The organism is Arthrobacter sp. KUASC02, assembly GCF_059739395.1.
In genome coordinates this window covers 735,095-1,187,649 of record NZ_AP046053.1, presented here as the reverse complement: position 1 = coordinate 1,187,649, position 452,555 = coordinate 735,095, and the positions used below count along the sequence as shown (strand labels likewise).

The following is a 452,555-nucleotide window of genomic DNA, read 5'->3' as shown; positions in this document are numbered from 1 at the left end:
AAACTCCGCCGGATCTACGACATGCGTCCGAAGGCATAGCGCGAACGTACACTTGCGGCCCGGCCCGGTTGGGCGCCGCCCAACCGGGCCGGGCAAACGCCTACCGGGCCAGTTCCTGGAGGTAGTCCCACTGCATCTGGCCTAATTCGGTGAGGTTCGTGGGCTGGGTGAGTGAATCCACCCAATCCAACGGGCCTCCTCGGACGAGGTTGTGGTTGTCGCCGCCTTGGGCATGCCATGAGAAGAGCCCCACCCTGCGCTCGGTCGCAGCCTGGAACGCCGCAATGGCACCGGCGCGGATTCCTGCACCCCGATCCACGGCTTCCCATTGCTCCGGGAACCCAGTCTCACCGATGATGATCGGCAATCCTTGCCCCTGCACATCAGCGAGGAACTGGCCGAGCTGTTCAGCTGTGTCCCAGCGGTCATAAACATGTACGGAAAAGACGGTGTTGCCGAACTCGGCCTTCAATTGCGTGCCCCACCTGAGGAATGCTGACTGGTCATTACCGCCGCCCGCGCGCTCCTGGCCGAAGTGGGCGCCGTCGTAGACAATCACATTCTGGGCGCCGGTGGCCCTGATCGCTTGCGACATGGCCACATGGTTGGCGTACCAGGTGTCATCAGGCGGCAGCATCCAGCCGTTCTCGCCGGGTTCGTTCTGGAGGTTGAACCAGACATATGGATTGTCCTTGTATTTCGCCGCTTTGTCCGCCCACCACCCCTTCAATTCGTTCAGCTCAGCTGCTGTGGGATATGAGCCCGCCCTGAGAGTGAACTGTGCCAGCATCACCACAATCTTCTTGGCCGTGTACTCGTTGATGATGGCATCGAAGTCCGAGCTCGATCCGAAGTTGTAGTGCGGGTAGTCATTCGTTCCGCGGTCCAAGGCGACGTCGAGCCTGATGGTGTTCATCTTCCACACGTCCTGGACCGTCGACGACTTACCGATGGGGTTGGGCTCCCAGACGAAGTGGGGACCGTTAAAATTGGACCCCCGCGGGATGAAGGCATTGCCGTCGGGGTCGGTGATTTGGCTCCCGTTGGTGGTGAAGTTGAGACTTGCTGCTGCTGAGGATGACGGTCCTTGTTCGATGCCGATCAGACCGCAGACAGTGATGAGGATGGCAAAAAGGATGGTGGCGGCGCGCCCGCGCTTGAGTGTCATGGGGTTTCCTTGGGTGTTCTCGACATTCCCGGATCCGATTGCATGCCGCCCGCACAGGCAGCCACATTAGCCCGGCCCACCCAGCCCCGTGCTCCGCGTTCTTGGCCCCCTTATGAGACGAGGTTTTAGAGAGTTTTAGCACCAGCCCCCGGGGAGCGCAATAGGCTGAGTACTACGTCAGGAGCGGAAGAGTCCGCAATTGCCCATGTCGGCACGTCTGGCCGCAACGTTGGCATTCCGGTGCCACATGCGGACAGTCACCCACATGGGGAAGGTCCCCGGCTGCTGCAGCCGGGGACCGTCCTTTTACGGGAGGCATTCAGTGCACTACTGCCAATGCGCGACAGCGCTGTGACGTGCCGATGGCTAACCGCCAGCCGGGCAGCCCAACGTACCTGATCCCGTCCCGATCCTTGAAACATTTGAGTCAGAACCGGTCCCCGCGCCGATAGTTCCTCTACAAGCTTTCTAGCACCGGGGCACCGCGCAGGCAAGGCATTTCTGGTCCGTGACACTGATTGCGCCTAATAACCGAACGTTCATGAGAAAATAGCCGGTATGTCCACAACTGATGCACCCACCAAGCGCGGCCGCCCGGGATACGACCAGCAGTCGGTGCTGCAGATCGCCGTCGAGGTCTTCAACCGCCACGGCTACGACGCCACGTCAATGGGCATCCTTGCCGAAAACCTTGGCATTTCCAAGTCGGCCATCTACCACCACGTACCGTCCAAGGGCGACCTCCTCAAGCTCGCCCTGGAGCAGGCACTGGGCGGCCTCGAGGCCATCCTGGAGCAGCCGCAGGCCCAGTCCGGGACGGCCGAGGCCCGGCTCGAGTTCGTACTCCGCGAAACCATTTCCGTGCTGGTGGAACGCCTTCCGTTCGTCACCCTGCTGCTGCGCCTGCGCGGCAACACGGACATCGAGCGCGACGCCATGGAACGCCGCCGCACCTTCGACCACAAGGTGGCGGCCCTGATCTCCGCCGCCCGCGATGAGGGTTCCCTCCGCGAGGACATCGATCCCCGCACGGTCACGCGACTCCTGTTCGGCACCATCAACTCGATCGTCGAATGGTACAAGCCGGGCGGCTCGCTGTCCCCGGAAAAGCTGGCCGACGACGTCATCACAATGGCTTTCAAAGGGCTCAACGCGGCACGCTAAGTCCGTTCTCCCCCATCTACGCCGATGGGCCCTCCGGGGCACTCATTGACGGCGGCATGTGTGGCGCCCACCCTGTAGTCATGGCCACGAAATTATCCGAAGTCCTCTTCGGCACGTTCCCGCATTTGCGGTACCAACCCACGCCCAAACGCGTCCGTGCCATGGTGGGCGGGAACACCGTCGTCGACACCTTGTATGCGCTCCTGGTGTGGGAACCCAAGCGCGTGACCCCCATCTACGCCGTCCCCGAAGTGGACCTTCAAGCCGAACTCGCGCCCCCGTCGCAGCAGCCGGGCCAGATCGCGGAGCACGGTTTCAGGCTCAGCGCGGACGGACCGCACGCCTTGGATCCGCGCACGGGCTTCGGGCGGCACACAGCGGACGGTGAGGAGTTCGACGTCGTGACTTCCGGGACGAGGCTGCCCCGCGCGGCCTTCCGGCCGGCCGACCCCGACCTCGCCGGACATGTGGTGCTGGATTTCAACGCCTTCGATTGGCTGGAAGACGACGAAGAGATCATCGGGCACCCCCGTGACCCGTTCCACCGCGTGGACATCCGGGCGTCGTCCCTCACCGTTGAGGTGAGGCTCGACGACGTCACGCTGGCCACCACGAACGCCGCCCAGCTGCTGTACGAGACCATGCTGCCGGTGCGCTACTACATCCCGCCCGCGGACGTCAGGCTGGACATCATGGAGCCCAGCCCCAAGAAGACGGTCTGTCCATACAAGGGCACGGCGAGCTACTGGACGTACCCGAACTCGGAAACCGGGCGGAACATCGCGTGGATGTACGACCAGCGGTTCCGCGACGCCGCCCAGATCCACGGGCTGGTGAGCTTCTTTAACGAACGGGTGGACGTCACGGTGGACGGCGTCAGGCAGGAGCGGCCGGTCACGCCGTGGTCCGCGACGCCGCCGGATTCGCCGTGAACACAGAGCACCCTTAACCGGGCGCCGACACAGAACAGCGCCCCGGCAAGCCGGAGCGCTGTTCCTCGGCACGTAAACCCTGGGCCGGGGGTTAGAGCTGGTAATCCGCCACCGTGTTGATGTTCTCGTGCACGCAGAGGATGTTGTGCTCTGAATCCATGAACCATGCGCACTTTTCGGAATCCGTTGTACAAATGTGGTTCTCGGTCTTGAGATCCGGCAGGTCGTAATCCTGGAACGCGACGCCCCTGGCTTCCATTTCCCTGACCGTGCGTTCAATCTCGCTGACTTCGAAACTCAGGGTGGTGTGCTCTGAATGCTTGCCATCCCTGACAGGCATCAGCTGCAGCATCGGGCCGCCCTCCGAGCCAAACAATTCGCTTCCGTCATCTGCCACGCCCCGGTGCGGGAGCCCCAAAGTGTCCGCATAGAAATGCCGGGCACGCTCTACATCATCGACGGGCAGGACTGTTGTGGCTTTGTTGAGTACTAGGGTCATTTCGCCACCTCCTACGCAGAAAATTCTACGCCGGAGCAGGTCAGAAAGAACCGGCCCAACCCTCTCTCACTTCCCGCCGAAAAACCCCCAACGCCCTCTCACTTCCCGCCGGAAAACCCCCAACCCTCTCTCACTTCCGGTCGTATTAACACCCCGAAATCAATTCCATTTGTAATTGAGAATGATTCTCATATACCCTCAAAGCATGAATGTGACAGTGGTAAGTTCCTTGGACGCTTTCAGCCGGCAACAGGCGTGCGCCGCCCTGGCTGCGGAGACGCCGGGTGCCGTGCTCGTCTTCCATGACCTGCTCGAAGACGGGCTCGTGGTCCGGAGAATCTTCAGAGACGGCAAGCGACTCGAGCGTTCGGAATCCAGGCTCGAACACGCCTGCCTCAGCTGCACCGTCCGGCTGGATGTGGTGCCGACGGTACGCCGGCTGTCGACACCGGCTACGCCCGTTATTCTGGGCCTGCCTCCCGCAGTGACGTCCATGACGGCGGTGCACGCACTCCTGAGGGGCCTCGGCGCGTCAGTCACAATCGATGCAGTGGTCCTGGCATGCGCTCCCGATGCGGTGGAGGACCAGCTCTGGGACCGTCACACAGTGTTCGAGTCCGGCTTTACCCCCGTTCCGGATGATGACCGCACTCCGGGAGAATTCCTCATTGGAGAACTCGCCTTCAGCGACACAGTCCTACTGGCCGATCCAGCCCTGGTGCCGGTCGATCAGGCGATGCGTGGCCGCGGAGTCCAGCTCATCAAAGAGGTGGCTCCCCACATTGCAGTGGCTGACCACGCGGGCGACGTACGGCCCGGGCGGCACAACCTTGCTGAGGCAACAGCCCGGACGGCAGCAGGCTCGGTGCGGATCCCGGCCGAATCCTCCTCGCCGTTCATCACTGTGGTGCAGCGGATTGCTCGGCCCCTTCACCCGGAGCGTTTCCGGCTGGCCCTGACAGCCCTGGCTGAGGGATCCTGCTGGCTGCGCGGACGGCTCTGGGTGGCCTCGGCGCCGGAGTGCAGGATTGCCATCCAGGGAATAGGCCCCCGCGTATGGCTGGAAAACACCGGTCCCTGGCAGACCGACCGGGACTCCCTGCCCTTCGCTATTGCGACGAGCCCCGACGCCGCGCTGGATTGGCATCCCGAGTTCGGCGACCGCGGGACAGTCCTGGCCGTCACTGGCGACGACATCGACCCCGCTGAAATCGCTGCCCTGCTGACGGCCTGCGAGCTGTCCGAGGCGGAAATGAACGACGACGCGGGGCTTTTCCCCGATCCATTTGGCCTTAACCACCGCACCGAATCAACACCAAGGAGCACATCATGAAGGTACGAAACTCCCTGCGGGCACTAAAGAAGATCCCTGGAGCCCAGATCGTCCGCCGCCGGGGCCGCACTTTCGTCATCAACAAGAAGAACCCCCGTATGAAGGCCCGCCAAGGCTGACCTTTTACCCGACACCACAACGCTCCCCCACCGGCATTGAACTGGTCCACATGGTGAGGGAGCATTGCGGTAAAGCCCGCCAAAAGTGAGAGAGCGTCCGGGGGTTGCTTTGTGTCCGGGCTACTTCTCGACGAGGGTGAGGACGTCGTAGGTGGCCACGATTTCGTCGTTCTGGTTGGTGAGGACGGCGTCCCAGGCCACCTCGCCGTACTCGTCGGTCTCGCGCGGGGTGATCTTCTTGGCGGTCAGGGTGACGCGGATGGAATCCCCTGCAGCCACCGGGGTGATGAAGCGCAGGTTCTCCAGGCCGTAGTTTGCCAGCACGGGGCCCGGGGCAGGCTCAACGAACAGCCCGGCGCCCCAGGCCAGCAGCAGGTACCCGTGCGCCACGATGCCCGGGAAGAACGGGTTGGCCTCCGCGGCTTCCTGGTTGGTGTGGGCGTAGAAGGTGTCGCCGGTGGAGTTGGCGAACTTGGTGATCTCCTCGAGGGTGACTTCACGGAGATCGGAGCGGACAGCGTCGCCGATGCGCAGGGTGCTCAGGTTCTTCCGGAACGGGTGCTGGCCTTCGGTTTCCAGCGTGAAGTTGCGGTCCGCGCCGGTGTGCCAGAGGCCCGTGACGGCGGTGAGCATGTTGGGCGAGCCCTGGATGGCGGTGCGCTGCATGTGGTGCATCACCGAGCGGATGCCGCCGAGCTCTTCGCCGCCACCGGCCCGGCCGGGACCGCCGTGGACCAGGTGCGGCACCGGTGACCCATGGCCCGTTGACGAACGGGCGTCCTCGCGGTTGAGCATCAAAACGCGGCCGTGGTGGGCGGCGATCCCGGTAACCAGTTCACGGGCAACCTCGGGATCGTTGGTGCACACCGAAGCCACCAGCGAGCCGCCGCCGCGGGCGGCGAGGCGCACTGCGTCGGCCAGGTCGGTGTAGCCGATCACCGAAGAAACAGGACCGAAGGCCTCCAGCGAGTGGACTTCCTCGGCTTCGGCGTCCGCCCAGCTGAGCAGCACCGGGGACATAAAGGCACCGCCTTCGACGACGGCCACTCCCCCGTCCGCTTTGGTCACCTTGGGCGAATCGAGCGTGCCGTACGCAAGCTCGCCGCCGGCGTCGAGCATTGCCTGGACAGCTGCCCGGACGTCGGCCAGCTGCTCAAGGGACGCAAGGGCACCCATGGTGACGCCCTCGGCGCGGGGATCACCCAGCACCACGCGTTCCTCGATGCGGGCACCCACGGCGGCAACGACGTCGGACACCAGCTCCCGGGGCACGATGGTGCGGCGGATGGACGTGCACTTCTGTCCCGCCTTGACGGTCATTTCGGTGACCACGGACTTGATGAAGGCGTCGAACTCCGGCGTGCCCTTGACCGCGTCCGGGCCCAGGATGGCTGCGTTGAGCGAGTCGGTCTCCGAGGTGAAGCGGACGCCGCCCTTCACCACGTTCGGGTGCGACTTCAGCGAATTGGCGGTGGAGGCGGACCCGGTGAAGGCAACGAGGTCGCGGTAGTCGAGGTGGTCCAGGAGCGTGCGGGCCGATCCGGAGATGAGCTGCAGCGAGCCCTTGGGCAGGATGTTGGACTCCACAATGGCCTTGACCACGGCCGCAGCAACGTAGCCCGTGGGAGTTGCCGGCTTGACGATGGTGGGAACGCCGGCGATGAACGCGGGCGCAAACTTCTCCAGCATGCCCCACACCGGGAAGTTGAAGGCGTTGATCTGGACGGCGACGCCCGGGATGCGGGTGAAGATGTGCTCACCGGCGAAGGATCCGTCCCTGGACAGCACCTCCATGGGGCCGTCCACCACCACCTGCGAGTTGGGCAGCTCGCGGCGGCCCTTGGAGCTGAAGGTGAACAGCACGCCGATGCCGCCGTCGATGTCCACCATGGAGTCGATCTTGGTGGCGCCGGTCTGGGCGGACAGCTCGTAGAAGTGCTCGCGGCGGGCGTTCAGGTACTGGGCCAGTTCCTTGAGCTTCAGGGCGCGCTGGTGGAACGTCAGCGTGCCGAGTTCCGTCTGGCCGGTGGTGCGTCCGTAATCCACGACGTCGGCAAGGTCCAGTCCCTCGGTGCTCACCTTGGCGAGGAGCTCGCCGGTGCTGGCGTCCAGGACGGGAACGGCGGAAGCCGCGGCGGCGGCGTCGGGCGTCCACCAGGAGTCCCGGACGAAACTGGGGACGGTCTCCACAGTGTCCAGTGAGGATTTCGGAGCAGTTGCAGTGGTGGTCATCGTTGACGGGTCCTTCCAGCGGGGGCAAGATCATCACGGCCAGTGCATTACTGACCGTCCGTTCGGTAATATGTCTACAGTACATGAATGTGCCGTGCTGCACACTAGCCTGTTGCACACTGGGAAGACCCTACGAAAGAGAAGTGGCCCATGCAGCCCGAAACCGGCAGCGCCGAACTGTGGAAAATCACGCTCGGCGAACTCGACGAGAAGATGGGCGTGAAAATCGTCGAGGAATCCGTGGAGCGCGTCGTTGCCACAATGCCCGTCGAGGGCAACCGGCAGTCGTTCGGGCTGCTGCACGGCGGCGCCTCACTGGCCGTGGGCGAGGCCGTGGGGTCCTGGGCCGCCGTGATTCACGCCAGCACCCTGGGCAAGACCGCCGTAGGGGTGGACGTGTCCGCCACGCACCACAAATCAGCGCGCGAAGGCCAGATCACCATCACGGCCACGCCCATCCACCTGGGCGGAACGCTCACCACGCACGAGGTCCTGCTCACCAACGAGGCCGGCCAGCGCCTGTGCACCCTCCGGATCACCAACCTGCTGATGGACCGGAAAGGCCGCGCGGAAAAAACTTCATGACTTTGCATCCAAAGAGGGGCTCCCGCCGGTAGTAAGGGCGTAAGCACAAACACAGCCCGTACCGGGCGTCCCTCTGAGGAGTTTGAAATGCGCAAAACAACCTACGCCGCCGGAGCACTGTCGCTCCTGGCAGCACTGACCTTCGCGACCCCCGCCCAGGCCGGCGGCTGGAACCACGACGATGCCCCCGCGAAGCTCTCGGTCCTGCACGGCGTGCCCGGCCTGACCGTGGACGTGTGGGTGGACGGGAACCTCACCCTGGACGACTTCACTCCGGGAACCCTCGCGGGCCCGCTGGAGCTCGCGGCCGGCGATTACGAAATCGCCGTCACCGCCTCGGACGCCACCAGCGCCGACAACCCGGTGATCGGGCCGGTGGACGTTGAACTGGACAGCGGCGGCAACTACACCGCGGTGGCCCACCTCGATGCTGACGGCGCCCCCACGGCCACGCTGTTCACCAACGACACGAAGGCTCCCCGCAACGACAACAAAGGCAAACTGACGGTGAGGCACGTAGCCGCGGCTCCCGCCGTCGACGTCCTGGCCGGCGGAACGGCAGTGATCGAGGAACTCAGCAATCCCGACGAGGCAACCCTGAAGCTCGAGGCCGGGACCGTTTCCGCGTCGGTTGCCGCGGCCGGGACCACCGATCCGGTGATCGGGCCGGCTGACGTGACCGTCGAGGCCGGCAAGAACACGATCGTCTACGCCTGGGGCAGCCTGGCCGACGGCACCCTGGACGTGGCCGTCCAGGTGATCGACTCCGAGGACCGTGGCTGCGGCCGCGACTGACGCGGCCCCCGGGAACGACGTGCACGGGGACGACGTGCGCAGGAACGACGTGCACCATCACTAATATCCATCACCGGTGGGGCCGCCTGGACGGGCGGCCCCACCGGCGTGCTTTAGAGCGCTCCGCCCGCCGCTTCCGGCGTGCCGGAGTCGTGGCCTCCACCGCCGTGCCCGCCGCCGTGCCCGTGCTGGCCGCCGCCCCCGCCATGCCCGCCGCCGTGTCCGCCGCCGGCGTCGCCCACCCGCTCACGGGCCAGGAACATCTCGACGTCGAACAGGTTGTCCGCCCGGCGGGCCACGTTCAGGAGCGTGGACATGGATGCGACCTCTTCCACCTGTTCCTTGAGGAACCAGAGCATGAACTGTTCGCCCAGGGGGTCGTTTTCGGCCCGGGCCGCAGCGAAGAGTTCCTTGATGCGGTCCGTGACTTCAATTTCCTGGGCCAGGGCAAGGACCAGGGGTTCCTCGGCCGAGGTGAAATCGTTCCGGACCGGTTCGACCCCCGGAATCGAAATTTTGATGCCGCGGTCCAGGATGTACCGGACCATCATCATCGCGTGGTTCCGTTCCTCGAGCGACTGCCGGTAGAAGTGCTTGGCAAGCCTGGGCAGGTCCTGCCCGTCAAACCAGGCCGCGATGGCGATGTACTGCTGGGATGCCGCGAACTCGTTGCCCACCTGTTTGGCGAGCAGGTCGTTGAATGTTGTGGTGCTCATGGGGCTCTCCTGGAATCGGGGTTCAGGGCTGAGGACCTGCGGCACGGAGGCTCTGCTGGGCCCGGGATTGCCGGAGGGCCTTCTTTGAGCTTGCTCCGCTGCCGCTGCGATGGTCAAGACCCTGCGCGTTGGCGGGACCTCAGGCGGGACCTCAGGCGGAGCTCCTGGCGCAGCTCCGGGCCGGGCCGCTGCCCGGCTCTCTGGCGGACCGTCAGCGGGCACGGCATAATGTGGTTCCACAGGTCTCACTGCCGCTCGAAGGAGCCATCCATGACGCCTGCCGGCCCGCATGATTGGGACGCTGCTCTCGATCATGCGTTCGCGTCCGGCCAGGAAGCGGCCCTCGCCGAGGCCTACCGGCGGCTGAGTCCGCTGGTGTTCACCCTGGCGCTGAGGTCGCTGGGGGAACGCTCAGCGGCCGACGACGTCACGCAGGAAGTCTTTATTCGCGCCTGGAAATCGCGCACCAGTTACCGGCCGGAAGCCGCCCGCCTGCCCGCCTGGCTGGTGGGGATCACGCGCAACGCGATTTCCGATGCACTGTCCGCGCGGATGCGCCGGCAGGAACTGGAACACGCTGCCGGACAGTTCGTCGGTGATGACCGGGTGGCCGGCCCGCCCGCAGCTGACGTGGAAGCCGTGGCCGACCGCATAACCTTGGAGGAAGAGCTGGACCGGTTGGGCGATCCACAGAAGGCGATCATGAAGCTGGCGTTCTACGAGGACCTCACGCACGATCAGATTTCGTCGCGCCTGCAACTGCCCCTCGGCACGGTCAAGAGCCACATCCGGCGCAGCCTCACCCGGATGCGGACCCGGCTGGAGGTGGGCCATGAAGCATCTTGACGATGAGCAGCTGAGCCTGATGGCCCTGGGCGAACCTGCCCTGACACCCGCCGAGGCCGACCACCTGGCGTTCTGCGGTGTATGTTCCGGCACCCTCGCGGCCCTGGAACGCACGGTCCGTGCCGCCACGGTGGATCCCGCGGCAGTGGAACTCGCCACGCCCGGTCCGCGCAACTGGGCAGCCATCCATCAGGCACTGGGGCTCTCCCCCGATCAGGCGGAGGACCCGCTGAGCCGCCAGACCACCGCGGACAGCACCGCCGCGGACAGCACGACGACGGCGGCCGGCTCGGCGACGCCGGTCACCCCTCCGACGCCGCTCCGTCCGCGAGTAGAGGGCACGGCGGCAGGTTCGGGAGCGGCAGGTTCGGGAGCGGCAGGTTCCGCAGGAGCTGTAGGTTCCACAGGATCCCGGTCCCCCAGGACCCCCAGGACCGGCGCGGGTGCCCGGCGCTGGGTGGCGATGGCAGCCGCCGCAGGGATCGTGGTGGGCGCGGCCGCGGTGTGGGCGGGCTACAACGTGCTCGGCCAGGGCCCGCAGGCGGGTCCCTCACCCTCGCCCACGGCGCCCCAGCCCGTGGTTATCGCCCAGGCTCCGCTGCAGCCGCTGGCGTCCTACACCTCGACCGGCAAGGCCCTGGTGGAAAAGCTTCCGGACGGCTCGCGCCAGCTGGTGGTCCAGCTGTCCGACGGACAAATCAGCGGGTTCCGGGAGGTCTGGGTGATTTCGCCGGACCTGTCCAAGCTCGTCAGTCTCGGCGTACTGGACGGCGAGCCCGGCGTTTTCGCCCTCCCCGCGGGACTCGACCTGGCGGACTACCCCATCGTGGATGTATCCAACGAGCCGTTCGACGGCAACCCGGCGCATTCTTCGGACAGCATCGCCCGGGGTGAGCTGACCGCGGAAAACTGAGCCGCCCGCCGTCGTGCGTTACACCCGTTTTCCCGTGCAATGAAGGGCCGATCGGCCCGGAAGTGGAACGGCCCCGACTGCTACGTTTGCTGTGCCGAGCGACGAAACACCGCCTGCAACCGGCATGACCGGAAGGGATCAACCATGCTCTCAGACACTGCATCTCCCGTCATCAAGGCAACGCTGCCTGTAGTTGGCGAGCACATCGAGGAGATTGCCAAGCGGTTCTACAAGCACATGTTCGAGGCACGTCCGGACCTCCAGGACGGCCTCTTCAACCGGGGGAACCAGGCGGACGGCCGGCAGCAGCAGGCGTTGGCGGGGTCCATTGCCGCGTTCGCCGGGTTCCTGGTGGACAAACCCGATCAGCTGCCGGATCACCTGCTGTCCCGGATCGCGCACAAACACGTCTCGCTTGGCCTGAGCCCGGACCAGTACCAGGTGGTCCACGACCATCTGATGTGGTCCATTGTGGACGTGCTTGGCGATGCCGTGACACCCGACGTTGCAGCAGCCTGGGACGAGGTCTACTGGCTCATGGCCAACATGCTCATCAACAAGGAACGCGGCCTCTACAACGCCGTGCACCTCTCACCCGAAACGATCTGGCGGACCTGGCGGGTAGTCCGGCGGATCCAGGAAACCGACGACGTGGTCACCTTCATCGTGGAACGAACCGACGAGCGGGACGTCAAGCCCTCCCTGCCGGGGCAGTACGTCACCATCAAGATGCTGATGCACGACGGCGTGCACCAGCCCAGGCAATACAGCCTCACCAAGGCCGACGACGGCCATCACCGGCAGTTCGCAGTGAAGCGGGTCCATGGACTCCCCACGCCCGACGGCGAGATGTCCAACCTGCTCCACAACGAAATCCACGAGGGTGACGAGGTGGTCCTCTCGGCTCCATTCGGTGACGTGGTCCTCGAATACACGGACCGGCCGGTGGTCCTGGCCAGCGCCGGCATCGGCATTACTCCGATGGCCGGCATGCTGTCCCATCTGGTGAAGTCCGGCTCCCAGCGTCAGGTCATGCTCCTCCACGCGGATGACATGCCGGCGTCGTTCCCGCTGCGGGCCCAGGTCACCGAGGACCTCGCCAAGCTGGCCGACGGATCGTTGAACACCTGGTTCCTCGAACCGGGCGATGTACCGGCCGCACCGGGGTCCGAAAGTGCGCCGGCCTTCAAGGGGTTCATGGACGTCAATGCGGTGGAACTGCCGGACGACGCCGAATACTACCTGTGCGGCCCCCTCCCCTTCCTGAAGTCCGTCCGGAGTGCGCTGGTTGCCCGGGGCGTCCCGGCCAAGGACATCCAGTACGAAGTGTTCGGCCCAGATCTCTGGCTGGCCGACTTCCAATAGCCTGGAAGAGCACCTCAGCGGCGGGAGCGCCGCCTGGCAAAAACCAGCGCGGCACCGCCCAGCAGCAGGACGCCCGCGCCGACGCCGGCCGCAGTGAGCAGGCCGTCGGCTCCGGTGGCCGGCAGCTGACCCGACGCGCCCGCCGGGGTGATCGACGCCGGAACAATGACCGGTGCCGGGTCAACCACGAAGGTGAGGTTCACCGGCGCCGAGGCCACGCCGTCGACCGCCTGGCTGACCGTGAGCGTGTGGGTGCCGGCGGTAAGCCCGGCCGGAACCGGCGAGCTCCACGTGCCGTTCGCAGCGGTCTGCACGGCTGCTGCGCCGTCCACGGTGACGGTCACCGTCGCGCCGTCCAGCGCTGAACCGGTGATCCGCCGGGGAACCGCGTCGTGGGCGAAATGCTGGCCGTTCTGGATGTTGGCAACCGACGGCGACGGCGGCACTACCGTGAAAGTCCGGGTTGCCGCCGGGCTGTCGGCGACGCCCCCTGCGGTCTGCACGGCCGTGACGGTGAACGCGCCGAACTTTGCGGGGCCGGTGACCGGCACGGTCCAGGTGCCGTCGGGCCCCACCACCGCCTGCCCGGTGGCGTCGCCGGAGAGCACCACGCGGGCACCGGGGGTTCCGGTCCCTGCAATGTGCTCGAGTCCTGTGAGTGCGGCGGCTTCCCCGGGCGTCGAAATGACGGGTGCCGGCAGCTCGGCCGGCAGTACTGTGACGTCGAACGAGCTGGCGCCGGAGTGGCTGAAGCCGTTGACGGTTTCGGCGGTGAATTGCAGCCGGCCTGCCGAGGAGGGCGCGGTGAACTGCCACTGCCCCGAGCCGTCCACAGGGACGTCCATCGGCGCCTGCCCGGGCATGGTGATGCGCACCTTCGATCCGGCCGCAACGGCAGAGGCGGGCGCCGCCGCGACCTGTCCGGTGATGGGCTGGTCGAGAGCCACACCGGCGCCGTCGGCCGGGCTCGTGAGTGAGGGTTTGTTGAGGAACAGCTGGAGCTGGACGCCGGGAAGCCGGGTCATGGCGTCCTCCAGCGTGGTGGCCACGGCGAAGTTGTTGATCGGCTGGCCGGGGACCACCTGGTCTCCAGCGGAGTGTGTGCCGACGGCGAAGTTGCCGCTGATCCAGGGGCCGCCGGAGTCGCCGCCGCTGGACTGCACGGACGTGGAAAGGAACCCGCGGAAGGCCCGGAGGTCGGCCGGGTCCGGGGTGAACCCGCCCACGACGTAGATGCCCACCTCGTCCACCGTGCCGCAGGACCAGCCGGCGGTCCGGCCGGAGCGGCAGACCGCCTGCCCCGGGGACGGCGAGGCGGTTCCGATGATCTTCACGGCCGTGGATCCGGGATCCGTGGGTGCGTCCCAGCGGCTGGCTGCGGGCTGGACGTCGATGCCCGGCCGGATGCCTTCGATGACAGCGATATCGGTGCCCACGTTTCCGGGGTTGGCTTCGTCGCCGGTGATCCAGGAGTTGCCCGGGCCGCCGAACTGGCTGAAGCCAAGGGTGCCCAGCAGATTGTTTGCGGGTGATGCCGGACGCTCCACGTTTGCGGTGGAAACGGTGCCGTCTTCGGTGCAGTGGCCTGCGGTGAGGACCAGCGACTCACCGTCCGGGCTGTAGGCCCCGTAGCCGGCGGAGCAGATCACGCCGGTGTTGAGGACGTAGCCCTGCCCGCCGAAGAAGTCCTCCTCGGGCGCAAGCGGAGCGCCCTGCTCAAGCCGGACGTTGGTGTAGCGCGCCACGAATTCCGACGGCGAGGGCGAAGCCGCTGAGGTTCCGGACGCCACGGTGTTCGCCGGGGTGCCGCCGGCCTCAGGCTGGTTGGTGCCGCCGGTGCGGATCACAAAGCTGCCGTTGGCGTAGGCCACCGCCTGAAGGCCTTCGGCACCCACCTCGCGGACGTAGTCCTTGAACAGCTGGTCGGTGCTGGCTGCGACTCGTTCCGGGGCAGGCGGCGCAGACGGCGAGGGCGCGACGGGCTGCGCCGGCGGAGCAGACGGCGCGGATCCCGCAGTCGTCGTGGCAGCAACCATCACAAAATCGCCGGGTCCGGCCGCATTCAGTTCAGCCACCCGGGACTCAAGCTCCGGGCCGCTGCCTTCCACCAGGATCCGGCCGTCTTTCAAGCTGATTCCCACATAGCCGGGCAACGCACGTAAGGAGGCAACGGCGTCGGCCGCGCGTTTGCCCTGGTCACCGGCCGCGTTGAACTGTTCCAGCGTCATTCCCAGGTCGCGGAGAACAGCCTCCGTCAGGCCGGCGTCGCTGATGGCCGGGGTGGAACCGCCCGGGGCGGGCGCTGCCGTGGCAGGCGCCGACGTCGAAACGGGCGCAGACGTAGCTGCTGGCGCCGACACCGACGGATCGGGAACCGGCGCACCGGACTCCGCGACGGCAGGAACCGCCAGGAAGGTGGCGCCGAACGCCAAAGAGGCCGTTGCAGCCAGTCCCAGGGCGCGGTTGAACGGATGCCGGCCGGAATGATGCGTCAAGGTGTCCCCCATAGTGTGTTTACGTCGTCACCCTGCTTGCCAGCCGAGACTGGATGGCAGCCAACTCGGCCGGGGTGATCCCGTGCCGCAACAGGTAGTTTCTGGTGTTCAGCGCCCGGACGAATTCCAGCGCTCCGCCGCCGCGCTTCTCCAGCAGGGGCACCAAAGTGTCCTCGTCCAGGTAGCGCTCATGTTTGTGGGGCGGGCCGACCGTACGGTGGCGCTCATTGATGCCCCGCATGGCTGCCTGGTAGCCGGCCACGATCTCGTGGTCGCCGGCACCGGTGAGGTCCTGGAGCATGGCGGCGATCATTCCGCTGCGGTCCCGCCCGGCCGAGCAGTGGATCACCACACCGGCGGGGGCTGCTGCTACCGCTTTGAAGACGGCCACGAGTTTGTCCGGGAACAGCCGGGCGTTGGCCGCGTAGCAGGCCGGATCGTTCAGGTAGGGGAAGCATAATTCTTTGAACTCCGGGTGCTGCGGGTCCTCGGTGGGGGCGTGCACGACGTCGAACGCCGCCAGCACCTCGGCGCTCACCTCGGGGTCCGTGTCCCTCAGCCCTTGTTCCGAGGGGTTCCGGAGGTCAATCACGGTGCGGACGCCGTCGTCGTACGCCTGTTTCCAGCCTGACTCGGTGACCCATTCCCGGCGCCCCATCCGGAAAACGCTGCCGGAAATGCGCCAGGCATTCACGGCTCCGTCCCAGTTCACGGGCTGTCCAGGCTGTTCCATCCAGACAGCTAATCACAGACCCCCGACATCCGGCACGGGTAACGGCCGAAGATTGGAGTAGCCCCCGGCAATAAACAGGTACTCCGGCCCGTATCCGGTGGCCGGGCGGCGGCGTACCCTTGGGCGTACTTGCGGCCTGGCCGCGGCCCGTGGCTCCGCAGCCCCGGTGCACAGTTCAGAACAAAGGGGAAACTGATGAGTGACCGGATTTTACGACGGCGGCGCGCGGCATTCGCGGCCGGTTTGGCAACACTGGCACTGGCCACGGGGCTGGCGGTGCCGGCCGGGGCGGCACCTGCCGGAGGACTTGATTACATCGCCGTCGGTGACTCCTACACTGCGGGGACCGGCGCCGGAGAAGCGGACAAACCGGATGATGCGACGTGCTGGCAGAGCACCCCCGGGTACGTTACCGACGTCGACAAAACAGGCCGGGTGTCCCTGGTGGTCAATGCCGCCTGCCACGGGGCACTCCTTTTTTCGGGCGATGACCCGCTCCAACAACAAATTAGCGTCCAGGCCCAGCTCACGGGCCTCATCGGCGCAGGGAAACTGAATCCGTCCACCGGAATCGTCACCATCACCGCCGGTGCCAACGACGCCGGAGTAAGCCAGGTGCTGGGCGCCTGCGCCGCCTACGGCGTTGAAGTGTGCGCCAACGCCGTCTCGGCCTCCGAAGGCGGGATGAGTCAGGTGGGTGCGGTGCTCGCGAATGTCTACGGCCAGATCCACACGGTGGCTCCGTCCGCGAAGATCGCTGTCTTGGGCTACCCCAGGCTGTTCGAGCCGGCGGACGGGAATCCGTACTTCTCCGCGGACGAACAGCGTCTGATCAACCGGGCCACGGACAAACTCAATGCCGCAATCGCCACGGCAGTCTCCAGTGCCAATGCCTACGGGGCGAACGCGCAGTTTGTCGACGTCACAGCGAGGTTCGCCGGGCACGCCGTGAACTCGACCGCCCCGTGGATCGCGTACAACAGCGGGAATCCTCTGGCTGACTCCAACTTCCACCCGACGCCCACCGGGCACCGGGCCTATGCCACGGCCGTGATGAACGAGGTTAAGCCGGGCACCTTGGCGAGGTAGGGTCCGGACCGCGTGGGCCAAGGCTCCCCGATCCGGGCGCCCTGGCCCTAGCGCTGCTTGGCCAGCCTGAACTCCAGGCTGGCCCGGACCATGGGCCACTCGTGCTCCAGGATCGAGAACACCACGGTGTCCCGGAGCTGCCCGTCCGCGGTCCGGGTGTGGCTGCGGAGCACGCCGTCCTGCTTGGCTCCAAGCCGGGCAATCGCTTCGCGGGACTGGTGGTTCAGCCAGTGCGTCCGGAACTCGACGGCGGGGCAGCCCAGCGTTTCGAAGGCGTGCCGCAGGAGCAGGAGCTTGGAGTCCGGGTTGGTCCCGGTGCCGTGCGACGAAGCCGCATTCCAGGTGGACCCGATCTCCACGCGGGGAGTGGCGGCGTCGATATTCATGTACGTGGTCATCCCGATCACCCGGCCGGGACGGCCGGTGGCCGGGTCGATCAGGCGCGTGGTGAACGGCAGCATGGACCCCTGCTCCTGGAGGCCCAGCCGGCGGTCGATCTCTGCAGCCATGCCCTGCGGGGTGGGCACGCTGGTGTACCAGAGCTTCCAGAGCTCACCGTCGCGGGCAGCGTCCACCAGGCCGTCCTGGTGCGCGTGGCTCAGCGGCTCGAGGACGACGTGCCGACCGGTCAGTGTGATGGGTTCGATGGAAGTCACCGCACCATCCTAGGGGGCAACGGCTAGGCTGTCGGCATGATCACAGTAGCCGGATCCGTCAGCTCTCCCCTCGGGGCAGAGGAAGCCTTCACCTACCTGTCAGCGTTCGAGAACACCGCCGAATGGGATCCCGGGACCCCTGTGGTGAAGAAGCTCTCCGAGGGCCCTGTTGCCGTGGGCCACCGGTACCACGCCGAAGCCGAATTCCGGGGAAAGCGGCAGACGCTCATCTATGAGGTGGTGGAGCTGAGCCGGAACCACATCAAGCTGCGGGGCGAAAACAAAACGGTGATTTCCGAGGACTCCATCGACGTCTCGCCGGACGGGACCGGCTCCACCGTGAAGTACACGGCGGAGTTCCAGCTCAAGGGCGCCCTCAGGATCACCGAACCGTTCATGAAGCCGGCGTTCATGTCACTCCGGGACCCGGCCCTGAACGGCCTGAAGTCCGCGCTCGACGCGCGGGCCGGGCGCTAGCCGGCCCACCGCCGTCGGGCGCTAGCCGGCCCACCGCCGTCGGACTCTAGGCCGGCCAGTCGAAGAAGCCCTTGCCGGTCTTCCGTCCGAGTTCGCCGCGGGCCACTTTGTCGCGCAGGATCTGCGGCGGCGCGAAGCGCTCCCCCAGGGTCGACTGCAGGTATTCCGCGATGCCCAGCCGGACGTCCAGGCCCACGATGTCCGTGGTCCGCAGCGGCCCGGTGGGGTGCTTGTAGCCCAGCACCATGGCGTTGTCGATGTCCTCTGCGGACGCGACACCTTCCTCCACCATGCGCATCGCTTCCAGGGCGATGGCCACGCCCAGGCGTGAGGAGGCAAAACCGGGCGCATCATTGACGACGACGGCGGTCTTGCCGAGCGCCTCGACCCACCTTTTCGCTGCGGTAGCCAGCTCGGGTGACGTCCGTTCGCCGAGCACCACTTCGATCAGCGTGGACGCCGGCACCGGGTTGAAGAAGTGCAGGCCCAGGAAGTTGCCCGGACGCTTCAGTTCCTTGGCCAGTCCGTTGACGGACAGCGAGGACGTATTGGAGGCCAGGTAGGCGTCTGCGGCGAGGCGCTCCTCGATGCCGCGCAGGGATGCCACTTTCAGGTCCCAGTCCTCCGGAACGGCTTCCACCACCAGCTGGCGGTCCTTGAAGTCGTCGTAGTCAACGGTCACGGAGAGCCGGGAAACCATCTCGTCCAGGTTGCCGTCTGTGGCGCCGCGCTCGATGCTCTTGGCGGCCGCGGACTCCACGCGTTCCCGGGCAGCTTCGGCCGAGGCTTCGTCCCGCTCCACCACCAGGACGTCGGCTCCGTTGATCAGGAAGGCGTGGGCGATGCCCGCCCCCATCCGGCCGCCGCCGAGGACGCCGACAGTAGCGGGAAGCCCCGCCGGAAGTACGGAATTGCCCATGGTTACTTCGTCCCGTCTGATTGGTCTGAATTCTTGGCTGTCTTCTTGTCAGTCTTCTTGTCCAAGAAGGCCTGCATGCGATCGAACTTCGCCTGGGACTCGAAGAGGATCCCCTGCGCCAGCTGGTCGATCAGCGGGTGCGCCTCGGCCGGAGCGTGGAACACGGACTTGGTGATCCGCACGGCCAGCGGATCCTGCCGCGCAATACGGTCGGCGAGGCTGTGGGCGCCGTCCATCAGGACCGGTGCCTCGTGGATCTCAGTGATGAGGTTGACGGCAAGGGCCTGCTCGGCGCGCAGCACCAGGCCGGCCAGCAGGATCTGCTTGGCGACGGGTTCGCCCACCAGCTCCTTGAGCCGCCAGCTGGCGCCCGCCGCGGCGAGGATGCCCAGGCCGGTCTCGGGATTGCCGATGCGGACGCTGGGTGTGCCGATCCGGAAGTCCGCGGCGTAGGCGAGTTCCGCGCCACCACCCAGGCAGTAGCCGTCCAGGGCCGCAATGACGGGCATGGGCAGCTTGGCGATCCGGACGAAGATCGTGGAATTGATGCCCTGGAGGGCGTCGTCCCGGCGCCGTTCCCGCAGCTGGGCGATGTCCGCACCCGAGGCGAAGACACCGTCCACGCCCGCAATGATGAGTACCTTGGGGTTCTGCTCCAGCGCGGCGCACACGGCATGGAGTTCGTCCACCATCTGCTGGTCGATCGCGTTCCGGACTTCGGGGCGGTTGAGGAGCACCACCACGCGGTCCTCACGCTCCTCGACCAGGAGGGTTTTGAAGTCCAGGGTGCCCAGGCCGCGGGTGCTCAAGTGCCCGTTCGCGCTTTCCGGGGCCGCCATTACACGCGCTCCAGCAGCATCGCGGTGCCCTGGCCGACGCCGATGCACATGGTGGCCAGGCCCATCCTGGCGTCCTCGCGTTCCATCCGGCCCAGCAGGGTGATGGCGATCCGTGAGCCGCTGGAACCGAGCGGGTGCCCCAGGCTGATGGCGCCGCCGTCGCGGTTAACAATCTCCGGGTCCAGGCCGAGCCGCCGCATGCTGGCGAGCGACTGGGTGGCAAAGGCTTCGTTGAGTTCGACCGCGCCGAGGTCGCCCACACTGTACCCGCTGCGCTTGAGGACTTTCTGCGTGGCCGGGACAGGCCCGATACCCATGATCTCGGGTTCGCAGCCGGCGGAGGCGCCGTCCACGATGCGGGCCCGGGGCGTGAGGCCGAGCCTTTCGATGGCCGCTTCGGAGGCCACGATGATCGCTGAGGCGCCGTCGTTCAGCGTGGAGGAGTTGCCGGCGGTGACGATCGAGCCGCCCTTGACCACGGGGCGGAGCCCGGCGAGCACGTCCATGGTGGTGCCGGCGCGGGGGCCTTCGTCGGTGTCCACTACCGTTTCGCCCTTGCGGGTCTTGACCGTCACCGGGACGATTTCGTCCTTGAACCGGCCGGCCGCGATGGCCGCGAGGGAGCGTTCGTGCGAGCGGACGGCGAAGGCGTCGGCGTCTTCGCGGGAGATGCCGTCCACGCGGCCCACTTCCTCTGCCGTTTCCGGCATGGAGTAGGTCATCTTGCCGTCGCGGGACAGCTCGCCCTTCTGGAACAGCGGATTGGCGAAGCGCCAGCCGATGGAGGTGTCGAAGATGGCGCCGGGCTTCGCGAAGGCGGTCTGCGGCTTTTCCTGCACCCAGGGGGCACGGCTCATCGACTCGACGCCGCCGGCGATCACGATGTCAGCTGCACCGGACTTGATCATCTGGCTGGCCATGATGATGGCGCTCAGGCCGGAGGCGCACAGCCGGTTGACGGTGATGCCGGGGATGTGGAGGGGCAGGCCTGCCAGCAGGGTGGCCATGCGGGCCACGTTGCGGTTTTCCTCGCCGGCGCCGTTGGCGTTGCCGAGGATCACCTCGTCGATGGAATCGGGGTCAAGGCCTGCGCGGGTGACGGCCTCGCGGACCACGAGGGCGGCGAGGTCATCCGGGCGGACCGCGGAGAGCGCTCCTCCGTAACGGCCCACCGGTGTCCGGGCACCGCCCACCAGAAATGCCTGCGGTCCTGCTACTGCTGAGGCCATGGAAACACCCTTCACGCGATTAACGGCAATGTCATCTGCGGCGGCAAGAGCTCGGGGCCTAATTTACCGACCGTTCGTTCTATAAAGATTACACTGCGGCCGCAAGGGGTCAACCGGGTTACGCAGGAACCCGCCAGCCGCCAGTCTGGAGGCTAGAGGACAGTGATGCCGAGATGGGCTGCCAGGAGCGGTGCCAGCAGGCTCAGCTGGTAGTCGTCGATCACCACGCCGGCCAGGCTCTCGAGTCCACTGATGGTGCGGAAGTCAGTGCCGCGCAGGTCGAAGTCCTTGAACTTCGCACCGGCCAGGTCCAGGGTGCCGATGGTGCAGTTCTTCAGGGCCACGCGTGTACCCGTCACGGAGCCAAGGTCCAGCTCGTTGATGATGCAGTCGCTGATCTGCACGTCCGTCAGCCTTGAGCCGCGGAGGTTGACGTAGTCCAGCTTGCCGCCGTCGATCCGCACCGACGTCCAGCCGCTCTCGTACAGTTCCGCCGAACCCCACCGTGGATTGCTGATCTCGACGTCGCGGAGCGTGGCCCGCGCGGCGGTAAACACGGGGGCGTAGACGTCGACCAGGACGCAGTCCCGGAAGGTGGCGCCGCGGAGCTGTGTTTCGTTGAAGGAGGCGCCCTCGAATTCACACTCGGCGAAGTCCGTGCCGCTCAGCTCGAGTCCGTCGGCGTCAGCGCGGCTGAACCTGACGCCGTCGTACCTTTCGCCGCGCTGGAAATCCGGGGACGGCTCATCGCGGAGCTCCTCAAGCCGGACCGGCGAGAGCCTCGGCGCCGTCACCTTGGGCGCTCTTCCTGCGGTACCACTTCCTGCGGCGGGCCTGCCCGCCATCAGAGGGACTCGGCCTTCGCAGCAATCTCGGACAGGTCCCTGGCCAGCATTTTCCTGGTCATGCTCATGCCGATCCTGCCGAAGAGGGCCATCATGACTTTGCTCAGGAGCGTGGGCTTGACCACCTCGGCGCCGAAGGTCAAAGTCAGGTCCGTCCCGCCGTCGCGCTCGGCAAGAATGAACCGCGTGGTGTAGTCCGCGCCGCCCTGGAGCGCCTTGACGGTTGTGGTGCCGGCCCTGGCGGCCGACGGCGGTTCGGCCTGGGACACCCACATTTCCACGGTTTCGGCCCGGCCCATCATGGTGCGGGTTTCCTTCCATCGGGTGCCTTCGCCATATCCGCCCTCGCTGAGCATCTGGACGGAGTCGACTCCGGAGAGGGTGGCGGCGGAGCCCGGGATGTCCGAGATCACGGCCCACACCTTGTCCGGGCTGGCGTTGACGTGACGGGCGAGGGTGGTCTTGTGGTCCATGCCCCGAGCCTATCCGGCAGCGCCGACAACCGTCACGGCACGACGCCGGATGGACCTTGCCTAACTCATGGACTTATTCCTTGAATTAGTAAGCATGCTTTGTGTTATGGTGAAATCGCTTAGTTTTTTTACCGGCAACGAGAGGTGGAATACACCATGGGTATCGGCGACAAAATTCAGAACGAAGCAGAGCACCTCGGCGGCAAGGCCAAGGAAGCGGCCGGCAACGCCACGGACAATGACCGTCTGCGCGCAGAGGGTCAGAAGGACCAGGTTGTTGCTGACGCCAAGAAAGTTGGCGAAAACGTGAAGGACGAGTTCAAAAGAGACTAGAGCATCCCAGGCGGCGGCTTCGGCAGCTGCCACGGGCAACGCGGCGGGCATTCCTTTGGGGGATGCCCGCCGTTTTTGTGAGATTCTCGGGTGGACAGCAACCGCCAACGGAAGGTCCGCCCCATGACGATCATTGACCTCAGCGGCGCGGGCACCCTCGCTGGCGCCCCACACGGCGGGACTTCCGCCGTCGGCTCGCCGCACCTGCGCGGCTACCTTGCGGAGCCATCCGGGACCGGGCCGTTTCCCGCCGTCCTGATGATCCATGAGGCGTTCGGCCTCAACGACATCGCGCGGCGCCAGGCGGACCGGCTGGCAGCCGCCGGGTACCTGACCCTGGCGGTGGACCTCTTCAGCGACGGCGGACCGCGGCGCTGCCTGGTCTCCACCATGCGCTCGCTCCTGTCCGGCTCGGGTAAGGCCTTCGCGGACCTCGCCGCAGCGCGGGACTGGCTGGAGGAATCGGGGCGCACCAACGGCAAGATCGGCGTCATCGGCTTCTGCATGGGCGGCGGCTTCGCACTGCTGATCGCCAAGGACGGTTTCGACGCCGCGGCCGTCAATTACGGCAGGCTGCCCAGGAACCCGGAGGAAGCGCTACTCGGCGCCTGTCCCGTGGTGGGCAATTTCGGCAAGGCGGACCGCTCCCTGCCTGGCGCCGCTGCGAAACTGGAAACCGCGCTGGACAAGCTGGGCATCGAGCACGACATCAAGGAATTCGACGGCGCCGGACACGCGTTCATGAACGACGCCGAGGAAGGACCCCGCGTGCTGCGCCCGCTCTTCCGCGTCATGGGCGTCAAGCCGGACCCGGAAGCGGCGGCGGAGGCCTGGCAGCGGATCGAAGACCACTTCGCCCGGCACCTTAAGGCCTGACCACTCAGCGCGAACGGACAGTTATGGCCCTGCACCAGGGGCTCAAGTGTCCGCTCGCGCTCCTCCGGGGGCCTCAAGTGTCCGCTCGCGCTTCCCCCGGGCGCTCAAAAGACGGGGACGACGACGGCGGCCGCCTTGGAAGGTGACCGCCGCCGTCGTCGTACTGCTTGGGTGAAAAGCGTTAGCTGAAGAGCTCGCTCTTCGGTTCGTTGTTCCGGACCTTCTGCCAGCCGAGCCACAGCACCAGGGCGAAGAACGGGATGGTGGCCAGGGTCCAGAGGCCCAGGTGGAAGACCTCGCCGGACTTGCTGGTCATGGTGTCGAAGCCGATCAGCACCGTGATGGCCAGCAGGGCAACCAGGCCGGCCCAGCTGCTCCAGGTTCCGCCGGGCGCGGGCAGGGAGGAGACCTTGCCCTTTTTCTTGCGCAGCGCGATCTGGCTGGCGAAGATGGCGCCCCACGTGAAGATCACGCCGATCGAGGCGGAGTTGAGGGCAAGGTCGAACGCGTGCGAGCCGCCCAGCCAGATGTTCAGCAGGATCCCGACGAGGTACACGGCGCCGATGGCCAGGATGGCGGCGTACGGCACGTGGCTCTTGGACATCCGGGTCAGCCATTCCGGGGCGTGGCCGTTGTTGGCCATGGTGCGGAAGATCCGGCCGATCGAGTACAGGCCCGAGTTGCAGGAGGACAGTGCGGCGGTGATGACGATCATGTTCATGACGTCGCCCATCCAGCCCAGGCCCATCTGGCCGAACACGGTGACGAACGGCGAGGTGCCGGCCACGTACTGGTCAGACGGCAGCAGCATGGCCAGCAGCGTCACGGAGCCGACGTAGAACACCACGATGCGGAACACGACGGCGCGGATCGCCTTGGGCACTTCCTTGGCGGGGTCCTGCATTTCGCCGGCCGTAATGCCGACGAGCTCGATGCCGTTGTAGGCGAAGATCACGGCGTTCAGGACCAGGATCATGACGAGTGCACCCTTGGGGAACATTCCGCCTTCGGCCGCGAAGAGGTTGTTGACCGATGCGTGGCCGTCGCCCACCTGGGCGTTGGTAACCACCATGAAGGTGCCCACGGCCAGGAAGATCACGATGGCGCCGACCTTGAGGCAGGAGGCCCAGAATTCGAATTCGCCGAACGCCTTGACGCTCAGGAGGTTGACGCCCACCAGCAGCAGCAGTGCTGCGATGGCCGACAGTTCAACGGGCACGTTGGGGAAGAAGAACTGGAAGTACAGTCCGATCGCGATGAGCTCGGCGATGCCGGTCATGGCCCAGTTGATGAAGTACATCCAGCCGGACAGGTACGCGCCCTTCTTGCCGAACATTTCGCCGGCGTAGCTGACGAAGGAACCCGACGTCTGGCGGTACATGATGAGTTCGCCGAGCGCGCGCATCAGCAGGTACGCGATGACGCCGGCAATGGCGTAGGAGAAGATCAGCGCGGGGCCGGTGGAGGCCAGGCGTCCGCCGGCACCCATGAAGAGGCCGACGCCGATGGCGCCGCCCATGGCGATCATGGTGACCTGGCGGCCACTCAGGGACTTCTTGTAGCCCTCGGCGCTGAGGGTGGAGTCGACGACGGCGGATTGCGCCGGCGGGCTCACGAGTTCTGTGGGGGTACTTTGTGGCACAACTGTTCCTTGTGGGTCGGGGGATGGCCGGCTCAGGAACGCGGAGCTTAGGTTCGGATAATTCGGGTTTATCCCCCGTTTGGGGCAATTATCCGGACCAAAACTCGCAGGGCGTCGAAGTTCGCGCGGCCTCCCCAGTTTACAAGCCCGGCGGAACCGTCAGTGACGCAGACAACAGTTGAAAGGGGATATGCCGAATAAATTCACCTATCGTGCGGCGGTACGCAGAATAATATTCTGATGGTTATCCATTTGGACGTCGTAGCTGGTCAGAGGTTCGGCGCCGGTGGTGGAACAGCCGGTGTCCAGGCTGAAGGCGTTTTGGTGCAACGGGCACAGGACCAGGTCCTGATCGATGGTGCCGTCCGCGATCGGGCCACCCTTGTGCGGGCACACGGCGGACAGCGCCCGAAGGCTCCCGTCGCGGAGCCGGAACACCGCCACCTGCTCCCCGTCGACGCCGAAGGCCCGCCCCTCACCGAACGGGATCTGGTCCACCGGGCCCAGGTTGAAGCCCGCGTTCATCGGACCGGCACCTGGGGAAGAACCGTCAGCGGCAGCGAGGTGCGGAACTGCCCCGGTGTCAGCGGATCGTCGCGTTCAGTCCACGGATCCACATAGCTGTCCACGGAGGCCTGCATCGCGGCGTCCAGCTGGGCCGCAAGGCCCTCGGCATCGTCCACCACGACAGCCCGGATGTGGTCGATGCCCACCCGCGGCACGAACGAATACGTCCGCTCCAGCCAGTTGGCGTTCTCCCGGTAGTACTGCATGAACCGGCCCGTCAGCACCTTGACCTCCTCCGGGTCATCGACGGTGGCCAGCAGGTCCCCCTTGCGGATGTGGGCGCCGGCCGCTCCCCCGACATAGACTTCCCAGCGGCCGCCTTCCACGGCCACCACGCCCACGTCCTTGACCAGCGACTCGGCGCAGTTCCGCGGGCAGCCGGACACCGCCAGCTTCAGTTTGGCCGGCGCCTCGATGCCCTGGAACCGCGACTCGATGTCGATGCCCAGCCTGGTGGAATCGCCGGTCCCGTAGCGGCAGAAGTCCTTGCCCACGCACGTCTTGACCGTGCGGAAGCTCTTCCCGTAGGCGTAGCCGGACGGCATGTCCAAGTCCGCCCAGACCTGCGGCAGGTCTTCCTTGGGAACACCCAGCAGGTCGATGCGCTGCCCGCCGGTGAGCTTGATCAGCGGGATGTTGTGCTTCTCTGCGACGTCGGCAATCCGGCGCAGCTGCTGCACGGAGGTCACGCCGCCCTTCATCTGCGGGACCACGGAGAACGTGCCGTCCCGCTGGATGTTGGCGTGGACGCGGTCGTTGATGAACCGGGCGTCGCGCTCGTCGATGTACTGGTCCGCCAGCATCATCTTCATCAGCGACGCCAGGCCCATCTTCGATTTCGCATCCTCCGCGCTGCTTGGCGCCAGGGCGGCGAACACGGAGGACACCGAGCGGAGCCCCTGCTTGCGGATGGCCGCCATCAGCGAGGCCTTGTCCAGCGGGATGCCCGGGACGTAATAGCTGGCGGCCGGGTCCTCCGCCACGTCGCCGTCGGCCGCCCATTCCACAACCTGCTTCACCAGCAGCTTGCAGGAACCGCAGCCTTTGCCGGCCCGCGTGGCGTCCATGGCGCCGGCCACGGTGTTGCACCCGCCTTTGACCGCATCAACCAGGGATTTCTTGCTGACGCCGTTGCAGTTGCACACCTGGGCGTCGTCGTTGAGCTCGGCCACGCCCTGTTCCTCCCCGGGACCGCCCAGGTCGAACATCAGCGCGATCCGTTCCTCCGGCAGGGGCAGCCCCTTGTCGAAGGCCTGGGTCAGGTAGGCCACCTTGCGGCTGTCACCGAGGAGCGTGGCGCCCACCATCTTGTTGTCCCGGATGACGATGGACTTGAACACCCCGCGGCTGGGCTCGGAGAACACGATGTGTTCGTCCGTCTCCCGTTCCGGGCCCTGCAGGCCCATGGAAGCGACCTCGACGCCGGCAACCTTGAGTTTCGTGGCGATCCGGGAGCCAAGGTAGGCCGCGGCAGAGTCCGCGCCCGTGACGTGGTTGGCGAGCACCACGGCCTGCTCCCAGAGAGGGGCCACCAGGCCGTAGACCTCGCCGCGGTGCTGGACGCATTCGCCCACGGCATAGATGTCGTCCTCGTCCACCACGCGCAGCTGGTCGTCCACCACGATGGCGCGTTCCACATGCAGTCCGCTGAGGACGGCGACATCCACGTTCGGGCGGATTCCGGCGGCCACCACCACCATGTCGCAGTCGATGTCCGGCCGGTCCCGCAGCCGGACGCCGGTGACCTTGTCCGCGCCCAGGACCGCGGTGGTGCGGCTGCCGGTATGCACCCGGATCCCGAGCGCTTCGACGCTCCGGCGCAGGATCGCGCCGCCGTCGGGCCCCATCTGGGCGTTCATGAGGTGCCCGCCGGAGTGCACCACGTCCACGTCGATGCCGTGGCTTTGGAGCCCGCGCGCGGCTTCGAGCCCCAGCAGGCCGCCGCCGACCACCACGGCACTGCGTCGCCTGTCCGAGGGATGGCCTTCGTCCTGCGCGTGCTTCACCATGTTGCGGGTGTCGTCGATGGTGCGGAACGTGAAGACCCCGGGCTTGATGGAGCCGCTGGGGGTGTACAGGCCGTCCATGGGCGGCATGAACGACTGGCTGCCGGTAGCGATGATCAGCACGTCATACGGGACTACGTGGCCGTTGTTGGCGAAGACGTATTTGGTGAACCGGTCGATCCGTTCCACCCGCACCCCGGCGTGCAGCGTGATGTTGTTGTCCTGGTACCAGTGCAGGGAGTTCAGGAAGATGTCCGCGTCGCTTTCCTCGCCGGAGAGGACGTGGCTGAGCATGATCCGGTTGTAGTTGCCGTAGGGCTCGTCGCCGAACATGGTGATGGTGAACTGCTCGGCGCCGCCGCGGGCAAGGATTTCCTCCACGGCCCGGGCACCGGCCATGCCGTTGCCGATCACCACCAGCCGACGGCGGGCGTCCCGTGTTCCGGGCGGCCGCTTGCCCTTCGACGCGGGAACAGGGCCGGGCAACCTGTGCTGGGCGTTGTGCTGTCCTTTGTGCTGGGACGTGGGCTGCGTCTTGTCTGTGACGGCGGTCATCAGTGTTCCACCATGCCCAGGTCAATCACCACGAAGCCCGCCACGCCCTCGGCCGCCAGCAGGAACACCTCAATCACCGAGCCGCCCTCGATGTCCTCCACAACGCGGAGCGGCACGTGGACGTCGCTCTTGGCGCCGATGGGGAAATACCGCATGGGCACGCCGTCGCGCATCAGGACCACGGTGATCAGCTCGGAACTGGAGTTCCCGCCCCGGAAGTAGAGGGTCTGGTTGATGATTCCGTCCGGAACGAAGTGGGCAAGCTCCCGGTGGATGGGGGCGGGCTTGTCGAGGCCCGCTCCTTCGAAGGGGAAAACGCCCTGCAGGAAAAGGTTCTTGGTGATCACGGGAGGGATCCTTTCGGCCGGCTGGGTAGGCCCGGCGGCTGAGCGCGCGGGTGCTACTTGAGCGTGGGAATCACTGACTCCCTTCCATCCTGCTCCGCAGTTGTTTCGGCCCGGCGCGTGCGGCGTAACGATCCCTTAACGCAAACCTCACCGTTTTCCGGGCTGCTTCCGCGCCCCGCCAACGACGCGAAGCTAGACGAGCGCGCCGTCCCGCATGGCGTACCGGAGCCAGCTCCCGCCGGTGCCTTCCCGTGCGGCGCATTTGCTGAACCACTCCCCCAGCGCGCGGTCGTGGCTCACCATGATCAGCGTTCCGCCGAATTCCGAAAGGGCCGTTTCCAGCTGCTCCACCAGGACGGGCGCCAGGTGGTTGGTGGGTTCGTCCACGAGCATCGTGCCGAAGCCGCCCAGCAGCAGCCGGGCCAGGGCGAGCCTGCGCTGCTGCCCGGCGGACAGGCTGCCCACGGGCACGTGGAATTCGGTGGTCCGGAAGAGGCCCAGCCGCAGCAGAGCCTCCGCATGTTCGTCGATGTTCCCGCCCAGGCCGGAGACGAAGGCCGGGAGCAGCCGCTGCCCCGGGCGTTGCGGCGGCTCCAGTTCCTGCTGCAGGTAGCCGATCCGGCCGTGCCGCACCACCGTGCCTGCATCGGGTTCCAGTGTTCCCGCAAGGACGGACAGCAGCGTGGATTTACCGGCGCCGTTGGGACCCGTGATCAGGATCTTCTGGCCGGCCTCCACCCGGAAATCGGTCCGTTCGAGCCGGCCGTGAACTTCCACGCCGCGGGCCTCCAGGGCGGGGGCATCCAGGGCAGCGCCGTCGGACCCGCCCTGCAGGTCCACCGCCAGCTTCAGGGGAACCGGCGGACGGTCCACCGGGTTGGCCTCGAGCCGGCGGAGCCGCTCCTGGGCGTTGCGGACCTTGCTGCTGGCTGCCTGCTGCCAGGTGCCGGCCTTGAAGTCGAAGCCCATCTTGTCGCCGTCGCGCCGGCGGGCGTAGCCCATCTTCCCGGCCACGGTGTCCGCCTGCAGGCGTTCTGCGGCCATGGCATCGAGCCAGCCGCGGTACTGCTGCACCCAGCGTTCACGCTCGGCCGCCTTCTCCCGCAGGTACCCTTCGTAACCGTTCCCGTAGCGGTTGACGGCGCCCCGTTCGGCGTCCACTTCGATGACGGAAACGGCCACCTTGCGCAGCAGCGCCCGGTCATGGGAAACCACGACGACGGTCCCCCGGTGGGCGGCCAGCCGCGCCTCGAGCCAGGCAGTGCCGCTCGTGTCCAAATGGTTGGTGGGCTCGTCCAGCAGAAGGATGTCCGCGGGGTCAGCCAGCACGCAGGCCAGCGCCACCCGGTGCTGCTCCCCGCCGGAGAGCGAACCCAGCGTCCGCTGCCGGTCCAGTCCGCCCAGGCCCAGCCGGTCCAGTGCCGCTTCCACGCGCGACTCCGCCGCGTAGCCTTCGCGGAGCTGGTATTCGGTCTGCAGGTTGCCGTAGCGCTCCAGTTGCTCCTCGTCCGCATCGGCCAGGCCGGATTCCAGGCGGTCCAGCTCGGCCTCGACGGCGCGGAGTGAGGCCAGCGCCTCATCGATGGCGTTGCCCACCGTGAAGGACGCCGGCAGGCCGGTGGTCTGGGCGAGGTACCCGATGCGTCCGTGGCTGGCGGCCGTGCCTTCGTTCGGCGGCTCTAGACCGGCCAGGATGCGCAGCAGGGTTGATTTGCCGGCTCCGTTTTCGCCGACGACGGCCACGTGCTCGCCGGCGCCAATCGTGAGGTCGACGGCAGCAAAAAGCTGGCGGTCACCGTAGCCATGGGTGACGCCGGTCAGGGAAAGGTGTTCAGTCAAGGGAAGTCCTAACGGGGTCCGGGAAATGGGCGCTGCTGGTTAGGACTTCATCGCTCCAGCCTGCCCGGCCGGACCCCCGGCGTCAAGCGCCGCCGTCGTACGCTTCACGCGGCGAGCGCCACTGCCTTCCTGCGGCGGGCCTTCGCCAGCCGGGTGCCGATCAGCCCCTGGCGGGGGCTGAACAGGTAGACGGCGGCGAACACCACACCCTGGGTGAGCACCACCATGGCGCCGGAGGCGGTGTCCAGGTAGTAGCTCAGGTAGATGCCGGCGATGGAGCACACTGCGGAGACCACCGGGGCGATCACCAGCATGCGGGAGAACCGGTCGGTGAGCAGGTACGCCGTGGCCCCGGGGATGATCAGCATGGCCACCACCAGCACCACCCCGACCGTCTGCAGGGCCACCACGGAGGTCAGCGCGAGCAGGCCCAGCAGCAGTGCCCCCAGCCGCTTGGGCGACAGCCCGATGGCGTGGGCGTGCACGGGGTCGAAGGCGTACAGCGTGAGGTCGCGCCGCTTGAGGATCAGGATGGCGAACGCCACCACACCCAGCACCAGCACCTGGATGAGGTCCGGGATGCTGACGCCCAGCAGGTTGCCGAAGATGATGTGGTTGAGGTCGGTCTGGCTGGGCGTGACGGAGATGAGCACCAGGCCCAGGGCGAACAGCGAGGTGAACACGATGCCGATCGCCGCGTCCTCCTTCACCCGGCTGGTGTTCCGGACCACCCCGATCAGGGTGACGGCGATCAGTGCGAACACCAGCGCCCCCAGGGCGAACGGCGCGCCGACGATGTAGGCAAGCACGACGCCGGGCAGCACGGCGTGGGAAACGGCGTCGCCCATGAGCGACCAGCCGATCAGCACGAGCCAGCAGCTCAGGACGGCGCAGACCACGGCGGCGAGCGCCGTGGTGATGATGGCGCGCACCATGAAGTCGTAGCTCAATGGCTCCAGCACGATGTCGAAGAGGTCCATGGCTTAGCTCCAGTCCTGTTGCTTGGAAAGGCGGCGCTGGTTGGCAGTTTCCTGCTCCGGAAGGTCCCGGTTGAGGACGTCCAGGCCGAAGGCCATGGCCAGGTGTTCGGGCTGCAGGACCACCTCGGGCGGGCCGTGCATCAGGACCTTGCGCATCAGCAGCACGGCTTCGTCGCACAGCTGCGGCAGGGCGTGGAGGTCGTGCGTGGAGATGAGGATGGTGCAGCCGTCCGAGGCGAGTTCCCGCAGCAGGCGGGTGATGGTGGCTTCGGAGCGCTTGTCCACGCCGGCGAACGGCTCGTCCAGGAGCATCATCGTGGCACCTTGGGCGATGCCCCGGGCCACGAACGCGCGCTTCTTCTGGCCGCCGGACAGCTGGCCGATCTGCCGGTTCGCGAACTCGGACAGTTCCACCCGGTCCAGGGCGAGGTCGACGGCGGCGCGGTCAGCCTTGGAGGGGCGGCGGGTGAAGCCCTGGTGCCCGTAGCGGCCCATCATCACCACGTCGCGGACGGACAGCGGGAACTGCCAGTCCACGTCCTCGCTCTGCGGGACGTAGCCGATTCCCCCCTCCTTGCGCGCCTTGGCCGGTGACTGGCCATGGATCAGCACGCGGCCGGCGTCGGGCTTGATCATTCCCATGATCACCTTGAACAGCGTGGACTTGCCGGAGCCGTTCATGCCGATCAGGCCGCAGATCCGGGCGGTGTCCAGGCTGAGCGATGCCGCGTCCAGCGCCAGGACTTCGCCGTAGTGGACGGTGACGTTTTCAACGAGGATGGCCGGAGTGCTCATGATCCTGCACCCGCCGGGGCACTAACCAGTGCTTCGGTGATGAGTTTGGAGTCGTGCCGGATGAGGTCCAGGTACGTGGGCACGGGGCCGTCCGCCTCGGACAGCGAGTCAACGTAGAGCACGCCGCCGAATTTTGCACCCGTGGCTCCCACCACCTGGCGCATGGGGGCGTCGGACACCGTGGATTCGCAGAAGACGGCCGGGACTTTGTTGGCCTTGACGAATTCGATGGCCCGGGCGATCTGCTGCGGCGTGGCCTGCTGTTCGGCGTTGACTGCCCAGATGTAGACCTCCTTGAGGCCGGCGTCGCGGGTCAGGTAGGAGAAGGCGCCTTCGCAGGTCACCAGGGCACGCTGTGCCGCGGGGACGGTGGCGAGCTTCTGCACCATCTCGTCCTTCACGGCCTGCAGTTTGGCCTTGTAGGCCGCACCGTTCGCCTCGAACGTGGCGGCATTGTCCGGATCGAGCTTAGAGAACGCCTTCACCATGTTGTCCACGTAGATCTGCACGTTCACGGGCGACATCCACGCGTGCGGGTTCGGCTTGCCCTGGTAAGAGTCCTCGCTGATGGACATCACCTTCACGCCCTCGCTCACCACGGCATGCGGGACGTCCAGGCCCTCGACGAACTGGGCAAACCACGCTTCCAGGTTCAGGCCGTTGTCCAGGATCAGGTCCGCCTTCGAGGCCTTGCGGATGTCGCCGGGCGTGGGCTCGTAGCCGTGGATTTCGGCGCCGGCCTTGGTGATGGATTCGACCTGCAGCTTGTCCCCTGCCACGTTCTGGGCGACGTCGGCCAGCACGGTGAAGGTGGTGAGCACCACGGGCTTCTCATCGCCGGGGCCCTGGCCGGGAGCGGCACCCCCGCAGGCGGCCAGGGACAGGAAGAGGAAAGCGGCGACGACGGCGGCTCCGGCAGAGCGGAGGAAACCGGTTCGGCGGACTACTTTGGCGCACCGAAACAGAAATTTAGGCATACCGAACATTCTACCGGGCGCCCTAACTCCGCTGCAACGCCGGCAGTCATTGGCCAGCTAGGCTGGACACATGGGAACAGCTGTCCGCAATTCCCCGGCGCCACGACCGGAGCTCTACCGTTTTTCCGCGCTCGACTACACCACCGTGGGGCTCTACGTGGCCGTCGCCGCGCTCTTTGCGGTTGCCGGACCGCTGCTGCAGCCGTTGCTGCTGCAACTGTCCCCGGACCCCACCGTGGCCGTGTACTCGGTGAACCTGCTGTTCTACGGCGGCGTGGGAATCCTGGCCGTCGCCGCCGCCCGCCGCGTCGCCTCCCGCGACCTCCGCGTGCTGGCCACTCGTCCGTGGTTCACGCTCATCATGATCCCGGTGGCAGTGGTGGCCATGCTGATCCTGACCGCCATCCTGGTGGCCCTGACCGGACCCGTGCAGGGCTCCGCCAACCAGGCCAACGTGCAGGCACTCGTGCAGCAGGTATCGCCGTGGCTGATCGTGCCCCTGCTGGTGATTGTGGGCCCGTTCGTGGAGGAGTACATCTTCCGCCACCTGCTGATCGGCAAGCTGAGCCGGCGCGTCAACATCTGGGTGTGCTGCGTCCTGTCCACCTTCCTCTTCGCCGCCCTGCACATCGTGGGCCAGGAAACGCTGACCCTGCCCGTGCTGATGCCGTACCTCGCCATGGGCGCCACGCTGGTGTTCGTGTACGTGTGGACCGGGAAAAACCTGATGTTCAGCTACTTCGTGCACGCCGCCAAGAACCTGCTGGCAGTGGTGTTCATCTACGCCATCCCGCCCGAACTGATGGAGCAGCTGCAGCAGGTCCAGCCCTAGGACCCGTCCGCCCCCCTACCGCCGCGCGCGCCGCCGTCGTACTTTTGGGTAATGGGACTCAACATTCAGATCGTCATCGACTGCAAAAACCCGCACGAGCTTGCCGACTGGTGGGCGGACACCCTGGACTGGGCCGTGGAGCCGCAGGACGAGGGCTTCATCCGGTCCATGATCGAGCAGGGGTACGCCACCGAAGCCGAGACCAAAACCCACAAGGGCAAGCTGGTCTGGGAGGCCGGGGCCGCCATCCGGCCGGCGGAAGAGATCGATGCCAAGGCTCCGGAACGGCGGCTGCTGTTCCAGACCGCGCCCGAGGGAAAGACCGTCAAGAACCGGGTGCACTGGGATGTCCGCTTGGACGGCAGGGACAAGGATGAGGTGCGCAAAGAGCTGGAGGCACGCGGCGCAACGTTCCTCTGGACGGCCAGCCAGGGGCCGCACGAATGGCACACCATGGCGGACCCCGAAGGCAACGAGTTCTGCATCAGCTGAGGCGATTACTAGACTCGGTCTGTGAGCAACGTATTTCCAGCCAAGGTATCCGACGTCTTTGACCCCTCCCGGTGGCGCACCGTGGCCGGCTTCGACGACTTCCAGGACATGACCTACCACCGGCAGGTGGAGCGGGATTCGGACGGCGCGGTGCTGCGGGACCTGCCCACGGTCCGCATCGCCTTCAACCGCCCGGAGGTCCGCAACGCCTTCCGCCCGGGCACCGTGGACGAGCTCTACCGGGCCATGGACCACGCCCGCATGACCCCCAACGTGGCCACCGTGCTGCTGACCGGCAACGGGCCCTCGCCCAAGGACGGTGGGCACTCGTTCTGCTCCGGCGGAGACCAGCGCATCCGGGGCAGGGACGGGTATCGGTACGTAGTACAGAACGCAGCAGACGGCGAAACCAAGGAGACCATCGATCCCGCCCGCGCCGGCAGGCTGCACATCCTGGAAGTCCAGCGGCTCATGCGCACCATGCCCAAGGTGGTCATCGCCGTCGTCAACGGCTGGGCCGCCGGCGGCGGGCACTCGCTGCACGTCGTCTCGGACCTCACCATCGCCTCCCGCCAGTACGGCAAGTTCAAGCAGACGGACGCCACCGTGGGAAGCTTCGACGCCGGGTACGGCTCCGCGCTGCTGGCCCGCCAGATCGGCCAAAAGGCCGCCCGCGAGATCTTCTTCCTGGCCCGCGAATACTCTGCCGAGGACATGGTCCGGATGGGCGCAGTCAACGAGGCCGTGGACCACGAACGCCTCGAGGAAGTCGCTCTGGAATACGCGGCGGACATCGCGCGGCAGTCGCCGCAGGCCATCCGCATGCTCAAGTTCGCCTTCAACCTGGCCGACGACGGCCTGGCCGGGCAGCAGGTCTTCGCCGGCGAAGCCACCCGGCTGGCCTACATGACGGACGAGGCCGTGGAAGGCAAGGAAGCCTTCCTCGAGAAGCGGGACCCCGACTGGTCCCAGTTCCCGTACTACTTCTAAAGCCCGCCCCACTGACGAAGGCAGCCCCTGTGACCTCCCAGCTTCCGAACATCGAGCCTGCACTCAAGGCGCTGGCTGACGCCCTCCACGGCGAGGGCCCCGCCGTCGAGCTTTCCGCCGACGCCGACGGCAACCTGGTGGTCTCCGCCGTGGAAACGCCGGGTTTCGAGGACGCCGCCGTGGTGGTGCGGACCTCGGGTTCCACCGGTACACCCAAGGCAACGGTCCTCACGGTGGAGGCCCTAGCGGCGTCCTCCGTGGCCACCGCCTTCGCACTCAAGGGGGAGGGCCAGTGGCTGCTGGCCCTCCCCGTGCAGTACGTGGCCGGGCTACAGGTCCTGGTGCGCTCCCTCTTCGCCGGCACGCGGCCGTGGGCCATGGACCTCTCCGGCGGCTTCACGCCGGAGGCCTTCACCGCGGCCGCCCAGGAGCTCACGGACAAGATCCGCTTCACCTCCCTGGTGCCCACGCAGCTGCAGCGGCTGCTGGACGCCCCGTCCGCTGAAACGCTGGCCGCCCTCCGGCGCTTCAACGGAATCCTGCTCGGCGGCGGCCCCGCGTCGCCCGAACTGCTTGCCGCGGCCCGCGACGCCGGCGCGCGGGTGATCACCACCTACGGTTCCGCGGAAACCTGCGGCGGCTGCGTCTACGACGGCTTCCCGCTCGAGGACGTACTCGCCCGCGTGGACGGGGACGGCCGGATCCTGCTGGGCGGCGCCACCCTCGCCGCCGGCTACATCGGCGACCCCGCCCTCACCGCCGACGCCTTCTTCGAGGAGGACGGCGTCCGCTGGTACCGCACCAGCGACCTCGGCTCCATCGACGCCACCGGCAAGCTCACGGTGCTGGGCCGCGCCGACGACGTCATCATCACCGGAGGCGTCAAGGTGTCCGCCACGCACGTGCAGGCCGAGCTGGAAAAGCTCGACGGCGTGCTGGCGGCCTTTGTGGCCGGCGTCCCGTCGGCGGAATGGGGCCAGGCGGTGGCGGCCTACGTCGCCGTGGACGACGCCACGCCCGCCGGCATCGAAGGCTTCACCGCGCGGCGCCACGATGCACTGGGCGTCCTGGCGCCCAAAACCGTCCTGGCTGCCGGGGAACTCATGATGCTGCCCAACGGCAAACCGGACCGCCTCGGCATGACCGTTCTGCTGGACGCCCTGCATCAGGGAAAATAGAAAAGCTCTTCCCAAGCTGAACCGAACAACGAACCAATCGGAGTACTGACCGTGGCTACAGCCGCACAATGGATCCAAGGCGCCCGACCGCGCACCCTGCCGGCTGCCATCGCACCGGTCCTGATCGGCACTGCCGCGGCCTTCGAGATGGACGCGTTCAAGCCCGTCAACGCCATCCTGGCCGCGCTGGTGGCCCTGCTGCTGCAGGTGGGCGTGAACTACGCCAACGACTACTCGGACGGCATCCGGGGCACGGACGAGGACCGCGTGGGCCCGCTCCGCCTGGTGGGCTCCGGCGCTGCGAAGCCGGAGATGGTGAAGCGCGCCGCGTTCGCCGCGTTCGGGCTGGCGATGCTGTTCGGCCTGGTGCTGGTGCTCATCACGCAGGCGTGGTGGCTGATCCTGGTGGGTCTCGGCTGCGTCCTGGCGGCCTGGGGGTACACCGGCGGCAAGAACCCGTACGGCTACATGGGCCTGGGCGACGTGTTCGTGTTTGTGTTCTTCGGCCTGGTGGCCACCCTTGGCACCACCTACACGCAGGCGGGGGAGATCAGCCTGCCGGCCATCATCGGCGCAATCGGCACCGGGCTGATCGCGTGCGCGCTCCTGATGGCGAACAATGTCCGGGACATCCCCACGGACATGCAGGCGGGCAAGAAGACACTGGCCGTGCGGCTGGGTGACAAGCACGCCCGCGAAAGCTACGTGCTGATGCTCGCCGTGGCCATCCTGCTGGTGATCGTCCTGGCACCGTCGCGCCCGTGGATGCTCATCGTGCTGCTGCTGATCCCGGCCAGCCTGATGCCCTCTTGGCTGATGATCAACGGCCGGAAGCGCAAGAGCCTGATCCCGGTCCTGAAGCAGACGGGCATGATCAACCTGGGTTACAGCGTGCTGTTCTCGCTGGGCCTCGTGCTAAGCCACGGGCTCTAAGCGCCGGCGCCGCCGGGCGTCGGTGCTTCTAAGCATCGGTGCCGCTAAGCGGACCTAAGCGTCCTTGCGGGGAACTTCGGTGCGGGGAATTTCTGAGCGGACGGTGATGTCCGGGTTGGCATCCACCAGGGTGTCCTCGGCGTCGGCGTCTTCCACCTCACCGGCGGTCCGGATGGGCTTGGCCCGGCCGGAGAACCGCTCATGCAGGGTGGCCGTGGCGGCGTCGCGCTGCTTCTGGAAGAAAAGGTAGCTGATCGCGAAAGCGATGAGGCCGGCGCACACCGCGGCGAGCAGGATTCCGATTTGAAGGAAGCTGAACAGCACGAACAGCGGCACAAACAGTGCCAGACGGATCAGGGAGTATTTCATAAAGGCCACAGTCCAAGTTTAGCCGTCCGCCGCCCGGCGCCCGGACGCTAGACTGGTGGTATGCCCCGTGTATTGGTCGCCGTTGCCGTTCTTGCCATATTCGTCTATGGCCTCGTGGACGTGATCCGGACTGACAAGCACCTCACCAGGGGTATTTCCAAGACGGCCTGGATCGTGGTGATGGTTGTCCTCCCCGTGGTGGGAGCGGCACTTTGGTTCATCATCGGCCGGCCGCGTGGAAGCCGCCCCGCCCCGCAGTCCTACGCCCGCACCACAGCGCCGGATGACGACCCCGACTTCCTGCGCAACCTGGAAATCCGCCGTCGGAACCAGGCCGAAGCGGACCGCCTGAAAAAGCTCAAGGATGAACTCCAGGCCAAGGAACGCAAGGTCAATGGCAGCCCTGCCGGCGGCGCCGAGGGCAAGGGGAAGCCGAACGGCACCCATCGGGGCGACAAGCACACCGAGGAATCACACCACCCCGAGACCGACGCGCACGGCACCGACGAGGTCAAGTAACGCCTTTCGAGGTCACGTAGGGCTAGACGACCGAGTACGGCTAGACGACCGAGTACGGCTAGACGACGGCCGAGCGCCGCTCGATCAGCACGGTGTCGCGCCATTGCCCGGCACAGGGGCCATGGGTCATAAGGGCGATGCGCCGCCGTCGTCCCACAACGGTGTAACCGTTGGCGAGATGGAGCCTGAGGCTGGCGTCGTTTTCGGGAAAGACACTGGCCTGGATCGTCCAGATCCCGCCGCCCTCGGTGGAGTCCGCCAGCGCCTGGAGCAGCAGCGCTCCCACGCCACGTCCGCGGGCGTCCGCAGCCACATAGACGGAGTGCTCCACCACCCCGGCGTAGGCCGGGCGCGATGACACCGCGGAGACTGCCGCCCAGCCAAGGATTCGACCCTCCGGCGTCTCGCACACCAGCCGGTGCGGAAGCAGCCGTGAGGTATTGAACCGTTTCCAGTCCGGCGGCTCCGATTCAAAGGTGGCGTGACCGGTCTCAATGCCCTCGCGGTAGATCCGCCGGACCTCCGGCCAGTCAGCGTCCGTCATGGCACGGATCGTGAGGCCTGGAGCAGGCTGCGGGTTCACAGGCTCTCGAGGAGTCCGGCCGTCTGTTCCAGTGCGCCCGGAACCAGGGAGTAATAAGCCCAGGTGCCGCGCTTTTCGCGGTGCAGCAGCCCGGCCTCCACCAGCACTTTCAAGTGGTGGGACACGGTGGGCTGGCCCAGGTCCAGCGGTTCCGTGAGGTCGCAGACGCAGGACTCACCCGAGTCGCCGGCCTTGACGATGGACAGCAGCCGCAACCTGTTCGGGTCGGCTAGCGCCTTGAAGACCAGGGCCCGCTGCTGGGCCTCGTCAGCACTCAGCGCCGGCTTTACCGACGGGACGCAGCATGAGGCGTCCACGGGGGCTTCGACGATCTGCAGGGAGTTCATAGACCCATTATGCACATAGATTGACATTCATCGATATAGGTGGGGATACTCTCTATATCGATCTTCATCAATTTATCTCTTACCGGTTGCATCAGGGCGCCGCGGCGCCGTCGGGCCCTTGATTGAAGGCCCCGTCCTTGTTGCACTTGTTTACGCGGCGCTGGGGCACAGCGCCTTCGAACCACTACCCAGGAGACCACATGACCGCCGAAGCGAGCACCGAACAGCTGATCATCATCGGGTCCGGCCCCGCCGGCTACACCGCAGCGATCTACGCCGCCCGCGCGGGCCTGAAGCCCCTGGTCCTGGCCGGATCGGTAACGGCCGGCGGCGCCCTGATGAACACCACCGAGGTGGAGAACTTCCCGGGTTTCCCGTCCGGCATCCAGGGCCCGGAGCTCATGGACGGCCTGCAGGAGCAGGCGCAGCGGTTCGGCGCCCAGGTGATGTTCGACGACGTCACTGAGGTGACGCTGGCCGGGCACCTCAAGCGTGTGGTCACGGGCGCGGGAGACATCTATGAGGCGCCCGCCGTCATCCTCGCCACCGGCTCCGCCTACAAGGAACTCGGCCTTCCCGAGGAGAAGAAACTCAGCGGCCACGGCGTCTCCTGGTGCGCCACCTGCGACGGCTTCTTCTTCCGCGACCAGGACATCGTCGTCGTCGGCGGCGGGGACTCAGCCATGGAGGAAGCCACGTTCCTGACCCGCTTCGCCCGGACCGTTACCGTGGTGGTCCGCAAGGGTGAACTCCGCGCCTCCCGCATCATGGCCCAGCGCGCCAAGGACAACCCCAAGATCAGCTTCGCCTGGCACTCCGCCGTGACCGCCATCCATGGCGACCCCAAAGTCACCGGTGTCACCCTCACGGACACCCGGACCGGGGAAACCCGCGAGCAGGCCGCCACGGGCATCTTCGTGGCGATCGGACACGTGCCGCGGACGGAACTCGTCGATGGCCAGGTTGAGCTCGACGCCGAGGGTTACATCAAGGTGGACTCCCCCACCACGGTCACCAACCTGACGGGTGTCTTCGCCTGCGGCGACGCCGTGGACCACCGCTACCGCCAGGCCATCACCGCCGCCGGGACCGGCTGCGCCGCCGCCCTGGATGCGGAGCGGTACCTGGCCGCCCTGGATGATGCGGACAGCATTGCAACGGCCTTGGTCGAGGAACCCACCCACGCCTAGGAATTCACTGAACAGAGCTTCTCAACGGGAAGGAGGTGAGCTGAATGGACACCGGATGCTGCACCGACAACGGCTGCTGCGAGGACGAATCCTGCACGGATCAGGACTGCTGCTAGCCGCCCTCCCCGCCCGACACCTTCCACCTTCCGCCTTGCTTGCCCAACTAGGTAGCAGCAGATGTCGTTATGAGCCCTCAAAACGACATCTACTGCTACCTAGTTGGGCCGCGAACCGCCACACGAACTGATGAAAGAGGACACCTTGGATTCGACGACGAACCTTCCCGTTGCCGTGATCGGCGCCGGCCCCGTGGGCCTGGCCGCCGCCGCCCATCTCCTGGAACGCGGCCTGGAGCCGCTGATCTTCGAGGCTGGCCCGACGGCGGGAGCCGCCATTGAGCAATGGCGCCACATCCGGCTGTTCTCCCCATGGCGGTTCAACCTCGACGCCGCCGCCGTCCGCCTGCTCGAAGCCTCCGGCTGGGAATCGCCCCGGCCCACGGCCCTCCCCTACGGCGGCGAGCTGATCGATGATTACCTCGCACCGCTCGCCGCGCTCCCGGCCATCGCTTCCCGGCTGGAGAACGGTGCCCGGGTGGTTGCGGTAACCCGGTCCGGGATGGACAAGACCCACACCCGGAACCGGGACACCACACCGTTCGTGGTGCGGGTGGAAGGTGCGGGCGGGGAAGTCCGCGACCACGCCGTGGCCGCCGTCATTGACGCTTCCGGCACGTGGTCCATCCGCAATCCGCTCGGCACCTCAGGCCTGCCCGCCATCGGCGAAGAGACCGCCGCGGACAGGATCTCCTCGCCGCTTCCCGACGTCACCGGACGGGACCGCGCATCCTTCGCCGGGCGCCGAGTCCTGGTGGTCGGAGCAGGGCACTCCGCCGCCAACACGCTCATCAGCCTCGCGGACCTGGCCAAGAACGAACCCGACACCCGGATCCTGTGGGCCGTCCGCGGCGCCTCCGCGGAGAAGGTCTACGGTGGCGGCGACGCCGACGGGCTGCCCGCCCGAGGCCAGCTTGGGAGCAGGCTCCGCCGACTGGTCGAGGCCGGCACCATCGAACTGCACACCGGCTTCGGCATTTCCTCCTTCAAGTCCCTGGACTCGCACGTCACCGTGGCAGCCGTTGACGGGCGCACGCTGGACGCCGACATCGTGGTGCCCTGCACCGGGTTCCGGCCGGACCTGGATATCCTGCGCGAACTCCGGCTCGAACTGGACCCCGCCGTGGAGGCTCCGCGCCAGCTTGGCCCCCTGATCGACCCCGAATTCCACTCCTGCGGTACTGTTCCCCCGCACGGCGCCAGGCTCCTGGCGCACCCGGACAAGGACTTCTACATCGTCGGCATGAAGTCCTACGGCCGGGCCCCCACCTTCCTGCTGGCCACCGGCTACGAACAGGTCCGCTCAGTGGTGGCAGCCCTCGCCGGGGACCGCGAAGCCTCCGACACCGTCCAGCTCGAACTCCCGGAGACCGGCGTCTGCTCCTCCGACGCCGGCACCAGCTGCGACGTCCCCGCCGCAGCAGCCGCCGCGGACTCGGCGGAGTCCGGCTGCTGCGCGGCTCCGGAACCAGTCCTGGTGGGCTTCCCCACCGGCCTGACCCACGGCCGCTCCGGCATCAACTAAGCCCCGCCCCGACCCCGCAAGCATCACCGCCCACGAAGGAAACCTCACCCCTATGACCCAGGAACCCAGCAGCACACCAAAGACCCCGGCGGTCCTCTTCGTCTGCAGCAAGAACGGGGGCAAGTCCCAGCTCGCCGCCGGACTGATGAAACAGCTGGCCGGCGGGAGCGTCGCCGTCTACTCCGCCGGCACCAAACCGGGGAAGTCACTGAACCCGCAGTCCGTGGAGTCGCTGGCCGAACTCGGGATCGACATCACCGGCGAACACCCCAAACCGGTCACCGATGAAGTCCTGGCTGCCGTGGACGCCGTCATCGTCCTTGGCACCGAAGCAAAACTCGAACCCCGCGAAGGCACCCGGTTCGAGGTCTGGCAAACGGACGAACCTTCCGAGCGCGGCATCGAAGGCATGGAACGCATGCGCCTGGTCCGGGACGACATCAATGCCCGCGTCCGGAAGCTGTATGCGGAGCTGACCGGGGACTAGCATGCCCGCCCCGGCCGACGCCCCGGCCCTGGTGGCGGAAGGTGCACCCCGCGGCGGCCTTGCCGCCCTGTGCATCACCCAGACCACCGGCTGGGGCATCCTCTACTACGCCCTGCCAGCCGCCGTCCTGCCGCTCACGGAGGACACCGGCTGGGAGCCGGCGCTGGTCATCGGAGCGTTTTCGGCCGGGCTCCTCGTATCCGCCGGCGCCGGCATCCTCGTCGGCCGCGCCCTGGACAGCACCGGCCCCCGCACCCTGATGATCGGCGGCTCGCTAGTCGGGGTCGCCGCCCTGGCCCTGGTGGCCCTGGCACCCGTCCTGCCGCTGTTCGCCGCTGCCTGGCTGCTGGCCGGCACGGCGCAGGCAGCGGTCCTGTACCAGCCGGCCTTCACCGTGATCACCCGCTGGTACGGCGCCGGGCGGGTCCGGCCACTGACCATCCTGACCCTCGCAGCCGGGTTCGCCTCCACCATCTTCGCTCCGCTCACGGCCGCTCTGTGCAGCAACATCGGCTGGCGGGCGGCCTTCCTGGTCCTGGCCGGGCTGCTGGGACTGATCACTGTGCCGCTGCACGCCCGCTATCTCAACAAAACCTGGAATGCTGACCCTCGACGGGGCACGGGAGCCCTGGACCGGAATGGCGTGCGCGCCCTCCGCCGCAGCCCTGAATTCCTCCGGCTGCAGGGCCTGATGGCGTTGCTGTGCCTCGGCCTCTACGCCGTGACCCTGAATATCATTCCCCTGCTGATGGAAAAGGGCGCCAGCTACGCCGTAGCCGCGCTAGGACTCGGGCTCGTGGGCGCAGGCCAGGTCGGAGGCCGGCTGCTCTTCGGCTTCATTCCGGTCCGGACGCGGCTGCCTGCCATCACCGGCACTGCCGCCGGCGCGGTCCTGCTGCTTGCCGTCCTGCCGGGACCCCTGCCTGCCCTGATCGCAGCGGGCAGCCTGGCCGGCGCTGTCCGCGGCTGCCACACCCTGCTGCAGGCCACTGTCGTCGCCGACCGGTGGGGAGCGCGGAACCTCGGCACCTTGCAGGGGACCTTCGCCGCACCGCTCACAGCAGTCACCGCCGTCGCCCCCGCTGCCGGCCCGGCGGCGGCGGTTTGGCTCGGTTCCTACACGGGCATGACCTACGCCATGGCCGGCGTCGCAGCGGCTGCTGCCCTCATGGCCGTCCTGGCATCCCGGCGCGGATAGTCCGGCACAGATACTCCGGCGCGAATAGTCCGGCGCAGTAGTCGAGTCCGGGGCCGGTCGTCCGGGCCGGCGGCCTGGCTACAGACCCGAGTAGGAGTGCAGGCCGTTGAAGAACTGGTTCACGATGGTGAAGTTGAAGACCACGCAGAGGTAGCCCACAATCGACAGCCACGCGGCCCGGGTGCCGGTCCAGCCGCGCGTGGCGCGGGCGTGCAGGTAGCCGGCGTAAACCACCCAGATCACGAACGTCCAGACTTCCTTGGTGTCCCAGCCCCAGAAGCGGCCCCAGGCTTTCTCGGCCCAGATGGCGCCGAACATGAGGGTGAAGGTCCAGCCGACGAAGGCGATGGCGTTGATGCGGTAGGACAGGTTTTCCAGGCTCAGCGCCGAAGGCACCAGGCGCATGAAGCCCAGCTTGTCCGCGCCGCCGGACGCGATGGTCTTTTGCCGGTGCGCCTGCACCAGCTGCAACGCGGACATGGCGAACGTCAGCGTGAACAGTGCCGAGGACAGCACCGCGATGGACACGTGGATCACCAGCCAGTAGCTCTGCAGCGCCGGCACCAGGTGCCCCACGGGGGTCCAGTAGGCCACGGAGGCGGCCACGAGCATGATGATCGCCAGGCCGACCACGAAGGTGCCCAGGAACCGCAGGTCGCGCCGGATCAGGACCAGCAGGAAGACAGCGACGGCCACGAAGGCGCCGGTGGTGAGGAACTCGTACATGTTGCCCCACGGCACCCGGCCCGCACCGAAGGCGCGGGTGACCACGCCGGCTCCGTGGATCACGGCGCCCAGCACGGTCAGGGCAACAGCAACGCGGGCGGGAACGCGGCGTTCGGCGGCGTAGCGCATGCCGGCGTCGGCCGTCTGCCCGGCGCCTGCCACGGCACCATTGGAGGCGCGTCCGGTGGCCGACGACGGCCGCTCGGCGCGGCCTGCCGGCCCGCTGACGTCCGAATCGGCGCGGTCAACGGCGGCGCCGGCGCCGACGCCGGCACCCACCGGAACTTTGGACGTCGCTGCCGCGGACGCCTCGGCTGCGGCCGCAGCTTTGAGGTCCACGGCGAGGAGGGCCTTGCTGCTCTTGGCCAGGTCCCAGGCGAAGGCGATAAAGGCAACCGTGTACGTTCCGGCGGCCAGCAGCATAAAGAGCTCGCTGTACTGGCCCATGGTTTCGTTGATGGCGAGCATTACTGGTCCTTCTTCGACTCGGATGAGCCGGCTGTTGACTGGATAAAGTCTTCCGGGCGGGATTCCGTGGCGGCATCCCCGGAGGCACCGCTGGGGACACTCTCCGCGGGGCCATTATCCTCCGGCCCGCTGGGAGCTGTCTGTGAAGCCGTCCGTGAGTCCAGGCCCCATTCCTCCGTCAGCAGTCCGCGGATAATCTCCGCCTCCGCCGCCAGGCGGTGGTCTTCGCCGCGGGCCAGGAGACCGTACTCCACCATGGTGCGGCCGTCCGGGTGCGTACCCGTGCGGACCCAGACGCGCCGGCGGTTCACGTACAGGGAGGTCACCAGTCCGGCCACCGCCAGAAGGGCGAAGATCAGGGCGTAGAGCTGGCCCGGGTTGTGGTGGATGTCCACGCCGATGTAGCGCTTCACGCCGTCGAAGCTGATGGTTCCCTTGCCGTCCGGGAGCGTATACGTGGTCCCGGGCGCCAGGGTGATGCCGCCGGCGTCGAGGTTCCGGGCGTTGAGCGGCGTCAGCTTCTTCACGTCGAGCTCGAAGACGTTCTGCGGGGAGCCCGCGTTTAGTCCGAGGTCGCCGAAGTACGAGTTCAGCGTGAGCTGCGGGTTGATCAGCTCCGGGTCCCCGCTGAAGGACACGCCTTCCTCGGTGACGAAGGCGGTGGGCAGGAAGAACCCGGCGAACCCGAGCTGGTCCGGCTTGGCGTCCGGGACCTTGATGACCACGGAGGAGTAGTAGTTGTCCCCCTGCAGCTTGGCCACCACCGGCCCCTGCATGGCGACGTTGCCGGCGCCGTCGCGGATGGTCACTACGGGGGCGTAGCCGTTGCCGGTGAGGTAGATGCTGGTGCCGCCCAGGCTGACGGGGTCGTTAACCTTCAGCACCTGCTTCTCGGCCGGCGCATCCGGTGTTTCCCGGGTGGTCACGTCCGCCTTGAAGTCGATGGGCTGGCCGAACTTGCCTTTCGATTCACGGTCGAAGGTGATCTGGAACTTATCCAGCTGGATGGAGTAGGGCTGGAGCTGGCTGCTCTGGAAGTTGGTGCCCGGGGTGAACTGGTCGTAGCCCACCAGGGTGTTTACGAACGTGTCGCCCTCCACCAGGATCCGCTGCCCGCTGTACCCGAACAGGCCGCCGGCCGCCACGGAGACCAGCACGCCGATCAGCGACGTGTGGAACACCAGGTTTCCCACTTCCTTCAGGAAGCCGCGCTCGGCCCCCAAAGAGGGCCGCGCGCCGTCGTCGTCCCTGACATCAACGCGGTAACCGCGTTTCTTCAGCTTCGCGGCAGCGTCCGCAATAGCGGCCGACGCCGGGATCCCGGCGTCCGCGGGGATCACCAGCGTGCCGTACTCGGGCAGGCGGGAGAGCCTGGCCGGGGTGCGCGGGGGCTGGGAGCGCATCGCCTTGTAGTGGGCGATCGCGCGGGGAACCACGCAGCCGATCAGGGAGATGAACAGCAGGATGTAGATGGCGGAGAACCACGCGGAGGAGTACACGTCGTAGAGCTGGAGCGAGTCCAGGATCTTGCCGTAGTCCGGGTGGTCCGCAATGTACTGGGTGACGATTGAGGGGTTCGCGGGGCGCTGCGGGAACAGCGATCCGGGCACGGCCGCAACGGCCAGCAGCAGGAGCAGGAACAACGCGGTGCGCATGCTGGTCAGCTGGGTCCAGGCCCAGCGCAGCATGCCGGTGAACCCCAGGGCCGGCATGGCGGCTTCCGCCTTGGCCTTGGCCACGGGGTTCGCTGCAGCATTGTCTGCGGGTGCAGGCTTCTTCTTTTCGTTCACTCGCTCGCTCATCAGATCGGCAATTTCACATCGGTTTGGAACCAGTACTGCAGCCCGGACACCCAAGCCCCCCACACACCGCTGGCCATCAGCAGGCCGAGGACCACCAGGATTCCCCCGCCGATCCGCTGGATGGCGAGCCGGTGCTTGCGGAAGAAGGACATCACGCCGACGCCCCGGCGCACGGCCAGGGCAATCAGCAGGAACGGGATGCCCAGCCCGAGGCTATAGACGAAGGCCAGGAACGCGCCCTTGGCGGCCGAGGACCCGCCGGACATGCTCAGCAGCTGGACGGCGGAGTAGGTGGGCCCGATGCACGGAGCCCATCCGAGGCCGAAGGTGATCCCCAGCAACGGCGCGCCCCACAGTCCGGCCGGCGGCTTGGCATGGATTTTGGCATCCCGCTGCAGCCAGCTGAAACCGCCCATGAACACGACGCCCATGATGATCACCAGAACACCCAGCACCTGGGTGATCCAGGCATTCTGGCCGCCGCTGATCATCGAACCCAGCTGGCCGAACGCCCCGCCGAGCAGGACGAAAATCACCGAGAAGCCGAGCACGAACAGGCCGATTCCGGCCAGCATGCGGCCGCGCTTCTGCTTCTCCAGGTCCACGCCGGTCAGCCCGGTCACATAGCCCAGGTATCCCGGCACCAGGGGCAGGACGCACGGTGAGAGGAAGGACACGAATCCGGCGAGCAGAGCCACCGGGATGGCAAGCAGCAGGGAACCGTTCAGGATGGCTTCGGCGAAGGAGCTGTTCACGTGGGGGCGCCGCCGTTACTCTGCCACGGCGGCGGCGATGAGGGCCTTGAGCGTGCCCTTTTGGATTTCCCCGAGGACACGGGAGGCCACCCGGCCCTGCTTGTCGAGCACCAGCGTGGTGGGCACGGCACCCGGAGGAACCAGCCCGGACACGGCCAGGAGCACGCCGCCGTCCTTGTCGTGGAAGCTCGGGTAGGTCAGGTTGAACGTCTTGTCGAACGCCTCGGCTGCGGCCTTTTCATCGCGGAGGTTGACGCCGTAGAACTGCACTCCCTGCGGCTTGAACTCCTGGTGAAGGGCCTCGAGCGACGGCGCTTCGACGCGGCACGGCGCACAGGCAGCGAACCAGAAGTTGAGCACGGTGACTTTTCCGACGAAGTCCGCCGGCTCCACGGTGGTGCCGTCAAAGAGGGTTCCCTTGATGCTGACGGCGGATTTGCGGTCGGCAGCAGCGAACTCGGTCACAGACCCGTCACCGGCAACGTAGTTCTTGTTGTCCCCGGCCTTGGCCTGCTTGGCCAGGGCGTCTTCCTGGGCACACGCGGAAAGCCCCAGCGTGAGCGCGGCCAGCCCCAGGCCGCCGGCGGCCAGCACACTGCGGCGGGAGGCTGCGGTGGTCACGTCGCGGGCGCCGGCCGCCGCGGTGAACTTGAATCGGGACACGCTCAGGCTCCCGGGGTGTTCGAGGCGCCGGGCAGGAGTGCGGCAGCGGGCTCGCTGTATTCCACGCGCAGGAGGGTGCCGTCGTCGTCGAAAACCAGCGACGTGATGGACGTGAGGGTGCATTCGCGCTTGCGCGGATCGTGCCAGAGGGGCTTGCCCTCGGCGCTCAGCCGGGTGGACCAGATGGGGAGCTGGTGGCTGACCAGGATGGCTTCCGCGTGGTCTCCGCCCAGCTCGATGGCACGGAGGCGCGCGTCCTGGACTGCGGCGATGACGCGTGCGGCCTGGGCTTTGTAGGGCTCACCCCAGGACGGGATGAACGGGTTGCGCAGGTGCGGCCAGTGCTTGGGCTTGAGGAGCTCGGCCTTGTTGACCCGGAGCCCTTCGAAGTGGTTGCCGGCCTCGATGATGCGCGCCTCGGTGTGGATTTCAAGGTTCAGCGCTTCGGAGATGGGCAGGGCCGTTTCCTGGGCGCGGGTCAGCGGCGAGGCCACGAGATGCACAATGTTCGCCCCGTCGGCCACGCGGTCGCTGAAGTGCACGGCGAGCGTCTTGGCCATCTGCTGCCCGAGTTCGGAGAGGTGGAATTCCGGCAGCCGTCCGTAGAGGATTCCGTCCGGATTGTGGACCTCGCCATGGCGAAGGAGATGAACAGTGGCTTGGGGCATGTTTACCAGTTTCTCAAAGATGTCGGGTGATCTGAAATCTTCTACAGGAAGTAGAACTGAGAAGTTTGGAGAAATGTTCCCCGGAGTTGGAATAAAAGATGCATATGCATGTTTATACTGGGTGAAGCAGTTAGTTGAGACTTCAAGCAAAGAAGTTTCGGCTGGCGATCAGATGTCCTTCCGCAAGAGAACTTCCATCACAGATCACAAGGAGCAACACCATGGCACTGCCCGCCAACATCACCACCGGCACCTGGACCCTCGACAACTCGCACAGCGAAATCGGCTTCACGGTGCGCCACGCAGGCATCAGCAAGGTCCGCGGCCAGTTCACCGACGCCGCAGCCACGCTGGACCTCGCCCAGGACGTTGCCGACTCCAAGGTCAACGCCACCATCCAGACCGCCAGCTTTGACTCGGGCGACGTCAACCGCGACGGCCACGTCCGCGGCGAAGATTTCTTCGACGTCGAGAAGTTCCCGGAAATCTCCTTCGTCTCCAACGCGATCGTTCCCAAGGGCGACGCCTACGAGCTCCAGGGCGATCTCACCATCAAGGGCGTCACCCGCCCGGTGGCGCTCGAAACCGAGCTCCACGGGGTGGCTGTGGATCCGTTCGGCAACACCCGCGCCGGCCTCACCGCCGAAACCACCATCAGCCGCAAGGACTTCGGCCTGACCTGGAACGCCGTCCTCGAAGCCGGCGGCGTGCTGGTCAGCGACAAGGTTGCCATCAACCTTGAGCTCGCGTTCATCGCTCCGGCAGCCTAGTTCTTCGCTTCGTAGTTCTGCACCAACAGCACCCCGCTCCGTCCCCGAGACGGAGCGGGGTGCTGTGCTTAATCCGGCTGCTGAACCGGGCCGGCCAGAATACCTCTGCGGAATGATCCATCGGGCCACCGCAGCGGGGTACGGTGGAACCAAACCATGCTGGGGGCAGGGGAACCGTCACTGATCCCGGTACCCGTTTTGTCAGTAGTCGACCCGCGAAGGACCAACTATGAGCACGCCTCCAGCCACCCCGAACGAACCCGAGAACGGCAAGCCTGGCCCCGACGCTCCCCAGTACGGGCAGAACGCGCCGCAGTCACCTGCCGCACCCCAGTACGGACAGCAGCCCCCGGCCGCTCCGCAGTACGGCCAAAACACGCCGCCGGGCGCTCCCCAGTACGGCCAGAACGCACCCCAGTACGGACAGCAGCCACCGGCCGCTCCGCAGTACGGACAGCCCCAGTACGGACAGCAGCCCCCGGCCGCTCCCCAGTACGGCCAGCAGCCGTTCGGCCAGGCGCCGCAGCAGTACGGCCAGTCCCCCTATGCCCAGTACCCGTCCGAACAGCCGCAGGGTCCCGGAGCCGCCGGGGTTCCGAAGATGGTCAACAACGCGTTCTGGATGATCATTGCTGCGGGCGCCCTCTGGCTCATCTCCCTGCTGGTCGCCATTCCCGCGCTGGATGATCCCGCCATGCGGAGCACCTTCGAGGAGCAGATGCGGGCAGGCGGCGCAGACATCGATTTTGAATCAATCAAGGGCGTGGTCATCGGAACCATGGTTGTGATGGGCCTGATCGGTGCCGGGCTCTACGCCCTGGTCGCCTTCAACGTGCGCAAGGGCAAGAACTGGGCGCGCATCCTGGGCACCGTATTTGCCGCACTCTCGATCTTCAGCCTGCTTCCGCTCAGCGTCGGCTCCATCGCGGTACTGCTCGGGATCGCAGCCATTGTGATGCTCTACCTGCCGGCATCAGCGCCGTACTTCCAGAAGCAGCAGCCGTTCGGCGGCCCGTACGCCCAGCCGGGCAACCCCTACGGACGCTAACTCACCCCGCAGCACCACGTTCAACAGCATCACAGTTCCACAGCACCACAGTTCCACAGCCGGAGGGCGTGGACTTTGGAAGGCACCGGCGAAATCAGTCGCGGGCCTCCGGAGTCCGCGCCCTCTGCGTTTGGCCGGCAAGCTCTTGAGCGGAAATTGAGCCGCAAACTATGCCCAGAATGCCCTTCCGCACGGTACCGTGTTACCAAAATCACGCTGGGGGCAGGTGAGGTGGCTGATCCCGGTGTCTATTACTGAGTAACCGACTCACAAAGGATCACTAATGAGCACTCCGCCCGTCCCGCCGTCGTATCCCAGCGATCCAAGCGGCGGTTCCTACGGCCAGCCGGCACCGCAGTACGGGCAGGGTCCGTCCGCCTTTGCGCATCCGCCGCAGTACGCGCAGGCCCCGCAGTACGGCCAGGCGCCCCAGTACGGCCAGCCCCAGCAGCAGTTCGGCCAGGCGCAGTATGCGCAGCCGCAGCAGTCCGGGAAGCCGCAGTACTTCGCCTACCCCTCCGAACTGCCGCAGCAGGGAAGCTCGGGCACCGCCGCTCCCCCGCTGGTCAACCTCTCGTTCTGGCTGCTGATCGTCGCCTGCGCGCTTTGGGTGGGCTCAGTGTTCCTCTCGATAGGTTCCATTGACGACCCCGCCATGCGCAGCCAGTTCGATGCCAGGCTGGCAACCAGCGGAGCGGACGTGGATTTCGAGGCCGTGAAGGGCGTCATTGTGGGAATGGTGGTGCTGATTGCCGCCGTCGGCGTGCTGCTGTACGCGCTGGTGGCATTCAACGTCCGGAAGGGCCGCAACTGGGCCCGTGTCCTGGGTACCATTTTCGCGGCCTTCTCCCTGCTGGGCGTTCTGCAGATGGGACTCGGGACGCCGTCCATCCTGGCCGGGGCCGCGGCGATCGTGCTCCTGTACCTGCCCGGGTCGGCGCCGTACTTCCGGAAGTACCAGCCGTACGCCGGCCCGTACGGGCAGCCGGGCTACCCCTACGGGCGCTAGCGGCGGCACTTCTCGACGGCGGGATTACTCGCCGTCGTCGGGGTTCTGGATCCGCTGGGCGTGGTAGGCCAGGATCTGCAGCTCGGTGGCCATGTCCACCTTGCGCAGGTTCACGCCCGGCGGCACCTGGAGCATCACGGGCGCAAAACTGAGGATGCTTCGCACGCCGGCGGCGATGACGCGGTCACACACACCCTGGGCCACGGCGGCCGGCAGGGCGAGCACCACCATGTTGGCACCGGTCCGCTGGAGGACAGGCTCCAGGTCCGCGACGTCGCTGACGCGCAGCCAGCCCACCTCGTTGCCCACCACCATCTGGTCGGCGTCAAAAATGGCCACGACGTCGAAGCCCCGTGATTCGAAGCCGCCGTACCGCGCCAGGGCCTTGCCGAGGTTACCGGCGCCCACGATTGCCACTTTCCAGTCCCGGGTGAGCCCGAGTGCGGCCGAGATGTTGCGGCTGAGGTACTGCACTTCGTAGCCGACACCGCGGGTGCCGTAGGACCCGACGTGCGAGAGGTCCTTGCGGAGGGTGGACGAGCTGACGCCGGAGGCTTCGGCCAGGGACTCGGACGAGACGCGTTCGATCCCTTCGGCCAGCATGGTGGTGAGGGCGCGCAAATAGATGGTCAGCCGGGCCACGGCCGCGGGCGGAATCTGCTTGGCCGCAGTTCCGCTATCCCCGTGGACAGCCTCGGGGGATGAATCCAGCGAAGTCACTATCTGCTCCATTGCGTCGCGTTGTGAGTCCACTCTAGAGCCCCCTCCGCGCTGCCAACAAAGCAGAAGTCGTCGCGGCTATTTGGCCACAGCCTGGCGTAGTATCCGCTCGAGGCGGGTTTCGTCGATCTTCCAGAAGTCCCGCTGGATACCGTCCACCAGGACAACGGGGATCTCTTCGGCGTAACGCTCGCGCAGCTCCGGCTGGTTGTCCACCAGTTGTTCCGTCCACTCAAGTCCCAGTGCCGCTGTGACCCGTCCGACGGCGTCGCGCGCCGCCTCGCAGAGGTGGCAGTCAGCTTTGGTGATCAGGACGACGTCGGGTTTTGCCATGCCTTAACCGTAGCCCGGGCTGCCGCCCCGCTGCGACGGGGGCGCGCATCTGTGTGCACCCATCAGCATGGACTCGTCTGCGAGGCCGCGACAGCGCGGACTCGACCATTGACTAGACTCAAGTCATGCCCGAGGAGAAGTATGTCGCCGTAGTCCGGCAGCCGGCCGGTGCGCTGCAGCACGGCGAGGCCGCCTTCTTCGACGTCGACAACACGCTCATGAAGGGCGCCAGCCTCTTCCACGTGGCCCGAAAAATGCACCAGCGCGGCGCCTTCACCCTGCCGCAGGCAGCAGGCATGGCGTGGAAGCAGTTCAAGTTCATTCTCCGCGGCGAGAACATGGATGACGTCCACGCGGTCCGGGACTCGGCCCTGACCCTTGCAGCCGGCATCACCGTGGAGGACATCAAAGCCCTCGGCGAAGAAGTCTTCGACGAAATGATTGAGTCCAGGATCTGGCCCGGCACCAAAGCCCTGGCCCAGCAGCACCTCCGGGTGGGGCGCATGGTGTGGCTGGTGACGGCGACCCCCATCGAGGTGGCCACCGTGATTTCCACCCGGCTGGGCCTGACCGGCGCCCTGGGAACCGTCGGTGAAGTCATGGACGGGGCCTACACCGGCCGGCTGGTGGGCGACATCCTGCACGGCCAGGCCAAGGCCGTGGCCGTCCAGGGCATCGCGGACGCCGAGGACCTGGACCTCAAGCGCTGCTGGGCCTACAGCGACTCACACAATGACATTCCGCTGCTGAGCATGGTGGGCCATCCCGTGGCCATCAATCCCGACGCCCGGCTCCGCCGCCACGCCCGGGACAACAACTGGCCGGTGTACGACTTCCGCTCCGGGCGCCGCGCCGCAACGCTCGGGCTGAAAGCCGCGACTGTCGGCGGCGCCGCCTACGGCCTCTGGCGGGGTTTCACCCGCTTCCGCGGACCCACGGTTTAACTCTCACCACACGAGTGGCCTGCCCGCTGAGCTTCCGGAGCCTCAATCGGCCACAGTGCTTCGCGTAGGAGCGCATCGCGACCGAACGCGCGACACAGGTCGCCCAGCGACCGTCGGAGCGCCTTTCGGGCGTGTCTAAGCGACGGCGAAGCGCTGTTGCCGGGGAACCAAGCAAAGAAAAATGCCCGCTGCCAAAGGCAACGGGCATCTCACGCTGTAGGAAGTATCTCTACTTCTTGTTACGGCGCTGGTGGCGGGTCTTACGAAGCAACTTGCGGTGCTTCTTCTTGGCCATACGCTTGCGACGCTTCTTAATAACTGAACCCACGAAAGTTCCTTACAAACTAGATGGAGTACCTGTCTGATGGAAGAGGTCCGTGGACTAGGCAACAGACTAAACAACAAACAGATTCTTACAATAACGAAAAACGTTCCCTAACAGGGTACCGCTTATCCGGCGCTCCCACTGACCGCCCGCCAGACCGCACCCCTTGGTTGCGGCCGCTGCGGAGGTTAGGCGGTGTCCGTTTGGCCTTCCACGACAGCACCTTTGACGTACTGTTCGACGGCGGTCTCGGGCACCCGGAAGGAGCGGCCGAACCGGACGGCCGGCATCTCTCCGGAATGAACAAGGCGGTACACGGTCATTTTGGAAACGCGCATGAGCTCGGCCACTTCGGCCACAGTCAGGAACTGAGCGTTCGAGAAGTTCGACTCTGCGGACATTTCCCTTATTCCTTTGTTAACAGCTGATAAAGGCAACCCCATTGAAACCCCATTGCGGTGTGCCGATGCTGAGCCATCAACCTACCCTGTGCTAGTTACTCTAGTGGCTGATGGTGCCATTGTGAAAGTCATTTTCAGTAACCAGTTTCGCTGAACCGCCAGGGACTTTCAGCCCTGGCCGGCGCCGCGGCGCTTGCGGGCCGACGATGCCAGCTGGCCCAGTACCGACGCCGTGACATCCCACTCCATGCAGGCATCCGTCACGCTCTGGCCGTAGACCAGTTCGTCGGTGCCTGCGGCGTGCTCGGCCACGTCGAGGTTCTGCGCGCCGCCCACCAGGAAGCTCTCCAGCATGACGCCGGCAATCGCCGCGGCTGCCGCTCCGCCGTCTTCCAGCTGGGCGCCGATTTCCAGGGCCACCTCGGCCTGGCGGTGGTGGCTCTTGCCGCTGTTGGCGTGGCTGGCGTCCACAATGAGCCTGGGGTTGAGCTGCTTGGCCGCCAGCTTGGCGGACGCGGCTTCGACGTCGGCCGCGGAGTAGTTGGGGCCCTTGCGGCCGCCGCGGAGGATCACGTGGGTGTCCGGGTTGCCGGCCGTGGCCACCAGCGCCGCCCGGCCGTCGCCGTCGATCCCCAGGAACGCCTGGGAGGCCGCTGAGGCGCTGCAGGCATCCACCGCAACCTGGAGGTCGCCGTCGGTCCCGTTCTTGAACCCGATGGGCATCGACAGCCCTGACGCCAGCTGGCGGTGGATCTGGCTTTCCGTGGTGCGCGCACCGATGGCGCCCCAGGACACGAGGTCGGCCATGTACTGCGGGCTGATGGGTTCCAGGAATTCCGTGGCCGTGGGGAGGCCCAGCGAGGTGACCTGCTTCAGGAACCGGCGGGCTGCCCGCAGGCCGGTGGCGATGTCGTGGCTGCCGTCCAGGTGCGGATCGTTGATGAGGCCCTTCCAGCCCACCGTGGTGCGGGGCTTCTCGAAGTAGGTCCGCATCACGATCAGCAGGTCTTCCTTGTGCTTCTCGGCCTGGCTCACCAGCCTGCGGGCGTATTCCAGGCCGGCTTTGGGGTCATGGATGGAGCAGGGGCCCACGATCACCAGCAGGCGGTCGTCCACGCCGTCCATGATGGCCCGGACTTCATCCCGGCCGCGTTCGACGACGTCAGCAACCCGGGCGTCCAGCGGAAGTTCCGCGATCATGTCCTGGGGTGACGGAAGCGCCTGGAATTCGCTGACGCGCAGGTTTGAGGTGGACTTGGAAGGCTGTGTTTCGGTGGCTGCTGTGGTGCTCATGGGTGCGGGGTCCTGTTCCGGAAGGTGCGGAGCGGGCCCAGATCAGAACCCGCCGGAGAAATGGCGAAGGGCAGAGAATGATCTCTGCCCTGTTGGCTCTGAAGGAAAGTTGGATGCGTGTCAGTTAGACGCGGGCCCCTCCAGAGCCAACGAAAAATACGCATACCAACGGTTAGTCATAGCCAAGACCATAACCCCGGAAGCAACCGGCCGCAAACCGGGGCGTCACAAAACTCCGCGCAACACACCGCACCCCTCTCGCCCGGCCCAACTAGCCCGGCCCAACTAGGTAGCAGCAGGTGTCGTTTTGAGCCGCCAAAACGACATCTGCTGCTACCTAGTTGGGAGGGAAGCGCTACCCCAGCAGCTTGCGCAGGTACTCCAGCTGGCGGTTCCACTGGTGCTCCTGGCCGCCCTCATGGTTGTTGAACCGGTACACCTCGATGTCCTTGGCCGGCGCCCCGCTGCCAGCGCCCGTTCCGTAGGCGTTGAAGCTGGCAAAAACGGTCGACGGCGGGCAGATGTCGTCCGCCTGCGCGGCCGAGAACAGCGCCGGCACCGTGGCCGCCCGGCCCAGGTTGACGCCGTCGAAGTAGTTCAGCACGGCGAGGACCGACTCGTACCGGTCACGGTGGCGGGCCAGGAAGGCTGCGATTTCCGGATAGGGTCCGCGGGGCGTGATGTCGATGGCGCGGGGGAAGTCCTGCAGGAACGGCACGTCCGGCAGCGCGGCGACGACGCCGTCGAGCCTTCCGGCCGCAAGCCCGGCCACGGCAATGGTGATGCCGCCGCCCTGGCTGACACCCGCAACCACAACCCGGGAGGCGTCGACGGCGGGATGCGCCTGCGCCGCTTCCACCGCGCGGAAGGCATCCACATAGACCCGGCGGTAGTAGTAATCCTCACGGCTTCCGGCGCCGCGGGTCATCAGCCCTGCATGCGCCACGTCCCCGGCGGATGGGTGCGGGTCTGCGGTGTGCCCCAGGAGTCCGCCGTAGCCCTGCCCGCGCGTGTCCATGATGAAGTGCGCGTAGCCCGCCTGCGCCCACTTGGTGTCCTGGTTGGACAGCCCGCGTCCGCCGGAATAGCCCGCATACTGCACCACGACGGGAAGCGGCTCGTCCGCCGGGCGGTTCGCCGGCAGGTGCAGCCAGCCCTTCACCGGGGAACCGCCGAATCCCGCGAACGTGACATCGAACGTGTCTACTACCGTGAGGTAGTTGTCCACGGGCTCGAACACAGCGCCCAGCGGGTATGCCCGGGCTTCGCTGACGGTGCGGTCCCAGAAGGCATCGAGATCCACCGGCGCGGTGACGCCGGAGGTGTAGTTTCGGAGCTGCTCAAGCGGTAGGTCGAAAAGTGGCATGGAATTCCGGTTCTATGAAGCGGCCAATACGTAGGATGTTGCATCTTCTCAGGCGGACACGGCGGATTCAACCGTCACGACGCCACGTTGCGCAGCCGGGAAGCTTTCCAACGGCTGGGAGCCACGCACCAGGGCCCGCAGCTCGCCGAGGCCGCCCGACACCACGCCTGCCGCCCGGGCCTGGACCAGCACGTTGCCCAGTGCGGTGGCCTCGACCGGTCCGGCGATGACGCGTTTTCCGGTGGCGTCGGCAGTGAGCTGGCACAGGAGCCGGTTCTGCGAGCCGCCGCCGACAATGTGCACCACGTCGACGCGCACGTCGGCGAGGCGTTCGGCGTCGGCGATGGTCCGGGCGTACCCGGCAGCGAGGCTGTCCAGGATGCAGCGGGTGATCGCGGCGGGGCTGTCCGTAAGGACCGAGCCGGTGTTGCGGACGGCCGCGCGGATCCGTTCGGGCATGTTGTCCGGGGCGATGAAGTAGGGATCGTCCGCGTTGATCTGGGGTCCGCCCAACGGCAGCGCCGCGGCGCCGGCCAGCAGGTCCGCCAGCGTGGCCGTGTAACCCTGCTGCGCCCACGCGCGCTGGCATTCGCTGAGCAGCCAGAGCCCGCCGACGTTGCGGAGATACCGGATGGTGCCGTCCACGCCGCGTTCGTTGGTGAAGTTCGCCTGCCGGCTCGCCTCGGTGAGCACGGGCTTCTTCAGCTCGACCCCGACAAGCGACCAGGTTCCCGAGGAGATGTAGGCGAAGTTCCCGTGTTCGGCCGGGACGGCGGCGACGGCGGATGCGGTGTCATGCGAGCCGACGGCCACTACTTTCGTGACCTCGGCCAGGCCGGTCCGGGCGGCGATGCCGGGCAGCAGGGTGCCGACTGATTCGCCGGGCTGGATCAGCGGCGGGAACAGCTTCTTCGGCAGGCCCAGGGCGGCCAGGAACTCGGTGGCCCACTCCCCCGCAACAGCGTCGAAGAGGCCGGTGGTGGAGGCGTTGGTGGCTTCGGTGCGGCGCTCTCCGGTGAGCAGGAAGGCGATCAGGTCCGGGATGAGCAGGGCCTGCAGCCCGTCCAGGTCCTTTTCGGTTGCCAGCTGGTAGAGGGTGTTGAACTGCAGGAACTGCAGGCCTGTGGTGGCGTAGAGCCGGGCCGGGTCCAGTTTTTGGTGGACGCGGGCGACGGCGGCGCGGCTGCGGTCATCGCGATAGCTGAACGGCTGCGCGATGAGGTTCCCGGCAGCGTCCACCAGCCCGTAGTCCACCGCCCACGTGTCGATCCCGATGCTGCTGATCGTTTCGCCGCGCTCGGCGGCAACGCGGGCCGCGGCAGCGAGCCCCGTGAGCACCTCGGCGAACAGTGCGTCGAAATCCCAGCGCAGGCCGCCGTCGGACTCCACCACACCGTTCGGAAAGCGGTGGACCGTTTCCAGCGACGCTTTGCCTTCACCACCGGCAACGCCGGGTGCCACCCGGCCGAGGATGACCCGGCCCGAGGAGGCGCCGATATCGACAGCGGCGAATACACTGCCGGCGACCACGCCGCCGTCGACACCGGGTGTTGGGGTGCTGCTCATCGCAGGAAGGCTGCGGCCACGCCGGCGTCCACGGGGATGTGGAGGCCGGTGGTGTGGGACAGTTCGGCGCTGGTGAGCACGGCGGCGGCGTTGGCCACGTGCTCGGGCAGGACCTCGCGCTTGAGCAGGGTGCGCTGGGCGTAGTACTTGCCCAGTTCCTGCTCGTCCACCCCGTACACCGCGGCGCGTTTGGCGCCCCAGCCGCCGGCGAAGATCCCGGAGCCGCGGACCACGCCGTCGGGGTTGATGCCGTTGACGCGGATGCCGTATTCGCCCAGTTCAGCCGCGAGGAGCCGGACCTGGTGGGCCTGGTCTGCCTTGGTCGCGGAGTAGGCGATGTTGTTCGGGCCGGCGAACACGGAGTTCTTCGAGGAGATGTAGATGATGTCCCCGCCCATGTCCTGATCGATCATGACCTTCGCTGCGGCCTTGGCCACCAGGAAGGAGCCCTTGGCCATGACGTTGTGCTGCAGGTCCCAGTCCTTCTCGGTGGTTTCCAGCAGCGGCTTGGAGATGGACAGCCCGGCGTTGTTGACCACCAGGTCCACGCCGCCGAATGCCAGCACCGCATCCTGGATGGCCGCGGCGATCTGGGCTTCGTTGGTGACGTCGGCCTGCACGCCGATGGCCACGTCCGGTCCGCCGAGTTCGGCGGCGACGGCCTGCGCGTTCTCCAGGTTCAGGTCGGCAATCACGACGCAGGCGCCTTCCGCGGCGAGGCGGGTGGCGATGGCCTTGCCGATGCCCGACGCCGCGCCGGTCACCAGGGCGATGCGGGTGGCGTGGGACTTGGGCTTGGGCAGCCGCGCGAGCTTGGCTTCTTCCAGTGCCCAGTATTCGATCCGGAACTTCTCGGATTCCTCGATCGGGGCGTAGGTGGAGATCGCCTCGGCGCCGCGCATCACGTTGATCGCGTTGAGGTAGAACTCCCCGGCGACGCGGGCGGTCTGCTTGTTCGCGCCGAAGGAGAACATGCCCACGCCCGGGACCAGCACGATGGCCGGGTCCGCACCGCGCAGGGCGGGGCTCTCCGGGGTTGCGTGCCGGCTGTAGTAGGCCTGGTAGTCCTCGCGGTAGTCCGCGTGGAGCTCCTGCAGCCGGGCAATCGAGTCCTCGATCGAGGCGTCGGCGGGCAGGTCCAGGATCAGCGGCTTGACCTTGGTGCGCAGGAAGTGGTCCGGGCAGGACGTGCCCAGGGCACCGAGCCGGGGGTGTTCGGCGGCTTCCAGGAAATCAAGGACGACGGCGTCATCACTGAAGTGCCCCAGCTGCGGTTTGTCCGTGGACGCCAGCCCGCGGATCACCGGCGCCAGCGCGGCGGCCTTGGCACGGCGCTCCGCCTCCGGGAGGGCACCGTAGCCGGGGAGCTTGGGGCCGAACGGCTGCGTGCGGCCGTTTTCTTTGATGTAAGACTCGGCCTGGTCGATGATCCAGAGCGAGTTGGCCTCGGCCTCTTCGGACGTGGCGCCCCAGGCGGTGATGCCGTGGCCGCCCAGGATGGTGCCGACGGCCTGCGGGTTGGCGTCCTTGATCGCGGCGATGTCGAGGCCCAGCTGGAAACCGGGGCGGCGCCAGGGAACCCAGACCACCTTGTCACCGAAGATCTTGGTGGTCAGTGCCTCCCCGTCCACGGCCGTGGCGATCGCGATGCCGGAATCCGGGTGCAGGTGGTCCACGTGCGCGGCGTCCACCAGCCCGTGCATCGCGGTGTCGATCGACGGCGCAGCGCCGCCCTTGCCGTGCAGGCAGTAATCAAAAGCGGCCACCATTTCGTCTTCGCGGTCCACCCCGGGGTAGACATTCTTCAGGGCGTTCAGCCGGTCCAGGCGGAGCACGGCCAGGTTTTCGGCTTTGAGGGTTCCGAGGTCCCCGCCGGAGCCTTTCACCCAGAGCAGCTGGACGTCCTCGCCCGTGACCGGGTCCTTCTCCGTGCCCTTCGCGGAGGTGTTGCCGCCGGCGAAGTTGGTGTTCCGCTTGTCCGCACCCACGCGGTTGGAACGGGCAATCAGGTCTTCAACAGTCTTGTTCGTGCTGCTCATGCTCTTATGCGCCCCATCCGGCCTGGTGACCGCCCACGCGGTCTTCGTTGATCTGTTTCTGGTAGCCGCTGGCTTTGAAGGCTGCCAGCGGGTCCGCGGGCAGGCCGCGGGATTCACGCCAGTCGGCCAGGACGGGCCGGACGTCGGTGTAGAAGGCGTCGTTGAACACCGCGTTGGCGGCCAGGACATCGCCGGCACGCTGGGCTTCGCCCAACGCGGCGGTGTCGATCAGCAGGGCACGCGCGGTCATTTCCTGGACGTTGAGCACGGAGCGGATCTGGCCCGGGATCTTCTCTTCCAGGTTGTGGCACTGGTCCAGCATGAGCGCCACGCCGGACTCTTTCCCGAACCCGCCGCCGCGGATCACCTCGTGCATGATCCGGAACAGCTGGAACGGGTCCGCCGCACCGACGATCAGGTCGTCATCCGCGTAGAAGCGCGAGTTGAAGTCAAAGGAACCCAGCTTGCCCAGGCGGAGCAGCTGCATGACGATGAACTCGATGTTGGTGCCCGGCGCGTGGTGGCCGGTGTCCAGGCAGACAAACGCCTTCTCCCCCAGCGCCAGGGTCTGCGCGTAGGACGTGCCCCAGTCCGGAACATCGGTGTGGTAAAAAGCCGGTTCGAAGAACTTGTACTCCAGCACCAGGCGCTGGTCCTCGCCCAGGGCGGCGTAGATCTCCTGCAGCGACTCGGCGAGCCGGTCCTGTCTGCCCCGCATGTCGTCCTGGCCCGGGTAGTTGGTGCCGTCCGCCAGCCAGATCTTCAGATCGCTCGAGCCCGTGGCATGCATGATCTCCAGGCACTCGAGGTGGTGGTCGATGGCGCGCCGGCGCACTGCATCGTTCGAGGACGTCAGGGAACCGAACTTGTACTCGTCATCCTGGAACGTGTTCGAGTTGATGGTGCCAAGGCCCACGCCCAGGCCCGCCGCGTACTCACGCAGGGCGGCGTAGTCATCCACCTTGTCCCACGGAATGTGCAGTGCAACGGTGGGAGCCAGGCCCGTCAGCTCGTGCACCTTCGCGGCGTCCGCGATCTTCTCCTGCACGGTCCGCGGGGTGCCCGGTGTGCCGAACACCTTGAAGCGGGTGCCCGAGTTGCCATAGGCCCAGGAGGGGACTTCGATGGCAAGCTCTTCCAGCCTGCCCAGCGCCGTTGCTACGTCATTCATGTTGGTTATTTCCGGTCTCTTGTGTTGCTGCGGTATGGGGTGGTGGTGCTGCGGCCCCGCTGCTGGAGCCTTGGGTGACTCAGCGTGCCGCGGACTCCGCCGCCGCAAGCTGATCGTCTAGATTGAAGACTTCTTCGAGGACCAGGAACCCTTCGTCGGGGGCCTGGTCCGTGTTGTCCGGGTTGTCAAAAAGAGTGGCCATCTCCGCCTGCCAGCGGGCATTGACGTCGGTGAGCGCCATCCGCGCCCTCACGGCGTCGAAGTCGTCGCATTCCACGTAGCCCACCAGCAGCCCGTCAGTGCCCAGGAACAGCGAATAGTTGTGCCAGCCCGCATCCTGGAGTGCCTTCAGCATCTCCGGCCAGACGGCGGCGTGCCTGCGCTTGTACTCATCGATCAGTCCGGGTTGGACCGAGGAGCGGAAACACACCCTCATCTGCGGCTCTCCTGAAATTCGGATTCTTTGAATCGTTTCATTGTTACGATTCAAAGTACTCTTGAAGTCGAGTAGGTGTCAAGCAATTGTCATTGGACGAAAACCCTTTCTCCGGGAAGGCCGTTTCGCTCGCAAGGGAACGCGCCCCGGGCAAGGACAATTGGCGCGGGGGTGTGATCCGGGCGTTTACACACGCCGCCCCGCACGAGAGAGCTTGGAGAAACATGTCACGGTCAGCCAGCATCAAGGATGTTGCGAACCATGCCCGCGTAGCGGTGGGCACGGTGTCCAATGTCCTGAACTACCCCGACCGGGTGTCGCAGCGGACCAAGGACCGGGTTCTGCAGGCCATCGACGAGCTCGGGTTCGTCCGCAACGACGCGGCCCGCCAGCTCCGGGCCGGGCACAGCCGCACCATCGGCCTGATTGTGCTCGACGTCGGCAACCCGTTCTTCACGTCCGTGGTCCGCGCCGCCGAGGACGCCGCCGCCCTGCAGGGCAGCGCAGTCCTGCTCGGAGACAGCGGGCACGATGCGAGCCGCGAGTCGAACTACATCGACCTCTTCCAGGAGCAGCGGGTCCAGGGCCTGCTCATCTCGCCGGTGGGCGATGTCACCGAACGCCTCGACCAGCTGCGCGAACGCGGCGTGCCCACCGTCCTGGTGGACCGGCTGGCCGACGAGTCCAGGTACAGTTCCGTTTCCGTTGACGACGACGCCGGCGGTTACCTTGCGGCGCGGCACCTGCTGGACACCGGCCGCCGTCGGCTGGCCTTTGTGGGAGGCCCGACGTCGATACGCCAGGTGGCGGACCGCCTCCAGGGGGCGCAACGCGCCGTTGCCGAGGTCCCGGACGCCTCCCTGGAAGTGCTGGATTCCGCCGGGCAAACGGTCCTGGCGGGCCGCGGCGTGGGCGACCGGCTGGTCCGCCGCAGCGCCGGCGAACTTCCGGACGGAGTGTTCTGCGCCAATGACCTGCTCGCACTGGGCGTGATGCAGTCCCTCACCATGCTGCACACGCTGCGGATTCCGGAAGACATCGCCCTGATCGGCTACGACGACATCGACTTCGCCGTGTCCGCCGTGGTGCCGCTCTCCTCGATCCGCCAGCCCACGGAAGCACTGGGCCGGACCGCCATCGAGCTGCTGGCCGAGGAAGTGGACGCCATGGGGTCCGCCTCGTCACGGCCGCACCACCGCGCCGTGATCTTCACCCCCCAACTGGTGGTGCGGCAAAGCACGGCGGGTGCCGCCACCCCGGACTAGACGCCGCCGGGAGCCGCTGAGGCCCTTGCCTCCGATACCCCTCGGGGGTATCTTGAAGTATGCCGTTGCGCTTCTTCTCCCGCCGCACCCGTTCAGCACCGGGCCGGCCGCTGCCTCGCGGAAAACGACGACGGCGGGCACTCAGGATCGCCGTCGTAGCGCTGTTGACGATCATCGGTTTGCTGGTGGCCTCTACGGCGGCGAATCTCGTCCTGGAAGGGATCGAACGCTCGAACGCCGCTGCGTACGGGGAGAAAGTCCGGATCGACCAGGGCACCATCAATGTTTCCCGTTCCGGGGACACCGGCCCCACCATCGTGCTGCTCAGCGGGCTGGGGACGCCTGCCCCGGTGCTGGACTTCGCGCCGCTGGTGCGGGAACTGACCGGCTTCCGGGTGGTGGCGGTGGAGGGTTTCGGATACGGCCACAGCGACATGACCGCCCGGCCGCGGACCATCGAGAACATGAGCGAGGAACTTCACACAGTGCTGTCCCAGCTCGCCGTCGACCGTCCTTACATCCTTGCCGGCCATTCAATAGCAGGCTTTACCACCCTGTACTACGCCAACAAGTACCCTGCGGAAGTGTCTGCCGTTATCGGCATCGACCCCACGGTCCCCGCAGGCATGGCCTCCGATGTAGGTCCTGCCCACACCGAGGCGCCGGCCGCAGGCAATTTCTGGGAACGACTTCCGTCGACCACCGGCCTGGTCCGCTGGGCCGCCGCGTTGGGCCTGGCGGACCCGGCAGGCGACAACTACACGCAGGAAGAGCGCGGGCAGATGCGCATGCTGGCCAGCTGGAACTACGGCAACGAGGCGCTGACCGACGAGACGAACAGGATGGCGGAAAACGCCGCGAAGATCCGAACACTGAGCTACCCTGACCACGTTCCCGTCCTTCAATTCCTGTCCCGGGAAACGATCAGCCAGCAGCCGGAGTGGCTGGGCTCCCACGAGCGCCAACTGGAAAATGTGAAGCGCCGCGAGCTGGTGCTCCTCGACGGGAACCACTACCTGCACTGGACGCAGTCCCAGGCCATGGCGACGAAAATTGCGGAGTTCCTGAGCCCGGCCGGCACCGTTCCCTGACGATCCGCGGTTCATCATGCGCCGGGGGAATCAGCCCGGGAGGGGCTACCAGTACCCGTATCAAGAGGCCCTCCCGCCGGGGATCCACTTCCTGTTGGATGGGCATAACCAACGAAAGGAACACCCATGGCTACCTGGCTCATCACAGGATGCTCCACCGGTCTCGGCCGCGCCCTCGCCCAGTCCGTGCTCGCCCGCGGCCACAACGCGGTGGTCACCGCGCGTAACGCCTCCACGCTGCAGGACATCGCGGCCGCGTACCCGGACACGGCCCTGGCCCTCCCCCTTGACGTCACCGACACGGCACAGATCAGCTCAGTGGTGCAGCAGGCGCGGACGCGGTTCGGCGGCGTCGACGTGCTGGTCAACAATGCCGGCTACGGCTACCGCGCCGCCGTTGAGGAAGCGGACGACGCCGACATCCGGCAATTGTTCGACACCAATGTTTTCGGCGCCGTCGACATGATCAAGGCAGTCCTCCCGGACATGCGGGCAAAAAGGGCAGGGTCCATCCTGAACATCTCCTCCATTGGAGCGCGGATCAAGCCGGCCGGCTCCGGATACTACTCCGCCACCAAGGCGGCCCTGGAGGGCCTCTCCGGTTCACTCCACAAGGAACTCCAGCCGCTTGGCATCAACGTCACCGTCATCGAGCCCGGCGCGTTCCGCACGGACTTCGCCGGCCGCTCCCTCACCCAGTCGGCGACGGCGATCGCGGACTATGCCGAAACGGCCGGGAAACGACGCAAAGAGCATGACACCGTCCACGGCACGCAGCCGGGCGACCCGGCGAAGGCCGCCGAGGCCATCATGGCGATCGCCGAAAGCGCGGCCCCGCCGTCCCTCCTGGTTCTTGGCCAGGACGCGTACAACGCGTTTGACGCCGTCGCCCAGGCAGAGCGCGCGGAACTGGACGAATGGCGGGATCTCAGCCTCAGCACGGGCCTTGAGGGCTAGAGTTTCTCCACCGTGAGGTTCCGGTAGGCGGCACGCAGCGGCGCCATCTGCCGGAACCCGAGGTAGCCCCCGCCCAGCACCTGGTCCGAGGAGTCGGTCCAGTCAAAGAGGGGCAGCCCGTTGATGGAGAACGCCACGCGCGGGCCGTCCTTCACGAGTTCCATGCGGTAGAAATCCCGGGCGTCCTCCGCCGGCGGCAGCGGGTCCGCGCCCTGGGCAACCAATTCAAAGCCGGCACTTTTCCGCAGGTTGCAGGTCCGGAAGGCCCGCTCGGACTCGTACTTGTGCCGGAAGTAGGAAACATGGAGGGCATCGATGTCACCCGAGTGGTATTGCGGGTAGAAGCCCGTGCGCCGGGCGACGCTGTCCGAAAACAGGTCCTGCCCGCCGTGCCCCGAGGCCGAAAAGAACAGCATGGCCAGCCCCGGCTCGGCGAGCGGCAGGAACTCCCAGCTGATCCGGATGCCGTCCGGAAACTCCACCGGGCACCAGAAAGTCCAGTGCGCGTGGTCCCCGAACTCCTGATCGTTCAGTGCGCCGGAAAGCTCCAGGGCGCCCTCCCCGCATTCCTGCCGGAGCGGGCCCTCGGCCACCCAGCCGGACACGTCCGCCGGACCGGCAAGCGGATTGCTGTAAAGCAGTTCCGGAGTGGGCGGCAACGCTCCCACCTAGCGCCGCCCCGCCGTCGTGAGTCCCGCCGTCGTGCATTGCAGCAGCGCAAGCCGGGCGGCAACCTCCCCGGCAACCAGGGACGCGCCGTGACGGGAGAAGTGCGTGTTGTCGGCCAGTCCGTCAGCCCAGTGGGCGTGCTCGCCGGGTCCGAAATGGCAGAACAGCGGCTTCGATTCCTCGACGCCCAGCCCCAGGTAGAGCGTGCGGGTCCAGGCGTTGAGGTCGACGACGGCGAGATGCAGTTCGAGCGCGATCTCACGGACCACGTCGGGGTAGTCCTCCAGGCTGTCTTCCAGGGCACCGTCCGCCAGGAAGTGCCGGCGCTCCACGGAAGTGCAGAGCACCGGCACCGCCCCGAGCGCCTGCGCCTCCGCCACCATCCGGCGCAGGTTCGCCGCGTACCCCGTCCTGGCTGCCAGCTGGGGGCGTTTCTGGTCGTTGTGGCCGAACTGGATGAGCACCAGGCTGCCCTCCTCCGCGGCTTCCAGGAGCTGACCCCAGAGCCCCTCCTCAATGAAGGACTCCGTGCTGGCACCGCCCTTGGCGAAGTTGTGCACGGCGGCCCAGGGGTAGACGTACCGGGGCAGCTGCGCGCCCCAGCCGCTCATGGGGTACTCGTGGGTGGGACAGTTGGCCACCGTGGAATCACCGGCGAGCAGTATCTTCATGCTGTTCTTTCTGTTGCGTGTTGAGCCGTCACCTGCGCAAGCCGAAGCCGGCTCAGCCCTTGACGGAGCCGATGAGCATGCCTTTGGCGAAGTGCTTTTGCAGGAAGGGGTAGAAGATCAGGATGGGCAGGGTGGCCACCACGATCACTGCGAATTTGATGCCCTGTTCCGGCGGGATGTAGTTCGGGTCCACGTTGCCGGAGCCCAGGAGGTCGGACGAGGCGGTGACCTGGCGCAGGTACATCTGCAGGGTCCACTTGGAGTTGTCGCTCAGGTAGAGCAGGGGCGACATGAAATCGTTCCAGATGCCCACGGCGTAGAAGAGCGCGAACGTTGCCAGTACGGGCTTGGACAGCGGCAGCAGGATCCTCCACAGGATCCCGATTTCCGTGGCGCCGTCCATCTTGGCAGATTCCTCCAGCTCGGCCGGGAGTTCCTGGAAGAAGTTCTTGATGATGATCAGGCTGAACGGGTTGATGGCGGCCGGCAGGATCAGCGCCCAGTAGCTGTTGAGCAGGCCGAGGTCCTTGATCAGCAGGAAGGTGGGGATCATGCCGCCGGAGAACACCATCGCGAAGACCACCAGGGACAGGATCAGCTGCCGGCCGCGAAGGTTCCGCTTGGCCAGCGGGTAGGCCATGGTGACGGTCAGGATGAGCTGCACCACCGTGCCCACGGCCGTGACCAGGACGGTGGTGACCAGCGCCCGGATGAAGGCCGGGGTGGAGAAGATGTATTCGTAGGCTCCCAGGCTGAACTGTTCCGGCCAGACGAAGAAGGCCCGGCGGGTGATTTCCGCTTCGGTGGCAAACGAGCCGGCGAACACGTAGACGAACGGCAGCAGTGTCAGGACGCCGATCACGGCCAGGAAGACGTAGTTGGCGGCATCGAAGATCCGGCCGCCGGTGGTGTTGTGGATCTTCATTAGAACAGTCCGCTCTGGTTGAACCGCTTGGCCAGGGCGTTGGTGCCGAAGATCAGCACAATGCCCACCAGGGACTTGAACAGTCCGACGGCGGTGGAGTAGCTGTAGGCGCCCTGGGTGATGCCCACGAAGTACACGTAGGTGTCGAAGACGTCCGCCACCTCGCGGTTCAGGGCGTTGGTCATGAGGTAGATCTGTTCGAAGCCGGTGTTCAGCATCTGCCCGATCGCCAGGATGAGCATCACGATGATGGTGGAGCGGATCCCGGGCAGGGTGATGTGCCAGACCCTGCGGAACCTGCCGGCACCGTCGATGATCGCGGCCTCGTACTGGTCCTGGTCCACGGTGGCCAGGGCGGCGAGGAAGATGATGGTGCCCCAGCCGGTGTTCTTCCAGATCTCCTGGAGCACAATGAGCGGCCGGAACCAGGCGGGGTCGGAGAGGAAGTCGATGTCCGTGCCAAGCACTGAGTTGATGAACAGGAACAGCGGCCCGAAGTCCAGGGCGAAGAGCAGGAAGCTCAGCGACGCCACGATGGTCCAGGACAGGAAGTGCGGGATGTACACCAGCGTCTGGACGGTGCGCTTGAGGATCGAGAGGCGGACCTCATTCAGCAGCAGCGCCAGCACGATGGTCAGCGGGAACGCGATGCCCAGGTTCAGGAACGCGAGGATCAGGGTGTTGCCCAGCAGCCGGCCGAAGTCCGGGTTGGCGAAGAAATCCTGGAAGTGCTGGAAGCCTACCCACGGGCTGGCGTTGACGCCCAGGAACGGGACGTAGTCCTTGAACGCGATGGACACCCCGTACATCGGGGCGTACCGGAACACCGCAAAGTAGAGGACCCCCGGCAGCAGGAGCAGGTACAGCCACTTGTAGTGCGCGAAGTGGACGGCGAAGCGGCGCCGCCGCCCCGGGGCAGGCGCTGGTGGCGGCGCCTGCTCCGGGGCTTTGACGTCAACGGTGGACGTTGTCACTTGCTGTCCTGCCAGAGCTTGTTGATCTCGTCCTGGACCTTGTCGCCTCCGCTGGTCTTCCACAGCTTGATGGCATCCTTCAGGCCCTGCTCATCGGTCTGGCCGGCGAGGTACTTGATCCGGGCGTCGGCCACGATGTTGTCCAGCTGTGCGCCCTTGGCGACGTAGGTGGGCGAAACGAACGCTGCGGCGGGGTTGTAGACGGCGCTCTTCAGGTCCTCAGCCATGACCTCGACCCGCTTGTCGAAGACTTCCTGCTCGTAGTCCGAGGCCTGCTTGACGGGGTAGAAGTTATTGCCCGTGACGTTGGTGCCCAGCTGCGCATAGCTCTTGATGTCCGTGGCCACGGCCTTGCCTTCAGGGGTTTCGGGTTTGATGGCGGCTGCCTTGCCGTCCTGGACAGTGAAGTTGACGCCTTCGATGCCGTTGTTGAGGAGCGCGGCCACGTCCTTGGAGTTCATCTTGTCGAGGAACTGCAGAACGTTCTTCAGCTCAGCCTCGGTGCGGACGCTGGTCTTGGGCACGGCCAGGAAGCCGGAGTAGCCGTCCGTGGGATGGGTGTGCAGTTCGCCGTCCGGGCCTTTGAGCCCGCCGACGAAGCCCACCTTGTTCTGGAAGTCGTTCGGGTTGGCCTGCTTGAACAGGTTGATGAGGACGCTGACGCGGGAGTCGACGTCAACGATGATGCCGCCCTTGCCGTTGAAGAACGGTTCGTTCCACTTGGTGCCGTCAAAGGTGGCGAAGTCCGGGTTGATGAGTTTCTCGTCCACCATCTTCTTGACGAAGCGGTTGGCTTCCAGGAATTCCTCGGTCTCGAAGCTGGGAATAAGCTTTCCGTCCCTTTCGGTCCACCGGTTGCCTGCGCCGTACCAGGTTTCAATCATGTCGTACGGGCTGTTGGTGCCCAGGGCGCCGAACTTGGGAACGGTGATGCCCCAGGTGTCGTTCTGGCCGTTGCCGTCCGGGTCCTGTTCGGTGAATGCTTTGGCCACCTTGTAGAGGTCCTCGGTGGTTTCGGGAGCTTTCAGTCCGAGCTTGTCCAGCCAGTCCTGGCGGAACATGACGGCCGAGCGGATGGGGTTGCGGGCACGGAAGACGCCGTAGACCTTGCCGTTGACGCTGGCGTTCTTCTCGACCTCGGGGAAGGTGGTCTTCAGGTTGGGGTACTCGTCCAGCTTGTCGGTGAGGTCCCAGAAGGCCCCCGCCTCGGCATTCTTGACGAAGCCCGGCGACTTGCCCTGCACCACCATGACCTGGGGGATCTCGGAGGAGGCGAGCGTGATGTTCATCTTGTCCTCGTAGGACGCGTTCGGCGTCCAGGTGATGCTCACGTCCTTGCCGGTGAGTTCCTCCAGCTTCTGCTGCACCGCGCCGTCGGCGGACGGCGGCTGTGCCTCCAGGAACGGCGCCATGATGGTGATCTTGGAGGAATCGGCAGCCGGCGCTTCACCCCCGCTGCACGCCGTGAGGGTCAAGGCGGTGGCGGCGGCGACGGCGGCCGCCAGGCTGAGTTTTCTACGGATCATGGTGATTTCCTTTTCCACTTCTTCGGGGTCGGTTCAGGTGGTTCGGTCGGTCAGTTTTTGGGGCTGGCTCTGGAGTCAGGTGTGTGTCCGGGAAGTGCCGGCATCATTTTGATACGTTTCATTACTTGCCCGGGAAAGCTGGCCCGCCCCAACGCGGAGGACTCCAGGCTCAGGCGGGCGTCGGACGGCTCAGGCAAGGGGGGCTCCGATCATGGCGGCCGGGAGCGTGGCGCCCGCGGCAGGCTCGCGAGCACTACCGGTCACCGATTCGTCGTTGGCAGTGAAGAAGCGGTCGCACAGCCACCCGGTCACGTAGAGCCACGCTCCGACGCTGAAGAAGGGGATAAGTCCCGGCAGCGCCTGGCTGGCGAACAGCGCGACGGCGGTCACGAACAGCAGGATCGCCGTCCCCGCCAGGTGCCGGAGGGCAAACCGCGAGGACATCAGGAGGTACTGCGGAAGCGGAAGCTCGTAGCGGGCAAACATCGGAAAGAGATGGCAGGCAACAGCCACCAGGAAGATCGCGGCAACAAAGGTCCCGGCCGCCAGCAGCTGCGAAAGAAGGTCGCCGGAGCGGGAGAAGTAGTTCCAGTTCAAGGCCAGGGCGGCTCCGGCCAGCAGGATCGGCAGCGCCAGGGCATTGCCGCGGCCAAAGTTGCGTCCATACTCCCGGGCGAAGGAGCGGAACAGCGGAGCAGCCTCGCCCCGGACCCTGCGGCGCACCATGACCTGCGCGGCGGCCGTGGCGGGGCCCGCCCCGAGGACGCCCAGCCCGGCGAGCGAGAACACCATCCACAGCAGGTTCAGGCAGGCAATCCAGAGCAGGGTGTCGAAAAATGAATACGCCTTGGCGCTAAAACTTCCAGCCAGCACAGCCAGCCCCCTTCGGATCTCCATCGTTGCAGAAACGGGGGCCACAGTGGTCCACGTCACCTCAGTAAGCGGTTTCTCGAAAATCTAGACGGTTTTACTGCGGCGGTCAAGGCGAAATTTGAATCGTTACATATTGGCCCGAGCCGGGTTAGACTGATGGCAACAGCAAATTGGAAAGCGCTTACCATCCGTTGGGGCGGGCCCCCCGGCCTACTCTGAAAGCGACGGTCGCGGGCCCCGCCCCCCAGCGATTTCCGCATCGACACCGACGTCAGACCCGGCCCCGGAAAGGGAAGCCCCGGGCACAGAAGAGGAGAGCCATGGGCACCCTGTCCGCGCCCGTCCCGGAAGAACCCGACATGCCTGCCACGGAAGGCAGGATCGCCTCCACCCCGGCCAGGGTGGCCCTCGTCGGCGTTCACGGCTTCGGCAGCCACCACCTCCACAACCTTGAAAGGCTCCAGCACGATGGAGCCGTCACCCTGGTGGCCGTTGCCGACCCGAATCCTCCGGCCGCCGGCGCGCTCCCGCCCGGAACCGGGGTGTTCGGCACCCTGGACGAGCTCCTGGCGGCAACCCCGGCGCTGGACCTCATTATTGTGGCCACGCCCATCCAGACGCACGCACCGCTCGCGCTCACGGCCCTCCCCCACGCCGACCTCTACTTGGAGAAGCCCCCGGTGGCTTCCCTGGCCGATTTCACCCGGCTGCAGGACGCCGCCGCAGCGGCCGGACGGAGCGTCCAGATCGGTTTCCAGAGCCTGGGCTCGCAAGCCCTGCAGGCCATCGAAGAGCTGCTGGCCGCCGGCGAAATCGGCACCCTCCTGGGAATCTCCGCGACCGGCCGCTGGGTACGCGACCGCGCCTACTACAAGAGGTCGCGCTGGGCGGGCAAACGCAGCCTGGACGGCGTCGACGTGGTGGACGGCGTGGCGACCAACCCCCTGGCCCACGCCATCGCCACTGCTTTGCGGATCGCCGGCGCGCGGACCGGGGACGATCTCGCCTCGGTGGAAACTGACCTCTACCGCGCCAATGACATCGAGTCGGACGACACCTCCGTCATCCGCGTCCGCACCGCATCAGGCCTTCCCATCACCTGCGCACTGACCCTCTGCGCCACGGAATCCGTGGAACCGTACGTCACCCTGCAGGGCAGCGAAGGCACTGCGGTGTTCCACTACACCGAAGACCGCCTGACCGTCAGCACTGCCGCCGGCGAACGCCATCAGGTGTTTGGCCGGCTCGACCTTACCGAGAACCTGCTGGAGCACTTGCGGAACCGCCGCCCGCAGGACCTGCCGAGCGGTGCGCCGCTGATCAGTTCCCTCGCGGACAGCGGCGCGTTCATGCGCGTGCTGGAGGCGATCCGCACCGACGCTGCCCCTGAGTTGGTCCCTGCCCGCTATATCGACTGGGTAGGCGAGGGCGACTCCGCCCACCCGGTGATCGCCGGCATCGAAGATGCCCTGGAACGCGCGACGGCGGCGCACGCCACCTTCAGCGAACTCGGCCTGCCCTGGGCGCGGTCTTCTGCCGACCGCGCGGACACGCTGTCCCTTTCCACAGCGCCTCTTTCCGCAGCGCCTCTTTCCACAGTGCCTCTTTCCGCAGTGCCGATCGTTACGGTCCGAAGCGGTTCCGCCCTCGCGGCCCGCCTCTCGCCCCGCCCGTACCTGCATCCGGTGCGGTCATTCGGCGGCGTCACCGTCACCGACCACCTGCCCGCGGACCATCCGTGGCACCTGGGCGCCGGCATCGCCCTGCAGGACGTGAACGGCACGAACTTCTGGGGCGGCAAGACGTATACCCGCGCCGCCGGACGGTACGAGGAACGCCCGGACCACGGCCGGATTGTGCAGATCGCGGCAAGGCCGGAGACGGCATCACCGGACGGCGTATCCCTCCACCAGGACCTGAGCTGGCAGGCGCCGGACGGCAGCGAACTCCTCCGCGAGCGCCGCACCACCCGCGCAGGGAGGGTGGACCACCGGACCTGGCGGCTGGACCTGGCAACCGAACTGACCGCCGTCGTCGACGCTTCGCTGGGCGGTCCCGGGTCCAACGGTGCCGCGGGCAGCGGCTACGGCGGGTTCTTCTGGCGGCTGCCTGCTTGCTCCGCGGCGGATGTCTTCACGGCGGACCGGGAGGGTGAGGCAGCCGTCCACGGCTCCGTCTCGCCCTGGCTGGCCTGGACCGCGGAGTTCCCGGAGGGCGCGGCGAGCCTGGTGTTTGCCGCGCCGGCCGAGGCACCCGATCCCTGGTTCGTCCGGCTGCACGGCTACCCGGGGGTGGGTTCGGCGCTGGCCTGGGACCGTCCGGTGATCCTCGCCGCGGGAGAATCGGTCCGTCGCTCCTTCACGGTGTGGATCGCCGACGGCACGCTGGCCCCGTCCGAGGCTGGCGCATTGGCTGCTGACAGGTGACGGGGCACCTTGCCCCCGCCGGTCTTCTCACCGACGGGCTTGAAGCCTGCCTGACCGCCTCAAAGCGCCCGCACTTCGGCTGGGTTCTGGCGGCCGGAGAGGGAAGTGATCCGGCCTCCCGCCATCAGAGCGCCTATCAGCTCCGGGTCAGCGACGTGGCCGGCACGCAGCTATGGGACTCGGGCATCGTGGCCTCCGGTGAGCAGCACTATGTCCCCTACGGCGGCCTTGAGCTCGCACCGGACGCCGACTACCGGTGGGCCGTCCGCGTCCACGACGCCAGCGGCGTCCCCGGGCCCTGGTCCGCGCCGCAGGGTTTCAGCACGGGCCTCGACACTCCGGACTGGGACGCCGAATGGATCCGCCGGGAGCCCGGCGGCCGCGCCCCGCTGGAATTGTTCGACGGCGCCTTGCGGGTTGCCGGTTCGCCGTACCTCCCGCTCCCCTCCCCGCCCGTCCGCCAGGTCCGGCTGGAGGCGCGCCTGAGGCCTGCGATGGGATGGGCGGGCCTGCTCCTGCGCACCACCGGCCCCGGTACCGGCCTGCTGCTGGAACTGAATTCCGCCGGGGCCGTGGTCCTCCGGCGCGCGGCCCGGTGGGAGATCCCCTCCGCTTCCGTGCCCGCAACCGAGGTCCTCGCCAGCGCCCAGCGGCAATGCGACGTGACCATCGGCCAGGAACGGCTGCCCGGCAAGGACCTGGTCCCCGGCACCTGGCAGGACCTGACAGTCACCGACGACGGACGCACCATCACGGTGATGCTCGACGGCGCGGAGCTACTCACCGTGGACGAGCCCGCCCCTGCCGGGTTCCGGGGAAGCCTTGCCCTGCATCAGGGCCCGCGGAGCCAGGCCGAATACGGCTCGCTCCTGGTCACTGAAACCACGGGCGGAATGGCGCTTGTTGACCACCGCTACGACGCCGGGGCTGACCGCGCAACTGCCTGCCTTGCCGAATGGACCCGCACCACCACCCACCGCCAGCCCGACGAGTGGACGCTGGCCCGCACGGACGTACCGCTTTCCGGCACCGTGGTGCGCGCCAGGCTGTTCGCCGCCGCCAGCCACCAGGCCGTGTTCCGCATCGACACAGCATCCTCAGGCAGGGCAGTCCTGGAGACGTCGTCCTTCGGCTACCCGGGTGAGGGCTATTACGACGCCGCCGACGTCACCGCCCTGCTGCAGGCCGGGGTCCGCGACGTGGTCCTCTCCGCCCGGGTGCATTGGTACGGGCCGGGCCAGGGCAGGGCCGGCGGCGTTCCCGGGCTCCTGGCCCAGCTCCATGTCGACTACGATGACGGCCGCCGCGAAGTGTTCGGCACCGGCCCCGGCTGGCAGGTGGCGGAAGGTCCGTACCGGCAGTCCGGTTACCGGAACGACGAAGGCGACCCGGTGGAGCATCTGGACGCCACCGCCCCGGGCGCCTCGGAATCCGCCACCTGGGAACCCGCCACGTCGCTTGGCAGGCATCCGATCACCGATTTTCCCGCCGTTCTCCCCCGGCGCACGTTCCTGGCCCGGATACCCGTGCCTGCGGCCAGGCTGCTGACGGCGCAGGACGGTACGGTGGTGGCCGACTTCGGCCGCGTGCTTCCCGCCCGGCCGGTGGTGGAGTTCGCCGACGGCCGGGCCGGCCGCACGGTGATGATCCGGGCCGGCTACACCCTGGATAAGGAGGGCCGGGTTGACCGCGGCAAGTCGGCCAGCCAGAACACGGACATGTCCTACCCCTACACCCAGGCTTCCGGGCCGCAACGTTACGAAGCCGCCGTCCATCTGGGGTTCCGGTACGTCGAAGTACCCGGAATCCCGGCGGCGGAAATCGCCGCGGTGGGCGGCGTCGTCGTCCATTCCGAACATCCCGGAAGCGGACAACGGGAGGGCGGCTTCAGCAGTTCCGATCCGGCGCTTGATGCCGTGTTCACGCTGCTGCGCGACTCCGCGCTGTACGGCGCGCAGGAACAGTTCGTGGATACCCCCACCCGCGAAAAGGGCCAGTTCCTGGGCGACGCCGTCAATATCTCTTACGCCACCATGGCACTTTTCGGCGAGCGGCAGCTCACGGCCCAGGCCTTGCGCGAGTTTGCGGCGTCGGCCGGTCGGTATTGGTCCGGCGGCGGCGACCACGGCCGCTACAACGCGGTGTATCCCAACGGCGACGGCAAGCGCGACATCCCGGATTTCTCCCTGATGATGCCGGAATGGGTGGAGGATTACCACCGGAACAGCGGCGATACCGCCCTGGTGGAAGAGCTGCTGCCAGCCCTGCGCGCCACCGCCGGTTACGTGCTGCGGCACATCCCGGCGGACGGCCCGACGGCGGGACTCGTCACCCGCCTCGGCGGCGGCTCCGGTCCCTACCTCCACGGGATTGTGGACTGGCCGGCGCCCGGGCGCTTCGGCTATGACATGGCGTGCGCGGCCAAAACCACCGTCAGCGCGCAGGCCTTTTCGGTCCTGGACGCGGTGGCCGGGTTGTGCGGGCTGACCGGTCGACGCCGGGAGGCCGAGGAGTACCGTGCACGCTCGGTTGAGCTGTCCGCCGCGATCAACGCCCGCCTGCGCGTGGACGGAGTGATGGTGGACGGGCTGCACGGGGACGGCACGCCCAGCAGCCACGCCTCCCAGCACGCCACGTCCTTCCCGTTGTCGCTCGGCATCACCCCGCCGGAGTGGGTCCTGCGCGACGGGCGGCGCCTGGCCGGGATGGGAATGCGGCAGGGTCCCATGACCGTGCACCGCCTGGTGCGCGCACTGCTGGCGGCGGGGCTGGTGGACGAGGTGCTGGACCTGCTGACCAACCCCGGGCAGCCCGGCTGGGCACGGCTGCTGGAATCACGGGCCAGTTTCACCTGGGAAGCCTGGGAACTGGACGAGGCCACGGACTACAGCCAGTCGCACGCGTGGTCCGCTTCCGTGATCCGGGAAATCCTGAGCCACCTGCTCGGCATCCGGGTGACTGACGGGGGCGCGGAGGCCCGCATCGAACCGCCGGCCGGCCGGCTGGGGCACGCCCGCGGGAGTGTCCCGCTCCAGCGCGGAACGGTTTCGGCCAGCTGGCATCGCGGCCCCGCCGGGATGGAACTGGGCTGCACGGTGCCCGCCGGCGTCCGCGCCGTGGTGGTGCTGCCGGCCGGACGCTACACGGCGGAGGGCCCGACGACGCCGGTTTCCGCCGTCGTCGGGCCCTCCACGGGAGCCGGCCCCGTCACGTTCCGGATCCATCCGGGGACCTGGCACTTCCGGCCGGAATAGCCAGGCGGCCGGCCCTGGCTCGGCCCGCTAGCTGAGTCCGCTCTTGATCTCGTCGATCGACTTCTTCGCGGCCTCCTCCGGGCTCAGCCGGCCGAAGTGGACCTCGGTGACGAAGCGGGTGAGGATTTCCGAGGCCGGGCTGGAACCTGCCGGCGGGACAACAGGGGCGTCGCCCACTTCATCCGCAATGTCGTTGATGAAGGTGGCCGTGGCGGCGTCCGCCGGGCTGAGTTTGGGCTGGATGGCGTCGCGCACCTCGGAGTTGCCGGGGATGCCGCGGTCAGCCAGCGCGATCTCGCCCGCATCGACGCTGTTCGCCAGGAAATCGATGAACTGCTGTGCCTCTTTCGGGTGCTTGGTGCGCGAGCTCGCGGACCAGAGCTGGGACGCCTTGTAGTACTGCTTTGCCGACTTGGCATCACCGTCCGTGCTCGGCGGCCGCTTGATCTCCAGGGGCTGGCCGGAGGCCTTGGTCAGGGCTCCCAGCTGGTTGGACCACAGCCACCCCATGGCGAACTTGTTGGTGGCCAGGCCCGTCTGGTCCAGCGATGCGCTGGCCTCTTCAGTCATGACGGAGGCGGGCGGCACCGATTTGGCGTCGCGGAGCCCGGCCTGGAACTCGAAGTAGGACGTGGCGTCGGACTCATCGAACCCCAGCTTCCCGTCCGCGGTGAAGAGGGACTTTCCATGCTGCCGCAGCCAGAGATTGAAGGAGGCGTCTCCGGTGATGGGCCCGGATCCGTAGGTGCCCGCCTTGCCTTTGGCTGTGATGTCGGCGGCCGTCTTCTCGTAGTCCTGCCAGGTCCAGGACTGGTCGTCCGGCAGCGGCACGCCGCTGGCGGAGACCAGCGAGGGGTTGGCCAGCACCACCAGTGCATTCATTCCCGCCGTCACGGCAAACTGTCCGTCCGGGGTCTTCCCCGCGTCTGCCGCAGCCTTGTCGAATTTGGACAGGTCCACGTCCTTGAGGTCCAGCAGCGCCCCGCGCTTGGCATATTCACCCAGGTACTGGAGGTCCATCTGGATGACGTCCGGAGCCTGCTGCGAAGCCACCTGGGTGGCGAGCTTGTCCCAGTAGCCGGACCAGTCCCCGTACTCGCCCTCAACCTTGATGTTGGGGTTCTTGGCCTCGAACGCGTCAATCAGCTTCTGCGTCATTTTGTGCCGGACATCCGAGCCCCACCAGGTAAAGCGCAGCGTCACCGGGCCGCCGGCATCGGACTGGGCACCGCCTCCGCAGCCGGAAAGGGTCAGCGCGAGGGCGGCCGCCACTGCCGCAATCTTGGGAGTCCGGGATTTTAGGGCGCGAAAAATCATTCGATGTCCTCTTCGACGGGTGGAGTGAAACGAGCGAGAAAACGCTTTCTCACTTACCCTAAATGTGTGCCCGGTCACAGTCAATGCCCTGTCGCAGTCAATGCGGATGCGGTGCCGGTTTTGTCCGGCTCGAGGGACTACGGCGGTCGATGGCTCGGGTTAGCTGGCGAAAGACACGTCGCCGGACCGCCGCCTGGCAGTCAGCCACAGCAGCAGCCCGATGACTGCAGCGGACAGCATTCCGAGCGCGCCGGTCACCACCAGTCCGGTCCTGACGCCGAACTCTTCCGTTAGCCAGCCGGCGAGCAGCCCGCCAAGGGCGTGCCCGCCCAGCAGCAGCGGCAGGTACAGGGCAAGGACGCGGCCCCGGACTTCCGCTCCGACTTCCAGCTGGACGGTGGTTGCCGCGCTGGTCAGGAAGAGCAGCGTCATCACCCCCACCAGCACCAGCATGGCCACAAACAGCTCCTGCGTCGGCATCAGGGCGGCCACCAGCTGGGTGAGGCCGAACAGCCCCGCGCTCACCACGATTCCGCGGCGCCCCAGGGTGCGGAGCCGCGCCGCCAGCAACGCGCCTGCCAGGGCACCGCCGGCACTGAACGTGTTGAACATGCCAAAGCCGGCGGCGCCGCTGTGCCAGACGTCGCTGGCGAACGCCGCAAGCACCACGGGTCCGTTCATGCCGAACGCGCCGAGGAGCCCGGCCAGCAGCATCACCAACAGGAGGGACGGCCGGTGGCGCACGTAGCGGAAGCCGGCCAGGACCTGCCCGCGCCCGCGGAGGGGCGGTTCGCTGGGGTGCAGCTGGGAGGTCCTGATGGCGATGATCATGCCCAGTACCGCCAGGCACACCAGCGCGTTCGCGGCAAAGGCGGCAGCCGAACCCGCCCTGGCGATCAGCAGGCCGCCGAGGGCGGGGCCCACCATCGCGCCGAGCTGGCCGATAGCGTTGTTCAGGCCGATCGCGGGTCGCAGGGCGGCATCCCCCACCACCTCGTTGACGAAAGCCTGGCGGGCCGGGCCATCCACGGCGGACGTGACACCCAAGGCCGCACAGCAGGCGTATACGGCCCAGACGGTGATCCCGCCGCCGGCATCCAGGACGGCGAGGGTGAGGGCCAGGAGGGCGGTGACGGACTGGCAGATCAGCAGGATGCGGCGCTTCGGGAAGAGGTCCACCAGCACGCCGCTGAGCGGGCCCACCACCAGCATGGGCAGGAACTGGAGCGCCACCGCCACGCCCACGGCCGCGGGGCTTCCCGTCAGCTGCAGGACCAGCCAGTCCTGGGCCAGGCGCTGCATCCAGACGCCCGTGCTGCCGGCCAGCTGAATGGCTACGAACAGGCGGTAGTTGCGCTGGGCCAGCGGGTGGTACCAGCGCGGCGGCCGTTCTAATCCTGGCGCAGCTGCCGGCGCTGAACGTTGTCCTGAACCATGTCCTGAACTTTGTCCTGGACCTCGTTCGGGGGCTTGGAGGGACTCTTCGGACGGGTGGCGCTCGGAAGTCACGTCTGGCTCAACTCGGTTGTGAAGGGGACCTGCTGGGACGGTGTGGTGCTACGCGCGCGCCGCGCGCATCTTGACTGCGGCCGCGGCCAGGACCAGGGTGCCCGGCACCACGACGAACAGGGCTGCCAGCATCCACACAAACACCACGGCGGCGAAGAGCGCGGCGGCCAGCAGGAGGGAGCCGGTCCAGTCGCGGACCGAGAGTGCCTTCGCGGCTGCCAGGGCGGACGGCCAGCCGCGCCCGGGCGCCTGGCCGCCCGCAAAGTCCGACCACGCTGCTGCGGTGCGCAGCAGCAGGATGGCTCCTGCGGCCGCCAGGACGACCGTGGCCGGCAGGACAACGGAGCTGCCCGGCAACTGCCCGGCCGTTGCGAGCAGGAGGTTCAGGACAACCACGACGGCGGCTGCCGCCGTCGTGATTCCCAGCTTCCAGCTGCCCGGCAACGCCGAGCGGAACGTGCCCCAGAGGCCGCGGACTGAGTCATCCCTGCCCGAGAGGTGCCGCTCGAGGTGGGCGATCCCCGCCGCATACGCGGCGGGGATCGTCACCAGCGGGATGGACAGCACCAGCACCAGCAGTCCGGCCAGCAGGGTCTCGGAAAACAGGGCGAAGCGGTTGACCGGGATCGGTTCCTCGCGGCCGGACGCGGGTGTGGTGCTGTCCACGCCGTCAGCCCTTGAGGCCCTGGGTTGAGACGCCTTCAACGATGTAGCGCTGGAAGACCAGGAAGAACACCAGGACGGGAAGGAGGGCCATCACGGACATGGCGATCATTGCCCCGTAGTCAGAGGACTGGGTCTGGTCCACGAAGAGGCGCAGCGCCAGCGGCAGCGGATACTTCTCCGGGGAGTTCAGGTAGAGCAGCGGGCCCAGGAAGTCGTTCCAGCTCCAGATGAAGGAGAAGATCGAGGTGGAGATCAGCGCCGGTTTCATCAGCGGAAGCATGATCGAGGTGAAGATCCGCACGTGCCCGGCGCCGTCGATGCGGGCCGCCTCGTCCAGTTCGGCCGGAAGGTTCCGCATGAACTGGACCATCAGGAACACGAAGAACGCGTCCGCGGCCAGGAACTTGCCGATCAGCAGCGGAACGTAGGTGTCCACCAGGCCCAGCTGCTGGAAGACGATGTACTGCGGAATGATCACCACGTGGAAGGGCAGCAGCAGGGTGGCAATCATCATGCCGAAGAAGATGCTGCGGCCGGGGAACTTGATCCGGGCGAAGGCGTAGGCCGAGACGGACGCGGAGAGGATGGTGCCCACCACGGCGCCGACGGCCAGGACCAGGGAGTTGGTGAAGAACTGCAGGGTGGAGACCCCGCCGATCCCTTCCATGGCCGTGACGAAGTTGTCGAAGCTGAAGTTGCTGGACCACAGGGAGGTGTTCGACCCGCCGATTTCGGCGTTCGGCTTGAAGGACGAGGCGATCATCCAGAGCGCCGGATAGAGGACGACGGCGGTCAGTGCCAGCGCCACGATGTGGAAGATGACGCTCTTGGCGCGTTTGGCGCCCGCTGACTCGGACTTCGGGTTGTACACGGGCGCCGGGGCTTCGGCTGCCTGCTTGACGGGTTTCGGCTGTGTGGGTGTTGCCATGGTTGTCATTTCGAATCACCGCTGTAGTGGACCCAGGATTTGGACGTGCGGAAGAAGATCAGCGTGATGATGCCGACGACGATCACCAGGAGCCAGGCCATCGCCGAGGCGTAGCCCATCCGGAAGTCGCTGAAGCCCCGCAGGTACAGGTAGAGGGTGTAGAAGAGGGTGGAGCCGGCCGGGCCGCCTTCACCATTGGAGATGATATAGGCCGAGGCGAAGATCTGGAATGCGTGGATGGTTTCCATCAGCAGGTTGAAGAAGATCACCGGGGAGAGCATGGGCCAGGTGATGTTGAAGAACTTCCGGACCGGACCCGCGCCGTCCATCGACGCCGCTTCGTAGAGGTCGGCCGGGATCTGCTTGAGGCCGGCGAGGAAGATGACCATCGGGGCGCCGAACTGCCAGACGGTCAGCAGGATCATCATCGGCATGGTCATGGAGGGGTTGCCCACCCAGCCGCCGAGGTTGATGCCGAAGAAGGACAGGCCCTGGTCCACCGGGCCGGAATCGCCGAACATCGCCTTCCACACGATCGCGATGGAGACGGACGCGCCGATCAGGGAGGGGGCGTAGAACGCCGAGCGGTAGAAGCCCTGCCCCTTGCGCTTGCTGTTGAGCAGCATGGCGATGGCCAGTGCGGCGGCGAGCTTCATCGGGGTTCCGAAGACCACGTAGGACACGGTCACGCCGACCGACTGCAGGAAGCGTTCGTCCTGGAACAGGGTGGTGTAGTTGTCCAGCCCGATCCACTTGGGCGGATCGAACAGGTTGTAGTTGGTGAAGGACAGGTACAGCGAGGAAATCATCGGCCCCACGGTGAGGGCGATGAATCCCAGCAGCCAGGGCAGCAGGAAGGTGTAGCCGGCGCGGGCGTCCGCGCCCCGCTGCCGCGACTTGCGCGGCAGCGGGGGCGTGGACGACGCCGAACGCCTGTTCAGGGTTGGGCTTTGAGTCATGTCTATATTCCGTCAGTTGCGAGTGTCGGGCGGACAGTAAGCGGATCAGGAATTCTGCTTGATGAGGTCTTCGGCTTCCTTGAACCACGCATCGGCTGCGCCGTCCACGGTCACCTTGCCGAAGTTCAGGTCGGAGCTGATGCGCTTGAAGGAGGTTTCGAGGGTGCCGAAACCGACGATGGGCGGCTCGGGGGCGTCCTTGAGGTACTTCTCGATCGACTTCTCGTAATCGACCACGAGCTTGTCGGTGCCTTCGAACGTGGTGCCGTCACGCTGGGTCTTGGAGGCCGGGACACCGCGGGAGGTCTTGAAGATCTGGCCCACCTCGGGATCGTTGACCATGAAGTCGATGAACCGGGCGGCCGCGTCCTTGTACTTGGTCTTGGCGCTGGCCACCATCAGCATGGAGGGCTTGAGGAACAGGCCCAGGTTGTCCGGGTCATCGGAGGGTACCGGGACGAGCTTGAGTTCCTTGGCGCCGCTGTCCGCGAGGTAGCCGGCCATGAAGTTGTCCCAGGTGACTTCGGTGGCGGTCACGTTGGAGCCGAACGGGGACTTGGGGGCGAGCTGGGTGGTGCGTTCCTCGGAGACGATGGCGGGGGTGCCGCGCAGGTCCTTGGTGAGGTTCCACCACTTCTTCATGTCGTCCTTGGTGAAGCCGAGCTTGCCGTCCCCGGTGAAGGCTTCGATGTTGTTCTGGCGCAGCCAGATGTTGAACATCCACCAGACGCCGGTGTAGTCGGTGGAGCCGAAGAGCGCGCCGTTGCCCTTGGCGCCGACCTCGGTCAGGAACTTGTTGAATTCGGCGTAGGTCCAGTTGCCGTCCGGCTCGGCGATCCCGAGTGAGGCCACCTTGGCGGGATCGTAGTACACGGCGAAGGCGTTGGTGCTGGTGGGGATGCCGTAGGTCTTGCCCTTGATCTGGCCGGAAGGCAGCAGCGACTTCTCGAAGGCATCCGTGTTGATCTTCACGGTGCCGAGGTCCAGGAGCTGGTTCCGCTGGCCGTAATCGCGGAGGTAGGAGAGATCCCACTGCATGACGTCCGGGAGGCCGCCGCCGGCCGCCTCGGTGGCGCGCTTCTGCCAGTAGCCTGCGAAGTCGGAGAAGTTGCCCTTGACTTTGATATCCGGGTTTTTGGACTCAAACAGGGCGATCGCCTTGCGGGTGCGCTCTGCACGGTCGTCGTTGCCCCACCAGGTGTAGTTGATCGTGACCGGGTTTGACGCGGAACCAGTCTGCGCCGGAGCGGACTGTCCGCAGGCCGCCAGGACAGCGGCAGATGCGGTGCCTAGTGCCACGGTGGTGAGGAAATTCCGTCTGTTGATCATAAGAGCCTCCTTGCTCGGTTGTGTAAGCGCGATTCCCTGTGATTCTCTACAACGAGAGTAGTGATCTGGCTTACACGCTTTCTGAAACGATACAATATCCCCATTCCCAGATTTGGGCAAGCGTTTTCCAAACATCTGCTTTCATGCCATGATCGTGCACCAGCATCGACGAAGGAGTCCCATGTCATCCCAGCAAGAATCCACCCCGCCACCGGTGTGGAACAGCCTTGAAGGCATTGCCTTCGGAGGCGACTATAACCCGGAGCAGTGGCCGGTCAGCACCCGGCTGGAGGACCTGGAACTGATGAAGGAAGCCGGAGTCACCTTCCTCAGCGTCGGCATCTTCTCCTGGGCGCTGCTGGAGCCCTCCGAGGGCGAATATGACTTCGGCTGGCTGGACGAGGTCCTGGACAACCTGGCGGCGTCCGGCATCAAGGTGGCCCTCGCAACCGCCACGGCAGCTCCCCCGGCCTGGCTGGTGCGCAAGCACCCGGAAATCCTCCCGGTCACGGTTGACGGCACCGTGCTGGGACCCGGCTCCCGGCGGCACTACACGCCGTCGTCGGCCGTCTACCGGCGGTACGCAACCGGCATCACCAGGGTGCTGGCGGAACGCTACAAGGACCACCCGGCACTGGCACTGTGGCATGTGGACAACGAGCTCGGCTGCCACGTTTCGGAGTTTTACGGTGACGAGGACGCCGCCGCCTTCCGCCGCTGGCTTGAACAGCGCTACGGAAGCATCGAGGCGCTCAACGCCTCCTGGGGAACGGCGTTCTGGTCCCAGCATTACGCCTCGTTCGAGGAGATCCTGCCTCCCGGCGTGGCACCGTCCACGCTCAACCCGGGCCAGCAGCTGGACTTCCAGCGCTTCAGTTCCTGGGCCCTGATGGACTACTACCGCACCCTGCTCGGCGTGCTCCGGGAGGTGACGCCGGAGGTGCCCGCCACCACCAACCTCATGGTGTCCAGCGCCACCAGGTCCATGGACTACTTCGACTGGGCCGGGGACCTGGACGTGATCGCCAACGACCACTACCTTGTGGCCGCCGATCCGGAACGGCAGATCGAACTCGCATTCAGCGCCGACCTCACCCGCGGCGTTGCCGGCGGCGACCCGTGGATCCTGATGGAACATTCGACGTCGGCCGTCAACTGGCAGCCGCGCAACCAGCCGAAGATGCCGGGCGAAATGCTGCGCAACTCGCTGGCGCATGTGGCCCGCGGCGCGGACGCCGTGATGTTCTTCCAGTGGCGGCAGAGCTTCGCCGGCTCGGAGAAATTCCATTCCGCCATGGTCCCCCACGGCGGCCGGGACACCCGGGTTTTCCGGGAGGTGGTGGGGCTCGGCTCCGCGCTGCGGAAACTGGCGCCGGTGCGCGGATCCCGCGTGGAATCGCGGGTGGCCATCGTGTTCGATTACGAGGCATGGTGGGCCAGCGAAATTGACTCCAAACCCAGCGTTGACGTGAAGTACCTGGACCTGATGCGCGCCTTGCACCGCGCACTGGTCCTGCGCGGGATTTCGACGGATTTTGTGCACCCGTCCGCGCCGCTGGACGGTTACGACCTGGTGCTCGTGTGCACCCTGTACAACGTCACCGACGCCGCCGCAGCCAACATCGCCTCGGCTGCGCGGGCGGGGGCGACGGTCCTGGTCAGCTACTTCAGCGGCATCGTTGACGAACAGGACCACATCCGGCTCGGCGGGTACCCGGGCGCGTTCCGTGACCTGCTGGGCGTCCGGGTGGAGGAATTCCATCCGCTGCTGGCCGGGTCCTCCGCCAAACTGAGCGACGGCGGCGTCGGAACAGTGTGGAGCGAGCACGTCCATGTGGCGGGCGGGGCTGCCGGTGAAGACGCCACAGAAGTCCTGGCGACATTCACCGAATACCCGCTCGACGGCGTTCCGGCCCTCACGCGGCGCCCGGCGGGCTCCGGATCGGCATGGTACCTGGCCACCTTCCCGGACCGGGACGGCATCGAGTCACTGGTGGCCCGCCTGGTCGCGGAGTCGGGAGTTTCCGCGGTGGCCAACGCGGACCAGGGCGTCGAGTTGACCCGGCGCCGCACCGCCGACGGCACCGGCTTCGTGTTCGCCATCAACCATTCCCGCGCCGACGCCAGGGTGGAGGTGGCCGGGACCGAGCTGCTGTCGGGCGAACGGTTCACGGGATCGGTTCCTGCCGGCGGCGTGGCGGTGGTCGCGGAGGACTGATCCCGCACCGAACTGGCATTTCGCGGCAGTGCCGGCTCCCGGCATTGCCGCGAAATGCCATCTGGAAGCGCACGCAGAAGTGCCCCCGCCCGAATCATCGGATGGGGGCACTTCGGCAGGACCTGCTAGCTGATGGCTGACTTCATCTCGTCAACCGCCTTCTTGCCGGCTTCCTCGGTGGACAGCCTGTTGAAGAGGACCTCCGAGGTGTACCGCTTGACGATCTCCGCGATGGCGCCGGCTCCCTTCGGCGGCGGGGCCGGGGCTTCACCGAGCTCGTCCTTGATCTGGTCGATGAACTTGACCACCTTGATGTCGGCGGGGGTCAGCTTGGACGCGATTGCTGCCCGGACCTCGGAGTTCGGGTACACGCCGCGGTCAGCCAGGAGCGTTTCGCCGGCCTTCGTGTTGTTGGCCAGGAAGTTGATGAACTTGGCGGTTTCTTCCGGGTGCTTGGTGCGGGACGACGCGGACCAGAACTGGGAGGCCTTGTACCAAAGTTTGGCGTCGGCGGAGGTGCCGGTCTTGGACGGGAACCGCAGGATCTGGAGTTCTCCGCCCGCAGCCTTCTCCAGGGCCGGCAGCTGGTTGGACCACCAGAAGGCGAGCCCGTTCTTGCCCGTCGCCAGGCCGCTCTGGTCCAGCGGCGCAGCTTCGGCCTCAACCACCTCGGAGGCTGAGGGCACAGCCTTCTTCTCACTGAGTTCCTTCAGGAACGCCCACCACTCGGCAATGTCGCCCGGCTCGAAGCCCAGCTTGCCGTCGTTGGTGTACAGCGACTTGCCGTTCTGCCGAAGCCAGACGCCGAGCGAGGCTTCGTCCGTGCCGTAGGCTGCAGCGCCGTAGGTGCCCTTTGGCGACTTCGCGGTGACCTCGGCGGAAATGCGCTCGAAGTCTTCCCACGTCCACGTGCTGTCGTCCGGCAGTTCAACCCCGGCTGCCTTGAACACGGCGGGGTTGGCCAGGATGGTCGCTGCGTTGATGCCCGCGGCAATGCCTGTCAGGCCGTCCTCGTTCTTGCCGGCGTTGAGGGCCGCTTCGTCAAGCTTCGACGTGTCGATGTTGTACTTGGAAAGATCCAGGAGGGCGCCGCGGCTGGAGTACTCCGTGATGTATTTTTCGTCCATCTGGATGATGTCCGGGGCGTCGTTGGCTGCCACCTGGGTGGCAAGCTTGTCCCAGTAGCCGCTCCAGTCGCCGAACTCCGGCTTGATCTTGATGTTCGGATTCTCGGCTTCGAAAGCCGCAATCGCAGCCTGCGTCAGCTGCGCCCGCTTGTCCCCTCCCCACCAGGAGAAGCGGAGCTCGACTTTGCCGTCGGCGCTCTGCGGCGCCGCTCCCCCGCCGCAGGCACTAAGGGCCAGGACGACGGCGGCAGCTGCGGCGACTGCGCCGGTTCGGCGCAGCCTCCGTCCGGACTGGGCGGATGTTGCCTCTGCTGCACCACGACGGGCGGCTGAGGCAGGGCGGGAAAATAGCGGCACTTGATTCTCCGATCTTCTTTGATCTTGAAAGCGGATGGGGTTTAGGTACTGAGGGGTCTGGAAAGCCTGCGAATCTGGAAGTTGATGAGAAAACGCTTTCTCATCACTGAGAATACAAGCAAGGAACTTGTAATACAAGGTGTTTCGATGGACCAATTTGATGCCCGCCCCACGCGCCGGGGTGGGCGGACAACGAACATCCGCCCACCCCGGGGACTGCTGCACAGCTAACAGCCAGGAGCTACCGCAGTCAGCCGCGAAGGCTGCGCACGAAGGAAGGCTGCGCACGAATCACGGCCGGTGCACGGGCAGGCTTACTTGATGCCCGTGGTCGCGATTCCCTTGATCAGGAAGCGCTGGCCGAACAGGAACACGAGGAACACCGGCAGCAGGGACACGATGGACATCGCGAAGAGCGAGCCCCAACTGGTGGCCGACTGGGAATCCACGAAGGCCCGGAGGGCAACCGGCACCGTGAACATCTCCGGATCGGTCAGGTAGATCAGCGCGCCGAAGAAGTCGTTCCAGGTCCAGATGAACGTGAAGATGGTGGTGGTGGCCAGGGCAGGGACCATCAGTGGCAGGATGACCCGCAGGAAGATGCGCGGGTGGCCGGCGCCGTCGATACGGGCAGCCTCGTCCAGTTCCTTGGGAATCCCGCGGATGAACTGCACCATCAGGAACACGAAGAACGCATCCGTGGCCAGGAGCTTCGGCACAATCAGCGGCCAGAAGGTGTTCACCCAGCCGATCTGCGAGAACAGGATGTACTGCGGAACGATGATCACATGGAACGGCAACATGATGGTCAGCAGCATGACGCCGAAGAACAGCTTCTTGCCGCTGAACTGCAGCCTGGCGAAGGCGTAGGCGGCCATGGAGCAGGAGATCAGGTTTCCCAGGATGGAGCCGATCACCACCACCGCGGAGTTGAGCATGTAGTGGCCGAAGGGATGGGTCAGCGCGGACCAGCCGTCAACGTAGTTGCCCATCTCCAGGCTGTTCAGCCAGAGGCCCGGTTCGCGGAAGATCAGGTCATTGGGACGCAGCGACGAGACAACCATCCACAGCAGCGGGTAGATCATGATACCGCCGGTGAGGATCAGGACGGCATGCTTGGCCAGTGCCTTGATCCGGGCGCTGCGGCTGAAGGCCAGGGACCCGCGGGATTCGCGTTTCCGGCCGCCGCTCTTGAAGCTCGCGCCCTTCGTTTTTCCTCCGGCGGACGGCACTTTCTCCGGAGCCGGCTTGGTCTGTAGTTCAGTCATCGTAGAACACCCAATACTTTGAAGCGATGAAGTTGATGGCCGTGAAAGCGCCGATGATTACCAGCAGGAACCACGCCATCGCCGAGGCGTACCCCATGTCGAACTGGCCGAATCCCTTCTGGTAGAGGTAAAGCGTGAAGAACATGGTGGAGTCGGACGGTCCGCCGTTGCCTCCCGAGACGATGAACGCCTGGGTGAAGGACTGGAACGAGCCGATGATCTGCAGGACGAGGTTGAAGAAGATGATCGGGCTCAGCATGGGCAACGTGATCCGCCAGAACTTCTGCAGGGTGGTGGCTCCGTCGACCTCGGCCGCCTCGTAGTACATGTTGGGAATCTGGCGGAGGCCGGCGAGGAAGATGATCATGGGGCTGCCGAAGGTCCACACATGGAGCAGGATGATGGATCCCAGCGATGTGGACGGGTCCGAGATCCAGCCCGGCCCGGTGATTCCGAACATGGCCAGCACCTGGTTCACCAGGCCGGAGGTTCCGAAGATCTGCTTCCAGAGGATGGCGACGGCCACCGAGCCGCCGAGCAGGGACGGCAAGTAGAAAATGGACCGGTAGAACGGCAGGCCCCGCAGGCCCTTGTCCAGCACCAGTGCGATCAGCAGTGCAACGGCCAGCTGGAGCGGAACTCCGACCAGGACGTAGGTGAATGTTACGCGGAGTGAATTGTGGAGCCGCGCATCACCGAGCATGCGGGTGAAGTTGTCCAGCCCCACCCACTCCGGCGGCTGCAGGAGGTTGTAGTCCGTAAAGGACAGGTAGAGGGACATGATCATGGGGCCGACGGTGATGGCCACGAGGCCGATCAGCCATGGCAGCAGGAAGATGTAGGCGGCCTTGTTGTCGCGGCGGTTCGCGCGTTTTTCCTCGGGGGTGGCCGGCCCTTTGCGCCGGCTGATGGAGGACAGTTCGCTGATAGCGCTCATTGCCTCCCCCTCGGTTGACGGACGCCTGCCGGCGTCCCCGGGTGATGCTGTGCGGCCATGTGGTCTCCTTTGGTCATCGTGGCCTTCCACGGCGGGCTGGTGTGAGGTGCTTTTCGCCGTCCCGGGCCGCGCGGACCGTTCCGACACTACCCGGCTGCCTGGCTTCCGGAGTGACCGGGCCAACAGCGGCTTTGTACCAAAGTAAACGCTTTCTTGACCGGTGTACAGCCTTTTGCTAATTTTTGAGAAAGCGTTTTCTGACTTTCGGTTACCTCCGGATCAGAGCACCAGCGAAAGGCAGGACAACGATGCTTGCACCCGGCACCGCGCCGCGGCCCAGCGCCATCGGCGGCTACGAGGACTGGCCGTCCTACCTGCGCACCCATCCGCGGCACCTTGCGGAGACTTCGGCGGGGCAGGAACTGGCGGACGCACTCGGGGTTCCGGCCGGTCCGGCAGCGCCGGGCACGGTGATCGAGTCGGAAGCAACGCACGACGGCGTCACTACTTCGCGGGTCAGCTGGCAGTTGGGCTTCGGTCCCCGCACCCGTGCCTGGTTCCTGCGCCCGGCCGGCGCAACAGGGCCTTTGCCGGGGATCCTGGCGCTCCATTGCCACGCCGGCATCAAGTCCGCAGGAGCCGGACGCCTGGTGGATCCGCTGGCCGCGGACCTCCAACAACGCCTCTACGGCGGCCGCCCGTTTGCCACCTGGCTTGCAACGCAGGGCTTCGCGGTCCTGGCGCACGACACCTTCTCGTGGGGCAGCCGCCGTTTCGCCCTGGGCACGCCCCCGTGGCGGACTGCCGCCGTCATGGAGGGCCGCAAGGCGCTCTGGCGGGAGGCCGGCGTCGTGCCTTCCGAAACGGAGCTTTACGACGCCGCCGCGGCGGCCCACGAGGACACCGTGGCGAAAGCGGCGGGACTCCTGGGCACGAGCTTCGCGGGGATGGTGGCGCATGACGATCTCGCAGCCCTGCAGGTCCTTGCCGGGCTTCCGGGCGTGGACGCCGGCCGGCTGGGCAGCGCCGGGTTCTCCGGCGGCGGCGGCAGGTCACTGGTGCTGGCCGCGCTCAGTCCGCTGGTACGCAGCTTCGTGGTCACCTGCATGATGACCACTTACCGCTCGCTGGTCCCTGCCTACCTGGACGCCCATTCCTGGCTCCTCCAGACCCCCGGACTGTCCCGGCTGGGCGACTTTCCCGAACTGGCGTCACGCTCCACCGCGGACAGCTTCCTGGTGCAGTACGCGCTGGCGGATGAGCTGTTCCCCGAGGACGGAATGCGCGACGCTGACGCCATCCTGGGCGCTCCGCCGCACGGCCGCTACACCGGCAGTTTTTGGCCGGGCGGACACGCTTTCACTACGGACATGCAGGAGGAAGCCGCCGCCTTCCTGCGGCAACAGCTTTCCCCTGTTCCCCTCGCCACAGCCCGCCAGAACGGACTCTCATGACAGCCGATACTTTTAGTTCCGCCACCGACGAACTACGCCGGCCGGCCACTTCCCCGGTGCCGCGCATCGCCCTCGTGGGGGCGCACGGCTACGGTGCCCGCCACCTGGACAATCTGGGCCGACTGGGCGAGCTCAACCTCGTGCAGCTCGTGGCGGTGGCGGACCCCCGCCCGCCGGCCGAGGGCACGCTTCCCGAGGGCGTGGCCACGTTCGCGTCGCTGGAGGAACTGCTGGCCGCCGGGCCGGCGCCCGACGTCGTCATTCTGGCCACCCCCATCCAGACCCACGCGCCGCTTGCCCTGGCGGCGATCGCTGCGGGGGCCGATGTCTACGTGGAAAAGCCGCCGATGGCGTCCCTGGCCCAGTACGACGAAGTGCTCGCCGCAGCGCGGCGGGCCGGCCGGCTGGTCCAGGTGGGCTTCCAAAGCCTCGGCTCCCACGCCCTGCCGGCCCTGGACCGGATTGTGGCGTCCGGTGAAATCGGCGAGGTACGCGGAGTGAGCGCGGTCGGCACGTGGGTGCGCACCAGGGGCTATTTCAAACGCTCACGCTGGGCCGGCAAACGCAGCCTGGACGGTACCGACGTAGTGGACGGCGTAGCCACCAATGCCCTTGCGCATGCCGTGGCCACCGGACTGAAGATCGCCGGTGCGGAAAAGGCTGACGACGTCCTGTCCGTGGAAACGGACCTCTACCGCGCCCACGCCACCGAAAGCGACGACACCTCGGTGATCCGGGTCCGCACGTCCCGCGGCGGCGTCCTCCTCTGCGCGCTGACCCTCTGCGCCGAGGAACAGACCGCGCCGGCTGTCACCGTCCACGGCACCCTGGGCAGGGCTGACTTCTTCTACACCGAGGACCGGCTGACCGTGACAACGCCCGACCGCGAGCGCACGGAAACTTTCGGCCGCACCGATCTGCTGGAGAACCTCCTGGCTGCCCGCCGCTCCCCTGCCGGTGCGCACGGGCTGCTGAGCCCGCTGGCCGGCAACGGCGCCTTTATGACGGTGCTGGAAGCCATCCGGACCGCGGAACCTCCGCGTGCGATCGGCGCTGGGCACGTCACCTGGAAGGGCGGGGACGACGACGCCCATCCGGTGGTCCGCGGAATCAGCCAGCTGGTGCGCCGGGCCGCCGCGGCGCAGGCAACTTTCGCTGAACTTGGTGTGCCGTGGGCCCGGGAGCTGGAGACCGAACAGCCCGAGTTCACCGTGGACGGCTTCACGGTGAACGGCCGCGAAGTGGCCCGCGGAAACGACGGCCGCCGGATTGCACCCACGTCCTCGTCCCGCCCGTACCTCCACCCGGTCAGAACCCTGGCCGGGACCGTTGTGACGGACCATTTGCCCGAGGACCATGTGTGGCACCTCGGCGCGGGGGTTGCCGTCCAGGACGTGGACGGCGTGAACTTCTGGGGCGGCCGCACCTATACCCGCGACGCCGGCGCCTACGTCTGGCGGAACGACCACGGCCGCATTGTCACGGTCGCGGCTGACCGTGACGGGAACGTGCGGACCGAAACACTGCAATGGCTCCGGCCGGACGGCACACCGCTCCTGAACGAACAGCGGGCGTGGAGCTGGGCCGCCGTCGGCTCTTCCGTGTGGCGGCTCACGCTGGACTTCACCCTGACGCCGAACGGACCGGACCCGGTCACGCTCGGCAGTCCGGGCTCGAACGGCCGGCCGCAGGGCGGCTACGGGGGCTTCTTCTGGCGGCTTCCCGCCGTCGACGGGCCAAGGGTGTGGACGGCGTCCGCGGAGGGGGAAGAATCCCTGCACGGGGCCGTCCCGTCCGGTGCGGCGCCATGGCTGGCGTGGTCGGGCATCTTCCGGCAGGGAGAGCCCGACGGCGGTCGCGCCACCCTGGTCTTCCTGCCCCGGCCGGGGCCCGAGCAGCCCGGCGACCCCTGGTTTGTCCGCGTGGCGGGGTATCCCGGCGTCGGCCTCTCCCTGGCCTGGGAGCAGCCGGCAGTGGCCAGCCACGCCAACCCGTTGCACCGGACCGTCACCGTCCTGGTGGCCGACGGGCTCCTGTCCTCTAGCGATATCGAACAGCTCATCACCACTTTGGGGGAAACCGCATGAACACCGTTACACAGCAAACGCAACAGGCACAGGAGACACATCAGGTGTCGAATCTGAGCGACGCCGAGGCCCCGGGGAACCCGGCCGACCGGGCCGTCAAACGGCGGCGCGTCCTGGACATCCTGGACGCCGCGGGCCGGGACTCTCTCCTGCTCACCACCAACACGGCGCTGACGTGGTACCTGGACGGGAGCCGGGTCCACATCAGCCTGGCCGGTGACCCCGTCGCAGCAATGCTGGTTGACCGCGACGGCGACCATCTGGTCACCTTCAACAACGAGGCCGCCCGGATCGCGGCGGAGGAACTGCCCGACGGCGTCGCCCTCCACGCGGTGCCGTGGCACGGGCAGCTGCATGCCGCCGCATCCATGCTCGCTCCGGGAGGGAAGCCGCTCTCGGAAGCCGATGTCGCGGCCGAGCTGAGGACGGCCCGCCAGCAGTTCCTGCCCGGCGAAAGCAGCCGGTATGCCCGGCTATGCGCCGACGCGGCGGCCGCCATGACCGACGTCCTCGCCGAAGCCACTCCGGAAACCACGGAGTTCGCCGTGGCTTCCGCCCTGGCCGCCCGGATCGTGGCGATGGGGGCCGAGCCGCTGGTGCTCCTGTGCAACGGTGCGGGCCGCAGCGGGTTCCGGCATCCGCTGCCCACCCCCGCACCGATCGGCCGGCGGGCTATGGCGGTGGTGTGCGCGCGGCGCAACGGGCTGGTGGCCAACGTAACGCGCTGGGTCCGGTTCGACGCCGGCACCCCGGCCGAACTCGATGCCGAAGCCCGGATTGCCGCGGTGGAGGCGGACATCTTTGACGCCACCGTTCCCGGGGCACGCCTTGACGGCATCTTCGCGGAAATCCGGGAGGCCTACGTCCGGCACGGCTTCGGCCCCGACCAGTGGACCCTCCACCACCAGGGCGGTCCGGCCGGATATGCAGGCCGCGATCCCCGGGCGACTCCCGCAACCGAGGACCTGGTGGTTCCCAACCAGACCTTCACCTGGAACCCGTCCGGTCCGGAAGTGAAGATCGAGGACACGGTGCAGCTCACCGGGGCCGGGATCGCAGTCCTCAGCGTGGATCCGCGCTGGCCCGCCGCCGTCGTGAACGGGATCCGGCGGCCGCTCACACTGGAGCTGTGAGCACGCAACATGGAGTCACCGGTATAGACCGGTAGGCAGTATCAGGGCGAAACCACGGAATTTTTTCTGCCTTGGACGCCGATCAGATGGCCCATCGATTGGATTTGACTTGAAAACCTAGTCCGATTCGGTGGGGTCCGCCGACTCCCGGCAGTGCTGAAATGGTCGGCTCCACAATCCGCGGGATAGGGCCCATTGAGCCTCCGTTACGTGGCTGGCAGCGGGTTTTTTGGCGTGTTCTTTCTCACGATCGGTTCCCTTGCGGGCCGGACTGGAGCGTCAATAGCGTGGCACGGGACCGCGACGTACCAGCGAAGGACTGCAATGCCATCAGCACCCGCCAAGACGGACCCGCCCGCCCCCGCAAAACCACCGGCAGGGAACCAGCCGGCCAACCGGGCCCCGGCAAACCGGCGCCGGTTCCTGACCGACGGACTCCGCTGGGACCTGCCGGCATCCCTTGTGGTGTTCCTGGTGGCTGTCCCGCTGTCCCTGGGCATCGCGGCCGCCTCGGGCGCCCCGGTCATGGCCGGCCTGATCGCAGCCGCCGTGGGCGGGATCGTCGCCGGAAGCCTGGGCGGTTCACCCCTGCAGGTCAGCGGACCCGCAGCCGGGCTGACAGTCATCGTCGCCGGCCTGATCGAACAATTCGGCTGGCCGGCCACCTGCGCCATCACGGCCGCGGCGGGCGTGCTCCAGGCGCTGCTCGGCCTGGCACGGGTGGGCCGAATTGCGCTGGCCATCGCACCGGTGGTGGTTCACGCCATGCTCGCCGGCATCGGCATCACTATCGTGCTGCAGCAGCTGCACGTGCTGCTCGGCGCCGAGTCCGCCAGCGAGGCCTGGGACAACATCATGGCCATGCCGGGCAGCATTTTCGCCGCGGACCTCGCCGCGGCGGTCCTCGGCGCGGTGGTCATCGCCGTGCTGCTCGGCTGGAAGCACCTTCCCGCGGCGGTACGCCGGGTTCCCGGGCCCCTGGTCGCCGTCATCGCGGCCACCGCCCTCTCCCTGCCCTTCAACGTGGACCGGATCACCTTCGACGGTTCCCTGCTGGCGGCGCTGTCCCTGCCCGAGATGCCCGGCGGGAACTGGACCGCCGTGGTGATTGGCGTGGTGACTGTGGCACTGATTGGCAGCGTCGAATCCCTGCTCTCCGCCGTGGCAGTAGACAAGATGCACCACGGACCGCGGACGGATTTCAACCGCGAACTCCTGGGACAGGGCGCCGCCAATGTGACCTCCGGAATGCTGGGCGGCCTGCCCGTCACCGGAGTGATCGTGCGGAGCGCCACCAACCTTGAAGCCGGTGCACGGACGCGCAAGTCGGCCATACTCCATGGCGTCTGGGTGCTGGTGTTCTCGCTGCTGCTGGCGGGACTCATCCAGCTGATTCCGCAGGCTGTCCTGGCGGGACTGTTGATCGTGATCGGCTCCCGCCTGGTCCGGGCGGCCGACATCCGGACCGCACGGCGGACCGGTGACCTCACCGTCTACGGCGTCACCCTGTTCTGCGTGGTGTTCATCAACCTCCTGGTGGGAGTGTTGACCGGCCTCGTCCTGGCCGTCGCCCTGGTTCTCTGGCGGGTGGCGCGGGCCAGCATCCATGCGGAACCGACTGGCGCCGGCGACGGCAACCGCTGGCGCGTGGTGATCGACGGGTCCTGCAGCTTCCTCTCGCTGCCGCGCCTGAGCACTGTCCTGGCCTCTGTTCCGGCCGGCACGCACGTGACCGTTGAGCTGGAGGTGGACTTCCTGGACCACCCCGTGCACGACACCCTTGAGGCCTGGCGGAACCGCCACGTGGGCAACGGCGGCACCGTGGTCATCGAGGAAAGCGGCACCGCTACGCTGCACGACGCCCAGGCGGGGCCGCCGAGCCGCGGCAGTTCGCGTTCGGCCCTGAGGAGCGGCTTCGCCCCGTGGCGCAGCTGGCAGCGGCGGCTGATCGGGCAGGGCGCGGCAGGGCCGCAAGCTGCCGCGCCGGATGCTCCAGGGCAGGGCGGGGCAGGACCGGATGCTGCAGGGCAGGATGCTGCGGGACCGGATAACCCGGGGCCGCACGTTCCGGGACCGTTGCGTTCGGTACTGGATGGCGTGGACAACTACCACCGGCGGAACGCCCATCTGGTGCGTCCCCATGTGCAGGAGCTGTCCTCGTACCAGGATCCGGGCACCCTGTTCGTGGCCTGCTCGGATTCCCGCCTGGTGCCGAACCTCATCACCAGCAGCGGCCCGGGTGATCTCTTCACCGTACGGAACGTGGGCAATGTGGTGGGCGACGACGGCCGGGACGCCTCCATCGAGGCAGCCCTGGAGTTTGCCCTCAACGAACTCTCGGTGGAATCGATTGTGGTCTGCGGGCATTCGGGCTGCGGTGCCATGACCGCCCTGTGGGCAGACCCGGACGGCGCTGTTGAACCTGATGGTGCTGTTGACCCTGACGGCGCGGGCGATCGGGGCGCCATCGACGTCTGGCTGGACCATGCCCGGCCAAGCCTGACGGCTTTCCGCAACGGACATCCCGTACAGGCAGCTGCAGCCGAGGCCGGTTACGGTGCGGTGGACCAGCTGGCCATGGTGAACGTTGCAGTCCAGCTCGACAGGCTCCAGGGCCACGCCGGGTTGCAGGAAGCGCTTAATTCAGGACGCGTCCATGTTGCGGGGCTGTTCTACGACATCTCCACGGCCCGCGTCCTGCAGATCACGCCCGACGGCATCGGCCACCTGGACCCCGCTGCAAGCAGCCACTGAACTGTGTGAGCCGGAACGGTCCGGGATTCAGGCGTTGGAGAACCACACGACGTGCGGTTCCCGACGGGCTGCGCGCGGAGTGGCGAGCCGCTCCGCGCGTGCCGCCTTGTCCACGTAGGCAGATTCCACACGGGCAGATTCGCGCCTCGCGGCAGCGGGCTTGGCCGGCTCAGGCCTCGCGGCCGCAGGCTTGGCCGGTTCGCGCCTCGCGGCCGCAGGCTTGGCCGGTTCAGGCCTGGCCGGGCGAGCACCCACAGGCTCAGCCCGGACGGCCTCAACCGCAACGGTCTTTTCAACCCTGACAATTTCCAGGGCCTCCACGTCCAGCAGCTTGCGCGCCCCGGTTCGCGAATCCACAATCCAGAACAGGTCCGTGGAAGGAATTGTCTCCGTCACGCTCCCCCGGTGGAACAGCCGGCCCTTGTGCCAGGCCTCAATTTCTTCCCCGACTGCCAAATCCGAACACGTCCGGATGGTTGAATTCCCGCTTGCTTCCACTGTGTGCCTCCCCTGGCGATGCTCCTGGGAACAGCTTCCCCCAACAAGATTGCGGCAACGTTTCCGGGCGGTGATCTTCCTGTGTCGCCTGCCGTGAACTGCCCTGTGAAGCTACGGAAGCACCAGCACGCCGTCCACGCGGCGCGGAATGCCGAGCGGGTTAGCTTCACGCAGGGCAGGATGCAGCACTGCTTCGGGAGCCTCCTGATAGGCAACGGGACGCTGGAAGCGGCGCACCGCCGTCGCCCCCACCGAGGTGAACAGCGACGTGGTGGCCGGGTACGGCCCGCCGTGCTGCTGCGCCCAGTTCACCGCAACGCCGGTGGGCCAGCCGTCGAACAGCACACGGCCGGCGAGGCCGGAGAGCAGCTCCACCAGGCCGGAAACATCCTCGCCCGGCTCCGCGTGGACGGTGGCCGTCAGGCTGCCGGGCACCACGGCAAGGGCTTCGGCCAACTCGTCCTGGTCCGAGTATTCGATCAGCAGCGTGGTGGGCCCGAAGCACTCCTCCAGCAGTTCCTCCGGGCGCTCCAGTACGTTTGCCGCGGAGGTCAGGAACACCACCGGGGCGGCACCGTCGGCAGCAGCGTCCTGGTCGATTGACCCGCTGACCACCTCGACGGCTGCCGCGCCCGCGGCATCGGTCAGTCCAGCCACCGCCTGCAGTCCGTCCGGGTAGGCCTCGGCGATGCGCTCCGTCAGCATGGGCGCGGCCGCCTTGTCCTTGGTGGCTTCGGCCAGCAGCGCCGGGAAGTCGCTGCCGGCCGGGATGAACACGAGCCCCGGTTTGGTGCAGAACTGCCCGGCGCCGAGGGTGAAGGACCCTGCGAGGCCTGCGGCCAGCTCGCCGGCACGGGCCCGCAACGCTGCGGCGGTGACCACCACGGGGTTGAGGCTGCCGAGTTCGCCGTAGAACGGGATGGGCTCGGGCCGGGAAACGGCCAGGTCGAACAGCGCCCGGCCGCCGGGAATGGAGCCGGTGAAGCCCACGGCTTTGATCGCCGGATCCTGCACCAGCGCGGTGCCGGCTTCCCGGCCGCTGACCAGCGCGAACAGGCCGTCGGGGGCACCGGCCGCAGCCAGCGCCGCCGTGACGATGTCCGCCGTCCGCTCTGACAGCCTGAGGTGGCCGGAGTGGGCCTTCACAATCACGGAACAGCCGACGGCGAGGGCAGACGCCGTGTCACCGCCCGCCACCGAGAACGCGAACGGGAAGTTCGACGCCGAGAACACAGCCACGGGGCCGATCGGCTTCAGCAGGCGCCGCAGGTCCGGTTTGGGCGGCGTGGCCGAGGGATCGGCATGGTCGATCACCGCTTCCAGGTAGGAGCCTTCGGTGATCACCGCGGCGAAAAGCCGCAGCTGGCCGGTGGTGCGGGCCACCTCGCCGGTCAGCCGTGCGGCACCCAGCCGGGTTTCCGCATCGGCGATGGCCACCAGTTCCGTCACGTTGGCGTCCAGGGCGTCGGCGACGGCGTGCAGCCAACGGGACCGTTCGACGTCGGACGCTGCAGCGGCCGCTTTGGCCGCCCGGGTGGCGGCGGCCGTCAGGGCCGTGAGGTCGAGGGTTGCAGTTGTCACAGTAATTTCCTGTCCTGGTGGTCGGAGGGGTCCGAGAAAGCGAACCCCAGCCCGGGCCGGCCGGCAAGCGTGAGCCGGCCGTTGCTGACGTGCACGGGCGAGGGCGCGTCCAGTACGCCGAGCTGTTCGAAGGAGGCGTCCTCAACGTCCTCCACCAGCGTGGGCTCGGCCATGGTCAAGGCGAGCTGGCCGGAGAGCTCCGGCAGCAGGTGCGGCAGGACCCTGATGCTGTGCGTGCGGGCAAGTTCCACGATGCGCCGGAACGGGGTAATGCCGCCGACGCGGATGATGTTGGGCTGGATGATGTCCACCGCGCCGGCTTCGATGAAGTCGCGGAAGCGGTAAATGGTGTGCAGGTTCTCGCCCAGAGCGATGGGCACCGGCGAGTGTTGGCGCAGCCTGCGGTAGGCCCAGAGATCGTCCGCGCGGAGCGGTTCTTCCAGCCATTCGAGGCCGAACTCCGCCAGCACGTCCAGGGCCCGAAAGGTGGCGGGCAGGTCCCAGCGCTGGTTGGCGTCGATCATGAGCTTGCGGTCGGGCCCCAGGACCTTGCGGACGGCGGCCACGCGCTCGGCGTCCTCCCGGATGTCCGGCTTTCCCACCTTGATCTTGACGGCGTTGTGCCCGGCGGCAACCCAGCGCTCCACCTGGGCCACGAGCTCCCCGAGTGAATAGTGCAGGTTCACGCCGGAGCCATACACCTCCACGGAATCCTGGCGCTGGCCCAGCAGCCCGGTCACCGAGGTTCCGGCGCGCCGTGCCTGCAGGTCCCACAACGCAAGGTCAACGCCGGCCATGGCGATGGTGGTCAGTCCCCCGCCACCGGCTTCGTGCAGCCGCTTCCACAGCTGGTCCCACACTCCTTCGGGATTCGCGTCGAGCCCCCTGATGAAAGGCGCGACGTCGAAGTCGAGGAGGGCTTTGACCGCTTGCGGGCCGATGGTGGGCGTCCAGGAGAAGCCATGGCCGGTGCCGCCGTCGTCCGTTTGGAGTTCGGTGACGATCACATGGTTTTCCGGTGCCTCCGCACCCCAGCTCCGCAGGAGCGGAACGGTCAGGACGCGGCTGGACAGACCCGTGATGAGCGGTGCGGTGCGGACCGCTTCGGCAACTGGGGCTTCGGCAAGCTGGGCTCCGGCAACTGGCGAACCCATTAGCGGCCGGCCAGCTCGTAGCCCTTGGCCAGGATGGACTTGAGCTGGACGAGTTGTTCCTCGGTGGGGTCAACGAGCGGGGCGCGGACCGGACCGACCGGAAGGCCGCCCAGGCGCAGTCCGGCCTTGATCAGGGAGACGCCGAACCCCGGGGTCTGGTCGCGGAGGCGGACCAGGGGCGCGTAGAAGCCTTCCAGCAGGGCGTGCCGGCGGTCCTCGTCGCCGGAGATGTAGGCGTCGTAGTAGGCCTTGGCGATCTCCGGTGCCATGGCGAACGCGGCGGAGGAATAGAGCGGGATGCCCAGGCCGCGGTAGGCGCCCTGGGTCAGTTCCGCGGTGAGCAGGCCGTTGAAGAGCAGGAAGTCCTCGCGGCCGGTGGCGTTGATGGCGCTGACGATTTCCTGGGCGAGGCCAACGTCGCCCAGGCCGTCCTTGAAGCCGATCACCTTGGGGTTGGCGGCCAGGCGGGTCATGGAAGCGGCCGTGTACTTGGCGTTGCCGCGGTGGTAGACGATCACCGGCAGGCTGCTGGCCGAGGCCACTGCCTCGATGTACGCCACCAGGCCGTCGGTGGGGCCGGTCACCAGGTACGGCGGAAGGACCAGCAGCGCGTCCGCTCCCGCTTCCTCGGCCACCCGGGCGGCGGCCAGCGCGTGGCCCAGCGGACCGCCGGCACCGGCCACCACCGGCACCTGTCCCGCAACGGCTTCGACGGCGGCGGTCACCACGGTGCGCACCTCGTCGAGGCTCAGCGCATGGAACTCGCCGGTGCCGCAGGCCGGAAACACGCCGCCCGGCCCGTGCGGCAGGCGGGACGTGATGTGCTCCTTGAGGATGTCCACGTCCACGGCCCCTTCCGGCGTGAAGGGCGTGACGGGGAAGAACAGTACGCCGTCGAATTTCATCGGGTCTCCTTTGATCCTGTGCCTGCCGCGACCAGCACGGCAGGGGTCTCGTCGTTGAGGGTGGTGTCAGTCTTCAGCTCGGTCCGCCAGCTTCGCCGGGGCTCCCAGCCGAGCAGCTCGCGGGCCTTGGCAATCGAAAAGGCCGGGCTGGTGCCGGTGAGTCCGGCCGCAAGCTCCGAGCTGCCGGGCAGGAACCGCGGCATCAGTTCGGCAAGCGGTGCGGTGGCCAGCGCGTCGGCGGCGCCCACGAAGAAGGTTTCCCCGTTGGGGATGGTGTCCATCTTCTGCAGGAGCACGTCCAGGAAATCCGCGACGTCGCGGGCGTCCACGTAGTTGAACAGTGCCGGAGCCGACAGGGCGGGGTCGGCCAGGCGCTCGGCCACGGTGTGGCCCTGCTGGGTGGGTGCCCCGTCCCATTCCTCGGGCGAGATCACATAGCAGGGCCGGAAGGCCGCGTAGCGGATGGCATCTCCCTGGGCAGCGGCGAACATCTGCACTGTCTGCTCGGCAATGAGCTTGGACAGCGCATAGGCGTTCCACGGTTTGGGGGTGGTGCGTTCGTCCACCGGGAAGCCCTCCGGCAGCCAGCCGGCCGGTGAACCGTACCCCAGCACGGTGGGGCTGCTTGCGGTGACGATCTTGCCGATGCCCAGTTCCGTCGCCGCGCTGACCACGGCGTATGCTAGCCTTGTGTTGGTGCTGAAAATGACGTCTTCCGGCGCGCTGAACGGTACGGCGATCGCCGCAAGGTGGACGACGGCGTCGGGCGCTGTTTCGCGCAGGAGGCGCACCGCCTCCCCCGGCGCCAGGAGGTCGGCTGTGTGCTGCTCAACGCCGTCGGGCAGCTGGGCTGCGGGGACAGCGTCCCGGTCCACGGAGATGACGTAGTGGCCTGCGGCGGCGAGGCCGGCAACAACGCTGCGCCCCAGCCGGCCGGAGCCGCCGGTAACAAAAATCCTGCTCATGGTGATCTGGTCCTTACTCGGTCTGGGGGTCAGGTCACTGGGCACGGGTCGACGCCGGCCCGGTCGACGCCGATCGGGCCGCCGGCCGGGCGGCCCGGCGGAGGTCGGCGCCGAGTCCCAGGTCCGCGGTGCGGACCGGCAGCCCGGACTCCAGGGACGCATTGCCGGCAATGCCGACTGAAACGGAACGGAGGCCGTCGAGGTAGCCGGACGGACGGCCCAGCGGGTCCTCGCCGGGGCCGTTGAAGAGATCGGACAGGAGGAGCTCGTCGCCGCCGCCGTGGCCGCCTTCGCCGTTCACGATCGGCACTTCATAGGCCGCCTCCCAATGCCGCTGGACCACCAGCCGTTCACCGTTGCGGCGGACCGCGTCGTCTTCATCGACCGGCGTCGCGGAGGGATCCACCACGGTCTTCTTGTCGGTGCTGTGCACCACCGCCGCCCGTTCCACCACTTCGAGTTCGGCGCGGCCCTCGGTGCCGTTGACGGCCACGCGGTAGCCCTCCCACGGGCTGTGCGCATTGAGCGAGTAGCTGAGGACGGGACCGCCCTGGTAGTCCACCACCAGCGCCAGGTTGTCCTCGATGGTGATGCCGGCCGTGAAGACGTCCTGGTCGCGCCGGTAGCCGTCGTAATGCTCGTTGTCCAGGAACAGCGCCTTGAGCCGCTCGTCTTCACGCAGGTCCAGCGCGAAGGGGTCCCGGACCTCCGTGTCCACGGTTCCCCGCTCCGGACGGGGGCCCAGGCCCCGCTCGGCGGCGTTCGTGTCGCCGTAAAACTTCAGTCCGCCGGAGGCGAAAACGCGCTCCGGCACATCGTCGATCCACCAGTTGACCAGGTCGAAGTGGTGGGAAGCTTTGTGGATCAGCAGGCCGCCGGAGTTCTTCTTTTCGCGGTGCCAGCGGCGGAAGTAGTCCGCGCCGTGGACCGTGTCCAGGACCCAGCTGAAGTCGATGGACGTGACCTTGCCGATCACGCCGCTCTGGATGATCTCCTTCAGCGCGCTGTTGCGCGGCGAGTAGCGGTAGTTGAAGGTGACCACCACGTTCCGGCCAGTCTCTTCCACCGCCTTGGTGATCCGGCGGCAGCCTTCGGCATCGATGGTCAGCGGCTTTTCGACGACGACGTCGGCACCGGCCTCGAGGCCTTCCACGATGTAGTCGGCGTGGGTGTAGTCCGGCGTGGTCACCACCACCCGGTCAATGTCGTTGGCCCGGATGAAGGCGGTCAGATCGGCGGGATCGAAGGCCGCGACAGGACCCGGAGCGCCGAGTTCCTGGATGAGTTTCTGGTAAAACTCCACGCGGCCGGGGTTCACGTCGGAGAAGGCCACCAGTTCGGCGGTATCCGAGTGCTTGCCGAAGATGGCACGGATGTACATCTCGGACCGGCCCCCGGTGCCGATCAGCGCGATGCGCGCTTTGCGGACGGGGTGGGCGGAGACAGAGCCGGCGGCTGCGGCTGCTGTGCCGCTGGCTGCTGTTCCGCTGGCTATTGTGCCGCTGGCTGTTGTGTCGTCGGCTGCGACGGTGCTGCCCGGAGTGACGGTATTGGCGGTGTTGCCCATTGCGGTGTAACCCTTTCGGAAGGCAGGAACGCTGGCCGCTTGACGGCCGGTAGTGGTGCGGTGAGAATTGTGAGAAAGCGTTTTCTCGGAGCGTTATAAGCTTTGTATCAAGACTCTGGCGGTCCCGTCAACCATCTCCCGAACGGGGAGGCCCGAACGGGAAGACAAATCCGGCAGGGGTCGGAGAAGCCCGGAAAGGGGCAGCATTGGGCAGGAGAGCCACCACCCGGCGAATCGGCATTGCCGACGTCGCCCTCAAGGCCGGCGTTTCGCACGCCACCGTGTCGCGTGTCATGAACGGCAACTTCACGGTTGACCCCACCATCGCCGAGCGGGTCCGGGCGGCCGCAACCGAGCTGAACTACCAGCCGAACCCGGTGGGCCGCAGCCTGGCGCTGGGCAAGACGGACACCATCGGGATCGTGGTGCCGGACCTCTCCAACCCCACGTTCCAGGCCATCCTCCGCGGCCTCAGCATGGCGGCCGCCCAGGATGGCTACCGCGTCCTGATCGCCGATTCGTCCGAGGTGTCCAGCGAGGAGGCCATCCTCGCCGGCGAGGCGCGCCGCCGCTGCGACGGCCTGGTGCTGTGCGCGCCGCGCATGGCCGACGCCGAACTGGAAGAGCTGGCGCCGTCACTCCAGCCCATGGTGCTGATCAACCGCACCACCGTGGACACCCATACGCCGAGCCTTATGGTGGACTACGGCCAGGGCATCCAGGAACTGGCCGAGCACCTCGTGGGCCTGGGCCATACCCGCCTCGCCTTCCTGGCCGGTCCTGCCCGGAGCGCGTCCAACGGCCTGCGCCTCGCGGGCCTGGCAAAGTTCACGGCGGCCCACCCGGGGATTGAGCTGCAAATGCTCGACGGCGGTTCCACCTTCGAGGCAGGGCACCAGTCAGTGGATGCCGTTCTGGCAAGCGGCGCCACCGGCATCCTGGCCTTCAACGACCTCGTGGCCATGGGCCTGCTGAGCGGACTCCACGAGCGCGGGATCCGGGTCCCTGACGACATGTCCGTCACCGGCTTCGACGACATTCCGTTTGCCCGCTACACCACCCCGACACTCACCACGGCGGCGGTTCCCATCACCGAACTTGGCCAGCAGGCGTGGCACCGGATGCGGGACCTGATCCGCCAGGTCCCCTCCGACGCACCCGCCGGGGGGCCCACGGTATTCGAACCGAAGCTCGAAGTCCGCAGCAGCTCAGGAACCGCACCCGCGACCAACTAACTCCCGCCGGGCGGGGCCAGCAGCACGTCGACGAGCTGGGACAGGCCGTCCGCCATGTCGACGTTCTTGTCGTAGAGCCACTGCAGCTGCAGGCCGTCGAAGGCCGCCACCACCAGCCGGGCCAGCATGGTGGCGGACACGTCCGTGCGCACTTCGCCGGCACCCTGGCGCCGGCCGATGTCCTCGGCCAGGTCCGCCACCACCTGGGCATAGCGTTCCTGGAAATAGGGGTGGGAGTCATGCCCCGGATCATTTGCCGTCGCCGAGGCCACGGCATAGAGCGTGGTCAGCCCCGGCTCCTTGCGGTTGCGCTCAGCGATCAGCGCCAACAGCTGAAGGCCCACTTCCTCCTGGTCACTGACGGCCAGGCTCCGCCGGTCCCGCTCAGCCAGCACGGCCGTCAGCAGTTCCTGTTTGCCCCGGAAGTAGTGGAACAGAGTGGCCTCCTTGACCCCCACCAGCTCCGCTACGCGCTTGAGCGCGGTCCCTTCGAAGCCTTCGGTGGCAAAAACATCAGTGGCCGTCTGGATGATCTGTTCGCGGCGTTCCGCTCCCTTTGCGTACTGGCCGCGTGGCTTCGACGTTGACATTGAGTCAGTGTATTTCACTTTTTTCACCGAAAATCTAGTCACACTTGGTTTTTGTCGCTACCATCGTTCTCAGGACCCAACGGAGGGTCACTTTTCGTCAGGAGGCAATGTGGCCGTCAAGACCATTCCCCAGGATTCCGAGGCTTCTCCGGCCAGCGGAACACAGATCAGCAGCACTTCAACAAGCACCATCGCTCCGGGTACACCGCCCGCTGCGGCACAGACCAAGGCCCCGCGTGCCTACGTCATCGGCATGCCCATCGCCAGCGCGGGACTCTGGATGGCGGTCCTGGCACCGGCCCTGGTGGTCCTGGCCATCAAGGTCTCAGAAATCACCACGCCGGACACCCGCGCCGGGGCACTGAGCCTCGTGGCCGGCGTCGGCGCCCTGGTTGCCCTGCTCGCCAACCCGTTCTTCGGCAGGCTGAGCGACCGCACCACGTCGCGGTTCGGCATGCGCAAACCGTGGATCGTCGGCGGCTCGCTCCTGGGCCTCGCCTCCCTGTTCCTGCTGGGTTCAGCCACCGGTGTTGCGGGCGTGCTGGTTGCCTGGGTCATCGCCCAGCTTGGCTTCAACGCCGCCCTGGCAGCACTTGTGGCAACGCTTCCGGACCAGGCCGCGCCGGCTGAGCGCGGGCGCCTGTCCGGCCTGATCGGCATGACCCTTCCGATCGGCCTCGTTGCCGCCGCCTTCTTCGCGCAAATGTTCGATAACGCGCTGCAGATGGCCGTTGTGCCCGGAATCGTCGGCACCGCAGTGGCCATCGCTTTCGCCTTCACCTTCAAGGACCGCGTGCTGACGGAAAAGCCCGCCCCGCTGAACCTCAAGGAAATCCTGGGTTCCTTCTACTTCAATCCCCGCCTCTACCCCGGCCTGGGCTGGGCCTGGCTCACCAAGTTCATGGTGTACATCGGCTACTGCGCCGGCCTGCTCTACCTGCCGTACTTCTTCACCGACCACCTGCACGTGGCTGAATCACAGGTCACCAGCCTGGTGTTCCAGGCCACGCTGGTCAGCTCCGCCGGTACGGTGGCCACCAGCCTCGCCGGCGGCTGGATCAGCGACCGCATCGGCAAGCGCAAAGGCATGGTGATCATCTCCGCCCTGATCATGATGGTGGGCCTGATTGTCATTGCCACCAGCAGCACCACCGGCCAGGTCCTGGTGGGCCAGGCGATCGCCGGACTGGGCCTTGGCTGCTTCAGCGCCGTGGACGTCGCCCTCATTACCGACCTCCTGCCCGGAAGCCAGGGCGACAACGCCAAGACCTTCGGCGTCTTCAACATCGCCCAGGCTCTCCCCCAGTCCTTGGTGCCCGCCGTCGCCTTCCCGGTCATTGCATTCGGCGGCTACCCCGCCCTGTTCCTCGGCGGTGCGGCCATCGGCATCATCGGCGCCGTCCTCGTCATCCGCATCAAAGGAGTCAAGTAAATGAATCCCGCACTCTCACCGGCCGCGCTGGCCCCGGCACCGGATTCCCCGGACGCCGAGGCCCGGATCCGCGAACTCGCCCACAGCCTCACCCTCGAACAGCAGGCACAGCTGCTGACAGGTGCGGATGTCTGGTCCACCCATGCGATTCCGGAAATCGGACTGAGCCGCGTGGTGATGTCCGACGGCCCCGCCGGGGTCCGCGGTGAAGACTTCGATGAGCGCCACGACTCCGTCTCCCTGCCGTCGTCGTCCGCGTTGTCCGCCACCTGGAGCGTCGAAACGGCGCGCCGCTACGGCCAGGTCCTGGGCCAGGAGGCACGCCGCAAGGGCGTGCACGCCGTCCTGGGCCCCACCATCAACCTGCACCGCTCCCCGCTGGGCGGCCGGCACTTCGAATGCATGAGCGAGGATCCGCGGCTGACCGCAACCATGGCCGCCGGGTATGTTGCCGGCGTGCAGTCCATGGGTGTGGGCGCAACCCCCAAGCACTACCTGGCCAACGAGGCCGAGACGGACCGCTTCACCGCAGACTCGGTAGTGGACGAACGTCCGCTGCGCGAGCTCTACCTGGCGGCCTTCGAAGACGCCATCACCGAAGCCCGCGCGTGGCTGGTGATGAGCTCCTACAACTCCATCAACGGCACCACCGCGAGCGAAAACAAGCTGCTCGAAACCCCGCTGTCCACGGAATGGGGTTTCAACGGCGTAGTGGTCTCGGACTGGACCGGCGTGCGCTCGGTGGATGCGGCGAACGCCCACCAGGACCTGGAAATGCCGGGACCTGTCGGGCACTGGGGCCCCAAGCTGCTGGCCGCCGTCAAGGACGGCCGCGTCAGCCGCGACGCCATCGTGGAGAAAGTCACCCGCATCCTGCGGCTGGCGGCACGCGTCGGCTCCCTCGAAGGTTTCACGCCTGCAGTGACCGAGCTCCCCGCCCAGCTGAACGGCGCCGCCGTCGCCCGTGAAGTGGCTGTGCGCGGCGCTGTGCTGGTCCGCAACGAAGGCGGCCTCCTGCCGCTCGACGCCACGAAGCTCGGCAGTGTGGCGGTCATCGGCCACAACGCCGAGGAAGCACGCACGCAGGGCGGCGGCAGCGCCACCGTGATGCCCAAGTACACCGTCTCGCCCCTGCAGGGCCTCCGCAAGGCACTGCCCGACGACGTCAAGGTCACCTATGTCCGCGGCGCCAAGGTGGCCGAGGGCCTCCAGGCCTTCCCCCGCACCTCGCTCCGAAACCCGGTCTCCGGTGTTCCCGGAATCCGCGTGACGTTCCTTGCCGCTGACGGCAGCGAGATTTTCGGCGAAGACCGCCTCGCCTCGCACCTGATCTGGTTCGGCATCGGAATTCCCGCTGGCGCCGCTTCCATCCGGATGGAGGCCGACTGGACTGCCGACACGGCGGGCGTCCACCACCTGGGCGTCGGCACCGTGGGCCAGATCCGGCTGGCGCTTGACGGAGCCGAGGTGTTCAACAGCGAGCTCGAAGACGACACCGACGTCCTCGGCGCCGCCTTGTTCGATCCGCCCAAGACCGTCCATGCCATCGAAACAGCCGCCGGCCAGAGCGTCCGGATCGAGGCCGAATACCAGCTGCCCAAAGAACAGGTCATCCCCTTCACCGCCATCCTGCTGGGTGAGGAAACCGTGGTGGCGGACCCGCAGTCGGAGATCGACGCCGCCGTGGAAGCCGCCCGCGCAGCGGACGTCGCCGTTGTGGTGGTTGGCACCAACGCGGCCATCGAGTCGGAAGGCTTCGACCGCAAGGACCTGGACCTCCCCGGCCTGCAGAACCAGCTGGTGGAAGCCGTGGCCGCCGTGAATCCGCGCACCGTGGTGGTGGTGAACTCCGGATCGCCCGTGCTCATGCCGTGGCTGGACAAGGTGGGCGCGGTACTGCTGGGCTGGTTCGGCGGCCAGGAATTCGGCACTGCCATCGCCGACATCCTGCTGGGCACGGAGGAACCGGGCGGGCGCCTGCCCACCACGTGGCCGGCAGCGCTGGCGGATGTCCCCGTCCTCAACACCACGCCGGTGGACGGCAAGGTGGTCTACTCGGAGGGCATCCACGTGGGCTACCGGGCATGGCTCAAGCAGGAAGCCGCGGGCGGGGCCGCTCCGGCGCTGCCGTTCGGCTTCGGGCTGGGCTACACCACCTTTGAGCTGGGCACCGCCCACGCACCGCAGTACGTGAGCGCCGGCCAGGACGTTGTGCTGCACGTCCCGGTCCGTAACACCGGCACACGCACCGGCCGCGAAGTGGTCCAGGTGTACCTCGACCGTGCGGAGTCCGCCGTGGAGCGGCCGGTCCGCTGGCTGGCCGGCTACGCCGGAACGCACCTGGCGCCGGCAGGAACGGACAGCGTTGAAGTCCGTATCCCGGCCAAGGCCTTCGGGCATTACGACGGCGGCTGGCAGTTCGAGCAGGGCACGTTCCGCCTGCTGGTGGGCCGGCACTCGGCCGACGACTTCCAGACGCTGGAGATCGAGCTGCGCTAACTGAGCTGTCCGGGCTAAAGCCGGGCTGGGTCCGAATCCTTCGGACCCAGCCCGGCTTCTTTGTAATACCCCTCGATGTGGGCCGCAACGAGCCCGGCTGCCCTGCCGCCGTCGTGGTTGTTGATGGCGGCGAGGATGTTGCGGTGTTCGGAGCGGAGCCGTGCGGCGGTGGCGTCCCAGTCCGGAAGGTTTGCCGTGAGTTTGCCGGCGTAGCTTTGGATCGCTTCCCGGAGCGAGCCCATCATGGCGCTGACCACGGCGTTGCCCGCCGCCTCGGCGAGGGCCAGGTGAAAGCGGACGTCGAGGGCCAGGAATTCATCGGTGTCCGGGCAGGCGTCCATCTTTTCGAGCAGTGAGGCGGCCTCCGCGAGGGCCGGCGAGTCCGTGCGCGCCCGGGCGACAGCCCAGGACTCGAGCAGGACGCGGGTCTGCACAATGTCCGCCACCGGCAGGTGCGAGGTGGCCACATGCAGGCGCAGCGCCGAGCCGAGCGCCGCCGTCGGGTCCGCGATGACCACGGTGCCGGCGTCGGGACCGGATCCCACGCCTGCCCGGACAACGCCCATGGCTTCCAGGATGCGGATCGCTTCACGGACGGAAGTGCGCGAGACCTGCAGCTGCTCGGCCAGCGTCCGCTCCGCCGGCAGCCGGCCGCCCAGGGCAAGTTCGCCGCTGGAAAGCTGGTTCTCGATCCATTGCAGGACCAATTGATGAGTACGCATGGGCCAATGGTACTTGATGTGGTTGGACCACATCCTTTAGAGTGTGGTTAGACCACAGAGCCACCACAGCCCGATGCCCCGGAGGCAGCAATGACGCACACCATCCAGCCCAACAACCCCGAGACCACCCCGGCCCCTGAGACTGACGTGGCCGGAACTGACGTGGCCGGCGCTGCCGCGCCTGCGGGTACGTCCCTGTCCGGAGCCGTGAACGGCGCCGTGAACCGTGCCGCAGCGGCGGTCCCGGCGGCCCTCAAGCGCCGGGTGCCCAAGTATTCGGACCTCGCGCCGCTGATGCAGTTCAAGAAGCCGGAGTTCAGCCGTGCCGCGAAGCTGCAGCGCGCCAGCACCATCTGGGAGCTGCGCGACATGGCCAAGCGCCGCACCCCGCAGGCTCCCTTCGACTACACCGACGGCGCGGCAGAAGCCGAAATCACCCTGCGCCGCGCCCGTGAGGCCTTCCTGGACATTGAATTCCGGCCGGGCATCCTCCGGAACGTCTCCAGTATCGACCTGAGCACCGACATCCTGGGCAGGCCGTCCCGGCTGCCCGTTGGCATCGCACCCACCGGTTTCACCCGGATGATGCAGTCCGAAGGTGAGTACGCCGGGTCCCAGGCCGCCGAGGCCGCCGGGATTCCCTACACGCTTTCCACCATGGGCACCGCGTCCATCGAGGACGTTGCCGAGGCGGCACCCAACGGACGGAACTGGTTCCAGCTGTACCTGTGGACGGACCGCGACCGTTCCCTCGAACTCATTGAACGCGCCGCCAAGGCAGGAAACGACACCCTGATGGTCACGGTGGATACCGCCGTCGCCGGCGCCCGCCTCCGGGACGTCCGCAACGGCATGACCATCCCGCCGGCGCTCACGCTGAAGACCGTCCTGGATGCGTCGTACCGCCCGGCCTGGTGGTTCAACTTCCTCACGCACGAACCGCTGACCTTCGCGTCGCTCTCCCGCTACACCGGCACCGTGGCGGACCTGATCAACTCCATGTTCGATCCCACCCTGACCTTCGAGGACCTGGACTGGCTGCGCGAAACCTGGAAGGGCAAGCTGGTGGTGAAGGGCATCCAGACCGTCGACGACGCCCGCAAGGTGGTGGACCACGGCGCCGACGGCGTGGTGCTCTCCAACCACGGCGGCCGCCAGCTGGACCGCGCACCCATCCCGTTCCACCTGCTGCCGGACGTCAAGGAAGCGTTCACCAAGGACAACTCGGACGCCGCGATCATGCTGGACACCGGCATCATGAGCGGCGCGGACATCATTGCCGCGCTGGCACTGGGCGCCGATTTCACGCTGATCGGCCGCGCCTACCTGTACGGCCTCATGGCCGGCGGCCGCGCCGGCGTGGACCGGGCCATCCAGATCCTGGAAAAGGACATGACCCGCACCATGGCGCTGCTGGGCGTCAGCAAGCTCTCCGAGCTGACCCCGGACCACGTGCGGATCCTCGGCAGGTAGGCCGCCCCGGCTTTCGGAGGCCCCGCCCAACTAGGTAGCAGCAGATGTCGTTTTGAACGCTCAGAACGACACCTGCTGCTACCTACTTGGGTACCGGGCTACTTCTTGCGGCCGAACTTGGGCAGGTTTGCGATGAGGTCCGCGGCCTTCGTGGCGGCGCGGCCCACGGTACGGCCGATCTGCTGCGGGACGGTGTCGTCCCCGGCGGTGGCCACGGGGATCGCAACGGCCGGGCTCAGCTGGCCGCCCTCCGAGGCGCCGGGCACCGCCGCGGCGGCCGGACGGGCGGTGCCCGCAGCGGCCGGCACCGGCGACGGTGCCGCGGTTTCCGCAGCCTGCTCCGTTTTTCCCTCCAGGATCTGGGCGGCCGGGGAGCTGACGACGGCGGCGGCCTGCGGCCCGACGTCGAACGTCCCCAGCCAATCGGCGACGCCGGCAAGGGGCTTGGGGTTCAGGGCGTAGTAACGCTTCTGGCCCTGGGCCCGCATGCTGACGAGGTCGGCCTCGCGGAGAACCTTCAAATGCTTGGAAATGGTGGGCTGGCTGGCATCCAGTTCCTCTACCAGTTCCCCCACTGCTTTGTCCCCCGAGCGGAGGGATACCAGAATGTCACGCCGGGTTGCCTCAGCAATGACGGCAAATACGTCGTCTGTCACCATGTGATCCACCCTAGCGACATATACGCCGGATGGCATCCACTATTTCGTCCCGCGCACGACGGCCATTGCCCTGTACCGGCACCGGTGCTAGAACGGACTCACGGTTGCCCCGGGCTCTCCGGCTGCGGCCGCTCAAACATGAGGGGTGGGTGGCCATGGATTTCCTCCGCCAGCAGCTGTTCAACATCATCGCGTTTGTGTTTTTGGGCCTGTTCGTCGCGGTCTGGGGCTCCGTGCTGCTGCGCGTCGGCTTCTGGGTGCCGGACGGCAGGACGGTTGCGCCGCCGCTGAACGGTGCCCTGGTCACCGCGGCTGGCGTGCTGGCCACCTCACTGAGTTCGCTGACGGCGTCGGCCCTCGGATTCACCATCGCCGAGGTGCGCCGTGACGAACAGGTGCAGCGCGACCTCGCCCCGGGCGACGCGGAAGCCGTCTCCTTCAACCCGGCGGAGGTCACTGCCCGCCTGTCCGGCCGGATCGTGGCCGCAGTGGTGGTTTACCTCGCGGTGGGGCTGCTGGTGCTGCTGCTCTGGCTGGTGAAGGGAACAGCGTCCACGGACTTGATCGGCGCCTTCGCGCTGTCATTGCTGGGCTGGCTGATCGGGGCCGCCGGGGTGGTGTTCCAGACCGAGAAGCCGGTTTCCTAGCCCGGCCAGGCCAGAGTTAGTCGAACCAGATTTAGTCGAACAGCGCTAGTCGAACCAGGGATCCAGCCCGTACAGCGGGAACACTTCCTTGCGCGTGGCCATTACGGTGCGGTCCACTTCGTCGTTGGGATCGAAGCCCACCTCCCACGAACGCCACCACACGTCCACGTCGTCGCCCATGAATTCGGGCGCCGGCACGCCGTAAACGGCCCCGTACTTCTCCTGGACGTACTGGCGCCAGTCTGCGGGGACCGGGGTGCGGAGCGGCACCGGCCGGCCGGCCGCGATGGCAATCAGGTGGCTCCAGGAGCGCGGCACCACGCTGATCACGTTGTAGCCGCCCCCGCCGGTGGCAATCCACCGGTTGTCACAGTAGCGGGCAGCGAGGTTCCCGACGGCGGTGGCCGCTTCACGCTGGCCGTCCACGCTGATGTTGAGGTGCGTGAGCGGATCCAGCCGGTGCGAGTCGCAGCCGTGCTGGCTCACAATCACTTCGGGCTCGAAGGCACCGATCAGCTGGGGCACCACCGCGTGGAATGCCCGAAGCCAGCCAGCGTCGCCGGTGCCGGCGGGCAGTGCCACGTTGACCGCGCTGCCTTCCGCGTTGGGGCCGCCGATCTCGTTCGCAAAGCCCGTCCCCGGGAACAGGGTCAGGCCGGTCTCGTGCAGGGAAATGGTGAGGACCCGGGGATCATCCCAGAAGATGCTCTGCGTCCCGTCGCCGTGGTGGGCGTCGACGTCAATATATGCCACGCGCTGCACGCCGCCGTCGAGCAGTTTCTGGATCGCCAGGGCGGCATCGTTGTATATGCAGAATCCGCTGGCGCGTTCCCGGGCCGCGTGGTGCATGCCGCCGCCAAAGTTGACGGCCCGGACGGCGCTGCCGTCCAGGATGGCGCGGGCAGCCAGCAGTGACCCGCCGGCCAGCCGGGCGCTGGCCTCGTGCATGCCGGCAAAAGCGGGATCGTCCTCCGTGCCCAGGCCCCGGGCAAGGTCGGGGACGTCCGGGTTTGCGCTGACCCGGCGGACCGCGGCCACGAACTCGGGGCTGTGGACGGTGCACAGTTCCTCGTCGCCGGCCACGTCCGGGGCGGCCACGGTGACGTGCCCCAGGTCCAGCAGGCGCAGGCTGCGGGCCAGGCGCGCGGTCAGCTCCATCCGTTCCGGTGCCATCGGGTGCCCGTGGCCGAAGTTGTATGCAGTCATGGCCATGTCCCACACCACCATCGTTGGCAGTGCGGGCTGCGTGAGTCCGGGCAGGAATGTCATCAAGGACAGGCTACCTGAGCGGGGCACCCGGATTTCCCGGTCATCGCGCGGAATATAGTGGTTTACTACTGAAGGAAGCAGTTTCAACCGAGGAAAAGCCGCACATGACGCAAAGCCAGCCGAGGTCCCAGAGCCCGGCTAACTGGCATCCCGGCATGCCGGAGCGTGAGGGCCTGTGGATTTTCACGGGTATCCGCGACTTTATCGACAACATCGCCAACACGTCGCCGGCACGGCTGGCGCTGACCGCGTTCGGTGTTGTCATCATTTTGTTCACCGGGCTCCTGTCCCTGCCGGCGTCCTCCGCCTCCGGCGATTTCACTCCCCTGCACCAGGCTCTCTTCACCGCGGTGTCCGCGGTCTGCGTCACCGGCCTGACCGTCGTGTCCACGGCGGTGCACTGGTCCTTCTTCGGCCAGCTGGTCATCCTGATCGGCATCTTCGTCGGCGGCCTCGGCACGCTGACGCTGGCCTCGCTGCTGGCGCTGATGGTCAGCAAGAAGCTCGGCGTCCGGGGCAAGCTGATTGCCCAGGAAGCCATGAACAACGCCGGCCGCCTCGGCGAGGTGGGCACCCTGCTGCGGATCGTCATCACCACGTCCGTGGTCATTGAGGCCGCCCTCGCGGTCACCCTGATCCCCCGCTTCCTGACGCTCGGCGAGAGCTTGGGACAGTCGGTGTGGCACGGCGTCTTTTATGCGATCTCGGCCTTCAACAACGCCGGTTTCACGCCGCACTCGGACGGCATCGTCCCCTACGAGACCGATCTCTGGATCCTGGTCCCGCTGATGCTCGGCGTCTTCCTGGGCAGCCTGGGCTTTCCCGTGGTGATGGTGCTGCAGCAGAACGGGCTGAACTGGAAGAAATGGAACCTGCACACCAAGCTGACCATCCAGGTGTCGTTCATCCTGCTGGCTGCCGGAACGGTGCTGTGGGGGCTCATGGAGTGGGAAAACATGCGGACCATCGGTTCCATGGATGTCGGCGATAAAATCGCCCACTCGCTGTTTGCCTCCGTCATGACCCGGTCCGGCGGCTTCAACCTGGTGGACCAGAACCACATGGAATCCACCACCATGCTGCTCACCGACGCCCTGATGTTCGCCGGTGGCGGGTCGGCCTCCACGGCCGGCGGCATCAAGGTGACCACCATCGCCGTCATGTTCCTGGCCATCGTGGCCGAGGCCCGCGGCGACGCCGATGTGAAGGTTTACGGCCGCACCATTCCACAGGGAACCATGCGGGTGGCCATCTCGGTGATCGTCGCCGGCGCCACCCTCGTCTCCGTCTCGGCCTTCCTGCTCCTGCACATCAGCGGGGCCTCCCTGGACCGGGTGCTCTTCGAAACCATCTCAGCCTTCGCCACTGTTGGCCTCAGCACGAACCTCAGTGCCGAGCTGCCGCCGTCGGGCGTTTATGTCCTGTCCGCGCTGATGTTCGCCGGACGCGTGGGCACCGTGACCCTCGCCGCTGCCCTGGCGTTGCGCCAGCGCAGCCAGCTGTACCACTACCCGGAAGAGAGGCCCATCATTGGCTGATTCCTCAGGCGCCGTAAATCGCCCCGCCCACAACGCCCCCGTGCTGGTGATTGGACTGGGCCGCTTCGGCTCATCCACCGCCGAACAGCTGGTCAAGCAGGGGCGCGAGGTCCTGGCGATCGAACGCGACCGCAACCTGGTGCAGAAATGGGCGCCCGTGCTCACGCACGTCGTCGAGGCCGACGCCACGAACATCGACGCCCTGCGCCAGCTCGGCGCGCAGGAGTTCAGTTCCGCCGTGGTGGGGGTGGGAACGTCCATCGAATCCTCGGTGCTGATCACCGTGAACCTGGTGGACCTCGGGATCCAGCATCTCTGGGTCAAGGCGATCACCCCGTCCCATGGCAAGATCCTGACCCGGATCGGCGCCAACCACGTGATCTACCCGGAGGCCGACGCCGGTGTCCGTGCCGCGCACCTGGTGTCCGGACGGATGCTGGACTTCATCGAGTTCGACGACGACTACGCGATCGTGAAGATGTATCCGCCGCGGGAGACCGTCGGGTTTACCCTCGAGGAATCCAAGGTCCGTTCCAAGTACGGCGTGACCATCGTGGGCGTGAAGACCCCGGGCGAGGACTTCACGTACGCCCGCCCGGAGACCAAGGTGTCGTCGCGGGACATGCTGATCGTGTCCGGCCACGTGGACCTGCTGGAACGGTTCGCCGCCCGCCCGTAGCCAGCCGCGAGCCTGCGGTGGGCCGCGAGCCTGCGGTGGCCCCCGCCGGGGCCGCTAGCCGAGCTGCCGGGTGATTTCGGCTGCGCGGGCGGCTGCGGCGCGGGCGCCGTCGGCGATGATCGCCGGCAGGCCGCGCTCGTCGAATGTGGCGATGGCCCGCTCGGTGGTGCCGTTCGGGCTGGTCACCGCCTTCCGCATTGTGGTGGGATCCGCGCCGGGCTCAGCCAGCATCAGGCCGCCGCCCGCAACCGTTTCCCGCGCCAGCAGGAGTGACAGCTCGGGATCCAGCCCCAGTTCGACGCCAGCGGCCGCCATCGCTTCGGCCAGGTAGAACACGTAGGCGGGACCCGAACCGCTGATGGCGGACAGCGCATCCACCTGTTCTTCGGGCACCTCCACGACGGTCCCGGTACCTTTGAGGACGTCCTTGGCCAGCTGCAGCTGTTCGGCAGAGCAGTGGGTTCCGGGCGAGACGGACACGACGCCGCGCCCGAGTTTTGCAGGCGTGTTCGGCATGGTGCGGATCACGGGCTGTCCGGCCGGCAGTGCAGCTTCGAGCTGCGCGATGGACACCGCGGCGGCCACGCTGATGACGATGGTCTTCGGGGACAACGCACCGCTGATTTCCCTCGCGAGATCGGCAATTCCCACAGGCTTGACGCCAAGGATCACGATGTCGGAGCCGGTGGCCGCCTGCATGTTGTTTTCCGGCTCCTCTTCGCCGGCTATGGCCGTTATGCCGGGGTGCCGCTGGGCAAGTTCGGCGGCACGTTCAGCGCGCCGGACGGTGGCCACGACATCCGCGGGGTCCGTTCCGGCCTCCAGCATGCCGCTCATGACGGCCTCGTTCATGGATCCACAGCCAAGGAATGCGATTCGGTTGCTCATTGGTCCATCATGGCAGTTCGCCGAGCATTGTCGCATCCGGCCCCATTCACAGCTGGCTCACATGATGGCCGCAGCTTCTTCACAAAGTGGACGCCTAACGTAGTTATTACCTCATTGAGGGTGCGAGTGATGCGGCAAGCATGGGGATGTTTGCCCGGCACCGGTGGTCTGCAGCAGGTTTCCCCCATTTTCCTGCCAGGGCCGCCGGTGCTTCTCTTTTTAAGTCCGGGCTCCCGGCCCCGTCCTCAGCCCCGGCCAGTGCACATTGCCAGCCAACGCACAGGGAAAATTCCTGAAACACCCAAACTGGGTCGCTAGCTTGGAAGTGCCTCACAGGTGCGAGTGATGACAGCCGGTTCTTCGGGACCGGCGCGGCGCCGGGCGGCTGCGGAAGGGTTCCCCCAATTCCTTCGGCAGGACCGTCCGGCGCTTTCTCTTTTAAGGTCTCCGGGGTTTGGCAGGTTCTCCGGCGCTTTTCTCGTTCACCGGGGCTTTGCTCGCTCACCGGGGCCTTGCGCCTCGAACGGAAGCATTCACGACGACGGCTCGCCAGCCGGGGGCAGTTCCAGCAGCCGGCCGTCAAGGAACCGCCGCTCAGCCGCATTTCCTGCCAGCGCCAGCGCCTTCCGGTACTCCTTCCTGGCTTCGGAGTACCGGCCCAGGCGCCGGAGGAGGTCCGCTCGCACCGAGTGGAATACGCCGTAGCCCCCAAGGTCCAGGGCATCAACCAGCCCGAGGGCCGCGGCGGGGCCCTGCACTTCGGCAACAGCCACCGCCCGGTTGAGGGCCACCACCGGGCCGGGCGACACCTGCAGGAGCTGGTCGTACAGCCGCAGGATCTGGTTCCAGTCCGTCGCACCGGCCGACGGGGAGTCGCTGTGGACGGCGTTGATGGCAGCCTGAAGCTGGTACGGTCCCGGCCGGTTCAGGCGGAGGCAGCGGCGCACAATCGCCTGGCCTTCGAGGATCAGGTCCTGGTCCCACAGCGCCCGGTCCTGGTCCGCCAACAGCACCGTGCCGCCGTCGGGCGCCGTTCTGGCGGCGCGCCGCGACCCAATCAGCAGCAGCAGCGCCAGCAGCCCCTGGGCTTCGGGTTCGTCCGGCATCAGCGCGACCAGGAGCCGGGCCAGCCTGACGGCCTCCGTGCAAAGCTCGTCCCGGACCATTGCCTCGCCGGAGCTCGCGCTGTATCCCTCGTTGAAGATGAGGTAGACGACGGCGAGCACGGCTGTCAGCCGCTCCGGCAGTTCGGCACCGCGGGGAACGCGGTAGGGAATCCGGGCGTCCCGGATTTTGGCCTTGGCCCGGACCAGCCGCTGGGCCATGGTCTTTTCCGGCACCATGAAGGCGTGCGCAATTTCCGCAGTACCCAGCCCGCCCAAGAGGCGAAGCGTCAGCGCCACGCGCGCCGGCATTCCGAGGGCGGGGTGGCAGCAGGTAAAGATCAGCCGCAGCGTGTCATCGTTCACTCCGGCCTCCTCCCCCAGCTCATCCATCAGCAGGTCTTCGGGCGCCGCTCCCGAGGCTTCCCCGTTCCGGGAGTGGAGCAGCGCCGCCTGGGCATATTTGTCGTCGCGGGCGGCGTCACGCCGGAGCCGGTCGATGGCTCTGTTGCGGGCAGTAGTGATGATCCAGCCGGCGGGACTGGGCGGGATGCCCGCGGACGGCCAGCGCTGCACCGCTGCCGTGAACGCGTCCTGGACGGCGTCCTCGGCGATGTCAATGCTGCCGAACACCCGGACCAGGACCGCCACGGCGCGGCCGTACTCGCGGCGGAAGACGCGGGCTATCGCCACCGCGGGATCCCCGCCAGGATCCCCCGCACCGGTCCCGGAAACGGGTCCCGTCATCGGATGCGTCCGAACGCCTAGTGCTGGAAGGGGCGGACTTCGACCGGCAGGGTCACGATCTTTGCCAGCCTGCGGGCCCAGCCGAGGGCCGCGTCCAGGTCGCCCACGTCAACGACGGTGAAACCGCCCAGATGCTCCTTGCCCTCGGTGAAGGGGCCGTCGGTGATGAGCACCTCGTCCCCCTGCGGCCGCAGGACCGTGGCGGTGTCCGCCGGATACAGGCCGGCTGCGAACACCCAGGCGCCGGCTGCCTTCATCTCCTCGTTAAGGGTCCCCAGCTCGCGCATGATGGGCTCCAGGAACTCCGTGTCCGGCACGGGGCCGTCGGGCTGGTAAATGCTGAGCAGGTACTGTGACATTTGGTTTCCTCCTTGCGGATTCGGCCGGCCAGGTGCCGGCGTCTCACCCTCTACACGAACGGCCGCCGCCCGTATCGACATCCCGCACCACCCCGTTGAGAAAGCCTGTCGACAGTGTGGCTAGGCCTCCCGCGCACCGACCAGCGGGTGGCTCAGGTGCTGGCGTGCGAACGTCAGGGTTTCGTTCAGCCACTCTTCGCGCTCCCCCGCGAACTTCGCCCGCCGGGTGGAGATTTCCGCCACCACCACGCCGTCGAAGCCGGTCCTTGCCAGGTGTTGCAGCGCTTCGGCGCAGCCCTGGTTGCCGCGACCGGGAATCAGGTGCTCGTCCCGTCCGGAACCTGATCCGTCCGTCAGGTGGATGTGCCTGAGCTTGCTGCCCAGGGCTTTGATCGCCTCAACGCTGTTGGCCCCCGCGGTGGCGGCATGCGAGAAGTCCCAGGTGACGTCGTCGTAATCCTGCCCCAGCGGGTCCCAGTGCGGCAGGTAGGCAACCGTCTCCCGTCCCCGCACGCGCCACGGATACATGTTTTCGACGGCGATCCGCACCTGGTACATATCGGCGAGCTGCCGGATGCCGGCCGGGAAATTCTCCGCGTAGTTGTTCTGCCAGCGGAACGGCGGATGAACCACCACGGTGCCGCAGCCCACCTCTCGGGCCATCCGGCAGGACATTTCGATCTTGTTCCACGCCGAACCCCACACCTTCTGGGTCAGCAGCAGCGTGGGTGCATGGATGGAGACGATCGGCTGCCGGTAGCGGTGGCTGAGCTCCAGGAGGGAGTGCGGGCTCTGGCTGGTCGTGTTGTTGGTGACCATCACTTCCACGCCGTCAAAGCCCAGGTCCTGCGCCACGGCGAAGGCATCGTGCACGCTCAGCGGGTAGACGGACGCGCTGGACAGCGCCACCGGAATGACGCGGTTCTCTTCAGGGGAACGCTCGACGCCGGCGCTCATCTCAGTCGGCCCTCCCGCCGGATACGGTGGCCGGGGCCGCTGCGGCAGCCGGGGCGGTTTCGACGGCCTCCGCGATTTCGGCGGCTTGCGCGGTTACGGCGGCGGGGGCTGCCGTAACCGGCGGCAGCGCTACGTGGGAGGCGGGTTCCAGGGGACCTTCGAAAATCAGCTGGTCCAGCCTGCGGAGGATCAGTCCTTCACGCAACGCCCACGGGCAGATCTTGACCTTCTTGAATTCGAAGAGTTCCAGGGCGGCCTCGGCCACGAGTGCTCCCGCGAGGAGCTGGTTGGCGCGGGCTTCGGAGACGCCGGGGAGGTGCAGCCGGTCCTCGGTTTTCATGGCCGATATCCGCTGGGCCCAGATGCCGAGGTCCGTGGCGCCCAGTTGGCGCTTAACGTACGGTCCGGCGGCGCTCGGGGCAGCGCCGGCTATGCGCGCCAGGGAGCGGAAGGTTTTGGACGTCCCGGCCACCACGTTGGCCCTGCCCAGCTCATTGAAGCTTTTGACAGCGGGTTTCAGGGTGGCCCGGATGTAGCGCCGGAGCTCCTTGACGCTCTTGGCCGTGGGCGGGTCCTCGTGCAGCCAGTCGCGGGTGAGGCGGCTTGCTCCCAGCGGCACGGAGGTGGCCAGTTCCGGCAGCTCATCCTGGCCCAGGGCCATTTCGAAGGAGCCGCCGCCGATGTCGAGGTTCAGGATCGGTCCGGCGCCCCAGCCGTACCAGCGCCGGACCGCAAAGAACGTCATGGACGCTTCCTCGCTGCCGGTGAGTTCCTGGAGCGTCACCGTGGTTTCGTGCTTGACCCTGGCCAGCACGGCCGGCCCGTTGGTGGCTTCGCGGATGGCCGACGTACAAAAGGCCAGCAAGTCCTGGGCTTTGTGCTTGGCAGCGAACTCCCACGCTTCCAGGACGAATTCGATGAGCTCGTGCTGGCCGGCGTCGTTGATGTTTCCCTCGGCGTCGAGGAACTGCACGAGCGACAACGGGCGTTTGTGCGAGGCAAAGGGCACCGGCCGAGCGCCGGGATGCGCATCAACCAGGAGCAGGTGGACGGTGTTTGATCCTATGTCGAGGACGCCAAGACGCATTCTGCCATTATTCACCGATAGCAAGCCGCCGGCGCAACTGCGTCGGCGGCTTGCCCGTCCGCGTCGGGATTAAAGCAGCTGCTACTCGGCTGCTGCTTCGGCGGAATCCTCTGACGGCTGGTCCGCCCGCTTGAAGTCACGGCGGATGTTGGCCACGCCCTCGGGATCGATTTCAAAGCCGAAGGCGCTGCCCGGATTGATCACCATGCCGAGCTCGTCGCCGAGGTTGCCGATGATGGCGGCGCCCTGGGTGCCCAGGACGTTGGGGGCCGCGTCGAGGAACTGCTGGTCCACCCGGCTCGGGTGCGAGAAGACGGCAAGTACGGGCTTGCCCTCGGCGTTGGAGAGCACCAGGGGCTCCACCTGCGCGTCTTCGCCTTCAAGGGCGTCGGAGCTGATGATGTAGACCTCGTTGTTGAGGAAGGACAGGATGACGTCCACCGGGTTGGCATCCGGGTGGTCACCTGTGGCGAGCTTCTCTTCGAGGTCGTTCAGGGGCTGGATTTCCGCGGGTGCAGGCTGTTCAGTCATGTCTCTACTCGACCACGTTTGCCGGGCGGGGCGCAAACGTGCGGCGTCCGGCTTCGACTTCGTGGGTGCGGGCCGGGGGCTGTGTTCCGGAACGGAGCCCCCGGCCCGCACCCACGGCCTCAGCCACGCAGGAGCCGCAGCAGCCGCACTTTCATGCCCCGCTCGTCGAACAGGTCCTTCCAGCCAATGCGCAGGATCCGCCACCCCTGCTCGGTCAACAGCTTCTCCCGTTCCCGCTCCTCATAAATCACTTGGGCTGTCGGTTTGTAATCGAAGTACTTTGACTTCCCATCGAATTCCAAAGCGGCGCGGAGTTCCGGCCATGCGAAGTCGAACCGGTAGGTACCACGGGCTGTTTGCACCGGAAACTGGAGCACAGGGGCAGGAAACGTCAACCGCGCAATGACGTCCCTGGTCAACGACTCGCCGGGCGACTCGGACAGTGGGTCCGCAAAAGCCAGCGCCCGGCGGAGGCCGGCCACGCCCCGGACCCCGGCCAGCCGGGTGCACTCCGATTCCAGCCAGTGCCGATCCGCTCCGCTCCGTAGCCCGTGGTCGAGGAGGATCAGTGCCTGCCGGTAGCTGAGCATCCGGGCGCAGTCCAACACCGTTCGGTCCAATGACGTTACTGGCAGACCGCCTACCTCGATGCGGTCGCTGTCCAGGATATGAGCTGAATGCGCCCTGACATCGGCAGCGTGGGAACCCCGGGCCGCGTGGTAGGGAATGGTCACGTGAATCAGTTGGTCGGCCCGCCACAGATACAGGCGGTGCAACCGGGCGGCGGACGTGTGGCTGAACGTCAGGCCGTCGGCCGTCGCCGGCAGGGTCCGCTTGCTGTAGGCGACGAGCCGCGCACGCCCCCGGTCACCGTCAGAAAGGGCATTCCAGTAGCTGCCGCGGGCCATGATGCCAGTGCGTACTCGGACGAGGACGCCAGCAAGGAGGTGCTCGCTGATGCGCCGTTTGCTGAGACCCTGGGCCAGCAGCTCTTCCGTCCGCCACATGACGTCGCCGGCCGGTAGCAGACTCCCGGGTACGACGGCGGCACTGCTCACGGGGCCCGTGGGCATGACGCGAGCGGACGCGATGGAGGGGAACGGCGTGGCCTCCGCCCAGATGTTAGCGAGCGGATCTGTGGCTTCACGCGGCTGGGGCATTCCCTGATTGTTCATTGCACCAGCCTCCACTGGCGTCGGGAAGCGCGGAAGCACGGCGCCGGGCCATGTGGAGAACCCAGGACGTGGGTGCGGGCCGTGGGCTGCGTTTCGGAACGCAGTCCACGGCCCGCACCCACCGTCTCGGGCGGAAGGGCCCCTACTTCTTGGCAGCGGCCTTCTTCTTAGCGGGGGCCTTGCGTGCGGCGGGACGCTTGGCCGGGCCCTTGGCACGCTTCTCCGCCAGGAGTTCCACGGCCTGCTCGCGCGTCAGTTCCTCCAGGGAGGTGGCGCGCGGAACGGTGATGTTGGTGATGCCGTCGGTGATGTACGGTCCGAAGCGGCCTTCCTTGACCACGATGTTCTTTTCGGACACCGGGTCCGGGCCGAACTCGGCGAGCGGCGGCACGGCGGCGCGCGCACCCCTCTGCTTGGGCTGGGAGTAGATCTCCAGCGCCTGCTCCAGCGTGATCGTGAAGATTTCCTCTTCGGAACCGATGGACCGCGAGTCCGTGCCCTTCTTCAGGTACGGGCCGAAGCGGCCGTTCTGCACGGTGATGACGTTGCCTTCGGCGTCCTCGCCGAGTACGCGCGGCAGGCTCATAAGCTGCAGGGCCTCTTCCAGGCTGACCGTGTCCACGCTCATCGAGGCGAACAGCGAGCCGGTGCGCGGCTTGGCCTTTACGGGCTTCTTCGGCGGCTTGGGCTTGCCGTTCTTGTAGTACTCCACCGGCTGGTTGGCGAGCTGCTCGTCGGTCATTTCCGGAATGACTTCCGTAACGTAGGCGCCGTAGCGGCCGTTCTTGGCCACCACCGTGTGACCGGTGTGCGGGTCATCGCCAAGGACACGCTCCTCCGGAGCGGCCGTCTCCATCAGTTCCTTGGCCTTGGCGGCAGTCAGCTCATCCGGAGCCAGGTCCTCGGGGACGTTCGCGCGGGCAGACTCAACCACTTCGCCGGTCTTCGGGTCGACCGTGGGGATGGAGCTTTCCAGGTACGGGCCGAACTTGCCCACACGAAGGGTGATGCCCTCGGCGATCGGCACGGAGTTGATTTCCTTGGCGTCGATTTCACCAAGGTTGTTGACGATGCTCAAGAGACCGGGGTCGGAGTCTTCGCCGTAGTAGAAGTGCTTGAGCCAGGCGGCGCCCACGGCCTGGCCGTTGGCGATCTTGTCCAGGTCGCCTTCCATGTCCGCGGTGAACTCGTAGTCCACGTAGTCGTGGAAGTGCTGTTCGAGCAGCCGGATCACGGAGAAGGCGATCCAGCTCGGGACCAGCGCGGAGCCCTGCTTTCGCACGTAGCCGCGGTCCTGGATGGTGGAAATGGTGGAGGCATAGGTGGACGGGCGTCCGATGCCCTTCTTTTCCAGCTCCGCCGTCAGGGAGGCTTCCGTGTAGCGCGGCGGCGGCGAGGTTTCGTGGCCAACGGCAATGATGTCCGAGGCGGTGAGTGCATCGTCCTTGGCCACGTTGGGCAGGCGGCGGGCTTCCTCGGAATCGTCGTCGCCGCGGCTTTCGTCCTTGCCTTCCTCGTAGGCTGCAAGGAAGCCGGGGAACGTGATGACCGTGCCGGAGGCGGAGAACTCGGCGTCCCGGCCGTCCGCTGCCACCGCGCCCAGGCGGATGGTGGCCGTGGAGCCCTTGGCGTCGCCCATCTGGGAGGCGACGGTGCGCTTCCAGATGAGCTCGTAGAGCCGGAATTCGTCGCCGGACAGCTGCTTGGCTACCTGCGCCGGGGTGCGGAAGGAGTCACCGGCGGGGCGGATAGCTTCGTGGGCTTCCTGCGCGTTGGCGGCCTTGCCCGTGTAGACCCGGGGCGACTGCGGCACGTACTCCGGTCCATAGAGCTCGGACGCCTGGCGCCGGGCGGCCGTCACTGCTTCGTCACTCAGCGCGGAGGAGTCCGTACGCATGTAGGTGATGTAGCCGTTTTCGTAGAGGCGCTGGGCCACCTGCATGGTGCTCTTGGAGGAGAACCGCAGCTTTCGCCCGGCTTCCTGCTGCAGCGTGGACGTGGTGAACGGAGCGGCCGGACGGCGGGTGTACGGCTTGGTGTCGACGGAGCGGACACGGAACTCGGCGCTCTGCAGGCCTGCCGCGAGGGACGTGGCGAGTTCCTCGTTCAGGTGCGCGACGTTGCGCGAGGTGAGTTCGCCGTTGTCGTTGAAATCGCGGCCGCTGGCCACCTTGGCGCCATCAACGGCCGCCAGCTTCGCTTTGAAAGAGGAAGCAGCACCCGAGCCGGCGCCGAACTGGCCCGTGAGGTCCCAGTAGGACGCGGCCTTGAAGGCCATGCGTTCCCGTTCACGGTCCACCACCATGCGGGTGACCACGGACTGGACGCGGCCGGCTGACAGGCCGCGGGCCACCTTGCGCCACAGCACCGGGGAAATTTCGTAGCCGTACAGGCGGTCCAGCACGCGGCGGGTTTCCTGTGCATCCACCAGGTCCTGGTCGACGTCGCGCAGGTTGCCCATGGCGCGCTGGATGGCTTCCTTGGTGATTTCGCCGAAGGTCATCCGGTACACCGGCACCTTGGGCTTGAGTACTTCCAGCAGGTGCCACGCGATGGCCTCGCCCTCGCGGTCCCCATCGGTTGCGAGGTAGAGTTCGTCGGCGTCCTTGAGCGCAGCCTTGAGCTCAGTCACCTTCTTCTTCTTGTCCGCGGACACCACGTAGTACGGCTTGAAGTCGTTTTCGATGTCGACGGCGAACTTGCCGATGGAGGTCTTCTTGAGTTCGGCAGGGAGCTCCGAAGGCTGCGGCAGGTCACGGATGTGACCGATGGAAGCCTCCACGATAAAGCCCTCGCCCAGGTACTTGGCGATGGTCTTGCTCTTGGCCGGAGACTCCACGATCACGAGTTTTTTGCCGGTTTTGGCCTTGCTTGGCACGGTGCTCCTACAGAAAAAGGTTGGCTCGGGCAGATGAGCCCATACTCGCCTAGTTCACCATATTTTGAAGGATGATGCGCATTCATGTGGAAAACGGGTGCCGGGCATCACTTACGGTCGTCAGGAATCATGGACCACATCGTGGCCATTCTCTCGGCGCCGTGGGGAACTTGGTCCGGGTCTTCGAGCTCGTAATCCTTGAGCAGCCCGAACACCTTGGCGGTGAGCTCGGAGCGCTGCGCCGGTGTCAGGTACAGCAGGTTGCTGGAGAGCACCACGACACCGGGCGCCTCGGTCGATTCGCTGTTCTTCCGGCGTTCGTCACGGACCTTGGCGTAGGCGTTGACCCTGCGCCGGAAGGCATCCAGCTCCAGGTCGAGGACGGCAAACTCGGGGCTGGCCACTCCCCCGCCTGAATTGATGGTGAAGTCCGTTCCGGCGGCCCGCCACCGGCGTTCCCTGGCGTCGCCGGCAGTGGCGGCCGGCTCCACGATTCCCCATTTCTGCAAGGCCCGCAGGTGGTAGCTCATGGCGCTCGGCGTCAGGCCGGTCTGCGCGGCAAGCTCCGTCGCCGTCCGGCTGACCTGCGTGGAATACAGTTCCGAGATCACTTCCAGCCGTGCCGCATGGGCCAGCGCGCGGATGGCCTTCGGGTCGGTGATCTCCACCTTCTTTTCCGGCCGTGCCCTGCGTTTGGCACCCTCTTGTGCGGCCGGCTCCGTTTCTGGAGTTTCTGCATTCACGACTCCATTCTATCGGCGATCAGCCAACTCTGAAAGAAACGCTTGACATTCCATCGCACCGGGGAGTAGTTTCGCGGACATGGGGGACATGGCCGGGAGATCGCCTGCCTTAATACAAGTAAATCCAGCGCTTTGGCGAAACCGGGACTTCCTGTTGGCAAGCAGTGCCCGGTTCCTGGCTGCCACCGGCATGGGTGCCGTGGTGGTCAGCGTAATGCTGCATCTGCAGGCACTGACCGCGGCCGGCACCGTCACGCTCGCGGGCTCCTGGCTCGTGGCCGCCTACCTGCTGTGCTCGGCCCTGCCGCTGGTGATCCTTGCCCCCTGGGCCGGGCGGCTCGCTGACACGAGGGATTCCCGGACAATCGCGACGGCGGCCTCCGCCGGAAGTGCCGCAGCCATTGCAGGCATGGGCCTAAGCATGCACTACCTGGAAAACTACATTCCCGTGCTCTTCGCCCTCACGTTCCTGCTGAACGCCTGCCAGGCCGTGGCCGGCCCGACGTTTCAGGCCCTGCTGCCCCGCATTGTCGGGGAAGAGCGGACACCCAGGGCCGTGGGAACCATGCAGGCAACCATCATGATCGCGGGAATGGCAGGGCCTGCGGCAGGCGGAGTGCTTAGTGGGTGGGGCGGTTCGCTGCTGGTGTTTTCCGTGGCAAGCGCCCTCTACGTCCTGATGGGAGTGGGCGCGTTCCTGATCCGGACCCGGAGGGGCACCTCCGCCGAACGAGCCGGCAGGAAGCTGCCCGCTTTGATGGACGGGCTCCGGCTTATCCGGCGGGACAGCCTGGTGTGGGCCCTGGTGCTCGGCGCACTGTTCTTTATTGCCGTGGGGGAAGCAACCAACGTCCTTGAAGTTTTCCTCGTCCGGGGCGAGATGGGCGCGTCCGAAACGCAATACGGCCTGCTCGTGGCCTCTTTTGCCCTGGGAATGGCCGCCGGAGCCGTTCTCGCCGCCCGCATCACATCAGCCCCGGTCAGGCTCCGCGTCCTCCTGGGGTCCATGGCGCTGACGTCCACGGTACTCGCGGTCATCGGGCTGGTGCCCACCGTGGAGCTGATGTTCGTGGCCTACACCGGGATGGGAGTCTTCTGCGGTGTCCTCAACGCCTGCTTCGGAGCGATCGTCATCCTTCGGATGCCCGAGGAAGGCCGCGGGCAGGCGATGTCCATGATCGGCGGCCTGACCCGCGCCATCACCGTGGTGGCGTTGGCGTTCGGGGGCCTACTCGGCGTCCTGCTGCCGGTCCGGGCCGCCTTCCTGCTGGTCGGCGGCATCGGCGCGCTGGTGTCGCTGGCCATCGCGATTACTGTTCTGTGGCGCTTCGGTTCAGACCCGGACGGTCCGGCGGAACCGCCCGCCGTGTCCGGTTCAGGCCGGCAGGAGGAACCCGTCGAGGACCAGGTTCCGGACTTCGGCGAGGAGCCCGTTCCGGAACGTTTCGCCGTCGAACCCGTCGCCCCCGCCCAGCAGCGCTTCAAGGGCACCGGTGATCTGCCCGACGGACAGATCACCGTCGCACGCTGACACGAAGCCGGCAAGCTCAGTACTGAGCAGGTTGGTGCGCCGAAGCCCCGAGCCCTGGCGCAACAGGATCACGCCGGGGTGTTCCGCACCGGGCCGCTGGTGGCGCTCCTCCGTGACGTCCTCCGCCACCAGCAGGTGGGTGGCGGCAAGATTGTTCGCGGCCACCCAGTCCGCCCGCTCCACCGCTGCGCCCAGGCACGGGCCAATGGGCTGCTCGATGGGATAGGTGATTTCCTCGAAGCGGCTGATGACCGGCCGGACGCCCGCGGCGGGGCGCCGGAGGAAGATCATGCCGAAGCCGATCCCGGCCACGTTGCGTGAGGCAAAGTCGTCCAGGTAGGCGGCGTAGGCGTCCTGGTAGTGCTGCCGGTCGCGGGACTCGGAGGCGTCCCGCAGCCACGTTTCGGCGTACTGTTCCGGGCCCACGAGCTCGCGCTGGATGAACCAGGCGTCCACGTCCGGTCCGGCCCAGCTTTGCGGCCTTTCCTGCCAGGCGGTCCCCGCCGTGACCTCCCAGTTGCCCAGGAGCTGGGCTGTTCCGGCCGGGGCCAGGACGGACGGCAGTTCGCGGACCAGCGACGCAACAATGTCGTCTCCGGGCAGCCCGCCGTCGCGGTAGGTGAATTGGTCCGCGGCGGCCTCTCCCAGGCTCCGGGGCGTGATCACGAACGGCGGATTGGACACCACCAGGTCGAAGGTTTCGCCGGCCACGGGTTCCAGCAGCGAACCCAGGCGCAGGCTTATCCGGTCCTCCGGCCTGGCGGGGTCGATGCGCAGTGCTTCGGCGTTGAGGAGCAGGTTGAACCGGGTGAAGGCAAGGGCCCGTGCCGAGATGTCCGTAGCTGTCACGTGGTCCGCGTGTTGCAGGAGGTGGAAGGTCTGGATGCCGCAGCCGGTGCCCAGATCCAGGGCTTTGGAAACCTGCCGGCGGATGGTGGTCTGCACCAGCGTGGTGGAGGCCTGCCCGATGCCCAGCACATGGTCGTGGCGCAGGACGCCGGGCTGCTGATGCGCCGCGAGGTCGCTGGCCACCCACAGCTCGGCCCCGCCGCCATTGTCCGCGTCGGTTTCGTCCGCACCCGCCGCGGCATTGCCGCTCCAGCCGTACGGCCGGAGGTCAGCCTTTGCCCTGACGGTTCCCGAAGCGGAATCCGTGCCGGTCTCCTCCGCCGCGGACGGTTCGACGAGCCCCAGCGTGAGGAGGCCCTCGGTGCGGATCCCCGGGAGGGCGGCGTCGAGCACTTCAGCATGCTGGGGCACGGCCAGGAGCCACAGGCGTACGACGGCGGCGAGCGCCGCTGCGTCGGGGTCACCTTTCGCGGCGGCTTCTGTGGCGATCAGCGACGGGATGAGCTGGTCCCGGCCGAGCGCAGAGTAAGCGGATTCGCCGAGCAGCGCGGCGACTCCGTCGACCGTGTACCCGATGCCGCGCAGGTCCGCGGCGAGGGCGGACAGCAGCTCCGGGAGGTCGCTGCGAGGGGCGTCGGGAGTGTTGCCGGACGTGAAGTGCATAGCTGTTTCAGTCACTGAGCAAGTCTATGGTTCCGGGATGCGCCCGCCGGCCTGCGCTTGCCGGAGTTCCCACACCCGGGGTCGCCGGGCCGATTCACTGGGATCAGTCCGCCTTCGGCGGGATTGTCGGCAGCACCACCTATGCTTCTGAGCATGAGCCGCAAAAGTGTGATCTTCGTTGACGCAGGTTTCCTCCTGGCCACGGGCGGGCTGCGGGTCACCGGGAACTCGCTGCGTTCAGCATTTTCGGTCCAGTACAAGAACCTTGTGGACGGCATCCAGGAATTTGTCAGCGAGCGCGACAGCCGGGATCTGCTGAGGATGTACTGGTATGACGCGGCCAAGGACGGAGTGTTCAGCGACGAACACAAGCGGATCGGCCTGCTGCCGGGGGTCAAGGTCCGGTTGGGCCGGATGTCTTATAACGGCGAGCAGAAGGGTGTGGACCTCAAGCTCGGCCTGGACCTCGTGGGAGTTGCGCGGAACCGTTCGGCCGACGTCGCCTACCTGTTGTCCGGCGACGACGACCTTGCCGAAGCGGTGGAAGCAGCCCAGGACCTCGGCATGAAAGTGGTGCTGCTGGGGATTGAAAACCAGGGCCACCGGCTTGGCGTCACGGCAGTGGCCGAGCATCTGGCGCTTCAGGTAGACGACATCGCCACCCTGCCGCAGTCGCTCTTGGACCGCTGCTTTGCGAAGTCGGCGCCGGTGGCGGAGGCTGCCGCCCAGGCTGCTGCGCCGGCCGGCGCCAGCCTGGGCAACGGTGTTTCAAGCAACGGCGCGGGCCATGCTCCCGGTACGAGGCCGGTTCCGGGGCCGGGTGTTTTGCCGGCCTTCAGTCCCGCGGGGCCGGAAGCAGGCGCTGCCACGGCCTCGGGTCCCGAGGCTGCCGGGCCTCCCGCCGGCGCCGAGCCCGCCGATGATTCCGTGTCCGCTGCTGCCAGCCCGGCAGGCACCCCCGGCCGCCCGGTGCCGACGCCGGGCCCACGGCGGGCACCGCAGGACCTGCGGCCGGTCCCGGCAGCCGGTATGGTGCGCCGCGAACCGGTGTATTCCACCGCAACAGGTGCCCCCGCTGCCCAGAGCCCGTGGTTCGACCTGGTGGAGAGCGCCGAAGCGGTGGCAGTCAGCCTCGCGGACAACTGGCACGGCAGCGTCAGCCAGCGGGAACTCAACGAACTCCTCGCAGAGCGTCCGCTGCTCCCGCCGACGATTGACCGGGTCCTGATCAAGGACTGTGCCGCGAAGATCGGCGAAGCGAAGACGGACCTCCAGGACATCCGGAAGGCCATCAGGGCTGCGTTCTGGCGCCGCCTCGACGAGCTGGTGTAACAGCGCCACGGCAACGCCCCGCAGAGGCTGGCCCGCATGAGTTGGTTGCGGCCCGGGCTGGTTCCGGGGCACCATGGTCCTATGCATCTGCAGCAACGATTTATCAGCCCTCGGCCGCTTCCCGGCCGCACGGGCTTCTTGTTGCGCGCATAATCTGCGGCCGCCGGGGTCCGTCCGGTGCAGCGGCTGAGGGTGATTCCTCCCGTCCCAAAGCTGCCCCAAAGGACCCCCATGAAGAACTATCTCTCCCTGACAGAACTCAATTCCGCACTCGCCCTGCGCGACCTGACTGACCCCGGCGCCGGAGCGCACGCCATGCAGCGGCTGCTGGCGGACGTGGTCACCGCGCTGCAACGGTGTTGGGATATCCCGACCGAAACCCACCGGCTCAATCCGCTGGTGGCCACCGCGGACAACTACGACAGGCTGGGCTATGCGCCAGGGGACGTGACCCGGGACTCCCGGTATTCGCGCCATGTCAGCCCCACCGTAATGCTGCGGAGCCACACGTCAGCGGGGATCCCGGCGCTCCTCGACTCACTCCGCGGCGAGCAGGGCCGCTACGACCGGCTGCATGTGCTGCCGGGGCTGGTCTACCGCCGGGACGCCATTGACCGCACGCACGTGGGTGCGCCGCACCAGGTTGATCTGTGGCGCATCAAGGCGCGCGGGCTGCTGGGGCCGGCTGATCTGCAAGCGATGATGGCGGCAGTTGTTGAAGCCGTTCTTCCGGCGGCTGAGCACCCCGGCGTGCAGTGGCGGGCCACCCCGGCCACGCACAGCTATACGGCGGCTGGCCGGCAGCTGGACGTGTTGGTCGCCCTGCCGGACGGCCGCAGCGAATGGCTGGAACTCGCCGAGTGCGGCCTGGTGGCTGCGCCCGTGCTGCGCAGCGCGGGGCTGGATCCCAGGAGGTGGGCCGGGCTGGCCTTGGGCATGGGGCTGGACAGGGCCCTCATGCTGCGCAAGGGCATGGATGACATCCGGCTGCTCCGTTCGGAAAATCCGGAGATCCAGGCGCAGCTGCTGGACCTGGCGCCCTACCGTCCGGTTTCACTCATGCCGGCAGTCCGCCGGGATCTCTCGCTGGTGCTCACGGGCCCGGCCGAGGCCGACGTCGAGCTGCTGGGCGACCGGGCACGCTCCGCCCTTGGCACGGAGGCCGATGTCCTTGCAGCCCTGGAGATCAAAGCGGTGACGCCGACGGCGGAGCTGCCGCCTGCCGCCGTCGACCGCCTCCGCATGGGACCGGGCGACGTCAATGTCCTGCTCCGGCTGGTGCTCCAGCCGCTCGACCGGACGCTGACCGATGAGCAGGCGAACCGGCTGCGGGACCGGGTGTATGTTGCGCTCCACCGGGGAAAAGTGCAGGAGCTGATCGCCGGGTAGGCCTTCCCCGGGGCTGGTCCGGGCCCCGGCCGGGGTCCGGACCAGCCCTTTTCAACAGGTAAGTTGGAGGTATGTTTTCACGTTCAACCGGGCCCCGGCGGCTGTCTGCGCTGAGGCGCGTCGTCGGCACGGCGGCCCTCGGCGCCAGCCTCGTGGTGGCCGCCTCGGCCTGCTCCCCGGCCGTGTCCATCGAGAACGCTGACGTCCCGGCGTGGAAGGCCACGGCCCTCCCGGCCGCCGGCGGGACCGTGCTGGAGGATGCCGGCAAGATCCTGAACCGGCAGCCGCTGGTGAAGGACGCCGCCGACATTCCCGCCGGCGTCTATACCCTGACCATGACGTGCGACGGCGGGGGCAAGGCCTTCTTCACGGTCAGTACCGGAGGAACGAAGCTCGCCGAAGCCGGCGCCGCCTGCAACGGCAGCCGCGAGCGCGCCAAAGTCACTGTCCCTGCCACCGGGCCCGTGCAAATCAGTGCCTCCAGCGTGGACGCCCCGCTCATCTACGCCTACCATTTGGCCGCGGCGGGCTAGCTGTGACTTGCACCGTCAGCGACGGTGCGTATGCTCAGGGGCATGTCAGCTCTTTGGGGGAAGCGGATGGTCAGCGTTGCTGCGGTTGTGCCTGTTCTGGCACTCCTCGCCGCCGTGCTGGGCGGTTGCGAGTACAGCACCGACACGTACGCGGAAGACGGCGATCCTGAGCAGTCCCAACCGCCCGCCGCTGCATCCCGGCCGCCGACGGATGCCGGCCGGGACCTCGCGGATTCTCGGGACGCCCGGCACAGCCCTCAGGACAACATCGACGCGCTGGCCGAACTGCTGGGCCGCCCTGACGGGAGCGGGCTCCCCTACGCTTCCGGCGGTACGGCCTCGTGGACTGCTGACATTCCTGCCGGGGAGTACTTCCTGACAGCTGTCTGCGTTGCCGCACCGGGCGCAGAACTGGTGGTGCGCCTGGGGACCGCTGCGCCGGAGCGGACCTCTTTCCGCTGCGGAATGGGCAAGGTGATGTACCTGGACCACAAGGGTGGCACGATCAGCGCCGAAGTCGTGGCACCCGCTGATGCGCCCTACGTCGTCACCGGCGTCAGGCTCGATCCCGACAAAGCGCCCCGCGGCCCCTCGTTCGCTCAAACAACAGCCTGGGCTGCAGGAGAACTCGGCCCCGTGCAGGCCGGCGAATTCCGGGGGTATCCGTGGGAAGGCCAGTGGCATCATTCCGGCGCGCCCGCAGTGGCCGGCATGCTGACCTTCACGTTCGTCTGCGACGGGCCCGTCATGGTGGAAGTCACCGTCCTCCAGCCCAGGGGGACAGATCTGTTCCAGGGCAGCATTCCCTGCGGCACGCCGTTTCCGGCCGATTTTCCGGTAGGACCCGAGGGCGTCATGGTGATGATGGATTCAAACAACTATCCCGTCCAGGCTGCCTACAGCCTGGTGCCCGCCGCCGGAGGCCGGCAGTGACAGGGATCCTGGCCCGACGCCGCGCGGCGGTGCTGGTGGCAGCGGCCCTGATCGCGGCCGCCGTCGCCGGGTGTGAATATGCGAACGACGTCGGCCCGGACCCGTCCCGCCCGGCTGGCCGGCCGGAAAATCCCCTCGGCGCAACACCCCTGCCCATCGCTTCGGCGGACCCCGCCCTGGTGGCTGAACTGGACCGGAACATGGCCGCCGTCGAACTGATGCTGGCGGACGTGCCGGAGGGTGCGGGCGGCGCTGCCGGGGGTATCAGCGGGCACAGCAGCAGCGGTGGCGGTTTGAGCTTCAGCGTCGTTCTGACGCAGGCGGGCACCTACACCGTCACCGTCGTCTGTGTGGGTGCCGTGGAAGCGCAGCTTCTGGTCACGTCCCGCGGATCCGCCGGAGGCTCCCATCGCATTGATTTTCCCTGCGGGGAACCGGTCGAACGGCAGGTTGAGCTGGGCACCGGTCCCGTCACCGCCCATATCGTAAGTCCGGACGAGGGCAGGATCCACAAAGCGGCGGTGGGGGCGGTACGAATTCTGGACCCGGCGCCCTGACGTCAGGACGCGCGCGTCGGCCGCGTCCGGCCGCCTCTGGTTCGGGCCTGTCCGCGGGCCTACAGTCAGAGTATGCACACGGTGCAGGCACCCCTGGTGCCACGGCGGACGGCCGCGGCAGCCGCCGTCGTGCTTTCCGGCGTTCTGGCCACCGGAGCCGCGCTGGGCGGCTGCGAGTACGTGTACGACGACGGCCGCGGGCCGCTGCCGACTGCAACGGCGCCGCCGTTTACGGATGCGGCCCTCCCGCAGGACCCGCGCCGGAACCTGCCGGTGACCGGCGCGGAACTGGATCAGTGGGTGGAACGGGTCCTGCCGGAGACGGCCGGACAGGTCTTCCATACTGGCTTCGGGCTGCTCAAGGCGGGCACCACACGGCAGGAAAGCACCGGGCACCTGCCCAGCGGGACATACTCGCTGACGCTGGCCTGCAAGAGCCCCCGCAGGGTGTCGTTCACGGTACGCAACGGGGAGCTCGCGCTCGTGGACCTGAGCCTGCGGTGCGGAACCTCAAGGGTGAATGTGATCCATGTGTCCAATGACGCCGTGCTCAGCGTGGAAATCGCGGCGCAGTCGGCGGCGAACTTCGCCTACCGGATCAGCCGGCTCTGAACACAGGACACTGCACACAGGACACTGGCTACGGGACTAGGCCGCGCAACCTTCCGGGCAGCGGAGGGTCTCCGGGCTGGAGGCGCAGTCCGCGCAGTAGAGCGTGAGGGTGCGGCAGCTGGAGTTGGAGCAGTTCTCGAACTTGCTGGTGGCGGCCGAACAGCGCACGCACTCGCCGATGGTCTTGGCGTCCTCGCTGAATTCGAGGTGCATGCGCTTGTCGAAAACGTAGAGCGATCCTTCCCAGAGGCCCTGGTCCTTGAAGGTTTCGCCGTAGCGGACAATTCCGCCGTCGAGCTGGTAGACCTCCTTGAAGCCTCGGTTCACCATGAGACTCGAGAGCACCTCGCAGCGGATTCCGCCGGTGCAGTACGTGACCACCGGCTTGTCCTTCAGGGAGTCGTACTTGCCGGAGTCGAGTTCCTTGATGAAGTCGTGCGTGGTGGCCACATCTGGAACTATCGCGTCCTTGAACTTGCCGATCTGGGCCTCGAACGCGTTGCGTCCGTCGAAGAACACCACGTCCTCGCCGCGTTCCTTCTTGGCGTCCACCAGCTGGTGGAGTTCCTCGGGCTTGAGATGCGTGCCTCCGCCCACCACGCCGTCGGCGTCCACCTGGAGTTCGCCGGGGGCACCGAAAGATACGATCTCATCCCGTACCTTGACGCTGAGGCGGGGGAAGTCGGCCGCTCCGCCGTCCGACCATTTGACGTCAATGCCGTGGAAGCCCTTGTATTCGCGGGTTGTCTTTACGTACTGCTTGACGGCGTTCAGCTCGCCGCCTACCGTGGCGTTGATGCCGTCCTTGGAGATGAGGATGCGGCCGGTGAGGCCCAGCTTTTCGCAGAGGGCGCGCTGCCACAGGCGCACGGCGTCAGGGTCCGCGATCGGAGTAAAGCCGTAAAAGAGCACAATTCGGTTCAAAGCCACGTGTTTAAGGGTACTTGGTGTCCGAAAGCGGCTGAAACGGGGCCTTTGCCTCTACCGGCGGCTCCGGTCACAATTCAGTAAGCAAGCCCGCTTCCCGGCCTGTACCCCCTGTTGCTTGCGGCAGGGCTGGAATACTCTCATCACATGAGCCCAGACGCCATGGTTGAAGACATCACCCGCCTCGTGGAAATCTGGGTGACCGGATGGGCCGGTTGCCGAGGCTACGAGACGCGAACGGAAGGCCGCTTCCCGGCCGCGCTCCGCGCGGACACCACCAAGGAGTGGGAGTACTTCGCCCACGATCCCTCTGACACCGAATTCGCCGAGCTCGCCGCCAAGACCGCCGAAGCTCCGGCCAGAATCCTTACCGTCCTGACCAACGATGTCGCCCGTTACACCTACCTGGCCCAGCAACACGGACTGAACGTCACCTCGGCGTCCCAGACGATGATGATCGTGGACATGGAAACCCAGGACTCCGAAGATCCTTGGCTTTCCGACGATGAACTGAAGCTGACCACCCTCAAGAAGGACAACGTCCACCACGCCGTGGTGCACGCCGGCGAAGCCGTTGCCGCCAGCGGACGCGTTTTCGTGGTGGGCCACACCGCCGTCTTCGACAAGATCGTCACGGAGCCGGACTACCAGCGGCGCGGGCTGGGAAGTTTCATCATGAAGGCGCTGGCGGCGCAGGCCTTCGAGCACGATGTGGAAAACGGCCTGCTGCTGGCTTCCCTGGACGGGCAGAAGCTCTACTCGCATCTGGGCTGGACAACCCTGTGCCATGTACTGATGCTGTCCGCCTCCGACGAAGGCTCCGATCTGTCCGTCGGCTGACTTTGGCCGGGCGGGCAGCCTGTCGATGCGCGTCGTCGCTGCCGGCTGCTCCCGGCGCGCGTAATGCCGGCTGGGCGTGCCGGGCGATTTGAGCCCGGATGAAACAATACTGAAGTGAACCCCCATGACTCCCTGATTCCGTTGCTGGGCCGTGGCCCGGACCCGGAACAGCTGCGTCATGTCCGCACCATTCCCGCCCGGCAGGCGGTGAACGAGCCATGGCCGGAATGGGCCCACCCCGACCTCGTCAACGCCTACGGCTCGCTGGGCATCCACGAGCCGTACCGTCACCAGATCCAGGCGGCGAACCTTGCCCACGGCGGCGAGCATGTGGTGATCGCCACCGGCACTGCGTCCGGTAAATCCCTGGCCTATCAGCTGCCGGCACTGGACGCCATCCACCGCTCGGAGCTGCGGGTACTATCCGAGCCGGGAAAAATCCACGACGACGGCGCCGTCGCCCTGTACCTCTCCCCCACCAAGGCCCTGGCTGCCGACCAGCTCGCTGCCATCCGCTCGCTCAGGCTCCCGACCGTCAGGGCTGAAACGTACGACGGCGACACGGACCCTGCGTCGCGGCGCTGGATCCGGGACCACGCGAACGTGATTCTGGCCAACCCGGACATGCTGCACTTCGGCATCCTGCCCAACCACGCCTGGTGGGCCAGCTTCTTCCGCCGGCTCAAGTACGTCATCGTGGACGAGGCCCACAGCTACCGGGGTGTCTTCGGTTCCCATGTGGCCAACCTGATGCGGCGGCTGAGACGAATCTGTGCCTATTACAGCGCCGGCGCCTCCCAGCCGGGCCCGGTGTTCATCGCGGCCTCGGCAACGGCATCCGAGCCGGGAACCTCCTTCGGCCGGCTCATCGGGGCACCCGTCCGGGCTGTGTCCGAAGACTCGTCACCGCATGGCTCAACGACCGTTGCCTTCTGGGAGCCGGCCCTGACGGAGTTGCGCGGCGAGAACGGTGCGAAGGAACGTCGGACGGCCGTGGCAGAAACCGCCGACCTGCTGGCCAACCTGGTGTCCTCCCGCATCCGGACCATTGCGTTCATCAAGTCCCGGCGCGGGGCGGAGACCATCTCGGCCATCACCAAGCGGCTCCTGGATGAGGTGGATCCAAGCCTCCCCCAGCGCGTTGCCGCCTACCGTTCCGGCTACCTCCCGGAGGAACGGCGGGCGCTGGAGAGGGCCCTGAGGTCAGGGGAACTCCTGGGGGTTTCCAGCACATCGGCGCTCGAACTCGGCATCGACATCTCCGGGCTCGACGCCGTCCTGGTCGCCGGCTGGCCCGGCACGAGGGCTTCCCTGTTCCAGCAGATCGGCCGGGCGGGGCGGGCCGGCCAGGACGCCATCGCCGCATTTGTGGCCAGCGACGACCCCCTGGACACGTACCTGGTGAACCACCCCGAAGCCATCTTTGACGTTTCGGTTGAGGCGACGGTATTCGATCCGTCCAATCCCTACGTGCTGGGGCCGCACCTGTGCGCCGCCGCAGCTGAACTGCCGCTGGGTTATGCCGAACTCGACCTGTTCGGCCCCACGTCGGAGAAACTGCTGGACCAGCTGGTGTCCCAGGGTTACCTGCGGAAGCGGCCGGCAGGCTGGTTCTGGACGCATCCGCAAAGCGCTGCGGCCATGGTGAACCTGAGGGCGGACGGCGGCGGACCGGTAAGCATCGTCGACGCCGAAACAGGTTCCCTGCTCGGCACGATGGACTCTCCGCAAACGCACTACCAGGCCCACACGGGAGCCGTGTACGTGCATCAGGGCGACAGCTATGTGGTGGAGGAGCTGAACGAGGGAGACCACTGCGTGATGGTGCGCCGCGCCAACCCCGATTACTACACCACGGCCCGTGACGTGACCCAGATCGAGGTCCTGGAGACGCAGCGGACAGCTCAGTGGGGTGACGTCGCCGTGCACTTCGGAGACGTCAAAGTAACAACGCAGGTGGTCTCCTTCCAGCGCAAGGCACTGATTTCGAATGAGATTCTGGGCGAGGAACCGCTCGAGCTGGGCGCCCGTGACCTGTTCACCAAGGCTGTCTGGTTTGTGGTGGACAACCGTTCGCTGACCGGGGCGGGCCTGATCGAGGCCCAGTTCCCCGGCGCCCTGCACGCCGCCGAACACGCAGCCATCGGGCTGCTCCCGCTCGTCGCGTCCAGCGACCGCTGGGACATCGGCGGGGTGTCCACTGCCATTCACGCCGACACCGGAGTGCCCACCATCTTTGTGTACGACGGGCACCCCGGCGGCGCAGGCTTTGCCGAACGCGGCTTCGACAAGGCCAAGGTGTGGCTTTCCGCGACCCGTGACGCCATCGCTGCCTGCGAGTGCGACGCCGGCTGCCCGTCCTGTGTGCAGTCGCCCAAATGCGGCAACAAGAACAACCCGCTGGACAAGGCCGCGGCGATCACCTTGATCGATGTCCTGCTGAAGGACGCCACCGAGCAGCCCGCCGGGCAGCCGGGAGCTCCCCTTCCGCATACTGCCGGGGCCGAAGAGCGCGCCGCCCGATCCTGAGGCCGGCCCATGGCGGCGGTCCTGTGGTGTCCGGCCCAGAGCCGCGGTCCCGTGGTGGCCGGACGATGGCCGCGGTCCGTGGTGGCCGGCCTATGGTGGCGGGCCCGCCCGGGCGTGCCCGGCGGCAGCGCCGAATATGCTCCGGTTCAGGAGCTCAGTACGCACCTCCACCGTGTCGCGTCCCCCTTCCGTGCAGCTGGTGATTTTCGCACCCTGCCGGCCCGCAACGTCGGCCGCAACGGTGCATGGCACCCCCTGGCTGATCCCGCGCAGTGCGTCCGCGGCGGCCAGCGCTGCCAGGTCGGCGGCTGCTGCGGCCCTGGACGCCATCACGGCTGACTGGGCCAGGAGCAGCATCAGCGCCATGGCCACCATCACCACCATCCCGAGCCCGGCAGCAAGAACCGTCCCTGATCCGCGCTCATGGACCTGGCCCGGATGGCCATTTTCCGCAGCCGGCGGGTCCGGACGCCCGGCTTCTACGTTCCCCCGGCGCGGTCTTGCCCGCGCGCTCACGAGGCTGCAGCTTCCAGGCCTTGACGCCGCCCCTGTGCGGTCGGCGACCGTGCAGGCAACGCCTCCTGAGGACGCAGGCGTGCGGACTGGGCCGCTTCGCCCCGTGCCAAGGCCCGGGCAGACAGCGTCCACGGGACGATCGACCCGACGGGGCCGGAGACTCTGCCGGACACCGTGACACTGAGCCACTCGCCGTCCGCTGCAACTGATGATGACGCCGAGGCTCCCGCGAGCTGCCGTACGATTCCCTCGACCGCTCCGGCGTCCTCCCCCCGCGCCAGGGCCCTCGCCCCGGCCCTGGCGGCCTCCTCCAGCCGAAGCTGGGTAATCCCGGCCGCCGATCCCGCGAGGAGCAGGGCAAGGAGAAGGAGGACGGCCGGCAGGGCCACCGCAAATTCGGCGGTGACCGCCCCGCGGTCCTTCCCCGGACCCCGGAACGCCGTCATCCCTGGCGCATGCCGGCGCAGGCCCGGCATCATGGCAACGCCAGGGCCGTCCGGATCAGGTTCAGCAGGAAGCCCCGCACTTCATCGCTTCGGAGGATGAACACCAGGATTCCGGCAAAACCAACGGCAGCCAGTGTGGCGATGGCGTATTCCGCGGTGGCCATTCCCGCCTCGGATCCCATGAGCCGGACCCGTGCACGGGCGGTTACGGGCGCCGCATCCCTCGCACCGGGGTAGATCTCGTGCACCGTCGCGTCGGCGCGGCTGGGGGGTTCGGAAGGCTCGGGCTGGGGGTCCGGACGGTGGTTGGAAGTGACTGACATGGGATTTCCTTTCATTGGTTTCCGGCTGATGTGCCGGCTGACTTGACTCTCCCGGCTGGGCCCAAAGGAGATAAGGGACATGTTCGGCTAAGTGGAAAAGCCCGGAATCTCGCGGCTGTGGAGGAACACTCGGGCGCCGTGCCGCCCCGGACCCGGCTGCAGCGGTCAGCTTCCGGAGGGCAGCATCGCGAGCAACACCGGAACCACGCCGAGGCAGATAAAGGCGGGCAGCGAACAGAGGCCGAGCGGGACCACCAGCCGCACGCCGAGCGCGGCCGCACGCTTTTCCGCAGCCCTGAAGCGCTCCCGCCGCAGCCTTGCGGCCTGAGCGTAGAGAATGGCCGATGACGGCGCCCCTGTCAGGGCGGCAAAGCCCAGGGCCTGCCGCAGGTCCAGCAGCTCGGGGGCCCGGACCTCGGAACTGCGCCACGCGGTCTCCCAGTCGGCGCCAATGGCCAGCGCCGACACCACGGGCCGCAGCGACCGGTGATATTCAGGTGACGCTGAGGCCGCGACGAGCTCCAAGGCACGCCCGATCCCCGACCCGGCGTCCAGCATTGCTCCGATCAGCTCCAGCATCATTGCTGTGTCGCGCAGGCCCTCGCCGGCCGGCCGAGGGGCCCGGGCTGTGCTTCCGCCCTCGCCGTTGGTTCCGTCGGCCGGATGCCCCTGGTGCTGCCGCAGAAGCCTCCGGTGTGCGCTGCCGTGCCCGGTCAAAGCCAGTGCCGCGGCGGCGGCCAGCATCAGTGCCACAGCCACGGCCGGAAGCAGGGCCGCCGTCATGATGTTCCAATGGCCGAGCGGACAAGCCTGGCAGACCAGATCCGGCCGGCCACTGTCAGTGCCACCCCGGCAGCGAGCGCAGCCATCCCCAACGGTGTGCCGAGCAGGATGGACAGCGGATCCACGCCCAGGGCGACACCCAGCCCTAGGCCCAGGAGGGGAAGCCAAGTCAGGAGGGTGACGGTGGCTTTCGGCCCGGCCAGGGCGGTCTGGCGGGCAGCTTCGGCGTCGTCCTCCACTTCAAGCTGCGCCGCCAGGCGGGTCAGGACGTCCGCCAGCGGGCAGCCGCTCGCTGCGGCAATGTCGAAGCATGCGGCGAGCTCACCCCAGATTCGACGTTCGCGGCTTGGGCTTCCGGGGAAGGCCGTGGCCGACGCCGAACGGATGGCGTCGGCCACGGGGGAACCCCGCATTGCGGCCGCCCTTGCCACGGACACCATCGACAAGGACGCAGGAGAGAGTCCCTGCACGTCGTCCTGTCCGGCCCCGGGACGCTCGTCGACGGCATAGACCAGCCAGAGTTCGTCCCACAGCCGCGAGGGCGTCCTGCCGCCTTTGAGCAGTGCTGCCAGTTGTTGGACCACAACGGTCATGGGCACATGGTGAGGGTGGTGGCGGGACTTTCCGGGCCGGATGGAGCGCCGGGCCTTTGGCGTGCCGCGCAACTCGGGGCACCCGGCGCCCAGTGCCGCACGGATCCTTCCTGAGCGGCCGCCGGGAGGCCGGGCCACCAGCCACGCAGCCAGTGCCAGCAGGGCGATCAGCAGACTCATCATCCGTCTGCCCCGGACTCTGGCACCGTCGGCACCGCATCGCGGCCGCCGGTCAGGGATTCGTCAATACCCAGCCGCCGGGCCAGCCCCGGCCACGAAGGGCCCAAGGTGACGGTTCCACCGCGCACGGAAACAGCCGCTGAGACCTCCAGGCCGTGGGCGCCGTCTTCAATGACACCGATGCTTGCCACCTGGCGGAGGCCTCGGAACCGTTCAACGTGCACCACGACATCCAGGGCACTTGCAACCTGGAGCCGCATGGCGTCCGGGCCCATCCCGGCGAGGGCACCCAGCGCGGTAAGCCGGGCAGGAACGGCTGCCGCTGTGTTGGCATGGATGGTTCCGCCGCCGCCGGTGTGTCCGGTGTTCATAGCGGTCAGCAGTTCGCGAACCTCCGCCCCGCGGCATTCGCCAACCACCAGGCGGTCGGGCCGCATCCGGAGGGCCTGCCGGACCAGTTCGGCAAGATCCACTGCACCGCCGCCTTCGAGGTTTCCGTGCCTGGATTCAAGCGACACGACGTGGGGATGGACGGGGTTAAGTTCGGAGGCGTCTTCGATCAGGACCAGCCGTTCGCCGGGATGGCTCAGCCCCAGCAGCGTGGAGAGCAGGGTGGTTTTTCCTGATCCCGTGGCACCGCTGATCAGGAAGCTCAGGCGCCGGGAAACCATATGCTTCAGCACGTCCTGGACAAGGGCACCGAACATGCCGCCGTCCCGCAGCTCGTCCAGCGTGAACACCTCATGGCGGCGGATTCTGATGCTTAAGAGTGTTCCCGCCGTCGAAATGGGCGGCAGGACTGCGTGGATGCGGTATCCGGCCTCCAGCCTGACGTCCACGCACGGGGACCCGTCGTCAAGCCGCCGCCCGCCGGCAGCGACGAGGCGGGACGCCAGGGAACGGACCTCATTTTCGGAGGAAAAGGACACGGGCGCCTGTTCCAGCCCGTTCCCGCGGTCCAGCCAGACGGAGTCCGGGGCGTTGACGAAAATGTCGGTCACCGACGGGTCCCTCGTCAGCACCTGCAGCCGGCCCAAACCGTTGAGCTCGGCACTGATCCGCTCGACGGCAGCCAACGATCCGGCCGTACCCAGGAGCCGGCCCGTGGCCTGAACCGCCGCGGCCACCCGGGACGGTGTCACCGGGCCGGAATCGGCCATCACGGATTCCCTCACCGATTCGAGCAACCCGGCGTCCAGGGCGCTGCTCTGCCGCCGCCTTAAGCTTCCGGCCGGACCGGGGAAGCGGGGCAGCCCCGGCGGCTGCGATGGCGTGGTCATGGCAGCCCGCCGCCCAGCAGATCCAAGACCGACGCTGCGAACCGGCGCACGGTACGCCGACGGCCCATCTCCAGCAGGCGGCCGAGCTCCGTGGCGTTGGCCGTGCCCTTCACTTCCGGGACAAGTCCCTGCAGGGGCAGGCCCACGGATTCGGCGATCAGCGGCCCGTCCAGGACGGCCCCGGCTTTGCCCCGGATCACCAGGGCCGTGTCCACCGGCGGAAGCTCCTGCAGCAGCCTGGCGGATGAAACGGCGGCTTTCAGCTGCGCGGGTGCCACAACCAAAATACGGTCGCAGTCCCAGGCAAACGTCCGCAACGGTTCCGTTCCGCGGCCGATATCCACCAGGACCAGTTCGTAGCCCCGCCGCGCAGCGTCAAGAACGCCGCCCACGGTGGTGGCTTCCACGCCGGGCTGGCGTTCGCGGCTGCCCGGCCAGGACAGAAAGGAAAAACCGCCCGCCACCGGCAGAGCGTCGGACAACTGTTCAGGATCGATGCTCCCGCTCGCCTCCGTAAGATCGGTCCATCGAAGGCCCGGTGTTTCCTCCGCGGCCAGGGCAATCTCCAGGCCGCCGCCCCACGGATCGCCGTCGATCAACAGGACCCGGGCTCCCCACTCCGCCGCGGCCTGGGCGATCCAGATCGCAGCCGTGGTGGCACCGGCTCCGCCGCACCCGCCGGTCACGCCCAGGACCAGTCCGCCGGCTTCCGGCGACCGCGAGCGGCTCAGGTATTCGGCCAGCCACGCGGCGGCGTCCGGCAGCACGGCCACCCGTTCGGCTCCCAGGACCGCGGCGAGGTGCCAGAGGCTGTCACCTTCGCCGCTGAGCCCGACGAGCACGGCCGGTGCGCGGCGGCGGGGCGGCAGTTCGCGGATGTCACTGCCCACCAGGACCACGGACGCGGTGTCCCAGAACGGGGCCGCTTCGGTGGCATCGGCGGCGACGCGAAGCTGGCCGCCGGCAGCGGCAACGATCCGCTCAACCTCACCGCGAAGGAAGTCGAAGCCGGTCACCAGAAGTGTTTCGGCGGACTCCGCGGGAAGCCAGGCGCCCGGAGCGCGCTCCCCCGCCGACGCGCCCCTGCCCGGGGCATCTGCCGCGGTTGCACCGCGGGCTGCCGGACCGGCCATGCCGAGCGGATCCGCCGGGCTGCCTCCGCCAGGCTGCCGCCCCCGCTCTTGCCGGCTGCTCGGCTGCCGTCCCCGCTCTTGCCGACTGCTCGGCTGCCGCCCCCGCTCTTGCCGACTGCTCGGTTGCCGGCTCCCCGTATGCCGGCCAGGTGGCTCCTGGGAAGCGTGGCCGGAGGCCGTCACGGGGCCGGGACCGGTGAATTCCGGCGTGAACTCCGGTGTGGGTTCCTGAAGATGCTGCCTGCTCATCCTGCCACTGTGCCGAGCGGCCGCGCTGCCGGACAGCCCCGCCGCAAGCCATGTGGACAACGCCCTGCCCCGGGCACCTGTGGAGGGACAGTGAGCCCGCCGGACCCGCACCCGGAGGCAGGCTTTCCGCCATCGACCAGACGGCGGCGCAGACCATCCCGCTCCACAAGGCAGAATTGAGGCTATGTATCTGCTGCTGTCCGCCCACGCTGACGGCGCAGCCCTCCAGGAGCTCACACCGGACGGCTCCCCCGCCCCCGGCAACCCCGAACCGCGCCTGATCAGCGCAGGCGAACTGGCCGGCGTCGTACGTCAACTCGAAAAGCGGCGCCCGCGCTGGATCTGGCACCGGACGCAGGAGTGGTACCCGGCGCTGCTGGCGGCAGGGGTTGAGCTGGAGCGCAGCCATGACCTGACGCTCTGTGGCGCCATCCTGGCCCATTCGGAGTTCACCGCCCACACGGACTACGCCCGCAACGCCGAAAAGCTCACGCAGGACGACGACTCGCAGCAGCCGCCCCGCGCCCTCCAGCCACCGCCCCAGCCGGCACACCAGGGGGCACTCTTTGAAGACTCCGGACTCGGCCGTCAGCCCAGGCACTCGCTGGAAGAGCTGCGCATGGAGTTCGCCGCCCAGCAGGAAGCGCTCGGCCAGGCGAGCACGGAGGCGAACCGAAGGCAGCGCCTCCACCTGCTCCTCGCCGCAGAATCCGCCGGCGCCATGATCGCCGCGGAAATGCAGCACACCGGCGTGCCCTGGCGGGAAGAACTGCACGAACAAATCCTGGCGGACTACCTGGGCCCGCGGCCGCCGCTGGGCCACCGGCCCGCCAAGCTCGAGGCGTTGAACACCGAACTCCGCAGGCTCCTGAATTCGCCAAGCCTGAACCCGGATTCGCCGCAGGACCTCATGCGTGCCCTGCACCGGAACGGCATCGAGGTCAAGACCACCCGGCAATGGGAGCTGAAGGAATCCAGCCATCCGGCCATCGAGCCACTCCTTGCCTACAAGAAACTGTCCCGCCTGCATGCGGCTAACGGCTGGGCCTGGCTGGACGCCTGGGTGAACAACGGCCGCTTCCAGCCCGAGTATGTGGTGGGAGGCGTCGTCTCCGGGCGGTGGGCATCCCGCGGCGGCGGTGCACTGCAGATTCCGCGCCAGATCCGCGGCGCGGTGCACGCCGATCCCGGCCACAAACTCATCGTGGCCGACGCTTCCCAGCTGGAGCCTCGGGTCCTGGTCGCCCTGGCCCAGGACTCCAAAATGGCCGAGGCAGCCCGGGACAAGGACCTCTATGCCGGCATTGCTGCCCAGGGTTTCGGCGGTGACCGTGCCAAGGCGAAGGTGGCCCTGCTCGGTGCCATCTACGGTGCCACAACGGGTGAATCCGGGCGGCTGATGCCCCAGCTGACGCGCACCTATCCGCGCGCCGTCGGCTTCGTGGAACAGGCCGCCCGGGATGGCGAAGCAGGCGGAACCGTCACTTCGCGGCTGGGCCGCAGCAGCCCGCCGCCGTCGGACCGCTGGCTGCAGAGCCAGCAGTCCACCACGGCGGAGGAACAGCGCCGGGCAGATGCGGTTGCCCGCTCCCGCGGCCGGTTCACCCGCAACTTCGTGGTCCAGGGCTCGGCCGCTGACTGGGCAGCCTGCTGGCTGGCGGAATTACGACGGCGGCTCCGCGCAATGCGGTCGGCCGGCGGCACTGCCGGCGAACTGGTGTTCTTCCTGCATGACGAAGTGATGGTCCACTGCCCTGACGCTTCGGTGGACGCCTGCATCGGAGCCATCGAGGAGGCGGCCGCGGCGGCCAAGGAACTGCTGTTCGGCCGGATTCCGGTGGAATTTCCGGTGAGCGTTGCCGTAGTCGATTCCTACGACAAAGCCAAATAGTTCGCTGGAAGACGCGGCCTGTAACGTACCCGCGGGTAGCTTTGTGAACTGTCTCACCTCCCGGTTAAGCTCAATTAGCCGGTTCGCAGCAGTGGCAGTGCAGCACCGAAAAAGAACCGGCCGATGCAATGACGCATGGATATTTGGGGAGGCACCGCACAATGGCTGGCACATTCGAAATCATCAACGCTGAAGAAGAAGCTTTCTACTTCAGGCTCAAGGCCGACGACGGCACGGTAGTGGCGGTATCGCCGCGGTTCAAGACACTCAAAGGCGTGGTGGCCGGCATTGATGCCGTCCGCGAGAGCGCAGCCACAGGACTTGTGGTCAACCGGGCCCGGCGGGAACTGGCCACCGGATAGCCCCGGGCAGACGGGGCGGGCCGCCCGCGTACGGCCCCGGTCGGCCTGACCGATGGGTCAGGGACCCGCCGGAAGTTAAATGTCGATCTGGTGCAGCCGGTTCCGGTCCCACGGGACGGCCCAGCCCAGCTGATCAAAAAGCTCATTCAGGATCATCCCGGTGAAACCCCAGACCACAACTTTGTTCACCACGAAGGCTGGGCTGAGGAACGACTGGCCGCCCCGGCTGACGGTGGCCATCACCCTGTTGTCCGGGTCCAGCAGGTCGCGGACCGGGACACGGAACACCTGGGCCGATTCGCCGTAGTCCACCACGCGGACCGGAGACGGCGAGTGCCACCAGGCGAGCACCGGCGTCACCAGGAAGTTCCCGCGCGGCAAGGCCAGCTGCGGCATGGCGCCGAGAACCTCCACACCGGCTGAATCGAGGCCGGTCTCCTCCTCCGCTTCACGGAGGGCAGCTTCAATGGGCGTCTCGCCCGGGTCGATTCCTCCGCCTGGAAACGCCACCTGGCCGGGGTGGTCGTCCAGGGTGTGGGCACGTTCCAGCAGCAGGACATCGAGGTCGGCCGGCGCCAGGTGCTTCGAGGAAACGGCGGGGACGTTGTCCAGGGCGCCGAAGAGCATCAGCACCGCGGCCTTCCGGGCGACAGAATCGTCCACGGTCAGGTCCCGCCAATAAGGATTGCGCTCCGGGCCGTTCCCGGCGGTAATTGCCTCAATGAGGCCGACGAGGTCCTGGCGGGCAGTCATTTCCCCCGCTTTTGTGATTCCATCCGGATTTCGGCAGCCCGGTGGGTCTCCGCCAGGAGCTGGGCCAGGAGGGCTTCCTGCCCCGGGGCCAGCTCGTACTTGAGCAGCTTGGCTGCTTTCACCGGATCCGTCTCCCCGGCTCCGTAGCTGGGGCACCAGGTGGCCACCGCGCACGCACCGCAGGCCGGCTTGCGGGCATGGCAGACGCGCCGCCCGTGAAAGACCACGCGATGCGAGAGCATGGTCCAGTCCCTCGGCTCGAAAAGCTCGGCCACGTCCGCTTCGACACGCACGGGATCATCCGAGTCGGTCCAGCCGAACCGGCGGGCCAACCGCCCAAAGTGCGTGTCCACGGTGATTCCGGGAACGCCGAAAGCGTTGCCCAGCACCACGTTGGCCGTTTTCCGTCCGACTCCGGGCAGCGTCACCAGATCCTGCAGCCGGGGCGGCACCTCGCCGTCGTACTCGTCCACCAGCCGGTTGCAGAGTGCCATGACGTTCCGCGCTTTGGCGCGGAAGAAACCGGTTGGCTTGAGGATCACCTCAAGCTCGGCAGGGTCCGCCTCGGCCATGCTCCGGGCGTCCGGATACCGGTCAAACAGGAGCGGCGTGATCTGGTTGACCACGACGTCGGTTGTCTGTGCCGACAGGACCGTGGCCACCAGCAGCTCGAAGGGGCTGCGGAAATCCAGCTCGGCGTGCGCATACGGGTAGAGCTCCGCGAGCGCCCGGTTGATCCTGCGGGCGCGCCGCTTGAGCGCCAGCAGGGACTCGCCCGCCGCCCTGGGGGTGATGCTGCCCGGATTCGGCGTCCCGGAAACGGTGGCCATCGTGGCCGGCTAGCCGCGCTCGATGTTGCTGAGGTCCCGCAGCACGCCGACGCGGCCGTCGGTATGCTGCACCAGGAATTCGTGCCCGCGGTCTTCCAGGGCCAGAACCCACCCGCCGGGTTCGATCACGAACGCAGGCATGCCCGTCCGCTCGTCGACTGCAGTGCGGGGCTGGGCGACGGCGAACCAGAACGCCTCGTGGACCGGCTGCTCGTCGTGTTCTTCCGGGCGGCTGTAGGGGTCCACGGTGGCGCCGATGGGCTCCTGCGACTTCACCTGCGGGTTCAGCATCGTCGCAGCCGGCGCCGAAGCTGCCGGCGCCGACGCTGCGTGCTCGGTGGCCGCGGGAGCCGAAGCTGCGTGCTCGGAGGCCGCGGGAGCCGACGCTGCCGGCGAAGCACCCGTGGCGGGAGCTTCGGCTGAATCCCGGCCCGCGGCCGCGGGAACTGCCGCGGCCTGCGTCCGCTCCGCAGCGGAAGGCGCGACGCCGGCGGCCTGCGTCCGTTCCGCAGCGGAAGGTACGACGTCGGCGGCCTGCGTTGCGGGCGAAGCGTCCGTACCGCGGCTGGCGGCGGCGGCACCTACTGCTGCTGCTGCAGTAGCGGCAGCAGCGTTGTTGCCGGCTGCGTTGCCGGACGTGGCAGCGGCGGCAGCAGCCGGCACAGAGTCTGTGTGCGGTGCGGCGGCCTGCGCCGTCCCCTGCTGCGCTGCTGCGTGCTGCGTCTCTCCGTATGAGGTTGCTGCGCGCGGGGCTTCACTGGCGCCAGCTCCGGCGTACGGGCGGTCGGCGTACGGGCGGTCGGCGTTCGCCGCACCGGTGTTCGCCGCACCGGCGGCCGTTGCCTTTCCGGCGGCAGCGCCGCCTGCGGCACCCGCGGCACCCGCGGTCAGTCGCTTCGACCAGCCGGCCAGAGTGCTGGAACCCGGGTCCTTGGCGGCCTTGGGCTCCTTCGAGGCGCTGGGCTTGCGGAACGGCGCGGCAGACTCGCGGGCCACAACGTGTGCGGGGACCTCCGCGCGGTCCAGGAAGTCACCGGCGAGGAGGGGAATGAAGCGTGCCAGCACGGTGGCAGCAAACAGCCCGACGGATCCGATCAGGCCCACCAGCATGACCGGAATGAAGGCTTCGGCCGCGGACAGGAAGAAGAACCCGAGGGTGAACGACGCCACCACGGACGCGAACTGGTCAATGGACAGCGACCCCACCCGCACCTTGGACTCCGGGCTCAGCCTGCGCGCCACGAAAAGGGCCGTCACGATCAGCGGCAGGATGACGCCCAGGCCCAGGAAAAAGAGGCTTCCCAGGTTCCACAGGTTGTAGCGGGAATCGAACATCGGGATCAGCGACGCGACGAACAGAATCAGCGTTGACGTGAAGACGGTGAGGTCCCGCACGGTGAACGGGCCGAGCACCGTTTCGTTCTTCTTGGCCGTCAGCCTGCTTCCCGCGGACTTTTGCCCGTCAGTGCCTGCCGGCTTGCCGGAAGAAGCCGGGCCGGTGGCCTGGCCGGCCGTCTGACCGGGATGCGTATGGACGGCCTTATGCTGTCCATGGCTTTGCTGGTTCATACTGTTCTCCTTAGCACGGCGGCGCCCTGGACAGCGCCTCCTAACGGCAGGCAGGAACGGGACCGCAAGCGGTCCTGTCGCCTCCATCGGATGTCACAACTCCATCTCAGCCTAGCCAAGTGGTTGGCTGATCACTAGCTGACGGGCCGGAGGCGGGCCCGGCAAAACACCCGCGGATTTCCCTAGCACACCCGCCTGTTTGCCGGGTGGATGCGGGGCGTCCGGCAAGGCCGGCGGAGGCTCCGGTTCCGGCACGGGAGCTCGCAGCCCCGGACCTCCGGGAACCATTCGGCGCTTAATAAACACCGCTCACGGCTCGCTATGTGACGGGGCACACGTCTGGCGCGGGGCAGGCGTTAGTGTTTATTTCGGAACAGCTCTTTGCGGTACAGCCGTGACCAGCCGATGCCCGATGCCGCGCATGCGGCACGGCTGCGGCCCGGTGGCGGCCCGTCCCGCGCAGCAAAGATCGATGAATGATGAGGTTCACCATGTCCCAGGACACTCCCAGCTCCACGGCCACCGCTGCACACACCGACGTGCCGGCCAACCTGTCCACCGCCGGAGCCGTTGCAGTCTCCGCATCAGCCGCAGGCCCGTCAGCCAACGGAGCCCAGGGCGGGAACGGCGACGCCTTCGAAAACCTCTCCCAGGAGAACCGGAAGTTCGCTCCGTCACCGGAGTTCGCGGCCAACGCCGTGGTCACCGCCGCGGACTATGCAGAGGCCGACGCCGGCCGCCCGGCTTTCTGGGCGAAGCAGGCCCGCGAACTGCTCACCTGGAGCAAGGACTTCACCGAGACCCTGGACTGGTCCAACCCGCCCTTCGCGAAATGGTTCGTCGGCGGCGAGATCAACGCTGCCTACAACGCCCTGGACCGCCACGTGGAGAACGGGCTCGGGGACCGGGTGGCCATCTACTTTGAAGGCGAACCCGGCGATTCCCGCTCGTACACGTATGCGCAGCTCACCGAAGAGGTCAAGAAGGCCGCGAACGCGTTCGAGTCCCTCGGGGTTGCCAAGGGCGACCGCGTGGCCGTGTACCTGCCCATGATCCCCGAGGCCGTCATCACGCTGCTGGCCTGCGCCCGGATCGGCGCCGTCCACTCGGTGGTGTTCGGCGGCTTCTCCGCCGAGGCCCTGCGCTCCAGGATCGACGACGCCGGGGCCAAACTCGTCGTCACCGCCGACGGCACCTACCGCCGCGGCAAGCCCAGCTCCCTGAAGCATGCGGTGGACGATGCGTTGTCCCACGAAGGAGACGGCAGCGGCCACACCGTCGAGAACGTCGTCGTCGTCAAGCGCAACGGGCAGGACGTCGACTGGCACGAGGGCCGGGACCACTGGTGGGCCGACACCGTTGACGCCGCTTCCCCGGAACACACGGCCGTGGGCCACGACTCCGAACACCCGCTGTTCATCCTCTACACCTCCGGCACCACGGGCAAGCCCAAGGGCATCCTGCACACCACCGGCGGGTACCTCACCCAGGGCGCCTACACCCACAAGGCCGTCTTCGACCTGCACCCGGAAACGGACGTGTACTGGTGCACCGCCGACGTCGGGTGGATCACCGGCCACTCCTATGTCGCCTACGCCCCGCTGATCAACGGCGCCACCCAGGTCATGTACGAAGGCACGCCGGACTCCCCGCACCAGGGCCGCTGGTGGGAGATCATCGAGAAGTACAAGGTCTCCATCCTTTACACCGCCCCCACCGCGATCCGCACCTTCATGAAGTGGGGCAAGGAGATCCCGGCCAAGTTCGACCTCTCCTCGATCCGCGTCCTGGGCTCCGTGGGCGAACCCATCAACCCCGAAGCCTGGATGTGGTACCGCGACGTCATCGGCGCCAACGCCGGCAAGAACGGCGAGAAGAAGGAGGACCCGGCACCGATCGTGGACACCTGGTGGCAGACCGAAACGGGCGCCCAGATGATCGCCCCGCTGCCCGGCGTCACAGCCACCAAGCCCGGCTCCGCCCAGGTCCCCCTGCCCGGCATCGCCGTCGACGTGGTGGATGAACTCGGCGAATCCGTGCCGAACGGGCACGGCGGGTTCCTGGTGATCCGCGAACCGTGGCCGGCCATGCTCCGCGGCATCTGGGGCGACCCGGAACGCTTCAAGGAGACCTACTGGTCACGGTTCGAGACCATGTATTTCGCCGGCGACGGGGCCAAGAAGGACGACGACGGCGACGTCTGGCTCCTGGGCCGGGTGGATGACGTCATGAACATCTCCGGCCACCGGCTCTCCACCGCGGAAATCGAATCGGCCCTGGTCAGCCACCCGGCCGTCGCCGAGGCCGCCGTCGTGGGCGCCGCCGACGAAACCACCGGACAGGCCGTGGTCGCGTTCGTGATCCTCCGTGAGGATGCGGTGGACTCCGGCGACGCGATCGTCCAGGAACTCCGCAACCACGTGGGCAAGGAAATCGGTCCGATCGCCAAACCCAAAACCATCCTGGTGGTGCCCGAACTGCCGAAGACCCGGTCCGGGAAAATCATGCGCCGGCTCCTCAAGGACGTCGCGGAAGGCCGCGACCCCGGCGACGCCACCACACTGGCCGACAACACCGTCATGGCGCAGATCGCCCAGTCGCTCCGGAAGTAGCGGCCGCTCAGAAACTAACAGTCCCGGACGCCTCCCGGGAAACCAGCCGGCCCCGTTTTCCCCCGCCACGGCGGGGAAAACGGGGCCGCGGTGCTTTGTGACGATTCAAATAGCGATTGCCGTCAAAATGTTCTTTCCCGTTCTTTCCTGTTCCCTTTTGAGACGTTATAGTCATGAGCATGTGAGGTCTCTCACATGCAGCTATTTTTCAAGGGAGAGAACATGGCAGCACAGTTTGATGCGTCGGCAACCGCTTTTCCGAGCCGCCGGACCATCCTCAAGACCGTCGGCGTCGGCGCAGCGGGCCTGGCGGGGATTCCGTTCCTCGCGGCTTGTACCGGCGGAAGCGGACCGTCGGCCACAGGTTCCGACTCGCCCGGCCTGACGTTCGGTTCCGGGTCCTCGGATGATGTTCCCAAGCGCGCCTACCAGGCCGTCACGGACGCCTTCACCGCCAAGTCCGGCAAGAAGGTCACCACCAACGTGGTGCCGCACAACGATTTCCAGAACAAGATCAACTCCTACCTGCAGGGCTCCCCGGACGACACCTTCACATGGTTTGCCGGCTACCGCATGCAGTACTACGCGGGCAAGGGACTCCTGGCACCCATCGACGACGTCTGGGAGAGCATCGGCGCCAATTACTCCGACGCGCTGAAGAAGGCGTCCACCGGCCCCGACGGCAAGATGTACTTCGTCCCCAACTACAACTACCCGTGGGGTTTCTTCTACCGGAAGAGCCTCTGGGCGGAGAAGGGCTACGAGGTTCCGGAGACTTTCGACGCGCTCAAGGCCCTGGCCACCAAGATGAAGGCTGACGGCATCATTCCCATCGGCTTCGCCGACAAGGACGGCTGGCCCGCCATGGGCACCTTCGACTACATCAACATGCGGCTTAACGGCTACCAGTTCCACGTGGACCTGTGCGCGCACAAGGAATCCTGGGACCAGCAGAAGGTCAGCGCCGTTTTCGACACGTGGGCCGAACTCCTTCCGTTCCAGGACCCGGCGGCCCTGGGCCAGACGTGGCAGGACGCCGCAAAGGCACTTGAAGCCAAGAAGACCGGCATGTACCTTCTCGGTTCCTTCGTGACCCAGCAGTTCACCGATCCCGCGGTCCTGGCGGACATCGGGTTCTTCGCGTTCCCGGAGATCGCCATGGAAGGCCGCGACGCCGTCGAAGCCCCCATCGACGGCCTCCTGCTGTCCAAGAAGGGCGGCGAAAACAAGGCGGCCCGGGACTTCATGGCTTTCCTTGGGTCTGCCGAGGCACAGGACGCGTACGCCGCGGTGGATTCATCGAACATCGCCACGGCCAAGGGCACGGACACGTCCAAGTTCACGCCCCTCAACAAGGCGTGTGCGGACACCATCGCGAACGCCAAATACATCAGCCAGTTCTTCGACCGGGATGCCCTTCCCGCGATGGCCAACAACGTGATGATCCCCGCGCTGCAGAGCTTCATCAAGGACGGCAAGATGGACGTCAAAAACCTCGAAGCCCAGGCCAAGACGCTGTACGCGGCACAATAGCGAGGGAAGACTTCCATGAGCAGCACCGCACGAGAACTGATTCCGCCGGAATCCCGGGAGCCTGAAGGCCCTCCCGGGAGAACCGGCAGGGCCAAGGGCGGGCGGGTCCGCCGCCTGTCCGGGCGGGACAAGCTTGTCCTGTCCCTGATGGTGGGCATCCCCACCCTGATCGAACTGACCCTGGTGTGGCTGCCCATGCTGATGTCGGTGGGCCTGAGCTTCACCCGGTGGAACGGACTGGACCTGGGCGACATCCGCCCCGCCGGCCTGGACAACTACCAATTCATTTCCCAGGATTACCCGCCGTTCTGGCCGGCGGTGCAGCACAACATGCTGTGGCTCCTGTTCCTGGCACTCATCGCAACACCGCTCGGTTTGCTGCTTGCGGTGCTGCTGGACCAGAACATCCGCGGCAGCAAGATCTACCAGAGCATCTTCTTCGCCCCGGTGATGTTGTCGCTGGCCCTGATCGGCATCATTTGGCAGCTCTTCTACCAGCGGGACAACGGGCTGCTGAATTTCCTGCTGGGCACCGCCGGGACGCCGCAGGCCGTGGACTGGTTCGGAGATTCCTCGGTCAACATCTGGGCCGCCATGATCGCAGCCACCTGGCGGCACGCCGGTTATGTCATGCTCCTGTACCTGGCCGGGCTCAAGGGCGTGGATCCCAGCCTCAAGGAGGCCGCCGCAATCGACGGCGCCAACGGCTACCAGACGTTTTTCCGGGTGGTCTTTCCGGCCATGCGTCCCATCAACATCGTGATCGTGGTCATCACCATCATTGAGTCGCTGCGGGCCTTTGACGTTGTGTACGTCATCAACCGCGGCACCAACGGCCTGGAAATGCTCAGCGCCCTGGTGATCCAGAACCTTGTGGGCGAAGGCCAGGTGATCGGCGTCGGCTCTGCCCTTGCGGTGGTGCTGCTGGTTATTTCCCTTGTCCCCATCGTCTTCTACCTCAGCCGCACGTTCGGCAAGGAGAACAAAGCATGAGCTCCCCCGCAACAAGCACAGCACGCGACGGCAGGAAAGCTACCGCCCCCGCACCCAGGTCCGGAAGCCGGCCGAAACGCCACTACGGGACCCACATCTTCCTGACGGTCATGGCCGTCATGTGGCTGATCCCGCTGGGCTGGTCCGTCTTCACTGCCCTCCGGCCGGTGGCGTCCACCAACGAGCACGGCTACTTCAGCCTTGCCGGCGCATTCAATTTCGACAACTTCATCCAGGCCTGGACGCAGGGCGGATTCGCCACCTACTTCTGGAACTCCGTCATCATCACGGTTCCGGCCGTGCTGGTGACCCTGTTCCTGGCGTCCCTGATGGCGTTTGCCGTGAGCCGGGTGAACTGGAAGTTCAACATCACGCTGCTCATCATGTTCACCGCCGGCAACCTGCTGCCGCCGCAGGTCCTGGCGGCGCCGTTGTTCGAGATGGCCAAGCACTTCGAGGTGCCGTACTCCTTCAGCGATTCCGGCAACATGCTGAACACGTACATCATCGTCATCGCCGTCAACACCGCTTTCCAGATGGGATTCTGCACGTTCGTACTCTCCAACTACATGAAGGCCCTCTCCGCCGACCTGACCGAAGCCGCGCTGGTGGACGGTGCCGGAATCTGGCGGCAGTACCGGGAGATCATCCTCCCGCTGTGCCGGCCGGCGTTTGCTGCCCTCGGCACCCTGCAGGTCATCTTCATCTACAACGACTATTTCTGGCCGCTCCTGTTCATCCAGAGTGGCAACCGGCTCCCGATCACCACGGCCATCAACAACCTCCAGGGCCAGTTCCTAAATAACTACAACCTGCTGGCCGCCGGCGCCGTGATCACGGTCATCCCCACGCTGGTGATCTATTTGCTCCTGCAGCGGCAGTTTGTTGCGGGGCTGACTCTCGGTTCCTCCAAGGGGTAGACCATGATGGAACCTGACGGGGGCAGCACTCCCCCGCCCGCAGCCCGAAAGGAATTCCATGCTCCCCGCAGCACGCCACCAGGCAATCGTGGATGCAGTCCAGCGCGAGAGGGTGGTCCGCGTCTCGGACCTGGCCCAGCAGCTTGGCGTGTCGCTCATGACCGTTCGGCGGGACATCGAGCTGCTCGAGGAAGGCGGCCGGGTGGAGCGGATCCACGGCGGCGCCAAGCTTCCCGGCGATGCCAGCACGCACGAACCGGGCTTCGAACAGAAATCCACGCAACTCACGGCCGAGAAACGGGCCATTGCCCTGGAAGCGGCGTCCCTTGTCCATGAAGGGATGGCGGTGGGACTGGGCGCCGGAACCACCACGTGGGCCCTGGCCAAGGAGCTGGTCAACGGACCGCGGATCACTGTTGTGACCAACTCCATCCGCATTGCCGACGTGTTCCATCACGGCTCATCCTCCGGTGCCGGACGGTACGGGTCCACGGTGATCCTGATCGGCGGCGAACGCACGCCGTCGGACGCCCTGGTTGGACCGATTGCGACGGCGGCGCTGAAGCAGCTGCACCTGGACCTGCTGTTCCTGGGCGTCCACGGCATGGATCCCGATGCCGGCTTCACCACGCCCAACCTGCTCGAGGCCGAGACCGACCGTGCGTTCGTGGCAGCCTCGCGCAAGGTGGTGGTGGTGGCCGACCACACCAAGTGGGGCACCCAGGGCATGAGCACCATCTCGGGGTTCGAGGAGGCGGACGAGGTCATCAGCGACTCCGGCCTCAGTGCGGACGCGCGCCGGTTCCTGCAGGAAAGCGTCAGCCGGCTGCGGATCGTGGACGCCGGCTAGCGGTGTTGCCGGAAAGCTCTACGGGCAGCCGCAGGACTGCCTGACCAGCAGCTTCGTGGGAAAGACGTGGTGGCGGGGCGGCTCGCCGCGGCCGGCGCCGACCAGCGCGCGCACTGCGGCGTCCGCCATCGCACGGACCGGCTGTTCCACGGTGGTCAGCGGAGGCCACGAATATTCGGCCTCCACCGAGCCGTCGAAGGCGGCCAGGGCAATGTCGCCCGGAACGGTGAGTCCCGCTTCGTGCAGGGCACGGAGGATGCCCACTGCCTGCATGTCAGAGCTCGCAAAAATCGCCGTGGGGCGGTGCCCTGATGCCAGCAGGCGTTTGCCCGCGGCGTAGCCCCCGTCCCGGGTGAAGGCGCTGCGCGCGATGGGGCCCTCGGGCAGTCCGGCAGCCTCGAGCGCCTGCAGCCAGCCCTGTTCGCGGTCATCGGCCTCATTGGCCGTGGTGGTACCCATGGCCAGGCCGATGTTGGTGTGGCCGTGGCCGATCAGGTGTTCCACGGCAGTGCGTGCACCGGCGGCGAGGTCCACGCCGACGCTGGTGACGCCGGCGGGCCTCTCACTGTGGCTGAGCAGGACCGATGAAATCTCCGCCGATTCCAGGTCCGCCAGGTCCGGTTCGGAAAGGACGCTCGCAAGCACCACTCCGTCCACCTGGCGCGCGGCCAGGTTCCGGATGTGCCGGCGTTCCTTGGCGAGGTCGCCGTCGGAGTTGGTCAGGAACAACGCGTAGCCGAGTTCGCCGGCTGCGTCTTCCACGGCGTGCGCCAGCAACGAGAAGAACGGGTTGCTGTTGTCCGGAATGATCAGGCCGATGGTCTCGCTGGACCCAAGTTTGAGGGCACGTGCAGCGGCGTTGGGGCGGTAGCCCAGGACGCGGATCGCGTCCTGGACCTTCGCCTCCGTGGCAGGCGCCACCCGTTTAGGGCCGCCGTTGACAACGTAACTGACCACCGCCGTGCTCACACCCGCATAGCGGGCAACATCCTTGCGGGTTACCGGACCTCGGGTCGGGTGCGTTGCGGGAATGGTCATGGAGTACATGCTAGCTATGCGTCCCGCGGAGCGTCGCCAAAATCGCGGATGGGCAGGCGTTCGCCGTTCTGCTGGGCCGAGGCATGCGCCACGATTCCGGGAAGCGTGAACCTTGCGGCCACCCAGGCGTTGACGGGCGGCAGCGTTCCTTCATTGACCGCAGTCACGAAGTCGTCCACCAGGAACTGGTGGCTTCCCTCGTGCCCGTTCGGGGCGCCGCGGAATTCCTCCGGCAGGCGGCTGCGGTCATGCACGGGGGCAAGGCCGGAGATGAAGGCGTCGCGCAGTTCCGGCGCGACGTCGGCCAGCGACGGGTCGTCCAGCGGGATGCTGGGCCGGGTTTCCACCTGTTCGGAGATGTCGTGGACGTTTTCCTTGTCCTGCCACACCGTGACCTTGGCCAGCTGCTCGAAGCTGGCTTCGGTGCCGAAGAAGCGGAACCGGGATTCACGGATGTGCGACGGGTAGCCCACACGGCGCATCTCGTTGGTCCGCATCGCGCCGCCGTCGTTCAGTTCAAAGAGTGCGGTGGCATTGGAGAAGTCGTTGCCGAACATGCTGACGTCCTTGTCGAAGACGCCGTCGTCGCGGTCGTCCTTGACGCCGATGCAGCTGACGCTCACCGCGTGGGACGGCAGCGCGCCCAGGACGCCGCCGATGGCGTGGGTGGGGTACAGCATGGGCGGGTAGCTCGCCGTCGACTTCCAGACGTCTCCGCCGCTGTACTGGTAGGCGTCGTAGAAACCCAGGTCCATGTCGTGGACGTAGTCGCCTTCGCTGTAGAAGATCCGGCCGAACTTGCCGGCGGCGTGCTGGTTGCGGGCGTAGACGGTGGCGGGGTTGTAGTAGCTGGTCTCCCCCATGGCGTAGACCAGCCCGGTTTCCTTCACGGCCTCGATGATGCGCTCGATCTGCTCTTCCGAAATAGCCATCGGCACTGCGGAGTACACGTGCTTGCCGGCGCGGAGCGCCTGCTCCACCAGCGGACCGTGGGTCCAGCGCTGCGTGAAGATGGCGACGGCGTCGACGTCGGACGCCAGCAGTTCCTCGAAACTCGCCTTGGTCCCGTCCAGGCCCCAGCGCTCCTGCGCCGCGGCGGCGCGTTCCGGCCGTTCGTCGACGACGTAAACCTCGCTGACTCCCGGGTGGAGCTTGAAGAGATGGGCGAAATGGCCGCCGAACTGCCCGACACCGACGACTCCGATTGAAAACGCCATTGTTTACCTTCCCTTGGCTGGCCCGCGATTGCGGGCATAAAGGCCCCGTATGGGCCTGCGCCAAAGTCTTCCACCCGAATCTACTCGAGTCAACGAATTTAGAAGCGTCAGCCGTAACTTTCTTTGTTTGCAGGAAAAAATACTTGCCACCTCAAATCTACTCGTGTAGATTCATCAACAGTTGTTACCCACATCACAGTCAGGAAAGGGTCGATGATGACCACCCTTACCAAGCAGCAACAGGACCCGGCAGCCCGGCCCGGACTCCCCACGGCCGGGAAGACCGCCCGGAAGGGCCGGCTTCGCCGGCTCGGCGACTTGAAGATGGCATTGTTCTTCATCTTCCCGGCAATGATCGGCTTTGTTCTCTTCTATCTGGTGCCCACCATCCGGGGCGTCTACCTCAGCTTCACCGAGTACAGCATCCTGGGCGACCCCACCTGGATCGGCGTCAAGAACTACACCGCCATGCTTGGCGATGAACTGTTCTGGAACGCCATGGGGGTCACCGTCCAGTACGTGGGCCTGAACATCGGCTTCCAGACCGTAATCGCCCTCGGACTGGCCCTCCTGATGCACCGAGTGGCAAAGTCCACGTTCATCCGCGGCGCGTTGCTGCTTCCCTTCCTGGTGGCCAACGTCATCGTCGCCCTGTTGTGGTTCTGGATGCTCGACTACCAAATCGGCATCGTCAACGAAATCATCAACTGGATGGGCCTGCCGCGCATCGCCTTCTTCGGCAGCGAGCAATGGGCAATCCCCACCATTGCCGCCGTCAACGTCTGGCGGCACATGGGCTACACGGCCCTCTTGCTCTTCGCCGGGCTGCAGTCGATCCCCAACCACGTCTACGAGGTTGCATCGCTGGACGGTGCGTCCCCCACCCGGACCTTCTGGAGCATCACCATGCCGCTCCTGCGCCCCGTGATGGTGCTAGTGCTCGTCGTCACCGTCATCGGCTCATTCCAGGTTTTCGACACCGTGGCAGTGACCACCGGCGGCGGCCCCATCAACGCCTCCCGCGTCATCCAGATGTACATCTACCAAAAGGCCTTTGGCGAATCGGACTTCGGCTACGCATCGGCCCTGTCCGTCATTCTCTTCCTCATTCTTGCCCTGGTGGCCTTCGTGCAAATGAAGTTCCTCAAGGGCAACGAATCGGATCTGGACTAAGGAACCCCAGCCATGAGCACCTCCACACTCACCCGCAAGTCCGTCAGCAACATTCCCGTCAAGAAGAAGCCCGTCAACTGGCGGCGCGTCGGAGCCTGGGCCCTGGTGGCCGTTGCAGTCGCCGTCACCGTGGCACCCTTCCTGTGGATGCTCCGCACGGCACTGTCCACGAATGCCTCACTGGCCTCCAACGCAGGCAACCTCCTTCCCGCGGACTTCAACCTCGGAGCCTTCAAGCGGGTCCTCGGAATGCAGAGCCCCGAGGAGGCCATCGCCGAGGGAGGCTCGGGAGCCGCGATCAACTTCTGGCTCTACCTGCGGAACTCGGTCATCTTCGCCAGCGTCACCACGGCAGGGCAGGTCTTCTTCAGCGCCATGGCAGCCTACGCGTTCTCCCGGCTCCGCTGGCCCGGACGGAACGCCGTGTTCGGGCTGTTCCTGGCCACCATGATGGTCCCGCCAATCTTCACCGCGCTGCCCAACTTCCTGATGATCAAGAACCTGGGCCTGCTCAACACCTTTGCCGGCATGACGCTGCCCTTCCTGTTCATGACCCCGTTCGCCATCTTCTTCCTGCGCCAGTTCTTCCTCAGCATGTCCCGGGAAGTGGAAGAGGCCGCCATGCTCGACGGCGCCAAGCACCTACGGATCTTCTTCCAGATCGTCCTGCCCAACGCAGCGGCGCCGCTGGCCACACTGGCCCTCCTCACTTTCATCGGCCAGTGGAACGAATACTTCTGGCCGCTCCTGGTGGGCCAGGACGAAAACGTCCGGGTGCTCACGGTGGGCCTGGGCGTCTTCAAGTCCCAGTCACCGCAAGGAGCCCCCGACTGGACCGGCCTGATGGCCGCAACGCTCGTGGCCGCGCTCCCGGTGCTCCTGCTGTTCATTGCCTTCGGCAAGAAGGTGGTCAACTCCATCGGCTTCTCCGGAATCAAGTAACACCTTCAGTTCACTTTCCCCAGAAACACGTTCGTCTCCAGAAACACCCTCGAAAGGTCCATCATGAAGAAAACCATCGGCGTCGCAGCTGCCGCCGCGGCAATCGCCCTGTCCCTCTCCGCCTGTGGCGGAGGCAGCCCCGCCTCCAGCGAGGCCAAGGGCGAGATCAACTACTGGCTGTGGGACGCCAACCAGCTCCCGGCCTACCAGCAGTGCGCTGACGATTTCACCAAGGCCAACCCGGACATCAAGGTCAAGATCACCCAGCGCGGCTGGGACGACTACTGGACCACCCTGACGAACGGCTTCGTCGCCGGCACCGCCCCGGACGTCTTCACGAACCACCTCTCCAAGTACCCCGAGTACGCCGCGAAAAAGCAGCTGCTCTCCCTGGACGACGCCGTCGCCAAGGACGGCGTCAAGCTGGACAGCTACACCAAGGGCCTGCCGGAACTCTGGGTCGGCCAGGACGGAAAGCGCTACGGCCTGCCCAAGGACTGGGACACCGTAGGCCTGTTCTACAACAAGGCCATGACGGACTCCGCCGGCCTCACCGCCGAGCAGATGGCCAACCTGGACTGGAACCCGAAGGACGGCGGCAGCTACGAGAAGGCCATCGCGCACCTCACCACGGACAAGAGCGGCAAGCGCGGCGACGAAGCCGGCTTCGACAAGAACAACGTGGCTGTCTACGGCCTGGGCCTGGCAGGCAGCGGCTCCGGCCAGGGCCAGACCGAATGGAGCTTCCTCAGCGCCACCACGGGTTGGACCGCCACGGACAAGAACCCGTGGGGCACCAAGTTCAACTACGATGACCCCAAATTCCAGGAAACCATCGCATGGTGGGCCGGCCTGATCGAGAAGGGCTACATGCCCAAGCTGGAAACCACCGTCGGCGCCAGCCTGGCGGACAACTTCGGTGCCGGCAAGGCCGCCATCAACACCACGGGTGACTGGCTGATCGGCCAGTACAAGACCTACAAGGGCGTGGAGACCGCGTTCGCCCCCACCCCCAAGGGTCCCGACGGCAAGCGTGCCAGCATGTTCAACGGCCTCGCCGACTCCGTCTGGGCAGGCACCAAGAACCCGGCGGCATCCGTGAAGTGGGTTGAATACCTCGGCTCTACCGCCTGCCAGGACGTTGTGGCTTCCAAGGCTGTCGTCTTCCCCGCCATCACCAGCTCCTCCGAAAAGGCAGCCGAAGCGTTCAAGGCCAAGGGCACCGACGTCTCGGCCTTCACCACGCACGTCAAGGAAGGGACCACCTTCCTCTTCCCCATCGCGGACAAAGCGGCCAAAGTTGACGGCATCATGAAGCCGGCAATGGATGCCGTGCTCTCCGGCAAGAAGCCCGCCAGCTCCTTGACCGAAGCCAACAACCAGGTGAACGATCTCTTCAAGTAGACCGCACCTGTAGTGGCTGCGTAAGTGGTCGCAGCCACGGCCCCGGGTGCCGCCGTTTCATCCTCGCGAAGCGGCGGCACCCGGGGCACCCCACCCCGCACGTACATATTTACCCCGCCGCCAGCGTCACCGGACGCCCGCCACAACGAAAGAGAAACCCCATGGATCCCCTGCACCTCCGCTCCGCCGGCACCAGCCTGGTGATCAGCTTCGACAGCGGGGAGGCCGAGGTCATTCACTGGGGCGCAGATCTGGGCGCGACACTGCCCGATCTGGCCATCCTCGGCGAACCGATTCCGCCCTCCGCCTCCGACGCAGCCGTCCCGGCCGGGCTGCTGCCGCAGGCGTCGTCGAGCTGGCGCGGACGCCCTGCCCTCCGCGGGCATCGGATCGCCGACGGCGTGCCCGGCTACGACTTCTCCGTCCGCCTCCGCGTCGCGGACGTCAAAGCCGGCGGAACGTCCGCCGTCGGGAATTCAGCTGTGATTGTCCAGTCAGATCCGGACGCCGGCATCACCGTCGAATCCACGCTGGAACTGCACGACGGCGGCCTGCTGGAAATGCGCCACACCGTCACCAACACGGGCACTTCACCCTTTCAGCTCGACGAACTGGCCACCGTGCTGCCGGTGGCTCCTGACGCCGTCGAACTTCTTGACCTAACCGGGCGCTGGTGCCGTGAACGGCACCCGCAGCGCCGGGCCATCCAGCAGGGCACCTGGGTGCGGACCGGGCGCCACGGGCGCACCGGCCACGACTCCTCGCTGCTGCTGGCCGCCGGCACGGCGAACTTCGGCAACCGCCATGGCAGGGTCTGGGCCACCCACCTTGCCTGGAGCGGAAACCACGAACAGTTCGCGGACACCATCGGCGACGGCAGGACCATGATCGGCGGCTCCGAGCTGCTGGGCCCGGCCGAAGTGATCCTCGAGCCGAACGGCAGCTACACCACCCCCGCACTGTTCGCGGCCTACTCGGACCGCGGCCTGGATGGCATCAGCGAGGCCTTCTACAGCTGGTTCAGGAACCGTCCGCACCACGTGCTGCCCTCGGCGTCAGCCATTTCAGCAGGTAATGCAGGCACCGGCAAGGCCCGGCCCGTGGTGCTCAACGTCTGGGAAGCCGTCTACTTCGACCACGATCTCACCACGCTGGTCGAACTGGCGGATTCGGCGGCGGACTTGGGCGTGGAACGCTTCGTGCTCGACGACGGCTGGTTCCGCGGCCGCCGGCATGACCAGGCGGGCCTGGGCGACTGGTACGTGGACGAGGGCCTGTGGCCGGACGGCCTCACGCCGCTGATAGATGCCGTCACCTCCCGCGGGATGGAATTCGGCCTCTGGGTGGAGCCCGAAATGATCAACCTGGACTCCGACGTGGCGCGCGCCCACCCGGAATGGATCGTTGGACCCGCTGTCCGGTCCTACAAGGACGGCGGCCGGCTGCCGCTGACCTGGCGCCACCAGCACGTCATCGACCTGGTCAACCCCGAGGCCTGGCAGTACGTCTTTGACCGCATCGACGCCCTGCTCCGCGAAAACAACATCAGCTACCTGAAGTGGGACCAGAACCGGGACCTCACCGAACACGGCCACGCCGGGCGCTCCTCCGTGCACCAGCAGACGCTGGCCGCCTACCGCCTCTTTGGCGAACTGAAGAAGGCCCACCCGGGCCTGGAGATTGAGAGCTGCTCCTCCGGCGGAGCCCGCGTGGACCTCGGGATCCTGGAAACGACCGACCGGATCTGGGCTTCGGACTGCAACGACGCCCTGGAACGACAGACCATCCAGCGCTGGACCGGGCTGGTGGTACCGCCGGAGCTGGTGGGCGGTCACATCGGCCCCACCACGTCCCACACGACGGCCCGCACGCACGACGTTTCATTCCGCGCCATCACGGCATTCTTCGGGCACTTCGGCATGGAATGGGATGTCCGCCAGGTCCACGGCGCGGAGCGCGAAGAACTCAAGCGGTTCATCGGCCTGTACAAGGAGCACCGCGGCCTGATCCACTCGGGCCGGATGGTCCGGGCGGATGTTGCCGACGATTCATTCATGCTGCACGGCGTCGTTTCCCAGGGCACCCCGGCGACCGGAGACACGGCAGCTCTGTTCGCGCTGGTCAGCACCCGGACCTCGTTCGCGGAGCGTCCGGGACGCATCACCATTCCGGGACTGGACCAGGACCGCAGCTACCGCGTTGAGGCCATCTTCCCGACACCCGGCGACGCGGACTACGCGCACAACTACACCCAGGCGCAGCCGCCCGCCTGGCTGGCCGCCGGGGCGGATGCCAGCGGCCGGTTCCTGGCCGAGGTGGGGCTGCCCATGCCCGTCCTCAACCCGGAACACGCAGTGCTGCTGCGCCTGACTGCCGTGTAGGTTCACTGCCTGTAGCTTCAGCGCCGCGCAGCTTCAGCGCCACCCAAAGAGCCTGCCGGCCGGGTAGCAACCCGGCCGGCAGGCTCCCTGCTTTCCACGACCGCTTAGCGGGCGTCGAAAGTCCCTAGCGGGCGTCGACCAGGACCACCTCGTACGTGCTGGCCCCCTGAACGCCGAACTTCGCGTTAACCAGGGCGAGGGTATCGCCGAACAGGGCCCCCGTCGTCGGGACCTGGAAGTCAGGACTGGTGATGACGTCCTTGACCTCGAAGGAATCCAGTCGGGAGTCCAGCCGGACGCGGCTCACCTGGTTGATCATGTTTTGCACGGCCCAGAGGGTGTTCCCCTTCACCACAATCCCGTCCACGTAGGGCAGGCTGGCACCGGTGATCTTTGCGGTGTCGGCGTATTCACCCGATCCCGGCTCCACCGTGTACAGGGCTTCGTTCGCTGAATGCGCCAGGATCAGGGTCCGGCCGCCCCGGACGGCCGCAATGCCGTTCAGGTTGAAGTCGGCAGGAGTCTCAGCAGCAGGTCCTTTCAGCGTGAGCGTCCTGACCTCGTCACCCGGTTTGCCGTGGCGATCCACCGGGACAAAGTACAGCTCGCCCTTCACGGAGTTGGTGAACCAGGCGCCGTCATCCGTGACGGCGACATCGTTGATGAAAGCCGGGTCCGCCGTCAGCTGGTACGTGGCCACGGTCTTCCGTGTGTCCGTGTCATACACGTAGGCCTGTCCGGTGAAGCCGCCGGCAACGAAGAGCAGGCCGTTCTCCACGTCCACTTTCATGCCGACCGCCATCCGGCCGTCCGGCACATCGATGAACAGCCGGGCGGTTCCGCGGCGGATGTCGCCCCGGAAGATGTCCCCCTTCATGAGGTCCCCGGCGAAAAAGGTGGTGCCCTCTCCCTCGGCTATGCCTTCGGCGGACGAAGCGCCGGGAAGCTCAATGACCTTGTCATCGCCCTTCGTCGACGGCGGGCCGGCAGACGCAACGGGTGCCGGAATTATGAGTGCTGCGAGGGCCACCAGTCCCACTGCGGCACGGCGCATCGCTTTTCCTGAATCCACATTTTTGCAGCGCATGATGACGCTCTCTCCAGATCGGGCTTTTCGCGCGAGCTGACCGGTACGGGAGCTCCGCACGATGGTCCTTCAAGTCTAGGCACCGGCACAAAGCGTGGCCAGAGGTTCGGAAATGGCATGCGTGCCAAGATGGACCATGACCGATTCGTGCGAGGTTTTGGTGGTCGGCGCGGGGCTTGCAGGGCTCCAGTGCGCCCGGGAGTTGCAGGCAGCCGGGCGTGAGGTGCGCGTGTGGGAAGCCGCCGACGACGTGGGCGGCCGGATCCGCACGGAGCACCGGGACGGATTCCTGGTGGACCGCGGGTTCCAGGTCCTGAATCCCGCGTACCCTGCCGTCCGCCGCTGGGTGGACGTCGGTGCCCTGGACCTGCAGCCCTTCGGTGCCGGGCTGGGAGTGCGACGTGACGAGGGATTCGCAGTGCTGGCCCATCCCCTGCGCGAACCGCAGCTGATCGCCGGGACCTTCGGCAGCGGCCTGGCGAAGCCGCGCGAGGTGGCTGCCCTCCTTCGCTGGGCGGCTCCCGCCGTCGTCAGGTCCTGGGGACAGTACGACGACGGCGGACGTCGTACGGCCGTGCCCGGCCGGGACGTGACGCTGCGGCAGGCCATGGACGACGCTCGTCTGGCGGGCGGGCTCCGGCGGGTGGTTGAACGGTTCTTCGCCGGGGTGCTCCTCGAAGACGACGGGAGCACCTCCAATGACTTCGCCCGGCTTCTGCTGCGCACCTTCGCGTTCGGAGTGCCGGGGCTGCCGCGACTGGGCATGCAGGCCCTGCCGCGGCAGCTGGCGGCCGCGCTCGCCACGCCTGTCCGCACCGGGACCGCGGTGGATTCCATCCGGCGCGAAGGCGGCTCCATGCTGGTCCGTGCCGCCGGCGCCGAGCTCCGGGCTGAGCAGGTGGTGGTGGCCACGGACCCGGCCGGCGCCGAATCCCTGGCGCTGGGAATAGACGGCGGAGGCGCAACGGGAAGCGGCGTTCCCGCCATGAAGGGCGTGCTGACGCACTGGTTCGCGGCCAGCGAGCCGCCGACCCGGCTGAACCTGCTGTGCGTCGACGCGCGGGATCGGCCCGGCGGGCCCCTGGTCAATACGGCCGTCGTGTCCAACGCAGCCCCGGGGTACGCCCCCGCCGGCAGGCACCTTGTGCAGACGTCGGCGCTGTTCGGCCCCGGCCGGCCGGTGCCCGGCGATGATGCGGTCCGCCGGCATGCCGCCGAAATCTACGGGGCGGATGCCGCGGGATGGGAGCTGGTGGCCCGGCACGAGGTTCCGAATGCCCTGCCCGTCCAGCCTCCGCCCTTGGGGTCCCCGCAGCCGGCTGAGATCTCCCCCGGACTCTTCGCCTGCGGCGACCACCGCGCCACGGCCTCCATCCAGGGTGCCCTGGAAAGCGGCCACCTCGCGGCGCAGGCTGTCCTGCGCCCGGACTTCGGGTAGCGCGGATGCGCTATTCAGTGTCCCGGCACATCGCATCCCGGCACATCGCGGCGCCCGCCGCGGAGGTGTGGGAGCTGCTCACCGACGTCGGCCGGTGGCCCGAATGGGGGCCTTCCGTGACGGGTGCAGAGCTGGACTCGCCCGGCTTCACGGCCGGCAGCACCGGCCGGGTGAAGACGGTGGCCGGTGTCAGCCTGCCCTTCACGGTGACGGAATTCCGGGCGGACCGCTTCTGGTCCTGGTCGGTGGCCGGAATCCGCGCCACCGGGCACCTGGTGGTCCCGGAAGGCGACGGCTGCCGGGTCACGTTCACGGTTCCTTGGTGGGCGCCCGCCTATCTCCCTGTTTGCTCAGCGGCGCTGCGCCCCATCGCCAGGATCACGGCCCGTCCCGTCAGCCCGCCGTAAAGAACAGCGCACGCTGCATCCGAAGCGATAGATTTGCTCTCATGACTGAAGCCTCCCCCGCCACCGAAGCCGGCCGCGGCACCATCCTTGTCCTCAACGGACCCAACCTGAACCTGCTGGGCACCCGGGAACCGGAGAAGTACGGCACGGCAACGCTGGCCGACGTCGAACAGCTCGCCAAGGAGGCCGCCGCAGCCTACGGCCTGGAGGTGGAATGCTTCCAGTCCAACCACGAGGGCGCGCTGGTTGACGCCATTCACGCCGCCCGCGGCAAGGCCATCGGCATCGTGCTCAACGCCGGCGCCTACACGCATACCTCCGTGGCCATCCGCGACGCCATCTCCGCGGTACAGCTGCCCGCAGTGGAAGTCCACATCACCAACGTCCATGCCCGCGAAGAGTTCCGGCACCACTCGTATCTTTCGGACATCAGCAAGGCCGTGATCGCCGGCGCCGGCGTGATGGGCTACCGGTTCGCCGTCGAATACCTCGCAGAACTGAACGCCGGCAAGGCCTGATCATGGGTGCGGGGAACGCGGGCACCGCGGACTGGTACCGGAACTTCGGCACCTTCGATGCGCCGGCTTCCTCCCCGTGCTACGCAGAATGGTCGCTGGGAATCGCCGGCGATCCTGAACTGATCAGCCGCATCGAACAGTGGCCGCACAACAAGCGGCAGCCCCTCCTGATCCTGGCGGCAGCGCGGTTCCTCGGTGCCGGGATTAGCCCGTACCGCGAGTTCAGGGAGTTCCTCCTGGCACGCTGGGACGAGGTCTCGCGGGTCGTGCTCTCCCGCGCCACCCAGACCAACGAGGCGGGCCGGTGCACCACGCTGCTGCCGTCCCTCGCAGCCATCGCAGGCTCGACGGGCCGTCCGCTGGCACTGATCGAGGTGGGTGCTTCCGCCGGGCTTGCGCTGTTTCCGGACAAGTACGCCTACGAGTACGACGACGGCGGCTCAGTCACGCGGCTGGTGCCGCAACCGGACGGGGCGCGCCCCGCGGCGGAGGAAGCGCCCGTTCTGCGCTGCGCAGTGCAGGGTGCCGTCCCGCTTCCCGCCGAGCTCCCGAAGGTCGTGTGGCGGGCCGGGATCGACCTGAACCCGTTGGACATCAACAACCCCGACGACGTCGCCTGGCTGGAAGCGCTGATCTGGCCGGAGCAGGACTTCCGCCGTGATCGGCTGCGCCGGGCCATCGCGATAGCGCAGCAGGATCCGCCGCTGCTGGTGGCCGGCGACCTGAACGAGCAGCTGGTTTCGCTAGCGGACCAGGCGCCGCCGGACGCCACCCTGGTGGTATTCCACAGCGCGGTGATGGCCTACCTAAATGCCTCCCAGCGGGAAGCCTTCCGCGCCACCATCGGCACCCTCGCAGCAGAGCGCGGCTGCCACTGGCTGTCCAACGAGGGCCACACCGTGCTTGCCCAGGCGGACGGCTCCGTGGTGGTGCCGGAAATGGATGACTCAAGGCTCCGCGGACGGTTCCTCCTCCTCCAGGACGGCGTGCCCGTGGCCATCGCCGGGCCGCACGGCCAAACCCTGGAGTGGCTCTAGGGTCCCCGCCTGCTTACATCCGGTCCCCGCACCGCTTACTTCTGGATGCACTGCCCGGAGGAAACAGGGCTGCTCAGGCCCGGCGCCTGGGCGGCCACCGGCCCCAGGTCATCCATCGTGATGGCAAAGCCGAGCTCGGCATCGGACGTGGCCTTGGCGAAGATCACACCGGCAACCATGCCTTCGGTGGTGAGGAGCGGCCCGCCGGAGTTGCCCGGCTGGACATCACCGGCAAGCCAGTACACGTCTTCGGGAGCGGGGTTGCCGCCATAGATGTCAGGGACCAGGACGGTGGCGATGTCCTGCACCGTTGCCGGTTTGGACTGGAAAGGACCGCCGTGCGGGTAGCCTGCGAACGCGGCCGGGCTGCCTGCCGGCAGGTCCGCGCTCAGCTGGAGCGGAGACGACGGAAGTCCGTCCACGGCAAGGACGGCGAGGTCATGCTGGCTGTCGAAATACACCACCCTGCCGGGCATGGCCCCTCCGCCCGGGATCTCCACCACAGGCTGCGACACGCCCGCCACCACATGGGCGTTGGTCACAACCCGCCCCGGCGACACCACAAAGCCGCTGCCGGTCTGGTTCTGGCCGCATTGGTAGGCGGTGCCCGCGATTTTCAGGACCGACTCCGCTGCCCGGTTCAGGGCCGGGGTGTCCGTGCTCGCGTTGGGAATGGCCACCTGCTGGCCCTGCCCGAGCCCTTCGATGAGCGTGGGTATGCCGTCCCCGATCACGGTGGAGCGCAGCTGCGCCACGGCTGTTTTCACCGGCACGGGCGTGAGTCCGTCGATGAAGCGAATGACCTTGGATTCCGCCAGCTGCTGGGAAACGAACGGCACGCCCAGGGCGCTGATGCTGAAGGAGAGCATGGACATCACGAGCGCTGCCACCACCACGTTGACTGCTCCGCCCACCACCCGGTCCATGGCCCGTAGCGGCTGGATCCGCACGGCACTGCGGATTTTGCGGCCGATCATGGTCCCGAGCGCATGCCCCAGGACTATGAGCACGACGGCGGCGGCGACGATCGCCGTGAGCCTCCAGCCGCTGTCTTCCACGAGGTTGCTGACGATGGGCACGGACACAAACGCCGCCACGGCACCGACGATGAACCCGGCGATGCCGCCGAGGGTCACCAGGAAGCCATTGCGAAGGCCATAGATCAGGTAGGACAGCAGCGTCAGGATCAAGGCCAGGTCCAGGATGGTCAAGCCGAACACACGGGCTCCTCACAAAACAGGTAAGCCCCAATTCTAGTGGCGAACCCTGACAGTTTGCCGTGACTGACAGCCGCCCCGGGGCAACCGCGAGGCGCCCCGGAAAGCCCGGGCCCGCCGTCGAAATCTGCTCTGTAAACGCACTCCAGAGGTCCCTGACCGGCCTCGGAAGGCCCATTTCAGGCGTTTCACGTGCCAAGTACGTCACAGAACCTTCAAAATTCTGAAACAATGGCTGAAGCGCCCCAGCCGACACATTTTACTCAGGAGAATTCATGGACATCGAGGTATTGCGCCGCGCACCCCTTTTCGCCACGCTCGACGACGAAGCATTCCGTCTGCTCACGGACGAGCTCACCGAGGTGGACCTGTCACGCGGAGCCTCGGTGTTCCGCGAAGGCGACCAGGGTGATCAGCTCTACTTCATCGTCTCCGGCAAGGTAAAGCTGGGCCGCACGTCCCCGGACGGCCGCGAATCGCTGCTGGCGATCCTCGGCCCGGGTGAGCTCTTCGGCGAAATGGCCCTCTTCGATCCGAGCCCCCGCACGGCCACGGCAACCGCCGTCTCGGAGACCCGCCTCGCCGGCCTGAAGAACGAAAGCCTCAACGCCCTGCTGCGCACCCGCCCGGAGGTCTCGGCCCAGCTGCTGCAGGCACTGGCCCGCCGCCTGCGCCGCACCAACGACTCCCTGTCGGACCTTGTTTTCTCCGACGTTCCGGGCCGCGTGGCCAAGGCGCTGCTGGACCTGGCCGACCGCTTCGGCCGCCCGGCAACCGACGGCGTCCTGGTGGCTCACGAGCTCACCCAGGAAGAGCTGGCCCAGCTGGTGGGCGCCTCCCGCGAAACCGTGAACAAGGCCCTGGCCGAGTTCGTCCAGCGCGGCTGGCTCCGGCTGGAAGCCCGTGCCGTGGTGATCCTGGATATGCAGCGCCTCCGCCAGCGCTCCCGCTAGTCATTCTGCGGCATTGAATCAAGGAAATTGCGCGTCCCTTTCCCTAGCGGGAAATGACGCGCAAAATGCCTGGCGACCCCCGAATAACGGTGTCGCCAGGCATTTTCTGTGTCGTCAGTCTATTTGCGGGTCGGGAACGAGCGGGCACGCAGAGGATGTCAGAGCGGGCGGCCTACCGCTCCCGCTGCGGCTCGCCCGCGACCGTCTTGGCGGCCTCGACTTCGAGCATCAGCTTGCCGCCTTCTTCGACGAGCTTCGGCTGGTAGACGTGCGCCTTGCGCTTGTAGCTCAGGTAGGCGATGCACCCGTTGGCGGCCGCCATCTTCTCGAGCATGATCTCTGAGCCTGGCACCAGCAGCTGGCCGAGGGTCAGGCCCACGGTGTTTTCCTGGCCCACTTCATCGCCCAGGGCGGTGGTGTCACGCTCCGCAATGACTTTGCTGGCGCAGACCCAGCGGCCCCAGACACCTTTGCTTTCCAGCAGCGTGGGCTGCTGGTTCACGGGTACGGTGGCGGCAAAGTACCGGGTGTTGAAACGGCGGTGGGCGAAGTCGGGGCTGAGCCAGTTGACCAGCGGTTTCAGCAGGTCGGTACGGATGGAAAGCCCGCGCTTGGCCAGGACGTCGATGAAGGATTTTTCCTGCTCGGCAACGGCAATCCGGGCCCGCATCCATTCCGGCGTGGAAGTGGCCTCCACGGTGGTGGACAGGTCCGGGCCGGCCAGGAGCACACCGGTTTCTTCGAAGAGTTCTCGGATGGCGCCCACCACGTGGCGGCGCGCCAGCCCGACGTCGTCCGTTCCCATTTGTTCCGCCCAATGCTGCGGTGAGGGGCCCAGCCAGCTGACGGCGTCGTCGTCGGACGCCTCAAGGGAACCGCCGGGAAAGGCGAGGACTCCGAGCGGCGAGGACCCTGGGCGGTAGCCCAGCCAGGTTTCCAGCCCCGTGGGGGCGTCGCGGAGCAGGACGACGGAGGATGCGAGGCGGGCGGCACGCGGTGTCCGCTCGCCGTGTTCGAGCCAGCTTTGTGCTGCCCCCTCAAGATCGGGAGGCAGCACAAACAGGCGACGGGCTAACTGGGGCAAGGGAAGTGACCGGCCTTAGCTAAATTCGGCGATCAGTTCGACTTCGACCGGCGAGTCCAGCGGCAGGACCGACACGCCGACGGCGGACCGGGCGTGCTGGCCCGCGTCGCCGAGGACCTTGCCCAGGAGTTCCGACGCGCCGTTGATGACACCCGGCTGGCCCGTGAAGGACGGATCCGAGGAGACGAAGCCCACCACCTTCACGATCCTGGTAATACGGTCCAGGTCACCGATCACGCTTTTCACCGCCGCGAGGGCGTTGACTGCACAGACTGCAGCGAACCGCTTGGCGTCTTCGGGAGAGACCGTCGGTTCGTCGGCGAAGCCTTCGGTGCCCGTGGACACCTTGCCGGTAGCTTCGAGTTTGCCGTTAATAAAGGGCAGCTGGCCGGAGGTGTAAACGTGGTTGCCGGAGATGACTGCCGGGACGTAGGCGGCCACCGGGGCCGCGACTTCCGGAAGGGTCAGTCCCAGCTCTGCCAGCCGCTGTTCCACGGCCGATACCGGTGCTCCGTTTTCCGCGCCGGAGGCCGAATTTTCCGCGCGGGCCGGGGATTCCGGCGCCGTGCCTGCGGGGCTTGTCATAACTACTGCTTCTCCCTCTTAAGGTAGGCAACGAGGCCGTTGCCGTCAGGACCGGTGACGACCTGGACGAGCTCCCAGCCGTCCTCGCCCCACTGGTCCAGAATCTGCTTCGTGGCGTGAATAATGAGCGGAATCGTGGCGTACTCCCATTTGGTCATGAGCTAAAGACTAGTCCTTGCCGGTAAAGTGGAAAACATGGCGACTGGTAAGAACCCTTTATTCGACACGGCCACCACCCTCGGAAAGATCCTTGCTTTCCTTGGCGTGAGCGCTATTTGTGGTGTCCTGGTAGCGGGCCTGCTGGTCCCGGCGGCCGCTGTTTCCGGCAGCACAGCCAGCGGTTCCATCGAGTTCTTCGACACCCTCCCGGCGGAGCTGCAGGTGGACCCGCCCAGCCAGTCCACCAAAATCCTCGCTTCCGACGGAAGCCTGATCGCCAACCTCTACGCCGAAAACCGGACGCGCGTTGCACTGGACCAGATGTCGCCATTCATCAAGGACGCAGTGATCGCCATCGAGGACAGCCGCTTCTATGAGCACGGCGGCGTGGACACCACCGGCATCATGCGTGCACTGGTCAGCACCGCCCGCGGCAACAAGCAGGGCGCGTCCACCATCACGCAGCAGTACGTGAACAATGTCATCAACGCCTCACTCGAGGCCGAAGGCAACACCGAGGACATCAAGCTCAACGGCGTGAACAAGGGCGTGGGCGACAAGCTCCGCGAGATGAAACTGGCCATCGCCCTGGAGAAGAAGTTCACCAAGGAGCAGATCCTCGAGGGCTACCTCAACATCGTGTTCTTCAACCGGGACGCCTACGGCATTGAAGCCGCGTCCAAGTTCTTCTTCAGCACCACGGCGAAGGACCTCACGCTCCCGCAGGCCGCGCTGCTGGCGGGCCTCGTCAACAGCCCGTCGTTCTTTGACCCCATCAACAACCCTGACAACGCCAAGAGCCGCCGCGACCAGGTGCTCAAGGCCATGTACACCCAGAAAAAGATCACCCAGCCTGACTATGAGGCCGCGGTGGCCACGCCGGTGGAAACCAAGGTCACCCCTGCCCGCCAGGGTTGTGCGTATGCGTCCACCGCACCGTATTTCTGTGATTACGTCCTGCACCTGCTGCTCAACGATCCGGCCTACGGCGCCGATGCCACTGAACGTGAACGGAAGATCTTCCGCGGCGGCCTGACCATCACCACCACCCTTGACCCCAAGGCGCAGAACGCGGCCCAGGCCCAGGTGGATGCGTCCGCCGGCGCCAACCCGGACAAGTGGGGTGCGGCGGTGGTTTCCGTCCAGCCGAACACCGGCAAGATCACCAACATGGCACAAAATACGGTGTGGTTCGCGGGCGATGGCAAGTTCGACAGCCAGCTCAACTTCAGCGTTGACCAGTACGACGCCAACGGCAACGACCTCAACGGCCTCGGCGGTGCACAGCCGGGTTCAACCATGAAGCCGTTTACGTTCGCTGAATGGCTCAACGAGGGCAATTCGATGAACTCCATCCTGAATGGCGCGGTTCGTCGCTATCCGCAAAGCTTCCCGTGGAAGAACACCTGCCAGACGCCGACCGTTGGCTGGTATGACAGCACGAACGGCGATTCCAGGGACCTGCAGAACGCCGAGGAAGGCTACTACCGTTCAATGACGGTCCTGGACGGCCTGGCGAACTCGATCAACACCATGACCTTTGCCACCGCCGCCAAGGTGGACCTGTGCGGAATCCAGAAGATAGTGGACGCCGTGGGCCTCCACGAAGGCCTCCCCCAGCGGGACGACACGGGAAAGATCACCAACCCGACGCCGCCGATCACCATGACGACGATTGGCAACCTGCTGGGTTCCAGGCAGACGTCGCCGCTGGCCATGGCCAGCGCCTTCGCCACGTTCGCGAATGACGGCAAGTACTGCGCCCCGATTGCCATCACATCCGTGACGGACCAGACCGGCGCCCAGCTTCCGGCCCAGGCCACGAACTGCCGTGACGCGCTTAAACCGGAAGTGGCACGCGGCGTGAACTACGCCCTGCAGGAAGTCCTCAACCGCGGATCCGGCTCGCTGATCCAGCCCCGGATTTCCACGAGGACCAACTTCCCCATCGCAGCCAAGACCGGTACCTCCAACAACAACGGGTCCACCTGGGTGGTGGGGCACACCACCGGCCTGGCCACCGCGGCGTGGTTCGGTGACGCGCTCGGAACCCAGCAGCGCGCGGGCCAGAACGTGACCGTCAACGGCAAGTTCTACACGGGCATCGACGGCTACATGATCGCCGGACCGATGTTCTCCAACTTCATGTCACAGGTTGCGCCCGCCTACGGCACCAACCCGTTCACGGCACCTCCGTCCAACATGGTCAACGGGGCGCCCACGCGGACCACCACCCCGACGACGCAGAGCACCGCCCCCGCAACGGCGCCCGCCTCTCCGGCTCCGTCGCCGGAGCCCAGCAAGGACAACGGCAAGGGCAACGGGTAGCGCACCGATGGGGGATAAAACAACGCTGGCAGGCCGCGCCCGGAGCATCGGGCGCGGCTTTGCCGTAACCGCAGCGGCCGGCGCGGCAGCCGGCATGGCCGCGACAGGGTACGGGCTGTGGGAAAAGAACCAGTTCGTCCTGCGCGAAGAGACCCTGCCCATCCTGCCGGCCGGTTTCGGTCCTTTCCGGATCCTCCACCTGAGTGACATCCACTTCGTCCCGGGCCAGAACCGGAAGGCCCAGTGGCTGTCGTCGCTCGCGGAGCTGGAACCGGACCTGGTGGTGAACACGGGCGACAACCTCAGCCACGCCAAGGCGATCGACCCCCTCCTGAAGGCGCTGGCGCCCCTCCTGGAATTCCCCGGCGTCTTTGTGCCCGGGTCCAACGACTACTTCGCGCCCACGATCAAGAATCCCGCCTCCTACTTCCTGGGTCCTTCGAAAGCCCAGAAGAAGCCCGTGGAACTCGACTGGCCCCGGCTGCGCTCCTACTTCGGCATGTCCGGCTGGGTGGACCTGACCAACCGCCACCAGTCCGTGGTGCTGAACGGCCTGCGCTTTGATTTCTCCGGCGTCGACGATCCGCACCTGGGCCTGGAGAGATACGCCGGCTGGCCCCGCGGAACCAAAGGCCAGGACAGGACCCCGCACCTCCGCGTGGCCGTCATCCACGCCCCTTACCAGCGCGTGCTGGACCACTTCACCGAGGACGGCGCGGACCTCCTGCTGGCCGGCCACACGCACGGGGGCCAGATCTGCCTGCCGGGGTACGGTGCACTGGTGGCCAACTGCGACCTCCCCACCTGGCGTGCCAAGGGACTCAACAACTGGGAAAGCAACGGCAGCACGACGCCGGTCAACGTCTCCGGCGGGATCGGCACCTCGCGCTTCGCACCGGTCCGCATCGCCTGCCGGCCTGAGGCCGTGCTGCTGACACTGACGGAACGCTGAGTCCGGTTTCGAGGGGCTCAACCTCCGCCTGCAGTATTGCGGACCGCAATGACTGGGGAAGATTCCCGCGCGGTGCCGAATCCTGTGAACCGTGTCACTCGATGGCATAGGGTAGTTGCTAAAGGAAACTACATTCGCAGTTGAGCTTTAAGAAGCGGGCATGGCCAAGCAGACTCCATTCTTCACGTCAATCAGCCGACTCTATCCCCATGTGAAGCCGATCATCCCCCGGCTTGTGATGGGACTTTTGTGCGCACTCCTCGCCAGTATCGTGGCGCTGGCCATCCCCCAGGTCCTGCGGGTCCTCATCAATGACTCGCTCCGGCCGGGCGGCGCAACGGACGCTGTCTGGGTGGCCTCCCTGATCATCCTGGGCCTGGGCATCGCCGAAGCCGGGCTGGTTGCCCTCCGCCGCCAGTTCGTCATCAACCCGGCAACCACCGTGGAAACCCGGATGAGGGTGTCCCTCTACGGGCACCTGCAGGACCTGACGGTCTCCTTCCACGACCGCTGGGGTTCCGGGCAGCTGCTCTCCCGGGCCATGACGGACTTGAACTTCCTGCGCCGCTGGATGGCGTTCGGCGCCATCATGCTGGTGGTGACCACCCTGACGGTGGTGATCGGCGTCGTTGTGATGTTTGCCATGAGCTGGCAGCTGGCACTGATTTTCCTGGCCGCGGCGGTGCCCATCATGATCTACGGCTTCCGGTTCAGGACCCGCTTCAGCAAGGTGGCCCGGCGCAGCCAGGACCAGGCCGGCGACCTCGCCACCACGGTTGAGGAGTCGGTGCACGGCATCCGTGTGCTCAAAGCGTTCGGCCGCAGCCGCGAAGCCCTGGAGAACTTCAACGAACAGGCCGAAGAACTCCGGCAGACCGAAATCGCCAAGGCGAAACACCAGGCCACCTTCAGCATGGTGGTCACCCTCCTCCCCGAGCTCGCCCTCGGCGCCGGCCTGGTGGTGGGCATCATGCTGGCCGCGGACGGCCGGCTCAGCATCGGTTCGCTGGTGGCGTTCTTCGCCACCGCGGCCGTAGTGGCCGCCCCCGTGGAATTCAGCGGCATGCTCTTGGCCATGGCGCTGACGGCCAAGACGGCCATCGACCGGCATTTCGAGGTCATGGACGCCGCCAACACCATCACCAGCCCGGAGCATCCCCGCGAACCCGGGCAGCTCAAGGGCGCGCTCAGCTTCAACGCGGCGACGTTCGCCTTCGAAGACGCCCCGGACAAGCCGATCCTCAAGGACGTCAGCCTGGACATCCGCCCCGGCGAGACCATGGCCCTGGTGGGCATCACCGGCAGCGGCAAGAGCGCGCTGCTGCAACTGGTCCCCCGCCTCTACGACGTCACGGCCGGCTCCATCACTATCGACGGCGTGGACCTGCGCGAGTTCTCCGTGGAACAACTGCGCACCGTGGTGGGCGTGGCCTTCGAAGACACCACCCTGTTCTCCAATTCCGTCCGGGACAATGTGCTGCTCGGGGCCAAGGAGCGGAGCCAGGAAACGCTGGAGGAAGCCCTGGACGTTGCCCAGGCCCACTTCGCCTACTCCCTACCGGAGGGCCTGGACACGCTCATCGGCGAGGAGGGCCTCAGCCTGTCCGGCGGGCAGCGGCAGCGCATCGCCCTGGCCCGTGCCATCGCCGCGAAGCCCAAGGTGCTGGTCCTGGACGATCCCCTGTCCGCTCTGGACGTCAACACCGAAGAACTAGTCGAAGCCCGGCTGCGCGAGGTGCTCGCCGACACCACCACCCTGATCGTCGCCCACCGACCCTCCACCGTGGCGCTGGCGGACCGGGTGGCGCTGCTCGAGGACGGCCGGATCGCCGCCGTCGGGACCCACGCCGAACTGCTGGCGCACAACGAGCACTACCGCTACGTGATCGCCAGCCTCGAAACGGAACCGCGGGACCTGGATTCCGAACTGTCCGAACTCTCAGAATTAACGGACGAGTCCGAGGAGATCTCCCGATGACCACCGCTACCTTCGGCACCGCCAACGAGGACAACGCCCACCTGAGCAAAAGCGAGAGCAAGGCCGTACGACGGCGGTCGCTCGCCTTGCTGGGGTCCCTGATCCGTCCCGTCCGGCTGAGGTTCTGGCTCACCATCACCATGGTGGTACTCTCCCAGGCCGCCCGGGTGGCCGGACCGGCGCTCATCGCCTTCGGGATCGACCATGCCATGCCGGCACTCCAGGCCGGGAACAACATGCCGCTGGTGCTCACCGGCGTCGCATATCTTGCCGCTGCGGTTGCGACGGCCGGCCTCACGGCGCTGTACGTGACCTCGACGGCGAAGCTGAGCCAGGCGATGCTGCTGGACCTGCGGGTCCGGGTGTTCCGGCATACGCAGCGGCTCAGCCTCGAGTTCCACGAGAAGTACACGTCCGGGCGCATCATCGCCCGCCAGACCTCCGACCTTGAGGCACTGCGTGAACTCCTGGACTCCGGCGTCAGCTCGCTGGCCTCGGGGATGCTCTTTATGGTGTTCACCGCCATCACGGTGTTCGCCCTGGACTGGCGCAGTGGCCTCATCGTGCTGGCCGCAGGCGTACCCATGTACTTCCTGGCCCGCTGGTACCAGAAGCACTCCCAGATCGCGTTCCGCGAATCCCGGGTAGTGTCCGCCCGGCTGATCGTGCACTTCGTGGAAACGATGACGGGCATCCGGGCCGTCAAGGCCTTCCGCAAGGAGCGCGAGAACGCTGAGCGCTACGGCGAACTGTCCGAGGACTACCGCAAGGTGACCGTACGCTCGATCAACCTCAACGGCGTCTTCCAGCCGGGGCTGGTGCTGATCGGCAACGTCTGCGTCGCCGTGGTGCTGCTGTTCGGCGGGTTCCGTGTGCTGGGCGGGGACCTCGCCGTGGGCGTGCTGCTGGCCTTGATCCTGTCCACCAAACGGTTCTTCCAGCCGGTGGACCAGATGGCCATGTTCTACAACTCCTTCCAGAGCGCCCAGGCGGCCCTGGAGAAGGTCTCCGGCCTGCTGGAGGAGGTTCCCACCGTGCGGCCGCCGAAGAACCCCGTAGCGCTCCCCGAAGCCCGCGGCACCATCGACTTCAACGGCGTGGAGTTCCGGTACGGCGACGGCCCCGTGATCATCCCCCGGCTGGACCTGCATATTCCGGCCGGGCAGATCGTGGCCCTGGTGGGCCAGACCGGCGCCGGCAAGTCCACGCTGGCGAAACTGATCGCCCGCTTCTACGACGTGACCGAGGGATCGGTGACACTGGACGGGGTGGACCTGAGGAACCTCACCACGCCGGACTTGCGGCGGAACGTGGTGATGGTGACGCAGGAAGCCTTCCTGTTCAGCGGCTCCGTGGCGGACAACATTGCGCTGGGCCGCCCCGAAGCCTCCCGCGAGGAGATCGAAGAGGCTGCCCGGGCCGTTGGCGCGCACGACTTCATCATGGAACTGCCCCAGGGGTTCGACACCGACGTCAACAAGCGCGGCGGGCGCGTATCAGCCGGCCAGCGCCAGCTCATCAGTTTCGCCCGGGCGTTCCTGGCCCGCCCGGCGGTACTCATCCTCGACGAAGCCACCTCCTCCCTGGACATCCCGTCGGAGCGTCTGGTGCAGAGCGGGCTCGCCGGCCTGCTGGCGGGCGTGGCAGGGCACGACGCCGGCCGCACGGCCCTGATCATCGCCCACCGGCTCTCCACAGTGGAGACCGCCGACCGCGTCCTGGTGGTCCACGACGGACGCGTCGTGGAGGACGGTACGCCGGAGGAACTGATCGGCGGCGGCGGGCGGTTCGCGGAGCTGCACGGGGCGTGGAAGGACTCGCTGGTGTAGCTCCCGCGGGGCTTCCGGGCGCCGATTTCACATGGCGGCCGGAATCGGATACTCTTGTGAAGTTGCTTTTGAAGCAACGGATCGGGATGTGGCGCAGCTTGGTAGCGCGCGTCGTTCGGGACGACGAGGTCGCAGGTTCAAATCCTGTCATCCCGACCAAAAGCAAGAGGGTCTTCCATTCGGAAGGCCCTCTTTGCGTTGCATCTGAGGCCGCATTGCTCCAGCGGTGCTGCTTGCGGCGCTGCCGCCCGTGGCCCTAGAGGCCCTCGAACGTGGAACGCTGGCTGGCCTGGCCGTCGCCCAGCAGGGGAACCCGTGGCTGGTTGGAGCCGTCGTCCTCCCGGTAATCTCCCCGCGTTTCATAGGTCTGGACCTGGTTCACGTACCGGCGCCTAACCCGGACTCCATAGGCAAAGAGCACCAGCGCCTCCAGCAGCAACGCAATGCCCGCCATCCCCCACACCAGGGTTCCGGCGTCGGCCGTTCCGCCCACCACGGCGATTATCGCCGACCCCGCCACGGCGGCCACGATCAGCGAGCTCCCGGCGACGGTCCACGCGGCATAGGCCCGCTTCAAGTCATTCGATCCCCTGCGCGTCATGACATTCCCCCCGCATCGTTTGGCCAAAAAAATAGCTCCGGGACATGGTTCGCGCATGTCCCGGAGCTTGTGTTCCCTTGCGGGAAGTACATCAACCGCCTACATCGGGTCCGGCCAGTTACCGATGTATGCCGGGAAAGACATGGGGTCCGGCCAGTTACCGATGGCCTGGGCAAACTGCATGGGATCGGGCCAGTTACCGATAGCGATGGTGCTTCCCAGCTGATCCGCCCAATTGCCGGTAGGACCTGCAGACAACACTGCGGGGGCTGCGGCTGAAAATGCCAGTGCGCCAGCCAGTGCGGCGGCGGCTGCAATCTTCTTCAACATTAGGTTTCCTCAATACGAGTCGGATTCGTTACAAAGTCAGCACTGCCCTTGTTGACATACATTGTAAAATGTTTTCCACAGAGACTGTCAAGCATTTGGTATAAAGACTGTCCGGAATAAGGAGGAAACCCGTGGGGAACGGATTCGGGGAGAAGCTCCGCGCCGAACGACTCGAACGTGGGTTGACGCAAGCAGAACTGGGAAAGGACCTCTATTCTCCCAGCTACATCTCCCTCTTGGAAACAGGCCGGCGTGAACCAACCGCCGATGTTATAGAAGAGTTAGCCCGCCGGCTGGAGCTGGCCCCCAAAGCGTTGGAAGCCTGGAGCCAGCCCATCTCGGTCAGCGACGCCGAGTATGTCCTGGCCGGGCTCTACGCCCGGCAGGCCTGGGACCTCCGGGACTACCCGCTCGCAGCGGCCCACGCCGCCACTGCCGCCCAGATCGCCCTCGAAGGCAAGAACACCAGCGCATGGTGGAACATGACCTACATGCAGGCGGAATGCCTGATGAAACAGGGCCAGCTGCAGGAGTGCCAGAACATCATGCAGCACCTCCTGGAACACCCCATGGCCACCGAGTCCGCCGGACTCGGGGTGCGCGCCCGGCAGATGCTGGCCGCCGTGTGCCACGGGCAGGGGCAGCTGGCCACCGCCGTCGAGCATGCCCAGAAGGCCGTGGAACTGTGCTCGCAGCTGCCCAAGGGCTCCACGCTGATCATCGGCGCCTTGCGCGCGCTGATCGGCGCCCTGGCCGAGAGCGGCCGGCTTGACGAAGCCTGGACCTACTGCCAGGCCATGAACGACCAGATGGACGACCAATCCATTTCCCAGCTCGCAGGCGAGGTGGCGTGGGTGATCGGCAACGTGGCGTTTATGCGGCACGACTACCCCGAGGGCATCAAGTACCACGAGCGGGCCGCCAAGCTGCTCTCCCCGGCCAACGACATCGAACTGTGGGCCCGTTTCAACAAGGCCTCCGCGGCCGTCCGGCTCTCCTCCGGCATTGTGGAACCGGAAACCCTCTCCGCGATCGAGCGCGCCGAACTGGCGTTGTCGATCGTGGGCGGCAACAAAACGGACCAGCTCGAAGTGGCGTTCATCCGCGCGCGCTGGCTGTACCTCACGGGTGACATCCCGGCCGCCGTGGAAAAGCTGCGCGAGATCCACGCCGAGCGGAAGGCCCTCGCCCGTCACACCGCCGGCGAAGTGTCACTCCTGCTGGGGAAGTCGCTCAAGGCCGCCGGGGAATCGGATGAAGCCCTGGTGCTGCTCGAGGAAGCCCAGCAGGAATTCAGTGCCGCCGGCGCTTCCGACCGTGTCCAGCAGGCCATGGACGCCGTGCTGGAAATCAAACTCGCCCAGCGGCGCGCTGCCGCGGCCAAGGCCGCGGCAGAAGCCAGCTAGGCGAACGTCCGTCCGGTGAGCTTTTCGTACGCTTCAACGTAGCGGCCGCGCGTACGGCTCACCACGTCCGCCGGCAGTGCAGGCGGCGGGACGTCCGAAGCCCGGTCCCAGCCGGACTCGGCGGACGTCAGCCAGTCACGGACATACTGCTTGTCATAGGACGGCTGGGCTTTGCCCGGCTCATAGGTGGCCGCGTCCCAGAACCGTGAAGAGTCCGGGGTGAGGACCTCATCGCCCAGGGTGATGACGCCCGTGGCCACGTCGAAGCCGAACTCCACCTTCGTGTCGGCAAGGATGATGCCGCGCTTCCGGGCGATTTCCTCGGCCTTGGTGTAGATCTCCAGGGTCAGTTCACGGAGGCGCGCGGCGACGTCCTCGCCCACCAGGCCCACCACGGCGTCATACGTGATGTTTTCGTCGTGCTCCCCCACCTCTGCCTTGGCTGACGGCGTGAAGATGGCTTCGTCAAGGCGGGAACCGTCCACCAGGCCCTCCGGCAGCGGAATGCTGCAGACGGTGCGGGACTGCCGGTATTCCAGCAGCCCGGAGCCGGTGAGGTAGCCGCGGGCGATGCATTCCACCGGGAACATGTCCAGCTTCTTGCAGATCATGGCGCGGCCCTCGACTGCTGCCGGGACGCCGTCCTCCACGGTGGAGGCCAGGACGTGGTGTTCCACGTCCAGCTGGTCGAACCACCACAGGCTCAGCTGGGTGAGGATCCGGCCCTTGTCCGGGATTTCGCTCGAGAGCACGTGGTCGTAGGCGCTGATACGGTCGCTGGCCACCACGAGGACGCATTCCTGGCCGAACTGCGCCACGAGGGAATCGTCAGCGGGAACGTAGAGGTCCCGGACCTTCCCGGAGTAGACATGCCGCCAGCCCGGGAGGTCCAGTGTTTCGGTGTCCAGGCCGGCTTTGGGGGCCGCCTCGAGGGGGGAATTCTCAGTCATGCTATGCCTTCGCCTTCGTCACGGGCAGCGTTCCGGTGGCAGTGGATACCACCTTGATTTCGCCGCGCGCCGCCTTGCGCCCGATGTCGGTGCGGAATTGTGCGCCTTCAAGCTGGATCAGCTCCACGCCGTCGTACGCCCGTTCGCGGGCCTCCACGAGGTCGGTTCCCAGCGCCACCACGGCAAGGACGCGGCCGCCGGCGGAGACCACCTTGCCTTCCTCGTCCAGCTTGGTGCCCGCGTGGATGACGTGCACGCCTTCCAGCTCGTCCGCCTTCTTAAGTCCGCGGATGCGGTCCCCGGTCCGCGGGGTGTCCGGGTAGTTCTCGGAGGCGACGACGACGGCGACGGCGGTGTCCTTGGACCAGCGCAGCTCTTCGGCCTTGTCCAGTTCGCCCTTGGCGGCTGCCAGCAGCAGCGAACCGAGCGGGGTCTTCAGCCGGGCCAGGACGGCCTGCGTTTCGGGATCGCCGAAGCGGACGTTGAACTCGATGACGCGGGTGCCGCGCGAGGTCAGCGCAAGGCCCACGAACAGCACGCCGACGAACGGGGTGCCGCGGTGCGCCATCTCGTTGACCGTGGGCTGAGCCACGCGGTCGATGACTTCCTGGACCAGGCCTTCCGGGGCCCACTCCAGCGGGGTGTAGGCGCCCATGCCGCCGGTGTTCGGGCCTTCGTCGTTGTCGAAAATGCGCTTGAAGTCCTGCGCCGGGGAGAGTGCCACGGTGTTGCGGCCGTCGCACAGCACGAACACGGAAACTTCGGGGCCGTCCAGGAATTCTTCAATCACCACGGAACCGCCCGCGTCGAAGCAGGTCTGGGCGTGGGCCAGGGCTTCGTCCCGGTTGTTGGTGACCACCACGCCCTTGCCGGCGGCCAGGCCGTCGTCCTTGACCACGTAGGGGGCGCCGAAGGTGTCCAGGGCGTCCGCGGCTTCCTCAGCGGTGCTCGCAACCCGCGCCATGGCGGTGGGCACTCCGGCCTCGGCCATGACCTGCTTGGCGAAGGCCTTGGATGCCTCCAGCTGGGCGGCCGCCTTGCTGGGTCCGAAGACCGGGATCCCTGCTGCGCGGACGGCGTCGGAAACGCCGGCGGCCAGGGGCGCCTCGGGACCGACCACCACGAGGTCCACCGTCAGCTTGGTGGCCAGGGCGGCAACAGCGTCCGGGTCGTTGGCGTCGATGGCATGCGTGGGGACAAGTTTGCCGATGCCCGCGTTGCCGGGAGCCGCGTGGACTTCCGAAACGTTGGGGTCTGCAAGCAGGGAGCGGACAATGGCGTGTTCGCGGCCACCGGGGCCAATGACGAGTACCTTCACAGTCTCCAAGGGTACTTTGTGCACCCGGTCCGCTCCTAAGCCGTGACCCGCCCCGGTCAATCCTTAACGCCGGCCGCTACGAACCTCCGGCATGAAGAAGCTCACGAACTGGCTCAAGGGCCCCACCGCGCTGGCTGCGCTGGCAGGCGTGGCCGCGGCCGCCGTCGTACTTTCCGTTGCGGAACTGATCGGTGCGTTCTTCACGGCGCGGGCAACGCCGATCATTGCCCTCGGCTCCACTTTCATCGACTTCACGCCGCCGTGGCTGAAGGACTTTGCCATCGCCACGTTCGGCACCAACGACAAGGCGGCACTGTTCGCCGGCATGGGGCTGACCATTTTCCTGCTGGCCTGCGTGCTGGGCGTGGTGGCCTACCGGAAGTGGGCGCTGGGCGTAGCCGGTGTCCTGCTGATGGGCGCCGTCATCGTCGCCAGTGTGGTCACCCGCGCGAGCGTTGAGCCGCTGGACGCCATCCCCTCGCTGATCGGCACCGCCGCCGGCCTGGTGGTGCTGCGCCTCCTGATGACGCGGCTGTGGCGGATGCGCCAGTGGCCCGGCGAGGCCGCCGATGTCGCAGCCAAGGGCACCGAACGCCCGGCCACAACGCGCCGCGCCTTCTTCGCCGCATCCGGGATCACTGCCGCGGCGGCCGCCATCGCGGCCACCGGCGGCCGGCTGCTCAGCGCGGCACGCAGCAACATCGCCCAGGCCCGTGAATCCCTGCAGCTCCCGTCGCCGGCCAAGGCAGCCCCCGCCGTCCCGGCCGGAGTGCAGTCAGCCGCCCCGGGCGTCACCCCGTGGGTCACACCCAACAACGAGTTCTACCGGATCGACACCGCCCTGAGCGTGCCGGAGATCAACGCCCAGGACTGGGAGCTCCGGGTGCACGGCCTGGTGGAGCAGGAAGTCACGCTCACCTTCCAGGACCTGCTCGACGCCGAGCTGATCGAATCGCACGTGACGCTCACCTGTGTGTCCAATCCCGTCGGCGGAAACCTCGCCGGCAACGCCAAGTGGCTGGGCTTCCCCCTCCGCGAGGTCCTCAAAATGGCCCGCCCCACGGAGGGCGCCGACATGGTTCTGTCCACCTCCGAGGACGGCTTCAGCGCCTCGACGCCGCTCGAAGTGCTGCAGGACGACCGGGACGCCATGCTGGCGATCGGCATGAACGGCGAGCCCCTGCCGCTCGAACACGGCTATCCCGTGCGCATGGTGGTCCCCGGCCTGTACGGCTTCGTTTCCGCCACCAAGTGGGTGGTGGACCTCGAAGTCACCCGCTTCGCGGACAGCAAGGCGTACTGGACTGACCGGGGCTGGTCCGAGCGCGGCCCTATCAAGACCATGGCCCGGGTGGAGGTGCCCAAGTCCTTCGCCCAGGTGGCGGCCGGCAAGGTGGCAATCGGCGGCACCGCCTGGGCGCAGACCCGTGGCATCACCAAGGTGGAAGTGCAGATCGACGACGGGCCCTGGACCGAGGCCGTGCTGTCCACGGAAGCGTCCGTGGTGACGTGGCGCCAGTGGTCCTTTGAGTGGGATGCCACCCCGGGACCGCACTACATCAAGGCCCGCGCCACCGACGGCACCGGCGAGGTCCAGACGGACAAGCGCGCCGATCCCGTGCCCGACGGCGCGTCCGGCTGGCAGTCGGTCATGGTGACGGTGCAATAGCCGGCCGTGGCCCCGTCGGCGGCCCGGGCAACAGCCGGGCCGCCGCCCGGATTTCCCGGGTTTCCAGCACCGGCACCATAGACTTTAGCCATGCCAGAAAATCCGCATGCCACATTCACAGTGGAGTCCGCCGTCGAACTGGCAGTCGTGGAACGGAGCGGTTTCGTTGAATCGCGGCACATCGGCTCAGCCGTGGTTCTTGCCGCCGACGGAACGGTCGTCACGCAGCTCGGCGACATCACCACCCCCATCTATGCCCGCTCGGCGCTGAAGCCGCTCCAGGCCCTCGCGGCCATGCAGGCCGGCGTCCCCCTGCGCGGCGCCCAGGTGGCCCTGGCCTGCGCCAGCCACACCGGGTCGCTGGACCACATGGACGTGGTGGAGGGGATGCTCAAGGCCGCCGGCGTCAAGGAAGACCAGCTGCAGTGCCCCACCGCCTGGCCGCAGGACGAGAACGCCCGCCACTGGCTGATCCGGTCCGAGCAGGGCCGGTCCAAGCTCGCGTTCAACTGCTCGGGAAAACATGCGGCGTTCCTGTGGGCCTGCACGGAGAACGGCTGGGACACCCACAGCTACCTTGAGCCCAACCATCCGCTGCAGCAGCGCGTCCGCTCCGCGATCGAAGAGTATTCCGAGGAGCGGATCGCCCACCTGGGCATCGACGGCTGCGGCGCTCCGGTGGCAGCCATCTCGCTGACCGGACTGGCCCGGGCCTACTCCCGGCTGGCCAAGGCTCCCGGGGACAAAAACTCCAATGCCCGCGCCGCCACCATTGCCACCTCCATGCTCGACTACCCGTGGGCCGTGCAGGGCAAGGGTGAGCCCAACACCATCGTGATGGACGAACTGGAGATCATCGCCAAGATCGGCGCCGAAGGTGTACTGGCCATGGCCACCACCACAGGCGTCTCCGTGGCCATCAAGGTCCTCGACGGAAACCTGCGTGCCACCACCCTGGTGGGGCTCACGCTGCTGGCAGCCTCTGGCGCCGTGGACATCCCGGGCGTTTCCAGCGTCCTGGAAAAAGTGGTGGAACCCGTGCTCGGCGGCGGCCGGCCCGTAGGCAAGATCCGGCTGGGCCACGCCGTCTCGGCCCTGTTGGACTGACATGGCCGTTTCACGACGACGCATTGAGATCGACGAAGGCCGCGCCGCCCTGGCCGCCTGGCTGGCAGCCGGCGTCCCGGCGTCGGGCGTTCCGCGTGCGGTGACCGCGACGGCGGTGCGCTACACGCTCGAAGAGGTCACCGCCAGAGCGCCCGGCAATTCCGTGGAGGTCCGTGTTCCGCCGTTCGGCGTCACCCAGTGCGTGGAAGGCCCGCGGCACACACGCGGCACTCCCCCGAACGTCATCGAGTGCGACGCCGCCACCTGGCTGGAAATGGTCACCGGCCGGTTGAGCTGGGCAGACGCAGTAGCTTCGGGCAAAGTGTCCGCGTCGGGGCTCCGGGCGGACTTGTCGGAACTGCTCCCGCTCTAGCCTCCGGGAAGACGTTCAGCGGACCTCGGCCGGTAGTTCGGCGGCCGGGTGCGGGACGGTGTCCTGAAGCTTCGTGGACAGCGCAATCACCACGGCCAGCACAAACGCCAGCACCGCGATCAGCACGGACATGAATGCCACGTGGCCGTAGCCCTCAATCCGCGGATCCAGGAACGGGTAGGGGTACCAGTCCGCGAAAGGGCCGCGGAGGAGGCTGTACACCAGGTACGCCAGCGGGAAGGCAAGCCAGATCAAGGACTCCTTCAGGGAGATCCGTTTCCGCGGCAGGTCCACGAGCCAATCGATGACGATCACGGTGGGCATGGTGTAGTGCAGCACCACGTTGATCCACGGAACCGCGGTGTCCACCTCGATGTTGCTCAGCAGCAGGCTGTAGGTAATCCCGGTGATGGTCATGTACATGGTGGCGGCGCCGCGCAGGAGTTGCAGCCAGCGGGCGGTCCGTCCCTGCCAGGCGTACCAGCCGGCAATGGCGAACGTTGCCGTTGCGATGATGTTGGACTCGACCGTGAAGAAGCTGAAGAAGTTCAGCGGCCGGTAGTCGGCGATGTTCTGGACGTTGTACGTGAACTGTCCCACGAGTGCCGCCAGGCACAGCGCCGCGAAGAAGTACCGGAAAAGTGCAAGTCCCCTGTTTGCCGTCATGGGTTGATCCTAGGCCAGGCCCGCGGGCGGCCGGGGAAAAACGCGCAGCCCCGCCCCGGTGGGTTCCGGGGCGGGGCTGCTGTCCTTTTTTCAGGTGCCGCTATTCGTGGTTAATCGCGGCCGAACTGCGCTCCGGCGGAGCTGCGTGGCCGCCGGGCCGTGTCATTTGGAATCCGGGGATGTCCTTGGGATCGGGACCGCCGCGGAATTTGGGGGACGGTGCTTCGCCGCCGCTGATCCGGGCAAGCTCCTGGTCCTCGAAGTCGTCCTCGACGCCGAGCATGATGGCGGAGTCATGGTTGGTGATTTCGCCCCGGAAGGCACGGACCATAACGCTGCGGTCGAACTGGCCCTCCCATTTGGAGACCACGAACGTGGCCACGCAGTTGCCCAGCAGGTTGACTACGACACGCATGGAATCCATCAGGCGGTCCGCACCCAGGAGCAGTGCCACGCCGGCAACCGGGAAGATCCCGAGGGCGGCAGCGGTGGCGGACAGCGCGAGGAACGAGGAACCGGGCACTCCGGCCATGCCCTTGGAGGTCAGAAGCAGGACGCCCAGCGCGGCCAGCTGCTGGCCCAGGTCCAGGTGGTGGCCGAAGGCCTGCGCCAGGAAGAGCAGGGAGATCGACAGGTAGATGGCGGCGCCGTCGAGGTTGAACGAATAGCCGGTGGGAACCACCAGCCCGGTGGTGGCGCGAGAGCAGCCGGCGTTGGTCAGCTTGGTCATGATGCGCGGCATCACAGCCTCGGTGGAGGCGGTGCCGAGCGCCAGCAGGAACTCCTCGCGGGTGTACTTCAGGAAGTGCCAGAGCGGGACGCGGGCAAAGCCCCATGCCACGAGGAACAGCAGGCCAATGAAGACGATGGCCGCGCCGTAGCAGGCGGCAATGAGCAAGGCGTAGGTGCTGAGGGTGTCGAGTCCGTACTGGCCGATGATGAACGCCATGGCACCGAAGGCACCGATCGGGGCCACCTTCATGATCCAGGACATGATCTTGAAGATGAGTTCCAGGACGGTCTCCATGAGGCTGATGACCGGCATGCAGCGTTCGCGTCCGATGACGACGATGGCCGCGCCGAAGAACACCGAGAAGAACAGGACCTGCAGGAGGCTGTTGTTCGCGAAGGCGCCGATGACGCTGGTGGGAATGACGTCCAGGATGAAGGCTGCAGCGTCCTTCGGGACGGCATGGCCGGTCTTGGCGTCCAGGGCCTCCTGGGACAGTGTGCTCGGATCGATGTTCAGCCCGGCACCGGGCTGGACGATGTTGCCTACGATCAGGCCGAAGACCAGCGCGAACAGCGTGGCCGCGGTGAAGTAAAGAAGGGCTTTGACTCCGACCCTTCCGACCGCCTTGACGTCGCCTACGGCCGAAATGCCGGTGACGATCACCAGGAAGATCAGCGGCGCGATGATCATCTTGATGAGCTGGATAAATCCATCACCGAGAGGCCTCAGCTGCGAGCCGAGGTCCGGCCAGAAATGTCCGATAAGAACACCTGCCACGACGGCGATCAGAATTTGGAAGAAGAGCGACCTATACAGGGGCTTCTTCTTCGACGGCGCCGAACTCGCCTTCAGCGCCGCGGAATCTGGGATCTTCATTGATCTGTACCTATCAATCGGGAACAGCCCCGGAAATCGGGGTCTGTTTCCAAAGTAACCCCGCTCACATTATTCCGCAAGGGGAAATTGAGTTTTCACAATACGGAATTAGTTGGCACTTTGCGGGCACGAAAAAGCCACGGCTTCGGACACCCGCACCCTGGATCATGGGGTGCGGATGTCCGAAGCCGTGGCGGAAAGTAGCGGAGTCCCCGGCTGTCAGCCGCGGCCGATGAACGGCATGCCGGCGGCTGTAATCACCACCGAGCCAACACTGGCCGACGGCGGCATGCCGGCCATCAGGAGCACCGCACGTGCGGCGTCCTGCACCGGGAACGTGGGCTCCACCCTGCGGCTGCCGTCAGCCTGGAGGGCGCCGGAGTCCACGCCGATGGTGCCCATGATGTCCGTGGCCGTGTTGCCGATGTCGATCTGGCCGCACGTGATGCCGAATTCCCGGCCGTCCAGCTCGATGCTCTTGGTCAGGCCTGTCATGGCGTGCTTGGTCACCGCATAGGCCACGGTCCGGGGCCGCGGCGAATGCGCGGAAATGGAGCCGTTGTTGATGATCCGGCCGCCCTGCGGCTCCTGGGCTTTCATCGCCCGCACCGCAGCGGCAGCGCACAGCATCGAACCGGTGAGGTTCACCGCCACCACCGCGTCCCAGTCGGCCACGCTGATCTCGTCCACTGACGCGGCCGGGCCGAACACACCTGCGTTGTTGAACAGGACGTCCACCCTCCCCCACTTCTGGAGGGCCGCAGCGAAAAGGCGCTCGACGTCGTCGGGCACTGTCACGTCGCACGGCACCGTCAGGGACTGGCGGTGGCCGGCCGCGGACTCCAGCAGCGGAGCCTCGCGGCGGCCGGCCAGCACCACGCGGTACCCCTCGGCCAGCATGAGCCGCGCCACCGCCCGGCCGATCCCGGAACCTGCTCCGGTCACGACGGCAACCGGCCCCGGCCGGTGGGGTGGAACGGGCCTGTGGGTTGCAGTCATTCATCGCTCCTTGGTTTGAGGGCCGGGCTTCCGAGGCCCGGCCTACCGCGCAGCAGGCACTTCCGCTGCCGTTACGGGCCAGCCTATGACCGTCTTGGGCCGCGGGGTGGCGTAGGTCCGGACTTTGGACGTGGACAACCCCAGCCGCACCAGGGACTCCGCGATAGTGACGGCCGCCGCCACGCCGTCCACCACCGGAACCCCGGCACGCCGGCGGATCTCCTCGTCCAGCCCGGCCATGCCGCCGCAGCCCAGGACAATGACCTCGGCCTTGTCATCGCGGACGGCAACCAGGGCCTGTTCGATGATCGCTTCCACGGCCCGCTCCGGCTCCTCCTCCAGCTCGAGGACAGCCATGCCACTGGCCCGCACGGAGGCGCACCGGGCATCGAGGCCGGCCAGCTTCAGCCGGTCCTCGATCAGCGGAACCGCCCGGTCAAGGGTGGTGACCACTGAATACTTGTGCCCCAGGAACATCGCCGTGGAGGCTGCAGCCTCGGTGATGTCGACCACGGGGACGTCCAGGAGCTCCTGCAGCCCCTCCCGCCCGTGCTCGCCGTAGCCGGCCTGGATGACGGCGTCGAACGGCTCCGGGTAATTGACCACGGCGTCCATGACGGCGATCGCGGCGAGGTAGCTTTCGAAGTTTCCCTCACAGGAGTCCGCGCCGAACCGCGGCGTGATCCCGACGATCTCCGTCCCGGGCGCCGCGACGGACCGCGCCTGGGCGGCAATGGAGTCGGTCATGGACTGCGTTGTGTTTACGTTTGCGACAAGAATGCGCATGTCTGTCTCTTCCGTTTTCCGTGCTGAACTTTTCCGTGCCGAACTTTTCCGCGCCGCGGTGTCAGTGCGTGCTCGCCACGGCGATGGACTCGCCGTCGACATCTTCCAGTTGCTGCGAGCGGTCCGCGATGAAGTAGTACACCACTGCAGCGATGCCGGCGGCAAAGAACCAGGCGAACGGCGCCGCGCCCTCCAGCGCGGGAACGAACGCGATCAGGAGCGCGACGGCGGCGGCCGGGACCAGGGCAATGATTGCCCGGGGGTTGACGCCCTTCTTGTAGTAATAGGCTCCGGCGGGGTCATCCGTATAGAGCTCGGGGACGTTGACCCGGCCGCGGCGCAGCAGCCAGTAGTCGGCCATCACAACGCCGAACAGCGGGCCGAGCAGTGCTCCGAGGCCGCCCAGGAAGTACACGATCACGAGCGGATTGTTGTACAGGTTCCACGGCAGGATGATGAGCCCGATGGAGCCGCTGACCCAGGCCGCTTTGCGGAAGTTCAGGTGCTTCGGGAACAGGTTGGTCAGGGCGTAGACGGGAGCCACGAAGTTGGCCATCAGATTCACGGCGATGGTCAGGATGAGGAGCGCGAGGCAGGCCAGGACCAGGAACAGGGTGTTGGGGATGGTCTGGACAATGTCCGACGGGCTCTGGATCACCGTGCCGTTGATTTTGAACTGGCCGCCTGCCATGACCACCACGATGGCGCCGAAGAGGAGCATGTTGATGGGGATTCCCCAGAAGTTGCCGCGCACCACAGCCTTCTTGGAAACGGCCGAGCGGGTGAAGTCGCAGAAGTTCAGCACAAAGGTTCCGTAGATGGCCACCCAGAGGGCGCCACCGGCGAAAATGGTGCGCCACATGTCCGCGCCTTCGAGGGCGTTATCCGAAGCCCAGGCGATGGAGCCGCCGGCCTCCACGAAGATCCAGATGGCGAGGGCGGCCATGGTCACCAGGATGATGGGGCCGGCGAAGGCCTCGTACTTCCGGATCATTTCCATGCCGAAGCTGACGATGACCAGCTGGACGATCCAGAGGAAAGCAAACGCGGCCCAGCCGAGCGTCGAGAGGCCGAGGATGGAGTTGGTGTCCAGTTCGTGGAGCGAAGGGACCATGGCCACAAGCATGACGCGAAGCACTACTGACGCAAGGTACGTCTGGATGCCGAACCAGGCCACGGCCACGGCTCCGCGCAGAAGGCTGGCGATCTGGGCGCCCCGGATGCCGAAGCTGATCCGGCTCATGACGGGGAACGGGACGCCGGTCTTGACGCCCATGAAGCCGGAAAAGCTGAGCAGCGCAAACAGCAGGACCGCGCCGATACCAAGGGCGAGGAGGATCTGCCAGCCGCCGAGCCCGAGCGCGAACAGCCCGATGGCGAAGCCATAGTTGCCGAGGCTGTGCACGTCGTTGGCCCAGAGGGTGAAGATGCTGTAGCTCGTCCAGCGCCGGCCCTGCCGCTTCGTCGGGGCAAGGTCGGTGTTGTAGAGGGTGGGGCTGATGGTGCGCCCGGATGTGGCGCTTGCTGATTCGCACAGGGCCTCGATGCCCTGTGCGTGATGGACCGGCTGTCCCGACGACTCTGTCGGGACAGGAGCCGTTTCGACGCCGACTGATGGGGTCGTCTGCATCTGGATCTCCAGTTCTAGGGATGGGTTGGAGGCGGAAGTCTGCGCCCCCGAAGCTTCGTTCCACATTATGGAAAATTGGTTTTGTGGAGTGGAATAACTTTATGACCTGCGTCACGCCGCGGTCAAGGAGGCCACACTGTCACAATCGGTCCGCAAGCATCCTTCGGGCCATCCGGGTACGCCGCGCGGCCTCTCCACCTTGACCGCCTGCCCGCTCCTGCATAATCTCGAATGGCAAGAATGTTTTCTCACAATATGAAAACTCAGAGCCCAGACATTCAAAGATGAAAAGAGGCTGCCGTGGCTGCAGGAGAAGATACCTCCCATATCCTCAGCGGGTTGACTAACCAGCTGCCTGATCGTGATCCGGAAGAGACCGCCGAATGGATTGAGTCCCTGGATACGCTGATCAGGGAACAGGGCACCGAGCGTGCCCAGTACATCATGCGCAGTCTCCTGCAGCGTGCCGGCGCCCAGAGCGTCGGGGTTCCGATGGTCACCACCACGGACTATGTGAACACCATCCCGGTGGACCAGGAAGCGGAGTTCCCCGGGAACGAGGAATACGAACGCCGCTACCGGGCCTACATGCGCTGGAACGCCGCGGTGATGGTGCACCGGTCCCAGCGGCCGAACATCGGGGTGGGCGGGCACATCTCCACCTACGCCGGAGCCGCGACCCTGTACGAGGTCGGCTTCAACCACTTCTTCCGCGGCAAGGACCACCCCGGCGGCGGGGACCAGGTCTTCTTCCAGGGCCACGCCTCCCCCGGCATGTACGCCCGCGCGTTCATGGAAGGCCGGCTGACCGAGGAGGACCTGGACGGGTTCCGGCAGGAAAAGTCCAAGGCCGGGCACGCCCTGTCCTCCTACCCGCACCCGCGGCTGATGCCGGAGTTCTGGGAATTCCCCACCGTGTCCATGGGCATCGGGCCGATGAACGCGATCTACCAGGCCCAGTCCAACCGGTACCTGCACAACCGCGGCCTCAAAGACACCTCCGACCAGCAGGTCTGGGCGTTCCTGGGCGACGGCGAAATGGACGAGCCCGAGTCCCGCGGCCTGCTCCAGCTCGCCGCGAACGAGAACCTGGACAACCTGAACTTCGTGATCAACTGCAACCTCCAGCGCCTGGACGGACCCGTCCGCGGCAACGGCAAGATCATGCAGGAACTCGAAGCGTTCTTCCGCGGCGCGGGCTGGAACGTCATCAAGGTCGTCTGGGGCCGGGAATGGGATTCCCTGCTGACCAAGGACGCCGACGGGTCCCTGGTGAAGATCATGAACGAAACCCCCGACGGGGACTACCAGACCTACAAGGCCGAATCCGGCGGGTTCGTCCGCGAACACTTCTTCGGCAAGGACCCCCGCACCAAGGAACTCGTCGCGGACCTGACCGATGACCAGATCTGGAACCTCAAACGCGGCGGCCACGACTACCGCAAGGTCTACGCCGCGTACAAGGCAGCAACCGAATTCAAGGGCAAACCCACCGTCATCCTGGCCAAAACCGTCAAGGGCTACGGACTCGGACCGCACTTCGAAGGCCGCAACGCCACCCACCAGATGAAGAAACTCACCCTGGATGACCTGAAGGAATTCAGGGACTACTTGAGGATTCCCATTTCCGACGCCCGTTTGGAAGAGGACCCGTACAGCCCGCCCTACTTCCACCCCGGCGCAGACGCCCCCGAAATCGCCTACCTCCTTGAACGAAGGAGGGAACTCGGAGGCTACACGCCCGAGCGCCGTCCCAACCACAAAGCCATTGAACTGCCCGAAGCCAAGACCTTCGACGTCGCCAAGCGCGGCACCGGCAAGCAGCAGGCAGCCACCACCATGGCCTTCGTCAGGCTCCTCAAGGACCTGCTCCGCGACAAGAAGTTCGGGCACCGGATCGTTCCCATCGTGCCGGATGAATCCCGGACCTTCGGCATGGACGCGTTCTTCCCGACCGCCAAGATCTACAACCCGGGCGGCCAGAACTACCTGTCCGTGGACCGGGACCTGGTCCTGGCCTACAAGGAATCCGCCCAGGGCCAGCTGATTCACCCCGGCATCAACGAAGCCGGCGCCGTCGCAGCCTTCACCGCCGCCGGCACCGCCTACGCCACCCACGGCGTGCCGCTGATCCCGGTCTACGTGTTCTACTCCATGTTCGGCTTCCAGCGCACCGGCGACGCCTTCTGGGCAGCCGCGGACCAAATGACCCGCGGCTTCATCATCGGCGCCACCGCAGGACGGACCACCCTCACCGGCGAAGGCCTCCAGCACGCCGACGGCCACTCCCCCATCCTCGCCGCCACCAACCCGGCAGTGGTCACCTACGACCCCGCCTACGGCTACGAAATGGGCCACATCGTCCGCGACGGCATCGAACGCATGTACGGACCGGCTTCCGAAGGAAACAACGGAACCGGTTCAGCTGCTGACCGCAACCTGATGTACTACATCACCGTCTACAACGAACCCATCACCCAGCCCAACGAACCGGAGAACCTCGACGTCACCGGCGTCCTGAAAGGCATTTACCGGGTGTCGGCGTCGGACGCTGAGGGTCCGAGGAGCCAGATCCTGGCGTCAGGCGTTTCGGTCCCGTGGGCGCTGGAAGCCCAGCGGATCCTGGCCGAGGACTGGGGCGTCTCCGCCGACGTCTGGTCCGTCACGTCCTGGAACGAGCTCCGCCGTGACGGCCTGGCGGCCGAGGAGGAGGCCTTCCTGAACCCCGGCGAACCGGCCCGGATCCCCTTTGTAGCCCAGCAGCTGGCCGATGCGCAGGGCCCCGTGGTGGCGGTCTCGGACTACATGAAGGCCGTCCCGGACCAGATCCGGCAATTCCTGCCGCATCAGTTCGCCTCGCTCGGCGCGGACGGCTTCGGCTTCTCCGACACCCGCGCCGCGGCCCGCCGCTTCTTCAAGAACGACACCCACTCCATCGTGGTGAAGACGCTGCAAATGCTCGCGGCGAGGGGCGACGTGGAGGAGGGCGCGCCGTCGTACGCCATGGACCGCTACAAGCTCCTGGACGTCAACGCCGGGACCACCGGCGGAGCGGGCGGCGACGCCTGACCTGCGAATCCACATGACAGATGACGGCAGTGTTCCCGCGGCACACTGCCGTCACCTGTCATGTCGCTGGATAGGCTGGGGCGATGGCTGACTCACTGGAACCGCGCACGACGGCGGTGCTGCTCGCCGCCGGGGCGGGCACCCGTTTGGGACGGGGACCCAAGGCCCTGCTGCCGTTCCGCGGCGGCACCCTGGTGGAAGTGCTCGCCGGGGTTCTGCTCGACGGCGGCTGCCGCGAGGTCGTGATCGTCCTCGGCGCCGACGGGGCGGGAGTCGCAGAAACCGCGGATCTGGGCCGTTATACCGTCGTCGAAAACCCCGATTGGGAGTCCGGGATGGGCGGTTCGTTCCGCGTAGGTGTGGGGGCTGCGCCAGCCGGGGACCACGTGCTGATCGCGCTTGTCGACCAGCCCGGCCTGACTCCGGAAACGGTGTCCCGGCTCTTGGCAGCGCACCGGCCGGGCCGGGTGACTGCCGCCGCCTACCGCGCGCCGGACGGGTCCCTGGAACGGGGTCATCCGCTGCTGCTGGACGCCGCCTTGCGTACCGAAGCGGCGGAATCAGCAAGGGGCGACGCCGGCGCACGGTTCTTCCTCAAGGCGCACCCGGAACTTATCGACCTGGTGGACTGCAGCGACCAGTCCGGCGGCGACGACCTGGACTCAACGGACCAGCTGGGGCTGCTCGGCCAATAGCCCCGGCCGGCAATCCCCAAACCCGCATTCACTCAGGCCCGCACCCCGGCCGCGAGCAGCTCCTCCAATCCGCGCTTGAACCCGGACCGGCCGCCGTGTGCGGGATGCCTGATCTTCGGCACGTCCAGTCCGGACCGTTGCAGGCTGCGGTGCGCCACGTTGCCCACTGCCACCACGGTTTCAATGGGAAACAGCTCCGTCAGCGCCTGCCAAAACGGAGTCCCCAGGATTGCCTCGGCGGCCGTGGGCGTCCGGTTGGACAGGGGACGCCCGGGTACGTGAGTGTGCCACGGGCAGGCGCTCCACAGCACGGGCAGGAAATCCAGCTCGGCCAGCACCTCCCACATCACCGTGGCCGTGGGCTCCGCAGGAATCCCCGCGGCATCCGGCGGCAGCACGTAGCCCTTCCCCGGACCGAACAACCCGAAGCTGTTGGCCGGGCCCTCGAACATGGTGCGGCTGGTGAAGGGAACACCGGTGATCCGCATGCCCCTGAAACCGGGAGCCTCACCCACCAGCAGCACCCTCGGACGCCGCTCCAGCATTTCGCCCAGATACAGCTCCAGGTTGCGTCGGCGCTGCGCATTTTCCGGTACGGCGTGATCGAAGAAATTGTTGCACCCCGGGCCTGTGGCCACGGCTGCGAGCCGCTCAATGAACGCCTCAACGGACCGCGTGCTCACACTAGCCCCCGCCCAAGCGCGAACGGGCAGATAATGCCCGCAAACCGCCGGTTTGGGGTCATTATCTGCCCGTTCGCGCTCAAGTGAGTGACCGGCTACCAGCGCGGGTGGATCGACTCGCGGAAGTAGCGGTCGTAGATTTCGTGGACGCCGACGTCGAACGTTGCGTCAATGCCGCTGACGGCCGCGGCGGCGGCATTGGAGCGGGCCTGTTCCACGTTGCGCGCGCCGGGGATCACCGTGCTGACGCCGTCCTGCGCAGCGATCCAGGCGATCGCCGCCTGGGCGGTGCTGACGCCGTCGGGTACCAGTTCCTCGAACTCGGCCACCGCCTTGAGTCCCTGCCCGAAGTCGACGCCGGAGAAGGTCTCCCCGACGTCGAACGCGGAGCCGGTGCGGTTGTAGTTCCGGTGGTCGTCCGCCGCGAAGGACGTGTCCGCGGTGTACTTGCCGGAGAGCAGGCCCGAGGCGAGCGGGACCCGGGCAATGATGCCCACCCCGGCTGCCTCGGCCGCGGGCAGCACTTCGTCCAGCGGCTTGAGCCGGAAGGCGTTGAGGATGATCTGCACGGTGGCCGTGCCGTCGTGGCGCATGGCCTCGAGGGCTTCCTCGGTCCGCTCCACGCTGACGCCGTAGTTCCGGATGGCACCTTCGGCCACGAGCGTGTCCAGTGCGTCATAGACCTCGGCGTTGCTGTACACGGCGGTGGGCGGGCAGTGCAGCTGGACCAGGTCCAACTGCTCGACGCCCAGGTTGCGCCGGGACCGGTCGGTCCACTCGCGGAAGTTGGCGAGGTTGTAGTTCTCCGGCTGCTGCTCCATCCGGCGGCCCATCTTGGTGGCCACCGTGATGTCCAGGCCGGGGTTGTCCGCCAGGAACGCGCCGACGGCCTGCTCGCTGCGGCCGTCGCCATAGACGTCCGCCGTGTCGAAGAACGTAACGCCCTCTTCCACGGAGGCGGCCAGGATGGCCTGCGCCTGTGCGGGGTCCACGTTGCCCCAGTCCGCCCCGAGCTGCCAGGTCCCCAGTCCAACGATGGAGACGTTCCGTCCGGTCTTGCCCAACAATCGCTTTTCCATCATCCGACTATAGGCCGTTAGCGCTCTCAAGGCGCGGAGTCAGTCCCGCTTCCTTCAGCCCCAGGTAGATCTTGTCCCGTGCGATGGGGAGCTCGGCAAACCTCACCCCCGTGGCGTTCCGGATAGCGTTGGCGAGCGCCGGGGCCACGGGATTGAACGGGCTCTCGCTCATCGATTTCGCCCCGAGCGGGCCCAGTTTGTCGCTGGTCTCGGCGAAATAGACCTCGCTGCGGGGCACGTCCGCGAAGGTGGGGATGTGGTACTGCCGCAGGATGTCCGTGGTGACCTTCCCGCCGTCGTCCACTTTCACTTCCTCGTACAGCGCCGCGCCGAGGGCCTGCGCGATCCCGCCTTCGATCTGGCCGCGGCACTGCCGCGGGTTGACCACCACGCCGGCGTCGGCGGCCTGCACGCTCTGCAGGATCTTCAGTTCGCCGGTGCCGGTGTTGACTGCCACCCGGAAACCCTGGACGTTGAACGCCACCGATCGCGGTGTCCCGCCCCAGTGCCCCTCGGTGGCGAGCTCGACGCCGGCGGCTTCGGCGGCGTCGAAAATATCCGTCAGCGGCACCCGGGCTCCTTCGCACACCACGGCGTCCTCCTCCAGCACGACGCCGGAGGCCTGCACCTGGCGGATGCCCGCGGCGAACGCCCGGATCCGGATGGCGAGTTCTTCCGCCGCAGCCAGCGTGGCCTTGCCGGCCACCACGGTTCCGGCGGAGCCGAAGGCGCCGGTATCGTGCTGCACCAGGTCGGTGTCCGACTGCCGCACCGTGATCCGCCCCGCTGTCGTGGACAGCGCGGTGGCCGCGAGCTGCGCGTGCACGGTGGTGGTGCCGTTGCCGAATTCGGCGGTCCCGACGTCGGCGGCGTACGTTCCGTCTTTGAGGAGCCGGAGCCTGGAGTGGGCAAAGTGGCCGCGCGGCGGGACCGTGTCGATCATGGACAGCGCAGTCCCCTCCCCCGTGACCCAGTCCGGGCCCAGGTCATCGAGGCCGGCGGCCCGGTACCGCTCGAGTCCGCGGGCTAGGGCGTCCTGGACCAGGCTGGTGCACTGGTCCAGGCCGTAGCTGCCGTAGTGCACGTCCTCTTCCGGTTCGGAGTGCGTGGAGAGCATGTCGTCGCCTTCGAGGACCATGTTGCGGCGGCGGAACTCCAGCGGATCCATCCCGATTCCGGTGGCGAGCTCGTCGATGCCGGACTCGATGGCGAAGATCATCTGGCTCAGCCCGTAGCCGCGGAACGCCCCGGACGGCACCGTGTTGGTGTACACCGCGTGGGCGTCCACCTTCTTGTTCGCGCACTTGTACACGCCCAGGGATTCGCCGCAGCCGTGGAACATCACGCCCGGGGCGTGGTTGCCGTAGGCGCCGGTGTTGGTGAGCACGTCCAGCTGCAGCGCGGTGAGCCTGCCGTCCCTGCTGGCACCGGCTTTGAGGTGGATGGTGAACGGGTGCCGGGTGGTGGCGGCCGTGAACTGTTCGGTCCGGGTGAATTCGAGCTGCACCGGTCGCTTCAGTTTCAGCGCGGCAAGGGCCACGACGTCCTCGGTGAGCACCTCCTGCTTGCCGCCGAAGCCGCCGCCCACCCGGCCGGCCACCACGCGGATCTGCTCCTCCGGCAGGCCAAAGACCCGGGACAGCGTGCGCCGGACCAGGAACGGGACCTGGCTGGAGGTACGGACCTGGAGCCGCCCGTCGTGGTCCACGGAGGCGATCGCGGCATGCGTTTCCAGCGCAGTATGCTGCACGCGGTGGGTCCGGTAAGTCTGTTCATGGATGAAGTCGGCCTCGGCAAACCCGGCGGCAACGCTGCCCAGTTCCGAGTGCAGCTCCGCCACGACGTTCTGTTCGGGCCGGCTGATGCGCGCCGCGGCCGCGTCCTTTTCGCCGTGGACCGCCGGGGCTCCGGGGCGCATGGCTTCCTCCGGCGTGAAGACCGCGTCCAGCACCTCGTACTCGACGTCGAGGGCGCGCACGCCGGCTTCCGCCGCCGCCACGGAATCGGCGACGACGGCGGCAACCTTCTGCCCGATGAACCGGACGACGTCGTCCAGGACGCGCGTATCGTCCGGATCGTCGGTGTACAGCTCGTGCTGGGCCGTGGAGAACAACTGCGCCGGCGCGTCCTCATGGGTGAAGACGGCCACCACTCCCGGGATCTCCAGTGCGGCAGTTGAGTCGATGGACAGCACCCGGGCATGGGCGTGCGGCGACCGCGCGAGTTTCAGGTGCAGCAGCCCGGGCAGTTCCTCGGCGGGGACGTCCAGGGTGTAGCGGGCCTTTCCTGTCACGACGGCGAGGCTCGCCGGGGCGGGAACGTCGTCACCCAGCTGGCCCGGCTTGGGCTCCGGCTGCCCTTCGCCGGCGATCCCCGAACCGGGGCCCTTGGGGTCCGGGTGTCCTTCACGGCCGCAGACGGCGTCCTCGATGGCCCGGTATCCGGTGCAGCGGCAGAGGTTGCCCTTGAGGTTCCGGGCCAGGTTCTCCGTCTGCTCCTCGTCGAAGGTCGCGGCCGTCATCACCATGCCGGCGGTACAGAATCCGCACTGGAATCCCTGGCGCTCCAGGAACTGCTGCTGCATCGGGTGGAGCTCGCCGGCGGTTCCGCAGGTGCCGGCGAGCCCCTCGACAGTAGTGACGGAGTGCCCCTCAGCCCGGACGGCAGGGTAGATGCAGCTGTGAACGGGAGTGCCGTCCACGTGGACCGTGCAGGCGCCGCAGTCGCCGCCGTCGCAGCCTTTCTTGACGCCGAAGTTGCCCTGCTCTCGCAGGAAGGTGCGCAGGCACTGGCCGGGACGCGGCTCGGCGTCGGCCGGGACGCCGTTGATTTCAATGGCGCGGGTGGTCTGGTTGGCCATGCTCAGGCCCCTTCCTGCTGTGGCGAAGCCTGCGGTGAAGACGTTTGTTGTGGTGAACCGTGCCGGGGCGAAGCGATTTGCTGGGGCGACTTGCGCTGGGGCGGTTGTGGCTGCGGCGGCCAGAAGTCCCCGGAGACCCGGACCGGCGGAACCCCCGCAGGGGCTGCCAGTTCCGCCCTGATTTCCTCCGCGAGACGGTAGGTCATGTCCTTCCGCCAGGCGGGCAGGCCGTGGATGTCGTCGTGGTACAGCTCCGCCGGAATGGCGGCGTCGAGCGCGTCGACGAGCGCGGCCGCGGAAACCGCCGCAGAGGCCTGATCCCGCGTCGGGACACCGGCCCGCGTCGCGGCGGGAAAGCGCAGCTGCACGGGCCGCTTGGTGGCGGCGGTGACGGTGAGGACCAGGGTGCCGTCGGCGTCGAGCCTTCCGATCAGCAGCACCCCGGACCGTCCCAGGTTGCTCAGCGACAGGCGCCGGAATGCCACCCGGGACGCCAGCGCCGACGCCGGGAGGCGGATGCTGCGCAGGAGCTCACCGGGTGCCAGGCAGTTTTTGCCGTCCCCGGTGACGAAGGCGGCCACAGGAACCGTGCGGCTGGCACCGCCCGGGCCCAGAACCGTGGCCTGGCCGTCGAGGGCGGCGCACATCGAGATCATCGGCCCGGCCGGCAACGAAGTGCAGAGGTTGCCGCCCACCGTGGACATGTTCCACACCTTGAAGGAGGCCACGAAGGAGTCGCAGCACGGCCGGATGAGGTCCAGGGCGGGCCAGGAGGCTGCCTTGTCACGGCTGGCGGAGGCGGACCCGGCGGCGGTCGCCACGGCCTCGGACTCCGGCAGGGCATAGAGTTCGGCCACCGTGCAGGTTGCCGCAAGCTCGATGCCGGCGTCCGTCACCGTGACGGCGGGCCAGCCGGCGTCGCCAAGGTCCAGCAGCCGCCGGAGCGGCTCCTTGCCGAAGGCGAGGCTCCCGTAGGAGAAGAGGACTGTCCCGCCGGCGAGCCAGGCATCGCCGTCGCGCCATTCTGCCGGGTCCTGGGTGCGGACCACGGCCTCGATGGTGTTCATGTCCATGGGGTCTCCTGGTGTTGCGGGGTGTTGAGGTTCTGAGTTGTGACGGCCTGAAGGGGTCCGGTGTGATGAGACCCGGCGTGGATCGGGCCGGTGCCGTCCTTCAGCGATGAAGCCTGGACGGATGCACCGGCGGAGCGGCTGCGGCTGGCCACGAGTTCGGCGGTGATGGACACCGCCACTTCGGCCGGGGTGACCGCGCCGAGGTCCAGTCCGATGGGCGAATGCAGCCGGGAGAGGTCTTCGGTGCTGACTCCGGCGGCAAGCAGTGAGTCGACGCGCTGGCGGTGGCTGCGGCGCGATCCCATGGCGCCCACGTAGGCCAGGTCCAGGCCCAGCGCTGTGCGGAGCAGCGGAATGTCAAACTTGGGATCATGGGTCAGGACGCACGCCACGGTCCGGGCGTCGATCCGTCCGGCCGCTGCTTCCTCGGCCAGGTACCGGTGCGGCCAGGCGGTGACCACCTGCTCCGCACCGGCGAACCGTGCCTGGCTTGCGAAAGCCGGCCGGGCGTCGCACAGGGTCACGTGGTAGCCGAGCAACTGTGCGGCGGGCAGCAGGGCGGCACCGAAGTCGTTGGCGCCGAAGATCAGCAGCCGGGCGGGTGGCAGCCGGCTCTCCACCAGCAGGGTGATCGGTTCCGGGCCGGTGGCCGGGCCGGTCCCTGCTTTTTGTGGCACGGTTGTGCCGGAAAGGCACCCCTCCGGCGGGGCAAGCCGCACCAGGCCGGTGCGCCCGCCGCGCAGTAGCGGTTCCAGCTGGGCAGCAGCAGCCCGTGCCAGGCGTCCGGCCTCCGGCGCACCGGTGGAGGCCAGCCCCAGCAACGCTGCAAGTTCGGCCGAAGAATCCGCCCGGAAGCTTGCCGGATCCGGGATCACGACGGCGCCGCCCCCGTTGGCGTCCACCCGCCGGATCAGCGCGAGGGCGCTCGCGGGTCCGGGACCGGCCAGGGTCCGCAGGTTCTCCAGCCGGAGCCCGCCGGGCGCCGAGCCCAGCGGCTCGATATGGATCTCCAGCTCACCGCCGCAGGTCAGCCCGACGGCGAACGCGTCCTCGGCGCTGTAGCCGAAAAACTCACGGCGCGTGCCGCCGTCGTGCATTGCCTGCAAAGCCGCCTCCACCACGGCGCCTTCAACGCAGCCGCCGGACAGGCTGCCCAGCACGTCGCCGGCCTCGGACACGAGCATGGACGTGCCCAGCGGCCTCGGCACGGATCCGCCGGCGCCCACCACGGTGGCCACTGCGCAGCGCTGGCCGGTAACGGCCGGCTGCCACTCCCTGAGTGAGGGCATCAGATCCAACATTGCTGCACTCCCTTTTCCTGTGCGGCGATGGTGTCCATATTCTCGTTCCTATCCTGCGCCGGGGGAAGCACCGGCAGTTGTGGCGCCTGCGTCAGTGTCGTTGCAGTTTTCGCTGCGGTTTGGTGGACCGGCATTTTGGTGGACCGGGGCCGGCCCCATCTGCCTGCCCCGGTCCGGTCTAAGGGTGTTCCTACGCGCGGGTTCCTGCGCCCGAAGTGCTACGCACCCAGCAGGGCGTTGATGGGACCGCGGGCGAAGTACACCAGGAAGCCGGCGGTGACCACCCACATCAGCGGGTGCACCTTCCGGATCTTCCCCGAGCAGGCGCTGATGACCGCCCAGGAGATGAAGCCGACGCCGATGCCGTTCGCGATGGAGTAGCTCAGCGGCATCGTGACAATGGTCAGGAACGCCGGCAGCGCCACGGAGAACTTGCTGAACTTGATCTCGCGGATCTGGGCCATCATCATCGCGCCCACCACCACCAGGGCGGCGGCAGCAACTTCCAGCGGCACCACGGAGGTGAGCGGGGTCAGGAACATCGAGCCCAGGAACAGCACGCCCGTCACCACGGAGGCCAGCCCGGTGCGGGCGCCCTCCCCGATGCCCGCCGCGGAATCGATGTACACGGTGTTGGACGAACCGGACGTCGCGCCGCCGGCGACGGCTCCCAGGCCTTCGACAATGAAGGCCGACTTCAGCCGCGGGAACGTGCCGTCCTTGTGCGCCACGCCGGCGCTCTTGGCCAGGCCGGTCATGGTGCCCATGGCGTCGAAGAAGTTGGTGAACACCAGCGTGAACACCAGCATGGTCGCGGCGAGCCCGCCGATCCGGCCGAAGGCGCCGAACAGGTCGAACTGGCCCACCAGGGACAGGTCCGGGGCGGACACCAGGTGGCCGGAGAGGACAGGGGTGTTCAGGTGCCAGCCGCCGGGGTTGCCCGCGCTGCCGGGGCCGATCTTCATCACGGCCTCAACCACGGCAGCCAGTGCGGTGGTGGCCACGATGCCGATCAGCAGGCCGCCCTGCACCTTCCGGGCCACGAGGACTCCCATGACCAGCAGGCCCACAATGAACACCAGGGTGGGAACCGAGGTGATGGATCCGTTGTCGCCCAGCTGGACCGGAGGACCCGCCGTGGTGGCCCGGACAAAGCCGGAATCCACGAATCCGATGAAGGCGATGAACAGGCCGATGCCCACCGTGATGGCGGCCTTCAGTTCCTTGGGGACCGCCCGGAAGATGGCCGTCCGGGCGCCGGTGACACCGAAAAGGACGATCAGGATGCCGTTGATGACCACCAGGCCCATGGCCTCGGCCCAGGTAACCTCCTGGATCACGGCCACGGCCAGGAAGGAGTTGATGCCCAGCCCGGCCGCGAGCCCGAAGGGCAGGTTGGCGATCAGCCCGAACAGGATGGTCATAACGCCGGCGGTGAGGCCGGTGACGGCACCCACCTGTGCTGCGGACAGCCAGCCGCCGGCAACATCGGTGGGGGCGTTGTCCGCGCTGAAGCCGCCAAGGATCAGCGGGTTCAGGATGACGATGTAGGCCATGGTGAAGAACGTGACCAGGCCGCCGCGCACCTCGCGGGCCACAGTGGAACCGCGCTTGGTGATGTCGAAGAAACGGTCCAGGAAAGCGTTCGTCGGCTGCGGGCGCTTGGGGGCGGCAGGCTGCTGCCCGTTGCCTTGCGGATGCCCACCCGTGGTGGTGTCCAGGATTGTCATCTCAGCCACCGGCCCTAGTAGTCAATCCTGGAGTCGAGCGTATTCCAGGTGTTGAAGGGTTCGAGGATCGGCGGTGCCTGCGGGTCGTCGAGTTCCAGCTTGGCCACCGGCATGAGCGCGTCGCGCCCGCCGTTTTCGAAGTACTCGTAGAACACGGCGTCGTCGAAACCCACCGAGGCGGCGTCGTGCCGGTCCGCCGCAAACACCACCCGCTCCACCCTGGCCCACAGCGCTGACGCCAGGCACATGGGGCACGGCTCGCAGCTGGTGTAGAGGGTTGCGCCGGTGAGGTCGAACGTGCCCAGCTCGCTGCAGGCGCGGCGGATGGCCGTGACTTCAGCGTGGGCTGTGGGGTCATTCGTGGCGGTGACGCGGTTGACGCCGCCGAACGTTTTTCCGTCTGCCGTGACGATGACGGCGCCGAACGGGCCGCCGCTGTTCAGGACGTTGGCCGTGGCCAACCTGATTGATTTGGCCAGGTAATCCTGGGCCGTGACGGTGGTACTCATGATGCGACTCCCTTTGCTGGGAAGCCGGTACGCCGAGGTGGGACGAAATGGCCAGATGCGACGGTTACCAGGCTTCAGCATGTGCTTTTGAAGGTTAAGTTGCGCCTGGTAGATAGCTTCCCCGGAGTCCGGGGGCCCGCCTTTGGCAAAATCGAGATTAGCACCGGAACGTGAGCTGCGCCATAGGTTTTGGAAAGTTAATTTCGTGATGTGAAATTGCGTCGGCCTGGCGGGGCCCCGGAAGGGGGCCGCAGGCTGTCACAATCCAGTGCGTTGACGCGGCGCTTCCCGCCGTCCTACGCTGATGCCCAACCGGCGCCCGCTTTAGCCTGCGCCGGGAGCCTGGATCAGCAGACAGGCCCTCACTGAGCTGGCATTTCATCCGCACGCTCAGACAGGAATCCCGTTTATGGCTACCCAACCCTCCGCACACCGGCTCTGGATCCGGAATCCGCTCGCGGCCTTTACCGCCAACACCCTGGACGCCTCCGGCGGCATCGTGGTGAGCGGCGGAGTCATCACGGAAGTGCTTGCCGCCGGCCAGCTGCCGTCCGCGCCCTGCCAGGAAACGTTCGACGCCGGCAGCCACGTCCTGCTGCCCGGCCTGATCAACACGCACCACCACTTTTACCAAACGCTTACGCGCGCCTGGGGTCCGGTGGCCAACGCCCCGCTGTTCCCGTGGTTGCAGAACCTGTACCCGGTCTGGGCGCGGCTGACGCCGCGGGACCTGGAACTGGCCACCACTGTTGCGCTCGCGGAGCTGCTGCTCTCCGGCTGCACCACCGCAGCGGATCACCACTACCTTTTCCCGGACGGCATGGAGGACGCCATCGACATCGAGGTCCGCGCGGTGCGGGAGCTGGGCATGCGGGCCACGCTCACCCGCGGCTCCATGACGCTCGGGGAGGACGACGGCGGGCTGCCGCCGCAGTCCACCGTCCAGGCGCCGGAGGTCATCCTGGCCGACAGCGAGCGGCTGATCCGCGAGTACCACGAGCGCGGCGACGGCGCCGTGATCCAGATTGCCCTGGCCCCGTGTTCACCGTTTTCCGTGACGAAAGAGATCATGGCCGAGAGCGCCTCGCTCGCCGAGCGGCACGACGTCCGGCTGCACACGCACCTGGCCGAAACCCTGGACGAGGAGGACTTCTGCCGGGAGATGTTCGGCCTGCGCACGGTGGAGTACCTGGAGAGCGTGGGCTGGCTGACGGACCGGACCTGGCTGGGCCACGGCATTCATTTCAGCGACGCGGAAATCGCCGCGCTGGGAGCCGCGGGCACCGCCGTCGCGCATTGCCCCACCTCCAACATGCGGCTGGCCTCAGGCACGGCGCGTGTGCTGGAACTGGAGGACGCTGGAGTCCCGGTGGGGCTGGGAGTGGACGGATCGGCGTCGAACGATGCCTCCAACATGATCCTGGAGGCGCGGCAGGCGCTGTACCTGCAGCGGCTGCGCTACGGCGCGCAGGTGCCGGTGGAGCGTGCGCTGGGCTGGGCGACGCGGGGCTCGGCGGCGGTACTGGGCCGCGGTGATCTGGGGCAGCTGGCGCCGGGGATGCAGGCGGACCTGGCCCTGTTCAAACTCGACGAGCTGCGGTTCTCCGGCAGCCACGATCCGGTGGCCGCGCTCCTGCTATGCGCGGCAGACCGGGCCGACCGGGTGATGGTGGGCGGCCAGTGGCGGGTGGTGGACGGGCAGATTCCGGGACTGGATCTTTCTTCGTTGATCGCTGAGCACTCGGCTGCGGCGCGGAAGCTGGTGAACGGGTAGGGGCCCTATGCCCCGGCATCCGTTCGTTGCTAGCGTGACGGAATGAACCCGTCGAAGACTCCGGCCGAGATCCTGGCGATTGACGGCACCGAGGTTCGCATCTCGAGCCCCGACAAGGTGGTGTTCCCCGAGCCCGGGCTGACGAAGCTCGACCTGGTGCGCTACTACCTCGCGGTCGCGGATGGCGCGCTGCGCGGTGCGGGCGGCCGGCCCATGGTGCTCAAGCGCTTCCCGAAGGGCATCGACGCCGAGCCGTTCTTCCAGAAGCGCGTGCCGGAAAACCATCCCGGTTTCATCGAGACGGCAACACTGCACTATGCGTCCGGGACATCGGCCGAGGAGGCCGTCATCCGGGATGCCGCGGGCCTTGCCTGGGTGGTGAACCTTGGCTGCCTCGACCTCAATCCGCATCCCGTGCGCGCCGAGGACCTCGAACATCCCGACGAGCTCCGGGTGGACCTCGATCCGATGCCCGGAGTCGGCTGGTCGCAACTGGTCGACGTCGCCTATGTGGCGCGTGAGGTGCTCGACGACGCGGGGCTGGTCGGGTGGCCGAAGACGAGCGGGTCGCGCGGGCTCCACATCCTGGTGCGCATCGCACCGCAGTGGTCATACCGCGACGTGCGGCTCGCCGCAGAGACGCTCGCCCGCGAGGTGGAGAACCGCGCTCCCGGACTCGCCACCGCGCGGTGGTGGAAGGAGGAGCGCGGCGAGAGCGTGTTTGTCGATTTCAACCAGAACGCCAAGGACCGCACAGTGGCATCGGCGTACTCGGTCCGGCCGCTGCCCGATGCCCGGGTTTCGACGCCGCTCACCTGGGACGAGGTCCGCACCACGCGGCCGGAACAGTTCACGGTGCTCACCGTGCCGGAGCGGTTCGCAGCGGTGGGCGACCCGCACGCCGGGATCGACGACGCGGCGGGTTCACTCGACGGGCTTCTGGCGCTGGCAGCACAGCTCGGCCCGGCCGAGAAAGCGCCGCGCAGCGGAGACGCCGCAGGCCGCCGGCAGTCGGTGATGCCGCTGATCGAGGTGGCCCGGACCAGGACCAAGTCCGAGGCGCTTGCCGCGCTGGACGAGTGGAAGGCCCGGCATGCGGACGTTGTCCCGGACCTGCATCCGGCCGACGTACTGGTCGATGGAATGCGCGGCTCAAGCTCGCTCTGGTACCGGGTGCGGGTGAATCTTCAGCACGTTCCGGAGGCGGAGCGTCCGCCGCAGGAGGAACTCATCGCCGACTACGACCCCTGGGCGGGCAAGGTGTGGCCGGGGCGTACCGAGTCCTGAGGTCCGCCGCTAAGGCCGGCGACGCGGGCCGCCGAAGCCCGGCAGGCCGTGGACCCAGCGCGAGAACCGGCCCGGGACGTGCTCCCGGTCTGCGGGCAGGTAGAAGTCCGGATCCGTTCCGCCTCCGAGGGGGAGGTAGAACTCCTGGACTGAGGGTGCCGCCGTCTGTGCCGGTGCAACCGGCGTCGTGTCCTGCTGGTACATCTGATCCTCCTCCAAGGTGGTTGATAGCGTTCTTCGAATTTCCACAAAATGGAAAATAACTTTTGCTATGCGAAATAGCGTAGAACGCCCCCTGGCCGTTCGTCAATGGTTCCGGGCATCGTCGGTCACAATCGGATTTTTCAAGGAGTGATGTACACCACGGCAAAGCTCGGCTACGCTTTAAGTCAACTCGTGGCGTAGGTCACGTAACCTGGGAGCAGCAGGCAGGGTCGTAATGAGCTGGCGTCATTGGATGCCGGCTCTTTTTTGTTGGGTCGGCTCCATCAGAAACGCGTGCGAAACACGCGCTTAATTTCAATGATGGAACCTAGGTTCCACATCACGGAAGTTGGGAACAGACCATGAGCAGCAAAATCATCCTCGGCCAGAACCAGTACGGCAAGGCCGAAGTCCGGGTTGTAAAAATCACTCGCGACACCGACCGCCACGAGATCGAAGACCTGAACGTCACCTCGCAGCTGCGCGGGGACTTCGCCGCCGCCCACCTCGAAGGCGACAACAGCCACGTCGTTGCCACGGACACGCAGAAGAACACCATCTACGCGTTTGCCCGTGAAGGCGTCGGCTCACCGGAGGCCTTCCTCCTGCGGCTGGGCGAGCACTTCACGTCCAGCTTCGACTGGGTCACCGGCGGCCGCTGGGAAGCCGAGTCCTACAGCTGGGAGCGGATCCAGGCCCACGGTGCCGAGCACGACCACTCCTTCGTGCGGAAGGGCCAGGAAGTCCGCACGGCCGTCCTGGTCCGCGACGGCGCGGCAGCACACCTCATCTCGGGCCTGAAGGACCTCACCGTCCTCAAATCCACCCAGTCCGGCTTCGTCGGCTACCCGCGGGACAAGTACACCACCCTGCCGGAAACCACGGACCGCATCCTGGCCACGGATGTTTCCGCCCGCTGGCGCTTCAACGCCAACACCGACTACAGCTCGCTCGACTTCAACAAGAGCTACGAAGACGTCAAGAGCCTGCTGCTGGAAGGCTTCACCGAGAAGTACTCCCACGCCCTTCAGCAGACCCTGTTCGATATGGGCGCCAAGGTCCTGGAAGCACACAGCGAGATCGACGAAATCAAGTTCTCGATGCCCAACAAGCACCACTTCCTGGTGGACCTCTCGCCGTTCGGCCTCGACAACCCCAACGAGGTCTTCTTTGCCGCCGACCGCCCGTACGGCCTGATCGAGGCCACCGTCCAGCGCGAGGACGCCGCCCCGGCGGACATCGCCTGGTCCGGTATCGCCGGCTTCTGCTAAGCCGCACCTCGGTGGTTGAGCCTGTCGGGACCCCCGGTTTCGACAGGCTCAACCACCGGGCATTCGTTGAGTGAGCCCGTCGAAACCCACCAACGATCCACAACTGTTAGCCAGACACCGTTAGCCAGACAAAGACGTCTGCCATGAACCAAGAAAGTCTGCCATGAACACCAAGAAGAAATCCGGCGCTGCAACGGCCGCCACCGGCCGCAAGCAGTCCGACCGCCCCGAAGACCAGCGGCTGCCCCTCGGAAGCACGTTCGCCTACGGCTTCCAGCACGTGCTCACCATGTACGGCGGCATCATCGCCCCGCCGCTGATCATCGGCGCAGCCGCCGGCATGTCGTCCCAGGACATCGGCCTGCTGATCGCCGCCTGCCTTTTCGTCGGCGGCCTGGCCACCATTCTCCAGACGGTCGGCATCAGGTTCTTCGGATCCCAGCTGCCCCTGGTCCAGGGCGTGTCCTTCGCCGGTGTTTCCACGATGGTGGCGATCGTCCACGGCGGCGGCGGGATCCAGGCGGTGTTTGGCTCGGTGATTGCGGCTTCGCTGATCGGCCTGCTCATCACCCCCCTGTTTTCGAAGATCATCCGCTTCTTCCCGCCGGTGGTCACGGGCACCGTCATCACCACCATCGGCCTGACGCTGATGCCGGTCGCGGCCAACTGGGCCATGGGCGGCAACAACAAGGCGCCGAACTACGGCAGCATGGCCAACATCGGCCTTGCCGCAGCCACCATGGCGATTGTGCTGCTGCTGAGCAAAGTGGGCAACGCCGCCATCTCCCGGCTTTCCATCCTGCTGGCCATGGTGCTCGGCACGGGGATTGCGTTCGTCTTTGGCATGGCCGATTTCTCCAAGGTGGGCCAGGGCGAAATCGTCGCGTTCCCCACCCCGTTCGCGTTCGGCCCGCCCACGTTCGAAATCGCCGCGATCATCTCCATGCTGATCGTCATCCTGGTGACGCTCACCGAGACCTCTGCGGACATCATCGCCGTGGGCGAGATCGTGGGCACCAAGGTTGACTCCAAGCGCATCGGCGACGGCCTGCGGGCGGACATGCTCTCCAGCGCCATCTCCCCGCTGTTCAACTCCTTCACCCAGAGCGCCTTCGCCCAGAACGTGGGCCTCGTTGCCATCACGGGCGTCAAGAGCCGCTTCGTGGTCAGCGCCGGCGGCCTGATCCTGGTGATCCTGGGCCTCCTGCCGGTTCTTGGCCGGGTGGTCGCAGCGGTGCCGACGCCCGTCCTGGGCGGCGCCGGCGTCGTACTCTTTGGAACTGTTGCCGCCAGCGGCATCCGGACCCTTGCCAAAGTGGAGTACCGGAACAACATGAACCTGATCATCGTGGCGGCGTCCGTGGGCTTCGGCATGATCCCGATCGCTGCGCCGGCGTTCTACGACAAGTTCCCGTCCTGGTTCGGCACCATCTTCCACTCGGGCATCAGCTCGGCCGCGGTCATGGCCATCCTGCTGAACCTGCTCTTCAACCACCTCAAGGCCGGCAATTCCGAGAACCAGTCCGTCTTCGTGGCCGGCACCGGCCGCGTGGTCCGCGAAGAGGACCTCAAGTGCCTGGCCGACGGCGACCGTTACGAGGGCGGCAAGCTGATCGACTGCGACGGCAAGGAAGTCCCGGTGGAGTCGGCGTCGAAATCTGACCACTAAGCCCGCAGGCGACCCAAGAAGCGCGAGCGGACAGTTGCGGCCCCTTTCCGAAGGGCCGCAACTGTCCGTTCGCGCTTTGCCTGTCCTGTGAGACGGTTGTTTCATGAGGATCGATGAACGGATCGAACGGCACTATGCAGAGCTGAGCCCCCAGGAGCAGAAGGCGGCGGACACGCTCCTGGACCGCCTCGGCGACCTCGCCGTCTACAACGCCGCGGAACTTGCACGCCTCAGCGGGGTCTCCAAGGCAACCATGAGCCGGCTGTTCCGGCGGCTCGGCTTTGAGGATTTCAACGAGGTCAAGGAACACACCCGGTCCATCCGTTCCAGCGGCATGCCGTTGGGTCCGCAGTCGTCCGACGGCGGCCTGGCCGCCCATTTCGGGCAGGAACAGGAAAACCTGCGCCGCCTGGCCGAATCACTTGACGAGGACAAACTCTCGGAGGCCAGCGGCAAGCTCGCCGGCGCCGGAACCGTGCTGCTGCTCGGCTTCCGCAACAGTTTTCCCGTGGCGCTGCACTTCCGGCAGCAGCTCCTCCAGTGCCGCCCGGCCGTGGCCGTGGCGCCGCAGCCCGGGCAGAGCATCGGCGAAGAGCTCGCCGGCCTGGGCGCGGGGGACGCGGTGGTGCTGTTCGGCTTCCGACGGCGGCCTGCCGGGTTCAGTAAAGTCCTCCAGGCAGCGTCCGCCACCGGGGCAACCACGGTTCTGATCGGGGACCCGAGCGCGCGCCGGCTGGCCGCGGACGCCACGCTGTGGCTCGAGTGCCCGGTGGACGGCGCGCAGGCCTTTGACAGCTACGCCGCTGCCATGAGCCTGGTCAGCGTCCTCGCGAACGGCGTCCTCATAGCCTCGGGACGTCCCGGCCGCGAGCGCGTCCGCGAGGTCACGGCCCAGTTCGACGCCCTGGGCGAGATCGAAGCGAAGTAGGTCGAGGCCAAGAGGCGACGTAAACAGGAATTGTTGCACCAGAAACAGCACTGAAACATTGGTTCCATCTAATTGAAAGCGTGAAACGGCCGGATCGGCGGCTGTCCCAATCTTTCAGAGGAAACCATGACAGACTCCGCGATGGCCGCACCCCGGGTTGAAGCGCCCGCCCGCACCGGCCAGCTCCCCGACTACGATCCCCGGCTCAGCAACGAGGACCTGGTCCCGCTGAAGAACCAGCGCTGGACCAGCTACAACCTGTTCGCGTTCTGGATGTCAGACGTCCACAGCATCGGCGGCTACGTCACGGCAGGCAGCCTCTTCGCCCTGGGCCTGGCCAGCTGGCAGGTCCTCGTGGCACTGCTGGCGGGCATTGTGATCGTCAACATCTTCTGCAACCTCGTGGCCAAGCCCAGCCAGCTGACCGGCGTCCCGTACCCGGTCATCAACCGGGCCGTCTTCGGCGTCAAGGGCGCCAACATCCCGGCCATCATCCGGGGACTGATCGCGGTTGCCTGGTACGGCGTCCAGACGTTCCTTGCCTCCGAGGCCCTGGTGATTGTCTTCCTCAAGTTCTTCCCCGGCATGGCACCGCTGTACGACGTCGAACAGAACGGCTTCCTGGGACTCTCCGCCCTGGGCTGGATCTGCTACGGCATCCTCTGGGTGGCCCAGGCTGCGCTGTTCTGGAACGGCATGGAAAGCATCCGCAAATTCATCGACTTCGCCGGTCCCGCCGTCTACGTGGTGATGCTGGTCCTGGCCATCTACCTGGTGTCCAAGGCCGGCATCGGCAACATCAGCCTGAATCTTTCCAGCGGTCCGCCCCTGGACTTTGCCGCCTCCATCCCCGTGATGATCTCCGCGATCGCCCTGGTGGTCTCCTACTTCTCCGGCCCGATGCTCAACTTCGGCGACTTCGCCCGCTACGGCAAGAGCTACAAGGCGGTCAAAAAGGGCAACCTCCTGGGGCTGCCGGTGAACTTCCTGTTCTTCTCGCTCCTGACCGTCATCACGGCGTCGGCCACCATCCCGGTGTTCGGGCGCCTCATCACGGACCCGGTCAAGACGGTCCAGGAAATCGACACCGTCTTCGCGGTGCTGCTGGGCGGACTGACCTTCGTCATCGCCACCGTGGGCATCAACATCGTGGCCAACTTCATCTCGCCCGCGTTCGACTTCTCCAACGTCAGCCCGCAGAAAATCAGCTGGCGCGCAGGCGGCATGATTGCCGCCGTCGGCTCCGTCATCCTGACCCCGTGGAACTGGTACTCCAACAACGACGCCATCCACTACACCCTCGGCGTCCTGGGCGCCCTGATCGGCCCGCTCTTCGGCATCCTGATCGCCGGGTACTACGTGGTGAGCCGGCAGAAGGTCTGGGTGGACGACATGTACACGCTGAAGACCACCGGCCGGTACTGGTTCCGGAACGGCTACAACCCGAACGCGGTCAAGGCGGTGGCCATCAGCGGCGCCATCTCCATCGCGTCCGTGGTGATCCCCAAGATCCTGCTCGACACCGGTGCCACCGCAGTGAACGCGACCTGGATCGGCAACTACAGCTGGTTCCTCGGCTGCGCGCTCGGCTTCCTCGTCTTCAGGGCGCTGGAGCGCAAGTCCCCGATGATCTCGCTCGAGCCCGCCGGCGTGGACAGCGGCGCGGTCAGCGACGGCACGCTGGCTTAGCACCCGCCGCCGTCGAACCCCGAATCCTGAACCCTCACGTTGTCCAAGCGCGAACGGACACTTGCGGCCCCCTTCCGTCAGGAAGACGGGCCGCAAGTGTCCGTTCGCGCTGGGAGGAGGGGGCTTAAGTGTCCGTTCGCGCTGGAAGTACGACGGCGGGGGTCAGTTTTGGTTGAGCTCGTCCGAGATCGCCTGGGCTGCTTCGCGCAGCAGCGGCACGGCGCGTTCGGCGAAGGACTGGTCCACGCGGGACACCGGCCCGGACACGGAAATGGCCGTGGGCGTCGGCGCGTTGGGGACTGCCATCGCAAAGCAGCGGACGCCGATCTCCTGCTCCTCCTCATCGATGGAGTAGCCGCGTTCACGGATGAGCTTCAGGTCCAGGAGCAGGGAGTCGATGTCGCCGATGCTCTTGGGGGTGGGCGTCGGCATGCCGCTGCGCTGGACGATCCCGCGGACGGTCTCGTCATCCAGCTGGGCCAGGATCGCCTTGCCCACGCCGGTGGCGTGGGTGTGGGCGCGGCGGCCCACCTCGGTGAACATGCGCATGGAGTGCAGGGACGGCACCTGGGCCACGTATATGACCATGTCCGAGTCCAGCACCGCCATGTTGGACGTCTCCCCCAGCCGGTCCACGAGGGACTTGAGCTGCGGACGGGCGAGTGCGCCGAGCTGCTTGTTGGCGCCTTCGCCGAGCCGGATGAGCCGCGGGCCGAGGGCGTAGCGGCGGTTGGGCAGCTGGCGGATGTAGCCCAGGGTGACCAGCGTGCGCAGCAGGCGGTGGATGGTGGGAAGCGGCAGGTCAGTGGAGGACGAGAGCTCGCTGAGCGTGACGTCTCCGCCGGCATCAGTGATCAGTTCCAAAAGTTCGAAGACGCGCTCAACGGACTGCACGCCTCCCGGGGCTTTTTCAGCCATAACCGTGGTCTCCTGCGGTATCGGTTCCGACAACTCTTATCCACATCGTGAAAAAAATTGCTTAGAAGACCCAAGATACAGCACGCGCAAGGCTCCGTCGATGCACCTTCAGGGCTTGTGTTTCCACAAAGTAGATAATAATATCCATAATACGAAAACATCTGATTGAGCAGTACGCCCGGAGGCACTCAGCGTCCGGGCCCGACGAGGAGGAACATTCAATGGCGAACCCGAGCCCCGGAAATTCGATCACCCTGCGCGTTGAGGCGCCGTCCAGCTTCACTGCGACCAGCGAACTGGCCGCCGCCGTCGGAGCTGCCGGCGCAGCCATCACCGCCCTGGACGTCACCGAGTCCCACCACGAGACCCTGGTTGTGGACGTCACCTGCAACACCACCGACGACGAACATGCCGCCCGCGTCAAGGATGCCCTGAACGCACTCGACGGCGTCACGGTCCAGCACGTCTCCGACCGCACCTTCCTGATGCACCTCGGCGGCAAGCTCGAGGTTGTCCCGAAGGTTGCCCTCCGCAACCGCGACGACCTCTCCCGCGCCTACACCCCCGGCGTCGCCCGCGTCTGCCTGGCCATCGCGGAGGACCCCTCAGCGGCCCGCAACCTGACGGTCAAGCGCAACACCATCGCCGTCCTTACCGACGGGTCGGCCGTCCTTGGCCTGGGGAACATTGGCCCGGCCGCTGCCCTGCCCGTCATGGAAGGCAAGGCCGCCCTGTTCAAACAGTTCGCCAACGTTGATGCCTGGCCGGTCTGCCTCGACACCCAGGACACCGAAGAAATCATTATGATCGCCAAGGCCATGGCCCCGGTCTACGGCGGCATCAACCTCGAAGACATCGCCGCCCCGCGCTGCTTCGAGATCGAAAACCGCCTCCGCGAGGAACTGGACATCCCGGTGTTCCACGACGACCAGCACGGCACGGCAATCGTCACCCTGGCCGCACTCGTCAACGCCCTCCGCGTGGTGGGCAAGAAGCTCGCCGACGTCAGGATCGTGGTGTCCGGTGTCGGCGCCGCAGGCTCGGCCATCATCCAGCTCCTCAAGGCCCAGGGCGCCCAGCACATCGTCGCCGCCGGCCGCTCCGGAGCCATCCACTCCGGCGAGGAATACAGCGACGAACACCGCAGCTGGATCGCGGCCAACACCAACGAAGAAGGCTTCTCCGGCACGCTGCACGAGGCACTCGTCGGGGCGGACGTCTTCATCGGCGTCAGCGCCCCGCACGTCATCGGCGAGGAGCAGGTGGCCGCCATGGCCAAGGATGCGATCGTTTTCGCCATGGCCAACCCCACCCCGGAAATCGACCCGGTGGTAGCGTCGAAGCATGCGGCAGTGGTGGCTACGGGGCGCAGCGACTTCCCCAACCAGATCAACAACGTCCTGGCATTCCCGGGCTTCTTCCGCGGGCTGCTCGACGCCGGCGCCTCGGACATCACGCCGGACATGCTGGTGGCCGCAGCCGAAGCCATCGCCAACCGCGTGGCTGACGACGAACTCAATGCCAGCTACATCATCCCCAGCGTTTTCGACCCGCACGTTGCCGCCGACGTGGCCACGGCTGTAGCCAACGCGGCGCACGCAGCCAAGGCCGCCGCAGCCCCGTCAGCCGCAGCAAACGCAGCCCTAGAACCCGCCAACGCCTGATTCGCAGCCCAGAAAGGACCCGGACAATGGCTCTCTCAGTCACAGACCCGCAGCCGATTGCACGAGCAGAGGAAATCCTCACCCCGAAGGCCCTGGCCTTCGTCGAGGAGCTCCACAAGCGGTTTGCGGGCACCCGCGCCGAACTCCTCAAAGCCCGCGTGGCCAAGCGCGAGCAGGTGGCCCGGACCGGAAAGCTTGATTTCCTGCCCGAAACCAAGGATGTCCGCGCGGGCGACTGGAAGGTGGCGCCGGCACCGGCCGCGCTGCAGGACCGCCGCGTGGAAATGACCGGCCCTGCCTCGCCGGCCAAGATGGCCATCAACGCCCTCAACTCCGGTGCCAAGGTGTGGCTGGCCGACCTCGAGGACGCCAGCACCCCCACCTGGGCCAACGTCATCGACGCGATCCTGAACCTCCGCGATGCCGCCGCGGGGACCCTGAGCTACACCTCCCCCGAGGGCAAGGAATACCGGCTCCGCACCGACGCGCCGCTCGCCGTCGTGGTGGCCCGTCCCCGCGGCTGGCACATGGATGAGCGCCACCTCCTGCTCGACGGCGAACACACCGTGGGTGCGCTGGTGGACTTCGGCCTGCACTTCTTCCACACCGCCAAGCAGCTCCTCCTCAACGGCCAGGGCCCGTACTACTACCTGCCGAAGATGGAGAGCCACCTCGAGGCCAGGCTCTGGAACGAGGTGTTCGTCTTCGCGCAGGACTTCCTGGGCATCCCGCAGGGCACCATCAAGGCCACCGTGCTGATTGAGACCATCCCGGCAGCTTTCGAGATGGACGAGATCCTGTACGAGCTCCGCGACCACGCCGCAGGGCTTAACGCCGGCCGCTGGGACTACCTGTTCAGCATCATCAAGTACTTCCGCGACGCCGGCGCCAGCTTTGTGCTGCCGGACCGCGCCACCGTGGCCATGACGGCACCGTTCATGCGCGCCTACACGGAGCTGCTGGTCAAGACGTGCCACCACCGCGGCGCCTTTGCCATGGGCGGCATGGCGGCCGTCATCCCCAACCGCAAGCAGCCCGAGGTCACCGCCCAGGCGTTCGAGAAGGTCCGTGCGGACAAGACGCGCGAGGCCAACGACGGCTTCGACGGCTCCTGGGTGGCCCACCCGGACCTGGTGCCGGTCTGCCAGGAAGTGTTCGATTCCGTCCTGGGCGAGCGGCCCAACCAGCTGGACAAGCAGCGCCCGGAGGTCAGCGTCACGGCGGACCAGCTCCTGGACATCGCCTCGGCCGACGGCAAGGTCACCGAGGCCGGGCTTCGCCTGAACCTCTACGTCGCGGTCGCATACACGGCCGTGTGGATCTCCGGCAACGGCGCGGTGGCCATCCACAACCTGATGGAGGACGCCGCCACGGCCGAAATCTCCCGTTCGCAGGTCTGGCAGCAGATCCGCAACAGCGTGGTCCTGGCCGATACCGGAAACGCGGTCACACGTGAACTGGTCAGCACCATCCTGGCCGAGGAGACCGAAAAGCTCCGCGGCGAAGTGGGCGAGGAGTCATTCGTCAAGTACTACAAGCCGGCCAGCGACCTGATCGGGGACATCTGCCTGTCCGAGGATTACACCGACTTCCTCACCACTCCGGCCTACGAACTGGTGGGCTGAGGCATGGCGGTACCCTCCGGCTCCCTCAGCGCGCACGATCTCGCGCAGATCGACGCACAGCTGGCCGACACCGACCGGCTGCTGGAGCGCAACTACCCGGGCGACGACGGCACCCGCCAGCCGGTACATACCGTGTATGTACCGGCGGACCGTTTCACGCCGTCGTTCTCCGCTGAGTGGGGGGCTACGGCACTGGCCGCGGCGGAAGCCCACGGCGGCCTGGCCCGTCTGGGCCACCTGCTCGGCCAGGACGCCGAACTTGCCGAAGCCGTGGCCGCGCGAGTCCAGGCGAAACTGGAAAGCGAACCGGTTGAGGACCTGCGCCTGGACTTCGAAGACGGTTTCGGGGAGAGGGGCGACGACGCCGAGGACGCGGCCGCTGTTGCGGCGGCTTCCGCCGTGGCCGCGGCAGTCGCGGCCGGCTCAGCGCCCCCGTTCATCGGCATCCGGTTCAAGTGCTTCGAGGCGGCCACCCGTGCCCGCGGCCTGCGCACCCTGGACCTGTTCGTCTCCGGACTGGCCGCAGCGGGCGAGCTGCCGCAGGGCCTGATCCTCACCCTTCCCAAAGTCACCACCGTGGCGCAGGTGAAGGCCATGGACTTCGCCGTGTCCCGGCTGGAGGAAGCGCACTCGCTGCCCGCCGGCCGGCTGCGGTTCGAGGTGCAGGTGGAAACGCCGCAGCTCATCCTCGGCCCGGAAGGAACATCGCCGGTGGCGCAGCTGCCGCACGCGGTCCCGGGACGGATCAGCGGCCTGCACTACGGCACGTACGACTACTCCGCCTCGTTGCAGATCTCCGCGGAATACCAGTCCATGGAACATCCGGTGGCGGACTTCGCCAAGGAAGTCATGCAGCTGGCGGTGGCCGGGACGGGCATCCGCTTGTCGGACGGCTCCACCAACATCATCCCCGTGGGCGACAACGTCGAAAACGCGTGGCAGCTGCACGGCCGGCTGGTGCGGCGCTCCCTGGAGCGCGGCTACTACCAGGGCTGGGACCTGCACCCGGCCCAGCTGCCCAGCCGCTTCGCGGCCACCTATGCTTTCTACCGCCAGGGCCTGCCCGCCGCGGCGGCACGGCTGCGCAACTACGTGGACCGGACCGAGGGCGGAGTCATGGACGAACCCGCCACCGCCCGCGCGCTGGCCGCGTTCGTGCTGCGCGGCGTCCAGTGCGGAGCCGTCGGCGCCGAAGACGTCCAGGCGCTTGCCGGCGTCGGAATCCCCCAGTTGACCGGCCTTGCGCACCCGCGGCTGGCCCACTCCACTTCGAAGTAAGGATCCAATGATGGGAAAGTATTACTACCCCCAGGGCGGCCTGCCGCCGCAGACCCACCTCACCACGGAACGGGCCATCGTCACGGAGGCCTACACGGTCATCCCCAAGGGCGTCATGACCGACATCGTGACCAGCACCCTGCCGGGGTTCTCCAACACGCGCTCCTGGATCCTGGCCCGCCCGATTGCCGGGTTTGCCACCACGTTCTCGCAGCTCATCGTGGAGATCGGCCCCGGCGGCGGCGCTCCCAAGGCCGAGTTTGAGCCCGGCGTCGAAGGCGTCGTTTTCGTCACCAAGGGCAAGGTCAACCTGACCCTCGACGGCGAACTCCACCAGCTTGAGGAAGGCGGCTACGCCTACCTGGCCGCCGGATCCGCCTGGGGCCTGGAGAACGTCTCGGATGACATTGTCTCCTTCCAGTGGATCCGCAAGGCCTACGAGCGCCTTGAGGGCTACGAGGCAAAGTCCTTCGTCACCAGTGACGCCGAAGTGGAACCCACCGCCATGCCGGATACCAACGGCGCCTGGAAGACCACCCGCTTCACGGATTCCAGCGACCTGGCCCACGACATGCAGGTGAACATCGTGACGTTCCAGCCGGGCGGGGTCATCCCGTTCCCGGAGACCCACGTCATGGAGCACGGCCTGTATGTCCTCGAAGGCAAGGCCATGTATCTGCTCAACAACGACTGGGTTGAGGTGGAGGCCGGCGACTTCATGTGGCTGCGCGCCTTCTGCCCGCAGGCCTGCTACGCCGGCGGCCCGGGCGAGTTCCGCTACCTGCTGTACAAGGACATGAACCGCCAGATCCGCCTGACCTGACCGGCTTCGCGGCCGCGGCCGACGGCTATTGACGCGTCTGAAAGCCCTGAGGAACATGAGTTCCGTGGCACGGATTCGCGCACTGCCGTTCCGGACCGCGGCCGCGGCGACCGTCGCCGTGCTGGTCGCCGCACTGGGCGGCTGCACTGCGGCTCCGGAACCGCCGGAGCAGCCCTCGTCGCTGGCACGGCTGGCGGCAGCGCTGGAAGAGTTTGGCAACGAAATGCTCGACGACGGCGCCCCCGCCGTCCTGATGCAGGCCAAAGTGCGGGGTGAAGAATGGTCACGCGCTTCCGGGGTGAGAAGCCTCGAAGGCAGGGAACCGCTGGAGGTTGACGATCCCGTGCCCGTCGGACGGGTCACCGAGTCCTTCATTGCAGTGTCCGTGCTCAAACTCGCGGTTGAAGGCAGGCTGGGCCTTGAGGACCCTGTCAGCCGGCATTTGCCGGACTTCGAGAGCATCATGCACCCGCCGGGGCCGGTCACGGTTCGGCGGCTCCTGCAGCACGAGTCCGGGATGCCGGACTACCTCGTCCCGCTGCTTCAGCAGGGTAGCCTGGGCGAGGTGCTGGCCGCCGGCCGCAGCCACCGGGAGCTCCTCACCCTGGCCGCGACCCGCAAGTGGGAGCCGCGGCTGGCGCAGGGTTACGAGTACTCGGGTTCGGACTACGTCGTGCTGGGCATGATCGTGGAACGGCTTCGAGGGTTGCCGATTAGCGACGTCCTGCGATCCGACGTGACGGAACCGCTCGGCCTCACCGCCACGCGGATGACCGAACGCGGCCCCGCACCTCCCGCACTGGTCCACGGCTACGTCACCAGTTCCGGCGAGCGCCTCGATGTCAGCTACCCCGCAGTCCGCGCAGGCGACCCTGCCGTGGGCCTGGTGTCCACAGTCGCCGACCTGAACACCTTCTACGCCGCGCTGCTCGAGGGCCGCCTGATCCCGCGGTCCATGGTCACGGACATGCAGACCCCGCCTTACGCCCGGTACGGGATGGGGATCCAGCGCTGGAACGACACCTGCACCAACAACTTTTACTACGGCCGCGCCGGTGATTCAGCCGGCTACGGCACTATTTCGATGTCCAGCGCCGACGGAACCCGGCAGGCATCGGTCTCCCTGGCTGCCCCGCCGCAGCCCTTCAGCCTAAAAGGCAACGGATTGGCGGAGGACCTCGTCGACGTCCTGGAGGAAGCCCTCAACTCAAGCTGTTAGGACTCGCTCCGTGGGACCGGCGCCGCCAGCACGGCGAGGGCGGCGACAAGCTAAGCACACTGAGCAATTCCCTTGCATGCTGACGCCGCGGACCCTAGCGTTGAAGAATCCGAGCATCGAGGAAAGGCAACGAAATGACGCTGTATCAACCAGAGCCGGTGGAGATTTCAACGCGCATGCGTCCCGGCGAGTGGACGGAATCCAGCCTTGAAGAACTGGTCACGTCGTACCGCGCCAAGCTGATGGAAATGGGGGCAGGGCCCGCCGATGTCATCACCGAAGTTGAACGGGACGACGACGGTTCGGTCAGCGTCGCGGTCTCCTGGAACAAGGGCGCCATCGCAGATGCCTAAGGCCTCCCGTCGCTAAGGGGCTTCCCTGATCGTTAGGAGCTCCTGGCGAGCCTGCCAATAGCGCTGTCGCGCAGGTTCGCCAGGAGATCCCGTGGATTCTCGTATGTTTCCACGGCGCCGGCCTCCAGCAGTTCGGCGGCAGAGGTTCCGCCGCACGTGAGCCCGATGGTGGGAATGCCAAGCCGGCCGGCGGCGTAGACGTCCCAGACGGCATCTCCCACGTAGACCACGTCACCTGCCTGCAGGCCCACCGCATCCAGGGCTGCCTGGAGGATGTCCGGAGCGGGTTTCCCGGCCTTGGCATCGTTGGCACAGGTCGCGGCGTGCAGATAGGAATCGGCCCGCAATGTTGACCGCAGGGCGTCAAGGTCCTGCTTCCGCGCGGAGGACGCCAGCGCCACGGCGAATCCGCTCTCATAGCACTGGGCCAGGAGGTCCCGCGCCCCGTCCAGCGGACGGAGCGCGGGCCAGAAGGTGGCGAAAATCGCGCCGTGGGAGGACTTGATGGAGGCGTCGCCCGATTTGTCGCGGCCTGCCGGCAGGAGGTGGTCCAGCAGTTCCGCACCACCCATGCCTACGGAGCGGTGGATGGCCGACATCGGGACGTCTAGCCCCGCCTCCCGGAACGCCTGCCACCAGGCGAACGTATGCAGGTAGCAGGAATCAACCAGGGTCCCGTCGACGTCGAACAGAACGCCGTGCTTCCGGCCGCCCGGCCCGCTAGGCGTCATAGCCGTTAGGCGACATACGTGTTGGGTGACATGGCCTGCCCTGTTTCAGTAGTGCGTGCGGGCACGTTTGATACCCGTGGCCCCCGTTGGCCTGCCGGACCCCAGCACGCCGATGTTCTTCGGCGCCTTGACGTGCTGCCGCACAGGCGGTTGCTTCAACGGTTCGGAGTCCTGGCTCTCGCTGAGGTCCCGGATCAGCCCGGTGCCTGCGATTTCGCGGGCCTTGGCCACGCCGGCCGCTGCGGCACGCTTGGTGGGGAAGGTCACTGAGATCGCCATCAGCGTTCCGTTTCCGTCAATGAGCTTGACGCGGTATCCGCCGTCGGGCGCATCAACCAGTTCGAAATGTCCAGCCATTGCAGTTCCTCCGCTTCAACCCCAACCTGAGGTATTAGTAAGTATACTTACCTCCGCGGGTAACGGAAGACCTGCTGTCCTGTTCAGGCACGGCCTGGTCAGGCACGGCCTGGTCAGGCGCTGACCACCGAGAGCACGTTGCCGGCCGGGTCCTTGAACCACGCAATCGCCATCCCGCCCTCCTTCATGATCCCCTTGGCATCAGTGGGCATGGCAGGGTCATCGTAGATTTTGGTTTGGACGCCCAGGCCGTTCAACTCGTCCACGGCCTGTTCCACATCCTCGGCGACAAGGTTCAGCACCGTGAAGGTCGCGGCCTCGTGGTTGTCCTTCGGGTAGATCATGACCCGGGAACCCGACGGGAGCTGCACCTGGAGGGTTCCCATCCCGCCGTCGGAGACGTCCAGTCCCAGTGTCTCGCCGTAAAACGTCCTGGCCTTTTCCAGATCATCAACGCTGAAGCTGGAAAAGGCGTCCTTTGGCTTGAACATGGCACTCTCCTCGGGCCCGGAATCTGTTGGATACGGCCCAGCGTGCCACAAGCCGGCGCCCTTGGCGAGGGGTTCCGGCTTGGCCGTCAGACGGCCGGGGTCCGGCGAAGAACCTGGCGCTGGCGGCCCAGTCCCTCGACTTCGAGTTCCAGGACGTCGCCGTCTTGCAGGTAGGGGAAGCGCCCGGAGAGGGCCACTCCCTCGGGGGTGCCGGTCAGGATGACATCGCCGGCCTCCAGCACCATGAACTGGCTCAGGTGGTGCACCACGGCCGGGACGTCGAAGATCAGGTCCGCCGTGGACGAGTCCTGGCGCACTTCGCCATTCACCCAGGTCTGCAGCCGCAGCGCCGATGCATCCAGGGCGCCGGCCGGTACAAACCACGGGCCCAGCGGAGTGGAGCCGGGGAGCGACTTTCCCTTCACCCACTGTCCTGCGGCGCCGGGCAGCTGGTATTCCCGCTCCGACAGGTCGTTGGCGACCACGTAACCCGCCACACATTCCGCGGCTTCGTCCGTCGAGGCCAGGTAGGAGGCCCGGCGCCCGATCACAACAGCCAACTCCACTTCCCAGTCGTACTTGCGGGACAGCGGCGGGATGGGGGCGTCGTCGAACGGACCGGCCACGGTGTTGCTGGGCTTCAGGAACACCACCGGAACCTCCGGGACGGCCGCCGCGGACTCCGCGGCATGACCGGCGTAGTTCAGGCCGATCCCCACGACGGCCCCCGGCCGGGCCAGCGGTGCGCCGAAGCGCAGCGTACCGGCGTCGGGGATTTCAGCCAGGCTCCCGGCCGCAAGGGCATCGCGGACCCGGGCGACGCCTCCGGCTTCCAGGAACGCACCGTCGATGTCAGCGGCAACGCCGGCGAGCGAATACCACTTTCCGTTGGATTCAGGGCCCTCCGGCTGAACGGCCGGCTGTTCCCTGCCCGGATCTCCGAGACGCGCAAATTTCACCGGTCCACACTCCTTCGTGCCTGTTCCAATAGGTTCCGTGACCATGGAACCATGCAGCCGGCAGCTGCCCCCAGCTGAACCAAATGTGACCGGCCGGGGGCGGAGGTCAGTGCCCGTGCACGGGGGCGTCGCTGCGCTGGACACTGTCCTCGTAGAGCTCCATGGCGCTCATAACCAGCGCGAAGTGACTGAATGCCTGCGGCGTGTTCCCCAGCTGTCGGCCCGACTCCACGCCCCACTCCTCGCTCAGGAGGCCCACATCGTTGCGCAGTGCCAGGAGCCGTTCAAAAAGCTCCTTGGCTTCGCGGCGCCGGCCCACGCCGATGAGTGCTTCCACCAGCCAGAAGGAACAGGCCAGGAAGACGCCTTCGTCACCGGGCAGCCCGTCGTCCGCTTCTTCCGGGCGGTACCGCAGCACGAAGCCGTCGTGGGTGAGTTCGCGCTGCACCGCCTCGACGGTGCCCAGCACCCTGGGGTCATCCGGCGGCAGGAAGCCGACGCGCGGAATCAGCAGCAGGCTCGCGTCCAGCTCCGGGCGCCCATAGGACTGGACAAAGGTGTTGCGCTCCGCGTCGAAGCCGTTCGCCATGACGTCGGCATGGATCCTGTCGCGCAGGGCTTCCCAGCGGTCCGCGGGCCCCACCAGGCCGAAGTCCCGCACGCCCTTGACCATCCGGTCCGCGGCGACCCAGGCCATCACCTTGGAGTGCGTGAAATGGCGCCGCGGGCCACGCATTTCCCACAAGCCGTTGTCCGGCTGCTGCCAGGCACCTTCGAGGTGTTCCATGAGGGCAACCTGGACGTCCCAGGCTTCGTCGCTGTGCTTCAGCAGCGAGTGCCGGGTCAGGGCCAGGCAGTCCAGCACCTCGCCCCAGACGTCCAGCTGGAGCTGGCGCGCGGCTCCGTTGCCGATCCGGACGGGTGCTGATTTTTCATATCCCTCGAGCCACGGCAGCTCCATCTCCGGCAGCCGCCGCTCGCCGTGGATGCCGTACATGATCTGCAGGTCCGCCGGGTCCCCGGCCACTGCCCGCAGCAGCCAGTCCCGCCAGGAGGCGGCTTCGTCGGTGTAGCCGGCGGCCAGCAGCGCCTGCAGCGTCAGCGTGGCGTCCCGCAGCCAGCAGTAGCGGTAATCCCAGTTGCGCGGGCCGCCCAGCTGTTCGGGCAGGGACGTGGTCACCGCCGCCACAATGCCTCCGGTCGGGGCGTAGGTCAGGGCTTTCAGGGTGATCAGCGAGCGCTGGATGGCCTCCCGGTACGGTCCGGTGATCTTGCACTTGGCGGACCATTCGCGCCAGAAGGACTCCGTTGAGTCCAGGTATGCCTCCGGGTCGATGGACCGGGGCCGGGGCAGGTGGCTCGGGGTCCAGGTCAGTACGAAAGGAATCCGCTCGCCTGCGTGGACCGTGAAGTCGCTGACAGTGTGCATGCGTTCGCCCCGCAGCGGGGCTTCGGTGACCAGGTAGGCTGCATCCGGGCCGGCGATGGCGTGGATGCCGTGGTTGTCGTGCCGGACCCACGGCACGATGTGGCCGTAGTCGAACCGCAGCGTGAGTTCGCCGCGCATCCGCACCGAACCGCGGACGCCGACGACGATCCGCACAATGTCCGCCACACTGTCGCGCGGCGGCATGAAGTCGATGACCTTGACCTTGCCACCGGGAGTTTCCCACTCCGTTTCCAGGATGAGGGTCCCCTTTCGGTAGTGGCGGCGGGTGCATTCCCCGCCGTCGGCAGGCGCCAACAGCCACCGCCCGGCCCTCGGCGTGTCCAGCAGGGCGTTGAAGCAGGCCGGCGAATCAAACCTCGGCAGGCACAGCCAGTCGATGGAGCCCCCGGTGCTGATCAGGGCAGCCGTGTGCAGATCGCCCACCACGGCGTAGTCCTCTATGCGTGCCATGGTCCTTACAGTGCCACAACCGCTCCGGGCCGACTACTATCCAAGGCATGCTGCAACGGAACTTCGGAAACTCCCGGCGGGTCTGCTCCTGGCAGGGAACGCTCCCGGCGCGGTCCGGGCCCGGCGCGGACTGACTGAGGTCCAAGGACACCATGGGGATCCATATCGGGACGTCCGGCTGGAGCTACGACCATTGGGAGAACGTGCTCTACCCGCCGGGACTTCCGGCGCGCGACCGGCTGGCCCACTACGTGGCGCGGTTCGGCACGGTGGAGCTGAACGCAAGCTTCTACCGCTGGCCCCGGGAATCATCCTTCGCCAGCTGGCGCCGGCGCCTTCCGGAGGGCTTCATGATGTCCGTCAAGGCCCCGCGCGGGCTCACCCATGCGAAGAAGCTCTATGGGCCCGACGCGTGGGTGGAGCGCATCACCAGGTGCTGGCATGAGCTGGGCGACAAGCGGGCGGTACTGCTGGTCCAGCTTCCGCCGGGCCTGGGCCGCGACGACGCCCGTCTTGACTACTTCCTGGCGGCCCTGCCGTGGTGGGTGCGCGTGGCAGTGGAATTCCGCCACACCAGCTGGGACCACCCCGAGGTGTATGCGCTGCTGGAGCGCCACGGAGCCGCCTATTGCATCATGAGCGGCGCCAACCTGCCCTGCATCCTGCGGGCCACGGCGCCGTTCGTGTACGTCCGCCTGCACGGGCCGGACCACGAGTACCTCTACGGGGGTTCGTATTCGGAGGAGGACCTCCGATGGTGGGCTGAACGGATCCGGGAGTGGAAAGGCCAGGGCAGGGACGTGTTTGCCTATTTCAATAACGACGGCGGCGGCAACGCCGTGCGGAACGCCGACACCTTGCGGTGGCTCCTCGGGGAAGGCTGACGCCCGGTACAGCTTGTACGGTGCGGCTTGTTACGGTGCGGCGCCTTAGTACCAGCACGCCGGTGCCGACGGGCGCCGTTGTGGCAGAGTGGAAGCATGGAATTGGCGCCGCAGGAATCATCGTTGCCCGGAACCCACGCGCTCCGGGCGGCCCACAAGGTCTCGGACACGGTCAACACCGTCCGCATCACGCTGGCCAGGCGCTGGAATTTTGTTCCGCAGACCGTCGCCTACCAAGGGTACGGGTCGACCTCGTGGGTGCGTGTCCTCGGCCGGGTGGTGCTGACCACCAAGCCCAAGCCGGGAAGCCGCGCCGAGCACGCCGCGAAGAACGGAAACCAGAACATCCGCGGCTGGCGTGCATTCACCAGCGTCCCGCTGCAGTTCACCGAGGTGGACATCGAAATCGAGGGCGTGACCACCCGCGTCAAGGCGGACCGCGGCGGCCTCGTGGACACCGTGGTGGAGGTAGCACTCTCCCCGGGCTGGCACACCGCGACGCTGCGGGCCGTCGGAACCGAGGCCGTGCAGGCGAACATCATCGTGATAGGTCCCGACACCAAGTTCGGCATCGTCTCAGACATCGACGACACCGTGATGGTCACTGCACTGCCCAGGCCGTTCCTTGCCCTGTGGAACACCTTCGTGCTCAGTGAGAGGGCACGCATGGCCACGCCCGGAATGCCGGTGCTCATGGACCGCCTGGTGGTGGAACACCCCGATGCGCCGGTGATCTACCTGTCCACCGGACCCTGGAATGCCGCACCCACGCTGGCACGGTTCCTGACCCGCAACATGTACCCCGCCGGTCCCCTCCTGCTGACGGACTGGGGGCTGACCCAGGACCGCTGGTTCCGCAGCGGCCAGGAGCACAAGAACGGCAACCTGGACCGGCTCGCCAAGGAATTCCCCGATATGCGCTGGCTGCTGATCGGCGACAACGGCCAGCACGACGAGCAGATCTACTCCAGGTTTGCCCGGGATCACGGCGACCGTGTGGCCGCCATCGCCATCCGCCAGCTGTCGGTGGGCGAGTCTGTCCTGGCCGGCGGCCACTCGGAGAACGGTGACCACACGGGCTCAAAGGTCCCGTGGATCTACTCCCCCGACGGCGCAGGCATCACCAAGGGCCTCGCCGACCTCAAAATCGTGTAGCCGGCGAACGCGTGGCCGGTCAGTGGCCGGCCACGCGTGAGGCGTCATGCCACCGGCTCCGGCTCACCGGCCGCACTCGAATCGACTGCGGCGGCGGCTCCGTTCTTGCGGGCTTCCTGCAGCTCCTGGAGCCAGTAGTAGGAGGCTTTGGGCGTCCTGGTAAGCGTCTCAAAGTCGACATGCAGGAGGCCGAACGGCTGCTTGTAGCCCGCGGACCACTCGAAGTTGTCCAGCAGGGACCAGACGTAATAGCCGCGCAAGTCAACGGATTCCGCGGGGCCTCCGGGGCTTGTGGCCTCCACCGCGCTGGAAATGTGCTCGGCGAGATAGCGCAGGCGGCGCTCGTCCGGAATGATAATCCGGTCCCCGGCCTTGTCCCGCACCACCAGGTCCTCAAAGCTCGCCCCGCCTTCGGTGATGAAGACCGGCGGCAGGTCCGGATAGCGTTCGGCCATTTCGGCAAGCGCCACCGGCATGTAGTCGGGCCTGATGGGCCACCCGTATGCCGTGGTCTCGGCGTCGGGAAACTCGGTGATGTGGAAGGGCGCGCCGGGAGCGCTGCCGCTGAGGTCATCCCCCATGGCCTCCGCCATCCCGGGAGGAACGGCGCCGTCGCCGGGCCCGGCGGCGACCATCGTAGGCATGTAGTAGTTGAGCCCGTAGAAATCCAACGGCTGCGAGATCAGTTGCAGGTCCTCGTCGGAGGGGCTGAACGAACTGAAGAACGTGGCGGCCCGAACGACGTCCGGGTACTTCCCGAGCAAGACGGGATCCGCGAACAGCCTGTTCTGGAAAACATCCATGAGCGCTGAGCTCAGCTTGTCCAGCGGGTTGATCGAGGCCGGAATCATGGGTGAGTAGACGTTGGTGATCCCGACCTCGCCGGGGACGTTGGCGGCACGCAGTGCCTGCATGGCCAGGCCGTGGCCGAGGAGCTGGTGGTGCACGGTGGGCAGCGCCTTGAGCAACTGCGCTTCGCCGGGCGCGTGGAGGCCCAGGGCATAGCCGTTGGTTGTTACCGTGGCAGGTTCGTTGACGGTACACCACCGGGCTACCCGGTCGCCGAAGGCTGCTGCCGCAATGGAGGCGAACTCGCCGAGCCGGTAGGCCGTATCGCGGTTCATCCAGCCGCCGGCTTCGTCGAGCGGCAGCGGTGTGTCCCAGTGGTAGAGCGTGACCATCGGGGAAATACCGCTGGCCAGCAACTGGTCCAGCAGCCGGTCGTAGAAGTCCAGGCCCTTGGGATTGACCGGGCCGCTGCCGCCGGGCTGGATGCGGGACCAGGACAGCGAGAACCGGTAGGAGTCGATGCCCAGGTCCTTCATCAGCGCGACGTCTTCGGGCATCCGGTGGTAATGGTCACAGGCCGTGACGGGGCTGTGGTCGTCCACGATCGCCCCGGGTTTCCGCGCAAACACATCCCACCCGGATGGTCCGCGGCCGTCCTCGTCCAAGGCACCCTCGATTTGGAAGGCGGCCGTTGCGACGCCCAGCGTGAAGGACGGCGGGATCGTGGCAGCCAGGTCTGTGGCGGAGTAGTTCATCTGCTTGATCCCTTATGTAGTTTCGGGTGGTGGACTGATTTTAGTGCACCGCCGCGTCGGAGCCGAAGAGGAATTCCTTGGCATGCGCCAGCGCTTTTTTGAAAGCATCGTTGCGAAGGGTAATGAGGTGTTCCGTGTCATCGGCTGCCGGTTCGAGGTAACCGGTGAACCCGGGACGCAGCACCCAGATGTCGCCGCCCGGCGGGAGGTAGAACACCCCGAAGGACCGGTGCTGGCTGTCATCCGGTGTCCAGATGGGGACCACCGCCAGAGCCGCCCCTGTCTCGGGATGGATCCACTGGGCCCGCGGGAGCGGTTCCTCGTGGGCCTCGGGATCCAGGAACGGGGCTGTGCCCACACCCCAGCGTTGCTCGAAGCGTTCGTGGAACGCCGGAATCAGATGCGAATCAAAACGGCGCCAGGCGCTCATGGACTGCTCCTCTTCTACTTATCCGGTGCCCGGCCAGGGGCCGCGCTCCCAAAGCACTGGTGTGACCCGCAGCAGCGGGGGCTGCGGAGTGTGTACCCGGCGGACCGGCACCTCGCGGGGCCCGCTGCGGCTAAGATCGCCGGGGTTAAGGTCGCGGGTGATATGCGGAACGGACAGCGCACGGTCGTATTCAGCGCGCGTTTTCGCATCACTCAGCACTGCGAAGGCTTCCATGATGCCCAGCAGCCCGCTGTTGGATCCGCTGCGCCGGCCGGCCACGGCGGCGCCGGCATCTTCACCGGACCAGTCCGGTTTGCCGGACCCGTCTTCGAGATCGGGATGATGGAGCCGCATCAGGGCCCGGTAGGCACGCGCAATCTCCTGGCGCGTGGCCGTCCTGGCCACGTTCAGTACGCCGTAGTAGTCAGGCAACTGGTTGGTCATCGCGTTCACACTGCCTGCCTCGTCGCGGGGCTGCGGCTGCGTGCCGGGGCAGCGGCCGGCACCGACCGGCTGCCGCCCCGGACGCCCGTTCAGCGGCTAGGTGCTGATCTCGTGCATCTTGTCGTGCTTGGTTTCGATTTCGATCTTGCGCGGCTTCGCCTGTTCGGCAACAGGAATGCGGAGGGTCAGCACGCCGGCGTCGTAGCTGGCCTTGACGTTCTCCGTGTCGAGGGTGTCACCGAGGATCAGTTGGCGGCTGAAGACACCGCGGGGCCGCTCCGAAACGACCAATTCCACGTTGGGCTGGGTTTGATCGCGCCGTTCAGCCCGCACAGTCAAAACGTTCCGCTCAACATTGAGGTCCACAGAGTCCACGTCGACTCCCGGCAGATCGAACGCGACGACGAACTCCCCGTCCTCCTGCCAGGCATCCATCGGCATGGCCGCGGGCCGCGCCGCGGTTCCAAACACCTGCTGGGTAAGCCTGTCCAGTTCACGGAACGGGTCCGTACGCATCAACATCATTTCCCACTCCTTCACCTTGTGGTTGTTCCATTTCCTTCTAGCTACCCGCCAATATCTATGGTGGCTGGTATAGATTTTTTATAGCACCGGTGAGAAACTGTGGCAAGGGCATCCGGCACGAAAATTCTATGGAGGATCATGGCCGAGCGCAGTGCGGAGACAGGCCTGTACGCGATCTCCGTGGTGGCCCACCTGGTGGGAACGGGCCAGCAGAACATCAGGCTTTACGAGCGGAAAGGCCTACTCACCCCGGACCGCACCTCCGGCGGGACCCGGCAATACAGCGACGCGGACCTCGCCGTGCTGAAACGCATCGGCGAACTGCTGGACGACGGGCTCAACCTGGCCGGCGTGGCCAAGGTGCTGGAACTCGAGGCGGCCAACACCAGGCTCAGGGTCGAACTGAAAAGGGCCCGCTCACGCCTGCGCGACCGGTCAACAGGGCTGGCCGGCGGGGCTGGGCCGCGGGGCTGAGCCGCGGCTCAGGGCAGGGAGGATCAGGGCAGCGGGGCTGACCCCCGGGGCAGGGAGGATCAGGGCCGGCCGCCGGCAATCAGGTAGGACTCCTCGAGAAGCTCAGCCAGCTCCTGCACGTCGATCCGGTCCAGCCGGACCAGCACCAGCTGCGGTGACCGCTCATGGTGCGGGGTCCAGAAATACGTGTCCGGGTTAGTTCCGGCCAGCGCTTCCCGCTCACGGGTCTTGACCGTGAGGACGCCGTCCTCCCAGATCCTGGCCATCAGGGTCCGAGCGAACCACGCAGGCTGGTTCCAGCTGGGCCGCTCCGTGACGCCGGGCAGCGACAGGCAGATGCGGCGGACGTCCCCTTCGTCGGCGGCCACCCGTGGCTAGCTTTCGGCCGTATCGGCCTTGGACAGTTCGCCGGTGATTTGTTCTCCCGGGATGCGGGCCGTTCGCCACGTGTCCAGGGCAATGACGGCGCCCAGGACCACGAAGGAAATGAACAGGGAGGCCAGTGCATCACTGACCCAGTGGTAGCCGAGGTAGAGCCTGCTGATTGAGGCCAGGAAAATCCCGAAGACGGCGGCGGCGAAGCCAGCCACTGCCGGCCATGTGCTTTGGCGGCGAGAGAAGATCAGGAACGTGGTAACCAGCAGGAAATCGCAGGCACCGAGTACATGCCCCGAGGGGAAGGAGAACGTGACGTCGGGGCCGAAAAGCATGAGGTCCAGGGGCGGACGCTGGCGGCCGACCGACCGGCCGATGATTTGTGCGAGCGCCACTCCGGTGAGCATGGCGCCTGCCAGCAGCAGCGGCCGCCAGGCATGCTTGGCGGCGATGCCCCACACCACGGTGACCACCAGCACGATGATCGGCAGGGCAATGGGCCCGAAGACAATCGCGAGGAAAATCATCAAGGCCGTGATCGGCTCCGACCGCTGGGTGACCAGCCAGGACCGCGCGGGTTCATCCAAACCGGTCAGGCCGTCCCGCCCCAGGACGTCCGTCAAGGTCAACAGGAAGAGTCCGGTACCCAGGATCATCAGGATCACGGCGACGCGGTAGAGGTTCTTACGGGACGCAGCGCTCATGTACCGTTCTTCGACGACGAATTTGTCATGGAAAACCCGCCACCAGTGAGGCGATTTCCGGGATCGATCTTCAGCCATGTGCCGCTTCCACCTATGCAGTCTTATAGATTTGTGTCCGCTGAGATTATCCCGGTTCGGCGATTTTGGCTCGCGGAACCGGGAATCGGGTTCCGCTTCCTCCTCGGCGCACCCGGCCTGGACGGCTGCAACGGTAGCCTGACTGCATGGGTGCCATGAACGAACTTATTGACCAGGCCGCGGTCGGCAGGCTGCTGCGCGTACTCGCGGATGCCGCCCCCGGCACGTCCTGGCCCAGCGTCGAAGCTGCCGGGGCCTCGCTCGCGGACCTCAGCCTCCGGGAACGGACCGACCACGTGAGCCGGGGGCTGCTCGCGGATTTGGCGGCCGACGGAAATCCCGGGGACTATCCGACGGCGGCGCACCTCTTCCGCCGCGCCCTCACGGACCCCGACTTCACCGGCTGGACCATCTGGCCGGTGACGGAAACAGCAGTAACGCTCGCCCTCGATTCATCCGGATCCGCCGATTTTGAAGACTGCCTTCAGCTTCTCGCCGAGCTGACTCCGCGGCTGACCGGGGAATTCGCCATCCGGCGGCTGCTGGCCGCCGACCTGGACCGTGCCCTCGCCGTCGTGCTGACCTGGACCGCCCACCCTGACGCGCATGTGCGCCGGCTCGCCAGCGAGGGGACCCGCCCGTACCTCCCCTGGGCCGTCCGGGTCCCGGGCCTGATCCAGCGCCCTGAGGCCACGATTCCCATCCTCGACGCCCTCTACCGGGATCCGCACGAATACGTTCGCCGTTCGGTGGCGAACCACCTCAATGACCTGGCGCGCCACTCTCCTGAGGAAGTCGTGGCCGCGGCCGCAGCATGGACAGCAGCACCGGATGCCAATACGCCGTGGGTGGTCCGCCACGGACTGCGCACGCTGATCAAGAAGGCCCACCCTGGCGCCCTCGCCCTCCAGGGGTTCGCTCCGGCGTCGCTCTCGGTGTCCCCGCCCAGGCTGGACCGGGACACCGTGGCGCTGCCTGCGGACCTCGCCTTCGAATTCGAGATCTCCAACACGGGGGCCGCTCCGGCCAGGCTCGCAGTGGACTACATCGTCCACTACATGAAGGCGAACGGCTCCCAGGCAGAAAAGGTCTTCAAACTGACAGCCCTGACCCTGGACCCCGGCGAAACCCGGACGATGTCCAAACGGCACGCCTTCCGCCAGATGACCACCCGCGTGCACCACCCTGGCAGCCACGCCCTGGAACTGCAGATCAACGGCATCCGGTACGCCCATACGCAGTTCCTCGTGGAGGTCTGAGCCGCCGCCGGACCGCATCAGGGAATTCAACGGCGCGGGCTGCTCCCCGCTGACAAAAATGTGATTTGACTCACAGATCCACCGAGAGCTAAGCTCAACGAGTTGTTAGCGCTAACAACTCGGTCTATGATTTCGATCATCACCCAGCCGGCGCCGGAGCCTTGCGCTCCGTCCGGCGAGATTTACTTCCGATGAGCGGGCTCCGGGCCGCCTCGTCAGTCGACCGGATCCTCCCGGCCGGCCCCACAGCCGCAAAGCGCAGATGCTTTCCGGTTTAGCACCAGTTCGCGGACCGAGCCGTCCGCGGAAGGAGAACATAGTGAGAATCAAGAAACTCCTGGGCGCGTTCGCCGTCGTCCTCGCAGTGACGGTGGGGGCCACAGGCTGCGGCAGCCGGGGCGGCGCCGCCACCCCGAGCGCCAGCTCGGATAATTCAGGGGCGCTTGTGGGCATCTCCATGCCCACGCAGACCTCGGAGCGCTGGATCGCCGATGGCGGAAATGTCGAGAAGTCCCTGAAGGAACTGGGATACAAGACGGACCTGCAGTTCGCCAACGACGACATCCCCACCCAGGTTTCGCAGATCGAAAACATGCTCACCAAGGGCGCCAAATCGCTCATCATCGCCGCAATCGACGGCACCACGCTCACGGACGTCCTGGCCAAGGCCAAGGAGCAGAACGTCAAGGTGATCGCCTACGACCGCCTCATCAACGGCACCCCCAACGTGGACTTCTACACCACGTTCGACAACTACACCGTGGGCGTCCAGCAGGCCACTTCGCTGCTGACCGGACTGGGCCTGGTGGATGCCAGCGGCAAGAAGGTGGACGGCAAGGGTCCGTTCAATGTCGAACTGTTCGCCGGCAGCCCCGACGACAACAACGCCAACTTCTTCTGGACCGGGGCCATGGACACCCTCAAGCCGTTCCTGGATGCCGGCACGCTCAAGGTCCCCAGCGGCCAGACCAAGTTCGAACAGGCCGCCATCCTCCGCTGGCAGGCGCCCGTTGCCCAGAAGCGCATGGAGGACATCCTCACCGCCGCCTACAGCTCCGGCACCAAGCTGGACGGTGTGCTGTCCCCCTATGACGGACTGTCCATCGGCATCATCTCCGCGCTGACCAGCACCGGCGGCTACTCCAAGGGAAGCCTGCCTGTCGTCACGGGCCAGGATGCCGAGAAGGGCTCAGTGAAGTCCATCGTGGCCGGCGAGCAGTATTCCACCATCTTCAAGGACACCCGCCAGCTTGGCGCCCAGGCCGTCAAGATGGTCGACGCCGTCCTGAAGGGCAAGGAGCCTGAGGTCAACGACACGGAGACCTACAACAACAAGGTCAAGGTTGTCCCGTCCTACCTGCTGGAGTCCGTGATCATCACCGCGGACAACTACAAGAAGGAGCTCATCGACTCGGGCTACTACACCGACGCCGACGTCAAGTAGCCGCGTTGAGGGTTGTGGCCGGGCCGTCACCGGTCCGGCCACACCCCTCCGGCAGGCCCCTGCAGCCGCAGGAAGGCCCAGGATCGACCAGTCAGTGGGAATTGACGATGAACACACCCATTCTTCAAATGCGAGGAATCACCAAGACCTTTCCGGGCGTCAAGGCACTCCAGAACGTCACGCTGGATGTGAAGCGCGGCGAGGTGCATGCCATCTGCGGCGAAAACGGCGCCGGGAAATCCACCCTCATGAAAGTGCTGTCAGGGGTCTACCCGCACAGCTCATTCGACGGAGACATCCTCTTCGAAAACGAACCGTGCACGTTCAACAGCATCAGCGACAGCGAGAAGCGCGGCATCGTCATCATCCACCAGGAGCTGGCCCTGAGCCCCTATCTTTCGATTGCCGAAAACATCTTCCTCGGCAATGAACTGACGAAGAACGGGTGGGTGGACTGGCGCAAAACAAACCTCGAAGCCGCCAAGCTGCTGGCCCGCGTGGGACTCAGCGAAAATCCCGTCACGCCTGTCCAGCACATCAGCGTCGGGAAGCAGCAGCTCGTCGAAATCGCGAAGGCACTCTCCAAAGAGGTCAAACTCCTCATCCTGGACGAGCCAACGGCCGCGCTGAACGACGAGGACTCCGGCCACCTGCTGGACCTGATCCTCCACCTGAAAGGCCAGGGCGTCACCAGCATCATCATCAGCCACAAACTCAACGAGATCCGCAAGGTGGCGGATGCGGTCACCATTATCCGCGACGGCAAGACCATCGAAACCCTGCGTCTGGACGAGGGCCAAATTACCCAGGAGCGGATTATCCGCGGCATGGTGGGCCGGGACCTGGACAGCCTCTATCCGGACCGCGACCCGAAGATCGGCGAGGAAGTCCTCCGGATCGAGGACTGGTCGGTGCGGCACCCCCAGGACCACTCCCGGATGGTGGTCACCAACGCGAGCCTCAACGTCCGAAAAGGCGAGGTGGTGGGACTGGCCGGCCTCATGGGCGCCGGCCGGACCGAACTGGCCATGAGCGTCTTCGGCCGGACATACGGCACCGCCGTGTCAGGAAAGGTCTACAAGCATGGCCGGGAGATCAACACGTCCACCGTCTCGGATGCCATCAAGCACGGCATCGCCTACGCAACCGAGGACCGCAAGCACTACGGCCTGAACCTCATTGAAGACATCAAGCGGAACATCTCCATGGCAGCCCTGCGGAAACTGGCCAAGCGCGGCTGGGTGGACAAGAACCAGGAAACCATCGTCGCCAACAGCTACCGGCAAAGCATGAACATCAAGGCACCGTCAGTGGCTGCGATCACCGGCAAGCTGTCCGGCGGCAACCAGCAGAAGGTCGTGCTGAGCAAGTGGATGTTCTCCGACCCCGACGTGCTGATCCTGGACGAACCCACCCGCGGCATCGACGTCGGGGCCAAGTTCGAGATCTACACCATCATCACCAAGCTCGCGGCAGAGGGTAAGGCGGTCATCGTGATCTCCTCCGAACTCCCCGAACTGCTGGGCATCTGCGACAGGATCTACACGCTGTCAGCAGGCCACATCACCGGCGAAGTGCCCATCGCCGACGCTTCACAGGAGACCCTCATGCACCTTATGACCAAAGAGAAGGAATAGCGACCATGTCCGCCCTCCGAGAATCCCTCGGCTTCCTCGCAAGCCGCCTCCGCCAGGTCGGCATCTTCGTCGCCCTGATCCTGATCGTCCTGCTCTTCCAGGTCCTCACCGACGGCATCCTGCTTCAGCCACAGAACGTCACCAACCTCGTGGTGCAGAACAGCTACATCCTGATCCTGGCCATCGGCATGGTGATGGTCATCATCGCCGGCCACATCGACCTGTCCGTCGGCTCCATCGCGGGCTTCATCGGTGCCGTATCCGGCGTGATGATCGTCCACTGGGGCTGGGCATGGTGGATCGCCATCCCCGCCTGCCTCCTGGTCGGCGCACTCGTCGGTGCCTGGCAGGGATACTGGATCGCCTACGTCGGCATTCCGGCCTTCATTGTCACCCTTGCCGGCATGCTGATTTTCCGCGGCCTGACGCTGATCACCCTCAAGAACCAGCAGATCACCCCGTTCCCGGACGAACTCCGCGCCCTCGGCGGCGGCTTCCTCCCGGACATCAGCGGGGGCACCTCCGTCCTCGAATGGCTCACCGTCATCCTCGGCGTCGGAGGCACCGCGGCCATCCTCTTCCAGGCCATCAAGGAGCGCCGCGTCCGCCGGAAGTTCAACCTGGAGAACGAACCCATGGCCTGGTTCGCGGTAAAGACCGCGTTCATTGCCCTGCTGATGCTCATCATTACCTTCCTGCTGGCGAGCTACCGGGGAACACCGATCGTCCTGATCGTGCTCGCGGCCCTGGTGATCATCTACTCCGCCCTGATGAACAACAGCATCTTCGGCCGGCACACCTACGCCATCGGCGGGAACCTGCATGCAGCGGAGCTCTCCGGCATCAAGACCAAGGCCGTCACCTTCCGGCTCTTCGTCAACATGGGCGTTCTGGCGGCCCTCGCGGGCCTCGTGTTTACGGCCCGCCTGAACTCGGCCCAGCCGGCCGGCGGCACCGGGTTCGAACTGGACTCCATCGCCGCGGCGTTCATCGGCGGCGCCGCGGTGCAGGGCGGCATTGGCACCGTGGCCGGCGCCATGATCGGCGGGCTGATCATGGGCGTGCTCAACAACGGCATGTCCATCCTGGGCCTCGGCACCGACTACCAGCAGCTCATCAAGGGCCTGGTCCTTCTCCTCGCTGTCGGCTTCGACATCTTCAACAAGAACCGCAGCGGCCGCGGAGGAGGAAGCACCCTCGGCACGCGGTTCAAGCTGAAGACCACGCCTCCGGCCGCTGCAGAAAGCACGGAGACCGCCGCGGACCGCCCGGTCGCAGTGGCCGCCAGCTCCCGGCAGGCAAGCACCGTCCGGAACTCCTGACAAAGAGAGGCCGACGGCGGCAGGCAACTGCCACCGTCGGCCTCCGCCGCTTCTTCGGGCCTTGCCGGCGGCCCTCCGGCTGCCCCCGCGGAACCCGCCCGCACTGGAAATGTGATTTGCTTCACAGTGCCGGCGCGGATAGCATTCCATCACTGTTAGCGATCACAGAGAAGGACCTGGAATGACTGCCTCCCTCCCCGAGCCCGAGACAGCCGACGACTGGCAGCAGCTGATTGGCAGCCGTGTTGAACTGCGGATCGACGGCCGGATGGTGCGCACCGGCGAGGTGGAGGACGCCACCGATGATTCTGCCGTCATGTGGCTGCGGTTCGACGGCAATCACGGCCGGCAACTGGTGTCCAAGTTCGACGGCTACCAGGTTGTTCCCGTCAGCTGAGGGCTTTGCCGGCGGTTGCCGCCTTGGCAACGGGCGCGGTGGTCACTTTGAGTCCGCACCCCTGCTCGGCAAATGCCGTCAGCGTCTTGTAGCCGAAGGTCTTGTAGGTGACGTTGGGCCAGCGGTCCCGCAGAAGCTGGCCGAGGCGGGGAGCGTTGACCAGGCCCTTCACCCAGAGGGTGGGATCGTCCTTGAGGAAAGCGTGGACACTGGCTTTGTAGAGCTCAAGTTCGGTGTGCGGCGAAGTTTTCTTTTTCGCCGGCTTGGCGGGCGCCGGTGGCTTCTTCACTGCCGGCACCGGCACCACGACGGCGGGCGCCGGGATGTCGATGACATGGAAATGGTCGGCCACCGACTGCAGGACCTTGTTGACGACGCCGGCGTTCGGCTGGGAGGTGGTCGCAACCAGTGACCGCTTTCCCAGCGCATGCAGGCGGCGCAGGAGCGGGACGAAGTCACCGTCGCCGCTGACGATCACAAAAAGCTCAATCCATGGCATGTCCGCGGCCACTTCGAGGGCGTCGACCACCAGCTCGATGTCCGCGGCGTTCTTGCTGGGCTGGTCAAACGAGAAAATCTGGACGGGCTTGATGTTGTGGGCCAGCAGCTGGCTCCGGTACCCGGCCATGTCCGGGCGTCCCCAGTTGGCATATGCCCGCGCCAGCGCCGTTCGCCCGCCAAGGCCCGTGTCCCCCACGACCTTTTCAATGGCGCGGACCACCGTGGCCAGCGGCACGGATGTGACGTCGTTCCCGTACCCGCCGAAGAGATTCTCCATGTCCAGGAAAATAGCCACGTTCCGCTGCCGCGATCCTGCCACGTTAACCGTCTTCCCCCAGCGAATAGTAAACAGATCCTATCCCCCCGCGGGGCCCCGAAGCGGCGGGGCCCCGCCGTCGCCGGCTAGCGGCCGCCTTCGATCTTCCGGCTGCGCTGCTCCTGTGCCATCGGACCGTACGGGTACACGCCAACCCGGGGCTGGCTGGCCTCCGTCAGCCGCCGGGTCTCTTCCTCCGTCAGTTCAAGCTCCGCAGCGGCGAGGTTGTCCGCCAGCTGCTCCGTGGTGCGGGCCCCGAGGATCACGGACGTCACCGCGGGGCGGTCCGCCAGCCATGCCAGCGCCACCTGCGAGGGACTCACTCCGTGGTCCGCAGCGATCTTCTCCACGGTTCCGATGACCTCCCACGTCCGCGGATCGTCATTGCGCGCCTGCCAGGCTTCCATGCCGCGTTTGGGATTCTCGCCCAGCCGGGTGGCCCCCGCCGGTGCCTCGTCGCGCTTGTACTTCCCGGAGAGCCAGCCGCCGCCAAGCGGGGACCACGGGAGCAGGCCGATCCCCGCGTCCAGCGACGCCGGAACAATCTCCGACTCAATCTCCCGGACCAGCAGGCTGTACTGCGGCTGCAGCGTCACCGGCGCGCTCCAGCCTTGCGCCTCGGCGACGTGCACAGCCTTGGTCAGCTGCCAGCCCAGGAAGTTGGAGAAGCCGTAGTACGCGATCTTTCCGCTGCTGACGGAGTCATGCAGGAAGCGCAGCGTCTCCTCCAGCGGCGTAATGGGGTCCCACGCGTGCATCTGGTACAGGTCGATCTGTTCGACGCCGAGGCGGCGCAGCGAGTCGTCGAGGGCGCGGGTGAGATGGCGTCGGGAGGTTCCGAGGTCGTTGGGGGCCTGACCCATGGGGAAGCGTCCCTTGGTTGCCAGGACAGCGCGGTCCCTGACCTCGGGGCGGGCGGCAAGCCAGCGGCCGATGATCTGTTCGGACACCCCTTGGCTGTAGACGTCAGCGGTATCGATGAAGTTGCCGCCTGCGGCGAAGTAGTCGTCCAGGATGGCGAAGGACGTCTCCTCGGTGGCTTCAGCGCCGAAGGTCATGGTTCCCAGCGCGTAGTTGGAAACGACGGCGCCGCTGTTGCCTAATGTGCGGTACTGCATGGTTCTCCTCAGTCCTCGGTGGGCGTGGTGCGGTTCGAGTGGTAGCTGCGCCAGGTGTGCTCGGGAGCGAATCCCAGCAGGCGCTTGGCTTTGTCGATGGACAGCATCGTTTCGTGTTCGCCGAGTTCCTTGACCACCTTGACGCCGGGGAAGACTTCGGCGGCGAGGCTGGCACTGGATCGGCTCATGACCGTGTCCTCGTTGGCGATGATGAACGCTTCGAATCCGGGCTTGCCGTTCTCCAGTGCGCGGGCCACCGCCTGCGCACCGTCGCGGCCGTCGATGTAGCCCCAGAGGTTCCACTTCCGCAACGTGGCATCGGCGTCAAAGGAAGGGAAGTCCTCGTAGTCCTCGGGGTCCATCACGTTGGAGAACCGCAGGCCCGTGATGCTCAGGTTTGGATCCCAGCGGGTCAGCTGGATGGCCATCTGCTCCTCCAGGTGCTTCACCAGGGAGTAGGTGCTTTCCGGGCGGGCCGGATATTCCTCGTCCACCGGGATATAGGGAGGGTCGACGTCGAACGGCAGTCCCAGCACCGTCTCGCTGGAGGCGTACACCACCTTCTTGATTCCGGCCCGCCGGGCCGCCTGGAAGACGTTGTAGGTGGCGAGCATATTGTTCTCGAAGGTGGCCGCATCCGGCGCATGGCCCGGCGCGGGGATGGCTCCGAGGTGCACGATCGCGTCAAAGCCCCCGTGGCGGTCGTCGAGGCCCAGGATGACGTCCAAAACCTGCCCGTAGTTGCGCAGGTCCACCTCGGTGAAGCCGCGGCCCCTGGTCCCCGTGCGGTCCAGGTTCAGGACGTCATGGCCGTCCTCGGTTAGCCGGCGCACCACGCTCCTGCCCAGCTTTCCGCTTCCGCCAGTCACAGCAACTCTCATCAGGAACTCCTCTGGGTAGTTGTCGGCGGCCGGTCGTCCGTAGCTGCCTGCCGCCGTCGTCATTCCACCCTAGGGGCGCGGCCGCTCGGATGCAGCCCTTCTGGCTGGCCCTCTGAGTCCTAGGAAAGAACGTCCCCCGCCCGCCGGGGGCTTCAGCCGAGCCGGAGCAACAGGGGAAGGGTGTTGGTGATGATGGTGAAGGCGGCCGCAGCGATGCCAATGACTGCCGGGATGATCCCTGACGCCTCGCCGCGGCCACGCGCCCTGAACCCGAGGACGGCCGCAGCCAGCTCCGGGGCCAGGATCAGCAACAGGGCGGGTCCCGCCGCGCTCACAATGACGCCCGGCGGTAGCGAATCCCCGCCGTCGTAGCCCTGCAGGGTGAGCAGCCCTTCACCAATGATCATGCCCGCCACGAACGCGGCAGGAATGGCGGCAACGGCGATCCAGGCCCAGCGCAGAAGCCGGCGTCCGGGCAGGGATCCGCCGGAATCCGGGGCGGCTGCGGGCACCGGGCTGCGTGATGTCATCGGTGAAGGAGCGTCAGATGTGTTGCGACTGGCCCGGCAGGCCCATGCTCGGGCGCCCGAACGGAAGCCGGCTCGCACTGAAACCAAGGGATGCGTAATAGCCGCCGGCAACCATCATGGCAAAACCGGCGACGCCCACGTACACAAGCTGCACCACAGCGCCCGCAATCACCGCAAGGAACCCGCAGACCACGCACAGGGCACCGAGGACCACCCGCCGCATCAATGACCAGGACTGGCCTTCCATGCGCGCGGCGAATTGCGGATCATCCTCGTGAAGCGACTGCTCCATCTGCCTGAGGACGTCCCTTTCATGTTCAGAAAGCGGCATCTTTGACCTCCGAACCGGATTGATATTAAGGATCGTTCATGTAGCGGTTAAGTCAATAGAGCCAAAAGTCATGGGCGGATCGCGGTGACTTTGGACCCTAGGCAGGGGGTCCCGGGCAGGCGCACGCTGGAACCCATGAACACTGAAGAACGCATTGTGGTGGGCGTGGACGGCTCCGAATTCTCCACAGCTGCGCTGCAGCTCGCCGGACGCATGGCCGGCAGCCTCAACGCCCCGCTGGAGATCATCACCTGCCTCGGAACCTCCGATTTCTACCTCGCTTCCCACATGCCGCCCGGGCGCGTGCCCAGCATGGAGGAACTCGAGGAAACAGCGAAGCGCCTGGTGGACCAGGCCATCGGGAGGGCCTTCGGGGCATCTCCGCCGGCCCAGCTGTCCCGCACGGTGAAGTTCGGGCCGCCGGCAAAGACACTGGTGGATGAAAGCCGCCATGCCCGGCTGCTGGTGGTGGGCCGGCGCGGGGAGGGCGGCTTCCTGTCGCAGGTCATGGGATCCGTCAGCGGAGCCTGCGCCGCGCATGCGCACTGCCCCGTCCTGGTGGTGGGCCAGGACACCAAAGTGGCCGAACCGGAACCGGGTCCGACGTCCGGGTGAAGACGGGCGCCTCCACCGCGAGACTCCGGGGCGTTCAGTGACTTTGTGCCCTAATCCCGGTTCTCGTGCAAGCCCTAACCTGAATGCATAAGCGCGGCAATCACCGCGTGCCAAGTCCCGGGAGCGTCGTCATGAAAGCAGCAACGGCGAGCATCATCGCAGGCGCAGTCCTCCTGCTTTCCGGCGTCCTGCTGCTGCTGGACGCCCTGCGTGTCCTGGACACCGCCCTTCTGGTGTGGCCGCTGATCTTCGGCACCTCCGGCGCCGTTTTCCTGGCGGTGTTTTCCAGGAACCGCGCCAACTGGTGGGCGGCCATCCCGGGGTTTGCCCTCCTGGGGCTGGCCGCGGTGGTCACCACCACTCAGCTGTGGCCCGGTTCAGCGGGCGACTGGCCGGGCGCATTGTTCTTCTTGTTCCTCTCCGCCGGCTTCGCGGCGGTGTACTTCCGGGAGCCAGCCAACTGGTGGGCCCTGATTCCGTGCGGGGTCATGCTCACGCTCGCCTTGATGGTGGCATTGCCGCCGGGGCTGGACGGAACGCCGGTGGCCGCCGTGCTGTTCCTGGGGCTCGCCGCAACCTTCGCCACGGTGTCGCTCACCCCGGAGCGGATGAAATGGCCCCTGATCCCGGCCGCCGTGCTGGCCACCCTGGGGCTTGCCTTTGCCATTCAAGCCACCGTCACCTTCCGCACCCTGGAGTACCTGACAGCAGTGGTGCCGCTGCTGGCCGGCGCCTACCTGCTCTATTACGCCTTCCACAACCGCCGCAGCGGCCGCGGGCACACGGGCGGGGCTATAACCGATCCGATGAAGCAAGGACTGGGTGATGCTCACGGTGGCCACTGACCCAGCAATCGGGAACGACGTTGTTGGGGGGACGCGCGTATACATCCTGGACAGCCACGCGCTGGTCCGGACGGGGCTCCGCGAGCTGCTCGAAGAGGCGCACTTCGACGTGGTCGGCGAGAGCGGGTCGGCCTCCGAGGCAAGCCTCCGCATCCCGGCCCTGAGCCCGGACCTGGTGGTGATCGGAGCTCATCTCCCGGACGGCACCGGCATTGAAGTGTGCCGGGAAATCCTCTCCGACAACCCCGGACTCCGGTGCCTGCTCCTGAGCAGTTACGACGACGACCACGCGCTCAGCAGCGCGGTGCTGGCCGGAGCGGCCGGCTATGTGCTCCGGCAGCTGCCCGGGACCGCACTCCTGGAGGGCATCCGCCGGGTAGCCACGGGCGAATCGCTGCTGGAGCCCGGCGTCGAACGCAAAGTCATGGAAGGCCTCTACAAAACGCAGGTGAGCCGCCGTCACAGCCGGTTGAGCTCACAGGAACTCAGGGTCCTCACCCTCATGAGCCAGGGCATGACCAACCGCGAGATCAGCGAGGAAACGCGCTTTGCCCGGGCCACGGTGACACTCCAGGTGGCGGGAATCCTCACGAAACTGGGCTTCGAGTTGCGCGGCTGACACCGTTCGCCCACCGGGCGCCGGGGTCGGGGCTGCCGGGGGTCAGGGCTGCCGGGGACACACGGAAGGGGCGGTCCACGTCAGTTGGGTACCGTGGCCGGGGCTGCTTTCGATGGAGCACTCGCCGCCCAGGGCCATGGCCCGGTGCTTCATGTTGTCGATGCCGCTGATGCGGGTCGGGTTTTCAAACCCGCAGCCGTTGTCCGTAATCCTGAGTTCCACGCCCTCCGGCTGGGCGGTGAGCGAAATGTCGATTTCATCAGCACCTGAGTGCCGCACCGCGTTGCTCAGCCCCTCGGACAGCACCGCCAGCAGCTGCTCCACGACGGCGTCGGGCACTGCTTCGTCCACCGGTCCCGTCAGCTGGACCTTGGGTGAAAAGTCCGAGTTACGGATCCCCTCGTGGATGGTCCGCATGATGAGGCCGGTGAGTGGTTCCTTCGGGCCATGGCCGGTCCGCATCGAGTAGATGGTGTCCCTGAGCTCGTGGATGGTGCCGTCCAGTTCGGCCGTCACTGCAGAGATCCGCTCCTGGGCCACAGGGTCCGGCACGTACCGGCGCAGGCTCTGCATGCTCAGCCCTGCTCCGAAGAGCCGCTGGATCACCAGGTCGTGCAGGTCCCGTGCGATCCTGTCCCGGTCCTTGGAGAGCAGCTGCTCTTCCCGCCGCAGCCGGGCCCGGACCAGTCCGAGTGCCAGCCCTACCCGGGACCCGAAAACGGCGCTGGACTGCAGGTCGGACTGGATGTACGGCGGTCCGCCGGCGGGGCGCGCCAGGATCAGCAGGCCGCGTTCGCTGCTCTGCCGTCCGAGCGTTGCCACCAGCAGCGGACCAAGTTTCTCGTCGGCGCCGGGTCCGAAGACCTCGTTGGGGTCCCTGACCAGGGCGGAGCTTCCAGTTTCCAGGACGTCGGCGATGACGTCCGACGGCGGCAGCTCCTGGCGGGCCGACAGGGACTGGACGCCCACCATGGTTTGGCAGCGCTGGATGCCTTCGGCATCGGGGTAGGCAATCACGGCCAGGATGGAGTCCGAGACGGTCAGTGCGCGTTCGGCAACCAGGTCAAGGTTGTCGGTTTCGTCGGGGAACAAGGCCGAACTCAGCTGATCGCTGACTTCCAGCCCGGCCTCAAGCCAGCGCTGCCGCCGGCGCGTGTCATCGTACAGCCGGGCATTCTCGATGGCGACGCCGGCGGCAGACGCCAGCGCCGAAGCGAGTTCCTGGTCCTCTTCGGTGAACGGTCCGCCGTCGAGCTTCTCGGTCAGGTAGAGGTTTCCGAAGACGGAACCGCGGACCCTGACGGGAACCCCCAGGAATGTCTTCATGTCGGGGTGGTTCGGCGGGAACCCGCTGGCCATTTCGTGCCCGCCGAGGTCGTCGAGCCGCAGTGCCTCGGGCCGGCGGATCAAGTGTCCCAGCACGCCGCGGCCGGTGGGGAGGTCGCCGATCAGCCGGACGCCGTCGTCGTCGATTCCCACAGTAATGAAGTGTCCCAGCTCATGGTCGCCGTCGATCACGCCAAGCGCGCCATAGCGCGCCCCCACCAGCTCGCAGGCGGACTGCACTACCCGGTCCAGGACAGCTTCAAGGCTGAGGTCTTCGGTGAGCGAAACCACGGCGCCCAGCAGGCCCTGCATCTGGTCCTGGGCACGCACGAGTTCATCTGCGCGGGCCACGAAGTCGCGCAACAGGTCCTCCGTGCGCCTCCGGATGGGTTCACGCCACATAGGGCCACCATACGCAAGGTTCACGGCGGACAGGGTTTGAAATTTCGAGGGCTGGCACTTTTGGAGCGGGATCGCCGCTCAGGCGGCCACGGGCAGGCTCGTGTGATAAACGTTGCTCGAATACCGGAAGGTCCGGGCTCATGCGACTCCCCAAGGCAGCGAGACACAAACGGCGGACTGCTTCACCGAGTTCCTAATGCATCAACCCCAGACTGATATCAACACAGTACCAAGACGGACACAGTGGCTCAAGGGACAGCGTAACGGGACTAAAGGCACTGGGAAACACTTGCCGCGGCTGGCAGTCTGAACGGGCGGATTAACGCGGCGTCCCCGGGATACGAGGAGATGACCCAACGTGCGAATCGGACTGATCGCTCCGCCCTGGCTGCACGTGCCCCCGCCCCGCTACGGCGGCACCGAAGTGGTGGTGGACGGGCTGGCCCGCGGCCTCGTTGCTGCGGGTCACGACGTGCTGCTGGCCGCCCCGGCAGGAAGCACCTGCCCGGTCCCCCTGGTGCCGGACATGCCTCCGCCCAGCGCCGGCTCGGCCGCCACCTGGTCCGCGGGTGCCGAGCTCTACCACGTGGCCCTTGCCTATGCCGCCCTGGCGGACGTGGACCTGGTCCACGACCACACGGTGGCCGGCCCCTTCTTCCGCTACCGCCCGGCCACGCTGCCGGTGGTCACCACCAACCACGGGCCGTTCAGCTCGCAGCTGGGCGACCTCTACCGGCTGATGGGACCGGAGGTGGCGATGGTGGCTATTTCGCATCGCCAGGCCGCGGATGCCGCCGGCGTGCCGATCGCCCGGGTGATCCACCACGGCATCGACGTTGATGCCGTGCCGGTGGGAGACGGCGCCGGCGGCTACGCGGCATTCCTGGGGCGGATGAGCCCGGACAAGGGGCCGCGGGAAGCCATCCTGATTGCGCGGCAGGCGGGCGTCAGGCTTCTGATGTCCGCCCGCATCCAGGGTCCGGAAGAACAGGAGTATTTCGACAGCCAGGTGGCCCCGCTCCTCGGCCCGGAAGTCGAGTTCCTCGGAGAAATCACAGCGGCGGAAAAGTACCAGCTGATGGGCGGCGCCGTGGCGTTCCTCAACCCGATCCAGTGGCCCGAACCCTTCGGGCTGGTGATGATCGAAGCACTGGCAGCCGGCACCCCCGTGGTGGGCACGGGTTCCGGGGCGGCACCGGAAATAGTGGACGACGGCGTCACCGGGTACCTGCGGACCGGCATCGATCAGCTGGCCGAGGCCCTGGCGCTGGCCCCCGGACTGGACCGGGCCGCCTGCCGCCGGGCCGCTGAGCTGCGCTTCAGCGTGGGCCGGATGGTGGCCGATCATGTTTCCCTTTATCAGGAAATATTGGGCACCCTCCCGGATCAGTCCCCGGCCTCGTCGCCGCCTGCCTGAACGCCGCCGGCCTGATCGTCGCCTGGCTGAAGGTGGCGGAGGAACCAGTCCCTGGCCAGCGCCGCAGCCTCAGACAACGTTCCGGGCTCCTCGAAAAGGTGCGTTGCCCCCGGAACCACGGACAGCTGGCTGGGGCAGCGCAGCAGCGCCTGGGCCCAGCGGTTGAGTTCCAGCACCTCACGGTCCGCCCCGCCCACAATCAGGAGCGTGGGGGCTCGGACGGCGGACAACCGCTGGCCGGCAAGGTCCGGACGGCCGCCCCGCGAGACCACGGCATCAATCCGGGCGCCGGGTTCCGCCGCAGCCCACAAAGCAGCACCGGCTCCCGTGCTGGCACCGAAGTACCCGATGCGGCTCCTGGCCGTGTCCGGCCGCCCGGCCAGCCATGCCGTCGCGGCAGTTAGCCGGCCGGCAAGCAGCCCGATGTCGAACACGTTGGCGCGGTTGAGTTCCTCGGCCGGTGTGAGCAGGTCCAGCAGCAGGGTTCCCAGGCCTGCGCGCTGGAGGAAGGACGCCACGAAACGGTTGCGGGGGCTGTGCCTGCTGCTGCCGCTTCCGTGCGCGAACACCACGACGGCGGCCCCCGCCGCCGGCAGGAACAGGTGCCCTTGGAGCTGCGCCTCTCCCGCGTCGATCTGGACGTCCTCATCCACGGCCGTGCCGTTGGCAACGGTCTGGGCACTGTGCAGACGCTTTGCTGCCGCATCGAGCAACAGCACCACTTCGTCGTCGCCGGTGGGCGAAAAGTCACGGTAGTGATAGCCGACGGCGGTGAACTGGCGGGGCGTGGCCAGGCAGACGATTTCATCCGGTTCCGTGAGGTCCGCGAGGGTGTCAGCCGGGGCCACCGGCACCGCCAGAATCACCTTGGCGGCGCCGAGCTGGCGGGCGATGCGGCAGGCAACCCGGGCCGTGGACCCGGTGGCGATTCCGTCGTCGACAATCACGGCGGTGCGGCCCGCCAGGTCGGTGCGGGTCCGCCCTTTCCTGAACCGGGCCACCCGCGACTCGAGCAGGGCGCGCTCCCGTTCCTCCACGGCAGCAAGCTCGGCTTCGGTCACGCGCACATGGGAGATGATGTGCTTGTCCAGCACCCGCGCGCCGCCTTCACCGATGGCTCCCATGGCCAGCTCGGGCTGGAACGGCACTCCCAGCTTCCGCACCACGATCACGTCCAGGGGCGCGTCCAGCGCCGTCGCCACCTCGAACGCCACCGGAACACCGCCCCGGGGCAGCCCAAGGATCACGATGTCCTGCCCGCGAAGGTATCCGAGGCGCTGCCCCAGCCGCCGTCCCGCCTCAACCCTGTCCTCGAAAATGCTCATGGCCAGCCGTTCGCCTCGTGGCTAAAGGCCGCCGTGCCGGTCCGGGCAATCCAGGGGTTTGCGCCCCGGCATGCGGGATGGGACGTCGGCGGCCGCTCTTCTCCAACTATCCGGCAGGTGGCGGCTCGCTGCGAGGGACTTTCGGCCCGGATTCCGGGGCGTTGGCAGCCTCCGGCCACTCCGCGCGGGGCAGGCGCGGCCGCGTTGTCACATGCGTCCGCGGCCCGGCAACAGCTGTATATAATTTCCCGGTACGGTTTAGCAGAGAGCCGTTGGATAGTTCTACGATCCGGCCCTCTGCCTGCCATCTGCGTTGTGACCGACGCGGCCGGCACCTGCGCCGCCGGGTCGTTTTGACCTGAACGAAACGGCAGCAAGAACATCGTGGCCAGCGAGTCGACCGCACACACCGCAACGTCCATCAGCCAGCATCTGCACGAAATGGTGTTGAACAGCTCGGACGTGGAGCAATTCCTTCACGAACTCGCCCGGGTATCCGCGCGCAGCCTTTCCGAACCGGGGGACGCCGTCCTCTGCGGGATTACGCTGCTCCGGCACCGGAAGGCCGCCACAGTGGCCAGCAGCAGCCCGGAAGCCCAGGCGATGGACGAAATCCAGTACGACTTTGGCGACGGCCCGTGCATGACCGCGTCCCGCGACCAGGTGACCGTGCACATCAAGGACCTCCGGGCACATGAACGCTGGCCCAAGTACTCCGACACAGTGCTGGGGCACGGCGTCCGGTCCATCCTCGCCGTGCCATTCCGGCTCGACGGCGACACCCGCGCGGCCCTGAACCTCTACTCCCACCGGCCCGGCCGGTTCGAAGGCAAGGTCCTGGAACTCGCCGAGGACTTCGTCAGCCAGACGTCCCTGGCCCTCCGGCTGGCGGTGCGGTTCGCCCACTACAGTGAGACGGCGGCCAACCTGAAGGCAACCCTGGAGTCCCGCACCGCGATCGACGTCGCCATCGGCATCATCATGGCCCAGAACCGGTGCAGCCAGGAGGAGGCCTTCGAGCTCCTGAAGGCGGCCTCAAGTACGCGCAACGTCAAACTGCACGGCGTGGCCGCGGCGATTGTCGATTCCCTCGGCCAGGGCCCGGCCAGGACCCACTTCGAGCTGTAGCCGGCCCCTTACGCCAAAAGTAGCCATTGCACACGGCTGTGATGCATGCCATACTTTTCCTCGATACGCATCGACGATGCGTATCGACGGCGGCCCTGAATGGCCCGCAGCCCAGACGGCCGGGAGTTCGGGGCCACATCGCACAGGAGAGGCGGGAAAGCCATGCCAACCAGCAAAGACGTCGCGGAGGCGGCCGGCGTTGCCCAAAGCACCGTCTCCTACGTCCTGAGCGGCAAGCGGCCCATCTCGGAAAAAACCCGTAAGAAGGTCGAGGCTGCAATTGAACAGCTGACCTACCAGCCCAACGCCGGGGCGCGGGCACTCGCCAGCCGCAAGACGCGCGTCATCGGCCTGGTCATCCCCTTCATTCCTGAACTCGAGATGGCCTCGATCATGGAATTCGTTTCCGTGATTGCCTCCACTGCCCGGCAGTACGACCACGACATCCTTCTGGTTACGGAGGACGAAGGCGCCGCCGGGCTCCGCCGCGTGGTGGGCCAGCAGATCTGCGACGGCCTGATCCTCATGCAGGTGGAGGACGAGGACGAACGGCTCCCGGTGGCCCGGACCCTGAACGTCCCGGTGCTGCTGATCGGCATCCCCCGCGATCCGTCCGGACTCGTCTGCATCGACGCGGACTTCGAAATGGCCGGCGAACACTGCGTCCGGGACCTCGCCGCCGCGGGGCATTCCGTCATCTCGATCATCGACTGGCAGCCAGCCGTGGTGAACCGCCACGTGAACTACGTGGACCGGTTCATGGGCGGTGCCGACGCGGCCGCCAGCGCTTTGGGAGTGTCTGTGCAGCACCTGCCCGGCGGCCCGGACCAGGCGACGATTGCTGATTCCGTGGACAAGGCCCTGGCCGCAACCGAGGGCGTACCGGCGTTCATTGCCCCCGACCGCACCATCCAGGACATCCTCCGCCGCGCGCTGGCTTCCCGAGGCCTCACTCCGGGAGTGAACGTCTCCGTCATCGGCAGCGCCACCCCCACCCTTGCCGACCTCCAGCCCATCCCGCTCTCCACCATCGACCTGCGCCCGGCGGAAGTTTCCCGCCGAGCAGTAAAAATCATCTGCCAGCTCCTCGAAGCCGATTCCCAGGGACCACACGAATCCCTGGAGTTGGTACCCACGGTCATCACGCACCGTTCCAGCACGCTCCGTCCACCCCACGGCGCCTAGCACGACCTTTCCCTGCCAACACCTTTTTATTTCACCATCGTCGATACGCATCGATGATTCGCTTTTCGGACAATTCGCAAACCCAACAACACAAGGAACAGACAATGAAGTCAGCACTCAGGAACAGCCGTCCCCTGGCCGTGGCCGTGACCGCCCTCGTGGGCCTGCCCATCCTGCTCTCAGGCTGCGGCACCGCCGCGTCGTCCTCCTCGACGGAGTCCGTTTCGGAGATCTCGGTGATGGACTACTACAACAACGAGCCGGACAAGAGCTTCATCGGCGATGCCCTCACCGCTTGCGGCACCAAGGCCGGTGTCACCATCAAGCGCGAGACGGTGCCCGGCAAATCCCTGATCTCCAAGGTCCTCCAGCAGTCCTCCTCCAAGACGCTGCCCGACGTCCTGATGCTGGATAACCCGGACCTGCAGCAGATTGCGGCCACGGGTGCCCTGGCTCCCCTGGCTGATTTCAACATCAGCACGGCCGACTTCGCCCCCGGCGTCCTCAGCGCCGGCACCTACAAGGACAAGGTCTATGGGCTGGCACCGACTGTGAACACCATCGCCCTGTTCTACAACAAGGACATCCTGGCCAAGTCCGGCGTCACCCCGCCCAGCACGTGGGACGAACTCAAAGCCGCGGCCACGAAGCTGACCTCCGGCGACCAGTACGGCCTGGCGTTCAACGCCAACCCCACGTACGAAGGCACGTGGCAGTTCCTCCCCGTCATGTGGTCCAACGGCGGCAACGAGAAGAACATCGACACCGAGGAAACGGCACAGGCCCTGCAGCTCTGGACGGACCTGGTGAAGGACGGTTCGGTATCCTCCTCGGCCCTTAACTGGACACAGGCTGACGTCAAGGACCAGTTCCTGGCCGGCAAGGCCGCCATGATGGTCAACGGTCCGTGGCAGATCCCCTCACTCGATAAGCAGGCCTCACTGCAGTACGGCGTGGTGAAGATCCCGGTCCGGGAAGCCGGCCAGACCGCTGTTGCCCCGCTCGGCGGCGAAGTCTGGACCGTTCCACAGACAGGAAACAAGGCCCGCCAGGCCAAAGCCGCAGAGGTGGTCGCCTGCCTGAACAGCGACGAAAACCAGCTGGCCATGGCCAAGGTCCGGAACACCATTCCGTCCAAGACCACCCTTGCCGCCAAATTCGCCGACGAGAACCCCAAACTTGCCACCTTCACCGAACTGGTGAAGACGGCCCGCGCCCGCACCGGCCAGCTCGGCGAGGAATGGCCCGCCCAGGCCACCAAGATCTACACCGCCATCCAGACCGCTCTCACCGGCAAGGCTTCCCCGTCGGACGCCCTGAAGCAAGCGCAGGGACAGTAGGCGGGCATGTCACTGACAACAGATTTGCCGCAATCCACTCCCCCGAACGGGAAGCCTGGACCGGGAAAGGCCGGGGCCAAGCCAGGCCCGGGCCGGGCCGGCTCCGGGGACGGCGCGGGGGACGCTGTTCCCTCGCCGCGGCGCCGCAGCCGGCAGCGGCGGGAGCGCCTCTTCCAGTGGCTGTTCCTGGTCCCCGCCGTCGTCTACATGGCATTGTTCTTCGGCTACCCCGTAGTCAAGAACGTCGTCATGAGCTTCCAGGACTACACCACCGCCACGTTCTTCACCGGCGAGGCCCCGTGGGTGGGGCTGGCCAACTACGTGACGGTCCTGTCGTCGTCGTTGTTCTCCACTTCCCTGCTCAACACCGCGCTGTTCACGGTGGGGTCCATCCTGGGCCAGTTCGTGATCGGGCTGGCACTGGCCATCTTCTTCCAGCGGAAATTCCCGCTCAACGGGATCCTCCGGAGCCTGCTCCTGCTCCCTTGGCTGTTGCCGCTGATTGTCTCCAGCGCCGTGTGGCGCTGGATCCTGGACAAGGATAGCGGTGCGCTGAACCGGTTCCTGGGCGACTTCGGCATTGTGGACACCGGGGTGCCGTGGCTGACCAGCACGTCGCTTGCGCTGATCGCTGTCGTCGGGGTCAACATCTGGATCGGCATTCCGTTCAACCTGACCATCCTTTACGGCGGCCTGCAGGAGATCCCCGACGAGCTGTATGAGGCGGGCTCCCTGGACGGCGCCACGGGCTGGAAAGCGTTCCGGCACATCACCTGGCCCATGCTCCGGCCGGTGGTGAGCGTGGTCCTGGTGCTCGGCGTCGTGTACACGCTCAAGGTCCTGGACATCATCCTGGGCCTGACCAACGGCGGCCCCGCAAACTCGACCCAGACCATCGCAACGCAGTCCTACGCGCTCTCCTTCCAGGAGTTCAAGTTCGGCGAGGGCGCAGCGCTGGGCAACATCCTGGTGATCATTTCGCTGGTGTTCGCGGTCCTGTACCTGCGTGCCAGCCGGCGAGCCGTAGATGAGTGAGGAAACCATGACGACGACCATCACCTCCCGCCGCGGACCCGCCCGCGGTTCGGGCAACGGTACCGGGCGCGGTTCGGGACGCGGTACCGGGCCGGCTCCGGATCGAAAGAACTGGGGTTCCACGGCGCTGGCCATCCTTTTCCTGGCCATCATGCTGTTCCCGGTCTACTGGATGGTGAACGCCTCCCTGCAGCCGAACGGCACCACCCTGGAAACATCCTGGCTGCCGCTGAAACCGGACTTCACCGGTTACGCCACCGCCATCAGCGAGCAGGGCGGCAACCTGGGCACCAGCCTGGTCATTTCGCTCGGCAGCGTGGCGCTGAGCCTGGCCATCGCCGCTCCGGCTGCGTACGCCCTGGCCTACTTCAAGGTCCGCGGCGCCAGCATTGTGCTGTTCGCGATCCTGATCAGCCAGATGATCCCCGGCATCGTGGTGGCCAACGCCCTGTACACCGCCTACAACGACCTGGGCCTGCTCAACTCCATCCCGGGCCTGATCCTGGCGGACTCCGCGCACGGCATCCCGTTCGCCATCCTGATCATCCGAGCCTTCATGAACGGCATGCCGGCGTCGGTGATCGAGGCCGCCCGGGTGGACGGCGCCGGCCACATCCGTGCCTTCTGGTCCATCGTGCTGCCGCTGAGCAGGAACTCGCTCATCACCGCCGGGCTGTTCACGTTCCTGTTCGCCTGGAGCGACTTCCTGTTCGCCCTGACCCTGACCACCACCGAGGCCGTCCGGCCGGTGACGCTGGGCATCTTCCAGTACATCGGCGCCTACGTGAACGACTGGAGTTCGGTGATGGCGACGGCGGTGCTCGCCTCCATCCCGGCCATCATCCTTCTGGTGGCAGCCCAGAAATACATCGCGGCGGGCACAACCGGCGGAGCCGTTAAGTAACAGCGCCGGCAAGTAACGCACCGGTGCAACCACACCCACAACTTCAAGGAGAATCATGTCTGAAACCATCCGCGTCACCGTCTGGAGCGAGAACCGGCACGAAAAGCGCGACGAGAACGTCGCACTGCTCTACCCCGACGGAATGCACGGCGCCGTCAAGTCCGGCATCGAAGAAAACCTCGGCGCCAAGGTAAGCGTCCGCACTGCCACACTGGACGAACCCGAGCACGGCCTCACCGAGGAAGTCCTGGCCAACACCGACGTCCTGACCTGGTGGGGGCACATGTCCCACGGCGACGTCGACGACGAAATCGTGGAGCGCGTGCACCGCCATGTCCTCGCCGGCATGGGCCTGATCGTGCTGCACTCCGGGCACTGGTCGAAGATCTTCACCAAACTCATGGGCGCCTCCTGCACACTGCGCTGGCGCTCCGAACAGGACCGCGAACTGGTCTGGACCGTGGACCCCACCCACCCCATCGCCAAAGGCGTGCCGCACCCCATCGTGATCGACCGGCAGGAAATGTACGGCGAATTCTTCGACATCCCCACCCCCGAGGAACTCGTGTTCATCAGCTCCTTCAGCGGCGGCGAGGTCTTCCGCTCCGGCTGCACCTTCCGCCGCGGCCATGGCAAGATCTTCTTCTTCAGCCCCGGCGACCAGGACTACCCCGTCTACCACCACAAGGACGTGCGCCGCGTCATCGCCAATGCCGTTGAGTGGGCGGTCACCGACCGGCCAGAGCGTGCCTACCCCGAACTGCTGCGCTACGACACGAACGATTTCTTCAACGGCAAGAGCTACCAGGGGGCCACCGCGTGAGCACCCCCTTCGCCACCATCCCCGACGACGGAACTCCGCTGCGCGTCGTCGTCGTCGGCGCCGGCGGCATGGGCCGCGCCTGGCTTCGGACCGTGGAAGACTCGCCGCTGGTGGAACTGGCCGGCATCGTGGACCTTGACCTTGATGCCGCCCGCGCGGCAGCCGCGGCGGCCGGACGCCCGGACCTTCCGATCGGCACCGGGACCGCCGCACTGGCGTCCGACGTCGGCGCCCGGGCGGTCATCAACGTCACCGTCCCTGCCGCGCACCATCCGGTGACCACCGAGGCGCTGGCCGCCGGACTGCCAGTCTTGGGCGAAAAGCCTGTGGCCTCCACGGTGGTGCAGGGCCTGTCCCTTGCCGCCGCCGCGGAACTCTCCGGACAGCTGTTTATGGTCAGCCAGTCCCGGCGCTACAACCGGCACCTGTTCGAGGCGAAGCGGCTTTCCTCCTCCCTGGGCTCCGTCGGGATCGTGTCGGCAGAGTTTTTCAAGGCCCCGCACTTCGGCGGCTTCCGTGACGCCATGGACCACCCGCTCCTGTTGGACATGGCCATCCACCAGTTCGATATGGCCCGGTTCCTGCTCGATGCCGACCCGGTTTCAGTGTTCTGCGAGGAGTACAACCCGGCCTGGAGCTGGTACCGCGGTGACGCCGGGGCCAGTGCCATCTTCGAGATGACGGGCGGCGAGCGCTTCGTATTCACCGGCAGCTGGTGCAGCCCCGGACAAGAGACGTCCTGGAACGCTTCGTGGCGGATCAGCGGCGGGAACGGCACCGTGCTGTGGGACGGCGACAACGAGCCCACGATCGAGTCCACCGGGGCGGCAGCCGGCTCCCCGGCTGGAAGCCCCGATCCCGGGCAGGAAATTGCCGGCTCGCTGCGGGACTTCGTAGCAGCGCTCCGGACCGGCAGCACACCCATGGGGCAGGTCCACCGGAACATCATGAGCCTGGCGATGGTGGAGGCTGCAGTGCACAGCGCTTCAACCGGTACCCGGGTGGCCGTGGATGCCCTACTGGAGGAGTCCTACCGCGAGGCTATCCTTGCCGAGCGCGATCCGGGCGTGCTGGAAGTCCTGAAGTCCTGGCCTTCGGTCCGGGCCGCGTTGTCCGCTCCTTAGAAAGCGCGCTAGAACATCGGCAGCAGGAAGCCGATAACCAGGGCGGCCGCCCCGATGCCGCTGAGGATCCAGCCCAGGACCCCGGCTGCCTCGCCGCGCACTTCCGGCGCACTGGTCCGCCAGCGGGTGGGCGTCTTCACCGCGTAGTGGATGGTGACGGCGTCCCCCGGGGCCATGTGCCTGATGTCATGCGGGGACATGGGCGCATTGTGAACCTGGTGATGGTGGTCATACCAGCGGAAACCCACGCCGCTCTCATCGGAATATACGACGCCCTCGGACTTGGCCCACTGATCCTCGAACCGCCTCATCGTTTCCACGGCCACCAGGAGGATCAGGCCGGCGGGCAGGCAAATCCAGGTCAGCACTTCCAGGATGGGACCTGCAATGTCGAGAACTCCGGGCATGGTCATGATGGTACCGTTCCCGCGCATTTGCGGGCCACCTCAGCGGGCCGCCCCCAGGGCCAACGGGGAGGCTGACGTGCCACACTAAGGACCAGGAACGGCGCATGCCCAAGGGGGGCAACACATGGTGACGCGGCAACGCACGCACTGGCTTGGCAGGGAAAGCTGGCGCGGTAACGGCCTGTCCAGTGAAGACGTCTCCGAACGTGTCCGGGGCGGGTTGACCAACCTGGTCTCCGACGCATCCAGCCGCAGCCTGTGGGACATCCTCCGCGCCAACGTCCTGACCCTCTTCAATGCCATTGTGGCCGGCAGCTTCGTGCTGCTCCTGGCGCTGGGGCAGTGGCAGGATGCCCTCTTTGGCTTCGCCGCCGTCGGCAACGCCGTCATCGGGGTGGTCCAGGAACACCGGGCCAAGAGATCACTGGACCGTCTTGCGGTGTTGAACTCCCCGCACGCACGGGTTCTGCGGGACGGTGCCATTCAAGACATTCCCACGGGGGAGGTGGTCCTGGATGACGTCATCCTGCTCTTCGCAGGCGACCAGGTACCCGCGGACGCCGCGGTCTACGACGCCCGCGGGCTGGAAATCGACGAATCCCTGCTCTCCGGCGAATCGAACCCCGTAGACAAGGCACCGGGATCCGAGGTGCTGGCCGGGTCCACCGTTGTGGGCGGACAGGGCCGGGCCCAGGTCATCCGGGTAGGGGACGACTCCTTCGCCGGCAAGCTCACAGTGGCGGCCAAGCGTTTTTCCCTGGTCCATTCGGAAATCCGCACCGGCTTGAACAGGGTCCTGCGCTGGATCACGTGGGGCCTCATCCCCGTCATGGCCATCGTTGTCAACGGCGAGATGCAGGCCCAGGGAGGCTGGGACCAGGCGCTGGCCACGGGCACCTGGAAGACCGCGGCGGTCGGCGCCGTGGCAAGTGTGATCGCCATGGTTCCGCTGGGCCTGGTGCTCATGGCCAGCGTGGCTTTCGCCCTGGGCGGGCTGCGGCTCGCCCGGGACAAGGTCCTCATCCAGGAACTCGCCGCTGTGGAAGGGCTGGCCCGGGTGGACATGCTTTGCCTGGACAAGACCGGCACGCTCACTGAAGGAAAGATCATTTTCGACGGCGCGCACGGCGTCGGCACCACTCCGGCGCTGGGGTGGGAGGAGGCCCTGGGATGGCTGGGGGCCGACCCCAATGCAAACGCCACCGCCCGCTGCCTCGCCGCCGTCTACAAGTACGACGGCGGCCTCCGCCCCGCATCTTCCGTCCCCTTCGCGTCGTCGCGGAAATGGAGCGCGGTCAGCTTCACCGAGGGATCGGCGCCCGGTTCCTGGGTGCTGGGCGCACCGGAACTGGTGCTCGAGGCCACCACCCCGGCAAACGTCCCCGTCCTGGCCTCGGCAGCGGCGCTGGCATCGTCCGGTCTCCGCGCCCTGGTCCTGGCCCACGCCGTGCGTCCCATGGCCGCCGGGGAAACTGAGGATGCAACCTTGCCGTCGGCTCTGGTGCCGGCAGCGCTACTGACATTCCGCGAAAGAATACGGCCCGACGCCGCCACCACCCTCGCCTACTTCCGGGAGCAGGGAGTGGACCTCCGCGTCATTTCCGGTGACGATCCGCGGACCGTGGCGGCTGTTGCCCGCGCCGTGGGCCTGGACTCCGCCAGCGGCTACGATGCCCGCGAGCTGCCCGAAGATCCAGAGCTCATGGCGGACGTCCTGCAGAACCACAAGGTCTTCGGCCGCGTCACACCTGCCCAAAAGAAGGCCATGGTCGCTGCCCTGCGCAGCCGCGGCCACGTGGTGGCCATGACCGGGGACGGAGTAAATGATGCCCTGGCACTGAAAGAAGCGGACATCGGGATTGCCATGGGCTCCGCCGCGGCCGCCACCAAGGCCGTCTCCCGGCTGGTGCTGCTGGACAGCCGCTTCGACCGGCTCCCCGGCGTCGTGGCAGAGGGAAGGCGGGTGATCGCCAACATCGAGCGCGTCTCCATGCTGTTCCTCGCCAAGACAGCGTACGCCGTCGCCCTTTCGGTGGTCTTCGGCGGGCTGCTGTGGGGCTTTCCGTTCCTGCCACGACAGCTCTCCGCCACCGACGGGCTCACCATTGGCATCCCCGCCTTCTTCCTCGCCCTCATGCCCAATGCCCGGCTCTACAGGCCAGGCTTCCTCAAACGCTCCCTGGCTTTTGCCGTCCCGGCAGGGCTCATCATCACCGCCGCGGTCCTGGCACTGAATGCCTACGCGGCGATTACCGGCGGGTACGGGGAGGACTCCGTGCGGACAGGGTCGGTCATGGTGCTCGCCCTCGTGGCGCTCTGGGTGCTTGTGGTGCTCTCCCGGCCCCTGAACCGCTGGCGGCTCCTGATCGTCATCGCAATGTATGCCGGCCTGCTCCTGCTCCTCATCGTTCCGGCCGCCGCAGACTTTTTCAGCTTGGCCTGGCCGCCACGCCCGCTTCTCAATGCCGCCCTGCTGGCGGCGCTAGGCGGGTGTGCCGCCATCGAACTCGTGTTCCGGTTCCGCCGCCGCAGCGTCTGACGCTCCGGCGGAAGACCGTGGACGCCGGGGGCACCATCACCGACGAGTAATGGCAGCGTCACGGCCGGGACCTTCGCCCCTTCCTTTTCCGAGCATCGGGAACCACTCTGGTCACATGGCAGCCTGCCCCGGGGGAACCGACACCGGCGGGCAATGATCGGTACAGGCGGCGAGAGCCATGGACGAGCCAGTGGTGCACATCAGCGGTTTCCGGATGGACTTCGCGGACACCACCGTGGTCCGCGACCTGTCCTTCGACGTGCGGGCCGGCGAGACCTTCGGCTTCCTGGGCAGCAACGGCTCGGGCAAGACCACCACCATCCGCGCGCTCCTGGGCCTGTACGAGCCCACGGCCGGCGTCCTCCACATCAACGGGCGGCCCTTCAAGCCCGAGCACGGCAGCCGGCTGGGCTACCTTCCGGAGGAGCGCGGGCTCTACAAGAAGGAAAAGGTCATGGACGTCATGACCTACTTCGGCCGGCTCAAGGGAATGGACCGGCACTCTGCGCGGCAATGGTCACTGGCCTACCTGGACCGCGTGGACCTGTCCGGGAAGGCCGCCACCCAGGTGGACAAGCTCTCCAGCGGCGAGCAGCAGAAGGTCCAGCTCGGCGTCACCATCATGAACCGTCCGGAACTCCTCATCCTGGACGAACCCACCAAGGGGTTCGACCCCGTGAACAGGCGCCTCCTGATGGACATCATCGCGGAGCAGAAGAACGACGGTGCCACGGTGGTGATGGTGACCCACCAGATGGAGGAAGTGGAGCGGCTGTGCGACCGCATCATCCTGCTCAAGGACGGCACGTCCGAGGCCTATGGCACCATCGATGAGGTCCAGAACAAATACGGCGGGAGGGTGGTCCGCATCCGGCACACCGGGCCCATCCCGCCGTCGCCGCACTATGAGGTGACGCTGGAGGAAACCAACTACGCGGAGCTCTCCATCACGGACGACACCGACGAAGCGGCCATCCTGCGCGAACTCATGGACGCCGGCATGGTCATCCGCAGTTTCACCACCACGAAGATCTCGATGGAGGACATCTTCATCCGCGTGTACGGGGAACACAACGAGTCCCCGTCCCCCGCCCCCGGGCGTCTGGCCGCAACACGGGGTGCGTAGCCATGGCCCAGCACAACCTTGGAACTGTCATCAGCTTCGAATTCGTCCGCACCGTCACGAAGCTTCGCTTCTGGATCGGCACCCTGTCCGTGCCCGTCATCATGGCCGTGGTGTTCGGGATGATCTTCCTCAGCAACACCAGCACCAGTACCGCCGCCGAGGCCCAGAAGAACGCCCAGTTCAGCATCTCCTACACGGACGCCTCCGGCCTGATCACTCCCGCTGACGCGGCCGCATTCGGCGCCGTTCCCGCAGCCTCGTCCGACGCCGGGATACAGGACGTCCGGTCCGGTGCAGTCGAGGCCTACTTCGAGTTCCCCGCCCATCCCGAGTCCGCCGCGGTGAAGGTCTACGGCGCGGACCGGGGGTTGTTTGAGAACGGCAAATACGCCGCCGTCGCCCAGGCCATGCTGGCCCGCGCCGTGGCCGTGAGAATCGGTTCGCCCCAGTTGTCCGGGCTCGCGGCGGGGTCGGCGCAGGTGGAAACGGTGACCTACCAGGGGTCCGAGGTGGCCGGCGGCATGAACTCCGTGATTCCGCCGATGGCGTTCCTGGTGGTGTTCTACGGGCTGGTGGTGCTCCTCGCCGGGCAGATGCTTAACTCCACGCTGGAGGAAAAGGAGAACAGGGTCACCGAGATGATCCTCACGACGCTCAAGCCCACCACCCTGATCACAGGGAAGGTGCTGGCCCTGTTCATGGTGGGCCTGGTGCAGGTGGCCGTCTTCGCCTCGCCCATCCTGATCGGCGGACTCTTCTACCGTGATGCCCTGAGCATCCCGGCGTTCGAATTTTCCCAGCTGGTCTTCGACCCCCTGCGCATGACCGTCGGATTCCTCATCCTCGTGGGCGGCTTCGCCTTGTTCACCACCACCCTGGTGGCCATCGGCGCCGTGATGCCCACGGCCAAGGAAGCCGGGAATTTCATGGGGGTGATGATCGCCCTGATCTTTATCCCCTTCTATTCGGTCAGCCTGGTGATCTCCGAGCCGCACTCCCCGATCGTTCAGGTGTTCACCTACTTCCCGTTCTCCGCGCCCGTCACGGCGCTGTTGCGGAACGCGTTCGGATCGCTGGGCGTCCTGGAAGCCGCAATGGTGATCGCCATCCTCTACGTCGGGGCCGCCGTGATGCTCCGGTTGGCCGTGCGGCTTTTCCAGTACGGGTCCATTTCCTACACCTCGAAGGTCAGCATCAGGACCGCCCTCAAAGCTGGCTCCCGGCACGCTGTGGCCGGCCCGGCGGAGAAGTAGCCGGGACGTTGGAGTGGCCGGAGGCGGACCGTGCGGCTGGTATTCCTTGGTGACGTGATGCTGGGCCGCCTGGTGAACGAGCGGCTCAGGTCAGCCCCGCCCGCGTACCCCTGGGGCGATACGCTTCCGGTCCTGGCGCAGGCGGACATGCGGTTCGCCAACCTCGAATGCGTCCTGGCCGACGGCGGGACTCCCCAGCCCGGAAAAGTCTTCCATTTCCGCTCGGACACCAGCAACGTTGCAGTCCTGGCCGCGGCGGGCATCGACGCCGTCTCGCTCGCCAACAACCATGTGCTCGACTACGGGGAGGCCGCCTTCCACGAGATGCTGCCCGTGCTGGACCGCGCTGGACTCCTCCACGCCGGAGCCGGCCCGGACCTGGAGGCGGCGCGCCGGCCGGTGATCAGGCGAGTGGGCCGCACCGCCGTCGGCCTCATTGCCTTCACGGACAACCAGCCCGACTGGGAGGCGGCACCGGACCGGCCCGGGGTGTTTTACGTGCCCGTGGACGAGCGGCACCAGGACGACGCGAGGGTCCAGGACCTGCTGGCGCTGGTCCGCCGCACCAAGGCACGCGCGGACCTGCTGGTCGTGTCGGCGCACTGGGGCGGCAACTGGGGCGCCGAGGTGCCGCCCGCCCACCGCGCCCTGGGGCGGGCGCTGGTGGATGCGGGAGCCGACGTCGTGTTCGGGCATTCGGCCCATATCTTCCGCGGCGTGGAGCTCTACCGCGGCCGGCCCCTGATCTACAGCGCCGGCGACTTCATCGACGACTATGCCGTGGACCCGGAGGAACGCAATGACCAGTCGTTCGTCTTCTGCCTGGAAATGCCTGGCGGCGGGCCCGTCCGACTGCAGCTCCATCCCACGGTCATTACCGGGTTCCAGGCTCGGCTGGCCGGAAGAAGTTCACACCGGATCGCAGGCCGGATGCAAGGGCTTTGCGCCGAACTGGGCACCCGGAGCATCTGGGCGGAGGAAGGGAACGTGCTGGAGATACCGGTGGACGGTTAGTCCCGCTTGTCCCGTTCGCTGAATTCCTCGTCGAGGTCGTAGTGCCGGAACTCGGTCTCCGGATTCGGTTCTCCCTCGGCCACGTACTCGTAGTCCAGCTGGCGCTGGACCTGGCTGTCGAGGACCTGCAGTTCCTTGTCGTCCACTTTTGAGAGATCCTCCGGAAACTCGTCTTCCGGGGTGAGATGCAGCTTCTCTGTCATGTCGTGCCTCTCTTGGCCAGGAACTGGGGGTGCTGTTCGTGCAGCATCCTGGCATGTCCCAGATTATCCGCACCTGCGGGCGGGCGGAAGTCCAGCGGGCGGAAGTCCAGCAGGCAGCAGCCTAGCCGGCGGAAGCCTGCCCGCCGGCCTTGCCGGCCGCTGTCCGCCGCCAGGCCGCCGCAAGGAGCCAGCCGGTCCATCCGAGGATCAGCACGATGCCCGCCAGAGTGGGCAGGCTGTTGGATGCGGAGAAGCCCTCGGCGCCGATGATCCAGCCCTGCGCCAGGTACGATGCTCCGGACAACACCATCAGGTAACCGATGAACCGGGAGATCCTGCGCGTGGCGGCGATGCCGGCGCCGAACAGGACGAGCGCTGATCCCAGCATGAAGCTTTGGTAGCTCCGGACTCCCCATTCCAGCCACCGGATGTCCTCCGCGGCCGCGAAGCGCAGCGCCTTCTCCCCTTCGGCCGCGCCTGCCCAGGCATCGACGGCATGCTTCAGGGCAACACCGTCCACACCCTGCAGGACGCCGTAGAGGGCGAGCGCGGCAATGGCCGCCGCGGCACCCAGCCGCACCGCCCACCCCGCCGCCCCGTGACGGACGTTGAGGGCATAGGCCAGGACCAGCAGTCCGCAGAGGAGCAACGCCATGCCAACGAACTGCCCGAGGTGGACGGCGATCCAGGCGTCACTGGCCGCGTACTCGGCGAATGTCGCAGGGTGGTCGTTGGCGCTGGCCGCGTCCGGATGCTGGAGTCCGGCCAGCAGCGAGGCCACGACGCCGGCGAAGAGGAGTGTGGCGGACAGCCGCAACTCGGGGCGGCGGAGCCCGCCGTCGTTCGTGGTGTCGTCCATGTCCGCAAGTCCCTCCTGACGGCTGACGGCTACGGGTTTGCTGCCCGGTAGGGCGGGATGCGCCGCCGGCGCAGGGCATGTCCGCTGCTGCCCTGGCCGGTGGTCCGGGACCTTGCGGCGAGGTACGCCGCCACTGCCGCTGTCAGCACCGCCACCGCCGGGATGAACTGCCACCAGTCCGCCGTGTCCATGCCTTGGGAGGCGTTCATGGACCCGTGCAGGAGCCCCAGAATCAGGATGCTACCGCCGGTCCCCACGAACACCATACCCAGTAGGTAACGTGCCACGGCGGCGAAGCCGAACAGGACTCCCCACGAGAGGGCGACGTCCGCCCAGGGCGTGTCCGCGAACCCGCGCGCGGCGAAGGCCTGGGGCAAATGGATGAGGGCGAAGGGAATGGCAGTCAGCAGTGAGCCCGCGAGCACGCCCTTCCGGTCCATCAGCCGGCGCTGGACCACCCCCGCCCAGGCCAGTTCCTCCCAGACGTTGCCCAGCAGGGCGCCGATGACCACTGCCTTCAGCAGGTACAGCCCCGCGGTGGCGGCCCACCCGCTGCCGGGCTCACGAAGCGTGCCGGTCACGACGGCGGTCAGGAGAGTCAGCAGCGGCAGGGCCAGCAAGGCCATGGCGTACCAGCCGGCGCCCACCCGCCAGCGGACCACCCCGCTGAAGAGGCGACGGACGCCGGCGCGGCCGTCCGCGGCCGCCGTCACCAGGACGGCTGCTCCCAGCAGGACCAGCAGTTCCACCAGGAGCCCGGGAGTAACGTCCTGCAGCAGGACGATGGCCAGGACCTGCGCCAGCCAGGCCAGCGGGATGGCAAGGAGCAGGAACGCGGCGACCGGGTGCGCGGCCATGCGGTCCTTGATCCGGGAGCGGATGCGACCGGCGGTGTTCGGAGTGGGGTCAACGCTCATCACGTGCCTCGGTTCAGGCCAAAATCACCAAGTGCTGACAGGTGCAGGTTACGCCCGTTGCGCAGCCGAATCCATGGTTCCCTGCTTGGCCTGTGCTGACGCTAGCTGCTTCGCGTGCTCCGGGCCTTGCTCTTCCGCCCGCCGCGGACCAGCTGTCCGTGTAAAGGGTGGGCAACGGCGGTGCTGAACCGGGCCGCGCGGCGGGAAATGTGGTGCGATGGCTGCCGGCGCGGAATCACGGCGGGCCGGGCAGGGGGTTGCTGTGCTGCCCGGGCGAAGAACCAGCTCTTGGCGAATTCGACCATGACCAGGTAGACCACGATCATGCCCAGGAGAGCCAGGAAGAAGGGCGTAGGCAGCGGGTCGAACCCGAGGACACCGGCCAGCGGAGATAGCGGCAGGAAGATGCCCACCACCACCACGCCCAGGGATGCCCCCAGCAGCCCGGCTGACGGCCGGCTCCGCAGGAACGGAACCCGCCGGGTGCGGATGGCAAAGATGATGAGCGTTTGCGTGGCGATCGACTCGATGAACCAGCCGGCCCTGAACTCTCCGGGCACCGCATGGAACGCGAACAGCATCAGGGCGAAGGTAGCGAAGTCGAACAGGGAGCTGATGGGCCCGAAGAGGAGCATAAAACGCCGGATGAAGGCGATGTTCCAGTGCGACGGGGCCAGCAGCTGCTCCTTGTCCACGCGGTCTCCCGGGATGGCGAGCTGGCCGCTGTCATAGAGCAGGTTGTTCAGCAGGATCTGGCCGGGCAGCATCGGCAGGAAACTCAGCACAACGGATGCCGTGGCGGCACTGAACATGTTGCCGAAGTTGCTCGAGGTTCCCATCAGCACGTACTTGATGGTGTTCGCGAAAATCCGCCGCCCTTCCATCACGCCCTCGGCCAGCACTGCCAGGTCCTTGTCCAGCAGCACGACGTCGGCCGCGTCCTTGGCGACGTCGGTGGCGCTGTCCACGGAGATGCCGATGTCCGCTGCGTGCAAGGCGAGCGCGTCATTGACCCCATCGCCCATGAACCCGACGGAACCACCGCTCCGGCGCAGCAGCCGGATGATCCGGGCCTTCTGTTCCGGCGAGACACGGGCGAAGATGCTTGCCTCGCGGGCCGCAGCTGCCAGCTCTGCATCAGAGAAAGATTCCACCTCGGCGCCGGTGAGCGTACCTCCGGAGAGCACCCCGAGCTCGTCACAGACCTTCTCGGCAACCTTGGCGTTGTCCCCGGTGGCGATCTTGACCGTGATGCCGAGCGCTTCGAGCTGGTCCAGTGAAGCCCTGGCGTTGGCTTTGGGCCTGTCCAGGAAGACCAGCAGCCCCTCCAGGACCAGGTCCTTCTCGTCGGCCGGTCCGATCGCTGTCAGCCCTGCGGCCGGCCGGCTGGCTACGGCCACCACGCGTGATCCCGCGTTGAACTGTTCGTCCAGCATCGCCTGCACACCTGCCGGGATGTCCGCGCAGAGCGCCAGGACATCTTCCGGCGATCCCTTGGACACCAGCTGTGCAGCGCCGCCCTGTTCCCTGACCAGCACGCTGGTCCGGCGGCGCAGGTGGTCGAAATCAATGACGTCCAGGCGTTCGTAGCGGCCTGGCTCGAAGCCGGCCGCATCGGCGGAAGCCCACAAGGCAGCGTCCAGCGGATTCAGTCCCACTGTGGAGACCTTCGCTTCCGTGTACTCCGCTTCCGTGGCGAGAAGGCCCAGCGTAAAAAGGAAGTCGGGGGCCACTCCGTCCCTGGCGGGCAACGCTGCGGTGAAGCTGATCCTGCCCTCGGTGAGGGTGCCTGTCTTATCGGTGACGAGCACGTCCATGTCCCCGAGGTCCTCAATGCACACCAGTCGCTTGACCAGCACTTTGCGCTTGGCCAACTGCCGGGTTCCCGTGGCCAGGCTGGTGCTCACCACCGCCGGCAACAGCTGCGGCGTAATACCAACGGCAATCGCCAGCGAGAACAGCAGCGATTCGATGACAGGACGCTGCAGCAGCAGGTTGGCAACGAAGATCAGTGTGGTGAGGATGACGGCCACCTGCAGCAGCAGGAAGGAGAAGCGTTTCAGGCCCAGCTGGAACTCGGTCTGCGGCTGCCGCTCGCCGAGCCCCAAAGCGATCCGGCCGAATTCTGCCCGCCCGCCTGTGGCCACCACCGCGGCGGTGCAGCTTCCGGACTGGACCACGGTCCCCATAAACAGGCAGGAAGTGAGGTCGGCGGGTGCAGCGGAGCCGCGGACCGGCGCCGGATCTTTGCTGACAGGCAGCGATTCACCCGTCAGGATGCTTTCGTCGCAGAGCAAGTCTTTGGCCGTCAGCAACCGCATGTCCGCCGGGACCACCGCGCCGATGGCCAGATGCACGACGTCGCCGGGCACCAAGGCTGTGACGCGGACTTCTCCCAGGATCCCGTCGCGGAGAACCGCGGCCAGGTGGGTGACACGTGCATGCAGCGCCTCGGCGGCGCGCTCGGCCCGGAACTCGTTGACGAAGCCCAGCCCCACACTGGCCAGCAGAATCACGCCGATCACAATGGAGTTCGTGGCGTCCCCCAGGAATAAGGAGAGCCCGGCAGTGACGGCCAGCAGGATCAGGATGGGGCTGCCCAACTGCCGCGCCAGCACCGACCACCCGCTGGCCTCGTGTGTTCGCACCGCGTTCGGACCCACGGCAGCCAGCCGCCTGGCGGCTTCGCCGCTGGCGAGCCCCGCGCTGCCGGTTTTCAACTGGTCCAGGACCTCTTCCACGGGAAGCTGCGCGGCGTGCGCGATGGTCACTTGCCCGGGCAGATGCCCCTGGACGTCGAAGTCCGGCGCGTGGAGTTCGGGCACGTCAGGACAGCCGCCAAACGTAGGCGTAGGGCTGCGGGAACTGGGTGATCCGGAACGCCCGGACCACGATTTTGGCAGGGCCCGGCGGCATGCCCGTCCACAGGACCTGTTCCACGTTGTTCGCGTGGTCGAAGCCGGCGGAGGTTCCGGAATTTCCGTGCCGCTCGCTGCCGTCCGCTGCCTGCACAATGAGGTCGAGGTCGTTCTGCAGCTGGGGACCGGGCGGATCGGACCACACCAGGGTGATCTTCAGCGTCACCCCGGCGGCGGTGAGTTCCGGGTCCCCGGCAGGAGCCCCGTGCCGTCTTCCCTTGGCAGCAACCTTGGGGACCTCCGCGGGGATGTCGATGGCGAAGGAGTCCTCCTCCCCCTGCTCCAGCGGCCCGCCTTCGCCCAGGCCGGCGTTGCCAGGCTGCCCGGGAAGGACCACGGACCGGCCCAGGTTGACCCGGCCCCACCCGGAGTTCCCGTTCGGGGACTCCCCGGCTTCGCTGGGATTGTACTGTCCCGGCAGCACGTCGGCGCCGTTGATCAGCAGGGCCTTGATCAAGGCGGCGCTGGGGGCGGCCAGCCCGTTCTTCACCAGGGTTTCCCGCAGCACCGCCGCGCAGCCGGCAACCAGCGGTGTTGCCATGGACGTGCCGGAATCGAAGAAGAACAACGGATCGGTGGAGGTGCCGAAGGTGCTGCCCATCGGGGCGTTCCGCGAAAGCGTGGACAGGATGCTGGTTCCCGGGGCGACGACGTCGGGCTTGATCCGGCCTTCCTTGGTGGGGCCGCGGCTGGAGAAGGCCACCATCCCGTCCGGGTTGTTGGCCTGCTTGTCGCGTTTGACGGGATTCGCGGGGAAGTCGCCCGGCCAGTACGTGCCGTAGGAGGGCGCGAAGTCCTTCCGGAGGCTTTCGCTGGCTCCCACGGTGATGCAGTTCTTGGCCGCGGACTGGGAGCCGATGGAGTTCGAGTCCACGGTACCGTCGCTGTTGCCGTCCACGCCGTCATTCCCGGCCGCGAAGCAGATCACCTGGTCCGGGTGGTTCCACACGAACTCGTCGATCTCCCGCGAGCTTGAGTCATAGGGCAGGTTGAGTCCGGGCACCCCCCACGAGTTCGTATGCACGCGGGCGCCGTCGTCGTACGTCTTTTGGAAGAGGTCGTTCAGGTTGACCGGGATGCCGCCCAGGCCGCCGTTGGCGTCGAGCAGGCTTTGCAGGATCAGCAGGGCCTCAGGTGCCGTGCCGTCAATGTTCCCGCCCATGGTGGCCGAGTTTCCCCGGCCCAGCACGGAGCCGGCCACGTGCGTGCCGTGGCCGTGCGGATCGTCCGCCTTGTCCGGCGCCGTGCGGCCCAGCGCATAGAGCGTCTGGACCCGTCCGGTGAACGCCGGATGCGGGTTGGCGGCGTCACCGGTGTCGAATCCGGTGTCCGCCACGGCCACCACTTCCCCGTCGCCCCGGTACGTTGTCCCGTTGACCAGCACCTCGGCATTCAAAATCTGCCGGGCAACATTGTTGAAGAGCTGGCGCTCGCGGACCGGGTGGATCTCGCGGATCTCGTCGATCTTCGCCAGTTCCGGGAGCTGGTCCACCGAGGTGGTGATGCGCAGCTTTCCCGGGGTGACCGCCACGGCGTCCGGCTCCACCCTGGCCGCCAAGGCAACCCGGGCGATCAGGTCCGGGGTGGCCTCGATGCCCGGGTGCAGCAGCAGGTCCACCTTTTCCAGCCGGCGGTCCGGATGCGGTTCGTGGTCCGCCAGCGACCGGACGTTGCCGGTGTCCGCCCCGCGCGGCAGCAGCGGCGGCGGGATCTTGAAGACCCTGGAGTAGACGTCCGCCCAGCTCACGAACGGCAGGGCGCGCACCCGGTCCAGGTCCGCCGGCGGGAACGCCGCAAGGTAGGTGTTGTCCGAGACGTATTCCTGCATCTCGACGTCGATGCCGGCAAGTTCCGCGCGCTGTTCCGCCGTCAGCGGCTCCGCGGTCTGGATGAGGATGTGGTCCGACTCCGAGGCGTCCTCGGCAACCAGTCCGGCGTCACGCAGGGCACGGTTCTGTTTGATCGGATCAATGGTGATGCCGTTGATGGTGATGTCAGACATGAAGTTGTGCCCCCTGGCGATCAGCCCGAATAGCGCCGCCGGAAACAACCTCGGCACCCGGTGGCCGCGTGTGCTCTAGAAGGAGACCCGGACCCCCGCCGAGCGGGGGCCCCGGAAGGTGAGCGTCAGCATACGCTCGGCGCCCTAGGCGGTCAACGGCGCGTGGAAAGCTGCCCGGCAGCGGACACCTCAGCGGGCAGCTCAGCGGGCATTGTCCCGTCGTCCTCGTACGCGCCGGCACCGGCGAGGTCGCGGCCGGCGATGTAGCCGAAGGTGAGGGCCGGTCCCAGGTTGATGCCGCCCGCGGGGTAGTGCCCGCCCATCACGTTGGCCTGGTCGTTGCCCGCAACGTAGAGCCCTTCGATCGGCCGGCCGTCGTTGTCCAGGACGCGGCTCCGGCCGTCCGCCTCCAGTCCGGCGAAGGTGCCGAAGCTGCCGGGAACCACGCGGACCGCGTAGAAGGGACCCTTCTCGAGCGGACCCAGCGAGGGGTTGGGCCGGTTCCCGGCGTCGCCGCCATACCGGTTGAACGCGGTCTCGCCGCGCCCGAAGCCGGGGTCCACGCCGTCGCGGGCGTTGCGGTTGAACTCCTCCACGGTGGCTTTGAGGCCGGCGGGGTCGATTCCGCACTTCGCCGCGAGTTCCTCGATGGTCCGTCCCTTCGTGAGGTAGCCGGAGCGCAGGTACGGGAAGAGCGGGACCGGCAGCGGCTTGGCCATGCCCAGAGGGAACCTGCGGACGAACCGGCTGTCGGCAATCTGCCAGGACTCCGCGGTTCCGCCCTCGGGGGTGGCGGCCATCATGGCGGCCACGTAGTCGTAGTAGCCGTTGGCCTCGTTGACGAAGCGCTTGCCGTTTGCGAGGACGCCGATGCTGCCGGGCTTGGCGCGGTCCATGATGTGCGGGAAGGTGCCGGTGCGGCCGTTGCGGTACGGCACCAGCGACACGGGGCACCACGCGGCGGCGGATTTCACGTCGGTCTTGAACCGGGCACCCACCGCCTGGGCCAGGGTGATGCCGTCGCCGCTGGTCTCCGCGGGTGCCAGCGTCCAGTGTTCCCGGCCGGTGGGGGTGTGGGGAAACAGCTCCTTCCGGCGCTGGATGTCGTGGGGGAAGCCGCCGGCGGCGAGGACGACGCCGCGTGCAGCGTTGATCTGCAGCTCACCGTCCGGGGAGCCGACGACGGCGCCGGTCACCTTGCCGGTGTTGTCGGTGAGCAGCCGTTTCGCGGGAGTGGAAACGCGGATATCCACGCCGAGATCGTCAGCGGACTTCAGCAGGCGTCCGGTCAGGGCGGTGCCGTTGACCAGTTGCATGTTGCGGCGGTGAATCAGCAGGTCCAGGAGGTGGAGGCCCATGCGCCAGCCGGCGTGGAAGATGCCTTTCGGATTTCCCTGCGAGGCGGAGAGGAACTTGCTGAGGTCCGGTCCGGCCATGATGCCCATGCCCAGGAAGGACGTTTCGTAGAGCTGGTGGCGCATTTTTGCCCGGAGTTCCGGCCTGATCCGCCGCGCGTTGATCGGTTTGGGGCCCACCGAGCGGTTGCCGGTGCCTGCGCCCGGCTCCTTGCCGTAGATGTCATTGATCCTGGTTCCCGGGACGAACTGCAGGGACGTCTTGTCCTGGAAGAAGCCCACCATGTGCGGGACGGCCTCGAGGAAGGCGTCCACCTTGTCCGACTGGTACTCCTCCCCCAGGGTGTGGCGCAAATAGGTGCGGAACGTTTCCTTGTCCTCGTTTACGCCGGCAGCCTTGGCGAGCGGGTTGCCGGGGGTCCAGGCCCAGCCTCCGGACCAGGACGTGGCCCCGCCGCAGACCCCGGCTTTTTCCACCACGATGACTTTGAGGCCGTGGTAGGCGGCGGTGACGGCGGCGGACAATCCGCCGGCGCCGGACCCGACCACCAGGACATCGCAGTCCAGGGCGCCAGGCCGGCCGTCCTGCTCAGTTGGGGCCGGTGTGGCGTCGGTGCTCTCGTTCATGGGGTTCTCCATTGTGGTTCTCTCGGGTGTCTCTTAGCGGCCGAAGTGGTTAGTGGCCGAAGGTGTCTGAATCGAGGCGCGGCGGGGCGCCGGTTTCCAGCGCATCAATGGCGGCGAGCTGCTCCGGAGCCAGCTCGAAGCCGAAGATGTCCAGGTTCTGCCGCTGCCGGTCGTCGCTGGCGGATTTCGGCGTGGCGATGCGGCCCTGCTGGACATGCCAGCGGAGCACGATCTGTCCGGGCGTCCTGCCCAGTTCCTCCGCCGGCCCGGTGATGGCGGGGCTGGCCAGGAAGTCGCCGTTGCGGCCAAGCGGGCTGTACGCGCCGGTGGCAATGCCGTGCTCACGGTGGAAGGCCAGCTGTCCGGGCTGGCCGTGGGCCGGGTCCACCTGCACCTGGTTGACCGGCACGGCGAGTCCGGCCCTTTCGACTGCCAGCAGGTGGGCGGGCTTGAAGTTGGAGACGCCCCAGGCGCGGATGGCGCCGTCGTCCGCCAGCTGCCGGAGGCCTTCGCAGGCCTCGACGAACCGGCCCAGCGCGGGGTTGGGCCAGTGGACCAGGAACAGGTCCAGGTACTCCACGCCGAGCCGGGCCGCTGAGCGTTCAAAGGCGATTCGGACGCCGTCCCGGCTGTGCCAGTCCCGGTTGAACTTGGTAGTGATGAAAATGTCCTGCCGGGCGATGCCGCTGCGCCGGAGGCCCTCCCCCACGGCCTCTTCATTGCCGTAGTTCTCGGCGGTATCGATGTGCCGGTAACCGTTGGCGATGGCGCGGTGCACGGCATCCGCGGCGTCCTCCCCCACCATCGGCCAGGTGCCCAGCCCGATCAGCGGAACGCGGACGCCGGGGGCAAGCTCCGTCGTCGTGCTTTCCAGAACTTCGCTCATTTGGCCCCTGCTTCCTGAAGGTTTTCCGCTGCCGCTAGTACGGCGTCAGCGGCGGCTTTCAGGTTCCGGGCCCAGCCCGGTCCACCGAGTTCGGCAACCCGCCGGTCCGACGGCGTCTCGACGCTCACGGGCGTCCCTGCCGGGAAGGCAGCCACCAGCGCGGCGAGATCGAACCCGCCTTCGCCGGGGACGCCGCGTTCGGAGCGCGACTCTGTCACGAGGTCCTCGCGGGTGGCGGGCCGCTGCACCGGGCCGTCGCACAACTGCAGCAGCGGGACAAGGTCCGCGCTGGCTGCCAGCTGGTCGAGCGTGCCGCCGAAGCGGTTGAAGTGCAGGGCGTCCACCACGATCTTGCAGCCGGCGGCGCGGGCCAGTTCCGCCGCGGCGGGGATGGAATCTACCGCCTGGTAGGAGATCGGTTCCAGCGTGGGCACGATGCCGAAATCCCGGCCGTCCGCCGTCATCCGGGCCAGCGTGTCAGCCAGCCGGGCGGCGTCCGGATCGGCACCGGCAACGGTCAGCGAGCCGGCACCCAAGGCCTGGCCTGCTTCCATCATCCGCAGCCAGGCCCCGCGCTGGTCACTGCCGTCCAGGAGCAGGAACTCGATGTCCTTCACCGTCACGCCGGTGTCCCGCATCCGGGCCAGGGTTTCCTTCAGCATGGGTGAACCGGGCTGCAGGTCATAAGCACGTTCGGCCGCGGTAACCGGCCGCACCCGGGCGCCGATGAAGTCGAATCCCGCCCCGGCGGCGACGGTCACGAGGTCCGGCGGCGCAGTTCCTACGAGGGAAAGCTGGGCCAGGCCCACCTGGCGGCGTGGCGGGGTGTTCATGATGCTGCTCCGTTCAGGGAAAGGTTCGCTGGATCTCGACGGGCCCGATCACCGGTGGCCCGGGCCCGCTCACCGGTGGCGCCGGCGGCCAGTGCAGCGGCCACGCGCTGGGCGGCGTCGTACCCGCTCTTCACGGCGTTGGAGGCGATGGCCGGGGTCTGGTCCACCACCGTTCCGGCGAGGGTCACGGGAACCCCGGCCGCGAAGCTCAGTGCGGCATCGCGCTCGCGGGCCGGCATGGCGCCGTCCAGCGGGGCAACCGAGCGGGAGACCAGCAGGGGCCCCGGGGCGTCCAGCCACTCGCCGCTGCTGAGCCGGACGCGGCCGCCGTCGTACTCTTCGATGGAGCTGCCCAGCCGGATCCGGACCCGCGGGTTCTGCTCCAGCCGGGGCACTGCCAGGATCTTGGCGCGGCGGCCGGACTCCGGCGCGATGACCTCCTGCGGCCCCACCAGCAGCACGGCGGCGCCGCGGTCCGCCAGGGTGTCCGCCACGCTCATGGCCACGGAGTCGGCGCCCCAGATGGTCACTGCCGCGGGGACTTCGCCGGCGGCAGCACCGCTGTCGAGGACGCCGGGGTGGGCGGCGAGCCATTCGCGCACGTCCGTGACGTTCGGGGAATCTCCGCCGGTGAACCCGGCAGCCGGGCGCAGCCCGCCCGTAGCCAGCACGACGGCGTCGGCGCCGGTTTCGCGGACCAGCGCGGCGACGTCGTTCGTGTCTACGTGCGTGCCCGGCCGGACGTCGACGCCGAGCCGGGCGTTCTCGGCCGCCGACCATTCGGCGAAACGGTGGAAGTCCGGGGTGGACTTCATCCGCTCGGCGAGGGCGAACTGGCCGCCGGGGCGGGCGCCGTCGTCGAGCACTGTCACCTGCGCGCCGGCTTCGGCGAGTTCACGGGCCGCGGTGAGGCCTGCGGGGCCGGCTCCCACCACCACAACACGGGACCCGTCACGGACGGCGGGCGTGGGGACGGGGACGCGGGAGCGGCCCACGGCCGGGTTGACGGTGCAGGTCACCTGGCCGAGTCCCAGGTTGTCGATGCAGACGTTGCAGGCGATGCACGGGCGGTAGCGTCCGCCGTGCAGGACGCCGCCCACAAAGGCGGGGTCGGCGTGGATGGCGCGGGCCAGGCTGACGAAGTCGCAGGTGCCGTCGCGGAGGACCTCTTCAATGATGGCCGGGGAGTTCAGCCGGCCGGCCATGCCCAGGGGGAGGCCGAACTGCCGGTAGGCCTTGGCGTAGTCGGCCAGGATGCCCGGCTTCCATTCGCCTGACTGGACGATCCATTCACCCGCCTCGTAGCTGCCGGCGGAGATGTCCAGGAAGTCGAGGCGCTCGAGGTGGGCCTTGGCGATGATGGCCAGCTGCTGCCCTGCGGTGATGCCGTCCGCCGGCCCCTCAACCACGGAGACGCGCATGCCGATGATGGCATCGGGGGCCTCCTTCCTGACTTCGTCGATCACCAGGTTCATGAAGTGTTCCGGGGCGGCGAATTCGTCGGTGCGGTGGTTGGAGATCGGGGACATGAACTGGTGGATCAGGTAGCCGTGGGCGCCGTGGATGTTGATGACGTCGAAGCCGGCGTCCACCGCGCGGCGGGCGGCCTGTCCGTAGGCCGCCACGAGGTCGCGGCATTCCCCGGCGGTCAGTTCCCGCGGCACCTCGCCGCCGGCCACCTCGCACGGCACCGGTGACGGCGCCAGGTTCTTGTATCCGGACACCGCGGCCTGCGCCGTACGGCCGCCGTGGTTGATTTCGACGGCGGCGAGCGCGCCCTCGGCGTGCAGGGCGTCGGTAAGTTTGCGCAGGCCAGGGACCATGGCGTCGGTGTGCAGGCCCAGCTGGTGGGTGCGGCCCTTGCCGTCGGCGCGGACGTAGGTGGCTTCGGTGGTCACCAGGCCCAGGCCGGCCTTGGCACGGGTGACCAGGTAGTCGATGTACTGCTCCGTGATGCGGCCGTCAGTGGTGCCGTAATTGCGTTCCATCGGGGCGGACGCGAGGCGGTTCCGGAGGGTCCGCGGAGTGCGGCCGTTGCGGCCGAGGGTCAGCGGCAGGGCTGCGTAGCGTTCGGTGGTCATTCGTCTTCCCTAACGTGCTGCCGGAATGCGGCTGGTTGGTTGGGCTGCCGGGGCTTCCGGCGGGGCGGGCTGGCCGGTGATGGCCAGCTGGTCCACCGCGGCGAAGCGGACGGGGACGCCGGTGCGGGAGGATTCGTACACGGCCAGCAGGATGCGCAGCGCCTTGGTGGCGTCCTGGCCGGTGATGGCCGGCTCGGTGCCTTTTTCCAGTGCGGCCACGAAGTCGCGGACCTGGCTGGTGTGGTGCGGGATGAGCTGGCCGTTGATGGTGGCCAGGTCCACGTTGGGGCGGATGCCGGCGGGGTGGACGGCTTCAGTGGTGATGGTTTCGCCGACTGCCCAGAGGTCCACCCGGCCGTCGCTGCCCTCCGGAAACTCGGTGAGGGACGCGGTGGCACCGGTCTCGCCGGTGATCCGGATCTGCACGCCCAGGCTGGGCGAGACCGCCGTCGAGGCCTCCAGCGTTGCCATGGCTCCGGAAGTGAAGGTCAGGACCGCCGTGGCGGAGTCCTCCACCTCGATGTTGGCGCCGTGCTTGTAGCTGTTGATCTTGCCGTACACCTCGGCGATATCCCCCATGAACCACTGCAGCAGGTCGATGTAGTGGATGGCCTGGGTCATCAGCACACCGCCGCCGTCGTTGGCCCAGGTCCCCCGCCACGCGTCCCTGGAGTAGTACTCCGGTTCGCGGTGGAGCATCACCGAGCACTGGCCCATGACGGGGCGGCCCAGGGTGCCGTCGTCGATCGCTGCCCGGATCCGCTGGGCGCCCGGCCAGAAGCGGCGCTGGAAGAGCACGCCCAGCTTCACTCCGGCGTCGGCACACGCCGCGGCCATCCGCCCGGCCGAGGGCAGGTCCGTGGCGATCGGCTTCTCGCAGAGCACGTGGACGCCGGCCGCTGCCGACTGCAGCACCACCTCCTCGTGGGTGGGGTGCGGCGTGCAGACCGAGATGATGTCCACGCCGAGATCCAGCAGCTCGCCCACCGTATTCACGGCGTTCGGCACATCCCACGTCTCCGCCGTGGCACGGGCCCGGTCCAGGTCGATGTCGCAGACCCCGACGATCCGGACGTTGTCCAGGGCGCCGAAGGCCTCGAGATGGTTGCGGGAGATGGCGCCGCAGCCAACGATGCCGACGCGGAAGATGCGGGCGGGTGCGGATGCTGATGGAGTCACGGGAGAATCAACTTTCTGGTGCGTGGGCGGTGCTGGGCCGGCAAACGGTGCTGGAGGCTACCCGGCGGGCGCTAGGCGGAAACGCGGCGCTTGCGGGGCAGTCCGAGTTCTTCGAGCGGGGTCTTATGGGTTTCCCTCGCCGTGGCGATGGCGATCGCGGATACCACCAGGCAGACCACCGTGAAGCTCGCCACCGGGATCCAGCCGCCGGGGCCTGGCTGGGCGAGCATCGTGGCGATGACGGGGGCGAAGCCGGTGAGGATCAGGCCCACCTGGCTGCCGATGGCCATCCCCGAGTAGCGGACCGGGGCGGGGAACATCTCGGGGAAGAAGACCGTCCAGACGCCGTTCCAGCAGGAGTAGAACACGGACATGTTCAAGAACCCGAAGACGAAGATCAGGGGAACGTTGTGCTCGCTGATCGCCCAGAAGTAGCCGAACGAGGTGACAGCGCAGCCGAGAGCGCCCACCAGCAGCACCTTCTTGCGGCCGAACTTGTCCGAAATGATGCCGGCCAGCGGGATGGTGAACATGGACAGGCCGATGGTGACGGCGTTGACCGTGAGCATCAGCGTCCGGTCCAGCCCGATGGAGCTGCCCGTGGCGTAGGCCAGGGCGTAGACAGTGAAGGTGGTCTGCATGACGGAGAACAGCATGACGAGGGCAACCCGCAGGACGTCACGCCACTGGGTCTTCAGGACCTCGGCCGCCGGGATGCCCTTCGGCTTGCCCGGATCCACGGCTTCTTCGAAGACCGGCGGTTCCTCCAGGCGGGTGCGGATCCAGTAAGCGACGCCGAGGACCACAACGGAGAGCCAGAACGGGATACGCCAGCCCCAGCTGAGCAACTGGTCTTCGGGAAGGGCGGCCAGCGGAATGAAGACCACCGTGGACAGCACCATGCCGGAGGCGTAGCCGGTCATCACGAAGCTGGTGAAGAAGCCGCGGCGGCCCTCCGGGGAGTGCTCCATGGTGAGCGTTGACGCGCCGGCGGCTTCCGCGCCGGCGGAGAAGCCCTGCGCCAGGCGGCCGACCAGCAGCAGTGCGGTGGCCCAGTAGCCGATCTGCCCGTAGGTGGGGAGGAAGCCGATGCCGATGGACGCGACTCCCATGATCACCAGCGTGATCATGAGGGCCTGTTTCCGGCCCACCTTGTCACCGAAGTGGCTCATCACGATGCCGCCCAGCGGCCGGGCCAGGTAGCCGACGCCGAAGGTTGCCATCGCTCCGAGCAGTGCCACGACGGGGTCGCCGCCGGGGAAGAAGATCTTGGGGAAAACGAGGGCTGCGGCGGTGCCGTAGATGAAGAAGTCGTAGTACTCCAGGGTGGAACCCAGGAATGAAGCCAGTGCCGCTTTCCTGGGCATCTTGGCCGGGTGGTTCGCTGCCGGACGGCTTTCCTGGTTGTCCTGGTTCAGGACGTCGGATTCCAGGACGGCGGTGCTCCGGACGTCTCCTGCCGGGGGTTGCTGGGCATGTCCCATAGTGTCTCCTCATCGAGTGTCACGGGTTAAGGGTGGTGGGGCCGCCGCCACATTGCGGTGGCACGTTCCGTAAGAGTTTTTGGGGCCGGGAGCCTCCGCCGGCCGGCCGGCGGTGGTGTGGATCCCTGAACAAAACTGTATGAGCGGCATCACAGATGTCAGCGGCAAATCCCATTCAACGGGACGCCCGGCATCGGATAGCACCACAGGACGGCACCAGGGGCGGGCGGGATCTGGCTAGATCTTCGCGGCCCGGTCCCCTGCGGCCTGGCGGCCCGGCTCGAGCCATGGCCTGGTGCCGTAGGGCCGGCGCTCGGCACCCATGGTCCGGGAGAGGCCGCGGCCGGCGGCCACCAGCACGGGCAGGATCAGCTGGGGCTTCTCTTCAGCGGTAGGAACGACGACGGCGATGGCACCGATCACGCTGTTGCCCTCGCCGAACACCGGTACGGAGTAGGCGGTGTTTTCGGGGACCAGGACGCCGGCCAGCCGGACATAGCCCCGCTCCCGGATGAGGGCCAGGTGCGCGCGGATCTTCACGGGATCCGTTTCCGTGTTGGGCGTGGTCTTCTCCAGCGGGCCGGCCAGGAAGCGCTCCTGGACGTGGCGGGGCATGTGGGCCATCATGGCGAGGCCCGAGGAGGTGTTGTGGATGTCGAGCCGCCCGGCGACGTCGGCAAGGTTCAGCACTGTGCCGTGCCGGTCAAGGCGTTCGAGGTACAGGACGCTTCCGGACTCGACGTCGGGGACGGACAGCGAGACGTTCTCGCGGACGGCTGCGTGGACACCTTCCAGAAAGGGAAGCCCGCGGCGCCGGAATTCTTCGAGGGGGTTGCTGCGTGAGGCAAGCTCCCACATTTTGACACCCACGCCGTAGTCCCCGGTGGCGCCGCGGTTGAGCAGACCGCTGTCGACGAGGTCGTTGGCCAGGCGGTGCGCGGTGCTGCTGGACATGCCGGTGAGGCGGACCAGCTCCGCGAGCGTCAAACGCGGTTGCCCCCGGGAGAAGGCATCCAGGATCTTCACCACCCGCTGGATGACGGACTCCCCCGATGCGGAGTTCGCCATGGTTCCTCCCGGTTGTGCCAGCTTTTCTCCTGCCAATATATCCCTGCCGCGAAAGGACGGCGGTCCGGTGGAGGCAGCCCGTGGAAGTAGCCTAGGGGTGGGCGGGCCTGCACCTGGCGACAGCCGCGGAGGCACGCATCAGGAGCACGCATCAGGGAACATTGCGGGGAGGAACAACGTGGAGCTGCGGCAGATCGAGGCTTTCCTGGCTGTGGCCGAGGAACTGCACTTTGGCCGCGCCGCCCACCGGCTTCGCATGGCGCAGTCCCCGCTAAGCCAGACGATCAAGAAGCTGGAGAAGAGCCTCGGGGCCGACCTTTTCGAACGAAATACAAGGGCCGTCTCGCTGACCACCGCCGGCTACGCCTTCCTGCCGCACGCACGGAAAATCCTGGAGGAGCTGGACCTGGCGCGGCGGGCCGCCACGGCGGACAGCGGCGAAGTGTACGGCCGGCTCAGCATCGGCTTCTCCGGAGCACTCAACCATAGGACCCTCCCCCCGCTCACCCGGGCATTGCGCAGCAGCTACCCGCATCTGGACCTGACCCTCAGCGGCGGACTGCTCACCCAGGATGCCCTGGACCAGCTCCGTAACGGGTCCCTGGATCTGTCCTTCATCGGGCTGCCGGTGGATGCTCCTTCCCTGGCCACCCGACGCATTGCCGTGGAGCCGCTGGGCGCTGCACTTCCGGTGGACCATCCGCTGGCCGGCCGGCCACAGATTGCCCTGGCCGACCTGGCAGCCGACGGCTTCATCACCATGCCCGCAGCGCAGGGTTCCACGTTGCGGGAGGCCGTGTTCTCGGCGTGCACGGCTGCCGGGTTCCGGCCCCGCGTGGTGCAGGAGGTGTCCGATCCCTACACGGCCCTTTCCCTGGTGGCCGGCGGTGTGGGCGTCAGCCTGATGCCCGACTCCATGGCCGGAATCATGCCCGGCGGCACGGTCTTCATCCCGCTTTCCGGCGCGGTGCCGCTGCTGGAGTCCGGGATCGCCTGGAATCCGGACCTCATGTCGCCGGCCCTCAAGCTGGCACTTGAACTGGCGGATTCCGTGCTGCCCACACCGCCTCGCCAGGATCTCCGTACCGCTCAGCACCGCTGATGACTATGTAGTCTTCTCACATAGTCCCAGACCGAATAAGTGTTGGACACGTCTCAATCCCGCTCCCACGATGGAAGGACACCAATTACTCAACGAAGAGGACAACGCCCATGGCAACTTTCGCCGTCACCTACGCCTACTCCGACGCCACGGCCGGCGAGCGCGATGAGCACCGGCCACGCCACGTTGAATTCCTGAAGTCGCAGTTCGACGACGGCCGGCTGCTGACGAGCGGCCCCTTCGCCTCCGGGGAATCACCCGGAGCCCTGCTGATCCTCAAAGGCGATTCCAAGGCCGACGTCGAAGCACTGATGGACCTGGATCCGTTCTTCAGCAACAACCTCATCGAAGAACGGACCATCCGGCAATGGAACATCTTCTTCGGCGCCGAACGCGTGGACGCCTGATGCTGACCGCCCGCACTGTTGCCAGGGAAACCATCAGCTACGAGGAAGTAGCCGAGCCTGTCCTGGAGCAGGGCCGCGCCCTGGTCCGGATCCACCACGTCACGCTCTGCGGCACTGACCTCCATATCTGGGAGGACGACTACCCGGCCGAACTGCCGGTGGTCCAGGGCCACGAGTTCTCCGGCGTCGTCGAAGCAATCGGCCACAACGCTGCCGGCATCCGGACCGGGGACAGGGTTGCCGTCAGCCCGATGACGTACTGCGGAACCTGCCGGCCATGCTTGCAGGGCAGGTTCAACGTCTGCCGCAATATCAGTTGCATCGGCTGCTATTCCGACGGCGCCCTGGTGGAAGTGCTCAGCGTCCCGGTGGACAAGCTGTGCCCGGTTCCCGAGGGCCTGGCGCTGGAACTGGCCGCCATGGCCGAGCCCGCCTCCATCGCCATGCAGGCCGTGAACCGCGGCCGCCCCGCTGCCGGGGAAACCGCGCTTGTCCTGGGCAGCGGCCCCATCGGGCTGCTCGCCACCCTGTACCTGACCGACCTGGGCGTGGACGTGGTCTGCGCTGACACGGAGGCTGACCGCCTGGAGCTGGCACGCGCCTTCGGAGCCGTGGACACGCTGCTGGTTGACCCCGCCGCCTGCTTCCCCGACGCCGAACAGGCGGCGCGGCTGGGGCGGCTGACCGAGGGCTACGGCCCCGGCCTGGTGCTGGAGGCAACCGGTGCACCGTCCTCGCTGGAGAACGCCATACGCCTCGTGGCCAGCGCCGGCCGTATCGTCCAGGTGGGCATTTCAGCGGCCTCGGCCACGGTATCCATGAAGGACATTCCGTTCAAGGAACTGGACCTGCTGGGCAGCAGGAACAGCCTCAACCTGATCCCCGACGGACTGGCCCTCCTGGCGCGCCATCCGGACCAGGCCAGGGCCCTCATGACGCACCGTTTCGGCTTCGCGGACCTGCAGCAGGCCTACGAATTGATGCGCAGCCGGACTGAGAAGGTGGGCAAGATCCTCATCGAGATGCCGGCCGCCCTGGGCTCAGGCACCGGACCGGAAACGGCATTCGCGGGGGCGCCGGCATGAACCCGGGTGCAAACATCCGCACCACCCACCGCGTGCTCACGCCGGTGGAGGAACTCGCCCCTGCGTACGACGTCGTGGTGGCCGGCAGCGGGGCAGCCGGCCTGGTGGCGGCGGTCCGCGCGGCGGACGCCGGGCTGAGCGTGCTGGTGGCCGAGAAGGCCGCCCTGCTGGGGGGCACCACGGCCGCCGGCGGCGGGGTGATGTGGGCTCCGAACAACCATCTGGCAGCCCGGGCCGGCTTCAGCGACAGCCATGAACTCGCCGTCGAATATCTCACGGAGGCAGCGGGGCACGTCCTGTCAGCTGCGGAAATCGACTGGTATGTCCGGACCGCACCGCGCGCCGTCGAATACCTGACCGGCAGCACCAGGGTGTCCATGACCCCCATCGCCCGCCCGGATTACCACCTGGAGTGGAACGGCGCGGCCGACGGCGGACGCGGCCTGGACAACAACGCGTTCGATCCGCAGGACTATCCGGGCCTGGCGGAGGCCATCCGGCCGTCGTCGTACTTCCCGCTCCTGACCATGACGGAACGGGACGAGCTCAACGGCCGCGCCGCCGATCCTGCGCTTCTCGCGACGCGGGCGAAAACCGGGGTGCGCACCATGGGCGGCGCGCTGGTGGGCCGGCTGCTGGCGAGCGCCCTGGACCGGGGTATCCACATTGCTGCCGCCGCGCCGGTGGAGGACCTGGTCCGCGCGGGGAGCGGCTGGACGGTCACGCTCGGCCCAGGCGGAGACAGTGCCGCCGGCCCAGGCAGGACCGTCACGGCCGCCGCCGTCGTCCTGGCCTCCGGCGGGTTCGAATGGAACCCGCGGCTGCGCCAGGCGTTCCTGCCCTTCCCGGTGACGCCCATCAGCGCGCCGTCCAACGAGGGCGACGGGCTGGAACTGGGCCTGAAAGCCGGGGCGGCAGTGGCTGACATGACGGCCATCTGGGGTGTCCCCGTGATCGCCGCACCGGCGCACCGGTATGACGGACGGCAGTCCGGCCGGATGGGCAACGTGGAGATGACCCTGCCCGGTTCCATCACCGTGAACGCCGCGGGAAGGCGTTTCGTCAATGAAGCCCTGAACTACCACGACGCCTGCCGGGTGTTCGCCTCGGTGGACCCCCACACCGGGCGGCAGCGGAACAATCCCGCGTGGCTGGTGTTCGACTCCGCCTACCTGTCCAAGTACCCCGTGGCCGGCTCAACGCCCGGGTCACCGGCGGAATGGATGACCTCGGCCGGAACCGTGGAGGAACTGGCCGGAAAGCTCGGAGTAGACCCCGCCGGGCTCCGCGAAACCGTGGCCCGGTTCAACAAAGATGCCGCCGCGGGCGTGGACACCGAGTTCCACCGCGGCGCCACACCCCAGGACCGTTTCCTGGGCGATTCCGGCAACACCCCCAACCCGTGCCTGGCTCCCCTGGCCACCGGCCCGTTCCATGCCGTGCCGATTTCGGCAGGCGTCCTGGGCACCTCGGGCGGGCTGGAAACCGACTTCGACGGCCGCGTGCTGGACCGCCGGGCGAACCCGATCCCCGGGCTCTACGCCGCCGGAAACGTTGCTGCCAGTGTGTTCCGGAACAACTACCCTGGCGGCGGGGCCACCCTGGGGTCCGCCATCACGCGGGCCTTCGCAGTGGGCGAGCACCTGGCGCGGCGCCGGCAGAACTGACAGCACGAACAGCAAGGACAGCGCTGAGAAGAGAACACCAAGGCGAGGGGCCGACGGCGGGAGTTTCCGCCGTCGGCCCCTCGCCTTTGCGCGCGTGTGACGCGGGACACAAAAGAAATTCCACCGAAGTGATTGCCTTCCGGCGGCCCGGTCGGCCACACTTAGGGTGGATCCGCAGGAACGATAAAACGTTCCCGGTCCCTCCGCCGGAAGCATCGCACCGGCCCCGCCCCATCTCAGAATGCCGGGCCCCCCGCATCACCTTCAGCTCAAATCTCCTCCCGCCTCAAAGGCACCCTTTTTGTCCTCCCCGGATTCCCCCTCACCGAAACACGGCCCGGCCCGGCCGCCTTCCCTGAACACCCGCCCCGATCACACCCCTGCGAAAGAGAGCACCCCATGATCAAGCACCACTCAGACATCCTGCTCGAGATCATTGCCCACGATCCCGCAACCATCGAAAACGACCTCAACAGCGCCGTGGACATCGCCCTCCGCCACGCCATGCAGGAACGCCGCCACGGCGTGCTGGTCACCCAGACCGGCTACTCCACCTACACCGTGGCCGTCAGCCGCGACGTTCCCTACGGCGAAACGCGGGAGCTCCGGCAGTGGGCTTCCGCCTCCTAGGCAGGTACGCCCAGGAAGGACCGCCGCTGTACGCACCCGCACCCCGCCTGTAGCGTGGGACCACACCGCGAGATCAGGAGCAGTCGATGAGCACGGAACACAACGAGGCCGACGACATCGTGAGCGATGGCGTCGAGGACGAAACCAACCCGGTGCCGAGGGACAAGCCGGCGGACCAGGCGTCCGGCCGACATGCCGGGCCCGGCCCTGTCGATGCCCGCCCCGGCGCGGATGGCACCGAACCCCCGGGACCGGCCGAGGAACAAAACAGCAAAACGCCGGACCACCGGGGCCTCACCACCGAACCCAGCTCCAGCTGACATAGAAAGCACCGACAAAGATGAGGAGCCCGACGGCGGCAATTACCGCCGTCGGGCTCCTCGTCTTTGTGCTTTTCCCGGCCACGTTGCTGACTGGGTTGTGCCGGTCAGGCAGTCCGGCCCGCGTGCCCGCCTTCTTCGATCTCTTCCAGCAGTTTGTCGTTGAAGGCCTTGAGGTCCCCGGGGTGCCTGCTGGTGACGAAGCCCTGGTCCACCACAACCTCCTCATCACTCCAGAGGGCGCCCGCGTTCTTCAGGTCGGTCCGGAGCGTGTGGTACGAGGTCAGCCTGCGCCCGCGGACCACGCCTGCGTCGATGAGCAGCCAGGGGCCGTGGCAGATGGACGCCACCGGCTTGTGCTGTTCGAAGAAGCTGCGGGCAAAGGCCTGCGCGTCGCTGTCCACGCGAAGGTGGTCCGCGTTGACCACTCCGCCCGGGATCACCAGCGCATCGAAATCAGCGGCGCCGGCATTGGCCGCCGCGATGTCGACGTCGAACTTCTCGCCTTTTTCGGTGCCGTGGTAGCCCTGCAGCTTTCCGGTCTTTGGCGCCACCAGCGTGGGCTCGCCGCCGGCTTCCTTCACGGCGTTCCAGGGGCTGGTGAGCTCCACCTGCTCCACGCCGTCGGTCAGCAGGAACGCAACCTTCTTGCCTGCAATATTGTGCGCTGACATATGTCCTCCATTGCCGGATGCCTACGGCTTTAACACTAAACAGTGCTAGCACGGAAGTCAGGGACAGTGCTCCGAGCGGACCATGGAAACACGGCATCAGGAAAGGATTCCTGGCCGAAACCACCATCACCGCAACAGGAGCAAAAAAAATGTCCATGACCGCCGGAACAAAGAAGTCCCGTCCGTCCCGCGCCAAGATCGCGCTCGTCTCAGCAATGACGCTGGGACTTGCCGCGGGCGGCGTCGCCCTGGCCGCACCTGCCCAGGCAGCCGCCACCAACTACGCCTGCCAGGTGGTGCCGCTCAAGCCCATCTTTGCGGGCTTCAACTCGTCCGGCACCAAACTGGTGGACTACCGGATCAACGTTTACTGCGGTGCCAACCGCTACGTCAACATCGAGCAGCAGCGCTGGGAAAGCGACGACTGGCCCAACGGTGACGACCACCTCGGCAACTCCTCGTTCAGCCGCTACCTCGGCCCGGCCAACGGCTGGCACACCATCCACAACGTCCGCACGCTGACCAACACCGAGATCGGCAACGAGGAGGTCTACCAGAAGGTCCGGCATCAGGAAGGCGTGGGTGGCGTCTGGTCGCCGTTCACCGGCTGGACCGGCAGCGGCACCACGTCCATGTCCAACTAGTTCCGTATCCAGCCAGGCCTGACCATCCGGGCCCGAGCACCCCGCAGGCAATCCGGCGGCCGTCCCCACAGGGGGCGGCCGCCGTTTTGCTAGTGCTGGCGCAGGTAGGTCAGCACGGCGAGGACCCGTCGGTGGTCCTCGGGTTCCGGCCGCAGCCCCAGCTTCAGGAAGATGCTCCGGATGTGCGCCTCCACCGTCCGCTCCCCCAGGAACAGGCTCTTGCCGATCGCCTGGTTGGTGCGCCCCTGGGCCATCAGTTCCAGGACGTCCCGCTCGCGGCTGCTGAGCTCGTCCTCCCCCTGGTGGCCGTTGTGCGGCCGGGCCACCATCCGGGCCACCAGTTCAGGATCGACGGCGGTCCCGCCCGCCGCCACCCGGTGCAGGGCGTCGATGAAGTCGTCGATGTCGGACACACGTTCCTTCAGGAGGTAGCCCAGCCCTTTTGCACCGTTCCCCAGGAGCTGCATGGCGTTCTCCGTCTCCACATACTGGGACAGCAGCAGGACCCCCGTCCCCGGCTGGTCGCGGCGGATCGCCGTGGCGGCCTGGATGCCTTCGGTGGTGAAGGTGGGCGGCATGCGGATGTCCACGATGGCAACGTCAGGCTGCTGCGCTGCGATGCATCCCAGCAGCTCCTGGGCGTCCGCGGCCTCGCAGACCACCTCCAGCCCTTCGGAGCTGAGCAGCGCGGCAAGGCCGCGGCGGAGCAGCGCCGAGTCGTCCGCGATGGCGACGCGCAGTGTCATGGGAGGTCCTCCGTCGGGTCGGCCGAGAACGGCAGGGTTGCGGCCACGGTTGTTCCGCGGCCGGCCGGGCTGGTGACCGTCAGGGAGCCGCCCAGGGCCGCGGCCCGGTCGGCCAGCCCCAGGAGGCCGCCGTCGGCACCGGGACTTGCCCCGCCGATCCCGTTATCCGTCACGTGCAGGCTGAGTCCCTCCGCCGTTCCTTTGACGCCGATCTGCAGGTTCGAGGCCCGGGCGTGCTTGGCGGCATTGGTGACAGCCTCGGCGCAGATGAAATAGGCGGCGAGTTCCACGGGCGGCGGAGGCCTTAGCGGCAGGTCAACGTCCAGCTCGATGGGCAGCGCGGACCGCTCCGCCAATGCCGTGAGCGAACCGCCCAGCCCTCTTTCCCGCAGCGACGGCGGGTAGACGCCCCGGGCCAGCTCACGCAGTTCCGCCAGTGCAACGGCGAGCTCGTCGCTGGCCTGCGCCACCAGGACCTTCATCTCCTCGGGGCTCGGGGCACGCCGTGCCCTGGCAAGGTCCATGGATACGCCCACCAGCCGCTGCTGCGCACCGTCGTGGAGGTCCCGTTCGAGTTCACGACGCCGGGCGTCCCCGGCGGTGACTATCCGTTCCCGCGAGCGGCGGACCTCGATCAGCTGGTCCCGCAGCTGCTGTTCCATGTTCTGGTTGTCCAGGGCCAGGGACGTGGCGCTCTGCACGGCCGCCAGCAGCTGGGGCTGGTCCCGGAGCGCTTCGTCGAAAACCAGGGCCCCGACCGGCGTGCCGTTGCGCTCCAGCACCATCGCCGCCCGTCCGGATCCGTCCTCCGGGACGGCGCGGGGCACGCCCTCGTCGTCCACGAATCCGGCCAGCGCGGGCGACCACCGCCACAGGCTGAGGGTGGGGTCCCGGACCGACCTGCGGAGGGCGCGGATCAGCCGGTCGCTCACCGGCGCCGCACCGATCTCCACCAGCAGCTCGCTGAGCGCGCCGCGGGCGAACCGGTAGCGCCACAGCCCCAGCAGCACAGCGAGCGGGACGATCGCCGTCGCCGGGTACTGCCACAGCAGTGCCTCGTTGGACAGTGATCCGGTCAGCTGGACCACGGCAAGGGACACCCAGACGGTGGACGCTGTCTTGATGATCACTGCCAGCCACAACGGCAGGAAGGCCGCCCGGTAGGCGGCTGAGCCGGACTGCCAGCGGGCCACGAGCACGGCCACAATTGCCAGGCCGATGCCCACCTGGAGAATGCGGGCAACGTCGCCGATGGCACTGGTGAGCTCCGGGCTGTCCCGCAGGAGGAACAGGTTCTTGGACGTGGACTCCCCCGCCGCGACGTGCAGCCGGGGATCGAAGAACGCCCAGCTCGCCACCGCAATCACCGCCCAGGCGGCGAAGAAGAAGACAACGGCCGCCCGTTCCGCCCGCGAGCGCAGGACCCCGGAGGGGAAGCTGAGGGCCAGCTGCAGCAGCGGAGGCTGGTACATCAGGGTCAGCCCCACTCCCACGGTAAAGAGGACCGGATCACTGGACCGCCGCACGCCGGCCGCCAGCCACAGCAGTCCGGCCACCACCAGCAGCAGGCCGGGATTCCGGTTGGGCCGGGTCTGCCAGGCGGTCACGCCGGCCAGGACGAAGGCCAGCCCGACGGCGACGAAGAGGGAAAGTTCAAAGACCGAGAATGGAGCCCGGCCCGGGTTCTCGCCCCAGCGGATGACCCCTTGGGCGTTGAGGACACCCAGCGTCCGGGCAGGATCCTGCAGGGCCGCCGGCTGCCAGTCGATCGAGATCAGCACCAGGGCCAGGACGCCCACGGTGGCAGCCACTACGAACACCAGTTGCTTGGGGGTCACGGTGCTTCCCTCCGCCAAGCTTAAGGATAGGCGCCCGTCAGCTCATTCGGCAGCCACCGGCGGCGCCAGCCGGTAGCCAATTCCCCGCACGGTTTCGACCCACCGGGGCGCGCGCGAGTCGTCTCCCAGCCGTTTCCGCAGGTTTCCCATGTGGACTTCCACCGTGCGCTCCTCGGCGGTGCTCACGTAGGAGCCGGTGTCATAGGGTTCGTTCCTCAGCCGGCGGACCAGATCGGCCTTGGACTGCACCAGGCGTCCGTTTTCCAGCAGCACCAGGAGAAGGTCGAACTGGGTCCGGGTCAGCTCAATCCGCAGCCCCTCGAACTCGGCGGTCCTGGTTCCCTCGCTGAGCGTGAGGCCGTTGTGCTCGAAATCGGCGAGGTCCGCATCGGCAGGGTCACCCTGCCGGAGTGCCGCCACAGCCGGGACGGAAGAGGGCACGGCCTCGGCCGGAGCGTTCTGCGCTCGCCGCCCGTCACCGGCCGGTCCCGCCGGCGGGTGCGCGGCCCGCCTCGGCCGCCGCAGCATGGCCGCGATCCTGGCCCGAAGCTCGCGCGGACGGAAGGGCTTGGTCAGGAAGTCATCCGCCCCTGCTTCGAAGCCCATGATCGCGTCGGCTTCATCCACCCGGCCCGTCACAATAACGAGGTAGGCGTCGCTGAACGTGCGGATGCGGCGGGAGGCTTCGAGGCCGTCAAAGTCGGGAAGCCCGAGGTCCATGGTGACCACCACCGGGTTGTACCGGCGGACCGCCTCAACACCTTCGAGTCCGGAGGCTGTCGCGTGGACGGCGAACCCTGATTGCGACAGCACTTCCCGCAGGGAATTCCTGACGTCGTCGTCGTCCTCTACTACAACGGCAATGCCGCGTTCTTCCATCTATGCCCCCATAGTGTTCAGCCAGTCACCCCCATATTCGTCGGCAGGGAGCCCGCGGATGGGTATTTCCACTAACTGGACATATGGGGTTGATGATGAGCCTACACACGGCGGGACAGCACGTATTGCCGTCGAATCAAATCTTGCGCATCTCTTGAGTTCGCCTTCGGAATCTCCGGGAACTTGAGCCAAAATTGCGTCAAAGTCGCGTCATTCATGATTCCGCCGGTCCACCCTTGAGTCATACATCCAGGCGGGAACCCAGCACCCGTGAGAAGGAAGCGTCACAGGCTGCAAGGAAGCAGGAACGGCCATGAAAAAGGCTCAAGCTGCCAATGAGGTCGCCGCGATCCACGGCGTCATCACCGATCAGGCACCGGTGGATTTTCACGCCCTGGGGCTCGCCGGCTGCATCGACCGGCTCGCCGCCCCGTTGCGGGAACAGGGAACCACGGTCCGGTGGGAGACACCGCACCACGGCGTCGAGATACCGTCCGGTACTGCCGGGTTGCTGTACCACGCCGCCCAGGAGGCCCTGAGCAATGCGCTCAAATTCGCCGGCGCCACCGAACTGACCGTCCGGCTCGCGGCCGTGCATCACGGCATCCGGCTGACGGTGGCTGACAACGGGGCAGGCTTCGACCGCAATGACCGCACGGGCAACCGCCCGCAGGGATTCGGACTGTTCCTGATGTCCATAGCAGTCCATGAAGCCGGCGGAACCGCAACAGTAGACAGTGCTCCCGGCGAGGGCACCTGCGTCACGGTCACGCTTCCGCTGGACTGACCACACGTTTTACGGGGGGATTACCATGCATATCAGCCCGGGCCGCTGTGCCCACGGATCCGGCAACCGTCTCCAGTATTATTTTGCCCATGACCAGGCCTGTGGTGAGGGCTCCCGTCGAGGGCGTTGCCCGCACGGCACTCGATACCGCATGGGACCGGATCTTCTTCCTGGTCGGTGGTGTCGCCGCCGCCTGGTTGACCTATCTTCTCCTTGAGCTCAGCTTCCAGTGGGGCTGGGGCCAGCTCTGGTTCACGTTCGTCTTCTGGGCCATGCTCGCCTACCTCGTCCTGCCCAGGCTCCACTCGATCCTGACCCGCGTCTATGTGCCCGACTACTTCATCGGGCGCGCCCGCACCAGCGACGGCCTGCTCGGCGATCCGGTGAACGTGGCCCTGCTCGGTTCCGAAGCCCAGCTCCACCACGTGATGCGCCGGGCCGGGTGGACCATAGCGGACGACGTAACCCTGGCCAGTAGTTGGAGGATCATCACCTCCACCCTCCTGCGCCGCAGCTACCTTGAGGCGCCGGTCAGTCCGCTGTTCCTCTTCGGCCGGCAGCAGGACTTCGCCTACCAGCAGGAAGTGGACGGAACCCCGGGCAAGCGCCACCACGTCCGCTTCTGGCGGTGCCCGCCCGGCTGGCTGCTTCCCGGCGGCGTGGCTGCGGACTGGCTGGCCGCGGGCACCTACGACCGCAGCGTCGGCTTCTCGCTGTTTACCCTCCAGATCACGCACAAGATCGACGAACACACGGACGATGAGCGGGACCACATTGTCGCGTCCATTTCCGCCGCCGAGCCCGCGGCCGACGTCCGGGTGATCCGGGATTTCTCCACCGGCTACCACACCCGCAACGGCGGAGGCGATGAAATTGCCACCGACGGCGACCTTCCCATCGTTGACCTGCGGGCAACGCCGGTGCCAGGCGTTGCCGTTCCGCGGCTCCCGAGCGACAGCCGGAACAGGCGCCCTGCGCCCACCATCATCGGAGCCGCCCTCGTGGCCGGCCGGGCACTCGCCGCGGCGGCACTGGCCCTGTCCGTGCTGCTCTTCCCCGCCGAGCACCTGAGCGAGGGCCAATCTCAGCTGGTGCTCTACGCCGGGGTGGCAGTGCTTGTCCTCTCTGCCCTCGCGGAACTGCTGCTGGCCGGGTTCGTGTTCCTGGGGCGGAACTGGGCCCGCACGCTCGCCATGGCCGTGAGCACCGCCGCGATCGGCCTGCAGGTCATTGACGTTGCTCACGGGGGCCCGGGCATCACGCTGCAGACCAACCTCCCCGGCCTCACCCTGGACATCCTGCTGATCCTCGCCCTGTCCAGCGAGCGGTCCCGCGTCTATGCCCGCCGCGACCGCAAGGAGCCGAAACGGATCGCCGCCCGGCCCGGCGGCCGCGCAGCGATCTGACCGCCAGGCCGTCAGAGCGTGGACGGGTCCGTGTTCGCGCCGCACAGGATCACGGCCACGCGTTCGCCTTCAGCCGGGACGTAGGCCCCGGAGGTCAGTGCGGCAAACGCCGCCGCCGCACCATGCTCCACCACCATCCGGTAGTCGGCCCACAGCCGCGAGCGCGCGGCGACAATCTCGTCGTCGGACACCAGCACGCACGCCACGCCGGTCCGCACCGCGACGTCAAAACCGATCCGGCCGATCCGGCGCGCTCCCAGCGAGTCCGCGGCAATCCCGGAAACCGCAACGTCCACCGGCTCACCTGCCGTCAGCGCGGCGTGCAGGGTGGGGGCGGTTGCGGGTTCCACTCCCACCACCCTGGCCAGGCCTTCGACGGCGGCTGCAATCCCGGCCATCAGGCCTCCGCCGCCCACGGCCACCAGTACGGTGTCCACTCCGCCCAGCTGTTCCAGCAGCTCCGAACCGACGGTGCCGGCACCGGCAGCGATTTCCGGCTGGTCGTAGGCGTGGCAGTATACGGCTCCGGTCTCGGCCGCGTAGGCGATGGCGGCGTCGTAGGCCACGGCATATTCGGCGCCGCGCTGGATCACCGTGGCGCCGGATTCCCGGAGTTTCTTCACCTTCATGGCGGGAGCGGTCTCCGGGACAAACACGGCGGCGGGCACTCCCGCCTGGGCTGCGGCGTAGGCGTTGGCCAGGCCGGCGTTGCCGCCCGAAGCCACCACAATGCCGACGTCCTCCTTGAGTTCGCCACGCTCGCGGCAGGCCAGCACGCGGTTGAATGCGCCCCGGGCCTTGAAGGTGCCGGTGTGCTGCATGAACTCGCACTTCAGCCGGACCGTCCCGGGGAAGCTGTCCGGATCCGCTTCGATTACGGGTGTGCGGCGCACCAGCCCGGCAATCCTGGCGGCGGCTTGGTCGACGTCGGACCGGGTGATCACCGCACTCCCCCGGCTGCAGCCTCGGATGGTGCGGTGGTGGTCGGAGCCGTGGCGCGCCCGCCGTAGTCATGGCCGATCTGTTGTGCGGCGTCCTGCAGGAACGGGACCACGGTCTTTTCGATGGCTTCCGCCGGAGCCCGGTGGGTCTGCAGTGACACGTTGACCGCGGCAACGACCTCGTGGCCGCGCCAGACCGGGACGGCCACACCGCGCAGGCCTTCCTCCAGTTCCTGGGAGACCATGGACCACCCCCTGGTCCTGGCTTGTTCCACTTCGGCCTGGAGCTGTTCGAGCGTGCCGATCGAGCGCTCGGTGAACCGCTGCAGCTGGACGGAGTCGTAGTAGGTCTTCAGCTCGGTCTCGGACAACGCCCCCAGCAGCACGCGCCCCATGGACGTGGCCCAGGCCGGGAACCTGGTGCCCACGCTGATGGAGACGCTCAGGAGGCGGGGCGACGGAACGCACGCGACATACACCACGTCGGTGCCGTCGAGGATGCACAGGGACGTTGTCTCGTTCAGCTCCGCGGCCAGCGACTTCAAGTGCGGCTCGGCGATTCTGGGGAGCGCAAGGTTGGCCAGAAAGGACTGCCCGATGTCCAGCGAGCGGGGGGTCAGCTCGAAGTGGGACCCCTCGGCGCGAAGATAGCCAAGGTCGGTGAGCGTCATCAGGAACCTCCGGGCCGAGGCCCTGGTCATGTCCGATTTCGCGGCGACCTGGGACACCGTCAGGCGGGGTTCGTCCGGAGCGAAGGCACGCAGTACGTCGAAGGCCTTCTCCACCGACTTCACGAAGTATGCGGGTTGTTCCGCCATGGAATCGTTTGCCCTTCCTGAAGCTCACATCCGGCGCCCGCAGACGCATGGCCGCAAGCTTGTTTCGATCATATCCGGCCCCTAACCGCCGCACGACCGCGCAAACAGCAGGGTCCAACCCCCGGCCAGCTCCGTCATTTCCCCGGATCGGTCAGCCGTCCGCCCGGATATGCGTCAGTGTCCGGCCCAGGAGCTGTCCGGTCTCCGGCGCCAGGCCAAGAATGGGGATCATGGCCGCCGCCTGCGCCCGAAGGTGGTCCCACCCGTCGGCGCACGCCAGCCCCTGCGCCTTGGCGCTGGCGATGGTTGCGGTGGTGTGGCCCGCGTAGACGAAGTCATAGACAAAGGCATCCGGGGAGAGCCGTGCCTGCCCCCAGGCCGGTTCATCATCAGCGCCCTTGCCGAGGGGCGTCGCGTTGACGATCAGGGATGCGCCGGGCGCGTGGTCCCGGGATTCGGCCCAGGACACGGCGGTGGCTTTTATGCCCAGGCTGGTGGCAAGGTCCACCAGCTGCTGCGATGCCCCCGGGTCCTTGTCCGTCACTGTGACCCGGTCAGCCAGCCCCGCGAGTGCCACCAGCGTTGCGCGTGCGGCGCCGCCCGCCCCGAGCATCAGGGCGTGCCGCTGGTGCCGGCCACCCAGGAGTTCGACGACGGCGGTGATGTCAGTATTGTGCGCATTCAGCCTCCGGCCGTCCCGGACCAGGAGGTTGGAGGCTCCGCTGAGCCGGACCGGTTCGGTGACGGAGTCAGCAGTTCCGGCGGCCCACTGCTTGTGGGGCATCGTCACATTGGCGGCCACGACGTCGGCCTCCAGCATCGCGGCACGGACGCCGGACATGTCCTGTCCGGCAGGCACGTCCCATGCCTCGTACGTCCAGCTGCTCCCGAGCTCCTCGAAGACCGGGCCCCACAGCCCGGGCGACATGGCGCTTGAAGCAGCCGAGCCGATAAGGAACAAACGGTGTGCGGGCGTTCGGTTCTCCATAGTGACCCTCTCATGTGAAAGACGCAGTCGGGTTGCCCGGTCAGGAAAGTGTTGTGAGGCACCTCACTCTGCGGTACTCTATTCCATAATCGCATACCGCACAGCTGTTCGGAATGCGCACAAATAAGAAATTCAAACAGTCTTTCAACGCGGAGGGACCAGCATCATGACCAACACAGCCACAGGCGCCGGCATCGGAGCCGAGCAGCGCCAGCTCAAGAGGGCCAAGAAGGCAGCCCTGGCCGCGTTCCTCGGCGGCGCCCTTGAGTACTACGACTTCTTCATCTACGCCACTGCGGCGTCGCTGGTCTTTTCCAAGATCTTCTTCCCGTCGGGCGACCCCACGGTCGCCCTGATCGCCTCGTTCGCCACCTTCGGCGTGGCGTATGTGGCACGGCCTTTCGGCGCAGTGGTCTTCGGGCACCTGGGTGACAAGATCGGCCGCAAGAACACCCTGGTGCTGACGCTGGTCCTGATGGGTTCGGCCACGTTCCTCATCGGCGTGCTGCCCGATTTCAACACCGCCGGCTACTGGGCTCCCGCCCTGCTGGTTCTCCTGCGCCTCATGCAGGGCCTCTCTGCCGGGGCCGAAACCGCGGGCGCCTCGGCACTGTCCACCGAGGAAGCCCCCGAAGGACGCCGCGGCTTCTTCGCCAGCTTCGCCATGAGCGGCATCTCCGCCGGCATTGTCCTGGCCTCGCTGGCGTTCCTCCCCGTGGCGGCCATGAGCGAAGCGGACCGCCTGGCCTGGGGCTGGCGCATCCCGTTCTGGCTCTCGCTGGTGGTGCTGATCGTTGCGTACCTTGTCCGCCGCTCACTGGAGGAACCAGAGGTCTTCGAGGAAAAGCACGATCACGGCGAACTGGTGAAACTGCCCTTCGCCAAGATGTTCAAGACCCACCCGGCACAGTTCTTCCAGGTGGCCCTGATGTCCTTTGAAACCGTCACGAACACGTTTATGCAGTCCTTCGGCCTGGCCTACGCCGTTTCCGTGGGCGTGCCGGCCTCCACCATGCTCTGGGTCAGCATCACGGGCAACATCATCGCCGTCGTATCCCAGCCGTTCATGGCCTGGCTCTCCGACAGGTACGGCCGCCGCCCGATCTTCATCACCGGCGTCCTGGGTTCAGGCGTGATGATCTTCGTCTACTTCTCCGTGATTTCCACGGGCAACATCCCCATGATCTTCCTGACCAGCACCCTGATCACCGCAGGCACCTACGCCATGTCCAACGCCATCTACCCGGCCTGGTTCTCGGAACTGTTCAACGTCAAGGTCCGCTATTCCGGCATGGCCATCGGCCTGCAGGTCGGCATCCTGTGCGCCGGCTTCACCCCGCTGCTCGGCACCGCCCTCGTCGGCGCAGACAAGGCGAACTGGGCCCCCGCCGCCTGGATCGTGGCCGCCTCCTCGCTCCTGGCCGTGGCCGGTGCCTACTGGGCCCGCGAGACCAGCAGGACCCCGCTGCGCGAACTGGGCAACTCGGTCCGCTAGCGGCCCGCCAACGGCGCCTTACCGGCGCCGGAGGCGGGCCAGCAGCGTCGCGGCGAGCAGCGCCGTCGTAAGTTCCAGGGCAAGGACGGCGAGCAGTCCGCCGGCGGACGAGCCAGCATCGGCCGGCACCCCGGAGACTCCGTGGCCGTGGGCGTGTGACCCGGCGCCGGACGCTGTCCCCAGCAACAGGTAAGCGTGCAGCGCCGTCATGGCCAGCGCGCACGCCATGACCTGGCGCAGTGACCCAACCCGGCCCTCGCGCCAGATGTGCACGGCGCACGGCAGGCAGACCCCCACCATGGCCAGCATCAGCAGGTTCAGCCACAGGCCGTGCTGGTTTCCCATCACGAGCCAGAGGTGCACCAGGCTGGACGCGGCCGTCGCCGCGGCCACGATGCGCACGTGTGCACCGGGGCGGGGGTGGAGGATGGGGCCGGCGGTCCGGCCCCATCCCCGGAGGGCGGCCATGGCTCCTGCCTAGCCGTGGCAGTGTCCGCCGGCGGCGGGCCCGGCGTTCGGGTTGGCCGGGACGTCCAGCACGGGGCTGCGGTCAAAGAACCCTTCCGGACGCAGCTTGAAGCCGACCGTGTCCACCGGCATGATGGGCCAGTCCTCGATCCGGGGGAAGTGGGTCAGGCCGAAGGTGTGCCACACCACGATGTCCTGGCCGTCAATCTCGCGGTCCTGGGCGACGTAGGCCGGAAGGCCCGCTCCCCCGGAGTGCTGGTTCACGAAATCGCCGGTGGGGTACCGCTCGTCCTCCGCGAACCGGGTGACCCACAGGTCCTTGGTGGCGAACGCCGCCCGGCGGGCAATGGAGGACTCCGGATCGGCCAGGAGCGTGGGCTGGCCCTGGGCATGCAGTTTGTAGCCGACCGGTTCGCCCAGGCGGTTGCGGGACTCCGGGTTGGAGATGATCCATGTCCGGCCGCTGCGGGCGTCGGCTTCCCGGACGGCTTGGGACTCGCGGCCCAGGATGGTCCGTTTCCGGGAGAAGGCGTTGCCGCGTTCGTTGCCTTCGCCCATGGGCTGGCGGACCACGTCTTCCTCCTCCACCCGGTTGGTGAAGCCGTCGATCGCCATGTCCAGGCGGGCGCTGAAGAGGTGCTGGTGGAACGGCGCGCCGAGCCCGGGGGCCAGCTGGGAGATGTTGGCCGAGCCGCCTTCGGGGAACGCGCTGGTGAAGACGACGCCGGTGGCCTTGGCCTCGAATTCGATGGTGCCGTCGAGGTACAGGTACCAGTAGAAGCCGTAGTCGTAGTTGCCGATGGTGGTGAAGAAGGAGATGACCAGGCGGCGGTTGCGCCGGGTGTAGTTGATGCCCGTCCAGAGGTCGGAGTGCTTGGCCAGGATGCCCCAGTCCTCCTCATGCATGCAGATGCCGTTGCGGATTTCGCGCGGATTGCCGAACGCGTCGCTGATCACCGGGCTGAGGTAGGTGATCTCCCCGAGGCAGTCGCAGCCCAGTTCGAGCGAGTTGGCGTATTGGCCCACCAGGTATTCGCCGGTGTCGAAGTAGTTCTGCCAGGACCGGATGGGCGACGGGTCGCCGTAGGGAACCACCATCTCGGCGATGGACGCGCGGTTGATGATGGGCCGCAGACGGTCGCCGTCCTGGAAGGCCAGGTTGTGCAGCACCACACCCTCGCGGACATCGAAGCCGACGTCCACGCTCCACTTTTCCCACTCCACGTGGTTGCCGCCGGTGACCGTGAAGCTGGGACCCTCGGGCTGGGTGATGTGGAGCGGCTTCTGGGTGGTGCGGAGCGGGCCGGTGAGCTCGGGATCGGTGTAGTTGCCGTGCTCGGCGGGAACCGGAACGACGCCGGTATCCAGGACCTGCGTGACTTCCTTGCTGACCACGTCGACGTACGCCACGAGTCCGTCCACGGGATGCGCCCAGGCGCTGTCTTCGGGAAAGTCCTGCACAAAGGCCAGGCCACGGAGGATGCGGCGGCCTTTCTCCTCCGGGTACTCGAAGACTCCGGCGGACAGCGGGGCAACGCGGACTTTGCTGATGTCCAGGTTTCGGTCCGCCAGGGCCTTCAGCCACCGCTCATCGGAGGCCAGGAGTTCCTCGACCACCTCGAACTCCTCTTCCAGCACGGGCAGTTCGCCCGCGACGGCGGTGTCCAGTTCGACGGCGGAAGTCACCTCGCCGCGGGTGGCGGAGACCGTCACATCGAGGGGACGGCCCCCGGAAACGTCGTGGATGAACACCCGGAAGCGCCGGTCCTCCGAACCCGGGGTTTCCGGCGGTGCCGGGCGCCGCGCCGGGTCCAGCAGGCCGAGGTAGGCGATCCGCTTCTCCGGGCCGAGGAGTCCGCCGGCACGCAGGATGCCCTGGACTTCGGTGATCTCCCCGCCCGTTGCCAGGCGGTACGGGGCGGCTGTGTCAGTTGGTGCAAGTGTCATGAGCGCTGCCTTTGTCCGGGACCGTGTTGGGGTCGGGATGTTTATTTTCTATAGTTGTAGAGAATAAACGGTCCGTAAGATGGATCACAAGGGTTCGATACAAAAAAGTTCCGGGGGATCACCAGAGTGCCAAAGATTGTTGACCATGATGAACGGCGCCTGGAACTGGTGGATGCGACCTGGCGGATCATTGCCAGGCTGGGCATCGAAGGCGCCACGATGCGGGAAATCGCCCTCGAGGCCGGCTTTGCCAACGGCGCACTGAAGCCCTACTTCCCCACCAAGGACACGCTGCTGACGTTCGCGTTCCGGCACGTCTTCAACAGGACCAACGAGCGCATCCGGGAGGTCACGGCGGGCAAGGCCGGGATTGAAGCACTCCGGGCGTTTTGCGTGGAGGTGCTGCCGCTGGACGCCGAGCGGGTCAATGAAGCGCGGATTGTGGTCCCGTTCTGGCAGAAGGCCATCAATGACCCGGAAAAAGCCGCCATCCATCGCGAGTCCATGGACCAGTGGCACGCCGCGATCCTCGGGCACCTGGCGGAGGCGAGGACGCAAGGGGACGTGGGTGCCGCCGTCGACGATTCAGCCGTTGCCGGCCACCTCCTGAACATGCTGCTGGGCGCGCAGATAGCAGCCGCCCTCGCCCCGGACAACGAGGCGGACCTGGGCCTGGGCGACCAGCTGGAAGCATTCCTGACCCTCCTTCGGGCGGGTTCATAATTCTTTTTTCGACGATGGGCGAAAAAAGATGACAACGCCCGCCGTGGCCGCTAACCTGAAATGACTGTGTCGCAGGACACAGCCTGGGGGACCCACTTTCAGATGGCTATCCGGCGTCAGGAACATCCATGTCTGCAACCACAGCCCGCCCGGCGGGCCAGGAACTCACCTCCAGCGTGGCCACCTCATTCGACCACTGGCGGCACCTTGTGGCGGAGTCTTTCGTGCCGCTGGCCGCCGACACGGATCAGCCGGACACCTTCCGCGGCCGGATGCGGTCCAGGGTGTTGGACCGGCTGTGCATCGTGGAGGTGTCCGCCTCGGGCCACAATGTCCACCGCACACCCGCTCTGGTGGCCCGGCCCGGCCAGCGCTATTTCAAACTCAATCTCCAGCTGGAGGGCACCGGACTCCTCATCCAGGACAACCGCGAGGCAGTGCTGCGCCCCGGCGACCTCGCCATTTACGACACCAACCGCCCCTACACGCTGGCGTTCGAAGAGCAGGCGCGGGTCATGGTGGTCATGTTCCCGCACGATTCGCTGACCCTGCCCCCGGACTATGTCGGGCAGCTCGCGGCCGTCCGGCTGGCAGGCGGGCACGGGCTGGCGGGCATCGTAGGCCCCTTCATTGCCCGGCTGGCAGAGAACCTTGAAGCCCTCAGCGGCCCCAGCGGATCACGGCTGGCCGCCAACGCCCTGGACCTCGTGTCCACCATGCTGCACTCGGAGCTGGACATGGCGCGGGAGAGCATGAAGCCTCAGGTGCTGCTGGCGTCGTCCGTGCGCGAATACATCGAGGCCAACCTCGCCGATCCCCAGCTCTCGCCCGCCAGCATTGCGGCGGCGCACTTCATCTCCACCCGGCACCTGCACAACATCTTCCACGAATCGGGCGCCACCGTTGCCAGCTGGATCCGGAGCCAGCGGCTGGAGCGCATCCGCCGCGACCTGAGGGATCCGCTGCTTCACAGCACCTCCGTGGGGGCAGTCGCCGCCCGCTGGGGGTTCCTGGATGCGGCGCATTTCAGCCGCACGTTCCGGGATGCCTACGGCGAATCCCCCAGCGACTGGCGCCGCGGCGCCTAGATCAGCCCCCTGCTAGATCAGCCCCTGGGCCAGCATGGCGTCGGCCACCTTGACGAAGCCGCCGATGTTGGCGCCCAGCACGTAGTTGCCCGGCTCACCGTATTCGTCGGCCGTCGAAGCGCAGCGGTGGTGGATCCCCACCATGATGTCCGTGAGCCGCTGTTCCGTGTGTTCGAAGGACCAGGAGTCACGGCTCGCGTTCTGCTGCATTTCCAGCGCGGACGTCGCGACGCCGCCCGCATTGGCGGCCTTGCCCGGGCCGAACAGCACGCCGGCTTCCTGGAAGACCGCCACGGCTTCGCGGGTGGACGGCATGTTGGCGCCTTCGCCGATGGCGACCAGGCCGTTGCGGACCAGCCTCGCGGCAGCATCGCCGTCGAGCTCGTTCTGCGTGGCGCACGGCAGCGCCACCGTCGCATCGACGTCCCAGACCGAACCGGCTTCCACGTAGGCGACGCCGGAACGGCGCAGTGCGTAATCCTTCAGGCGCCCGCGCTCCACTTCCTTGACCTGGCGGAGGAGCCCGACGTCGATGCCCGCCTCGTCCACGATGTAGCCGGAAGAGTCGGAGCAGGCCACCACCGTGGCACCGAGCGACTGGGCCTTGGCGACGGCGTTGATGGCCACGTTGCCGGAACCGGAAACCACCACACGCTGCCCGTCGAAGGACGTTCCGCGGGTCTTCAGCATCTCCTCGGTGAAGATCACGGTGCCGAAGCCGGTGGCCTCGGGCCGGACCAGCGAGCCGCCCCAGGAGATGCCTTTGCCGGTCAGGACGCCGGATTCGTAGCGGTTGGTGATGCGCTTGTACTGGCCGAAGAGATAGCCGATTTCGCGCCCGCCGACGCCGATGTCGCCGGCCGGCACGTCGGTGTACTCGCCGATGTGGCGGTACAGCTCGGTCATGAAGGACTGGCAGAACCGCATGACTTCGGCGTCGCTGCGGCCGCGGGGGTCGAAGTCCGAGCCGCCCTTGCCGCCGCCGATGGGCATGCCGGTGAGGGCGTTCTTGAAGATCTGCTCGAAGCCGAGGAACTTCACAATGCCCAGGTAGACGGACGGGTGGAAACGCAGGCCGCCCTTGTAGGGGCCGAGTGCGGAGTTGAACTCCACCCGGAAGCCGCGGTTGATCTGCACGCGGCCCTGGTCATCGGTCCACGGCACCCGGAAGATGATCTGGCGTTCGGGTTCGCAGAGCCGTTCCAGGATGGCCGCTTCAAGGAATTCGGGGTGCCGGTCATGGACGGGGCCCAGGCTTTCGAAGACCTCGACCACCGCCTGGTGGAACTCCGCTTCTCCCGGGTTCCTGGCCAGGACGGTGTCCCTGATGGCCTCGAGCCGTGCATCCATGATGATTCCTAACGTCGAACCGGGCGCGGCAAATCTCCGGCATACGCGGACCGGCGCCCTTTTTATTGAAACTTCAACATAGCCAATTGTGACTGCCCGGGCCTCGCATGACCAATCAGCCCTCCACTAACCTCCGTATTGTGACATTCAATTTCCATCAAACGAAAATTACAGGACTGGTTCAGCGTCCGGCCGGGGACTTCTGATGAACCACATTTGCCTGCTCCTCTCCGGAGCCGCGCTCCTGCTCAACGGCCTCGCGGCGCTGGATCTCCTCCCCCGCCGGGACGCGGCCGTGTTCAGCCTGGTCACCGGCAGCACCCAGCTGCTCGTCGCCGTTGCATACCTGGGGACTGCCGGCGGCGGTGACGGTACTGCCGGCGGCGGCGGAACGGCGATTCTGCTCGGAGCGGCCGGGATGTTCCTCTTCGGGCTGACCTACGCCTACGTTGGGCTGGATTTCCTCCTGGGACTGGGGTCCCGGGGCCTTGGCTGGTTCTGCGGGATGGTGGCCGGGTGCGGCCTCCTGCTCGCCGCGGCCTGGTCCGCGGAGGATCCGCTCCTGGCCGTGCTCTGGCTCTGCTGGACCTACCTGTGGCTGCTGTTCTTCCTGCAACTGGCCCTCGGGATTGAACGGCTCACGCCGCTCATTGGCTGGTCCCTGATCCTCACGAGCCAGGCATCGGCCACGGTCCCGGCGCTGCTGGGCATCACCGGGCGCTGGCCCGATGGTCCCGAAGCACCGGCGACGGCGGCAGGCGCCGCAGCTGCCCTGGCCGCGCTTCTGCTGCTGGCCGTTTACCTCGCGTGGCGCGGGCGCCAAAGCGCCGCCCGCGCCGCCGTCGTCCTTTCCGTTGCCTGTCCTGATGTCTCTGCCAGCGCGCTACCCGGCGAACTCAAGCGCTGACGCCCGGATCTGCTTTTCCACCCGGATCTCCACCAGGACACCGGCCAGGAACAGTGCGGGGACGGCCACCAGCAGGCCCACTGCCGTTTCCGTGCTGCCTCCGATGAGGGACGTGAAGTTGCTGACCACCAGGTACAGCACCCACGCCAGCAGCACGGAAGCCAGCACCGGGGCGATCAGCGTCTGCCATTGCTGGCCGGTCACCTTTTCCCGGCGGAAGTAGGCGACGACGGCAAGGGACGAGAGCATGTACAGCACCAGCAGCGCCGCGACGGCGAGGCCGCTGAACCAGGAGAAGAGGGTCAGGACCGGGTCCAGCCCCAGCAGCGCGAACGGCGCCACCAGCAGGACCGCAACGATGGTCTGGATCCAGGCCGCCGCAGCCGGGGCGCGGTGCTTGTTGGTCCGGGCAATGACTGCCGGCATGGAGCCGCGCAGGGCCAGCGAGTGCAGGTAGCGGTTGATGCCGTTGTGGAAGGCAATGATGCCCGCCAGCAGCGAGGTCACCAGCAGGACTCCGGCCGTGATCCCTGCCCAGGGTCCGAACATTTCAACGATGGGGCCGATCACGAAGGAGGTGGTGTCCCCCGATTCCAGGGCGGCACCCGCAGCATCCACCACGTGGGACGGCCCGTAGAAGCTGACCAGCATCCAGGTGATGAAGGAGAAGAACACAGCGATGATGCCCACGGACAGATAGGTGGCCCGCGCAACCGTCTTGTGCGGGTCCTTGGCTTCGGCGGAGTAGATGGCCGTGGACTCGAAACCGAACATGGAGGCCACCGCGAACATAATGGCGACGCCGGGGGCTCCACTGGCGATGGCTTCCGGGGCGAACGACGCGGCGATGTCCAGCCCTTCGGGGCCGCCGCCTTTGAACAGCACGGAGAATCCGAACATCAGCAGGATGGCCACTTCCAGGCCCACCAGGACGGCAAGGACGCGGGCGCCGAGTTCGATGTTCTTGGATCCCAGGACCTGGACGCCAGCCATGGTGATGACGGCGAGCAGCCACCAGGGAACAGTTATGCCGGCGGATGCCAGCAGGCCGGAGAAGGCCGCGCCGTACAGTCCGTACATTGCCGCCTGCACCGTGCTGTAGGCGAGCAGGGCAAGCCAGGCCGCTCCGGCACCGGTCTTGCGCCCGAATGCTGCGGTCACGTAGGCGTAAAAGGCGCCGTTGGTCTGTACTTTCCGGCTCATGGCCACAAAGCCGACGGCGAAGATGACAATGACGATGCCCACCACGAGGTAGGCGCCCGGTGCGCCGGCGCCGTTGCCGAGCGCGGCCGCGAGCGGTGCAGCTCCCACGATGCCGGTCAGCGGGGCCTGGGCGGAGAGGACAAAGAACAGAATGCCCAGGACTCCGATGCTTCCTGCGCGCAGGGCGGTGGAGTGTTCCTGGCGTGAACCGGGTTCCGCGGTTCGGGATTCGGGATTCGAAATACTCATTGGATCCTTCTTAACGGTCATGAGTGCTGGGGAAAAGAGCTGGGGCGAAATTCGTGGGACAGCTGCCGGGCCCGGGCAAAGATGCCGGTGATGTGCACCGTGTAATCCAGCATGGCAGCCGGCGCCGGACCCGGCTTGTCGTGCAGCGATCAGTTGTTGTTCCTGAGCGCAGCGTGGTTCAGGGCCGGCCGTTCTGTTCGCCACCGGTCAAGCGCCGTTCGCGGATACACAAGACCCGCGCCGCCCGCCGGAGCACGCTTAAGGCAGCGCTGTTAGGCCGTTCCGGCCGCGTTCTCTGACCTACTCGAAGTGGAGTACCCCATGGAAACCTACGATGCCCTGCTGGCCTCGATCACCCCGGACACCGGCGAAACCCGGACCATCCTGGACCCCGCCACCGGGGAACCCGTAGGCGAGGCGCCGGTCCACAGCGTCGAGGACCTCGAGGCGGCCATCGCCGCCGCCGCAGCCGCCCAGCCCGCGTGGGCAGCACTGGGCCACGACGCCCGGTCCGCCGCGCTCCTCAAAGCAGCCGACGCCGTCGAACGTTCCGCCGAAGAACTCGCCCGGCTGCTCTCCCGCGAGCAGGGCAAACCGCTGAACGGCCCCAACGCCCGCTTCGAAGTCGGCGCCTGTGCCGCATGGCTGCGCGTCGCCGCCGGCACCCCGCTGGAGGCGGAAGTGGTGGTGGACGACGGCGAAACCCGCGCCGAACTGCACTACCGGCCCATCGGCGTCGTGGGCGCGATCGGGCCGTGGAATTGGCCCATGATGATCACCGTCTGGCAGATCGCCCCCGCCCTGCGCATGGGCAACGCCGTGGTGGTCAAGCCCTCCGAATACACGCCGCTGTCCGTCCTGGCCCTGGCCAAGGTCCTGAACGAGGAACTCCCCGAAGGCCTCCTGACCGTGGTCTCCGGCGGGCGCGACGTCGGCGCCCGGCTGGCCGGACACCCCGCGATCGGCAAGGTCATGTTCACCGGCTCCACCGCCACCGGCAAGGCCATCATTCGCTCGTCCTCGGATACGGTCAAGCGCCTCACCCTGGAACTGGGCGGCAACGACGCCGGCATCGTCCTGCCCGACGCCGACCCGAAAGCCATTGCCGAGGGGTTGTTCTGGGGAGCCTTCATCAACACCGGCCAGACCTGCGCGGCCCTGAAGCGGCTCTACGTCCACGACTCGCTGTATGAGGCCGTGTGCGAGGAACTCACCAGCGTGGCCGCCGCGATGCCCATGGGCAACGGCCTGGACGAAAACAACGTCCTCGGCCCGCTGCAGAACCGGCAGCAGTACGAGATCGTGGCCCGGCTCGTGGACGCAGCCCGGAACTCCGGCGCCAGGATCCTGCTCGGCGGCAACCCGGACCCGGACCAGCCCGGCCACTTCTACCCCGCCACCCTCGTGGCAGAGATCGACGACAACAACCCGCTGGTGGCCGAGGAACAGTTCGGCCCGGCCCTACCGATCATCCGCTACAGCGACGTGGACGAGGCCGTCACCATGGCCAACGCGCTCGACGTCGGACTCGGAGCCTCCGTCTGGTCCTCCGACCCGGCACGGGCACGCGAAATCGCCGCCCGGCTCGAGGCCGGCACCGTCTGGATCAACAAACACGGCGCCGTGGACCCGCGTATCCCGTTCGGAGGCGCCAAGCAGTCCGGCTACGGCCTGGAATTCGGCGTCGAAGGCCTCAAGGCCCTGGGCGTGCCGCAGGTGATCAACGGCTGATGCGCACGGCCGGGCCGTCCGGCTGTACCGTCACGAATCCGGGGCTTGTCCGCAGAACCTCACCATCAAGGTTAGGAATGGCGGACAAGCCTCGGATGTTTAGCGGAGAACCGGTTACTTCGCGGCGATCGCCAGGAACCTGATGGGCAGGTCCAGCAGTTCCAGCGGGCCGTGGGGGCCTTCGCCGTCGAGAAGCAGCGAGTCACCGGCCTCCATGGTGTATTCGTAGGCACCGTGGCCGTAGACCATCCTGCCGGAGAGCATGTAGATGAATTCGGTGCCCGGGTGCTGGAAGAGCGGAAAGACGTCGGAAGCGTCCGTCAGGGTGACCAGCGTGGGTTCGAGGGCGTCGGTGCGGCCCTTGAGGGTGCCCAGCACGCGGTACTCGTGGCCGTGCTGTGTTCCGCTCCGGACGGTCAGGCTGCCCTGGCCGCTTTTGGTGAAGGTGGCATCCCGGTCCGTGTCGGCGCCCCTGAAGAGCGCGGTGACGGGGATCTTCAACCCATCTGCCAGCCGCTGCAACGTGGTCAGCGAACAGGACGTGCTGGCGGTTTCGATTTTGGAGATCATCGCTTTGGACAGTCCGGTCCTGGCTGCCAGTTCGGCAGAGGAGAGCCCGTTCGTGGTCCGGTAGTGGCGGACCTGTCCGGCGATGACCCGTTCAAGTTTGCCGGGCCCCTCTTCGGTCGCAGGCCTCTCGGCTGCGGCTCTCTCTTCGCCAGTCTGGTTCGTCATCCTGCCATCTTAGGTGGCTGACCGGCCCCTACCCGAGCACGGTTCCTACCCGAGCCTCCGGGCTTCGCCCACCAGCCCAGCCAGGGTGTCCGCCAGGGCCAGGGCTCCTGCTTCCGCATCGGCATCCTCCACCAGTTCCTCGGGCGAATGTGAGATGCCGGTGGGGTTCCTGACGAACAGCATGGCGGTGGGGATGTGGCCGGCGAGGACACCTGCGTCGTGGCCTGCCCCGGTGTCCAGGACCGGCGCGTCCGGGAGCAGGATCCTGATCCTGTCACGCAGGCCGGTGTCGAAGTGCACGGTGGGGCTCAGCGATTCCACGCCGAAGCTCACCGCGCACCCTTCCTCGGCGGCAATGACCTGGGCGTTGAGGTGGATGGATTCCACCAGGGCAGCGGTCACTTCGTCCCGCGGATGCCGCAGGTCGATCCACATATCCACCCGGGAGGCGATCACATTGGTCCCGCCGGGCACGGGCTGCAGCCTGCCGACGGTGGCCCGCGCGTCCTTGTAGTTCCTCGCCGTGTCCCGGATGCCGATCATGATTTTGGCTGCGGCAATCATCGGGTCCCTGCGGTCCTTCATCAGCGTGGTTCCGGCGTGGTTGCCCTGGCCGGTCACCGAGAGCTTCCACCGGCCGTGGCCCAGGATGGACGAGCCGATGGCCACCGGCTGGCGGAGGTCGGCCAGTCCCCTCCCCTGTTCGACGTGGAGTTCAACGAACATGCCCAGCTGCTGGAGGGTTTTATGGTCGGCGCCGATGAACCGGGGATCCTGCCCGTTGGCAGCGGCCACGTCGGCGTAGGTGTTGCCGTCCGCGTCTTTGAGGTTGCGCGCCTTGTTCGGGTCCAGGGCTCCGGTGAGCAGCCGGGAGCCCAGGCAGGCGACGCCGAAGCGGGAGCCTTCCTCCTCGGGAAAGACGGCGATTGCCAGCGGCTTCCGGGGGCGCAGGCCCCGGCTCTTCAGGATGTCGACGGCGACCAGCGCCGATGCGACGCCCAGGGGGCCGTCGTACTCGCCGCCGCCGGGGACGGAATCGAGGTGGCTTCCGGTGACGACGGCGTCCCTGCGCGTGCCGGTGGCAGTGTCCCACCAGGCCCAGATGATCCCGTTGTTGTCGGTGCTGACGTCCAGCCCGCGCCGCCCGGCCTGCTCGATGAACCAGCCGCGCAGGTCGGTTTCGGCGTTCGAGAAGACCGGGCGGGAGTATCCGCCGCGGCGCGAGTCTGTGCCGACGCCGGAGATGTCCCGCATCAGGCCGGAGACGGTGTCGGTTGCAGGTTTGGTCGCAGAAGAGGTCACGGGCGGTTCCGTTCGATAGGTGTTTGCAAGTGCAGGAGCTGGCCGTTCAGCCGGCACCGACAGCTCAGTGGGTGCCGATCCGGGCGGTTGCCGGGCGGAAGCGGGCCGGAACATCGCCGGTGCCGGTGGCCAGGCCGGCCGCCCACTGCCCGATCAGCGGCGCGAACTTCGCACCGTGGCCCGAGCACGGGGAGAGGACCGTGATGCCCTCCGCCCGGTCGATGAGGAAGTCCTCATTAGGCGTGTTGGTGAACAGGCACGTGGTCTCGGCATACGGTTCCGGATCGAGGCCGGGGAGGTACTTCTGCACATAGTCCACCATCCGGCTCCGGTTGTCCGGGTCCACCAGGCCGCTTTGCTCGGCGGCGGACGGGATCAGGCCGCCGCCGTTGTATTCGGCCACCTTCTGCCCGGCGAACCCGGCATCCCGTCCGCCGGGCAGTCCGTAGGTCTGGATGGTGGCACTCTTGTGGATAAACGTGGGCCACGCCGCAGCGCCGTCGGGATCGCGGTAGCGGAAGTGGAAGGCCTGCTCCTGCCGGACGGTGATCTCCGGCAGCGCGGCAAGGAACCCGGCGGGGAGGTCCAGCTGTCCCAGCAGTTGCGGCAGCCAGCCGCCGGCGCTGATGATGACGTTCCCGGCGTCGATCACCTCTCCTGCTGCCGAATGCACGCGGTAGCCGGAGCCCTGCCGTTCCACGCGGGCGACGTTCCACCCGGTCAGCAGCGTGGCTCCGTGCTTCACCGCCTGGTCGACCATGGCGTTGACCGAGCTCTCGGCGTCGATCACCCCGGCGCCCGGGTGCCAGAGCACCGGGGTGTCGAAGGAGAACTGCGGCCAGCGCTCCCGGGCCTCGGCCGCGCCGAGGAGTTCGTGCTCCACGCCGGCGCCGGCGAGAACCCGGGCGAGCTGCTCCGGCTGCCGTTCCGGGCCGTAGTCCACCGCGCCGAACGGGGTGATGAGTTCCAGCCCGGTGGCCCGGTCCAGTTCGTCCCAGAGGACCTTCGACTCCTGGACCGCCCGCGTGTAGAACTCGTCCGGGTAGGCGTAGCGGAAAATCCTCGCCGAGCCGTGGGAGCTGCCGTCATGGGCTGCCGGGACTGAGCGTTCCAGGATGGTGACGTTGTGGCCCTGCGCGGCGAGCTGCCAGGCCGTGGCGGCGCCGGCCAGCCCGGCGCCCACCACCACGTATTCGGATGATTCCGTCATCACTTTGCTCCGTTTACTTCGCGCCGGGGATCCAGCTGGTTCCGGCCAGGGGTACGCGCGCCATGGCGGACGCTTCGATGGTCAGCGCCACCAGGTCCTCGGGTTCGAGGTTGTGCAGGTGGGACTTGCCGCAGGCCCGGGCGATGGTCTGGGCTTCCATGGTCAGGACGCGCAGGTAGTTGGCCAGGCGTCGGCCGCCCTCCACCGGGTCCAGGCGGGAGGAGAGCTCCGGGTCCTGGGTGGTGATGCCTGCGGGGTCGCGGCCGTCCTGGAAGTCGTCGTAGTAGCCGGCGGCCGAGCCGAGGGCGGCGTATTCGGCGGCGTAGCGGGGATCGTTGTCGCCCAGGGCGATCAGCGCCGCGGTGCCGATGGCCACCGCGTCGGCACCCAGGGCCATGGCCTTGGCGACGTCGGCGCCCGTGCGGATGCCGCCGGAAACGATGAGCTGGACCTTCCGGTGCACACCGAGCTCCTGCAGCGCCTGAACCGCCTGCGGGATGGCGGCCAGGGTGGGGATGCCCACGTTTTCGATGAACACCTGCTGCGTGGCGGCGGTGCCGCCCTGCATCCCGTCCACCACAACGACGTCGGCTCCGGCCTTCACGGCCAGGGCGGTGTCGTAGTACGGGCGGGACGCGCCGATCTTGACGTAGATGGGCGTCTTCCAGTCGGTGATTTCGCGCAGTTCGCCGATCTTGATTTCCAGGTCGTCCGGGCCGGTCCAGTCCGGATGGCGGCTGGCGGAGCGCTGGTCGATGCCCACGGGCAGCGTGCGCATGCCGGCGACGCGTTCAGTGATTTTCTGGCCCAGCAGCATGCCGCCGCCGCCCGGCTTGGCACCCTGGCCGAGCACGATCTCGATGGCGTCGGCCTTGCGCAGGTCGTCCGGGTTCATGCCGTAGCGGGAGGGCAGGTACTGGTACACGAGGTGCTTGGACTGGCCGCGCTCCTCAGGCGTCATGCCGCCGTCGCCCGTTGTGGTGGAGGTTCCCACCTCGCTGGCGCCGCGCCCCAGCGCTTCCTTGGCGTTGGCCGAAAGCGCGCCGAAGCTCATGCCGGCGATGGTCACCGGGGTCTGCAGGTGCAGCGGCCGGCTCGCGTGCCGGTCGCCGAGGACGACGTCGGTATCGCACTTTTCGCGGTAGCCCTCCAGCGGGTAGCGGGACATGGAGGCGCCGAGGAACAGCAGGTCGTCGAAGTGCGGGACCTTGCGCTTGGCGCCCCAGCCGCGGATGTCGTACACGCCGGTGGCGGCCGCGCGCTGGATGTCCGCGATGGTGGCGCGGTCGAACGTTGCCGATTCGCGCAGGCCGAGCTCCTCAGTGTGCTGGGCGGGCGTGGCGGGTGCCTGTGCGGGGGCAGGCAGTGAGGTGATGGTCATGGCGTTGTCCTTAGTACGACGTCGAGTTGTGGACGCTGAAGTGGTAGAGGTTCCGTGCCGATCCGTAGCGCTTGAAGTCCGCCGGGTTGTCGGTGCGGCCGGCCGCGGCCAGCAGTTCGCCGAGTTCGGCAAGGTGCTCTTCCTTCAGGGGCTTTTCGATGCAGTCGGCGCCGAGCGAGGCCACGGTGCCCTTGACGTAGATCCGGGCTTCGTAGATGGAGTCGCCCAGCGCTTCGCCGGCGTCGCCGCAGACCACCAGGCGTCCGGCCTGCGCCATAAACGCGGACATATGGCCGATGTTGCCGCCCACCACGATGTCCACGCCCTTCATCGAGATGCCGCAGCGGGCGCTGGCGTTGCCGTCGATGACCACGAGCCCGCCGTGCCCGGTGGCGGCGGCCGACTGGGAGGCGTCTCCCTTGACGTGGACGCGGCCGGACATGATGTTCTCGGCCAGTCCGACGCCGGCATTGCCGTTGATGGTCACGTCGCCTTTTTGGTGCATCCCGGCCGCGTAGTAGCCGGCGTGGCCGTTGATGGTGACGCTGACCCGGGCGTCGATTCCCACGGCCAGGCTGTGCTTGCCTTCGGGGTTGGCGACGGTCCAGGACTGCCCGTCAACCGCGTTGTGGAGTGCCTGGTTGAGTTCGCGGACGGGGCTGCCGGCCAGATCCACGCTGAAGGAATCAAGGGTAGTTTCCAAGTTTTCGGGGGCTGTCAGAGTGACCATGTGTAGACCTTTCCGGGTTCCGGTTCAAAGATGCGGGCGTTTTCGATGCCGGGCAGGGCCGCCAGGGCACGGTATTCGGAGGCCATGGCCACGTAGTCGTCCGTTTCGGCGATGATGGCGGGCTTGCAGGCGATGGGGTCGCGGACCACGGCCATGCTGTCCGCGGTGGTGACCACCAGGGTGTAAAAACCGTCCAGCACCTTGCCCAGGTTCACGAGCGCCTCTTCGAGAGTGTCGCCCTGCTGCAGGCGGGACGCGACGTAGCGGGCGCCCACCTCGGTGTCGTTTTCGGAGTCGAACACCACGCCTTCGCGTTTCAGGTCGCGCCGGACGGTGGCGTGGTTGGAGAAGGAGCCGTTGTGGACCAGGCACAGGTCGTCGGCCACGGAGAACGGGTGGGAGCCGCCGGCTGTCACCGCGGACTCGGTGGCCATCCGGGTGTGGGACAGGCCCTGGCTGCCTGACATGGCCTCGAGCCCGTGCTCGGCGGCGATGTCCATCGGGTGGCCCACGCTCTTCATCACGGCCACGTGCTCGCCGCGGCCGATGATGGTGGAGCCGGGAAGGGTTTCGCTGACCGCTTTCACCAGGAGATCGGTTCCGACGGCGGCGCTCACCAGGGTGGTGTCACCCACCACCCGCACTGCAGCGGCGGCGTCGGCCGGAAGCATCGCGTCAAGGGAGGCCTTGACCTCCGGGAGCGCCATGCCCTGGTCCTTGCCCAGCAGGCTGAGGGTGGAGGTTCCGGCCGAGACCAGGCCCGGGGTGTTGTAGACGGCGAGGCCGGCTGAGTCCGGTCCGCGGTCCACGATCTGGCACATCATCGAGGACAGCAGGCTGCCCATCTGGGGGTGCAGCAGGGGGTTGCGCAGCTGCAGCGCGGCGATTCCGCACATGGTGGGATTCCTTTACTGGGTGGGAGTTGCTAGATCGAGGTGAGGTAGGTGCGGACTTCCCAGTCGCTGACCTGGTTGTGCCAGCTGAGGAATTCCTCTTCCTTGGCGTCGGCGTAGTACTTGCCGATCTCCGCGTCGCCGCTGAGGCTGGCCAGGATCACCGGGTCCCGGCGCAGGGCCTCCACGGCGTGCAGCAGGGTGGCCGGCAGCAGGTGGGCGTCCGGTTTGGACTCGCCCGGGCCCGACGGGTGCCCCGGATCCACGGAGTTTTCCACGCCGTCCAGGCCTGCCGAGATGGCCGTGGCAATGGCGAGGTAGGGGTTGGCTGAACCGTCCCCGGAGCGGAGTTCGATCCGTTTGTTGTCCGGCACGCGGATCATATGGGTGCGGTCGTTGCCCCCGAACGAGGCCTTCCGGGGAGACCAGGTGGCTCCGGACGAGCTGGTGGTGGCTCCCGAGCGCTTGTACGAATTGACGGTGGGGGCCAGGAACGCCTGCAGTGCCGGCGCGTGGTCCAAAATCCCGCCGATGAACGAGTAGGCGAGGGCCGAAAGCCCAAGTCCCCTGCCGCCGTCGTCCGCTCCACCCTCAACCGGGAACAGCGCCTCGGCGCCGGACCACAGCGACAGGTGGAAGTGGAGGCCCGTGCCCGTGCGGTCGGTGAAGGGCTTGGGCATGAAGGTGGCGGTCATGCCGCGCTGTTCCGCGAGGACGTTCAGGATGTAGCGCAGGGTGACCACGCGGTCGGCCGTGGTGAGGGCGTCGGCGTAGTTGAAGTTCTGCTCGAACTGCCCGGCGGCATCCTCATGGTCGTTGGCGTAATTGCCCCAGCCGAGGCCGTTCATCGCCTCCGAGATGGAGGTGAGGTGCTCATACATGCGGGTGACGCCGCGCGCGTCATAGCAGGGCCGGGGCGAGTCATCGCGGGCGTCGGCCGTGCTCAGGGAACCGTCGGCGTTCTTGTTGACGAGGAAGTACTCCACTTCCGCCCCCACCTTGGCCTGCATTCCCTGACCGGCCAGGCGGGCGAGCGTGTTTTTGAGGATGACGCGCGGGGCGTAGGGCCAGGGCTTGCCGTCCACGTGCGGGTCGCAGTGGATGACCGCGAGCCCTTCCTTGATGAACGGCACGGGGGTGAAGGACGCCAGATCGGGAATGGCAATGAGGTCCGAATCCTGCGGCTTCTGCCCGATCAGCCCTGCTGCGTAGCCGGCAAACCCCATGGCGCCGGCCTCAAGCTGGTCTGCGGCTTCGACCGGAACGAGCTTGGCGCACGGCTTGCCCGTCATGTCGACGAACGTGGCCAGAATGAACCGCACGTCATGGGCCCTGGCGATGTCCGCGAGGGAGATGTGGTCAGCCTCGGCCGGCAATGCGGGGGTAGATAGCGCTGGGGCGCTTGGTACTTCAGGGGTTGCGACACTGGTCATCGGAACTGTCCTGTTCAATTGGTGTTACCTGCGGGGAAACGTTGTTGAACCACAGTAGTCAAATGGATGTTACAGGCGTGCGCCCCGCTTGTTAAATCGGCGTGACGTGGCCAATCGCGATCGCAACCGGAAATTTACGCCCGCGAAACCCACAATCGTTCACTGTCACGAATCATGGTTTCATCCCACGGTTACTTTTTTGTGCCGCCGTTTCCCCCGGCGGATACCCCCTTCTGATTGGAGTTCCATGAATTCTGGAGACGTCGCCTGGATCCTCGCCGCGGGCGCACTACTGTGCATCATGATCCCGGGCCTTGCCCTGTTCTACGGAGGCATGGTCGGTTCCCGCAGGATCCTGAACATGATGATGATGTGCTTCGGCGGAATGAGCATCGTGGCCGTCCTGTGGGCCGTGTTCGGCTACTCCATGGTCTTCGGCAATTCCATTGGTGGCGCCGGACTCCTCGGTGATGTCACCGAGTACTTCGGCATGGAGAAATTGCTGGCCGAGGACCCGAACGCGCCCATCCCCACGGCCCTGTTCGCAGCCTTCCAGCTGTTCTTTGCCGGGATCACCACGGCAATCATCGCCGGAGCTGCCGCCGGACGAATGAAGTTCGGCGCGTGGATGACCTTCGCCGCCCTCTGGGCCACGCTGGTCTACTTTCCGGTCGCCCACTGGGTTTTCGCCTTCACCTCGGCGGACGGCTCCGTGACCGGCGGCTGGATCGTCAACAGCCTCAAGGCAGTCGACTTCGCCGGCGGTACCGCGGTCCACATGAACGCGGGAATCGCGGCCCTCGCCCTCGCCCTGGTCCTCGGACGCAGCGCCGGCTGGCCCAAGAGCGAACACACCAAACCCCACAGCCGTCCGCTGGTGCTGGTGGGCGCCGGGCTCCTCTGGGCCGGATGGTTCGGCTTCAACGCAGGGTCCGCACTCACCGCCGGCCAGTCCGCGTCCGTGGTATTCCTCAACACCGCCGTCGCCGCGTGTGCCGGCCTTCTCGCCTGGACGCTCGTGGAGCGCATCCGCCTGGGCAGCGCCAGCAGCATGGGCGCAGCTTCCGGCCTGATCTCGGCCCTCGTTGCCATCACTCCTGCCTGCGGCGCCGTCAGCCCCCTGGGCGCCCTGGCCATCGGCCTCATCGCCGGCGCCGTGTGCTCCCTGGCCATCGAGCTGAAGTTCCGGCTCGGCTTCGACGATTCACTCGACGTGGTGGGCGTCCACCTGCTGGGCGGCATCCTGGGAACCCTCCTGATCGGCTTCTTCGCCACCGAGGCCGCCCCCAACAAGGTCAACGGGCTGTTCTACGGCGGCGGCTTTGAGCTCCTCGGAGTCCAGACGATCGCCACGCTGGCCGTGCTCGCCTACTCCTTCGTGGTGACGTGGGTCATCGCCAAGGTCCTCAACATGACCATGGGCCTGCGCATCCACGAAGCCGACGAACTGCGCGGCATCGACATCGCCGCGCACTCCGAGGCCGCCTACCTCAGCGACGAAGAGCCCGTGGAACTCGGCTCGCCCCACCGCGCCTAAGGTCCCCGAGCAGGGCGGGAACAGACGTTGGCCGCTGCTCCCGTAAAGAATCCGAGGCTTGTCCGCCAAGCCGTACCGTCAAGGTAGGCGATCGCGGACAAGCCTCGGATTCTTTGTGTTCTCCTAAGCCGGCTGCCGCAGCCAGGGCCGGGTGGGCGTTTGGCCCAGCTGGTCGTTGAACTCCTGGGCTTCGCGGTAGTAGTCCAGCAGGCTCAGGCGGGACGCGGCCGCCGGATCCAGGATGACCACGGCCCGGCGGTGAAGCTGCAGCACCGACGCCGGGCAGTGTGCGCTGACCGGGCCTTCCACCATGGCCTGGACGGCCTCAGCCTTGTTGTCCCCCATGGCCACGAGGACCGCCAGCCCGGCCTCGCGGATCGTCCCGAGCCCCTGGGTCAGGCACAGCCTGGGAACGTCGCCGGCCGGGAAGAAACGCGCGTTGTCGGCGCGGGTGGCTCCGGCAAGGGTCTTCACCCGGGTACGGGAGACCAGCGACGAGGTGGGTTCGTTGAACCCGATATGGCCGTTCGCGCCGATGCCGAGGATCTGGATGTCCACCCCGCCGGCTGCCGTGATGGCTGCGTCGTAGCGCTCGGCTTCCGCGACGAGGTCCGGAGCATCCCCGTGCGGGGTCATGAGTTGCGCCAGCGGCAGGTCCACATGGTCGACGAATTCCCGCCGGATGGTGGAGTAGTAGCTCTGCTCGTGCTCCGGCGGCAGCCCGGCATACTCGTCCAGGGTAAAGGCCGTGACCTGGCTGAAGCCCAAATGCTCTTCGCGGTGCCGGCGGATCAGCTCCTGGTAGGTGGACTTCGGCGAACCGCCCGTGGCCAGCCCGAGGACGGCCGGGCCCTGGCGGACCCGGGCTTCGATGATGTCAGCGGCCCGGCCCCCTACGTGGTCCGCGGACTCACACAGAATAATCTGCACGCGTTTTCCTTTCCTGCGTTAGTGGTGTGCCGGCCCGGTAGACCTGCAGCAGTTCGAGTTTTTCGGTGGTCACCAGGATGTCGGCGCGGTACCCCTTGGTGAGGGAGCCAATCCGTCCGGCCCCAACGGGCCGGTCGGACCGGGGCTGTCCGGACCCCGGCCGGTCCAGGCCCATCAGGCGGGCGGGTGTGGCCGACGCCGCCGTGACGGCATCAGCCAGGGGCACTCCCCATTCGACGCAGCGGCGGACGTTTTCCAGCAGCAGGCTGGTTGCCCCGGCGATGGCACCGGGCCGGGCATCGCCTTCCGCGGGGACCAGGCGCGCCACCCGGTCCCGGACCAGCACGTCCAGGCTGCCGAGGGTGTAGTGGCCGTCGGACATTCCGGCCGCTGCCATGGCATCCGTAATCAGCGCGACCGAGCCCGGGCCCACCAGGTCAAAGACCATGCGGACGATCTCCGGGTCCAGGTGCACGCCGTCGGCGACCAGTTCGAGGACCATCCGGCCCGGCGACTGCCGTGCGGCCTGCAGCAGGACGGGGATTGGTCCGGGCGTCCGGTGCCCCAGCGGGGGCATCCGGTTGAACAGGTGCGTGGCGGACCAGGGACCGTCGCCACCGGCCAGCGGGCCGGCGTCGTCGCTGTCTAAGGCCCAGCCCAGGGCTTCCCGCGTCTGCGCCGCCGTGGCGCCGGTGTGGCCAAGAGACGGAACCACGCCATAGTCCCGGCACAGGGCCACGAGTTCGGCAAAGTACGGCGTTTCCGGTGCCAGCGTGATGGACCGCACCGTTCCCTGCCCCGCTTCAAGCCACTCCTGCAGCAGCGCCGGGTCGCCGTCGATGATGGCCGCCGGGTCCTGGGCCCCGCACATGCTCCTGGTGATGAACGGTCCTTCCAGGTGCAGGCCGGCCAGGGTGCCGTCCTGCACCAGCTCCCGCAGCGCCGTGATCTGCTCGAGCAGTACCTCCGACGGTGCCGAAACGAGCGAGGCGAGCACCGACGTCGTACCCTGCCCGGCGTGATAATCCGCCGCCCGGCGGGCGCCGTCGGCATCCGCGGAGAAGGTGTGCCCCACGGCGCCGTGGCAGTGCACGTCCACCAGCCCCGGCAGGATGACCGGAACCTGCGTTGTTTCGACGTCGACGCCGGCGGGCAGTTCCGCCGTCGGGCCGCACCACTCGATGCTCCCCCCGGCGATCACCACGGTGCCGTCCTCGATCACGCCGTCCCCTGCCCGGCCGGTGACGAGGCGCCCACGCAGCCCCGGCAGGGTCAGCCCCGGTGCGCCGGCTTCAGCTTGCATCGGCTTTGGCCATCGAACCGTTCTCGTCGGTTTCGTCTTCGCGGCCCATGGTGCGGAGGTTCCAGCGCCGGATCACGAAGCGGAACACCACGTAGTACACGGCCGCGTAGCCCAGGCCGATGGGCACCAGCCAGAGCGGGTTCTGCGCGATTCCGAAGTTGAGGACGTAGTCGATAGCGCCGGCGGAGAAGCCGAATCCGTGATGGATGCCCAGGAAGTTGACCAGCATCATGGACGTTCCGGTCAGGACGGCGTGGACGATGTAGAGCGGCCAGGCCACGAACATGAAGGAGAATTCCAGCGGTTCGGTGATGCCGGTGAGGAAGGCGGTGAGGCCGGTGGAGAGCATCACGCCGCCCACGATCTTCTTCTGGGACGGCTTGGCCTCGTGCCAGATGGCGAGGGCGGCCGCGGGCAGGGCGAACATCATGATGGGGAAGAACCCGGTCATGAACACGCCGGCGGAGGGATCACCGGCGAAGAACCGGTTCAGGTCGCCGTGGGCGCCGTTGTAGTCGCCGATGATGAACCAGACGATCGAGTTCAGGATGTGGTGCAGTCCCAGCGGGATGAGCAGCCGGTTGAGCGTGCCGTAAATGCCGCTGCCCACCACCGTGTTGTCCGCCACCGTGTTGCCCACGGCCGTCAGTCCGGAGTTGAAGAACGGGTAGATGAGGGCCATGACCACGCCGATGATGATGGCGGCAAAGGAGGTCAGGATGGGCACCAGGCGGCGGCCGGCGAAGAATCCGAGCCAGTCCGGCAGGGTGGTCCGGTGGAACTTCTGCCACAGCCACGCCGTGGTCAGGCCCATCACGATGCCGGCGAGCACGCCGTAGTTGATGACGGGATCCTTGCCGCCCTCCGGGGCGGCGCCCAGCACCAGCGGTGCCATGACTTTGAAGACGTTGGTCAGGACCAGGAAGCCGACGACGGCGGCCAGCGCCGTTGATCCGTCGCCCTTCTTGGCGAAGCCGAAGGAAATGCCGACGGCGAAGAGCAGCGGAAGGTTCTCGAACAGGGCGCCGCCGGCGGCGCCGATCACTTGGGCAACGGTGGTGAGGCCTTCGAACCTGCCCAGCAGGTCGTCCTGGCCCAGGCGCAGGAGGAGCGCGGCGGCGGGGAGGGCGGCGATGGGGAGCATGAGGCTGCGGCCGAATCGCTGCAGGTTCTGCAGCGCTTTGCCGCTGCCCTTGGCCTGCCCGGGGCCGGTGCGGCCAGCGGGCCTGCCGCGGCGGAAGCGGACGGGTTTTCCGTGGACATGGGGTTCCTCGTTTCGAAAAGGCGGTGCTTGTGCGGGGATGCGGGATTCAGTAGAGTTTTGCTAACTGGTTATAACCAGTGACAATCATCACTGTGAAGTGCACCGGGCTTAGTTGTCAACCTCAGGCAGGAAAAATGCTTCAGGACCGGCCGGACTCACCGCGAAACGACCAACAGGAGTGGACATGTCCAAAGCAGAAATCATCCTCGCCGCCCTGGGCGGGGCCGAGAACGTTGAAGAGATCGAGGGGTGCATCACCCGCCTGCGCACCGAAGTGGTGGATGCCGGAAAGGTTGACGAGGCAGCCCTCAAGGCCGCGGGCGCCCACGGCGTCATGATGTCCGGCACGGTGGTCCAGGTTGTGGTGGGCCCCGAGGCGGAAAGCCTGGCCGAAGACATCCAGGACCTGATGTGAGCACGCCTGAGGTACGCATGGCTCCTGAAGTGGGCACGGCCGCACCGGCCGGGGCGATCAGTGTGGCTTCTCCCCTGCCCGGGCGGCTCATCCCGCTCAGCGAGGTGCCGGACCCGGTGTTCGCCAAGGGGCTCGTCGGCGGAGGTGCCGCCGTCGTGCCGGACGATGACGCCGGGGTGATTACCGCCGTCGCGCCCCTGGACGGCAAGGTCATCAAGGTCATGCCGCATGCGTACATCGTCCAGCACGCCTCAGGACCCGCAGTGCTGGTCCACGTGGGCATCGATACAGTCGGCCTGAAGGGCGAGGGCTTCAGCGTGCTGGCGCAGAAGGGCGACCAGGTCCGCACCGGCGATCCCATGATCAGCGTTGACGTGGCCTTTGTCCGCTCGAAAAACCTCAGTATGTGCAGTCCCGTGGTGATCCTGGACAGCGCACCGGACGCCATTGAGCCTCCGGCCTCGGGCGGCCGGGTGGAAGCCGGCGGGTACTTGTTCAGCCTGCCCGGGAAAATTCCGGAAAAATAGGGACATGGATACGGCAGGGGAACTCAAACACGTCTGGGTGCGCAGGCAGCTCCAGGACCTGGTGGCCACCACGTTGCGGCCCGGGGACGCCCTGCTGGGCGAACGCCAGTTGGAGGAGCAGTTCGGCGTCTCGCGCATCACGGTGCGCCGGGCCATCTCGGACCTCGTCCAGGACGGCGCCCTGGTCCGGATCAAGGGCAAGGGGACCTTCGTCTCGCACGGGCTGGTCCGTTCAACCCTGCACCTGGCCTCCTTCAATGAGGACATGCGGGCGGCCGGCTTCGAACCCAGCACACGCGTCATTACGGCCTCCACCGCGGAGCCGCCCGCGGCGGCGTCCGAGCACCTGGGGCTGCCGCCGGGGCAGGAGGCCTACCAGGTCCGAAGGCTGCGCCTGGCCAACGGGGCACCCGTCAGCGTGGACGAATCCTGGCTCCCGCCCCGGCTCCTGCCGGACCTGCTCTCGGAGGACCTAACGGGGTCCCTCTACCGCGTCCTCGCCGCGTCCGGCCATCCGGTGCAGCATGTGGAACAGACCGTGGAGGCCGCCGCCGCCCCGGAGGACACGGCGGCCCTGCTGGACATCGAGCCCGGGGCGCCGGTGCTCCTCTTCAGGCGCCGTTCGTTTACCGGCCAGGAAGACCCGGGCACACCTATCGAGTACTCCATCTCGACGTACCGCTCCGACCGGTACCAGGTCTCGATGCGGCTGGCGCTGGGCTGACCTGCCCCCACCCAACGCCCCGCCCAACACCGCACCCGACGCCCCGCCCAACTAGGTCGCAGCAGGTGTCAGGTGTCGTTTTGGGCCGTCAAAACGACACCTGCTGCTACTCACTTGGGCGGGCGGGCGCGAGTCGTGAAACCATACGGATCGTGACCCAGAAAATTGCGTACCAGGGTGAGCCCGGCGCCAACTCAAATATCGCGTGCATGCAGATGTTCCCCGGCGTGGAAAGCGTTCCGTGCGCCAGCTTTGAAGATGCCTTCGAACTGGTATCCACGGGAGCCGCCGACTTCGCCATGATCCCGATCGAGAACTCGATCGCCGGCCGGGTGGCGGACATCCACATCCTGCTGCCGCAGTCCCGATTGCAGATCGTGGGCGAGTTCTTCCTGCCCATTCACTTCGACCTGCTGGGCATCCCCGGCAGCACCATCGAAGGGGCCACCGAGGTCCACAGCCACATCCACGCCCTGGGACAGTGCCGGCGCCTCATCCGAGAAGCCGGGCTGCGCCCCGTTATTGCCGGAGACACCGCGGGTTCCGCACGTGAAGTCCGGGAATGGAACGACCCCGCCAAACTGTCCCTCGCTCCCCCGCTCGCAGCCAGCATTTACGGCCTGGAGGTGCTGGCCTCACGGGTGGAGGATGACCCGTCCAACACCACCCGCTTCGTGGTCCTCGCTCCCGAAAAGGACCTGCCGACCAGGGAGGACCTGCCCGGACCGGCTGTGACCAGCTTCCTGTTCCGGGTCCGCAATGTTCCGTCTGCACTCTTCAAGGCGCTCGGCGGGTTCGCCACCAACGGCGTGAACATGACGCGGCTGGAAAGCTACATGGTGGGCAATGAGTTCGCCGCCACCATGTTCATGGCCGACGTCGAGGGCCACCCGGAGGACCTGCCGTTGAAGCTCGCCCTGGAGGAACTGGACTTCTTCACTACCGAGGTGCGCATCCTGGGCGTCTACGCCGCCGCAGACTACCGGACGGCGCAGGCCACCGCTGCCTGACGGAGTTCCCGGGCGGCCCAGTTTCGTGAACTCCTTGAGCACGTCGGCCAGCACCGGCCGGGCCGTTGCCGTCAGACCCCCGCGCGCTTGCCGGAGGCCAGGAGGGGCGCGAAGAACGCACCAAGTTCAGCCGTCGCGGTCAGGGGAAGGACATCGGCCACGTACTGGTCCGGCCGCACCACCACCACGACGCCGCCGCGGTCCAGCCCGCGCAGCTCGAAGATGTCCGCCTTGGGGTCGGTGGCGTAGACCTTCTCGTAGTCCGTGAGCTGGAACGGCCCCACCTGCGGCTTGAACACCGCCGGAACCGCGTTAATGTCGATGTCCGCATGGGGCTGCTGGTAGATCACCTTCACGTCGAACCAGGCGTCGGGATCAGCGCCCGACGGCGTTGCCGCCAGCGGCGAGTCCGGCGAGTTCGCGATCCACTCGGCGCAGTCGGCCACAGCTGACGCGGCACCCTGCTTTTCGGCGCCCGGGAGGGCGGCGTCAGCGAAGACGTAGATGCGCCACCGCCCGTCCGCCGTGGCATGGTGGCCCAGGTGCAGCGGGTTGGTGTCGCCCACGCGCACCACGGGGGCCGACTTGAAGCGCTTGCCCACGGGGAAGCCTGCGGCCAGGGCCTGGTGTTCGGTTTCGGCTGTGAGCATGGAGGGGGCGTACTGGGTCATGAAGCCGGCGGGGAACTCTGCCGTGCTCACGTAGAAGTCCTCGAGCTCGGAGGGGCTGTCGAATTCCTCGGGCTTCTTCGCCATCATCGTCGACCACTCCTTGTCGAAGTCGATGAGGTTCTTGGCGATGACCTGGCGTTCGTCCGAGTAGGTGGTCAGCAGGCTCTCCGGGCTGCGGCCTTCGAGGACGTGGCCGAGCTTCCAGGCCAGGTTGAAACCGTCCTGCATGGAAACGTTCATGCCCTGGCCGGCCTTGGCGCTGTGCGTGTGGCAGGCGTCGCCGGTGATGAACACGCGGGGCGTCCGGGTACCGCGCTGCTCCGGAAGGACGTCGTCGAACCGGTCGGTGAGGCGGTGGCCCACCTCGTAGACGCTGTGCCAGGCGACGTCGCGGACATCGAGCGTGTAGGGGTGGAGGATCTCGTTCGCCTTGCGGATGATCTCCTCGATGGAGGTGTTGCGGACGGCACCCTTGTCGTTCGGGTCCACTTCGCCCAGGTCAACGTACATGCGGAACAGGTAGCCGCCCTCGCGGGGAATGTGCAGGATGCTGCCACCGGAGCCGGACTGGATGGCGCACTTCGTGCGGATATCGGGGAAGTCGGTGACGGCGAGGACGTCCATCACACCCCAGGCATGGTTGGCCGCATCGCCGGCGAGGGTGCAGCCGATCGCGTCGCGGACCTTGCTGCGCGCACCGTCGGCGCCGATCACATACTTGGCCCGGACAATGCGTTCCTTGCCTTCATCGGGGCCGGCGGTGTGGACCAGCGTCACGGTGACGGGGTATTCGCCTTCCTCGGCGACCTCCAGTCCGCGGAATTCAAAGCCGTAGTCGGGAGACATGCGCGTGGGTGAATTGGCCATGAACTCCGCGAAGTAGTCGAGCACCCGCGCCTGGTTGACGATGAGGTGCGGGAATTCACTGATGCCCATCTCGTCGTCCACGGCACGGGCGCCGCGGATGATGCGTGAATGGTCCGCGGGGTCCGGCTTCCAGAACGCCATCTCGGTGATCCGGTACGCCTCGGCAATGATCCGCTCGGCGAAACCGAAGGCCTGGAAGGTCTCCACGCTCCTGGCCTGGATGCCGTCCGCCTGGCCGATGGGAAGCCTCCCGGCGCGGCGCTCCACGATGCGCGTGGTGACGCCCGGGAACTGGGACAGCTGGGCGGCGGCGAGCATGCCGGCAGGACCTGTGCCGACAATCAGGACGTCGACCTCGTCGGGAAGTTCCGCGGGCCGGTTGATGCCAACTCCGGCGGCCGGCTGGACCCTGGGGTCGGTGGACACGTAACCGTGGTGGTGGAACTGCACGGGCTTTCCTCACTTCGTTGTGTGGCTGACTATCGCCAGGATTTGTGTTCTATATTAGAACTTGAAGTTCGATAATAGAAAAATGCTCTTCATTTCAAAACTGTACGCAGATATGACCCGGGTTACAAGTGCCTTGAAAACACCCGGAAACAAGGGGTTGACGTTACGCCCGTCGTAGGCAATAGTTTTCGTATACGATTTCGTACTCGATGAGGAGTAACTCTTGGAACAGGTCACCGACCACCTCCTGGCCGCGGCCCGCAAAGTCATCGCGGTGCACATCAACTACCCCAGCCGGGCAGCCCAGCGCGGCCGCACTCCGGAGCAGCCCTCCTACTTCCTGAAGCCCTCGTCCTCGCTGGCAACCGGCTCAGCGGAAGCACCCTCAACAGTGGAACGGCCGGCCGGCTGCGAACTCCTCGGCTACGAGGGCGAGATCGCCCTGATCATCGGCAAGCCGGCCCGCCGCGTCAGCGTGGAGGACGCCTGGAGCCACGTCGAATGGATCACCGCCAGCAACGACCTCGGCGTCTACGACCTCCGCTACGCGGACAAGGGCTCCAACCTCCGGTCCAAGGGCGGGGACGGCTTCACCCCGGTGGGCCCGGGACTGATTGCAGCTGACGCCGTTACTCCCGAACAACTGCGCATCCGCACCTGGCACAACGGCACCCTGGTCCAGGACGACACCACTGAAGACCTGCTCTTCCCGTTCGCGCGGCTCGTGGCCGACCTGTCCCAGCTGCTCACCCTCGAAGAGGGCGACATCATCCTCACCGGCACCCCGGCCGGGGCGTCCGTCGCCAAGCCGGGCGACGTCGTCGAGGTTGAAGTAAGCACTCCAGACGGCGCCCTCACCACCGGCCGCCTGGTCACCGCCGTTGAGGAAGGCACGACGCCGTTCGCGGACTTCGGCGCCCGGCCCAAGACCGATGATCTCCAGCGGGAGGAGGCCTACGGTTCGCGGGAAGCGGCCGGTTTGGCACCCGTGGCGGGCGCCGCCGTCGGGCCCGTCCTTTCCCCGGAACTGAAGGCCAAGCTGGAAAGCGTCTGCACCGCCACCCTGTCCTCCCAGCTGCGCAAGCGCGGCCTGAACAACGTCAGCATCGACGGCCTCAGCTCCACCCGGCCGGAGAAGCGGATCGTGGGCCTGGCCCGGACCCTGCGCTACGTGCCCAACCGCGAAGACCTCTTCAAGACCCACGGCGGCGGATTCAACGCCCAGAAGAAAGCCATCGACTCCGTCAACGAGGGCGAGATCCTGGTGATGGAGGCCCGCGGCGAAAAAGGCACCGGCACCATCGGCGACATCCTGGCCCTCCGCGCCCAGGTCCGCGGCGCCGCCGCCATCATCACCGACGGCGGTGTCCGCGACTTCGCCGCCGTGGCCGCCATGGACATGCCCACCTACTACGCCAACCCGCACCCGGCCGTGCTGGGACGCCGGCACATCCCGTGGGACACGGACATCACCATCGCCTGCGGCGGCACCACCGTGCAGCCCGGGGACATCATCGTGGCCGACTCGGACGGCATCCTGGTCATCCCGCCGGCCCTCGCCGAGGAACTCGCGGACGACTCCATCGCGCAGGAACGCGAGGAGGTCTTCATCGCCGAAATGGTGGCGCAGGGCCACAGCGTGGACGGCCTCTACCCGCTGAATGCAGAGTGGCGGGGCAAGTATGAGCAATGGGAAGCAGGCAAAGCCAATGACTGAGACGGTGGTTGCCGCCGGCAGCAAATCCGAGCAGGCGTACGCCGCCGTCAAGGCACGGATCGTGGACGGCACCTACTCCCCCGGCTACCGGCTGGTGCTGGCCAAGATCGCCGAAGACCTGGGCGTCAGCGTTGTCCCGGTCCGCGAAGCCATCCGCCGGCTCGAAGCCGAGGGGCTGGTGAAGTTCGAACGGAACGTCGGCGCCACAGTATCCGGCATCGACCCCACCGAGTTCCTCTACACGATGCAGACCCTGAGCATCGTCGAAGGTGCGGCCACCGCGCTCTCCGCTCCCCTGATCGGGGCGGCGGACGTGGCCCGGGCCCGGGCCGTGAACGAGGAAATGCGCGACTGCCTGCAGCATTTCGACCCCGTCCGGTTCACCCGGCTGAACCAGGACTTCCACAGCGTTTTGTTCGAGCACTGCCCCAACCCGCACATCCTGGACCTGGTCCACCGCGGCTGGAACCGGCTTGCGTCGCTCCGCTCCTCCACCTTCCGGTTCGTACCCGGCAGGGCCCACGACTCGGTTGACGAGCACGAAGCCCTCCTGAAGCTCATTGAAACCGGTGCCGACGCCGACACCATCGAAAAAGCAGCACGGCTCCACCGCAGCGCCACCCTGGACGCCTACCTCGCACAAACCAAGCAGTAATGACCACCGATAGGACTCAATGATGACGACTGCCGCAGAAACCACCGCCCACTACGTTCCGCAGGACCTGCCCACCCACATCCAGCACTACATCAACGGTGAATTTGTTGATTCGGTGGGCGGCAAGACCTTCGACGTCCTGGACCCGGTGTCCAACACCAATTACGCCACCGCCGCCGCCGGGCAGAAAGAGGACATCGACCTCGCCGTTGCCGCGGCCCGCGAGGCGTTCAAGAACGGTCCCTGGCCGAAGATGAAGCCGCGGGAACGTGCCCGCATCCTGAACAAAATCGCGGACGCCGTCGAAGCCCAGGAGGAACGCCTGGCGGAACTCGAGACCTTCGACACCGGCCTGCCGATCACCCAGGCCAAGGGCCAGGCCCTGCGCGCGGCGGAGAACTTCCGCTTCTTCGCGGACCTGATCGTGGCCCAGTTCGACGACGCCATGAAGGTCCCCGGCTCGCAGATCAACTACGTGAACCGCAAGCCGATCGGCGTCGCCGGGCTCATCACCCCGTGGAACACCCCGTTCATGCTGGAGTCCTGGAAGCTCGCCCCGGCCCTGGCCACCGGCAACACCGTGGTCCTCAAGCCCGCCGAATTCACCCCGCTCTCCGCCTCGCTCTGGGCGCAGATCTTCAAGGACGCAGGCCTGCCGGACGGCGTGTTCAACCTGGTCAACGGCCTCGGCGAGGAAGCCGGCGACGCCCTGGTCAAGCACCCGGACGTCCCGCTGATCTCCTTCACCGGCGAGACCACCACCGGCCAGACGATCTTCCGGAACGCCGCCGCCAACCTCAAGGGCCTCTCGATGGAGCTCGGCGGCAAGTCCCCGTGCGTGGTGTTCGCCGACGCCGACCTGGATGCAGCGATCGATTCAGCCCTGTTCGGGGTCTTCTCCCTCAACGGCGAGCGCTGCACCGCCGGCTCGCGCATCCTGGTGGAACGCGCCATCTACGACGAGTTCTGCGAGAAGTACGCCGCCCGCGCCAAGAACATCGTCGTCGGCGATCCGCATGACCCCAAGACGCAGGTGGGGGCCCTGGTCCACCCGGAGCACTTCGCGAAGGTGGCCTCCTACGTGGAGATCGGCAAGTCCGAAGGCCGGCTGCTCGCCGGCGGCGGACGGCCGGAGGGCCTGCCCGAAGGCAACTACATTGCCCCCACGGTGTTCGCCGACGTCGCCCCTGACGCGCGGATCTTCCAGGAGGAAATCTTCGGCCCGGTGGTGGCGATCACCCCGTTCGAGAACGACGACGAGGCCCTCGCCCTGGCTAACAACACCAGGTACGGCCTGGCGGCCTACATCTGGACCCAGAACCTCACCCGGGCGCACAACTTCTCCCAGAACGTGGAGGCCGGCATGGTGTGGCTGAACAGCCACAACGTCCGCGACCTCCGCACCCCGTTCGGCGGCGTCAAGGCCTCGGGCCTGGGCCACGAGGGCGGCTACCGCTCCATCGATTTCTACACCGACCAGCAAGCCGTGCACATCACGCTCGGTTCCGTCCACACCCCTAAATTCGGCGCCTAGTCACCACCAGCAGCCCAACTGGGTCGCAATTGTTGTCGTTATGAGCCCTCAAAACGACACTTACTGCTACCTAGTTGGGAAGAAACCCCTTTCAACGAAGAGAGAACACCATGAACAACGTCATCCCGAAGCCCTCCGTCCCCGCTCCGGACATCGTCCGCTGCGCCTACATGGAAATCGTGGTCACCGACCTCGCCAAGTCCCGCGAGTTCTACGTTGACCTCCTGGGCCTGCACGTCACCGAAGAAGACGAGAACAACATCTACCTGCGCTCCCTCGAGGAGTTCATCCACCACAACCTGGTGCTGCGCAAGGGGCCCATCGCCGCCGTCGCCGCTTTTGCCTACCGGGTGAAGTCCCCCGCCGAAGTGGACGCCGCCGAGGCCTACTACAAGGAGCTGGGCTGCCGCACGGAACGCCGCAAGGAAGGCTTCACCAAGGGCGTCGGCGACTCCGTCCGCGTGGAGGACCCGCTCGGCTTCCCGTATGAGTTCTTCTACGAGGTGGAGCACGTGGAACGCCTCACCCAGCGCTACGACCTCTACTCTGCCGGGGAACTCGTCCGGCTGGACCACTTCAATCAGGTCACCCCGGACGTGCCCCGCGGCCGCAGGTACCTCGAGGACCTCGGTTTCCGCGTCTCCGAGGACATCCAGGATTCCGACGGCGTCTCCTACGCCGTCTGGATGCACCGCAAGCAGACCGTCCACGACACCGCCCTGACCGGCGGCAACGGCCCGCGCATGCACCACGTCGCCTTCGCCACGCACGAGAAGCACAACATCATCCAGATCTGCGACAAGATGGGCGCCCTGCGCATTAGCGACCGGATCGAACGCGGCCCCGGCCGGCACGGCGTGTCCAACGCGTTCTACCTCTACATCCTGGACCCGGACGGCCACCGCATCGAGATCTACACCCAGGACTACTACACCGGCGATCCGGACAACCCCACCATCACCTGGGACGTCCACGACAACCAGCGCCGCGACTGGTGGGGCAACCCCGTCGTCCCGTCCTGGTACACCGAGGCCTCCCTGGTCCTGGACCTCGACGGCAACCCGCAGCCCGTCATCCAGCGCACCGACGCCTCCGAGATGGCCGTGACCGTCGGCGCCGACGGATTCTCCTACACCCGCAAGGACGGGGCCCCCGAGGGTGACAGGACTGGCTTCAAGCTCGGGGCGCAGCTGTAGCCATGCTGGATGCCAAGACGATCGAGGCCATCGCGGACGAACTGCTCGAGGCCGGCCGGAACCGCAAGCCGGTGCCCCGGCTGACCTCCCGCTACCCGGAGATGACGGTGGAGGATTCCTACGCCGTGCAGCAGCTGTGGCGGAACCGCAACGAGGACGCCGGCCGGAAGCTGGTGGGCCGCAAGATCGGCCTCACGTCCAAGGCGATGCAGGCCGCCACCGGCATCACCGAACCGGACTACGGTGCCATCTTTGATGACATGGTCCTGGAAACGGGCTGCTCGGTGGAGTGGGACCGGTACACGCATCCGCGGGTGGAGGTGGAGCTCGCCTTCGTCCTGAAGGACGCGCTCAAAGGCCCGGGCTGCACGATCTTCGACGTCTTGAACGCCACCGACTACGTGGTTCCGGCCCTCGAGATCCTGGACTCCAGGATCGAAATGGAGGGCCGGACCATCGTGGACACCATCGCGGACAACGCTGCGATGGGCGCCATGGTGGTGGGCGGCCGCCCGGTCAAGCCCGACGCCGTGGACCTCCGCTGGGTCTCGGCGATCCTCTACAAGAACCAGACCGTGGAGGAGACCGGCGTGGCCGCCGGAGTCCTGGACCACCCCGCCAACGGGGTGCACTGGCTGGCCAACAAGATTGCAGCGCACGGCGACGGGATGAAGGCCGGGGACATCATCCTGGCCGGCTCCTTCACCCGCCCGCTCTGGGTCTATAAGGGCGATACCGTGCACGCCGACTATGGACCCCTGGGAGTTGTCACATGCCGCTTCGAGTAGAGCCTGACGCCACGTTCCGGGACGCACTCCGCAACCAAACCGGCAATGCCGGGCGTCCGCTCGCCGGAATGTGGGTCTGTTCCGGCAGCCCGCTGATCGCAGAGCTGTGCGCCGGGGCCGGGCTGGACTGGCTGCTGATTGACGCCGAGCACAGCCCCAACGGGCTGGAATCCATCCTGGCCCAGCTGCAGGCCGTCCGCGGTTACCCGGTCCAGGTCCTGGTCCGGCCTCCCGTCAACGACACTGTGGTGATCAAGCAGTACCTGGACCTCGGCGTCCAGAACCTGCTGGTGCCCATGGTGAACTCCGCCGCGGAGGCCGCAGCCGCGGTGGCGGCCACCCGGTATCCGCCGCACGGCGTCCGCGGCGTGGGCTCGGCACTGGCCAGGGCGTCGCGGTGGAACCGCATCCCGGACTATCTGGGCCGGGCATCCGAAACCATCAGCGTCACCGTCCAGATCGAGTCCGAAGCTGCCGTTGCAGCGGTGGAGGAGATCCTGGCGGTGGACGGTGTAGACGCGATCTTCCTGGGGCCCTCTGACCTCGCCGCCTCCATGGGCGTCCTGGGACAGCAGGAACACCCCGAAGTGCGCGCCGCCGTCGAACGCTGCCTTGCGGCCGCCGCAGCGGCGGGGAAGCCCGCGGGTGTCAACGCCTTCAACAAGGACACCGCCCGCAGCTACCTGGCAGCCGGTGCCGCGTTTGTGCTCGTCGGCGCAGACGTCGCGCTCCTGGCCCGCGGCTCCGAAGCACTCGCCGCCGAATTCGTCCCCCGTGTTCCGGCGCCTGAGCCCGGCGAAACCCCCGCCAGCTACTGACCTTTCCCACACACTTTCCTGAGGAGCCCCATGACCATTTCCCCTGCCATCTCGCCCGAGCGGGAAGCCGCACTCCTCGCTTCCGTCCCCACCGGGCTGCTGATCGGCGGCCAGTGGACGGATGCGTCCGACGGCGGCACGTTTGACGTGCACGATCCCGCCACCGGGGAGGTACTCGCCACCCTGGCGTCCGCCACCAGCGCCGACGCGCTGGCCGCGCTCGACGCCGCCGACAAGGTGCAGGCTTCCTGGGCGCGCACGGCACCGCGGGAACGCGCCGAGATCCTGCGCCGCGCTTTCGACCTGGTGACCGAACGCGCCGAGGACTTTGCCCTGCTGATGACCCTGGAAATGGGCAAGCCCCTGGCCGAAGCCCGCGGCGAAGTCACCTACGGGGCCGAGTTCCTGCGCTGGTTCTCCGAAGAGACGGTCCGGGATTACGGCCGCTACCTCACCACCCCCGAGGGCAGGAACAAGATCCTGGTCCAGAAGAAGCCGGTGGGTCCGTGCCTGCTCATCACGCCGTGGAACTTCCCGCTGGCGATGGCCACCCGCAAGGTGGCCCCGGCCGTCGCCGCCGGCTGCACCATGGTCCTCAAGCCGGCCAAACTCACCCCGCTGACCGCCCAGTACTTCGCGCAGACCATGCTCGACGCCGGCCTGCCCGCCGGAGTCCTGAACGTGGTGGCCTCCTCCAGCGCCTCGGGCATTTCCGGCCCGCTGCTCGCCGACCCAAGGCTCCGCAAGGTCTCCTTCACCGGCTCCACCCCGGTCGGCAAGCGCCTCATGGCCGACGCGGCGCAGAACGTGCTGCGGACCTCCATGGAACTGGGCGGGAACGCCCCGTTCATCGTGTTCGGGGACGCCGACCTGGACAAGGCCGTCGAAGGTGCCATGGCCGCGAAGATGCGGAACATGGGCGAAGCCTGCACCGCGGCCAACCGGTTCCTCGTCCACGAATCCGTCGCCGCCGAGTTCACGGAAAGGTTCGCCGCCGCCATGGGCGCACTCACCACCGGCCGCGGCACCGAACCGGCCACCCAGGTGGGTCCGCTCATCGACGCCGGCGCCCGCGACGACGTGCACGCCCTGGTGAGCGCCGCCGTCGACGCCGGAGCAGTTGCCGTCACCGGCGGTTCCCCGGCAGAGGGCGCCGGGTACTTCTACCAGCCCACCGTCCTTGGGAACGTGGCGAACGACGCCGCGATCCTGCGCCAGGAAATCTTCGGCCCCGTCGCCCCGGTGACCACCTTCAGCACGGAGGAGGACGCCATCCGGCTCGCCAACGCCAGCGAATACGGCCTGGCCTCCTACCTCTACAGCCGCGACTTCAACAAGCTCCTGCGCGTGGCCGAACAGATCGAATTCGGCATGGTGGGCTTCAACGCCGGCGTCATCTCCAACGCCGCCGCCCCGTTCGGCGGCGTCAAACACTCCGGGCTCGGCCGCGAAGGCGGCTCCGAGGGCATCGCCGAGTACACCACCACCCAGTACATCGGCATCGCCGACCCCTACGCGAACTGACGGACCGCCCGCCGGACTCTGGCTGGCGGGCGGCCGCCCGGGTATTCTGGACACACGTCTCTCGCGTGATAGCTGGACAAAATGGCGCCGAAGAAGCGATTGGGTTCACGTCTGGCCGCGGCCTTGGGAAGGCTCGTCGGATTCTTTGCCGTGAGCGCCATCTGCGGAGTGCTGGCCGCCAGCCTGGTGGTTCCGAGCGTGGCGGCCGCCGGGGTGACGGTCAGCAGTTCGATTACATTCTTCAACAGCCTGCCCGGCGACCTCACGGTCAACGTTCCGTCGCAGGCCACCAAGATGGTCACGGCGGACGGCCAGCCGATCGCCACGTTCTACGCGGAAAACCGGGTGCGGGTCGCCCTGGACCAGATGTCCCCGTTCATCAAGGACGCGATCATCGCGATCGAGGACAGCCGCTTCTACGACCATGCCGGCATCGACCCCCAGGGCATCCTGCGTGCACTGACGTACAACCTCACCCAGGGCGGCCGGCAGGGTGCGTCCACGCTGACCCAGCAGTACGTCACCAACGTCATCAATGAGTCGTACCTTTCCGCGGACCAAAGCGAGCAGGTGATCCTCAGCGGCCAGAAGAGCGTTGGCGACAAGCTTCGGGAGATGAAGCTTGCCATCGAGCTGGAAAAGAAATACACGAAGGACCAGATCCTCGAGGGCTACCTGAACATCGTGTTCTTCAACCGTGACGCCTACGGCATCGAGGCCGCGGCACGGCACTTCTTCAGCACGTCCGCCAAGGAGCTCACCCTGCCGCAGGCCGCGCTGCTGGCCGGGCTGGTGAACAGCCCCAGCTTCTATGACCCGGCCGTTCACCCGGAGAACTCGCTGCAGCGCCGCAACCAGGTCCTGGGCAACATGCTGGAACAGAGGAAGATCACCCAGGCTGAACACGACGCCGCCGTGGCCACCGGCGTGGACCTGAAAATCACCCCGGGCAGGCAGGGCTGCGCCGCCGCCGTCATCGCACCGTACTTCTGCGACTATGTGTCCCATCTGATCCTCAACAACACGGCCTACGGTGTGGAGCTCAAAGACCGGGAGAGGCTGCTGTACCGTGGCGGCCTGACCATCGTCACCACCCTGGACAGCAGGCTGCAGGCCGCCGCCCAGGCCCAGGTGGATGCCACCGCGGGAGCCAACCCGGACACCTGGGGTGCAGCCTTGGTGACCATCCAGCCCGGCTCCGGCCGGATCCTGGCCATGGCCCAGAACACCGTATTCCTTCCGGCGGACGGGAAATTCGACACCCAGTTGAACTTCAACGTCGATTCCATGGATGCCAACGGCAATGACCTGAACGGGGCCGGCGGATTCCAGCCCGGATCCACCATGAAGCCGTTCACGTTCGCGGAGTGGCTGAATGAGGGAAAACCCCTGAACGCGATGATCGATGCGTCCCGGCGGACCTACCCGCTGAACTTTCCGTGGCGGTCCAGCTGCGGCAAGGTGCTCGGCGCCTACAGCACGGCTGAAAAGAACGCCGGACTGGGGGCTGAAGACGACCTTCAGAACAACGACCTCGGATACTACCGGCCCATGCCCATCAACTACGGCCTGTACAACTCCATCAACACGGCAACCTTCGCCGCCGCCACGCAGCTGGATTTCTGCGGAATCCAGAAGATGGTGGATGCGGTGGGGATCCACAGCGGCCTGGACGGAGCCCAGGTGAACATGCATCAGCTGGGCAATCTGCTGGGCGCCATCGGGGTGGCTCCCCTGCACCTGGCGAACGCCTTTGCCACGTTCTCCAATGACGGCCGGTACTGCACACCCATCGGCGTCGCGGACGTCAGCGACACAGCAGGGCGGCATTATCCGGCCGAGGCCACGCAGTGCCGCGCCGCCGTCAAGCCCGAGGTGGCCCGCGGGGTCAACGCCGTGCTGCAGGACGTCCTGAAGATGGGATCCGGGGTCTACATCAACCCGAAGGTCCAGAGCCGGGTTCCGGTAGCGGCGAAGACGGGAACGTCCAACAACAACGGCGCCACCTGGGTGGTGGGCTACACCTCGGGCCTGGCCACGGCGTCGTTCTTCGGCGACACCCTGCAGGGCCAAAAGAGGGCCGGCCAGAACATCACCATCAACGGCAACTTCTACAAGGCCATTGACGGCTACATGCTTGCCGGGCCGCAGTGGGCCAACTACATGATGGAGGTTGCCGGGCTGTACCCGGCAGATCCCTTCCCGGCCCCGCCGCCGTCCATGTACGTCCCGCAGCGGCCGACGCCGGCGCCCTCCCGCTAGCCCGCAGCCGGCGGGCCAGCCACCCGGCCAGCCACCCGGCCAGCCGCCTGGCTGGCCGCATGGCCGGCCGCTCCGCCTGCGGTGAGCCGCCCGTCATCTTGCCGAAACGCAACCTGTAGTCGCCCTCCCGTCACGCCGTCGAAGCGCCCCAGTTAACATGCCCGAAACAAGACGGTCATGTGATCTTCACGCTGGCCCCGTTCCTGTAACTTACCCGCAACCTAGCGCCCCATTATCGGAAACACGAACCGGGAAACATTGAGCGGGGGCGTGGCCCGGAATCACTCGAGGTCCCGTACGGAAGACTTGATGAGAAGGGACACGCAGGTGCAAATCTCTGCGGAAAACGTCTGGCTGATGCTGTCGTCGGCCATGGTGCTGTTCATGACCCCCGGCCTCGGCCTGTTCTACGGCGGCATGACCCGTGCCAAGGCGGCGCTCAACATGATCATGATGAGCTTCATCTCGGCCGGCATCGTCGGTGTTGTGTGGGTCCTGTGGGGCTACTCCATGACCACCGGCGACGGCATCCTCGGCCTGTTCGGCAACCCCTTCGCCAACTTTGGCCTGCAGAACCTGATGGGCTCGCCGGACCTCATGAAGGCGGCCTTCAGCGCCACCTTCGCCATCATCACCGTGGCCCTCATCAGCGGCGCCATCGCGGACCGCGCCAAGTTCAGCGCCTGGGCGCTCTTCGTGCCCATCTGGATCACCCTGGTTTACTGCCCGCTGGCCTACATGATCTGGGGCGGCGGCCTCATGAGCGCCGGCGGCGCCATCACCGCCATCTTCGGCCAGGTGATCGACTTTGCCGGCGGCGCCGTCGTCGAGGTCAGCTCCGGAACCGCCGCCTTCGTCCTCGCATTGATCGTGGGAAAGCGCCAGGGATTCGCCAAGGACCCCAACCACCGGCCGCACAACATCCCGTTCATCATGCTCGGTGCCGCCATCCTCTGGTTCGGCTGGTTCGGCTTCAACGGCGGTGCCGCCACCACTGCCGAGCAGGCCGGCCTCGTCTGGGTCAACACCCTGGTGGCACCGGCCGCGGCCATGCTGAGCTGGCTGGTCACCGAAAAGATCCGCCACGGGCACCCCACCTCCCTCGGCGCCGCTACAGGTGTAGTTGCCGGCCTGGTGGCCATCACCCCCTCCTGCGCCAACATCAGCCCCCTCGCAGCCCTGGGCCTGGGCCTCGTGGCCGGCGCGGCCTGCGCGGTCTTCGTCGACCAGAAATACCGGTTCGGCTTTGACGATTCGCTGGACGTCGTGGGTGTCCACTTCGGAGCCGGCGTCATCGGCACGCTCTCTCTTGGCTTCATCGCCCTGCCGGTGGACGGTGTGGGCGGCGGCCTCCTGTACGGCGGCGGCGCACAGCAGCTCGTGGCCCAGCTCGTCGCCGTCCTCGTCACCATCGCCTTGTCCGGCCTGGGCACGTTGGTCATCGGCCGCGCCATCCACAGGACCATCGGTTTCCGGGTCAGCGAGGAAGCCGAAAACGCGGGCGTGGACCTCTCCGAGCATGCCGAGACGGCCTACGCATTCGGCGAACTGTCGCGCAGCCGGTTCAACCCTTTCCATCACGCACTGCCCGCTCCGGCAACAACCAACGCTCCGGCAACTGCCCAGGCACAGGAAAGGCAAGACAGCCTGGTGTAGCCGCCTTGCTGTTGGCAGGTGAGCCTGTGGGAGGTGAGGGGCCGGCGGCGGTCTTTGGGAAGGCCCCCCGGACGTGCCGGGAGTCGTGCCGTCGGCCCTACGTCCATCATAAGAAGCGGCGCGTTGCCGGACCATAGGCCGTAATGCCCTAACCAGTCGCAGGAACCCGGCAATTAGGTCACACGTTTGGGTCTTTTTGATCCGGCCGGACAGGCTTACCGTGGGTCACAGGGAGCAGCCCGCCCGGGCAGCCGAACCACGGAGGATCTTCCTATGACAACGCACGTCGCAGACTGCAGTGTTTCCAACTGTTCCTTCAACGACCACTCGAATTGCAACGCCGCCGCCATCACCGTCGGCGGGACCCAGGACCATGCATCCTGCGCTACCTTCATCGACACCGGCATGCACGGCGGACTGCCCAAGGTCCTGGCCGACGTCGGAGCCTGCCAGCGCTCCGAATGCGTCCACAACGACCACCTGATGTGCAAGGCCCCGGAGGTCCATGTGGGTCCGGGCGCAGACAATGCGGACTGCCTGACGTACTCGCACGCGTAGCGGGGCGGGGACTCCCCCGGCATAGGGACCAGACACCAGCAACTGAAAGCAGAGGACGACGGCGGGACTTCCCGCCGTCGTCCTCTTGCGTTAGTGGCTGCCTGCAGTCAGCCGCGGCGGACGCCGGGTGTCAGCCGCCGTCAGTCATCGCTGGACGGCGGTTCCGGTTCGGGCTCTTCCAGCCAGTTCACTACGCTGCTGCCGCCGTGCGCCCGGTTAAGCGTCTCCTGCAGGGCATCGGCTTCCTGCGCCGCAAGGTCCAGTTCGGACACGGCGATCATCACGCCGCGGGCGCTTTCGTTGTGCGGGCGGGCGTAATGCGTTCCCGCGGCCGCCGCCCGGTGCCATGCGGCCAGTTCCCGGATGGCCTGCGCGATGGACCCCTGCGTTTCGGTGAGGCTGCGGAGGATTTCGTGGCTGTCCGATGGCGCGTCCAGGTTCCGGGTGGCACGGGCCAGATAGCGGGCCGCCTCCTGCATCTGCTGCGCCGCGCGCCGTGGTCCGTTTGTCTCTGACACCGTCCTGCTCCTTCGCCTGGGCCGTCATCCGATGGACCCATTGTCCCCCACTCCGTCAGCCCCGGCAGGGCCGGAATGGTTCTTGACAGCGCTGCGGCTCCGGGCGCTAGATGATCAGTAGTGGGGGTCCCACGTCACCGCAGAAACCACAGCAAAAGGAGCGGACATGAGCGAGAATCCAAAGACGTCGGAGCGTGTCCACAGCGAGGCTCCGGCCGAAGGCGACGTGAACGCGGATCCGCGGGACATCCGGGCGCATTCGCAGGACCCCGCCGAAGGAGCCGACATCACAGTCGCCGACCTTGCAGACGGGGCAGCCGCCGAAAGCTGAGTGGTTGTGGACATTGTCGAGTTCCTGTCCGAGCGCATCAGGGAAGACGAGGCAGCGGCCCGGAAAATCCTCAGTGACCGCACGGTCTCCGAATCAGGGCGATGGTACGAACACCGCCTGCTGCTGGAGTGCGAGGCGAAGAAGAGGGTCATCCGGATCGTCGAATCTGCCCGGCAAACGGCGCTTGCAACCATGGTCAGCGACCCCTTCGAGGAGGAGTCCCGCTGGATCCCCGAAGCCATCGAGTGGACCACCCGATCGCTGAAGGCGCTGGCGCTGCCCTATGCCGATCACTCGGACTTCGAGGAGGACTGGCTCTAGGCCCGTGCAGCTATCCCGCGGGCCGCAGGGAGGTAATCATGCGCTTGATGCTGCGGTACTCCGAGGTCTCCAGGTAGATCTTGGCTTTCTCCAGATAGGGCAGGGACTCGTCCGCGGGAGTGTTATTGTTCGCCGGATCGTAGAAGGCCCCGAACATGGCCGCGTTCGGCGGCCACGTGAAGAACTGGAAGATGGCGCAGGCCGAGTCCCCGGCCGGCGGAGGACCGGACGTGATCCCGTACGCCGCAGCCGGAGTGTCTGCCGGCCCCGGGGCGGTGGCGTTTCCCCTGGTCTCATAGACGAACCGCGGCGTGGCGCCTTTAAGGGTCAGCGCCGTCAGGTCCTGGGAGTCGAGCACGGAGTACGGGTACCGGTCCACGCAGGTGGACCCTGTTGCCATGTTGGTCCGCAGCGTCGCCAACGGTTTTCCTGCAGTGTTGGTAACCTCCGCGAAGGCGCCTCCGCCCTCCGCCAGTTCCCCCGCGGGATCCCTGACGCTCCACGTGGCGGGAAGGTCGAACGTGAGCTGGCCGTCCGCCGTCGTGTAGCTGGTCCACGCTACGGACTCAGGGGCCGCGGGCTCAGTGGAGGTCCCGCCGGCAGCCGGCGTTTTCGTGTTGTCCGGGGTTTGCGTCGCGCCTGACGGGGCGCTGGCTGGCGCGGACGCCGGGAGGTCACTCGCCGATTCCGTAGGCGGCCCGGGAGGTCCGGGTTGCTGGCCGCAGCCGGCCAGCAGGAAGGCGAAGACGAGAACGACGGGCAATGCTAAGTGGGACGGTGCCGACGCGCGCATGCCAACCTCCAGGGGCCGCGAGATAGTCCCTCTATTGTGGCCCTGTCACGACCCCCCGTTCCAGATCCGCCGCCACCAGGATCGCTTCAGTTCAGGCTCCGCCTGCTGCGCGGCCGCAGCTGCAGTGCGCTCAGCGCGGCGTTCGCGCCAGCGCTCCACTTCAGCATCAATGTCACGGGTCTTGGTGATGACGGGTGGTCCGCCCTGGAGCTGGCGGCGGGCATCGATCACGCGCTTGTTGAAGTCCGCCAGGATGTCGCGGACCTGCTTCTCGGCAAACTGGGCGTCGATCCTGGCGTCCAGCTCGGAGTCTTCGGTCCGCAGGAGGATGGCTTTCGGACCCATGCCGGTGAGGTTCTCGCGCTGGATCAGGCCCTTGACCCACCAGTCGGGATCGTAGGCCTCGCCCAGCCCCGGGATGGGTTTGCCGGCGTACTTCAGGTTGTCGAACTTCCCGTGGGCCATGGCGTCCCGGATCAGGTATTCGGCCCGTTTGGCGTCGTCCACTTTCCGGCGCTTTTCCCGCGCTTTTTCCTCGGCGGCGGCGAGCTCGGCTTCCTCTGCGGCCGTCATGCCGGTTGCCCGGACGGCCCGCAGTTCGACGGCCCGTTCCAGGCGGCGCTTGAACGCGCTGCCGGCTCCTTCGCTGGTCATGTCCACACCGCCCCTGGCCGATCCTGAATAACCTGCCTTCCAGTATTCAGAGGACCCGGGGGAGTTTCAACAACATGGCTAAGAAGCAATGCCAAAGCGGTCGACGGCGGGACCTCCCGCCGTCGACCGCTTTCGTTTTGTTCCCTAACGCGAGAGCTTGGCCTCGTCCGGTTTGGGGTCGCCGATGTGGCCGGGAGCGTTGGCGGCGAGGACCCGTTCCACGAACGCGCCGTATTCCTCCATGTAATGGCGCAGGAAGTCCGCGGTGCCCTGGTTGGTGACGGTTCCGTCCTCGGCGAAGTCGGCGGGATTGAATTTCAGGTAGGCCTCGGGGGCGTTGAGCTGGGGCGCGTCGAGGAAGCTGAGGACTGCGCGCATGGAGGACTGCATGACCGCGGTGCCGATGCTGCCCGGTGAGGCGCCGAGGATGCCGGTCGGTTTGCGGGCGAACGAGTTGGTGCCCCAGGGGCGGGATCCCCAGTCGATGGCGTTCTTGAGGGCGCCGGGGATGGAGCGGTTGTATTCGGGGGACACGAACAGGATGCCGTCCGAGCCCTCGATCGCTTCCTTCAGCGCACGTCCGGCCGGGGGAAAATCGGCGTCGTAGTCGTAGCTGTAGAGCGGGAGGTCCTTGATGGGAATCTCGGTGAACTCGAGGTCCTCCGGAGCCAGTTTGATCACGGCGTTGGCGAGTGTGCGGTTGATGGAGCCGCGGGCCAGGCTTCCTACGAAGTAGCCGATCTTGAACGTTGCCATGCGACAGATCCCTTCTTTGGGCCGGCCTGAGCCGGCTGGCCGACTGGTGGGCCATGCCTGACACAGGCTCGGCCCGTCAGCCAGTCCAGCACAGAACGCGGGCGGGGGCTAGGGGCGCGGGACCGCATTCACCGACGCAGCCCGTATGCTGGCATCATCCGTCAGGGACGACGGAATTCGTGCAGTCAGGGGGACACTGTTGCGTTCGTTTTCCACTAAGCGGGGCAATCCGCCCGCCAACCGCCAAAGCGCCAGCGGATTGCCGCCAGCCGTCCGTCGCTCAGCCAGCGGAAGAATACCGCAATGGGCAATTGACGAAGCACTGGGCCGCGCAACGGACAACGACCCGTGGCGTGCGGGCTCCGCGTCCCCTCAACGGGCTAAGAAACCGGGATTCTTTCGGCGCCCGGCATGGACCCGCGTGACCCGAAGGGCGAGAAGAAAGTCCACGGCGGGCTTGGCGATCGCACTCATCGTCGGCCTTTACTTCACTCCATCACTGCTGGAAAGGTTCGTTCTGCCAGCCGTTCTGCCGTACCTTCCGGGCTCCAAGGTGCCACCGCCAGGCTTTGAGGCTGCAGCTTCCCCGCTGGGCCGGCCGCCCGCTACGACCGGATCGCGCTCATACTTGCTCCAGCCGTCGCCTGATGCAGACCAGCCATTCGCCGCGTATGATCCCTGCCGCCCCGTCCACTATGTTGTCCGGCCAGACAACGCGCCGCCGGGCGCGGATTTGCTGTTGGCGGAGGCCGTTGCTGAGGTTTCCGCCGCAAGCGGTCTCCAGTTTGTGAACGATGGAGCAACGAGCGAGGGTCCCAGCGACGAGCGGAAACCGTACCAGCCGGACCGTTACGGCCAACACTGGGCTCCGGTTCTCATCGCGTGGTCCACTCCGGAGGAGTCACCTGGGCTCGCCGGAAAAGTCGCGGGGCTGGGAGGCAGCACCATGGTCAATGCCTTGGGCTCGCCCTATGTGCTGGTCGCAGGACAGGTGCGCCTTGATGCCCCGACTCTCTCGGAGATCATGCAATGGCCGGAGGGATCAGCCCACGCACGCGCCGTCATCACTCACGAACTCGGACACGTTCTGGGCCTCAGCCACGTCGATGACCCCAGCCAATTGATGTATGGCGAGGGAAACAATGTGACTGGCCTTGCCGACGGCGACCGTGCGGGCCTAGCAGTGTTGGGCACCGGCCAGTGCGTGCCGCAGTTGTAACACATCGAGAAGCGATGCTGAGGACGGCAGAAATCCCGCCGTCCTCAGCATCGCTTGAAGTTCTCTGACCTCAGGCCACCCCTGCAGTCAGCGCCGACGCGAAGTCCGTAATGTCCGCTGCCGCGGCGCTGTTGTCGAAGTCCACGTGGCGGGCTTCCTTCCATTGGCAGGAATTGGCCTGCGCCCCGGCCCAGAAGGTTTCCCAGTTGGCGAGTTTCCACTCGTCCCGCGGGTAGCCCCTGGAAATCAGGCGCTGACGGAGTGCCTCGCCCGCCAGCTTCACGTGGACAACCACCAGTTCCGCCTCCGGCCACTGGTGCTGGCAGCGGATCTTGGACAGGTAGTCGTCGTCCGTGAAGAACTTGCCGAACGGCGCGTCCAGCACCACGGAGTTTCCGGCCATCAGGTTGTCCCGGGTGAGGTCCAGGATGGACGCGTACTCCAGCGGCATGATGGTGCTCTGGTAGAACTCGTTGTTGTCCCGCTCGTTGGGGTCCGAGCCGTTGAGCCGCAGCAGCAGCTCGGTGAACCGGATGGTGGCGGTGTCCTTGTCGATGTACGCAGCCCCGAACCGCTGGGCGATGAGCCTGCTAACGCTGGACTTTCCGGAACCGGCCGGGCCGATCACAAAGAACACTTTGGGGATGGTGGTAGTCAACTGCCTGTTCTTCCTCGAACCGTGGAACTTGAAACGTAGAACCGGTACCGCGCCGTGCCTAGGCCGAGATAGCCGCGCGGCGGTCCTTGACGAAGATGCCGTAGGACAGGGCACCGACGATCAGCAGCATGCCGCCGATTAGGAACACTAGCGTGTAGTTGCCGCCGGTCTCGTTCAGGATGAACCCGGTGACGATCGGTGCCACCGCGGCGCCGAGGAACCCGCCGAAGTTCTGGATCGCGCCCAGGGATGCCACCTGGTTGGATTCCGCGATATCCGACGCCAGTGTCCAGAGGACCCCGATCGGCACCTGGGCCGCGAAGTAGCCGACGGACAGCAGCACGATGGCCAGTGCCGTGTTCTCGACGTACGCCACCGGAAGCACAGCGGCAGCGGCGAGGAGTGCACCACCCACGATCGGGATCTTGCGGGCCGTGATGGTGGGGACTCCGCGTTTGATCAGTTTGCCGGAGAGGATGCCGCCGGTCAGGACACCGATGACGCCGCACAGGAACGGCAGGCCTGCGAGCCAGCCGATCTGACTCAGGCTGAAGCCGCGTGCGGTCTGGAGGTAGCTGGGCAGCCAGGTGAGGTAGACCCACACCGTGTAGAAGATGCCGAACGCGCCGAGGACCATGAACCAGGTGTTCTTCTGCTTGAGGAGTTCGCCCCAGCCGGCCTGCCTTTCCTTCGGCTGCTGCTGTTCCTCGAACTCGGCGCCCTTGATGATGAACTGTTCCTTCATCGTGGGGTCGCGGTAGATCCGCAGCCAGACCAGGGCAATGACGATGCCGAAGGCGCCGATAACGACGAACATGCCGCGCCACGTCATGGTGAGCATCAGGAACGTCAGCAGCGGCGGCGCAATCGCGTTGGCAATCTGTGAACCGGTGTTAACGATTGAGACCGGCAATGCCCGCTCGGTCTTATTGAACCACTTGTCCGCCACCTTGAGCCCCGAGGTAAAGAACGGGGACTCGGAGATACCCAGCGCAACACGGGCCGCGTAAAGGAAGCCGAAGGAGTTGGCCAGCGCCGACAGCATGGACACGATGGACCACAGCCCCGCCGCCCAGGCGAACATCTTCTTCGGTCCGAACCGGTCCACGAGGTAGCCGGCGGGAAGGTTCGCGATGGCATAAGGCCAGGAGAACGCCGAAAGCAACAGGCCCATCTGCAGGGTGTTGAGGCCGAATTCCTTGGCGATGGTGGTGTTGGCGATGCTGAGGTTGTTGCGGTCCAGGTAGTTGACGATGCCGCCGATGACGAGCAGCGCGATCAGGTACCACCTGATCCGGACGCTCTTCAACGGCTTCTCCTGGGACATATCGATTTCTGCTGAAGCTTGGCTCATGCAGCTCACTCCTTTGTGTTCTGGCGACAGTGGCTGTCGGTTCTGGGGGTGCCCGGGCTTAGCGGCGGGCGTCGTCGATTGCTGCGAGGAACGTCCGTGCCGCCTGGGACACGAGTCCGTAATCGCCGTCGTTCTGGGCAGCTTTGGTGACAAAGCTGCCCACGCCGACGGCGGTCACACCCGCAGCGAACCACGCGGCGACGTTCTCCGGGGTCACCCCGCCTGACGGCATGATGGGTGCCTGCGGCAAGGGCGCCATGATTGTTTTCACGTAAGCCGGTCCGCCGAGTTCGGCGGGGAACAGCTTGACGATGTCGGCGCCGGCTTCGAGCGTGTTGAGCACCTCGGTGGGGGTGAACGCTCCACTCGCGGTGACCGCCTGGTACCGGTTGGCGGTGGCGATCATGTTGGGGTTCAGCTGTGGGCTGACCAGCAGACGCGCACCTGCCGAAACCGAGGCGAAGGCTGCTTCGGCATCGAGGACGGTACCTGCTCCCACCACAATGCCTTGGTCGCCGTACTTGTCAACAAGGCGTTCAATGACGCCGAGCGCACCGGGAACAGTCAACGGGACCTCGACGGCGCGGATGCCGCCGTCGATGGCGGCCTCGGCAACGCGGTAGGCCTCGTCGGCCGAATCCAGCCGGGCGATCAGCAGGGCGCCGGTTCGGACGATGGTCTCTAGGGTCTCAAATTTGTTTAACATCGATTAAGAGATTACCCCAAATATTCACAAATCAGAACAGTGTGTGAAAAGTTGTTAAGATGGTTGTGACGACATCCCCGAAGGAGCCCCTCGTGAGCACGACAGCACGACCGCTGATCCCCGAGCAGCGCCACCAGGAGATCCTCCGGCTGCTTCGGCGCGAAGGCGTCCTGAGCATCCGCAGCCTCACGGATTACATGAACGTCTCCCACATGACAGTCCGGCGGGACATCACGGCGCTGGAGGACCTGGGCCAAGTGGTGTCCGTCCAGGGCGGCGTACGCCTGGCTGAGTGGACCAGCCAAGAGCCGCCTCGGGAACGCGAGTTCAGGGCGCAGCTGGAGCTGCCCCGCAAGCAGGCCATCGCTGAACTCGCGGCAGGGTTCGTGGAGGATGACATGGTGATTTTCCTCGACGCGGGCACCACCTGCCAGTCCGTGGTCCCCTACCTTGGCGGACACAAGAACCTCACGGTGGTCACCAACGACTTCTATGTGGTCACCAGCCTCTTCGCATATCCGAACATCGAGACAATACATACCGGCGGCATAGTGGACCCCTCCAGCGCATCCAGCTGCGGTCGCATCGCCGCGGACGCCATCAAGTCCATCAACATCGATTTGTTCTTCCTCAGCACCGGCACGTGGAACATGTCCCGGGGCGTCACGACGCCGTCCATGGACAAGGTGGAAGTGAAGCTGGCAGCCCTGGAGGCTTCGTCGTCGTGCTTCCTGCTGGCGGACAGCACCAAATTCGGCACCGTTTCCAAGTTCAACGTGGCACCGCTTGAAAAGCTTGACGCCGTGGTGACGGACGAGCAGCTCTCTGGGGAAATGCAGGAGAACATCCGGGATCTGGGCGTCGCTGTGCACGTGGCCACATTGGGGAAGTCGGCCTAACCCGGGCCGACAGGTTCTGGTCAGGCACCGCGGGCGACACTACGCTGGCTGGTACCCCCGCCAGGAAGAAGGACACCGTGGACGAACAGGACATCCTGCAACGCATCCAAGGACTCGTTGAGGAGGAACGCGAGCTTCGCGAAAATGCGGAATCTGCTGCGCCCGGGCCGGAGCATGCCCCCGACCGCACGCGGCTCAAGCGCATCGAAGAGGACCTGGACCAGTGCTGGGACCTGCTTCGCCAGCGGCGGGCCAAGCTGCAGTACGGGGAGAACCCGGACGAAGCGGCACCGCGGCCGGTCAAGCAGGTGGAGGACTACCGCGGCTGACCCGGCTGCGGCGAGCCGTTCTGCGGACACAGCAACCGCAACATTCAGGACACCTTTGACACGCCGTGTGACAGGTGCCATAGTTTCAGCATGGACCTGTTGGACAGCTGGACAGCTGCACAAGATCGAGTTGTACGCGTTGGCGCGGCTGAGGCGGTCTTCGCATCCCTCCGTAGCGCTATCGAAGGCGGCAGGATCCCGGTCGGCACCCGCCTCGACTCGGAGGCATCCCTTGCAAAGCAGTACGGCGTGAGCCGCACGATGGTCAGGGAGGCGCTACGTTCATGCACCGCATTGGGGCTGACCGCCACCCACACAGGCAAGGGCACCTTCGTCATTGCTGACAAAGTTGCCCAGGACCTCAAACTTGGCAAGTACTCGGCAAGCGCCCTCGTGGAGGCACGTCCCCACGTGGAAGTGCCTGCCGCTGGGCTTGCTGCGCAACGCCGCAGCAGCGAGGACCTGGAAGCCCTCCGGGAGATCCTGCGCGAAATGTCCGAGGAGGACGATCTCCAGCAGTGGGTGCTTCTGAATACCGAGTTCCACGTGACCATCGCCCGGTGCAGCGGCAATGGCGTGTTCGAATCGTTCCTCTCAGACATCTGCGACGCCATGGCCAACCAGTCGAACACACTCAACCTCGTGGCTGACCGGCGCAAGGAATCGGGTGAGGAGCACGCCCGCATCTTCGCTGCCATCGAGAGCGGATCAGCCGAGGAAGCATCCCAGGCCATGAGAATGCATCTGCACGGGGTGGAATGCGCCCTGGGCACCATCGTCCCCGGAAGCGGGAACTCCAGGGCCGGCCATACGCGCTAGCTCCTAAACCCCGAACCGTACCCACCTTCCCCTGGCTTGCCCTTTCCGCGGCAAGCCCCGCCCCGCCTCCTTGCTGTGGCATAGCCATGCCACCGTGCAGGCTGAGGCGTCACTCCCGCCTGCCCCGGCCCCAGATCCGTACCGCCCAAAATTTTTCGTCCAAGCCCGTCAACGAAGCCCTGTGAGGACCCCAATGAACACATCCCCCACCACCCTGGACACCCGCTCCGAACACGACCTGCTGGGTGACCGCGACGTCCCCGCCGCCGCGTACTGGGGTGTCCACACGCTCCGCGCCGTGGAGAACTTCCCCATCACCGGCCAGCCGCTGTCCTCCAACATGTACCTGGTCCGCGGCCTGGCCGCCGTCAAGCTCGCCGCCGCCCGGACCAACCGCGAACTCGGCCTGCTCGATGCAGAGCGCGCCGACGCCATCGAGGCGGCCTGCTCGGACGTCATGAACGGCAAACTCAGCGATCAGTTCGTGGTGGACGTCATCCAGGGCGGTGCCGGGACGTCCTCGAACATGAACGCCAACGAGGTCATCGCCAACCGCGCCCTGGAAATCCTGGGCCACCCGAAGGGCGACTACGCCCGCCTGCACCCGAACGACCACGTCAACCTCAGCCAGTCCACCAACGACGTCTACCCCACGGCCGTGAAACTGGGCACCATCTTTGCCGCCCGCGAACTGCTCGCCGCCCTGGCCGAGCTCGAAGAGGCGTTCGCGGGCAAAGCCGCCGAGTTCCGCACGGTGGTGAAGATGGGACGCACCCAGCTCCAGGACGCCGTTCCCATGACCCTCGGCCAGGAGTTCGGGACCTACGCCGTGACCATCGGCGAAGACCGGCTGCGCCTGGCCGAAGCCGACCTGCTGATCCACGAAATCAACCTCGGCGCCACGGCCATCGGCACCGGCCTGAACGCCCCGGCCGGCTACGCCGAGGCAGCCTGCCGGCACCTGGCCGACATCACCGGCCTGCCGCTGGTCACCGCCGTGGACCTCATTGAGGCTACCCAGGACGTCGGCGCGTTCGTGCACCTGTCCGGCGTCCTCAAGCGCGTGGCCGTGAAGCTCTCCAAGATCTGCAACGACCTGCGGCTGCTTTCCTCCGGCCCGCGCGCCGGCTTCGGCGAAATCAACCTCCCGGCCGTGCAGTCCGGTTCCTCCATCATGCCCGGCAAGATCAACCCGGTAATCCCGGAAGTGGTCTCCCAGGTGGCCTACGAAGTCATCGGCAACGACGTCACCATCACCATGGCCGCCGAAGCCGGGCAACTCCAGCTCAACGCCTTCGAACCCATCATCGTCCACAGCCTCCACAAGAGCATCTCCCACCTGGAAGCCGCCTGCCGCACCCTCACGGCACGCTGCGTCCGGGGCATCACCGCCAACACCGAACACCTCCGCCTCACGGTGGAGCAGTCAATCGGCCTGGTCACAGCGCTGAATCCCCACCTTGGCTACGCCACCGCAACCGCCATCGCCCAGGAAGCCCTCGCCACCGGCAAGGGTGTTGCCGAACTGGTCCTCGAACACCGGCTGCTCACCGCCGAGCAACTGGAAGAGCTCCTCAGCCCGCAACGCCTGGCCAACCTCAGCCGGTAGTCAACCGAAAAACCACTCGACACCCACCATCTAACCCGCCCGATTTAGAGGGAGCTGGGGCACACCGCCGTGCCCAAATATCCCCGGCCTCTACGCAAGGACTGAGTATGAAAAACAAATCAACGATGTGGATTCTGGCAGCGCTCGTGTTCGGAATCCTCAGCGGGCTGCTGTTCCACTGGCTGCTGCCAGCGGACACACGCGCATCCGTTGTGGCGGTCCTCGACACCGTGACGCACATGTTCCTCAACCTCATCAAAATGATCATTGCGCCGCTGATCTTTGCCACTCTCGTCTCCGGTATCGCGGGAGCGGCGAAATCGGCAGGGGTGGGCAAGCTCTTTGGACGCTCAATGATCTGGTTCCTGTCCGCCTCCGTCCTGGTGGGCGCCTTCGGTTTCATCACGGCCCACATCCTCAACGTCGGTGACGGGCTCCACCTGATGCCGGGTGGTGATGCCGGGATGGAAACGAAGCCCCTCGATTACCAGGAGTTCATTACCCACATCATCCCCACAAGCGTCTTCGCCGCGCTGACCGCCAACAACCCCCTGCAGATCCTCGTCTTCGGCGCTCTCTTTGGCATAGCCCTGCTCAACCTCCGGAAGAAGGGCCGCTCCTCCATAGCTGACGCCATCGATGAACTGATGGGGGTCATGTTGAAGGTCACCGGGTATGTGATGAAGGCGGCCCCGGTGGGGGTGTTCGCCGGCATCGCGGCAGCCTTCACCTCCAAGGGCGTGGATGCTTTCGCAACCTATGCCTCCTTCATCGGCGGCTTCTATGTCTCCCTGGCCGCCCTCTGGGCCATCATGATCGCCGTCGCCGTCGCTTTCCTCGGACGGGCCGCCTTCCGGCTGGTCCGGATCGTTCGCGAACCCATGGTCATCGCGTTCGCTACCTCCAGCAGCGAGGCCGCACTTCCCAAGCTCATTGAAGGCCTGACCAAGTTCGGCATCGCGAAGCGCACCACCGGTTTTGTGCTCCCCCTGGGTTACTCGTTCAACGTGGACGGTTCCATGATGTACATGACCTTTGCGTCGGTCTTCCTGATCAACGCCTACGGCATCGACATGGACCTCGGCCAGCAGATCGCGATGACCGCGATGCTCCTGCTCAGCAGCAAAGGCATGGCCGGCGTGCCCCGCGGGTCGCTCGTCGTGGTGGCTGCGGTGGTCCCTGGTTTCGGTATCCCCGCCGCCGGAATTGGCGTCTTGCTGGTGATCGACCAACTCCTGGACATGGGACGCACTGCCACCAACATCCTGGGAAATGCCATCGCTACCGCGGTCATCGGCCAAAAGCACGACAGGTCCGCGTCCCCGCTCGAAGCCCCTCGCCCCGACGCGTCCCACAGCACGCAAGACGGTGAATACAGCACGGAGCCTGAGCGCGTTTCGATGCACTGACCGGCCCCTGCCCGGCCACTCAAGCTCCACCAGCGAATCCACTCCACACCAAATGAAAGGCCATAGCCCATGACCGCTGCCTTTGAGCTCCAGAGCCCGACGGACGTGCAAACCACCACTAAGCAGGCGCAAAGGACGAGAAGAACACCGATCAGGACCCAAATCGTCGACTATCTGGCAAGCAATGGCGCAAGCAAAGTAGCCGACATCAGCAACGGCATCGCCTCGTGCCGGGACTCAGTCAGGCACCATCTGGCCGCGCTTGAGAGCGCCTCGATCGTCCGTTCCAACATTGCTCCGGGTGAAAGGGGCCGGTGCACGCCCTTCTACGCCCTCGCCCCTGCAACGCCCGGAAAGCCAGAAAAAACAGGGTCGGAATCCTAGCTGGGCGGCGCCGGCCGCTATCAGAGCGGACGACGGCGGAACCTCCTTCCGTCGTCCGCTTTGCCTTTCCGGCCGGATTCCCATGCCCGGCTCCCCCGGCCGACCGCGCCTTGGTTTGGGGACCTAAAAGGCAGCGCTGGATTTAGTCCGGCATCCATATTTTCCGCGAAATGCTCTGGATAGCATGGAGTGACCGGACAGAGCCGTCCGGTCGGGTATCAACGCAGAAGGAAGCCCATGGCCGCAGCTACAGTGGACGACATCCTGTCGGATCTCCCCCTGGGTTTCGCCAGTCTCATTCTCCGGCCGTCCCGCGCAGATTCGCCGATCGAACGCTTCGTGATTGTTGACGCCGACGACGAAACATCCGACGGCGTGGCCGCGTTCGTCCTGCTGATCGGCGTTCGGGGACGCTCCGCATTGCCGGCGCTGCGGCGTCTGCTGAAAAATCCTCCCCTTGTGCTTGCCGTTAAGGGCAGTCCGGGCGAACTCGAGGAAGCTGAAGAGCTGCTCCGGGCAGCGGGAACGGGCCTGCTCCTGGTGGAACCGGCCGCGGACTGGGACCGGCTCCTGTCCATCGCCAAAGACCGGATCATGCCGCGCAGCTACCAGAGCGAAGTGCTGACGCTGCTGGAAGAAGACCTGTTCGCCATCGCGCAGACCACCGCACGCCTGACGTCCAGCCACGTGGTCATCGAGGACGCCGCCAACAAAGTCCTGGCCTACTCCACAGTGACCAATGACATCGACGAGCTCCGCAAGGCATCGATCCTTGCCCGCCGTGGTCCGCGAAAATACGAACTCCTCCTCAAGGACCTCGGCGCCTACCGCGAACTGCACCGGACACGCCTGCCTGTCAGGGTTCCGGCCCGGCCACAGGACGGGCTGAGGGAGCGCGTGGCCGTCGCCCTGTTCGCCGGCGAGCGCATCATGGGCTACATCTGGCTGCAGGAAACCGGGGACGGATTCGGCGCCGACGTCGACTATGTCCTGACCGGATCGGCCGCCCGGGTGTCAGCCGAGCTGATCCGCTACCGCAACCAGCAATCGGTGCACATGCGAGAGGACCGGATCGCGCGGATCCTTTCCGGCCCCGCGGAAGCCGCAGCGAGTGCACATAGCGAGAAGATCCCGGCGGACCGCCCCTCCGCACTGATCCTGCTGGGAATGTCCGCCGCTGAGGCGCAGGAAGACGATGCAGCCCTGAAACACGGGGAACTCGCCAACCTTGCGTCCATCCATGCGGCGGCCTACAAAGCGTCTGCCATCGTGGGGCAGTTCAACGGCGACACCGCCGTGATCGTCCCGGGACTTCAGTCCGCCAACGCCGAAGCCGGGCTGAGAAGCCTCGCCGAGGCCATCGTCCGGGACGCGGGGAAGCACCTGGGCATCAGTCCGTTCGCGGCAGTGGGGCCGATCGCCCCCGACCTCTTGTCGATTCATTCGGTGACCGCCAAGGCGGAGGCCCTGCTCGGCTGCATGCGGCGGTCAGGGACCGCGACAGTGGCCGCGTTGGGCGACTTCGAGGTGGACATCCTCTTCCGCGAGGCGGTGCAGCACTTCACGGCCTCCGACTTCCGCCATCGCAGCCTCTGGACCCTCCTTCGCGACGATGGCGAACTGGCCGAAACCCTACGGGCGTATTTCGAGGCATCGCTGGACGTGGCCGAATGCGCCCAGCGGATGAGGATGCACAAAAACACCGTCTACTACAGGATCAGCAAGATCAGCCGGGTCACCGGCCTCAACTTCAGCAATCCTCGAGATTCATTGGTCGCCCTGCTCCACCTCCAGGAGTGGGCCGCCACGCATAATAAGGAGCACCTGGGCAAGAAATGATGACAGCACTCGATTCACCGCCTCTTGGCCTGGTCCTGGCTGACATTGTCCGCAGCCACCGGCCCCGGAGTGAAGCCGGCTCGGTGCCCGCCAGCATCCCCCACCTGTCATCGCCGCCGTTCGACCGCTTCGGAATCGCGGTGGCTACAACCTCCGGGGACGTGTTCAGCGCCGGCGACGCCGACCTGCCCTTCTCGATCCAGAGCATCTCCAAGGTTTTCACCCTGGCCATGGCCCTCAGCGCCAACGACCCCGGCAGGCTGTGGTCCCGGGTGCTCCGCGAACCGTCGGGTACCTCGTTCAACTCCCTGGTGCAGCTTGAAGTGGAGCACGGAATCCCCCGGAACCCGTTCATCAATTCCGGCGCCCTCGTGGTGACCGACCACCTGATGGAAAGGTTCCCCGACGCTGCGGGTCATGTCCTGCAGTTCCTCCGCCGCCAGGTGGGGCAGCACAGTGGGCAGGGACCGTTCATCGATGAGCTCGCCGCAGGGAACGAGCTCGCCAACAGCAGCCGCAACCTGGCGCTAGCCCACTTCCTGAAGACCTTCGGCAACCTGCACCGGCCCCCCGAGGCCGTGGTGGAGAACTACGTCAGGCAGTGCTCCATCATGATGAATTGCGTCGAGATGGCGAAGGCCGGGCTGTTCCTTGCCCGCGGCGGGCACGGAACAAACGGCCCCGTCGTTTCCCGGAGCGAGGCCAAGCGCATCGGATCCATCATGCTCACGTGCGGCATGTACGATGCCGCCGGTGAGTTCGCCTACCGCGTCGGCCTTCCCGGTAAGAGCGGTGTGGGCGGCGGAATCCTGGTAATCGTCCCTGGCGAATGCGCTATCTGCGTCTGGAGCCCGCGGCTGGACTCCAAGGGAAATTCTCTGGCGGGCTCGGCGGCCCTCGCTGACCTGTCCGACCGCACCGGATGGTCCGTTTTCTGATCCGGTCCCGCACTTTTCCGTTCCACCCCCAGTTAGATCTTCAACCGGTCGAAAGGATCACCCATGCCCAACAACCCCAATGACGAGGTTGGCCAGTACGAGGCCGACAGCGGCCACGCGCATGCCTCCGAGAGACTCCTTCACGCGGAGGACAAGGGCTACCACAAGAGCCTGAAGCCGCGGCAGATCCAGATGATCGCAATCGGCGGCGCAATCGGTACCGGCCTGTTCCTCGGTGCCGGCGGCCGGCTGAATGCCGCAGGCCCGTCCCTGGTCATCGCCTACGCAGTCTGCGGCTTCTTCGCCTTCCTGATCCTCCGCGCGCTGGGCGAACTGGTGCTGCACCGCCCGTCGTCGGGCTCATTTGTCTCCTACGCCCGTGAGTTCTTCGGCGAGAAGGCAGCCTTTATCTCGGGCTGGTTCTACTGGATCAACTGGGCAACCACCACCATCGTGGACATCACCGCCGCAGCGCTCTACATGAACTTCTTCGGCCACTACATCCCCTGGATGGGAGCCGTACCGCAATGGGCCTGGGCCCTGATCGCCCTCATCGTCGTGCTGTGCCTGAACCTCGTCTCGGTCAAGGTCTTTGGCGAGATGGAATTCTGGTTCGCCATCATCAAGGTCGCCGCCCTCGTCGCATTCCTGCTCATCGGCACCTACTTCGTCATCTTCGGCACCCCTGCGGACGGCCAGGCCGTCGGTTTCAGCCTTATCAACGACAACGGCGGAATCTTCCCCAACGGCATCCTGCCCATGATCATCCTCATGCAGGGCGTATTGTTCGCCTACGCCTCGATCGAGTTGGTCGGGACGGCCGCCGGCGAAACCGAAAGCCCCGAAAAGATCATGCCGAAGGCCATCAACTCCGTGGTCTTCCGCATCGCCGTGTTCTATGTCGGCTCAGTCATCCTCCTGGCCCTGCTGCTGCCCTACACCTCCTACGAAAAGGGCGTCAGCCCCTTCGTGACCTTCTTCGGATCCATCGGCATCCAGGGCGTGGACGTCATCATGAACCTCGTGGTCCTCACCGCCGCTCTGTCCTCACTCAACGCCGGCCTCTACTCCACCGGCCGCATCCTTCGCTCCATGTCCGTGGCCGGCTCCGCCCCCAAATTTGCCCAGCGGATGAACAAAGCCGGCGTACCCTACGGCGGCATCGCCATCACCGCCGGCGTCTCCCTCCTCGGCGTCCCGCTGAACTACCTCGTCCCTTCCCAGGCCTTCGAGATCGTTCTCAATGTCGCCTCCGTGGGCATCGTCGTCACCTGGGCCACCATCGTCCTCTGCCAGATGCAGCTCAAACGCTGGGCGGACAGGGGCTGGCTGAATCGCCCGTCCTTCCGGATGTTCGGCGCTCCCTACACCGGCTACCTCTCACTCCTGTTCCTCGCCGGCGTCCTGGTGATGGTCTTCATCGACTCCCCGCTCACCCTCGTGGTTACCCTCATCGCCTGCGCCCTTATGGTCGCCGGTTGGTACGCCTGCCGCAAACGGATCCACGAAATCGCCGAGGCACGCGAGGGCTACACCGGCGCCGCGCCCGTGGTGGCCAACCCGACTCCCATCAGGTAACTAGTCCCGCGACCGCCCCCGGCTCGCCAGCCCCAGACCCCACCAACAACCGACGAAAGCCCGCCATGAACAGCCAAAACCTGCTGAGCCCGCAACCCCACGGGACGCCAACGGAAACCCAGACGACTGACAGCTGCGAGGACGGCTGCTACTTCTGCACCGGACCGGAAACCGACTAGGTGCCGCCGGCGCCTCCACCCAAGAGACGTAACCCAACGCCCAGTCCAAGAAGACAAGTAGTGATGACAACGGAGTCCGCATCCACCATGACCGCAACCGACACTCAGTCGTTCGACAGCGACACCATCAATCAGATCGCAGCCCAGCCAGCCTCCGCGGCTGACCCCGGAGCACTGAACCCCGGCGGCAGCCCGACCGGCGGTACTACCGCGAGGTCCGCCGGGCACGTGATTGTTGACTCCCTCGTGGCCCACGGAGTGGAGCGCACCTACGTTGTTCCCGGCGAAAGCTTCCTGGACGTGCTGGACGGGCTGCACGACTCCAAGATCGACACTGTGGTCTGCCGGCACGAAGGCGGCGCCGCGTATATGGCCGAAGCCGACGGCAAGATGAACCAGCGCCCGGGCGTCGCAATGGTGACGCGCGGACCCGGTGCGGCCAACGCCCACGTCGGCCTGCACACGGCCTGGCAGGATTCCACACCCATGCTGCTCTTTGTCGGGCTCATCCCCTTTGCGCACCGGGACCGCGAGGCATTTCAGGAATTCGACATCAAGGCCTGGTTCGACACCGGAGCCAAGCGGGTTATGGTGCTTGACCATGCCGAGCGGGCGTCCGAGATCGTCGCGGAAGCCATATTCGCGGCCATGAGCGGGCGGCCAGGGCCCGTTGTGGTGGGCCTGCCGGAAGACATCATCCGGCAGCAGGTTGATCCGGTGCTTCACCCGAGGATCCCCGTGGCCGCGGGCGGCATGAGCACCACCGACGCCGAAGCACTCGCCGGCGCCCTTGCACTTTCCACGAAGCCGCTGTTTGTCACCGGAGGCAACGACTGGACCCAGGAAGCGGCCGGCCTGCTCACCGGCTGGCTCGAAAAGCACCACATCCCGGCCGCCGCGGAATGGCGTACGCAGGGTACGGTGTCCTTTGATTCGCCGTCCTACGTGGGCCCGATCGGCTACGGACGCCCCCGCCCCACGTACGACCTCCTGCAGGAAACCGACCTGCTCGTCTTCGTCGGGACGGTCCCTGGGGACGTGATTACCGACGGATTTGTCTGCCGCCAGGACTGGAACAAGCAGAACTTCCTGGTGACAATCGACCCCTCGCTGCGCGGCCGTTCAGGCCCCGTCTCACGGCAGATTGTGGCCAAACCGGATGCCTTCGTCCGCGACCTGCTGGGCATCGACCTCGCCGTGAAAGACGAGTGGAAGGCCTGGACCGCCAGGATGCGTGCCGAACAGACGTCCTTTGCCGCCCTGCCGCCGGCCGAGCCGGCGGCAGGGCCCGCCAGGATGGACACCCTGATGGCCAACCTCGTCCCGCGGCTGCCTCAGGATGCCATCGTGACGTTCGGAGCAGGCGAGCACACCAACTGGGCACACCGGTACTTCCCCACGCGCCGTTACGCCTCCATGATCAGCGCCAGGAACGGCTCCATGGGCTACTCCATCCCGTCGGCCATCGCCGCCTCGCTGGCCAGTCCGCAGCGCCGCGTGGTAACCATCGCCGGCGACGGGGAGTTCCTGATGAACGGTCAGGAGCTGGCCACTGCAGCCCAGTACGGGGCCACGCCACTGATCATCGTGATGGACAACCAGGAGTACGGCACCATCCGCACCCACCAGGAACGGCACTACCCGTCCCGGATTTCGGGGACTCAGCTGAAGAACCCCGACTTCGGCCTCATGGCCAGGGCGTTTGGCGGGTTCGGCATCACAGTCACCCGTGACGGGGACGTGCCGGACGCCCTCGACGCCGCGTTCCAGGCCATCGACCGGGAGGGAAGGTTTGCGCTCATCCACCTCATCGTGGAACAGCGGGTGAAGGCGTACTGACTGGTCGGCGGGGCGCCTTCCCTGCTCGGCGACGGATGACGTACTCGGCCACCGCCACGTTGATCACCCAGCCCGCACCCAGGAGCACCACGCGGGTGGGCACATCGGTGGGGCCGATCAGGAGCAGCCAGGGAATGCCCACCAGCGCCTGGGTCCCCGCGCCCACGCCGATCGCGTAGGCCCGCGTCATCCAGGCGCCGTGCCGCACGAAGTCCCGGCGCCTGATCGCATCGAGCCCCAGGACGATGCTCACCAGCATGGCCGAACCGAAGAACAGCCGTAGCGGCACATCGGCATAGCCGTCCGGAAGTGGATAGAACACGGACATCCACAGCCCCGAAAGCGCTGCGAGCAGGCCTGCCGGGATGAGGATGCGCCCGGCGATGCGGTGCCAGCCGCGCCGGCCCCGCAGCGAGGGGACAAACTGGAACGCCCCGAGCAGGGAGTAAACCGTAACGCTGACAATATGCGCCACCACCGGGACGGGAGAGGCGAAGAACCGCGCGTTCTGTGGCGTGACAGCTGCCCCGGACGTCAGCTCGGTCAGCCGGAGGGCACCGAAAATCACCGGAATGAGGCTGAGCAGCAGCAGGCCTGCAGGTACGGGCCACTGGGGCCGGGTACGCCGGACGGAGGCGGCAGGAGGGCTGGTGGTGTTGGTGCTCATGGCGGGTCCTTCGCTGGCCGGTGTACGGCGTACACCTCTTGCGAATGACCATAGGTGTACACAGTACACTTGTCAAGGGATCCGGGCTCCTGCAACATCGCCGGTACGCCTGTGATGAGTCTCACGCGCAATGAACGGCCTATTGGCTTGAGACGTCACCGCCCCTCTGTGCATCATGGAAAGGACGGTTGAGAACACGATTTCACAACCGCACCAGCCCTGATTTGGCGCTTCGGCGCAGTGAATGCAGCGGCAACGAACGACCCAACCTGGTGGACGCAACGAGGCCAAACCAGTGAGCTCGCCGAGCTGCGCAAGGCCTCTGAGCGTTCATGGATTGTCCCGTCCCGGGCTCCGCGCCGATGCGAAGCCCATGACCCAATTGATGAATGAGGCACCGAATAATGACGTTCGAAACCAATCACTCCGTAACCCTTAAGATCTGGGACCGCTCAGCTATCGATCACACGCTGGACGCCCTGGTGCACGACATTTCCACGAAGGCCAACGCCCACCGGAACGATGTTGCCGTCACCCTCAGCGGACCGAACACTTTCACGGTCAGCCTGAACCGCAGCTCCGCCCAGGGCGCCGCAGTCTAGGAAAACCAAGCACAACAAAAGCCAGCGGACGACGGCGGGAATTCCCGCCGTCGTCCGCTGGCTTTGTGGTTTAAATTTTCCGCCTGAGGACGAGTTACGCCACCGCCGTGGCGTTGGCGGGCGAACCGGTTCCTCCGGTGATGTTGAGCGGTTTGATGCTGACGAAGGCATCCCAGTTCCCGGTGGTTTTCAGGTGCCGGCTCAGGGGTCCGAGCCGCCACAGTTCACCCAGGGGCATGCCGAGTTTGGCGAGCAGCTGCTGGTGCATCATGCCGTGGTCATTCGGGGCGGAATGAAGGAACGGGCTGGTGGCCACGGGTGGCAGGCATTCGAGGGCGAAGTTGTCGGCGGCCAGCAACGCGATGCGGTTGTCCCAGGCCCACGCAACGAAGTCCCGGGACTGTTCGACGCCGCTTGCCCGCCTGCTGTCACGGAGCCGCCGTCTGTCCTCCGGGGGCAGTGCCAGGAACCACTCGCACCAGCCGGTGTGGAGCATGAGGATGTCGCCCGGGCGGAGGCTGAGGGACTGGGCCTGGACGGCAGCCTGGATCAGTTCGAGGCCCAGGGGCTCACCGCCCTCGTGGTCGATGGGGTTGCCTTGCCCCGCGCGGTAGCCGTCGAGGTCCACGAGCACTCCCCTGCCGACGATAGGCCGGTCTGCCCACGCCTGGATGCCGAGGTCCGGGGTGCCTTCCCTGATCCGGTCATCAGCGGTCCCATTGTAGAAACCCACGTCATCCGCCCTGCGGTGCCGGAGCCCGTCGATCTGCGTCGAGCCCTGGAGGTAGTACCCGTCCAGATAGTCGTCGCGGTGGGCCGGATGGGAGGAGTAGATCGTGTGGCGCGGGGCGCTGCGTTTGAGTGACATTCCGGGATCGAAGGCGTCCGCCGGGTAGTCCAGGCCAAAAACAGTCCCGGTCCTGATGGAGTTCCGGGCTTCCAGGACAATGTCCTGCGTGATGAACGAGGGCGTTCCGCGCTCGGGCTCAGGGAACAGTCCCCACGATGTGCCGGCGGGGTTGCCCGTTCGTTCGAGCAGTTCGTCGAAAGTCGGGTAAGGCACGGCGTCCGTTGTCCCTTTCATCGCGTTGTTGCCTCCTGCGGAGTCTGCCCCTGCTTCTGGTGTCGCTTGTAGCTCAGCAGGAATCCGGCGACGGCGCAGACGGAGGCTGCGACGCACATCGGGGTCTTGATCGCTTCGTTGAGGAGTTTCAGCCATTCGCCTTGGCCGGCGATCAGGGCGATGGCCTGGCCGGCCACGAACACCACTCCCCCGACGAGGAGCGCCGCAAGGGTCAGGACGAAGATGATTTCGGTGGTCCTTCTGATCTGGTGCATGGGTCGTGTTTCCTTTAGATCGGCAGGACGCCGAGGATGATCAGCACGCCGATGCCCAGCAGCGGCAGCGCGTAGTGGGTGAGCAGTCGGGCGAAAGTCCTTATCGGGTCCACGTCTGCGATGCCGCAGGCGACATACAGGGGCGCGCCTCCGGGCGGGACGGCTGCTTCGCAGGATGAGAAAACCAGTACGGCGACGGCCGCGGTGGTCGGCGGAACCCCGGCGGCAACGAGTGTCGCGACGCCCACCGTTCCCACGGCAGCCATCGTGGCTGTTGCGGAGAGGGGCGCGGCGACGGCGATGACGATCAGTCCGATCAGGATGGCCAGCAGCCACAGCGGTAAGTTCATCTCGCTGAGCAGCGCGGTCATCTGCTTGGGCAGTCCGGTGGCGGCGAGGGCGTTTGCCCCGGCGAAGGCGAAGACCACCGTGACACCGACAACGCCGAATCTCGGGGCGGAGTTCTGCAGCAGGGCCCACCAGGCCTGCCTGCCGGCGGGCAGCTGCTTCCTGCCCAGCAGTGCACCGGTGATGATGAGGACCACCGGGATCCAGACGACGACGCTGACGGACTTGGTGATGTCCCCGCCGGTCCAGTCCGACAGCGCCGAGGCGATGGCGCCTGAGGTGATGACCAGCGGGATGGCCACGACGACGAACAGCAGCATCGTCGTCCAGCCGCGGCTGAACGCCGTCCGGACGGGCAGGCGGTGTGCGGCGTCCAGGGGGGCCATCCCGCTCTTGCGGATCAGCAGCCAGGTGACGATCAGCCGGTGCAGGAAGCACCACAGCCCCCCGATGAGCAGCGGCAAGACGAGTTCGTTGACGTTCAGCAGGGGCCCGACGGTGGCGGACCCGACGAGGACGAACATGGAGGCGCTGAACGGAAAGGTGATCCCCATGCCCGCGTTGCCGGCCACGAGCGTCGCGGCCGAGGGCTTGTCGAGCCGGGACTTCTCCATCCAGGGGATGGTCACGGAACCCACGGTCGCGGCGATGGCGGCCTGGTTGTGGACCACCCCGCCGAGGCCGGCGGACGCCACGGTGGACACCCAGGCGGGGCCTCCCTTAACGCCGCCGATCAGGGAGTTCAACAGGTCGATGAGCTTGTCCAGCACCCCGGTCTTGTCCAGGAGATACCCCATGAAAACGAATGCCATGGTGGCGTAGACGATTTCATCCGTCACCGCCGAGTACAAGGAGGACCAGCCGATCTGCGCCCCGGCAGCCCCCGTGAACGGGAGTACCGCCAGGAATCCCAGGATCATGGCCTCCCCGACGCTGCGCTTGACCAGGGTGGTCCAGAGCAGGATGACGGCCAGGTAGGCGCCAAGGGCCCATATGCCGATCATGCTGCCGCTCCTGACGGGGAATTTCTTGCTCGGTAATCCATCGTTGCTTCTTGTCCCTGATTCTTCCTGATGCCCGGATCAGCGCAAGGCCGGTGCCGGTTCCTGGGCCATGCGTGTCAAGGCGCCGGATGAGGCCGTGGTCATCTCTGCCGGAACCCCAAGGTCCGACAGGTAGTCCGCAGTGTCCTGCATTTCCTTGGAGCGGCGCAACGCGTGCTTGGCCGTGCCCGTGAGGAACCTGTCGATGACCGCCTGTCCGTCGCCCGCGAGTTGCCCTGCGATCTGCGCCCGGATCCACTCTTCGAGCCCGGCCGCCCTGCCCGCGGTGACGGCCTCGACAACCACGGACGCCAGTCCCTTCATCAGGACACTGCGAAGGAGCTTATGGGCCATGGCCGCGCCGGGCTCGCCCTCGGCGATTTCGATCCCGGCACCGAGCGGGGCCAACAGATCGGCAACGGCCCGGGACCCGGGCCCGCTCACCATCAGGGGCGTCTTCACCCCCTGGGCGGGAACGGGTCCGAGAATGGCGACGTCCGCGAAAAGTGCTCCGCCGGCCAGCTCCCCCAGTTCCCTCATGACTCGTGGCGAAGAGGAGGTGAAGTCCGCGTAGCAGCTGCCGGCCGGCATGGCAGGCAGGCATTCCCGGGCGACGCTGCGCGCGGCGGCCGCTCCCGTGAGGACGAGGACGATCTCCGCGCCGGCGCAGGCTTCTGCCGCCGTTGCGGCCCGGGCCACGCCGGCCGGGGTGGATGGCGCGACGGGATCGAATCCTGTCACGCTGTGGCCGGCGGCGACGAGGGCGGCCGCGTAGGTGGCTCCTGCCTCACCGAGGCCGATGACGGTGCACGCTATCATTTGAGTTCTGCCTTTCGTGTAGTTGCGCTCGGCCTAGTGCCGGTCTGCGATGATCGCGGCACGGCGGCTGGTTTCGTCGGCGAAGACGGCTTCGGCGGCGTCGGCCACCGCGGCTGCCTGTTCCCTGGGGATGACCACGACGCCGTCGGAGTCACCGATGATGATGTCCCCCGGCAGGACCGGGACGCCGCCGAAGGAAATGGGGGTACCCAGTCGGGAAGGGCCGTTCTTGTACGGGCCTGCCGGCGTGATGGCGCGGGCGAAGACGGGCATGCCGATCTCGCAGAGGGCTTCGGCGTCACGGGCGGCCCCGTCCAGGGCGAAGCCGGCGATGCCAAGGTTGATGGCGCGTTCGCCGATGAGTTCACCCAGCAGGGCGCGGGATTCATCCCCGCCGCCGCTTACAACGATGACGTCCCCCGGGCGGGCGAGCTGAAGAGCGCGGTGGATCCCCTGGTTGTCTCCGGGGCGGGTCCAGACGGTAAAGGCGGGTCCGGCGAGGCGGGCGCCGGTCCAGACAGCCTGGATGGCGGAGTCAGCGATTCCCAGGCGGTCCATGGCGTCGCCGATGTTGGCGGCGGGAAGTTTGCCGAGGCGATCGAGCACGTTTCGTTCGGGGCGGGGGAAGTCTGCGTCGATGTCCTCAAGGACGGGGATTGTCATGATGGTGTCTTCCGTGAGTGGCGGGTGTTGGAGGATCAGTCTTTTTTCTGGACCAGCGGGAGGACCTTCTTGAAGTCCTCCTCCTGCCCTGCCCAGAACGTCCGGTAGTCCGTACCGTTGAGGTAGCTGGTCTGCAGGCCGAGGTCCTTCATCTTCTGGACAACGGCGGGGTCCTCAATGGCCTTCTGGAGGGCAGCTTCGATCTTCTTGGCAACTGCGTCGGGCAGCCCGGCAGGGGCGGAGTAGCCGCGCGCGGTGCCGGCTTCCACGTCGTAGCCGGATTCCTTGAACGTGGGAACATCCGGCAGGGCAGGTGAGCGCTCTGCGGTCATGACGCCCAGCACACGGGCCTTACCCTGCTTGGTCAGGTCGTTGACGTCGCTGACGTTGGCGACCAGGACGTCCACGTGCTTGCCGAGGAATGCGGTGGTGGCCTGGGAGGCGCCTTCGGAGAAGTGCACCGGGGCGAACTCGGAACCGGTGGTTTCCTGGATCTGGGCCAGGGCGAAGTGTTCGCCGGTCTGCAGGCCGGTGGTGCTCGCGGTCATGGACTTCGGCTTGGCCTTGGCGGCGTCGAGGAGTTCCTTCAGCGTCTTGTACGGGCTGTCAGGCTGGACGGCGATGACGGCGGGGTCAATGACCTGGCGTCCGAGGGGCTGGAAGCTGTCCCGCGTGTACTTGGCGCCGCGGGCCGGATCCAGGGGTGAAGCAACCACTGACGGGGAGCCGGTTGCGCCGATCGTGTATCCGTCCGGCTTGGCGCTGGTCAGCTGGGTGTAGCCGATCTGTCCGCCGGCACCCGGCTTGTTGATGACCTCGACGTTGGTGCCGAGTTCCTTCTCCAGGATCGGCTGGACGAGGCGGGCTGCGGTGTCCACGGCCCCGCCGGACGAGAAGGCCACGATCAGGTCGATGGACTTGCCCTTTTTCGGGAAGTCATCCCCGGCGCCGGTGGCTGCGCCGGCATTGGCGCCGCAGCCGGTGAGGGCGATAAGGGCTGCTGCGGCGAAGGCTGCGGTGATTTTTGTGCGTGACAAGGTCTTCTCCTTTGAAGAGATGTAGGGGCTAGGGGGTGGTTGGTGGTCGGACAGGGGAATGAGGCGGTTTAGGTTTCGGGATCTTCGTTCAGGGCCTTGGGTTTGCGGAGCTTGAGCAGGGGGCTGAAGACGATCAGGAGGCCGAGGCCGATCAGGACCACGGCGATGGGGCGGTTGACGAAGATGCCGAAGTCGCCCTGGGAGATTTCCAGGGACTCCCGCAGGGAGCGCTCCATGAGGGGGCCGAGCACAAGGGTCAGCACCATGGGGGCCAGCGGGATATCCAGGTGCCGCAGGGCGAGACCGAGAAGGCCGAAGCCGATCATCACGAAAACATCGAAGACGCTGAAGTTGATGGTGTAGGCGCCGATGACCATAAAGAGCAGGATGAGGGCGGTCAGGATCGACGAGGGTACCCGGAGGATGGACGTCCACAGTCCCACCAGCGGCACGTTGAGCAGGAGCAGCAGGAGGTTTCCGATGAAGAGGCTCGCGATGATCGCCCAGGCAATTTCGGAATGTTCGGTGAAGAGGGTCGGGCCCGGTGTGAGCCCTTGCTGGAGGAAGGCCCCCATCAGCACGGCGATCGTCGGCGACGCAGGGATGCCCAGGGTGAACAGCGGGATCAATGCGGCGTTCGCGTGGGCGTTGTTTGCTGTTTCGGGGCCGGCGACACCTTCAATGGCGCCCTTGCCCAGCTCGTTGCGGTGGCGGGAGAACTTCTTTTCGGCGCCGTAGGCCAGCAGGGATGACACTGAGCCCGTCATGCCCGGGATGAGTCCCAGCCCGAAGCCGATGCCCGTGCCGCGGGCCATGGCCGGTGCGCTTCGGCGCCATTCCCTGCCGGTCGGGAGCAATGAACGCAGGTTCGGTGCATGCACCGCAGGGGCCTGCGAGTCCTTGCGGTAGGACAGGAGTTCCGAGAGCCCGAAGACACCCACGATCACGGCGACGAAGCTGACGCCGTCCAGGAGCCTGTCCATGCCGAAGGTAAACCGGGGGGCGCCCGCCACCGGGTCGATCCCGACCATGGCGATCAGCAGGCCCAGGGCACCGGAGATGACCGCTTTGACCATGGACTTGCCGGCGAGCGCGACCAGCAGGGAGATGCCGACCACCATCAGGGCGAAGAATTCCGGCGGCCCGACGAGCAGGCCCAGTTCCCCCAGCGGCTTGGCGGCGGCCACCAGGCCGATGGTCGCGATGGTTCCGCCGACGAAGGATCCCACGGCGGCGATGGTCAGGGCAGCCCCGGCCTTGCCCAGCTTCGTCATCGCGTAGCCGTCGATGGTGGTGATCGCTGAGGCAGCTTCACCGGGCGTGTTCAGCAGGACACTGGTGATGGTTCCCCCGTACGCGGTGCCGTAGAAGATGGCGCACAGCATGATGATCGCGCCGGTCGAATCCAGGTTCAGCGTGAGGGGTATGAGTAGCGCGACGCCGGCAACGGGTCCGATGCCGGGCAGGACGCCGATGATGGTGCCCAGCAGGCAGCCCAGGAAGGCAAAGAGCAGATTCTGCCAGGTCATGGCGGCCGCGAAGCCGCCGAGAAGTTCGTTGAGGGTATCCACGTCTAGAGTCCGATCAGGTTCAGCGGTGTGAAGGCCGAAACGGGAAGGGCGACGTTCAGGCCGTAATTGAAGGCATAGAACGCGCCGACGCTTCCGGCGAGGGCGATGATCAGCGACGACACCCAGGTCCGGCGGCCGCGCAGTTTCAGGTGGTACAGCAGGAACAGGAACATGCTTAGCTGAAAGCCCAGCAGGTCCATGAGGGACGCCAGGAGAACAAGGCTGACCACAACGGCGATCACCACGCCCCGGTCGATCCCCTCAGCCTTCCCGCTCGGCTGGCGCAACTCCTGGATCAGCCAGAGAGCTGACATCGCCACCAGCACTCCCCCCATGGCGAACGGGAACAGGCCGGGGCCGGGGCCCAGCGACGTCCAGAGGCCGAGGCCGACCGAGCTGACAAGGACGTACACGCCGACGGCGGCGAACGCGCCGATGCCCGTGAGCACCGACGGAGCGACGCGCACGGCGCGCCCGGGTTTGGTCAGTAGTGACTCCGTTGTCATCGTTTCCTTCTTACGTTCCGTGATCATTCATTTCATAGAATGAAAGAATGTTTCGTCTGAAGAAATAGTGACAGGCGACACAAAGCATGTCAAGCGCAAGGAACTTACATAGAATGAAAGGATGACGGTGACTTCCACACACTCGGCCGGCTCTGCCGAAGAGGGCGGGGCGAAGGCCGGGAACATGCGTTCCCTCTCCAGGGCGCTGGAGGTCTTCGCTGAACTGCAGCGCGCGGAGCGGCCCCAGCGCCTGAGCGACCTGGCCAGGACTTGCGGGATGAGCCTGCCCACCACACTGCGGATCCTGCGCGTCCTTCAGGATTTCGGCATGGTCAGCCAGACCGACAAGTCCTACCGGATCGGGCCGGCCGTCCTCCCGGCAGCACGGAGCTATCTCGAGAACGATCCGCTCGTGGTCGCCTCCCGCCCGGTCCTGCAGCAGGTGGCCTCCCAAACCGGACTGACCGCATCGCTCTACACGCGGCTTGGTTTTGAGCGAATCCTCGTTGCGCGAGTCGACGGTGAAGCCCCCCTCCGCTACGACCTGCCCCTGGGCAAACGCCTCCCGCTCACCGTCGGGGCGGCGGGCAAGATACTCCTTGCCTCGGCGTCGGCCGAGGAACTGCAGCAGGCCGTGGGGGCGGCCATTGCGGCAGGCCACGAGGACGGCACGTTCACGGTCGAGGGGCTCCGCGCCCGGCTCCCCGAGGCAGGCACCGACTTTTCCTTTTCCGCAGACGAACGGGCTACCGGCGTGCTGTCAGTCGCCGTCGCGATACCCAACCGGTCCGGCCGCCCCAGCGAATCGATCGCTTTGACCAGCCCGGTGGAAACGGCCACCGAGCCCGCCCTCAAAGCCGCCGTGCCGGAGCTGCGGCGCGCTGCCGGCAGGCTATCGGAACTTCTCGAGGGCTCCGTTTACTAAGCGGGGACCGGGCAGCACCCGGCAGCCGTCCCAAGCGACACCCGATGTTAAATCCGGATGACGCGGCCGACCCGGGATTGGAACGGGGAGTTAACTCTTCCGAAACCCGCGGCCGTTCACTGTGATGAATCATGGTTTCACCACACTATTTGAGGAGAAACCATGGAACCCTTGACGGGCACACTCAGCACGGCCGGCGCCATCCACAAAGTTGAAGGCGGCTACATCGGCCTGCCGTCGATGAACGAACCCGGGTGCGACGCCGCCATCGGGGACTCCCTCTCGAACCCCGGCGGCTCGGCCATCAGCGCCGGGTTCTTCGAACTCAAGGCCTCGGAGCCCTTGGTGTACGAGTACACCTATGACGAAATGAAGGTGGTCGTGCAGGGGGAGTTCATCCTCACCGACCAGGCGACAGGGGACGTGACGCACGCCAAGGAACGCGATGTGCTGTTTTTCCCCAAGGGCACGACGGTCAAATTTGAGACCCCGGACTATGCGCTGGGCTTCTACACCGGCCACCGCTCGTTCGCACCGTAGGCCCCTCGATGTGTCCCATCGCCATGGCACCGGCCGCTGGCACCGGACCCGAAGCCGGCTTCCGCGGTGTCATCCGGGTGTCGTTCGGAACGGCAGCGGTCCCTGCGGCGGAAGGATCGGCCGGCATGGCCGGGCATGACGTCCGTTTCGATGCCGCGGACCGGGAAGCCCTCGCGAGCCTGATAGCCGTGCTTGAACAGGCCCGCGTCGGGGTCCGGCTGATACTCGCCGGTCCCCCGGCCGACGTCGCCGCAGCCGCCGCAGCGGCCGCTGCATGCGGACTGCTGGAGGAGGAGGTGACCCTGCTGGCCAACGAATCCGGGCGGAGGCTGGTCTTCTGCGCACACTGCCGCACCGCCAACACGACCGTTCAGGGAGTTGGCTCGGAGGTGGACTGTGAGGGATGCGCCACCACGCTGGCCTTCTCGGGCCACTTTTCCCGGCGCATCGGCGGCTACCTGGGATTCGCAGCCCATGCCGAGGAGGCAGCATGACCGCGACGGCACTCCAGGCCAAGGTTCATCCCGCGGTGGAGGGCGGCCTGCTGTTGGAGGTGGCGGATCTCAGCGTGCAGACGGCTTCCGTCACCAGCATCACCTTCACCGACCCGGCGGGGACGGCGCTGCCCGGCTATGTGCCGGGGAGCCACCTCGTGGTCCAGTACGGGGACGGCGCCAACGCCTACTCGCTCACGGGGTCCGGCAGGCACCCTTCCGAATACACCATCTCCGTGCTGCGGGTTGACGACGGCGCCGGCGGATCCCTTGCGATGCACCGGCTCGCGGTCGGGGACCTGGTCCGCGTTTCGCATCCGCGCAGCGCGTTTGCACCCGTGGCAACAGCCAGGCACCACCTGCTGATAGCGGCAGGAATCGGAATCACCCCGATGCTCTCGCACGCCCGGGCGGCCGCCGAACGGGACAGTGAGGCGACGCTGGTCTACGTTTACCGGCCCTGTCAGGGAGCACACGTACAGGAAGCGCGGGAGCTGCTGGGGCCGGCACTGGCCGAATGCACGGACCGTGGGAGCTTCCAGGAGGAACTAACGCGCCGGCTCACGGACCAGAAGCTCGGAACACATCTCTACGTGTGCGGACCTGCCGCGTTCATGGACACCGTCCTGGCCCGGGCCCGGGAGCTTGGCTGGCCGCAGGGCCGGCTGCATTCGGAGCCATTTGGCGCCGTCGAACTGGACCAGGGCGAGCCGTTCACGGTGAACCTGGCCCGCAGCGGCGTCACGCTGGAGGTCCCGGCGGGCGTTTCCCTGCTGGAGGCCCTTGAAAACGCAGGAAAAGGCGTCCCCAACATGTGCCGAAAGGGCGTCTGCGGCGAATGTTCCCTACCGGTCCTGCGCGGGGCACCCCTGCACCGGGACCTCTATTTGAGCGAGCAGGAAAAGTCCGCGAACACCACCATGATGTGCTGCGTGTCCCGCAGCCTGGACCAGGAATTGGAGTTGGACCTGTGAGTTCTAGCGTCATCGACGGCACTGCCGTCCTCCCCGAGCGGATTTCCCGCTTTCCCTTCCCGTTTCCCAGTGACAGCTACCGCTACAGCACCAACGTCGAGCCCGCCCTCAAGACGGTGGTGACGGAAGCGGGCGCCTGGGGCGGCCGCCTGCTGGACATCGATGAGCACTACCGTCACGAGCTCACGGAACGCGACGCGGTGCTGACCAGGGACCCCACCCGCCTGCAGGTCCTCCCCCACATGCGGCCCGCCGTGTGGGACGCCATCTCCACCCTGCTGCCGATTATGGCCGCGGAACACCCTGACGCCATGTCCTTCGACCGGGACGGAAACGCCTGCCGCTGGCAGAACACCCTGCAGGACCTCGATCTCGAGTTCACGCTGGGCGACGACGGTTCCTTGCCCGTGGAACCCTTGCGGTTCCTGGGCAGCCAGATCCAGGACGACATTGCGCTTCTTGACCAGCGCGAGGGCGCACTATGGCTCGACGCGGGACTCGTCACGTTCGCTGCTGACTGGTCCTTCGGTTTCGACGTCGGCATGAAGTTCCTCGAGGTCCACGGCCCCGTCCCCCGCGTGCACCAGGAACAGATCATCACGCGTGCGCAGCAATTCCTCCTGCGCCTGCAGCCCGGGGAAAAATACCGCAGGGCCAACTGGACCATGACCGTGGACCGCAGGCTGGACACCTCCACCGAAACCTACCCCCAGTGGGCCCGGGACCGCGCGACCGTGGCCGGCGACCCCGCCCTGCCGGACAGGCTCCACCTGCGGGTGGAAGTGCAGCACCTCATCCGGCTCCCCCACTCCGGGGCCGTCCTGTTCCTCGTCCGGACGCACCTGCTGTCCCTCTCGGACATTGCCCGGGTACCGGCATGGCGGGAACGCCTCGGCCGCGTCCTGGCCGAACTTCCGGAGGACATGGCCGAGTACAAGGGCATCAGCCGCTACCGCAGTGCGGCGTCAGCCTGGTTGCTGGGCACCTAAACGCGAGCGGACGACGGCGGGAATTCCCGCCGTCGTCCTCCTGCCCCTTTTGCGTGAAACATCAGGTGCAGACAGTCAGGCCCTGGCATGCTCGGCGAGGATTGCATCGATCTGGCCCGCGGCCTCCCGCATGCCTTCCTCCATGCCCATCTTGACCATCTCTTCCATCTGCTCTTCGGAATCGAAGGTGGACATGATGGTCATGCGGGTGCGGCCACCGATGTCCTCAAGGTCAACAGCGGCATGGGCACTGCCCATGGCATCCACGGGCGCTCCGGTTTCGTCAGCGAAGCCGTCATCAAATTCGAGCTTGCGCGGCGCCTCGATGGTTCTGAATTTCCACCAGCCTCGGGGCTTCTCGCCTTCGGGGGTGGTCATGTAATAGTCGGCCATCCCTCCGGGCTGGAAGTCGAACCGGTCAAACGTGGCCGGATAGTTGGGCGGGCCCCACCAGCGCTCAAGCTGCCGAGGGTCTTCCCAGATCTGCCAGACGCGTTCGACGGCGGCGTCGAACTCCGCCACGAGGGTCAAGCTGAGTGCCTCGAGATTCTTGGTGGAACTGATAACGGTCATTGCGGAACCCTTTCCTATCCTTCAGCGAGAATGTCTGCGATCCGCTCGGCACGCTGCCGCCAGATCGCCTCGTACTCATCGAGCAGCCGGCGGGCCTTCTGCAGGCCTTCATGATTACCCCGCACGATCTGCTCCCTTCCGCGCTTCTCCTTGGTGACCAGGGAAGCCCGTTCCAACACCGCCACATGCTTCTGGACGGCGGCGAAACTCATGGCGTAGAGGGCGGCGAGGCCGGAAACGGAATACTCGGCCACCGTGACCCGCCGGACGATATCGCGACGGGTGGCATCGGCGAACGCCTGGAACAGGCGGTCCACTTCGGCATCACTGAGCTGATCTACAACCATTTGGTTGTAGGATATGTCTGTCGTGTCCGGGTGTCAATGGGTTAGCGCTGGCGAAATCCGGCCCCGTAAGCCGCGCCTGCCATCAGGTCCGCACCGTCGGCGCGGAGCCTGGAGCGCAGGGTGCCCTTCTTCGGTTCCGTGTCGTAGAGCCCTCGCTTGGCAAGTTCCGGCACCACCATTTCGGCGAAGTCGTTCAGGGAGCCAGGACTCACCAGCGGGTTGATCATGTAGCCATCCAGCCCCGACGCCGTGGCGTGGTCCTGGATCTGCGACGCAACGTCCTCGGGTGTGCCGATGAACAACAGGTCCGTTCCGCGCGTGACTTCCGAAAATTTACGCCGCACATCCCCGGCAGTGAGCGGTTGCTCCTGCGGCGCCCCCTTGACCACGTAGGAGGTGAGTCCGTTGGACACCGTGGTCAGCGGCTCGTCGTCGGCGTATTTGCTGAGGTCGATCCCGGTGTCGCCGGCATAGCTGACCAGCTGAGCCTCCAGGTGGTAGTTGCGCTGCAGATCCTCATACTTTTCCTGAGCTTCGATCGCCGTGGGAGCGGTGATGATCCGGGCGAGCGCCATGGAACGGACATCGCCGCCGGGACGGCCTGCCTCCATCGCCCGGTGGTTGATGTCCGCCAGTCCTGCGGCGATTTCCTCGGGGTCTTTTTTGGGCAGCAGGATCACTTCGGCATGCCTGGCGGCGAATTCACGGCCCCGCGGCGACCACCCGGCCTGGAACAGGGTGGGGGTCCGCTGCGGCGACGGCGAGGTCAGAGACGGGCCGTCCACGCGGAAATGCTCGCCGTCGTGATTGATCGGCCGGACAGAACCGGGGCGCGCGTACACCCGTTCGCTTTTATTGCCGACGACGGCGTCGCCTGCCCAGCTGCCTTCCAGCAGTTTGTAGAAAACATCCATGAACTCATCCGCGCGGCCGTAGCGGTCCGCGTGCTTGAGCATCTCGTCCATACCGAAGTTCCGGGCGGCACTGGAAAGGTATGACGTGACGATGTTCCAGCCGATCCGGCCCTTGCTGAGGTGGTCCAGGGTGCCGAAGCGGCGGGCAAGGGAGAACGGGTGCTCGTAGGTGGTCGAGGCCGTAATGACGAAGGACAGTCGCTCGGTCAGCGCCGCAAGCGCCGGCACATACATAAAGGGATCATTCGCCGGCGCCTCCACGGCCCAGCCCAGGGCGGCGTCGGCGGATCCCCCATAAACGTCATAGAGGCCCAGAACGTCGGCGAAGAACAACGCGTCAAGGTTGGCCTGTTCGGCGGTGACGGCAACATCCCGCCAGCGGTCCAGGGAATTGACGGCAAGGCGGTCATCCAACGGGTGCGTCCAGAGGCTCGGCGCACCCCCGCAACCGACGCTTGCCTGTTCGTAGAGGGCGAAAAGCAGCGGGGTGGCGGGGGTGCTCAAGGCGGATCACTTCACTTTCGTGGACGGGACAATGTCAATCTATGTGCATCATATACAAGTAAATATGCTTGTGCTGCTCATCACAGTCTGTCAGGATGATTCAAAAGCCGCACGGACGGCTCCTGACGATCGAAGGAAGAGGCATCAAGGCATGGATATTGGAATGAAAAGTGTGCGCAAACTCCGCGTCCACTGGCCCATTGGCGCTGGTTCCCTGAGGCGGCTGGTGGAGGGTGACCTGGAGGTCCTGAAGGCGGACCCCGGCCTCTCGTCACTTTTCGACACACTGGAGTCCTGCCCGGATCTCGGGGACTTCGGGAACTACCGGCATGTCTTCGAATCGAGCCTCGGATTCGAGGGGTTCACGGCCTCGGCCGGAGCAAATCCCACCTTCGGCCGCGCAGATGAAAGAACCTTTTCGCCCACCTTTGTCCTGACCACGTATCTGGACGCCGACCTGTCCGACGAAGCCGTCAGCCGGCTCGTGGAGCGCATGATCGAAGTTCACCCGTGGGAGGTGCCGGTCATCGAACTTTCCGAGCCGGTCCGGGTTTCCACGGCAGCGTCTGTTCGTCCGGCACTGGGGCGGGCGTCATGACAGTCCAGGCCACCGGGCTCTGGGAAGGATTCCAGTCGTTGCTGTCCGGCCGGTCGTTCACCGATCTGACGCACGCCTTCCACCCCGGCCAGCCACACTTCCCAGCGTTTCCGGACGAAGGCAGGACGGCCCTGTTCGACCTGGACAGGGGCGACGGCTTCACGGCGCACGTCTACTCCATCGTCGGCCAGTGGGGCACCCACGTGGACCCGCCGTCGCACTTTATCCGGGGAGGTCGAAGTCTGGACATCATCCCGGTGGAAGAGATGATGCTGCCCCTGGTGGTGCTGGACATCAGCACGCGGGCCGCGAGGGACGCCGATGCAACGCCCACTCTCGATGACGTCAGCGCATGGGAGGAGCGCAACGGCCGGATGCCGACGGGCGCGTTCGTGGCGCTCCGGACCGGCTGGAGCAACCGCTGGCCGGACCCGGAGGCGATGGCGAACCGGGACGCCGACGGCGTCAGCCACACTCCGGGCTGGTCCCGGGACGTGATGACCTTCCTGGTCGCCGAGCGGGACATCACGGCGATCGGCCACGAGCAGACGGATACCGACCCGGGCATGGCGACATCGCGCCAGGACTTCAGCCTGGAAACCTACATCCTTGCCCAGGACTGCTGGCAGATAGAGTTGCTCGCCAATCTTGACGGCCTGCCCGAATCGGGGGCGGTGCTTGTGGCCACCTGGCCGAAGCCTCAAGGCGGGAGCGGATTCCCCGCTCGGGTCTTCGCGATCCACTAAGGACAATCCACTAAGCCGCGGGTAGCCAGCAACTAAGATCGGATCCATGTCGAAAATCTCCAGCATGGGCCGCGGAATGCAAGTTGTCTTCGCCGTCGGCTCCCGTCACGCTGGAGGAGCGCGGGGCGCGACCGTCGCGGACATCGCCGCAGATCTCGGCAGGGACCGTAGCCAGATCTCCCGCGGCCTTAAGGCCGCCCAGCAAGAGAATTTCCTGCTCCGGGGCGAGCACCGGGAGTATTCGCTGGACTGGAGCTTCTACACGGATGCCCAGCTACTCACTGAGCAGCGGCTCCGGACGGAAGGCATGACGGCGTTGGAGGGGCTCGTAGAGGACACCGGGGAAGGCTGCTTCCTCGGCGTCCTCAACGGGGACAGCACCGTAACGATCGGCGAGCATGTCCCACCGAACAGCAGGATGGTGGGCTCGTGGATCGGCCGGCCCTACCCCGCTTACTGCAGCGACGCAGGCCAGGCGCTGCTGTGGGACTCCAGCGACGCAGAGGTCCGGGCGGTATTTAGCCAGACCGAATTTGTGCGCCATGGCCCCAACACCCCCGCCGATATTGAGGACTTCCTTGCTCGCTTGGCCAGGGCACGGGAGCGCGGATATTCCATTGTGGATGAAGAGGCGGAGCCTAACCTGTATTCCGTGGCCGTGCCCTTACGCGACTTCCGCGGCGAGACCATCGCTGCCCTGCAGGTGGTCGGATCAAAGGCGCGGCTGGAACCGAAACGCGAACAGATTGCCGCCGCAGCCCTGAAGTGGGGCGGCCGGCTGGAAGCGGCCCTGGGGCGTCCTAGCTGACTCCGGCGCCGTCCGCACCCACCGCCGCGAGGCGCTTTGCCGCCGAGTGCAGCGCATCGGCAATTTCCCCGGTCCGGAGCTCAACAGCGTTACGGCTGCCCAGGACGGAGAGGGCTGCGCTGACCCGTCCGTCCGGATCCCGCACCGGCACGGCCAGCTCATGGACATCGTGCTCAAACTCCTCGGCCGCCCTGATGAAGCCCTGCGGCCGGTCCTGCTCCATCAGTTCGCACACTTCCGGCAAAGAGTGGGCCGCCCTGGGACCGCCCACGCCGATAAAGTCCATGCCCTGAAGAAGCTTCTCAACCTCGGCTGCCTTGTGGTCCCAGAGCAGGGCACGGCCTGATCCCGTGCACCAGACGGGTGTGACCATGCCCGGTTTCACAAAGCTTCCCAGCACGCCGTCATTGCTGGACGTCCTGAGGAGGATCACCCGTACACCGTCACGGACTGACAGCCGGGCCCGCAGCCCGAACTCCGCCACGAAGAGTTCCAGTTCGCTCTTGGCCTGGCCGATCCAGCCGACGTTAAGGCTGGCCGCAAGCTGGAAGAAGGCAGGACCGGCACGGAACGGTCCGCGTTCCACACGCTCCAGAATGGCCAGCTCGCACAGCTCCTGGGTAAGTCGGGACACGCGGCTTTGGTCCATCTCCAGTTCGGCGGCGAGCTGGGATACCCCCAGCAGTCCCCTGCCCCTCTTTTCGCGGTCAACGATCAGCCGGACAATGCGAAGGCCTTGGCCCAGCGATGACGCTTCCGACAATTCCAAGCTGAACCGCTCCCTCTGGTGGACTTCAACGCCCATTCTCACACAGCCCGGGCAGTGGTGACGGGACAGTTTTCCTCCTGCCGGAAACGCCCGCCTTCGGAGAAACCCGCCAGAGGCCCGGCGGCCGAACACTGGTTCAGCCGCCGGGCCGGCGGTTTGCCGCAGCACTGCCGTAGGCGGCTACTTGCCGAGCTGCTGCCGCCGTCCGTACTTGTAGTAGAAGAAGGCGTAGCAGGCGCCCACAAACGGAATGCCGAAGTACAGGGCTGCGACCTGGTTCGGGTCGAAAGCGATGCCGATCAGCGAGACGAGGCACAGCGCGAAGGCAAGGATCGGAACCACCGGGAACAGCGGCGCCTTGTAGGCGAGGTCGTCGATGTTTCCGCCGTTCCGCACGAAGGCCCGCCTGTGGAAGAAATGCGACGCCGTGATGGACATCCAGACCCCCACAACAGCGAACCCGGCGACGGAAACCAGCGCGAGATAGACCGATTCCGGAGCGACCACGCTGCTGATGAGCGAAGCCAGCCCGCCGACCATGCTGACGCAGAGGGCGGTGAGGGGAATCCCGCGTTTGGTCAGCTTCCGGAATGCCTTCGGCGCGTGCCCTTCCTCGGACAGGGAAAAGAGCATCCTGGCGCAGGAGAACAGGCCGCTGTTTCCGGCGGAGAGCAGCGCGGTGATGATGACGAAGTTCATGATGTCCGCGGCATAGGGGATGCCGATGGAGGAAAAGACGGTGACGAAGGGGCTCTCGTCCAGGCCCACCTGGTCAAAGGGGATGGTGGCGGCGATGACTGCGATGGCGCCCACGAAGAAGATCAGCAGGCGGAACACCGTGGTCCGCATTGCCTTGGGAATGCTTGTCTCGGGGTTGGCCGTTTCGCCCGCTGCGACGCCGATGAGTTCCGAACCGGAGAACGCGTAGAAGACCGCCAGGGCAGTCACCAGGACGCCGGAAAAGCCGTTGGGGAACAGTCCGCCCGACGTGTTGAAGTTTTCGAGCAGGAACGGGTGGGAACCTCCGGCCAGCGGGTGGAACCCGACCAGCGCTGCGCCGCCAAAGGCAATCAGGACCACGATAGCGCCCACCTTGATGATGGAGAACCAGAACTCGGATTCGCCGAAGAACCGCGAAGAGACCGCGTTCAGGGCAAACAGTATGGACGCGAAGACGACGCACCAGACCCACACGTCAATTCCCGGGAACCAGCGCTGCATGAGCAGGCCGGCCGCGGTGAACTCGGATCCCAGGGCCACGGCCCAGCACAGCCAATACAGCCAGGCCGTGGTGAAACCGGTGGCGGGACCGATGGATCTGGCCGCGTAGATGTGGAACGCGCCCGAGACCGGATAGGCGATGGCCAACTCCCCGAGGCAGGCCATGACGAGGTAAACGACGAAGGCGCCCACGAGATACGCCAGAACCGCGCCCAGCGGTCCGGCCTGGGAGATCGTGTAGCCCGAACTGAGGAAAAGGCCCGACCCGATGACGCCGCCCATGGCGATCATCACCAGGTGCCGCGGGCCCATGGATCGCTGGAGCCCCGGCGCCGGACCGCGCCCTGATTCAGAGGGTCCCGCTTCAGGCAGTAAAGAAGCCTGCGGATCCAAGCGGGTTGTGGAGGAAAGTTCCATGAATTGCTCCCGGGAGAGTAGTCGAGGTGCGAACGGGATTGATGCACCGGAAAGCCTCGGAGGGCGTTGGGGACCAGACCGGTAAACCCAACCACCGTGATGAAAGTAACACCAAAAGGCCTTTTTGATCTTTAAAAACATTCCTAGATGCATATATTGCACGATTATTAAGGGCCGACGATACGTATGGCGTCATCCTTGGTCACTTTGCGTAGTCCTTTGGGCGGAATCACATGGCGGGACGGACACGGAGCGCCCTGAGCATGGAAGCACCAAGCAATTCCGAGAGAAGGACACGGCATGACCACCTATGACCTTGCACTGATTGGCTTCGGCGGAGTGAACCGCAGCCTGGCTGAGCTGATTGCCGCCCGCGGGGAAGCACTCCGCGCCGAGGTGGGCTTCGGCCTGCGCGTAGTTGCCATCACGGATCTGCGCCTCGGGTCCCTCGTGGACGCCGGCGGTATTGACCTGTCCATGGCCCTGGCGCTGGGCGGCGACGGCGAAACCTTTGCCCGGCACGGCGGCTCCGCGGAACCGGATAACGAGGGCGTGATCCGCAACTGCACAGCGGACATCATCTGCGAGGCCACCTTCACCAACCCGGAGGACGGCGAGCCCGCCGTGTCGCACGTCCGCTGGGCACTGGAGTCGGGCAAGAGCGTCTGCACCACCAACAAGGGACCCGTGGCGCTACGGGGAAGGGAACTTGCAGCCCTGGCGGAACGGCAAGGTGTCCGCTTCGAGTTTGAAGGCGCCGTCATGAGCGGCACTCCGGTGATCCGGCTTGCCAAGCAGATGTTCGGCGGGCTGCAACTCAACGGTTTCGAAGGGATCATGAACGGCACCAGCAACTACGTTCTGGGGCGCATGGAAGCCGGTCTTGACCTTGGTGAGGCTGTCCGGGAGGCCCAGGAGCTGGGTTACGCAGAGGCGAATCCCGCCGCGGACCTCGAGGGTTTCGACGTGCAGCTGAAGGTGCTGATCCTCGCCAACGAGCTCCTCGGCGGGAACCTGCAGCTGGAGGACGTCCAGCGGGAGGGCATCTCCGCAGTAACGCCGGAGGATGTCCGGGCGGCCGCTTCGGCCGGCCGGCGCTGGAAACTGGTCGGATCCGCCAGACGGACTCCCGACGGCGGCATCGCGGCGGGCGTTTCACCGCGCGCCGTCGACATGGAGCACAGCCTTGCCGGCATCTCGGGTGCCACGAACGCCGTTTCGTTCGAAACTGACCTGCTGGGCCCTGTGACGGTTTCCGGCCCCGGCGCCGGACGGATCGAGACGGCCTACGCGCTGCTCTCCGACATCATTGCCATCCACCAGATGGCGGAAGGACAGGCACGTGTCTGAGGCCACCATGCTGCAGGTTGTCCGCGCTCCCCGGCTCCACGAGGTGACCAGTCCCTACGACGGCAGGGTTGTGGGAGACGTCCCCATCACCGATGTCAGTGCTGTTGAAGAAATGATGGCCGCGGCACGCTCGGGCGCCGTGGCGGCGAAGTCCCTGTCCCGCCATGCCCGCGCCGCCATCCTGTCCGCGGCTGCCTCCGACATCGAGGGCAGGAGCGGGGTCTTCGCCCAGACCATCGTGGCGGAGGCCGGGAAGACCATCCGCCAGGCGCGCAAGGAGGTGCACCGGGCCATCAACACGCTCCGGCTGTCCGCAGAGGAGGCGACGCGTGGCGCCGGCGAGGTCATCCCATTCGACTCCTATGCCGGATCAGAGGACCGGACCGGCTGGTTCACACGTGAGCCGCTCGGGATCATTGCGGCCATCACTCCGTTCAACGATCCCCTCAACCTGGTGGCACACAAGGTGGGCCCGGCGATCGCGGGGGGCAACGCCGTCGTACTCAAGCCGTCAGCCCTCACGCCGCTGTCCGCACAGCTGCTGGCCGACGCCCTGTACGACGCCGGCCTGCCGCCGGAGGTCCTGACGGTGGTGCACGGCGGGAGGGATGTTGCGGCTGCCATCATCCGGACCCGGGACGTGCGGATGGTGTCCTTCACCGGCGGGTTCGCGACCGGTGAGGCCATCGCCCGCACGGCCGGGCTGAAGAAGCTCGCCATGGACCTGGGCGGCAACGCACCGGTGATTGTCCTGGACGATGCGGACGTGGACCGTGCGGTGGATTCCTGCGTATCTGGAGCGTTCTGGGCTGCGGGCCAGAACTGTGTGGGGGTGCAGAGGATTTTGGTCCACCGCTCCGTCTACGTCGAATTCCGCCGGAAGTTCGTGGCGGCCACGAGATCACTGGTCACCGGCGACCCCGCCGAGGAACGGACCGACGTTGGCCCCATGATTACCCCCGGCGCGGTTCGGGAGGTCCAGCTCAAAATCAGCGGGGCCGTCGATGCCGGCGCAACGGTCCTGGCAGGCAACCGGGCTGAAGGAAATGTCCTGCTGCCAACCGTTCTGGAGTCCGTTCCGGAGGACTGCCGCCTCTGGCAGGAGGAAGTGTTCGGACCAGTGGTCATGCTCAAGATGTTCAGCACCTACGACGAAGCGATCGGGCTGGCGAATTCCATCGATTTCAGCCTGCATGCGGGCATCTTCACCCGCTCCCTTGCGGCGGCCATGCGTGCGGCCCGGGATCTGGACGCAGGCGGCGTGATGATCAACGACTCCTCAGACTACCGGTTCGACGGCATGCCGTTCGGCGGGTCCAAGTACGGCAGCATGGGCCGGGAAGGCGTCCGGTTCGCCCACGATGAGATGACGCAGCCCAAGGTGGTCTGCATCAGAAGCTAGCGGGGCAAGAGGCCTATTGCTGTGCTGTCCCGTGCCCGTCGGCTCCCCGCCGCCGGATGACGTTGGACAGGGTTAGCGCGGTCACGGTGTCGCCCACGCCGGGCAGGGCCGCGATCTGCTCCCAGATCTCCTGGACCCTGTCCAGCGAGCGTGCTTCCAACCTCACCAGCAGGTCAAAATCCCCGCTCAGGACATCGCAGAGGACCACTTCGGGAATGGTCCGCAATGCTGCCAAGACGTCGGCACCACGCATGCGGTCTTTGCGGTAAATCATGAGGAAAGCGGAAACCATGCTCTGGCCAACGCTGCCCGCCACAATCGTGTAGCCCTGGATGTAGCCCTGCCGCTCCAAGCGGTCAACGCGCTGCCGCACGGCATTCCGGGACAAAAGCACCCTGCCGGCCAGCTCGGCGTGCGACACCCGGGCGTTCTTCGTGAGTTCCGCAAGGATCTTCTGGTCGATGTGATCCAAACCCGCCCCGTCCATCCCTACCCTCCGCCGCAATGATCGGTGCGCCACTGTCACTTGGATGTGTGCGCGTCGATACCGTAGCCAGAAAGGCTCCGCAGAAATGATACGTCCACACCTGGACAATCAGGCACCCGCCGCCATCACCTGCGTTCTGTTCGACATGGACGGGACGCTCTTGGACTCCGCGCCGGGGGTGATGGACAGCGCTGCCCGGGCGCTCAAGGCGGTGAATGCGCCTGTACCCCCGCACCGGGAACTGCTCAAGTACGTTGGACCGCCCATGTACGAGTCGTTCAGGCACAGCGCAGGCCTGGACGAAGCAACCGCCCGGGACGCGCTCCGACACTACCGGGCGGCCTACGCCGAAACAGGGGCTGGGCAATCCACCCTCTTTAGCGGTATCGACGGTCTCCTGGATCAGCTGGATTCGTTGCGGTGTCCGATGGCGGTGGCAACGTCCAAAGTGGAAGATCAGGCGGTCCGGATGGCTCGCACTTTTGGGATTGACAGTTACTTCGCCGACATCTGCGGTGCGTCCGACGCAGCAGGAAGGGCCACTAAGGAGGATGTGATTGCCGAATCGCTGGCGCGGCTCAAGGCGCAGGGAGTGGATATCTCCAGCCCGGTCATGGTGGGCGATCGAAGCTACGACGTGGCCGGCGCGGCCGTGCACCGGATCCCGACGATCTTTGTGTCCTGGGGATACGGAGACCCTTCGGAAGCCGCACAGGCCGCGGCTGTTGCCCAGACACCCGAGATCCTCGCGCGGCTGCTCCGCGCCAGCCGGTAGTTCAGCAGCCCCTGAAGCCTGCTTACTGCAGTGCCGCTGCGGATGATCCGCCAGGCCTCCGGGCCTTCGAACGGGGCGAACCAGGCGAACGGACGACGACGGGCTGGAGCAGTTTTGCCGGCTCCACGGCGAGCAGGACTGGAGATCCTTTACGGCATCCTGGACCTGGACCGGGTGACGCAGGCCCGCCGCTACGGGGCGTTCGGACTCAACAAACCCTGGTCCCAGCTCAAGGACCAACGCGGCACCCTCGCCTACCCCATGTTCGGTGGTGCGAGCTTCCAGCCGCCCGAATGGAGCTAAAAGCACCACCGGCAACGGCAAGCGGACGACGGAGGAAGTCCCGCCGTCGTCCGCTTGCCGTCCCGCCCCGGAGCTCATCGAACCGAATTACACCGTGTCGCGGAAAAGCTGCCCAGGCAACCCGGCTTGCTGGCACACTTGGCAGATGAAAGAGTCGCGGTCCCCTTCCCGACGGCCTGGAATCCGGGCGGCCATGTTTGTCGACTTCGACAACGTCTACACGGGCCTGCAGGCCCTCGATCCCCTGGCGGCGAAGCGCTTCGCCGAGGATCCCAAACACTGGGCGGACGCCTTGTCCGCCGGCGGCTCCGGGGAGAGTTCCCGCCGCTTCCTGATCCGGAACTGCTACCTGAATCCGGTGGTGTATTCGAAGTACCGGACGTACTGGACCCGGGCAGGTTTCCGCGTGATCGACTGCCCGTCACTGACGCAGCGCGGGAAGAGCAGCACCGACATCAACCTGGTCCTGGATGCGATGGACACGCTGTCCGGCGGCGCCGGCATCGACGAGTTCTTCATCGCCTCGGCCGATGCCGACTTCACGTCCCTCATCCAGCGTTTCCGGGCCGCCGACAAGCTGACCACGGTCATCGCTGCGGGAGCCGTGGCCTTCGCCTACCGCGAGATGGCAGACAGCGTGGTGGAGTCCCACGACTTCGTGGCCATCCTCAACGGCACCACCGGCGAGCCCATCCGGGCAGTGGCGTCCGTCCAGCCGCCGCAGGTCCAGCCGGCCGCCAAAGCCAAGCCCAAGACCCTGTCGAAGACCGCTTCAGCCGCAGTCCGGGAGGTCTGCGACTTCGTTCGTGCCGCCCCTGGTCCGGTTGTGGGGGCCATGGTGGCCCACCGCGCCCTCACGGCGGACCCCTCCCTGAAGACGGACTGGGCAGGGTACGGAAAATTCGGGACCTGGGTGGCCCAGATCGGCAACAGCGTTGAATACTCCCCTTCACGGGGCGGCTGGGTCTGGGACGCGCAGCGGTTTTCCAGTGACGACCTGCCGGCGGATGCCGACGTCGAGCCCGGCATCGAGGAACGCGTCACCCGGGTGACGGACGTGCCCGCGCTCTCCGCAGCCCAGTTCCGGCAGCTGTTCCAGGCACTGGCGGCCAGGCTTCGGGAGCAGCCGGTCAGCCGCAACGAACTGTCCCGGCTGGTCCGGGATGACTGTGTCACCGCAGGCCAGCCCGTGTCCCGCGGCGCGGTGAACTTTGTCATCCAGGGCCTGGGCTACGTCAACTATCAGCTCAACGAAAACGCAACCCCGGAAGGGCTCGCGGCGGCCTGGACGGAGGACGTGGAGGAGCTGTGCCGGGTAGCGCTGATGGAGTTCGACGACGGCGAGAAGGCGGCCCTGCGGCGCTGGGCCAGCGGCGGCTACCTGGAGGGCTGATCCCTGACGCCTGCGATTGGGCCTGAGGTCCAAATACCCTAGCCGGTATGTCCGCTGAACCATAGCGTTGGGGTTCTGGCAAAGGAGGCCGCTGATGTCCCCTCGTGACGGTGGAACCGCTGGTGTGAACAGGTCGCGCAGAACCGGCAGTCAGTGGCTCGTTTGCGCTGTTGTCATTTTGTTGGCGCTGGCAGGATGTTCGTCCGGGGGCGGGACCCCGGGCTCCACTTCATCGGGCGGGACGCCAACGCCGGCGGCTGCCACGCCCACGTCGACGAGCGGGCCCGCGTCAATCGGCTTGCCGGAGGCGGTCTTCACGGACCAGCAGCTCGTGGCGATCATCAACGGAGTAGCTCAGCGGCGGGGCGTGCAGTTTCCCACTGCGCAGGACTCCGCTCGCCAGCGAAGCGGAGCCTCGAGCGGCAGCTTCCCCGTTGTTAGCAGCGAGACAACGCCCGGCGAGTGCGCCGTCTTCGTCCCCGAGAACCCCTTCATCCGCTGGGCAGACAAGAATGTGAACTTCGCCGAGGGCGCCATGCCGATGGGTGCGCAGTCGGGACCGGCCAGCACCATCATGATCACGCTCCGAAGCGCGGCAAAGGACGCCATCGCCAAGGCCGACTTCGGCTACACGGAGGATCAGGCGTCCCGCTGCGGCCAGTTTGACCTGGCATCGACGGAGTCCGGCCGGACCTCAACGTACGCGGTCCAGCTACTGAAGGCGCCGTCGGCCGGGCAGAAACAATACGCCTTCATGCAGACCACAAAGCCGAAGGGACCCGGCGACTTCGGCTCAGTCGGACTGCGGGTGCTGGCGGGAACAATGTCCATCACCCTGAGCCTCGCTATCGCCGAGCCCAACTCCGAGGCCGACGCCCAGCCGGCCCTCGACTCAATGGCCGGCCTGGCGAAGGAGCTCATCGACCAGGCCGTAACGAAGCCTCCGACGGTTGCCCCGCCGCCGCCGAACTCCCGTACACCCGACGACTTGGTCGCACTTCTCAACAGCGTCGCCGGGCCGAACGGCACGACGCTGACCCTGCCCGGCGCCACGGTCATCGTTTCGACGCCCGGCGTTAACCCCGCCCCTTCTCCGCAAGGATCCGTGCCGCCATGCACTTACGACGACGCAGCATATTACGGGTCACTCCTCGGCTCCATCCTCGCCCAGGGCCAGCTCCAAGGTGCCAGCAAGATGGACTACACCGAGCTGAGCGTGATCAGCATGCCTTCGACGGCGGCTCCACCGTATCCGTTCGACACCCGAGCCGCCACGCTCCGCGACTGCGCGACGGTTCAAGAAAACATCCTCGGAGGCGGCCAGCGCCAGTGGCCGGCCGTCTCGCCCCTGAACGTGACCGTCGCAGCGGACTCAAGCTACGCCGTCGCCTACCAACTGTCCGACGGGACGGGCGAATGGCACATCCGGGTCGGCGCCCGCAAAGGGATGCTGTCTGTGGAAGCCAGCAGCAGAACGAACTCACAAGCCGAAGTGCAGGCGACCGCCGACGCGCTGGCAGCATTCTTCGGCCGGGTGTTCGCCAAGGCCGGACCGTAGGCCCCTCCGTCAAGAAGGGCGTGGCCCCATGCCGGCCTCCAGGGGCACTTCGGCGCTGGCGTTCTCCTCGGCTTCCGGCGCCTGCGGCTTGTAGACCCAGGTCACCAGCACCACGGAAATGATCATCAGCAGGAACCAGGCCCCCAGCTTGTCGAGCGAGACCATCTGCCAGCCGTCCACCTGGCTGGGGTAGAGCCAGGCCCCGGACCAGGTGGCGATGTTCTCGGCAATCCAGATGAACAGCGCCACCAGCAGGAATGCCAGGACCAGCGGCATCCGGAACTTCCTGCGGAACACCCGGAAGTGCATGACGCACCGTCCAAAGACGACCGCGACGGCGGCCAGCAGCACCCAGCGTGCGTCCCAGAGGTAATGGTGGGTGAAGAAGTTCACGTAGATGGCCGCAGCCATGATGGCCGTGATCCACCGCCGCGGGTACCGGGCAAAACGCAGGTCGAAGAGTCGGTAGACGCGCACCATGTACGAACCCACGGCCGCGTACATAAAGCCGCTGAAGAGCGGGACCGCCCCGATGCGCAGGACGCCCTCGGCCCCGTAGGACCAGGAGCCGACGTCCGTCTTGAACAACTCCATCACCGTCCCCACCAAGTGGAACAGGACAATGACCCTAAGCTCGCGGACCGTTTCCAGCCGTGTTGCCACCATCAGGATCTGGATGACGACGGCGGCGAGGGTCAGGAAGTCGTTCCGGGCCAAACCGGCGTCGTCCGGATACCAGAGGCGCGCTGCCAGAAGCACCGCGAGGAGCGCGGCGCCAAAGATGCACGCCCAGCCCTGCTTGAGGCCGAACACCACAAACTCGGTGAGCTTTGACCGGGCACCGCCGGCAGGCGCACTGTCCAGGAACCTGTGGGCCCGCTGATCGATCAAAAGCTCTACGGATGTGAAGCTCCGCACTGATCCCCCGTTTCGCTAGGCGGCGTCGAGCCTGCCCAGGCAGTAGTTCTTTGGCCAGTGCCGGACTCTGCGCGGCAGCCGTGGATACACCACCGCGGACCACCGCAGGGTGCGGTCGAACCAGCGGCCGTGACGTTCAGTCCACGGTAGCCCGAAACCTTGCCGCAACTGGTCCGGCAGAAGCCCCGCAGTGATGAAGCGGGCCAGCGGCATGACCACCCGCTGCCAGGTCCGGGGGTCTGCCGGATAGAGCAGGCTGCGGGCAACGCCCGACGTCACGGCGTCGGCTTCCAGTCCCTGCAGGCACCCCTCCCAGTAGCTGCCGAATGCCGCGCGGTCAGCCGGCCACAGCTCCGCGGGAAGCTGCAAGGCCGTGCCGATTCTCGCGTAGTCCCGGTACATGTGGTCGGCGGCTTCATCGTCCAGCGCGCCGTAGATCTTTTCGTAGATGGTGACGGCGGTGTCGTACAGCGTTGCCACCACCCAGAGCTGGGACTGCGCATCGAAGGCGCTGTAGCCAGCGGACCCTGCGTCAGGTTTACGGCGGACGGGGGCGTGGGCGCGGTTAACACTGCGGCGAACCGCTGCCACCTGGTCCTCGGTCCCGTACACCACGGCGTACACGTAGGTGAGGGTGGCGCGGAGCCGTTCGAGCGGACGATCGGCGAAGTTGCTGTGCTCGGCAACGCCGTGGCCCACCGCCGGGTTCGCGATCTGCAGCAGGATTGCCCGCCCTGCCCCGGCCAGCAGAACGCCTTCTGCTCCCATGTCGGCAAGTCCACGCACCATGCCCACACACTACCCGAGAGCCGACCCCCGCTGCCGTCGCATATAGCCTAGGAACAGGAGGCAACATGACCGTTCGAAGCGCAGGCATCCTGCTGTACAGGTGGAACTCGGCTGCTCAGCTGGAAGTCTGGATAGCCCACATGGGCGGACCTTTTTGGGCCCGCAAGGACGAGCACGCGTGGTCCATCCCCAAGGGTGAATACTCCGAGGACGAGGATGCGCTGACGGCAGCCCTGCGCGAGTTCGCCGAGGAAATGGGCACTGCCGCACCGCCGGCGGACTATGTCGAACTGGGCGCTTTCAAGCAGCCCTCAGGCAAGATCATCACAGCCTTCGCCGCGTGCTGGGACTTCCAGCCCGAAACCATTGTGAGCAACACCTTCCCGCTGGAATGGCCCAGGGGGTCAGGCATCATCAACCACTATCCCGAGATCGACGACGCCCGCTGGTTCAGCGGATCCGAGGCGCGCACCAAGCTGGTGAAGGGCCAGCTTCCCATCCTGGACGCCCTCGTTCAGCGGCTCAGGGACGGCACTTAGGCCCTAACCCGGACGGTCCGGAACGTCCCGCCGTCGTCGTTCATCACTTTTTCGGTTTGGCAGTCTTGGGTGCCTTGGGCGGCAGGGTGGCCACGTGGGCGAGCGCCCGGGCGACCCACGGCTCAATCTCGTCCGCCGGGCCCTGCACCGGGAGCCCGACGTAGCCGCCCATGGGCCGTTCGGCGGGGCCGAAGGGCAGGGTCTCGCGGCTGTTCACCAGCTCGTCGCGGTCCGCATCCGCGAGCTTCAGGCCCAGGGTGGAACCGAAGAGCCCCGCGAACATGTTCCCGTTGACGAAGCCGCCCAGGTTCCCGAACATCGGCTTGATGTCAATGCCCGGCAGCCCTGCCAGCAACGATCTGAACTGCTCTTTGTCAGTTTCCGTTGCCTTTTCCATTTCCATGAGGGCGCCTTCCGGTCCGGGGCCTTCATTATCACCCGGCTACTCCTTGAAAGGGACCTTTTCCCAGGACAGGACGGCGGAGCCGGCGGCGTTGTTGGGCGCCACCGTGAACCTCACGTAGTTGGTGGCGTTGGCTGAGCCGTCCACGGTGATGCGTTGCAGATCATCCGCCGCTTCCTGGCCGTAGACCGTCAGCCACGGCGAGCCTTCGGCCAGCGGCCGGTTTTCCGCGTAGACGTGGCTGTCGCCGTTGATGAGGTACACCGGACCGTCGAAGCGGTTGGTTTCCTCGGTGACCGTCCGGACGATTTCACGGAAGCCCGACACCGATTCCGGATGCGCCGTGGCAGCGGCGAGCAGCGACGGATCGAACATATCCGCCTGGGTCATGAGCACTACTGCACGGTCGTTACGGCGGGTCGCGTCCCGGAACGTGTCCCGCACCTGTTCCAGGACGGCCTGCGTGCGGTGGTCCACTTCCGCCTGCTGCTCGGGCGTGACCGCGGTTTCGCCGATGCCGGTCCAGGGCAGGAGGGAGTTGTTGCTGCCCTGGACGTTGACCACGGAGAATGCCACGCGGTTCTTCGTGAAACGGACGTTTTCTGGCAGTCCGAGGTCCTCCTGGGTCTTCAGGGGCATCGTCTCCCCGAGGGTCTTGCCGGGTTCGTTGAAGAAGACTTCCCGAAGCTTGTCCAGCCGTTCCAGCGGGTTGTAGGCGCCGTTGTTTCCGCGGTGGCAGTCCACCCATTCGTTGTCACCGGGCGTGTAGACCAGCGGGTGTTCGAAGGTGTCGAATTCGGCGCGGATGTGTTCGAAGTACTCATCCGAACAGACGGAGGACCCGTTTTTGATGTCGCCCACGTGGGCGACGAAGTCCAGGCTGCTGTCGGCGTTGATGTCCTGGATGCGGGCGGGGAATTTGGCGATTTCGGCATCGCCATAGGGGATGTCGCCGATGACGCCGAAGCTGAACGCCTGCTGCCGGGCATCGTCTTCACCGGCGTTGGCGGCGGCGGACGGGCCGGCAAACCCGGTCAGGGACATGAGTGCCACGAGGGCGGTGGCAGCGCTTTTCACGAGCACGGAGGTTCTCCTTGGTGCGTCTCAACGGGATCCCGCCCGGGCGGTCCGGCCGTGAGCGAGGGTGCCTGAAAAGAGTGCCCGTGGCGGACTAACGCGCGAGAACCGCACGGTATCGGGTCCATGAACAGTGGGTGTCGGGGCAGGACGCTGCCGGCCCCTTGATGCCGCCTGAGAGAATGGCCCCATGGAGGTCGCCCTCGGACTGCTGGTTCTCGTGGCGGTGGTCTGCGCCGGGAGTGCCCTGGGCCGGAAGCTCAACGTCTCGGTGCCGCTGCTGCTGGTGCTGGCCGGTGTCGCGGGTTCGTTCCTCCCCTTCGTCCCGCAGATTGAACTGAACCCGGAACTGGTTCTCGTGGGGCTGTTGCCGCCGCTGCTGTACGCCGCCGCGCTGCGGACGTCCCTCTTTGATTTCGGCTCCAACCGCCGCGCCATCGGACTGCTCTCCGTGGGCTACGTCATCTTCGGAACGCTCGCGGTGGGCTTCGTGGTGTGGTGGCTGTTCCCTGAGATCCCGCTGGCCGCCGCGATCGCGCTCGGCGCCGTGGTGGCGCCGCCGGATGCGGTGGCCGCGACCGCCATCGCGCGGAAGGTGGGTATGCCGCGCCGGATTGTCACCATCCTCGAGGGTGAATCCCTGGTCAACGACGCCACGGCCCTGGTCTGCCTCCGTGCTGCCATCGCGGCCATCTCCGGGTCCGTGTCCGCCGCCGGGATCGCGGGCGGATTCCTGCTCGCTGCCGGTGGCGGCCTGGTGGTGGGTCTGGCCGCCGCCTACGTGCTGACCGTGCTCCGTAAACGGATCCGGAACGTCGCGATCAACACCTCGACGTCACTCGTGGCCCCGTTTGTCGCTTACCTTCCGGCCGAGGCGATCCACGCCTCCGGGGTGCTCGCCGTCGTCGTCACCGGACTCGTGATGGGGACCAAGGCGCCGTCCATGCCCAACGGCGCCGCACGGCTGAGCCAGCGCAGCAACTGGAACACGGTGCAGTTCCTGCTGGAAAACTCCGTATTCCTGCTGATCGGGCTACAGGTCCGGACCATCATCAACGGGGTCCAGGACGACTCGCTGGGAGCGGGCCGGATCTGGGCCGGCTGCGCCGTGATCCTGCTGGCGGTGCTGGTGCTCCGGCCCGTGTGGGTGTTTCCGGCAACGTACCTGCCCCGGCTCATTCCGTCCGTCCGGCGGAAGGACCCCGCGCCGCCCTGGCAGTTCGCCGCGATCGTGTCCTGGGCCGGGATGCGCGGGGTGGTGACGCTGGCCGCGGTGCTGGTACTGCCCGCGGATCTGGAGCACCGGACCGTGCTGATACTGGCAGCGATGGTGGTGGTGGGCGGAACCTTGACGCTGCAGGGTTTCACCTTGCCCGCGCTGGTCCGGCTGCTCCGCGTGCAGGGTCCGGACCAGCGCGAGGACGCCCTCAACCAGGCCTCCTTGATGCAGCTTGCCACCTCCGCCGGAGTGGCCCGCCTGCAGGAATTGCGCACGGACAAGGACCCGCCGGAGGTGGTGGCCATGCTGAAGCGGCGGACCCAGGAGCGCGGGCTGGCGGCCTGGGAGCGGCTTGGCCGGCCGACGTCGGAAGCTGCGACCCCCAGTCAGCGCTACGCCCAGCTGCGGCTTGCCATGCTGGAGGCTGAACGCGCCAAGGTGCTGGAGCTGCGGCGGGGCGGCGAGTATGCCCACGAGGTCCTCAGCGAAGTCCTGGACCGGTTGGACGTTGAGGAATCGATGCTGGACCTTTCACTGAACGAGCTGGACACTTCCGGTGAGGGCGGCGGGGAGGGCATCGCTAGGCCCGGCGGGGTGTGCGGTCACCTCGAGTCCGCCCGCTCCCCCGCCGTGCCCGCCGGCGCCTCGTGTGCGGACTGCCTCCGGGAAGGCACGACGACGGTGCACCTCAGGATGTGCCTGGCCTGCGGAAACGTGGGGTGCTGTGATTCCTCCCCGGGGACGCACGCGTCCAGGCATTTCGAGGCGACCGGGCATCCCGTCATGCGGAGCATCGAGCCGGGCGAGGACTGGCGCTGGTGCTACAAGGACGACCTGCTGGGGTGATCCGGATTGAACTAGTGGTGGCCGCGCTGCGCCCCTAGCCACGGAGTAAACACTCGGCGAACAGCGGGGAAACAGGCGTCCGGAAAGCCCAATCCGCTACTGGCGGGTAGGAATACTGGATGGCATGACTACCTTTACTCGTCGTCAAGTTCTGCGTTCAGCGGGGGTCGCTGCCGTGGCCGGAACCATGGCCACCGGCACTCCCGCTGGAGCGTTTTCAGCTTCCCAAAACGGCGCCTTTGGCCACGGGGTTGCCTCAGGAGACCCCATGCCGGACGGTGTGCTGCTGTGGACCCGCGTGACGCCCACCCCCGAATCACTACCCGGCAGTGGTGCCGGCCCGGACGTTTCCGTCCGATGGGAAGTATCCGCCGATCCCGCATTTACGAAAGTGGTGGCGCGGGGTACTGCCGCCACCGGCCCGGGCCGCGACCACACAGTCAAGGTCATTGCGACCCGGCTCGCCCCCGGAGCGAGCTACTGGTACCGGTTCATTCTCGGACAGGAGATCTCACCGGTTGGCCGCACCCGCACGGCACCGGCGGCAGGCGCCCCGGTGGACCGGCTGAAGTTCGGCGTCGTGTCCTGCGCCAACTGGCAGGCCGGCTACTTCTCCTCCTACCGCCACCTCGCAGCCCGCGGGGACCTCGACGCGGTGCTCCACCTCGGCGACTACCTCTACGAATACGGCCCGGGCGAATACCAGGCCCGCGACGTCGTGGTCCGTCCCCACGACCCCGCACATGAGATGACCCAACTTGCCCATTACCGCCGCCGTCACGCCCAGTACAAAACCGATGCCGACCTTCAAGCCCTGCATGCCGCCGCCCCGTTCATCGTGACCTGGGACGACCATGAGTCGGCCAACGACGCCTGGAAGGGCGGCGCCGAGAACCACACCGAGGGCGCCGAAGGGGCGTGGAGCGGTCGGTTTGCCGCCGCGCACCAGGCGTACGCCGAGTGGATGCCGGTGCGCTACGAACCGGGCGGCCAGATGTACCGTCGGCTGGACTTCGGCTCGCTGGCCAGCCTGTCCATGCTTGACCTCCGTTCCTACCGGGACCAGCAGGCGGCCAACGGCACGGACCCCTCGATCAGCAGCACCGCCCGGACGATCACCGGCGCCGCCCAGATGGACTGGCTGCTGGGCAACCTCAAGTCCACGGGCCCGCAATGGAAACTCGTGGGCAACCCGGTCATGATTGCCCCCGTCCGGGTGCCCTCGACCCTGAGCACTGCCGAACTGGCCGGCGTCCAGAAGCTGATGGGCGGAACGAGCATCAGCGGCGTGCCTTACAACGTGGACCAGTGGGACGGCTACGAGGCCGACCGGAACCGTGTGGTCCGCCACCTGCGGGACAACGCCGTCAAGGACGCCGTTTTCCTCACCGGCGACATCCACTCCGGCTGGGCCTGCGACATCCCCGCCGATCCGGCCAGCTACCCGGCCACCGGCGATTCCGTGGCCGCGGAACTGGTCTGCACGTCCGTCACGAGCGACAACCTCGATGACATCCTGAACGTTCCGCCCAGGACCGGGTCGGTCGCCGTCGAGAACGCCATCAAGGCGGCGAATCCGCACGTTAAATACCTCGATTTCGATTCGCACGGCTACTCCGTCCTGGACGTGACGGCCGCCGGAGTCCGGATGGACTGGTACGTCCTTGCCGAACGCACCTCAGCCAGTTCCGGATCCGCCTTGTCCACATCGTTCAACGTTCAGGCCGGCACCGGCAAGGTCACGCCGGGCCAGGGAGGACTCCAGTGAGCCGTTCACCGCAGCAGCGTACGCCCGCCGTCAACAGACGGTCGACGCCGGGACGCCGGCAGTTCCTGAAGTTCGCCGCTGCCGGAGGTGCCGCCGTCGTCCTTTCCTCCGCGCAAGGAGCGGCGTGGGCAGCACCGGCGGCGGGACGGACCCGGAGCTACGTGCTCGTGGTGGACTGCTGCCGCCCGGACGAGATCACGTCCGCCCTCACCCCGAGGCTGGCTGGCCTGCGGGCGGCCGGAACGAATTTCCCGGCGGCCCGGTCCCTCCCTGTTATGGAGACCATTCCCAACCACGTGATGATGATGACCGGGGTCCGCCCGGACCGCTCGGGCGTTCCGGCCAACGCGATTTTCGACCGGGCCGGGGGCGTGGTCCGCGACCTCGACCGGCCCACGGACCTGCACTTCCCCACCCTCCTCGACCGGTTGCAGGGGCGAGGGCTGACCACCGGCTCGGTACTGAGCAAGAAGTACCTATACGGTATCTTCGGCACCCGGGCCAGCTACCGCTGGGAACCCCAGCCGCTGCTGCCGGTCACCGGTCACGCGCCCGACGCCGCCACGATGGACGCGCTGCTCGCGATGGTGGGCGGACCGGACCCGGACTTCGTCTTCACCAACCTCGGTGACATTGACCGCGTGGGGCACTCCGATCTCACGGGCACCACGCTGAGGGCGGCGCGTGAGGCAGCCCTCGCCGACACAGACGTGCAGGTGGGGCGATTCATCGACCACCTCAAGGGCACCGGAAAGTGGGATTCCAGCGTGGTGATGGTCTTGGCGGACCACTCGATGGATTGGTCCCTCCCCAGCAATGTCATTTCCATCGACCTGATCCTGCAGTCGCGCCCGGAGCTGCAATCCAACGTCAAAATCGCCCAGAACGGCGGGGCGGACCTGCTCTACTGGACCGGCGCCGAAGCCGATCGCGCCTCAGGCCTGGCCGCCGTCGAGCAGTTGGTCGCGGCGCATGAGGGCGTCCTGGCGGTGAACAGGCCCGCGGATTTGCGCCTGGGGGCCGAGGCCGGCGACCTCGTGGCCTACTGCCGCGCAGGCTGGCGTTTCTCCGACCCGTATGTGGCTTCCAACCCCATCCCGGGCAACCACGGGCATCCCGCTACCGAGCCCATTCCGTTCTTTATCTCCGGCGGCAGCCCCCTGGTGGTTCCGGGGTCGGTGTCTTCTGAGCCAGCGAGGACTGTTGATGCCGCACCGACCATCGGCGACATTTACGGACTCACGGCACCGGATGGCGGGTACGACGGAACGTCGCGGTCCAGCGCCCTGAGGCTCTGACCTACGTAGGCGGACGACGACGGCGGCACTCCGGTGAGTGCCGCCGTCGGGCATTTTCCGGGTGGTGCGGTCAGCCGAACAGCCAGGCCGCTCCCAGGAGGAGCGGGACCGCCAGAACCGTGGTGAACACGGCCGTTGACTGCGCGATGCCCTGACCCGCGCCGTAGCGGACCGAGTAAAGCACCACATTCTGCCCGGTGGGAAGGATCGCGCAGGCCGTGACCACGAAGGTGCTGAACGCGTCGAGGTGGAAGACGAACGCGGCCAAGGCCCAGGCGAGGAGCGGTTGAACGGCGGATTTGAGGACCACGGCGATAGTGGTCGGCACACGGTCACCGAGCCCCGGCCGGACAGAGAGTCCGTGGAGCGACATGCCAAAAATGATCAGCATCAGCGGGACCGCGAGCTGGGCCACCAGTGCCAGTGGATCCAGGACCAGGCTGGGCACTTCAATCCCCGCGGCGCTGACCAGCACGCCAAGGATGGCTGCCACCGTTACCGGATTGCGGAACGGAATGGAAAGGATGCGCCAGATGGAAACGTGCTTCCCCGCCGGATCCGTAAGGTCCAGGATGGTCAGGGCAATGGGCGTCAGGATGGCCAGCTGGAACAGCATGATGGGCGTGACGTAGGTGGCGCTGCCGAGGATGTAGAGCGACAACGGAACACCCAGGTTGGTGGAATTGACGATGCCCACGGACAGCGCGCCGATGGTGGTGCGCCGGACACCCCAGCGGCCAATCGCCCCCGCAACGGTGAACACGAGCATGACGGCTACTGCTGTCGCCACGGAGATCAGGCCCGTGCTGCTCAGGACGTCGGAAATGTGCCGGGACGCGATGGCGGAGAACATCAGGCAGGGCAGCCCCACCATGAAGGTCAGGGTGGACAGCACCTTGCTCCCCTGCGGGCCCAGTGCCTTGGTCCTGCCGAGGATGTAGCCGATGAGCAGCACCACGCTGACCACAAAGAAACCCTTGAGGACTCCGTCCAAACCGTTTTCCTCAATCTTTTCTGCTGGAGGGCCGGCTGATGACGCAGGCTGACTGGGAACGGGTCAAGCCTATAGGGGCCGCCGGATCAGGCAGATTCTGCGGCGTAATCTTGAGGCATGACGGCAAGCTACAGGTATGACGTGGAGGTCCTGCACCTGCTGGTGTCTCCGGCGCACGCCTACTTCGGCCGCGCCCGCGAGGGTGCAGCCGACGTCCCCACCACCGATGCCGAGCGGGTTGAACTGGTGGCGGGCAAAGGCATTGTGGGCGACCGGTTCTTCGGGAAGGCCGCCCATATGGATGCCGCCGTCACACTCTTCGCCGTCGAGGCGCTCGAAGCCATGGCCGCAGAGCTGGGGGCCGGCCCCTTTGACCCGCTGCTGACGCGGCGCAATGTGGTCCTCAGGGGTGCAGACCTGGCACCGTTGCTGGGCGGAGAATTTGTGCTGGAATCACGCGGGGACGTTGTCCGGTTGAAGGCCGGGCGGCCCGCCCACCCCTGCGCCTGGATGGACCAGATGCTCGCCCCGGGCGCCCACAAGGCGATGCGCGGGCGGGGCGGGGTCCGCTGCCAGGTGCTCTCGGGCGGCATCCTGCACCGCGGCCCGGCGGTGCTGGTCAGCCCCGTTCCGCTCGACCCGACCGCGCAGGCACGCCCACTCTGCTCCGGCCGTCGCGGCTGCCGTAGCGCGGCAGGCACAACGGAAGCGGACGACGGCGGGAGGTCCCGTCGTCGTCCGTCTGCCGCTTGCTGTCCTTAGAGTCTGTGATGCTCCGGAGCGGCCGGCACGGCCCCGCCGGTTCCAGCTTTGCCGGCCGGTTGGCCTGCGCCAGTGCCCTGACGCCGCGGCGCAGCCAGGTTGTTGATCCTGCGGGCCCGTGCCTCGGCAACGAGAAGTCGCTTCTTCATGACGACACTCCTGCCGGTTCCCGGTAGTTGCTTTCCGGGACATCGGTGATGAACATGTGCCCGGGCGTGTGGCTGATGGCAAAGGAGGGCCTGGACGCCATAACCGCGCTCTGCGGTGTCACACCGCAGGCCCAGAAAACCGGGACTTCGCCTGGCCGGATCTCCACTGCGTCCCCGAAGTCGGGGCGGTTGATGTCGGCGATGCCCAGGTCTTCCGGGGACCCGACGTGCACCGGGCCGCCGTGGACCTTCGGCACCTCCGATGTCACCCTGATGGCGGTTTCGACCAGCCCGGGCAGCATCGGGCGCATGGACACCACCATCGGACCGTGAATCCTTCCTGCCGGAGTGCACTCAATGTTCGTGCGGTACATGGGCACGTTGCGGCCCGTTTCCGTGTGCCGCAGCGGGATTCCTTCACCGGCAAGCGCGGCCTCGAAGGTGAAGCTGCAGCCGATGAGGACGCCCACCATGTCCTCACGCCACACCGGCGTTACGTCAGTGACTTGGTCGGCAAGTTCGCCGTCCACCCACACGCGGTAGGAGGAGATGTCGGTGCGGATGTCCGATCCTGCAGCGAGGACGCTTTCGTAATGTCCCGCCGGGATGATGTCTATGACGGGGCAGGCCTTGGGATTGAGCCGGCAGAACTCAATGAATTCGTCGGCGTAGTCGGCCGCCACCGCAATCAGGTTGGCCTGGGTGTAGCCGTCGCTCCATCCGGAGGTGGGGGTGACCAGGCCGTTGCGGAACTTCAGGCGCGCGGCAGAGGGTGCCATGAGGGCGGTGGCGTTGCTCACCGGGCCACGGCCTCGGCGGGTTCGCCCGAGGACTGCAGGTATTCCTCGTCCTCGGCAACATTGGAGTCCCGACCCAGGGCCAGGCCAACCAGGGTCAGCAGGCACGCGACGCTGAGGTACATGGCGACCGGGACCCAGCTGTGGAAAGTGCTCAGCAGCAGAGTAAACATGAACGGTGCAATGGCGCCGCCAATGATGCCGGCGAAGGTGTACGCCAGCGAACTGCCGGTGGAGCGGAGCCGCGGCGAGAACTGCTCAACCACAAAAGCCGCCTGCGGGCCGTACATGAACGAGTGGCAGAGCAGGCCCAGGACCGTTCCCACGATCAGCATGACCGGGGACCGTCCTTCGAGGACGATGAAGAACAGGTACGCCCACGCGGCGGCGGCCACTGCGGCGATGCCGTAGACCAGCCGGCGGTTAATGCGGTCCGAGATGGCCCCGGCAAGCGGCATGGTGAAGAGCTGGAGGGCTGACCCGATAAGTACGGCCACGAGTACCTGGCCGCGGTCGAAGCCAAGCTCCTGGATGCCGTAGGTGAGGGTAAAAACCGTGCACAGAGCGTAGGTGACATCCGGGCCGATCCGGCTGAGCATGGCTGCGATGAGCGGCCGGCGCTGGGTGGTCAGGACTTCCCGGATCGGAGCCTTAGGCTTGTCTCCCCTGGCTTCCATGGCCTTGAAGATGGGGGTGTCCTCGAGCTTGAGCCGGATCCAGAGCCCGAAGGCCACCAGCAGGGCGGAGATCAGGAAGGCGATGCGCCAGCCGAAGCTCAGGAACTGCTCTTCGGACAGGGTCAGGGTCAGGACGGCGAGCGCACCGTTGGCCATCAGGTTGCCGGCGGGAGGGCCGATCTGGGCGGCAGATGCCCAGAATCCGCGGCGGTTGGGGTCCCCGAATTCGCTGGAGAGCAGCACTGCGCCACCCCATTCGCCACCGACGCCGACGCCCTGGGCGAAGCGGAGGAAGACCAGGATGGCGGGGGCGATGACGCCGATATTGTCGTACGTGGGCAGCAGGCCGATCAGGAACGTCGCGACGCCGATGAGCATCAGCGTGATGACCAGGATCTTCTTGCGGCCGATCTCATCCCCCAGCCGCCCGAAGATGATGCCGCCGACGGGCCGGGAAATGTAGCCCACCGCGTAGGTCGAGAAGGCCAGCAGGGTGCCCGTGACGGGGTCCGAGGCCGGGAAGAAGATGAGCGGGAAAACGATCGCGGCCGCGGCGGAGTAGACGGCGAAGTCATAGAACTCCAGTGCGGTTCCGGTCAAGCTGGCTGCGAATGCCTTGTACATGCCCTTGCGCCCTACAAAGGGTTTCGGGTCACCGTGGGCCATTACTGATGGAGTGGCCATTTGTATCCTCCATGAAAAGTGCGGATGTCATCCGTATGCGGGCGGATGCTGCTGGGCGCCTTCTTCTGTCCGGCGTGCAGCGTCGCATGCGGGGCATTAGGGCGGGTGTGCAGCTACCGTGAGGGCTGCAAGGTCGATCAAGCAATCGTTGGATCGTTGAACAATCCGAACTGTTGAACAATCTACGCGACGCAGATCACACCGTCAAGGGTTAACCGTGTTCCGGCAGGAGTTCACACCGTCAGCCTCAAGCCGCAACGCAAGCGGCCGACGGCGGGAGGTCCCGCCGTCGCCCGCTTGCTTTGGTTCCGCTGCCCTACAGTTCCGGCTGGTCCGGGACAAACGCCTCCCGGGCCAGCCGGGTGAAGTCCGCGACGAGTACCGAGGGATCGTCTTTCCAGGACGCCAGGAACACGGAAATCGGAGGGGCGTCCCGGACCGGCCGGTAGGTGATTCCCGGCCTTGGATTCTGCGCCGCCGTGGCCTCCGAGGACATTCCGACGGCCTGTCCCGTGGAGATGAGGGTCAGCCATTCGTCCACGCCCTGCACCAGCCGGACCGACGCCGGCCCGTCCATGCCCAGCCAGAGCTCTTCCGTGGTGGTTCCTGTCCGGTGGTCCACCGCAATCGTTCGTCCGGCGAAATCGGACAGGCGGAGGAAGCGCCTCCGGGCGAGCGGATCCCCCTTGGCGACGGCGCCGTAGCGCGCTTCGGTGCCGATGAGCGTCGTCACGATGCGGTTGTCAGCAAGCGGGCGCCGGACGACGGCGACGTCGACGCCGCCGTTTGCCAGGCCGCCTGTCGGGGCATTCGACTGGACCCAGAGCAGGCGCACCGCAGGGTGGAGCTCTTCCCATTTTCGCTGCAGGGCCACGGTGCGGCGGCCCAGCGCGGACCACGCATAGCTGACCCGTAGTTCGCCGCCCTGGTCCTGGGCTGCGCGTTCCAGCAGCGCCACCTCGTCAAGGACGCGCCGTGCGTGCTCGATGACCCGTTCCCCGGCGGGCGTCGGGGTGACGTTCCGGGTTGTTCGCTGCAGGATGCGCAGTCCAAGGGCCCGCTCCAGCGCCGCGACGGACCTCGAGATGGCGGCCTGGGATGTCCCGAGCGCGATGGCGGCGTCCGTAAACGTCTGGGAGTCCACCACGGCCACCAGTGCCCGGAGGTACCGCAGCTCTACATTCATACGGTCATCGTATAGAACCATCGCTGGGCACATTTTTCGGAGCACGCGTTTGCCCGGACACTTTGGGTTATGGACGCTTATTCAGTGCAGGGCGCGGAGCCGGCCCGCGAGTCGTCAGTGGTTCGCGGTGTCCTGACCATGACGGGCAGCGGGCTCAGCAACCAGGTCGGCGCGGGGATCGGCGCCCATGCCTTTCCGATGATCGGACCGGCTGGGGTGGTGGCGGTGCGGCAGCTGGTGGCCGCTGCCGTGCTTCTTCCCGTGGCCCGCCCTCCCTTCCATCGGTTCACGTGGAGGCAATGGTGGCCGGTCCTGCTGCTGGGGGCGGCTACCGCCCTGATGAACATCTGCCTGTACGTGGCCATCGAGCGGATCGGACTGGGCCTTGCCGTCACCCTGGAATTCCTGGGTCCACTGGCGGTTGCCCTCCTCGGATCGAGGACGCGGCGGGATTTGCTGTGCGGGCTGAGCGCAGGCCTGGGAGTCTTCGTCCTTGTGATGCCGGGGCCCTCCAGCGACTTCGCCGGCATAGCCGTCGCCATGACAGGGGCTGCGTGCTGGGCGGCGTACATCGTGCTGAACCGCGTCGCCGGCCAGCGGCTGCCCGGCCTGCAGGCTCCGGCTGCGGCCACCGTGGTTTCCCTCGTGTTCTACCTGCCGGTGGCCGCCTACCTCCTCATGCAAGGGATGCTCGCCGGCCCGGCGCTGCTTTTCGCCGTCATTGCCGGACTTCTTTGCTCGGTCATTCCCTACGCCGCCGACCTCATCGCACTCCGCCACGTGCCCGCCGGGTTTTTCAGCGTGTTCATGAGCATCAACCCCATCCTCGCCGCACTCTCCGGAACCGTGGTCCTGGGGCAGATCCTGGTGCTCCACGAATGGCTGGGCATGGCGGTGATCGTGGCCACCAACACTGCGGCCATCTGGCTCGCGGGCCGCAGGACTCCGCCCGTGGCTATTTAGCCCGGCACCTTGTCGTCGATGGCATCCATGACCCTGTCGGTGACGTCATCGACCGCGCCGATGCCGTCCACCCGGGTCAGGATGGTGCGTTTGGCATACGCGGCCACCACCGCCTCGGTCTGATCGTGGTAGAGGTCCAGCCGGTGGCGGATCACCGCTTCGTTGTCATCGCTGCGGCCGGTTTCCCGGGCGCGGCCCAGGAGCCGCTTTACCAGTTCCTCATCGTCGGCGGTCAGTTGCAGAACGAGGTCGAGGGTCAGCTCTCGTGCGGCCAGGACGCCGTCCAGGTAATCAATCTGCGCTACAGTCCGCGGGTAACCGTCCAGCAGGAAGCCGTTGCCGACGTCGTCCTGGCTTAGCCGGCTGCGCACCATCTCATTCGTGACGCTGTCCGGCACAAAATCGCCGCCGTCCATGTATTTCCTGGCCTCGACGCCGAGCGGCGTCCCGCCCCTGACGTGAGCCCGGAAGATGTCGCCCGTGGAGATCGCAACGACGCCAAGGCGGTCCGAAATTCGCTCCGCCTGCGTGCCTTTGCCGGAACCGGGCGGGCCGATAATCAACAATCTGGTCATTCGCGTAACCCTTCGTTGTGTCGCTGTGGGGAGTGTGTCCCCATGCTAGGACTTCAAAGGTTGCGACCAGGCTGCATTGGCGAAGCCGCCACAAATTCAGTCAGCATACTTACTATCGGGCGGGGATCGGGTTTACGATGAATTTGCGAGCAACCGGCGCACGGCCGGCGGCAACCAAACCGGAGGGAGTACCACCATGGGTCTGGGAGACAAGATCGAGAATGCTGCCGAGAAGCTGGGCGGCAAGGGCAAGGAAGCGGCCGGAGAGGCCAGCAACGATCCGGGCCTGAAAGCCGAAGGCCAGGCGGACCAGTCCAAAGCGGACCTGAAGCAGGCCGGCGAGAAGGTCAAGGACGCCTTCAAGGATTAGGCCGCCAAACAGAGGAAGGGTGCCGCCCGCATTGACGCGGGCGGCACCCTTCCTCGTTTCCGGCCTAAGAACGGGAAGCCAGGGCTTCCAGGGCCGCCCGGGCTCCGACGCGGTGGAGGTCGTTCAACGCCTGGGTGTAGGCGGCCACGAAGACGGGATTGTCGATCAGGTCCCCGAAAACCTCACGGTTGGCGATGAAGGCGAGCGGTTCCTCGTGTTGCCGGGCTGCGGCTGCCATCAGTGGTTCCTTGAGCCGGTCGACGACGTCGATGGGGTTTCCCTGCTCGTCGGTTCCTTCGTCGTAGCGTGCCCAGCTGGCCACGATCGCCGCGGACCGGGCAATCTCGCCACCCTGTTCGAGGTTGATGCGGATGACCGGAACCAGCCACTTGGGGATCCGGTCCGAGCTTTCGGCGCACAGCCTGGCCAGGGTGTCGCGGACGTGTTCGTTGGAGAACCGCTCGATCAGGGTCCGCTTATAGGCGTCGAGATCGATCCCGGGAACGGGGTGCAGCGTGGGCGTGGCTTCCTTGTCCATGTAGTCGAGCAGGAACTGCGCGAACAGGGCGTCCTGGGCCACCTCGTGGGCGTGGCGGTAGCCGGCGAGGTAGCCGAAATAGCACATGCCCTGATGGCTGGCGTTGAGCAGGCGCAGCTTCATCAGTTCGTAGGGTTCCACGTCTTCCACCAGCTGGACGCCGGCATCCTCGAACGGCGGCCGGCCGAGGCTGAAGTGGTCTTCAAGGACCCATTGCTCGAACGGTTCGCACACCACCGGCCAGGCATCCTCGACGCCGAAATCTTCGGCAATCGCGGCGCGATCGGCGTCGGTGGTCACCGGAGTGATGCGGTCCACCATGCTGTTGGGGAAGGGAACGTTGTTCTCCACCCAGGCCCCGAGGTCAGGGTCCTTGAGGTGCGCGAACGCGGTGAACATTGTGCGGGCCACGTCCCCGTTGCCCTGGATGTTGTCGCAGGACATCACGGTGAACGGTTCCAGGCCCCGTTCACGACGGCGGCGCAGTGCTTCGGTGACCAGGCCGAACGTGGTCAGCGGCGCGGCACCGGGCTGGAGGTCGTGGACCACGTCCGGGTTGCCGGCGTCGAACTCGCCGGTGACGTGGTGGAAGTTGTAGCCGCCCTCGGTGACGGTGAGGGACACGATCCGGATTGCTTCGGAGGCCATTTTTTCGATGACGGCTTCGGGGTCCTCAGGGGCGAAGAGGTACTCGACGATCGAACCGATAACCCGCCCTTCCCGGGTTCCGTCCGGGTTCTTCACCACCAGGGTGTAGAGGCAGTCCTGGCTGTCCATCGCCTGCTTCATGCGGGCATCGCCGGGCAGGACACCGACGCCGCAGATGGCCCAGTCATGCGCCTTGCCGGCGTTCATCAGCCGGTCCAGGTACATGGCCTGATGGGCGCGGTGGAAACCGCCCACGCCGAAGTGGACGATCCCGGCTGTCAGGCCGGAGCGGTCGTACGAGGGCACCGCCAGGGAACCGGACAGGCCGGAAAGTACGCTGGGTTCGAGTGCAGGCATTGTCTAACCTTCCGATGCAGTGAGGGAGCCGGTCAAGGAACCCTGTTCGGCTGACGTGGGCGGATTGGCGCCGGGCCGGGAACAGGTGACGGCCGCGGCCCTGTTCGCGTAGCCGGCCAAGGCGCGGAGTTCATCCGTGGTGATGTTCCGCAGGCGTGAGCGTGCGGGGGCGCCCAGCGCCTCCAGCTGCGCGAGTCCGCAGATCAGGGCCGCCATGAACGAGTCCCCCGCCCCGACGGTGTCCGCCACAGTGATGGCTTCCCCCGGCATTTCCACCCGGGCTCCGCTGCTGAATACCACCGGCCCCTCCGCGCCGCGGGTGAGGGCCACGATGGCCGGTCCGAGCTCGAGCCAGGCTGCCGCCGATTCCTCCGGCGTCCTGTCGGGGTAGAGCCAGGCCAGATCCTCATCGCTGGCCTTGACCACGTCACTGGCGGCAACAAAGAGTTCAGCCCGTGCGCGCGCCGCGGCCGCATCGGGGCTGATCTCGGGCCGGCAGTTCGGGTCGTAGCTGATGGTCGCGTGCCGCCGGGCCGCCTTCACGAGGGCAAGCGTCGCTTGGTCCCCCGGCGCCAGCACGGCAGCGATTGAACCCGTGTGTACGTGCTCCGAACCCTCCACAGCGGCCAGTGCCGGAAGTGATGCCCCGTTGATGTCCCAGCCGATGTCGAACGCGTAGGTGGCGGCGCCGTCTGGATTGAGCGTTGCGGTTGCGGTTGACGTGGGTGCGCTGCCGCCCCTGACCACTGTGACGCCGTTGGCCAGCAGGTGCCCTTCGATCATGAGCCCGTACCGGTCAGCTGCGTAGTGCGTCACGAGGTTCGTTGCCAGGCCCAGGCGGGCAGCCCCCACTGCCACGTTGAGGGGGCTGCCGCCGGGGTGTGCCCGGACGTCCTGCGGCCGGCGCGGGTCGCTGATGATGTCCACAAGGGATTCGCCGATGACGGTGATCATGCTCAGCGGCCCGGGTAGACCACGGCTTTGAGCTGTCCGGGCTGCTTGCCGGCTTTGAGTGCGTCCTCGGAGTCGGCGAGGGCGAACCTGCCGGTGACCAGGATGTCCAGGTCAACTTTTCCGTCGGCGATCAGCTGGATGGCCAGCGGCCAGGTGTTGGTGTAGCGGAATACTCCGGAGAGCCAGATCTCCCGGTTCTGGATGTACGAGACGGGGAGTTCGACGTCGTCCGCCCCCAGCCCGACCAGAATCACCTTCCCGGCCGGTCCCACCGCCTTGATGCCGGAACGGACCGCCTGCGGTGCGCCGGAAGCGTCGATGAAGGCGTCGACGTCGAGCCCTTCCACACTGTCCGTCCTGGCGTTCAGCGCGTGGGTTGCGCCGTGTTCCAGGGCGAAGGCCAGCCGGTCTTCGGCGATGTCGCTGATGTAGATTTCGGTGGCGCCGAAAGCACGGGCGGCCTGGGCGGCGATGATGCCGATCGGACCGGCGCCAGCGATCAGGACCCGGCTGCCGGGCTTGATCCCGGCGCGTTCGCAGGCCCAGAGCCCCACCGAGAGCGGTTCGATCAGGGCCGCTGCTTCGTCGCTGACGCTGTCCGGGATGTCGTAGGCGAAGTCGCTCTGGATGGTCACGTATTCGGCGAAGGCACCGTCGATCGGCGGCGTGGCGTAGAACTCGATGTCCGGGCAGAGGTTGTAGCGGCCGGCTTTGCACTGCTTGCATTTGCGGCAGGGGCGCTGGGGTTCGACGGCGACCCGCCGGCCGATGCGCCCGGGGTCCACGGCGCTTCCGACGGCGGCGATCCTGCCGGAGAGTTCGTGGCCCAGGATCAGCGGGTGGTCCACCACGTAGTCGCCGATCCGGCCGTGCTCGTAGTAGTGGACGTCGCTGCCGCAGACGCCGACGGCGGCGACCTGGACCAGGACTTGGTCGGCGTCGAGCTGCGGGACGGGCAGGGTTTCCATGGCCATCTCGCCCTGGCGCTTCAGGATGGCGGCGCGCATCGTGGTTGGTAGTTGCGGGTGGGCCACGGTGGACTGCGTGGTTGATGTTGTCATCGAAGTACTCCTGTGGGAATCGAAAGGGGGTGGTGGTGTTACTTGACGGCGCCGAGGGAGAGGCCCTGGACGAGTTTGTCCTGGGCGGCAAAGCCGGCGAAGAGTACCGGGAGCGAAATGACGACGGCGGCGGCGCAGACCTTGGCGAGGAAGAGGCCCTGGCCGGAGACGAAGCCGGTCAGGAAGACCGGGGCGGTGCCTGCCACCACGCCGGTCAGAACCCGGGCCAGGAGCAGTTCGTTCCAGCTGAAGATGAAGCAGATCAGTGCGGTCGCGGCGATGCCGGGCATCGCAACGGGGGCGATGATCTTTCGGAGGGTCAGCAGAAGGTTGGCGCCGTCGATCTGGGCGGCCTCGAGCATTTCAACCGGTACTTCTGCGAGGAATGACCGCATCATCCAGACCGCGATGGGGAGGTTCATGGACGTGTACATCAGGATCAGGAACCAGATGTTGTCCAGGGCGCCGACGGTCCTGGCGAACAGGTAGAGCGGCAGGATCGCGGCCACCACGGGCATCATCTTCGTGGACAGGAAGAAGAACATCACGTCGGTCCACTTCTTCACCGGCCGGATGGACAGGGCATATGCCGCAGGGATGGCCAGGACCAGGACGAGGACCGTGGACAGGATCGAGGCGGTGGCCGAATTGATCAGCGCAGGCCACGGGCTGACGCCGGAGGTTTCCCCGAAAAATTCCCGGTAGGCGTCCAGGGTGAGATTGGCGGCGATAGACGGCGGGTTCGTTGCTGCATCGGTTTCGGAGTGGAAGGACGTCAGGATCATCCACACCACCGGGGCGGCGAAGAGCAGGGCGAGCAGCCAGGCCGCGAGCCCGGCCGCGGTGTTGTTGCGGGTGGGATCCATGCGGCTCTTGCCGCGCCGCGGCGGGCGGCCGCCATTCAACGCCGTGGCTGATCCGGACCGGGCAGAGCCCGTATTGCGGGGCGCGGCGGGGGTGAGGGTGCTCATCGTGCTGCCTCCTTCTTGAAGAGTGAAAAGACGGTGCGGAGTGCGAATGTGGCCACGATGATGGTGCCGATGACCACCACGACGCCGGCGGCGGAGGCCAAGCCGTATTCGTTGGCGAAGTAGAACGTCTGGTAGATCGCGTAGGGAAGGTTGGCAGTGCCCAGTCCGCCTGCGGTGAGGGTGAACACGGCGTCGAAGTTCTGCACGATGTAGATTGCCCCGAGCAGGCCGCCCAGCTCCAGGTACTGGCGCAGGTGCGGCAGCGTGAGGTGCCGGAAGATGGCCCATGGTGTGGCGCCGTCCATCTGCGCTGCTTCCACGGTGTCCATGGGCCGTGACTGCAGGCCGGCCAGCAGGATGAGCATCATGAACGGCGTCCACTGCCAGACCAGCGAGACGATGACGGCCATCATGGGTGCCTGGGACAGGAGGTCCAGCTGCGGCGCGGCTGCGCTGCCAAACAGGGACCAGACCCAGGTCAGGATGCCGTTGATCAGCCCGTAGGTGGGGTTGAGCAGGGCGTGCTTCCAGATCAGCGCCGCGGCTACGGGAACCACCAGGAACGGGGCGATCAGCAGGGTCCGCGCCAGTCCGCGGCCGATGAACTTCTTATCCAGCAGCAGGGCCAGGCCCAGGCCGACGAGCAGGCTTACCAGGACCACGGAGACGGTCAGGAGGATGGTGGTGAAGATTGCCTGGCGCAGGTCGGGATCCGTGAGGACCGTGACGTAGTTTTCCAACCCGGCGAAGGCGGTCTTGTCCGGGCTGAGGCTGTTCCAGTTCAGGAACGAGATGATCAGCGTCACCACGAACGGAAGCTGGGTGACGACGATCAGGAAGATCAGGGCCGGCAGCAGCGGCGCGCGCCGTGCCCAGGCCAGCGCACGCTCACGTGATTTGGCACTCTTGGAGGGGGTGGCTGCGCTGCGTCCCGATCGGGAGATACGCGCCGTTGCGGTAGTCATGGGATTCTCCTGCTGTTGGGTTGTTGCTACTTGTACTTATTGCCGACTTTTTGTGCGGCTTCCTGGCCCTTGGCCAGCGCATCAGCCACGGAACCCTGGCCGGCGATGGCGGAGCTGACGCCCTGGGACACGTTGGTGCCGAGGGCGGCGAACTCGGGAATGCCGACAAACTGGATGCCGACGGCCGGGCGTTCCTGCGCGCCGGGGTTCTTCGGGTCCGCGTTCTCGATGGCGAAGCGCTCTGCTTTGAAGAACGGCGCCGCCTTCTGGAATTCGGCGTTCTCGTAAGTGGAGATGCGCTTGCCGGAGGGCACCTTCGCCCAGCCGAGCTTGGCGGCGACAAGTTCCTCGTATTCCTTGGAGCTGGCCCAGGCGATGAACTTCCCGGCAGCATCCTGCTTCTTTGAGGCTGCCTGCATGGCCCAGGACCAGGTCCACAGCCAGCCGGAGGACTTGGTTTCCTTGATCGGGGCCTGGGCATAGCCGATCTTGCCCTTCACGGGTGATGCTTCGGCTTCCAGGGCTCCGGCGGCGGAGGTGGCGTCGTACCACATGGCCACTTTGCTTTGGCTCATGTTGTTCAGGCACTCGGTGAAGCCGGCCTGGGCCGCGCCCAGTTCACCATGCTCGCGGACCAGCTTGGTGTAGAACTCGACTGCCTTGGTGAATTCCGGGGAGTTGACCTGGGCGTTCCAGTCCTTGTCGAACCAGGTGCCGCCGAACGTGTTCACCACGGTGGTCAGCGGCGCGAAGACCTGGCCCCAGCCGGGCTGGCCGCGCAGGCAGATCCCCTTCATTCCCGGAGCGGCCCCGTCCACCTTCGCCGCTATGTCCGCCACCTCATCCCAGGTGGGCTTCTCCGGCATGGTCAGGCCCTTGGCGTCCAGGATGTCTTTCCGGTACATCAGGAAGGACGATTCGCCGTAGAACGGTTCGCCGTAGAGCTTGCCGTCCTCGCCTGTGAGGGACGCCGTGTAGGCGGGCAGGATGTCGTCCTGCTCGAAGGCAGGGTCCGCGGCCACCTTGTCCAGGGGAGCGAGCCAGCCGTTGGCGGAGTAGAACGGGATCTCGTAGTTGGACAGCGACGCGACGTCGTACTGTCCGGCCTGGCTGGAGAACTCCTGGCTGATCTTGGCCCGGACGTCGTTCTCCGGCAGGATCGTGTAATTGACCTTGACGCCGGTTTCCTTGGTGAAGTTCTCCGCGGTGAGCCGCTGCAGGTCCTCCATCTGAGGGTTGTTCACCATCAGGACATTGATGCTGTTCGGGTCGCCAGCGGAATTGCCTCCGCCGGCACCTGCACAGGCCGAGGCACTCAGCGCGACGCACAAAGCGCCGGCGGCCAGGGTCGCAGCACGCATTTTTGAGCGCATTCAAGGACTCCTTTGTTCTTCAGGGGTGCGCGGTCCCCGCACTCGACTGCCATGTCGATGTACCGGACCGGACGGGGCTGGTGGCCGGGAAATCCGGGGGTGCCCCGCTGTTGTTCCTCAACGATAGGGCTGTGGGACAGGGCACAACTAGCGCCGTGGTTGCCAGTTTCTGATACTAATTTTCCGCACGTGCCCCTGCGGGAGGCGATAATCTGGGGAGAGGCAGTCACGATGCGTCCATTTTTCATAAACCCAGAACGTGGAGAACCACTATGAGTGCTGCGGACCTCACCGACGGAGCAGAGGGAGCGACCGCCCGGCTGGCCGAAAGGCTGCTGGGGATGCGGGCCAACAGGGAAGTCATCCCGCCCGACCCGAACCACTCGGTCCGGTGGCACCAGCACGACTACCCCAGCCCCGTGGCACGGTGGAACTACCATCCCGAGTACGAGATCCACCTCATCCGGAAGGGCACCGGGAAGTTCATCGTCGGGGACCACATCGGCACCTTCGAGGCCGGGCAGGTCTCGCTTGTCGGGTCCGGGCTGCCGCACGACTGGGTCAGCGACCTGGAGCCCGGCCAAGTGCTGGAGAACCGTGACGCCGTCATCCAGTTCGACGCCAAATGGGTTGAGCAGACGGCGGCTCTTGTCCCCGAAATGGCCGAGGTCAAGCCGCTGCTGGACCAGTCGGCACGGGGCATAGAATTCCTGGGGCGCTCAGCGGAGACCGCCGCCGCAGCCATCGAAGCGATGGGATCCACCACCGGCCTGGAGCGGCTCCGCCACCTCCTGGAACTCTTTGCGGTCCTTGCCCGCGCCCCGCAGGATGAACGGCGATACCTCGCCGACGAATGGTTCCGGCCCCAGCTGGACAGCCAGGCCGCCGCCGTCGTCGATATTGTCCTGGAGTACGTTTTCGGCAACCACGCCGGCACCGTCAAGATGTCCGAGGCCGCGGCGCTGGTTGGCATGCCGGAACCAACCTTCTCGAAGTACTTCAAGCGCGCCACCGGCCAGAACTTCAGCGACCTGGTCCGCAAGCTTCGGCTCGCCCATGCCCGCCGCCTGCTCGAGCACAGCGATAAGGCCGTCTCCGAGATCTGCTACGAGGTGGGTTTCTCCAACCTGTCCAACTTCAACCGGCACTTCCTCAACGACGCCGGCGAAACCCCGCGGGCCTACCGCCAGCGGCTACACGGCTGACCTTTCAAGTTTCCGCTGGAATGGCTAAGATGTTTTTCCTTCAGACGGTGAGCAGACGCCGTCTTCGTCTTCTCCAAGGAGAGACCGGCACATGGCAACCGACTATGACGCACCTCGGGTGAGCACAGAGGACGAGGCAAACGCCACGACCGACGTACTTAAGCCTGAACGCTCTGCCGCATCGACGTCGCAAATCGACGTTGATGAGTCCGACCTGGCCGACTCCTTCGAGCTGCCGGGGGCGGACCTGTCCCACGAGGAACTCCTCGTGCAGATCATTCCCGTCCAGAAGGACGAGTTCACCTGCATGTCCTGCTTCCTGGTCCACCACCGCAGCCAGCTGGCCCGCGAGAAGGACGGCAAGAAGTACTGCAAGGACTGCGAAGGATAGATGCGCGCCCCAGGACCGGTCCCCAACGACGGTTGACAACGGGGCGGCCCGCTATAGTGGCAGCAGCCATGACCAGCCTTCCGTCCGCCCCCGCCACAGTCCGCCTCGATGCCTGGCTGTGGGCCATCCGCGCCTATAAGACCCGTTCAGCTGCCACGGCAGCCTGCCGCGCCGGGCACGTCCGGCTGAACGGAAACCCGGCCAAGGCGTCGCAGTCCCTGGTGCCGGGCGACACCGTCCGGGTCCGCCAGCCGGGATATGAACGGATCCTCGAAGTCCGTCGGCTGATCGCCAAGCGGGTGGGCGCCGAGGCGGCCGCGCACTGCTTCACCGACCACACCCCGCCGCGGCCCGAAGCGCCCGCGCTCGGTCTCCCGCAGCGCGACCGCGGAACCGGCCGGCCCACCAAGAGGGACCGCCGCGAAATGGAACGCCTGCGCGGCCCTGCCTAGGCGTGGGCCTGTCCTAGGCGGACTGTCCTAGCCGGCGGCCTCGAAACTCAGGAGTACCTTGCCGGATTCGGCGGAGTTCCGGGCCATTTCAAAGGCTTCCAGGGCGTCCTGTAGCGGGTATTCGTGGGTGATGACCGGGTCGATAAGCAGGGTGCCGTCGGCGAGGGCGGTGATGACGTCGTCGATCTCGTCGTTGAAGCGGAAGGAGCCCTTCAGTTCCAGTTCGCGGGTGATGGCGAGTGAGATCAGGACCGGTTGCGGGCCGGCGGGCAGCAGGCCCACCATCACCACGGTGCCGCCGCGGGCGGCGCCCTGGATGGCGGAGGCCAGGCCGTGGTGGTTGCCGGAAGATTCAATTACGACGTCGGCCTCCACTGCGGCGATCGCCGCCGCGTCGGAGGCGGCGAGCACGTCGTCCGCTCCCACGGCCGCCGCGATGTCCAGCGGTTTGGCGTGCATGTCCACGGCCACGATCCGCCGGGCACCGGCACGTTTCAGCACCGCGACGGCCAGCGCACCGATGGGGCCGCTGCCGATCACCAGGGCCGTTTTGCCGCTGACGTCCCCGGCCCGGGCCACCGCGTGCCAGGCCACGGAGGCGGGCTCGATCAGCGCCGCGGTCCGCAGGCCAAGGCCTGCCGGCAGTGCCCGGAGCATCCGTGCCGGCAGGTTCACGTACCGGCTGAAGGCGCCGTCGGTGTGCGGGAAACGGGCGGCACTGCCCAGGTACGTGCACCCGGGTGAGAGGTTGGGCCGGTCCGCCGGATACCGGGCCGCGCCCGGGCCGGGCGTGGCCGGGTGGACAGCGACCCGGGTCCCGGCGGCCGGTCCGGTGCCGTCCGCCGGGACCTGCAGCACGGTGCCGACAATCTCGTGCCCCAGCACCAGCGGCGCCTTCAGGATCGATTCGCCGGCCGCACCGTGCAGCCAGTAATGCAGGTCCGAACCGCAGATGCCGCCGTAGCGGACTTCGACGACGGCCTCGTCCGGAGCAGGCGTGCCAAGAGGCACGTCCTCGATCCGGAGGTCACCGGCCGCGTGCGCCACCACGGCCGGGCCGCCGGCAGGAAGCCGGTAAACACCGCCCATCAGACCACCACCGTCATTCCGCCGTCAATGAAAATGGTCTGCCCGTTCACGAAGTCCGAGCCGCTGGAGGCCAGCCACACCGCCGGCCCGGCCAGGTCCTGCACGGTCCCCCACCGGTGCGCCGGAGTCCGGCCCAGAATCCAGGCGTTGAACTGCTCATCATCCACGAGGTTCTGCGTCATCTCGGTATGGATATAGCCCGGCGCGATCCCGTTGATCTGCAGGCCCGAGGCCGCCCATTCCGCGGTCATCGCCCGGGTCAGGTTCCGCAGCCCGCCCTTCGCCGCGATGTACGGGGCGATCGTGGGCCGGGCCAGGTCGGTCTGCACCGAACAGATGTTGATGATCTTCCCCCGCCCGCGCGGGATCATGTGCCGCGCCGCCTCACGCCCCACCAGGAACGCGCTCGTCAGGTCCGTGGAGATCACCCGCTCCCAGTCCGCCACATCCAGCTCCAGCATCGGCACCCGGTGCTGGATCCCGGCATTATTCACCAGGATCTCCAACGGACCCACGTTCTCCTCCACCCACGCCACACCCCGCGCCGCCTCGGCATCGGACGTGACATCGAACGCGCAGCTGTGCACCCGCCCCGGCGGATACCCGGCCGCCATCGCAGCCTCCGCCGCCTTCAACCGCTCAACATTGATGCCGTTCAACACCACCGTCGCCCCCGCATCCGCCAATGCCCGCGCCAACGCATTACCGATCCCCCGGCTCGAACCGGTCACCAGGGCAACACGCCCCGTCAAGTCAAAAAGTGAATTCATGGAAAGAGCAGCTCCTTCGCCGCGGTCTGCGCGGTATCGCGCTGGTAGTCGGTCGTTGGTGGCGCGAACGTACACTTGCGGCCCTTCGAGGAGGGGCGCCAAGTGTCCGTTCGCGCTTGGCGGGTGGGCGCTTGTGGCTAGAAGGGGCCTCTCTGCACCAGGTTGGCCGGAGCCTGCCCGGCGGCCAGGGCTTCGAGCTGCCGCCTCAGGAGCTTCAGGATCCGGGGCTGGAACGCCGACGCGTTGCCGCCGATGTGGGGCGTGATCAGCGCGTTCGGCGTGGACCACAGCGGGTGGTCCTGGGGCAGCGGTTCGGGATCAACGACGTCGAGCGCGCACTGCAGGCGCCCGGACAGGACTTCCTTGGTCAGGGCAGCCGTGTCCACCACGGAACCGCGGCCCACATTGACCACCAGGGCACCGTCCGGGAGGGCGGCGAGGACTTCTTCGCCGATCAGCTGGTGGGTCTGCTGGTTCAGGGGCAACACGGAAACCAGGATGTCGTGCGACGCGGCGAGCGCGGTCAGTTCGGAAGACCCGTGAACCTCGCCGTGCTCATCCGTGCGCGCAGAGCTTCCCACCCGCGTGACGGTGACCTCGAACGGCGACAGGCGCAGGGCAATTTCATGCCCGATCCCCCCGACACCCACCAGCAGAACCCGCCGGTCCGCCAGCGACTGGCGCCGTTCCGGCCGCCACAGCCCGTACTGCGAATCGCGGACGGCCTGGTCGATGCCGCGCAGCTTCGCCAGGATCAGCCCCACGGCCAGTTCGGCGGTGGCGGCGGCGTGGACGCCGGAGGCGCTGGCCACGCCGGCCGCCGGACCGGCGGCCTCGATCACGCCGTCGTATCCGGTGGACTGCGTCTGGACGTACTTGAGGTTGGGCACGCCGGCAAGGGACGCCAGCACGGCGGAAGCGTCGATGTACGGAAGGATGACGCCGTCGATCTCACTGAGCGTCCCGCCGTCGGGATCTGCCTTCAAGTCCCACACCACTCCCCTCAGCCCCTCGGGAAGGGGCGAGAGATCGTCCAGGAGCTGCTGGTCGGGGAAGCTGACGGTGCGGACTGTTTGCATCGGGAAACCTGTTTCAATCGGTGGTGGTTGGGGCGGGGGCCGTTAGCGGCGGTCGAAGGTGAGGCCGCCGGGGACCTGGAAGGTTGGCATGAGTTCGAGCATGCCGACATTAACGTGGCGTGGTGTTTCGATCGCGTAGTCCATCGCGTTGACGATGTCGTCCGTGGTCAGCGATTCGTACCCTTCGTAATACGTCTTCCACGCCTCTTCCATGGCTTCGGGAGTGCCGCCCATGTTGCGGCCGAAGATCTCCGTTTCGACGCGTCCCGGGCAGATTTCGGTGACGCGGATGCGCTTGCCCACCGTGTCGTTGCGCAGCTGCCGGGAGACCTGGTGCACTGCCGCTTTGGTGGCGTGGTAGACCGTGTGGCCGTAGAAGTTGTACACCCCGGCGATGGAGCTGATGTTGATGACGTGGCCGCGGTCCCGCTCCACCATGCCCGGCAGCACCAGCCGGGTCAGCTGCAGCAGGCCGCGCAGGTTGACGTCCACGAGTTCGTCGATGTCGCTCTCGCTGGAGTCCAGGATGTTCCCCGGCCGGGACACCCCGGCGCAGTTCACCAGGACATCCACTTTAAGATTTCCGACGGCGGCAGCCAGCGCCGCCGTGTCGGTCAGGTCCACCACATGGGGAATCGCACCGGTCTTGTCCGCCAGTTCGGTCAGGCGCTCCTCGTTGCGGGCGAGGGCGTGGACGGTGAGTCCCCGCTTGGCCAGGCGTTCTGCGATCGCGGCGCCCATGCCGGTGGATGCGCCGGTGACGAGGGCAGTTGAATAGTCTGAGAAAGGCATGGAAGTCTCCTGTGGGTGCAGCGCAGTTGATGCCCCGCAATTGGTGCAGTGCACTGCCGGCGGGGGCAGTGCACTGCTGTTCGGATGGGTGGGGTTTAGGCGTCGCGGAGGGGCAGGTGCGCCCGGTCCTTGACCGTGCTGACGGCGGCGAGGGTGCCCAGTGCCGTGATCACGGCGTAGAAAGCGGGCATGTAGATGTTGCCGGTGGAGGAAATGAGCCAGGTCATCAGCAGCGGTGCGGTGCCGCCGAAGAGTGCCGAGGAGATGTTGTAGCCCAGGCCGTAGGCGGAGTACCGGACGCGGGTGGGGAACAGTTCAACGATGAGGATGTGGATCACTGCGGTGTGGCCGGCGAAGACGACGGCCATGATGCAGGCGCCCAGGATGGCCAGCGCCATTTCTCCGGTGGCGATCAGGGCGTAGGAGGGGATGCCGAGGACTGCCATGGCGATCGCGGAGCCGGCGATGACCTTCTTGCGTCCCACGCGGTCGGAGAGGGCGCCCATGAACGGGATGGCGATGCAGATGACCACCAGGCTGCAGGCGGTGACGAGGAGTGCTTCGCCGATGGTGAAGTTGAGCTGCTTGCCCTTCAGGAAGGTGGGCATGTAGGAGAAGAGGACGTAGTAGCCGGAGCCGTTCATCAGCGGGATGAACAGGGCCAGGAGCATGGCGCGGCGGTGTTCGGCGGAGGCGAAGGCTTCCTTCAGCGGGTTCTGGGACAGCCCGCCTTCTTCCTTGAGCTTCTCAAAGTTCGGGGTGTCGCTGATGGCCTTGCGGATGTACCAGCCGATGATGCCCATGGGGATGGCAACCAGGAACGGGATGCGCCAGGCGAAGGCACCGAAGCCGCCGCCGTCGATGGCTGCCTGGGTCAGCCAGGGTGACATGGAGTAGGCCACGAGCGTGCCGGTGAGCAGGGCTGCGAAGGAGGCGATCTGGGCGTAGGAGGTGATGATGCCGCGCTTGCCTTCCGGTGCGTGCTCGGCGAGGAAGGTCATGGCGCCGGCGGCTTCACCGCCAACGGAGAAACCCTGCAGCATGCGGAGCAGCACCAGGAGGATCGGGGCGGCAATGCCGATGGCCGAGTAAGCCGGCAGCAGGCCGATGCCCGCCGTGGCAACGCTGATCAGCAGAATGACGAAGACCAGGAGCTTCTGGCGCCCGATGCGGTCCCCCAGGAACCCGCAGACCACGGCGCCGAGGGGGCGCACGAAGAAGGACACGGCGTAGCCGGCGAAGACAAACAGCAGGGCGTTGTCCGGGTTGCCTGGCGCCAGGAAGACGAGGGCAAGCGTTCCCGCCATGAACGCGAAGATGCCGTTGTCGTAGAGCTCCACGAAAATGCCGACGCAGCCGGCCGTAACAACTTTGCGGGTCTGCTTGCTGCTGAGCCGCTCTTGCGGCTGGGCCGCGTGCGTAGAAGTTGACATGGCTTTCCTTACTAAGGGGGATGGTAACAAGGCTTTGGATCTGACGCGAGGGGTGTTAGGTTCCGGCCGCCGGGGCGAACTGTTGCCAGCCCGGCCGGCTGCCGATGCCGAGGAGGGCAAAGACTGTGCTGACGGTGGAACGGAGGTTTTCCAGCTCCCGCAGGGCCGCCCTGTGCTTCGCCGTGGCGTCGGGGACGGTGGTCCTGCGGAAAGTTATGGTGTGGCCCGGCCTGGCCTGGGCCAGCACATCCAGCGAGCGGGTGGTGACCACTGCGAGGACCGGATAGCCTGCGGTAACGCCGCGGCCCCGGTGCAGCACCAGGAGTTCATCCCGGGACGGCACCTCGATCGCTCCGACCGGGACGCCGCGGGACAGCACTTCGGCGCCCGACTGGCGTTCGGGGAGGTCCCCGCCTAGGCGCAGTCCGATGTGGTTGCTCCGGGCGCTGACGGTGTATTCGGTGCTGTAGAGCAGGTCCGCGGTGTCGCCGAATTCGTCCACGTCGGGCCCGTCCGTGACCTCCACCACCGCATGGCTGCTGAATTCGGGCCGGGTCAGTCCCAGCCGGAACAGCGGGAGGTCGAAGTACGGTTGCCGGATCGGCGGGACGCTTCGCGAGGTCTTGAGTTCGGTGCCGTCGGTCAGTCGAAGACCGAAACCGATGACGGTGTCCGGGGCGCAGCTTCCCAGGAGGACGGGTGCCTCCACCGAGCCGTGGACGGCAAGGTAGGCGCGGAGTCCGCCGGTGATCTGGCGCAGCGCCACGGTTTCCCCTGCCCGCACGGAGATCGGTTCCCATTGCTGGCATTCGCGCCCGTCCACCGTGAGCCGCAGGGGTGCTCCCGTGACGGCGACAAGGATGTCGGTGGTGGCCCGCATCCGGAAATCCAGCGCGGTAATCTCCAGCAGGGGCGCGCTGTCCGCATTACCGGTGAGGATGTTGGCCGCGCGTGCGGAGAACTGGTCCAGTGCACCGTTGACGGGCAGCCCGAACCGGGGTCCGCGGAAACGGCCGAGGTCGGTGACCACGGAGTTGCCGGACTGCTGGATGACCAGGGAGCCGCTCATCGTGCCGCCTCCAGTTTCCGGCCGGCGTAGGTGGCGAATTCTTCGGGCCGGATCTGGTGGAACCTCAGCAGATCGCCGGGAACGTAGGGAACCAGCGGTTCGCTGGTGACGTCCAGGACTGCCAGCGGCGTCTGGCCGATGACGCACCATCCGCCGGGGGCCATGGCCGGGGCGATGACTGCCTGCCGGCCCGCGACGGCCACGGCACCTGCCGGGACGGACAGTCGGGGGTCCTTCAGCCGCGGCACGGGGAGCGGAAAATCGGGGCCGTCCATCATGGGTGAGCCGGCAGGGGCGCCAAGGCAGCGGATCACGTAGGACTTTGCAGTGTGCAGTGCGATGATCTCCTCGACGGGCAGCTGCTCGTGCTCTGCCACGCGTTCCAGGTCCGGACCATATTCACCGCCGTACACCACGGGGACGCTGAACTCCCGCGGAGCCCGGGCCGGGGCACCGATGAAGTCGAGCTGGCGCATTCCCAGCAGGACAAAGGCACGGACCTGGCGCGCGGAGGTGACCCCGGGATCGAATTCCACGAGCAGGGAGTCGTAGGTGGGCACGGCACCGTGGACGCCGTCGGCCCCTGCAGCCTCCAGCCATCCGGCGAGGGCATGGACGGTGCTCCAGTTGGCCTCGCGGTCCGGTGACGAGGCGACGACGCGCAGTGCGGCGTCCCCGGACTCGAAGACTTCCACCGGGGTCGGCGTTGCGGTGGCGGGCATGTCAGGCTGCCTTCACTTTGGCGGCCAGGACCTGCGCAACGGGGGCGATGGTAACGCCGGCGCGTTCCAGTTCGGCGCGGACTGTGCGGGCCAGCTGGACGGCGCCGGGAGTGTCACCGTGCAGGAGGACGGTGTCGGCGACGATCCGCAGGTCGGTCCCGGCCACCGTTTCGATGAGCCCTTCGCAGACCATCCGGATGGTGCGGTCCACAATGGCCGACGGATCGTGGATGACGGCGCCGGGGCGGCTTCGCGGCACCAGCGTGCCGTCTGCCTCGTAGGCGCGGTCGGCGATGCCGACGATGGCGACCGGGAGCTGCCGCAGCGCGGCGGCGTCGGCAAGTTCGCCGTCCTGGGCCAGGACGATCAGGTCCGGGTTGATGCGGGCGGCGGCGTCCGCCACGGCTTCCGCATAGTCGGCGCGGGTGGCCACCAGGTTACCGAGGCGTCCGTGCGGTGCGATGTGGGCGACGCCGGAGCCGTGGTACGCGGCGAAGGCGCTCAGTGCGCCGAACTGGTAGAGGATGTCGTTGCGGACTTCGTCGGCGGTGAGGTCCATGGCCCGGCGGCCGAAGCCCCGGAGGTCGGGGAAGCTCGGGTGCGCCCCGATGCTGACGCCGCGCCGCACGCATTCGGCGACCGTGGCGTTCATGATGTCGGGGTCTCCGGCGTGGAATCCGCAGGCGATGTTGGCGCTCGAGACCACCTCGAGCAAGGCCGCGTCGTCGCCCATCGAGTAGGCGCCGAAGCCTTCTCCGAGATCTGCCACGAGATCAACTGTGGGTCCCATGTGAGCCCTCCTGGGATGTTGGCTGCACAGCTGCGCAACGGGGCGCAGAGTTCAGCTTCCGGTAGTGAAGTGAATTCCGGGAACCTGCCCGGTACGGGGCTTGCGGTCCGGCAGCCCGGACTGCCGGGCTTCTGTCAAAAAGTCTGGCATTGCGAATTGGCTCACACAAAGACGTAATCCATGTCACGGGATAGGCGCTGGTTATGACGGGTGCGCCGTAGGGTGCTGCAATCATTCGTGCCACCTCGTTCCAATCATCAGGCTCCGCCTTGTCACCGCGTTTTCGTGAATACATTCAAGGTAGGGACCGTATATTTCAGAAATGTAAAAGGGAACGGCTTCCCCGGTAAATCCCATTAGCATGCGAAATGCATCTGACGTCATCGTGAAATTGCATATCAACCCTGCGGGTAGAATGTACGATTAATGAATTGGCATCCGGTTATGACCTTCCCGGGGTCTGGACGCCGCGAAGAGAGAAGGCGCCATGGATACGCGGAAGCTTGCGTACTTTGTCCAGATTGTGGATTCGGGCAGCATCACCAAGGCCGCAGCGGCGCTGCACGTGGCGCAGCCTGCCCTGAGCCAGCAGGTGTCGGCACTTGAAACCGACCTCAAGCAGCGGCTCCTGATCCGCAGCAAGCAGGGCGTCAAGCCCACCGCCGCGGGGCACACCCTGTACCGGCATGCCCAGTCCATCCTGCGGCTGGTGGAGCAGGCACGCCAGGACGTTGCCGCGTCCGGAGCCGCGCCGTCCGGCCGCGTCTCCATCGCGATCGCGCCGTACAGCATGGCCTCCAGCCTGACGCCGCGGATCATCGGCGAAGTGGGCCGCCGGTACCCGGAAATAATCCTGCACGTCACGGAAATTTACGGCGGTGTCCTGAGCGAGGCCATCAAGAACGGCCGGCTGGACATGGCGCTCATTTACGAGCCGGGCCCCATCCGCGGCGTTCAGTTCACCACGCTGATCGTGGAGGACCTGCATTTTGTGGTGAACGCCAACAGATCCGATGTGACAGCCGGAAAAGGTGAAATTTCGCTGGAGGACGTGGCGCGTTTCGGGCTATTCCTTCCCGAGAAGATCCACACCCTGCGGCAGGTTGTCGAAACGGGATTCACCAGCAAAGGGCTCACGCTCCAGTTGGTGGGCGAGGTGGAGTCCGTGCCGTCCCTGGCCCGGCTCCTCCGCGCAGACCTGGGCGCCACCATCATGCCCAAGTCGGCCGCGGACGCCCTGTTCCATGAGGAGGACTTCCATGTCCTGCGGATTGTGGATCCGGCGCTGCAATGCAAAATCGCGCTGTGCACCCCTGATCACGACCCCCTCTCGGAAGCCGCCTCGGCGGTCCTGCTGGTCCTGAAGGAAATGCTCCAGGAAATGCTGAGCAACAAATACGCGCGGTAATCCGTCCATAGCATCCGCTTATTAGGCCACTCATCATTAGTCTTAGTATCAGGGCGCTCCCGAATCTAGAATTAAAGGGAAGCCGAGGAATTGCGGCAGTTACTTTTGTAATGAATTTATTGGGAGGCCGCCGTGAAAAAGATCAGCACTATACGAAGAATGTCCGACACACGCCCGGGACTCGCGGCCAGAACAGGTTTCCACTGCCCGGCCAACGGCTTTTGGCGCCCCGAGGACCGCTCCACGGATGCCGTCTTCATCTTCGAAGGCAGCATCATGCCGGCAGGAAGTGCCGGATCTACGGTCTGGTATTTGGAGGGCACGGCCGCTGCCCAGCCCCGCCACCCGGCCCGGTAGGTTCCCAACGCCACAGGGACAGCGCGAACTGGCAGCTAATGCCCCCAAATCACCGATTTGGGGGCATTAGCTGCTTTTTCGCGCCGTCATCCCGCACGCCAATGCCGCCGCACGGGAGATTTTCCCGTACGACGGCGGTGCTGCCGCGGCTGGCGCGATCGGTCAGGCCTCTTCGACGAGCAGTCCCTTGGACTTCAGGACGTCGGTGAGGTTGCACAGCTCGATGGTGGTTCCGCCGGCCTGGTAGAGGCTGATGAGTTCGCGCTCGGCGTCGTCGCGCTCCTGCGAGAGGCGGATGACTTCCTCGATCTCGTCCTTCCGGACCACCACCACGCCGTCCGCGTCACCGCGGAGCACGTCGCCGGGGTAGATGATCTCGTCGCCGAAGACCACGGGGTGGTTGATGGGGCCAATGGTTTCCTTCACGGTGCCCTTGATGGAGATGCTGCCGGAGAAGACGGGCAGCCCCAGTTCGATGAGGTCCTGGGTGTCGCGGACGCCCGAGTCGGTCACCAGGCCGGCGAGGCCCTTTGCCTTCATGGCGTTGCCGAGGACGTCGCCGAAGGTTCCGGCTTCCTCGTACTCCCCTGCCGCGGCCAGGATGACGTCCCCGGCTTCGGCGTAGTGGATGGCCACCTGCAGCATGAGGTTGTCCCGCGGGGCGCAGCGCACGGTGACGGCCGGGCCGCAGAAGGACATGGCGCGGTCGATCGGCTTGATCCTGGAGCTGAGGGCGCCCTTGCGGCCCTGTGCCTCGTGGATCGTGGCGGACGAGAACTTCGCGAGGCGGCTGACCGCGTCGGCTTCGGGTCGTTCGATGGTGGTTTTGACGTGGATCACGGCGTTTTCCTTCGGTGGGTTTGGATCAGTTGAGGGCCCGGACGGCCTTGTCGATGGCTGCGATGGACTCGTCGATGACGTCGAGGCTGGTGGCGTAGGAGATGCGGAAGTAGGGTCCCAGCCCGTAGGCCGATCCCTGGATGACGGCGACGGAAGCCGCCTCGAGGAGGTAGAGGGTGAAGTCCTCGTCGGTGGCGATGACCTGCCCCTCGGTGGTGGTCTTCCCGATGACTCCCGCACAGTTGACGTAGGCGTAAAAGGCGCCTTCCGGCGTCGTGCATGACAGCCCGTCGACGGCGTTGAGCGCCGCGACTGCCGCATCGCGCCGGCCGCGGTAGGTCTCGAGGCTTTCCTGCACGAAGCGCTGGCTGCCCGTGAGGGCGGCGGCAGCGGCGGCCTGGCTGACGGAGGACGGGCAGGAGGAGATCTGCGACTGAAGCTTGTTGATCGCGGCGATCAGCGGGGCCGGTCCTGCTGCGTAGCCCAGGCGCCAGCCGGTCATGGCGTAGGCCTTGGACACGCCGTTGACCGCCAGGATGCGGTCCTTCAGTTCCGGGGCCACCTCCACCAGGTTGGAGAGCTTGCCTGTGCCGAAGTAGATCTGGTCGTAAATCTCGTCCGTCAGGATCTGGACGTGCGGGAAGCCGGCCAGGACCTCGGCCAGCGCGCGCAGTTCCGCCGGGGAGTAGACGGCGCCGGTGGGGTTCGACGGCGTGTTCAGGATGACCCATTTGGTGCGCTCAGTGAGGGCCCCGGCGAGTGCCCCGGGTGTGAGCTTGAATCCCGTCTCCTCGCCGCAGGCAACGATCACCGGCGTGCCCTCGTTGGCGAGCACCATGTCCGGGTAGGAGACCCAGTACGGGGCGGGCACCACGACTTCGTCGCCGGCGTCCAGGGTGGCCATGAAGGCGGTGAAGATCACCTGTTTGGCGCCGCCGCCGATGGTGATCTCGGCGGGGGTGTAGTGGATGCCGGTGCGCAGCTCGAGGGTCTGGAGGATCGCCTGCTGCAGGGCGGGGGTTCCGGTGACGGACGTGTACTTGGTTTCCCCGCGGGTGATCGCTTCAATGGCGGCCGCTTTAATGTGTTCCGGGGTGTCGAAGTCCGGCTCCCCGACTGTCAGGTCCAGGATCCGGCGCCCTTCCGCCTTCAGCTCTCGCACGCGGGCCGCGGCGGCCACGCTGGCGGATGACTTGATGCGGGACACCCGTGATGCAGGTTCAAATTTAGGCATGGTCTCTTCCTACGGATTCAGGAGGGAGCGGTACTCGCTTCCTTCGACCCTAGGGAATCCTGGCGCGTCTGGATAAGACCTAAAGTGCGTGGACGGATAAGCGTCCCTTATGGCCCGCGCCCACATTTTTTGGTTATGGCTCCACGCAGGATTGGTATTTCCGCGGGCGGATTCTTGTGTCTAGCGTTTTAGGTACACCGGCCCGCCTGGCGGGATTTCCGACCTGAGGAGTGCCATTTGGCCGTTCTGCACCCCGTTGATTTACCCGCGGCCGACGGCGGCTTCTACCGTTACCGGGGACGGCGGAAGGCTGACCGGGCTGCTGTCCAGGCGGAACGCCTCCGTCAGCTCCTCCGCGAGGACCGGCAGCGGATTTCGTTCAATGCCAGCAGCATGCGCGCCCTCTCGATCCGACTGAACCAGCACGTCGCACAGGCGCTGTGCGACGGGTTGAAGATCACCGCCCTCGCCAAGGCCGCAGGGCTGTCCCGCTGGGCTGTGCGGACCATCGGCCTGTCCAGTGACGAGCTGGCGCCGTCAGGGTTGCCGCCCGCGCAGCAGCTTGCGGCGATTGGTTCGTTGAAGTCAGAGCTGGCCACACTCGAGGCCTCGAAGGCGGACCTGGAGGGGCGCCGCCTGAAGCTCCTCGCCGCGGCGCGCAGGCTGGGCGTCATGGACGATTACGAGCTCGCGGCGCTCAGCGGTCTCCAGAGTGAGGCGATCCGGAAGATGACTTGGGGACTGCAGCCCGAGCCGGGAGTCATCCCGGCTTAGCAGGCGGGCGGACGACGGTGGGCGGACGACGGCGGGACCTCCCGCCGTCGTCCGTTTTGCGTTGAGTACGGGCCACCTGAACCATTGGTATGACTCCCGGGAGCCATGCGCCCAACACGGCCAGCGCACTAATCCAGGTTGTTCTCCGCCGTTTCCGGCCCGCACCGATTTAATACTACGAACTTCGGTTACCCCGCCGCGGGCCGTTCCCTCACCCAAAACCGGAAATATGCAAGGATTGAAGGTAATAGGGAACGGCCGACGGCGGCCGCCTCCCGCTTCGGATGGACCGGCAGGAGGGCCCCGGGAATGCAGAGCACGGCGCTGTCCACGCGTTCACTGGATCTTCTGTTGCTGCTGCGGGGCAGCGAGCCCGAGGGGCTGGGCCGCGCCGACCAGGTCTCGTACCAGATTGAAACCGCAATCCTGATGGGCATCCTGACCGAAGGCGACCGGCTACCCACGGAATCCGTCCTTGCCGGAGAGCTGGGCATCTCGCCGATCACCCTTCGCCAGTCCCTTGCCGCCCTCCGGACCAAGGGCCTCATCGAAACCAGCCGCGGCCGCAGCGGCGGAAGCGTCATCCGCCGGCAGATCGAACTCACGGACACGCAGCTGCAGCACAAGCTCCGGGATACCAGCACTGAAGCCCTCCGAGACCTCGGGGACCTGGCGGCCGCCATCTCATCCATGTCCGCCCGGCTGGCCGCCGGCCGCGCAGACCCTCAAAATGTTGAGCATCTGGAAGAACTGGTGACGCGCCACCGGGACACCGCCGATGAACGGGCACGGCGGCGCATGGACGCCCGGTTCCACGTGGCCATCAGCATCGCCTCCCAATCCAGCAGGCTGACCTCGGCGACGCTGCAGCTTGAAGCCGAGCTGATGACCCTTTGGTGGGGAGACCCCGGCCAACCAGGCAACGAGGGTGACCTCGTCGAACAGCATGCGTCGATCGTCGAGGCGATCCGAAAGCGGGACGCCGACGCAGCGGCCACAGCGGCCGAGCATCACAGCCGGAGCGGAACGGAATATTTGATCGAGCAGCATCTCAGGCTGACGATGCAGGCTGAAGGAAGTGTGTGACGTGGAAACCGTAAGCGAGGCCCTCCAACGGACGGTCGACACCGTCTCCTCCAGCATCAGCGCAGTCTTCGCGGACCTCGAAGAAGTCGCCAGCGCGGTCACCGCAACGGCACAAGCTGCGTCCGGGGTGCCCCGCCGGAGCGACTACCTGTTCCTGCGGCAGGACTTGGCGAACTTCATCAAGCTTCACTCGGACCTCATCATCGGCGCCGGGATCGCCTACGCCCCCGGCAGCCTCCCGGAGGCACCGCATTGGCTGGAATGGTGGCGGGCACAGCCCAAGGGCGAGCCCCGCTTCGTCACCCACGACCTCAACCCGGACTCGCTGAACTACTACGACTACACCGGACGGGAATGGTTCACGCTTCCTTCCGCCGCCGGCCACCCGCTGGCAGTGGGTCCCTACGTCGACTTCGGCGGCATCAACGTCAGCATCATCACCCTCTGCGTCCCCGCCGCCACCCCCCAAGGGACCCACATCCTTGGGTGCGACCTCACTCTGGCGAACCTCGAAGGAGTCTTCCTCCGGGCGCTTCAGCTCCGTGACCCGGCGGTGGTCCTGCTCGGACCCAACGGCCGGGTCATCGCCTCCAACAACGCACGCATCGCAACCGGCACGCTGCTTCTGGAAGAAGACCTGAAGCGGGCCGATCTTTCCCTCGACGTCTCCCCCGCCGGCAGCCCCGCGCGCCTGCCCTGGAAGCTGATCAGCCTCAAGAAATAGGCGCCAGAAGGCCACCGGAACCCGCGTCAGCTTGACGCGGGTTTTTTGGTTCCCAAAAAGCTATTGCATTAATCATACAATGATGTATCTTTAGTGGTGTGGGTCACGTTCTTCAATCAACAAGACGCGTACCCAAGCAGATTTTCGATATACGCACCCGCCCCGGTTAAGCGGGGTCGGCGACCCTTCTGTCCCACGACAGATACGGCCCACTGCGGACGAATCAGGAGCACTGATGAACGCGACACAACCCATGTCATCCAACCAATCGTCAGGAGTGACAAATGTCAGCCATAGATAATGCAATCGGGCATCAAGGGGGCGCGTCAGCCGTAAATAAGCGACGCTTCCTGGTCAGGATGGTCACCGTCTTGATCGGCGGCATGGTCCTGGACGGCTATGTCCTCGGCATCATCGGACCGGTCTCGGGACGGATGGCCGAGGATCTGCAGCTCACCGCCTTTTGGCAGGGACTGATCGCCGCTGCCGCACTGATTGGCATTCTGATTGGCGCACCGATCGGTGGCTGGGCGGCCGACAAGTGGGGCCGCAAGCCGATTTTCATGTTCGACATCGGACTATTCGCTGTCGCGTCGGGAATGCAGTTCTTCGTCGACTCACCGATACTGCTCATTGTGGTGCGGCTGCTGATGGGCATCGCGATCGGTACCGAGTACGCGGTCGGTTGGCCCCTGATGGCCGAGTTCTCGCCCACCCACCTGCGCGGGCGGCTAATGGCCGCGATGGGGATCGCCTGGTACGCCGGCTTTATGATCGCCTTCGTCATCGGCCATCTGCTGAATGAGTACACCGACCTGAGCTGGCACTTCATCCTGGGGACGAGCACCTTCATCGCGGTGGTCCTGTTCCTCGCCCGGCTCGGCATGCCGGAGTCACCGCGCTGGCTGTGGAGCGTGGGCCGCAAGGACGAGGCCCGCGCCCTCGCCGCCAAGTACATGCCCGACGACGCGCTCGACGACGTCCAGCACGAAGACGTCCGCAAGGGCAGCTTCGGGATGCTGTTCTCCAAGCAGTACTGGCGCTCCACACTGTTCATCTCCGCGTTCTGGTTCTGTGCCGTGACACCGTACTTCGCCATCGCCACCTTTGCCGACAGCGTGTTGCAGCAGTACGGCCTCGCAGGCGGACTCGCTGGCGGAGTCGGCCTCTCCGCCGTCGCCCTGGCCGGGGTCGTGGTCACGTTCCTGTTGATCGAAAAGGTCGGCCGCCGCACGCTGACCGTCCCGCCGCAGTGGCTGTGCGCCGCCGTCCTCGCGATTATCGGACTGTGGGCCGGCGCGCCGGCGCTCGTTGTGCTCATCCTCTTCCTGGTCTTCTCGTTCTTCAACGCGGGGTACAACACGTTGACCAACGTCTACCCGGGCGAGGTCCTCCCGACCGAGATCCGCGGAATCGGAACAGGCTTCGCGGCCGCCGTCAGCAGGGTCGGAGCAGGCATCGGCATCTTCCTCCTCCCGATGTCGATGGAGAGCCTCGGCGCCGGCCCCACCATGCTGATCGCCGCCGGAGTCGCCTTCGTCGGCGCAGCGCTCTCCCAGTGGCTGGCTCCGGAAACGAAGGGGAAGACCCTCACCGAGGCGGCTGCAGGCTACGCGCACTAAGAGCCGCGCGCAAGGCCCAACCGTTCCGCCAAGCAACCTCACGCCCAAAAGGCTATTGCATTAATCATACAATGATGTATCTTTTAGATGTGACCTACATCAACTTCCGGCCACGGCCATCGACGCCCCTGGCCAGCGAAGTAAGCAGCACACAAACGTAACCTCACACTCACACTCACACCCCACTCGGCCGTGACGCCGCGAACGGGGGTGACGGATCCGCCATAAAGAAGGAAGATCATGAAAGACGTAGTTATTGTCGGTGGCGGCCTCGCCGGACTATCGGCGGCCTGGAGGCTGCGGCACTGGGATTCCGTGGTGCTGGAATCAGCCGGGCGTGTGGGCGGGCGGATCCGCTCGGAGCGGCGGGGCGCGTACTGGTTGAACTGGGGCGGCCACGTCTTCGCCGGGGCCGGTTCCTCCACGGACGCCTTGCTCAATGAAGTCGGCGTGACGGCCGTCCAGATCCCCGGTTCCCTGCAGGCCCTGTCCATGAACGGGAAGTTCATCCGCGAAGGGCACATCGCCACCTATCCGTTCCGCATCCCGATGTCCCTGACCTCGCGGATCGACACCCTGAAGGCTGGAATGAAGGTCGTTGCCGGCGTCGCCAAGTACACCGGTGTGGTGCGGAAGCGTTCGGGTGAATCCGGTGCGATGCGGCAGCAGCGCATCTATGACTTCGAGAACGACAGCTCATTCCAGGACTTCATCGGAAACCTGTCCGAGGACGCGGCGGCACTGTTCAAGACCACCGTCACCCGCTCGGCCGGGGACATGGACCAGATCTCCGCCGGCGCCGGCATCGGGTACTTCAGCCTGGTCCTGGGCATCGGGCAGGGCCTGAGCCAGGGCATCGTGGGCGGCCCTTCCACCCTGACCGAGTCCATCGCGGCCGCCCTCGGGGACCGTGTCCAGCTCGGCGCCACGGTGCAGGAAGTGATCCACCGGAAGAACTCCGTGCTGGTCCGCTACAGCCAGGGCGGTGTGGACCGTGAAGTCGAGGCCCGCGCCGTGGTCCTGGCGACCACCGCTGATGTCTCGCACAAGATCGGCGTGGACCTCCCGGAAGACCTGCGCGGCGCCCTGTCCCAGATCAAGTACGGCCCGCACGTCAGCACCGCGTTCCTGACCAACGAGACAACGGCCAAGCCCTGGGATGACATCTACGCCATCGCCGCCCCGAAGCGTTCGTTCGCGATCGCCCTGAACCAGGCGAGCATCGTCCGTGGTTCCGAATCCGTGCGGAAGCCCGGCGGGTCCTTTATGACGTTCTCCCCGGCCGCCCTGGGCAAGGCGCTGCTGGAGAAGAGCGATGAGGAAGTGATCGCAACCCACCTGGCCGACCTGGACCAGGTCCTCGGCCACGGCTTCGCCGACAGCGTCGTCGAAGCCAAAACGGACCGCTGGAAGGTCGCGTCCCCGTACTGCTTCCCCGGCCGGGCCAAGCTCCAGTCCACGCTCATGCGCGGCACGGACCGGGTGTTCCTGGCCGGAGACTTCCTCGGCACCCTCTACACCGAAAGCTCCATCACCACCGGCTTCTCCGCAGCCCAGGAAGCCGCCAGCCTGCTCGCCACCGATAAGCAGCGGGCCGCTGCCCCCACCCTGCGCCTGGCCGCAGGCACCTGATCCGGCCCCTGCGCCCGCCCTCGAACCAACACCACCAAGGAGAACAACCCACCATGACAACGCAACTCAAAGGCGTCCTCACCGCCCTGTCCACCCCGTTCAACCAGGACGAAACCATCGACGTCGATACCCTGCGGCGGATCGTTGACCGCTCCATCGACGCCGGCGTGGACGGCGTCGTCGCGGCCGGATCGACCGGCGAGGTCGGCGCTTTGTCCTCGGAGGAGCGACTGCTCCTGATCAACACGGTCATCGAGCAGGCGGCCGGCCGTGTCCCGGTCATCGCCAACACCGGCGCCACCTCCACCGCCGAAGCCATCCGCCTCTCCCAGGCCGCCGAGAAGGCGGGCGCGGACGTGCTCATGCTGATCACGCCCTACTACGAGCCGCTCTCCCTGGAAGAGACCGTCACCTACATCAAGGACGTCGCCCGCTCGGTGAGCATCCCGGTGATGCTCTACAACATCCCGGCCGTCACCGGGGTCAACCTGGACCCGGCCACCGTCCGCTCCCTGGCCGAGGACGTGGAGAACATCCTGTACATCAAGGACTCGTCCGCGAACTGGGAACAGGCACTGCAGCTGATCCACCACCACAGCGACGTCATCGGCACCTTCATCGGCTGGGACGCCTACCTCTACAGCGCCCTGGCCGAAGGCGCCGCCGGCGTGATGGCGGGCACCGCGAACGTCGTCCCCAACGAAATCGTCGCCGTCAGCCGCCGCATCGCCGAGGGCGACCTCGCCGGCGCCCTGAAACTGTGGAAGCAGCTCTACCCCGTCATCGACGCGCTCCTCTCCGTCCCGTTCATCCCGTCCGTCAAAGCCGGGCTGACCCTGCAGGGCCTGCCCGCCGGCTCACCCCGCCGCCCCACGGCCGACCTCAACGACGCGGACCTCGCCCGGGTCAAGAACGCCCTTACCGCCCTGAACCAGAAGTAAGAGACAGGACTCCAGGAAAACCATGACCGCCACAGACACAGCATTGTTCACCGTCCGCAGGGCGGCAGCCGCGCCCGCGGCGTCGCTGCCGCCGTTCGGCCAGTTCATCGGCGGGGAGTTCATCCCCTCCACCTCGGACGCAACGGTCGAGGTGGTGAACCCGGCCACCGAAGAGGTCCTGATGCAGGTCCCGGGCGGGTCCGTGGAGGACGTCGACGCCGCGGTCGCGGCTGCCCTCGCGGCCAAGGCCGGCTGGGCAGCAAAGACTCCCCAGGACCGTTCCGCGGTCCTGCTCCGCATCGCGGACATCATCGAGGCCAACCGCGGACTCCTCGAAACCCTGGAAGCGGCGAACACCGGCAAACCCGGTGCCGTGGCCGAAGACGACATCTCCAGCGCGATCGACACCTTCCGGTTCTCCGCCGGCGCCGCCCGCACCTTCAACACCCCCGGCGCGGGCGACTACGCGGAAAACCACACCTCCGTGATCCTCCGCGAACCCGTCGGAGTCGTCGGCGTCATCACCCCGTGGAACTACCCGCTGCTGATGGCCGCCTGGAAAATCGCACCGATCCTCGGCGCCGGGAACACCCTGGTCCTCAAACCCTCCGAGCAGACACCCCTGAGCACGCTCAAACTCGCCGAACTCATCGCCGCCGAAATCCCCGCCGGTGTCCTCAACATCGTCACCGGCTCCGGCCGCGTGACAGGACACCGGATCTCCGAACACCCCGACGTGGACCTCGTCGCCATCACCGGCAGCGTCGGCAGCGGCCAGCAGGTCGCCGCCAGCGCAGCGAACACCGTCAAACGCGTCCACCTGGAACTCGGCGGCAAAGCACCCGTGGTCGTCTTCGACGACGCCGACCTCGAAGCCGCCGCCAAAGGCGTCCGCTCCGCCGGATTCTGGAACGGCGGGCAGGAATGCGGCTCCGCCTGCCGGGTCCTCGTCCACGAATCAGTCGCCGCGAAGTTCACCGAACTGCTCGTCCGGGAGGTCAGCGAAATCACCGTCGGCACCCCCGGCGCGGGCGACGTCGAAATCGGCTCCATGATCTCCAAAGCCCATTACGACAGGGTCCTCGCCGCCCTCCAGGACGTCCGCAACGACGGCCTGACCATCGCCGTCGGCGGCAACGCCATCGAGGGCCCCGGCTACTTCATCGAACCCACCGTGGTGACCGACGTGCCCGCCGGCGCCGCGATCACCAGCACCGAAATCTTCGGCCCGGTGGTATCGGTGGAAACCTTCAGCACCGACGAGGAAGCCATCACCCGCGCCAACGAAACCGTGTACGGCCTCGCGGCCTCGGTCTGGTCCACCAACGCCGCCCGCGCCCTCTCCGTCCCCCGACGGCTCGACTTCGGCACCGTCTGGGTCAACTCCCACCTGGTCATCGCCAACGAAATGCCCTGGGGCGGCTTCAAGGGCTCCGGCTACGGCCGGGACCTCTCCGCCTACGCCCTCGAAGACTTCTCCCGCACCAAACACATCATGTACAACCACGGCTAATGCCGGGAACGGGCGACGGCGGGACCTCCCGCCGTCGCCCGTTTGCGTTAACCGTTGTCTCGCAGGCGGGTAGTGGGTAATCTACGGCCAACCGGACTTTCGGCCGCATCAGGCGGCGCCCGGAACGGCGCTGCCGTCAGGGGCTTCGCCCCGTACCTACAAGACGCCCAGTCACCGCACTGGCCGACAATGCGGAACGCAGGACGCCACGCTTCCATTCAAGGGAGAACCTGATGTTAGGCACCAGAAGCTGCCTCGCCGCCGCTCTTGCCGCAACCCTCGTGGCCATGGCCACCCCCGCGCAAGCAGCCCCCGCCACGCTGGTGAGCGCGGGCCCGGGAGTCCTCGTCGCCGACGGCGCGGCAGTGGATGTTCCGGTCACCTTCGTGTGCGACACCGACCCCGCCCTGGTCATGGCAATACCCGTTGTCCAGATCACCCAAAGGGTCAGCGACGGTCGTATCGCAGGCGGCGGCGGGAACGATCAGCTCAGCTGCACCAAACAGACCCAGACAGTCACCATCCGGGTGGTCCCAACCGTGATGGCGTTCAACGAGGGTGCCGCCGCAGCGTCGGTTTACCTGCAAACCTGCAGCGCGCAATTCCAGTGCTCCGCGGTGATCATCCACACTGAAATAACGCTCGACAATCCGTGAGCGCGAACGGACATGTGTGGCCCTACCCGCTAAGGAACCGCAGCAATAACGGGACGGTGGCGTGCATCGTCCGCAGGTCACCGCTGCTGGCGGCCTGCTCGCCGAGGTAGTCGCCGTGGCCGCCGGGGACGACCAGCAGCCTGGCACCCGGGATCATGCCGGCCATCCGCGCGGCGTACTCGGCGGTGACGATGTCCCGGTCGCCGCTCACCACCAGCGCGGGCGCGGTGATGGTGCCCAGTTCGTGGTCCGACCATCCGGGGAAGTCCAGGATGCGCCGGCGGTCCAGTTCGAAAAGCCGTTCCAGATGGCCGGGTTCCGGGTTGAGGAGCCGGTCGGCGTCCTTGTAGGTGTCGGGCATGTCGTCCAGGGTGGCCTTCGCCATGCCGTCCCAGAACTCGGCAGGGACGGCATCGCGGCTTACGAAGGTGGAGGCGAGGACCAGGCGCCGGACAGCGGCGGGACGCGCGAGTGCCAGGGCGACGGCGGTGTGCCCGCCGGCGCTGAATCCCAGCACGTCCGCGGTTTCAACGGAGAGCTGTTCCAGAACGGCGAGGATGTCGCCGGCGGAGTTTTCGGCAGTGAGCGGGCGGTCGGTGGGACGGGTGCGGCCGTGGCCCTCCTCCTCGACGGCAATCACCTGGCGGTGGTCGGCCAGCACCGGGATGAGTTCGCCGAAGTTGGTGCCGATCGTGGAGCCGCCGCCCGGGATGAGGAGAAGCGGCGGCCGGCCGGCCACCGCCTCCCCGTGCACCTCGTAGTACATGCGAAGGCCGTTGTTGTCCGCGTAGCCGTGGGTGGAAGTCACACGGCATCCTAACGCCGGAGGCTTCCCTCCAAAAGGGGTGCCGATCGCGTGTGCAGGCCCGGGCCGAGCTCCACGGGTTCCGCACCGGGAAGTTCGAGCCTCGCCGTTGCGCCTGTGGGCACCACAACCTCGGCTTCGAGGGCGCCGTCATCAAGGATCCGCCACGAGATCGCCGCTGGTCCATAGGGGCTCTCGTGACGGGCGGACGCATGCGTCAGCCCCCCGCCGGGCAACGGCTTGAAGAGGATCCGCCTGTACCCCGGTTCGAGCGGCGCGATTCCCGCGACCACCCGGTGCATCCAGTCGGCCACTGCCCCGAGGGCGTAGTGGTTGAACGACGTCATTTCGCCGGGGTGGACCGTTCCGTCCGGCAGCATGGAGTCCCAGCGTTCCCAGATGGTGGTTCCGCCCTGGTCCAGCTGGTAGAGCCACGAGGGACACTCCCGCTCGAGGAGCAGCCCGTAGGCAGCGTCCTTCTCTCCTGCGAGCGTGAGCGCCTCCGAGACAACCGGAGTTCCGGCAAATCCGGTGCCCACGCGGTGTCCGTTATTCCGTACGAGTTCGCCCAGGCGGCGGCCGGCCGCGGCCCGGGCCGTGTCATCCTGAATGAGGCCGAAGACCAAAGCGAGCGCGTAAGCCGTCTGGGCATCGGAGGCCATGATGCCGTCGTCGTGGACGTAGGCCTTGGAAAATGCCAGTGCAACGTCGCGGGCCAACGCGGCGTAGTAGCGTTCGTCGTCGGGCTTGCCCAGGACCCCGGCTGCCTTGGCCAGGTGCTCGGCTGAGCGGGCAAAATATGCGGTGGCCACGAGGTAGGGGTCGGTCATGGCGCGGGTGGCGTCTTCCGGCGGAGCCGTGGGGTCCAACCAGTCCCCCAGCTGCTGGCCGTTTTCCCACAGCCTTCCGGGGCCCGCGAGACGCTCGACGAGGTCCACCCAGTCCTTGGCACTCTTGTACTGTGTGGCCAGCACGCCCGCGTCACCGAAACGCTCGTACAGCGTCCACGGGGTCAGCACAGCGACATCGCCCCATACTGCCCCCGGCCGCAGCGGAGTCCAGTAGTCTCCGCCGGGGATAAAGGGGACATACCAGGGGACGGTTCCGTCATCAAGCTGCTCCGCTGCCAGGTCCTTGAGCCAGGACGACAACATGCCCGAGCAGTCGTAGAGGAAGCTTCCTGTCGGGGCGAAGACCTGGATATCCCCTGTCCAGCCAAGCCGTTCATCACGCTGGGGGCAGTCGGTGGGGATGTCCACGAAGTTCCCGCGCATGCTCCACAGGACGTTCTCATGGAGGCGGTTGATGTCGGGGTTTGAGCATTCGAACCACCCGGTCCGTTCCATGTCCGTGTGATACACGCGTGCCACGATGCGGTCCAGCGGGTCGCCGCCGGTCCAGCCGTCCACTTCGGCATAGCGGAAGCCGTGGATCGTGAAACGGGGCTCCCACGTTTCGGTGCCTGCCCCTGCCAGGGTGAAGCGGTCGGTGGCGGTGGCCCCGCGCAATGGCCGGGTATAGATTTCGCCGTCCTGGAGGACTTCCGCATGGCGCAGCGTCACAGTGTGCCCCGCTGTGCCTTCCACGGTGATCCGGAGGCGGCCCACAAGGTTTTGCCCGAAATCCAGTATGAGTTTGCCGGAGGGCGCTTCGGTAACGGAAACGGGCCGCACTTCCTGGGTGCAGCGGACCGGCGGACCTTCGGGGGCAACCAGGGTTTGCGGGTCCCGCGCTACAGCCCGGACCTGCGACCACCCGGAATCGTCAAAGCCCGGCCTGCTCCATCCGTCGGGAAGCTCGCGGGCGTCGTACTCCTCGCCTTCGTAAAGCCCGGTGAAGCGGATCGGACCGTAGGCAGCCCGCCACTCCGTGTCCGTACCTATCACGGTGACCGAACCGTCGTCGTGCGTCACGTGAACTTGGGCCAGCAGCGCGGCCTTGTCGCCGTAAAGGTTGCGGTGCCCGCCGTGGAAGCCGATGCGCCCGCGGTACCAGCCGTCGGCCAGCCACGCACCGATCGCGTTGTCTCCTTCAGCGAGCTGTTCAGTCACGTCATAGGTGTAGTAGCGGAGGCGCTGACCATAGACGGTCCACCCCGGCGACAGTGCATCGTTGCCGACGCGTTGCCCGTTGATTTCCACTTCATACAGACCGTGGGCGGTGACGTAGAGCCGGGCCGATGCCACGGGCCGCGCCAGACGGAACCCACGGCGAAGGAGCGGCGGGCGGCGGTCGGAATCCGGGTCTTCGTCCCAGTCCGGCGCGACTGCGACGGCGGTCCAGTCGGCAGGCCGCAGAAGGCCCGGTTCGACGACGGCTGCTTCGCTCCAGGCGCTCGGCTCGCCGTTTGCGTCGCCCCAGACGCGGACGCGGACCTCCGCCTTGACGCCGGAGGACAGGGGCGCGGCCGGCCAGTCGAGGAGAACGGAGTCTGTCGACGCCGTCTGCTCGCCGGTCCATACGGTCCCGCCGGTTTGAATGGACAACTGGTAGGCGGCCTGTTGCCAGCCGGCAGGGGCGCTGGCTTTCCAGGAGAGACGGGGCGTTGCCGTGCCGATGCCAAGGGCTCCGGGCAGGTGTTCAAAAGTGATGGGCTGGATGAATACTTCGGCCTGCACGGGGGCAGTCATGGAGCTCCTAGGGAAAGTCGTGACGTACATTCAGCCCTTGACCGCGCCGGCGGTCATGCCGGCAACGATCTGGCGGTTGAAGAACATGTACATGATCAGGGGCGGGATGGTGATGAGCAGGATGTTCATGAACAGCAGGTTGTAGCTTGTGGCGAACTGGCTCTGGAAGTTGAACAGGGTCAGCTGCACGGTGGCATTCGCATCTCCGGGAAGGAAGTACAGCGGGTGCTGGAAGTCGTTGAAGACGGCCACCGACTGCACCACGATCACCGTGACCATGACCGAGCGCAGCAGCGGGAAGATCACACGGAAGAACAGGCGGACCGGACCGCACCCGTCAATCACGGCGGCTTCGTCCAGTTCCTTGGGGATGCCGGCGATGAAGGCACGGAACAGCATCACGCAGAAGGACAGACCGAACGCCACCTCGATCAGGATCAGGCCCGGGAGGGTCTTGAAGAGGCCGAGTGACTGCAGCACCCAGATGGTGGGCACGACGGCGGGCGGGATGATGAGGCCGGACAGGATCAGGAAGTTCACTACCCCGTTCCAGCGCGACTTGCGTCGCTGCAGGACCCAGGCCACCATCGCGGCCAGCACCACCAGCACCGCGACACTGACAACGGTCAGGATGGTGCTGTTGATGAACGCCGTAACGAGCATGAAGTTGCGTTTGGACACAACCTCCTGGAAGTTTTCCCAGAAATGGATCTGCGTGGGCCAGGTGAACTCGAGTTTTGACGCTTCGCGCCGGTCCTTCAGCGCCGTGAGCACCATGAAGAGGAGCGGGACAACGAAAACGATGAGTGAGACACCAATGGCGAGGATCCCCGCGGCATAGCGTTTGATGGCGGTCACTGTTCGACCTCCTTGCGGTTCAGGAACATGGAGAGGGGCACGACGATCGCCGTGACGATAAGGAAGAGCACCACGTTGCCGGCCGTGGAGAGGCCGTAGAACCCGGCCTGGTACTGCTTGTAGATGACGGACGCGATGACGTCGGACGTGAAGCCCGGACCACCCTTCGTCATGGCCCAGATGAGGTCAAACGAGCGCAGGCCCCCGATCAGGGACAGGATGATCACAGTTGCCGTGGCGGGACGGGCCAGGGGCAGTGTGATGTTCCAGAAGCTCTTGAAGGAGCTCGCCCCGTCCACCTTGGCTGCTTCGAAGTACTCGGCGGGAATCGAAACGATGCCGGCGATGTAAATGACAGTGGCCAGGCCAACGCCTTTCCAGACGTCCACCAGCGCCACGGACATCAGGGCCCAGGCCGGATCGGTGAGCCATTTGGGCCCGTCGATACCGAAGAGGGCCAGGGCATCGTTGATCAGGCCATTGTTCGGGTCCATGAGCACCGTGAAGACCATGCCGACGCCAATGCTGGACAGCAGCACCGGGAAAAACAGAACCGAGCGCAGGAAGCCGCGGGCGATAATCTGCGACGTCAGCAGGACCCCGAGGAGCATGCCCAGCACCACTTTGAGTCCCGAAGTCACCACGCCGTAGATGAAGGTGTTGACGAGTCCCTTGATGAGGGCAGGTTCCTTGAAGAACTGAACGAAGTTGTCCAGGCCGATGAAGGTGAAATCGAACAGCGACCAGCGGGTGAAGCTGAAGAAGAACGACGCCACGGTGGGGACAAGGAACAGGACGGTGTAGATCACCGCTGCCGGCAGGTAGAACCAGTACGGATAAGCCGATCGGCCCCGACGACGCCGGGGGGCGTCGGTGATTTGGCGCGGACGGACGCTGGGCGTCGTCATGGTCGTATGTGTAGTCATGGTGGTGAGTCTCCGATCGCCGTCCGGGCCGGGTCGCGGCCCGGACGGCAGGGGGTCCTGGGATCAGTTCCAGCCGGGCAGGTTCAACTGCTTGGCCTGCTTGGTGACGTCCTCGTCATAGAGGGCAGCGCCGTCCTTCGCGGAACGGATACCGGAACCGACCTCAACGGTGATCTGCTCAAGCGAAGGGCCCTTGACGGGAGAAAGGAACTCGAGGGCAGGGCTGTTCTTCGCCGGGTCCTCGAAGTACGGAAGCATGTCCTTGACCGCAGCGGGTACTTCAGCCGGAAGTTCGCAGTCGTCCACGAGATACGGTCCGCTGACGCCAACCGCCTTCGTCACCGCGTCGCAGCCCGCCTTGCTGGCAATGAAGGCCAGCAGTTTCTTGGCTTCCTCGGGATGCTTGCTGGTCTTCGGCGTGTAGGCACCGCCGGGCAGCCACACGGTCAGGGCGTTCTTGGAGGCGTCGTCGCCGGGAAGCGGAAACAATCCGATGTCATTGATCTTTTCCGGGAAGGTGAGCTGGATCGCCGTCAGGGAGCTGCTGAGGATCGGGTACTGCGCCCCTTCGCCGTCCACGAGCTTCTGCAGCGCCTCCTCATACGTGGTCGAGGCGAAGTCCTCGTTGAACAGGCCCGCCTTCGCTGCCTCCTCCTGGTGCTGGAAGCCCTTGAAGGCTGCCGGATCAGTGGAGTACTTGGTCTTGTTGGCTGTGTAGTCAGCGGCGAAGTTCGGCGAAGCCTTGGCTACGTTGGCGAAATCGCCGAGGACAAACAGCTGGGACGACCAGGTGGCCTGGTAGCTCTGCAGGATCGGAGCGACACCGGAGTCCTTGATTTTCCGGCTGTTCTCCATGAACTGGTCCCAGGTCTTCGGAACGGACAGTCCGAGCTTCTCGTAGACCTTCTTGTTGTACAGCACGGCACCCGCAAAGCCGGTTCCGACCGGAACGCCATAGATGTCGCTGCCCGCCGTTACGGTCGGTTTGAACGTCTCGGACACCTTGGCAATGTACGGCTCGTTGGTGATGGGGGTGAGGTTCTGCTGCGGGCTGATCTGCTGGAACAGCGAGCCGGTGTTGTAGGAGAACACGTCCGTCATGTCGCCGGTGGAAAGGCGGGTCTTTATCAGGTTGTCCCCGTCTCCGCCCTGCGGCCGGGTCTCCAGATCCACTTTGATGCCGGGGTTGGCCGCCTGGAAGTCCTCAACGATCTGTTCTGCGGCTGAGACGGTGCTCTCGCCGTTGTCCACCAGCCACGTGATGGTGGTCTGGTTGGCGTTCCCGCTGCTGCCGGAGCAGCCAGTGAGTGCCAGTCCCAGGGCCATAGCCCCGGCGGCCGCTGGCGCCAAGCGCCGAGTAAAGCTCTTCATTCGTATCTCCTGGGTTCGAGGCGGCTTCACTGCCGCCTTGTGGAACGTTTCAAACCTTCTGGCCTTCGCTCCAGCCGGATATCGGCTGTGTAGAGCGATCTACGTTTGATATTAGCCAGATCACATTTGAGGCGCAAGGGCTGTGGCGGATCATTCAAAAAGTGAATGCCCCCCTTGCCTGCCGGACTGCCTCGACTATAGTGTAGATCGCTCTACGTTTGTCCCGGGTCATCGTCTGGTAGCCCGGAGCGAGCTCCCAGGAGGAGAACCCAGGATGACCGAACCGCTGATGCTGCATTCCTTCCGCCCACTCTCCGCAGCGGATGTCAGGGCAGCCGCACGCGCTGGTTCCGCCGACGCGCTTCCGGATGCTCCCTCGCCCAACGCGGGCCCCGGCACCGCATGGCTTTACGTCCGCGGCCAGTACGAGCTGGGCCTCCTCGACCGGCTCGTTCACGACGGCTTCGCTGCCAACAAGCACGTCCACTACGCGCGGAATTACGGCCTGATCCACCACCAGGCGCTCTTCCGTACACCGTTATGCGGTGCCGAGGGCACCATGATCCTGCGGAGCAACGACGCGCTCGCCTGCGTGGTCGACGGAGAGCTTGCCTCCACAGCGAGGACCGCAGAGGGTGACTACTCCGTTCGTTTGCCTGCCGGCTCACGACGGCTGCTGGTGAAGGTGCAGGCCCGCGAAGGACAGCCTGCAACCTTCGCCGTGCTGGACGGCCATCTGCTGCCCCCGGCAGCTCGGTGGGAAGCGCAAACCGGGCACAGGAACGGCGCCGACGAGGCACAACACTGGAGTCCCGCCGTCGAACGCCCGGGAGGTGCGGGTGTTCCGCCGCACCTCGAAAACACGCCCGTGGCGGAAGTGCGGCCGCACCCGGCCGGTTCCGGCGGGGACTGGAACCTCTTTTCCCTGAGCGCTCCGGTGCTCGGACGCCCTGTCGTCAGCTGCGAGGGTGTGCCAGGGATTTCCACCGGCGAATCGGTCGAGGAGGCCCTGTCACCGGACGCGGACAGCGAATCCCGGCGCGACGTGGTTCAGCTGGCGGACGGGCGCTGGACGACGGTCCATGAACTCGGCTTCCGCCACGTCGTTGTCCGTGGCGCAACGGTCCACGACGTCACGGTCGAGGCATCAGCCCACCCCGTCCCGCGCCGCGGCGCGTTTGTCTGTTCAGACGAAAAGATCAATCGCATCTGGGATGTCAGCGCCTACACCCTCCGGCTCTGCATGAACGGGCTGATGTTGGACGGCATCAAGCGGGACCGGATGCCGTGGATGGGTGATCAGGCCCTTAACACGCTCTCCAACGCATATGCCTTTGCCGACGCCGGGATAGTCCGGGACGGACTGGTGGCTTTGGGCCAGCCGCGGCACGGATTCATCAACGGCATCTCCGACTACTCCCTGTGGTGGCTGATCAATACAGCTTCGTACGTACGGTTCTTCGGCGACGCCGAGTATGTGGCGAGGGAGAAGCATCAAATCCACCGTTTCACCGAGTACCTGGCGGGGCATTGTGGCAAGGACGGGACTTTCCGGCCGGGCGACGAGCCTGACTCGTTCGCCGACGCGTCCGACGGCGGCGTGTTCATCGACTGGGGCGTCTCGATTGAGCCTGGACGGACCTTCACTCCCCTCCAGGTGCTGTGGTTCTGGGCACTCCGGAGTGCCGCCGACGTCCTTGCCCAAGCCGGACACGACGGCAGCCGCCGCTGGGCCGCCCTCGCCGAGACGCTGCGCGAGACCCTCATGGAGCACGCATGGGACGAAGATGCCCAGGGGTGGCGCGAATATTTCGACGGGGATTCGATCTCCTCCCCGTACGCCAACATGCTTGCCGTCCTGAGCGGACTCTCACAGGGCAGGCCCGGAGCGGGAGTTCGTGCCTCGCTTCTGGGCACCCACCGGGCCGGGACACCCTTCATGACCAGCTTTGCGCTGCGCGCATTGGCGATGACCGGGGAAGCCGAGACCGCCGTCGCCCGCGTTCGGGAACTCTGGGGAGGAATGCTCGACGCCGGTGCCCGCAGCTTTTGGGAGGAGTTCGCATCACCGGGCGAGGGCAGCTACGAAATGTATGGGCGGCCCTTCGGCAAGAGCCTCTGCCATGCCTGGAGTTCAGGGCCTGCCGCGCTGCTTCCGCAGATTGTGCTGGGAGCCGAACCCACCGAGGACGGCTGGGCTGAGTTCCGCGTCCGGCCCGCGCTGGGATCCCTTGCGTGGGCGGCGGCCGTGATCCCGGTCCCCCAGGGTGAAATCACCATCCACGCTGATCCGGCCGTGACGCATGTGGACGTGCCGGCGGGAACTACCCTCGCCATGGCGGGCCACCGCGCCGCCGGCCCGTGCCTGGTGACGCATTCCGTGACGACGGGCGGGTGGACCATCCACCCGTCCGGTTCCGTGGCGTAGGCGGGCCCGCTGTCAGGACTCCCTGGCAGGTGGATACGTGGTTTTCCGGGGCCGCAACTCAGGCGCGTACGTCTCATGCTCAGCGACGTCCCGTCCGGCCAGCCGCTCCAGGAGCATTTCCACGGCCCGCGCCCCCATGTCTTCACCCGGCTGACTGACGGATGTGAGCGACACCAGGGGGTGCCCTGCGAGCGGAACGTCGTCGTACCCGGCAACCGAGATGGGCAGGCCCCGTTCCATCACTGCGCGAAGGGCGCCGAGGGCCAGCTCGTCATGGCCGGCCACGATCGCCGTCGGGGCCGGTCCCTCGTCCAGCATGTCCCTGGCCGCCTCATAGGACGGATCCAATCCTTCACCGCAGCGGATCACGCGGATGTTGCCGGCCAGGCCGGCGTCCACCATGCACTTTTCGTAGGTGGTGAGCCTGATGTCATGGGGCGACCGGGCCGCGCTGGAGAGGGCGTTGATCGTCAGGTGCGCGATGCGCTGGTGGCCTAGGTCGAACAAATGCTGCATCAGGGCCGCCGTCCCTGCCGAGTCGTCACCCGCGACCGTGTCGTAGTAGGGCGACTCATCGTGACGGCCGAACATCACGATGGGAGTCTGCACGGCCGCGCGTTCAAGCCACTCCTGGCTGACCAGCGGCGAGACGGCTATGAGCCCGTCAACCCGCTGGTCCAGCAGCGCCTCGATGGCACGGTACCCCTGCCTCATTCCCTCTTCGGCGGGAGCAATGATCAACTGGTAGTTGGTGCCGGCGAGTGCCCGGGAGGCACCCCTCAGGACCCTGGTAAAAAACTGGTTCCCGAAGTCCGGAATCTCGATGCCCAGCGTGTAGCTCGACCCGCGCATGGCCCGGGCGGCGACGCTGGGCCGATAGTTGAGTTCCTCGATGGCCTTGTCCACGCGGAGCTTCATTGCGGGACTCACGCCGTAGGCGTTGCGCAGAACTTTGGAGACGGCAGCCCTGGAGACTCCTGCCGCCCGGGCGACGTCCTCGATGGTTGTCTTGCGGGCCTCGTTCTCGGCCATGATGCCTCCAGTGGGATCTCACAGGTCCGCGATTCCTGCGGAAACGCTACAAGTCTATGCCCGTCTGTGGATCGGTCTATGACACGCCGGACGGCGCCACGGAGCCCGACTGGTTTTCCGCACCACAACGCACCGCGCCTGGGTAGCGCCAACCAACCGGCTGCCGAACAATGGTGGAAGGGTGCCAGCTCGGAAAGGAGCCAGAAAATGCCCAACGACAACTCGGACATGGTCAGCGTCCGTTACATGGTTGACGACGTCGAGGCGGCGGTCGACTTCTACACCAAGCACCTCGGATTCACCCTCAGGATGAGCGCTGCACCGGCGTTCGCCGACGTCGCCCGGGGCCAGCTGAGGCTCCTGCTGAGCGGGCCGGCCAGTTCGGCAGGCCGGCCGATGCCGGACGGAGCCGTGCCGGCACCCGGCGGATGGAACCGGATCCACCTCATCGTGGGCGACATCGCGGCCGAAGTGGACCGGCTGCGCGCCGCGGGCGTCACGTTCCGAAACGACATCGTCAAAGGCCCCGGCGGTCAGCAGATCCTGCTGGTGGATCCGGCCGGCAACGTGGTGGAGCTGTTCCAGCCCGCCGGCGGGTAGGGCGGACCTAGGTCATTGCTTCTGCCTCCGCCATCCTGATCATGCGCAGTTCGTCCGCCACAGCACGGGCCGGCCAGTAGTCCTTTGCCAGGCTTCTGGGCAGGTCCCGGTCAGCCTCCGGAAACATTCTGTCGAGCAGCCCGGCCGCTTCAAGCAGGGCGATAAGGGCCTCGGTCCTCGCATCCGTCGGTTTCGAGTCTGCGGGCTCCACTTCGGGCGCCTCGGTCTCGGGCGGCGTTGCAACTGACGGCTTAAGTCCGAGGGCGGCCTGGACCTTCTGCCGGATGGCCGCCTCAGGCGCGTGGTCCTTCTCCGGATACCGCACGGTCGTGAACACGCCCAGGTGCTTTTCACCAACGTGATCGACGATGCCACGGGAGGCCATCCCCTCGTACACGCGCTGCACTTCAGCGCGGCCCTCCAGCATGGACACCCAGCGCTTGGGAGTGTGCGGCCGGGACTTGTGACGGATGAGCTCCAACTGGTGTTCGAAGTCCGTTTGCAGCGCGGCGCCGGTAGCGCCGACGTGCTTCCCCTGCAGCCCGACCGCGCCGACGACTTCCAGTTCGGCCAGTATTGCGCCCGCCAACGTGGTCCTGAGAATGTAGGCCGGCACTTCGGGATCGCCGTCCGCGTCGTTCGTCGCCAAAAGAAGGAAAGCCTCGGGAAGGCTCAACTCCATGTCCTTCGTGTCCTCAACCTGAGGTGTTTCAGCATCCATACGCTCATCGTGGCCCTGTTAGGCGCTGACCACAATGAGGTTTTACAAGCCGGAAACCAAAAAACCTTTTCGCAAACAGAATTGCATAGTAGATTTGATGCAATCAGCCTTGCAGAGTGATGTGCATTACAGAAGAGGTCCGGACTTGAACACCAATGCGGTCGATTTTGATGCCGGCGCCGCCGGCGCCCCGGGCTCCGGAAGTGTTTCCCCGGCATGGCTCGGCGACGCCCTTCCGGACGTGCCGCTGTCCAAAGCCCAGAGCCGGGTAGTGGATGTCATCACCCGCAATCCGCAACTCTCCTCGTACGCCGACATTGCCGAGATTGCCCAGCGGGCAGACGTCAACAACTCCACGGTGGTCCGCACAGCCCAGCACCTGGGATACCGCGGCTGGCCCGATCTCCAGCGGGAACTACGCTCGCGGTACCTCGTGATGATCTCCACCGAGGACACCCTGACGGAACACGGCGAACACCGCAGCCCGCTCCATGACGCGCTCAACCATGACATCGAGAACTTGCGCCTGACCCTGGACTCCAACACAGGAGACGACGCCGAGGCCGCCATTGCGGCCATGGCCGCTGCCAAGTCCATCACCGCAGTCGGGCTTGGATCCTTCGCCGGGCCCGCCAGTGTGATGGCTCACCTGGGTTCCACCATGGGCTACCCCATCGCCCTGGAGAACCGTGGCGGCGTCCACCTGGCTTCCAGCACCAACACCCTTGGTGCAGGCGATGTCCTGGTAGTCATCAACATGTGGCGCTCCATTCGGCAGATCATCGTCACCGCCGAAGCCGCCAAACAAGCAGGCGCCACGGTCATTGCCATCAGCGACATGCGCCGCGGCCGCCTTGCCGCCGCTGCTGACCACCTACTCATTGTGGCCTCCGAAGGCATCTCCTTCTTCCAGTCGGTGACCGCGGCAAATTCGGTGGTCTACGGGCTGCTCGCGGGCATGGAGGCGGCACATCCCGAACGAAGCCGCGCCGCCATCCGCCGCACCCAGCAGCTGTGGAAAGACCTGGACATCTACCTCGACTGACCGCATGCCCTTGGCACCAAACATTCCACGCACGCACGACACACCCCCACACGCATATTCCAGGAGCAGTTCATGAACACCAGCACAGACCGCCGCATAGCCGTCATTGGCCTTGGAGCCATGGGTGGAGCAATGGCCGCCACGCTGCACAAAACCGGCTGGGCCGTCACCGGATTCGACCCTTCCGAGGCAGCCCGGGCCGCCGCCTCGGCCGCCGGCATCGCCACCACCGCGAGCCTGGAGGACGTCGCCGGAACCCCCTACGCCGTCCTCTCCCTGCCGGCAGCCAGCATCGTGGAAGCCACCGTTCCCCAACTCCTGGCAAAGCCGGGAACGGTCGCAATCATCGACACCACCACCTCCGAGCCCGCCACCAGCAAACAGATGGCCGACCTTGCCGAAAAACAGGGCGCAGCCTTCGTGGATGCCCCGGTTTCCGGCGGTCGCGACGGCGCCGCAGCCGGATCCCTGAGTGCCTTCGTCGGAGCAACGGATGCCGCCCTCCAAACTGCCGAGCCCGTCCTGCTCGCCCTCACCGGCGGCAAGTTCAGCCACATCGGCGGCCCCGGCAGCGGCAACGTGGTCAAGCTCCTCAACAACGTCCTGGCCGCGGCCAACCTGGTCTCGGTCGGCGAGGCCCTCGGCGTCGCCAAGGCCTACGGCATCGATCCCGCCACGGCGGCGGCCAGCATCAGCGAAGCCTCCGGCGGCAGCAAAGTCTCCGCCAACATGTACCCCAACTGGGTGCTGACCGGCACGCACGATTCAGGGTTTTCCCTCGGCCTGATGGCCAGGGATGCCGCCCTTGCAGTGGACGTCGCCAGGCAGATCGGCGAAAACCCGTCCTTGCTGGGAGCCGTCGCCAGCCAGTGGCAGGACGCCCTGGCCGCCCTCGGACCGCGCGCGGACTTCACCGAAATCGCCAGGACCGTCGCCCCCGCCATCACCCCCGCCGGCGCACCCGGCACGGCCGCCGTCGCCTGAACCCCTCCAGCCCTCAGCCCCAAAGGAACACCACATTGAGCATCACCACAGCACCCACCACCTCCTCGGCAGCCACTGCCCGCGCCGTCCTTGACGCCGCCTTCCCGAACGGCTTCGGCGCCTTCCTTGACGGCAAAGTCGTCACCGGAAGCGGCGAGAGCATCAGGCTCACCGCCGCTGCCACCGGTGAACCTTTTGCCACCTACGCGGACCCCGGCACCGAGGGCGCCAACGCCATCCTGGAAAGCTCGACGGCGGGCGCAACGGTTTGGGGCGCCCTGAACGGTTTCGAGCGGGCAGCCATCCTCCGCAACGTCAGCACCGCCGTCGAACGGCACGCCGAAGAGCTGGCCATCCTCGAGTCCGCCACCACCGGCAAGCCCATCCGCGACGCCCGGGTGGAAGCCGCCAAGGTGGCCGAAATGTTCGGCTACTACGCCGGCTGGGCGGACAAGCTGACCGGTCAGACCATCCCCGTCCCCGGCAACTGGCACACCTACACCGAGCGCGTGCCTTGGGGCGTGGTTGTGGCCATCACGCCGTGGAACGCTCCCCTGTTCACCGCCGGCTGGAACTCCGCAGCACCGCTCGCGGCCGGCAACGCCGTGATCATCAAGCCCAGCGAGTTCACCCCCGCCTCGTCGGTCCGGCTCGCCCAGATCGCCCACGAAGCCGGACTTCCGGCAGGCGTCTTCAACGTCGCCGCCGGGCTGGGACAGACCGTCGGCGCCACCCTCACCACCGACCGGCGCGTGGGCAAAATCAGCTTCATCGGTTCCGTCCCCACCGGCCGCCGCGTGGCCGTCGCTGCCGCGCAGGCCGGGATCCCCGCTCTGCTGGAACTCGGCGGCAAGAGCGCCAACATCGTGTTCGCCGACGCCGACCTGGACCGCGCCGCGGACGGCGCCATCTCCGCCATCTTCTCCGGTGCCGGCCAGTCCTGCGTCGCCGGGTCCCGGCTCCTGGTGGAGCGCAGCGTGCACGCCCGGTTTGTCGAGCTGGTGGCCGCGAAGGCCGCGCGGCTGCGCGTCGGCGATCCCCTGAGCCCGGACACCGAGGTGGGTCCCATCATCACCGCCCAGCAGTTCGCCACAGTCACCTCGCTCATCGAGGCCGGAATGCACGACGGCGGCCGCCGGGTTACCGGGGCCACGATTCCGGAGGCGCTGGCCGGGTCCGACCTGGCCGGCGGCCACTGGGTCATGCCCACCCTTCTGGACGGCGTCACCCCCGCGAACCGGCTCGAAACCACCGAAGTCTTCGGTCCCGTCGTGGGCGCGGACGCGTTCGACACCGAAGCCGAAGCCATCGCCCGGGCCAACAACACCAACTTCGGCCTGGCCGGTGCCGTCTGGACCTCGGACGTGTCCCGCGCCCACCACGTTGCCCGCGAGGTGAAGGCCGGCACGTTCTGGATCAACTCCTACAAGACCATCCACGTGGCAGTCCCGTTCGGCGGATTCGGCGATTCCGGCCACGGCCGCTCCTCCGGCCCCGGCGTGCTGGACGAATACACCCAGACCAAGGCCATCTGGGTTCCCACCCGCGCAGCGGGCTCTCCCTTCCCGTCGCTGTCCTACTAGGAGACTCATGGAAACCACAAACTCCACCGCCTCGGCGACGCTCCGCACGGCAGTTGCGGACGCCGTCGAACGCTGGAAACCCCAAGTCCAGGCGCTGGCGCAGGAAATCCACGCCCACAAGGAAATCTCCTTCGAGGAGGTCCGCTCGGCTGAAGCGATCGCAAAGCTGTTGGAGGAGGGCGGCTTCGAGGTGGAACGCGGCACCGGCGGGCTGCCCACGGCATTCACCGCGAGCGCCGGCAGCGGCGGGCTGACCGTGGCGCTGTGCGTGGAATACGATGCCCTCCCGGACATTGGGCACGCGTGCGGGCACAACCTGATCGCAGGCGCCTCGGTGGCTGCAGCCCTTGCCCTGCGTCCCTACGCGGACGAGCTGGGCATCACGCTGAAGGCCATCGGCACGCCGGCCGAGGAGCACGGCGGCGGCAAGGTGCTCATGCTGGAACAGGGAGCGTTCGACGGCGTGGGGCTGGCTTTGATGGTCCATCCCGTCCAGGACGGGCTCACCTACAACCCGGCAGGCACCAGCGCCCAGGCCGTGGGACGGTACAAGGCAACTTTCACGGGAAAGGCCGCGCACGCTGCGGCAGCCCCGCATCAGGGCATCAATGCAGCGGATGCCGCCGTGCTTAGCCAGGTGGCCATCGGTCTGCTCCGCCAGCAGATCCCGGCGGACCACCGCATCGCCTGCTTCGTGGCCGAGGCCGGACACGTCACCAACATCATTCCGGAACGGGCGGTGGTGCAGTTCGAGTGCCGGGCGTTCACGCTGCCGGAATACGAGGCGCTGCTGGAGCGGGTCCGCCGCTGCTTCGAAGGGGCGGCGCTGGCCACCGGAACCACGCTCGCCATCGAGGCCACCGAACCGCTCTATGAGCCGCTGCTCCAGGACGACGCCCTCGCCGCGCACTGGACCGATGCCATGCACGCGTTCGGCAAGGACACCTCCCGCTCGTCCGGCCTCAGCGGAGGCTCCACGGACATGGGCAACATTTCCCAGGTCATCCCGTCCCTGCATCCGTGGCTCAGCATTCCGGGCGCCGATGTCCCCATCCACTCCCACGCGTTCGCCGCACTGGCGAACACTCCGGAGGCGTACGGGGTGATGTTCGAGGCCGCCACCGCGCTGGCCTGGACCATCGCCGCGGCAGCCTCAACACCCGCAGAACGGGAACGCTTCACCAAAGCGGCATACCGCCGTCGTACTTTCACCCAGGAAGGCACATCATGAGCAGCACTACTAAAACGGCGCGGACGGACAAGGCCGGCACCAAGCTGACCCTCCCGATTGCCGCCCTGGCCTTCGTCATTGCGCTGGCGGTCCAGTTCATCGGGCAGGCCAAGATCGACGTCGGGATCGGCTCGATCATCATCTTCCCCATGGTGTGGGGCCTCATTCTGGGCCTGCTGGTGTCGGTCCAGAAGTTCAAGCCGCTTGGCCTGGACCTGCAGCGCGTTGCGGCCGCCCTGGTGGGCGTCGCCGTGCTGCTGCTGGTGGCCCGGCTGGCCTTCAACATCGGGCCCAGCCTGCCCACCCTGCTTAAGGCGGGTCCGGCGTTGCTCCTCCAGGAGGTGGGCCACCTGCTGGGCACCATCGTGCTGGCGCTCCCCCTGGCCGTCCTGCTCCGGATGGGCAAAGCGACCGTGGGCGCCACGTTCTCGCTGGACCGAGAGCCGTCCTTCGCCATGGTTTCCGAGAAATACGGCCCGGACTCGGACCAGTACCGCGGTGTGCTGGCCATGTACGTCTTCGGGACGCTGTTCGGCGCGGTGTTCATCACGCTCCTGACTTCCTTGGTGGCCAACTGGAAGATCTTCGATCCGCTGGCCCTGGCCATGGGCGCCGGCGTGGGATCCGGTTCCATGATGGCGGCCTCCGCGGCCAGCATCGTGGCCGCCTACCCGGCGGACCAGGAAGCCATCCTGGGCATGGCGGCCGTGTCCAACCTGATCACCACCGTCCTGGGCGTCTACGTAGGCATCTACATCGCGCTGCCGCTGGCCGACAAGTTCTACAAAGCCCTTACCCGCAAACAGACGGCGCGCGAAGCCGCTGCCGTGACGGCCGGAGCGCCTGCCGAACGTTCGGCTGCCGACATTGACCGGGAAGCTGCCCAGGCGGAGGAGAACCGGCTGTTCCGCGAGCGCGTTGCAGAGTCGTCGGCGGCCATCAGGTTGCCCCTCTGGCTCTCGTTGTCAGTCCTGACGGTCCTGGGGATCGGCACGGCGTCGGTGGCGGCGAAGGGGTTCAGCCTGTCCATTGTGGCCGGGTACGGCATCATGCTGGCCCTGGTCCTGCTCAGCATCGGGCTGGCGAAGGTCACCCGCAAGATTTCGGCCATCGTGTACATCACCACCATCGGCGCGTACGTTTCGAGCCCATGGTTCTTCGCCGCGGGGCCCCTGACGGCCGCCATCAAGACCGTGGACTTCCTGTCCATCGCCACCGTGATGCTGACGCTCGCCGGCCTGTCGCTGGGCAAGGACATTCCGCTGCTGAAGAACATCGGCTGGAAGATCATCCCCGTGGGGCTCGTGGCCATCACGGCGTCCTTCCTCCTCTCCACGGTAATCGCAGAGTTCGCCCTGGGACTCTGGCACTGATAAGGAGCTTGCTCCAAAGTGAACGGACGACGGCGGGAGATTCCGCCGTCGTCCGTTTGCGTTCGGTCAGCTTTCAGGCAGGCGGCCGGCCAGCCCCTGGAGCGACGGTTCGCGGCCCAACTCCACATGCGCATAGGCCAGCGCCGCCGCCAGCTCCGCCTTCCCGTCGTATATGGCCTTGCACAGGCTAAGGTGCTCGGCGCACTGAACCTGGGGGTCACGGTGCCCGGTCAGGGTAAAGAGCCACTGCATCCTTCCCAGCAGGGGCTTCATGGAGTACTCCAGCAGCGAGTTGCCGCCCAGTGCGACGATCTCTGCGTGCAGGGCCGTGTTGATCAACGGTATCTGCGCGTGGTCATGGCGCAGCGTTGCGTCCTCCGCCTGGTCCATGATCTGCTGCAGCCCGGCCGACGACTGCCCCCTCGCGGCGGCCTGGGCGGCGAGGCGCGCAGCCAGGACCTCCAGGCTGAGCCGCACGTCAAAGAGCTCGTTGACGTCGCGCAGGGTGATCTGCTTGACGGTGGCGCCACGGCGTGGCGAGGCGTCAATGAAGCCTTCGGCCTCCAGCTGCTGCAGGGCTTCGCGCACGGGCACCCGGGATACAGCCAGCGTCTGGGACAGCTCGCGTTCCCGGAGCCGGGATCCCGGCGCGAAGTCACCTGAGATGATCAGCTCCCGGATCCGCGCCCGGGCAGTGTCAGCCGAGGATGCGGGTTCCGCCTGGACTGTCATTCATGCCTCCGTTGTGCTGCGGCGCCTGAAGTCCGCGGTCTCTCAGTTATTCAGCGCCACGCGGGTGCCAACGCCCTGTTTGAGCGCAGCGTCGTAGAGGAGCCGCCCGATGGCAAGGTCCTGCAGACCGATTCCCACCGAGTTGAACAAGGTTACGTCCTCATCGCCAAGGCGTCCTGCTCTTGTGCCCGCGGCCACGTCGCCAAGCTCGGCTTCCACGTCCTCGAAGCTCATGACACCTTCGGTCACAGGGATGATCAGGCCGCCGGACTTTGCCCGGGCAGTGGCCAGGTTGTCCACAAAAACCCTCGCCCGCACCATACCGGCGGAATCAATCTCCCGGTGGTCCGCCCGGGGACGGGATCCGACGGCGTTCACATGCTGCCCGGGCTTGAACCACTCGCCCTTGACCAGCGGCTCAACGGCCGGCGTGAGCGTGCACAGCACATCGGCAGCCTCCACGACTTCTTGGACGCTGGACGCAAGCGTGACGGTGAGGCCGTAGTGGGAAACCTCGCTGCAGAAGGCGGCAACCGTGTCCGCTGACCGGGACCACACCACCACGTTCTCAATCGGAAGCACGGCCAGCATCGCTTCCACATGGGCCACGGCCAGGGCGCCTGCGCCGACGAGTCCCAAGGTGGTGCTGCCCGGCCTCGCAAGGAGCTTGGTGGCCACGGCGCTGGCAGCGGCCGTGCGGACCCGGGTGGGGACTTTGCCGTCCAGGATGGCCAGGGTCTCGCCGGTCAGCTGGGAGACAAGCATGATGGTGGAGCGCTGGGTGGGCAGGCCGGACTCATGGTTGGCCGGGATGTCCGCCAGCAGCTTCACCGAAGCCAGCTCCTCGGCGCCGGACAGCGCCGCCATCGGCAGGAACCGCGCGTCCGAGGACGGCAGGAGAAGGGAATCCGGTGCCGGCTGAACAGCAGTTCCCCGGCTGAGACCGGCGAATACGCGTTCGACGGCGGCGATGGTCCCGGGCATGTCGGCCAGGGCCTGGAGCTCGGAGGCTTTGAGAATCAGTGTCATGATGGCTTTTCCCGGTGCGGATTAGAGGTTGTTCCGGACGAGGACTCCCTGCGCCACCACAGCCCGGATTTCTTCCAGGGCCGTGCCGCTGGTCAAGGGATCAGAGTCCACGATGACGGCGTCAGCGAAGGAACCGCGCACCAGCCTTCCCGCGTTCTCACTCCAACCGAGCAGGGCGGCGGCATTTACCGTCGCGGCCCGCAAGGCGTCCAGCGGCGAAAGCCCAGCCTCGGTCAACAGGCGCACCTCCGTGCCGATCGGTGTCACGTCGGATCCGAAGGAGTCCGTGCCTGCGACGACGGTGACTCCGGCTTCGTGGGCGGCTTTTACGGCCGCCTTGATGATGGGTGTGTACTCCTTGCCCCGGGCGGCAAGGATGGGGTTTGCGGAGCCTGCCATGCTGGTGATGGCATCCAAGGTGGGAGTGAAGTAGGTCCCCTGGCCGGCCATCCGGGAGATGGTCTCTTCGCTGACGAAGACACCGTGCTCGATGCTGCGCACACCGGCCCGGACCGCGCCGTCGATCCCTTCCGCGCTGTAGGCATGGCACAGCACGCCTGCTTTGCCTGCGGCCTTGACCACCGCGGACAGCTGCTCGAAGTTGTAGACCAGTTCGCGGGGGTCCTGCTCCAGCAGGCCCGCCCGGGGGTTGGCCCTTGTCTTGATCACCTGGGCGCCGCGTTTCAGGTTGACCCGGGTGAGGTAGGCGAGGTCGGTTGGTTCGGTCACTCCCCCTGACAGGGCTGCGAGCGGTGCCAGGTCCGGGTCAGCGAGGAGGGAGTCCCCCAGCTCGGGTGAGATGAACAGGCCCGCGGGGCTCATCCGGGGCGAGGCGCCGGCGGCCCAGGCGGGCAGGGCAGCGAGGGCGACGTCCTGGTAGAAGCTGCTTGAGCCACTCCTGACACTGGTGGCTCCGCCCTGCAGGATGGCACGTGCATCCGACAGCGCGTTCGCGTGGACATGCACGTCGATGAGGCCGGGAAGGACCCAGCGTCCGGAAGCGTTGAAGGTGCGGGCTTGGCCGGCAAGGGCGGCTACGGCACGGCGGGTTTCGTCGCGGGTGCCAACCGCTGTGACTTTGCCACCTTCCAGCACAAGGACACCGTCTGCCACTGCATCGCCGGTCTTGGGGTCCACGATGGTGCCCCCCTCGATGATCAAGGGCTGGGGTGAAGCGGGGTGCCCGGGGTAGCCGAAGCTCGCTGCGTTGCCGGCGGCCTTAGCCGCGGGGGCGGTTCCCAGCTGGGCTGCCAGGCCCGCCAGCGAGATTCCGGCGAGGGCTGCGGCCCCGGCGAGGATGCCGCGGCGCGGAACTGCGGCGGGAGGAAGGGCAGCCGGGGTGTGGTCGTGCAGGCACATAGTTTCTCCAGGGGGAAGGGGCCGCTCCGCAGCAGTGCGGGCGCCGGAGTCAGGGGGTCAAAATCGCGGTCGAGGAGGGGCGGATCAGCATCCCCCACAGGATGCCGGAGAGCCCCGTACGCACTAACACTACTCGTTTTGGTATACCAAGCCAAGAGGGTGCTGTGACTGGGAGTGCCGGGAACAGCCCTCAACCCACGTGGGCCCGAGCGGTGATTTCCGCGTGCGGATACGTGGGCGGGAACAGTTCGCTGCGCTCCCGGCGCAGGAGGTCCCTCTCCGAGTAGGCCGCCGTCATCCGGTCGAAGAGCCGCTGCCCGTCAGCCCGCAGCGCGCCGAGGTCCATCCCGGGCAGACCGCCGTCCACCACCACGGGGCGCCCCGCTACGAACGTGTCAGTCACTTGGCGTGCCGTGCCGTTGAGCACCAGCGTGCGCAGCGGATCTTCGACCACGCCGTCGCCGAAATGCCCCAGCGAAACTACCGTGATGTCGGCCTGCATGCCGGGTGCCAGCTTCCCCAGGTCGGCCCGCCCCAGTGCCCTGGCGCCGCCGAGAGTGGCGGCATCGAAGTAGTCCGCCAGGCTCCCGGCGTCCGGCCGCTCCTCGACGAGCCGGGTCAGGTGCATGCCGACGTCCATGCCGCGCACCAGGTCCGGCGGGAACGAGTCACTGCCCAGGCACAGGTTGACGCCTGCCGCACGGAAACGGTCAAACGAAACAAGCTGCTTCTGGTAGCGGAAGGAGGTCAGCGGGCAGTGAACAATGCTGACGCCATGACGGGAAAGCAGGTCAAGGGGGCCTCCGGGAGCGGACGCGGCGGGGTCCTTGGCGTCGATCACCACTCCGTGCGGGATGAGGAGGCGGGTGCCGAACAGGCCTGTGGTTTCGAGCAGTTCCAGCACGCCGCTCCCCGCGGAGCGCTGCAGAAGCTCATCCTCGAGGGGGGACTGGAGGCTATGGAGCCGGACAATCACGTCCCGCTCCCGGGCGATCCGCGCCGTCTCGCGCATGAGGTCTTCTGACAGCGTTTCAATGCGGCAGGGCAGCAGGACGCCGGTGATAAGCGGATCGGCGAGGCCAGCGGTGTGGTCCAGGAAGCGTTCCGCGTCGCGAAGCCCGGCCAAACCGCGGGCTTCGTCAAAGTGGACTTCGCGTCCGCCGGCCGCCGCGCTGACATGGACCCCCGATCGGTAGGAGGGCCCAAGGTAGCCGCGCAGTCCAATCCGCCGGCTGGTCTCGGCCATTTCCACGAGCTCCTCGAGCCCTTCAGCCCAGGCGCTGTGGATCTCTGAAGCGATGGGCATGTAGGTGGTGATGCCGTGCAGTGCCAGCTGCGCGAGGGCGAATTCGCGGACCGTGGCGCGCTCCGCCGGAGTGAACACGTCCCGGCGGCGGTTGGCGAAGTAGTCGCTTGACCACAGGTGGCCGGCGGCTACATCGGAGGAAGGCCACGAGTCCAGGATGAGGTGGTCGATGTCGGCGAGGGCGTCCAGGTCAATCAGGCCGGGCATGGCCAGGCTCTGGCCATAGTCGCGTTCCTCATCGACGGGACCGTCATAGTTGCGTCCGACGAAAACGATGGAATCTCCGTCGAAGACCACTTCGCCGTCCGCGATGAGTGTGTGCTGGGTTCCATCGAACCCAAGAACATAGCGGGCGGAAATTTTCGTGTACATCGTGCTCCTTGGTGGACTGCCGAAAATGTGACTTGCCTCTCAATGAGTCCGAGTATACAGTCATTTGGTATACCAAAGGCTCGGTTCAGCGAAATGCGAGAAGTCTTTGTCCTGACCCCATCCCCCTCGAAAGGCCTGCGCCATGCGCAATGAAGCGAAGACCACAGGCGGCTCCGTATCCGTCCTAGTGGACGCGGTACCGTCACGTACTTTCCGTGCCCGGCCAGCCCTGTGGTTCGCGATGATCGCGGTCTCCACTGCTGTCTGTGCCGTCGCCATCATGATCGGGACCCACAAATTCCATCTCGGCCCGGCCGCCATCGTTCTGATGCCGATCCTGTGGACTGTGCTTATCGGCGGATTCCTCGGAGTCCAGAGATGGAAACCCATCGGAGGGCGCGCCCGTGCAGTCTCCACACATCTTATGGACGTGTCCATCGTCTTCTTCCTGGCAGGCCTCGGCACGCAGATCGGCCCGTCACTGACGAAGTTCACCAACATCGGCCCAGCGATCCTGCTGCAGGAAGTGGGCCATGTGGTGGGCACGGT

At 66.7% G+C, this 452,555-nt stretch carries 419 protein-coding genes, 1 tRNA gene and 2 pseudogenes (2 of these 422 running past the window's edge); 200 read left to right on the top strand and 222 right to left on the bottom strand.

Going from position 1 to position 452,555, the window contains the following annotated elements:
• Nucleotides 1-39 carry the end of a phenylacetate--CoA ligase PaaK gene (gene paaK / locus AC6JAC_RS05480; protein ID WP_347898715.1) on the top strand. 1,296 nt of this gene lie to the left of the window's left edge, so 39 of the gene's 1,335 nt are visible here — the last part of the coding sequence; its start codon lies off the left edge, out of view; its stop codon occupies nt 37-39.
• 61 nt (nt 40-100) lie between these two features.
• On the opposite strand, the gene AC6JAC_RS05475 is transcribed toward paaK, so the two are convergent.
• Nucleotides 101-1,168, bottom strand: coding sequence for a cellulase family glycosylhydrolase (locus tag AC6JAC_RS05475; protein ID WP_497963739.1), 1,068 nt, complete (start codon nt 1,166-1,168; stop codon nt 101-103).
• A 558-nt stretch (nt 1,169-1,726) separates the two neighbouring features.
• Here AC6JAC_RS05475 and AC6JAC_RS05470 point away from each other — a divergent pair.
• The gene (locus tag AC6JAC_RS05470; protein ID WP_028270033.1) at nt 1,727-2,332 is read left to right on the top strand and encodes a TetR/AcrR family transcriptional regulator; all 606 of its coding nucleotides are present in this window, start codon (nt 1,727-1,729) and stop codon (nt 2,330-2,332) included.
• A gap of 80 nt (nt 2,333-2,412) precedes the next feature.
• Nucleotides 2,413-3,264, top strand: a complete 852-nt coding sequence (locus tag AC6JAC_RS05465; RefSeq protein ID WP_028270032.1) for a DUF427 domain-containing protein — start codon at nt 2,413-2,415, stop codon at nt 3,262-3,264.
• A 91-nt stretch (nt 3,265-3,355) separates the two neighbouring features.
• Here the strand turns inward: AC6JAC_RS05465 and AC6JAC_RS05460 are convergent, their stop codons facing one another.
• Nucleotides 3,356-3,763, bottom strand: a complete 408-nt coding sequence (locus AC6JAC_RS05460; RefSeq protein WP_028270031.1) for a VOC family protein — start codon at nt 3,761-3,763, stop codon at nt 3,356-3,358.
• A 205-nt stretch (nt 3,764-3,968) separates the two neighbouring features.
• Between AC6JAC_RS05460 and AC6JAC_RS05455 the strand changes: the two genes are divergently transcribed.
• Both AC6JAC_RS05455 and ykgO read left to right on the top strand, forming a co-directional pair.
• Nucleotides 3,969-5,096, top strand: coding sequence for a GTP-binding protein (locus AC6JAC_RS05455; protein ID WP_043437853.1), 1,128 nt, complete (start codon nt 3,969-3,971; stop codon nt 5,094-5,096).
• A complete protein-coding gene (gene ykgO, locus AC6JAC_RS05450; RefSeq protein ID WP_011693081.1) occupies nt 5,093-5,215 on the top strand; it encodes a type B 50S ribosomal protein L36 in 123 nt (40 codons plus the stop codon). Before AC6JAC_RS05455 ends, ykgO begins: the two co-directional genes overlap by 4 nt.
• 120 nt (nt 5,216-5,335) lie before the next feature.
• Here ykgO and paaZ read toward each other — a convergent pair whose 3' ends face one another.
• Complete coding sequence (gene paaZ, locus AC6JAC_RS05445; protein WP_028270029.1) at nt 5,336-7,447, bottom strand: phenylacetic acid degradation bifunctional protein PaaZ; 2,112 nt, start codon at nt 7,445-7,447, stop codon at nt 5,336-5,338.
• Between the two features lie 150 nt (nt 7,448-7,597).
• On the opposite strand from paaZ, the gene AC6JAC_RS05440 reads away from it, so the two are divergent.
• Nucleotides 7,598-8,032 (top strand): PaaI family thioesterase, encoded by a 435-nt coding sequence (locus AC6JAC_RS05440; RefSeq protein ID WP_028270028.1) that lies wholly within the window; start codon nt 7,598-7,600, stop codon nt 8,030-8,032.
• A gap of 87 nt (nt 8,033-8,119) precedes the next feature.
• Nucleotides 8,120-8,827 carry a DUF4397 domain-containing protein gene (locus tag AC6JAC_RS05435; protein ID WP_028270027.1) on the top strand — a complete coding sequence of 236 codons (708 nt, stop codon included), beginning with the start codon at nt 8,120-8,122 and terminating at the stop codon, nt 8,825-8,827.
• Nucleotides 8,828-8,940: 113 nt separating this feature from the next.
• Here AC6JAC_RS05435 and AC6JAC_RS05430 read toward each other — a convergent pair whose 3' ends face one another.
• Nucleotides 8,941-9,543 carry a ferritin gene (locus AC6JAC_RS05430; RefSeq protein WP_043437851.1) on the bottom strand — a complete coding sequence of 201 codons (603 nt, stop codon included), beginning with the start codon at nt 9,541-9,543 and terminating at the stop codon, nt 8,941-8,943.
• A 270-nt stretch (nt 9,544-9,813) separates the two neighbouring features.
• Here AC6JAC_RS05430 and AC6JAC_RS05425 point away from each other — a divergent pair, with 270 nt between their 5' ends.
• The 3 genes from AC6JAC_RS05425 (at nt 9,814) to AC6JAC_RS05415 (ending at nt 12,667) form a co-directional block, all read left to right on the top strand.
• Nucleotides 9,814-10,389: an RNA polymerase sigma factor gene (locus AC6JAC_RS05425; RefSeq protein ID WP_028270026.1), complete on the top strand. Its 576-nt coding sequence runs from the start codon at nt 9,814-9,816 to the stop codon at nt 10,387-10,389.
• Nucleotides 10,376-11,302: an anti-sigma factor gene (locus AC6JAC_RS05420; RefSeq protein ID WP_028270025.1), complete on the top strand. Its 927-nt coding sequence runs from the start codon at nt 10,376-10,378 to the stop codon at nt 11,300-11,302. The genes AC6JAC_RS05425 and AC6JAC_RS05420 overlap by 14 nt, the downstream gene beginning before the upstream one ends.
• Nucleotides 11,303-11,446: 144 nt before the next feature.
• On the top strand, nt 11,447-12,667 hold the full coding sequence (locus tag AC6JAC_RS05415) for a globin domain-containing protein (protein ID WP_028270024.1): 1,221 nt from the start codon (nt 11,447-11,449) through the stop codon (nt 12,665-12,667).
• 14 nt (nt 12,668-12,681) lie between these two features.
• Here the strand turns inward: AC6JAC_RS05415 and AC6JAC_RS05410 are convergent, their stop codons facing one another.
• Together AC6JAC_RS05410 and AC6JAC_RS05405 are read right to left on the bottom strand one after the other, a co-directional pair.
• Nucleotides 12,682-15,162, bottom strand: a complete 2,481-nt coding sequence (locus AC6JAC_RS05410) for a trypsin-like serine protease (RefSeq protein ID WP_028270023.1) — start codon at nt 15,160-15,162, stop codon at nt 12,682-12,684.
• 19 nt (nt 15,163-15,181) lie between these two features.
• Nucleotides 15,182-15,895, bottom strand: coding sequence for a tyrosine-protein phosphatase (locus tag AC6JAC_RS05405; RefSeq protein ID WP_028270022.1), 714 nt, complete (start codon nt 15,893-15,895; stop codon nt 15,182-15,184).
• A gap of 195 nt (nt 15,896-16,090) precedes the next feature.
• Here AC6JAC_RS05405 and AC6JAC_RS05400 point away from each other — a divergent pair, with 195 nt between their 5' ends.
• A complete protein-coding gene (locus tag AC6JAC_RS05400) occupies nt 16,091-16,984 on the top strand; it encodes an SGNH/GDSL hydrolase family protein (protein WP_028270021.1) in 894 nt (297 codons plus the stop codon).
• 47 nt (nt 16,985-17,031) lie between these two features.
• On the opposite strand, the gene AC6JAC_RS05395 is transcribed toward AC6JAC_RS05400, so the two are convergent.
• The gene (locus AC6JAC_RS05395) at nt 17,032-17,640 is read right to left on the bottom strand and encodes a GNAT family N-acetyltransferase (RefSeq protein WP_028270020.1); all 609 of its coding nucleotides are present in this window, start codon (nt 17,638-17,640) and stop codon (nt 17,032-17,034) included.
• A gap of 36 nt (nt 17,641-17,676) precedes the next feature.
• Between AC6JAC_RS05395 and AC6JAC_RS05390 the strand changes: the two genes are divergently transcribed.
• The gene (locus AC6JAC_RS05390; protein ID WP_028270019.1) at nt 17,677-18,117 is read left to right on the top strand and encodes an SRPBCC family protein; all 441 of its coding nucleotides are present in this window, start codon (nt 17,677-17,679) and stop codon (nt 18,115-18,117) included.
• A gap of 46 nt (nt 18,118-18,163) precedes the next feature.
• On the opposite strand, the gene AC6JAC_RS05385 is transcribed toward AC6JAC_RS05390, so the two are convergent.
• The 5 genes from AC6JAC_RS05385 to AC6JAC_RS05365 form a co-directional block, all read right to left on the bottom strand.
• Complete coding sequence (locus AC6JAC_RS05385; RefSeq protein WP_028270018.1) at nt 18,164-19,036, bottom strand: 3-hydroxyacyl-CoA dehydrogenase family protein; 873 nt, start codon at nt 19,034-19,036, stop codon at nt 18,164-18,166.
• 2 nt (nt 19,037-19,038) lie between these two features.
• Entirely contained in the window at nt 19,039-19,875 is an 837-nt protein-coding gene (locus tag AC6JAC_RS05380) for an enoyl-CoA hydratase/isomerase family protein (protein WP_028270017.1), read from the bottom strand.
• Nucleotides 19,875-21,104, bottom strand: coding sequence for a thiolase family protein (locus AC6JAC_RS05375; protein WP_028270016.1), 1,230 nt, complete (start codon nt 21,102-21,104; stop codon nt 19,875-19,877). Before AC6JAC_RS05375 ends, AC6JAC_RS05380 begins: the two co-directional genes overlap by 1 nt.
• Nucleotides 21,105-21,256: 152 nt before the next feature.
• Nucleotides 21,257-21,949: a pentapeptide repeat-containing protein gene (locus tag AC6JAC_RS05370; RefSeq protein WP_028270015.1), complete on the bottom strand. Its 693-nt coding sequence runs from the start codon at nt 21,947-21,949 to the stop codon at nt 21,257-21,259.
• Nucleotides 21,949-22,422 carry an SRPBCC family protein gene (locus AC6JAC_RS05365; RefSeq protein WP_028270014.1) on the bottom strand — a complete coding sequence of 158 codons (474 nt, stop codon included), beginning with the start codon at nt 22,420-22,422 and terminating at the stop codon, nt 21,949-21,951. The genes AC6JAC_RS05370 and AC6JAC_RS05365 overlap by 1 nt, the downstream gene beginning before the upstream one ends.
• Before the next feature lie 156 nt (nt 22,423-22,578).
• Between AC6JAC_RS05365 and AC6JAC_RS05360 the strand changes: the two genes are divergently transcribed.
• Both AC6JAC_RS05360 and AC6JAC_RS05355 read left to right on the top strand, forming a co-directional pair.
• Nucleotides 22,579-22,755, top strand: a complete 177-nt coding sequence (locus AC6JAC_RS05360; RefSeq protein WP_011693098.1) for a CsbD family protein — start codon at nt 22,579-22,581, stop codon at nt 22,753-22,755.
• A 123-nt stretch (nt 22,756-22,878) separates the two neighbouring features.
• Nucleotides 22,879-23,631 carry a dienelactone hydrolase family protein gene (locus AC6JAC_RS05355; RefSeq protein WP_497963730.1) on the top strand — a complete coding sequence of 251 codons (753 nt, stop codon included), beginning with the start codon at nt 22,879-22,881 and terminating at the stop codon, nt 23,629-23,631.
• 181 nt (nt 23,632-23,812) lie between these two features.
• Here the strand turns inward: AC6JAC_RS05355 and AC6JAC_RS05350 are convergent, their stop codons facing one another.
• The 8 genes from AC6JAC_RS05350 to AC6JAC_RS05315 form a co-directional block, all read right to left on the bottom strand.
• Nucleotides 23,813-25,273, bottom strand: a complete 1,461-nt coding sequence (locus tag AC6JAC_RS05350) for an amino acid permease (protein WP_028270012.1) — start codon at nt 25,271-25,273, stop codon at nt 23,813-23,815.
• Between the two features lie 207 nt (nt 25,274-25,480).
• Nucleotides 25,481-25,798 (bottom strand): Rieske (2Fe-2S) protein, encoded by a 318-nt coding sequence (locus tag AC6JAC_RS05345; RefSeq protein WP_028270011.1) that lies wholly within the window; start codon nt 25,796-25,798, stop codon nt 25,481-25,483.
• Nucleotides 25,795-28,401: a nitrite reductase large subunit NirB gene (gene nirB, locus AC6JAC_RS05340; protein ID WP_497963727.1), complete on the bottom strand. Its 2,607-nt coding sequence runs from the start codon at nt 28,399-28,401 to the stop codon at nt 25,795-25,797. Before nirB ends, AC6JAC_RS05345 begins: the two co-directional genes overlap by 4 nt.
• Nucleotides 28,401-28,748: a hypothetical protein gene (locus tag AC6JAC_RS05335; protein WP_028270009.1), complete on the bottom strand. Its 348-nt coding sequence runs from the start codon at nt 28,746-28,748 to the stop codon at nt 28,401-28,403. Before AC6JAC_RS05335 ends, nirB begins: the two co-directional genes overlap by 1 nt.
• Nucleotides 28,749-28,940: 192 nt before the next feature.
• A complete protein-coding gene (locus AC6JAC_RS05330; RefSeq protein WP_497963725.1) occupies nt 28,941-30,587 on the bottom strand; it encodes an ABC-F family ATP-binding cassette domain-containing protein in 1,647 nt (548 codons plus the stop codon).
• A gap of 104 nt (nt 30,588-30,691) precedes the next feature.
• Nucleotides 30,692-31,567 (bottom strand): metal ABC transporter permease, encoded by an 876-nt coding sequence (locus tag AC6JAC_RS05325; RefSeq protein ID WP_347899898.1) that lies wholly within the window; start codon nt 31,565-31,567, stop codon nt 30,692-30,694.
• 3 nt (nt 31,568-31,570) lie between these two features.
• A complete protein-coding gene (locus AC6JAC_RS05320; RefSeq protein ID WP_028270006.1) occupies nt 31,571-32,362 on the bottom strand; it encodes a metal ABC transporter ATP-binding protein in 792 nt (263 codons plus the stop codon).
• Nucleotides 32,359-33,339, bottom strand: a complete 981-nt coding sequence (locus AC6JAC_RS05315; RefSeq protein ID WP_028270005.1) for a metal ABC transporter substrate-binding protein — start codon at nt 33,337-33,339, stop codon at nt 32,359-32,361. Before AC6JAC_RS05315 ends, AC6JAC_RS05320 begins: the two co-directional genes overlap by 4 nt.
• A gap of 70 nt (nt 33,340-33,409) precedes the next feature.
• On the opposite strand from AC6JAC_RS05315, the gene AC6JAC_RS05310 reads away from it, so the two are divergent.
• Genes AC6JAC_RS05310 through AC6JAC_RS05290 form a run of 5 tightly spaced genes read left to right on the top strand, consistent with a single transcriptional unit; the run spans nt 33,410 to nt 37,764 of the window.
• Nucleotides 33,410-34,171 carry a CPBP family intramembrane glutamic endopeptidase gene (locus AC6JAC_RS05310; protein ID WP_347899897.1) on the top strand — a complete coding sequence of 254 codons (762 nt, stop codon included), beginning with the start codon at nt 33,410-33,412 and terminating at the stop codon, nt 34,169-34,171.
• A gap of 51 nt (nt 34,172-34,222) precedes the next feature.
• Complete coding sequence (locus AC6JAC_RS05305) at nt 34,223-34,663, top strand: VOC family protein (protein WP_028270003.1); 441 nt, start codon at nt 34,223-34,225, stop codon at nt 34,661-34,663.
• 21 nt (nt 34,664-34,684) lie between these two features.
• On the top strand, nt 34,685-35,653 hold the full coding sequence (locus tag AC6JAC_RS05300) for a 1,4-dihydroxy-2-naphthoyl-CoA synthase (RefSeq protein WP_347899896.1): 969 nt from the start codon (nt 34,685-34,687) through the stop codon (nt 35,651-35,653).
• Nucleotides 35,654-35,682: 29 nt separating this feature from the next.
• On the top strand, nt 35,683-36,831 hold the full coding sequence (locus AC6JAC_RS05295; RefSeq protein ID WP_497963721.1) for an AMP-binding protein: 1,149 nt from the start codon (nt 35,683-35,685) through the stop codon (nt 36,829-36,831).
• A 51-nt stretch (nt 36,832-36,882) separates the two neighbouring features.
• Complete coding sequence (locus AC6JAC_RS05290; protein ID WP_497963719.1) at nt 36,883-37,764, top strand: 1,4-dihydroxy-2-naphthoate polyprenyltransferase; 882 nt, start codon at nt 36,883-36,885, stop codon at nt 37,762-37,764.
• 54 nt (nt 37,765-37,818) lie between these two features.
• On the opposite strand, the gene AC6JAC_RS05285 is transcribed toward AC6JAC_RS05290, so the two are convergent.
• Nucleotides 37,819-38,133: a DUF4229 domain-containing protein gene (locus AC6JAC_RS05285; RefSeq protein WP_055804745.1), complete on the bottom strand. Its 315-nt coding sequence runs from the start codon at nt 38,131-38,133 to the stop codon at nt 37,819-37,821.
• A 60-nt stretch (nt 38,134-38,193) separates the two neighbouring features.
• Between AC6JAC_RS05285 and AC6JAC_RS05280 the strand changes: the two genes are divergently transcribed.
• A complete protein-coding gene (locus AC6JAC_RS05280; RefSeq protein ID WP_028269998.1) occupies nt 38,194-38,652 on the top strand; it encodes a PLDc N-terminal domain-containing protein in 459 nt (152 codons plus the stop codon).
• Nucleotides 38,653-38,710: 58 nt separating this feature from the next.
• On the opposite strand, the gene AC6JAC_RS05275 is transcribed toward AC6JAC_RS05280, so the two are convergent.
• On the bottom strand, nt 38,711-39,196 hold the full coding sequence (locus AC6JAC_RS05275) for a GNAT family N-acetyltransferase (RefSeq protein ID WP_347900000.1): 486 nt from the start codon (nt 39,194-39,196) through the stop codon (nt 38,711-38,713).
• A 35-nt stretch (nt 39,197-39,231) separates the two neighbouring features.
• Entirely contained in the window at nt 39,232-39,582 is a 351-nt protein-coding gene (locus AC6JAC_RS05270) for an ArsR/SmtB family transcription factor (protein WP_028269996.1), read from the bottom strand.
• 200 nt (nt 39,583-39,782) lie between these two features.
• Between AC6JAC_RS05270 and trxB the strand changes: the two genes are divergently transcribed.
• The 4 genes from trxB (at nt 39,783) to AC6JAC_RS05250 (ending at nt 44,098) form a co-directional block, all read left to right on the top strand.
• Complete coding sequence (trxB, locus tag AC6JAC_RS05265) at nt 39,783-40,772, top strand: thioredoxin-disulfide reductase (RefSeq protein ID WP_497963716.1); 990 nt, start codon at nt 39,783-39,785, stop codon at nt 40,770-40,772.
• Nucleotides 40,773-41,033: 261 nt separating this feature from the next.
• Nucleotides 41,034-42,413, top strand: coding sequence for an FAD-dependent oxidoreductase (locus AC6JAC_RS05260; RefSeq protein WP_497963714.1), 1,380 nt, complete (start codon nt 41,034-41,036; stop codon nt 42,411-42,413).
• Between the two features lie 52 nt (nt 42,414-42,465).
• The gene (locus AC6JAC_RS05255; protein WP_497963712.1) at nt 42,466-42,900 is read left to right on the top strand and encodes an arsenate-mycothiol transferase ArsC; all 435 of its coding nucleotides are present in this window, start codon (nt 42,466-42,468) and stop codon (nt 42,898-42,900) included.
• A 1-nt stretch (nt 42,901) separates the two neighbouring features.
• Entirely contained in the window at nt 42,902-44,098 is a 1,197-nt protein-coding gene (locus AC6JAC_RS05250; RefSeq protein ID WP_497963710.1) for an MFS transporter, read from the top strand.
• A 78-nt stretch (nt 44,099-44,176) separates the two neighbouring features.
• On the opposite strand, the gene ccsB is transcribed toward AC6JAC_RS05250, so the two are convergent.
• From ccsB to AC6JAC_RS05225, 5 genes are read right to left on the bottom strand one after another with little or no spacing between them, the layout of a single operon-like run.
• A complete protein-coding gene (ccsB, locus tag AC6JAC_RS05245) occupies nt 44,177-45,292 on the bottom strand; it encodes a c-type cytochrome biogenesis protein CcsB (protein WP_028269991.1) in 1,116 nt (371 codons plus the stop codon).
• Nucleotides 45,292-47,094 carry a cytochrome c biogenesis protein ResB gene (gene resB / locus AC6JAC_RS05240; protein WP_497963708.1) on the bottom strand — a complete coding sequence of 601 codons (1,803 nt, stop codon included), beginning with the start codon at nt 47,092-47,094 and terminating at the stop codon, nt 45,292-45,294. The genes ccsB and resB overlap by 1 nt, the downstream gene beginning before the upstream one ends.
• Nucleotides 47,094-47,849, bottom strand: a complete 756-nt coding sequence (locus AC6JAC_RS05235; protein WP_497963706.1) for a cytochrome c biogenesis CcdA family protein — start codon at nt 47,847-47,849, stop codon at nt 47,094-47,096. The genes resB and AC6JAC_RS05235 overlap by 1 nt, the downstream gene beginning before the upstream one ends.
• A 15-nt stretch (nt 47,850-47,864) precedes the next feature.
• Entirely contained in the window at nt 47,865-48,512 is a 648-nt protein-coding gene (locus AC6JAC_RS05230) for a TlpA family protein disulfide reductase (protein WP_497963704.1), read from the bottom strand.
• A 2-nt stretch (nt 48,513-48,514) separates the two neighbouring features.
• Nucleotides 48,515-49,180, bottom strand: coding sequence for a histidine phosphatase family protein (locus AC6JAC_RS05225; protein ID WP_028269987.1), 666 nt, complete (start codon nt 49,178-49,180; stop codon nt 48,515-48,517).
• A gap of 221 nt (nt 49,181-49,401) precedes the next feature.
• On the opposite strand from AC6JAC_RS05225, the gene AC6JAC_RS05220 reads away from it, so the two are divergent.
• From AC6JAC_RS05220 to AC6JAC_RS05210, 3 genes are all read left to right on the top strand, one after another.
• Nucleotides 49,402-49,950 (top strand): YceI family protein, encoded by a 549-nt coding sequence (locus tag AC6JAC_RS05220; RefSeq protein WP_028269986.1) that lies wholly within the window; start codon nt 49,402-49,404, stop codon nt 49,948-49,950.
• A gap of 229 nt (nt 49,951-50,179) precedes the next feature.
• Entirely contained in the window at nt 50,180-50,998 is an 819-nt protein-coding gene (locus tag AC6JAC_RS05215; protein ID WP_454699285.1) for a hypothetical protein, read from the top strand.
• 283 nt (nt 50,999-51,281) lie between these two features.
• Nucleotides 51,282-52,007 carry a hypothetical protein gene (locus AC6JAC_RS05210; RefSeq protein ID WP_497963701.1) on the top strand — a complete coding sequence of 242 codons (726 nt, stop codon included), beginning with the start codon at nt 51,282-51,284 and terminating at the stop codon, nt 52,005-52,007.
• A 24-nt stretch (nt 52,008-52,031) separates the two neighbouring features.
• Here AC6JAC_RS05210 and AC6JAC_RS05205 read toward each other — a convergent pair whose 3' ends face one another.
• Both AC6JAC_RS05205 and AC6JAC_RS05200 read right to left on the bottom strand, forming a co-directional pair.
• Nucleotides 52,032-52,727, bottom strand: coding sequence for a redox-sensing transcriptional repressor Rex (locus AC6JAC_RS05205; protein WP_028269983.1), 696 nt, complete (start codon nt 52,725-52,727; stop codon nt 52,032-52,034).
• Nucleotides 52,728-52,805: 78 nt separating this feature from the next.
• On the bottom strand, nt 52,806-53,060 hold the full coding sequence (locus AC6JAC_RS05200) for a glutaredoxin family protein (RefSeq protein WP_043483637.1): 255 nt from the start codon (nt 53,058-53,060) through the stop codon (nt 52,806-52,808).
• Nucleotides 53,061-53,185: 125 nt separating this feature from the next.
• On the opposite strand from AC6JAC_RS05200, the gene AC6JAC_RS05195 reads away from it, so the two are divergent.
• On the top strand, nt 53,186-54,004 hold the full coding sequence (locus tag AC6JAC_RS05195) for an HAD family hydrolase (RefSeq protein WP_028269981.1): 819 nt from the start codon (nt 53,186-53,188) through the stop codon (nt 54,002-54,004).
• A gap of 229 nt (nt 54,005-54,233) precedes the next feature.
• Here AC6JAC_RS05195 and AC6JAC_RS05190 read toward each other — a convergent pair whose 3' ends face one another.
• The 8 genes from AC6JAC_RS05190 to AC6JAC_RS05155 all read right to left on the bottom strand — a co-directional run bounded on the left by AC6JAC_RS05190 (nt 54,234) and on the right by AC6JAC_RS05155 (nt 62,601).
• The gene (locus tag AC6JAC_RS05190; RefSeq protein ID WP_003792170.1) at nt 54,234-54,332 is read right to left on the bottom strand and encodes a 30S ribosomal protein bS22; all 99 of its coding nucleotides are present in this window, start codon (nt 54,330-54,332) and stop codon (nt 54,234-54,236) included.
• Between the two features lie 185 nt (nt 54,333-54,517).
• Nucleotides 54,518-54,730 carry a helix-turn-helix domain-containing protein gene (locus tag AC6JAC_RS05185; protein WP_028269980.1) on the bottom strand — a complete coding sequence of 71 codons (213 nt, stop codon included), beginning with the start codon at nt 54,728-54,730 and terminating at the stop codon, nt 54,518-54,520.
• Nucleotides 54,731-54,898: 168 nt separating this feature from the next.
• Nucleotides 54,899-56,023 carry a 3-deoxy-7-phosphoheptulonate synthase gene (locus AC6JAC_RS05180; RefSeq protein WP_497963698.1) on the bottom strand — a complete coding sequence of 375 codons (1,125 nt, stop codon included), beginning with the start codon at nt 56,021-56,023 and terminating at the stop codon, nt 54,899-54,901.
• 355 nt (nt 56,024-56,378) lie between these two features.
• Nucleotides 56,379-57,389 (bottom strand): acetylxylan esterase, encoded by a 1,011-nt coding sequence (locus AC6JAC_RS05175; protein ID WP_497963696.1) that lies wholly within the window; start codon nt 57,387-57,389, stop codon nt 56,379-56,381.
• Between the two features lie 48 nt (nt 57,390-57,437).
• The gene (locus tag AC6JAC_RS05170; RefSeq protein WP_497963694.1) at nt 57,438-58,955 is read right to left on the bottom strand and encodes a rhamnulokinase; all 1,518 of its coding nucleotides are present in this window, start codon (nt 58,953-58,955) and stop codon (nt 57,438-57,440) included.
• Nucleotides 58,952-60,994 (bottom strand): bifunctional aldolase/short-chain dehydrogenase, encoded by a 2,043-nt coding sequence (locus AC6JAC_RS05165; protein ID WP_497963692.1) that lies wholly within the window; start codon nt 60,992-60,994, stop codon nt 58,952-58,954. Before AC6JAC_RS05165 ends, AC6JAC_RS05170 begins: the two co-directional genes overlap by 4 nt.
• Nucleotides 60,995-60,998: 4 nt before the next feature.
• The gene (rhaI, locus tag AC6JAC_RS05160; protein WP_347898182.1) at nt 60,999-62,165 is read right to left on the bottom strand and encodes an L-rhamnose isomerase; all 1,167 of its coding nucleotides are present in this window, start codon (nt 62,163-62,165) and stop codon (nt 60,999-61,001) included.
• A 79-nt stretch (nt 62,166-62,244) separates the two neighbouring features.
• Nucleotides 62,245-62,601, bottom strand: coding sequence for an L-rhamnose mutarotase (locus AC6JAC_RS05155; protein WP_028269975.1), 357 nt, complete (start codon nt 62,599-62,601; stop codon nt 62,245-62,247).
• Between the two features lie 224 nt (nt 62,602-62,825).
• Between AC6JAC_RS05155 and AC6JAC_RS05150 the strand changes: the two genes are divergently transcribed.
• The 3 genes from AC6JAC_RS05150 to AC6JAC_RS05140 all read left to right on the top strand — a co-directional run bounded on the left by AC6JAC_RS05150 (nt 62,826) and on the right by AC6JAC_RS05140 (nt 65,914).
• Nucleotides 62,826-63,866, top strand: a complete 1,041-nt coding sequence (locus AC6JAC_RS05150; protein ID WP_028269974.1) for a LacI family DNA-binding transcriptional regulator — start codon at nt 62,826-62,828, stop codon at nt 63,864-63,866.
• 59 nt (nt 63,867-63,925) lie between these two features.
• A complete protein-coding gene (locus AC6JAC_RS05145; RefSeq protein WP_497963689.1) occupies nt 63,926-64,957 on the top strand; it encodes an alpha/beta fold hydrolase in 1,032 nt (343 codons plus the stop codon).
• 126 nt (nt 64,958-65,083) lie between these two features.
• Complete coding sequence (locus AC6JAC_RS05140; protein ID WP_497963687.1) at nt 65,084-65,914, top strand: oxidoreductase; 831 nt, start codon at nt 65,084-65,086, stop codon at nt 65,912-65,914.
• On the opposite strand, the gene AC6JAC_RS05135 is transcribed toward AC6JAC_RS05140, so the two are convergent.
• The 6 genes from AC6JAC_RS05135 to AC6JAC_RS05110 form a co-directional block, all read right to left on the bottom strand.
• Entirely contained in the window at nt 65,911-66,573 is a 663-nt protein-coding gene (locus AC6JAC_RS05135) for a DUF1961 family protein (protein WP_497963685.1), read from the bottom strand. The two genes, AC6JAC_RS05140 and AC6JAC_RS05135, sit on opposite strands and share 4 nt — an antisense overlap.
• A 9-nt stretch (nt 66,574-66,582) precedes the next feature.
• Complete coding sequence (locus tag AC6JAC_RS05130) at nt 66,583-67,254, bottom strand: rhamnogalacturonan acetylesterase (protein ID WP_497963683.1); 672 nt, start codon at nt 67,252-67,254, stop codon at nt 66,583-66,585.
• A 52-nt stretch (nt 67,255-67,306) separates the two neighbouring features.
• Entirely contained in the window at nt 67,307-68,179 is an 873-nt protein-coding gene (locus AC6JAC_RS05125) for a carbohydrate ABC transporter permease (RefSeq protein WP_028269969.1), read from the bottom strand.
• The gene (locus AC6JAC_RS05120; protein WP_028269968.1) at nt 68,179-69,153 is read right to left on the bottom strand and encodes an ABC transporter permease; all 975 of its coding nucleotides are present in this window, start codon (nt 69,151-69,153) and stop codon (nt 68,179-68,181) included. Before AC6JAC_RS05120 ends, AC6JAC_RS05125 begins: the two co-directional genes overlap by 1 nt.
• A complete protein-coding gene (locus AC6JAC_RS05115; RefSeq protein ID WP_497963681.1) occupies nt 69,150-70,679 on the bottom strand; it encodes an extracellular solute-binding protein in 1,530 nt (509 codons plus the stop codon). The genes AC6JAC_RS05120 and AC6JAC_RS05115 overlap by 4 nt, the downstream gene beginning before the upstream one ends.
• Nucleotides 70,680-70,868: 189 nt before the next feature.
• Nucleotides 70,869-71,552, bottom strand: a complete 684-nt coding sequence (locus AC6JAC_RS05110; protein ID WP_497963679.1) for a YesL family protein — start codon at nt 71,550-71,552, stop codon at nt 70,869-70,871.
• 320 nt (nt 71,553-71,872) lie between these two features.
• Between AC6JAC_RS05110 and AC6JAC_RS05105 the strand changes: the two genes are divergently transcribed.
• Nucleotides 71,873-73,978 carry a DUF6807 family protein gene (locus AC6JAC_RS05105; RefSeq protein WP_497963677.1) on the top strand — a complete coding sequence of 702 codons (2,106 nt, stop codon included), beginning with the start codon at nt 71,873-71,875 and terminating at the stop codon, nt 73,976-73,978.
• The gene (locus AC6JAC_RS05100; protein WP_497963675.1) at nt 73,975-77,232 is read left to right on the top strand and encodes a family 78 glycoside hydrolase catalytic domain; all 3,258 of its coding nucleotides are present in this window, start codon (nt 73,975-73,977) and stop codon (nt 77,230-77,232) included. The genes AC6JAC_RS05105 and AC6JAC_RS05100 overlap by 4 nt, the downstream gene beginning before the upstream one ends.
• A gap of 27 nt (nt 77,233-77,259) precedes the next feature.
• Here the strand turns inward: AC6JAC_RS05100 and AC6JAC_RS05095 are convergent, their stop codons facing one another.
• The 6 genes from AC6JAC_RS05095 to AC6JAC_RS05070 all read right to left on the bottom strand — a co-directional run bounded on the left by AC6JAC_RS05095 (nt 77,260) and on the right by AC6JAC_RS05070 (nt 83,940).
• Nucleotides 77,260-78,549 (bottom strand): ABC transporter substrate-binding protein, encoded by a 1,290-nt coding sequence (locus AC6JAC_RS05095; RefSeq protein WP_497963673.1) that lies wholly within the window; start codon nt 78,547-78,549, stop codon nt 77,260-77,262.
• Nucleotides 78,550-78,708: 159 nt separating this feature from the next.
• Nucleotides 78,709-80,058: an MFS transporter gene (locus AC6JAC_RS05090; RefSeq protein WP_497963671.1), complete on the bottom strand. Its 1,350-nt coding sequence runs from the start codon at nt 80,056-80,058 to the stop codon at nt 78,709-78,711.
• 48 nt (nt 80,059-80,106) lie between these two features.
• Nucleotides 80,107-80,724, bottom strand: coding sequence for a hypothetical protein (locus tag AC6JAC_RS05085; protein WP_028269963.1), 618 nt, complete (start codon nt 80,722-80,724; stop codon nt 80,107-80,109).
• A gap of 4 nt (nt 80,725-80,728) precedes the next feature.
• Nucleotides 80,729-81,661, bottom strand: coding sequence for a carbohydrate ABC transporter permease (locus AC6JAC_RS05080; RefSeq protein ID WP_028269962.1), 933 nt, complete (start codon nt 81,659-81,661; stop codon nt 80,729-80,731).
• Nucleotides 81,658-82,611 (bottom strand): carbohydrate ABC transporter permease, encoded by a 954-nt coding sequence (locus tag AC6JAC_RS05075; protein WP_028269961.1) that lies wholly within the window; start codon nt 82,609-82,611, stop codon nt 81,658-81,660. Before AC6JAC_RS05075 ends, AC6JAC_RS05080 begins: the two co-directional genes overlap by 4 nt.
• 45 nt (nt 82,612-82,656) lie before the next feature.
• Nucleotides 82,657-83,940 carry an ABC transporter substrate-binding protein gene (locus AC6JAC_RS05070; protein WP_028269960.1) on the bottom strand — a complete coding sequence of 428 codons (1,284 nt, stop codon included), beginning with the start codon at nt 83,938-83,940 and terminating at the stop codon, nt 82,657-82,659.
• Nucleotides 83,941-84,121: 181 nt separating this feature from the next.
• Here AC6JAC_RS05070 and AC6JAC_RS05065 point away from each other — a divergent pair, with 181 nt between their 5' ends.
• A complete protein-coding gene (locus AC6JAC_RS05065; RefSeq protein WP_497963668.1) occupies nt 84,122-86,158 on the top strand; it encodes a beta-galactosidase in 2,037 nt (678 codons plus the stop codon).
• Nucleotides 86,159-86,283: 125 nt separating this feature from the next.
• Here the strand turns inward: AC6JAC_RS05065 and AC6JAC_RS05060 are convergent, their stop codons facing one another.
• The 3 genes from AC6JAC_RS05060 to AC6JAC_RS05050 all read right to left on the bottom strand — a co-directional run bounded on the left by AC6JAC_RS05060 (nt 86,284) and on the right by AC6JAC_RS05050 (nt 89,847).
• Nucleotides 86,284-87,642, bottom strand: a complete 1,359-nt coding sequence (locus AC6JAC_RS05060) for an ABC transporter substrate-binding protein (protein ID WP_028269958.1) — start codon at nt 87,640-87,642, stop codon at nt 86,284-86,286.
• A gap of 314 nt (nt 87,643-87,956) precedes the next feature.
• Entirely contained in the window at nt 87,957-88,910 is a 954-nt protein-coding gene (locus AC6JAC_RS05055; protein ID WP_028269957.1) for a carbohydrate ABC transporter permease, read from the bottom strand.
• The gene (locus AC6JAC_RS05050) at nt 88,903-89,847 is read right to left on the bottom strand and encodes a carbohydrate ABC transporter permease (RefSeq protein ID WP_028269956.1); all 945 of its coding nucleotides are present in this window, start codon (nt 89,845-89,847) and stop codon (nt 88,903-88,905) included. Before AC6JAC_RS05050 ends, AC6JAC_RS05055 begins: the two co-directional genes overlap by 8 nt.
• Before the next feature lie 308 nt (nt 89,848-90,155).
• On the opposite strand from AC6JAC_RS05050, the gene AC6JAC_RS05045 reads away from it, so the two are divergent.
• From AC6JAC_RS05045 to AC6JAC_RS05030, 4 genes are all read left to right on the top strand, one after another.
• Nucleotides 90,156-91,301, top strand: coding sequence for an acetylesterase (locus AC6JAC_RS05045; RefSeq protein ID WP_497963665.1), 1,146 nt, complete (start codon nt 90,156-90,158; stop codon nt 91,299-91,301).
• Nucleotides 91,298-93,388 carry a DUF6807 family protein gene (locus AC6JAC_RS05040; protein ID WP_497963663.1) on the top strand — a complete coding sequence of 697 codons (2,091 nt, stop codon included), beginning with the start codon at nt 91,298-91,300 and terminating at the stop codon, nt 93,386-93,388. The genes AC6JAC_RS05045 and AC6JAC_RS05040 overlap by 4 nt, the downstream gene beginning before the upstream one ends.
• Entirely contained in the window at nt 93,385-94,521 is a 1,137-nt protein-coding gene (locus AC6JAC_RS05035; protein ID WP_497963661.1) for a M24 family metallopeptidase, read from the top strand. The genes AC6JAC_RS05040 and AC6JAC_RS05035 overlap by 4 nt, the downstream gene beginning before the upstream one ends.
• Before the next feature lie 324 nt (nt 94,522-94,845).
• On the top strand, nt 94,846-97,275 hold the full coding sequence (locus tag AC6JAC_RS05030) for a SulP family inorganic anion transporter (RefSeq protein ID WP_497963659.1): 2,430 nt from the start codon (nt 94,846-94,848) through the stop codon (nt 97,273-97,275).
• Between the two features lie 27 nt (nt 97,276-97,302).
• Here the strand turns inward: AC6JAC_RS05030 and AC6JAC_RS05025 are convergent, their stop codons facing one another.
• The 6 genes from AC6JAC_RS05025 to AC6JAC_RS05000 form a co-directional block, all read right to left on the bottom strand.
• Nucleotides 97,303-97,671 (bottom strand): hypothetical protein, encoded by a 369-nt coding sequence (locus AC6JAC_RS05025; RefSeq protein WP_497963657.1) that lies wholly within the window; start codon nt 97,669-97,671, stop codon nt 97,303-97,305.
• Nucleotides 97,672-97,884: 213 nt separating this feature from the next.
• Complete coding sequence (locus AC6JAC_RS05020; RefSeq protein ID WP_497963655.1) at nt 97,885-99,354, bottom strand: aldehyde dehydrogenase (NADP(+)); 1,470 nt, start codon at nt 99,352-99,354, stop codon at nt 97,885-97,887.
• Nucleotides 99,351-100,508: a mandelate racemase/muconate lactonizing enzyme family protein gene (locus AC6JAC_RS05015; protein ID WP_497963653.1), complete on the bottom strand. Its 1,158-nt coding sequence runs from the start codon at nt 100,506-100,508 to the stop codon at nt 99,351-99,353. The genes AC6JAC_RS05020 and AC6JAC_RS05015 overlap by 4 nt, the downstream gene beginning before the upstream one ends.
• Nucleotides 100,508-101,413 carry a 5-dehydro-4-deoxyglucarate dehydratase gene (locus AC6JAC_RS05010; protein ID WP_497963651.1) on the bottom strand — a complete coding sequence of 302 codons (906 nt, stop codon included), beginning with the start codon at nt 101,411-101,413 and terminating at the stop codon, nt 100,508-100,510. The genes AC6JAC_RS05015 and AC6JAC_RS05010 overlap by 1 nt, the downstream gene beginning before the upstream one ends.
• Nucleotides 101,410-102,378: an NAD-dependent epimerase/dehydratase family protein gene (locus tag AC6JAC_RS05005; RefSeq protein ID WP_497963649.1), complete on the bottom strand. Its 969-nt coding sequence runs from the start codon at nt 102,376-102,378 to the stop codon at nt 101,410-101,412. The genes AC6JAC_RS05010 and AC6JAC_RS05005 overlap by 4 nt, the downstream gene beginning before the upstream one ends.
• A 34-nt stretch (nt 102,379-102,412) precedes the next feature.
• Complete coding sequence (locus AC6JAC_RS05000) at nt 102,413-103,945, bottom strand: Gfo/Idh/MocA family protein (RefSeq protein WP_497963647.1); 1,533 nt, start codon at nt 103,943-103,945, stop codon at nt 102,413-102,415.
• A gap of 206 nt (nt 103,946-104,151) precedes the next feature.
• Between AC6JAC_RS05000 and AC6JAC_RS04995 the strand changes: the two genes are divergently transcribed.
• The gene (locus AC6JAC_RS04995) at nt 104,152-105,180 is read left to right on the top strand and encodes a LacI family DNA-binding transcriptional regulator (protein WP_028269947.1); all 1,029 of its coding nucleotides are present in this window, start codon (nt 104,152-104,154) and stop codon (nt 105,178-105,180) included.
• On the opposite strand, the gene AC6JAC_RS04990 is transcribed toward AC6JAC_RS04995, so the two are convergent.
• The gene (locus tag AC6JAC_RS04990) at nt 105,177-105,770 is read right to left on the bottom strand and encodes a TetR/AcrR family transcriptional regulator (RefSeq protein ID WP_347898262.1); all 594 of its coding nucleotides are present in this window, start codon (nt 105,768-105,770) and stop codon (nt 105,177-105,179) included. The two genes, AC6JAC_RS04995 and AC6JAC_RS04990, sit on opposite strands and share 4 nt — an antisense overlap.
• 109 nt (nt 105,771-105,879) lie before the next feature.
• On the opposite strand from AC6JAC_RS04990, the gene AC6JAC_RS04985 reads away from it, so the two are divergent.
• On the top strand, nt 105,880-107,202 hold the full coding sequence (locus AC6JAC_RS04985) for an MFS transporter (RefSeq protein WP_231511103.1): 1,323 nt from the start codon (nt 105,880-105,882) through the stop codon (nt 107,200-107,202).
• Nucleotides 107,203-109,701, top strand: a complete 2,499-nt coding sequence (locus AC6JAC_RS04980) for a beta-glucosidase family protein (protein ID WP_497963644.1) — start codon at nt 107,203-107,205, stop codon at nt 109,699-109,701. It begins immediately after the preceding gene.
• A gap of 14 nt (nt 109,702-109,715) precedes the next feature.
• Here the strand turns inward: AC6JAC_RS04980 and AC6JAC_RS04975 are convergent, their stop codons facing one another.
• Nucleotides 109,716-110,423 carry a FadR/GntR family transcriptional regulator gene (locus tag AC6JAC_RS04975; RefSeq protein ID WP_028269943.1) on the bottom strand — a complete coding sequence of 236 codons (708 nt, stop codon included), beginning with the start codon at nt 110,421-110,423 and terminating at the stop codon, nt 109,716-109,718.
• 90 nt (nt 110,424-110,513) lie between these two features.
• Here AC6JAC_RS04975 and AC6JAC_RS04970 point away from each other — a divergent pair, with 90 nt between their 5' ends.
• The gene (locus AC6JAC_RS04970) at nt 110,514-111,896 is read left to right on the top strand and encodes an alpha-hydroxy acid oxidase (protein WP_028269942.1); all 1,383 of its coding nucleotides are present in this window, start codon (nt 110,514-110,516) and stop codon (nt 111,894-111,896) included.
• A gap of 98 nt (nt 111,897-111,994) precedes the next feature.
• On the opposite strand, the gene AC6JAC_RS04965 is transcribed toward AC6JAC_RS04970, so the two are convergent.
• Complete coding sequence (locus AC6JAC_RS04965) at nt 111,995-112,555, bottom strand: ArsR/SmtB family transcription factor (protein WP_028269941.1); 561 nt, start codon at nt 112,553-112,555, stop codon at nt 111,995-111,997.
• 155 nt (nt 112,556-112,710) lie between these two features.
• Here AC6JAC_RS04965 and AC6JAC_RS04960 point away from each other — a divergent pair, with 155 nt between their 5' ends.
• On the top strand, nt 112,711-113,202 hold the full coding sequence (locus AC6JAC_RS04960) for a hypothetical protein (protein WP_454699317.1): 492 nt from the start codon (nt 112,711-112,713) through the stop codon (nt 113,200-113,202).
• 45 nt (nt 113,203-113,247) lie between these two features.
• Here AC6JAC_RS04960 and AC6JAC_RS04955 read toward each other — a convergent pair whose 3' ends face one another.
• A complete protein-coding gene (locus AC6JAC_RS04955) occupies nt 113,248-114,471 on the bottom strand; it encodes an acetoin utilization protein AcuC (protein WP_497963641.1) in 1,224 nt (407 codons plus the stop codon).
• A gap of 104 nt (nt 114,472-114,575) precedes the next feature.
• On the opposite strand from AC6JAC_RS04955, the gene AC6JAC_RS04950 reads away from it, so the two are divergent.
• Complete coding sequence (locus AC6JAC_RS04950) at nt 114,576-116,009, top strand: TrkH family potassium uptake protein (RefSeq protein ID WP_347899974.1); 1,434 nt, start codon at nt 114,576-114,578, stop codon at nt 116,007-116,009.
• Nucleotides 116,002-116,688 (top strand): potassium channel family protein, encoded by a 687-nt coding sequence (locus tag AC6JAC_RS04945; RefSeq protein WP_043437835.1) that lies wholly within the window; start codon nt 116,002-116,004, stop codon nt 116,686-116,688. The genes AC6JAC_RS04950 and AC6JAC_RS04945 overlap by 8 nt, the downstream gene beginning before the upstream one ends.
• A gap of 54 nt (nt 116,689-116,742) precedes the next feature.
• Here AC6JAC_RS04945 and proC read toward each other — a convergent pair whose 3' ends face one another.
• From proC to AC6JAC_RS04900, 9 genes are all read right to left on the bottom strand, one after another.
• A complete protein-coding gene (proC, locus tag AC6JAC_RS04940; RefSeq protein ID WP_028269936.1) occupies nt 116,743-117,576 on the bottom strand; it encodes a pyrroline-5-carboxylate reductase in 834 nt (277 codons plus the stop codon).
• Nucleotides 117,577-118,109: 533 nt separating this feature from the next.
• Nucleotides 118,110-119,426 carry an RNA polymerase sigma factor gene (locus AC6JAC_RS04935; protein WP_497963638.1) on the bottom strand — a complete coding sequence of 439 codons (1,317 nt, stop codon included), beginning with the start codon at nt 119,424-119,426 and terminating at the stop codon, nt 118,110-118,112.
• A 17-nt stretch (nt 119,427-119,443) separates the two neighbouring features.
• Entirely contained in the window at nt 119,444-119,785 is a 342-nt protein-coding gene (locus AC6JAC_RS04930; RefSeq protein WP_497963636.1) for a YciI family protein, read from the bottom strand.
• Nucleotides 119,786-119,905: 120 nt separating this feature from the next.
• Nucleotides 119,906-120,742 carry a sugar phosphate isomerase/epimerase family protein gene (locus AC6JAC_RS04925; protein ID WP_028269933.1) on the bottom strand — a complete coding sequence of 279 codons (837 nt, stop codon included), beginning with the start codon at nt 120,740-120,742 and terminating at the stop codon, nt 119,906-119,908.
• A 1-nt stretch (nt 120,743) separates the two neighbouring features.
• The gene (locus AC6JAC_RS04920) at nt 120,744-121,829 is read right to left on the bottom strand and encodes a Ppx/GppA phosphatase family protein (RefSeq protein ID WP_043437832.1); all 1,086 of its coding nucleotides are present in this window, start codon (nt 121,827-121,829) and stop codon (nt 120,744-120,746) included.
• Nucleotides 121,830-121,910: 81 nt separating this feature from the next.
• Nucleotides 121,911-122,360, bottom strand: a complete 450-nt coding sequence (locus AC6JAC_RS04915) for an SseB family protein (RefSeq protein WP_028269932.1) — start codon at nt 122,358-122,360, stop codon at nt 121,911-121,913.
• 119 nt (nt 122,361-122,479) lie between these two features.
• Nucleotides 122,480-123,520, bottom strand: coding sequence for a type IV toxin-antitoxin system AbiEi family antitoxin domain-containing protein (locus AC6JAC_RS04910; protein WP_497963633.1), 1,041 nt, complete (start codon nt 123,518-123,520; stop codon nt 122,480-122,482).
• 157 nt (nt 123,521-123,677) lie between these two features.
• Nucleotides 123,678-126,413, bottom strand: a complete 2,736-nt coding sequence (gene topA / locus AC6JAC_RS04905; RefSeq protein WP_028269930.1) for a type I DNA topoisomerase — start codon at nt 126,411-126,413, stop codon at nt 123,678-123,680.
• A 107-nt stretch (nt 126,414-126,520) separates the two neighbouring features.
• Nucleotides 126,521-127,156 carry an ArsR/SmtB family transcription factor gene (locus AC6JAC_RS04900; protein ID WP_028269929.1) on the bottom strand — a complete coding sequence of 212 codons (636 nt, stop codon included), beginning with the start codon at nt 127,154-127,156 and terminating at the stop codon, nt 126,521-126,523.
• A gap of 79 nt (nt 127,157-127,235) precedes the next feature.
• Here AC6JAC_RS04900 and AC6JAC_RS04895 point away from each other — a divergent pair.
• A pseudogene (locus tag AC6JAC_RS04895) lies at nt 127,236-128,516 on the top strand (MFS transporter); the annotation flags it as partial.
• A gap of 15 nt (nt 128,517-128,531) precedes the next feature.
• Here the strand turns inward: AC6JAC_RS04895 and AC6JAC_RS04890 are convergent.
• Nucleotides 128,532-130,199 (bottom strand): DUF7059 domain-containing protein, encoded by a 1,668-nt coding sequence (locus tag AC6JAC_RS04890; protein WP_043437829.1) that lies wholly within the window; start codon nt 130,197-130,199, stop codon nt 128,532-128,534.
• A 153-nt stretch (nt 130,200-130,352) separates the two neighbouring features.
• Between AC6JAC_RS04890 and AC6JAC_RS04885 the strand changes: the two genes are divergently transcribed.
• The 6 genes from AC6JAC_RS04885 to AC6JAC_RS04860 all read left to right on the top strand — a co-directional run bounded on the left by AC6JAC_RS04885 (nt 130,353) and on the right by AC6JAC_RS04860 (nt 135,555).
• Entirely contained in the window at nt 130,353-131,531 is a 1,179-nt protein-coding gene (locus AC6JAC_RS04885) for an NYN domain-containing protein (RefSeq protein WP_028269926.1), read from the top strand.
• Between the two features lie 231 nt (nt 131,532-131,762).
• Entirely contained in the window at nt 131,763-132,920 is a 1,158-nt protein-coding gene (gene srmL / locus AC6JAC_RS04880) for a PheS-related mystery ligase SrmL (protein WP_028269925.1), read from the top strand.
• A gap of 71 nt (nt 132,921-132,991) precedes the next feature.
• The gene (locus AC6JAC_RS04875; protein ID WP_043437826.1) at nt 132,992-133,453 is read left to right on the top strand and encodes a DUF6023 family protein; all 462 of its coding nucleotides are present in this window, start codon (nt 132,992-132,994) and stop codon (nt 133,451-133,453) included.
• A 42-nt stretch (nt 133,454-133,495) separates the two neighbouring features.
• Nucleotides 133,496-134,386, top strand: a complete 891-nt coding sequence (locus AC6JAC_RS04870; protein WP_156037073.1) for a hypothetical protein — start codon at nt 133,496-133,498, stop codon at nt 134,384-134,386.
• On the top strand, nt 134,383-134,943 hold the full coding sequence (locus tag AC6JAC_RS04865; RefSeq protein WP_028269922.1) for a hypothetical protein: 561 nt from the start codon (nt 134,383-134,385) through the stop codon (nt 134,941-134,943). The genes AC6JAC_RS04870 and AC6JAC_RS04865 overlap by 4 nt, the downstream gene beginning before the upstream one ends.
• 72 nt (nt 134,944-135,015) lie before the next feature.
• Nucleotides 135,016-135,555, top strand: a complete 540-nt coding sequence (locus AC6JAC_RS04860) for a DUF6023 family protein (protein WP_043437823.1) — start codon at nt 135,016-135,018, stop codon at nt 135,553-135,555.
• 36 nt (nt 135,556-135,591) lie between these two features.
• On the opposite strand, the gene trhO is transcribed toward AC6JAC_RS04860, so the two are convergent.
• Nucleotides 135,592-136,485 carry an oxygen-dependent tRNA uridine(34) hydroxylase TrhO gene (gene trhO, locus AC6JAC_RS04855; RefSeq protein ID WP_028269920.1) on the bottom strand — a complete coding sequence of 298 codons (894 nt, stop codon included), beginning with the start codon at nt 136,483-136,485 and terminating at the stop codon, nt 135,592-135,594.
• 144 nt (nt 136,486-136,629) lie between these two features.
• Here trhO and AC6JAC_RS04850 point away from each other — a divergent pair, with 144 nt between their 5' ends.
• Together AC6JAC_RS04850 and AC6JAC_RS04845 are read left to right on the top strand one after the other, a co-directional pair.
• On the top strand, nt 136,630-137,322 hold the full coding sequence (locus tag AC6JAC_RS04850) for a GNAT family N-acetyltransferase (protein ID WP_028269919.1): 693 nt from the start codon (nt 136,630-136,632) through the stop codon (nt 137,320-137,322).
• Nucleotides 137,323-137,436: 114 nt separating this feature from the next.
• Nucleotides 137,437-139,851, top strand: a complete 2,415-nt coding sequence (locus tag AC6JAC_RS04845; RefSeq protein WP_028269918.1) for a DEAD/DEAH box helicase — start codon at nt 137,437-137,439, stop codon at nt 139,849-139,851.
• A gap of 90 nt (nt 139,852-139,941) precedes the next feature.
• Here AC6JAC_RS04845 and AC6JAC_RS04840 read toward each other — a convergent pair whose 3' ends face one another.
• The 7 genes from AC6JAC_RS04840 to ssd all read right to left on the bottom strand — a co-directional run bounded on the left by AC6JAC_RS04840 (nt 139,942) and on the right by ssd (nt 145,105).
• Entirely contained in the window at nt 139,942-140,367 is a 426-nt protein-coding gene (locus AC6JAC_RS04840) for an Rv3654c family TadE-like protein (RefSeq protein WP_231511101.1), read from the bottom strand.
• Nucleotides 140,364-140,846, bottom strand: coding sequence for a TadE family type IV pilus minor pilin (locus AC6JAC_RS04835; RefSeq protein WP_197024904.1), 483 nt, complete (start codon nt 140,844-140,846; stop codon nt 140,364-140,366). Before AC6JAC_RS04835 ends, AC6JAC_RS04840 begins: the two co-directional genes overlap by 4 nt.
• Nucleotides 140,843-141,136, bottom strand: a complete 294-nt coding sequence (locus AC6JAC_RS04830; RefSeq protein WP_497963627.1) for a DUF4244 domain-containing protein — start codon at nt 141,134-141,136, stop codon at nt 140,843-140,845. The genes AC6JAC_RS04835 and AC6JAC_RS04830 overlap by 4 nt, the downstream gene beginning before the upstream one ends.
• A 165-nt stretch (nt 141,137-141,301) precedes the next feature.
• Nucleotides 141,302-141,919, bottom strand: coding sequence for a type II secretion system F family protein (locus tag AC6JAC_RS04825; RefSeq protein ID WP_454699333.1), 618 nt, complete (start codon nt 141,917-141,919; stop codon nt 141,302-141,304).
• Nucleotides 141,916-142,695: a hypothetical protein gene (locus AC6JAC_RS04820; protein WP_497963625.1), complete on the bottom strand. Its 780-nt coding sequence runs from the start codon at nt 142,693-142,695 to the stop codon at nt 141,916-141,918. Before AC6JAC_RS04820 ends, AC6JAC_RS04825 begins: the two co-directional genes overlap by 4 nt.
• On the bottom strand, nt 142,692-143,972 hold the full coding sequence (locus AC6JAC_RS04815; RefSeq protein ID WP_497963623.1) for a TadA family conjugal transfer-associated ATPase: 1,281 nt from the start codon (nt 143,970-143,972) through the stop codon (nt 142,692-142,694). The genes AC6JAC_RS04820 and AC6JAC_RS04815 overlap by 4 nt, the downstream gene beginning before the upstream one ends.
• Entirely contained in the window at nt 143,969-145,105 is a 1,137-nt protein-coding gene (ssd, locus tag AC6JAC_RS04810) for a septum site-determining protein Ssd (RefSeq protein ID WP_497963621.1), read from the bottom strand. Before ssd ends, AC6JAC_RS04815 begins: the two co-directional genes overlap by 4 nt.
• Nucleotides 145,106-145,538: 433 nt before the next feature.
• On the opposite strand from ssd, the gene AC6JAC_RS04805 reads away from it, so the two are divergent.
• On the top strand, nt 145,539-147,245 hold the full coding sequence (locus AC6JAC_RS04805; RefSeq protein ID WP_497963619.1) for a bifunctional 3'-5' exonuclease/DNA polymerase: 1,707 nt from the start codon (nt 145,539-145,541) through the stop codon (nt 147,243-147,245).
• A 161-nt stretch (nt 147,246-147,406) separates the two neighbouring features.
• Nucleotides 147,407-147,607, top strand: coding sequence for a YegP family protein (locus AC6JAC_RS04800; protein ID WP_028269912.1), 201 nt, complete (start codon nt 147,407-147,409; stop codon nt 147,605-147,607).
• Nucleotides 147,608-147,682: 75 nt separating this feature from the next.
• Here the strand turns inward: AC6JAC_RS04800 and AC6JAC_RS04795 are convergent, their stop codons facing one another.
• Genes AC6JAC_RS04795 through AC6JAC_RS04785 form a run of 3 tightly spaced genes read right to left on the bottom strand, consistent with a single transcriptional unit; the run spans nt 147,683 to nt 150,759 of the window.
• Nucleotides 147,683-148,360 (bottom strand): NUDIX hydrolase, encoded by a 678-nt coding sequence (locus tag AC6JAC_RS04795; protein ID WP_347898108.1) that lies wholly within the window; start codon nt 148,358-148,360, stop codon nt 147,683-147,685.
• Nucleotides 148,357-149,190, bottom strand: coding sequence for an endonuclease III (nth, locus tag AC6JAC_RS04790; RefSeq protein WP_051628748.1), 834 nt, complete (start codon nt 149,188-149,190; stop codon nt 148,357-148,359). Before nth ends, AC6JAC_RS04795 begins: the two co-directional genes overlap by 4 nt.
• A 9-nt stretch (nt 149,191-149,199) precedes the next feature.
• Entirely contained in the window at nt 149,200-150,759 is a 1,560-nt protein-coding gene (locus tag AC6JAC_RS04785) for a hypothetical protein (protein WP_497963616.1), read from the bottom strand.
• Nucleotides 150,760-151,250: 491 nt separating this feature from the next.
• Between AC6JAC_RS04785 and acs the strand changes: the two genes are divergently transcribed.
• The 5 genes from acs to AC6JAC_RS04760 all read left to right on the top strand — a co-directional run bounded on the left by acs (nt 151,251) and on the right by AC6JAC_RS04760 (nt 157,667).
• Nucleotides 151,251-153,371 (top strand): acetate--CoA ligase, encoded by a 2,121-nt coding sequence (gene acs / locus AC6JAC_RS04780; RefSeq protein WP_497966763.1) that lies wholly within the window; start codon nt 151,251-151,253, stop codon nt 153,369-153,371.
• Between the two features lie 222 nt (nt 153,372-153,593).
• Nucleotides 153,594-154,904 carry an ABC transporter substrate-binding protein gene (locus AC6JAC_RS04775; protein ID WP_051628756.1) on the top strand — a complete coding sequence of 437 codons (1,311 nt, stop codon included), beginning with the start codon at nt 153,594-153,596 and terminating at the stop codon, nt 154,902-154,904.
• 15 nt (nt 154,905-154,919) lie between these two features.
• Entirely contained in the window at nt 154,920-155,897 is a 978-nt protein-coding gene (locus AC6JAC_RS04770) for a carbohydrate ABC transporter permease (protein WP_497963614.1), read from the top strand.
• Nucleotides 155,894-156,817, top strand: coding sequence for a carbohydrate ABC transporter permease (locus AC6JAC_RS04765; RefSeq protein ID WP_347898101.1), 924 nt, complete (start codon nt 155,894-155,896; stop codon nt 156,815-156,817). The genes AC6JAC_RS04770 and AC6JAC_RS04765 overlap by 4 nt, the downstream gene beginning before the upstream one ends.
• A 58-nt stretch (nt 156,818-156,875) precedes the next feature.
• A complete protein-coding gene (locus AC6JAC_RS04760) occupies nt 156,876-157,667 on the top strand; it encodes a DeoR/GlpR family DNA-binding transcription regulator (RefSeq protein ID WP_028269904.1) in 792 nt (263 codons plus the stop codon).
• Between the two features lie 18 nt (nt 157,668-157,685).
• Here the strand turns inward: AC6JAC_RS04760 and AC6JAC_RS04755 are convergent, their stop codons facing one another.
• Entirely contained in the window at nt 157,686-158,705 is a 1,020-nt protein-coding gene (locus tag AC6JAC_RS04755) for a LacI family DNA-binding transcriptional regulator (protein ID WP_028269903.1), read from the bottom strand.
• 14 nt (nt 158,706-158,719) lie between these two features.
• A complete protein-coding gene (locus AC6JAC_RS04750; RefSeq protein ID WP_497963611.1) occupies nt 158,720-159,922 on the bottom strand; it encodes a Gfo/Idh/MocA family protein in 1,203 nt (400 codons plus the stop codon).
• A 216-nt stretch (nt 159,923-160,138) separates the two neighbouring features.
• On the opposite strand from AC6JAC_RS04750, the gene AC6JAC_RS04745 reads away from it, so the two are divergent.
• The 4 genes from AC6JAC_RS04745 (at nt 160,139) to AC6JAC_RS04730 (ending at nt 165,822) form a co-directional block, all read left to right on the top strand.
• On the top strand, nt 160,139-161,095 hold the full coding sequence (locus AC6JAC_RS04745) for a carbohydrate ABC transporter permease (protein WP_028269901.1): 957 nt from the start codon (nt 160,139-160,141) through the stop codon (nt 161,093-161,095).
• Nucleotides 161,096-161,107: 12 nt separating this feature from the next.
• Entirely contained in the window at nt 161,108-162,037 is a 930-nt protein-coding gene (locus AC6JAC_RS04740) for a carbohydrate ABC transporter permease (protein WP_028269900.1), read from the top strand.
• Between the two features lie 63 nt (nt 162,038-162,100).
• Nucleotides 162,101-163,441 carry an ABC transporter substrate-binding protein gene (locus tag AC6JAC_RS04735; RefSeq protein WP_028269899.1) on the top strand — a complete coding sequence of 447 codons (1,341 nt, stop codon included), beginning with the start codon at nt 162,101-162,103 and terminating at the stop codon, nt 163,439-163,441.
• Nucleotides 163,442-163,602: 161 nt separating this feature from the next.
• Nucleotides 163,603-165,822 carry an alpha-galactosidase gene (locus AC6JAC_RS04730; RefSeq protein ID WP_497963608.1) on the top strand — a complete coding sequence of 740 codons (2,220 nt, stop codon included), beginning with the start codon at nt 163,603-163,605 and terminating at the stop codon, nt 165,820-165,822.
• Between the two features lie 124 nt (nt 165,823-165,946).
• Here the strand turns inward: AC6JAC_RS04730 and AC6JAC_RS04725 are convergent, their stop codons facing one another.
• Nucleotides 165,947-166,876, bottom strand: a complete 930-nt coding sequence (locus AC6JAC_RS04725; protein ID WP_497963606.1) for a hypothetical protein — start codon at nt 166,874-166,876, stop codon at nt 165,947-165,949.
• A gap of 169 nt (nt 166,877-167,045) precedes the next feature.
• Here AC6JAC_RS04725 and AC6JAC_RS04720 point away from each other — a divergent pair, with 169 nt between their 5' ends.
• From AC6JAC_RS04720 to AC6JAC_RS04705, 4 genes are read left to right on the top strand one after another with little or no spacing between them, the layout of a single operon-like run.
• A complete protein-coding gene (locus AC6JAC_RS04720) occupies nt 167,046-168,347 on the top strand; it encodes an NAD(P)/FAD-dependent oxidoreductase (protein ID WP_497963604.1) in 1,302 nt (433 codons plus the stop codon).
• Between the two features lie 5 nt (nt 168,348-168,352).
• On the top strand, nt 168,353-168,754 hold the full coding sequence (locus AC6JAC_RS04715) for an SRPBCC family protein (protein ID WP_497963602.1): 402 nt from the start codon (nt 168,353-168,355) through the stop codon (nt 168,752-168,754).
• A 41-nt stretch (nt 168,755-168,795) separates the two neighbouring features.
• Nucleotides 168,796-169,272: a type II 3-dehydroquinate dehydratase gene (gene aroQ / locus AC6JAC_RS04710; protein ID WP_028269894.1), complete on the top strand. Its 477-nt coding sequence runs from the start codon at nt 168,796-168,798 to the stop codon at nt 169,270-169,272.
• Between the two features lie 2 nt (nt 169,273-169,274).
• On the top strand, nt 169,275-170,309 hold the full coding sequence (locus AC6JAC_RS04705; RefSeq protein WP_497963600.1) for a DUF2332 domain-containing protein: 1,035 nt from the start codon (nt 169,275-169,277) through the stop codon (nt 170,307-170,309).
• Nucleotides 170,310-170,344: 35 nt separating this feature from the next.
• Here AC6JAC_RS04705 and AC6JAC_RS04700 read toward each other — a convergent pair whose 3' ends face one another.
• The gene (locus AC6JAC_RS04700) at nt 170,345-171,529 is read right to left on the bottom strand and encodes a MarP family serine protease (protein ID WP_497963598.1); all 1,185 of its coding nucleotides are present in this window, start codon (nt 171,527-171,529) and stop codon (nt 170,345-170,347) included.
• 272 nt (nt 171,530-171,801) lie between these two features.
• Here AC6JAC_RS04700 and AC6JAC_RS04695 point away from each other — a divergent pair, with 272 nt between their 5' ends.
• Complete coding sequence (locus AC6JAC_RS04695; RefSeq protein WP_011693220.1) at nt 171,802-172,479, top strand: Crp/Fnr family transcriptional regulator; 678 nt, start codon at nt 171,802-171,804, stop codon at nt 172,477-172,479.
• Nucleotides 172,480-172,651: 172 nt separating this feature from the next.
• Here the strand turns inward: AC6JAC_RS04695 and AC6JAC_RS04690 are convergent, their stop codons facing one another.
• Genes AC6JAC_RS04690 through sp36 form a run of 3 tightly spaced genes read right to left on the bottom strand, consistent with a single transcriptional unit; the run spans nt 172,652 to nt 174,306 of the window.
• Entirely contained in the window at nt 172,652-173,563 is a 912-nt protein-coding gene (locus AC6JAC_RS04690; protein ID WP_497963596.1) for an NUDIX hydrolase, read from the bottom strand.
• 15 nt (nt 173,564-173,578) lie between these two features.
• Nucleotides 173,579-174,148 carry a RidA family protein gene (locus tag AC6JAC_RS04685; protein ID WP_028269890.1) on the bottom strand — a complete coding sequence of 190 codons (570 nt, stop codon included), beginning with the start codon at nt 174,146-174,148 and terminating at the stop codon, nt 173,579-173,581.
• A gap of 2 nt (nt 174,149-174,150) precedes the next feature.
• On the bottom strand, nt 174,151-174,306 hold the full coding sequence (gene sp36, locus AC6JAC_RS04680) for a Sp36 family protein (RefSeq protein WP_011693223.1): 156 nt from the start codon (nt 174,304-174,306) through the stop codon (nt 174,151-174,153).
• A gap of 37 nt (nt 174,307-174,343) precedes the next feature.
• Here sp36 and AC6JAC_RS04675 point away from each other — a divergent pair, with 37 nt between their 5' ends.
• From AC6JAC_RS04675 to AC6JAC_RS04655, 5 genes are all read left to right on the top strand, one after another.
• A complete protein-coding gene (locus AC6JAC_RS04675) occupies nt 174,344-176,635 on the top strand; it encodes a transglycosylase domain-containing protein (protein ID WP_028269889.1) in 2,292 nt (763 codons plus the stop codon).
• A gap of 7 nt (nt 176,636-176,642) precedes the next feature.
• Nucleotides 176,643-177,587 carry a metallophosphoesterase gene (locus AC6JAC_RS04670; RefSeq protein ID WP_497963593.1) on the top strand — a complete coding sequence of 315 codons (945 nt, stop codon included), beginning with the start codon at nt 176,643-176,645 and terminating at the stop codon, nt 177,585-177,587.
• 160 nt (nt 177,588-177,747) lie between these two features.
• On the top strand, nt 177,748-179,565 hold the full coding sequence (locus tag AC6JAC_RS04665; protein ID WP_028269887.1) for an ABC transporter ATP-binding protein: 1,818 nt from the start codon (nt 177,748-177,750) through the stop codon (nt 179,563-179,565).
• On the top strand, nt 179,562-181,394 hold the full coding sequence (locus AC6JAC_RS04660; RefSeq protein ID WP_497963591.1) for an ABC transporter ATP-binding protein: 1,833 nt from the start codon (nt 179,562-179,564) through the stop codon (nt 181,392-181,394). Before AC6JAC_RS04665 ends, AC6JAC_RS04660 begins: the two co-directional genes overlap by 4 nt.
• An 82-nt stretch (nt 181,395-181,476) precedes the next feature.
• Nucleotides 181,477-181,553 (top strand) — tRNA-Pro (locus tag AC6JAC_RS04655).
• A 97-nt stretch (nt 181,554-181,650) separates the two neighbouring features.
• Here AC6JAC_RS04655 and AC6JAC_RS04650 read toward each other — a convergent pair.
• Nucleotides 181,651-181,995, bottom strand: a complete 345-nt coding sequence (locus tag AC6JAC_RS04650; protein WP_497963589.1) for a hypothetical protein — start codon at nt 181,993-181,995, stop codon at nt 181,651-181,653.
• 99 nt (nt 181,996-182,094) lie between these two features.
• A complete protein-coding gene (locus AC6JAC_RS04645) occupies nt 182,095-182,325 on the bottom strand; it encodes a hypothetical protein (RefSeq protein ID WP_028269884.1) in 231 nt (76 codons plus the stop codon).
• A 131-nt stretch (nt 182,326-182,456) separates the two neighbouring features.
• Between AC6JAC_RS04645 and AC6JAC_RS04640 the strand changes: the two genes are divergently transcribed.
• On the top strand, nt 182,457-183,731 hold the full coding sequence (locus AC6JAC_RS04640) for a helix-turn-helix domain-containing protein (RefSeq protein ID WP_028269883.1): 1,275 nt from the start codon (nt 182,457-182,459) through the stop codon (nt 183,729-183,731).
• On the opposite strand, the gene AC6JAC_RS04635 is transcribed toward AC6JAC_RS04640, so the two are convergent.
• Both AC6JAC_RS04635 and purD read right to left on the bottom strand, forming a co-directional pair.
• Entirely contained in the window at nt 183,728-184,681 is a 954-nt protein-coding gene (locus tag AC6JAC_RS04635; protein ID WP_028269882.1) for a phosphoribosylaminoimidazolesuccinocarboxamide synthase, read from the bottom strand. The two genes, AC6JAC_RS04640 and AC6JAC_RS04635, sit on opposite strands and share 4 nt — an antisense overlap.
• A gap of 1 nt (nt 184,682) precedes the next feature.
• Complete coding sequence (gene purD, locus AC6JAC_RS04630) at nt 184,683-185,999, bottom strand: phosphoribosylamine--glycine ligase (RefSeq protein ID WP_028269881.1); 1,317 nt, start codon at nt 185,997-185,999, stop codon at nt 184,683-184,685.
• Nucleotides 186,000-186,090: 91 nt separating this feature from the next.
• Here purD and AC6JAC_RS04625 point away from each other — a divergent pair, with 91 nt between their 5' ends.
• The 3 genes from AC6JAC_RS04625 (at nt 186,091) to AC6JAC_RS04615 (ending at nt 189,148) form a co-directional block, all read left to right on the top strand.
• A complete protein-coding gene (locus AC6JAC_RS04625; RefSeq protein WP_497963586.1) occupies nt 186,091-187,668 on the top strand; it encodes a molybdopterin-dependent oxidoreductase in 1,578 nt (525 codons plus the stop codon).
• A 90-nt stretch (nt 187,669-187,758) separates the two neighbouring features.
• Nucleotides 187,759-188,775 carry an asparaginase gene (locus AC6JAC_RS04620; protein WP_028269879.1) on the top strand — a complete coding sequence of 339 codons (1,017 nt, stop codon included), beginning with the start codon at nt 187,759-187,761 and terminating at the stop codon, nt 188,773-188,775.
• Between the two features lies 1 nt (nt 188,776).
• The gene (locus AC6JAC_RS04615) at nt 188,777-189,148 is read left to right on the top strand and encodes a sterol carrier family protein (RefSeq protein WP_497963584.1); all 372 of its coding nucleotides are present in this window, start codon (nt 188,777-188,779) and stop codon (nt 189,146-189,148) included.
• 15 nt (nt 189,149-189,163) lie between these two features.
• On the opposite strand, the gene AC6JAC_RS04610 is transcribed toward AC6JAC_RS04615, so the two are convergent.
• The 5 genes from AC6JAC_RS04610 to AC6JAC_RS04590 form a co-directional block, all read right to left on the bottom strand.
• Nucleotides 189,164-189,814 carry a Pr6Pr family membrane protein gene (locus AC6JAC_RS04610; protein ID WP_028269877.1) on the bottom strand — a complete coding sequence of 217 codons (651 nt, stop codon included), beginning with the start codon at nt 189,812-189,814 and terminating at the stop codon, nt 189,164-189,166.
• Nucleotides 189,815-189,914: 100 nt separating this feature from the next.
• Nucleotides 189,915-191,423 (bottom strand): cation:dicarboxylate symporter family transporter, encoded by a 1,509-nt coding sequence (locus tag AC6JAC_RS04605; protein ID WP_028269876.1) that lies wholly within the window; start codon nt 191,421-191,423, stop codon nt 189,915-189,917.
• 219 nt (nt 191,424-191,642) lie between these two features.
• Complete coding sequence (locus AC6JAC_RS04600; protein WP_028269875.1) at nt 191,643-192,422, bottom strand: SDR family oxidoreductase; 780 nt, start codon at nt 192,420-192,422, stop codon at nt 191,643-191,645.
• 42 nt (nt 192,423-192,464) lie between these two features.
• Nucleotides 192,465-193,208 carry an aspartate/glutamate racemase family protein gene (locus tag AC6JAC_RS04595; protein ID WP_028269874.1) on the bottom strand — a complete coding sequence of 248 codons (744 nt, stop codon included), beginning with the start codon at nt 193,206-193,208 and terminating at the stop codon, nt 192,465-192,467.
• A 61-nt stretch (nt 193,209-193,269) separates the two neighbouring features.
• Complete coding sequence (locus tag AC6JAC_RS04590) at nt 193,270-194,838, bottom strand: NCS1 family nucleobase:cation symporter-1 (protein ID WP_028269873.1); 1,569 nt, start codon at nt 194,836-194,838, stop codon at nt 193,270-193,272.
• A 300-nt stretch (nt 194,839-195,138) separates the two neighbouring features.
• Between AC6JAC_RS04590 and aceE the strand changes: the two genes are divergently transcribed.
• Both aceE and nboR read left to right on the top strand, forming a co-directional pair.
• A complete protein-coding gene (gene aceE, locus AC6JAC_RS04585; RefSeq protein WP_497963581.1) occupies nt 195,139-197,907 on the top strand; it encodes a pyruvate dehydrogenase (acetyl-transferring), homodimeric type in 2,769 nt (922 codons plus the stop codon).
• 83 nt (nt 197,908-197,990) lie between these two features.
• Complete coding sequence (gene nboR, locus AC6JAC_RS04580; protein ID WP_028271144.1) at nt 197,991-198,602, top strand: nicotine blue oxidoreductase; 612 nt, start codon at nt 197,991-197,993, stop codon at nt 198,600-198,602.
• Between the two features lie 32 nt (nt 198,603-198,634).
• On the opposite strand, the gene AC6JAC_RS04575 is transcribed toward nboR, so the two are convergent.
• From AC6JAC_RS04575 to AC6JAC_RS04545, 7 genes are all read right to left on the bottom strand, one after another.
• A complete protein-coding gene (locus tag AC6JAC_RS04575) occupies nt 198,635-199,285 on the bottom strand; it encodes a uracil-DNA glycosylase (RefSeq protein ID WP_028271145.1) in 651 nt (216 codons plus the stop codon).
• A gap of 95 nt (nt 199,286-199,380) precedes the next feature.
• Nucleotides 199,381-200,364, bottom strand: a complete 984-nt coding sequence (locus tag AC6JAC_RS04570; RefSeq protein ID WP_028271146.1) for an aldo/keto reductase — start codon at nt 200,362-200,364, stop codon at nt 199,381-199,383.
• 7 nt (nt 200,365-200,371) lie between these two features.
• Complete coding sequence (locus AC6JAC_RS04565) at nt 200,372-203,224, bottom strand: molybdopterin-dependent oxidoreductase (RefSeq protein WP_028271147.1); 2,853 nt, start codon at nt 203,222-203,224, stop codon at nt 200,372-200,374.
• A 2-nt stretch (nt 203,225-203,226) separates the two neighbouring features.
• Entirely contained in the window at nt 203,227-204,297 is a 1,071-nt protein-coding gene (locus AC6JAC_RS04560; RefSeq protein WP_028271148.1) for an FAD binding domain-containing protein, read from the bottom strand.
• A complete protein-coding gene (locus AC6JAC_RS04555; protein ID WP_028271149.1) occupies nt 204,288-205,598 on the bottom strand; it encodes an XdhC family protein in 1,311 nt (436 codons plus the stop codon). The genes AC6JAC_RS04560 and AC6JAC_RS04555 overlap by 10 nt, the downstream gene beginning before the upstream one ends.
• A 218-nt stretch (nt 205,599-205,816) precedes the next feature.
• Nucleotides 205,817-207,328, bottom strand: coding sequence for an NCS2 family permease (locus AC6JAC_RS04550; RefSeq protein WP_028271150.1), 1,512 nt, complete (start codon nt 207,326-207,328; stop codon nt 205,817-205,819).
• A gap of 14 nt (nt 207,329-207,342) precedes the next feature.
• Nucleotides 207,343-207,837 (bottom strand): nucleoside deaminase, encoded by a 495-nt coding sequence (locus AC6JAC_RS04545; RefSeq protein WP_028271151.1) that lies wholly within the window; start codon nt 207,835-207,837, stop codon nt 207,343-207,345.
• Between the two features lie 409 nt (nt 207,838-208,246).
• On the opposite strand from AC6JAC_RS04545, the gene AC6JAC_RS04540 reads away from it, so the two are divergent.
• Nucleotides 208,247-209,611 (top strand): 8-oxoguanine deaminase, encoded by a 1,365-nt coding sequence (locus AC6JAC_RS04540; protein WP_347897222.1) that lies wholly within the window; start codon nt 208,247-208,249, stop codon nt 209,609-209,611.
• A 42-nt stretch (nt 209,612-209,653) separates the two neighbouring features.
• Nucleotides 209,654-210,898 (top strand): non-homologous end-joining DNA ligase, encoded by a 1,245-nt coding sequence (ligD, locus tag AC6JAC_RS04535; RefSeq protein ID WP_028271153.1) that lies wholly within the window; start codon nt 209,654-209,656, stop codon nt 210,896-210,898.
• A 9-nt stretch (nt 210,899-210,907) separates the two neighbouring features.
• On the opposite strand, the gene AC6JAC_RS04530 is transcribed toward ligD, so the two are convergent.
• Nucleotides 210,908-211,102 (bottom strand): hypothetical protein, encoded by a 195-nt coding sequence (locus AC6JAC_RS04530; protein WP_028271154.1) that lies wholly within the window; start codon nt 211,100-211,102, stop codon nt 210,908-210,910.
• A 362-nt stretch (nt 211,103-211,464) separates the two neighbouring features.
• On the opposite strand from AC6JAC_RS04530, the gene pucL reads away from it, so the two are divergent.
• The 4 genes from pucL to AC6JAC_RS04510 all read left to right on the top strand — a co-directional run bounded on the left by pucL (nt 211,465) and on the right by AC6JAC_RS04510 (nt 216,659).
• Nucleotides 211,465-212,373 carry a factor-independent urate hydroxylase gene (pucL, locus tag AC6JAC_RS04525; RefSeq protein ID WP_028271155.1) on the top strand — a complete coding sequence of 303 codons (909 nt, stop codon included), beginning with the start codon at nt 211,465-211,467 and terminating at the stop codon, nt 212,371-212,373.
• Between the two features lie 163 nt (nt 212,374-212,536).
• A complete protein-coding gene (locus AC6JAC_RS04520) occupies nt 212,537-214,042 on the top strand; it encodes a nucleobase:cation symporter-2 family protein (RefSeq protein ID WP_028271156.1) in 1,506 nt (501 codons plus the stop codon).
• 103 nt (nt 214,043-214,145) lie between these two features.
• Nucleotides 214,146-214,970 (top strand): MurR/RpiR family transcriptional regulator, encoded by an 825-nt coding sequence (locus AC6JAC_RS04515; protein ID WP_028271157.1) that lies wholly within the window; start codon nt 214,146-214,148, stop codon nt 214,968-214,970.
• A 126-nt stretch (nt 214,971-215,096) separates the two neighbouring features.
• Entirely contained in the window at nt 215,097-216,659 is a 1,563-nt protein-coding gene (locus tag AC6JAC_RS04510) for an NCS1 family nucleobase:cation symporter-1 (RefSeq protein ID WP_043438575.1), read from the top strand.
• A gap of 162 nt (nt 216,660-216,821) precedes the next feature.
• On the opposite strand, the gene AC6JAC_RS04505 is transcribed toward AC6JAC_RS04510, so the two are convergent.
• Nucleotides 216,822-217,577, bottom strand: a complete 756-nt coding sequence (locus AC6JAC_RS04505) for an IclR family transcriptional regulator (RefSeq protein ID WP_011693256.1) — start codon at nt 217,575-217,577, stop codon at nt 216,822-216,824.
• 221 nt (nt 217,578-217,798) lie between these two features.
• Here AC6JAC_RS04505 and AC6JAC_RS04500 point away from each other — a divergent pair, with 221 nt between their 5' ends.
• The 6 genes from AC6JAC_RS04500 to AC6JAC_RS04475 all read left to right on the top strand — a co-directional run bounded on the left by AC6JAC_RS04500 (nt 217,799) and on the right by AC6JAC_RS04475 (nt 224,539).
• The gene (locus AC6JAC_RS04500; RefSeq protein WP_347897209.1) at nt 217,799-219,241 is read left to right on the top strand and encodes an NAD-dependent malic enzyme; all 1,443 of its coding nucleotides are present in this window, start codon (nt 217,799-217,801) and stop codon (nt 219,239-219,241) included.
• A 26-nt stretch (nt 219,242-219,267) separates the two neighbouring features.
• Nucleotides 219,268-220,866, top strand: coding sequence for a malate synthase A (gene aceB / locus AC6JAC_RS04495; RefSeq protein ID WP_028271159.1), 1,599 nt, complete (start codon nt 219,268-219,270; stop codon nt 220,864-220,866).
• Nucleotides 220,867-220,869: 3 nt separating this feature from the next.
• A complete protein-coding gene (locus AC6JAC_RS04490; RefSeq protein WP_028271160.1) occupies nt 220,870-222,144 on the top strand; it encodes a DUF6986 family protein in 1,275 nt (424 codons plus the stop codon).
• Nucleotides 222,145-222,154: 10 nt separating this feature from the next.
• Nucleotides 222,155-222,967: a bifunctional allantoicase/(S)-ureidoglycine aminohydrolase gene (locus AC6JAC_RS04485; RefSeq protein ID WP_028271161.1), complete on the top strand. Its 813-nt coding sequence runs from the start codon at nt 222,155-222,157 to the stop codon at nt 222,965-222,967.
• A gap of 55 nt (nt 222,968-223,022) precedes the next feature.
• Complete coding sequence (locus AC6JAC_RS04480) at nt 223,023-224,186, top strand: serine hydrolase domain-containing protein (RefSeq protein ID WP_043438577.1); 1,164 nt, start codon at nt 223,023-223,025, stop codon at nt 224,184-224,186.
• A gap of 134 nt (nt 224,187-224,320) precedes the next feature.
• The gene (locus tag AC6JAC_RS04475) at nt 224,321-224,539 is read left to right on the top strand and encodes a hypothetical protein (RefSeq protein WP_028271163.1); all 219 of its coding nucleotides are present in this window, start codon (nt 224,321-224,323) and stop codon (nt 224,537-224,539) included.
• Between the two features lie 32 nt (nt 224,540-224,571).
• Here the strand turns inward: AC6JAC_RS04475 and AC6JAC_RS04470 are convergent, their stop codons facing one another.
• The 5 genes from AC6JAC_RS04470 to AC6JAC_RS04450 form a co-directional block, all read right to left on the bottom strand.
• Complete coding sequence (locus AC6JAC_RS04470) at nt 224,572-225,270, bottom strand: HAD family hydrolase (RefSeq protein WP_028271164.1); 699 nt, start codon at nt 225,268-225,270, stop codon at nt 224,572-224,574.
• A 45-nt stretch (nt 225,271-225,315) separates the two neighbouring features.
• The gene (locus AC6JAC_RS04465; protein ID WP_028271165.1) at nt 225,316-225,627 is read right to left on the bottom strand and encodes a DUF1508 domain-containing protein; all 312 of its coding nucleotides are present in this window, start codon (nt 225,625-225,627) and stop codon (nt 225,316-225,318) included.
• A 113-nt stretch (nt 225,628-225,740) separates the two neighbouring features.
• Nucleotides 225,741-226,118 (bottom strand): VOC family protein, encoded by a 378-nt coding sequence (locus tag AC6JAC_RS04460; RefSeq protein WP_028271166.1) that lies wholly within the window; start codon nt 226,116-226,118, stop codon nt 225,741-225,743.
• Nucleotides 226,119-226,204: 86 nt separating this feature from the next.
• Entirely contained in the window at nt 226,205-227,077 is an 873-nt protein-coding gene (locus AC6JAC_RS04455) for a fumarylacetoacetate hydrolase family protein (protein ID WP_028271167.1), read from the bottom strand.
• A 106-nt stretch (nt 227,078-227,183) separates the two neighbouring features.
• Complete coding sequence (locus tag AC6JAC_RS04450) at nt 227,184-228,977, bottom strand: glycoside hydrolase family 15 protein (protein WP_028271168.1); 1,794 nt, start codon at nt 228,975-228,977, stop codon at nt 227,184-227,186.
• 152 nt (nt 228,978-229,129) lie between these two features.
• Here AC6JAC_RS04450 and AC6JAC_RS04445 point away from each other — a divergent pair, with 152 nt between their 5' ends.
• Together AC6JAC_RS04445 and AC6JAC_RS04440 are read left to right on the top strand one after the other, a co-directional pair.
• Entirely contained in the window at nt 229,130-229,861 is a 732-nt protein-coding gene (locus AC6JAC_RS04445) for a DUF72 domain-containing protein (protein ID WP_028271169.1), read from the top strand.
• 96 nt (nt 229,862-229,957) lie between these two features.
• On the top strand, nt 229,958-231,016 hold the full coding sequence (locus tag AC6JAC_RS04440; RefSeq protein WP_043438579.1) for an App1 family protein phosphatidate phosphatase: 1,059 nt from the start codon (nt 229,958-229,960) through the stop codon (nt 231,014-231,016).
• Between the two features lie 44 nt (nt 231,017-231,060).
• On the opposite strand, the gene AC6JAC_RS04435 is transcribed toward AC6JAC_RS04440, so the two are convergent.
• The 4 genes from AC6JAC_RS04435 to AC6JAC_RS04420 all read right to left on the bottom strand — a co-directional run bounded on the left by AC6JAC_RS04435 (nt 231,061) and on the right by AC6JAC_RS04420 (nt 233,956).
• A complete protein-coding gene (locus tag AC6JAC_RS04435) occupies nt 231,061-232,560 on the bottom strand; it encodes a GH1 family beta-glucosidase (RefSeq protein WP_497963571.1) in 1,500 nt (499 codons plus the stop codon).
• 40 nt (nt 232,561-232,600) lie between these two features.
• The gene (locus AC6JAC_RS04430) at nt 232,601-232,990 is read right to left on the bottom strand and encodes a hypothetical protein (protein ID WP_028271172.1); all 390 of its coding nucleotides are present in this window, start codon (nt 232,988-232,990) and stop codon (nt 232,601-232,603) included.
• An 18-nt stretch (nt 232,991-233,008) separates the two neighbouring features.
• On the bottom strand, nt 233,009-233,434 hold the full coding sequence (locus AC6JAC_RS04425; protein ID WP_043438582.1) for a J domain-containing protein: 426 nt from the start codon (nt 233,432-233,434) through the stop codon (nt 233,009-233,011).
• A gap of 96 nt (nt 233,435-233,530) precedes the next feature.
• On the bottom strand, nt 233,531-233,956 hold the full coding sequence (locus tag AC6JAC_RS04420) for an Hsp20/alpha crystallin family protein (protein ID WP_028271173.1): 426 nt from the start codon (nt 233,954-233,956) through the stop codon (nt 233,531-233,533).
• A 141-nt stretch (nt 233,957-234,097) separates the two neighbouring features.
• Here AC6JAC_RS04420 and AC6JAC_RS04415 point away from each other — a divergent pair, with 141 nt between their 5' ends.
• A complete protein-coding gene (locus tag AC6JAC_RS04415; RefSeq protein ID WP_051628885.1) occupies nt 234,098-234,433 on the top strand; it encodes a MerR family transcriptional regulator in 336 nt (111 codons plus the stop codon).
• Nucleotides 234,434-234,492: 59 nt separating this feature from the next.
• Here the strand turns inward: AC6JAC_RS04415 and AC6JAC_RS04410 are convergent, their stop codons facing one another.
• Nucleotides 234,493-234,801 (bottom strand): MmcQ/YjbR family DNA-binding protein, encoded by a 309-nt coding sequence (locus AC6JAC_RS04410; RefSeq protein WP_043438585.1) that lies wholly within the window; start codon nt 234,799-234,801, stop codon nt 234,493-234,495.
• 6 nt (nt 234,802-234,807) lie between these two features.
• Nucleotides 234,808-235,590, bottom strand: coding sequence for a phosphatase PAP2 family protein (locus tag AC6JAC_RS04405; protein ID WP_028271175.1), 783 nt, complete (start codon nt 235,588-235,590; stop codon nt 234,808-234,810).
• Nucleotides 235,591-235,736: 146 nt separating this feature from the next.
• Between AC6JAC_RS04405 and AC6JAC_RS04400 the strand changes: the two genes are divergently transcribed.
• The 5 genes from AC6JAC_RS04400 (at nt 235,737) to AC6JAC_RS04380 (ending at nt 241,649) form a co-directional block, all read left to right on the top strand.
• Entirely contained in the window at nt 235,737-236,849 is a 1,113-nt protein-coding gene (locus AC6JAC_RS04400; protein ID WP_028271176.1) for a DNA alkylation repair protein, read from the top strand.
• A gap of 319 nt (nt 236,850-237,168) precedes the next feature.
• Nucleotides 237,169-238,293 (top strand): multiple monosaccharide ABC transporter substrate-binding protein, encoded by a 1,125-nt coding sequence (gene chvE / locus AC6JAC_RS04395; RefSeq protein ID WP_454699377.1) that lies wholly within the window; start codon nt 237,169-237,171, stop codon nt 238,291-238,293.
• Between the two features lie 107 nt (nt 238,294-238,400).
• Nucleotides 238,401-239,930, top strand: a complete 1,530-nt coding sequence (gene mmsA / locus AC6JAC_RS04390; RefSeq protein WP_028271178.1) for a multiple monosaccharide ABC transporter ATP-binding protein — start codon at nt 238,401-238,403, stop codon at nt 239,928-239,930.
• 5 nt (nt 239,931-239,935) lie between these two features.
• Nucleotides 239,936-241,252: a multiple monosaccharide ABC transporter permease gene (gene mmsB, locus AC6JAC_RS04385; RefSeq protein ID WP_051628887.1), complete on the top strand. Its 1,317-nt coding sequence runs from the start codon at nt 239,936-239,938 to the stop codon at nt 241,250-241,252.
• Between the two features lie 181 nt (nt 241,253-241,433).
• A complete protein-coding gene (locus AC6JAC_RS04380) occupies nt 241,434-241,649 on the top strand; it encodes a hypothetical protein (RefSeq protein ID WP_028271179.1) in 216 nt (71 codons plus the stop codon).
• On the opposite strand, the gene AC6JAC_RS04375 is transcribed toward AC6JAC_RS04380, so the two are convergent.
• The 5 genes from AC6JAC_RS04375 to AC6JAC_RS04355 all read right to left on the bottom strand — a co-directional run bounded on the left by AC6JAC_RS04375 (nt 241,642) and on the right by AC6JAC_RS04355 (nt 245,326).
• The gene (locus tag AC6JAC_RS04375) at nt 241,642-242,469 is read right to left on the bottom strand and encodes an NYN domain-containing protein (RefSeq protein WP_497963566.1); all 828 of its coding nucleotides are present in this window, start codon (nt 242,467-242,469) and stop codon (nt 241,642-241,644) included. The genes AC6JAC_RS04380 and AC6JAC_RS04375 overlap by 8 nt on opposite strands.
• 83 nt (nt 242,470-242,552) lie before the next feature.
• Nucleotides 242,553-243,584, bottom strand: coding sequence for an aldo/keto reductase (locus tag AC6JAC_RS04370; protein ID WP_497963564.1), 1,032 nt, complete (start codon nt 243,582-243,584; stop codon nt 242,553-242,555).
• 8 nt (nt 243,585-243,592) lie between these two features.
• Nucleotides 243,593-244,465 carry an NAD-dependent epimerase/dehydratase family protein gene (locus AC6JAC_RS04365; protein ID WP_028271181.1) on the bottom strand — a complete coding sequence of 291 codons (873 nt, stop codon included), beginning with the start codon at nt 244,463-244,465 and terminating at the stop codon, nt 243,593-243,595.
• A 152-nt stretch (nt 244,466-244,617) separates the two neighbouring features.
• A complete protein-coding gene (locus tag AC6JAC_RS04360) occupies nt 244,618-244,995 on the bottom strand; it encodes a hypothetical protein (RefSeq protein ID WP_347897167.1) in 378 nt (125 codons plus the stop codon).
• Nucleotides 244,996-245,008: 13 nt separating this feature from the next.
• Nucleotides 245,009-245,326 carry a DUF3040 domain-containing protein gene (locus AC6JAC_RS04355; protein WP_497963562.1) on the bottom strand — a complete coding sequence of 106 codons (318 nt, stop codon included), beginning with the start codon at nt 245,324-245,326 and terminating at the stop codon, nt 245,009-245,011.
• A 135-nt stretch (nt 245,327-245,461) separates the two neighbouring features.
• Between AC6JAC_RS04355 and AC6JAC_RS04350 the strand changes: the two genes are divergently transcribed.
• The 3 genes from AC6JAC_RS04350 (at nt 245,462) to AC6JAC_RS04340 (ending at nt 247,405) form a co-directional block, all read left to right on the top strand.
• Nucleotides 245,462-245,941: a universal stress protein gene (locus AC6JAC_RS04350; protein WP_028271183.1), complete on the top strand. Its 480-nt coding sequence runs from the start codon at nt 245,462-245,464 to the stop codon at nt 245,939-245,941.
• A 131-nt stretch (nt 245,942-246,072) separates the two neighbouring features.
• A complete protein-coding gene (locus AC6JAC_RS04345) occupies nt 246,073-246,786 on the top strand; it encodes a hypothetical protein (protein WP_028271184.1) in 714 nt (237 codons plus the stop codon).
• Nucleotides 246,767-247,405 (top strand): response regulator transcription factor, encoded by a 639-nt coding sequence (locus AC6JAC_RS04340; protein WP_028271185.1) that lies wholly within the window; start codon nt 246,767-246,769, stop codon nt 247,403-247,405. Before AC6JAC_RS04345 ends, AC6JAC_RS04340 begins: the two co-directional genes overlap by 20 nt.
• Before the next feature lie 42 nt (nt 247,406-247,447).
• Here AC6JAC_RS04340 and AC6JAC_RS04335 read toward each other — a convergent pair whose 3' ends face one another.
• Nucleotides 247,448-249,133 (bottom strand): GAF domain-containing sensor histidine kinase, encoded by a 1,686-nt coding sequence (locus tag AC6JAC_RS04335; RefSeq protein WP_028271186.1) that lies wholly within the window; start codon nt 249,131-249,133, stop codon nt 247,448-247,450.
• A gap of 358 nt (nt 249,134-249,491) precedes the next feature.
• On the opposite strand from AC6JAC_RS04335, the gene AC6JAC_RS04330 reads away from it, so the two are divergent.
• Nucleotides 249,492-250,550: a glycosyltransferase family 4 protein gene (locus tag AC6JAC_RS04330; RefSeq protein WP_497963558.1), complete on the top strand. Its 1,059-nt coding sequence runs from the start codon at nt 249,492-249,494 to the stop codon at nt 250,548-250,550.
• Here the strand turns inward: AC6JAC_RS04330 and AC6JAC_RS04325 are convergent.
• Nucleotides 250,520-251,875, bottom strand: coding sequence for a phosphoribosyltransferase family protein (locus AC6JAC_RS04325; protein ID WP_028271188.1), 1,356 nt, complete (start codon nt 251,873-251,875; stop codon nt 250,520-250,522). The genes AC6JAC_RS04330 and AC6JAC_RS04325 overlap by 31 nt on opposite strands.
• 384 nt (nt 251,876-252,259) lie before the next feature.
• Between AC6JAC_RS04325 and AC6JAC_RS04320 the strand changes: the two genes are divergently transcribed.
• From AC6JAC_RS04320 to AC6JAC_RS04290, 7 genes are all read left to right on the top strand, one after another.
• On the top strand, nt 252,260-253,003 hold the full coding sequence (locus AC6JAC_RS04320; RefSeq protein WP_028271189.1) for a GAF and ANTAR domain-containing protein: 744 nt from the start codon (nt 252,260-252,262) through the stop codon (nt 253,001-253,003).
• A gap of 162 nt (nt 253,004-253,165) precedes the next feature.
• Entirely contained in the window at nt 253,166-254,188 is a 1,023-nt protein-coding gene (locus AC6JAC_RS04315) for a LacI family DNA-binding transcriptional regulator (protein WP_347897153.1), read from the top strand.
• A 104-nt stretch (nt 254,189-254,292) separates the two neighbouring features.
• Nucleotides 254,293-255,528, top strand: a complete 1,236-nt coding sequence (locus AC6JAC_RS04310) for a sugar ABC transporter substrate-binding protein (RefSeq protein WP_497963555.1) — start codon at nt 254,293-254,295, stop codon at nt 255,526-255,528.
• Nucleotides 255,529-255,534: 6 nt separating this feature from the next.
• Nucleotides 255,535-256,563 (top strand): carbohydrate ABC transporter permease, encoded by a 1,029-nt coding sequence (locus tag AC6JAC_RS04305; protein WP_028271192.1) that lies wholly within the window; start codon nt 255,535-255,537, stop codon nt 256,561-256,563.
• A 7-nt stretch (nt 256,564-256,570) separates the two neighbouring features.
• Nucleotides 256,571-257,467 (top strand): carbohydrate ABC transporter permease, encoded by an 897-nt coding sequence (locus AC6JAC_RS04300; protein ID WP_028271193.1) that lies wholly within the window; start codon nt 256,571-256,573, stop codon nt 257,465-257,467.
• 55 nt (nt 257,468-257,522) lie between these two features.
• The gene (locus tag AC6JAC_RS04295; RefSeq protein ID WP_497963553.1) at nt 257,523-258,290 is read left to right on the top strand and encodes a ThuA domain-containing protein; all 768 of its coding nucleotides are present in this window, start codon (nt 257,523-257,525) and stop codon (nt 258,288-258,290) included.
• The gene (locus AC6JAC_RS04290) at nt 258,287-259,414 is read left to right on the top strand and encodes a Gfo/Idh/MocA family protein (protein ID WP_028271195.1); all 1,128 of its coding nucleotides are present in this window, start codon (nt 258,287-258,289) and stop codon (nt 259,412-259,414) included. The genes AC6JAC_RS04295 and AC6JAC_RS04290 overlap by 4 nt, the downstream gene beginning before the upstream one ends.
• A gap of 8 nt (nt 259,415-259,422) precedes the next feature.
• Here the strand turns inward: AC6JAC_RS04290 and AC6JAC_RS04285 are convergent, their stop codons facing one another.
• A complete protein-coding gene (locus AC6JAC_RS04285) occupies nt 259,423-259,848 on the bottom strand; it encodes a hypothetical protein (protein ID WP_081818889.1) in 426 nt (141 codons plus the stop codon).
• A gap of 97 nt (nt 259,849-259,945) precedes the next feature.
• Between AC6JAC_RS04285 and AC6JAC_RS04280 the strand changes: the two genes are divergently transcribed.
• The 4 genes from AC6JAC_RS04280 (at nt 259,946) to AC6JAC_RS04265 (ending at nt 265,753) form a co-directional block, all read left to right on the top strand.
• Entirely contained in the window at nt 259,946-262,360 is a 2,415-nt protein-coding gene (locus AC6JAC_RS04280; protein WP_028271197.1) for an HAD-IC family P-type ATPase, read from the top strand.
• Between the two features lie 178 nt (nt 262,361-262,538).
• Complete coding sequence (locus AC6JAC_RS04275) at nt 262,539-263,486, top strand: ABC transporter ATP-binding protein (RefSeq protein ID WP_028271198.1); 948 nt, start codon at nt 262,539-262,541, stop codon at nt 263,484-263,486.
• Nucleotides 263,487-263,488: 2 nt separating this feature from the next.
• On the top strand, nt 263,489-264,739 hold the full coding sequence (locus tag AC6JAC_RS04270) for an ABC transporter permease (RefSeq protein WP_051628891.1): 1,251 nt from the start codon (nt 263,489-263,491) through the stop codon (nt 264,737-264,739).
• A 30-nt stretch (nt 264,740-264,769) separates the two neighbouring features.
• On the top strand, nt 264,770-265,753 hold the full coding sequence (locus AC6JAC_RS04265) for a CapA family protein (RefSeq protein WP_497963549.1): 984 nt from the start codon (nt 264,770-264,772) through the stop codon (nt 265,751-265,753).
• Here AC6JAC_RS04265 and AC6JAC_RS04260 read toward each other — a convergent pair.
• From AC6JAC_RS04260 to AC6JAC_RS04205, 12 genes are all read right to left on the bottom strand, one after another.
• A complete protein-coding gene (locus AC6JAC_RS04260) occupies nt 265,750-265,956 on the bottom strand; it encodes a hypothetical protein (RefSeq protein WP_028271200.1) in 207 nt (68 codons plus the stop codon). The genes AC6JAC_RS04265 and AC6JAC_RS04260 overlap by 4 nt on opposite strands.
• Nucleotides 265,957-266,077: 121 nt before the next feature.
• Entirely contained in the window at nt 266,078-266,815 is a 738-nt protein-coding gene (locus tag AC6JAC_RS04255) for a hypothetical protein (RefSeq protein ID WP_028271201.1), read from the bottom strand.
• Between the two features lie 29 nt (nt 266,816-266,844).
• The gene (locus tag AC6JAC_RS04250) at nt 266,845-267,732 is read right to left on the bottom strand and encodes a CPBP family intramembrane glutamic endopeptidase (RefSeq protein WP_028271202.1); all 888 of its coding nucleotides are present in this window, start codon (nt 267,730-267,732) and stop codon (nt 266,845-266,847) included.
• Nucleotides 267,733-267,833: 101 nt separating this feature from the next.
• Nucleotides 267,834-270,557 (bottom strand): magnesium-translocating P-type ATPase, encoded by a 2,724-nt coding sequence (gene mgtA, locus AC6JAC_RS04245; RefSeq protein ID WP_497963546.1) that lies wholly within the window; start codon nt 270,555-270,557, stop codon nt 267,834-267,836.
• Between the two features lies 1 nt (nt 270,558).
• A complete protein-coding gene (locus AC6JAC_RS04240; RefSeq protein WP_028271204.1) occupies nt 270,559-272,652 on the bottom strand; it encodes a S8 family serine peptidase in 2,094 nt (697 codons plus the stop codon).
• A gap of 152 nt (nt 272,653-272,804) precedes the next feature.
• Nucleotides 272,805-274,634 carry an FAD-dependent oxidoreductase gene (locus AC6JAC_RS04235; protein WP_051628892.1) on the bottom strand — a complete coding sequence of 610 codons (1,830 nt, stop codon included), beginning with the start codon at nt 274,632-274,634 and terminating at the stop codon, nt 272,805-272,807.
• Between the two features lie 49 nt (nt 274,635-274,683).
• Nucleotides 274,684-275,520, bottom strand: coding sequence for an aldo/keto reductase (locus tag AC6JAC_RS04230; RefSeq protein WP_028271205.1), 837 nt, complete (start codon nt 275,518-275,520; stop codon nt 274,684-274,686).
• Complete coding sequence (locus AC6JAC_RS04225) at nt 275,517-276,353, bottom strand: sugar phosphate isomerase/epimerase family protein (protein ID WP_028271206.1); 837 nt, start codon at nt 276,351-276,353, stop codon at nt 275,517-275,519. Before AC6JAC_RS04225 ends, AC6JAC_RS04230 begins: the two co-directional genes overlap by 4 nt.
• A complete protein-coding gene (locus AC6JAC_RS04220; protein ID WP_028271207.1) occupies nt 276,350-278,434 on the bottom strand; it encodes an FAD-dependent oxidoreductase in 2,085 nt (694 codons plus the stop codon). Before AC6JAC_RS04220 ends, AC6JAC_RS04225 begins: the two co-directional genes overlap by 4 nt.
• A 9-nt stretch (nt 278,435-278,443) precedes the next feature.
• Nucleotides 278,444-279,613, bottom strand: coding sequence for a Gfo/Idh/MocA family protein (locus AC6JAC_RS04215; RefSeq protein WP_028271208.1), 1,170 nt, complete (start codon nt 279,611-279,613; stop codon nt 278,444-278,446).
• A gap of 71 nt (nt 279,614-279,684) precedes the next feature.
• Nucleotides 279,685-281,097, bottom strand: a complete 1,413-nt coding sequence (locus AC6JAC_RS04210) for an MFS transporter (RefSeq protein WP_497963542.1) — start codon at nt 281,095-281,097, stop codon at nt 279,685-279,687.
• A 237-nt stretch (nt 281,098-281,334) separates the two neighbouring features.
• Entirely contained in the window at nt 281,335-282,165 is an 831-nt protein-coding gene (locus AC6JAC_RS04205; RefSeq protein ID WP_028271210.1) for an IclR family transcriptional regulator, read from the bottom strand.
• Between the two features lie 178 nt (nt 282,166-282,343).
• On the opposite strand from AC6JAC_RS04205, the gene AC6JAC_RS04200 reads away from it, so the two are divergent.
• The 6 genes from AC6JAC_RS04200 to AC6JAC_RS04175 all read left to right on the top strand — a co-directional run bounded on the left by AC6JAC_RS04200 (nt 282,344) and on the right by AC6JAC_RS04175 (nt 287,376).
• Nucleotides 282,344-283,267 carry a LysR family transcriptional regulator gene (locus AC6JAC_RS04200; protein WP_497963540.1) on the top strand — a complete coding sequence of 308 codons (924 nt, stop codon included), beginning with the start codon at nt 282,344-282,346 and terminating at the stop codon, nt 283,265-283,267.
• 110 nt (nt 283,268-283,377) lie between these two features.
• A complete protein-coding gene (locus AC6JAC_RS04195; RefSeq protein ID WP_497963538.1) occupies nt 283,378-283,674 on the top strand; it encodes a YciI family protein in 297 nt (98 codons plus the stop codon).
• Nucleotides 283,674-284,759 (top strand): alcohol dehydrogenase catalytic domain-containing protein, encoded by a 1,086-nt coding sequence (locus AC6JAC_RS04190; protein WP_497963536.1) that lies wholly within the window; start codon nt 283,674-283,676, stop codon nt 284,757-284,759. Before AC6JAC_RS04195 ends, AC6JAC_RS04190 begins: the two co-directional genes overlap by 1 nt.
• Nucleotides 284,756-286,426, top strand: coding sequence for an FAD-dependent oxidoreductase (locus AC6JAC_RS04185; protein WP_497963534.1), 1,671 nt, complete (start codon nt 284,756-284,758; stop codon nt 286,424-286,426). The genes AC6JAC_RS04190 and AC6JAC_RS04185 overlap by 4 nt, the downstream gene beginning before the upstream one ends.
• Nucleotides 286,427-286,825: 399 nt before the next feature.
• A complete protein-coding gene (locus AC6JAC_RS04180; RefSeq protein WP_051628896.1) occupies nt 286,826-287,056 on the top strand; it encodes a hypothetical protein in 231 nt (76 codons plus the stop codon).
• Nucleotides 287,057-287,142: 86 nt separating this feature from the next.
• A complete protein-coding gene (locus AC6JAC_RS04175; protein WP_028271214.1) occupies nt 287,143-287,376 on the top strand; it encodes a hypothetical protein in 234 nt (77 codons plus the stop codon).
• A 107-nt stretch (nt 287,377-287,483) separates the two neighbouring features.
• Here the strand turns inward: AC6JAC_RS04175 and AC6JAC_RS04170 are convergent, their stop codons facing one another.
• Nucleotides 287,484-288,050, bottom strand: a complete 567-nt coding sequence (locus AC6JAC_RS04170) for a type 1 glutamine amidotransferase domain-containing protein (RefSeq protein ID WP_497963531.1) — start codon at nt 288,048-288,050, stop codon at nt 287,484-287,486.
• A 155-nt stretch (nt 288,051-288,205) separates the two neighbouring features.
• Between AC6JAC_RS04170 and AC6JAC_RS04165 the strand changes: the two genes are divergently transcribed.
• Entirely contained in the window at nt 288,206-288,694 is a 489-nt protein-coding gene (locus tag AC6JAC_RS04165) for a hypothetical protein (RefSeq protein ID WP_231511240.1), read from the top strand.
• A gap of 89 nt (nt 288,695-288,783) precedes the next feature.
• On the opposite strand, the gene AC6JAC_RS04160 is transcribed toward AC6JAC_RS04165, so the two are convergent.
• The 3 genes from AC6JAC_RS04160 to AC6JAC_RS04150 are packed head-to-tail and all read right to left on the bottom strand — an operon-like array spanning nt 288,784 to nt 292,157.
• The gene (locus AC6JAC_RS04160; RefSeq protein WP_347897103.1) at nt 288,784-289,440 is read right to left on the bottom strand and encodes a response regulator transcription factor; all 657 of its coding nucleotides are present in this window, start codon (nt 289,438-289,440) and stop codon (nt 288,784-288,786) included.
• Nucleotides 289,437-291,278, bottom strand: a complete 1,842-nt coding sequence (locus tag AC6JAC_RS04155) for a sensor histidine kinase (RefSeq protein WP_497963529.1) — start codon at nt 291,276-291,278, stop codon at nt 289,437-289,439. Before AC6JAC_RS04155 ends, AC6JAC_RS04160 begins: the two co-directional genes overlap by 4 nt.
• A 42-nt stretch (nt 291,279-291,320) precedes the next feature.
• Nucleotides 291,321-292,157: a response regulator transcription factor gene (locus tag AC6JAC_RS04150; RefSeq protein WP_454699411.1), complete on the bottom strand. Its 837-nt coding sequence runs from the start codon at nt 292,155-292,157 to the stop codon at nt 291,321-291,323.
• 313 nt (nt 292,158-292,470) lie between these two features.
• Here AC6JAC_RS04150 and AC6JAC_RS04145 point away from each other — a divergent pair, with 313 nt between their 5' ends.
• Both AC6JAC_RS04145 and AC6JAC_RS04140 read left to right on the top strand, forming a co-directional pair.
• Nucleotides 292,471-292,944 carry a sensor histidine kinase gene (locus tag AC6JAC_RS04145; RefSeq protein WP_028271220.1) on the top strand — a complete coding sequence of 158 codons (474 nt, stop codon included), beginning with the start codon at nt 292,471-292,473 and terminating at the stop codon, nt 292,942-292,944.
• 89 nt (nt 292,945-293,033) lie between these two features.
• Nucleotides 293,034-294,350, top strand: a complete 1,317-nt coding sequence (locus AC6JAC_RS04140; protein WP_497963526.1) for an LssY C-terminal domain-containing protein — start codon at nt 293,034-293,036, stop codon at nt 294,348-294,350.
• Between the two features lie 11 nt (nt 294,351-294,361).
• Here the strand turns inward: AC6JAC_RS04140 and AC6JAC_RS04135 are convergent, their stop codons facing one another.
• The 3 genes from AC6JAC_RS04135 to AC6JAC_RS04125 all read right to left on the bottom strand — a co-directional run bounded on the left by AC6JAC_RS04135 (nt 294,362) and on the right by AC6JAC_RS04125 (nt 297,097).
• A complete protein-coding gene (locus AC6JAC_RS04135; RefSeq protein WP_497963524.1) occupies nt 294,362-295,294 on the bottom strand; it encodes a threonine/serine dehydratase in 933 nt (310 codons plus the stop codon).
• Nucleotides 295,291-296,109, bottom strand: coding sequence for an IclR family transcriptional regulator domain-containing protein (locus AC6JAC_RS04130; protein ID WP_497963522.1), 819 nt, complete (start codon nt 296,107-296,109; stop codon nt 295,291-295,293). The genes AC6JAC_RS04135 and AC6JAC_RS04130 overlap by 4 nt, the downstream gene beginning before the upstream one ends.
• Before the next feature lie 151 nt (nt 296,110-296,260).
• Entirely contained in the window at nt 296,261-297,097 is an 837-nt protein-coding gene (locus AC6JAC_RS04125; protein ID WP_028271224.1) for a shikimate dehydrogenase family protein, read from the bottom strand.
• Nucleotides 297,098-297,263: 166 nt separating this feature from the next.
• Here AC6JAC_RS04125 and AC6JAC_RS04120 point away from each other — a divergent pair, with 166 nt between their 5' ends.
• On the top strand, nt 297,264-298,592 hold the full coding sequence (locus tag AC6JAC_RS04120; protein ID WP_347897090.1) for an MFS transporter: 1,329 nt from the start codon (nt 297,264-297,266) through the stop codon (nt 298,590-298,592).
• Nucleotides 298,593-298,610: 18 nt separating this feature from the next.
• Here AC6JAC_RS04120 and AC6JAC_RS04115 read toward each other — a convergent pair whose 3' ends face one another.
• Together AC6JAC_RS04115 and AC6JAC_RS04110 are read right to left on the bottom strand one after the other, a co-directional pair.
• Nucleotides 298,611-299,060 carry a hypothetical protein gene (locus tag AC6JAC_RS04115; protein ID WP_497963519.1) on the bottom strand — a complete coding sequence of 150 codons (450 nt, stop codon included), beginning with the start codon at nt 299,058-299,060 and terminating at the stop codon, nt 298,611-298,613.
• A gap of 9 nt (nt 299,061-299,069) precedes the next feature.
• Entirely contained in the window at nt 299,070-301,007 is a 1,938-nt protein-coding gene (locus AC6JAC_RS04110) for a primary-amine oxidase (protein WP_497963517.1), read from the bottom strand.
• A 126-nt stretch (nt 301,008-301,133) separates the two neighbouring features.
• On the opposite strand from AC6JAC_RS04110, the gene AC6JAC_RS04105 reads away from it, so the two are divergent.
• A complete protein-coding gene (locus AC6JAC_RS04105; protein ID WP_028271228.1) occupies nt 301,134-301,730 on the top strand; it encodes a TetR/AcrR family transcriptional regulator in 597 nt (198 codons plus the stop codon).
• A gap of 128 nt (nt 301,731-301,858) precedes the next feature.
• Nucleotides 301,859-302,818 carry an AraC-like ligand-binding domain-containing protein gene (locus tag AC6JAC_RS04100; RefSeq protein WP_028271229.1) on the top strand — a complete coding sequence of 320 codons (960 nt, stop codon included), beginning with the start codon at nt 301,859-301,861 and terminating at the stop codon, nt 302,816-302,818.
• Nucleotides 302,819-302,830: 12 nt separating this feature from the next.
• Here AC6JAC_RS04100 and gdhA read toward each other — a convergent pair whose 3' ends face one another.
• On the bottom strand, nt 302,831-304,168 hold the full coding sequence (gene gdhA, locus AC6JAC_RS04095; protein WP_028271230.1) for an NADP-specific glutamate dehydrogenase: 1,338 nt from the start codon (nt 304,166-304,168) through the stop codon (nt 302,831-302,833).
• 205 nt (nt 304,169-304,373) lie between these two features.
• Between gdhA and AC6JAC_RS04090 the strand changes: the two genes are divergently transcribed.
• Entirely contained in the window at nt 304,374-305,075 is a 702-nt protein-coding gene (locus AC6JAC_RS04090; protein WP_497963514.1) for an AmiS/UreI family transporter, read from the top strand.
• On the opposite strand, the gene AC6JAC_RS04085 is transcribed toward AC6JAC_RS04090, so the two are convergent.
• Nucleotides 305,052-306,527, bottom strand: a complete 1,476-nt coding sequence (locus AC6JAC_RS04085) for an APC family permease (protein WP_497963512.1) — start codon at nt 306,525-306,527, stop codon at nt 305,052-305,054. The genes AC6JAC_RS04090 and AC6JAC_RS04085 overlap by 24 nt on opposite strands.
• A 321-nt stretch (nt 306,528-306,848) precedes the next feature.
• On the opposite strand from AC6JAC_RS04085, the gene AC6JAC_RS04080 reads away from it, so the two are divergent.
• A complete protein-coding gene (locus AC6JAC_RS04080; protein ID WP_497963510.1) occupies nt 306,849-308,258 on the top strand; it encodes an aldehyde dehydrogenase family protein in 1,410 nt (469 codons plus the stop codon).
• A gap of 114 nt (nt 308,259-308,372) precedes the next feature.
• Here AC6JAC_RS04080 and AC6JAC_RS04075 read toward each other — a convergent pair whose 3' ends face one another.
• From AC6JAC_RS04075 to glnT, 7 genes are all read right to left on the bottom strand, one after another.
• Nucleotides 308,373-308,993, bottom strand: a complete 621-nt coding sequence (locus tag AC6JAC_RS04075; RefSeq protein ID WP_028271234.1) for a helix-turn-helix domain-containing protein — start codon at nt 308,991-308,993, stop codon at nt 308,373-308,375.
• 45 nt (nt 308,994-309,038) lie between these two features.
• Complete coding sequence (locus AC6JAC_RS04070) at nt 309,039-310,295, bottom strand: allantoate amidohydrolase (protein WP_497963508.1); 1,257 nt, start codon at nt 310,293-310,295, stop codon at nt 309,039-309,041.
• A gap of 64 nt (nt 310,296-310,359) precedes the next feature.
• On the bottom strand, nt 310,360-311,505 hold the full coding sequence (locus AC6JAC_RS04065; protein WP_497963506.1) for an FAD-dependent oxidoreductase: 1,146 nt from the start codon (nt 311,503-311,505) through the stop codon (nt 310,360-310,362).
• A 13-nt stretch (nt 311,506-311,518) separates the two neighbouring features.
• Nucleotides 311,519-312,886, bottom strand: a complete 1,368-nt coding sequence (locus AC6JAC_RS04060; RefSeq protein ID WP_051628897.1) for an FMN-binding glutamate synthase family protein — start codon at nt 312,884-312,886, stop codon at nt 311,519-311,521.
• A 10-nt stretch (nt 312,887-312,896) separates the two neighbouring features.
• Complete coding sequence (locus AC6JAC_RS04055) at nt 312,897-313,616, bottom strand: GltB/FmdC/FwdC-like GXGXG domain-containing protein (RefSeq protein ID WP_454699426.1); 720 nt, start codon at nt 313,614-313,616, stop codon at nt 312,897-312,899.
• Nucleotides 313,604-314,512: a class II glutamine amidotransferase domain-containing protein gene (locus AC6JAC_RS04050; RefSeq protein WP_028271239.1), complete on the bottom strand. Its 909-nt coding sequence runs from the start codon at nt 314,510-314,512 to the stop codon at nt 313,604-313,606. Before AC6JAC_RS04050 ends, AC6JAC_RS04055 begins: the two co-directional genes overlap by 13 nt.
• A 29-nt stretch (nt 314,513-314,541) precedes the next feature.
• Complete coding sequence (gene glnT / locus AC6JAC_RS04045) at nt 314,542-315,942, bottom strand: type III glutamate--ammonia ligase (protein ID WP_497963503.1); 1,401 nt, start codon at nt 315,940-315,942, stop codon at nt 314,542-314,544.
• A 247-nt stretch (nt 315,943-316,189) separates the two neighbouring features.
• Between glnT and AC6JAC_RS04040 the strand changes: the two genes are divergently transcribed.
• Nucleotides 316,190-317,479 (top strand): ammonium transporter, encoded by a 1,290-nt coding sequence (locus AC6JAC_RS04040; protein WP_497963501.1) that lies wholly within the window; start codon nt 316,190-316,192, stop codon nt 317,477-317,479.
• A 123-nt stretch (nt 317,480-317,602) separates the two neighbouring features.
• On the opposite strand, the gene nagB is transcribed toward AC6JAC_RS04040, so the two are convergent.
• The 3 genes from nagB to AC6JAC_RS04025 are packed head-to-tail and all read right to left on the bottom strand — an operon-like array spanning nt 317,603 to nt 320,856.
• The gene (nagB, locus tag AC6JAC_RS04035; RefSeq protein WP_497963499.1) at nt 317,603-318,409 is read right to left on the bottom strand and encodes a glucosamine-6-phosphate deaminase; all 807 of its coding nucleotides are present in this window, start codon (nt 318,407-318,409) and stop codon (nt 317,603-317,605) included.
• Nucleotides 318,390-319,712, bottom strand: a complete 1,323-nt coding sequence (locus tag AC6JAC_RS04030) for an N-acetylglucosamine-6-phosphate deacetylase (RefSeq protein ID WP_497963497.1) — start codon at nt 319,710-319,712, stop codon at nt 318,390-318,392. Before AC6JAC_RS04030 ends, nagB begins: the two co-directional genes overlap by 20 nt.
• Nucleotides 319,702-320,856 (bottom strand): PTS transporter subunit EIIC, encoded by a 1,155-nt coding sequence (locus AC6JAC_RS04025; RefSeq protein ID WP_051628901.1) that lies wholly within the window; start codon nt 320,854-320,856, stop codon nt 319,702-319,704. Before AC6JAC_RS04025 ends, AC6JAC_RS04030 begins: the two co-directional genes overlap by 11 nt.
• A gap of 232 nt (nt 320,857-321,088) precedes the next feature.
• On the opposite strand from AC6JAC_RS04025, the gene AC6JAC_RS04020 reads away from it, so the two are divergent.
• The 4 genes from AC6JAC_RS04020 to AC6JAC_RS04005 all read left to right on the top strand — a co-directional run bounded on the left by AC6JAC_RS04020 (nt 321,089) and on the right by AC6JAC_RS04005 (nt 323,652).
• Nucleotides 321,089-321,391: a PTS sugar transporter subunit IIB gene (locus AC6JAC_RS04020; protein ID WP_081818893.1), complete on the top strand. Its 303-nt coding sequence runs from the start codon at nt 321,089-321,091 to the stop codon at nt 321,389-321,391.
• Nucleotides 321,388-321,918: a PTS sugar transporter subunit IIA gene (locus AC6JAC_RS04015; protein ID WP_497963494.1), complete on the top strand. Its 531-nt coding sequence runs from the start codon at nt 321,388-321,390 to the stop codon at nt 321,916-321,918. Before AC6JAC_RS04020 ends, AC6JAC_RS04015 begins: the two co-directional genes overlap by 4 nt.
• Nucleotides 321,919-321,922: 4 nt before the next feature.
• Nucleotides 321,923-322,642 (top strand): GntR family transcriptional regulator, encoded by a 720-nt coding sequence (locus AC6JAC_RS04010; protein ID WP_028271247.1) that lies wholly within the window; start codon nt 321,923-321,925, stop codon nt 322,640-322,642.
• A gap of 152 nt (nt 322,643-322,794) precedes the next feature.
• Nucleotides 322,795-323,652 carry a prephenate dehydratase gene (locus tag AC6JAC_RS04005; RefSeq protein WP_028271248.1) on the top strand — a complete coding sequence of 286 codons (858 nt, stop codon included), beginning with the start codon at nt 322,795-322,797 and terminating at the stop codon, nt 323,650-323,652.
• A 71-nt stretch (nt 323,653-323,723) separates the two neighbouring features.
• On the opposite strand, the gene AC6JAC_RS04000 is transcribed toward AC6JAC_RS04005, so the two are convergent.
• A complete protein-coding gene (locus AC6JAC_RS04000; RefSeq protein WP_497963491.1) occupies nt 323,724-325,640 on the bottom strand; it encodes an FAD-binding monooxygenase in 1,917 nt (638 codons plus the stop codon).
• A 223-nt stretch (nt 325,641-325,863) separates the two neighbouring features.
• Between AC6JAC_RS04000 and AC6JAC_RS03995 the strand changes: the two genes are divergently transcribed.
• The 10 genes from AC6JAC_RS03995 to AC6JAC_RS03950 all read left to right on the top strand — a co-directional run bounded on the left by AC6JAC_RS03995 (nt 325,864) and on the right by AC6JAC_RS03950 (nt 338,348).
• Nucleotides 325,864-327,357, top strand: coding sequence for a fumarylacetoacetate hydrolase family protein (locus tag AC6JAC_RS03995; protein ID WP_497963489.1), 1,494 nt, complete (start codon nt 325,864-325,866; stop codon nt 327,355-327,357).
• On the top strand, nt 327,350-328,012 hold the full coding sequence (locus AC6JAC_RS03990) for a GntR family transcriptional regulator (protein ID WP_347899382.1): 663 nt from the start codon (nt 327,350-327,352) through the stop codon (nt 328,010-328,012). The genes AC6JAC_RS03995 and AC6JAC_RS03990 overlap by 8 nt, the downstream gene beginning before the upstream one ends.
• Nucleotides 328,013-328,034: 22 nt before the next feature.
• Nucleotides 328,035-329,546: a 5-carboxymethyl-2-hydroxymuconate semialdehyde dehydrogenase gene (gene hpaE, locus AC6JAC_RS03985; RefSeq protein WP_028271252.1), complete on the top strand. Its 1,512-nt coding sequence runs from the start codon at nt 328,035-328,037 to the stop codon at nt 329,544-329,546.
• Nucleotides 329,547-329,656: 110 nt separating this feature from the next.
• On the top strand, nt 329,657-330,742 hold the full coding sequence (gene hpaD / locus AC6JAC_RS03980; protein WP_497963486.1) for a 3,4-dihydroxyphenylacetate 2,3-dioxygenase: 1,086 nt from the start codon (nt 329,657-329,659) through the stop codon (nt 330,740-330,742).
• A 2-nt stretch (nt 330,743-330,744) separates the two neighbouring features.
• Nucleotides 330,745-331,530 carry a 2-oxo-hept-4-ene-1,7-dioate hydratase gene (gene hpaH / locus AC6JAC_RS03975; protein WP_028271254.1) on the top strand — a complete coding sequence of 262 codons (786 nt, stop codon included), beginning with the start codon at nt 330,745-330,747 and terminating at the stop codon, nt 331,528-331,530.
• On the top strand, nt 331,515-332,348 hold the full coding sequence (locus tag AC6JAC_RS03970) for an HpcH/HpaI aldolase family protein (RefSeq protein WP_497963484.1): 834 nt from the start codon (nt 331,515-331,517) through the stop codon (nt 332,346-332,348). Before hpaH ends, AC6JAC_RS03970 begins: the two co-directional genes overlap by 16 nt.
• Before the next feature lie 30 nt (nt 332,349-332,378).
• Complete coding sequence (locus tag AC6JAC_RS03965) at nt 332,379-333,872, top strand: NAD-dependent succinate-semialdehyde dehydrogenase (RefSeq protein ID WP_497963483.1); 1,494 nt, start codon at nt 332,379-332,381, stop codon at nt 333,870-333,872.
• A gap of 81 nt (nt 333,873-333,953) precedes the next feature.
• Nucleotides 333,954-336,134 carry a transglycosylase domain-containing protein gene (locus tag AC6JAC_RS03960; protein ID WP_497963482.1) on the top strand — a complete coding sequence of 727 codons (2,181 nt, stop codon included), beginning with the start codon at nt 333,954-333,956 and terminating at the stop codon, nt 336,132-336,134.
• A 327-nt stretch (nt 336,135-336,461) separates the two neighbouring features.
• Nucleotides 336,462-337,790: an ammonium transporter gene (locus AC6JAC_RS03955; RefSeq protein ID WP_497963481.1), complete on the top strand. Its 1,329-nt coding sequence runs from the start codon at nt 336,462-336,464 to the stop codon at nt 337,788-337,790.
• A 273-nt stretch (nt 337,791-338,063) separates the two neighbouring features.
• Nucleotides 338,064-338,348 carry a DUF1540 domain-containing protein gene (locus tag AC6JAC_RS03950; RefSeq protein WP_055807503.1) on the top strand — a complete coding sequence of 95 codons (285 nt, stop codon included), beginning with the start codon at nt 338,064-338,066 and terminating at the stop codon, nt 338,346-338,348.
• A gap of 140 nt (nt 338,349-338,488) precedes the next feature.
• On the opposite strand, the gene AC6JAC_RS03945 is transcribed toward AC6JAC_RS03950, so the two are convergent.
• Nucleotides 338,489-338,866 carry a hypothetical protein gene (locus AC6JAC_RS03945; RefSeq protein ID WP_347899388.1) on the bottom strand — a complete coding sequence of 126 codons (378 nt, stop codon included), beginning with the start codon at nt 338,864-338,866 and terminating at the stop codon, nt 338,489-338,491.
• Nucleotides 338,867-339,032: 166 nt separating this feature from the next.
• On the opposite strand from AC6JAC_RS03945, the gene AC6JAC_RS03940 reads away from it, so the two are divergent.
• Nucleotides 339,033-339,197 carry a hypothetical protein gene (locus tag AC6JAC_RS03940; protein ID WP_197024942.1) on the top strand — a complete coding sequence of 55 codons (165 nt, stop codon included), beginning with the start codon at nt 339,033-339,035 and terminating at the stop codon, nt 339,195-339,197.
• Nucleotides 339,198-339,203: 6 nt separating this feature from the next.
• Nucleotides 339,204-339,518: a DUF6221 family protein gene (locus AC6JAC_RS03935; protein WP_497963480.1), complete on the top strand. Its 315-nt coding sequence runs from the start codon at nt 339,204-339,206 to the stop codon at nt 339,516-339,518.
• Between the two features lie 10 nt (nt 339,519-339,528).
• On the opposite strand, the gene AC6JAC_RS03930 is transcribed toward AC6JAC_RS03935, so the two are convergent.
• The 3 genes from AC6JAC_RS03930 to AC6JAC_RS03920 all read right to left on the bottom strand — a co-directional run bounded on the left by AC6JAC_RS03930 (nt 339,529) and on the right by AC6JAC_RS03920 (nt 341,721).
• Nucleotides 339,529-340,311, bottom strand: coding sequence for a hypothetical protein (locus tag AC6JAC_RS03930; RefSeq protein WP_497963479.1), 783 nt, complete (start codon nt 340,309-340,311; stop codon nt 339,529-339,531).
• A 45-nt stretch (nt 340,312-340,356) separates the two neighbouring features.
• On the bottom strand, nt 340,357-340,965 hold the full coding sequence (locus AC6JAC_RS03925; protein ID WP_497963478.1) for a DnaJ family domain-containing protein: 609 nt from the start codon (nt 340,963-340,965) through the stop codon (nt 340,357-340,359).
• Nucleotides 340,966-341,109: 144 nt separating this feature from the next.
• The gene (locus AC6JAC_RS03920) at nt 341,110-341,721 is read right to left on the bottom strand and encodes an NADPH-dependent FMN reductase (protein WP_028271264.1); all 612 of its coding nucleotides are present in this window, start codon (nt 341,719-341,721) and stop codon (nt 341,110-341,112) included.
• Between the two features lie 787 nt (nt 341,722-342,508).
• Here AC6JAC_RS03920 and AC6JAC_RS03915 point away from each other — a divergent pair.
• Entirely contained in the window at nt 342,509-342,940 is a 432-nt protein-coding gene (locus AC6JAC_RS03915) for a matrixin family metalloprotease (protein ID WP_231511243.1), read from the top strand.
• 70 nt (nt 342,941-343,010) lie between these two features.
• Here AC6JAC_RS03915 and AC6JAC_RS03910 read toward each other — a convergent pair whose 3' ends face one another.
• The 3 genes from AC6JAC_RS03910 to AC6JAC_RS03900 are packed head-to-tail and all read right to left on the bottom strand — an operon-like array spanning nt 343,011 to nt 345,658.
• Entirely contained in the window at nt 343,011-343,598 is a 588-nt protein-coding gene (locus tag AC6JAC_RS03910; RefSeq protein WP_028271266.1) for a P-loop nucleotide/nucleoside kinase family protein, read from the bottom strand.
• 58 nt (nt 343,599-343,656) lie between these two features.
• Nucleotides 343,657-344,952: an MFS transporter gene (locus tag AC6JAC_RS03905; RefSeq protein WP_028271267.1), complete on the bottom strand. Its 1,296-nt coding sequence runs from the start codon at nt 344,950-344,952 to the stop codon at nt 343,657-343,659.
• 58 nt (nt 344,953-345,010) lie between these two features.
• On the bottom strand, nt 345,011-345,658 hold the full coding sequence (locus AC6JAC_RS03900) for a bifunctional 4-hydroxy-2-oxoglutarate aldolase/2-dehydro-3-deoxy-phosphogluconate aldolase (RefSeq protein ID WP_028271268.1): 648 nt from the start codon (nt 345,656-345,658) through the stop codon (nt 345,011-345,013).
• A 92-nt stretch (nt 345,659-345,750) separates the two neighbouring features.
• On the opposite strand from AC6JAC_RS03900, the gene AC6JAC_RS03895 reads away from it, so the two are divergent.
• From AC6JAC_RS03895 to AC6JAC_RS03855, 9 genes are all read left to right on the top strand, one after another.
• On the top strand, nt 345,751-346,557 hold the full coding sequence (locus AC6JAC_RS03895; protein ID WP_028271269.1) for a DeoR/GlpR family DNA-binding transcription regulator: 807 nt from the start codon (nt 345,751-345,753) through the stop codon (nt 346,555-346,557).
• A 77-nt stretch (nt 346,558-346,634) separates the two neighbouring features.
• The gene (locus AC6JAC_RS03890) at nt 346,635-346,886 is read left to right on the top strand and encodes a DUF2630 family protein (protein WP_028271270.1); all 252 of its coding nucleotides are present in this window, start codon (nt 346,635-346,637) and stop codon (nt 346,884-346,886) included.
• 90 nt (nt 346,887-346,976) lie between these two features.
• Entirely contained in the window at nt 346,977-347,705 is a 729-nt protein-coding gene (locus AC6JAC_RS03885; RefSeq protein ID WP_043438616.1) for a FadR/GntR family transcriptional regulator, read from the top strand.
• 193 nt (nt 347,706-347,898) lie between these two features.
• Nucleotides 347,899-349,314 (top strand): aspartate ammonia-lyase, encoded by a 1,416-nt coding sequence (locus tag AC6JAC_RS03880; protein ID WP_454699450.1) that lies wholly within the window; start codon nt 347,899-347,901, stop codon nt 349,312-349,314.
• Between the two features lie 107 nt (nt 349,315-349,421).
• Nucleotides 349,422-350,723, top strand: coding sequence for a dicarboxylate/amino acid:cation symporter (locus AC6JAC_RS03875; protein WP_028269870.1), 1,302 nt, complete (start codon nt 349,422-349,424; stop codon nt 350,721-350,723).
• A gap of 621 nt (nt 350,724-351,344) precedes the next feature.
• Nucleotides 351,345-352,946, top strand: a complete 1,602-nt coding sequence (locus AC6JAC_RS03870) for a PucR family transcriptional regulator (protein WP_497963477.1) — start codon at nt 351,345-351,347, stop codon at nt 352,944-352,946.
• Nucleotides 352,943-353,884 (top strand): glutaminase, encoded by a 942-nt coding sequence (locus AC6JAC_RS03865; RefSeq protein ID WP_028269867.1) that lies wholly within the window; start codon nt 352,943-352,945, stop codon nt 353,882-353,884. The genes AC6JAC_RS03870 and AC6JAC_RS03865 overlap by 4 nt, the downstream gene beginning before the upstream one ends.
• Before the next feature lie 63 nt (nt 353,885-353,947).
• Nucleotides 353,948-355,462: an amino acid permease gene (locus tag AC6JAC_RS03860; RefSeq protein WP_497963476.1), complete on the top strand. Its 1,515-nt coding sequence runs from the start codon at nt 353,948-353,950 to the stop codon at nt 355,460-355,462.
• Between the two features lie 242 nt (nt 355,463-355,704).
• A complete protein-coding gene (locus AC6JAC_RS03855; RefSeq protein WP_497963475.1) occupies nt 355,705-357,480 on the top strand; it encodes a thiamine pyrophosphate-dependent enzyme in 1,776 nt (591 codons plus the stop codon).
• On the opposite strand, the gene AC6JAC_RS03850 is transcribed toward AC6JAC_RS03855, so the two are convergent.
• The gene (locus AC6JAC_RS03850) at nt 357,449-358,147 is read right to left on the bottom strand and encodes a DUF2306 domain-containing protein (protein WP_497963474.1); all 699 of its coding nucleotides are present in this window, start codon (nt 358,145-358,147) and stop codon (nt 357,449-357,451) included. The two genes, AC6JAC_RS03855 and AC6JAC_RS03850, sit on opposite strands and share 32 nt — an antisense overlap.
• Before the next feature lie 404 nt (nt 358,148-358,551).
• Here AC6JAC_RS03850 and AC6JAC_RS03845 point away from each other — a divergent pair, with 404 nt between their 5' ends.
• A complete protein-coding gene (locus AC6JAC_RS03845; RefSeq protein ID WP_028269864.1) occupies nt 358,552-358,749 on the top strand; it encodes a hypothetical protein in 198 nt (65 codons plus the stop codon).
• Nucleotides 358,750-358,843: 94 nt separating this feature from the next.
• Here the strand turns inward: AC6JAC_RS03845 and AC6JAC_RS03840 are convergent, their stop codons facing one another.
• The 8 genes from AC6JAC_RS03840 to AC6JAC_RS03805 form a co-directional block, all read right to left on the bottom strand.
• Nucleotides 358,844-359,833: a cyclase family protein gene (locus AC6JAC_RS03840; protein WP_347899158.1), complete on the bottom strand. Its 990-nt coding sequence runs from the start codon at nt 359,831-359,833 to the stop codon at nt 358,844-358,846.
• On the bottom strand, nt 359,830-360,087 hold the full coding sequence (locus AC6JAC_RS03835; RefSeq protein ID WP_347899156.1) for a hypothetical protein: 258 nt from the start codon (nt 360,085-360,087) through the stop codon (nt 359,830-359,832). Before AC6JAC_RS03835 ends, AC6JAC_RS03840 begins: the two co-directional genes overlap by 4 nt.
• Nucleotides 360,088-360,101: 14 nt before the next feature.
• Nucleotides 360,102-361,439 (bottom strand): TRAP transporter large permease subunit, encoded by a 1,338-nt coding sequence (locus tag AC6JAC_RS03830; protein ID WP_347899154.1) that lies wholly within the window; start codon nt 361,437-361,439, stop codon nt 360,102-360,104.
• A gap of 78 nt (nt 361,440-361,517) precedes the next feature.
• Nucleotides 361,518-362,297, bottom strand: coding sequence for an NAD(P)-dependent oxidoreductase (locus AC6JAC_RS03825; protein ID WP_347899153.1), 780 nt, complete (start codon nt 362,295-362,297; stop codon nt 361,518-361,520).
• Nucleotides 362,298-362,330: 33 nt separating this feature from the next.
• On the bottom strand, nt 362,331-362,960 hold the full coding sequence (locus AC6JAC_RS03820) for an RraA family protein (protein ID WP_347899151.1): 630 nt from the start codon (nt 362,958-362,960) through the stop codon (nt 362,331-362,333).
• A 35-nt stretch (nt 362,961-362,995) separates the two neighbouring features.
• Entirely contained in the window at nt 362,996-363,997 is a 1,002-nt protein-coding gene (locus AC6JAC_RS03815; RefSeq protein ID WP_347899149.1) for a tripartite tricarboxylate transporter substrate binding protein, read from the bottom strand.
• Between the two features lie 68 nt (nt 363,998-364,065).
• Nucleotides 364,066-365,568, bottom strand: a complete 1,503-nt coding sequence (locus AC6JAC_RS03810; RefSeq protein WP_347899147.1) for a tripartite tricarboxylate transporter permease — start codon at nt 365,566-365,568, stop codon at nt 364,066-364,068.
• 2 nt (nt 365,569-365,570) lie between these two features.
• On the bottom strand, nt 365,571-366,074 hold the full coding sequence (locus AC6JAC_RS03805) for a tripartite tricarboxylate transporter TctB family protein (RefSeq protein WP_347899145.1): 504 nt from the start codon (nt 366,072-366,074) through the stop codon (nt 365,571-365,573).
• Between the two features lie 121 nt (nt 366,075-366,195).
• On the opposite strand from AC6JAC_RS03805, the gene AC6JAC_RS03800 reads away from it, so the two are divergent.
• From AC6JAC_RS03800 to AC6JAC_RS03780, 5 genes are all read left to right on the top strand, one after another.
• Entirely contained in the window at nt 366,196-366,999 is an 804-nt protein-coding gene (locus tag AC6JAC_RS03800; protein ID WP_347899143.1) for an IclR family transcriptional regulator, read from the top strand.
• 162 nt (nt 367,000-367,161) lie between these two features.
• Nucleotides 367,162-367,539, top strand: a complete 378-nt coding sequence (locus AC6JAC_RS03795; RefSeq protein ID WP_347899141.1) for a cupin domain-containing protein — start codon at nt 367,162-367,164, stop codon at nt 367,537-367,539.
• 23 nt (nt 367,540-367,562) lie between these two features.
• A complete protein-coding gene (locus tag AC6JAC_RS03790; RefSeq protein ID WP_347899139.1) occupies nt 367,563-368,033 on the top strand; it encodes a dimethylamine monooxygenase subunit DmmA family protein in 471 nt (156 codons plus the stop codon).
• Entirely contained in the window at nt 368,030-369,007 is a 978-nt protein-coding gene (locus tag AC6JAC_RS03785; RefSeq protein WP_347899137.1) for a PDR/VanB family oxidoreductase, read from the top strand. The genes AC6JAC_RS03790 and AC6JAC_RS03785 overlap by 4 nt, the downstream gene beginning before the upstream one ends.
• Nucleotides 369,004-369,996 carry a heme-dependent oxidative N-demethylase family protein gene (locus AC6JAC_RS03780; RefSeq protein ID WP_347899135.1) on the top strand — a complete coding sequence of 331 codons (993 nt, stop codon included), beginning with the start codon at nt 369,004-369,006 and terminating at the stop codon, nt 369,994-369,996. The genes AC6JAC_RS03785 and AC6JAC_RS03780 overlap by 4 nt, the downstream gene beginning before the upstream one ends.
• Before the next feature lie 75 nt (nt 369,997-370,071).
• On the opposite strand, the gene AC6JAC_RS03775 is transcribed toward AC6JAC_RS03780, so the two are convergent.
• From AC6JAC_RS03775 to AC6JAC_RS03765, 3 genes are read right to left on the bottom strand one after another with little or no spacing between them, the layout of a single operon-like run.
• On the bottom strand, nt 370,072-370,569 hold the full coding sequence (locus AC6JAC_RS03775) for an SRPBCC family protein (RefSeq protein ID WP_028269850.1): 498 nt from the start codon (nt 370,567-370,569) through the stop codon (nt 370,072-370,074).
• A gap of 14 nt (nt 370,570-370,583) precedes the next feature.
• A complete protein-coding gene (locus AC6JAC_RS03770) occupies nt 370,584-370,916 on the bottom strand; it encodes an ArsR/SmtB family transcription factor (RefSeq protein ID WP_347899132.1) in 333 nt (110 codons plus the stop codon).
• Between the two features lie 41 nt (nt 370,917-370,957).
• A complete protein-coding gene (locus AC6JAC_RS03765) occupies nt 370,958-372,334 on the bottom strand; it encodes an NtaA/DmoA family FMN-dependent monooxygenase (protein WP_028269848.1) in 1,377 nt (458 codons plus the stop codon).
• A gap of 163 nt (nt 372,335-372,497) precedes the next feature.
• Here AC6JAC_RS03765 and AC6JAC_RS03760 point away from each other — a divergent pair, with 163 nt between their 5' ends.
• The 3 genes from AC6JAC_RS03760 to AC6JAC_RS03750 are packed head-to-tail and all read left to right on the top strand — an operon-like array spanning nt 372,498 to nt 374,486.
• Complete coding sequence (locus AC6JAC_RS03760) at nt 372,498-372,932, top strand: YqfO family protein (protein ID WP_307864368.1); 435 nt, start codon at nt 372,498-372,500, stop codon at nt 372,930-372,932.
• The gene (locus AC6JAC_RS03755) at nt 372,929-373,678 is read left to right on the top strand and encodes a cyclase family protein (protein WP_497963473.1); all 750 of its coding nucleotides are present in this window, start codon (nt 372,929-372,931) and stop codon (nt 373,676-373,678) included. The genes AC6JAC_RS03760 and AC6JAC_RS03755 overlap by 4 nt, the downstream gene beginning before the upstream one ends.
• A 46-nt stretch (nt 373,679-373,724) precedes the next feature.
• Entirely contained in the window at nt 373,725-374,486 is a 762-nt protein-coding gene (locus tag AC6JAC_RS03750) for an IclR family transcriptional regulator (protein WP_028269845.1), read from the top strand.
• Here AC6JAC_RS03750 and AC6JAC_RS03745 read toward each other — a convergent pair.
• Both AC6JAC_RS03745 and AC6JAC_RS03740 read right to left on the bottom strand, forming a co-directional pair.
• Nucleotides 374,479-375,255, bottom strand: coding sequence for an IclR family transcriptional regulator (locus tag AC6JAC_RS03745; protein ID WP_028269844.1), 777 nt, complete (start codon nt 375,253-375,255; stop codon nt 374,479-374,481). The two genes, AC6JAC_RS03750 and AC6JAC_RS03745, sit on opposite strands and share 8 nt — an antisense overlap.
• A 180-nt stretch (nt 375,256-375,435) precedes the next feature.
• Nucleotides 375,436-376,893, bottom strand: a complete 1,458-nt coding sequence (locus AC6JAC_RS03740; protein ID WP_454699466.1) for an amino acid permease — start codon at nt 376,891-376,893, stop codon at nt 375,436-375,438.
• Nucleotides 376,894-377,193: 300 nt separating this feature from the next.
• On the opposite strand from AC6JAC_RS03740, the gene AC6JAC_RS03735 reads away from it, so the two are divergent.
• Both AC6JAC_RS03735 and AC6JAC_RS03730 read left to right on the top strand, forming a co-directional pair.
• Entirely contained in the window at nt 377,194-378,243 is a 1,050-nt protein-coding gene (locus AC6JAC_RS03735) for a homoserine dehydrogenase (RefSeq protein ID WP_497963472.1), read from the top strand.
• A gap of 7 nt (nt 378,244-378,250) precedes the next feature.
• A complete protein-coding gene (locus AC6JAC_RS03730) occupies nt 378,251-379,645 on the top strand; it encodes an aldehyde dehydrogenase family protein (protein ID WP_497966760.1) in 1,395 nt (464 codons plus the stop codon).
• Nucleotides 379,646-379,658: 13 nt separating this feature from the next.
• On the opposite strand, the gene AC6JAC_RS03725 is transcribed toward AC6JAC_RS03730, so the two are convergent.
• Nucleotides 379,659-380,117 (bottom strand): Lrp/AsnC family transcriptional regulator, encoded by a 459-nt coding sequence (locus tag AC6JAC_RS03725; protein WP_442853334.1) that lies wholly within the window; start codon nt 380,115-380,117, stop codon nt 379,659-379,661.
• Nucleotides 380,118-380,217: 100 nt separating this feature from the next.
• On the opposite strand from AC6JAC_RS03725, the gene AC6JAC_RS03720 reads away from it, so the two are divergent.
• From AC6JAC_RS03720 to AC6JAC_RS03710, 3 genes are all read left to right on the top strand, one after another.
• A complete protein-coding gene (locus AC6JAC_RS03720; RefSeq protein ID WP_497963471.1) occupies nt 380,218-380,907 on the top strand; it encodes an HAD hydrolase-like protein in 690 nt (229 codons plus the stop codon).
• A gap of 114 nt (nt 380,908-381,021) precedes the next feature.
• Nucleotides 381,022-381,210, top strand: a complete 189-nt coding sequence (locus tag AC6JAC_RS03715; protein ID WP_497963470.1) for a hypothetical protein — start codon at nt 381,022-381,024, stop codon at nt 381,208-381,210.
• A gap of 193 nt (nt 381,211-381,403) precedes the next feature.
• Nucleotides 381,404-382,603, top strand: coding sequence for an NYN domain-containing protein (locus AC6JAC_RS03710; RefSeq protein ID WP_231511097.1), 1,200 nt, complete (start codon nt 381,404-381,406; stop codon nt 382,601-382,603).
• 150 nt (nt 382,604-382,753) lie between these two features.
• On the opposite strand, the gene AC6JAC_RS03705 is transcribed toward AC6JAC_RS03710, so the two are convergent.
• Entirely contained in the window at nt 382,754-382,945 is a 192-nt protein-coding gene (locus AC6JAC_RS03705) for a hypothetical protein (protein ID WP_497963469.1), read from the bottom strand.
• A gap of 25 nt (nt 382,946-382,970) precedes the next feature.
• Between AC6JAC_RS03705 and AC6JAC_RS03700 the strand changes: the two genes are divergently transcribed.
• Entirely contained in the window at nt 382,971-384,161 is a 1,191-nt protein-coding gene (locus tag AC6JAC_RS03700; protein ID WP_497963468.1) for a hypothetical protein, read from the top strand.
• A gap of 9 nt (nt 384,162-384,170) precedes the next feature.
• On the opposite strand, the gene AC6JAC_RS03695 is transcribed toward AC6JAC_RS03700, so the two are convergent.
• Nucleotides 384,171-385,079, bottom strand: a complete 909-nt coding sequence (locus tag AC6JAC_RS03695) for a DUF817 domain-containing protein (RefSeq protein ID WP_497963467.1) — start codon at nt 385,077-385,079, stop codon at nt 384,171-384,173.
• A 15-nt stretch (nt 385,080-385,094) separates the two neighbouring features.
• Entirely contained in the window at nt 385,095-385,868 is a 774-nt protein-coding gene (locus AC6JAC_RS03690) for an oxygenase MpaB family protein (protein WP_028269835.1), read from the bottom strand.
• 65 nt (nt 385,869-385,933) lie between these two features.
• On the opposite strand from AC6JAC_RS03690, the gene AC6JAC_RS03685 reads away from it, so the two are divergent.
• On the top strand, nt 385,934-386,407 hold the full coding sequence (locus tag AC6JAC_RS03685) for an NUDIX hydrolase (RefSeq protein ID WP_497963466.1): 474 nt from the start codon (nt 385,934-385,936) through the stop codon (nt 386,405-386,407).
• A 43-nt stretch (nt 386,408-386,450) separates the two neighbouring features.
• On the opposite strand, the gene AC6JAC_RS03680 is transcribed toward AC6JAC_RS03685, so the two are convergent.
• Nucleotides 386,451-386,810: a TfoX/Sxy family protein gene (locus AC6JAC_RS03680; RefSeq protein ID WP_497963465.1), complete on the bottom strand. Its 360-nt coding sequence runs from the start codon at nt 386,808-386,810 to the stop codon at nt 386,451-386,453.
• Nucleotides 386,811-386,849: 39 nt separating this feature from the next.
• Entirely contained in the window at nt 386,850-387,893 is a 1,044-nt protein-coding gene (locus AC6JAC_RS03675) for a metallophosphoesterase (RefSeq protein WP_497963464.1), read from the bottom strand.
• A gap of 184 nt (nt 387,894-388,077) precedes the next feature.
• Here AC6JAC_RS03675 and AC6JAC_RS03670 point away from each other — a divergent pair, with 184 nt between their 5' ends.
• The 3 genes from AC6JAC_RS03670 to AC6JAC_RS03660 all read left to right on the top strand — a co-directional run bounded on the left by AC6JAC_RS03670 (nt 388,078) and on the right by AC6JAC_RS03660 (nt 393,018).
• Nucleotides 388,078-389,952 (top strand): Na+/H+ antiporter, encoded by a 1,875-nt coding sequence (locus tag AC6JAC_RS03670; RefSeq protein ID WP_028269832.1) that lies wholly within the window; start codon nt 388,078-388,080, stop codon nt 389,950-389,952.
• Between the two features lie 124 nt (nt 389,953-390,076).
• Nucleotides 390,077-391,720: an alkaline phosphatase D family protein gene (locus tag AC6JAC_RS03665; protein WP_028269831.1), complete on the top strand. Its 1,644-nt coding sequence runs from the start codon at nt 390,077-390,079 to the stop codon at nt 391,718-391,720.
• Nucleotides 391,717-393,018 carry an alkaline phosphatase family protein gene (locus AC6JAC_RS03660; RefSeq protein ID WP_497963463.1) on the top strand — a complete coding sequence of 434 codons (1,302 nt, stop codon included), beginning with the start codon at nt 391,717-391,719 and terminating at the stop codon, nt 393,016-393,018. Before AC6JAC_RS03665 ends, AC6JAC_RS03660 begins: the two co-directional genes overlap by 4 nt.
• 70 nt (nt 393,019-393,088) lie before the next feature.
• On the opposite strand, the gene AC6JAC_RS03655 is transcribed toward AC6JAC_RS03660, so the two are convergent.
• Nucleotides 393,089-394,012, bottom strand: coding sequence for an AEC family transporter (locus tag AC6JAC_RS03655; RefSeq protein WP_028269829.1), 924 nt, complete (start codon nt 394,010-394,012; stop codon nt 393,089-393,091).
• A 117-nt stretch (nt 394,013-394,129) separates the two neighbouring features.
• Here AC6JAC_RS03655 and AC6JAC_RS03650 point away from each other — a divergent pair.
• Nucleotides 394,130-394,701, top strand: a pseudogene (locus AC6JAC_RS03650) (MOSC domain-containing protein).
• Between the two features lie 69 nt (nt 394,702-394,770).
• On the opposite strand, the gene AC6JAC_RS03645 reads toward AC6JAC_RS03650, so the two are convergent.
• The 4 genes from AC6JAC_RS03645 to AC6JAC_RS03630 all read right to left on the bottom strand — a co-directional run bounded on the left by AC6JAC_RS03645 (nt 394,771) and on the right by AC6JAC_RS03630 (nt 398,267).
• Entirely contained in the window at nt 394,771-394,923 is a 153-nt protein-coding gene (locus AC6JAC_RS03645) for a hypothetical protein (protein WP_156037066.1), read from the bottom strand.
• On the bottom strand, nt 394,920-395,723 hold the full coding sequence (locus AC6JAC_RS03640) for a putative hydro-lyase (protein ID WP_028269828.1): 804 nt from the start codon (nt 395,721-395,723) through the stop codon (nt 394,920-394,922). Before AC6JAC_RS03640 ends, AC6JAC_RS03645 begins: the two co-directional genes overlap by 4 nt.
• Nucleotides 395,720-397,081, bottom strand: coding sequence for an MFS transporter (locus AC6JAC_RS03635; RefSeq protein WP_028269827.1), 1,362 nt, complete (start codon nt 397,079-397,081; stop codon nt 395,720-395,722). The genes AC6JAC_RS03640 and AC6JAC_RS03635 overlap by 4 nt, the downstream gene beginning before the upstream one ends.
• A gap of 316 nt (nt 397,082-397,397) precedes the next feature.
• Nucleotides 397,398-398,267 (bottom strand): LysR family transcriptional regulator, encoded by an 870-nt coding sequence (locus AC6JAC_RS03630; protein ID WP_028269826.1) that lies wholly within the window; start codon nt 398,265-398,267, stop codon nt 397,398-397,400.
• Between the two features lie 69 nt (nt 398,268-398,336).
• On the opposite strand from AC6JAC_RS03630, the gene AC6JAC_RS03625 reads away from it, so the two are divergent.
• Nucleotides 398,337-399,230, top strand: a complete 894-nt coding sequence (locus AC6JAC_RS03625) for an EamA family transporter (RefSeq protein ID WP_051628739.1) — start codon at nt 398,337-398,339, stop codon at nt 399,228-399,230.
• On the opposite strand, the gene AC6JAC_RS03620 is transcribed toward AC6JAC_RS03625, so the two are convergent.
• Nucleotides 399,227-399,805 carry an adenylate kinase gene (locus AC6JAC_RS03620; RefSeq protein WP_028269825.1) on the bottom strand — a complete coding sequence of 193 codons (579 nt, stop codon included), beginning with the start codon at nt 399,803-399,805 and terminating at the stop codon, nt 399,227-399,229. The genes AC6JAC_RS03625 and AC6JAC_RS03620 overlap by 4 nt on opposite strands.
• Before the next feature lie 196 nt (nt 399,806-400,001).
• On the opposite strand from AC6JAC_RS03620, the gene AC6JAC_RS03615 reads away from it, so the two are divergent.
• Nucleotides 400,002-400,175, top strand: coding sequence for a CsbD family protein (locus tag AC6JAC_RS03615; protein WP_043437703.1), 174 nt, complete (start codon nt 400,002-400,004; stop codon nt 400,173-400,175).
• 64 nt (nt 400,176-400,239) lie between these two features.
• Here AC6JAC_RS03615 and AC6JAC_RS03610 read toward each other — a convergent pair whose 3' ends face one another.
• From AC6JAC_RS03610 to AC6JAC_RS03585, 6 genes are read right to left on the bottom strand one after another with little or no spacing between them, the layout of a single operon-like run.
• Nucleotides 400,240-401,718: a mannitol dehydrogenase family protein gene (locus AC6JAC_RS03610; RefSeq protein ID WP_497963462.1), complete on the bottom strand. Its 1,479-nt coding sequence runs from the start codon at nt 401,716-401,718 to the stop codon at nt 400,240-400,242.
• Between the two features lie 3 nt (nt 401,719-401,721).
• Entirely contained in the window at nt 401,722-402,672 is a 951-nt protein-coding gene (locus AC6JAC_RS03605; protein WP_497963461.1) for a carbohydrate kinase family protein, read from the bottom strand.
• Nucleotides 402,673-402,674: 2 nt separating this feature from the next.
• Nucleotides 402,675-403,733: an NAD(P)-dependent alcohol dehydrogenase gene (locus AC6JAC_RS03600; RefSeq protein WP_043437700.1), complete on the bottom strand. Its 1,059-nt coding sequence runs from the start codon at nt 403,731-403,733 to the stop codon at nt 402,675-402,677.
• A gap of 38 nt (nt 403,734-403,771) precedes the next feature.
• Complete coding sequence (locus AC6JAC_RS03595) at nt 403,772-404,704, bottom strand: carbohydrate ABC transporter permease (protein ID WP_497963460.1); 933 nt, start codon at nt 404,702-404,704, stop codon at nt 403,772-403,774.
• Complete coding sequence (locus AC6JAC_RS03590) at nt 404,701-405,669, bottom strand: carbohydrate ABC transporter permease (protein ID WP_347899095.1); 969 nt, start codon at nt 405,667-405,669, stop codon at nt 404,701-404,703. Before AC6JAC_RS03590 ends, AC6JAC_RS03595 begins: the two co-directional genes overlap by 4 nt.
• A gap of 26 nt (nt 405,670-405,695) precedes the next feature.
• Nucleotides 405,696-407,042 carry an ABC transporter substrate-binding protein gene (locus AC6JAC_RS03585; RefSeq protein ID WP_497963459.1) on the bottom strand — a complete coding sequence of 449 codons (1,347 nt, stop codon included), beginning with the start codon at nt 407,040-407,042 and terminating at the stop codon, nt 405,696-405,698.
• A gap of 272 nt (nt 407,043-407,314) precedes the next feature.
• Between AC6JAC_RS03585 and AC6JAC_RS03580 the strand changes: the two genes are divergently transcribed.
• From AC6JAC_RS03580 to AC6JAC_RS03570, 3 genes are all read left to right on the top strand, one after another.
• A complete protein-coding gene (locus AC6JAC_RS03580) occupies nt 407,315-408,247 on the top strand; it encodes an AraC family transcriptional regulator (protein WP_497963458.1) in 933 nt (310 codons plus the stop codon).
• A 91-nt stretch (nt 408,248-408,338) separates the two neighbouring features.
• Nucleotides 408,339-408,638, top strand: a complete 300-nt coding sequence (locus AC6JAC_RS03575; protein WP_028269817.1) for a DUF4193 domain-containing protein — start codon at nt 408,339-408,341, stop codon at nt 408,636-408,638.
• A 68-nt stretch (nt 408,639-408,706) separates the two neighbouring features.
• Nucleotides 408,707-409,090 carry an RNA-binding S4 domain-containing protein gene (locus AC6JAC_RS03570; protein ID WP_028269816.1) on the top strand — a complete coding sequence of 128 codons (384 nt, stop codon included), beginning with the start codon at nt 408,707-408,709 and terminating at the stop codon, nt 409,088-409,090.
• 27 nt (nt 409,091-409,117) lie between these two features.
• Here the strand turns inward: AC6JAC_RS03570 and AC6JAC_RS03565 are convergent, their stop codons facing one another.
• The 8 genes from AC6JAC_RS03565 to AC6JAC_RS03530 all read right to left on the bottom strand — a co-directional run bounded on the left by AC6JAC_RS03565 (nt 409,118) and on the right by AC6JAC_RS03530 (nt 416,834).
• Entirely contained in the window at nt 409,118-410,179 is a 1,062-nt protein-coding gene (locus tag AC6JAC_RS03565; RefSeq protein WP_497963457.1) for an L-idonate 5-dehydrogenase, read from the bottom strand.
• Nucleotides 410,179-410,949, bottom strand: coding sequence for an SDR family oxidoreductase (locus AC6JAC_RS03560; RefSeq protein WP_497963456.1), 771 nt, complete (start codon nt 410,947-410,949; stop codon nt 410,179-410,181). The genes AC6JAC_RS03565 and AC6JAC_RS03560 overlap by 1 nt, the downstream gene beginning before the upstream one ends.
• A 137-nt stretch (nt 410,950-411,086) precedes the next feature.
• Complete coding sequence (locus tag AC6JAC_RS03555) at nt 411,087-412,028, bottom strand: 2-hydroxyacid dehydrogenase (protein ID WP_497963455.1); 942 nt, start codon at nt 412,026-412,028, stop codon at nt 411,087-411,089.
• Between the two features lie 42 nt (nt 412,029-412,070).
• Nucleotides 412,071-412,820, bottom strand: coding sequence for an SDR family oxidoreductase (locus AC6JAC_RS03550; protein WP_028269812.1), 750 nt, complete (start codon nt 412,818-412,820; stop codon nt 412,071-412,073).
• Between the two features lie 95 nt (nt 412,821-412,915).
• Nucleotides 412,916-414,253: an MFS transporter gene (locus AC6JAC_RS03545; RefSeq protein ID WP_028269811.1), complete on the bottom strand. Its 1,338-nt coding sequence runs from the start codon at nt 414,251-414,253 to the stop codon at nt 412,916-412,918.
• A gap of 55 nt (nt 414,254-414,308) precedes the next feature.
• Nucleotides 414,309-415,322, bottom strand: coding sequence for a 5-oxoprolinase subunit C family protein (locus AC6JAC_RS03540; protein ID WP_454699490.1), 1,014 nt, complete (start codon nt 415,320-415,322; stop codon nt 414,309-414,311).
• A complete protein-coding gene (locus tag AC6JAC_RS03535; RefSeq protein WP_497963454.1) occupies nt 415,319-416,044 on the bottom strand; it encodes a 5-oxoprolinase subunit B family protein in 726 nt (241 codons plus the stop codon). Before AC6JAC_RS03535 ends, AC6JAC_RS03540 begins: the two co-directional genes overlap by 4 nt.
• 1 nt (nt 416,045) lies before the next feature.
• Entirely contained in the window at nt 416,046-416,834 is a 789-nt protein-coding gene (locus tag AC6JAC_RS03530) for a LamB/YcsF family protein (RefSeq protein ID WP_497963453.1), read from the bottom strand.
• Nucleotides 416,835-417,321: 487 nt separating this feature from the next.
• On the opposite strand from AC6JAC_RS03530, the gene nac reads away from it, so the two are divergent.
• Nucleotides 417,322-418,242, top strand: coding sequence for a nitrogen assimilation transcriptional regulator NAC (gene nac, locus AC6JAC_RS03525; protein WP_497963452.1), 921 nt, complete (start codon nt 417,322-417,324; stop codon nt 418,240-418,242).
• Nucleotides 418,243-418,401: 159 nt separating this feature from the next.
• Nucleotides 418,402-418,599 (top strand): hypothetical protein, encoded by a 198-nt coding sequence (locus AC6JAC_RS03520; protein WP_197024900.1) that lies wholly within the window; start codon nt 418,402-418,404, stop codon nt 418,597-418,599.
• Between the two features lie 162 nt (nt 418,600-418,761).
• Here AC6JAC_RS03520 and AC6JAC_RS03515 read toward each other — a convergent pair whose 3' ends face one another.
• Together AC6JAC_RS03515 and AC6JAC_RS03510 are read right to left on the bottom strand one after the other, a co-directional pair.
• Nucleotides 418,762-419,439 carry a 4-carboxy-4-hydroxy-2-oxoadipate aldolase/oxaloacetate decarboxylase gene (locus AC6JAC_RS03515; RefSeq protein WP_028269805.1) on the bottom strand — a complete coding sequence of 226 codons (678 nt, stop codon included), beginning with the start codon at nt 419,437-419,439 and terminating at the stop codon, nt 418,762-418,764.
• 25 nt (nt 419,440-419,464) lie between these two features.
• Entirely contained in the window at nt 419,465-420,673 is a 1,209-nt protein-coding gene (locus AC6JAC_RS03510; protein WP_497963451.1) for an aspartate transaminase, read from the bottom strand.
• 237 nt (nt 420,674-420,910) lie between these two features.
• On the opposite strand from AC6JAC_RS03510, the gene AC6JAC_RS03505 reads away from it, so the two are divergent.
• From AC6JAC_RS03505 to AC6JAC_RS03470, 8 genes are all read left to right on the top strand, one after another.
• On the top strand, nt 420,911-421,447 hold the full coding sequence (locus AC6JAC_RS03505; protein WP_497963450.1) for a hypothetical protein: 537 nt from the start codon (nt 420,911-420,913) through the stop codon (nt 421,445-421,447).
• A gap of 309 nt (nt 421,448-421,756) precedes the next feature.
• On the top strand, nt 421,757-422,533 hold the full coding sequence (locus AC6JAC_RS03500; protein ID WP_347897764.1) for a FadR/GntR family transcriptional regulator: 777 nt from the start codon (nt 421,757-421,759) through the stop codon (nt 422,531-422,533).
• A gap of 1 nt (nt 422,534) precedes the next feature.
• Nucleotides 422,535-423,257: a cache domain-containing protein gene (locus AC6JAC_RS03495; protein WP_497963449.1), complete on the top strand. Its 723-nt coding sequence runs from the start codon at nt 422,535-422,537 to the stop codon at nt 423,255-423,257.
• Nucleotides 423,258-423,541: 284 nt separating this feature from the next.
• Nucleotides 423,542-424,879 (top strand): MFS transporter, encoded by a 1,338-nt coding sequence (locus AC6JAC_RS03490; protein ID WP_497963448.1) that lies wholly within the window; start codon nt 423,542-423,544, stop codon nt 424,877-424,879.
• Nucleotides 424,880-425,119: 240 nt separating this feature from the next.
• On the top strand, nt 425,120-426,511 hold the full coding sequence (locus AC6JAC_RS03485) for a protoporphyrinogen/coproporphyrinogen oxidase (RefSeq protein ID WP_028269799.1): 1,392 nt from the start codon (nt 425,120-425,122) through the stop codon (nt 426,509-426,511).
• A 53-nt stretch (nt 426,512-426,564) separates the two neighbouring features.
• Nucleotides 426,565-427,452 (top strand): 4-hydroxy-tetrahydrodipicolinate synthase, encoded by an 888-nt coding sequence (gene dapA / locus AC6JAC_RS03480; protein ID WP_454699498.1) that lies wholly within the window; start codon nt 426,565-426,567, stop codon nt 427,450-427,452.
• Nucleotides 427,453-427,474: 22 nt separating this feature from the next.
• Nucleotides 427,475-428,965, top strand: a complete 1,491-nt coding sequence (locus tag AC6JAC_RS03475; protein ID WP_497963447.1) for an aldehyde dehydrogenase family protein — start codon at nt 427,475-427,477, stop codon at nt 428,963-428,965.
• Between the two features lie 233 nt (nt 428,966-429,198).
• Nucleotides 429,199-429,621 carry a hypothetical protein gene (locus AC6JAC_RS03470; protein WP_454699500.1) on the top strand — a complete coding sequence of 141 codons (423 nt, stop codon included), beginning with the start codon at nt 429,199-429,201 and terminating at the stop codon, nt 429,619-429,621.
• 22 nt (nt 429,622-429,643) lie between these two features.
• Here the strand turns inward: AC6JAC_RS03470 and AC6JAC_RS03465 are convergent, their stop codons facing one another.
• From AC6JAC_RS03465 to AC6JAC_RS03445, 5 genes are all read right to left on the bottom strand, one after another.
• On the bottom strand, nt 429,644-430,429 hold the full coding sequence (locus AC6JAC_RS03465) for an alpha/beta fold hydrolase (protein WP_454699501.1): 786 nt from the start codon (nt 430,427-430,429) through the stop codon (nt 429,644-429,646).
• Between the two features lie 8 nt (nt 430,430-430,437).
• Nucleotides 430,438-433,056 (bottom strand): family 78 glycoside hydrolase catalytic domain, encoded by a 2,619-nt coding sequence (locus AC6JAC_RS03460; protein WP_497963446.1) that lies wholly within the window; start codon nt 433,054-433,056, stop codon nt 430,438-430,440.
• A 30-nt stretch (nt 433,057-433,086) separates the two neighbouring features.
• Complete coding sequence (locus tag AC6JAC_RS03455) at nt 433,087-433,914, bottom strand: carbohydrate ABC transporter permease (protein ID WP_347897780.1); 828 nt, start codon at nt 433,912-433,914, stop codon at nt 433,087-433,089.
• Nucleotides 433,911-434,822: a carbohydrate ABC transporter permease gene (locus AC6JAC_RS03450; protein WP_156037070.1), complete on the bottom strand. Its 912-nt coding sequence runs from the start codon at nt 434,820-434,822 to the stop codon at nt 433,911-433,913. The genes AC6JAC_RS03455 and AC6JAC_RS03450 overlap by 4 nt, the downstream gene beginning before the upstream one ends.
• Nucleotides 434,823-434,903: 81 nt before the next feature.
• Nucleotides 434,904-436,211, bottom strand: a complete 1,308-nt coding sequence (locus tag AC6JAC_RS03445) for an ABC transporter substrate-binding protein (protein ID WP_454699503.1) — start codon at nt 436,209-436,211, stop codon at nt 434,904-434,906.
• A 274-nt stretch (nt 436,212-436,485) separates the two neighbouring features.
• On the opposite strand from AC6JAC_RS03445, the gene AC6JAC_RS03440 reads away from it, so the two are divergent.
• The gene (locus tag AC6JAC_RS03440; RefSeq protein WP_497963445.1) at nt 436,486-438,639 is read left to right on the top strand and encodes an alpha-L-rhamnosidase-related protein; all 2,154 of its coding nucleotides are present in this window, start codon (nt 436,486-436,488) and stop codon (nt 438,637-438,639) included.
• Nucleotides 438,640-438,651: 12 nt separating this feature from the next.
• Here the strand turns inward: AC6JAC_RS03440 and AC6JAC_RS03435 are convergent, their stop codons facing one another.
• Nucleotides 438,652-439,671: a LacI family DNA-binding transcriptional regulator gene (locus tag AC6JAC_RS03435; protein WP_028269790.1), complete on the bottom strand. Its 1,020-nt coding sequence runs from the start codon at nt 439,669-439,671 to the stop codon at nt 438,652-438,654.
• Nucleotides 439,672-439,878: 207 nt separating this feature from the next.
• Here AC6JAC_RS03435 and AC6JAC_RS03430 point away from each other — a divergent pair, with 207 nt between their 5' ends.
• Nucleotides 439,879-440,271 (top strand): VOC family protein, encoded by a 393-nt coding sequence (locus AC6JAC_RS03430; protein WP_028269789.1) that lies wholly within the window; start codon nt 439,879-439,881, stop codon nt 440,269-440,271.
• Nucleotides 440,272-440,278: 7 nt separating this feature from the next.
• Here AC6JAC_RS03430 and AC6JAC_RS03425 read toward each other — a convergent pair whose 3' ends face one another.
• Entirely contained in the window at nt 440,279-440,992 is a 714-nt protein-coding gene (locus tag AC6JAC_RS03425; RefSeq protein ID WP_028269788.1) for a GOLPH3/VPS74 family protein, read from the bottom strand.
• 145 nt (nt 440,993-441,137) lie between these two features.
• On the opposite strand from AC6JAC_RS03425, the gene AC6JAC_RS03420 reads away from it, so the two are divergent.
• The 5 genes from AC6JAC_RS03420 to AC6JAC_RS03400 all read left to right on the top strand — a co-directional run bounded on the left by AC6JAC_RS03420 (nt 441,138) and on the right by AC6JAC_RS03400 (nt 447,208).
• Nucleotides 441,138-442,037 (top strand): MurR/RpiR family transcriptional regulator, encoded by a 900-nt coding sequence (locus AC6JAC_RS03420; protein ID WP_497963444.1) that lies wholly within the window; start codon nt 441,138-441,140, stop codon nt 442,035-442,037.
• Between the two features lie 72 nt (nt 442,038-442,109).
• Nucleotides 442,110-443,021: an NAD(P)-dependent oxidoreductase gene (locus tag AC6JAC_RS03415; protein ID WP_454699506.1), complete on the top strand. Its 912-nt coding sequence runs from the start codon at nt 442,110-442,112 to the stop codon at nt 443,019-443,021.
• A gap of 35 nt (nt 443,022-443,056) precedes the next feature.
• Entirely contained in the window at nt 443,057-444,604 is a 1,548-nt protein-coding gene (locus AC6JAC_RS03410) for an aldehyde dehydrogenase family protein (protein ID WP_497963443.1), read from the top strand.
• Between the two features lie 7 nt (nt 444,605-444,611).
• Complete coding sequence (locus tag AC6JAC_RS03405) at nt 444,612-445,835, top strand: amidohydrolase (protein WP_497963442.1); 1,224 nt, start codon at nt 444,612-444,614, stop codon at nt 445,833-445,835.
• Entirely contained in the window at nt 445,832-447,208 is a 1,377-nt protein-coding gene (locus AC6JAC_RS03400) for a DUF3100 domain-containing protein (protein WP_497963441.1), read from the top strand. Before AC6JAC_RS03405 ends, AC6JAC_RS03400 begins: the two co-directional genes overlap by 4 nt.
• Nucleotides 447,209-447,274: 66 nt before the next feature.
• Here the strand turns inward: AC6JAC_RS03400 and AC6JAC_RS03395 are convergent, their stop codons facing one another.
• From AC6JAC_RS03395 to AC6JAC_RS03380, 4 genes are all read right to left on the bottom strand, one after another.
• Complete coding sequence (locus AC6JAC_RS03395; RefSeq protein WP_028269782.1) at nt 447,275-447,940, bottom strand: GntR family transcriptional regulator; 666 nt, start codon at nt 447,938-447,940, stop codon at nt 447,275-447,277.
• Nucleotides 447,941-447,982: 42 nt separating this feature from the next.
• Entirely contained in the window at nt 447,983-448,969 is a 987-nt protein-coding gene (locus AC6JAC_RS03390) for an ornithine cyclodeaminase family protein (RefSeq protein WP_028269781.1), read from the bottom strand.
• Nucleotides 448,970-448,990: 21 nt separating this feature from the next.
• Nucleotides 448,991-450,328 carry an amidohydrolase family protein gene (locus tag AC6JAC_RS03385; protein ID WP_497963440.1) on the bottom strand — a complete coding sequence of 446 codons (1,338 nt, stop codon included), beginning with the start codon at nt 450,326-450,328 and terminating at the stop codon, nt 448,991-448,993.
• 190 nt (nt 450,329-450,518) lie between these two features.
• Nucleotides 450,519-452,006, bottom strand: coding sequence for an amidohydrolase family protein (locus AC6JAC_RS03380; protein ID WP_497963439.1), 1,488 nt, complete (start codon nt 452,004-452,006; stop codon nt 450,519-450,521).
• Between the two features lie 142 nt (nt 452,007-452,148).
• Between AC6JAC_RS03380 and AC6JAC_RS03375 the strand changes: the two genes are divergently transcribed.
• Nucleotides 452,149-452,555: the beginning of a DUF3100 domain-containing protein gene (locus AC6JAC_RS03375; RefSeq protein ID WP_231511082.1), read on the top strand. It continues 1,051 nt past the right edge of the window; only the first 407 of its 1,458 coding nucleotides appear in the window; it begins with the start codon at nt 452,149-452,151; its stop codon lies beyond the right edge, outside the window.

Bases quoted from the DNA above. Each gene is read 5' to 3' on its own strand.
- AC6JAC_RS05475 (WP_497963739.1), bottom strand. From the start codon at position 1,168: ATGACACTCAAGCGCGGGCGCGCCGCCACCATCCTTTTTGCCATCCTC.
- AC6JAC_RS05470 (WP_028270033.1), top strand. From the start codon at position 1,727: ATGTCCACAACTGATGCACCCACCAAGCGCGGCCGCCCGGGATACGAC.
- AC6JAC_RS05465 (WP_028270032.1), top strand. From the start codon at position 2,413: ATGGCCACGAAATTATCCGAAGTCCTCTTCGGCACGTTCCCGCATTTG.
- AC6JAC_RS05460 (WP_028270031.1), bottom strand. From the start codon at position 3,763: ATGACCCTAGTACTCAACAAAGCCACAACAGTCCTGCCCGTCGATGAT.
- AC6JAC_RS05455 (WP_043437853.1), top strand. From the start codon at position 3,969: ATGAATGTGACAGTGGTAAGTTCCTTGGACGCTTTCAGCCGGCAACAG.
- ykgO (WP_011693081.1), top strand. From the start codon at position 5,093: ATGAAGGTACGAAACTCCCTGCGGGCACTAAAGAAGATCCCTGGAGCC.
- paaZ (WP_028270029.1), bottom strand. From the start codon at position 7,447: ATGACCACCACTGCAACTGCTCCGAAATCCTCACTGGACACTGTGGAG.
- AC6JAC_RS05440 (WP_028270028.1), top strand. From the start codon at position 7,598: ATGCAGCCCGAAACCGGCAGCGCCGAACTGTGGAAAATCACGCTCGGC.
- AC6JAC_RS05435 (WP_028270027.1), top strand. From the start codon at position 8,120: ATGCGCAAAACAACCTACGCCGCCGGAGCACTGTCGCTCCTGGCAGCA.
- AC6JAC_RS05430 (WP_043437851.1), bottom strand. From the start codon at position 9,543: ATGAGCACCACAACATTCAACGACCTGCTCGCCAAACAGGTGGGCAAC.
- AC6JAC_RS05425 (WP_028270026.1), top strand. From the start codon at position 9,814: ATGACGCCTGCCGGCCCGCATGATTGGGACGCTGCTCTCGATCATGCG.
- AC6JAC_RS05420 (WP_028270025.1), top strand. From the start codon at position 10,376: ATGAAGCATCTTGACGATGAGCAGCTGAGCCTGATGGCCCTGGGCGAA.
- AC6JAC_RS05415 (WP_028270024.1), top strand. From the start codon at position 11,447: ATGCTCTCAGACACTGCATCTCCCGTCATCAAGGCAACGCTGCCTGTA.
- AC6JAC_RS05405 (WP_028270022.1), bottom strand. From the start codon at position 15,895: ATGGAACAGCCTGGACAGCCCGTGAACTGGGACGGAGCCGTGAATGCC.
- AC6JAC_RS05400 (WP_028270021.1), top strand. From the start codon at position 16,091: ATGAGTGACCGGATTTTACGACGGCGGCGCGCGGCATTCGCGGCCGGT.
- AC6JAC_RS05390 (WP_028270019.1), top strand. From the start codon at position 17,677: ATGATCACAGTAGCCGGATCCGTCAGCTCTCCCCTCGGGGCAGAGGAA.
- AC6JAC_RS05385 (WP_028270018.1), bottom strand. From the start codon at position 19,036: ATGGGCAATTCCGTACTTCCGGCGGGGCTTCCCGCTACTGTCGGCGTC.
- AC6JAC_RS05380 (WP_028270017.1), bottom strand. From the start codon at position 19,875: ATGGCGGCCCCGGAAAGCGCGAACGGGCACTTGAGCACCCGCGGCCTG.
- AC6JAC_RS05375 (WP_028270016.1), bottom strand. From the start codon at position 21,104: ATGGCCTCAGCAGTAGCAGGACCGCAGGCATTTCTGGTGGGCGGTGCC.
- AC6JAC_RS05370 (WP_028270015.1), bottom strand. From the start codon at position 21,949: ATGGCGGGCAGGCCCGCCGCAGGAAGTGGTACCGCAGGAAGAGCGCCC.
- AC6JAC_RS05365 (WP_028270014.1), bottom strand. From the start codon at position 22,422: ATGGACCACAAGACCACCCTCGCCCGTCACGTCAACGCCAGCCCGGAC.
- AC6JAC_RS05360 (WP_011693098.1), top strand. From the start codon at position 22,579: ATGGGTATCGGCGACAAAATTCAGAACGAAGCAGAGCACCTCGGCGGC.
- AC6JAC_RS05355 (WP_497963730.1), top strand. From the start codon at position 22,879: ATGACGATCATTGACCTCAGCGGCGCGGGCACCCTCGCTGGCGCCCCA.
- AC6JAC_RS05345 (WP_028270011.1), bottom strand. From the start codon at position 25,798: ATGAACGCGGGCTTCAACCTGGGCCCGGTGGACCAGATCCCGTTCGGT.
- nirB (WP_497963727.1), bottom strand. From the start codon at position 28,401: ATGACCGCCGTCACAGACAAGACGCAGCCCACGTCCCAGCACAAAGGA.
- AC6JAC_RS05325 (WP_347899898.1), bottom strand. From the start codon at position 31,567: ATGGACCTCTTCGACATCGTGCTGGAGCCATTGAGCTACGACTTCATG.
- AC6JAC_RS05320 (WP_028270006.1), bottom strand. From the start codon at position 32,362: ATGAGCACTCCGGCCATCCTCGTTGAAAACGTCACCGTCCACTACGGC.
- AC6JAC_RS05315 (WP_028270005.1), bottom strand. From the start codon at position 33,339: ATGCCTAAATTTCTGTTTCGGTGCGCCAAAGTAGTCCGCCGAACCGGT.
- AC6JAC_RS05310 (WP_347899897.1), top strand. From the start codon at position 33,410: ATGGGAACAGCTGTCCGCAATTCCCCGGCGCCACGACCGGAGCTCTAC.
- AC6JAC_RS05305 (WP_028270003.1), top strand. From the start codon at position 34,223: ATGGGACTCAACATTCAGATCGTCATCGACTGCAAAAACCCGCACGAG.
- AC6JAC_RS05285 (WP_055804745.1), bottom strand. From the start codon at position 38,133: ATGAAATACTCCCTGATCCGTCTGGCACTGTTTGTGCCGCTGTTCGTG.
- AC6JAC_RS05280 (WP_028269998.1), top strand. From the start codon at position 38,194: ATGCCCCGTGTATTGGTCGCCGTTGCCGTTCTTGCCATATTCGTCTAT.
- AC6JAC_RS05275 (WP_347900000.1), bottom strand. From the start codon at position 39,196: ATGACGGACGCTGACTGGCCGGAGGTCCGGCGGATCTACCGCGAGGGC.
- AC6JAC_RS05270 (WP_028269996.1), bottom strand. From the start codon at position 39,582: ATGAACTCCCTGCAGATCGTCGAAGCCCCCGTGGACGCCTCATGCTGC.
- trxB (WP_497963716.1), top strand. From the start codon at position 39,783: ATGACCGCCGAAGCGAGCACCGAACAGCTGATCATCATCGGGTCCGGC.
- AC6JAC_RS05255 (WP_497963712.1), top strand. From the start codon at position 42,466: ATGACCCAGGAACCCAGCAGCACACCAAAGACCCCGGCGGTCCTCTTC.
- AC6JAC_RS05250 (WP_497963710.1), top strand. From the start codon at position 42,902: ATGCCCGCCCCGGCCGACGCCCCGGCCCTGGTGGCGGAAGGTGCACCC.
- ccsB (WP_028269991.1), bottom strand. From the start codon at position 45,292: ATGCTCGCCATCAACGAAACCATGGGCCAGTACAGCGAGCTCTTTATG.
- resB (WP_497963708.1), bottom strand. From the start codon at position 47,094: ATGAGCGAGCGAGTGAACGAAAAGAAGAAGCCTGCACCCGCAGACAAT.
- AC6JAC_RS05225 (WP_028269987.1), bottom strand. From the start codon at position 49,180: ATGCCCCAAGCCACTGTTCATCTCCTTCGCCATGGCGAGGTCCACAAT.
- AC6JAC_RS05220 (WP_028269986.1), top strand. From the start codon at position 49,402: ATGGCACTGCCCGCCAACATCACCACCGGCACCTGGACCCTCGACAAC.
- AC6JAC_RS05215 (WP_454699285.1), top strand. From the start codon at position 50,180: ATGAGCACGCCTCCAGCCACCCCGAACGAACCCGAGAACGGCAAGCCT.
- AC6JAC_RS05210 (WP_497963701.1), top strand. From the start codon at position 51,282: ATGAGCACTCCGCCCGTCCCGCCGTCGTATCCCAGCGATCCAAGCGGC.
- AC6JAC_RS05200 (WP_043483637.1), bottom strand. From the start codon at position 53,060: ATGGCAAAACCCGACGTCGTCCTGATCACCAAAGCTGACTGCCACCTC.
- AC6JAC_RS05195 (WP_028269981.1), top strand. From the start codon at position 53,186: ATGCCCGAGGAGAAGTATGTCGCCGTAGTCCGGCAGCCGGCCGGTGCG.
- AC6JAC_RS05185 (WP_028269980.1), bottom strand. From the start codon at position 54,730: ATGTCCGCAGAGTCGAACTTCTCGAACGCTCAGTTCCTGACTGTGGCC.
- AC6JAC_RS05180 (WP_497963698.1), bottom strand. From the start codon at position 56,023: ATGAGCACCACAGCAGCCACCGAAACACAGCCTTCCAAGTCCACCTCA.
- AC6JAC_RS05175 (WP_497963696.1), bottom strand. From the start codon at position 57,389: ATGCCACTTTTCGACCTACCGCTTGAGCAGCTCCGAAACTACACCTCC.
- AC6JAC_RS05170 (WP_497963694.1), bottom strand. From the start codon at position 58,955: ATGAGCAGCACCCCAACACCCGGTGTCGACGGCGGCGTGGTCGCCGGC.
- AC6JAC_RS05165 (WP_497963692.1), bottom strand. From the start codon at position 60,994: ATGAGCAGCACGAACAAGACTGTTGAAGACCTGATTGCCCGTTCCAAC.
- rhaI (WP_347898182.1), bottom strand. From the start codon at position 62,165: ATGAATGACGTAGCAACGGCGCTGGGCAGGCTGGAAGAGCTTGCCATC.
- AC6JAC_RS05155 (WP_028269975.1), bottom strand. From the start codon at position 62,601: ATGAGGGTGTGTTTCCGCTCCTCGGTCCAACCCGGACTGATCGATGAG.
- AC6JAC_RS05150 (WP_028269974.1), top strand. From the start codon at position 62,826: ATGTCACGGTCAGCCAGCATCAAGGATGTTGCGAACCATGCCCGCGTA.
- AC6JAC_RS05145 (WP_497963689.1), top strand. From the start codon at position 63,926: ATGCCGTTGCGCTTCTTCTCCCGCCGCACCCGTTCAGCACCGGGCCGG.
- AC6JAC_RS05140 (WP_497963687.1), top strand. From the start codon at position 65,084: ATGGCTACCTGGCTCATCACAGGATGCTCCACCGGTCTCGGCCGCGCC.
- AC6JAC_RS05130 (WP_497963683.1), bottom strand. From the start codon at position 67,254: ATGAAGATACTGCTCGCCGGTGATTCCACGGTGGCCAACTGTCCCACC.
- AC6JAC_RS05125 (WP_028269969.1), bottom strand. From the start codon at position 68,179: ATGAAGATCCACAACACCACCGGCGGCCGGATCTTCGATGCCGCCAAC.
- AC6JAC_RS05115 (WP_497963681.1), bottom strand. From the start codon at position 70,679: ATGATCCGTAGAAAACTCAGCCTGGCGGCCGCCGTCGCCGCCGCCACC.
- AC6JAC_RS05105 (WP_497963677.1), top strand. From the start codon at position 71,873: ATGGGCACCCTGTCCGCGCCCGTCCCGGAAGAACCCGACATGCCTGCC.
- AC6JAC_RS05095 (WP_497963673.1), bottom strand. From the start codon at position 78,549: ATGATTTTTCGCGCCCTAAAATCCCGGACTCCCAAGATTGCGGCAGTG.
- AC6JAC_RS05080 (WP_028269962.1), bottom strand. From the start codon at position 81,661: ATGACAACCATGGCAACACCCACACAGCCGAAACCCGTCAAGCAGGCA.
- AC6JAC_RS05075 (WP_028269961.1), bottom strand. From the start codon at position 82,611: ATGACTCAAAGCCCAACCCTGAACAGGCGTTCGGCGTCGTCCACGCCC.
- AC6JAC_RS05070 (WP_028269960.1), bottom strand. From the start codon at position 83,940: ATGATCAACAGACGGAATTTCCTCACCACCGTGGCACTAGGCACCGCA.
- AC6JAC_RS05065 (WP_497963668.1), top strand. From the start codon at position 84,122: ATGTCATCCCAGCAAGAATCCACCCCGCCACCGGTGTGGAACAGCCTT.
- AC6JAC_RS05055 (WP_028269957.1), bottom strand. From the start codon at position 88,910: ATGACTGAACTACAGACCAAGCCGGCTCCGGAGAAAGTGCCGTCCGCC.
- AC6JAC_RS05050 (WP_028269956.1), bottom strand. From the start codon at position 89,847: ATGAGCGCTATCAGCGAACTGTCCTCCATCAGCCGGCGCAAAGGGCCG.
- AC6JAC_RS05045 (WP_497963665.1), top strand. From the start codon at position 90,156: ATGCTTGCACCCGGCACCGCGCCGCGGCCCAGCGCCATCGGCGGCTAC.
- AC6JAC_RS05040 (WP_497963663.1), top strand. From the start codon at position 91,298: ATGACAGCCGATACTTTTAGTTCCGCCACCGACGAACTACGCCGGCCG.
- AC6JAC_RS05035 (WP_497963661.1), top strand. From the start codon at position 93,385: ATGAACACCGTTACACAGCAAACGCAACAGGCACAGGAGACACATCAG.
- AC6JAC_RS05030 (WP_497963659.1), top strand. From the start codon at position 94,846: ATGCCATCAGCACCCGCCAAGACGGACCCGCCCGCCCCCGCAAAACCA.
- AC6JAC_RS05015 (WP_497963653.1), bottom strand. From the start codon at position 100,508: ATGGGTTCGCCAGTTGCCGGAGCCCAGCTTGCCGAAGCCCCAGTTGCC.
- AC6JAC_RS05010 (WP_497963651.1), bottom strand. From the start codon at position 101,413: ATGAAATTCGACGGCGTACTGTTCTTCCCCGTCACGCCCTTCACGCCG.
- AC6JAC_RS05005 (WP_497963649.1), bottom strand. From the start codon at position 102,378: ATGAGCAGGATTTTTGTTACCGGCGGCTCCGGCCGGCTGGGGCGCAGC.
- AC6JAC_RS05000 (WP_497963647.1), bottom strand. From the start codon at position 103,945: ATGGGCAACACCGCCAATACCGTCACTCCGGGCAGCACCGTCGCAGCC.
- AC6JAC_RS04990 (WP_347898262.1), bottom strand. From the start codon at position 105,770: ATGTCAACGTCGAAGCCACGCGGCCAGTACGCAAAGGGAGCGGAACGC.
- AC6JAC_RS04980 (WP_497963644.1), top strand. From the start codon at position 107,203: ATGAATCCCGCACTCTCACCGGCCGCGCTGGCCCCGGCACCGGATTCC.
- AC6JAC_RS04975 (WP_028269943.1), bottom strand. From the start codon at position 110,423: ATGCGTACTCATCAATTGGTCCTGCAATGGATCGAGAACCAGCTTTCC.
- AC6JAC_RS04970 (WP_028269942.1), top strand. From the start codon at position 110,514: ATGACGCACACCATCCAGCCCAACAACCCCGAGACCACCCCGGCCCCT.
- AC6JAC_RS04965 (WP_028269941.1), bottom strand. From the start codon at position 112,555: ATGGTGACAGACGACGTATTTGCCGTCATTGCTGAGGCAACCCGGCGT.
- AC6JAC_RS04960 (WP_454699317.1), top strand. From the start codon at position 112,711: ATGGATTTCCTCCGCCAGCAGCTGTTCAACATCATCGCGTTTGTGTTT.
- AC6JAC_RS04955 (WP_497963641.1), bottom strand. From the start codon at position 114,471: ATGACATTCCTGCCCGGACTCACGCAGCCCGCACTGCCAACGATGGTG.
- AC6JAC_RS04950 (WP_347899974.1), top strand. From the start codon at position 114,576: ATGACGCAAAGCCAGCCGAGGTCCCAGAGCCCGGCTAACTGGCATCCC.
- proC (WP_028269936.1), bottom strand. From the start codon at position 117,576: ATGAGCAACCGAATCGCATTCCTTGGCTGTGGATCCATGAACGAGGCC.
- AC6JAC_RS04935 (WP_497963638.1), bottom strand. From the start codon at position 119,426: ATGACGGGACCCGTTTCCGGGACCGGTGCGGGGGATCCTGGCGGGGAT.
- AC6JAC_RS04930 (WP_497963636.1), bottom strand. From the start codon at position 119,785: ATGTCACAGTACCTGCTCAGCATTTACCAGCCCGACGGCCCCGTGCCG.
- AC6JAC_RS04925 (WP_028269933.1), bottom strand. From the start codon at position 120,742: ATGAGCGCCGGCGTCGAGCGTTCCCCTGAAGAGAACCGCGTCATTCCG.
- AC6JAC_RS04920 (WP_043437832.1), bottom strand. From the start codon at position 121,829: ATGCGTCTTGGCGTCCTCGACATAGGATCAAACACCGTCCACCTGCTC.
- AC6JAC_RS04915 (WP_028269932.1), bottom strand. From the start codon at position 122,360: ATGACTGAACAGCCTGCACCCGCGGAAATCCAGCCCCTGAACGACCTC.
- AC6JAC_RS04910 (WP_497963633.1), bottom strand. From the start codon at position 123,520: ATGCCCCAGCCGCGTGAAGCCACAGATCCGCTCGCTAACATCTGGGCG.
- AC6JAC_RS04890 (WP_043437829.1), bottom strand. From the start codon at position 130,199: ATGCACTTCACGTCCGGCAACACTCCCGACGCCCCTCGCAGCGACCTC.
- AC6JAC_RS04885 (WP_028269926.1), top strand. From the start codon at position 130,353: ATGAGCCGCAAAAGTGTGATCTTCGTTGACGCAGGTTTCCTCCTGGCC.
- srmL (WP_028269925.1), top strand. From the start codon at position 131,763: ATGAAGAACTATCTCTCCCTGACAGAACTCAATTCCGCACTCGCCCTG.
- AC6JAC_RS04875 (WP_043437826.1), top strand. From the start codon at position 132,992: ATGTTTTCACGTTCAACCGGGCCCCGGCGGCTGTCTGCGCTGAGGCGC.
- AC6JAC_RS04870 (WP_156037073.1), top strand. From the start codon at position 133,496: ATGTCAGCTCTTTGGGGGAAGCGGATGGTCAGCGTTGCTGCGGTTGTG.
- AC6JAC_RS04860 (WP_043437823.1), top strand. From the start codon at position 135,016: ATGCACACGGTGCAGGCACCCCTGGTGCCACGGCGGACGGCCGCGGCA.
- AC6JAC_RS04850 (WP_028269919.1), top strand. From the start codon at position 136,630: ATGAGCCCAGACGCCATGGTTGAAGACATCACCCGCCTCGTGGAAATC.
- AC6JAC_RS04835 (WP_197024904.1), bottom strand. From the start codon at position 140,846: ATGATGCCGGGCCTGCGCCGGCATGCGCCAGGGATGACGGCGTTCCGG.
- AC6JAC_RS04830 (WP_497963627.1), bottom strand. From the start codon at position 141,136: ATGTCAGTCACTTCCAACCACCGTCCGGACCCCCAGCCCGAGCCTTCC.
- AC6JAC_RS04825 (WP_454699333.1), bottom strand. From the start codon at position 141,919: ATGACGGCGGCCCTGCTTCCGGCCGTGGCTGTGGCACTGATGCTGGCC.
- AC6JAC_RS04820 (WP_497963625.1), bottom strand. From the start codon at position 142,695: ATGATGAGTCTGCTGATCGCCCTGCTGGCACTGGCTGCGTGGCTGGTG.
- AC6JAC_RS04815 (WP_497963623.1), bottom strand. From the start codon at position 143,972: ATGACCACGCCATCGCAGCCGCCGGGGCTGCCCCGCTTCCCCGGTCCG.
- ssd (WP_497963621.1), bottom strand. From the start codon at position 145,105: ATGGCCGGTCCGGCAGCCCGCGGTGCAACCGCGGCAGATGCCCCGGGC.
- AC6JAC_RS04805 (WP_497963619.1), top strand. From the start codon at position 145,539: ATGTATCTGCTGCTGTCCGCCCACGCTGACGGCGCAGCCCTCCAGGAG.
- AC6JAC_RS04800 (WP_028269912.1), top strand. From the start codon at position 147,407: ATGGCTGGCACATTCGAAATCATCAACGCTGAAGAAGAAGCTTTCTAC.
- AC6JAC_RS04795 (WP_347898108.1), bottom strand. From the start codon at position 148,360: ATGACTGCCCGCCAGGACCTCGTCGGCCTCATTGAGGCAATTACCGCC.
- nth (WP_051628748.1), bottom strand. From the start codon at position 149,190: ATGGCCACCGTTTCCGGGACGCCGAATCCGGGCAGCATCACCCCCAGG.
- AC6JAC_RS04785 (WP_497963616.1), bottom strand. From the start codon at position 150,759: ATGAACCAGCAAAGCCATGGACAGCATAAGGCCGTCCATACGCATCCC.
- acs (WP_497966763.1), top strand. From the start codon at position 151,251: ATGTCCCAGGACACTCCCAGCTCCACGGCCACCGCTGCACACACCGAC.
- AC6JAC_RS04775 (WP_051628756.1), top strand. From the start codon at position 153,594: ATGGCAGCACAGTTTGATGCGTCGGCAACCGCTTTTCCGAGCCGCCGG.
- AC6JAC_RS04770 (WP_497963614.1), top strand. From the start codon at position 154,920: ATGAGCAGCACCGCACGAGAACTGATTCCGCCGGAATCCCGGGAGCCT.
- AC6JAC_RS04765 (WP_347898101.1), top strand. From the start codon at position 155,894: ATGAGCTCCCCCGCAACAAGCACAGCACGCGACGGCAGGAAAGCTACC.
- AC6JAC_RS04760 (WP_028269904.1), top strand. From the start codon at position 156,876: ATGCTCCCCGCAGCACGCCACCAGGCAATCGTGGATGCAGTCCAGCGC.
- AC6JAC_RS04755 (WP_028269903.1), bottom strand. From the start codon at position 158,705: ATGACCATTCCCGCAACGCACCCGACCCGAGGTCCGGTAACCCGCAAG.
- AC6JAC_RS04750 (WP_497963611.1), bottom strand. From the start codon at position 159,922: ATGGCGTTTTCAATCGGAGTCGTCGGTGTCGGGCAGTTCGGCGGCCAT.
- AC6JAC_RS04745 (WP_028269901.1), top strand. From the start codon at position 160,139: ATGACCACCCTTACCAAGCAGCAACAGGACCCGGCAGCCCGGCCCGGA.
- AC6JAC_RS04740 (WP_028269900.1), top strand. From the start codon at position 161,108: ATGAGCACCTCCACACTCACCCGCAAGTCCGTCAGCAACATTCCCGTC.
- AC6JAC_RS04735 (WP_028269899.1), top strand. From the start codon at position 162,101: ATGAAGAAAACCATCGGCGTCGCAGCTGCCGCCGCGGCAATCGCCCTG.
- AC6JAC_RS04730 (WP_497963608.1), top strand. From the start codon at position 163,603: ATGGATCCCCTGCACCTCCGCTCCGCCGGCACCAGCCTGGTGATCAGC.
- AC6JAC_RS04725 (WP_497963606.1), bottom strand. From the start codon at position 166,876: ATGCGCCGTGCCGCAGTGGGACTGGTGGCCCTCGCAGCACTCATAATT.
- AC6JAC_RS04720 (WP_497963604.1), top strand. From the start codon at position 167,046: ATGACCGATTCGTGCGAGGTTTTGGTGGTCGGCGCGGGGCTTGCAGGG.
- AC6JAC_RS04715 (WP_497963602.1), top strand. From the start codon at position 168,353: ATGCGCTATTCAGTGTCCCGGCACATCGCATCCCGGCACATCGCGGCG.
- aroQ (WP_028269894.1), top strand. From the start codon at position 168,796: ATGACTGAAGCCTCCCCCGCCACCGAAGCCGGCCGCGGCACCATCCTT.
- AC6JAC_RS04705 (WP_497963600.1), top strand. From the start codon at position 169,275: ATGGGTGCGGGGAACGCGGGCACCGCGGACTGGTACCGGAACTTCGGC.
- AC6JAC_RS04695 (WP_011693220.1), top strand. From the start codon at position 171,802: ATGGACATCGAGGTATTGCGCCGCGCACCCCTTTTCGCCACGCTCGAC.
- AC6JAC_RS04685 (WP_028269890.1), bottom strand. From the start codon at position 174,148: ATGACAAGCCCCGCAGGCACGGCGCCGGAATCCCCGGCCCGCGCGGAA.
- sp36 (WP_011693223.1), bottom strand. From the start codon at position 174,306: ATGACCAAATGGGAGTACGCCACGATTCCGCTCATTATTCACGCCACG.
- AC6JAC_RS04675 (WP_028269889.1), top strand. From the start codon at position 174,344: ATGGCGACTGGTAAGAACCCTTTATTCGACACGGCCACCACCCTCGGA.
- AC6JAC_RS04670 (WP_497963593.1), top strand. From the start codon at position 176,643: ATGGGGGATAAAACAACGCTGGCAGGCCGCGCCCGGAGCATCGGGCGC.
- AC6JAC_RS04665 (WP_028269887.1), top strand. From the start codon at position 177,748: ATGGCCAAGCAGACTCCATTCTTCACGTCAATCAGCCGACTCTATCCC.
- AC6JAC_RS04660 (WP_497963591.1), top strand. From the start codon at position 179,562: ATGACCACCGCTACCTTCGGCACCGCCAACGAGGACAACGCCCACCTG.
- AC6JAC_RS04650 (WP_497963589.1), bottom strand. From the start codon at position 181,995: ATGACGCGCAGGGGATCGAATGACTTGAAGCGGGCCTATGCCGCGTGG.
- AC6JAC_RS04645 (WP_028269884.1), bottom strand. From the start codon at position 182,325: ATGTTGAAGAAGATTGCAGCCGCCGCCGCACTGGCTGGCGCACTGGCA.
- AC6JAC_RS04635 (WP_028269882.1), bottom strand. From the start codon at position 184,681: ATGACTGAGAATTCCCCCCTCGAGGCGGCCCCCAAAGCCGGCCTGGAC.
- AC6JAC_RS04625 (WP_497963586.1), top strand. From the start codon at position 186,091: ATGAAGAAGCTCACGAACTGGCTCAAGGGCCCCACCGCGCTGGCTGCG.
- AC6JAC_RS04620 (WP_028269879.1), top strand. From the start codon at position 187,759: ATGCCAGAAAATCCGCATGCCACATTCACAGTGGAGTCCGCCGTCGAA.
- AC6JAC_RS04615 (WP_497963584.1), top strand. From the start codon at position 188,777: ATGGCCGTTTCACGACGACGCATTGAGATCGACGAAGGCCGCGCCGCC.
- AC6JAC_RS04610 (WP_028269877.1), bottom strand. From the start codon at position 189,814: ATGACGGCAAACAGGGGACTTGCACTTTTCCGGTACTTCTTCGCGGCG.
- AC6JAC_RS04605 (WP_028269876.1), bottom strand. From the start codon at position 191,423: ATGAAGATCCCAGATTCCGCGGCGCTGAAGGCGAGTTCGGCGCCGTCG.
- AC6JAC_RS04600 (WP_028269875.1), bottom strand. From the start codon at position 192,422: ATGACTGCAACCCACAGGCCCGTTCCACCCCACCGGCCGGGGCCGGTT.
- AC6JAC_RS04595 (WP_028269874.1), bottom strand. From the start codon at position 193,208: ATGCGCATTCTTGTCGCAAACGTAAACACAACGCAGTCCATGACCGAC.
- AC6JAC_RS04590 (WP_028269873.1), bottom strand. From the start codon at position 194,838: ATGCAGACGACCCCATCAGTCGGCGTCGAAACGGCTCCTGTCCCGACA.
- nboR (WP_028271144.1), top strand. From the start codon at position 197,991: ATGGCTGACTCACTGGAACCGCGCACGACGGCGGTGCTGCTCGCCGCC.
- AC6JAC_RS04570 (WP_028271146.1), bottom strand. From the start codon at position 200,364: ATGGAAAAGCGATTGTTGGGCAAGACCGGACGGAACGTCTCCATCGTT.
- AC6JAC_RS04565 (WP_028271147.1), bottom strand. From the start codon at position 203,224: ATGGCCAACCAGACCACCCGCGCCATTGAAATCAACGGCGTCCCGGCC.
- AC6JAC_RS04560 (WP_028271148.1), bottom strand. From the start codon at position 204,297: ATGGACATGAACACCATCGAGGCCGTGGTCCGCACCCAGGACCCGGCA.
- AC6JAC_RS04555 (WP_028271149.1), bottom strand. From the start codon at position 205,598: ATGTTGGATCTGATGCCCTCACTCAGGGAGTGGCAGCCGGCCGTTACC.
- AC6JAC_RS04550 (WP_028271150.1), bottom strand. From the start codon at position 207,328: ATGACAATCCTGGACACCACCACGGGTGGGCATCCGCAAGGCAACGGG.
- AC6JAC_RS04545 (WP_028271151.1), bottom strand. From the start codon at position 207,837: ATGAGTACCACCGTCACGGCCCAGGATTACCTGGCCAAATCAATCAGG.
- AC6JAC_RS04540 (WP_347897222.1), top strand. From the start codon at position 208,247: ATGGCTACCCAACCCTCCGCACACCGGCTCTGGATCCGGAATCCGCTC.
- ligD (WP_028271153.1), top strand. From the start codon at position 209,654: ATGAACCCGTCGAAGACTCCGGCCGAGATCCTGGCGATTGACGGCACC.
- AC6JAC_RS04530 (WP_028271154.1), bottom strand. From the start codon at position 211,102: ATGTACCAGCAGGACACGACGCCGGTTGCACCGGCACAGACGGCGGCA.
- pucL (WP_028271155.1), top strand. From the start codon at position 211,465: ATGAGCAGCAAAATCATCCTCGGCCAGAACCAGTACGGCAAGGCCGAA.
- AC6JAC_RS04520 (WP_028271156.1), top strand. From the start codon at position 212,537: ATGAACACCAAGAAGAAATCCGGCGCTGCAACGGCCGCCACCGGCCGC.
- AC6JAC_RS04515 (WP_028271157.1), top strand. From the start codon at position 214,146: ATGAGGATCGATGAACGGATCGAACGGCACTATGCAGAGCTGAGCCCC.
- AC6JAC_RS04510 (WP_043438575.1), top strand. From the start codon at position 215,097: ATGACAGACTCCGCGATGGCCGCACCCCGGGTTGAAGCGCCCGCCCGC.
- AC6JAC_RS04505 (WP_011693256.1), bottom strand. From the start codon at position 217,577: ATGGCTGAAAAAGCCCCGGGAGGCGTGCAGTCCGTTGAGCGCGTCTTC.
- AC6JAC_RS04500 (WP_347897209.1), top strand. From the start codon at position 217,799: ATGGCGAACCCGAGCCCCGGAAATTCGATCACCCTGCGCGTTGAGGCG.
- aceB (WP_028271159.1), top strand. From the start codon at position 219,268: ATGGCTCTCTCAGTCACAGACCCGCAGCCGATTGCACGAGCAGAGGAA.
- AC6JAC_RS04490 (WP_028271160.1), top strand. From the start codon at position 220,870: ATGGCGGTACCCTCCGGCTCCCTCAGCGCGCACGATCTCGCGCAGATC.
- AC6JAC_RS04485 (WP_028271161.1), top strand. From the start codon at position 222,155: ATGGGAAAGTATTACTACCCCCAGGGCGGCCTGCCGCCGCAGACCCAC.
- AC6JAC_RS04480 (WP_043438577.1), top strand. From the start codon at position 223,023: ATGAGTTCCGTGGCACGGATTCGCGCACTGCCGTTCCGGACCGCGGCC.
- AC6JAC_RS04475 (WP_028271163.1), top strand. From the start codon at position 224,321: ATGACGCTGTATCAACCAGAGCCGGTGGAGATTTCAACGCGCATGCGT.
- AC6JAC_RS04470 (WP_028271164.1), bottom strand. From the start codon at position 225,270: ATGACGCCTAGCGGGCCGGGCGGCCGGAAGCACGGCGTTCTGTTCGAC.
- AC6JAC_RS04465 (WP_028271165.1), bottom strand. From the start codon at position 225,627: ATGGCTGGACATTTCGAACTGGTTGATGCGCCCGACGGCGGATACCGC.
- AC6JAC_RS04460 (WP_028271166.1), bottom strand. From the start codon at position 226,118: ATGTTCAAGCCAAAGGACGCCTTTTCCAGCTTCAGCGTTGATGATCTG.
- AC6JAC_RS04450 (WP_028271168.1), bottom strand. From the start codon at position 228,977: ATGGCACGCATAGAGGACTACGCCGTGGTGGGCGATCTGCACACGGCT.
- AC6JAC_RS04445 (WP_028271169.1), top strand. From the start codon at position 229,130: ATGGGGATCCATATCGGGACGTCCGGCTGGAGCTACGACCATTGGGAG.
- AC6JAC_RS04440 (WP_043438579.1), top strand. From the start codon at position 229,958: ATGGAATTGGCGCCGCAGGAATCATCGTTGCCCGGAACCCACGCGCTC.
- AC6JAC_RS04435 (WP_497963571.1), bottom strand. From the start codon at position 232,560: ATGAACTACTCCGCCACAGACCTGGCTGCCACGATCCCGCCGTCCTTC.
- AC6JAC_RS04430 (WP_028271172.1), bottom strand. From the start codon at position 232,990: ATGAGCGCCTGGCGCCGTTTTGATTCGCATCTGATTCCGGCGTTCCAC.
- AC6JAC_RS04425 (WP_043438582.1), bottom strand. From the start codon at position 233,434: ATGACCAACCAGTTGCCTGACTACTACGGCGTACTGAACGTGGCCAGG.
- AC6JAC_RS04420 (WP_028271173.1), bottom strand. From the start codon at position 233,956: ATGTTGATGCGTACGGACCCGTTCCGTGAACTGGACAGGCTTACCCAG.
- AC6JAC_RS04415 (WP_051628885.1), top strand. From the start codon at position 234,098: ATGGCCGAGCGCAGTGCGGAGACAGGCCTGTACGCGATCTCCGTGGTG.
- AC6JAC_RS04405 (WP_028271175.1), bottom strand. From the start codon at position 235,590: ATGGCTGAAGATCGATCCCGGAAATCGCCTCACTGGTGGCGGGTTTTC.
- AC6JAC_RS04400 (WP_028271176.1), top strand. From the start codon at position 235,737: ATGGGTGCCATGAACGAACTTATTGACCAGGCCGCGGTCGGCAGGCTG.
- mmsA (WP_028271178.1), top strand. From the start codon at position 238,401: ATGAACACACCCATTCTTCAAATGCGAGGAATCACCAAGACCTTTCCG.
- mmsB (WP_051628887.1), top strand. From the start codon at position 239,936: ATGTCCGCCCTCCGAGAATCCCTCGGCTTCCTCGCAAGCCGCCTCCGC.
- AC6JAC_RS04380 (WP_028271179.1), top strand. From the start codon at position 241,434: ATGACTGCCTCCCTCCCCGAGCCCGAGACAGCCGACGACTGGCAGCAG.
- AC6JAC_RS04370 (WP_497963564.1), bottom strand. From the start codon at position 243,584: ATGCAGTACCGCACATTAGGCAACAGCGGCGCCGTCGTTTCCAACTAC.
- AC6JAC_RS04365 (WP_028271181.1), bottom strand. From the start codon at position 244,465: ATGAGAGTTGCTGTGACTGGCGGAAGCGGAAAGCTGGGCAGGAGCGTG.
- AC6JAC_RS04360 (WP_347897167.1), bottom strand. From the start codon at position 244,995: ATGACATCACGCAGCCCGGTGCCCGCAGCCGCCCCGGATTCCGGCGGA.
- AC6JAC_RS04355 (WP_497963562.1), bottom strand. From the start codon at position 245,326: ATGCCGCTTTCTGAACATGAAAGGGACGTCCTCAGGCAGATGGAGCAG.
- AC6JAC_RS04350 (WP_028271183.1), top strand. From the start codon at position 245,462: ATGAACACTGAAGAACGCATTGTGGTGGGCGTGGACGGCTCCGAATTC.
- AC6JAC_RS04345 (WP_028271184.1), top strand. From the start codon at position 246,073: ATGAAAGCAGCAACGGCGAGCATCATCGCAGGCGCAGTCCTCCTGCTT.
- AC6JAC_RS04340 (WP_028271185.1), top strand. From the start codon at position 246,767: ATGCTCACGGTGGCCACTGACCCAGCAATCGGGAACGACGTTGTTGGG.
- AC6JAC_RS04335 (WP_028271186.1), bottom strand. From the start codon at position 249,133: ATGTGGCGTGAACCCATCCGGAGGCGCACGGAGGACCTGTTGCGCGAC.
- AC6JAC_RS04325 (WP_028271188.1), bottom strand. From the start codon at position 251,875: ATGAGCATTTTCGAGGACAGGGTTGAGGCGGGACGGCGGCTGGGGCAG.
- AC6JAC_RS04315 (WP_347897153.1), top strand. From the start codon at position 253,166: ATGCCAACCAGCAAAGACGTCGCGGAGGCGGCCGGCGTTGCCCAAAGC.
- AC6JAC_RS04310 (WP_497963555.1), top strand. From the start codon at position 254,293: ATGAAGTCAGCACTCAGGAACAGCCGTCCCCTGGCCGTGGCCGTGACC.
- AC6JAC_RS04305 (WP_028271192.1), top strand. From the start codon at position 255,535: ATGTCACTGACAACAGATTTGCCGCAATCCACTCCCCCGAACGGGAAG.
- AC6JAC_RS04300 (WP_028271193.1), top strand. From the start codon at position 256,571: ATGACGACGACCATCACCTCCCGCCGCGGACCCGCCCGCGGTTCGGGC.
- AC6JAC_RS04295 (WP_497963553.1), top strand. From the start codon at position 257,523: ATGTCTGAAACCATCCGCGTCACCGTCTGGAGCGAGAACCGGCACGAA.
- AC6JAC_RS04285 (WP_081818889.1), bottom strand. From the start codon at position 259,848: ATGCGCGGGAACGGTACCATCATGACCATGCCCGGAGTTCTCGACATT.
- AC6JAC_RS04280 (WP_028271197.1), top strand. From the start codon at position 259,946: ATGGTGACGCGGCAACGCACGCACTGGCTTGGCAGGGAAAGCTGGCGC.
- AC6JAC_RS04275 (WP_028271198.1), top strand. From the start codon at position 262,539: ATGGACGAGCCAGTGGTGCACATCAGCGGTTTCCGGATGGACTTCGCG.
- AC6JAC_RS04270 (WP_051628891.1), top strand. From the start codon at position 263,489: ATGGCCCAGCACAACCTTGGAACTGTCATCAGCTTCGAATTCGTCCGC.
- AC6JAC_RS04260 (WP_028271200.1), bottom strand. From the start codon at position 265,956: ATGACAGAGAAGCTGCATCTCACCCCGGAAGACGAGTTTCCGGAGGAT.
- AC6JAC_RS04255 (WP_028271201.1), bottom strand. From the start codon at position 266,815: ATGGACGACACCACGAACGACGGCGGGCTCCGCCGCCCCGAGTTGCGG.
- AC6JAC_RS04250 (WP_028271202.1), bottom strand. From the start codon at position 267,732: ATGAGCGTTGACCCCACTCCGAACACCGCCGGTCGCATCCGCTCCCGG.
- AC6JAC_RS04240 (WP_028271204.1), bottom strand. From the start codon at position 272,652: ATGTCTGACATCACCATCAACGGCATCACCATTGATCCGATCAAACAG.
- AC6JAC_RS04235 (WP_051628892.1), bottom strand. From the start codon at position 274,634: ATGAACGAGAGCACCGACGCCACACCGGCCCCAACTGAGCAGGACGGC.
- AC6JAC_RS04230 (WP_028271205.1), bottom strand. From the start codon at position 275,520: ATGAGCGAAGTTCTGGAAAGCACGACGACGGAGCTTGCCCCCGGCGTC.
- AC6JAC_RS04225 (WP_028271206.1), bottom strand. From the start codon at position 276,353: ATGAACACCCCGCCACGCCGCCAGGTGGGCCTGGCCCAGCTTTCCCTC.
- AC6JAC_RS04220 (WP_028271207.1), bottom strand. From the start codon at position 278,434: ATGACCACCGAACGCTACGCAGCCCTGCCGCTGACCCTCGGCCGCAAC.
- AC6JAC_RS04210 (WP_497963542.1), bottom strand. From the start codon at position 281,097: ATGGGACATGCCCAGCAACCCCCGGCAGGAGACGTCCGGAGCACCGCC.
- AC6JAC_RS04205 (WP_028271210.1), bottom strand. From the start codon at position 282,165: ATGGCGAACTCCGCATCGGGGGAGTCCGTCATCCAGCGGGTGGTGAAG.
- AC6JAC_RS04195 (WP_497963538.1), top strand. From the start codon at position 283,378: ATGGCAACTTTCGCCGTCACCTACGCCTACTCCGACGCCACGGCCGGC.
- AC6JAC_RS04190 (WP_497963536.1), top strand. From the start codon at position 283,674: ATGCTGACCGCCCGCACTGTTGCCAGGGAAACCATCAGCTACGAGGAA.
- AC6JAC_RS04185 (WP_497963534.1), top strand. From the start codon at position 284,756: ATGAACCCGGGTGCAAACATCCGCACCACCCACCGCGTGCTCACGCCG.
- AC6JAC_RS04180 (WP_051628896.1), top strand. From the start codon at position 286,826: ATGATCAAGCACCACTCAGACATCCTGCTCGAGATCATTGCCCACGAT.
- AC6JAC_RS04175 (WP_028271214.1), top strand. From the start codon at position 287,143: ATGAGCACGGAACACAACGAGGCCGACGACATCGTGAGCGATGGCGTC.
- AC6JAC_RS04170 (WP_497963531.1), bottom strand. From the start codon at position 288,050: ATGTCAGCGCACAATATTGCAGGCAAGAAGGTTGCGTTCCTGCTGACC.
- AC6JAC_RS04165 (WP_231511240.1), top strand. From the start codon at position 288,206: ATGACCGCCGGAACAAAGAAGTCCCGTCCGTCCCGCGCCAAGATCGCG.
- AC6JAC_RS04160 (WP_347897103.1), bottom strand. From the start codon at position 289,440: ATGACACTGCGCGTCGCCATCGCGGACGACTCGGCGCTGCTCCGCCGC.
- AC6JAC_RS04150 (WP_454699411.1), bottom strand. From the start codon at position 292,157: ATGGAAGAACGCGGCATTGCCGTTGTAGTAGAGGACGACGACGACGTC.
- AC6JAC_RS04145 (WP_028271220.1), top strand. From the start codon at position 292,471: ATGAAAAAGGCTCAAGCTGCCAATGAGGTCGCCGCGATCCACGGCGTC.
- AC6JAC_RS04140 (WP_497963526.1), top strand. From the start codon at position 293,034: ATGACCAGGCCTGTGGTGAGGGCTCCCGTCGAGGGCGTTGCCCGCACG.
- AC6JAC_RS04130 (WP_497963522.1), bottom strand. From the start codon at position 296,109: ATGGCGGAACAACCCGCATACTTCGTGAAGTCGGTGGAGAAGGCCTTC.
- AC6JAC_RS04125 (WP_028271224.1), bottom strand. From the start codon at position 297,097: ATGGAGAACCGAACGCCCGCACACCGTTTGTTCCTTATCGGCTCGGCT.
- AC6JAC_RS04120 (WP_347897090.1), top strand. From the start codon at position 297,264: ATGACCAACACAGCCACAGGCGCCGGCATCGGAGCCGAGCAGCGCCAG.
- AC6JAC_RS04115 (WP_497963519.1), bottom strand. From the start codon at position 299,060: ATGGCCGCCCTCCGGGGATGGGGCCGGACCGCCGGCCCCATCCTCCAC.
- AC6JAC_RS04110 (WP_497963517.1), bottom strand. From the start codon at position 301,007: ATGACACTTGCACCAACTGACACAGCCGCCCCGTACCGCCTGGCAACG.
- AC6JAC_RS04100 (WP_028271229.1), top strand. From the start codon at position 301,859: ATGTCTGCAACCACAGCCCGCCCGGCGGGCCAGGAACTCACCTCCAGC.
- gdhA (WP_028271230.1), bottom strand. From the start codon at position 304,168: ATGGATGCACGGCTCGAGGCCATCAGGGACACCGTCCTGGCCAGGAAC.
- AC6JAC_RS04090 (WP_497963514.1), top strand. From the start codon at position 304,374: ATGAACCACATTTGCCTGCTCCTCTCCGGAGCCGCGCTCCTGCTCAAC.
- AC6JAC_RS04085 (WP_497963512.1), bottom strand. From the start codon at position 306,527: ATGAGTATTTCGAATCCCGAATCCCGAACCGCGGAACCCGGTTCACGC.
- AC6JAC_RS04080 (WP_497963510.1), top strand. From the start codon at position 306,849: ATGGAAACCTACGATGCCCTGCTGGCCTCGATCACCCCGGACACCGGC.
- AC6JAC_RS04075 (WP_028271234.1), bottom strand. From the start codon at position 308,993: ATGACGAACCAGACTGGCGAAGAGAGAGCCGCAGCCGAGAGGCCTGCG.
- AC6JAC_RS04065 (WP_497963506.1), bottom strand. From the start codon at position 311,505: ATGACGGAATCATCCGAATACGTGGTGGTGGGCGCCGGGCTGGCCGGC.
- AC6JAC_RS04060 (WP_051628897.1), bottom strand. From the start codon at position 312,886: ATGACCATCACCTCACTGCCTGCCCCCGCACAGGCACCCGCCACGCCC.
- AC6JAC_RS04055 (WP_454699426.1), bottom strand. From the start codon at position 313,616: ATGGTCACTCTGACAGCCCCCGAAAACTTGGAAACTACCCTTGATTCC.
- AC6JAC_RS04050 (WP_028271239.1), bottom strand. From the start codon at position 314,512: ATGTGCGGAATCGCCGCGCTGCAGCTGCGCAACCCCCTGCTGCACCCC.
- glnT (WP_497963503.1), bottom strand. From the start codon at position 315,942: ATGACCAGTGTCGCAACCCCTGAAGTACCAAGCGCCCCAGCGCTATCT.
- AC6JAC_RS04040 (WP_497963501.1), top strand. From the start codon at position 316,190: ATGAATTCTGGAGACGTCGCCTGGATCCTCGCCGCGGGCGCACTACTG.
- AC6JAC_RS04030 (WP_497963497.1), bottom strand. From the start codon at position 319,712: ATGCAAGCTGAAGCCGGCGCACCGGGGCTGACCCTGCCGGGGCTGCGT.
- AC6JAC_RS04025 (WP_051628901.1), bottom strand. From the start codon at position 320,856: ATGCTCCCCATCGCCGCCCTCCCCGCCGCCGCGCTCCTCCTGCGCCTG.
- AC6JAC_RS04010 (WP_028271247.1), top strand. From the start codon at position 321,923: ATGGATACGGCAGGGGAACTCAAACACGTCTGGGTGCGCAGGCAGCTC.
- AC6JAC_RS03990 (WP_347899382.1), top strand. From the start codon at position 327,350: ATGACTGAGACGGTGGTTGCCGCCGGCAGCAAATCCGAGCAGGCGTAC.
- hpaE (WP_028271252.1), top strand. From the start codon at position 328,035: ATGACGACTGCCGCAGAAACCACCGCCCACTACGTTCCGCAGGACCTG.
- hpaD (WP_497963486.1), top strand. From the start codon at position 329,657: ATGAACAACGTCATCCCGAAGCCCTCCGTCCCCGCTCCGGACATCGTC.
- hpaH (WP_028271254.1), top strand. From the start codon at position 330,745: ATGCTGGATGCCAAGACGATCGAGGCCATCGCGGACGAACTGCTCGAG.
- AC6JAC_RS03970 (WP_497963484.1), top strand. From the start codon at position 331,515: ATGCCGCTTCGAGTAGAGCCTGACGCCACGTTCCGGGACGCACTCCGC.
- AC6JAC_RS03965 (WP_497963483.1), top strand. From the start codon at position 332,379: ATGACCATTTCCCCTGCCATCTCGCCCGAGCGGGAAGCCGCACTCCTC.
- AC6JAC_RS03960 (WP_497963482.1), top strand. From the start codon at position 333,954: ATGGCGCCGAAGAAGCGATTGGGTTCACGTCTGGCCGCGGCCTTGGGA.
- AC6JAC_RS03950 (WP_055807503.1), top strand. From the start codon at position 338,064: ATGACAACGCACGTCGCAGACTGCAGTGTTTCCAACTGTTCCTTCAAC.
- AC6JAC_RS03940 (WP_197024942.1), top strand. From the start codon at position 339,033: ATGAGCGAGAATCCAAAGACGTCGGAGCGTGTCCACAGCGAGGCTCCG.
- AC6JAC_RS03930 (WP_497963479.1), bottom strand. From the start codon at position 340,311: ATGCGCGCGTCGGCACCGTCCCACTTAGCATTGCCCGTCGTTCTCGTC.
- AC6JAC_RS03925 (WP_497963478.1), bottom strand. From the start codon at position 340,965: ATGACCAGCGAAGGAGCCGGCAGCGCGTTCAAGCGCCGCCTGGAACGG.
- AC6JAC_RS03920 (WP_028271264.1), bottom strand. From the start codon at position 341,721: ATGGCAACGTTCAAGATCGGCTACTTCGTAGGAAGCCTGGCCCGCGGC.
- AC6JAC_RS03905 (WP_028271267.1), bottom strand. From the start codon at position 344,952: ATGAGCCAAGCTTCAGCAGAAATCGATATGTCCCAGGAGAAGCCGTTG.
- AC6JAC_RS03900 (WP_028271268.1), bottom strand. From the start codon at position 345,658: ATGTTAAACAAATTTGAGACCCTAGAGACCATCGTCCGAACCGGCGCC.
- AC6JAC_RS03885 (WP_043438616.1), top strand. From the start codon at position 346,977: ATGGACCTGTTGGACAGCTGGACAGCTGCACAAGATCGAGTTGTACGC.
- AC6JAC_RS03880 (WP_454699450.1), top strand. From the start codon at position 347,899: ATGAACACATCCCCCACCACCCTGGACACCCGCTCCGAACACGACCTG.
- AC6JAC_RS03875 (WP_028269870.1), top strand. From the start codon at position 349,422: ATGAAAAACAAATCAACGATGTGGATTCTGGCAGCGCTCGTGTTCGGA.
- AC6JAC_RS03870 (WP_497963477.1), top strand. From the start codon at position 351,345: ATGGCCGCAGCTACAGTGGACGACATCCTGTCGGATCTCCCCCTGGGT.
- AC6JAC_RS03865 (WP_028269867.1), top strand. From the start codon at position 352,943: ATGATGACAGCACTCGATTCACCGCCTCTTGGCCTGGTCCTGGCTGAC.
- AC6JAC_RS03860 (WP_497963476.1), top strand. From the start codon at position 353,948: ATGCCCAACAACCCCAATGACGAGGTTGGCCAGTACGAGGCCGACAGC.
- AC6JAC_RS03855 (WP_497963475.1), top strand. From the start codon at position 355,705: ATGACAACGGAGTCCGCATCCACCATGACCGCAACCGACACTCAGTCG.
- AC6JAC_RS03850 (WP_497963474.1), bottom strand. From the start codon at position 358,147: ATGAGCACCAACACCACCAGCCCTCCTGCCGCCTCCGTCCGGCGTACC.
- AC6JAC_RS03845 (WP_028269864.1), top strand. From the start codon at position 358,552: ATGACGTTCGAAACCAATCACTCCGTAACCCTTAAGATCTGGGACCGC.
- AC6JAC_RS03840 (WP_347899158.1), bottom strand. From the start codon at position 359,833: ATGAAAGGGACAACGGACGCCGTGCCTTACCCGACTTTCGACGAACTG.
- AC6JAC_RS03835 (WP_347899156.1), bottom strand. From the start codon at position 360,087: ATGCACCAGATCAGAAGGACCACCGAAATCATCTTCGTCCTGACCCTT.
- AC6JAC_RS03830 (WP_347899154.1), bottom strand. From the start codon at position 361,439: ATGATCGGCATATGGGCCCTTGGCGCCTACCTGGCCGTCATCCTGCTC.
- AC6JAC_RS03825 (WP_347899153.1), bottom strand. From the start codon at position 362,297: ATGATAGCGTGCACCGTCATCGGCCTCGGTGAGGCAGGAGCCACCTAC.
- AC6JAC_RS03820 (WP_347899151.1), bottom strand. From the start codon at position 362,960: ATGACAATCCCCGTCCTTGAGGACATCGACGCAGACTTCCCCCGCCCC.
- AC6JAC_RS03805 (WP_347899145.1), bottom strand. From the start codon at position 366,074: ATGACAACGGAGTCACTACTGACCAAACCCGGGCGCGCCGTGCGCGTC.
- AC6JAC_RS03800 (WP_347899143.1), top strand. From the start codon at position 366,196: ATGACGGTGACTTCCACACACTCGGCCGGCTCTGCCGAAGAGGGCGGG.
- AC6JAC_RS03795 (WP_347899141.1), top strand. From the start codon at position 367,162: ATGGAACCCTTGACGGGCACACTCAGCACGGCCGGCGCCATCCACAAA.
- AC6JAC_RS03790 (WP_347899139.1), top strand. From the start codon at position 367,563: ATGGCACCGGCCGCTGGCACCGGACCCGAAGCCGGCTTCCGCGGTGTC.
- AC6JAC_RS03785 (WP_347899137.1), top strand. From the start codon at position 368,030: ATGACCGCGACGGCACTCCAGGCCAAGGTTCATCCCGCGGTGGAGGGC.
- AC6JAC_RS03775 (WP_028269850.1), bottom strand. From the start codon at position 370,569: ATGACCGTTATCAGTTCCACCAAGAATCTCGAGGCACTCAGCTTGACC.
- AC6JAC_RS03770 (WP_347899132.1), bottom strand. From the start codon at position 370,916: ATGGTTGTAGATCAGCTCAGTGATGCCGAAGTGGACCGCCTGTTCCAG.
- AC6JAC_RS03760 (WP_307864368.1), top strand. From the start codon at position 372,498: ATGAAAAGTGTGCGCAAACTCCGCGTCCACTGGCCCATTGGCGCTGGT.
- AC6JAC_RS03755 (WP_497963473.1), top strand. From the start codon at position 372,929: ATGACAGTCCAGGCCACCGGGCTCTGGGAAGGATTCCAGTCGTTGCTG.
- AC6JAC_RS03750 (WP_028269845.1), top strand. From the start codon at position 373,725: ATGTCGAAAATCTCCAGCATGGGCCGCGGAATGCAAGTTGTCTTCGCC.
- AC6JAC_RS03740 (WP_454699466.1), bottom strand. From the start codon at position 376,893: ATGGAACTTTCCTCCACAACCCGCTTGGATCCGCAGGCTTCTTTACTG.
- AC6JAC_RS03735 (WP_497963472.1), top strand. From the start codon at position 377,194: ATGACCACCTATGACCTTGCACTGATTGGCTTCGGCGGAGTGAACCGC.
- AC6JAC_RS03730 (WP_497966760.1), top strand. From the start codon at position 378,251: ATGCTGCAGGTTGTCCGCGCTCCCCGGCTCCACGAGGTGACCAGTCCC.
- AC6JAC_RS03720 (WP_497963471.1), top strand. From the start codon at position 380,218: ATGATACGTCCACACCTGGACAATCAGGCACCCGCCGCCATCACCTGC.
- AC6JAC_RS03710 (WP_231511097.1), top strand. From the start codon at position 381,404: ATGTTTGTCGACTTCGACAACGTCTACACGGGCCTGCAGGCCCTCGAT.
- AC6JAC_RS03705 (WP_497963469.1), bottom strand. From the start codon at position 382,945: ATGATCGCCACGAGCTGCTGGTCCGTGAAGACCGCCTCCGGCAAGCCG.
- AC6JAC_RS03690 (WP_028269835.1), bottom strand. From the start codon at position 385,868: ATGGTGCGTGGACTTGCCGACATGGGAGCAGAAGGCGTTCTGCTGGCC.
- AC6JAC_RS03685 (WP_497963466.1), top strand. From the start codon at position 385,934: ATGACCGTTCGAAGCGCAGGCATCCTGCTGTACAGGTGGAACTCGGCT.
- AC6JAC_RS03680 (WP_497963465.1), bottom strand. From the start codon at position 386,810: ATGGAAATGGAAAAGGCAACGGAAACTGACAAAGAGCAGTTCAGATCG.
- AC6JAC_RS03670 (WP_028269832.1), top strand. From the start codon at position 388,078: ATGGAGGTCGCCCTCGGACTGCTGGTTCTCGTGGCGGTGGTCTGCGCC.
- AC6JAC_RS03665 (WP_028269831.1), top strand. From the start codon at position 390,077: ATGACTACCTTTACTCGTCGTCAAGTTCTGCGTTCAGCGGGGGTCGCT.
- AC6JAC_RS03645 (WP_156037066.1), bottom strand. From the start codon at position 394,923: ATGAAGAAGCGACTTCTCGTTGCCGAGGCACGGGCCCGCAGGATCAAC.
- AC6JAC_RS03635 (WP_028269827.1), bottom strand. From the start codon at position 397,081: ATGGCCACTCCATCAGTAATGGCCCACGGTGACCCGAAACCCTTTGTA.
- AC6JAC_RS03630 (WP_028269826.1), bottom strand. From the start codon at position 398,267: ATGAATGTAGAGCTGCGGTACCTCCGGGCACTGGTGGCCGTGGTGGAC.
- AC6JAC_RS03625 (WP_051628739.1), top strand. From the start codon at position 398,337: ATGGACGCTTATTCAGTGCAGGGCGCGGAGCCGGCCCGCGAGTCGTCA.
- AC6JAC_RS03620 (WP_028269825.1), bottom strand. From the start codon at position 399,805: ATGACCAGATTGTTGATTATCGGCCCGCCCGGTTCCGGCAAAGGCACG.
- AC6JAC_RS03615 (WP_043437703.1), top strand. From the start codon at position 400,002: ATGGGTCTGGGAGACAAGATCGAGAATGCTGCCGAGAAGCTGGGCGGC.
- AC6JAC_RS03610 (WP_497963462.1), bottom strand. From the start codon at position 401,718: ATGCCTGCACTCGAACCCAGCGTACTTTCCGGCCTGTCCGGTTCCCTG.
- AC6JAC_RS03605 (WP_497963461.1), bottom strand. From the start codon at position 402,672: ATGATCACCGTCATCGGCGAATCCCTTGTGGACATCATCAGCGACCCG.
- AC6JAC_RS03600 (WP_043437700.1), bottom strand. From the start codon at position 403,733: ATGACAACATCAACCACGCAGTCCACCGTGGCCCACCCGCAACTACCA.
- AC6JAC_RS03595 (WP_497963460.1), bottom strand. From the start codon at position 404,704: ATGAGCACCCTCACCCCCGCCGCGCCCCGCAATACGGGCTCTGCCCGG.
- AC6JAC_RS03590 (WP_347899095.1), bottom strand. From the start codon at position 405,669: ATGACTACCGCAACGGCGCGTATCTCCCGATCGGGACGCAGCGCAGCC.
- AC6JAC_RS03585 (WP_497963459.1), bottom strand. From the start codon at position 407,042: ATGCGCTCAAAAATGCGTGCTGCGACCCTGGCCGCCGGCGCTTTGTGC.
- AC6JAC_RS03580 (WP_497963458.1), top strand. From the start codon at position 407,315: ATGAGTGCTGCGGACCTCACCGACGGAGCAGAGGGAGCGACCGCCCGG.
- AC6JAC_RS03575 (WP_028269817.1), top strand. From the start codon at position 408,339: ATGGCAACCGACTATGACGCACCTCGGGTGAGCACAGAGGACGAGGCA.
- AC6JAC_RS03570 (WP_028269816.1), top strand. From the start codon at position 408,707: ATGACCAGCCTTCCGTCCGCCCCCGCCACAGTCCGCCTCGATGCCTGG.
- AC6JAC_RS03565 (WP_497963457.1), bottom strand. From the start codon at position 410,179: ATGGGCGGTGTTTACCGGCTTCCTGCCGGCGGCCCGGCCGTGGTGGCG.
- AC6JAC_RS03560 (WP_497963456.1), bottom strand. From the start codon at position 410,949: ATGAATTCACTTTTTGACTTGACGGGGCGTGTTGCCCTGGTGACCGGT.
- AC6JAC_RS03555 (WP_497963455.1), bottom strand. From the start codon at position 412,028: ATGCAAACAGTCCGCACCGTCAGCTTCCCCGACCAGCAGCTCCTGGAC.
- AC6JAC_RS03550 (WP_028269812.1), bottom strand. From the start codon at position 412,820: ATGCCTTTCTCAGACTATTCAACTGCCCTCGTCACCGGCGCATCCACC.
- AC6JAC_RS03545 (WP_028269811.1), bottom strand. From the start codon at position 414,253: ATGTCAACTTCTACGCACGCGGCCCAGCCGCAAGAGCGGCTCAGCAGC.
- AC6JAC_RS03540 (WP_454699490.1), bottom strand. From the start codon at position 415,322: ATGAGCGGCTCCCTGGTCATCCAGCAGTCCGGCAACTCCGTGGTCACC.
- AC6JAC_RS03535 (WP_497963454.1), bottom strand. From the start codon at position 416,044: ATGCCCGCCACCGCAACGCCGACCCCGGTGGAAGTCTTCGAGTCCGGG.
- AC6JAC_RS03530 (WP_497963453.1), bottom strand. From the start codon at position 416,834: ATGGGACCCACAGTTGATCTCGTGGCAGATCTCGGAGAAGGCTTCGGC.
- nac (WP_497963452.1), top strand. From the start codon at position 417,322: ATGGATACGCGGAAGCTTGCGTACTTTGTCCAGATTGTGGATTCGGGC.
- AC6JAC_RS03520 (WP_197024900.1), top strand. From the start codon at position 418,402: ATGTCCGACACACGCCCGGGACTCGCGGCCAGAACAGGTTTCCACTGC.
- AC6JAC_RS03510 (WP_497963451.1), bottom strand. From the start codon at position 420,673: ATGCCTAAATTTGAACCTGCATCACGGGTGTCCCGCATCAAGTCATCC.
- AC6JAC_RS03500 (WP_347897764.1), top strand. From the start codon at position 421,757: ATGCAGAGCACGGCGCTGTCCACGCGTTCACTGGATCTTCTGTTGCTG.
- AC6JAC_RS03490 (WP_497963448.1), top strand. From the start codon at position 423,542: ATGTCAGCCATAGATAATGCAATCGGGCATCAAGGGGGCGCGTCAGCC.
- AC6JAC_RS03485 (WP_028269799.1), top strand. From the start codon at position 425,120: ATGAAAGACGTAGTTATTGTCGGTGGCGGCCTCGCCGGACTATCGGCG.
- dapA (WP_454699498.1), top strand. From the start codon at position 426,565: ATGACAACGCAACTCAAAGGCGTCCTCACCGCCCTGTCCACCCCGTTC.
- AC6JAC_RS03475 (WP_497963447.1), top strand. From the start codon at position 427,475: ATGACCGCCACAGACACAGCATTGTTCACCGTCCGCAGGGCGGCAGCC.
- AC6JAC_RS03470 (WP_454699500.1), top strand. From the start codon at position 429,199: ATGTTAGGCACCAGAAGCTGCCTCGCCGCCGCTCTTGCCGCAACCCTC.
- AC6JAC_RS03460 (WP_497963446.1), bottom strand. From the start codon at position 433,056: ATGACTGCCCCCGTGCAGGCCGAAGTATTCATCCAGCCCATCACTTTT.
- AC6JAC_RS03450 (WP_156037070.1), bottom strand. From the start codon at position 434,822: ATGACGACGCCCAGCGTCCGTCCGCGCCAAATCACCGACGCCCCCCGG.
- AC6JAC_RS03445 (WP_454699503.1), bottom strand. From the start codon at position 436,211: ATGAAGAGCTTTACTCGGCGCTTGGCGCCAGCGGCCGCCGGGGCTATG.
- AC6JAC_RS03440 (WP_497963445.1), top strand. From the start codon at position 436,486: ATGACCGAACCGCTGATGCTGCATTCCTTCCGCCCACTCTCCGCAGCG.
- AC6JAC_RS03435 (WP_028269790.1), bottom strand. From the start codon at position 439,671: ATGGCCGAGAACGAGGCCCGCAAGACAACCATCGAGGACGTCGCCCGG.
- AC6JAC_RS03430 (WP_028269789.1), top strand. From the start codon at position 439,879: ATGCCCAACGACAACTCGGACATGGTCAGCGTCCGTTACATGGTTGAC.
- AC6JAC_RS03425 (WP_028269788.1), bottom strand. From the start codon at position 440,992: ATGGATGCTGAAACACCTCAGGTTGAGGACACGAAGGACATGGAGTTG.
- AC6JAC_RS03415 (WP_454699506.1), top strand. From the start codon at position 442,110: ATGAACACCAGCACAGACCGCCGCATAGCCGTCATTGGCCTTGGAGCC.
- AC6JAC_RS03405 (WP_497963442.1), top strand. From the start codon at position 444,612: ATGGAAACCACAAACTCCACCGCCTCGGCGACGCTCCGCACGGCAGTT.
- AC6JAC_RS03400 (WP_497963441.1), top strand. From the start codon at position 445,832: ATGAGCAGCACTACTAAAACGGCGCGGACGGACAAGGCCGGCACCAAG.
- AC6JAC_RS03395 (WP_028269782.1), bottom strand. From the start codon at position 447,940: ATGACAGTCCAGGCGGAACCCGCATCCTCGGCTGACACTGCCCGGGCG.
- AC6JAC_RS03390 (WP_028269781.1), bottom strand. From the start codon at position 448,969: ATGACACTGATTCTCAAAGCCTCCGAGCTCCAGGCCCTGGCCGACATG.
- AC6JAC_RS03385 (WP_497963440.1), bottom strand. From the start codon at position 450,328: ATGTGCCTGCACGACCACACCCCGGCTGCCCTTCCTCCCGCCGCAGTT.
- AC6JAC_RS03380 (WP_497963439.1), bottom strand. From the start codon at position 452,006: ATGTACACGAAAATTTCCGCCCGCTATGTTCTTGGGTTCGATGGAACC.